This window comes from Pyrobaculum ferrireducens (assembly GCF_000234805.1).
In the GTDB taxonomy this organism is placed as follows: Archaea; Thermoproteota; Thermoprotei; order Thermoproteales; family Thermoproteaceae; genus Pyrobaculum; species Pyrobaculum ferrireducens.
In genome coordinates this window covers 789,492-1,237,134 of record NC_016645.1, presented here as the reverse complement: position 1 = coordinate 1,237,134, position 447,643 = coordinate 789,492, and the positions used below count along the sequence as shown (strand labels likewise).

The window sequence follows — 447,643 nt, the reverse complement described above, 5'->3', positions numbered from 1 at the left end:
TTGTCTGGCGTCGCTGGGTTATCTGATTTTCTGGCTTAGTCTGTATTGGTCTACCTTCCCTCTGGCCTTCTCTCTCCTGTCTCTGTGTTCTTTTAGGAATTTGGCTATCTTCTCGTGGAGCTTCAGCTTGCACTCGCCACATAGGAGGGCGCCGCTTCTGCAGTCTTGTCTAATCTTCTCCACGGAGGAGTCGTCTGGGTCGAATAGCATGTGGTAGTGGAAGACTGGGCATATGTCGGGGTTTCCGCCGTATTTCCGCTGCTCCTCGGCGGTTGGGCGGCCGCCTGTGTAGGCGTTCATGATTTTGCGCTTCACGGCCTTCTCGTCGTCTAGGGTGTATATCGCCGAGTCGGGGTTGGAGGCTGACATCTTGCTCTCCCCGGTGAGGGCCATGATGAATTTGGAGTAGAGGGTGGTGGGCTTGGGGTAGCCGAGGGTGTCGGCGATGTCGCGGGCGAGTCTGAAGTAGGGGTCTTGGTCGATTGCGCAGGGTATGAGGACGGGGGTTGCCTCTCTTCTGAGCTCCGTGGGGAGGAAGGCCACGGCGATTTGTAGAGAGGGGTAGAATATGAGGCCTATGTTGGTGGAGTCTGTGAAGCCGAAGGTGGCCTTCACCGTGCTCCACGTCAGCTTCTTCGCGACGCGCACCGCTATTGGGTACAGCGGCTCTATGTCTTTTGTGTCTATTATTAGGTGGAGCTTGTCGGGGGTGAAGCCCAGCGCTATTACGTCGAGGGCGTTTTCGTATGCCCAGTTGGTGGCCTCCTCTAGCTTCATCTCGGGGTCGTCGTAGAACTTCTCGTCGTCTGTCATCTGGAAGTAGACCTCTAGGTTGAACTTGTCTGAGAACCACTTTAGCAGTATCCACGGCACCATGTGGCCGATGTGCACCGGGCCGCTGGGGCCCCGCCCGGTGTAGAGAGCCCACGGCCTCCCCTCGCCGTGCCACTTTAGTATGAAGTCGAAGTCTCTGTGGGCGTAGAAGAAGCCCCGCCTGATTAGGGGGTGCACCTCCCCGGCGTACTTCTCCAGCAGAGCCACCTCGCCGCTTGTGAGGGGCTTGGCGCCGAAGTGTTTAAGGAGCTTGTCGTAGTCAACCCTGCCCCTGACCTCCCAGGGCGTTACTACAAACTCCTCCTCCACCCCATACACCGTGGGCTTCTCAACCGTTTATAAATTAAACCGCCGGCAGCGCCCCCTTGTCCGCCAGATATGCCAGTGTTTGGACCCAGCCGGCGAGCCTTCCCAGCTTTGTCTGGGAGAGGCCTCTGAGGCATTTGTGGGCGATGGGGCACTCCCCGCATGTGTATCGCCTGCAGTGCGTGGGGCTGGGCGGGGCGCCGGCTAGGCCGAGCCTCGGCGCGATTCTCATGTAGTGCTTGTCCACGGGGGCTGAGGTGGTGTCGCCTGTGAAGAGTAGGTACAGGTCGGCCACCTTCGGCCCCACCCCCCTTATCCTCAGCAACTCTCTCCTATCCCTGGGCCTCCCCGAGGCGAGGTAGTCCCGTATGGCGGCGGGTAGCCTCTGGAGCTGGTAGCTCCTCGCCACGGTGGGGGCTATCTCGGCCATCTCTCCGACGTCCTCCGTGGCTGTGAAGAGCTGTCTTGTCCACCTGAGGACGTTGGTGTGGTAGTTCGTGTTCTGGGTGAGGAAGGCGGCGGCGAATATCAAATCTTCGTCGCCTGGCGATATGGATATGCCGACGCAGTCGCCGTATTTCTCGGCGAGCCTGTGGACCACGTCGCGGAGAGGGCCGTCGGCCTCGTTTATATACCTCCACGGGCTGTACCACCGGCCAGATATATACAGGTCCTCCCACGCCCGCGTCCCCTTCTTCACGCCGAACTTCTTCACATAGTTCTCGTCTAGGAGGGTTAGGGTTAGGCTTGGGTAGAGGGTGAGCTGGAGGCAGTTCATATCATGAAGGCGGGGACTCCGCTGGGCGTCACGGCTCTGGTGGGGGTGAGCCCCCGGGCGGCCATTAGCTTCACCACGTGGGGGTACAAGATGACGTACTCCACGTCTAGGCAACTAGGCAGTCTGGGGTCTATGTCCGCCAGGGCTCTCTCCAGCTCTTTTGCAGATTCGTCTGTGGAGAAGCCCAGCATGGCGGCTGGGTACACGTCGCGACACGGCAACATCCCGCTCTCCACGAGGTGGCGGAGGGCCTCAAGCTGTTTGTAGAAGTAGGCCTCTGGCGAGGCTGTAATTTTTGCAAATTCCCGCGGCGTGGCCCCCTTTATGGAGACCCGCACCACGGCGTTGGGCCTCGCGGCTAGCTCCCTGGCGACTGGCCTGTCTATCAAGATGCCGTTTGTCTCCACGACAAAGATGTAGTGGGGTAGGTGGTCGACCACGGCTAGGAGGTGTCTGGGCGCTATTAGGGGCTCCCCGCCGGATATCCTAACCTGCCGGTAGCCTCTGTCTCTGGCGATTTTATCCAGCCGCCTGGCCACGTCCCAGGGGGCCATCCAATCCCCCGCCGCGAGGACGTATGAGGTGTTGCGCCAGGCCCAGCACATCCCGCACCTCAAGTTGCACCCCACCACGTCTGCCGTGGCGATGCCTCCGTACCACCTATCTCCGCGGAAGCGCCTATAGCGCCTATACACCACGCCCCCCTCCTCCCTCACCGCGAACCTCAGGACTAGCTGGTGTAGCTTCTCCGGGTCGATCACATTGTATCTTGGGCAGTGGGTTTATCTTCTTTACTTTGCTTGAAAAAGTTACGAAGAAAAGTATAATAAGAAGGGGCGAGATTTGCTTGTGTATAAGTTGCGCCCTCCTAAGATGGATGAGGAGGTCCGTAAGGCTAAGTCTAAGAAGCCGGAGCTGTACTGGGGCTAAATTTAATAACTATGTTTTTTCCGCGTTCCGTGTCTGAGGAGAAGAAGGTAGAGGTCTCGCGGGAGTATGTAATCAACCTGAGGAGGGCTTATGAGGTGTCTAGGAGCAAGAGGGCTAAGTACGCCGTGGGTTTAATAAGGAGGTTCGTGGCTAGGCACTTGAAGGTGGAGCCGCGGGCGGTGAAGATCGGCCAGTTGCTCAACGCCGCGCTTTGGTCGCGTAGTATTGAGAAGCCGCCGAGGAGAGTCCGCGTCGCGGTGGAGAAGTACAGCGACGGGACTGTGAAGGTTGAGCTTAAGGAATGACCTTCGACGTAGCTCCCCTTAGAATTTTTGGAACCTCCTCCGTGGGGGTGTTCATAACTACAAACAACTCTGTCACCATAATCCCGCCGGACGCCCCGGAGAAGATAGACGACGTGGTCCGCAACACCCTCGGCACCTCCGTGGCTAGGTTTACCGTGGCTAGGTCTCCCCTTCTTGGGATCTTCACGGTGCTGAACGACAACGGGGTGCTCCTGCCCCCTCTGGTGCTGGAGGAGGAGGTTAAGCTCTTCAAGTCCCTGGGCCTGAATGTGGAGATCGTAAACACTAAGTACACGGCCATCTCCAACCTGGTGCTCGCGGGGAATAGGGTGGCGCTTGTGTCGCCTCTTCTAGAGCCCGACGCGCGGAGGGCGGTGGCCGACGTGCTGGGCGTGGAGGTGGTGGTGGACACAATTGCTGGGAACCCCTTGGTGGGGGCGCTGGCTGTTTTGAACTCCCGCGGCGTGTTGGTGGCTCCCGAGGCCACAGACGACGACTTGAAGAAGCTTTCTGAGTACTTCAAGGCGAGGGTAGACGTGGGCACTGTGAACAAGGGGAGGAGCTTCCTCCGCGGCGGCGTAGTGGTGAACGACAGGGGGGCCTTGGTGGGGGACGAGACCGCCGGCCCCGAGTTGATGAGGCTACAGCAGGTGCTGGGCTAAACTTTTTAAGTTGCCTATAGACTCGCCGCTATGCCCAAGATTTACAGAGTCGTTGGGGAGGCCACCACCGGTATGAAATTCAGACTTGAGGTTGTCGGCGAGAAGCCGTACGACGCCGTGGAGAAGGCCTACTCCCTGATAGGCAGCAGGCACAAATTGTCAAGGACGCAGATTAGGATCAGGGAGGTGTCTGTCATCTCCCCAGAGGAGGCGCGGTCTGAGGACGTCAAGATCTTGATGAATATTGACAAGGTGATTAGGTACTAAACATGTCTCGGCAGGATGTCCAGAGGCTTCTGGAGGAGTACCAGGTGGTTGGGGAGCTCCTCGCCAGCCTCCAGGCGCAACACTCGACTGTGCTGGAGCTTCTTGAGGAGCTCACTACGGCTCTAGACGGGGTGAGGCTTTTGAAGAGTGGGGACGGGGAGAGGCTTGTGCACATCGGCGCCGGGCTGTTCGCCAGGGGTGTCTTCGAGGTGAGGGAGGTGTTGACTCCCCTCGGCGCGAGGTACCACGCCTTTCTCGATTTGGACAACGCCGAGAGGATTCTCAACGAGAGGATTGAGGAGTATTCTAGGTTGAAGACGTCTCTTGAAGAGAATATCGAGAGGCTCGCGGCGAGGGCGGCCCAGCTTAGGCAGGTGCTGGAGAGCCTCGGGATTAGGTAATGTTTGACAGGCTTAAGAAGACTTTTGCTAAATTTGTCGAATCTGTAGTAAGTACAGTTAAAGAGGACGCCCTCGACGCGAAGGAGGTGGAGAGGCTTGTCGACGACTTGTACATCGACCTGGTGGAGAGCGACGTGGCGGTGGAGGTGGCTGACGCGGTGTCGGAGGAGCTTAAGAAGAGGCTTGTGGGGGTGAGGGTGCCGAGATTCGGCGACAGGGACAAGGTGGTGAAGAAGGCGGTCTTCGACGCCCTCCTCGGCGTGTTGAGCGACGTCCCAGACGTGGACTTCTACCAAGACGCCAGGAGGGTGATGGAGGGCGCGAGGCCTGTGGTGGTGATGTTCCTCGGCCCAAACGGCTATGGGAAGACCACCACCTTGGCGAAGCTCGCCTTCAAACTGCAAGAAATGGGCTACAAAGTCGTGGCGGCTGCTGCGGATACCTTCAGGGCCGGGGCGAGGGAGCAGTTGGAGGAACACGGCAGGCGCGTGGGGTTTAGGGTCGTCGGGGGGCCCTACGGCGCGGATCCCGCCGCCGTCGCCTTCGATGCGGTCCAGCACGCCAGGTCTAGGGGGATTCACTTCGTGCTTATAGACACGGCGGGGCGTATGCACACCGACGCCAACCTCATGCAGGAATTGAGCAAAATCCAGCGGGTCGCCGAGCCGCACTACTCTGTCTTTGTCTTCGACGCGCAGTTGGGAAACGAGGCCCTTGAAATTGCCAGGTACTACTCTAAATATGTAAAGATAGATGGCATGATAGCCACGAAGGTGGACGCCTACCCCAAGGGGGGCTCCATACTGACGTTTCTCTACACTTTGAAGAGGCCTGTCTACTTCCTGGGGGTCGGCCAGACCTACAGGGATTTGGTCCCCTTCTCTAAGCAGGATTACATTGGGCAGTTGGTGGCCTAAAACTTTTATAGAGGCTTTAGAATTGGTGCGTGGCGTCGCTACAGGAAAAGCTGGAGAACCTCTGGCGCGACATCAAGTGGGTGGTGTCCACAGCCAGCAGACCTGACGACGACGAGTTTAAGCTCACGGCGAGGTTTTTAATACTCCTGGCGTTTATCGCCGGGGCGTTCCAGATAGTATTCCACATAGCTGGGGTGTATCTCAAAAGCGCCGTGGCGAGGTCGACGATCCCCACCCTGGGCGACCCCGTGAAGGAGACGGTGGCGGCGTTGACATCTATAGGCGTCATCTTGGCGGCTCTGCTATACCTAATGGCTAAGCTGAGGTGATATGGCACAGGAGAGGTGTCCTGTGTATACAGTGAGCGTGGTGTCGCGGCAGGAGTACAACGTCGTGATTGTGTTGAAGATGCGCGCCGAGTCGGCTAAGATTCCCATCTACTCAATTGTGGTGCCTCCGGAGTCCTTCGGGGTCTTGTTCATGGAGGGAGAGTCCCTCCCAGCCGTCAACCGCGCGGTGTACGGCGTGAAGCACGTCAAGGGCGTGATGAGGGGGGTCACCAACGTGGATGAGGTTATGAAGATCTTGAAGCCTGCCAAGCCGGCTGTGGAGATAGATGTCAACGACGAGGTGGAGATAACGGCCGACGTGTTGAAGGGGAGCAGGGGTAGGGTTACCTTTATAGATAAGGAGAAGGGCATTGTCCGCGTGGAGCTTCTAGACAGCGCGTTTCCAATGCCCCTCGACTTGAAGATTAGCGAGGTTAAGCTGGTGAAGAAGGGCCAGTAGGTTTGGAGTGGTAAAACTTTTATATCAAGCCCTTTACTGGGGCGATGTCTAAGCGCGTCATAGCTGTGCCTCTGCAGGGCGGAAAGGTGGCCGTCAATCCCCAGTTTCAAGACGCCCTTAAGCAGGCGGGGCTCGACCCCAACGCCGTCGTGCAGAGAGTGCAGGAGGAGTTGAAAAAGGTGGGGAAGTACCCAGTGCAGAAGGTGGAGGTGGAGGTTTCCTCGCCCGCTAGGTACGAGGTTAAGGTCAGCCTGCCCCCCATAGGCGACTTGTTTCTTAAGCTTTTTGGGAAGGACACCGGGGCCCACGACCCGAGAAGCGAGGTTATTGGCGATATATCGTTTGAGCAGCTGGTAGAGATAGCGTTGTTGAAGAAAGACGAGCTTAAGTCCAAGTCCTTGAAATCGGCGGTGAAGCAGTTGCTCAGCACCTGCAAGGCCATGGGCGTAAGCGTGGACGGGAGGCGGGCCGACGAGGTGATGAAAGACGTGGAGGGGGGTAAGTACGACGAAATTTTAAATAAGTTTGAGAAACAGTGGCGGCAATGAGTGCCGTAGTAAACAAAGAGGCTTTCCTGGCCAAGATCGCCGAGGCGTTGAAGAGGGGCAGACAGAGGCGTTTTAAACAGAGCGTGGAGCTTATAGTCGTCTTGAGGGGGGTGGACCTGAGCAAGCCTGAGAACCGTATTAACCTACTTGTCGAGCTTCCCCACCCGCCTAAGCCTAATAAAATCGCAGCGTTTGCCCACGGCGCATTTGAGGTAAATGCCCGAAACGCAGGTGTCGACGCCGTCATCACCAGGGACCAGGTGGAGGGCCTCTCTGGAAACAAGAGAGCTATTAGAAAGCTGGCGAAGCAGTACGACTTCTTCATAGCGCCGCCCGACTTAATGCCGCTTCTCGGCAGAGTGGTAGGCCCCATCTTCGGCCCCCGCGGCAAGATGCCGGAGGTGGTGCCGCCGAATGTAGAGGTCAAGGCAGTTGTGGAGAGGCTGAAGCGGGCAGTTAGGGTGAGGCTTAGAAACGAGCCTGTTATCAAGGTGAGGATAGGGTCAGAGGCCCAGGACCCCAAGGAGATTCTAGACAACGCTCTGGCGGTGCTTGAGGAAGTGAATAGGAGGTTCCCTCTGAGGCAGTACCTAGACGACATATATATCAAAAAGACGATGGGGCCGCCTGTCAAGATAAGAGCCGCCGAGGCTTTAGTCAAATAGGGACCCCCTCCACTCAAATTTAAATAACTCACAAACTCCACGACTTGATGCTGGCTATAGGTAAGAGGGCGTACGCCAGGTCGAGGCCCTACCCGCAGAGTAAGGTTAGGATCGTAAACGAGGCTGTTGAGCTGTTGAGAAAATACCCGTACGTGTTCCTCTTTGATCTCCACGGTCTCTCGTCGAGGGTTTTGAATGAGTATAGGTACAGGCTGAGGCCCTACGGCGCTGTGAAGGTAATCAAGCCTACCCTGTTCAAGATAGCGTTTGCCAAGGTCTTCGGCGGCGTGCCTGCGGAGGTGGCGGAGAGGGTGAGGGGCGAGGTGGGGTTCTTCTTTACCGAGGTGAATCCCGCGGAGGTTATCAAAATCGTGGCTGAGAACAGCGTGAGGAGGGCGGCGCAACCGGGAGACAAAGCTCCCTTTGACATCGTGGTGCCGGCTGGGCCTACCAACGCCTCCCCCGGCCCCATTATTTCGAAATTCGGCAAGCTGAAGATCCCCACCAGGGTGCAGGAGGGCAAGATCTGGATAGCTAAGGACACCGTGGTGGCCAAGGCCGGCCAGGAGATAACGCCGGAGATGGCCGAGGTGTTGAGAGTAGTGGGCATCGAGCCTATTTTTGAACAGCTGAGGCTTCTGGGGGTGATCTGGAGGGGGCAGAGGTACGTGGACATCTCCGAGCTGGTTATAGACGTGGCGAAGTACAGAGAGCTCTTCGAGGCGGCGGCTACCTACGCGAGGAACCTCGCGCTTAACGTGGTGTACCCGACGAGGGAGGTGTTGCAGGTGGTGTTGCCGGCCGCCCACATGAGGGCGGTGGCGCTGGCGGCGAGGCTGGGTGTTGTGACAAGGGAGACGTTGCCTGTGTTGCTCAGCAGGGCTGTTGCCGAGGCGAACGCCTTAGCCGCGGCCGTCGCCGGTAGGGCCCCGGAGCTTGGTATCTCCGTAGCGGCGCCTCAGCCAGCCGCCCAGCCGCAGGCCGCGCAACAGGCGGAGGCCCCCAAGGAGGAGGCTGTGGAGGAGAAGAAGGAGGGCCCCAGCGAGGAGGAGGTAGCTGGGTCGCTGGCGTCGCTTTTTTAAACCCCCCAGCCGCCTCGTCCCGTGTCTGTTAGGATTTTCGCCCCAGGTGTTGTAAAGCTGTTTGGAGAACACGCGGTGGTCTACGGCAAGCCCGCCATATCAGCCACCATAGACAAAGGCGTCTACATCGAGTGCAAGGTGGGGGGCGATCTTGTGGTGGAGACTCTGGGGCCTCCCGCCGTGTTGAGGTACCGGCCTGGAGAGGGGCGCGCGGAAGCTGTGGGGGTGGAGAAGTTCCTCTCATACGTCGAGATAGCTCTTAGAATTGCAGAGGAGAGGTGGGGGAGGCTGGCCGCTAGGTTTTCGATAAGGAGCGACTTGCCGCCCAGCGTTGGGGCAGCCACGTCGGCCGCGGTGTCTGTGGGGCTGTTGAAGGCGTATTCCCACTGCGCCGGCGCCGAGGCGGGCGCCGAGGAGCTGGCGAAGCTGGGGCACAGGGTGGAGCTCGAGGTCCAGGGGATAGCCTCCCCCATGGATACTGCCACGGTTTCCCTCGGCGGGGTGCTGAAGATATGGGCCAACCCCTTCCGCGTCGAGAGGCTGAACGTGGACCTCCCCCCGTTCTACGTTGTGGTGCTTCCCCGCTTCGGCACCACGGGGGAGATCGTCAGAGATGTCAAGTCGCTGTTGGAGAGGCGGCGCTCTGCTGCTTCGGTGATCGACGCCATTGGACGCGTCGTCGATGAGGCGGAGGGGTGTCTGGCGAGGGGAGACTGGGGGGTGCGTCGGCGAGCTCATGGAGATAGACAACTGGCTACTAGGCGCCTTGGGCGTCGTCGACGGCAGAGTGGTGAACCTCCTCGAGAAGTTGAGGCCGTTTATCTACGGAGGTAAGATAAGCGGCGCGGGCCGCGGCGGCGTTGTGTTGATACTGCCCCGGGAGGGGGAGGTGGTGGAGAAGATGCTGACCGCCTGGGGCCACCCCTACTACAAAGTTTCTATCTACCGCGGAGGCGCCGCCGCTGTATGATCCAAGTCCTCGGCCTCATAGGCCTCTTGCTGATAGCCGCCGCCTGGGCTGTGAACATAGCGAGGAGGGGGCCGCCTCCGCCGCTTGACTTAACTGTGTTGTACTTCTTCGGCAGCGTGGCCTTGACTATATACGCCGCGGTGCTGGGCGACGCGGTGTTCACGGTATTAAACGCGTTGTCGAGTGTCTTGTCTTTTATCAACTTGGTTAGGGCGCTACGTATTAAAACACCGGGTTGAGCCACTGTCATGGCCCAGAGGCCGGTTGTCGGCGGCAAGGCGTATCACATCTTAGTCGCGCCGGGGGAGGTTCCGCGCTACGTGTTGCTACCCGGCGACCCCGGGAGGGTGCCGCTGATAGCGCGGCACTGGGAGGGGGCTAGGGAGGTGGCTAGGAACCGGGAATTCGTCACGTGGGTCGGCAGGTACAAGGGCGTCCAGATAGCGGCTACGTCTACGGGCATCGGCTCGGGCTCCACCGCCATCGCCGTTGAGGAGCTCCTCCAGGCCGGGGCGGACACCTTTATTAGAGTGGGGACCACGGGGGCGCTGAGGCGGGAGGTGAAGCTGGGCGACCTTGTAATAGGCGTGGCGGCGGTGAGGTGGGACGGCGCCTCTAGGTGGTACGCCCCGCCGGAGTACCCGGCGGTGGCCCACTGGAGAGTGGTGTCTGCCCTCGTCACCGCCGCGGAGGCGCTGGGGGTTAGGTACCACGTCGGCATAGTGGCCTCCACTGACTCGTTCTACGTAGGCCAGGAGAGGCCGGGCCACGGGGGGTTCCTCCCGCCGTGGGCCCGGGGGCTGATAGACACTTTGAGGAGCCTCGGGGTGGTTTCATTTGAGATGGAGTCCGCCACCATCTTTACCCTCTCGTCGATCTACGGCGCCAGGGCGGGGGGCGTCTACGCGGCGATTGCCAACCGCGAGACAGACGAGTTCGCCCCCGAGGTAGGCGTGGAGGACGCCATTAGGGTGGCCAACGAGGCGGTGAGGATACTTGCCGAGTATGATAGTCAAGGTGGTACGCGTCCGTGACGTGGCTATTATAGACATGGAGCTGGAGCCCTGCGCAGATGTGTTTACGTTTAGGATCGAGGGGCGGGAGATCCACCTGTGCGGAAAGACGGTTGTGTTGCCGGAGCCTCTTGAGGAGTTTAGAAAAGGCCTCCTCGTGCTGGTGAAGACGCCCTTCTTCGTTGAGTGTGAGGGAGGCAACTGCGTGGCGGCCAGGGTTAATTTATAAATTGGACTCATCGTAGCCGCCATGGAGCTGGTTGTCGCGGTTTACAACATAAGCTCCGTCCCCAAGATGCTTGAGCTGGCGAAGATCACATACGGCTTCGGAGTTAGGCGGTTTGCGCTTATTAAAGTCTTCGGCGCGGCGGCTCAGCAGATTGGGGACCTCTTCAAGCTGGCGTTTAAGATGGGGGGCGAGGTCCTGGTTTTCAACGACGTAAAAGACGCTGTGGAGGTGCTGAGGCCTGACGTCATCTACGCCCTGGGTAGGCCGGACAGAGATACCAAGCCGGTCGAAAAGGCGGACGGCAGGGTGATGCTACTGGTACACGGCTCAGACCTCGTCTTCTCCCCCCGGGAGCTACCGCCCAACGCCGTCTTAAGCCACGCCGTCGAGAAGGACATCGGCTCCGCTGGACAGTTGGCAGTGGCGCTTTACAAACTCCTTGGGGGGTAGGCAAAAATCAGCCCCTTACTGGTATCCTGATCTCCTCCTCTTTCACCTTCCTGGCTGTGATGGTCAAGACGCCGTTTCTATACAGCGCCGAGATTGAGCTGGGATCTATCTTCACGGGGAGGCGGATGTGCCTAGAGTATTTCCTATCCCCCCTAGCGCCCTCCGCCCTCAGAGCTGTGCCGTCTTTAGTCACTGAGAGCGATATGTCGCTGGGCTCCAGCCCCGGCATGTCGATTTCAATTCTCACCTCGTCCCCCTCCTCCACCAGTCTGTAGTCCCTCTTCTCCTTGAGCTCCTCCACCATTTTCTGTAGAGATTTAGAAATCTCCTCCATTGCCTTTTTGAACTCCTCCATGGATATACCAACTCTCCACTTTATAATTATTCTCTCCTAAACGGCTTCCCCACCGCCCTCGGCGGCCTGGCGCGGCCAATTACGCCGGCTACTATGAGGAGGGTGGCTATGTATGGTATCATCCTCGTTATTTCGTACCTGGCGACCCCCGCCGTCTGTAGCCAGTAAGAGAGGGCGTCAAAGAAGCCAAATATGTAGGCGCCCGCCACCGCGAGGGCTGGGTTCCAGTTGGCGAAAACAACGTTGGCCAGCGCGATGAAGCCCCTGCCGGCGGATATCTCCTTGGTGACTACAGAGAGGTAGGCAATGCTGAGATACGCCCCCGCGAGCGCCGCGAGGGAGGAGCCTATGACTGTGGCTAGGAGCCTTACTCTGTTGACGTCTACGCCTACGTTAAACGCCGATTCTGGATCCTCGCCGCATGCCCTGATGACGATCCCCAGCCTAGACCTGAACAGCACATACCACATAAAGCCGGCGAGGACCAGGGCGAAGGCGGCGAGCGCCAGGGGGTCGGCCTTCGCCCAGTCAGGCACCTGTTTATACCCGGCCACGCCCCAGTAGGCCTGTATCCCGTAAGCCACGGCGCCTGCGGCGAAGAGGTTTATGGCCACCCCGCTGATTATCTGATCGCCGGCCAGGTAGGTGGATATGTAGCCGTGCACGAGGCCTACCGCCATGCCGACTAGCGCGGCGGCTAGGAAAGCCGCAAGCGGCCAGAGGGGATCTGGCAACTGTGCCCCAAGTCTGTAGTGTAGGTAGTCTACGAAGAGCGGACCTGAGAAGGCGCCTAGCAACATAAGGCCCTCCAGCCCGATGTTGACGACGCCGCTCCTCTCCATCAAGATCTCCCCCAGCGACGCCAGGAGAATCGGCACGGCGGCTAAGAGGGCTTGCATTAGTATTAGGTCGATCACGGCCTCCTCAAAATCTGCACTGCGAGGAGCAGTATGATGAGGCCTTGCACCACCCTCACAAACTCAAAAGGCGTCCCCGCCTCAATCTGCATGTGGCGCGCCCCCTCCTGCATAACACCGAGGAATATCGAGGCCAGCACCACGCCGAGAGGGTGCCCCCTGCCCAGCATCGCTGCGGTGATGCCGTCGAAGCCTATGCCGTATACATTGGCGAGGTTTCTCATTAAGCTGTAGGACGGCGGCCTCGCCACCACCTGCAACACGCCGGCTAGGCCGGCTGTCAGCGCCCCCAGGGCGAAGGCGGCGAGCACAGCCCGCTCTGGTTTTATGCCGTACGACCTTGCGGCGATTGGATTCAACCCGCTGACAGATATCCTGTACCCCCACACGCTGTACTTCAGAAATATGTACATTAGCAAGGCCACTATATACGCCACAGGCACCGCCACTGTGAAGTCGGTGCCCGGAATCAAGGGGGTGAGCCTCGCGACCTCCGGCGTCTTTACAGACTCCTCAGGCTGGAGGGGGTTGGCGAACGCTGTCGAGACCGCCATGATGACGGTCCAGTAGGCGATCCAGTTCATCATTATCGTGCTCACCACCTCGTTGACGCCGCGCCACATCTTCAACACGGCGGGCACGGCCGACCACAACACGGCGAGGGCTAAGCCAATGGCGAGGGCAAGCGGCAGAGCCGCCAAGCTCCTCGCGAAGTAAGCGGCGATCACTGCCCCCAGGGCGCCCATGTATACCTGCCCCTCGGCCCCTATGTTGAAGAGCCCCGTCCTGAGCCCGAGGGCGAAGGTCAGCCCTGTGAGGACTATGGGCGCCGAGAATGCAAGAGCTGAGAGGAGGTAGACCCTATCCGAGAAGGGGGTGACGAGCATGGAGTAGTAGGAGGAGGCCGGGTCGTAGCCCGAGACCCACATAAGCACGGCGCCTATCACAAACGCCAGTGCCAACGCGGCGATAATGTTGAGGCTGGAAAGCGTCTGGATCTTCATAGCCCAGCCATCTTCCTGCCCACCACCTCGACAGTCATCTCGTCCACAGGCCCCACGGCCACCACCTTGCCTCTGTACATCACGGCTATGGTGTCGGCCAGCTTATACGCCTCATCTAGATCGCTCGTCACAAGGAGAACGCCGGCGCCCCCGTTCCTCGCCTTGATTAGCAACTGCTGGACATACTCGGTGGTCGCAACGTCGAGCCCCCTCGTGGGTTGGTGCGCTATGATGAGCCTAGCCCCTCTGCTCAGCTCCCTACCCACCACCAGCTTCTGCTGGTTGCCCCCTGAGAGGTGCCTCGCCACCGCCCACGGGCCCGGCGCCACGATTCCAAATTCCTCAATTAGCTTAGCGGTGAAGCGGCTGGCCGCGCTCCACGAGATTAAGCCGCGCCGCGCGAACTCCCCCTCCCTCCCCAACACGGCGTTCTCCACCAGCGGCCTTTCGAGAAGCATGGCCTTCCTCTGCCTGTCGTCGGGTATGTAGGCGTAGCCGCCGTGGATCTTCACAACGCCCTTGTGCCTCCTCACGCCTACGATAGCCTCCACCAAATGCTCCTGCCCGTTGCCCTCCACCCCCACCACGGCCAGTATCTCCCTCTCCCTAACCACTAGGTTCACCCCCTGAACCACAGCCCTGCCGCCCTCGTACACCCACAGATCCGCGACCTCTAGAACGGGCCTCTCCCCCGGCCGCCCAACGCGGCTGACGGCCTCCACCCTCAACTCGCCCACCATAGCCTCCACAAGCCTCTTCGGGTCGTAGGGCGGCGTAAACTCCGCCGCCTTAACCCCCCTCCTCAACACCACCACCCTATCCGCAATTTCAAGCACCTCCGGGATTTTGTGGGTAATGTACACCACAGACTTGCCCCGCTCCCTAAGCCTCCTCACCACTTGGAAGAGCGACTTCACCTCTGGAGGCGACAGCACGGTGGTGGGCTCGTCAAGTATCAACAAGTCGGCCCCCCAGTACAGGGCCTTCACTATCTCAACCCTCTGCCTAACCCCCAGCGGCAGCTCCTCCACATCCCTGTCCCACTCGACGTCGAAACCCAGCTCCTCCGCGATCTTCACAGCCCTCTGCCTAACCTCTGCAGATATGGGCCTCAGACCGGCGCCCTCGGCAAGCGCTATGTTTTCAATAGCGGTGAGGCCCGGTATTAGGGAGAGGTGCTGGTGCACCATGGCGATACCAGCCCTCTGCGCATCCCTGGCGTTTCTAAACCTCACCCTCCTCCCCTCTATGTATATCTCCCCCGAGGTGGGGCGGTAGACGCCAGCCAGTATTTTCATAAGAGTGGTCTTCCCCGCGCCGTTCTCGCCCAGGAGGGCCAGCACCTCGCCAGGCGAAATATCGAGAGAAACCCCACGAAGGGCGTGGGTGCCGTCTGAAAAAACCTTGTGAATTTCCTTTAGAGAGGCCTTCATTAGCTGACGGCGCCTAGGCCGAGCTCCTTCCTGAGCTGAGCCACCTGGTCCTGCGTCGTGGGAAGCGGCACGGCGACCTTGCCGTTGATGATGTCTTGCTTTAGCTGATCCACAGCTTCCCAAAACCCACGTAGGTATCTTAGACCTCATCTCCCTCACAGCGGCGATAATCTTATCGGCGTCCGCCTGCTTGACGGCCCCGGCCCTCACGCCTATCTGTATAAACTGGTTAAGGTCGTCGAGCGTGCTCACCGAGATGCCGCCCTCCTTAAGCCCCAGCTCCAACACGCCGCCCTTGAACTCGCCCTCCACGGCCATCTTCGCCGCTGTGTAGACGCCCACGTCGACGCGCTTCATCATCGACGCCAGTATAAAGCCGGGCTTCAGGTAGTCCTGATCCGCGTCGACGCCGATGGCGAACGGCGGCCCCATCGACCTCCCAGCCTTCTTGCCAGCCTCGGCCACCGCCTCAAAGACGCCTAGCCCCGTGGCGCCGGCGGCTTGGTAAATCACGCAGACGCCTTGGGCCAGCATCACCTCGGCGGCCTGCTTGCCCTTAGCTGGGTCGTTGAAGGAGCCGGTGTATATGTAGAGAATGTCGAACTTGGCATCTTTTCCAAACTTCTGCTTAATGTAGCGCTCCGCCCACCTAACGCCGTAGGCGTAGCCGATTTCAAACTTCCAGAGGACCGGTATCTCCATACCCAGCACAATACCCACCTTGCTACAGTTGTAGTAGTAAGCTGTGAGGGCGGCCAAGGCCCCCACTAGGGCGGAGCCCTCGTTTTCTCTGTACAAGACAGACATGACGTTGGGCCTGTCCGGTATGTAGCCGTCGATTATTGCAAATTTGGCGTCGGGGAACTCCTGCGACACCGACTTCACCGCGTCAGTCATCAAGAAGCCCACGGCGACGATTATAGCGGCATCGCCGGATTTGGCGGCGGCGCGTAGATTAGGCACGTAGTCGTCCTGAGTTCTGCTCTGCACCTCCTTCAAGCCAAGCCCAAAAGTCTCGGCTGCTCTGGACGCCCCGAGGTAGGCCATGTCGTTAAAAGAGAGGTCCCCCCCTTCCGCCTATATCGTATATAACATATATAGCACCCTTGGGCGCTTGCTTAGTCGTAGTAGCGGGGGGTGTTGTTTGTGTAGGCGCTGGGGAGGTTTGCTGCTGGGGCGGCGGAGCTTGAAACGCAACCAAGGCCCCGACTACCGCCAACACCACCACTGCCGCTATTACTGCCAAAAGTTTGGTGTTCATAATTTCTGCTTTTCGCGTATTTTTATCTATTCCTAGGCCGTAGTAAGTGCCCAGCCACTGCCCCAGCCGTGAAAAACAATAGCCAAAACACGGCCCACAAACCAACGAAGAGCGGGAATATTGAAAAGAAGCGTGTTAGCCTAGCCACGTCCACAGCCGCGTAGTAGACCAGCACGAGACCTATTGGGATGAGGGCGGCCAGCGGCGCTAGAACAACCCCGCGGCGCCTCTCTGTGAAGTAGCCGTAGACGACGCCCCCTACGAAGGGCAACAACGCCGCGTTTAACACATGCCAAGGCGACGCCGCGCCGAACAACGGAATTAGGAGACCTATGTACCTAACCCACCTTGACATACTCCCCCCTAACCCACGGCATGTACATCGCGTCGTAAAGCGGGCTTAGGGGATCCCCGTCCGGGCCCCCCGGCAACATCATATACACCCCAGAGCCAAAAGCCACTATAAACCTAACGCTTGGGCCGTGAGCCACGTTGAACCCAGGCGCCACGTTAACCGTGAACCAGTCGCCAGGCGCCTCCACCCTCCTGTAGTTAAGCCCCGGAAAGGCGGAGCCCAGCAGATGGGAGATGGCGTACTTGTGCACCGAGCCCCAGGGGGCATTTACCTTCAACGCCTCCTCCGCCGCCTTCTCTACAACCGATCTGTCAATAAGCCCCTTCTTGATGGAGGCCACGGTCACCTCAAAAGGCACGAAGGTAATGGATATGTTAAACCTCTCCCACGCGAGTTTCTGCAGGTTGTATAGAAACGCGGCGTATCTAGACGCCGTTGTGGAGCCTGGAGACATCTCGCAACTCCACCTATTCAACTCGTCCAGAAGCCTCCTCCCGCTGTCCCCTCCGTAGAGCTCAAGCAACTGCTTCACATCTCTACACGAGATATCCACAACATCCCGCTGGATGTCCATCACGTCCTCCACAGTAATCTTACCGCGGGCCAGCTTCTGGGCGATGAGCTCCATAATCCTGTCGTGCCTATAGCGGTCTGCCCACCTCCACTGTAGGTAGATATTGGCGTCTGCCACCTTGTTATTTGCAGTGGCTAGGTAGGGCGGGTTTACGTAGTTGAGGACCGAGGGGAGCCAGACATACCCCGTCCACTCCCCCTCGCCCCTCGACCCGTTGAAGGGCAGGTAGCCGCCTTCTCTAATGGGGTAGTAGCCGCTGGCGAAGTACGCAACCACGCCGTATCTATCTGCGTATACTGTGTTTTGGCTAGGCGTCACGAAGTACCTAAGCCCGTTTAGAAACTCGGTGAGGTTCCTAGCCCTATCCATGTAGTAAAGCGCAAGGGCCTCGAGAGTCACGTTGTTGCCAAGCCAGCGCATGGCGTACCTCTGCCCCCTAAACTCAATCACGGGGCCGTGCACAGTCTCCAAAACCTCAACAGTCTTCTCGACACATCTGTTATCGAGGTCGCATATCCTGAACCTCTCCACACGTTTGTCGGCCTCGATCCACGCGCCCTTGTAGAGGTACTTGGTGCCGTTCCACACGTAGTAGTAGTAATCAATCACGTCGACTCCTGTGTTGGTGAAGCCCCACGCCACGTAGCCGTTAGTCCCAATCACCACAACCGGCGTCCCGGGGAAGGCGACTCCCATCACCGTGTAGTCAGGCGTCTCGACCCGTTGAAAAATCCATGTAGGCGGGGCTGTGAGCGAGAGGTGGGGGTCGTTAGCCAATATCGGCCTGCCCGTGGCGGTTAAGTTAGGCGAGATGATCCAATTGTTGCTACCCAGCTCAATAGCCGGGGAAAACGTCGCCTTGCGAGGCAGAATAGGCGTGTTCAACTCCCTGGCGAGGGCTATATCCAAAAACTGGGGCCCCAAGGCGTCGACCAGAACTTTAAGCTGTAGATCGTCCTCGCCGCCGCTTAGAGACCACGCGATGAGCTTATTCACTGCGAAGGTATCAACAGGCCTCCACGGCTCGGGCCTCTTCCCCAGGATTAAGTACTCGACAATCGGAGGATTCGCGGCTAGGTAGTCGTTAACCCCCCTGACGTACTCCTCCACAAGCGCGGCGTATTGAGGGTAGTTCTGTTTGATGTACTCCCACGTCTTCTCAGCGGACATGTACAACCCCCTCGTTCTGAAATAGATATCGGTGTCAAGAGCCGCCCCTCCCACCAGCTCCGACAGCCGGCCCTCCGCCACCCTCCTCATGACGTCCATCTGGAAGAAGCGGTAGTAGGCGTGGGCGTAGCCCAGCTTGTAGAAGGCCTCCCTCTCGTCGGCGGCTTTAATCACCAAGGCGTAGTTCTCAAGAGGCGCCGGCGGCGCCGGACGCGCCACAGCCTTGAGAGGGCCTTGAAAAGGGTCTGCAAACCTCAGCAGTGAGGGAGGCATAAGAAAAACAACAAGAAAAACCAAGACAATAACCGCCACCCCTACCCACTTCATAAGTATTTAATGCCTGGAGTTTTTAAGAATTGGTGACGACGCTTACAAGGCCTGAGTCGGTGAAGAGGGCTGAGCGGCTGAGCCCAATTTATTTAAATGGGTGAGTTAGGGATGTCCATGAACTACAGCGTAGAACACGCACGGGTTAAGGAGGCAATAGAGAAGGCCCAGTGCTCCGGCGCCTCTCCGCTGGAGCTTGTAAAATGTATAGAGGCCCAGCTCAAGGCCGCGGGCTACGCCCCCACAGCCACCCAGCTACTGGACGCCAACGTCGACCCGGCCGAGAAGCCGGAGTACGCTAGGTTCATAAGAATAGAGGCCCAGCGGGCGGGCGACAGAAACACCCACGTCTTCACCTTCGCCGTCTTGAAGCCTGGCGGGGTGTATAAAGCCCTCTGGCTCCAGTCCGCCGTTATTGAAAAGTAATGGAAACAGTCAGGGAGAGGCTGATCAAGGCCCTCATCGAGAGCAGAGAGCCGCTGACAGTAAACCAGCTTCAGATCATAGTCAACACAGAGCTGAAGCCCAGCGAGCTCTACGACGAACTCGAGCACGTCAAAAAGACGCTGAAGAGGTTGGGCTATCGGCTGGAGGTGGTGCCGGCGATCTGCAGAAACTGCGGATACGAATTTAGAGACAGAGAGAGGCTCAAGAAGCCGGGCAGGTGCCCCCGTTGCAAAAGCGAGAGGATAGAGCCCCCCAGGTTCTACGTCGAGCCCCTATAGCTACTTCTTCTTAAACTTCTTTGGCCGCAGGTTGCGGGAGCGGCAGCGGCGGCACTTCTCCGCGTCGGGAGGATTCCTCGCCCCGCACTCTCTACAGATTTTGTACTGGAAGCGGTGCTTCATCACTATGGCCAGCTTCTCGGGATCCAGGGTAATAGGCATGGTAGGGGGAAAAGGACAAGTTTATATAGCTTTCCCCAGCCCCCGCCGCCTTCTACACGCCGCTACACATCTTTGTAGGGGAGTTTTCTGGAGTGTTATATTTTTATGTTTTCCGTATGTAGAGGTACCGTTTTTGAGTTATGGGTGTTGTGCGAGAGCCAGTTTACAGACTTCGGCGCGCTGTTTACATCCGGCGTGTTTCCCGCCGCCTCTCCGGCATGTGTAAACTGCGTCAATATATACTTTATGTATCGGGGGAGACTTCACTAAAACTTTTAATAAAGTCTATATAATCCCCTCTTTCGATATATAGAATTTTTCAACAAACGTTATAAATGTAATACACAGCCCCCCGTCGATACGCCACGAAGCCATATACAAAATATTAGTTTGAATAAGAGGAATTATACATAGACATAATAAAACCCATGGGTTATATGCAAAAATCTTTAAATATTTAACATGGGGAGTGCCCGTGGCCATACCCACGACGGAGGCCCTAATTATCGCAGGAGTCCTCTCCGCCCTATACCTCTTGTTCGTTAAGGGAGACGAGGAGTGGTACTTCCCCATATTCGCCCTTGGGCTGGTTCTGCTCACGCCCTTTGTGGTGGACTTCGCCTTTAGGCTGGTGGCTCCCTTCGCGCCGACGCCGGTTTACCTCTACGGCTACTACGACGTGGAGCATGTCCTCAAGGAGAGCGTAAAGCGTATGAAGGAGGCTTTCGACCTGGCCTACAGTACTGCACTGACCTTCGCCTATGCCATTGAGGGGGCGGCTTTTGCCATGACCGCCGCCCTCGCCGCCATAGTCCTCGGGGTTGTCCTCGCGCCTCTCACCGGAGGAGGCTCTGTGGCCATAACAGCCGCCGCCATGCGGATATACGAAATAGCAGATGCAATATACCACGTAGCCGCCACCGGCTACAACGTAGCCACCGGCGCCATGATGACGTACCACATCTTGCACTGGCTCGGCGAAATAGCAAAGACGTGGGTTCCGACGTTGTTCTTCCTCGGCATGCTCCTCATGTTGCTACCCCGCGTGCGGGGTCTGGGGGCTCTGCTTTTCGGAGTCGGCCTCTTCCTATACGTCGCCACCATCGCCGGCGCCTACACGACGGCGCAGGGCATCCCCCTTCTGCAGTGGCTGAACGCCACAAGCCACTGGGCTAACAAGGCGCCGAAGCCCGAGCCCCAGATATACACGGCGCTGGCGGTGGAGGGTGACGGAATCGCGCTTCTGCGCTACAACGCCACGGTGCGCCTCTCACAGGTGAGAGAGGCAATTTTGGAGCTAAACAGATCGGCATACCCCATCCCTCTGGTAAACAACACGACGTTGGAATACGCGTTGCAGTTCTTCTCATCGCTGGCAAAGAATGGAAGCGACTGGGTGGCGGCGGGGTGGTGGGCGCCCACGCTGGTGGGCGTTAAGAACTGGACCGGCCTCGGGCAGAGCCGCCCCTACGTAGTCCACACGTGGCTAGACGTGCCGCGGCCCGTCGAGCCGCTGTACTGGTGTCCGGACTACTCCATGATCGAGCCGTATTTCAGAGCGGCTGTGGGGAACGCCACAATAGGAAACGTGTCGGCGCAGGAGTGGATGGATCGGATGAAGGAGGCCGAGTGTCAATTCTACAAGAAGCTCTTCCCCTGGGCCAGGATATACGCCGGCCCACAAGACTTCTGGCGGATGCTCACCGCAGACGTAAACGTCACCGTGACCTACAACAACAAAACCCTCGTCAACGAGACGAGGTCTGGCTATGTAGGCGTATGGGGCTGGCTGGTGCCGCCCGCCTCGGAGGTCTACAAGGGCGGAAACGCCACTGTGAAGAGGGGCGTTTTGAGGTACGACGTAGGCCTCAACGCGACGAACTACACAAAGCCCGCGACGAAGCCCACCTACTCCAACTTCACCATCCTTGTGCCAAACGCCGGTAAGCCTCAGAAGGGCGGCTCGCAGGACTTCTACAAGTGGACTAGGGTCTGCGAGTGGTGCTGCGGGTGGACGTGTGACCCCACTGGCTACTGCTGGTGTGACGAGTGGTGCTCCACTTCGCGGGAGGAGTGGGAGGAGCCGAGATACGAAAAGGTGCTGAAGCCCTCGGCGGCCTCCCTAACTGCGTTGTCTTACAGAAGGCCTTGGGTGCCGGAGAACCGAAGCGACGCCGTGCTGTCGATTCCATTCACCTATAGGGACTGGAGGGTTTGGGCTGAGGAGAAGTACGGCAACTGGAGCAACGGGCCGCCCCCCGCCGGCGCCACGTGCCGGATTGAGAACAAACACGTCTACAAACGCATCGTCTTCTGGGACGTCCAGCGAAACTTCGCCTACGTCTACGGCTTCGCGTGGCTCGGCGGAGTGGTGCTTTCCGTAAACCCCCAGAGCGTACAGCTACCAGACACCTACGACGAGGCGCCGACGAGCGAAGACGGCGTCGAGCTGATAAACCTTCTGAGAGGCGCAGAGTACGACCAGGAATGCTCCACCTTCGTAATGTCCGCCGACGAGCCCAAGTGGCGGCTTGTGCCCAGGGCGGCTGAGAACATGACCCGTGTAAATAGGGAGCTATTCTTCGCCCTTCTTGCCGCGGGCAACTACAGCAGGTCGTATCTGAACTTCCTAAAGTGGCTGGCTCCAAACGTCAGCGACATAGAGCCGGCGGCCTCCGTCTGGCGCTACTACTACGGCGCAGTAAAGCCGAGGCCCCTCCACCCAATGCCAGAGGTTACGCCGAGGGGGTACACGCCTTACAACTTCTACGCCGCGTGCGTCCGTTTCGACTGGAGGCCTGTAGGCGTGGACAACGTCAAGAAAGCCTACGGACTTGTAGTCCTCTACCCCGGAAACGCCACGTGGCTTGTGCACTACCCCGTCGGCGATTCCAACACCACGCGCAGGATAATCGGGGTGTGGATTCAGAGGTGGAGGTGGATTATGAACAACCCGCCGCCCCCGCCGCCGAGGGAGCTGGCGGCTTACTGGCCAATCCCGTGGAATAACACAGTAGCGCTTCCGTACGTGCCGGCGCAGACCCCACCCATGCCCAAGCCCGACAAGAGGTGGGGTGCGTCGATTTGGGATGTCGGCTTTACGTTGAATCTGCGGTGGGCCGTCTCTGAGATTTGGGGCCGTCTTTTCGTGGCGCTTTTCGTGGCGGTGTTCGCGCCGGTGGTGGTGCTGGAGGTGCTCTCCGCGGTCTTCGGCTTTCCGTCGTTTGGGCAGTACCTAATGAGGCTGGCTATACACGTGGTGCAGGAGCTCGCCTTCTGGTTCCAAATCCGCCTACTGCTAAAGTCGAAGTGGTTCACCCGTCTGGCGAGGTTTATGGGCTCTCCTGTGAAGAGGGCCTCTATACGCCTCGTTAGGAGGCTGGCGTTGAAGGGGGCCGTAATCGCCAAGCGGTATAGGGACTCGGCGAGGGAGTACGTGGAGAGGAGATTCGGCGTACACCCGGAGGCGGTGAATGAGCAGGTGAGGAGGCGCATCGAGGAGGCTGTGTGGCAGAGGCTGAGGCAGGCCGAGGAGGCTCTTGTGAAGGGAGGCAGGAAAGCCGCCGAGGTTGCCAAAGAGGCGGCGAAGGCCACCTACAAGGCGGCTAAGGTGGGGTATAGAGTAGCCAAGACGGTGCATGAGTACACCCGCGGCGATTTGATACACCTGCTTAGGAGGGTTTTCCCGAAGGTGGACTACGCTCTTGACGTTGCTTTGGATGAAATTGCGAGGAGGTACCCACTGCTCTACTTCACACTGCTTTGGCCTCTAGACGACAAGCCGAGGTGGCTTGCCCTTATCAACCCAGCCTACATTCGGAGGCTGTATCTGGAGGGCAGAATCACCAGGGAGAAGTATGAGCAGTTTATGGCTGTGCGTGAATATCTCTTGGCCAGAAGGGCGGCGGCTAAGGCGAGGGCCGTCGCCGAGCGTGTTGAGGAATTCGCTGTGGCTCAGAAGATGAGGGAGATAGAGCGCGAGGCTGTCCAGCGCGCTAGACAAGCGTATATGGAGCTTCTAAGAAAGCTAGCCGTCAAGGACTGGGAGAGGGAGATTGAGAAGCGCGTGGAGGAGCTTGTGAAGGCCGGCGCGCCGAGAGAGGAGGCTGTGAGGAGGGCCGTCTCCGAGGTGGTTGGAGACGTGGAGAGGCTTGTTAGGGGGGTATACGAGCCCCTCCTCGAGCTACACATGGGGGCCTTCTCCAAATTCTCCGCCTTCTTTAGGCAAATCACGGGGGTGGAGCCTAAAACCGCTAGAGAGGCGGCTGAGCTGTTGGTTGGCGCCCGCGTCGAGGGGGAGAGGGTTGTTGTCGACCCCTCCGTAAGGGTGAGGTTTCTGCATTCTGCCGAGCAGTTCTGGGCTCTGTGGGAGGAGTACTGGCTTTCTATGCCGGTGCCATACGACGCCCGTAGATACGCCAGGGCTGTGGCTGTGGACGAGATTAGGGCTTCGCTCCCCACTCTGAGGGCGGTGGCTGTCGCCAGGGCGGTGGCCATAGGCGCCGTTAGGCCTGAGGAGGTTGAGAGGATGCTGAGGCCTCCAGTGAAGGAGCTCACCCTCGGCGCCGAGGAGTATGTAGGGAGGCACACGCCTCTTGAGAGGGGCGTGTCTGTCAAGCCGTACGTGTCGAGAGAGGGCTTGGCCGAGAGGCTGGCTCTGCTGAAGGCCGAGAGAATGGCGGAGTCGGCGTATAGAGACGTCTACGTCGTCTCGGCTCTGGCGCCCATGGCCGCTGAGCCGTGGGCGATTAGGCTGTTGGAGAAGGCGGTGAAGGCTGTGAAAGAAGGCGATGAAAAGGCTAGGAGGGAGGTGCTTAGGGAGTCTTTCGAATACTTCCGCAGATTCGGAATGGAGCACTCATGGCTGGCCCACATGAGGCGGGTCTACGCCGTGGAGAAGCCGGAGGCTGTTGAGGTCTTAAGGGCATTTGAGAGGGCCGTCAAGACGGCGCTCTCCGGCGATAGGGAGGAGGCTGTTAGGCAGTTCCGGGCTGAGGTGGAGAGGCTGAAGGAGTTCTACACAGCCAGGGGTGGCGAATCAGCCGTGAGGACCATCGAGAGGCTTGAACGGGAGTACCTCAAGCTGTTGGAGAAGGTGAGGCCGGAGGTGTTGAGAGACCTCGCCCCCGTTGAGCGCACCGCCAGGGAGGCCCAGAGGCTGAGGGCTGTCCTCGAAAAGCTTTCTGACGCGAGGTCTGCGAGGGAGGGCTGGGAGCTGTTCAGAGAGGGCGGCGTCGGCGCCGCTGGGCTGTCTCTGCTGTATAGAGAGCTGGTGGGGAGGGTGGAGGAGGCCGCTAGTAGGCACAGAGCCGTGGTGGAGGCGGCTTCTGAGGCGCGGGAGGTGGTTAGGCAGTATGAAAACCTGAGGCAACTACTCCACAGATACCTGGAGGCCTCCCCCGCTGAGAGGGGGAGGCTGGAGTCTGCGCTGGTGCAGACAGCGGAGGCGCTGAGGAAGAGGGTTGGGGCCGTGTCTGAGCGGCTGAGCGTCGCCGAGCCCCCGCCCGAGTTTTATGTAAAACTCGCCGAGGCTTACATACAGCTGTACCGCATGAGGGTTGTCGATAGAGAGGAGAGGCAGAGGACGGCGGCGCAGATCGGAGAGGAGCTGAGGAGGGCCTACTCGCCCAGGCCCCTGGCCGAGTTCTGGATTCCCGACCCGCTTCTGTATACAATCGCCGTGGAGCACAGAAGACTTGTTGAAGAACTAAAAGCCGCAAAGGCGGCTGGCGGCACGGAGGCTGTAAAGCGGATAGCCGCTGAGCTATCCGCCCTCGTCGAGCTGGCCCATAGACATGCCTCAGCGAGGGAGGTGGCTGAGGTGTTCAAGGCGGTGTACCAGGGCAGAGAGCCGTATGTGGCGGTGAGAGAGGCGCAGTACGACGTGGCTCTCCGCCTGTGGCAGACCGCTGAGAGGGCGGCGGCGCTGGAGAAGGTCAAGAGAGATGTCTCTAGAGAGCTTGAGCCTCTGAGGCGCGTTGAGGTTAGACTGCCCGGCTACAGAGAGGCCCTGGAGAGGGTGTCGAAGTTGGTCGAGGAGGCGGAGGCGCTTGCTAGAGCCGGGAGGTACGCGGAGGCTGAGGGGCTTTTGAAGCAAGCTAAATCGCTCGCCGAAGCTCTAAAAAGGGTTGAGAAGGCGGTTGGGGCTAGGCTTACGAAGATAGAGGCGCCTAGCGACGTCTCGCTGTATCTAGACGCGTGGGCCGCGGTTAGGCTATCAACGGCGGCCTCTCTGCTGTATACAGAGGTGGAGAGGAGGGCGTTGTCTAACGCATTTAGAGAGCTGTACAGGGGAAGAGGGCGGGAGCTGGCGGAGGCGGTGGCCGCCGTCAAGCGGCAGTACGAGCCGTACTTCACCACGGTGAGGCTGTTGGGCAGAGAGGTTGAGGTTCCCCTCTTCAGGCAACCCACAGCGCCGGCGGAGGTCTTCGAGAGGGCTCTCGCCGTGGTGGTGCTGGCTGAGCTGGCTAGGCGCGAGAAGAGCGTGGCGGAGCACGTGGGGCAGAGAATTAAGGCCATCGCCATAAACGCCCTGGAGGAGCTTAGCCTACGTGCCGGCGTAGGGGAGGCTAAGCGCATCTGGGGCAGGGCCATAAAGGAGGCTAGGGAGGCCCTCCAGCCTCCCTTTGCGAGGCTGGCGGCGGGAGACGCCGACATCTTGGCCCTCAGAAAGGCGGCCGAGGCTGTCCTTGAGGCGGCGGGGAGGCTGGGCGTAAAGACGAGGGCCGTGGAGGCGGCTCTCGAGCTTACAAGGCCAGGGGCCGCCGAGGCCGTTGTCAAGTACTTTAAGACTTTAGAAGAATTTAGAAAGACGCAGGACAGGGCTAGAGAGGAGGAGCTGAAGAGGCTTTACCAAGAGGCGCCGGCGGCGATTTCTCTTCTGCAGAAGGCCGGCGCCGGGCCTGGGGAGGAGGCTGTTAGGCTTGTTGAGACGTTTAGGAGGGAGGCCGTCGAGGCCGCTTCTGCAGAGCTGTCTAGACTGCGCGCGGAGCTTGAGAAGTACCTAGACCCAGACTCTGCGAGGCTGTTGATTAAAATAGCCTCGATTGCGCCCTCAGCGGCTGAGGCGGCTCTGGCTCTATACTCAGCGAGGGAGGTTGTAGGCGGCGCCAAGGACGTTGAGAGGGCTAGGGCTGTGCTGAGGGAGTACGTCAAGGCTCTTGAGGCCTATCCGCGCCTGGTCGAATTCCTGAGGTCTCCCGTGTTGGGGGAGAGGGAGCTGGCCTACGTGATATGGGCCGCCGAGAGGCTTGGCCTCAGAACCGCGTCGGAGATGCTTAGAGCCCTTGGAAGGGCCTATGAGCTTTTCGACGCCTACGGCCGGGGGAGGCTGTATAACACGCTTTACGACCAGCTCCTGCCGTATCTGGGGTGGGAGCCTGAGAGGGCTTTGCTTAGGGCCCCGCCGGCCGTCTACGTGGTGAATAGGCTGGGGGAGTTCGCCGGCCGGGTATTCGTCCGCTACCCGGTCTTCGCCGAGCTTAGGGACGTGGTGGGGGACGTGGCTGTGCTGGCGGACGTCCCGCTGAAGGTGGGCATGCCGACGTACATAATCAGACGGCCGAGGATTAGGCTGGTAGAGGAGGAGGTCAGCGGCAGGCAGTACCCAGACAGAGTAGCCCGCTTCGTGGCCAGGTGGGACTGGGGCGGCGTGCGCGAAGGCATCCAGCGCTATATGCGTACTACCGAGGGCAGGAGGCACAGAGCTCTGGCCGAGCTTCTGGCCAGGGGCGGGGTGGCGCTGGCTCTTGAAGAGGCGGCTTACGCATTAAAGGGAAAGGCGCCGGATGTCGTAGTTACAGCTCTGCTTGCCAGGGCGGCTAGGGAGGAGGCGGCTCTTGCAAAAGCCGCCGAGAAGGTAGACAGAGACAGGGCGAGGGTGGTGGCCGAGAGCGCGGCGAAGAAGTACAGCAGATACGTAAAACAGCTGAGAGAGGCCCTGGCGCAGATAGACAGGGAGAAGGCAGAGGAGTTGCGGAGGTGGTTCGGCCCTGGTGCCTTGTCTTTGACTAGGTTGAATCCGGAGGAGGCTGTCGCTAGGCTGGTCAAGTGGTCTACGCCGGAGAGGGCCTTGGCGTGGCTGATCGACTTGAAGCTGGAGGGCGCGGCTGATATAGTCGCCAAAGCGGTAGAGGCCTACCGCGTCTACAGGAGGTTTGAGAGGTGGATGGAGCCGAGGCGCACCTTCGTGAGGGAGGGCGGTGTCATCTCCGTGGCAAAGGCTCTTGACGTAGAGGCGAAATATCAGCCGTCTAGGCTTGAGGACGCCGTGGTTAGAAGCGTCGGTAAGTGGGCTCATGGACGCGTCAAGAGGCTTGAGGAGGAGGTGGGCAGAATAGCATCCCACCTAGCTAGACACCACGCAGAGGGCAGAGTCGAGTTGCCAAGCGCAGTGGCGCAGTGGCTGGCTGAGAGGGGCTACTACGACCTCGGCAGGTTGCTGAGGGAGGTTCAACCCTCCGAGGAGGTGTATAGGCAGTACAGAGACGCGGTGAGGGGCGTTGTTGAGGAGCTCAGGGCCGTGGCCAAGTTCTCCCCAGGCGCTAAGCACGAGGTTGAGAGGGTGGCGAGGGAGTGGTACGGGGAGGGAGGCCTTAGGCGCTACGTAGCTGTAGTCGCACTGCAGGAGTTGGCTAAAGTGGAGCCGGCGCGTGCGAGGGAGGCCGCGCTGTATAGGCAACTGCCGGAGGAGCTGAGGAGGATGGCGGAGGCCGAGGTGGAGAATGTGGAGAGAGCCCTCGTCAAAGAGGGCTTCTACGACTCTGCGCTGAGGCCTGTGTGGAGGGCTCTGTGGCTGAGGGGGAGGGAGGGCGAAGATCCGAGGGAGTACGCCGAGAGGCTTATTGCCAGGATCGAGGCGTTGGCAGGTAGAGGCGACCTGCCTGACGAAGTGGCGGAGAAGGCGGTTTCAGCCTTGAGACAGCTGGTTGCAACGTCTCTAGACGATCCGGCTCTCTACGAGAGGGCTGTCAAGGCGGGCGACGCCGTGGCTGACGCCGCGGCTTATTTGGTGAGGACAAGCGCCCTCGGCCTCGGCTACGGCGCCGCAGAGCTTCTGAAGGCCGCCGCGGAGGCTGTTAAGCGCATAGCGCCTTCTAAAGAGCTCCTCCTAGAGGCGCTGTATAGGGCGATGGACAAAGACGTTGAGGAGGCTCTCGAGGCGTACCGCCAGTATCTGGCGCGCGGCGAGTTCCCCGTCCCCCGCGGCCTTGTGCAGGCCTACGTGACGAGGAGTAAAAAGATTGCAGACTTCCTCGCCAAGCGCCTCGCCGTTGAGGTTGGCGAGTACAAGCCAGACGTCTTGAAGAGAGGCCACGTCTACTACTTCCTCTACCACCCCGCGCTGAGGGAGGTGCTCGACGGAGTGATGGATCTGCTTGTAAGGGAGGTAGCAAAGTCGAGAGATCCCGTGGAGGTGCGCCTCGGCGTGGCGCCTCCCGAATACGTCTTTGTAAACAAGGCGCTGGTGGCTCACGTAGGGGAGGGAGGGGTCTTTGCGTACCCCAACCGCTGGGTGGACGCCGTCTTCGGCGTGTTGAAGAGTGTGGCTGACAAGGGGATGTCGGTCTGGGGCCAGCACGTGGACAGAGTAGTGAAAGACCACGGCCCGGCTCTCCACGCCTATCTAAAGGCCTTGGATAGAGACTACAGAAGGCTGTGGGCGATGTACGGCGACTACCAGAGGGCGCTGAGGGCGTATCTGGCGTCGAGGGCGGCCGCCGTTATGTTCAGCCGGCTGGTGGAGGAGGCGAGGAAAGGCAGATACGAGGCGCTTTGGAGCTGGATGCCGGGGAGCTGGGGGGAGGGCATACTTCTCCACCTGGCTGAGAGGGCTGGGCGGTTGGTTGCGCTGAGGGAGCTTGAGGACGCGCCTATTGTTGTGGATAGGGTGAAGAAGTGGCTTGAGTGGCTTCTGGCGGATAGGCTGGCGCCGCCGGGCGGCGTGGACGTCGCCTTCTACGCCGCGGCCAAGCTGTACTCCGAGGTCAGGGGCGTCGACGTGAGAGAGGTGGAGAGGTACGCGCTGGAGAGGCTACGCTCAATACTGAGAGACGAGGCCAAGACAGCCGCCGAGGAGCTTGAGAAAGCCATGAAACAGGCGGAGAAGCCGGCTGAAAAAGCCGCTCTGAAGACGGCCGAGGAGGCCGTGGAGAAGGCGGCGGAGGGCGAGAAGCCCGTCCAGAAGCCGTCTGAAGAGGTTAAGGAGAAGCCGCCTCTCGGCTTCATACCTCCTCACTTGAGGGGTTCCTCTGCCGTGTCCTGGCTTGCCTCTGTGAAGGGGAGGGTGGAGCTGGATGGGGAGGCGGCTGAGGCTGTTAACAAGGCTGTGAAGAGGGCTGTGGAGAGGGTGAGGGCTAGGTACTTGGAGAGGCTGGTGAGGAGGGGCGGCGCGGCGCTCGTCGAGGCGGCCGAGTCTCTGGCGAGAGACGTCTACAGCTTGATATGGCACGCCGCCGACTCCCCGGAGGCCCTCCACTACTTAGCAATCCTCCTCGAAAGGGCCGAGGACGTGGTACACGGCCTGGAGCCGAGGAGCCCCGTGGAGGCCGACGCGGCTAGGGTCTTCGCTGAGGTGAGGGAGAGGCTTGAGAGGATCAGGGCGGAGCTGGGCGAAGAAATGGCGGAGGCGGCGTGGCGCTACGCCTACGCCGTGGGTAGGGAGGTGCTGAGGGCGCTGATCTCGGTGCATGAGGGCTCTCTCAGAGCCGTTGCCACTGTTGAGCAGGCCCTGAGGCTGACCATATTCACCGGAGCTACTGCCGAGTCCATAGTCGCCCTCCACCACGGGCTGTACAGCGAGGCCGTGGTGTCTGCGGTTGCCGGCGCGCTGGCGCTTGTCGAGGAGGGCCGCTTCGAGAGGGCTGTTGAGTACGTCAAGAGGGCGGCGGAGGCGGCCTACGAGGCTCTGCGGGAGTGGCTGGAGAAGGCTAAGGTGGCGTTGGAGAGGCTGTATGAGCTGTTTGTCGAGGCTGTTGCCCGCATAATCGCATGGGTTGACGAGCACCGGGCTTGGCTGTTTTTGGCGGCGGCCGCGGCGGCTGGCATCATCACGTGGGCCTTCGCCAACGACGTCTTCGGCTCTATTCAACTCGGCAAGCTGGCGCTGGCCTCCGGGCTGATTAAGTACGGCGGGTTGGAGAAGCCTCCCGCCGCCGAGGAGCTGGTGGAGGCTGTGAAGAAGAGAAATGAGGCGGTGGGCAATGCGCTTGAGGAGCTGTTTAGCGTTGTGGACAAGCTCTCCAGAGGTGCGGCGGACGTGGACGAGAAGAGGCTGTTGAGGCTTGCTAATCTGCTGGAGGCGGCTGGGGGCGTTAGGGTGCCTTGGCTGGGGCCTGTGGCCGAGGCTTTGAGAAATTGGTATAGCCCAAAGCGTAGCGAGGAGGAGAAGAACGAATACGCCAAGGCGGCTTTTCTAATCGTTTGGGCTGTTCTCCAGCGCCGCGCCCATGATGTGTACGACAAGTTGACTGAGATGTGGGAGGCGAGGAAAAAAGCCGCCGAGGTTTTGAAGCAGGCGCTGGAGGGCGACAGAGAGAAGTGGAGGGAGTTCTACGGCTTGGTGAAGAGGCTGGAGGAGGCCGAGGGTAGGGTGCTGAGAATCGCGGAGGAAGCGGAACGCGAGCTTAACACAATCGCCGTGAACCTAAAGGCCGCGGCTGAGAGGAAAGGCGTGAAGGCGTTGGAGGAGGTGGCGAAGTGGGTAGAGGTGGACGCGTTGGAGGCGAGGGAGCTGGCTGAGGCGACTGCCTATAGGCTGTCTAGATTCTCCGGCGCCAGCTACGGCACTAGGGCCGTGGCGTATCTCAGAGCATCTGTAGACGACAATGCGGTGGGCTTGACTGCGTTGAGGGCCCTCGCCGCGGAGGATTTGGCTTCGCTTGCGGCTAACACGCCGGTTAGTGCGTATCTCAAGTTGCTGGAGAAGGCACAAAGCGTTAAACGCGGACGGATAGGCGAGCTTCCGCTTGAAGAGAGATTGGCGGTGATGCTGGGCAGAGTGTTGAGATACGCCAAGGAGCGCGAAGAGCTGAAGCACCTGGCGGAGGCTTTTGAGAGGGGCGAGGCGAGGGTGGAGAGGACAGAGAAGGAGGGGGAGTACGTCATATACGCCGGCGGCATGAAGGCTAAGCTGGAGCTTATGGAGGGCGGCGGCGCTTGGCTATATGTCGGCGAGTTGACCCGCCCGCTGGCGGAGAGGAAGCTGGAGGAGGCGAGGAAGGCTGTGTTAAAGTACGAGGAGATGTTGAAGAAGGGCAAGGCGCCTCCGCCCAGCCGCGAGGCTCAGGACGGGTGGCTGTTGAGCGATGTGTATGTAGATGAGGATATGATTATTATGGCGACCACCTCCTTGGAACAGGTGGTGACGTTCCTCTCGACCTTCGGCGTAGGGGCGGAGGAGATACACTGGGGAGGCGGCGAGAGTGGAGGAAAGCCTGTCAAGATAGACGTCAAGCGCTTCAGCATAACCAGCGAGGGTCTGAGGCCTATGTACCGCGTAGAGCTGTACGACGAATATGCCAGGGAGGCGTGGGAGAGGCTGTCGGCGGCGCGTAGCATGCCGGAGGATGAGAGGAAGAGGTTCATCGATTTCGTAGTTAGACATCTGGAGGGCTCTGGCGTAGACCGCGAGGCGTTTAGGCAGAAGCTGGAGAGGTGGATCGGCGAGTGGCTTGCAAAGGCTCCGGATCTCAAGGAGCACCGGGTGTTCCACACCCTTGTGAACTCCTTGAGAGAGCTGGCGCAGAGCGAAGAGGATGCTGGGAAGCGCGGGGTTGCGAGGAGGCGCGCCGTGGGGATGTACCTACACGCAGTGCTGGGAGACGGCTCGGTGTATCAAAACGAGGTTAGGCTGGCCGTCGGCGGCGGAAGGGGGGACGAGGTGCCGGCGGAGGTCAAGGCGGCTCTATACTACGCACTGCTGAGGGGATTGGGGTACCAGCCGAAGATGTACAAAACCGAGAGAGCGGTCCACATAAAGCTGTACGGCGGGGAGGCCAAAAGGTTCGCCCGGGATGCTCTGCCTTATCTGGCGGCTCTCGAGCGTATGCTTGAGGTGGTGAAGGGCGACGAACAGATTTATTCAAAGGTGGCGAAGCTGATTGACATGGCCAGGGCGGAGAGGGTCAAGGCGTGGATTAAGGACTTCACTACGGAGGGCAAGAGGCCGAGGGCTAGGCTAGTTGTCGAGGCCGACGGCGCAACGGCTGAGTACTCAATACGTCTTGATAAAGACAACGCCGTGGAGCTCCGCTTCGACACAACCGACCGCGCCGAGGCCGAGAGGAGGGCGGCGGTGCTTAGGGCTGTGGGCGTTAAGGCCGAGGTGGATAAGCGTCACCACAAATCTCGCAACCGCGACGAGTGGCGCATAGTCGTAACCACCAATGCGCTGGCCGCCGACTCCGTCCACGAGGAGGTTAGAAAGGCTGTGGCGGAGTTCCTCAAACAGTGCAGAGAGGTGGGTGCGTTGAAGGAAGACGCCTACAGACGCCTAGTCAAGAAGTTCGAGGGGGGCGTGCCTGATTGGGGCGATATCAAGTTCTCCGTATGGCTGAGAAAAAACGGCGCTGTAGAAGTAAAGTACCAACCCAACGACCCCCAGTCCTTCAGCAAGGCTGTGGAGCTTCTGCGGGGGCTGGGTATGAGGGATACATGCGAAGGCGACTGGTGCGTTGTGCACTTCACCGCCAGAGAGCCGAGAGGGGGCGAGAGGGGCTTTGTCCGGATAACGGCGGACGGCCTTAGGTACATCGGCTGGCTTGCCCTACACGGAGAGGGTGATGCGAAGGAGAAGGCCCAGCGGCTGAAGGAGGCGCTTTTGAAGGAGGCGGAGGCGAAGGGAGAGGAGGTGCGCCGGCGGCTGGAGGAGTACTTCCGCGAAGGCGAGATGTGGGGCTCTGTGAAGCCGCCTTTCGAAAGCGAGGTGGAGGTAGAGGGCAGGCGGCTGAAGATCCACATCGAGGCGGTGGAAGCCAGCGTGGAGCGCGGTGAACGGAAAGAACACCTACTAGTGAAAATAAGGGCAAAGATAATAGAAGGAGGACGCGAAGCGGCGGTGGAGAAGGAGGCGAGGTTTTTCAAAACCAGCCGCGGCGAGATTAAGGGCTACGTCAACATACACGCAGACGCGGAGGGCGGACGCGAGGCGGACTATCTGAGGACAGCGGCTGTGCTGAAGGCCCTCGGCTTGAAGAAGTGGAACAGAAAGGAAAGTCAGATACAGCTCACAGGAGGCGCCCTAGATCCGTTGATGAGATTGGAGCCGGTGTGCAGAGCGCTGCGGCTGTGTATCTGAGCGACATCTCCGCGTCCCCACAACCTCCAGAAAGTCGGCGCCGCCTCGCTACGAGACGCCGCGGGGCGGTTGCGTGTCTTTAGGTGACATATATTTATAGCTACAGGGGGGCTCGCATGTGTCTACCTCTCTCCTGGGCATCGCCAAGGAGGGCGAGGATTTTTTCGTAATCAACATAACGGAGAACTACAAGGCCAGGCTTGTGCGCTGGTTCGGCGATCTGGAGAACCGCATAGCCGCCAGCTTGAAGGCGGGGAACTCCGTAGCGCTTGTGGGGCCCCACGGCACCGGCAAATCTGTGCTGGCTAGGTACATCGCAGCCCGCTTCGTGGGCGAGTACTACGCGGTGATCGACCTAGGCGTAGACGTGGTGACCTTCGACAGCTTGCTGGAGATGCTCCACGAGGTCCCCAACGCCCTGGGCTTCTACGACCCCCTCGGCATATCTTTCTACGACAACCCCCTAGTGCCCAGGGGGGAGCTGGCCACTCAGTGGATACACAGATGTAGATACGTGGTGGACCGGGCGATGTATCTAAACACGAGAGACATCCCCACCCTGCTCGTCCTGCCCCGCGACGTCCTCCACTTCTCGCCATGCAGAGACCTAGTGGAGAAAAGCATGAGAGTCCTGGACATCGCCGAGTACCTCAAACACGTCGAGCTGAGACGTGCGCTGGAGGAGGTATTCCTATCGCATTCGTCGGCACTTGGTTGCAGAAAGGCAGATGCCCGCCCTTACGTGGATTATATACTGAGGAGGCACGGCGACTTAAGCGGCGTCTACGCCCTGGCCGCATACGGCGGGAGGCTCTACGCGCGGCAGAGGTGCGCACCCTACCAGCCAGAGGCGCTTTACAGAAAAGCGATTGAAGAGCTCTCAAAGGTGTACTACGGGCTGTACCGCGAGCTGTTTTTCCCCACCTGCAGAGAGGCGAGGGCTCTGGCGGTGCCGCTCATGCTGAGTTTGGAAAACGAACACCTCCCCGTCGAAGTGGCCTACCCCCTCGCAAACGTTGACCACATAGCGAGGAGGCTCTCAATACTGGGCAAGATGGGGCCAGCGGCAGACGCCTTGCTGAGAGAGGAGATATTAGAAGAACTCAGAGATCTGTACAGCCCCAGGGAGGAGGTCATCCACGCAGTTAGGTGGTCCGTTGCCCCCAAGGAAAGCGTGGTGAGAGAAGCACTCAAGCAGGCGGCAGGAGCAGATCCGTGCATGACGCCTACCGGAAACCCAGTCCAGAAGCTCAGGACGGTCTACAGAGGCCTCCTCGTCCTGCACCCAGATCTTATTTTACAAATAGCGAGAGCAATCGCGTCGATAGCCCTGGGCACCGGAGAGCACTGCCGCGGAGAGGCCGGGCCCTATCTGTGCTACAACGGCGCCACGCCCCGCGTAGTTATAGAAGCCATCGGCACAGACCCCGGGAGGAGGATAACGCTGGAGCTCCCAGCAATCCAAACCGTCCGATGCGACGACGAGGACACAGACATCTTGGCGAAGCTGGCCCTAACAGACGCACGGAGGGTGCCCGCGGCCTGCCTAGAGAAATTCGTCGACCTATTCTACACCCATGCGCCACGGCGAAAAGACGGCGTGGAGATCTTCTACAAACTCTACAGAGACTACATAGAAGTAGCCGCTGAGAGAGGCACGCCGCACACACTTAGGAAGCTAGCCATGGCGCACCTCCTCGGAACCCCGCCTAGAGACTCAATACCCATACTAGCCAGGATCGTCGACACAGCGCTGGAATTCGGCGACTACAAAACTGCAGAAGCCGCCATCGCGGCCGCCGCGGCGCTCGACCCAGAGGCCGCGGCCAGACTCGTGCCGAACTGCGACTGCCCCTACCTAAGGATATCCGCGCTCTACCACGTCGCGAAAAAAATGGCGGAGGTCGGAAGGAGCCAGGAGGCTCTCAACCTGCTAAACCTCGCCCTGGACGAGTTAGAAAGACGAGACCCAAGGTACGAATACACGCCGCAGTTCACAAGGCAGATAGAGCTACTCTACAAACAAGCGTCTCTCGAAACCCTCCTATAGAATAATCTTCAGCAACTGCCTCGGGTCGTCCTTCAGCGCCGATATATAGTAAATCTCCTGGGCCCCAAGCGATCCCGCGATCTCGTCAGCCTCCACCTGGATCCCAAACTCGCGGGCGAGGTCCATCTTATTCCCAACTATGGCCAGCCTCTTAAACGGCTTAATCCCCCTGTCCAGCAGGCCGCTGTGGATCTCCACCAGAGATCTGAGGGTTTGGTAATCCAACACGTCGTACATGTACACCGCCTTGTCCACGTAGAAGCTCCACATACGGGCAAAGTTTTGAACCACCTCAAAGACGTACTGCCCCGGCACGTCTATAAGGTTAATCTCCTTGTCGGCGACGTAGATTCTGTAAATCCCGGGCCTAAGCGTCACCGTAGGCCTAATAGAGAGCCCCATCAGCCTATACGCAAACGTCGTCTTCCCCACCCCACCAACCCCAAGTAGCACAACTATGTGACGAGCCACGGCATGAGACCGACCCACCGTTATAAATGTATAGAATAATACGAGGGGCAATGTCTAAGTTAAACTTCACCGTTATATTTAAAAAACCGCCGCATCCGCCCCCCCCCCCCCGCATGAACCCGGTAGGAGCGCTGGCGGTGTGGATAGTGCTGTTCGTAGTAGTAATTGCGGCTGTGCAGTTCGCCTTTAGCTACGCCGCCGGGATCTACCCACCTGCGATGGACTACAAGCCCTACGTCGACATACTCTTATCGCTGTTCTTCGGCTGGCAGATTGTAAAAGCCTTTGCAGACATAATCGCCCTCCCAGTTGCCAAGAGGCAGGGGGAGACCGCGGCCAAGGCCGTCTCCAACCTCATTAAGCTGATAGGGATAGGCGCCCTGGTCGCCGCGATAGCCGGCGCCGTCTCCGGCGGGCCGGCGGCGGCGGCCCTCGGAGGCTTCATAGGCCTAGTCATCGGCTTCGCCACCCAGCAGGTCTTGGGCCAGGCTGTGGCGGGCACCTTCCTCCTACTCGCCAGGCCCTTTAAGATAGGCGATAAGATAGTCGGCGCGGGCCAGGAGGGCGTAGTCGATGACATAAACGCCATGTTTACAGTCATCAGAGACGCCGAGGGCAACAAGATACTAGTCCCCAACAACAAACTGGTCGGCGACATACTAAAAATAAAGAAGTCGTAAATCCCTTTTTCAGCCTCTCTCTATCCAGATCTCAACCTCCCAGTTATCCCTCGGCACAACCACAGCCAGCGCAGGCCTAAGCCCAAGCCTCCCAAGCACCCGCTGCCTCTTCTGCAGAAGCAACCTCTTCTTCCTCAGCTTATTTTCGTGGGGAGACGCCGTGGTCTTAACCTCCACGTGGTACACCTCCTCCCCCTCCACCACCAGGAAATCCACCTCCCTAAGCGTCTCCACAACCTCCGCCACAAACTCGCCGCCTCCGCCCTCCAGCCTGCGGTACAGGACGGAGGCCGCCTCCACCTCCGACATGGAAAAGCCCTCCAGCCCCCTTAGATAAGTCGGCGGGGCCCCGTCCATGACATACTTCCTAAGCTCCCCCAGGCCGATCTCTAGGAGGTAGGCGTAGCTCCCATCCAGATCCCTCCCCACGTACTTGACAAGCCCCCTGGGTGGGTCGATGTAGACGGCCGGCTCGCCCCAGTCCACCACCGGCACGTACCAAGACTTGTGCACAGGCCACGCCGTTGAGACGTGCCTCGAATACACCCCGTCCCCCCTCTCCCGGGGGAGCGAGTTCCCCCGCGGCGCCACCCTCCCGGCGGAGTACAGCCCCTCTAGCAGAACCGCCACGGCCTCCCCCCTAGCCGCCTGCGGAAACGCCCCAGCGAAAACCCTCTCCCCCAGATACCCAACCTCCGCCCCCAGCGCCTTGAGCACATTCACCCTGATCAACGCCTAGACCGCCCCCTCCATTTATCAACCCAACGTTTAACGTGCCGCCGCCTATATATATTTATATATCTCTAAAACAGGAGGTGTGCTCACAAAATTAATCGACCCACAGAGCGTCGCGGTGGTCGGCGCCTCCCCCAAACAAGGCTCCGTAGGCTACGTCATCCTGGAAAACCTAGCCACCAGGTTCAAGGGCTCGGTCTACCCAGTAAACCCCAAATACGACGAGGTGGAGCTCTGGGGGCGGCGGCTGAAGTTCTACAAGTCCGTGGAGGAGATACCCGACCCCGTAGACGTCGCGGTGATAGCCACCCCCGCCCCACCGTGCCCAAGATACTAGAGGAGGCTGGTAGGAGGGGCGTGGCGGCGGCGGTGATAATCAGCAGCGGGTTCGCCGAGGCGGGGAACACAGAGCTCGAAAACTGGGTCAAGGCAGTGGCGAAGCAGTACGGCGTCAGGGTCCTCGGCCCCAACTGCATAGGCATATACAACGCCTACACCAACTTCGACACCGTCTTCCTCCCGGCTGAACGCGCCGGCAGGCCGCCCCCAGGCCCCCTCGCCTTGATTAGCCAGAGCGGCGCCGTAGCGGCCGCCATCATGGACTGGGCCGCCAGGAGGAGGATAGGCCTGGGCTTCATGGCCAACTACGGCAACAAGGCAGACGTAACCGAGGTGGAGCTGATGGAGGCCTTCGCCGCCGACGACAGGGTGAAGGTCATAACGGTGTACGTCGAGGGGTTTAAATACCCCGGCGAGGCCAAGCGCTTCCTAGACGCGGTGAGGAAGATAGCGCCTAAGAAGCCTGTGGTGGTCTACAAGGCCGGGAGGGGAAAGGCGGCGCAGAGAGCCGTGAAGAGCCACACAGCCGCCATGGCCGGCACCTACGAGATGTACCACGGCCTCTTCAAACAGGCGGGGGCCATAGAGGCCTCCTCAGTGAGGGAGATGTTCGACATGGCGAAGGCCCTCGCCACCCAGCCCACCCCCCGCGGCGGGAGGGTGCTGGTGGTCACAGACAGCGGCGGCATGGGGATACAGGCCGTGGACGCCTTGGAGGCCCTCGGGCTGGAGGTCCCCGAGGTGCCCGAGAGCATAGCCCGGGAGCTCAAAAGAGAGCTACTCCCCTTCGCCGCCGTCTCCAACCCCATAGACGTAACAGGCAGCGCCACAGACGAGCACTACAAAATAGCCCTAGACGCCCTGCTCCCAACCGCCTTCTTCGACATGGCGCTTGTGGTCACCCTCATGCAGGTGCCCGGCCTCACCAAAAACCTCGCCGAGTATATAATAGACGCCAGGAGGTACGGCAAGCCCATCGCAGTCGTCAACTTCGGCGGGAGCGAGCTTGTGCAGAAGTTCGAAGAGGCGCTGGAAGACAGCGGGGTGCCCGTCTACCCAACCCCAGACAGAGCCGCAAAGGCCCTCTGGGCCCTCTACAAATACAGCGAAGTCAAGAGGGGGAGGCCATGACCCACCCCATCGTAGCAAAGGCGCTGGCGGAGGGCCGGGGGAAGCTCAGGGAAGACGAGGCCCTGGCGTTGCTGAGGGCGTACGGCATACCGGTACCCGACTACGCCGTCGCCCGCGACGAGGAGGAGGCCGTCAAGGCGGCTGAGCAGGTGGGCTACCCCGTTGCGGCTAAGATAATATCCCCCCAGATAGTCCACAAGACAGACGTCGGCGGCGTGGTGCTGGGCATCGGCGACCCCCAGGCCGTGAGAGAGTCCTGCAGGAAGCTGAGGGAGGTGGTTAAGAGAGTCCCCTACGCAGAGCTGGAGGGCGTCTTGATACAGCGCATGGTGCCCAAAGGCGTCGAGCTAATAGTCGGCGCGGTGTACGACGAGATATTCGGCCACGTCGTCCTCTTCGGCCTCGGCGGGATATACACAGAGCTCTACAGAGACGTATCCATGCGCCTAGCCCCCCTAGAGCCGGAGGACGCCTGGGACATGATCCGCGAAGTCAAGGCCTACCGCCTCCTCACCGGCTACAGAGGCATGCCCCCACGCGACGTCGCCGCCGTCGTCGACGTCCTCATCAAATTCTCCAGACTAGTCCAGGAAAACCCAGAGATAAGAGAGGCGGACCTCAACCCCGTGATCGCCCTAGAGGAGGGCAAGGGCGCCTACGTGGTAGACGCCAGGTTCATCCTCGCCGTGGCGTAAGTATATAAAGACGCGCGGAGGCGCAGACATGAAAAAGACCTGCTACAGAAGGGTGGGCTGCGTCCCCGCCATAGGCCTCGGCACCTGGGGCATAGGCGGCGGCTACTGGAGCGCAGACACCTCCAGAGACCCCCAGTGGATAGAGGCCATTAAATACGCAGTGGAGAGGGGGCTCAGGCTTATAGACACAGCCGAGATGTACGGCGCGGGGCACGCTGAGGAGCTCGTCGGCGCCGCGCTGAGGGGCTACCCCAGAGACGAGGTGTTCATCGTCACCAAGGTCTGGCCCAGCCACGCCAGACACGACGACGTCATCAAGGCGGCGCAGGCCAGCGCCGCGAGGCTCGGCACCCACATCGACCTCTACCTCCTCCACTGGCCCTCCGACGCAGTGCCCATCTGCGAGACGGTGAGAGCCTTCGAGGAGCTGGTGGACAGAGGCGTCATTAGACACTTCGGAGTCAGCAACTTCACCCTGGTCCAGCTACGCCAAGCCGAGGCCTGCGCCAAGAAGTACGAGCTGGCCGCCGTGGAGAACCACTACTCCCTCTACAACCGCCGCGACGACGACGACCTAATCCCCTACGCCAAGGCCAGCGGCATAATGTACATCGCCTACACCCCCCTGGAGAAGGGAGCCGTCGCCCGCGACCCCCTACTCGCCGAGGTAGGAAGGCGATACGGCGCGACACCGGTCCAGACCGCCCTGGCGTGGTACATCAAACACGGAGTCGTCCCCATACCCAAGGCAGAGAGGAGGGAGCACATCGACGAAATCGCCGGCGCCTACGCGGTGGAGCTCAGCGATGACGACTACGCCAACATCGCCGCTCAGATACGCCGAGGATAGGGAGGCAGCCCTGGAGATAATAGCCGCCAGCTACAGAGGCCCCCTGAAGTACGCCAAGGCCGTGCTGGAGAGGTGGCCGCGCGCCCACGCCATAGTCGCCATCGCAGAAGGCCAGCCGGCCGCCGCCGAGATATACTACCTATTAGAGCTCGCCAAGCCCACCTGCGTCCACTACTACATAGCCGTCGCCCCCCACCACCGCAGAAGAGGCATAGCCACCCAGCTCGTGAAGACGGTGGAGCAGCTGTGCGGCACCCCCGTCCACATGGCCACCACGACGCTAGACAACCAAGCCGCCACAGCCCTCTTCACCAAGCTAGGGTACACCCCCTACCAGTGGAGCGAAATACCCAGACACGCCAGGGAAACCCTCCTAAAAGCCACCTGCGGATACGACGACGACATCCTCCTCATAAAAGGAGCCCACCCCACAGAAGCCGCCAGACACACCCCAGAAGTGGAGACCCTCTGGCGCGAGACCTGCTACAAACCCTACATAGGCCTATAGAACTACGCAGAATTTTTTAAAGTGGATGCAACCCACACACATGGAAATCTACATCATATTCAGAGGGGAGCCGCCCCCCGAGTGGAGGCAGATACCAGGCATAAAAGCCGTGAAGGCAGACGAGCTAGACACCATAGAAGGCAGATTCGCCCTAGTGGTAGGCGACGAGGAGCTCGCCAGGCGGCTCGGCGTCGGCGTGCTCACAGAGGAGGAGGCATGGGAGCTCCTCCAGCACCTAAAACGCCAGCTAGGCGCCGCTCAGTGAAGGGCGTTCCGCCCATAAAGGGCCTACCGTGAGGCTCATCACCAGCCAACAAAACACACATGGATAAAAACCCGGACACCGACACCCCCCGTGATGAAGTCTCGGGGAGCAGCCGAGCGGTGACTTCGCGGTTATCACGCTGACTAGTATATAGACAGCTCCACGCTGAGCCACTCCCTCACCTCTCTATACAGAGACTCCACCTCCCGCCTCGCGTCGCGGTTCTTCTCGTAGCGCATCTCCGGAACCCTCGTGTAGTCCACCCTCATGTGCAGAACAGTCTGAAACCTAGGCAGGTTGAGGCTCCGCTCCACTATGCTAAAGGCCTCGCGCCCCTCCCTCGTGCCCCTGTCCACCCTGTTGATCAAAACCCTCGCCTTTATGTCGATACCACTCTCCACCACCTCCATAAGCTTCCCGTACATCCTCCTCACCCTAACCGGCTCAGCCCCGTAGGGGTGGGTAACGACGATGACCTTGTCGGCGGCGTAGAAGGCCGAGAGCGTGTAGCGCCTCTCGTAGAAAGGCAGAGTATCCAGCAGAACCACGTCCCACCTCGAGACCCCCGACCTCTCCAAAAACTGCCCAAGAAGCCGCTCCGGACTCGGCCTGCTCCCAGAAAACCACGCCAGACCCATGGCGTCACTCAGAGAGTCGCCGCTCGGCACCACGTCAACCCTAAAAGCCCCCAGCTTAGCCGGCACCACGTAGTCCTCCAAGTCAACAGCCTCCCCCCTCATAAACCTCAGCAAGGCATCCCCCACAGTCCTCCTCTCCTCCTCAAGCTCAGCCGCCCCCCTCTCCCCCAGCAGAGCCGCCGTCAAGCCGGCGCTCGGGTCCAAATCCACCAAAAGCACCCTCCTCCCCTCGCCCAGAAACCTGTGAGCCAGGTGCAGAGCCACCGTGGTCTTCCCAACCCCGCCGCTGGCCGAAAGAAAGGCAAGAACCCCCACCACCCACGTACTGACACACCAATTTAAGCTCTACGTCAATATACAGCACGGGCACAACAAGCGAAGCCAAGACAGCCCTATCGAAGCCGCCGCGGCCGAAGACCACAGCCGCCCCCTCCACCCCCTCAGAAACCCGCCACAGCAAAACCGCACAGGCAACCCTCTCCACAGTCCCGCCCACACCGAGACACCCCCTACACACACCTCTCATCCACCACCACACAGTTCAGCAAACCCCCCCCCCCCACATTGAAAAACCCGACAATCCGCAGACACGGAAGAGGCCACTCTAAAAAACCAACAAATATTTACCCAGGACGCGGAGGCCCCCCCCATGCTGGAGCGGATCACAGCCGCAGTACTCCTCGCAGTCGCCGCCGCCCCCTACACACAGAGACAAACAAGCGGCTCAAGACCCTCCAGACCCAGTACAACACCCTCCAGACGGAATACGCGGCGCTACAGAGACGCCTAGAGATACAGAGAGAAGCCGGCACAAAAGCCGCAGAAGAAGCCAGAAGACTCTTCGACAAGTGGAGAAGACGAGAAGAGGAGAGGCTGAGAGCCGAGCTGGAGACATAGAAGAGCGCTACAAGACAGAGCTCGAGCGGTGGCGCCTAGAAAAAGAAGCCGAAATCAGAGAAGACGCCATAAGACGCTCCATCTCCACCCTCCTCGGACGCATCGGCGAACAGCTCGCACCCCTCCTCATGACCCAGACACTGGGAGTAGACCCACGCGACCTGAGATTCCTCGGAACACCCGTAGACTACATAGCCTTCAAAGGACTAAGCCAAGACAACCCCCAGGAAATCCTCTTCATCGAAGTCAACTCAGGCAAAACCACGAGACTAACCGAAAAACAACAAGCAATCAAACGCCTAGTAGAAGAAAAAAGAGTCAAGTGGGTCACCCTCCACATAGCCGACATAGCAGATCAACTACACAGGCTAGTAGACAGAGAAATACAAAGCCAACAGACGTGGTACGTAGATACGTACTAGCTACAGACCCATGAATAGAGATAGCCTTGAGCTTGAGCTACAGAAGACATGAAGATGCCGTTACAAATTCTGTTAAGTTGCTTTCAACGAATGCGCTGGTTGTGAAAGTCGCAAGTAATGCCGTTTACGTTCGCCAAATTAAGTTTAAGGCCTATTTTATGGAAAGTGCTGGCGTCGTGGATGTTTTAGAACTGGATCGCGCCGTTTCAGCGCCGAGAAAGCTAGTGAGGCGGCACGCATCTGAAACCCTCCAACTACATAAAGGCAAAATTATTAGTAGCCTAGTAACGCATAATAGTGAAAAGGATTGGCCGCTATGCTTAGGATAGCGTCGCTGTTTTCCGGCGCAGGCGGTCTCGACTGGGGATTTAAAATGGTCGGCACTTACGACATAGTTTTTGCTAATGACGTGCTCTACGCCGCTACGCGCACCTACTCTAGGAATTTTGGGATGAAGCTGATAGAATGCGGAGAGGACGTTGTCGAGGCTGTGCCCCGGGCTGTAATGGCTTGCGACGTCGAGAAGATCATCTTCTCGCCGCTGGCAGATAAAGTCGACATACTTATCGGAGGACCTCCCTGCCAAGATTTTTCAATAATTAGAGGGCCCCCGTGGGATAGAAATGGAATAAAGGTCAAGAGGGGAAAGCTCTACGCGCACTTTGTAAGAGCTCTAGCTGTGCTTCAGCCAAAGGCATTTGTCTTTGAGAATGTGCCCGGGCTGTTGAGCGCTAATGACGGCTACGCCTTTCAGACAATCATCGAAGATCTCGCAAGGCTCAATATTAGGTGGGAAGACATCAAAAAGATGCTACCGCTCGAGGTGAACGGCAGAGTGGTTAATAGTGGCTACGAGATAATCTACAGCGGAGTATCCGACTTCTCGGCGCTGGGAGTCCCCCAGAGGCGCAAGCGGCTCATTATTGTCGGAATAAGGCGCGATTTATTCAGCTCACCTCAGCAGATAAGAGAAGCCAGGACGCTACTCGAAAGGGCAATCAGCGGCGATGACTCCCTCTTTAAAAAATACCCTCTTACGCCGCTAGAGGTGTTCGAAGGCAGAACCCTGACACAGTTGCAAGACAGCTACGTCGAGATAATGGAGAAGTGGAAAGGGATCTGGAGAGAAGTGGGCACCGAAAGAGCTAAGCGGTGGAAGCGCGAAGTCTGGGACAAGCTCACGCTAGACGTCGTTGAGGACTACCTGCGGCTGAACGGCATCGAGAGAGCAGACGAGGCGGAGTTTGAAGAAGCCATGAAGCTCCACGAAAGGACACTGAAGCAACTAGGCTACTACGGGGTGCCCGTTGCTGAGCTGAGGCTCCCCGACGGCACTACAGATCTGCCCAAAAACGGCAGGAACACCGTCGAGAGGGTGAGGAGAATCCCGCCCGGAGAAAATCACGAATTCGTCTATGGAACGCCGTGGGAGGTAGAGGGCAAAGGCATAAGTCTCGTGTACAGAAGACTCCATCCGCTACAGCCAGCGTACACAGTGGTAGCATACGGCGGCGGAGGGACTTACGGCTACCACTATGACAGAGACAGAGCCGCCCTCACTCTGAGGGAAAAAGCCAGACTGCAGACGTTTCCCGACTCCTTCCTCTTTTACGGATCAAAAGCCCAGATAAGAGCACAGATAGGAGAGGCCGTTCCCCCACTCGCAGCCGCAGAAATAGCCAAAGCCCTCTTAACAATTCTCGAAAAACTAGAGCCGCTGAGCCCCATACCCAAGGCCTAAGCGGCGGGGTTGCCAAATTCAAAGTAAAAAACACGAAAGGAGTGCAACACAATGACTGAGACCCCACCGCGGCTCCGTGATGCAGAAACATTCCGCAGAAGAATAATAGAGTGGTACCGAGCAAATGGAGACAGAGGACTCCCCTGGCGAAATACCAGAGACGCCTGGCACATCCTAACCGCCGCTCTCCTCCTCAGAAAGACAACGGTAAAGCAGGTTCTAGAAGTCTACGAAGAATTCATAAAGCGGTTCCCCACCCCCAAAGAGCTGGCCGCAGCCCACATCGACGAGGTAAAATCAGTAATAAGGCCCCTGGGGATTGAGCACATACGCGCCACCCTGCTCAAGAGGCTTGCAGAAGAACTGGTCGAGAGATTCGGAGGCTCCGTGCCCTGCGACGAAAAAGCCCTAAAATCCCTCCCAGGAGTAGGAGAATACGCCGCATCAGAGGTACTGCTAATCGCTTGCAACACGCCGCGCCCCCTGCTCGACAGAAACATGATAAGAGTACTAGAGAGAGTCTTCGGAGCCAAATCAAAAAAGAAGAGGCCCCACACAGATAGAGAACTCTGGGAACTCGCAAGATCCATAGTGCCAGACAATCCCGAGCTAGCCAAGGAGTTCAACTTCGCAGTACTCGACTTCGCGAGAAAGGTCTGCACAGCCAGAGCGCCAAAATGCGGAGAGTGTCCACTAGCAGACATGTGCACATACCTCCACACACGCAACACCAAGGGACGCACCTAATAGCCCTTCAGAGCAACACCTCAGTGGAAAAGCAAAAACACACCATCTATCCTTGGCTATAACGGCTATGTCTCTGCGGCACTCTGCACCATGGAACAGAGTGGCTCCAGCAACCACAGCGAGGCGCTCTTCGACACCCTAAGCTCCTCATGCAGAGGACTGTAGACGCACATCATCCTCGGTACCTGGACGCAGAGGTGACATCCATCAGCACAGCTAGGAACATGACGAGGCCACACATACTGATAAAGCTTACGCGGTAGCCTCTGTTGTTGCGCAGTCTGGCCAAGCCTTCTCCTAACTTCGCCCACAATGCCGCCAAGCATAAATCTGAAGAGGTCCCGCGGGGGTGCTACTTCCTGAGGCATAGAGCCGAGATGTCTATCGAGCTCTCCAAGTAATGTATTGTTCGCAACTAAGATGCTGAATGCTCTGTCGAGCCTCCTCTTCTCCTCAATCCAAGCATAATTGCAAATATCCCTCGCAGAACCACATCCGCCTAGCTCCATAACTAGCTTGAGAAGCCTCTCGCCAAATTTTGTATGTGTGGCGCCGCTCAGATCGTACGTAGAGATTTGAACCTTAACGCCCTTACAGCCTTCGTCATATTTTAGTTTAATTACCCCATCAAAGCTCACGTCCCCGACATCTTCTAACTGATGCCAAACACACTTAACAAGGGGGAAGTCGTTAGCGCAGATCTCTATTTCAATCATTTCAGCAAAGTCACGCGAACTGATGCCCGCGGCCTTAGCCATGAGGTGAGATGCGCCGTGGGCGCCTATAATCAAGGCCGAAAGCATTAACAGCTCCACAAACACAAGCGCTGTAAATAGCTCAGGATTGGATCTCATTAAACTACACTCTAGGCGTCTAATATTACCACTATAGTTCTGTAGTAAACACTGTCTGAACTCCGATAATTTCCCTGATGTCTCGAGACAGTTCACAAAGCGATCTACCCAACCTTGCGAACTGCTAAAATCGCTACTTTTGCATTTACACTCTTTCACTGCCTCTAGCCATCTCTTCAGAAGGCTATTCAGCCCATTATAGCCTCTGTAGCTTGCTCGTGGCGTGTAAAGCCTTCTGTAGATGCAAAGTATCCTGCCTAATATCGGCGTCGTGATTACCGTCTCATTGCCATAAACACTTGCAACTATTTCTCTCTCAGTAACCCAGCCTCTACAGCCCAATGCAGAGAGCGCCCTCCCCGCAACTAGATTCTGCATTAGCAACTTTACTGCAGGCATGCCAGAAGTGAGCGCCTTTTTAACATAGCTGTAAAGCTCGTCGGCGCTGACGCTCCGCCGCAATTTATACGCACGCGCAACCGGGTGCAAAGATCTGGGAAAAGAGCTACCTTCTACATCGTAATGCACGACTACCGGCATAAAGGCACCAGTACTCCTGCTTTTTACCGACAGTATAGATCCTAGATAAAACAATTCCACCACGGCGGTACCGTCTTCCATGTCTATACCGCCAATAGATGTGCTACTCTCAGAGCTGAATGTGACCTCGTCGGTATATGTTCTCGGATAAGAGCTGAGATAATTCACACTGCTCACTACAGCTACGAAACTGTCATCTATACCTAAGCCATCTATCCTAATGCGCATATTCATATCGCGACCCTGTGCGCCGATGTTTATACCATACAGAATGCCTGCTATCCAGGGCTTATCCGAACCTGAGGAGAATTTCTTCACAAATGCATAGATATCTCTAACTCCCTCCCCGACATCACATTTCGCCAAGATTAGTATTCCATAGTTGCGCCAGCGTTCATTAAGACGCCTTCTCTCTACGTAATACCCACAGACTGGCACACCAGAGCCTGAGGGGGATCCTCTCTTTGTGCCAGCACACATTTTGCACAGCTTGCTGACAAGGTAGCTCATGTCAAACGCTACCACATAGTCCAGTTCCTTAACAGGCGAGCTATCTATAGATCTCTCTATAGATCTCTGCAATCCTGCCGTTAGGTCGCTAATAGATCCCTGCTCGATATTACGTAAATTCATATCTATAGTCAAACTAGTACTGTTACTGGTGACGAAACCTGATAAAATATAAAAGTGTCTATACCTGTAGGCTGGTAAATATATCTTCATAGTTCTTCGTATCTGTCTACTTTAAGAGGAATTGACCTAGCATACGCCTCCCTTAGTGATGAATTCGAAACTTTATATCCCTGTCGATATCTAGCTGAAATACTGTATTTATTTAGGGTAACATCTATAATGCGGGGATCGGGCATCGGCGGAATTAGCGACAGTTGAAGAAGCCTACCGATATCTCTTCGTGTACTACTACTCGGATAATATTGAAGAATCATCCCTAATATTTTGTCCTGGAGTTTCAGGAGTGTACGTTGCATAGATCCAGCCTGCATCCACGCTTGATCATTATTTATAACTTGTGTAATTGTGTAGTAGATCTCCCAGGCAAACTTTAACAGATGATCCTTATACTGTTTGCAAACATTTACCAACATTTGCTGAAGCTGGACACCGCCATAATTGCCTAACTGACTACATAATGTCCCCAACATAAAGCTAATCTGTGACTTGTAATTGTTTAGGGATGTTGATCGCTGTGAAGAAATCTGCTGGGATGCTATTTGCACCATAACTGGAAAGATTATATTGATTCTATTGAAAATCTCAGGAGCAGTATTATTAGGAATTCCTAAGTAGTTTATAGAGTTCTGTACTGCATGGAGAACTTGTTGCTCGTTACCACCTGTAGCACGGAACACTGTATATGCTATAAGCTCTTCGATGCTCATTAGCCTATCAATGTTACGCGGCGGAAGGACGGTTCTCTTGAATGCAAATAGCCTTGCTACTGCATAATCTTCATCTATGAGCGCTACGTCTTCGCCTGTATTCTTCGCAAACAGAAATCCAACTGTGGAGTACAAAACGCTTTCATCTCTCCCGCCGCGACCGAAGCGCTGAATCACGTTCTCAGCAAGCCACGGCAGGCCGAACTGGCCCACGGCTCCAACGCCGCTGAGGTTCACACCAAGCTCAAGAGTAGATGTGGACAGGACAGTGTACCATGACCCCGGCATCTCCAGCTTCCTCTCTACCGCGTATCTTATAGAATCTTCCAAGTCCGCGTGGTGCACCAGGAGAGTGCTCCTCTGGCTCAGATTACTGACGTTCTGGATAAGATCTCTTAATATTTGCTCCGCGGCTTGTCTTGCCGTATCATAGCACTTAGGAGGTTGCGCCGAGGCCGCACGCTGTCCAGAATACATCATTGATGCGTATTTGTATGCCGCGTTCAGCTCGCTAAGTCTGGTGCAGAACAGAGATAGGTGGCTGAAGTCCTCTAGCTCTCCGTAGCTACCTGACATTAGGATGTTTTTTATTACCTTAAGGCCGTTCCAGCCGCCCTTAATACACAGAGAGCCGGGGGTGCAATTTAGGAAGAAGGGCTTTGTCAGAGTTTTATCAGCCGGCGATCCCTCTATAGACACAAGTCTCGCTCTTACGTATGATGCAACCTCAGCCAGTGTCTCCTTGCTGTCGAAAAATACAACCGAAGAGAAATTATTATACTGACCACCTGAATATAACCTGGTTGCGGCGGCCAGCATTAGCGAAACCGATGCCTCTTGAACAGTGCCGCTGGGAGATTCCATCGGATTTGTAAAAATCACCATGGGGGCTGTGACTTTAGACTTGCCTGAGCTCTGCCTACCTATGCTGTAGTAGTCTATAACAGCGGTTTCATAATAATTCGCAAGATTTCCGCCAAGCAGTAGCTCAGAGATTTGTTTGGTAAAAGCATTTACCTCCGCTGGACTGGCGCTCTCAACACGCTCAAGCGCACCTATCGATCTGAACGTTATAAGTCTCTCGCGGGCTTCTTCCGCAAAGGGAAGCCCCGAGCTAGTTATAGTAGCGCTGGAGAGTATAAAGGCCGGATACTTTTCAACGCGATCAATTCCGCCAAGGATAAACAGGCGGTGAATAAGAGCCGTCAGAAAATCGAGCTCCCGCGGTTCGAGAATAGTGTGGGCTTCATCTATTACGATCAGTCTCAGCCTATCTGCCAGCATCGTTGCGACGTTCTGACTCCTCATAAGCATAGAAGACAGCTTGTACGGATTCGTCACGATAATGTCTCTGCTCAATGCGCCGTCTTCACAGTCGGTGAACCAATCGACTGACTGCCCATCACAGAGGTACTGACCGTTCTGGAACTCTAAGCTGTGCCGCCCCTGCCGGCACTTCAGCGAGCGCACTGGGCCTTGTCTTCTTCGGCTACACCTGGTGCTGTCGCCATCTAGTATAGCTAGGGAAATACGACTACCAGGCTGGCTATTAAGCTCCTCCAGTGTGTAGTAGATTTGCTGTACTTGTTGCAGTGCAAGCTTTTTGCTTGGGTACATAATCACGACTTTCCCCCCAGCAAGAACAACGGCCAGCGCGGCAACCAGAAACACAAGAGTCTTCCCAGATCCGGGAGGCGCCGTCATAAGCACAAAAGGAGGCTTCTTTTCGCTACCAGTCAGCCACGCGCTAAGTCTCTTCCCAATCTCCATAAGAGCTTCATTTTGGAACTGGGATACCTTGCTAACAGCTTGGCCGCCTTCGCTACGCAAACTTTCAGATAATTTTTTTAGGACATCCCCGCCTAAAAGAGCTCCGAACGAACTCGTAACAGCGCTTGCTACGTCGATATTTCTCTTGCCTAGGTAGTCAACTATAGCTGGCAGGTAGTATGCTTCAAAAACCCTTCCGTCGTCAGGCAACGCCGACGTGTTCCGCACAAGCCTCGCAACCTCTCCGTGGTACGTCCTGTAGCACTTATCCGGAACAGGAAGGCTCTGCACCCCACCGCTGGCGCCATACCCGAGTGAGTAGAGAAGCGATATGTATTCAAGCATTACTAAGAAGTCTCTGCGCGTTACACCCTCAGCAACTACATAGCCGTTCCTAATCTTTATTTTGTTCAGTGACTCCTTATAGACGTCACAGGACTTCTCTACTAAAAGCCTATTGGACTCTAGTTGCTGGAGAAGTTGCTGACCGACAGCACGCAGTACGTGCTCCCTCGTCAGAGGCAGATCGTCCCTGTGAAGAGTTGTCTGCGACAGAGCCAAGTAGATCGGACCGCACTTCACGCACCTAGTGCCGTGGCGAGCCAGACACCACTCAGTCACCAGCAACCTCTGATATGCCGATATAACATCAGTCGGCAACTGCAACACCCCACCGCCGCCACTCCTGCCGCCAGCGCAACCAAGATAGCTCCGCATTTTTCTCCCTACGGGACAGTCCGCCGACGCGCATACACAGCACTCAGGTCCCGGTTTATAGACGCCGTGCTCCACCCCGCGCATCTGCCCCTCAGAAGCAACGCGGCCCCTTACAACATGTCCACCAGACAGGTACTCTCCTTCCTCCTCTTTAATGAATATAAAAAAGGGCGCGTCACGCAGACCTCCCAGCGGAATTCCCCTATACACCAAGACGGGTACTATCTCCCTACTTGTACGCGCCTGCGCCCTCTCTTTGTACGAGACGGCTTGTTCAAAATCGGCGGGGTAAGGTCTCAAGTAGCCACTAGAGCAGTAGTGCTCTTCATCTGTGATAGCAAACGGATAGCTCTTAACCTCAACGACATAAATCTTATCGCCGCACTCCAGAACCGCGTCAGGCTGCGCACGCTCGAGATCCAGCCTCAGCTCGCGGCAACCACCCTCCATCTCGCTTAGAAGTAAAACAGCCTTCTTGACGAAATCATCGTGGGCTTCCGTCCTCTTTTTAACAGCCCGCTCATCCACCACGACTTCTCTAAACAGCGGACACAAGACAAGGCTACGGTACTTTCTGGCCTCCTCCCGAGCGGGCCTCATAAGCACCCAGCGTGGTGCAACCTCCTAATACTGTCAACACTGCGCAGACAGTCCGTAAGCAACACTCTCTCCGGATAGCAAGCCATAACATCAATAAATAGGAAATATAAAAACTTCCTTGCCCAAAGACTGCACACTTTATTTTTAACAAAAATCACAGATGTTTATATGTTGTTGATGTGCATATCACTCGTCTCCAGATATATCCCGTGCCCGCCCACTCGCCAGTAATTTTACATCCTATGGCGGGAAACGTCATGGCGATAAACAGCATCCCGTAATGAATAGCCCCTTCAACGTAGCTCCCTAACCCACCGGCAACTCAGCGCCCTCGCCACCGCAAATGCGCACCCCACAGCAACAGCGTTGCAAGGAGCCTTGTAGCGCCAGTCAAGGTATTACAGTAGCATCAATAGAGGCGTCTCAGTAGCTCCAAAAGCCTCTCCCTAACCCTATTATCCACATCTCTCTTCACCACCCTGGACTCAATAGCATCAAGAGCTTCCCTCCACCCGTCGTTGGACTTCAAATCCCGAAGATTGTGGATAGAGACCCTCCTATCCGTGGGATCTAAAGCCGAGATTATGTCGTCGGCTAATTTCTCGCTCAGTTCATAAAAGATTACACGGAGCGTGTAATGCAGTTTATGTAGCTGGACCTCTATGTTGAGGCCGTAGAACATCTCGCCGCCTAGCTCCTCGGCCCTCCTCACCGCATTGAAAATTATGGATCGGCCCAAGGCGTTTATAGGGCCCAGCCTGCTATAGCCGCCCGACTTCGGCGTCCTCAACGTCTCCATATCAGACACCACGCGGTACAAGACCCTCACAGCCTCTGCATACAGAAATCTGTCATCTATGTAGTTGCCCCACTGCCTCTTTACCAAGGTACAGTGCCAACAGCCGTATCTCACCCCCATATTCCCGTTAAAGAGGTACAGCCTTAACAGAGGCTTTACATCAAAATCTCTCTGAGTTTTTAAAAACCGCCACACGTCCTCCAGACTCCAGAACCTAATAGGAGCCACCTTGGGAATGTCGTTATTTACTGCGAAGTAGGCTCCGAGACAAGACCCCTCCCTCATGCATTTGCCGAACCTCACTTGCATAGACTTGGCCCTCGCCGCGCTCTCTTCGTCGCGTGAGCCCACTACCAGGATATAATCCCTCAACTCCTTCAGCGCCCTCATAGTAGGCTCCACCTTGAGAAGATCAACACACCACCTAAAATTAAACGTCGAGGCGGGGTACCCCCTCACATACACCCTCCAGTACCAGGTGTTGAGGGGCGACGGAGCCGCCACAATCCTCCTCACGGCGATGCCGATACTCTTCATCTTCTCTTCAAACTGATCCATGAAGTACCTAGCCCACGTCTCCATGTCTGGAATCTCGCTCAGCGTGTCGTTGTGGAGAAGCACCACCTCAACATCCCTTACCCCCCTCTCCTTTAGCCACTTGTAAAATAGAACAGCAACGGCTGTTGAGTCCTTGCCCCCCGAAAACGCCAACACAAAAGTACGATACTTTAAATAAGCCTCGTCAAACGCCCTGAATGGCTCTTCTAAGAAGGAGAAGCCCAGTAGCTGAGACACGTCAGTTGGTACCAACCGGTATTTATACACAATACTTTTTGCGTGACAGATGTCTCAGAGTTCAAGAACTTTTAGGAAACCTTAGGAATGATATTATTAACGTTACATCAGCCTCTCGGCTTTTGTTGACACCATTGATAACACATAGCAATGAAGTAAGCTGCGACTTAGTATCACGCCTTGTAGGCAACGGAGAAATGCTGACTGTAAATTTCTGGGTTGAGGACATCGTGGCCGTTGTAAGAGCGAAGGTGGGGAACCTGAGGAGGTATGAGGTACCCTGCGCCGTGGATGTTAGGAGGATGCCTCCATTGAGACGATATGTGGACATGGGCCTTGCCGAGATACGCAACGACGTCTTAGTAGTGAGGAGGGATGCTGTGACAGCAACGCCCCTGGGAGGAGCCGTGACGAAAACCATATCATGCCTCTCCACACGGCCCACGCCTGTCAAAAAGGTGGCTGAGTGCACCGGGATGGACGTTGCGAAAACAGCATTTGTCGTGTCTCTACTCCGTGTACTCTTTCCAGCAACGCTTGAGATATTCGGCGGATACTCGGCAGACAGCGTATTAGCTCAATACGGAGTAGGGGCAAAGCTACCGGCTAGAGAGCTGTGGGATGAAATCACGAAACTTGCAGAGAGAGGCATCGTAGCACCAAACCCGGCGCTTATCAAAGGCGGCAGACCCACCGTGGTTAGATCCAGAGCGGCGAAGTACTCAATACCGCCGATACTAGCCGCGATAGACTACAGAGACGCCGTGGTGCTAGACGTGGGAAGCGGCTTCGGCACCAAGGGCGCGGCGACGATAAGATGGGGCGCCCGGCACGTAATACTACTAGACATAGACGAGACAATACTGCGCGCGAGAGGAAACGGACTGCTGATAGACCGAATCGTGGGGGACGCACATATGTTGCCAATAAGAAGCCGCGGCGTTGACGTCGCCATCTTCTGGAACGTCTACAACTTCCTCCACAGACCAGAAGAGGCCGTGGCAGAAATCAAGAGAGTGGCAAAGAGGGCCGTCGCCTTCTCGGTGTACAACGCGCTAAGCGGCCGCTACGTCGCCTACCGCCAATTCCTAGACACTGCTAGTAAGTGGGGCCGCGTAAAGGCTGTAAGAAGGCTTGGAGACAGCCAGTACCAAGCCGTGGTGGAGCTGTGAGAATAAGAGTCCTTAGACAACACTACTGCGCCAAGTGCCCCATAGTCAAGAGAAGCCCCAGAAGCACGGGAGTCAAGATGCTCCTCGAAGCGACAAAAAACCCGCCTAAAAGAGTGCTGGACTTCGGCTGTAGCAACTGGCGCAATTCCACCTACCTAGAAAAAATGGGCGCATGGGCCGTGCGGATGGACTCAATACCAGACACAAAACCCGACGTAGTAGCGTACCCAACACACATGCCATTCCGCGACAGATCATTCGACGCTGTGCTCCTAACCCACATCTTAATGTTCCTAGAAGACAAGATCCATTGGCCGGTGGCGCTTGAAGAGGCGGCGAGAGTCGCAAGAAGCCACATTGTCGTGGAGACCTACAAAGTCAAGCACCCACTAGCCCTAGACTACGGCGTAGACGAGCTGATTACACAGCTGGCAAAGTGGAAAATAGTAAGACGAAACGTGCGTAGAGATATGCAAAACTTCGTCATAAGCCCCGCGCCCTGACCACCCTCTTCTCAAGCCTCTGCAACTCTTCAATCATCTTGTGAAGCTTCTCAAGACCTTCATACACATCTTCACTGTAACGCTTATTCGGACTACCCCCCAACTGCTTTTTGCAAGCGTCAACGCTTGACAGCAGAATCTCGCTAGAGCCTATAGAATACAGGGCATTCTTCTGCCTACTATGCTGAACATTGGGAATGTAGGGATCCTGCAGATAGTAGGTATTACAACCACCCACTTGTTCCTTCCCAAACACAGATATAATAATATCATCCTCCCTCCCCAGATAGCTCGCCACCGTAGCGGTATGCACATTCTCTAGTCTACCCAGCATCCTCACGGCAAATGCCATCTGGTTATAAGGCACGACCACAGACACCCTCTTTTTAGAAAGAGCAGAGATGACACGCGCAAGACACCAGGCAAGCCTAGCCCTACGCTCGTCATACCTCTCACCCTGTACGAAATGCGTATCCAGTTCAATATGCACATGAGGATACCTAGAGGCGAGTACGATAAACTCATTTATAACTTTCTCGTACCTTCTGCAGTGCTCATCGCTGAGAATCCTCTTAAGCTCCTCATGAGGTGCCTTTAACAAAAAGGGATTGCCCTTAGCTTCGAGATTCCCATCATAATACCCCTCTTTAATAGGCTCCTCTGTGCCTCTTGGAAGCCGCCAACTTATATTTAGATCTACGAGGTGCACCCTGCCACTCCCCTTAGACAGCCGCTTCACATGTTCCAGCAGTAATAGTTGTCGCTCGCCCTCACTAAGGCCAACCGCTTGGTTCACATCACCTATTACTGCAAACCCAAGAATATCCTCGTCCTGCCTCCCCTTAGCGATGCCGTCGGCAATTGGTATAAAGAAGTGGGACATCGTCAACCTACTAGCCTCGTCGATCAGATAGACTTGATTACGGGGGCTCAGAACCCTCGCGGACACCCTCTGCCATTCAGTCGATATGACCAAAAGAACATCGTCGTCTACAGCCTTAAATACCTGAGGATATTTGTCAGCCTCTATTTTCGATCCATACACCCTAATTCTCCTAGCCAGCTCCTCCGGACTACAATCCACTTGGAAAGCCCCTCTAAGAAAGCCAAGAAACTTCTCGAGAAAGTCTATAAGCAAATCATTAGTCGGCGCCAAATAAACATACAAAGTCTTTAACCTCCCACCTCCACAAATAATATCTCTCAGGTAATTCGCCATCGTATATGCGTAGAAAGTAGTCTTCCCAGCACCTGGCACCCCTGGCACACCTACAATTGATGGATTACCAGCAAGGAGATCGTCTATATACCTCCCGATCTCAGCGTATGGACCCATAGAATACATGTTCACCTTCAAACGCCAACTAGCGTCGAGAGATCTTTGTTCCAATAGGCGATCAACGTTGTAGAAACTAGCCATACTCATCAACTGCGGTAAGCACCAGATCCTTTATGAAGCTACTCCACCACCTATGCAAATCCTCGCCTTTCTCTACCATCTTAACCAAACTATTCTCCACAGCAGCTATCGCCCTCAACTCGATATTCATCGGCACCTCCCCCTTACACACCTTAACATTTTGAAACAACCTATCTCCAGGCCTAATTCTGTAATACATATACAGAGGAAGCCACCTCACAGAAAATACAGGCGACACCATCCTAACATACGCCGTCAGCTGCGATCTGCCGCCGACACTCCTCAACTCCACCTCGTCGTCCTCATACCTACCAAACAAGATAGGCGAAAACACACCCCGTTGCTGAGAACCTCTAAGAGGGTCGTCGCCGCCAAACACATATACCGTAGTACGACCCAGAGAATAGCGCATCACATCGTCAGACAGCGGCCTAGGCTCCCTCCCAAACCACTTTACCAGCTCCACAACCCTAGGGCTCTTAAACACCATCTGGTCAAAATCTACACAAGCACCAAAATCGATTAGATTCTTATACTCCTCACTCTTCTTCTCAACAGCTATCCTATACATCTTATTAAAGCCACGCCTCAGCCTAGCAATTTCCTCATCCAACTCCCCCTTCCTAGAAAACCTATACCGGCACAGCGTTTTATAGGGACAGTAATTACATGGGTAATTCCTCTTCCCCACACCCCGCTCCGGGTTAAAAACACGAATACCCAACCCACGCGACTTGTTCAACCCAACAGCCACCCTCAACATACCTTTACAAAAAGCAAGGCCATACAGAAGCTGAGCCACGTACCTCGCCCTCTCCAGCCTGTCGGAGACCTCACGATAGTCGTAACTCACGCCGAACTCCTTCAAGTTAACATTCCTACCAATCGACACAACCTTAGTGGTGCCCCTCCTCTCTGTTGTGTAAACCAAGAACGCATACACATCCCCGAACAGCCTACCTAGGATGTGTTGATAGAGCAATAACTGGACATAGTGAAGCTCGTTACCAGACCCGGCCCCGGCCATTTTCCAGTCTATCACAGCCGCACGGCGGCTAGACCTGTCAACAAGCACCACATCTGGTACACCAATCACAGGGAGAAAGTCACCCAACTCCTCCGCCGCCAAGACGTCAGAAACAGGTCTGCTCACAATCATACGCTCCGGAAATACCAAAATACCATCACCGCTAAACCCCCCATACTTCACAAGCCACATAACCACCGCAGCGTATCCCCTCATCATAGACACAAGAGTCTTCCTAAGATCCCGGTAATTGATATTAACATTACTATACCTTTCAACATCGCCTCTCACCTCAGACCACACCTCATCCACCAACCTATCTACATCAACTCCACCACCAACCCGCGGCGAGTATTCACTAAGAAGCCTAAATGTAAAGGGCACAACCACATACGCCAGCAGGTCATGCAAACTCTGGCTGGTGGCTGTAAGTCTGTACGGCGTATGGCTACCAGGCAGGTTATCAGCCATAAGCATAAAATACGCCTTCTTAAGACAAAACGAAGTCCCCAAAGCCACTGTCTTCACCGGCATCAAAAGAGGGCGCTCTCCAAACTTGCTTGTACATCTATTCAGCTCAACCAATTCCTCACCTTCGCCACCATTCGTATACATGCAATAGTTGCCTAAAATTATTAATAAAAACGTTATGCCAAACAACATGATGCTAGCCGTGGCATGTCTCACAAGAGATGGAGCCGTCATGCTGGCAGACAAGAGGGAGAGCACGCCGAGCGGCAGATACCGTGATGTTGCGGTGAAAATATATCCACTAGGCGATAAAAGAGGACTTCTCGGAGTGATGACTGCAGCCGGTGACGTTAACACTATAGCAAAGCTACGTGAGATAATTACCAAAAAACTTTCTGATATAGTTGAAAGGCTCCGAAGAGTTGGCGAATCAGAAATAGCTGTCCATCTCAGTGGATATATTAGAAATATATTCATAGAACTTGGAATTGAGGAATATGTAGAGCTCCTATTTCTAATAGCCTATATAAAAGATAATACAGAAATAAAACAGATAATACTATGTTCACCATCTGAAATGAAAAGAGCAAGATTTGATATAATTTGTGAAGGTTACAAAGATTATATAGCAATTGGATCAGCCAGCAATCTAGCAAACGATCTCCTCAACATTCTACGCGAACAGCTTAAGGATCCATGCGCGTCAATATCAGACGCAATTGTTAACCTTGGCTTTATCTTCTACGTAGCCCATAAGTCAAATACGTCCATATCAAGATCATTTGATGTCCTTATTTACAAAAATACATCATATTATTTGTTAGAGAATTTTATAGATAAAAATAAAGAAATATTAACTAAATATGAAGAGATTTTTCAGAACATTGCCTCTACGCTTAACACCCTTGCAACAAAACTTAATAGTCAGTTATTTAACTATCCTAATGACATCACCAACTAAAATTGGCGATGCTCTACACATTAAGTCAGATAAAATAAGTACATGTGAAGTCTTTGGCAAACACATATACGAAACCACAGTAGGAAAAAAAGTCTATGCTCAAATGCCTAGGCTATACTTCGTAGTTGGATACTATGGCTATGGAAAAACATTCGGAGTAGGTGCTTATATTATTTGCAAATTAAGAGAACAAGGTAAAAAATATATCTATATTGATATTAATGAATTAGTAAACACTGTGGGAAAACCAGATTTGCAATTACTTAGCTTACGTGATGTAATCTATTATCTCCACTATGTATTTAATGAGTCCGGCGTACCACATGAGAGACTCCATAAAGAGTACAAGATAGATACAAACATTGAAAATCTACCTAATCGATTAGAATTACTAACAAAAATAGATTATGAAAATAGCAATATAGTCAAAATATTTAACGAGTTATTCAGCGAAGTGTCTAAAGAACCGCTTTACATAATCATTGATCAACTTGAGGGTGTCACAACAGATTTAAGGCGATCAATTGAGGAGATATGTACAGAAATGCGACAACTACATGATGCTGGAAAATATGTATATCTTTTACTCCTCATGCAGAGAGCTAAAGTTGTGAAAGAACTTCGAACTAGTGTACCTGAGTGTCCAAAGGATCATCCAGCGCGAGGCATATCAAATACTTATAAATTAACTGGATACAAAACTGAAGATTATCAAAAAATCTTAAGAAATTTATATGATTCAGATGAAGATGCCGATAAGAAATTGCTGGAAAAGCTAGAAATATTGCCACCACGTATCGTATTCGAGCTAATCAATAGATCCACAGACCTCAGCCAACTCAAGGAAAACCTAGAAAGTCTACTTAGCGACACTCGTGAAGAACTATACCTCAAAGTGCCAAAAAACAAAGAGTTAAGCATAATCGTTCAAAACTTTCTCAAATCCCTAAAGCTAGGAAGTTATAAAAAATACCTAGTAAAATAAGTAAGTTATATATTTATAAGGTTAAATGTAATAGTAAATCTATTACGTTATGTATAGATTTTAGATCTAAAAAAACAAAGAGTGTGGAGGTGGACTGCGACATTGAACTAGCCAACGAGGGCGGAATACTCACATTAGGTGCTGGAGAAGAATTAGTAGAAACTGGTCACTTCTTAGCCACCTTCTCAAATAGAGAAACCATCCTAAAAGGTCTTGAGGATTTTTACAGCGAAATCAAGGAAATGGTCGTAAGCAGAGTAAGTAGTGAAGTGAGAAGTCGCTGTGGTGCTCGCTGACACCAAGTTAATTCATGAAGCGAGGGAGGAAGTCAAGCGAATTCTGACAGAAGTAGTGAATAATTGGGACAGACTAAAAAAACGGACAGAGTCCACTATCCGGTGTTGCTACCTCTCTCTCGACGGTCAGGTCCATGCGGTCAGCGACATCATCGCAAAATCATCAACCATTGGCTACATATTGCAAAAATTCCTAGAACACGACCCGCTGTACCAAGAATTGTGGAATATAGCCATCTCGGAAGTCTCCAAAGTAGGCCCCGAATACGAGACGTGGTTTAGAAATATTGTGGCACGCCAAATGACATTTCTACTATCACTATCTCCAGCGCATGACTGGAAAAGTTTGCTCCATGAGATGTACAAGATAAAAGACGAGCCGCTTGTGCAACTCACATTCCTAGATCTAGCCGAGTCTATAATTCTGCAACACGTCCTAAGCAGGTCAACAGTTGCCCACATCTATCTCTACGGATCCTCGAGGTTCAGAAAACAGATGATAGAAGCTAGCGAAAAGATGAAAGACGCTGGGGAGGACTTCGATAAATTCCACGAAAACATGATCACAAAGAAAGTCGCACCAGCCATATACTCAATCCTATCCGCACTAAACCTAATTTCGAGCGTAATAGACGAAAAGATCTCTAGCTACCCGGTGCTTGGTAAAATTGTGGTAAGCGGAGGCTTGAGGGCAAAGGTCACAGTGCAAACAGGCATCGGCGCATCTTTCTCCAAGGCCTTGCTGCACGGCATCGCCAGTAAAACCAACCTATACATACCCGGTTTCTTCATTTCAACCCTAATAGGCAACTGCCTCCTTGCCGAGATGTGGAGCCTCGCAGTAGCCCAAGAAAAAATAGCAAACATAGTACAAGAGGCGTTAGTCAGACACAACTCTCTAACCGTACGCATAACTGGCACTATCAAAAAATCACAAAAACTAAGCATGAGAGAACTCCACAACCACTATGAACCCGCCGACGGCGTCAGAGACGCAGTCTTAGCCTTCTTACTAATAAACACTGCCGAAAAGTCTGCGGATGAAATAGCACTAAGTGACTTACTTAGAATCATATAACCCCCAAGGACGCTAAAATCAGCGTTCCACCATTTTTATCAGCCAACATAAGCAAGGCGGCAAACCTCACCAGCTCCGTAGCCCCCACCGCACCCTCATCTTAGTGCTCAAATACCTCCTTGAGGCAGTTCTATGGAATCAACACCAGATGCGCCACCCCTAATGCCCTCAACACCTCAAAGATCGTTGCCGTAGGCTCCCGTAAAGAGCGACGCGACGACTCCCTCTGCTACGCGTTTTGGTTTGAACTCGAACCTCGACTTGAACACCGCTTTGTTGGGCCTCACATCTGCCCAGCCGGCTAGCTCCTTAACGTGGGGCAGGTGTGTGCCCCCTTCACCGCCTCCGCCAGCGCCTCTTCATATACCCCGTGTCTAGACACTAGGCTGTCAGTTGCGTAGGACAGAACGGCGCGGGCCACGTCAACAAGGCCATACCGCCTAGTGAGGGCGAGAGAAAAGCCTATAGCACTGTGGAAAACAGTCCTGGTCTCTCCTAACGTGGAGTTATGCCGAATGCTACCCACTATGCCTCACCCCGAGCCACGTAATAGGGCAACGCTCATTTACTTCATCATAGGCGATTTTAACCACTTGCCTTTTTATCTGACGAGGTATCCGATTCTTGGCTTGTCTCTTGACCACCACTTGACGAAACAGACGGTGTCTCTTGTTGTGTTGTCTCTACTCTGCCCTCACTAGACGGAGTATTTAGTTTAAGTGTTAGCTCTACTGATCTCCTTTTAGAACGTTCGAGCTCTTCCAGAAGTTTGGAGATTAATCTCTTTCTTTCTTCGTACCAAGCCGCGTACTCCGAAGCCGTCTTCTTTTCCTTTCTCGCTATCAGCTCGTCACTCGTGTTCGTTTTTCTCCCTATGAGTACCCTAATAGGGTACATGGTATTGAAGTCTTTATCAGATAGGGTGCTGGGGTATGACTCCTCGACCTCGACATAATCGTTGTATACACTTATCTCATCAGACTCTTTATACAGCACCCAATTAAATTCCCACGATTTGTCTATTACCTCACCCCGCATATCTAGTCGGTATTTTTCTTTAAGCACGTGGTACAGCTCAGCGGCTAGGTCGCCGAACACCACCTCTACATCGCTAGGAATACCCTTTACTAGATCGATCTCGATAATCGATACTCCCTTTAATGAGTTAAACTTGACGATCTCCCCATGGCTCGGGGCCACGTCATTGGGCCAGTGTACGAGGACCGGCGCCTCGAGCTTCACCTGGCCCCGTAACTCAGCGACGTGGCCGGGCCCCCTCAGCTCCGCCTTCCCGCCCGGCTCTACGAACAGCAGGTTTGCCCTGAGGGGCGGGGGGTTGTGGATCTCCAGCTTAATGTCTAAAGCGGCTAGCACCCTCTCGACTGCTTGGGCGAGGAGGTGTGCCAACCTCTGCTCCACAGGCTCCTCTCTGCTGTAGGCCTCCACCTCGTGAGGCCTCAGCCAGTACGGTAGCTCTAGGTTAACTCTGCGGAGATCTTCACAGGTGTAGTGTAGCGAACACAACGGCCCCCCGACGTGCTGGCAGTGGTGGACTAGCTCGTGGGCGAGAGTCCTAATCAGAGCCCCCTTTCGGTTCCCCTCTCTACCTACGCAGGCTAGGGACACGACTATCTCCTGCCTCGCGCAGTCGTAGAAGCCGCATACGTCTCCGCGGGCGCCCCGGGGGAGCTCCCGCGGGTAGTCCTCGTAGTAGAAACCGTCGACGTCGCGTTCCCTAAAGCCCCTCAGAGACAGCACGACTCTCCTAGGCGGCTTGAGGCCTAGGGACCTGCTCGCCTTTCTAACAGCGGCTGTTAGCTTCACGGACAGAGCGTCTAGGTACTTCTCCAGAGAGGCGGCGGACGCCACCTCCAAATCAAGCATTACCATACGGAAATCCCATCTTTTAATGTCTCCCTGTGGCTGCGACGCTGTAAAACACCGTCAGTTACGTAAAGCGCCGAGCCCTACATTAACCCTTCTGGAACACCACCATATTTCCATGAGGCGCTGACCGTGAAGCCAGGTAAGGGCGAGGAGAGGCAAGGGTTTTTTAAGGTGTCTTTATTCAAGTTTTGTGAGCTCTGTAGACAGTTGCCAACTTCTGGCAGAAATATATGGAGATGATTTAATAGAAAATGCTTCGAAGCTACTAAAGGAATTCCAGGCAGTTCTGCTTCTAGGTCCTCCAGGCACTGGAAAGACGGTCCTCGGGCGCTGCCTGGCGGAGAGGCTTAACGCTATGTTACGCGAAGTCTCCGTACACGGCTGGTTTAGTAGAATGGACTTGATAGGGGGCTACGTGTTGCAGGGCGGCGAAACGGTATGGAAAGACGGCGTGGTGCTGGAGGCGGTGAGGCGTGCGGAAACCGCCGCATTATCACAGTACTACTCCTGTCCCAAGTTCTTTATCGAGGTTACAAGAGACGAGAAGCACGTAGGCCGCATCTTATGGAGCCCGGCAAAACTACATTATAAATACATGACAGAAGTAAAGCAGGGCGACTGCGTAATCCACGCTGTCGAGAAGAAGGTAGAGAGATCCCGAAGAACAGAGAAAGTTCTAGTAGGGATCTCCCGCGTCAAAAATTCCTATAAAGTTTGGGAGGGAGAGGATCTGAAAGAATGCCTGAAAAAGTTAGGAAGCCCTCAGGAATATTACAGTGGGATCCTCAATAAAAATAAGTATTACGTCGTTGAACTTGAGGGGTATACGCTGTTTACGCGTGAGGTAACGACCAGAGAAGTCGAGGAGAAAGTATGTATCAGTTTGACGGGTTACCTAGGTCAAATCAAGGATAGAGGGAAAGCCTTAGAGATCTTAAGGCTGGGTTTTCAGAAGGTGGAGGGCCGCGCACCGGTGTTAATTCTCCTTGATGAAATAAACAGAGGAGAGCCAGAGCGTTTTCTTGCAGAGGTCTTTACCGCGCTGTCAACGCCTGACAAGAAGATTGAGCTTGGCCACGAGGCTGGGACTGTAGATCTAAACAACGTCTACTTCGTAGCCACAGCAAATACAGCCGACATCGGCGTCCTAGGAGGGCTAGGCTTTGCGCTACAGAGGAGGTTTAAGCGGGTTGTGCTAACGCCAAGAAAAGAACATGTGGAGAAGGCCCTCAGGTACTTCCGCTTCGGCGATGAGCTTCTCACCGAGGCGGTGGAGTTGTGGCAACGCATAGAGGACTGTATAAGGAACAGCTCGACAATAAGGCCTGAGGACTACCTACCTGGTTGGGCCTACTTTGTCGACTACGCCAGGCTACGTCGCGAGGGGTTTGAACGGGCTGAGGCCTGCCGCAACGTCTTTGGCATATATGATGAGAGGTTTGGCTGCAACGTCTGTGAACGCCAATCTTGATAGGGCGACGGCATGGCCGCCCGCGGTTGGGCTGATACCCTAGCCGAGGCCGTGGCTAGTAGCGACGTGGCGCTGCAAGCCCTGAGCCTTTTAGGGCTCTCTGAGTTGGAGTCTGGGCCCGGCTTCCGCGGGGCTCTGTCCTTCGCGTGTAGAGGCGGCGTATGTAGGTTCTACCCAGAGCTGTGTCCCCACTTCCTCTTAACAGGGGCCTACGTCTTGGGCATATTTAAGAGGCTCATCACGCTGACAGCCGTCAGCAGACCCACAAGGCGCGTAGGGGCTGAGGCCTTTGGAATCGTCTGGGACAGAGCCCTGTGGCTCCTGCCATACGGTCTTTATGAGAACGTCGTATACAGCGCGGAGCTAAACGCGCCGGAAAATAGACTTCTGAAGTTTTTGTTAAACGCCGCAGAGAGGTGCTGTAGAGGACAGAGGTTATGTGGAGAGCTGAGGACGGCGCTACACCACACATGGCTCGCCGCCGTGAGACTAGAAAGGGACGAGGTAACTATAGGAGAAGCTGTGGCGCGGCTCCCGCACCTACGCCCCGAATACCGTCACTTGTTTAAGCTCGTGGGGACTGCAGATGTGGGCGCGATCGGTGTGGAGTACCTATACAGACTTGCCGAAATCTACGTCTTCGCCCTAGTTGCCGAGGCCGTTGGCGCCATGGACGTAGAGGTAGAGCGTCTGAGTAAACTAAAGGCGTCGGGGGGCGGCCTGTCTGTACACTATCAGCTAGACCTGTCTAGATGCGGGAAGAGTCCAGCTTGCGACTTCGCCGACGTGGCGGTAAGCAACGAGAAGGGGGCAATCACCCACATAATAGAGGTAAAGGCGTCAGACTACCCCGACTACATAAAGGAAGGGGCGAGGCAAGCCAGCTACTATGCCAAGATATGCGACGCGCTGCCCGTGTTGGCCTACATCGCCCCCAGGCCAGTCCACATCTGCGACGATAACGTGGTCGCAATACGACTAACTCTCGATAAGAAAAGCGACTTTGAGAACATTACCAAAGTCTTACAACCTCTCCAAAAACCGAGCCAAAACACCAAGGAGTGGGCATAAGGTAGACGAGAAGTGTAACATGGCTTTGGAGAACTGCAATAACCCGAAGCCAGCCCTACTAAGCTCAACTACATACCAACCGAAACTCCACCACCTCGGCCGAGAACTTGCACCGCCATCCCGCCGCTCTCTGTACTTAACCGCCAGTATCAATACATAAAACTTTTAAATCCCGGACTTTGCAGTCTCGGCGGCGGTAGTCTAGCCTGGTTTAGGATGGCGGCCTGCCACGGTGGTCCGTGGAAAGCCGTTGATCCCGGGTTCAAATCCCGGCCGCCGCACCACCGGTCTCTTCCTCCTTTTACTCCTCGTATGTGTTTGGGAGGAAGTGTGCTATTAGTCTGAGGGCGTGGAGGGCGGCTGTGGTGTAGCGCCCCGGCGCCTCGCCTGGGCAGGGGGTCCAGAGCTCGTGGGTGCAGGCCTTCTGCCTCGTGGCTCTGGACTTGTCGTATACGAGTGTTATTAGGAGCTGGACTCTGCGGGGATCGGCTAGTATGTCTAGGCCGGCTTTTGGGTCTCCTTCGGGGGGCGGGGCGGGGGCCCACCTGGCTGTGGGCTGGGTGTCTATGTACCCGCGGACGACTGCGGTGGCCCCTCGGGGTAGGGCCAGCATGTAGAGGGGGGAGAGGTCGCAGGGCCCGCCTCCGCAGTATATCCTGAGTTCGTGGGAGACGCCTCTGGGGGGCTGGGAGGCTCTGTCTGTCCTGGCGGCGGCGACTTGGTAGCGCCTCCGCGCCTTGAGCTCGTACATGCCTCTGCTGGGCTCGGCCAAGACCTTCACGACGGTTATCGATATGGGGATGAGGGCTCTGTGGCCCGCGGTGTCTAGGACCCTCGCCTTGGGGAGGTCGACTGGGGGCCAGAGCGTCGCCTCGGCTCCCGGGGGGAGGACGGCCCAGCCCTCGGGCGTAACTATCCTATAGAGCGCCGGCTGCGGGGCCATGGCGGGTCCTGGCTAGGTACTGCCCCGGCTTGAGAGTGGTGACGGCCCAGGTGGGGACGTTTAGGGTCTGGGCGGCGAGGTCGGCGGCTGGGGGCGATAGGTGGAAGTAGACGTAGTTGCCGATTATGGAGAGGGGGCTCTGTTTGAGGTCTTGGGGGTTCTGGGTGGCGATGGCTATGTAGACGCCGCGGTGCCTGCCCTCCCTTATGGCCTTCTCCACCGGATCCTCGACGGGGAGGCGGGGGGCGATTTTGTGGTACTCGTCGACGGCGAGGACCAGGGGGCCCTTGGCCCTTCTCAGTATTTTGAGGATGGTGCCGTGGGCAGCTATTGCGGCGGCCAGCGGGTTGTCGGGCCTTATCCAAATGACGGCGGGGGGGCGGGGACATCTCGGCGTCGCGCCCCAGGGCTGGGTGGGGTCTGCAACCCCCGTCGTGATCCACGCAGGCGGCGGCCAGCTTTGTGTACAGGACTTCTCTAGTGGGCTGGGGTATGTCGGGGGCCTCTCTCAGCTCTTTTAGGAACTCCGCCAGCCCAGCGCCGCGCCTGGCGACGAGCCTCAAGGCGCCTAGTTGCACGGCGGACACGGCGGGCTCCCTGGCCCCCACTGCGGCGGCTATGCCCAGGCTGTAGAGCAGCGCTTGGTCGTCGGGGTCCATGGCGGCTAGGTCCACCGACCCCTCCACCGTCTCGGCGAGCCCGGCGTATTCGCCCTCCTCCGTGAGGTCTATGACGTACCACCTGGGGACCTGGGAGAGGTACCGCTTGAGGAAGGTGGTCTTGCCCGCCCCGCTACCGCCAGCGATCAGCAGGTGGCCCTCGACGGGGGCCGTCAGCGGGGGCCAGAACCTCCAGTACGGGGCCTCGCCCAGTAGCTCGGCCACGGCCCACCCGGCGACTTTCTCCCAGCCGAAGAAGGGGGGCCTCCCCCGGCAGCCCGCCGCCACTGCCCACTCCCTGCCCCTCCTGAAGATGCCCAGTTGCTCGAACCAGTAGACTCCGCGGCCGAGCGCAGACCTGTACGTGACGGGCCTCTCGCCCCGACCCTGCCTCCACGCGGCGGCTGGGAGAGGGGGCGGGGAGGTGCAGACCTTCCCCCAGCCCACCTTCTCCACGGGCACGAAGGGGGGCCCGCGGGGCTTCTCAACAAGGACGAGGCCCCTCACCGTGTCGAGGCCGAAGAACTTCAGAGAGAGGAGTGCGGCGAGGAGCTCCTCCCGGGTGTTCGCGGCTAGCTTATGGCCCCACATGGTGGGAAAAAGGGGGCGTGCGCGCGCCCTTATTCAGGGCCCCGCCCTCCTCCTCCCCTTCTCCCTGCGTCTGGCCTCCTTCCAGCGGTAGACAGCGTCCCTCAGCACCGGCGAAGTGCTTGAATACCTCCTCCATATACGCATCTAAGGCGCCGGGGGGCGCCGTCAGTGAAGCGGCGATGTAGCCCTGCCAGGTTTCTGCGGTTTCATCTCCGCGCGGTCGTTGGGCGCCTTTCTCTTCATTTGGGTGACCCGCGGAAGGCGTCCGCGGCTGGGGTTGTTGTCCCCCGCGGGCGCCCCCCGGCGTGTCCCCCGCGTATATCCTCACGGCTTTTATGGCGATGTTTATGGCGGCGTTTATGTCGCGGTTTATGGGGCCGTGGATGGGGCAGTGGACGGTGCGGCCGCCGCGCTCCTGGACGGGGGTGGTTCTGCCCTGGGCGGCGCATAGGGCGCATGTGGCTGAGGTGCCTCTGGGGTCTAGGGCTATTACAACGGAGCGTCCTCTGCCTATGTAGGCCCGGTATCCGGGGCCTTCTCTGAGGGGGGTGCCGAAGGCGCCTATTATCTTTTTCCATATCTTGGCGTACTCCACCTCGGATATGCCGCGCCTCCTGGCCATGCCTCTGAGGTCTTCCACGCCTATGACCGCGGGGGTGCCTTGATCGGCTAGGTGTCTGAGCCACGGGGTGAGGGTGGCGAATAGCTTGGCGGTGGCCATCCTCCTCCACCTCTTCTGGCGGTTGTTGCGCCTGCCGGGTAGCCACATGAGCACGGCCTCCACGTGGGCCTCTGGCACAGACACAGCCTCCGACAGCTTCAGCGGGGTATCGAGGGCTATGTGCTCCTCGAAGAGCCAGCTGGTAATGGGGTGCGCCCCCCAGGCGCCCAGCGCCGAGGCGGCTAGGTCGGGGTCGTTGGTGACCCAGCTGAACGCCACGTAGCTCTTGTTGACGTCGATGCCGAGCGCGGCGAAGCAACCCATACGCCACGTATCTCCCTACGTTTTATGTCCTGTACATATTGGTTGTATGTGTGGGTTTTCTAGAAGTTTTTGTTTTGTATGTATTGTCGCATCGTATAGTGTGTGCTTCGTGTTTTTGGCTGGCTGTGCCCCTGCCGTGGAGTACTTGGGTAATATGTGGTGTGCGCCGTTAAGCTGTTTAAATAGGTGGCTTATTTTAATAGATGGCTTGGAGGTGCTGTGTTGCGCTGGGTGTCTGCACGGCGGCTTGCGGGCGGCTGGATGGGGGACTGGGTGGTGGGGATGTCCAGGTTTAGGGTGGTTTCTCTGTTTTCTGGGGCTGGGGGGATGGATCTCGGGTTTAGGCTGTCTGGTCTGTACGACATCGTGTTCGCTAACGACGTTTTGGAGCACGCTGTGGAGACCTACGCGGCGAATTTTGATTTGAAGATCAGGAGGTGTGGGGTTGGGGTGTATGAGGCGGAGCCTGGCACTGTCCTTCTCTGCGACGTGGAGCGGGTGGACTTCTCTGGGCTCAGGGGCGCCGCCGACGTGGTGGTGGGAGGCCCTCCGTGTCAGGACTTCTCTATTGTGCGGGGTCCTGAGTGGGATAGGAGGGGTATCGAGGTTAAGAGGGGGAGGCTCTACGTCCACTTTGTGCGGGCGCTTGCCGTCCTCCAGCCTCTGGCGTTTGTGTTTGAGAATGTGCCGGGGCTTCTGAGCGCGAATAGGGGTCTGGCTTACAAGACGATTCTTGAGGACTTCTCCCGCCTGGGCGCTAGGTGGGCGGAGGTCGGGGGCGGCGCGCCTCTCGGCGGCGGGGGCAACGGGGCGGTGGGGTACGAAATCCTATTCAGCGGGGTGGTGGATGCCAGCGCTTTGGGGGTGCCTCAGCGGAGGGAGAGGCTCATCATCGTGGGTGTTAGGCGGGATTTGTTTAGGCGGCTTGACGAGGTGTGGGAGGCGCGGTCGCTGATCGAGGCCGAGCTTCGGGGGAGGAGGTTTCACTTCGCCAAGTACCCCCTCACGCCGCTGGAGGTCTTCGAGGGGAGGCCTCTGCCGGAGCTCCAGGACAAGTATGTGGAGGTTATGGAGGAGTGGCGCGGCGTGTGGGAGGAGGTGGGGACTGAGAGGGCTCTGCGCTGGAAGAGGGAGGTGTGGGACAGGCTTACATTCGACGTGGTGAGGGACTACCTCGCGGCGAACGGCGTCCCACGCGCCGGGGAAGAGGAGCTGGAGCGGGTCTGGGAGGAGCACACAGCGGTGCTTAGGGAGCTGGGGTATCTAGGCATTCCCGTGTCTTCCCTCAAGCTTCCAGACGGCACCACAGATCTGCCTCATGAAGATCCCGCGGTTGTTGAGCGGATGCGGAGGATTCCGCCCGGCGAGAATCACGAGTTTGTGAGGGGCACCAAGTGGGAGGTGGAGGGGAGGGGGATCAGCTTGGTTTACCGCAGGCTCCACCCGCTGAGGCCTGCCTACACCGTCGTAGCTTATGGGGGCGGCGGGACGCACGGCTACCACTACGCAAGGGACCGGGCTACTCTCACCCTTAGGGAGAGGGCGAGGCTTCAGACGTTTCTAGACGCGTTCCGCTTCAGGGGGGGCAGGTCGGAGATTCGGGCGCAGATAGGTGAGGCGGTTCCCCCGCTGATGGCTAGGCGGATAGCCGAGGCGCTGGCGGGGGTTCTCTCGGCTCTTCAGAGCTGAGCCACAAGCCTGGCCCAGTCGTCCTCTGCGCGTTTCAGCAGTCCTGAGCTCACTATGAAGTGATCCGCTTCGCTGAACTCTCCTATGCCTTCAAACGCTATTTTTAAGCCTGCTATATCTCTGCCGATTTTCTGGCTGAGCTTTTCGCTGAGGAGCCTCCTCAGCTCTTCATTTTTAGGATTCCAGTAGCCCATGTATCTGTTGATTACGATTCTCTTGGCTTTTGCTACGCCGTCTGCTTCCAAGATTTTTTCTGCGTCTATTCTGCTGGAGTACTCCCGTTTGTCAAAGTATCCGGCTACGTATGCGGGCACCGGTGTGAAGTTTGGCAGGCTCTCCCACAGCTCTCTGTACACGTCTTGGGTTATTATTCCGCTTCTCAGCGCCGGTTCCAGCAATTTATCTCTGATTACGCTGATTGCCTTTAAGAACGCCACGAAGTGCTCTCTCGTGGCTCCGACTCTTACCAGCACGAACACGTCGCTGTGCTTAATCTGCTTGTAGGGAATGTCGAGCCATATCCCGTTCAGCTTTGTGGTCTTTATGCTTACCTTAACTTCTGGGCGCCTTCCGTCTACTTCTACTATGTCGGTGGGGAGGAATTCGTCTAGGGGGCCCACGGCCTCGATGCCTGTCTTCACCGCCTTTCGGAACCGCTGACTCAGCCACTTGACGAAGGCGGCTTCTCCCAGGTGGCCTCTTATGGCGTCTGTCCACAGCTGGCCGAGGTCGCGCTGTCTTGACCTGCCGTAGTCCGTGGGGGCGAGCCTGGGAGCTAATCTGAGGGCGTAAACAGCGGTGGTTAGGTAATCCTGCTCATCAAGCACCACACTGCTCCAGCTCAGCCAGCTGACCCATTCGGAGACAGAGCGGAATGCGTCGATATCGCCGCCTCTTACGGCGCCTTCACAGAGCTCCTTTGAAAATCTGCCGAAAATTTCGTGGAGGTGGCGCGTGTCAACTGCGCTCATAATTGCCTTTCTGCATACGTCGATCTTATTCTTCACAGCTTGATGAAAGCGTGCAGATTTTTATACTCTGCATTGGCGGCAGATGCGCGGGCCGCTGGATATTGATGGGGCGCTACCGCGCTTTCTGTGTGTAGCCAGAGTTTTAATATGCCCGGTAGCTGTGGTGTTATGTGGGAGGCGTGGCCGAGGTTTTTGTGAGGCGTGTTGTCGAGTGGTACCGTGCGCATGGCGATCGCGACCTGCCGTGGAGGTCTCCGCGCGGCGGCTGGGCTGTGCTTGTGGCCGCCGTGATGCTGAGGAAGACAACTGCCAAGCAGGCTCTGCGAGTGTATACTGAGTTTCTGGAGAGATTTCCCACCCCCCATGCCTTGGCCAGCGCTGGTGAGGATGAGGTGAAGAAGATCATAGAGCCTCTGGGGATGGAGCATGTGAGGTCGCGCCTCTTTATCGAGCTGGCTCGGGAGCTCGTGGCCCGCTATGGCGGCCGAGTTCCGTGTGATCGGGAGGCGCTGATGGGTCTGCCGGGTGTGGGGCCCTACATAGCGTCCGAGGTGCTTCTGGTCTCCTGCGGCTTGCCAGAGCCGCTTCTGGACAGGAACATGATAAGGGTTTTAGAGAGGGTGTTTGGCATAAAGTCGGCAAGAAAAAGGCCGCATACAGATCCCGAGATGTGGAAGTTCGCTAGGTCGCTGGTTCCCAAGGATCCCGAGGTAGCCCGGGAGTTTAACTACGGCGTGCTGGACCTCGCCCGGAGAGTGTGCAGAGCCGCGTCGCCTAAGTGCGGCGTCTGCCCCCTAGCAGATATCTGCAGATACGCTTCGCGCAGATCATAGAATTGTGGAGGGCCGCTCTGCTCCCGCGCCTCCAGAACCTTGTTTTAAAGGCGGCCGAAGGGCCCGCCAGGCTCGAATAGCCCAAAATGCACTAAGGGAAGAGGGCCGTAAAAAGGATCTGGAGCCCGTGGAAAGATTATTAATTGGGCTACCGGTTTTCTTGTGAGTCTCGACTGGGGTAGGCTTGAGGAGGTTGTGGAGAGGGCTGTTAGGAGGGCTAGGTCTGATGAGCTGAGGGAGGTGGCCGACGCCGTAAGGGCCCTAGCCGAGTATATGAAGACGGGGTTCCAAGAGGTAAACAAGAGGCTGGAGTCGCAGGAGAAGCTTCTAGCAGAGCACAGCGAGAGGCTGGAAAAGCTGACAAAGGCTGTCGCTGAGCTTAAGGTGGCTATGGGCTCTCTTGGCCGCAGATGGGGCCGCGACTTGGAGCGTACAGTTCTTGAGATCTACCGAGACGCTCTTGAGAAGAGGGGCGTGGAGCCCGGCCGCGTCGATAAGTTTGTCTACACCGACGTAGACGGCCGCTTCATGAGGCCGGGGACCCGCATCGAGGTCGACGTCTATATCCACGACGGGAGGACTTATCTCTTGGAGGTCAAGTCCCACGCCGAGCTTGAAGATGTGGAGTGGTTTGCCGAGAAGGCGGAGGCGGTGGAGAAGATTCTCGGCCGTAGGGCGGACCGCCTAATAATCGTGGCGGTGAATATAGACAAAGAGGCGCTGGAAAGAGCCGCCCAGCTGGGGATAGACGCCGTCTACGGCGCTGTTATTGAGTAGGGGGTTGTGGGGGTGTTTTCTCAGTGTTAGCGCCGGGTTGGGTTTCTACGCCAGACTGCCCGCGGCGCCGCGCCCCGTAGCTCGGGGCTTGTGAGGTCAGCGCCTCCATTTAGCTAAAGACCACCTAGTGAGTGTGACGATGAGTATGGGCGTAAATGGTGCTGTTAGGAATGGCAGAACGCCTCTGTAGTCTAATGAGCTGTGTGGAAGAATAAAGGATGTGGCTAAGATGTACAGCACCTCGGATAGGTACAGGACTAGTGGGGGCGCCGCGCTGGCTAGAGCCGCACCCCGCCAGCTCAGAACGCCTCTTCTAACTGCTACTGCTGATATCACTGCGAGCGCTGTGCTGTAGACGGCTAGTAACAGCAGGGTATTTGCTAGGCTGTGTACGGTGGCGCCCAGGCATATAATACAGTCAAAGGCTGATGTATACACCACGGGGCTGGAGGCGTACTCCTTGATATATGGATAGACGGGCCTCACGTCGCCGAATATCAAAAGAGTCCCGGCGAATGTTTTGTTGTCCCACGGCTCAAACCTATAGCCCTGTTGTGTAAGTATCTCTGCTACATGTTCATAACTAGATCTGTTAGTCAGCCATACCGTAGAGACGGGGTCTGACTTCGCGTATTCGTGTATAAAATACGATGTAAAGGTATATAGCAATATAGTCCATGGAATGAAGATTGAGAGATATATAAGTGCGAGAATAGAAAGAATTTTAATAACTACGTGCTTTCTCTGCTTCATCGCCTCACGACAAGCGTGTTTTGCGCAGCGTATGTATAAGGTGCCTCCCATTGGGCGGCCAATATAGATACCACTCCAACGATGTGCGGGATCCCTCCAGACATTAGCTGAGAACACGAAGGCCTCATAGATCTAGATGTGAAAACAAACTTTATATCTTACGCCCGGCCTTGCCGGTTTTAGCTTCGGAGGTGTTTGGTGCTGTGTAGCTTGTTCTTCTGGTGGTGGTTGAGGTGGGTTGGAGAGTTGCGCGTTGGGGTGCCGCCGTATAGATGGGGTGGCTGTGGCGCGGGGCGTGTGGACTGGGTGGTGTTAATGGCGGGTTGCTTAGCTCGCGGCGGCGTCTTGAATCCGGCAGATGTGTGCAGTGCGGCGCCGCGTCCAGTGATGTTATTGACGCGACGCGGGCCGTATTCATTTAGGCGAGTCTATTCGCCGCACCTGCGGCGCACGCAAGGGTCCTCTCCACTTCTAAATGACGGCCTCTCGGCTGAAGAGGCGGCGCATCTCCCCGGAGCCGTGCCGCAGGTCGAGCGGAGATGCGTACATCTCCGCTTTGTTGCCAAGTTTTTATAGAGAGTGGAGGCGCCCCGCCAGCCTTCTCGACTGTTGCACTCGCGGAGCGTTTGTATTACGTCTCCTCTAACCATCGCCGCTGCTTTCTTACGCGGCAGGGCGCCCAGCGCCCCTCGGCTTTTTACGGCCGGGGGAGGGCCCTCCCCGGTTTGTCCATTGAATGCGCCGTCTGCGGCGCTGTTGTTGAATAGTATACTCCTCGCCGCCTTGTGGGTTCTGGCCGCCCCTGGCCCTTTGTTGGCTGTGTCTTGGCGTTGTTGCGAGGGGCTCAATATGCATAATTTTTAAATTGTGGGGGGTGTGGATGGGGTGTATAGGAGGGTTTTTCTGGGGTCTGTGGTTGGTGTTGGGTTGCTGGGGGCTGTGGGGGCGGCTTCGGTGGGTGTGGAGCTGAGGCGGCTTGACCTCGGCCTTGGGCGCCGGGTTGTCTTCGTGTCTGACCTCCATATCCACGGCGTGTCTAGGCTGGAGCTTCCGGAGTACGACGTTCTTCTAATCGGCGGCGACATCTACGACCGCAACACGCCTGGGGCGTGGGCTGTGGTGGAGGCGCTGGCGCCGCTGAGGGGGCCGAAGATAGCGGTGCTGGGCAACCACGAGTACTGGGATAGGCGGCGCGTCCCGCTGGGGGAGGGGCTGAGGGCGCTGGAGGAGGCGGGGGTCCACGTCCTTAGAGACGACTGGGTGCAGGTGGGGCCGCTGAGGGTACACGGCCTAGACTGGCGGGATGACCCGAGGACCTACCCCGCGGTGAGAGACGCCGACGTGGTGCTCGTCCACTCGCCAGACGCCTTCCAGCAGGCTGTGGGGGGCCTCTACCTCGCTGGCCACACCCACGGGGGTCAGTTCTGCCTCCCGGGGGGCGTCCCGCTTATTACAAACAGCTACTACGGATACACCCAAGGCATATACAGGAGGGGGGAGGCTGTGATGTACGTGTCGCGGGGGGTGGGGGAGATGCTCCCACGGCTCTGGTGCAACAGAGAAGTGGTGTTGATAACTTAAGGACACCCTCAGAAGATTTTAAACCAGCCATATGGACGTGGACGGGTCTTGGAGAGGCCTCTACCAAAGCCATCCGCCGAGGACTACGTCTCGGCGTGTCTGCTTGAGACGCTTGTGGAGGCCGCTGGCTCTGGAGTTCCTCCGCCGCGGCCTCGTTAGAAACACCGCGGGAAAGGCCTTTCAAGCCTGGAGGGCCCTCATGGCGGCTCTCCTCAGGCTGGAGCTAGACAAGTTGAAATCTGTTGCCAAGACGGAGGAGGAGAGGTGGCTGGAGGCGGTCGCCGTGCCCCGCGTGCCCACGGGCCGTATGAAGGCGCTGTCGCAGATGCTTGAGGAGGTTGGACATGCCAGGATCGCTCTCGGCACCGCCCTGGCTCTTAACCTCCACGACTACCAGTACCACGGCCCCGACCCCGACATGGCTCTCTCAAAATACCGCACAAGAGGTGAGGCGGCGAGGGATGTGGTTTTGTTATTGAGGGAGCTTGTGGTGAGGGTCGAGGCTGTGAAGTACAGGGTGGGGTGGAGCCTGCATCCCCCGTCGTCTTCCAGGCAGGCGGCGGCTAGCTTTGTGTATAGGGCTTCTCTCGTGAGTTGTGGTATGTCGGGTGCCTTCCTCAACTATTTTAGGAACTCGGCGAGTCCTGGACCGAGAATAGCCCCAGTAGCAGTGGAGCCAAGCTACTGGAAACGCCTCGCTCTATGTATCTCGTGGGGAAAAGGTATTAAGTTGGTTGGGTCGATTACACGGGTAGCTGTATCGGCTTGGTGAACACGTCTAGGGGCAGGCACGACGACACTGTGTAGTTGGGCACGTCGACTACTTGGCTGAGCTTCAAGTCGCCCACGACGCTGAACAGCAGATATGCCTGGTACCTATTTAAGCCGACGCCTTCAAGCACGGATACCATGTTGAGCACTGCGTCGCGGGCGGCCTGGGTGGCGTCTTCGGCGTTGTGGAAGTTAAAGCCGCCTAGGCAGAAGTAGTTTCGGAATCTCTCCACGAGGGGGGATGGCTTGAAGACTGGGCGTGTCACGCCCAGCCTCCTCATGCCGTCTTTCACCACCTCGAATTTGACCCTGAGAGAGGCCCTCATTTCTATCGCCGTGCCGCACACCTCGCCGTTGCCCTGTGCGAAGTGGGCGTCGCCGGCCGAGAAGAGGGCGCCTTTTACGAATACTGGCAGGTAGAGGATAGAGCCAGGGGCTAGGTCTTTGATGTCTAGGTTGCCGCCGTTCTCCCTAGGCGGTATCGTCCGCAGGCCTTCTGACGCTATGGGCTCCCTCCTCGGCACCGCGCCCCTAGGGTCTGGCGGCAACACGTAGCCGCCCTTCTTCGCAACCTCGTCCTCTCTAGATCTCCATTTGGTCAAGAGCTCGCGGGACGGCGCCACGCCGATGGTGCCCATAAAGGGGGCCCCGGGCACCCTCACGTTGGGCAGGTCGGGGGACTCGGCGTAGAAGCCCGATATCCTCCACCTTATCTTGTAGGGATCCCTAAAGACGTCTCTGAGGAATCCGAAGCCGGGCACGTTGACGGTGAAGCCGAACTCGTCCGGCGTTATGTCCAATATGTGGACGGCCAACACATCGCCGGGCTCGGCGCCTTTTACATATATGGGGCCTGTCAGTGGATGTACGACGCCGAGATCTGCTCTGACCACATCGTCGACGCTGGGGGCGTCGGTTATTTGTCCGTCGAATGCATCTCTGGTCTCCAACACGACTTCCTCGCCCGGCTCGACCTCGGCTGCTGGCTTTATGTCGGGGTGCCATCTGTTGTGGCAGATATCTTCTTCATCGGAGCACCTCCTATTCCTGGATATGGAGATCCTTACTACCATAGAATTAAATAATTCCATATTTAAAAATTGGCCTAAGCTTTTTGGAAGAACTGCCTTACGCCGTCTATTCTAGGCGGCTGGTTCTATCTGGTGATCGGTATGTTCAACCTCCTGTAGAACTCCTCGACCCCTTGTGGAGCCAGTCCCCTGTCCTCTCGCCTGGCCTGGCGTCGGCGCGCCAGACGTCTATGATCCTCTTGACCACGTCGACTGTCCCCATGTACTCGGGGGGCATCGCGGGGTTGCTGTTATCACCTGCGTCGAGGGTCATGGACCGAACCCGTGTTGCTGACCTTCCCGCCTATGGGGATCGCCACGCCGGCCTTAGGCTCGTCGAAGTCTATCCAGCCGCGCCGTCGCTGAGCTGAGGGAGGCGCTAAAAAGGGCGCTCTATGCGGCGTCTACCGAGGGGGTTTCTGCAGGTGTGGTGGAGTGGCTGTGTGAAACACCTAGCCCACTACTTTAGACAAGAGCTCGCCAGCTTGCTGGGGCGGTAGGGCCCGCTACGCGCGGCGCGTCCCCGCAGGGGTCGGGGCGTCTGGGCCTCAGCCGACGTGTCTCTGCCTATAGAATCCCCATTGCCATTACCACTCTCACTGTTTCGTATGTCTTCACTACCTTCAGCCCTTTTTTGTCTTGTTGTTGATTGTTTTGGTTCTTAATTTCCTCAGCCATGTGCTTGTTTTGGCTCGTGTTTTTAAATATTACTTTATACACGCCGAGGTGCACCGTAGGCGCGTCCTCGGCGGCGAGGCGGCCTCGCTTGTGCGACACCGGCGCCGTGAGGAGGTCTGCCCCGCCGTGGAATTCGCCGTGAGAATCGCCTCACTGGCGGGCCCGGTGGGATTTGAACCCACGTCCTACGGCTCTCTCCGCCGCGCTCCGGAGGCCGCCGCTCTGTCCTGACTGAGCTACGGGCCCCTTTACATATCCCTGGTGTGTTTTTAAGTGTTTTCTCCGCGCCGCGTGGAGCCGTGCGGCGGCCCCCTCTGGACTGAAAACGGCGGGGGGGGGGGGGTAAAATCGCCGCCTTCTGCACCGCCCATGGCCGGTGGGTCGGTGCGGGAGATCGGACGCGTGGCGCCCCCGCGGCGTCTGGGTGGTGGATGTTAAGGCGTCGCCGTAGTTGTCTGTGGGTTTTGGTGGAGAGGATTGGTGGGGCCGGAGGGATTTGAACCCCCGCCTTCCGCCCCTTGGGGTCTACGGGTCTGGAGCCCGCCGCTCTGCCTGGCTGAGCTACGGCCCCGGTGTGTCTTTGTGTTTTCTTGTTTTTAAAGTTTTCCTGCCGCCGCCGGGGGCTACGCGGCTTCTGTTTTTACGAGTAGGTACCTCTCGAGGAGCATCTTTACTTTGTCTTTTTCTATGTGGAACTCCACCGCGGTCTTGTAGCCGCGTGTGTAGGTTTGGAACTTGGCGTAGTTCTCTCCGACTTCCTCGGGGAGTAGGTAGAGCTCTTCTCCCCACCTGCCTCTGACTATTAGGTAGTCGCCCTTGGCCTTGACGGTGTAGGTGACTGTGCCTCTGTAGCCTCTGTAAGTGCCCTCCAGCTTCTTCATCACCTTCTCTCTTAGGAGGAATGGCAGCTCTCTTTCTGGGTCTCTGCCTAGGGCCTGGGCGAGGGCGTACAGGGCTATGTAGGACGTGGGGTACCCGCTTGAGTTCGCTAGGATGGCGACTCCCAGCTTCTCCTCGGGCAGGTAGGCCATGTAGGCTGTGTAGACTAGTACGTTGCCTCCGTGGGCCACCAGCCTCCTTCCTAGGAAGTTTGTGCTGGTCACGAGGCCGTAGCCGTATTTCTCGTCTCCTAGCAACTTCCAGGGCGTGTCTACGCGGCCCTTCTCTGCCTCCTCTATTGCTCTTCTGCTTATGATCTCCACGCCGTTGTAGACGCCTCTGTTTATCAGCATTGAGACGTACTTCGCCATGTCCGCGGCGCTACTCATCAACCCGCCGTCCGAGGTTATGCCGAGGGGTATTCTGCCAGGCGTGGGGACTCCCCTCTCTGGATCTGGGTAGTAGGGCTTGGCCACGTCTGCGTCTTTGAGCACCTCCTCTGTGGCTGGACGGGTCCTTGTCATGCCCAGCGGCTTTAGTATGTTGTTTTTCACGCAGTCCCAGTAGGGCGAGCCGGTGACCTTCTCAACCACCATGCCTAGCAGGACGTAGCCCTCGTTTAGGTAGAAAAACCTCTCCCCCGGCTTGGCCACTGTCCACTCATCGCTCCCCTCTAGGAAGGGGATGATGTCCTGGGGCTTCGCCGCGGGCATCCACGCCCCACCGGCGCAGAGGAGGCCGTCGATATAGGCCTCGGCGTATCCCAGCGCGGGGAGTCCGGAGGTGTGGGTGAGAAGGTGGCGTATGCGGACTGTCTCTCCTCGGGGCCTCAGCTTCACCGGGACGTATTTCTCCACCTCGTCGTCTAGGCTGAGTCTGCCCTCCTCTGCGAGTTTTAGTATGCAGAGGGCTGTGAAGGATTTGGTTATGGACCCTATGCCGTATATCGTGGCTGGCGTTGCGGGTAGGCCCCGCTCGAGGTCTCTAAACCCCAGGGCGTTTATGTAGGCGGCTTCGCCCCCTTTGACGATGGCAAAGGCGACGCTGGGTAGTTTTGTGGCTGCCATCTTGTCGAGTATAAAGGACTCGAGGCTCTTCATTCAAGCCCGGCGTCTGTCAGCCTGTACTCTATCCTGACGTCGGGGGGCATGCCGGGCACGTCTAGGGGCCACATGTGGCCCTCCGGCTTCTGTTTGTTCGGCCTCGACATCATGAACCTGGCGTTTACTGCGTGCGCCAGCACGTTGCCGCCGGCCGGCCTCTTGGCGCCGGCGGCGAATATCTCGGGGACGTCCATCACCTGGTTTGTGAGGACTGTCGTCAAGCCGAAGGTCCTGGCGTGTCTCCTCAACCAGTCGACGAGGTAGTGTATTCTCTGCTGCCTGGCGGCTAGGTGCTCTCTGCCCACGAACTCGGCGCGGTAGAGGGCGGTTATTGTGTCTATTACGACGAGTCTGCAACCCTCGTTGATGTGCCTCGGCAGGTCGAACTTCACTATCTGCTCCAGCTGGACGACGTTGGCCGGCTGGTATACATACAGCGCGTCCCCCACCTTCTCCACGTCGACGCCGAATCTCCTAGCCACGGCCTCCACCAGCCTGTCGTTGAAGGTGCCCTCCGTGTCTATGTAGACCACCTTCTCAGTGAAGCCCTCCTTAAGCGCGGCGACTGAGAGCTGGTGGGCGAACATGCTCTTCCCCGCGCCGTACTCCCCGGCGAATTCATATATAAAGGCCTCCCTGACCCCGCGCCAGGGGGTCTTCTCGTCGAAGTCGGAGAGCCCCGTCTTGAAGGCCCTGACCTGTCTCTGCCTGATTTCTCTCAGTGTGACGGGCCTGGCGCCGCCCACCCTCTGGAGGGCTTGCTGCAGTATTTTGACGGCTCTGTCGTACTCTATCCCAGCCTCCACCAGCTCCTCTACGGTGAACTCGGCGAGGTGCTCCACCGACGTCACCCCCAGCTCCCTCAGCTTCTCCAGAGTTTTGGGCCCGACCCCCTCCAGCGCGGAGAGGTCGTCTCTCCTCTTAGACACATCCCTCCTCCCCCACTTCTTAATAAACGTTGGGCCGGGGGGAGGGACGCGGGGGGGGGCTAGATTTTTTCGAGTACGTTCAGTCTCTTGGGTATTGGTGGGTGTGACGATAGTATTTCCTCTAGGAGTGAGGTTGGCTGTTTCATTAGATGTTTCACCTCGTCGGGGGTTATGTCTATTAGTGGGTTTGCGGCGGCGTTTACGAGGGCGTATATGAAGAGTGCTTTGAAGCCGGTGGTTTTTAGGGATTTTTTGAGGGCGTCTGGGTTTTGGCTGTAGTATTTGTGTATCTTGGCTAGGGCGCGCATCATGGCCTCCTTGCCGGCGGCTTTGGCTCCGTGCATGTCTGCGTAGTACTCCCTCAGCCTGCTGAAGGAGAGGACTAGTAGCTGCACTACGAAGGACACCACTATCATGACGACGCCATAGGCTAGGGCTAAGGGCGTGTGTCTTCCTCTGTAGGCGAGGCCCAGTATTATGGAGGCTATGCCGGTGTAGTAGGCTAGGGAGGGCAGTATTCCAACTGCCGACATTATGGGGGTGTCTTTGTTTATGTGGTGGCCGAGTTCGTGGCCTACCACGGCCTCGAGCTCGTCGCGGCTGGCTGTCTCCAGGAGGCCGGTTGTGACCGCCACGTATCTGCTGGTGTGGAAGTTGCCGTAGGCGAAGGCGTTGGGCGGCCCCTCGACGACCACGGCCTTGGCCTTCACCTTGCCGCCGAGCCTCGCGGAGACCGCGTCGACTATTCTCTGGAGCTCTGGATCTGGGCGTGGGGAGAAGAACATGTTGATGAGGTGGGGGGAGGCCATGTACATGACGAAGGCCGAGGCGACCGCCAGCACGGCGAAGGCCACTAGGTAGTCCCTAATCCCGAGGAGCGCTTGCGTGAGCCACACCACTGGGAACAAGAGAGGCGCCACGACTGCTAAGCCGGCGAGCGCTATGGCGGCCACTATCAAGGCCATGGAGCCGTAGAAGACGTGTCTCCACCTGGGCGATCCGGCGAAGCGGGGGACAAGGTATATAGAGGCCGCCAGCGACGCTATATACAGCGCCGCCAACAGCCACAGCTCCATGTCATAATTGTATTAGTTATATATATATGTTTTCCCCGGCTGGGTGGCGGTTATTTTAATCGTTCCGTTTAAATATGTGGGCGTTTCCCCGTTTCATGAGCAAGAAGCAGAAGTTGAAGTTCTATGACATTAAGGCGAAGCAGGCGTTTGAGACGGATAACTACGAGGTTGTGGAGAAGCAGACAGCGAGGGGGCCGATGATGTTTGCAGTAGCCAAATCCCCATACACCGGCATCAAAGTATACAGACTACTAGGCAAGAAGAAGTAGGGCGAGGGGTAAACTATATAAAATAACTCAAAATTTTTTTCATGCCTTTTACCTACCGTGGCCTCTCCATATCTTGGCTTGGTCACGACTCCTTTAGGGTGGTGGGTGAGGGGGCGGTGTTGTATATCGATCCCTACCAGCTCCAGGTGGGGGAGCCCAGGGCTGATGTTATCCTGGTGACGCACGAACATTTTGACCACTGCGACCCGCCGTCTATCCAGAGGGTTCTCAAGCCGTCTACCGTGGTGGTGGCGCCTAGAATTGCCAAGCCTTGTGTCTCAAAGGCGGCGAAGAATATTTTAGAGATTTCGCCGGGGGAGTCGAGGGAGGTGGGTCCTGTGAGGATCACCGCCTTTCCTGCCTACAACCTCAACAAGTTTAGAGACCCGGCGCGGGGGGTGGTTTTCCACCCGAAGGAGGACGGGAGGGTTGCCTATCTCGTGGAGTGGGGTGGGGTGAGGCTTTTCCACGCGGGTGACAGCGACTTCGTGCCGGAGTTCCGCCAGGTCGTGGCCGACGTGGTGTTTGTGCCTGTGTCGGGGGTTTACGTCATGACTCCGCAGGAGGCGGCGGAGTTCGTAAACACTGTTGTGCCCAAGGTGGCTATTCCGATGCACTACGGCTCTATCGTGGCGTCAAGGAGGGAGGCTGAGGAGTTTAAGAGGCTTGTTAGGCCAGAGGTGCAAGTAGTGGTTTTAGATAGGGAAATATAGCGGAGGCCCCTAGCGCGGCCAGCACGCCTATGTACGCCTTGAGGAACTTCTCTATTTTTATCACTCTCATCTTCTGGCTGTATGAGGCGGCTAGCATGGAGGAGTAGGCGACTAGGGTGAAGGATATGGGTATGGAGAAGAGGATTCCCAAGAGCGCGGCTAGGGCCACTGTGATGTTGACGGTTGCAGTGGTTCTGGGCCTCAGGGCCGCCAGCTCCATGACCCATCTGGAGTAGCCGAGCCCTAGGTAGGTCCCCAGGGCCACCGCGGCGGCCGCCGCGAGGGGGCTGTGGACGAGGAGCGAGACGTTGTTGTAGCCGAAGACGTACATCACTGCGAATAGCGACGGCGCCGCGGCGGCGCCGCCTATCCTCACTGCTTTGCAGAGGATGTAGGTCAGCGCCGCGAGGAGGGGGGAGAGCAACCACAAGGCGGCAGCTTCCAGCTTGGGGAAGTGGATTGAGTAGCTTAGGATGGAGATGGGGACGCTTATCTTCGCCAGGGAGAGGCCGGCGTAGAGCGACGCTATGTATATAAACTCGGCTGTCCCTACGCTGAGCTTGGGCATTGTGCTGGTGGCCGCGCCGAGTAGCTGGGCGGCTACGGCTATGGCGAAGGCCTTTCTCGCCCCGACGCCGCTTCCCCACGCAGTTGGCCCCAGCAACACTAGGGAGTTGTTGTAGACTAGGAGGGTGGCTAGGACGAAGCCGTAGAGCTCCATTAGACCGAGGTGATGACTGTGGCCAGGTGGTAGGCGGCGTCTTGCACGTTGTCGGCTATTTTGTCGGCGGTGTATATTAGGGATACCACGTGGTTGAACTCCACGGCGTTTAGCTCCAGGTTGTATATCTTGTCGAGGATCGCCTCTTTTATCTCGTCGATTTCCTCCTCGAGGGAGCTTATGATCCGCGCGTGGCGTCTAAGCTCCTCGGCGTCGCTGGTCCTCAGCATGTTGTGTAGGTACTCTAGCATCGATTTCACGAGGTCTAGCATCTCCTTCAGCTCTGTGGAGACTATTGAGAAGATGGCGTCGTTTTTCCAGAGGTGGTAGCCCCTCTTTACCTCCTTCATGGCGAAGTATATCATGTCGAGGATGTTGTCGACGTTGTCGAGGAGGACGAGGGTCACGTTTGTGACTGTGGGCACCACAGCGCCTTGGGCAACTCTGTCCACCAGCTCCCTGACGATTTCGTCCCCCTCCCTCTCAAGCGCCGTTATCTTCCTTACCGCCTCGTCTACGTGGGGCTTGTCGTGGCCGCGGCTGGACGCCACCTCCTGCAGTATGCGGAGCGACTCTTGGGACAGAGTGACATGCTCCCCGAGCTTCTCTTTAATCTCCTCTAGACCGCTTGAAAATACCCGTTTTAGCCTGTGCACTTGTAGTTTATTCAAAAACTGTATTTTAAACTATCGCTTTGCCCACCTGGCGAAGGTGTGTATTGGTACATAAACGAAGCGAAACTCTTCGCGCCATGTGGGCATAATCTTTCCCTTAATTGGTATCTTGGCTCCGCAGAATTTACACCTGTACTCGCCTCCTTTCTCCTCTAGGTTTATTTCAAGTATGTCGAACCCCCTTCTCTTAATCACGACGCGGCCGCACTCGGGGCAGTAGGTGTGTTCATAGCGGTGGCCCGGGACGTTGCCCACGTAGGCGAACCTCGCCCCCTCCCTCTTCGCCATTTCTACGTGTCTCTCCAGGGTCTCCACGGGGGTGGGGGGTAGGTCCATCATCTTGTAGTCGGGGTGGAAGCGGAGGAAGTGTATGGGGACGTCGGGCCCCAGTATGTCTATGACGCGCCTCACGAGGGCCCTGGCCTTCTCCAAGTCGTCGCCGACGCGGGGCACCACGAGGTCTGTCACCTCTACCCATATCCCGTGTTTCTTCATCTCGGCTAGGGTCTCGAAGATGGGCTCTGCGTCTTGGATGAATACGTACTTCCGGAGGAACTTTTCGTCTGCGTTTCCCTTGAAGTCCACCGTGGCGGCGTCTAGAAACTCGCTGGCGTACTTCACCGCCTCGGGGGTCATGTAGCCGTTTGTGACGAAGGTGTTGAAGAGACCACGGGACCTGGCGAGGGTCCCCACGTCGTGGGCGAACTCCATAAATATGGTGGGCTCGTTGTATGTATACGTGATGCCGTGCGCGCCGTAGCTCTCGGCCAGCTTGACCAACAGCTCCGGAGTCACCTCGAAGCCCTCCGCCCTCCTCCTCTGGCTTATCTCATAGTTTTGGCAGTATTGACATGCCCAGTTGCACCCGAAGGTGGAGAAGGAGAGTACCATGGCGCCTGGGTAGAAGTGGGTCAGCGGCTTCTTCTCGATGGGGTCCACCGCTATTGCCGATATTAAGCCGTAGACGTCTAGCATCAGCCTGCCGCCTCTCACAGACCTGACGCCGCAGAACCCCGTCTGGCCCTCCCTCAACTTGCACCTCCTGGCGCAGGCCAGGCACTCCAACCTGCCGTCTGGCAGTGCCCTACTCAGTAAAGCCTCCACGAATCTACCCCGGCCTCCCTATATAAGACTTTAAACCGCGGGGCTGGGAGCCGTGGGCAGTCTCCGGCTGGCGCCGACGCCGGAGGTGCCTCAGCCACCGCCGCCGTGGTAGCGGTCACGTATTCCGTGCGGCTGTTTCGCTGAGGTTTCGCTGGACGGTCTAGTCGTGGGTCAGCGTAGCTCAGCGCGCTCACCGCTCGCCGGTGTTTTCTCATCAATGTGGATGTGGGGAGATGGGAGTTTATATATCAGCTGTTCCAGCGCCGGCCATCTACGGCCGTAAATGCCTCCTCATCACGTGTATATGTTACTTACAGGTTTAAAATTTCGTAGGTGGTGCAGTTCTCCAGCGCGATCGCCTCCATGGGATCCACCCTGTGGTAGTGCCTCACTGGGAAATCCATGTTGTCGCTGGTGATTTGCCTAACTAGTGGAAGCGCTTGCGCAACCTCGCCGCATGTGCTTACTAGGAGAAGTTTCCTGCTCTTTATCCTGGCCTGTCTCAGAACGTCCCGGGGCTGGGCCTGCGGCTCTCTGCAACCGAAGATAGCCACTAGGCAGTCCTTCTTCTCCATTTAGACTCTCCTGCCTTTGCGGCCGCTGGGCGGCCTAATGATGTCGTGTGGAATCGGCGTCACGTCCTCGATCCGGCCGATTACTAAGCCCGACCTCGCCAGGGCTCTTATCGCCGCGGAGGCGCCGGGGCCTGGGACCTTCATCCCGTATCCCCCTGGCCCCCTCACTTTTATATGGACGGCGTTTATCCCCCTGGCGAGTGCTAGCTGCGCGGCTTTGTATGCCGCCTGCATGGCGGCCCATGGAGAGGGCTTGTCTTTGTCGGCTCTCACAACCATCCCGCCGCTTACGCGAGCCACGGTCTCTGCCCCCGTCAAGTCGGTTATTGTGATAATGGTGTTGTTTGAAGATGAGTATATCCACGCGATCCCCCACCTCAGCTTCTGCGGCTGTTGTTGTTGCTGTGGCTGTTCTTGCGTCGACATCGCTTCATAGGCAAATGGGGGCTATTTATGTTTTCCTCCGGCGCCGCCGCCTAGCGCTACTCTTTGTCTTGCATGGGGGCTCTCCTCCGCTTGCCGGCGTATTTGGGCAGGGCCCCGGCCTCCTCCAGCGCCGCCACAATGGCGATGGCTATTGACGGTATTACGAAATCTGTGGCTATGGTAACCTCTGGGACTAGGTCCACGACGAGGGAGGCGAATCGGAACACCCCAGGGGGCACCCCCTCCCTCGCCCCTATGAGTATGTTTACCCTCTTGCTTCTAAACAGCTCTGCGAGCCTCTCCTTTACATGTGTTATGTAGTCGCCCTTGGGGTCCGTCACGACTATGGGCTCGCCGGACCTGTCCCTTACGTATTGATACAGCTCGTAGACGTAGACTGGCACCCTCCACACGGATCTGCCGTAGCTTTTGATCTGTATCTGGTACCTGCTCTCAATCCCCTCCTCCACGGCGTCTAGGAAGACCCTCAGTGTCTTCGCCGGCACGGGCTTGTGGAGGAGCACTGTCAGCTCCCCCACCTCAAACGTCTGCGCCGCACGTCCGATTCTCTCGCCCATTTTCCTCACCGCCTCCTCGTCTCCCTCGTATACAAACTGGCCGAGGGCCACCTTCCTGAGGTTTTGTAGCGACAGCGGCTTATCGCGGCGCATTTTCCTGTACTCCCCAGTCGCAGGGGTGCAGATGGCGGCTGTGTCTTGGAATATCTCCACGTATATGGGCTTCGTGGGTTCTTCGAGATCTACCTCGGCCCCCGTGGCTTCTTTAACCGCTGCCCCCACTCTCACGTTGATGTCTATAGAGGTGAAGCTGTGGGTCCCTCTTCTGGTTGTCCTAATGGCGAAGGTGTCGCCAGGCGAGATGTAGCGCCTGGCCACCTCCACAGCCGCCCGTTCGATATCCCCCGGCTCGGCCCTCACAGCCTCCTCTACGACGAGCACTCTGTCTGCCTCTGGTATTTTCTGGGCTATCAACTCCGCCGCCCTCCACCTCTCGGCCCCCAGCCCGCCTACGAACACCACCCCTAGGTAGCCCATGGGGGCCGGCGTGACTTCGGCCGCCGGCAGGAGCTCCTTTATGTGAGACGCCGCTATCCTCTCGAACTCCCTCCTCGTCTTTACAATTATGTCCACGCCCCCCGGGCTGGTTGCGGCGAGAGGCATAACGTAATGATTTAAATACAGGCCCATAAATATATATGGCGGCGTGGAAGCTGGAGGAGAATATTCAACGTGACATGGAGAAGGCTCAGGAAAGTATAGAGCTCTACGGGGGCCACGTATTGAAGGCACCTAACAAGTACGAAATCAGGACGGGGGTCGTCGTGGCGGCTAGATTCGCCGACAAGCTTAGGCGGACGGCCTTTGCGGTGTTCGGCGGCATTGTGCCGAGGGAGGAGATTGTAAGAGCCACCTCTGAGCTCAACAAGAAGATATACGAGGCGCTGATCTCAATGGGCGTTGGTAAGCTCGACATCGTGAGGATAACTGTGGAGGCGGCGGTGGAGGGCGGGAGGCTGATATTCGGCGAGCCGAAGATCGAGTGGTTTGTACCCCACAGCGAGATGCAGAAGAGGCTGGAGGAGTGCGAGAAGAGGTTTGCCGAAATTAGGAAAAGAATAGAGAGTTTGCTGAAGGAGATACCCTAGTCGACCTTTATCTCAAACCCCCTTTTTCTCTTCTCGGTTTTCTCGAGCTCTACGGAGAGGACTCCGTTTTTATACGTGGCCTTGGCCTTGTTGGGGTCGACAGCCGCCGGCAGTCTAATCTCTTTGTGGTACTTCCGGTCTTTGCTCCTGGCGTCTATTGTGAGGGTCCTCCCGTCCTCGCTTATGTACAGCTTTATGTCATCCTTCTCGACGCCTGGCATATCCACCACGACTTTAATCTTGTCGTCCTCCTCCACGACGTCCGTCAGCGGGTCTATCTCGTCGACTACTTCAATTTTCTCTACGTCGGACCTCCTTCTGACGTTGCCGAACTCCCGCACCACGGGTCTGCCGTCCGGCCCCATGGTGATTTCAAATCCGTAGTAGTAGTACCTAGGCCTCCCGCCGCCCGGCGGCGGCTGGGCTGAGAACCTCCTGAAGTCCTCCTCTATCTGTCTCTCAATCTCCTCGAAGAATCTCTGCCACCTCTTCATAAATCTCTCAAATTCGTCAAATATAGACATGTACTGAATCTCTACTCCACTATTTAAGTTTTATAAGCCAGCTATGACGCGCCGCAGAGTCTTGGACATCTCTTCGTAGCGGCGGATATCTGCCGGCGTGAGCGATGGGGGTATTCTCTTCAACGCCTCTTCAAAATGCTTCATAGACACCGGCTTTGCTCTCAGCGCCTTTTCCTTTATGGTCTCCCTCAGTGCCAGCATAGCCGCCTCTCTCACCAAGGCGGCGATGTCGGCGCCTGTGTAGCCCTCAGTCCTCTTGGCAAGCTCCTCTAGATTGACGTCATCAGCCAGCTTTACTTTTTTCGTGTGCACCTTAAATATCTCCACCCTAGCCTTTGCGTCGGGAGGCGGGACGTAGATAACGCGGTCGAAGCGCCCGGGCCTCAGGAGGGCTGGGTCTAGGATGTCCGGCCTGTTGGTGGCCGCCATCACCACCACGTTCTTCAGCGTGCCGATGCCGTCCATCTCGGCGAGTAGCTGGTTAACCATTCTATCAGTCACGCCGGAGTCCCCAAGCCTAGAGCCCCGGGCCGGCGCTATGGAGTCGATCTCGTCGAAAAACACTACGCAGGGAGCGGCCATACGCGCCTTCTTGAACACCTCTCTAATCGCCTTCTCGCTCTCGCCAACCCACTTAGACAACAGCTCAGGCCCCCTAACTGCTATGAAGTTGGCGCCAGACTCCGTGGCCACGGCTTTGGCGAACAAGGTCTTGCCCACCCCCGGCGGCCCGAAGAGGAGGATGCCCTTGGGAGGCTCCACGCCCAGCTCGTCGAAGTAGTGCTTGTACTTCATAGGCCACTCCACTATCTCCCTCAGCTCCTGTTTTATCGCATCATAGCCGCCGATGTCATCCCAGTGCACCTCCGGCACCTCGATAATCACCTCACGGAGCACAGTCGGGTGGACAAACTTCATGGCATCCATGAAGTCGGACATGCCCACCTTCAACTTGCTGAGAACCTCGGGAGGTATAGTGTCCTGCTCTATATTTATCATGCCCTTATTCATGGCCTTGCGTAGAGACGCCATAGCCGCCTCCTTGGCCAAGGCGGCTATGTCGGCGCCGGTGTAGCCATGCGTCATCTCGGCGATTTTATCCAGATCCACCTCGTCTCCTGGGTTGCACACCTTAGCCTCAACATCTGCTTTTGTACAAAGCGGCATATTTCTAGTGTGAACGGCGAGTATCTCACGCCTAGCCCTCTTGTCGGGCATAGGTATGTGAATCTCTCTGTCGAATCTTCCTGGTCTTCTTAGGGCTGGGTCTACTGCGTCTGGTCTGTTGGTGGCGCCTATTACCACCACCTGTCCTCTCTCTTGTAGTCCGTCCATTAGTGTTAGGAGTTGGGCTACTACTCTCTTCTCCACCTCCCCCGTCACCTCCTCCCGCTTTGGGGCTATGGCGTCTATCTCGTCGATGAAGATTATCGCCGGGGCGTTTTTCTTAGCCTCTTCAAATATCTCCCTCAGCCTAGCCTCAGACTCGCCGTAGTATTTAGACATAATCTCCGGCCCGTTAATCGCCACGAAGTAGGCGTTGGCCTCGTTAGCCACAGCCTTAGCCAAGAGAGTCTTCCCAGTACCCGGAGGGCCGATCAGAAGGATGCCCTTAGGCGGCTCAATACCCAAATGTTTAAACAACTCGGGATGTCTAAGAGGAAGCTCCACAAGCTCACGAATCTTCTGCTTAGCATCCTCCAAATCACCAATATCCTCCCAGGTGACTCTGGGGATGGTGAGCTCGGCCTCCTTCACCGGCTCCTCGCGCACAGTCACCTCTGTGTCTATGGAGACGTACGCCGCGGGCCCCGGCTGCACCTGGACTACTACGAATCTAATGGCGCCTCCGTAGAAGGGTACGTCTATGGCTTGTCCTCTGGCTACGGGCTTGCCTAGTAGTATCTGTTTTTTGAGATATTCGGGGTCTACCCGGACCGGCTCTGTGGGGGCTAGCACCACTCTCTGGGCGGCTTTAAGCACAGCCTTCCTCACCTTGACTGTGTCGCCTATCCCCACCCCCGCGTTTTGTCTAATAATACCGTCCATTCTAATAACTTCCTTGTCCTCGTCTTCGGGGTAGGCTGGCCACACCTGGGCGTAGGCAGACTTCCTCCCAATAATCTCCACGTAATCCCCAGGCTCAATCCCCAACTTCTTCATCACCCTAACAGGAACCCTCACAATAGAGCGGCCAACGTCCCGCGACCTAGCCTCGGCGACTTTTAGAATAACATCGCTCGACATGTTCTGATAGAGAGGTCGGAATATAAAAATTTGTAATCAGCCTACTTAACCCGGCTTTCTGCCTTTTCGACTTCTTTCACCTTCTCGGGCATGGCGTAGGTGACGTAGACCCTCGCCAGCTCCTTCACAACATCCATTTTGTTAAGCACGCCGACGAGTCTCCCATCTTCGCCCACAACCGGAACTACGTCTTGTTCAAGTAGTTTATCCACCACCTCCCTAGCGTCGACGTCCGCACCGACTACATAGTTGACCGGCCTCATGACGTCAAACGCAGTTAACGTACCTACCTTAGAATACCTAAGCCTACTAAGCCCCGTCTTCACCTTTCTTAAAACTCCCGACTTTGTGAAGAAGACGAGTTTCTCTCCTCTGAAGCTCTCCTCTATAGGCCTCAGCGTGAGATCATCTACCGTGACGACGCCTTTTATCTCGCCGCCTTCCTTCACCACCACCCCGTCGAGCTCGTAAGCGTTTATCCTCTTCACCACAGAGGAGAGGCTACTAAACAGCTCCACCGAAGCTATATCAGCGGGCGTCATCAGCTCACCCACCTTTACGCTCCTCCCCCTCTCTTTAAAGGCCTTTAACAACTCGTCCTTCGTGACAACCCCCACCGGCGCGTTAGTCGCATCGGTTATAACTACGTAGTCGGTGCCGGCGGCCAACATTTTGTAGGCTATCTCCTCCACCGTGGCGTCGGGACCCGCCGTCGGGTACTCTGTCTTCATCACGTCGCCAGCTGTGCCCTCCTCGACCACGATCTTAGCCCGCTCCCCCGGCATAACCTGCTCCTTCAACATCAACACCTTGCCCTTCTGCCTCCTCCAGTACCCCATGGATTTCTCCGCTATGTACGCTACGAAGTCCCTCCTCGTGACGAACCCAACCACCCTGCCGTCGTCGTCCACCACAGCTAGAATACCGGTCCCCGTGCGTAGAAACATCTTACGTATGCTGGAGAGGGTGTCTCTCAGGTTGATCGACGGGACGTCTGTGAGCATGACGTCCCGCGCCCTGAGGCCGGTCACGTGTTTAGAAGGCCTTAGCCTAATCACCTCCTCCACAGGCGGCTTCGCCACAGCCACCTCCACCGCCTTCCTCACCCCCAAATCCTCCCGCCCCTCCTTAGGTCCGTATAGGTATGCGTGGATGACGTCCCACACAGACACCGAGCCTATCGCCCTGCCCTCTCTATCCACCACAGGCACGAAGTAGAGCCCAGTGGTGGCCATGTACCTAGCCACCTCCTCCACAGGGGTGTCGGGAGTCGCCACCGCGACGCCTCTAAACATCAGCCTCCACACCCTGGCGACGCCTACATGTCTGCTCTCGCCCCTCGCAACCCTGGTGCCGAAGAGGGGGCGCGGCTCCCCAGCCCCCTTGAACCACCTACGCGACTTTATTAAATCCCACACTGTGAGAACCCCGGCGACGCCCCCCTCTCTGTTAAGGACGACGTAGCCGTCCACCTCGCCGCCCACCAGCTTCTTAAATACCCTAGATAACCTCTCAATGGCTTTGACAAAGCCCACCCGGGACTTCTCCTCCCTCGCCGGGGTGTACACGGCGGCCACGGACTTGGCCTTAGGCTCCCTCAGCAACAGCGCTGAGAGTAGGCCTCTGAGCGTGACCACCCCCACGTACCTCCCCTCTTCATCCACCACCACGGCTCCCCACTTCGCCTCGCTTGTCAAAATCTCCAATACGTTGTCTATTCTCCAGCTCTCCTTGACAAAGATAGGTGGGTTTACAAACTCGCCTATTTTCGCATCCAGCTTCCTACTCTTAATCAACAGACCTGTGTGGGGGTAGACGACGCCAGCCACCTCTTCAGAGAATACGGACTTAAACACGGGGACTACGTCCACGGGGAACTTCCTGAGATGCGACACCAGAGTTTCAAGCGTGGTGTTTACGGTCACTCTAAATGGGGGGTGCTCCAGCACATCTCTAACAAACTGAGGCGACGGCTTCTCCACCAGTTTTTCCAACTCCTCCTTCCTCAGCACATATATAAGTATGTAGCGATTTATAAAAATTATATCTCGCCACCATAGAGGCGGCCCTCTATGTACAGTATGAACCTCCCAGCCCCCACCTCCACCTCCCCCTCCGGTAGCTTCACCGAGGCAGGGCCCGCCACCAGAAACCTATTCACGGGCCTGCTTGACGTCAGTAGTGTAACGACGCCCAGCCCCTCCGCGAGCCTCGCCACCTCCTCGCTGTCGGTCAACACAGGCACCTTCTTAACATATGCATACAGCAACGACTCAAACACCCCCGCCCTGCCGTCTAAACTGCTCTTCACAACGCCCGACGGCTCCTCTCCGCCATCCCAGAGCTCCGCCAGCGGCTTGAGCCACGGATAACGCTGGGACCACATAACCACATCGTCTATAGACCCCCGCCTCAGTAACTCTTTCAAAAACTCCCGCTCCTCGCCGCCCAGTCTAAACACGGAACAGTACAGCTCGGCCGCAACTTCGGGGTCAACTTTTGACACAGAGATTAGGCGGGTCCTCCTGGCCTCTACGCCGCTGGCGAGCACTACCACGGCCTCGAAGTATCTAGCCGCGATTTTTAAAACGGCGTCAAGAGGGGCCGCCACATGCACAACGTTCTTAAAATCCTCCCGAGACGGCTCGGGGAGGTAGGAGTCGACGGGGCCCACCCCGCTCTTAAAGGCGGACTCCGCCACGGCGAAGCACGCCAGGGGGAGACACCTGGCGTATCTCCCGCCTATCCTAAGCCACACGTCGGCTAAATCTGATCCGCCCCTGGCGTATCCACAGACGGCGCCGAGCCGGGGGGAGTAGGCCAAATCCCCCGTCGGCGCTGCCGCCGCCTTGACGCATATGTACCCACAAGCCTCGGCTCTATAGGCGTAGTAAGCCGCGGCCGCGGCCGCAACGACTACCAGAGGCTTCAGGGGGGCCTCCGCCGAGAGACCCACCGTCAAAACAGCTACGAATCTTGCGAGGCGCGGCGTCAGCGGCGCCGCGTAGAGGGCCAGGCCCCCCAGCGCCAGAAGCACCGCCTTCGCGGCCCCCGTGTAGGGCGAGGCGACGGCGGCCGCCAGACCCAGAGCCGAGATCGCCGGCGTATACACCTCGCAACCCAGCAACCTCCTCCACAGCGCCACGTACACCGCCAGGTGCCTCCTCGCCAGCCAGACGAAGAGGACCGCCAAGCCGAGCGCCGGACTTACCAGAAGCAGGAGGAGGAGCGCCGCCGCCGCGGCGATGCGTATTAATAAGGCACCTGTTACATACACGTGGTCACACAGACGAGGGTACAAATAGGTATCGTGGGGAAGCCCAACGCCGGCAAGTCGACGTTCTTCGCCGCGGCGACTATGAAAGACGTGAAGATCTCCCCCACCCCCTTCACCACCATCGACCCCAACGTGGGCGTCGGCTACGTGAGGATAGACGACTGCCCCTGTAGAAACGTGAAGTGCAACCCCCGTAGCTACACGGTGGCGGAGGGCGTGTGCTACGCGCCTGTGGAGCTTATAGACGTCGCCGGGCTCGTCCCCGGCGCCTGGCAGGGCAGGGGCCTCGGCAACCAGTTTCTAGACCACCTACGGAGGGCCCCGGCGCTTATACACGTGGTAGACGCCTCGGGATCCACCGACGAGGAGGGCCGCCTGGTGAAGCCCGGCACGCACGACCCGGTTAGAGACGTGGAGTTTTTGGAAAGGGAGGTGGATATGTGGATGGCGTCGATAGTGAGGAGGGACTGGGACAAGGTGGTTAGGCTCGTGGAGTTCAGCAAGCGGAATATCGCGGAGGTCCTGCTGGAGAAGCTGGCGGGCCTGGGCATGAGCCGGGGAGGCGTAGAGAAGGCGCTTGAGGAGTCCGGGCTGGCTAAGAAGCCCCCCAGCAGGTGGGAGGATGCCGATTTCTACAAATTTGCCCACCTAGCCAGATCTTTCAGCAAGCCCATAGTCATAGCGGCTAACAAGGTAGACCTACCCGAGGGGGAGGAGGGATACAAGAAGCTGAGAGAGGCGTACCCCAACAGAGTGATAATCCCCACGTCGGCGGAGGCGGAGCTGGCGTTGCGGAGGGCGGCTACCAAGGGATTAGTTAGGTACAAGCCCGGCGACGGGCAGTTCGAGATCACGGGACAGGTCACGCCTCAGCAAAAAGCCGTGTTGGAGAGGATCGCGGATGTCCTCAAGAAGTGGGGAGGCACCGGCGTCGTGCAGGCGGTGAACGCCGCCGTCTTCAACGCCCTTCAGTACGTCGCCGTCTACCCGGTAGAGGACGAGAAGCGGCTTAGCGATAGGGAAGGCAACGTCCTGCCCGACCTGCTACTGGTGCCCCGCACCTATACCGCCAGGGATGTGGCCTACGCGATCCACACAGAGCTAGGAGAGAGGTTCGTCGCGGCGCTCGACGCCAGAAGTGGGCGCAGACTCGCCTCAGATGAGCCAGTCACCCACGGGCTTATCGTAAAGATAGTGGCTAGGTAGCCGTCTTGTTGCGGAGGAGCGATATCCAAACGTTTCTTTTCAACGCGTCGGGGAGGTGCCCGTTTCCCCCGTGCCCGTCCGCCTCGGATCTGTTGGGCGGCGCGGGCTCCGCCGCGGCGCGCCTCTCCACACGCGCCCCCTTGAGGAGTGATATTATCTCATCTAGCTTCCTCAGCACGGCGTCGTAAGAGTCGTGCACAACAACGGCTCTGTTCGCCGACAGGGAGATCTGTAGCTGAGGCTGGGCGCTCGGGTAGACATATACAAGCGTGTTGAATGTGTAGTACTGGGGCGCGTACCGAGGCTCCGCCTCCACCTGCGCCTCGGCCAGCTCCATCGCCTTCCTAGCCCTTGACAGGGCTTTATACACCGTGTTTATCGAAATGCCGAGGCTCTCAGCTATCTCCCTCGGCCTCATACCCCTCGAGTAGAGCTCAGCCACTCTCCTCTCGGTCTCTGTGAGCCTCACCGACATAACCAGCGCCGCCTCTATTAACTACCTCTTGAAATATTCTGGTAATACGCCTTTAAGCTTCTCCACGACCTCCCTAGCCGTCTCCTCTCTTATCTCCTCCTTCCCATGCCAGAGCAACTGGCCGCCCCACCTAGGTATCACATGTATGTGGAGGTGGAACACCATCTGCCCCGCGCTACGCCCCGCGTTGGTCACCACGTTGACCCCCTGCGCCCCAAGCCCGGCCCAGGCCTTGGCAAGCCTCGTGGCTATTTCAAAACCACGCGCCGACAGTTCAGCTGGGGCGTCTATGATGTTGGTAAAGTGCCTCTTGGAAACCACGAGGAGGTGGCCGTAGGACGCCGGGTACTTGTCGAGAATTACAACAAAATCCTCGTCTTCATACACCCTCCAGGCAGGCGCCTCGCCTCTAACTATCTTACAAAATATGCAGTCCATTGACGGTCGGTAGCAAAGCATTTATATCTATGACTACCTACATAACGGGTGGGGGGCTTGGAGCGGCCCATAAGGGCCTCTGTGAACCAACCCCCTGCCGCGGGGTTGCACAGCCACTATTTCCGTAATCAGCAAGTAATTCTACTTCCGGGGTTTTCGCCCCTGGCTATCGCCTCTATGTGGTCAGGCCGCCGCCCGTCGAAGACGTAGGTGGTTATGCAGTTGCGCCGCAGTATCGAGAGGCTCCACACGTCCATAAGCTCGTAGCCGCCGGGGAGGGCGGAGGAGTGCAGTATTTTTTCAAACTCGTCGTACCTCATCTCGGGTATCCTCCTGGCGTTTGGATTCCTCCGGGGATCGTCGCTGTAAACCGCGTCGATGTTGGCGGCGTTTAGCAACACAGGCGAGCCCACGGCCTCGGCCACCAGCGCCGCCACCGTGGCCGTGGACTGCCCCGGCTGGAAGCCTCCCGCCACCACCACCTTGTGGCCGCCCCACGCCGCGAGAAACTCCTCGAGGGTAGCCGGGACGCGGGGGTACGCGTCTCTCAGCAACGAGATCAGGAGAAGGGCGTTGAGTCTGCTGGCGTAGATGCCCAGCAGGTCTTGGAAAGTGTTAGAGGCGCCGCCTCTCCTCGCCACGGCGATGTACCTCCTCGCCAGCTCCCCGCCCCCGGCCACCACCCCTATTTTGCCAGGTAGCTTATTTATAACAGAGGCGTATCTCAGCACGAGCTCCTCGTCGTCGAAAATCCGGCCGGACAGCTTAATTACCAGCGCCATGCCCCGAGAGATATGTCTTGACGCCCCTCACCACCCCCTCTACCACGTGGCCGGGAGCCTCGCCGAAATCCACCTGCGGCACCTCGCCGCTACACAGCTTCTTAAACTTGTCGAAATTCCTCTGCGCCACCTCTATAAGGTACCTATCCTCGTACTTATAGAGAGCCTCTATCAAAGCCCCCTCTGAACAGTCGCTGTTCAGCCAGGCGGCCCTAGACCTAGCCTTGGAAAGCTCCGCAAGCAACGTGTCCACGTCCACCTCCCTGCCGTACAGTGACGCCCTCACCTCCCTCCTCCCCAGAAACTTCTTTTGCACCTTCACCACCACCGGGCCGAACTCCCCCTCACGGCCCTCGGAGACCGCCCGCGTCACCTCGTCTGCGACCTTCGCCAGCTCCAAATCTCGCGAATGCGCCTCCCTTAACCTTTCACACTCGCAGAGCCGCCTCACGAAGTCCACAAACGCCTCGGCGATTATACCCACAACTACGTCCTGAGCCGACACAGCCCCAAGACGCCACCCAGTTATATACATTAAACCTTATAAAAAACGGCCCCCGAATGGGCGGTGACGACTCCAGGCTAGCCGAGCCGTGACGAGGGATCTAAACGCCGACTATCCCCATCGCGCCACTGCAAATCCAAGGCCCATAACAGTGCCCATCAAAACCGCCATCAAAGCAATGTACCTCATACCGAGCGTAGGCATGTAGAGATGCTTATACACAGTTAACATCAAAAACGTCCAGACGACGCCAGCCACCACCCCCATTACAACACCTAGCCACTCCACACACCTTTACCTCCATCAACTTATAATAATTCCGGCCCTCTCCCCACTTCGCATATTCTCAAGGCTTATATATAATATAACTCATTAAATACGTATGTATAAGGACAGGAGACGTTGCTACTTACTTAATCTCACACTATTAACAGCTATTATAGTAGTTGCTACAACCGCCATAGTAATTATGTACATCACGGGGCCTGAAAACCCCCTTAAGCCAGTGGTAGTAATGATACTAATAGCCGCTTTATCTCTAGTAGTTTACTGGATTCCAGTAGAGGCGGCTGTATTAAACAACGCCGTTGTGCTTAGAGGCGCCCTGAGGCGTAAGGTGGTGGAGGGCGACGTGGTAGAGACGTACACACACGACGAGGTGGTGAGATATCTCAGCTTCGTGCCCATAGGGAACAGGGCGTCCCTCCGTTGCTTCTTCTGGGGGGTAGCTGGTAGCTTCCAGAGGCGCAACGGCGAGTGGGTAGGCGTCGACGTCTTCGCCGGCCGCAACTGCGGCGACAGGTGGCTCCTAGTGAAGATAAAGGGGAGGGAGAAATACCTCCTTGTCTGTGTAGACAAGACATGAGGCTGTTCCTCGCCGCGGTCTTTGCGCTGGGCTGGCTCTTCCAGTACCTAGCCCTGTACAACCCCCTCTGGCTCGTCGCAGCCATGTGGACGCCCGCGCTGGGGGCCATCCTGGAGATGAAGAAAAAAGGCTCTCTAAGGCCGAGGCCTCTACGCTCTGAGTTAGGTAGCCTCGTAAGGATCTACCGCGCCACAGCCCCCGCGGCGGCGTGGCTACTCTTAATGTGTGGAGTTGCCTACTTCCTCATCGGCCTCCAGCCGCTCGACTTGGAAAAGGCGCTCCAGGGGCGGATCCCGCTGTGGTTGTATCTAGCCACCACGGCGTTTATGGCCCCCCTAGCGCCTGTAATAAACGCCTTTCTTGCCACCTTCGGGGAGGAGCTGGGGTGGAGAGGCTACCTACTGCCGAGGCTCGCCTCTAGGTACGGATGGGGAGGGGCCTCGGTCGTCGTAGGCCTCGTCTGGGGGCTGTGGCACACCCCCGCCATTTTGCTACTAGGCCATAACTACGGCAAGACGTGGTGCCTCCCGTGCCTAGCCCTCTTCGTCCTCTTGACCATACCCATGAGCTTCATACACACCTGGGCCTACCTCAAATACGGCGTGTGGGGCGCCGCATTTCTCCACGGCGCGGTAAACGGCTGGGCTGGCATCTACGTACTGCTCTACTCCCAGACCATCGGCGATTTGCTGTGGGGCCTAGCGGGGATCTACGGCGCCGCTACTCTGTCGATAGTCGCCGCCGTCTTCTGGATAGATCTCAAGAGCTCCTTGCCCCCTTCGGGAGAATGAAGTCCTTGGGGGCCGTCTTTATGGGCTCTAGGTAGGGCCTCAGCGCCTTTGGTATCTCCACCGCGCCGTCCTCCCGCTGGAAGTTCTCCAATATAGCCGTGATGGTCCTGGTGGTGGCAAGCCCCGTGCAGTTAAGCGTGTGCACGTACTCCCGCCTCATTCCCTTCCTGGTGACTCTAATACCGAGGCGGTAGGACTGCCAGTCCGTCACGTTTGAACAGCTGGCCAGCTCTCTGTACATCCCCTGGGCGGGGTACCACACCTCTATGTCGTATTTCTTCGCGGCGGGGGATCCTAGGTCGTGGGCGCATATGTTCACCACTCTGTAGGGCAGTCCAAGACCTCTTATGAGCTCCTCTGTGTTTTTTGTAATTTCCTCGTGCCACTTCCACGAGTCCTCTGGCAGGGAGAATACGAACTGCTCCACTTTGTGGAATATGTGGACTCTAAATATGCCCTTTATGTCCCTACTCCCGGCTCCTGCCTCCTTCCTAAAGCACGGCGACCACCCGACGTAGAGCTGGGGTAGCTCCTCCTCCACGAGGTCGCGTTTGTAGAGGTAGGCAGCAATTCCGTGCTCCGCCGTCGCTATTAGGTAGAGGTCCTCCCCCTCTATCTTGTATATGGCGTCTTTGAAGGTGTCGAAATCCAGTACTCTTCTGATTAGGTCTAGCTTCAGCATGTACGGCGGGATCACCGGCCTAAACCCCTTCTGGGTTAGGTAATCCATGGCGTACATGGCCAGGGCGAAGTCGAGCCACACCAAGTCGTCGAAGAGGTAGTAGAAGCGGCTGCCAGCCACCTCACCTGCCTTCAACGTGTCGGCCATCTTCAAAACGGCCTCGGCCATGTCGGCGTGGCCCACTGGGGCTCTTTCCACCACCACGTAGTCAACGCCCTTGTCGAGCGGAGTCGACGCGTCTTTAACCAACTTCACCACACCCCAGTGCCTCACCGGCACGGAGTCTACGCCCTCGGGGCAGACCGGCACGGACTCGTGTATTAGGTTGGGGAAGCTCCACAGCAGCTCCTCCCTCTCCCGCTCGGCCTCTTCAAGCTCCTTTTCCATCTTTTCGAGCTTGGCCGCCAGCTCCCTGGCCTTCTCTACTATTTCCTTCCTCTTCTCAGGTGGGGCCTTGGCGCCTTCCCTCGACAGCTTGTTGTACTCGTGCCGGGCCTCGTCTACCTCTTTCTTCAGCCGCCTCCACTTCTCGTCTAGGTGGAGAAACTTATCCACCAGGGAGGGGTCCAACCTGCGGGCTGTTAAGACTCTCCGCACCACGTCGGGGCTCGACCTAAGTGCCTCCAGTACGCTGTAGGACATGGACCTGTGGCTACCCTATCTATTAAATTTTTCACCTACCGACTAGAGATCTGAGAAGTATCAAAACCCTGGAGAGCTCCTCGCCGCCTAAGACGCGGAAGACCAGAAGGGGCACCGCGTAGTTGGGGTGCCAGAACTCCACATAGGTGACGTCTGTGAAAGCCACCACGTGTATAAAATACTCCCTATCCCCCGCCGCGAGTCTATAGATGTAGCGCCGCCCCCTCTCGAAGCGCAGTACGTCTACCAGTTCGTACGGCTCCCTCTCGAATTCTCTAATCAGCAGAACAGCCTCCACGGATGTACGCACGCACTGCTTTATATCTTAAACTCAGATAGTCTCCACCCCGTCCTCGCCGTCGCCCTCCTCAACTATGCTTAGATACACGGCGCGGGCCAGCCTTCTCCCCTCTGGCACCACGCTACCGAGATACACCAACGCGGCGAGTCCCAGCAGGGCCAGGGAGAGGGCCAGCGTGCTGTCGAACCTCAGCTGGCTCAGCACAAAGGGGGTGAGCACGGCCCTCAGGTGGCCTAGCTTGACCATGGCGGCCACCAGCGAGGAGAGCAACGCCAGCGAGAGGCCCACGGTTATTATCCACCTCCCGTCGCTTCTATTCCTCAAGGCGTTTGAAACATTTACAACTATGTAGGGGACCGTCGAGGTGAAGGTCATGACGTAGACCCCCACGAGGAGCGGGTAGACGTCCAGCAACCCGCCCCACCAGACGTTGAACAGTGTATACAACACACTAAAAATAACGAAGACAAGGCCTACTCTGACAGAGCGTGTAATTATATCAAGCATATATGTCTAATGGCGGCGGCTTATAACACCAATATACAAACCCGGGAAAGGCGGCCTACGTTGACGCCGCTATCCACAGTCGCCCGTCTTGCAGTAGGGGTCCTTCCCCTCCTCCAGCGCCTTGAGCTTAACCGCCTCGGCGGCCTCCTCTATGGAGGCCTCCAGGGCGACGGGCCTCAGCACCACCTTGGTCTCGGCGAGCTTCTTTTTTATCTCCTGCTTCAAGCCGGTGTATATCACCTGGACGGACTTCGACTTGTCTCTGTACACGGTTATGCCCTTGACGCCGAGGGCCCACGCCAGGGCGAAGGCCCAGTAGACGTCCTCCTTGGGGGCGTTGGCAGGCATGTTTATAGTCTTGGAGATGCCTTGGTCGACCCACTGCTGGGCGCTGGCTTGCATAAGGACGTGCCACAGCCACCCGATCTCCATAGCCGTGGCGAGTAGGTGCTTAGCCTCCTCGGGCACGGGGGCGTCCCTCAGCATGCCGGTCTCCTCGACGGCCTTCCTCACCTGGGGCGTCCATAGGCCCCTGGCCCTCAGCCACTCGATGCCGGGCTCGTAGTACTCCACCAGGGTGCCCACCGTGACGTTTCTGAGGAACGCCAGGGCGAAGACGGGCTCCACGCCGCTTGTGGTTCCCGCCAGTATGCTCGTCCTGCCTGTGGGGGCTATGGAGAGCACCACCGAGTTCCTCACGCCGCCCCTCACCCTCTCCCTCAGCCTCTCTAGGTAGGGGGCCAGCCACCGCCTCGTCCTCATGGTTATGTCGCGGAGGCGGTCCCCGGCCTCCCTAAGCTCGGGCGGGTAGACGTGCTTCACCCGCTCCCACCGAGACCAGACGAAGTCTTGGAACTTGAGCACCGGTATCTCCCCCCTGGCGTACGCCGACTTTTCGAAGTATTTGAAGGGCCCCCTCTCCCTGGCCAGCTCCGCGGACTCGTCCAGAGCGTTTACATATATCCAGCCCATGATCCTGTTTATCAGCTCCACCGCCTCCCAGGAGGCGTAGGGTATCCCCAGCTTTATGAGGACCTCGGCGAATCCCATGATGCCCAGCCCGTTCTTCCTAGTGGCGGCGTTCATCTCGTCAATCACCTTTATGCCAGTTCTGCTCCTCTCTATGGCGTCTTCCAGAAACTTGGTGCCCACCCTAGCCGCCTGCGCCAGCCCCTCCCAGTCGATACAGCCCAGCTTCTCTTCAAAAGTCCCCCCGCCGCAACCATCTTTTACAAACTTTACAAGATTTATGTGGGTAAGATTACATACTTCAAATGGATTTTGAACAGTCTCGGCGCAAGGGTTAACGGATCTCCAGATGTATGTAAAGCGGTAGCTTGATACTTCTATCTCCTCGCCGAGTAGCGGGTTGGAGGCGTTGAGATTTGACTTGAATATGAGCCCGGGGTCGCCGGAGTCCCACGCGCCTTCTGCTATCTCGCGGAAAAGCTGCCTCGCGTCCACCTCGCCCCATGTGGCTTCTCTGGGCGCCTCCGCCTCTCTGTGTATGTCTACATACTCCACCGCCTTCCTCCCCGTCTTGTCTTGGTAGACCCGTGGGTTTATCAGCGGGTACCTCGTATCTTTGTCGATGCCCAGCGCCTTCTCCATGAAGCTGTCGTCTACGAAGACCGATATGTTGAAGTTCTGGAGGTGGGCGTCTTTCAACTCCCCTGTCTTGGCCTTGATGAATTTGCGGACGTCTGGGTGCCAGACGTGGAGGGTGCCCATCTGCGCTCCGCGGCGCTTGCCCCCCTGCTTGATCACGTCGACGTTTGCGTCGAAGAGCTTCATGAAGCTGATGGGGCCCGACGCGACGCCTACGCTACCCCTGACCACGTCTCCCTCTGGGCGGAGTAGGGAGAAGTCGTAGCCGACGCCGCCGCCCAGTTGCTGTATTATGCCGGAGTAGGCCAGGGCGTCGTATATGCAGTACCTCCCGGGGTGGGTGAGGGAGGAGAGGCAGTCCTCCACCTCCAGGGTGAAGCAGGAGGCGAACATCTCCTTGTGGGTCCAGGCGTTGAACCAGAAGGGCGAGGCGGGCACCAGCCTCTGGGAGGTTATGTAGTCGTAGTAGAGCCTCGCCCGCCCCAGCTCCCTGGCCACCGCGGTGGCGACGCGCCACGCCGCCATTGAGGGGGTCTCCGCAATTTTAAACGACCCGTCGCGGAGGGCGTAGTTGCCGTTGGTGAAGAGCCTCACCGCGTTGTAGCTGAGGGCCTTGTCGAAGTCGGGCCTGGGCTCGAAGGCGGAGAGGAGCTCAAGGGACTCCCGCTTCAAGATGCCTGCCTCTACAAGCCCTCTGAACCTCGCCACGGCCCTCTCGCCGTAGCCTGACTTGGTCTTTAGGTAGTCCCTGCCCAGCGCCTCCTTGTACACCCTCCCCATGAGGTGGGACTTGGCCACCAGCGCGAGCTCCGGCTTGTCAATCGCCTTCTTCAGCAACTCCAGCTGAACCATGTCGGCAAGCTCCCACGAGCCTACGTCGCGGCTCACCGCTATGCTGACTTCGCCGTTTACCTCCACCCCCACGTCGGAGGCGGCTCTCTGCACCGAGAGCTTGAGCTTGTCGAGGGATAAAGGCTCCAACCTGCCGTCGAGCTTAGCGACTAAAGGCATGGTATATTCCTCATTTTTTCTATTTATTCGCGGCAGTTAGAAAATGTAGCGAGGGGAGCTGGCTGAAATTTATTATGCCTGTATTAAGGAGGTGAATTCTGCGTCGCTTTGGATTATCTGCTGCTCCTCGGCGACTCTGTCCATGTATCTACGCCCCGCCTCTCTCAGCACTGCGTATACTGAGTCAACTACTTCTTCACGTGTCTTGGGGACTGGGTGGGGGAGGCCGAGTCTGCCTACTGTGGCTTTTGCCAGTAGCCACATCTTGATGTGGCTCTTCTCGACCTCCTCCACGTCGATGCCTAACCAGTACATCTCCCTCACGAGGCCGAAGGTGAGTAGCTTCACGAGGTGTTCCCAGTGCTCTGTAAGTATCTCCTCTTCTCTCTCCCTAATCCTCTGGATTATCTGCGGCGTCTTGTGCTCCTGTCTGTGGAATCTGGCCCGCGAAATCACGGCGGCGAGTTCCGGATCTAGAATCGGCTTTAGTGATTTGTACAGCATGACGGCGGAGAGCAGGGCTTGGCTGGCCATTACGCCCCTCACGGCGTTTTCCACCGCCTCGTCTACGTCCAGCTCCTTCTCGGTCTTGCCGTTTAGGAGGGCTTGGACGTCGCCTGGCTCCACGGGGTCGAGCAACAAGAGCCTCTCATTTACAAAGACGGCGGGTACGCTTAGCACGTACTGCCTTAGATAGGGGAAGTAGGGCAGTGTCGCCATTTCGAACTTCAGCCCTGGCGTGCCCTTAAGCGCCTTGTAGAGGGTGTATGACGACTTGCATGTGTGGTGCAACACTATGCGGATCATGGAGGGGGGATTTGCCCTGGTTTAAATCAGTAATCGTTCCCCACGTCACCTCTCGGCTAAGACCAATCTCGTCACCGGCTTAAGTTTTTTAATGGGTATATGTTCTTGTCGCTGTGATATTTAGGAGGCAGAAGCCGAGGCTCACCCCGGTTACGAAGACGGAGGTGGTTAGGAAGCTCCTAGACCTCGCCGTGGTTAAGGCTGGGAACGGCGACAAGGCTGTGTTGGTCTTTTTCGACTTGAGGTGTCCCTTCTGCGCGAGGCTTTACAAAGAGACTGAGGAGATTCTCCTCGACATGGCTAGGAGGGGTTTGATAACCTTCGCCATGTGCGACTACGTGGTGCACAGAGATGCGGAGCCTCTGCATAGGAAGCTGAGGTGCCTCCGCGAGGAGGAGAGGCTTAAGCTCATCAGCGACGTGTACAACGGGAAGAGGGTGGAGGCTGGGGAGTGCCCCGAGGGCAACTTAAGGGAGTGCGAAAGGCTGGCGGAAGAGGTGGGGGTCTACGGGACGCCCTCCCTCTTGTTTTACGACTTCTCCAAGGGGAGAGGCTATATACACTTCGGCTACATGTCCCCCAGCGACGTGCTCGACGCCATTTCCTCTCTATGATTCTGGGGGAGGTCGCGGGGAGCTACGTCCTGCGTGATTTCTACACCTACCTCCTCTTCGACGTGTCCAATCCACTTGGCGATGTGACTATCATCCCGCCGCCTCCCGGCTCCTCGTACCAATTCGCCGTGTTCGGCGCGGTGGTGGCTAAGATGGGGTACAGGGCCAGGGTGTTGAACCTCCCCACCTGCCGGCGCGCCACGATATCAAGAGTTTTGTCCAACGCGGTTGGGGAGGTGATATATGTCGGCTACGCCCACAGGCTCGCCTACGTGGGGCCCGGGGCTGTGGTGAATCCAGAGGAGCCCGCCATCGAGAACATACGGCGCGTGGCCAGGGGGAATGCCCAGTTCCGGGTTATGTGGGAGGGGTGTCTAGGCGTCGACGTCCAGCCGAGGGAGGTGGTGGTGCTTGGCCGCCTACCCGAGGCTTTGGGGAGGCTGGAGGTCTGGCTTGCAGAGAGGTTTGGCAGAAGGTAGCTCGTAGACGCCGCCTGTTATCCTCCTCACGCCGTATATCTTCCAGCTCCCTGGGTTAATTATCTTATTCTCCGGGTCTACATAAGGCACGTGGCTGTGGCCGTAGGCTAGCCACACGTCGCCGCCGAGGCCGAGCCTCTTCTTCAGAGCCCTCCCCACGTAGCCTCTCTTGGCGAGATCTAGGAAGTAGGCAACGACGCCGCTTCTCACTACCTTGTCGCCGTGGCTGAGGACGGCCTTGGCGGCGCCCTCTATATAGACCTCTCCGTTGTGCGCCGTCACCTCGACGCCGTCTATATCGGCCACGAGGGGGCTTGGCAGTATGGGGTCGTGGGAGGAGGAGCTCAGAGCTATATAGAGGGATCTCGGTCTGAGGCCTAGGATGTCCATGGCCTTGCGTATCAGCCTAATGGCCTCGTCTCGGCTCACTCTTCTATGCTGGTCGTCGAAGAGGTCCCCGGTTATGGCGACTTCATCTGGGTTTATAGATTTTAGGCACCTTCTGAGGTCCTGTATCTTGGAGCGCCGCGATCCTATGTGTACGTCGCCGAATACAATCACGCCTGACGAAGGCAACGGCTTTAAAAATAAAACCTATTTAGTAATATATATAACTGCATCACTTCTATACTCCATGCGTAGAGTGGCCATCATAGGGGCCGCCGGGAGGGACTTCCACGTCTACAACACAGTCTACCGAGGCTCGCGGGATTACAGAGTGGTGGCTTTTTTAATGACCCAGATACCCATCCCAAACAGGAGGTACCCCCCGTCCCTCTCTGGGGTGCCCGAGGGCATTCCCATATACACGTGGAGTTCGTACGAGGAGCTGACGCGCTACCTCAGAGAGCTCAGGGTGGACGAAGCCGTGCTGGCCTACAGCGACCTCCTGTACGGAGAGGTGGGGCACATAATCTCGGCCGTTCTCGCCAGCGGGGCCACGTTTAAAATACACGGGCCGGGCGACACCTATCTCGACTCTATAAAACCGGTGTTCGCAGTCACCGCGACTAGGACTGGCGCCGGGAAGTCCACCGTGTCTAGGGAGGTTGTGAGGGAGCTCGCGGCACGCGGCCTCAAGGCGGCTGTGGTTAGACACCCCATGCCGTATAGAGACTTGGAGGAGGGGGTCGTGGAGGTCTTCACCAAGCCCGAGGATTTAGACAAGCTGACTTTTGAGGAGAGGGAGGAGTACGAGCAGTATGTGGAGATGGGCGTCCCCGTGCTGGCGGGGGTTGACTACGGCCAGGTGTTGAGGGAGGCCGAGCGCCGCGGCGACGTGGTGTTGTGGGACGGCGGCAACAACGACTTTCCCTTCTTCAGACCCAGCTTCATGGTTGTTGTTACAGACGCCCGCCGGCCTGGACACGAGGTGGGGTCCTTCCCGGGGGAGGTCAACCTACGTATCGCAGACGCGGTGATAATAACCAAGGTCAGCGACGCCGGGAGGGAAAACGTCGAGAGGGTGGTGGCCAACGTGAGGAGGGCGAATCCTAGGGCGTCGATTACAAAGGCCGATTTAGAGGTCTCGGTGGATAGAGACATATCGGGCAAGAGGGTTCTAGTCGTGGAGGACGCCCCCACGGTGACGCACGGCGGGTTGCCATACGCCGCTGGCTACATCGCCGCGGTTAAGTACGGCGCCGAGGTGGTGGACCCCCGGCCGTATGCCGTCGGCGTGGTTAAGAAGATATATGAGAGCTACAGCACGGGGCCTGTGTTGCCCAGCCTGGGCTACACCCCGGAGCAGAGGAGGGATCTCGAGGAGACTATCAGGAGGGTGCCGGCGGATGTTGTGCTACTGGCCACGCCCGCCAGAGTGGAGAGAGTTGTGAAGATCGACAAGCCCACCGCCAGGGTTTACTGGAGTTTAAAGGTGGTGGAGGGGCCCACGGTCAAGGAGTTGGTGGATGTGTTTCTCGAAAGGGCTTCTCTACGCTAGCCGTATTTCGCCCACCGGGGCGCCTCCAAGGAGGGAGAAGAGGTTCCTGAGGTAGCGGGCTGTCTCGACTAGCCTCTCTTCCCCGACCCCGGCGACCCCCGCGACGACCACTAGTATATCTCTAGTGGACTCCTCAATTTTCGTCTCTACGCTGTCTCTATAGGGGTAGATGTGGAGGATCTGGCTGTCTGAGGCGAGGACTATCTGGTTGTCTAGCTCTATTGGAGAGCCGCCGATTGGGCGGAAGACCTCCCCCTTCCGTGAGAATCTTATTCTCAAAACCCCGCCCCTTATCTTAGCTATGTCGTAGAGGCCGATGGGGACCATGTATTTTATCGACGCCGCGTTTCCCGCGTCAACCGCTGGGTTTATCCTCGGTAGCGGCTCGCCCCGTAGCACCCTCCTAAGGAGGGCCTCCTGGGCCGGCCGTTGCTTAGTGGGGTCTATTCCGAGGACTCTCCAGTAGAAGTCGCGGTACGCCCTAATTATTAGGTGATCTTTCAACGTGTCGAGGGACAGCGTGCGCCTAACCTCCTCGACCACCCGCCTGACCTCCTCCTCTAGCTGGGGGACGTATCTCGTGTTGTCAACGCCCGCGACAACATCGTAGGCCACATAGACGCCGAGGTTTCTAACCTCGTTCACAATTTCCATATCCTAGAGCCAGCTCTGTATCTCGGCGAGGGCTTTCTTCACTTTTTCAAGCTTCTCTCTCAGCTCCGCCACCTCCCTTCTGCACTGCTCGGCGAGCTCAGGCGGTAGCTCCACTCTAAAGCCTTCTTTCAACAGCTTTTCATACACCTTCGCCACCAGCTGACCTGCCTTCGTCTCACCTTTGAGATGGCGCCTTACTGTGGCCTCGGAGACTCCCAGCTCCTCAGCTATCCTAGAGGGGGGCATCCCCGCCCTCTCCCTGGCGAGGGCGGCCGCCGCCACGTAGAGGGAGTCGACCCACGTAACTCTCTGCGCGGGATCCTTGACGGCCTCCACAGTTTCTCTGTCGTAGAGCGACATTACCAACAGGGCGGACTCCAGTCTTCTAATATCCTCGCGGCTGGCCGGCTTTAGGGGGATCTCGGCCATAGGCGGTTCTACTCCTCCTCTACTTCAATTTTTCTGGGGGCTGGCTGCCTCTCGGCCTCCTCGACGGCTTTCTTCATCGCCTCCACCTCTTCCTTGGGGAGAGGTTCGAATCTCACGGCGCTTCCAGCGAATTTGATGTATCTGTCCCAGAGTATCTCGATGCCGTTGTCTCTTATCTCCATGGGGTGCCGCACCATGGAGTGTTTGGTGTCCCGCATCTTCCAGATAATTACCGAGCGGTACAGCCTCCCGTCGACTTCGTCTAGGTCGAGCCTTATGATGCCGTCCACCGCGTGCTCGACGCCGGGGCCGCCGAAGCCGCGCTCGCCGACTGAAACCTGCGACACGAAGAACGCCGTGCAACCGAGCCCCGCTATTACCCGTTTCAGAGTCATGATGGTGCCACGCGCCGTGGCTGGCTTTGTTAAGTAGAGCGTGGAGACGGAGTCCACCACCACGCGCCGCGCCCCCGTGTCTCTAATCGCTTGGCGGAGCGCGTCGCTGAGCTCGTACACGTCGTCTACCTGCTTCACCACGTACCTCTCCCTCTGCGCCGCGGCCCCCACGCCGCCTGTGAAGGCGTCTATCACGGCGAACCTCCCCTCCCGCTCGTACTGAGAGATGTCCCAGCCGAAGTGCTTGAAGGAGCGGCGTACGGCGACTGGATGCTCTTCGAGAGCGACGAACACGCCGGCTTCCCCCCTCTTCAAGCCGTTGAATAGAAACTGCTTCCCCAGGATGGACTTCCCCGTGCCGGGACCCCCGCTCAGCAACACCACGGCCCTCTCAGGGACCCCGCCGTAGAGAACCTCGTCGAGCCCCGGCACGTGGGTCCTAACTCTGGGTACAGCCATGTGGAGTCCGGAGACCCAATTCTAAAATTTTAATACCTAGGCGCTCTCTACACAAATGTCAAAGGAGTCGCGGGTTAAAGATCTCTCGCTGGCGGGGCGGGGCAGGGAGCAGTTGTACTGGGCTGAGCGCAATATGCCTGTGTTGATGGAGATAAGGAAGAGGTTTGAGAGGGAGAAGCCGCTCTCCGGGCTGACAGTCGCGGCGTGTCTCCACGTGACTAAGGAGACGGGGGTCCTCGTGCGCACGCTCGCGGCGGGCGGAGCCCGGGTGGTGCTCATACCGTCTAACCCCCTGTCGACGCAGGACGAAGTCGCCGCGGCGCTGGCCCAGGAGGGCGTCTACGTCTACGCCTGGAGGGGCATGTCGGAGAGGGAGTACTACAACGCCATTGGCTTCGCGCTTTCTTTCAACCCGGCCATAACTCTCGACGACGGCGCGGACCTCACGGCTACGATACACAAAATCAGGTACGGAGTGAGAGACCAGTCTATTGAATACGTCTACGAGGTGGCGGGGCCCCTCGACGGGGAGAGGCTGGTGTCCGGCCTTAGAGGCGGGACTGAGGAGACGACGACCGGCGTCATTAGGCTCCGCGCTTTGAAAAACGCGGGGAAGCTCGTCTACCCCATAATCGCCGTGAACGAGTCCTACACCAAGTACCTATTCGACAACCGCTACGGCACAGGCCAATCGACGTGGGACGGCGTCATGAGGGCCACAAACCTGCTGGTGGCTGGGAAGAACGTGGTGGTGGCTGGCTACGGCTGGGTGGGCAGGGGTATTGCCATTAGGGCCAGGGGGCTGGGCGCCAGGAGGGTGATACTCGTCGAGGTGGACCCCGTGAGGGCGCTGGAGGCGGTGTTCGACGGCTTTGAGGTTATGCCGATGGACAAGGCGGCTGAGGTAGGCGACATATTCATAACGGCCACTGGCAACATCAGGGCCGTCAGCCTCGGCCACATATTCAAGATGAAAGACGGCGCGGTTCTCGCAAACGCGGGCCACTTCAACGTAGAGATAGACGTCGCGGGGCTTGAACGCGTGGCCGTGGCTAAGAAGACGATTAGGCCGTATCTAGAGGAGTACACCCTCCCAAACGGCAGGAGGGTCTATCTCATCGGCGAAGGCCGCTTGGTGAACCTAGTCGCCGCCGAGGGACACCCCTCGGAGGTGATGGACCTCTCCTTCGCCAACCAGGCCCTAGCCGCAGAGTACATAGCTAAGAACAAGCTGGCTGTGGATGTCTACAAGCTACCCGACGAGATAGATAGAGAGGTGGCCAGGCTCAAGCTTAAGACCATGGGCGTGGAGCTGGAGGAGCTCACAGAGGAGCAGAGGCGCTACATATCGAGCTGGGAGTTGGGGACGTAAGATTTTATTTCCCGGCCTATATCCATGGCGTGATGTCAACTCTGGGGTCTGATATGTGATGCCACTGACCTGCTCTGACACCTCTTCAACATTTCTCTATAGAGGCCGGCCCTGCGCCTAGCCTCTCTAATCTTCTTCTTAAGCCCCGCCATGTCGCTCGGCGCCAAACCCGCCGCTTTAAGCTCCCTATACAGCGCCCTGAGCCTTTCACCTTCTTGGAGATATCGCTCGGCGAAGCTCCTAATCCTCGCGCACTCCAGCTCCTCCAGGTTGTCGTCAGTCTGCGTCTCTATGCCGAGTAGCCTCTCGACGCCTCTCTGCGTGATCCCCAGCAGGCTCCTCACCTTTTCCACATCTATACCCCCCAGGTAAGGCCCCAGCCTCTCGATTAGATATTCTACCTCCATAGCCTCTCCACTATCCTCTTCCCAACGTACTCTGGGTCCTCCACTATCTCCTCCTCATCCACATCTTTCTCGACGAGTTCTTCCACGGGCGCCGTGGGCTCCGCCGGCACCTCCTCGACCTCGTCTACCCGGGCCCACCTCCTGGGGTTCTCGCCGCGGCTTAGATCTATCGCGAGGAGGGCCGCGAGGTGTCTAAAACTCTCGTCGTCTAGAGAACCCCTTAGCTTGTACAACAACATCATTTTCTTCAGGGGGGGCATCCGCGTCAGTCTGGGGAGCAGTACCTCGAGCTCTGCCACCGCCACGTAGTTACGTGAAGCTGTTGATATAAGTGCTGTAGTTACAATATGGCCTGGGGGGTGTGGACCGAAACTACACCACTATAGAGGCTAGGTTGGCGATTGTGGGCCACCTCAGGGTGGCCTCCATCGCCACGGGGCCGTGGATCTCAGACCCCTTGGGATCCCCCTCGGGCGTCACTATCACGACGGCGTTGTCCTCAAACGCGACCCACGTCCCGTCGGGCCTTCTGTAGGGCCTCCTCTGCCTCACCACGATGGCTCTGAATATCTGCTTCCTAAGCTCGGGCTTGCCCTCCCTCACCACGACGACCACCATATCCCCCACCCCGGCGCCGGGGATCCTCCTGTGGACAGTCTTGGAGTAGTGCCCCACTACTCCAATTACGCGCACTAGCTTAGCCCCCGAGTTGTCGGCCACGGGCACTAGGCTGTTCATGAATATGCCCGGCGTTACGTGGAATCTGTACGGCACGCCGACTGTTCTCTTGCCGCCGCGTTTTGCCATAGCCCCTCAACTCACCGGTGTTTATATACTTTCCACCGGCTCAGCCCGTCCGTCGGCGCTCACCGCTCGGCCACCAACGCACTCATCACCCAAGGCCAGGTACACACCACTACTTATCCCTTTTTCCAGGTGAGAAGAATCCCCACGTTGCTGGTCAGCTTGATAGACAGCTTGTTCTTCTCCAGGAGGGGGGGCAACGGCGTCTTCGGCGGCTGGCCGCCGTAGTAGAAGTAGAGGTAGCCGAGATCCTCTGGGTTGACGCCGAGCGCTTGCGCCGTCGCGTTGTCCACCTCGGCGCAGTTGTCGCCCATCACAACCACCCCCCAGTAGCGCTGGAACCCCTTTATTGGGCCGTCTCCCTCAATTATAAACTTCCCCTCGGCGATGCAGAGCGTGTTCTTCTCAAGTCTGTATATGTCTGCTATGTATTTATACAGCGGCCTAAACCCCTCGTAGAGATTCTGGGCGTCTTTAGGCTCCAGCACGTGAAGCGCGGCGGTGGGCGTGGTTAGGTAGAGAATTGTCTGCGGGTGGCTGACGGGTATAGCCACGACGATTTTAAGAAGCGACTCGTCGAAAGCGGCCTCCAGCGCCCTGACCTTGATTTTCGAGCCGCGGGGGGACTCCAGCTCCAGCCTGTAGCTGGCGCTTTGGTGGGGCTGCACTATCTTCGCCCCATACTTCCCAGCCATTTTTTCGAGGCCCATGATCTTAACCGCCTTTTCGAAATACGACTTAGGCATTGAGAAGGTTATGGAGACGTCCCTCCCCTGGAGGGCTTGGAGAATCGCCTCGACGAACTCGGGCCGGGGATTGGCTTGGGATGGTATGTAGCTGTGCACCGCCAGGACAATCATCGCGTCTTTCTTCGGTATTGGAAGCGCGCTGTCCGCGGCGTATGCCTCGACCACGACGAAAGTACCGCACATAAATAAATACGTTAGCCCCTAGAAGCCGTGTCTGTGGGGCTCTGAGGGCTTCACCACCTCTCTTAAAAAGACCGTGGCGTAGCTACCCCGCGGCAAGACTAGGCGCACAGTTACGTCGCCCCCCTCGACGCTGTAGGCGTAGCCGCCGGGGCGGAGCCTGGCGCGTCTATAGCTCCCATACGCCTTTAGCCCACGCGGCATTTTTAGAAACATACCAGCGTCGACGCCCTCACTCTTTAAGACTCTCAACATGGCATCGCCCACCCTCCCCCTGGGCATTCTGACGCCGGCGCCGGGCACCGGCACAACCACCTCGCCGCCGAGACCCACCGTGTAGTAGACAACTTGGCCGTTCACCTCCACCAAGTCCCCTTCCACCGGCTTGTCGAGGGGGCCTAGCTCCATTCTAGCCGAGAGGAGGCGGTTATAGAGATAGGACTGGGCGGCCTCGACGTAGATCCTTAGTATCTGCAACGGAATGGCCATGATGGAGTTCCACATATCGTACCCAGCCGCCAGCCTCCTCAAGAGAGCCCTCTCCTCGACGAGCTTCTTAGGGAAAGACTCCAGCGCCCTCTGGTACTCCCCCCTACAGGCAAGCTCCCTCGCCCTCTTAGCCGCCTCCGACTCGTGGGGAAACACCCGGCAGAACATGATCTCGAAGAAGGCTTGGGGATCCTTCCTCAGCAGAGCCATGCCAAGGAGGTGGGTGACCGGCCGGATGGTGCCGAAGCGCTGGTAGCCGTAGTAGTTGGGAACCGCCACGCTTTTCAACAGCTCAAGCGTCTCTCTGGCGCAGTCCACCCTCTCGACGCCCCGTATCACTATCGTGAAGCGGTTGCCGTAGATCTCAGCCGGCGAAATCGGCCTATCCATGGGCCAGGCCCCTAGATACTCCACGCCGGGTATCTTCGGCAGATCGGCGACGGAGCCGCGGACAGACACAATCTGCGACGCCACCGCCCTCGTGTCTTTAATCCCCCCCACAGACACGTCGCGGGGGCCTAGGCCCAGCGCCTTAGCCAGCCTCAGCACGAGGCGTATAGTGTCGACGTTGCGCTTGACGACGTGTATCCAGGTCCACCCCCCCACCCTAGGCCTCAGCTCGACGCCCCCGAGGGCCACCACCGTGCCGTCCGCCAAGACCTCCTCCACCACGAAGTCCTCCGCGCTCTGCTTAATCACACCCCCCGACGGGCACGTGTCTGTGGCGTAGTAATACATACCGAGGGATTTGTCAAAGGGCGGGGCCTCCAGCACGGGGGACACCGCCTTTCGTTATAAATACGTGTCGTAAACTCCACATGGCCAAGGTCTACCTCGGCCCCGCCGGCATTCCCCAGTTTGTTGTGAAGGCTAAGTCCACGCTTGAGGCAGTCCGCGTCGTGCGGGAGCTTGGGCTGAACGCCATGGAGGTGGAGTTTGTGCAGGGCGTTAGGATGTCGAGGGATCTCGCCAAGCAGGTGGGCAAGGCGGCTCGGGATTTCGACGTGAAGCTCTCCGTACACGCCCCCTACTTTATAAACCTCTGCTCAGAAGAGGTTGACAAGGTGGAGAAGTCGCGCCAGAGGTTGGTGGATTCGCTGGACCGGGCGTACTACATGGGGGCCTGGGTGGTGGTGGTGCACGCCGCGTACTACGGCAGGCTGGGCCCCGAGAGGTGTTTTGAGAAAGTCCGCGAGGAGTTGGAAAGGGCGTATAGGGAGTCCGGCATCGGCTCTGGGGTGTATATAGGAGTGGAGGTGACGGCGAGGACAAACCAGTTTGGAAGCGTCGAGGAGGCGTTTAGACTCTCGAAGGAGCTCCCCTTCGTCACCCCCGTCGTCGACTGGGGCCACCTGTATGCGAGAAACGGCGGGGTTATAAACTACGGAGAGGTGCTGGATCTCTGGACGAGGGAGTTCGGAGGGGCGCACATGCACACCCACTTCACCTCGGTGCGGTATAGAAACGGCAAGTTTGTAGATGAGCACGAGCCTATTGAGCGCAACATGCCGCCTTTCGAGCCCCTCGCCAGGGAGCTAAAGGAGAGGGACGTGACGATTACGTTGATATGCGAGTCCCCCCTCCTGGAAAAAGACGCCCTCTTGATGAAAGAGGTGCTGGAGGAGGTCGGCGTCTCTCTAGCCTAGAGAGGCTTCTTCAACTCGTAGGGCTTCCAGCCCAGCTCCTCTCTGAATTTGTTTATCAGCTCTATGGACTTCAGCTTCTCCTCTCTTGGCATGTCTTTTTTCTTCAGCACGCCCATGAATAGGGCGTACAGCCTCGCGTTTATGACCTTGGGCGACAGTCCGTACTCCATATCTTCCCTAAGCTCCTCCAGTATCTCCCTTACCTCCTCGGCATTTGAGAGCCCCTTGCCTCCGATATCTTTAACCTTCCTGCCGAGGTAGAGGCGCCCCCTCTCCACCACCACGGCCTTTCCGTCTTCAAAAGTTATACGCCCCTTGAACACCCTGTCATAGAACTGCCACGCCTCCGCCGCCTCGGGCTCGAGCTTCCTCAACCTGGTAAGGACAAATCTCCTAATCTCGTCTGTGGATATCCTCCCCCTCTTCTTCACCCACTCGTCCAGCTCCTTGACAATCTCCCGCGCCACCTCGTCGGAGGCGCCGGCGTCTCTCAGGGCGTTGTACACCTTCTCGCTGAGGTACTCCTCCTCCCTCCCAGACCTCTTCACCACCCTAGCCACGGCTCATCCACCTACTAGTTTTAAATGTTGACTGTCTACATAGACGTGAAGAAGGTGCTCACAGCCTTTGACCTGCTGGCCTCCGTGGCAGAGATGTCGAGGCTGGCTGGGAGCAGGCTTGAAAATATCTACAGGACGGGGGCTGGGTTTCTCTTTAAATTCGCCGGCGGCTTCGTCGCCGCCACGAGGTTCAGGACGTCTCTCACGGGGGTTGTACCTGAGAAGACTCATGAGGGGGCGGAGACGCTTAGGGGGCTTTTCCGCGACGAGAGGCTGGTGGAGGTGGCGATGCCCCGCTTCGACAGGCTGGTCGAGCTTGTATTCACCACGGGCAAGATTGTGGTTGAGCTTCTTGAACCTTTCAACATGGTGGCTGTTCGGGACGGAAGGGTGGTGTGGCTGATGCACAGCTACAGAGCCAGGGACAGAGTCCTCGCGCCGGGCGCGGCCTACGCCTACCCCCCGGCGGCGTTTATAGACGTGCTGAGGGCAGGCGTGGATGAGCTCGAAAAGGCCGTAGACCCCGGCGATCTGCGGCGGAGTTTAATAAGGCGGCTCGGCACCGGCCCCGAGCTCGCGGATGAGCTAATCGCGCGGGCCGGCTCCTCGCCCAGGTCAATCGCCGAGGAGTTCAAGAGGCTTGTAGAGGCCGTGCGTTCAGGAAGGCTGGAGCCCACAGTCTGCATCAGAGGCGGGGCCGCGGTCACCGTCTTGCCCATCAAGCCGGTGTCTCTGCAGTGCGACGAGTATAGACACTTCGACAGCTTCTGGTCGGCTCTTGACTTCTACTTCACGCCGATGGAGCTCGAGTCCGCCGCCGCAGACGCGACACAGGCGATCGTCCAGAGGCGCAGGAGACTCGAGGCCTCTATTAAGGAGCTGGAGGGGAAAATTCCTGAATACAGAGACGAGGCCTCTAGGCTGAAGACCCTGGCCCACAGATTGCTCATGTACAAAATCGAGATCGAGGAGGCGCTTAGAGGCGGCGAGTCTAGTATACGTATAGTAGACGTAGACGGCAGGAGAGTAAAAATAGAGTTGCCAGAGGGGGAGTCCGTGGAGCTTGTGAGGGGCGTTCCCCTGGGGAGGTACATATCGCAACTATTCGAGGAGGCCAAGGAGCTGGAGGAGAAGGCGCAGAAGGCGGCGCAGGTGCTCGAGAAGCTCAGGAGAGATCTCTCTAAGCTGGAGGAGGAGCAGCGCCGGGAGGAGGAGAGGCTGAAGGCGTCTGCCAGAGCCGTTGCCAAGAAGAGCTGGTTTGAGAAATTTCACTGGACCGTCACCACCGGCAAGAGGCCTGTGATCGGGGGGAGAGACGCCTCGCAGAACGAGTCTGTGGTTAGGAAATACCTCAAGGACCACTACCTCTTCTTCCACGCAGATATACCTGGGGCATCGGCGGTCGCCGCCCCGCCGATGGAGGATCCCCTTGAGCTGTTGCAGGTGGCCCAGTTCGCCGCGGCGTACAGCAAGGCGTGGAAAATAGGGATACACGCCGTGGACGTCTACTACGTGCGGGGCGAGCAAGTGTCGAAACAGCCCCCCTCCGGCCAGTATCTGGCAAAGGGCTCCTTTATGATCTACGGGAAGAGGGAATACGTGAGAAACGTCCGCATGGAGCTGGCTGTAGGCTGTAGGAGGGACGGCGAGGTTTATAGAGTGGTCGCCGCGCCGCCGAAAGCCGCCCCCCTACTCGCCGAGAGATACGTCGTGGTGACCCCGGGCAACAAGGAGAAGGGGAAGCTGGGCAAGGAGCTGGCGCAACAGTGGGGAGGGTGCCAGCCTGAGGAGGTGGTGGCCGCCCTCCCCGGCCCCTCCAGAATCTCGGAAGAGGGACGCGGAACACCCCTGCCGTGGGACGAAATTGAGCAAATATTCGCCACCTGGTAGCCCTGTCCTTGACGTCTTCCAACTAGTCTTAGTGAGAGGTTAGCGAAATTAAATAATGCCACTACATAGAAATCGCGATGGGGGTGTACGTGGAGTGCAAGGGGCTCGACAGCGGCGTCCCGGATTGTATCTATGTAGACGCCATGCTGGGCTGGCTGGCCAGGCTGTTGCGCATTCTCTTCGGCGTGAGGGTAGTCTACAGCCCCTCTATAGGCGACTCGGAGCTCGCGGAGACGGAGTGCCTCGTAGTTACGCGAGACGAGGAGTTGTTCAAGAGGAGGAGGGGGCCCGCCATCCTCCTGAAGACAGACAGCCACGTGGAGTGGGTCGCCGTCTTTATCGCCCTCGGCATGAGGCCCTTTGAGAGGTCAAGGTGCCCCGTATGCGGCGGCGATTTAGCTGAGGTGGACTGCAGAGAGGCCGAGACGGCGGTGGGCCACGAAATTAGAAGCGAGAGGTGCTGGCGGTGCGCCGTCTGCGGCCGCTACTACTGGGTCGGCTCGCATTGGCGCAGGCTGAGGCGCCTAGTCGAGGAGGCGGGGGCCGTCAGCGTAGAGTGCCGCCGCAACGGTTGAGGAGTGTGAGGATGTAGGGCGTGTAGTAGAGTACCGAGGTGAGCACCTCGGCCGCGTCAGCTAGTTTCAAAACCTCGCGCAACTGGGCACAGGTGTACAGGCCGCCGCTGTAGATTATAGGCACCTCTCCCCCCGCGAGGCGCCTCGCCCTTTCCAAGAGCTTGACGCCGTATCTATACAGGAGGAGCCCGCTGAGCCCCCCGCGGCCGGTGCTGAGGCGCCTGTCGTCCACGGGTAGTGTGTTGGTCACCACGAGCCCCCACCCCACCTCCCTCACGTGCCTAACCACAAGCCTCAAGTCGACCGAGGGGCCGACCTTGACGAACACGGGGAGGCGGGTCCCCCCGAGCGTAGGCACGTCCCGCCAAAAGCCCCTATACGTGGGGCTGGATATGTTAAGCTCCACGGCGTCTGGCCTGAAGTACCTCTCCAAATAGGCCAGCTGGGCCGCGAAGTCCGAGGCGCTGAAGCCGGCCACGCTTATGAAAATGGGGTAGTCCAGCCCGGAGAGCCTCGACACCACCCTAGCAATCCCCGGGCTGTTGAGCCCCATGGCGTTCACCATGGAGTAGGGCCAAACCCGGGCAACCCTAGGCGGCTTGTTCCCCCTCCGCGCCCGCGGCAGTGTAGAGCCCACCACCAGAAAGCCCGGGCAGAACGACGAGAGGAACCTGGCGTATAGACCCGACTTGTCTAGACCAGCCGCCACGCCCACGGGGCCGCATACCCTAACCCCGCCGATGCTCCACCACCTCTCGCATCGGCAACTGGGCAACGGAATTGAGAAGAGGAGGGACCCCAGTCTGTGGCTAATCTCTGGATGTACGTAGTGCATAAGCCTGCCAAACGCCGCTAACAGCGCCATTGCGATAGGTACTCCAGAACAGAGCGGCTTCGCTCCTCGCCTATATAAGGCCTGAGCTCCTCCAGAAGCTCCCTCATCCTGTACACGCTGTACACATCCACACCAGCCCCCCTCCTCACGGCGTCGGCGCCGCACTGCTCCCTATCTAAAAAAACCACGACGCCCACCACAGCCCCGCCGGCGGCCCGGACCGCGTTGACGGCGGACAGCACGCTTCTTCCCGTGGTCAACACGTCGTCGACGACGACGGCCCTCATGCCAGCCACGTCGACGCCCTCCACCCGGCGCCCGGTGCCGTAGCCCTTCTCCTCAACCCTCACATACCCCACAGGCCTGCCGAGCAGATAGCCGAGGATAGAGGCGTAGGGAATCCCCCCGGTGGCGACTCCCAAAACCGCGTCGAACTCCAGCCTGGAAAGCACAGCGAGGTACCTCTCCACCACCCACCGCAACAGGTCGGGATCCCCCAAGACACCCCTTAAGTCGACGTAGAAGGGACTCTCCAGCCCGCTGGAGAGGCGAAACTTGCCAAACCTGACAACCCCCCTCTCGACCAGCCTCTGTATCATAACAAGTCGCCCAGCTCGTGGTACCGGCCGCAGTACGCGCAGACGAAGAGAGGCGGCTCCCGCCTGACGAGGAGGAAGGTAGGCTCTGCAGGCTCCCTCGGCGCGTTGGTAATACAGGTCGGGTTCTTGCACCTAAACCTCCCCCTTATCACCTCCGGCGGCGTCACTTTAAACTTCTTCACAACCTCGTAGTTACGGACAATGTTTATAGTGGCCGTCGGCGCCACGGCGGAGATAATATTCACCTCGTCAGCTGTCAACTCCCTACCCTCGATCTTCACAATATCCTTTCTCCCCAGCTTCCTGGACTCCACGTTCATCACAAGAGCCACACGCAACCCCTCCCTCCCAGTAATCCCCAGCACACGAAGCACCGCCAACGCCCTCCCCGCCGGGATGTGGTCAATCACAGTCCCACTCTCAATCTTACTCACAATAAGCTCCTTAGACATCGAACACAGAAGAAAAACAATTAAAAAGATTAAGCCCAGCGCCGCGAGACGGAGCAAATACACACTGGACTCATTAGGCGCTACAGATCACCCCCTCCCCGACCTGGAGGGCGAGGTCTGCACCTGCCACTACCACCATACTAAAAGCCGCAACACACCCGGTGGTAATTACCAGAGAAAACTTAAAACCCCGTGCGAAATCAGACGTAGGCGGGGGTGCCCGAGCCAGGTCAAAGGGGCAGGGTTTAGGTCCCTGTGGCGTAGGCCTGCGTGGGTTCAAATCCCACCCCCCGCACCTCTACGTCAATTCTCGTCACTAAGAGACTTGCCGTGATCGAGATTTAATGAATTAGGAGACACAACAAACTGGCATAAAGAAACCATGTACGGCCTGGTGAATAGAGTAGGCGCTTCAGATAGGGTAGAGGGCAAGCGACGACAGCCGCCAAAGACCTGTCGCTAGTCCACGCCGACTCCTAGAGTTAGGTACAGAGGTGAGGGGAGGCGTAGAGATTTGCCTAGAGGCACGCCGGGGAGGGGGTGCAAACCACCCAATCCAACCCCCTTCCGAAATAAAACTCACTGGTGCGGCGGCCGGGATTCGAACCCGGGATCAACGGCTTTCCACGGCTTCCCGTGGGAGGCCGCCATCCTAAACCAGGCTAGACTACCGCCGCCGAGACTGTATAGAAAAAGTTGGTTATAAAGTTTATCCGTAGAAGTATTGCTTGCCTTCTGGGGTGAACTCGATGGTGTCTTTGTCGTAGTTGTAGTAGCCCACTTCAATGTATGTGGGTTTGCCGTCTTTCATGGCGACGCCCCATAGCAAGAAGTTGGGGTTTGCCCTGTCTCCGTTTTCGTCAAGGAGCACCACGCCGGTGGCGCCTTTGTAGGTGCCTTGTTTGCCCCACTGCTCAAGGGTGGCCCTCACCTTGTCGGGGTCGTCTGTGCCTATGGTTGCTATTATCTCACCAAGCATCTTGATGATGTCGTAGGACTGGGGGGCTGGGGTTATGGGCTCTGCCCCGCACTTCTCTTTGAATTTCTGGTAGAACTGTTTGTACTCGGGTGTGGTGGGGAGGGCCCAGTTGGCCGTGCCGACTATTCTACCCCTGGCCATCACGTCTCCGCCTTCCTGTAGTAGAATTGGTGAGAAGGCCATTCCCTCCGTGCCGATTAGCCTGGCTTTTGACAGCACGGGGTCTTGGCCTATTGCCTTGAGGACTACGGAGCCGTCGTCTTCAAAAGACACGATGACCAAGGCGAAGTCGGGGCCTACCAAGTCCTTAACTTCTGTGGAGATTTTTCTCACAGCCTCGGGGGCGGCTTGTGGGAAGGCCTTGGGGTCTGGGTCGTAGGCGGCTACGGAAACCAGCTTGAAGCCCCGCTTAGCCGCCTCTTTCTGGAGCTCTAGGTAGAGGCCCTCGCCGTAGGGGTCCTTCCTGTATATAAGCGCCACGTTTTTGACGCCTAGCTCTTTTAGGATGGCGCCTATTGCTCTTATCTGCTTGGCGTCTGTCCCCACAATTCTATACAGCCAGTCGTTGGGTATGGCTAATAGCGACGAGGTGGACCAGGCGCTGAATAGAATTATTTTGTTCTGGTCGGCGAAGGGCTTTTCTCCAGACGCCTCTCTGCTGGTGAGCCCCGCGTGCACGGCCCTCACACCCCGGGCGTAGAGGGCTTGTAGCTTCTGGAGCGCCACGTTGGGATCTAGCTGGGTGTCCTCTACATATAGCTCAAATCTATATCCCTTGCTTGCGTACTCGGCGTTTAGCTCGTCTATGGCTAGTTGCGAGGCGCATTGGGCTAGTTTTGCGTAGCTACTGAAGCCTCCAGTGAGTGGGAGTAGTGCGCCGAGTTTAAACACCTTCTGGGCGGTGGTGGCCGTGGGCGTGGTGGGTGTCTGTGTAGGTGTTGTGGCTGTGGGTGTAGGGGGAGGGGTTTGTGTTGGCTGTTGTTGTCCTCCTGTTGTTAGTAAAATTCCAACGGCCGCGAGTATTACCACAAGTACCCCTATTATTATGTATAGAGTTTTTGAAGCCATATAGGCTGTATTGGACTGGTATTTAACGTTTTAAGGTTTATTAACTTGGTTTTTTGGGGGGCATGTGTCTGAGGTTTTGAGAGTTGAGAAGCTGGAGGCGGGGTATGGCAAGTTTCATGTGCTTTTTGGAGTTGACTTGACGGTTAATTCGGGTGAGATAGTAGTGTTGCTTGGCCCCAACGGCGCTGGGAAGTCGACTTTGTTGAACAGCATAGTGGGGATGGCGGACGTCTATTCTGGGCGCGTCGTTTTGCTGGGACGCGACATTACTGGCGATCCGCCTCACGAGGTTATGAAGATGGGCGTGGCTTACGTCATGCAGTCTCCTAACAACTTCGGCACTCCGAACATCTTCGGCGAGCTTACCGTGTACGAGAATCTCGTGGCGGCGTCAGCCGGGGTGCCTAGGGAGGAGGTTGGGAGGAGGATTGAGGAGGTGTACAGCATCTTCCCGAAGCTGAGGGACTTAAGGGACAGAAAGGCGAAGTTTCTCTCGGGCGGGGAGAGGCAGATGTTGGCTATTGGGCTGGGGCTTATGAAGAAGCCGAAGTTGTTAATGCTTGACGAGCCGACGGCGGGGCTGGCTCCTAAGCTTGTCAGCGACTTCTTCATAGCTATTAGAGACATCAGGGATAAGCTGGGTATCTCTATCTTACTGGTGGAGCAGAACGCCAGGAAGGCTCTTGAGATTGGCGACAGGGCGTATGTCTTAGTGACCGGCAGGGTTAGGTACAGCGGTGGGGCTAAGTCGCTGGACGAGGCAAAGCTGGCAGAGCTATTTCTTGGAGGGTAGCTATATTAACACAGTTGTTGAAGCTGGCAATGGAGTTGCCGCCTACCGCGAGGTATAAGATGTTTAAGACAAAGAAGTACGCGATCTACTATCTGCTAGACGACGTGGAGGTGAGGGGGGAGCCGGAAAAGAAGTTTGTGCGTGGGGGGCACATGTTTTACTTCTTTGGGGGTGCTGTGGTGATTAAGCCTGTTAAAGAGTCTTCTCAAGTTCAAGAAGCTCCTTCAGCCTAATCCGCGTGGTTTTGCCGTCGGGGGTCTCTCTTACAATTACGAAGTCGAGGAGGCCGCGTCTAAGCTCTTCCATGGCTATGAGCACGGGATCCGTCGTGCCGACTTCCTGCACGTCTACAAGCGGCTGGGCCCCCATGGCGAGCTGTATAGCCCGGGCGCCGATTATACGCGCCACTTCGTATTTAGTAAGGCGTGGGGGGTAGAACTCCCTTTTGTTGAGAGACTTCTCCAGGAGTTCAACAAGTTTGTTGATGCGGTCTACTAATTCTGTGGTGGATAGCGTCTCCACGACATGTGGGCAATAGAGTTGGTTTATAACATTTTCAACCGTCGCGACGTGGGTGGTAACTAGAAAAACCAGAGGGGGGGAAAATTAGTCGAATTTAGTCTCTTCCTTCTCCTCCCCCTCCTCGCCCTTCTTACCCTTCTTCTCCTCCTTCTTCGGGGCGCCGGCGGCGATTATGTCGTCGATGCGTAGTATCATTATCGCGGCCTCCACCGCCGACTTAATTACCTGCTTCTTGACTATTAACGGATCCCACACGTTCATCGCCGCCATGTCGGTGATCTTGCTGCCGTGCACGTCTACGCCGGCTGTGACCTCGCCGTTGTCGTGTCTTCTTCTGAGCTCGGCAATGGCATCTACGGGATCAAGACCGGCCGTCAGCGCCAGGATCGTCGGTATGTGCTCAACGGCGTCTGCGAACTTCAGGGCCGCTAGCTGTTCCTTGCCCGGTAGCTTTCTGGCGTACTCCCTCACCCTCCTCGCCACCTCTACCTCGAAGGCGCCGCCTCCGGGCACTATCTTCGGCTCTCTGAACAAGTCGCGCGCCACGTGTAACGCGTCTTGTAGCGACCTCTCCACCTCGTCTAGTATCCTGTCGCTACCGCCTCTCACTAATATAGTCACGGCCCTCGGGTTGGGGATGTCCTCCACGAATACCATCTTCTCCTCGCCGACTTTCCTCTCCTCTACGAGGCCCGCCGTGCCGAGGTCCTCAGGCCTCGCGTCTTTGATTGACGTGATTATCTTGGCGCCGGTGGCCCTCGCCAGCTTCTCGATGTCGCTACGCTTTACTCTCCTCACCGCGAGGATGCCCTTCTTGGCTAGGAAGTGCTGCGCCACCTCGTCGATGCCCTTCTGCGTAATCACGACGTTGGCGCCTATCGACGCAAGGTGGTCAACATAGGACTTCAAGATCTCGGCCTCCTGATCTAGGAAGGCCTTGATCTGATCTGGGCTCGTTACTGAGATCTTCGTGGTCCACTCGGGCTTCTCTATCTCTAGAGGCGCGTCTAGTATTGCTATCTTGGCGTTGGTGACGCGCTTCGGCATGCCTGGGTGCACCACCTCCTTGTCTAGGACGATGCCTCGCACTAACTGCGTCTCGTATATAGACTTGCCCTTCTTCTTCTCTATCTTTACCCAGTCGAGGTCTAGATAGGGCTTGCCGTCTCTCATCTCCATGGCCTGCATGGCGGCCTCCACCACCAGGCCGGCGAGGTAGTCCCTAGTCTCGGCGACTACCTTCGAGGAGAGGGCGCTGGAGACAACCTTAAGCAACTGCTCTTTAGTTAGCTCGATGGGCTTGGCAATTTCGTCGGCTACCTTCAGCGCGTAGTCTGCGGCTTTCTTGTATCCGTCTATGACGATAGTTGGGTGTATACCCTCCTCCAGTAGCTCCTCGCCCAGCTCTAGTAATTTACCGGCGAGGACCACCACCGTGGTGGTGCCGTCGCCTACCTCCGCGTCTTGCGCCTTGGCCACCTCAATCAACAGCTTAGCCGCCGGGTGCTGGACCTCCATTTCTTTTAGTATCGTCGCGCCGTCGCCTGTGATCGTGACGTCGCCAAAGGCGTCGATTAGCATCTTGTCCATGCCTCTGGGCCCTAGAGACGTCGCCAGGATTTCGGCGATTACCTTAGCCGCCTGTATGTTAGAACGGCGCGCGTCTACTCCGGTGGTTCTCTGACTGCCTTCTTTTAATATCATTACGGGAACGCCTGTTCTAGGAGCTTGCTGTGACATGGCTTGACATAAATTGTGCATATAAAAACTTTTCCATCATATGGAGGACAAGCCGGCTCCTCCTAGCTCTGTGGAAACGCCTTGGCCAAGGCGAGGATAGACCGCCACCTCGCCTCGACATCTTCCTCCAGCGCCTTGACCTGCTCCTCAGTCACGTGGGCAAATCTGCCTTGTAGCTTTAGGTACTCTATCAAAGGCCTCCTCTTGGCCTTATCCGCGTATGTCGTGCTGGGCGGGTTTAACCTAAAGTGGCCGTGGTCGTACTCCCAGAGAATCCAGACACCTGTCTCGACGGCGAGTCTCGCCACCTCCACGGTCTTGGCAGGGTCGAACCTCCACCCCGGCGGGCACGGCGTATGTAGGTGTATGAACTTGAACCCCTCAACCTCGGCGGCTCTTTTTAGTTTTCTGTAGAAGTCTTGTGGATAGGCTATGCTGGCGGTTGCTACGTAGGGAACGCCGTGCATGGCCATTAGGAGAGCCACGTCTTTCTTTCTCTCGCGCTTGCCCATGGGGGTGGTGGTGGTCCACGCGGCTAGCGGCGTTGAGCTACTGCGCTGTATGCCCGTGTTCATGTAGGCCTCGTTGTCGTACATAATGTAGATGATGTTGCTGTTCCTCTCAGCGGCGCCGCTTAGAGTCGCGAAGCCGATGTCTGAAGTCCCGCCGTCGCCTGCCCAGACGACCGCGTGGCCCTTAACGCCGAGGGATCTGTACGCCTCAGCTATGCCGGTGGCCACGGCGGCGGCTGAGGCAAAGGGCACGTTTAAAATAGGCATGGCGACGCCAGACTTAGGCGACAGGCCCTGCACCACCGCGGCGCAACTAGCCGGTATCGTCAACACAGCTTCCTCGCCCAGCGCCATTCCCAAGATTTTCCAGCCAATCATCATGCCGCAGCCGGCGCACGCGGCGTTGCCGGGAACCACGTATTTCTTCTTCGGAAGCTGATCTATGCGGAAGCTCATACTACAAACTCCACTTCTCTGTAACTTCCGTCTAGGGCTTTTTGTATAGTTTCGTAGAAGTTCTGGGCGTCGAAGTCGACGCCAGCTATGCCAGCTACTATATTCACCACCCTGGCCCTTGAGAGAAGCGCCTTGATCTCAGTCCCCAGTACTCCCCCCAGCGGGGTTATGTCTCTATCGTATACAACAACTCTTTCGTACTGATCTAGCTTGGCCACCTCCTCCTCGGGGAACGGCCTTATGAATCTCACCCTCATTAACCCAATGGAGATGCCCCGCCTCCTGAGGCTCTCCACGGCCTGCTTCGCGTCGCTACACCAAGCCCCCATACACACAACGACGTTCTTAGCATCGCCCGCCTTATACCACTCGACAAGCCCCCCGTAGCGCCTCCCAGTCAGCCTTCCATACTCCTCGTCGACCTGGCTTACTATCTTCTTCGCCTCCCTCTGCGCCGTGTACACGGTTGCTATCTTGTGCCTCGCGTGATCTCTATTGTCTGAAGGCAGGTTGCCGAATGTAACAGCCTCGCCCGGACGTAGCAACAACGGCACGTCCGGCCTGCGGGGCGGCAGGAATTTATCAACCAATTCCTGAGGCGGCAACTCGACGGGTTCCGTTGAATGGCTGAGGATAAAGCCGTCAAGCCCCACCGCGGTGGGGAGAACCGCAGTCTCCGCAATTCTAAATGCCTGTATTGTCAAGTCGAGCACCTCCTGCACCGTCTCCGCCATAGCTATCAACCACCCCGTGTCTCTAAGGACTAGTATGTCGTTGTGCTCCACGTGGATATTCCATGGCGGGCCGATGGTGCGGGTGACGACGGCCATGACAACCGGCGCCCTGCTGAGGGCGGTCCACCAAGTCGCCTCATACATGTACAGCAACCCGTGAGAGGACGTGGCTGTAAACGCCCGCGCGCCAGCCATCGCCGCGCCGTAGACGACTGACATCGCCGCGAATTCCGACTCCACGTTGACAAATCTGGCGTTTAACTCCCCCCTCTCCACGAACTCGGAGAGCTTCTCTACGATGGACGTTTGCGGGGTGATGGGGTATGCCGCTATTACATGGGGCTTCGCCATCTTGACGGCGTAAGCCACGGCGTAGTTACCGGTAAGAGCTGTTTTCTGCGCTACCAGCGCCTTCATACCCCCTCCTCTGGCTCCATATCTATAGCCTTTACTGGGCAGACCTCTGCACAGATGCCACAGCCCTTGCAGTAGGTGTAGTCAATTTTCACCTTCTCGCCCTTTTCCCAGTCGATTACAGACTCTGGACAGTAGAGCCAACATAGTCCGCAGTCTATACACTTCTCAAGATTCACCACTGGTCTATAGGTGCGCCACGTGCCGGTGACGCCGGCGGACGCCGGCGCGGGTTTTGAGATAGGCAACACAATAGACTTAACGCATTCCATTTATATATTTTATAGTGGTTTATAGAACCATAAAAGTTAGAGGCGATTTGTATAAAATACGAGAGACGAGAATACAGCTACCTAATTCATACATCTAAAGTTTAGATAAAATTAATAAGTAAATGAAGTTAACCCCATCATGCGTGAGGTAATTTTTCTCGGCCGCGGGGGGCAGGGCGCCGTCACTGCCGCCCAGCTCTTGGCTTACGCCGCCTCTCTAGAGGGTAAAAAGGCGCAGGCCTTGCCCGAGTTTGGAGCCGAGAGGAGGGGGGCCATCGTGAGGGCTTACCTAAGGATAGGAGAGGCTCTTCTCCACTCTTCAGTGAAGAAGGCGGACTACGTCGTGGTGTTAGACGGCCGTATTATTGAGCAGGTAGATGTTAGGCAGTACGGCAAGCCCGGCGCTGTGTATATAGTAAACATCAAGTCGCCGTCGGATTGGTATATATCTATCGACGCGACGTCGATCGCGCTTAAACACGGCCTTGTAGTAGCGGGGTGGCCCGTGGTCAACCTCATAATGGCGGCCGCGTTTGCGGCAGTTAGCGGGTTGGTGACGCTGGAAAGCATCGTAAAAGCGGTGCCTGAATACGTGCCGAGGAGGTACGTAGAGGCTAATATAAAAGCCGTGGTTGAGGGATATGAATTAGCGAAGAGATTAGTAGAAGCTCGCTAAGGCCAGCGGCCGCTGTCAATTGAATAAATATCGGCGTCGGGCGTCAACACGCCTCTGGCATCTACAACGACCTGCGAGTTCATTAAGCTTAACAACACACTTGCCTTAATTTTGTACGCCGAATGGTCGGTGGATATGATCACGACGTCGGCGCCCTTTACTGCAGATTCGAGGTCTTGAGTAAGCGCGATACCCCACCTAGCTAATAACATATCTTGTTTAACATAGGGGTCATGTACTGTTATCTGTTCTGACTTTATCCCCACTTTCAACAAGGTGGCGATGATGTCGTATGTGGGGCTACCTCTTGTATCATCTACATCGCCTCTAAACGCCAAGCCCAGGATCACGATTTTGGCCGCCGCTGGGTTGACGCCGTGTTTTAACATGGCGCGTAACGCCGCGAAGGCCACTTCCTCCGGTTGCTTCTCGTTTATGAACCGGGCTGTACGTGTCAGCGGCAGATCCACGCCGTACTTAGCGGCGGTCCACATGAGGAAGTAGGGGTAGACAGGTATGCAGTTGCCGCCCACGCCGGAGCCGGGCTTGTGGACGTGGCTGTAGGGCTGGCTATTAGCCGCCTCTCTTGCTCTTCTGAACGAAATTCCTAGGGTGTTTGCGAGTTTGGCCATTTCATTTGCCACTGCTATGTTCACGTCGCGGTACACCCCCTCCAGTAACTTCTCAAACTCCGCCTCCCTAGTGCTCTCCAAAACCAGGACGCCCCTCTTCGCAACTTGTCTATACAGCTCCGCGGCCTCCTCTGCGCTCCTCGGCCCCACCCCCGCCACGACTTTGGGGTAGTTCTCCACTATGTCTTTCAAGGCGTGGCCCACCATTACCCGCTCCGGGCTGTACGCGAGGTAGAAGTCCTCCTCGGCGACTAGGCCCGAGGCGCCCTCCAGCACGGACCTCACCACCTCCTCAGTGGTGCCGGGGGGCACGCTCGACTCAACAATTACGAGGTCGCCTTTTTTAAGCCCGGCCCCTATGGACTTCGCCGCGGATGTCAAGGCGGAGAAGTCCACGTCTATCGCCGTGGCGGACTTTTTTAGGAATACCGGCACGGCCACTATCTTCACGTGGCTTCTTATCGAAGCCACCACGCCGTCTGTAGTAGCTGTGAACTTGCCGCTTCTAATGGCGTGGGTAAGTACATCAACTACGTCTTTCTCCACATACTCCACGACGCCGCTGTTCAGCTTCTCCACCTTCCCGGAGTTTATATCTACGCCTATCACCCTGGCGCCTGCCAAGGCCCACGCCGCCGAGAGGGCCATCCCCACGTAGCCCAGTCCATACACGGCTACTACGAGCTCGCCGCGTCTTAAGAGGTCGGCCAGCACGGGGGTGGAGATAACCTTTTTTAAAAAGGTTACCACCGCCCCTGGTGGAGATCTACGTCATTGGGTACGGCGGCTGGATATCAAACCCCCATCTAGGCTACACTTCTCTATATGTCAAGACCGACGTTGGTATTCTCATAGATGCGGGGGAGTGCACCTATGCAAAAATGGCCGCGTGCGGCCTGCCGTGGCCCGACGCGGTGTTTATAAGCCATAGACATGGCGACCACATACTCGGCCTGCCCACCTTCATGCTCATGGCGAGGAGGCTCGGCAAGAGGCTGAGGGTAGTTGCAAATAGAGACGCGGCTGAGGCCGCCCGGGCCCTGGCGTTGGCATCCGGCATCGAGAACGCTTTGCAACATGTCGAGTTTGTCGAGGCGAGGGGGGTCTTGAAGATTGGAGATACCCAGCTGGCCTTCGCCCCGACGTCGCACCCTGTGGAGACTCTGGCGGTGAGGATCGAACACGGGGGCAGGTGTGTTGTGTACAGCTCAGATACGGCGCCGTCTGAGGGCGTGGTTGAGCTTGCGCGTGGTTGCGACTTGTTAATACACGAAGTCTCAGGGAACCCGGGGCAGGAAGAGGAGGCCCATAGAGTTGGCCACAGCACGACGGCCGACGCCGTTGAGCTGGCGCGGAGGGCCGGGGTCAAGATGTTAATGCCCATACACTTCTACCTAGAGCCGCCGGTCGTGCCCCCCGGCGTTACTGTGGTAATCCCGGCGCCCTGCGGCAGATTTACGATATGATCTGTTACCGGCTGGCGGGTCGCCGGGACCTCTTCGCCTTCCCCTACCCCATAGCAATATGGAGGGACCCGCCGTCGTCTGTGGAGTTTGTGAAAAATCTCGCGGAGAGCTACGGGGCTGTGCATATATACACAGTGGGCGATGTGGTGACTCGTAATTTCCTCAGCCAAGGCCTCGTGCCCACCTCGGTGGCCATTGATGAGAAGACGAGGAGAGGTGTCAAGGTGGAGCAACTAAACCTCTTTAAGAGGGTGATTAGAGTCGTCAATCCCCCCGGGTATATTACAGAAGAGGCCTGGGCCGCCGTGGAGGAGGCCGTGGGGGGCGGGGTGGTTATTAAAGTAGAGGGCGAGGAGGACATGTTGTCGCTGGCGTTTATTAAGCTGGCCCCGCCGAGATCTATCGTGGCCTATGGCCACTACATGGGGGCTCTCATAGCAGTGCCAGTGGACTGGTATAGGAGCTATATCTTAAAGCTGTTTGACTACCTCGAAAAGTGTTAAAAACGCCACTTAAAAAAGAGGCATGAAGCCAGTTACTATTCTAGCCATAGCCGTTCTGGTATTCGCGGTCTTGGCCGCGGTTATCGTATATAGCAACTTAATCTCTCGATCTCAGCCACAAGCGTTTTCTACAACGTCGGCGGGTGGTTTGCCGTTGCCCAACTGGGCTATAACGTTCGGCGACCCCAAGGCGCCTATTACGTTGATAGAGCTATTCGATCTACACTGCCCCTACTGCGCGATGGCGCATGAACAGCTAGATCCTTTATATAGAGAGTTGCTAAAAACGGGGAAATTGAGGTTGGTATTCCTAGACCTTATAGTGCACCCAGAAGCCGCGCCGGCGCATCAATATCTCCACTGCGCCTATAACCAACTTGGTAACAAGACGTACGACTTGATAACGCAGCTCTACAAGATCTTCCTCAGCGACGGCGCACAGAAACAGCTCGAGATATTGCAGGGCTATAGGTGTACGAATACGCCAAGCAAGTCAGATTTTGACAGTGCTGTAAAAGAACTTCTAGGTGCCTTGGTGCAAAAAGGCGTGGCTATTAGACAGCTAGGCACGCCGACGTTCATAATTATAAAAAACGGTACCATTAACGTAGTGGTTGGCGCAGACGTGGCGCGCGTGATCTCTCTAATTAGTCAGTAGCTGGGGGTATCAATTCCTCTCTTTCCCTAAACAGGGCTACCGTCCTCGCGTGTTCTAACATCCTCGCGACCTCTATATACCCATGCTCATAGAACTGGTCTATCAGCCTTGTTAATTCTTCGACTAGTGATGAGTTTGGCTTCATAGATAGGCAAATGTGATGGATATATAAATGTTTTGCCTACTGACTATGTAATTTTCGTTAATTATAGAAATCAGACAGCTGCCGCGACTTCACCTCTCGTAATTGGTCGGGCTCATCACTAATATTAGCGATGAGTTGAGGCTATAAAGTGAAGTACGAGGTAGACAGGAAGAGGCGTGTCATAAAGGTGGTCCCGGAGAGGGAGGAGGATCTGTACTTCATCTACCTGCTTATCGACATGGGCGACGTGGTGCGTGGGTGGACTGTCAGAGAATACAAGCCTCTTGGAGCAAAGGAGGGGGAGAGGATGAAAATGTACCTAGGGATTAGGGTGGAGGCTCTTGAGTATCACAAATTCCGTGGCAGTCTGAGGGTGAGGGGGACCGTTGTCGAGGCTCAGGAGGGCATAGAGGGCGTTAAGGGGCGGAGGCATACATTTGAGCTTGCTGTGGGTAGGGAGGTGGAGATCGAGAAGGCCGAGGAAAGGCCTCTGGAGGTGGTCGAGGAGGTGTTAAACATGGCTAGGAACTCCCTTCCTCGGATACTTTTAGTATCTATCGACGACGAGGAGGCCGCCTTTGCATACATAACTGCTCTGGGCGTAGAGGTACTTCACACTGTATATAACAACGCCGAGAGGGGTGGGGGAAATAGCCTTTTACACAACTATCTTGTGTATGTTGGTAAAGTAGTGGAGGAGTTGAAACGTCGACTCGACCCAGATAAGGTGGTGGTAGCTGGCCCCCACATCGTCGTGGAGCAGGCGAGTGTGTACATAAAGGGAGATCGCGTGTCTCAAAGCTCGGGTGGGCTTGCAGGTGTTTATGAATTTGTGAGGAGGGGGCTTTACGACGAGTTTAAAAAGGAGATGGGCGTCGTAGCTTATGAAAGACTCATGCGTTTATTAGCGACGGAGAGAGAGCTGGCGGCTCTTGGGCTTGAGGAAGTTAAGGAGGCCGCCGCCTCTGGCCGCGTCGACATTCTATTGGTGTTAGACTCGTATCTGAAAGAGAGGCCGGGTGAGGTTTGGAGTGTCTTGTATGAAGTATATAAGAGCCGTGGGAGAATATACATCGTAAGGGAGGATACTGAAATAGGCGCTGGGCTGAGGGCGCTGGGAGGTATAGCGTCTATCTTGAGATGGTAAGAAACGGGAGTGGGGAAAAAATGTGGATTTAACGCGGTTATTTCTTCTTGCCTAGCAGTCTGTATACTTTGATGCCGGTGTATGGGGATTTGGCTACTGCAAACATCATCGGCCCGCGGGCAGTCTGCTTCTCCACAACCTCGTAGTTATCCGTCTCAAACGCCTGCTTCGCCTTAATGTCATAGAACTTCAACTTCTGCTTCTTCGACATAGGTGTAGGGTACACCGTGGTTTATAAAGTTTTTGTTTAATTTAATTACTGTATATAATTAAAGAGCTCTATTGATAAAATCACTATTGAGGTGGTGCTGATTGTACTTTTCATAATTTATATTATTTTTCCTTTTTTGTATATTCTATGCTCTTCTTGATCTTTCTAGACTAGGCCCATTGAGGTAATAAACCGCACTAAAAATATCGCCGTTTCTAATGCTTTAAACTCGGTATTTGCTTTAGTTAGATATATGGCATATAGGAGAGTAGTAGCTCTTCTAGGCGTGGGAGGGGTCGGGAAGACCACCTTCGCGTACAGAGTCTTGGGAGTTTCCGATACCCCTGTACTGACTCTAAGACCTAGCTACTACAGATTCTACATAGGAGATCTAGAGATAGATTTGGTAGACGTGCCGGGACAGAGGGTATTTGAGGTAGCGATGAAGTTTACCTCTTTTAAAATTCCAATTGTTGATAGGCTAGTGTACATGTATGACTTGACTAATTACGACACTTTGTATGCCATTTCCGAGCTACACACGATTTTCGTAGAAAGAGGCTCGCGGGTGGCGAAGGAGTACGTGGTTGTTGGTAATAAAAGAGACATCGCCGAGGAAATTGGCGTATTTATAGAGGCTGATGAGATAGCCTCTTCAATAGGCGCCTCCGAGATTTACTATATATCGGCAGTAAAAGATCCTCCTCGGGTGTTTCAGGAGATTCTGCTAGGAAAGTCCTAGGCGGGCAACCACCTGTTGAAAAACGTAGTTCCAGTTCTCTCTCGTTAGCCAAAAAACCTCGAATCCAAATCTCTTAGCTACGTCTATGTAATTTCTGTGTATTGTTGCCAATACCCTCGGCGTGTTGTATAGAGCGTTTTGTAAATACTCGCCGAAGCTGGGGCATTTGAACTCCATGGCGCCGATCTCGTCAATAATCTTTAACTCGCACCGCTGGCTTAACGCACTTCTAATTGCCTGGCAAGCCTCTAGCCTAACTGCGTACTTACCCACTGAGGGCTCCCCTCTCCCCACTCTTGCAAGCGGCATGCGGTTGCCGCCGACGAGCTCAACTACGTCGAAGCCTATGCGCGAACCCCCCTCCCTTACCTCTATAGTGACGAATCCGCACACGCTCAGCTTCTGCTTAGCTAGCTCTGCTACTTTTAGAGCTAGCGTGGTTTTGCCGACGCCAGGCAATCCGGAGATGCCGATTCTGCCCTCAGCCCTTTCACGCCACGTCATAAACTCGGCTTAGTCTAGCCTCATCACGTTTTTCGCAGATCACTACGATATAAAGTTTCGCGCTATTGTGAGAGTGCCTTCAAGCGCTTTTTTCACCAAACTATCAATAAGCTTCTCGAAAGGCGCGAGCGCCTCGCCTACAATACTCCGCATTTTGGCAAGGATACTCCTGGTCTCTGTAGCGTATTCGTTAACAGCGCCGCGCTTAACCCCCTCGTCGCTCATGTCGTCGGAGTATTGATACAAGACGCCAAGCGATCTGCCGAGTCTCCTCGCCAGCTCTATCATCTCCCGCCTACCCAGAAGTATCGTGGGGAGGACAAGTGTCGCCTCAATCAGAGGCGCAGTTTTCAGCTCAGCAGCTTTTTCTCTCTCACCGTCAAGATCGAGGGCCTGGCCTCTGGAGAGCCTCTGGGCCACGTCTGCTAGGTACTCAACAACCTCAGGCCCAAGCCTCACCGCACGTTTAATAGACTCGGCAATAAGCCAGTCGCTGGCTATGATAGACCTATCGTCGCCGTATAGTATACGAGGCGTCTTTACGCCTCTCCTCTCGTCGTGTTTATCCATTACGTCATCTTGAAGTAGCGACACCACGTGTAGTAGCTCTACGATAGTTGCAGCCTGTATAATTCTGGGATCCATTAAAGACCTCCTATCTAGGCTGTACGAGAAGGTGAGTAGCAGAATAGGCCTAAGCAACTTCCCCGGGGTTTCTATGTAGTGCCGCACCGCGCCGCGTAGCGACGCGGGCTCTAGGTCCTCCCCCACTTTTTGAAGATCTGCCACCACGTGCTCCAGTGCTGCCAAAACATCGCGCGGCAACAGAGACACATAATTAAAAAGAAAGGTGTTTTTATCTCTTTGTTAAATCAAGCCCAAAATCTCACTTCGCCCTGTAGCGCCCCTCAGCGGTTTTTTCAACCTTCCCCTCTCTAATTAGACGCGTTAACTGGGCCTTCACCACGGCCACCTTCTCTACACCTATCGCTTTTGCAACCTCCTCAGCGGTTAATTCTTTACCTTTATTCTGAGCCAGATATTCATATATTTTAGTCTTCACTCCTGACGGCATGTATGTAAATAAAAATCTAGGTATTTAAAGTTTAAGACATCGTGGGAGCGGATAAGTTTATTAAAGCGGCTTTACGGTCTGCGCATGGTCAGGCTGGCGATAGTTGTCGCAGAGTTTAACTACGACATTACACGCCTAATGTTGCAAAAAGCTCTTGAACACGCTAAATTCCTCGGGGCCGAGGTGACCTACGTCGTGAACGTGCCCGGGGTCTACGACATACCTATGGTACTGAGGGATCTAGTGGCGAGAGAGGAGGTAGACGCCGTAGCCACGCTGGGGGCAGTTATCCAGGGCGCTACAAAACACGACGAAATAGTTGCACAGCAGGCGGCGAGGAAGATACTAGACATCTCGGTTGAGTCTGGTAAGCCAATCACGCTGGGCATCATAGGGCACGGCGCCAACAGAATACAAGCTCTTGAGAGAGTGGAGGAATACGCGAGGCGCGCGGTGGAAGCCGCGGTGAAGCTGGCGAGGAGAAAGAAGAGGTTGGAAGAGGCGAAGTACAGCGGGGAGATGGTGTATATAGACTAGTACACTGGGGTTAGCCAGTTTAGGTACTTCTCCACTCTGCCCCTCACAACGTTTGAATAGAACTCAGCTATTTTCATGGTAATAGGGCCGGGTTCTCCAGAGCCAATGGGCCTGCCGTCTACTTCGACCACGGGCGTTACCTCGGCGGCGGTGCCGACGAGGAACACCTCGTCTGCCGTGTAGATCTCTTCGCGGGTGATCGGCCGCTCCTCGGCTTGTATCCCCAGATCTGAGCTAAGCCTCAAAATAGTATCTCTCGTGATCCCCTCCAGAATTGATTGGTGTACAGGTGGCGTGTAGAGCTTTCTACCTCTCACCACGAATATATTCTCGCCGGATCCCTCAACCACGTATCCGTTTAGATCCATTAGCAGAGCCTCGTCATAGCCTCGGCTCTTCGCCTCTGTGAGCGCTAATACAGAGTTTACATATATACCGCCGATCTTAGCCATCACGGGCAACATAGTGTTGTGGGCTCTGCGCCAGCTCACAATGGCGGCTCTTATCCCCTTAGGCGAGAGGTATTTGCCAAACGGGAAGATAATAACTGCGAGGGATACCTCAAGGCTTCTAATATCAAGTGTCACAGTTTCCGTGGATACAAACGCCACGGGCCTGATGTAGACATCTTCTCTGAAGTTGTTGGCCTGTGTCGTCTCGATAACCGCTTTGCGCACCTCCTCTCTCGTATAGGGTATCGTCACTCCAAGTATCTTTGCTGACTTAAACATGCGCTCTACGTGGTCGTCCAGTCTGAATATTAGTAAATTGTCGCCGTTCCAGTAGCCCCTTATTCCCTCAAATATCGAGGTTCCGTAGTGTAGCGCATGTGTCATTACGTGTATCTTGGCGTCTTCCCACCTCACAATCTTGCCGTTAAACCAGACGTATTTAGCGTGGGGCTTCATAGAGCAAAAATCAGCCTCCTCATCTCCTCCCCAACCTTCTCTATCTGATGTCCCTTTGCCTCCTCCATAAGTCTCTTCAGCGTCGGGGCGCCCCGGCTGTACTCCTCAACCCACTCCCTGGCGAAGTCTCCGTTTTTTACACGCATAGCCGCCTCCTTCATCCTCCTCTTCACATCTTCGTTTATTATCTTAGGCCCAACAGTCAATCCGCCGTACTTGGCAGTGTCAGATACGCCGTTTAACATACCGTAGATACCCCGCTGCCATATCAAGTCCATTATCAACTTGGCCTCGTTTAGCACTTCGAAATACGCCACCTCAGGCTGGTAGCCCATCTCTACAAGCACCTCAAAACCCTTCTTTATCAACTCCATAAGGCCCCCCACGAGGACGGTCTGCTCGCCGATTAGATCAGTCTCGGTCTCTTCGGCGAATGTAGTTTCGATGACGCCAGCCCGCGTCGCCCCTATACCTTTCGCAATGGCTAGGGCGTACTTCAGAGCAGAGCCGCTGTAGTCCTGATAAACAGCTACCAAAGCCGGCACGCCCCGCCCCGCCAAGTACTCCTCCCTAACGGCTCTGCCAGGTCCCTTGGGGGCCACCATCACCACGTCGACGTTCTTCGGCGGCTTTATTAAGCCGTAGTGCACATTGAAGCCATGTGCGAAGTCCACCACGGCGCCCTCCCGGAGGTTGGGGGCTATCTGCTCCCTCCACACCTTGGGCTGTTCCATATCTGGGATGAGGACCATGACGACGTCAGCCCTAGCCACTGCGTCGCCTACTTCATAAACCTCGAATCCCTCTGACGACGCCAATTCCCACGACTTGCCTCCCCTACGCACACCTATGATTACCTTAAGCCCGCTATCTCTCAGATTAAGCGCTTGGGCCCTCCCCTGTATCCCGTAGCCCACTACAGCTATGGTTTTGCCTCTGAGGGGTTCGAGAGAAGCGTCTCTTTCTGTATAGATCTTCGCCATGGTTATAGAATTTCAGCGGTTTATATGTATCTCCTCAATTGTCAAAACTTCGGGTAGTTTATCCAGCTTCGCCACGAGCCAGTTAACCTCGTCGGGATCTCCATCGACATACATGTGGATTTTGTATATAGTCGTGTCGGCCGCAATCTGCATATTAACCACGCTGACCTTTGCACGTCTAGTAACTGCTATGATGCGCCCAAGGGCGTCTAGGGACTTGGGGGCTGTTATGTTAATTCTCATCATACACCAACTTCACCTCCATGCCCTCTGGTAGTATAGCCGAGGTGAGCCAGTCGCCTGGCTTCACCCAGGGCAGGACGATGTCGCTATCGCTGTCTATAGTGAGGTCTACTATCAGCGGCTCGTTGTTTCGCAAAGCCCTGCCAACCAGCCGCTCCAACTCTGCGTAGCTCTCGGGCTTAACTCCGTCGATCTCGTAAGCCTCGGCTATCTTCAAGAAGTCAGGCCTATGGCTAAACTCCGTGGCGATAATCCTCCTCTGGTAGATATAGATCTGCCACTGTTTGACCAGCTGGAGAGCTCTATTGTCAAATATAGCGACTACTATAGGCAGATTGTAGTCCCGTACAAGGGCTAGGTTGTTCATAGTCATCTGGAACGAACCGTCGCCATCTATACACAGCACGGGCCTAGTGGGATCGGCCAGCTTGGCTCCGAGAGCCGCAGGTATTCCAAAGCCCATAGTTCCAAGACCTGCCGACGTTATGAACGTCCCGGGCTCGTAGACGTCCCAAGCTATCTCAGCCCACATCTGGTGCGAACCAACGCCGGTAACCGTCACCGTGTTTCTGGGGGCCGCGTTTCGGAGCACCTTTAGGACTTTCCACGGGTGGAATGTCTTGGTAGATTCAGCAATTCTCGACATGGCGTCTTCATACATTTTACGTATATTCAATAGCCATGAAATATATTTAGTATTGCTTACCGATTCGACGTGTATGATATCTATAAGCTTTCGAAGAGCCTCTTTTGCGTCGCCTACTATGCCCACGGTCGGCTTGACGTTTTTCCCAATTTCGCTCTTGTCGATATCTATATGGATAAGTCTCACCCTCCCGCTTTTGATGGACTCATTCAACTCCTTGAATCTCCCCCACGTCCTGTCGCTAAATCTTGTCCCCACGGCTAGTATGACATCTGCATTTGCCAAGGCCGCATCTGCTTCGGCCCGGCCGTGCATCCCGGCGGGGCCCATATATAGGGGATAGTCGTGGGGAACCGCGGCCTTGCCCGGCAGAGTTGATACGATAGGCGCGTACAGTATTTTGGAGAGCTCCACAACTTCGGCGGTTGCCCCGGACCACAAGACGCCGCCTCCTACTAAAATCACAGGCCTCCTAGCCTCCATTAGGTACTTAGCGGCGAGGCTTATCTTAGCCTCGTCTAGCGGAGGCGGCAGGAACTTCTCCCTATTCACAACTATCCTCTCTTCGATGTCTGTAGCTCCTGCCAACTGGACGTCTCTCGGCAAGTCGATAAGAGTGGGGCCGGGCCTCCCCATTATGGAAATTTCATATGCAGTTTTGAAAGCCGGAGTCGCCTCGGACGGTTTTTTGACTTGGTATGCAAATTTAGTTATAGGCGTCACAACTCCCAGGATGTCGGTTTCTTGGAACCCGTCTCGTCCAAAGATGCCAGTGGGGACCTGTCCTGTTATGGCGACTAGAGGTACTGAATCCATATAGGCGTCTGTTAACCCAGTTACTATGTTAGTGGCCCCAGGCCCGCTTGTCACGGCGACAACCGCCGGCTTTCCCGAAACCCTGGCGTAGCCCTCTGCGGCATGTATAGCACCTTGTTCATGGCGGAAGAGGACGTAATCTATGTCTTGTCCGTACAGCGCGTCGTAGAGCGGCATGATTTGACCTCCTGGTATTCCCAGCACGTGTTTGATCTTGTACGTTTTGAACGTTTCGATGAGTTTATCTACGACGCGTTTCTGACCCCCATTGTAAGCCCCGATACCCCCGACATTGATAGAGATGAAAGAGAGACTATTTAAACATTACCCAGTCTATATATTGCCTCTGAGGCTAGTCTAACGACTTGGCGCACGTTTGGGTACGTCTCTATCTCGTCTATCTCACTCACGTCTATCCACATACCCTCCCTCAATACGCCGCCGGCTCTGCGAACTAGATACACCAAATCGAAGTGTATATGAGTCTCCTCGGGGTACTTTACTACCTCCTCAAGCACGACGAGGGGCAGTGGTCTCTCTATCACGTTCTCGTCTTTTATACCGTGGAGAAGACCCACGGGCTCCACGACGAGGCCTGTCTCCTCCTCAAACTCTCGTTTAAGAGTCTCTAGAGGCGTCTCGTGAGGCTCAACATGACCCCCTGGGTATATATATACGCCCAAACGTCTATGCCTAATCATTAACACTTTTCCTCTCTCTATCAGAACCCCACTTGCGACCATGCACCTTTTCATTAACCTTCATAGCTTAATTTTTTAAATAGGTGCTGGATCATGTGAGGTGTTCGGCAAAATCAAACTGGGTATAGAGGAGTGGAAGAGGCTCGAGTCTGATCTGGACAGGATCTCCTCAGGCGGGCCCATGGAGTTGGTTATAAACCTCACACTAGTCTACTCGGGAGAGGATGGCCTAGAGGAGGAAGAGCACCACCACCATCACCACCACGTCCACGACTTTGAAGAAAATGAATTCACGCGAGAGGTGGCTAAATTACTTGACCACATAGCACATACATACGATGCACATGTTCATCCGCACCTCCACAGTAACCACGGGAGTGTGATGTTCGCAGTGAAAGGAACACCTAAAGAGCTTATAAAGGCTCTGAAAGATGTCTTGGAGTACGTAAAGCTTAACTGCGAGAAGTGCGTCGTCCATTCGCTCGACGGAGAATTTCATCTCGGTGAGGATCTAAGCGGGATATATTTCGGAGATGCGTATAAAATAACTGTAATACTTCCATCAGAAGATGGAAAAAGGCTTAAAGTCCACGAGGTTCACTTCTAAGCCTATTTACTACACAGTCTATCGTCTCCAAGACTTCTGGAGAGACGATTTTTCTCATGTCTTCGATAGATATGTGGGGATAGCCCCCAATCCATATGTGTCTGTGTATAAATGCTGAGTCTTCGCTGAGCCACACGCATTTTTTCTCGCCGACGTGGGCGGCGTCGCCGATGTGAATCACGACGTCGCAGTCACAAGTCGTCGGGCAGCCGAGAGCTCTCGCCAAATGGGAGGGCCCCACAACCACAGGGATTCCCATTTCATATATCTTCCAGAACAAGTCGCACATCACCTACAGATAACCTAGATGGTTTAAATCGTCTACGTCGTCTAGGAGGATAACCACGTCCTCTAGATTGATCCTCCCCTTACTGAGTGCCTTTGGGGGGATTTCCACGTATTCAGGTATAAGCGTGTCGTCCAACTTCCTAAGTAGCATCTTCACGGTAGCAATACCAGATTTTAACCTACTATAGGGAAATTTCTTCGCCGGGGGCCGTGGGGAGGTATATATTGTCGAAGCCCTCCTCCGCTAGTTTACTCACCAGCGGAGCTGATGTCGAGGGATCGGTGTGCACCAGTATGATTTTTGTCTCAGGTGCAAACCGCTTTATAAAAGCCTCGATCTCCCCCCTGCCGGCGTGTGCGCTGAAGTCAAACCACTCAAGCCTCGCCTCTACCTTTACAGTACTGCCGTCGACAACCGCGTAGCCTTTGCTCAGTATCTGGAAGCCCGGCGTGTTAGGCGCCTGGAAAGACGGGAGAAATATCCCGTTTTTCCTATTCTGGGCGAGTTTCTTAAAATAGAAAAGCGCGGCGCCCCCCTTCAACATACCAGCTGGAGTAATTATTACGGAGGGCTCCTCCATGGCTCCCTTTCTCACGTATGTGTTAGGCACTTCAATAGAGATCTCAAGAGCTTTTTTGTAAAGCCCCGGATCTCTTAGTAAGTGCGGGTACCTACCCACAATCTGGTTGATCTGCCTAGCCAGTCCATCTACGTAAATTGGATAGCTGTCTACACCGTGTTTAACAAGAGTAAGCAAAATCTCCTGTGCCCGACCGAGGGCGAAGGAGGGTATTAACACAGATCCGCCGCCTTCCAACACCTCCTTAACAGAACGTGTAAACTCTTCCTCTAGCTTCTCCCGCGGCGGGTGGTCCGTCGACGCGTACGTGGCCTCCATAATAACAACGTCGGGGCGCCGGGGCAGGTTGTATACATCCGCGCCCCTGAGCATATTAGTATCCACCGTGTTAAAATCTCCAGTAAACACCACAACCCTCCCCTCGGCCTCAATTACAGCCATGGCGCTACCCGGGATATGTCCAGCGTTGTAGGCGGTGACAACGGCGTCACGTCCTATCTCCACTGGCTCTCCATAGGTGAGGGGTATGGCGCTTGACATGGCCTCCCTAACCTCATCCAGAGTGTAGGGGAGGTAGTAGCCCGACAGCTTTATGGCGTCGGCGTACATCAAGTCGCTTAGCTCCATCGTGAGTGGGGTGGAGTACAGCGGTGTTTTGGTAGACACGTAAAGAGATGGGAGCCCCCCGCTGTGGTCAAGATGGGCGTGGCTTAGGAAAGTAGCCGTGAGATCTTTGGGACGGACGTGGAGGGGGAAGACTGGTCTATCATTTGCGTCAAAAGAAACGCCGTAGTCTAATAAAATGCCATTAGACGCTGCTTTGATTAACACGGCAAGTCTTCCAACCTCACCAGCCCCGCCAAGAAACCGCATCTTCATAACCGGCAGACGCCATAATTTTCAAATAAAAACCTTAATATCAAGATGAAAGAGGAGTATATGGAGGAGGTGGAGAAGCGCCTCAATAGGTTGCTTGAAATAAACCGGCGGCTACTTACCCACCTGGAGGAGATCAACCGCCTGCTCTCGGAGAGGCAGAAGAAGTAGCGGGCACGGGTAAAATTTATATACCAAGCGCCTACAGCGGCCCATGCCATTCACCACATCTGCGCAGCCTAGAAAACAACGGCTTAGTCTATACGAGGCTCCGCCCCACCTGCGGCGTAAGTTATTCAACGCAAAGCTGTCGCCCGAGCTGGCTAAGAAGCTAGGTGTAAAGAGACTGCCGGTGAGGCGCGGGGACACTGTGTTGATTTTAAGAGGCGACTTCAAAGGCGTGAGAGGTAAAGTTGTCAGAGTCGACACCAAGAAGATCCGTATATATGTAGAGGGCGCCACTAGAACCAACAGCAAGGGGCAGACTGTGTACTACCCCATACACCCAAGCAAGGTGATGATAGTGGAGGTCGACACATCCGACAAGGCTAGGCAAAAAATAATAGAGAGGAGAAAGAAGTAGGGCTATGGTACATCTAAGAAAGTCGCTGGCTCCGTACTGGTGGCCTATACCGAGAAAAGCTGGCGGCGTGTGGGCTATAAGGCCGTCGCCGGGGCCCCACAGCCTAGCCTATTCACTGCCCCTGGCGATGGTTATTAGAGACGTGTTGAAATATGCCAAGACTATGCGCGAGGCGAGGTATATAATATCTCGGGGCTATGTAAAAGTTGACGGGGTGGTGAGGAGAGACTACAAATTCCCGGTGGGCCTCATGGACGTGGTGGAGATTGTGCCGACTGGCGAGGTGTACAGAGTGGTGCCAGATTCAGAGAAATACTACAACCTCCTCCCCATTCCCTCTGAAGAGTCCTCGATGAAATTGTTGAGAGTAGAGGGCAAAACAGCCGTAAAAGGCGGCAAGCTACAGCTACACTTCCACGACGGGAGAAACCTCATCACTACTCCGGAGCTGGGGAGACAGATAAAGACCTTTGACTCTGTGCTGTACGATTTACAGAACAAAAGTATAAAGATGCATATACCGCTGAAACTCGGCGTTAATGTGCTTGCAATCCACGGCAGCAACGTAGGCTTCGCCGGCGTACTACATGAAATCGTCTGGACACTAAAACGGAGGCAGTCGGTAGTTGCCATAAAGAGAGGCGACGAGGTTAGGAGGACAATTCTCGGATACGTAATGGCGGTAGGTGCGGAGTCGCCGGTAGTGAAAATATCTCCCTAGTCGGCAGGCGGCTTCTCCTCGGTATAAGCCTCAGCCATCTTCTTAGACAGCAACCTCTCCTCAGCCTTCCAGAAGGCATCGCCGTAGTAATCCAGCGCCTTCTCCATATCTGAAATACTTATTGCTATCGGCTCGTATATTTTCACAACGCCACCCTCGACAACCCAGCCCTCCACGACCCCACCCACCGCCCAGTCGTATTTCGCACTCACTACATAACGCCTCTCAAAGACAGGGCTCCTAACCTTGATGTAGACGGTGGCTATGCCGAACTCTTTAAGAAATCTAGAGACAACCTCCCTATACTTTTCACCTGGCTTTGGGGCTGGGACTCTCTCGGCGTATATAATATCATCGCGTTTCAAGTCCTCCTCAAGAAGTTGGAGGAGTTTTGAAACAGGTTGGCCCGTTCTCTCAATACGCATGGACTCTACCACTCCCCCCTTTTTAAATGTCAACACTAATACAACCAGCAGGAGACTAAGTGTCCTGGCTTCTTCTCAACGAGCCTAGGCTCCTCCCTCTCGCACTTCCCCTTAATCACAAGGGGGCATCTTGGGTGGAAGCGGCAGCCGCCGGGGGGGTTGACGAGGCTAGGCGGCTCGCCGGGCGGGACTTTCCTAATCTTAAACCTGTTCGTGGGGTCTGGGTCGGGCAACGCCTCTATTAAAGCTTGTGTGTATGGGTGGAGCGGCTCCTTTATTACATCTCTAAAAGGCCCGTACTCCACCATTTTGCCTGCGTACATTACCAAGATCTTATCCGCTAAGTACTTCGCAGTGGCTATGTCGTGCGTGATGTAGATCATCGTTATGCCGTATTTAGACTGGAGGGATCTCATTAGCGACAAGATCTCCGCTCTGATAGAGACGTCGAGCATGGAAACAGGCTCGTCGGCCACGACGAATTTAGGCCTCGTTATTAAAGCCCGGGCGATGCCCACGCGCTGTCTCTGGCCGCCGCTCAGCATGTGGGGATATTTCTTAAGAAAGTCGTCGGGCGGGGTTAGCCTCACCTCCTCCAAAGCCTTCACCACAGCCTCGTACCTCTCCTTGGGGGGCACCCCTCTTAATATCAGGGGCTCCTCGAGGATGTACTCAATCGTGTGGTACGGGTTCAGGGAGCTGAAGGGGTCTTGAAACACCATGGCTGTTGAAAACCTGTACCACCTAAGCTGGCTCTCCGGGAGGTGAGTGATGTCTTTCCCTTCGAAAATTATCTTTCCGCCAGTGGGCTCTATAAGCCTTAGAATAGTCCTCCCAAGCGTAGTCTTCCCAGACCCCGATTCGCCAATTACGGCGAGCACCTCCCCGTTTTCTAAGGCGAAGCTCACCCCGTCTACGGCCTTGACATATTTAACTGGGCTGAAAAGCCCCTTCTTCACCGGGAACCAGGTTTTGAGGTCCTTAACCTCTAGCAGAGGCATGTTAATACAGCCAACAAGCAACTAGGCTTCCCTCCACTTCCTTTGTCGCCGGCTCCTCTTTTTCGCATTTTCCTTTTATTACATAGGGGCATCTTGGGTGGAAGCGGCAACCGCTGGGGGGGTTTATGAGGCTTGGCACATCCCCAGGAATGTGCTCTATTGTCTTCTCCTCGCGTAGGGTAGGCATGGCGGCAAGGAGCTTCTGCGAGTAGGGGTGTTTGGGCTTGCGGAAGAACACGTCGGCCGGCGCCACTTCTACAAGCTTGCCTGCGTACATAACGCCTATTTTGTCGGCAATTTCAGAAGCTAGGGCTATGTCATGGGTGATGAGGATGTATGACAAGTCAAATTTTGTCTTTAGCTCCTTTAGCAAATTCATAATATTTGCTTGTGTGATGACGTCGAGCGCCGAGGTGGGCTCGTCTAGTATCACTAGCCTGGGCCTCATCATTATCGCCATGGCAATAACTACTCTCTGCTTCATGCCTCCGGAAAGCTCAAAGGGGTATCTCATTAAGACGTCTCTCGCCAGCCCCACAGATCTCAAAGCCTCCTCAGCGATCTTAACCGCCTCCTGTTTAGAAAGCCCTAGGTGTAGGACAAGTGGCTCTATCATCTGATCCTGAACTCTCAAAATAGGATTTAGAGCATTCATAGATGCCTGGAACACCATGGAAATTTTCTTCCAACGAATCTTCCTCCTTATTTCGTCCTCTGGCATTTTCATCAAATCCACCACCCCCAGCTCATCGTCGTAAAACAATATCTCGCCGCCTACCTCAGCAACATTCCGTGGTAGAAGTCTAATAATTGTAAAGGCGAGAGAACTCTTTCCACTCCCGCTCTCCCCCACCAGCGCCACAGCCTCACCTCGCTCTAACCTAAAGGAAATACCGTCCACCGCCTTAACCGTGCCTCTAGACGTGCCGTAATACATCTTAACATTACGCATCTCTAGAAGAGGAGGCATACAACCCTCTAAATAATGCTATATATATTTACCGCTTCAATACGCCCATGGAAATCACGGTGGCTGGCAATCCCACAGTGGACATCATTGTCACAGATAGGGGAGTCACCAAACGCCTTGGAGGCCCCATATACTACGCCTCGCTGGTATTCGGCGCACTGGGGGCGAAGGCCCGGGCGGTCGGCGTAGCCTCCAGCGACTTATTGGGAGAGATAGAGCGACTCTTAAGAAGTCTCGGCGTAGAGCCGCAATTAGAAGTGGCAGACGTCACCACCACATTTGAACTTGATTACAGGACAAAGCCGAGGAAGGTGAGACTAGTGGCGAAGCCCTCTAGAGGTATAGCCAGAGTCTCTGGCGACGTGGTAATTCTATCCCCAGTTTACGACGAGCTAACCGGCACAGAAGTCAAGGGGGGAAAGGTTGTTGTGGATCTCCAGGGGTACATACGCTCAAGTACGCCTCCGCCTAGGGCCGATCTAGTCCACCTCTCTCACGACGATATGCAGATAGCTACCGAAGAGCTTGTTAAAATGGGGGAGAGGTGGCCTGTCGTAGTGTACACGTTGGGCGAGGAGGGGGCATACATAGTGGAGAGAGGCGTGCTGTACTACATCAACAGCGCGAGGTTGGAAATAAGCGACGTCACTGGAAGTGGCGACGTATTCCTCGCGGCGTTGACGTACTACCACTATGTTAAAAACCTCGGCGTGGTAGAGGCGGCATGTGAGGCGAGTAAAATAGTGGCAGGCTTTCTAGCAACTAGAAAAATAGTGAAATACAATTTTGAATGCGTCAAACGAGTTGTTCAATGGTTGCGATTCTAGTCAAGACATCGGTCCTAGTGATTATCCCCACCAACCGATCCTCCGAATCCACAACCAGTAACCTGCCGATTCCGCTGGAGACCATTAACCTAATAGCCTCATGCACGTCCTCATCCTCCTGTATTGTAGGAGGGTCGCGCATCATTACGTCTCCAACCCTCGCCTTCAACTCGCAACGGGATAGCAACTCCATGACCTTTGAAGCCATTAAGAGGCCAATAGGCCTCCTATTGTCGTCAATCACCGGTATCCCTCTAAACCTCTTCTCGACAAAGTACTTTATGTATGTCTCCACTTGGTCGTCGACCTTAGCCACTACGGGGTTAGGCGTCATTATGTTCCTAACCGTGGTCCTCGGCACCGACACTATTGAGGTGATTTCAACCAACGCCTCGATATCAGCCTTGATGATCTTGCCTATGAGAACGACGCCGCTTGGGAGGGGGCCTACCCGCACCTCTCTCTCTAGGTAGTTGCTGAGATCGCCCACGACCCTCATCGACGCGTGGGGCTTCTCAGAGAGTAGGCCTATCACAGTTATATCAAGAGCGTAGCCTATTACATTGCCAACTGAAACAATCGGCACTGAGAACGTCTGGCGCGACAGCACATCAGCCGCTTTTGACGTTGGTATGTAACCCCCGTGTGGACCTGCTTTGCTAATAACCAGCCCCATAGACTTTAAGATAGATAACATGTTACGTACATACCCCTCGTGTATCTTCAAAGAATTTGCAATATCTCTAGACTTAACGGGTCCTCCCTCTTTGTTGTACAACTCTACTAATGCCTTTAGCACATTGTATACAGAGTCTGAAAGGCTAGACATTGGGCAAGTATATGTAGCAAGATATAAACTTTGCTTCTAATTCAGCGATCGGTCTCCCGGTCACGTATCGCCAGACCGTTTAGTCATCACATATGTGAAAAATAGTCTGCCGAATATTTTTAAATCAGTTAAATGACCGCCCTAATGTCTGCCCTTATAATAGATGCGGTAGACGCGGCGCTGGTGGAGAGACTTGAGAAGACAGGCATTAGAGTAGACTACAGGCCAGGGATTTCGAGAGAGGAGGTGATCAAGCAGGTAGGCAGTTATAACATACTTATCTTCAGAGGCCGGGTCAAGATAGATAGAGAGGTGATTGACGCTGGTAGCAAATTAAAGGTGCTCGCGAGATACGGCGTCGGCCTCGACAACGTCGACGTGGAATACGCTGTGAAAAGGGGGATTTCTGTAGTCAGCGCGCCCAACGCCCCCTCTCAGAGCGTCGCAGAGCTCACCATAGGCCTGATTCTCTCAGTCGCCCGGCGTATACCCCTCCTAAGTTCCAAGGTAAAGGCTGGCGAGTGGCCCAAGGGGAGATACATCGGGGTTGAGGTGGCTGGAAGGACCATCGGCGTGGTTGGATTCGGCAGAATAGGCAAAGCCGTTGCGCAGCTGGCCAGAGGCCTCGGCATGAGCGTATTAGCCAGCGATGTGATAGACGTTTCGAGAGACGTGGAGAAACTCGGCGGTAGGCAGGTGCCTCTCGAGGAGTTGCTTAAATTAAGCGACGTCGTGACGATCCACGTCCCTCTAACTCCCGAGACCTATCGGCTACTCAACGCCGAGAGGTTATCACTGTTAAAGGACGGCGCCATATTGATCAACACAAGTAGAGGCGAGGTGATAGATCACGAGGCTCTTCTCAAACATCTAGACAGGCTTTGGGGGGTAGGTCTAGACGTCTTGCCGGAGGAGCCCCCCAGGAGCCAGTACCTAAAACAGCTAATCAGCCACGAAAAAGTCGTGGTCACGCCTCATGTAGGGTCTGAGACGTACGAGGCGATGAGGAGACTCGCCGAGGAGCTCGCCAATAATATAGAAGAGGTTGTGTCGAGAATTAAGCTATGAAGTACCTAACCCCTGGCCCCGTCCAGTTACCTAAATTTGTCGTAGAGGCTATGGCAAAGCAACCGCCATTTCACAGAGGTGAGGAGTTCAAAAAACTTTTCAAGTCGGTGCTGGAGAAGCTGGAGGCGTTATACCAAGCAAGACCCCTGGTGTTACCTGGTACGGGAACGCTGGCTGTTGATACAATGATTTACAATTATATAAATCCAGGTGAGAAAGTTCTAGCGCTGGTATATGGCGAGTTTGGCAAGAGGGCTGTGGAGAGTGCCAAAATTAGGGGCGCTGAGGTGGTGGAGGTGGAGCGCGATTTGCCGCCTGCGCCTGATGAGGTAGACGACTTATTACGCCGAAATAGAGACGTGAAGGCGGTGCTCCTCATACACAACGAGACTAGCACGGGTATTGCATATAAAAAACTCAAAGAGCTAATTGACATAGTTAAGGCGCACGGCGCCCTGTTGCTTGTGGACAGCGTATCGGGCTTTCCCGCTGAGCCTCTTCCGCCTGGGGTGGATGTGGTTGCCACGGCGTCTCACAAAGCCCTCCTGGCGCCTCCCGGCGCCGCAATAATATACACAACCACCCCGCCGAGATACACCACGGGAGTGCCGCCGACGATGGACTTAAAGAAGTTTATCAAAATGCTTGAGCACCTAGAGACGCCGTACACGCCGCCTATCCCAATCCTATTCGCGCTAGATGCCTCGCTTAGCTATATTCTAGAACTCGGCGAGAGGTACACGTATATACACAAGGAGAGGGTTGACTACCTCTACGCCTCTGTAAAGCTACAACCAGTGCCTCCGGCGGATGTGAGGAGCTTCACAGTTACGACATTTATATGTGAGAATCCAAAGGAGGTAATGGCTAAGTTGCGGGACGCTGGCTACGTTGTCGCTGGCGGCATGTACAAGTATCGGGAGCGATCAATACGCATAGGCGTAATGGGGGATGTGAGTCTTGACGATCTTAAGAGAGTAGCCGAGGTAGTCAATAATGTGGCTAGACGAGGCTAACTGCAAGCTTTGCATAATCACGTCTAGGACGGGGGACTTAATTAGGCTACGGAGACCCGACAGACTGCCGGAGATACTTAACGAACTTTCGCAGTTACTGCGGCTGAGTAGCAGAAGCGAGGCTTTTTCCAAAAGCTTCCAAGTCGTGGCAAAGCTTGTGGGCGATGAGGATCCCTACAGGGAGTACAAGGCGAGACTAGCCGCAATAGGCAAGAAAGTGGCGGAGGCTGTCAGGCTGAGGCTAGAGCAAGCCTCGTGGGATTTAACAACGGCTTTGAGAATAGCGGCGGCGGCCAACATAGTCGATACAAGCGTCTTGGGATATAGGCCGAAGAAATTAGAGGAGGCTGTGTGGGATCTGCCAGCAATCGAGGAGTATGTGGCGTTGCCTAACAGCGTCTACTATGTATTGGACAACTCCGGCGAGGCGCAGATAGATCTGGTGGTGGCCGAGGCGCTTGAAAGAAATGGAATTACGCCAACATTCGTAGTCCGCTCCCAGCCATATGAAATAGATGTATTGGAGAGAGATCTCTCGACATACAGAGTGGTCGTAACGCCTGAAAACATATCGCCTGTGAGATGGATAAGAGATGGCTTTCTACTAGCCAAGGGAATTGCCAATTTCGAAGCGTATCTAGAGTGGGGGCAGACGCCTGCGCTTTTGCTGTTCAGAGCTAAATGCGACGTCTTGGCCAGAGTCTTCGGCGTCCAGAGAAACGCCCCTATTATAATCAGCGGCGAGAAGGCAAAGGCGATTATTAGCCTGTCACAATAAGCTTCACAGGCACCCCGTTTTTGAACTGCACAGAAACTCTAAGAGTTTCTAGCCCACCTTCCTGTATCACCGACTGCGCCACTTCCTTTACTTTCTTCAAGACGCTGAGAAGATCCACCATGTGTCTATACGACTCCTCAAGTATCTCGTGCCTAACCATGGGATTGGGGTCGATATACAACTGCAACCCAGTTATCTCAATAGGAGCACTTCTCTCAGAGCCTTCACTGCTGAACTTCTTTAACAAGTCCTGGAGTCTTCTATAACGCTCAAGAGACGGCCTCAGCCTCTCCAATTCGTCTCCCACGGCCTTGACTAAGCTTTCAAGATCCTTTATCTGTTTATCCAGCTCTGAGAGGAATTGGCTAGCATCTTCATACGTCTTCACAGTGAGTACATCCATGTATTCACCATGCTGAGGTGATTTATAAGGTCATCGCTTAAGTAATCCACGGGTTTTTTCTCACTAAATCGCCGCTGTATGCGTTGATCCTAATGTCGTACCTACCCACGCCCAACCTCTTGGAAATGCATTCCGAGATATCTACATAGCGCCTTTTCTTAATTACATAAACTCTGGAGCCCTGCACAAAGGGCCCCACCACCTCCTCGCCTACATATTTTTCAATAAATGCGTCTACTGCCTCGTCGTATACAGGCGGCCCCTTGTGTAGCACATAGGGGGTCAGCTTCACATGCTCAACTACGTACACCAGAGAGACGTGCGTAGCCTCGTCGCTTTCAACACCCCAGCGGAGTATTCTAAACCCGCACTCCCTAAGCCACTTATAGAGGCCCCGTCCCAGCCTCTTGTACCTACCCCATACAATATCAGGAGGCTCGTCGGGGTATGGAAACACCACCTCAACAGTCTCTAACTGACTCACTAATTCCCCATGTGTAGCTTGGAAATAGCTGAGTGAAGGCTTTTTGAGAAACCGCTTAGCCGCCAGAATAAATGTAGACATCGAGGTCAGAGACACGGCCGCCGCGGCATTTCTATTCGGATCCACGGGATCTACTACGACGAGAGGAGCCTTGAATTTTGTACCAGTGTCTGTAAACGCTATGTATGTGCGGTACGGCCTCCAGCGAGACGCCGCTTCTAGGGTCTCTACAAAAGAGCCGTAGTAAGCTATGAGTAGTTCTGTTAAATAACCCGAGAACCCCTCTGACCTTATCTCGGCCCCGTATATCCCAATTGTTTTTAGAAAAAGCTTTAGCAACCTCACATCTAAGACACGTGGCTTGTCTAGTTTCTCCACTAGGAATCTGTGGTGTAGTGGGGATCTGTCGGCGGCGGTTATGGGCCTCTCTCCTGGCTGTATTTTATAACACGGAACCACGTCAACCTCGTAGCTCTCCACCTGGAGCGAGACGTATGGATGTTGCGCATAGCGCAGCGTCCACCTAAGCCCCAGCTCCGTGAAGCGTTTAGTAAGGATTTGAACCACGGCCTCCGGCTTAACCGACCTATCTTTAAGAACCACAAAGATGTCTATATCGCGTTGGCCAGGTAGCCACGTCCCGCGGGCGCTTGACCCGTAGACATCTACCTCGGCGTCTATGCCCCCCTCCTCCACGAGCCGGGACACCAGAGACTTAACATGTTGAGAAACTTCTCTAATCTTCGCCTCCTCCGCAGGTGCCGGCGTCACCAGTTTATAAGCCTCTAGGAGGACCTCCTCTAAGCTACTCACGTAAGTGTTAACACAAATAAGTCACTATAAATAGGACCTCTCGGCGTAAGCGTGGACTTCTTCAGCTTGACCTTGTCTACAGTGACTACTCCAAACTCAACTCCCCGGTAGCGCCCCAGCAACTCCCTCAGCTTGTCGATATTGCGCCCGCTCTTCACACGCCCTATTGTCAAATGGGGGGTGAACTCCCTATCCTCGCGGTGTTCGGCATATCTATCAACAGCCCTTCGCACCACATCCGCGAGCTCTGTAAGCTTCTCAACACCCTGTGAGACGCCGATCCACAACACCCGCGGTCTTGAAAGATCTGGAAAGACGCCCACGTCGGCCAACTTAATCTGGAATTTGCTAAACCTCAACTGCGCCAAGGCGCGGATCGCGGCGTCTACATTGCTCTGTGGAATCTCGCCGAGGAAGCGGAGAGTCAGATGTAAATTTTCCCGCTCTACGAGCTTTACGTCTAGCCCGAGCCTCAAAACCTCTCTCTGCACCTCTTCAACTCTCCTAACTACGTCCTGCGCCTCGATGTCCACAGCCACGAAGGATCTGACGAGGCTCATGGCTTAAGTCGGTAAAACCACCTCGCCAGCAACTCACAACTTTGAGGCGCTATGAAGCTGACGCCGCATCTATCGGAATAGGGGCAGTACGTACACGGGATGGAGAGGAGAAGTCTATACTCCTCTGGGAGGGTCTCTACACTTATGACAAGATGTTCAACCGCCTCCTCGTGAATTTTACTAAGGAGCTTATACGCTTTGTCCGTCAGCCTAATCACGTACATACCCCTCTTGTTCCCCCCAACTCTCTCCCTTACTATTAAGCCCCTCTTTTCAAGCCTGGCGAGGATTGGAAGACCTGTCTTGCTGTCTATGCCGATGTACTTCCAGAGATTTCGCTGTTGGTAACTACCCCCAAGCCTCTCCAGGCCCTGCAAGATCTGGATCTCCACCTCTGTGAGTACGTCAGATTCCTCGTTATATTCCTGCGTAGCCACGTAGTGACACCGGGGCCAGTTTATAAATTACTACACAGACACCTCGACGAATAAAACATCGGAGAGGTCTTTTAACAACTCCCTCACAGGCCCCTCGGTGGAGTCCGCGGCCTTTGCAACCTCCTTCTGCGTAACCTCGACGCCAGCTATGTAACAAGCATAGTAGACAGCCGCTGCGGCTAGGACCTGGGGCTTCCTGCCGTTTCTAACGCGGGGGATGGATATTATGTAGCGGAGAATATCCACAGCTATGCGTTGCACCTCCGCGGACTTCTCGTCGCCGATCCCCAGCGCCGAGACGATCTTGGGGATGTAGATCTTGGGATCTACCCGCGGGGGCTTGATGCCGAGTTTACTCGCTATGTTCATCAATTCCATATATGCCGATACGAAGCTAGAGCGGTCAACGCCGAGCCCCTCTATGACTTTCTTTAAGGTAATTGCGGCGACGCCGTGTCTCTTTAAAGAAAAGTACAGAGTAGCTGCATAGCTCTCCAGCCTGGGGGCTCTATACCCTGCCTCGTAGAGCTTTTTGTACAGCATTACAGAATCCTCTATTATATTCCTAGGAATCCCCAGCTTTTCTCTGGCTGATTCCAGGAATTCCCTTATATCCGCCTCAACTCTTTCTAGAGGCGTGGAGATGGGTCGTGAAAACTTCTTCAAGCTAATAGCCTTGATTTTGTCAATAACTTTAACATTGCCGTACTCAATATCGCCGAGAGAAGAGCCCATGGGGCCTGAATACGCTCTTGACGACTCTGGCTTCCTCCACTCAGGTCCTAGATCAGCTATGCCGTCTCTCAGTACTGTGCCGCAGTTCTTACAGATGACCTGACCCCGCTCGTAGTCTACAACTACCTCGTTAACAGAGCCGCATACAGAGCAGCTATACTCCTCCACTTCGAATATTAACCTCCGCGTCATTTCCTCCGCCTCTTCTCAATATCTTGCGGCCTCACATAGAGAGCTTGACCTACTACCGAGTCGTCGCGTGTCGCCGGCTTCACTAAACCATAGGGATTTTTCACATTTCCAATAACGTCGTACAAGACTCCGACTTTTTTCATCGTGTATGTGTATATGTTTACGTAGAGGGGGGGAACCTCCGAGAGTTTCACCACGAGGTTCCCCAGACGGGAGTAGTGAAGAGCATGACCAATACGTCTCATTAAAGCAATTGTTGACCCCTATTTAATAAGGTTCGCCCCTCCAATACTGGAATATTACCTAACGGCACATGTGGGCTAGAATTTAAATACCCCAACGTTAACAAAAGCCGTGAAACTAGGCGCCTATTACAAAGGAGGAGATCTGAAAAAGCCCTCTGGCGGCAAGAAGAGAAAAGTTAGAAAAACTAAGAAAAAGGCCTTAGGCGGCGGCCCGCCTCAGATTCCAAAACTCAGCGAGGCCGACGTAAGAGTGGTGGAGAGGGTGAGAGGCGGCAATCTCAAGGTGAGGCTGAGAGAGGTGAGGTACGCCAACGTCTATCTGCCTAAGGAGAGGCGGAGTGCAAAAGCTAAAATTGTGTCCATCGTCTCAACTCCGGCGAATCCAGATTTTGCACGACGTAACTACATAGTCAAGGGCGCGGTTATCCAGACGGAGGTGGGCAGGGCAGTGGTCACCTCCCGCCCCGGCCAAGACGGCGTCGTAAACGCAGTACTTGTAGAATGAAGAAAAAAGGCGGAAGAATCCTCTGGCTCGCATACCTAGACTCAGCCACCCCCCGCTCCAAGGGGAGGCTACTACCTAAAAGCCTAGCTGTGAATAGGCCAACGTTGCAAGAGGTGGCCCAGGCCCTTGAGAAGCTTGGCTACAAATTCCAGGTTTATCCAGGAAAGAGATATCCCCCCCTGTGGTACGAAGAGAGGCTACAGGGCTACGTGGTGGTTGAGAGTAGCGAGAAGATACATGTCTTAGCCGCCAAGGTCGCCGCTGTGATTAGAGAGGCACGTAGTTGATGTACACGGTATTTTTTATCGGGACGGCGGGGTCGGGGAAGTCCACCCTAGTCGCGGCCCTATCTACATGGATGGAGGAACAAGGATTCGACGTAGGGGTTGTGAACTTAGATCCGGCGGCGGAGTACCTGCCCTACGTTCCCGATATAGATATTAGAGATAGGGTAAGCGCGAGGAAAGTAATGAAGCAGTACAAGCTGGGCCCCAACGCCTCTATAATAGCGGCGGTTGACATGGTGGTAACTGAGGCTGAGAGGATAAAAGAGGAGATGGAGGTAGTTGGGGCTCCGATATACTTAATAGATACTCCCGGCCAAATGGAGCTCTTCGCCTTTAGACAAAGCGGCGCCTACCTAGTACAGAAGCTTTCAGACACGCATTCTCTAGTGGTGTATGTGGCAGACGCCGTGTATATACAGACTATCGACGGCTTCGCCACAACCATGTTGCTGGCGCTCTCAAGCCGGATAAGGTTCAAGAAGCCGCAGATCCTGGCTGTGAATAAGGCAGATCTCCTCACGGAAGAGGCAATTGTCAACATCACCAACTGGTCTGAGGATCCCGAGACTCTGCTAGAGTCTATAGATCTGCCAAGCTACGAGAAGGAGATTCTGAGATCAGTCGCCAACATGGGCGGCTTCGTGGAGCCGATATTTGTCTCGGCTAAAACGGGGGATGGCCTAGACAAGCTCTACTACCAGTTACAGATACACTACACAGGTGGGGAGGACGCTCAGCTACCCCCTTGATACGGCCTTAGGTGCTCCGGCGTCGTTATAATAACCTTCTTCTTGTCACCTAGGTAGGTTTCTACTACATACGCCCTGCCCCTGACGCCGACGACTACGCCGACTTTGCCCTGGTAGCGTCTGTGGGGGGCGTTGGATATGTAGGTGGGGTCTATATCTATTACGACTTGATCCCCTGGCTTGTACTCGTACAACAGCCTCGAAAGGCCGGGGGCCCCCCTCTCTCTAGGCTTTTTTCTAAGCAGTTTCCTAGATTTATAGCGGTAGCCGTGTGTCCTCTTAACCATGCCCCCGGGATAGGCACCGGTTATTAAACTTTAACACCGTGGTAAGGGGCGTATAAGTTATAAAGTGGTGTACACACTAGGCAGTGAGCGTTAAAAAAATCCGCAAGTCTGAAGAGGTGCCGCATGCCAGCGCCCTCGCCATACTGAGGGAGGTAGCCGCCACAACTCAGCTGTCGGACGAGCAGAGAAAGACGCTTGACTACCTAGAAAAAGTGACAAAGAGGACGCGGGAGAACGCGGAAAGCTTGGTGAAGCAGTTAGTAGAGAAGTTCGGATTCGCCAAGATCACAGCGATACAGCTGGTAAATCTCTCAATAGACAGCGTAGAGGAGTTGAGGACAGTGTTATCGCATCTCGAAAGGAGGGAGTACTCAGACAGCGAGTTGAGAGAAATCTTCAAGTTACTAACTGGGCAATGAGAGGCCGGAGAGAAGAGTACGCATATGTAGTTGACATACTGCCGCCGGAGGTGGCGGTGTATAAACTACCTCCTAAAATTAGGAGAGAGTTTCCACACGACGTATCCTACGCCCACCTCGTCGGCGAGGATCACTTCACGTTGTTAGAAGTGACGCTTAAGAAGGGAACCGTGGTTGAGATAGGCGAGAGGGTATACGTGGGGCAGGGCCAGAGAGACAAAGTAGATAAAATTGTTAGGAGGATTAGGTACGACGACCTCCAGCCGCAGGGCCGGGAGAACCTCAACGCCGTGGTGAGGAAAATAGTGGAGCAACAGGAAAGCAGATTTGTGAAGTGGCTAAACGAGGCGGGTCCAATAACACTCAAACTTCACAGCCTAGAGCTGTTGAAAGGCATAGGAAAGAAGAAGGTACAGGAGATACTAGAGGAGCGGAAGAAGCGCCCATTCACGTCTTACGAAGACGTGAAGCAGAGAGCCGGAATTGACATAGTGGAGCTCATCACTGAGAGGATATTGAGAGAAATAACCGGTGAAGATAGCTACTACCTCTTTGCCCTGCCCCCACCGCAACACGCCGAGCAGTAAAAACTACTTAACTCTAGTTATCTTGTAGCGGTCTAGTATCTGCCAGACCTCTACTTCCGCGCCGGGGGCAAGCCTCCCCTTGGCCTCCTCCTCGATGTACTTCATAGGTACTTCAATAGTCTTGTAGTCGCGCATATCCATCAGCTGAATTACGTCGCCGGACATTGATAAGACCTGTGCGGTGAATTTTTCGATGATGGGGACTTCCACCTGTGCATCAACTGGAAGGCTCAAGGTCCTCTTCCCTCCGTCGAACACCCCCACAGCCACTATACGCGCCTTGGCGCTACCGTGCTTCCCGGTCTTCGACTTTTCGATCTCCACGACGCGGCAAGGCTCGCCGTCAATAACGACGTAGGACCCCTCTTTAAGCTCGCCTGCCTCGACGTATTTAGTCGACATAGGGCACTCTAAGGCTGAGATATATAAATTTTAGACACAGGCGTATTTCAGCACCTCGCCGCATTTAGGCATCTCGGCGGGTAGCCTTGGAACAGCCTCTGCAACCACTTTCTTAATGATGCCGAGCTTCTCTATCATCATTTTCTCCACAGCCTCTGCGGTCACCGGCTGGTGCGGCACCCATATGTCGTAGTCGGTGACTAGGGCGATTAAGCCGTAGCACATCCCAAGCTCGCGGGCTAGGTTAATCTCAGGCACCAGCGTCATGCCGATGATGTCGCAGCCAAACACCTCTCTCCAAATCCTCGACTCGGCTTTTGTACTGAACCTAGGCCCCTCTATACAGACATAGCACCCCCCGTCGTGCGTCTTGTTGTACTTACGCGCCGTCTCTATCAGTACCTGTCTAATTTCTTGCGTAAAGGGCTCCAGCCCTATCTGCACGTGGCAAGTCCTAGGCCCGTCGTAGAAGGTGTACTCCCTCCCCTTAGTCATGTCCACGAACTGGTCCGGCACTACGAAGTCGCCGGGGGCGTAGTCCGGCCTCAGCGAGCCTACTGCGCTGACGGCGATGATCGACTTAACGCCCAGGGCGTGTAGCGCATATATGTTTGCCCTGTACGGTATTTTATGAGGCGGGTATTTATGCCCCCTGCCGTGTCTCGGGAGAAACGCCACAACACGCCCCGATACGCGGCCCACAACGACGTTGTCTGAGGGGAGGCCGTAGGGGGTGTGTATCTGCACCTCCACAGCGTTTTCAAAAATGCCAGGGTCGTACAAGCCGCTCCCGCCGATTATGCCAATAGCGGGAAATTCGTCAAATCCAAGTTCCTTGGGGCTCTTCGGCGGGGTGGTTAGCTTAACCATAAAGGTAAATAAGCCGAGAATTTTAACAGTTGTGGAAGTCTTCGCCCCAACGCCGGCCGAACTCGTCAAAAAATACGGGGCCAGGAAAACTCCAGACGATAAATACGAGATACAAGCCATAAACGCCCCCTGGGTCGTAAAACGTGAGATCGACTTGGCGGTTGCCCCCGGCTCTAGGTATATTATAGAGGGGGTCAAGATAGAGGGCCTGACGCCTCCCTGGGAGGCCTACGTGGCTCTAGTGGAGGCAAGCGGTGACTTCGGCGCTGGCTTCGTGGTGGCTAGACGCCGCCGGATGTTTTCGTGTATATACAAGAACTATGCCAAGCCGATAGACACACAGCTGGCTCCCTACGTGCTGATTAAACCGGTGGAGTTGCAGTTGACAGATCGGGAAAATGTAGTAGAGTGTGTGGACAAGCCATTCAGAGCCCGGTACCTGGCGGTCTTTATAAACGCTCCCGTGGCCGTGGTGAGGAGGGTACATGTGGAGCTAAGCCCCTTAGTCAAGGAAAACGTTTAAATACCAGTGAGAAGAGTAGAGGCGGAATGGAGATAAAACTCCCAGGTCAAGATGCGGAAGACATTATCGACCAACTGTTAGGTGGCTCTGATGAGGATGCGCTGATGCAGACAATAACCAAGGAGAAGGCTCTGGTGAGGATTAGGCTTGAAAATAGAAGGGGGCACTACGTAACAATTGTAGACTTCGGGAATTCAGAAGACGCGAAGCAACTAGGCATAAAGGATATGGCTAGGGAGCTTAAGAAAAGACTCGCCGCTGGGGGCACTATTAGAGATAGCTGGATTGAAATACAGGGAGATCACCGGCAGAAGATTAAGAAGCTTTTAATAGAAATGGGCTTTAAGGAAGAGAACATACTCATAGATGAAGGAGTTACCGAGACATAAAATCAAGCGGGCACTAGAGCAAGAGGACTACCAAGCCCTGGCGCAGCTCTGCCTAGAGCTCCTAGGCGTTGACAGCTGGGCGGAGGGGTGGAGAAAGATGGAGGAGATTGTGGAGAGGAGCGGGGAGTACGTGCTTGCGAAGTTTCTAGCCTTGGCCTACGCCCTATCCCGCGACGAGATATACAGCGCGCTGTCAAGCGCCACCCGGGAATTCATGGCGCGGGACGTCGTCGTCTGTCTAGAAAAGACGGCGCAGGTTATTGGGGCCTTATCTCAACAAGAGGATTTTGGAGATATACGCGGACGACCAGCGGCTTAAGCCACCTCCTCAAAACAGAGGCTTTTTCCAACTGGCTCTCTGTGAGTTTGCCGGAGTTCGTCTTCACCTCCACCGCGTACAGAGCGCCGTCTCTAAATGCGAAGAGATCTACGGTTCTCAGGGCGGCTCTGTACTGCAACAACTCAGTAGCAACGCTGGACAAGGCGTGGAGAAGAGGCTTGTCAACTGTCTCCTCGACGCATTTCTTTAGACAGGGCGCGTAGAGGCTGGCCTCCAGCGGCGTGGCTGTCCTAGCGTCTTCTGAAAGACACCTACCCCTCCAGTAGGTGACAGACACGTAGCCAACAGGCGTGGGTATAGCCAACGTAATCGGCTCTTTAGGCTCTTCTTTACACTCGCCGGAGACTACGCTGTACGCCAGAACCACCTCCAAAAGGCGTATGAAATCCCCCGGCCTCCAGACGAGGAACCCCCTTGTCTTGAGGTATTCCTCAGCTATGCACTCCCCAGCCCTCCCTATTACGCTGTTCACATCTTTGTGAGTATTGGGATGCCTAAGATGTAGAAGCCGGCCTCCAGCACAGTCTTCACGGCGTTTACCAAAGCTAGTCTAAAACTCCTCACAGGCTCCTCCGCCTTGAGCACGGGAGCTTTCTCGTAGTAGCTGTTAAACACGAGGGCTAGGCCGTCGAGAAACTCCGCTACGTAGTCCGGCCTCAGCGACCGGGCTGACTCTCTAACTACGCTGGGCCACTCGGCGACTTTTAGAATTAAGTCGCGCTCTTCGGGTAATATACCCCCAGGCACGGGGGTTCTGCCGATCACCTGGGCTTTTTCAAGTATGGAGTAGGCTCTGACGTATGTATACTGGAGGAAGGTTCCGGAGTTCTGCCTGAGGTTCAGCACCGCGTCCCACCTAAACTCAATAGGCTTACGCGGCCCGGTGGAGAGGAATGCGTATCTCACAGAGCCGACGCCCACTCTCTCGGCGATTATTCCGCTGACCTCTGGATTCCTCTCCTTTACGAGACTCGCCGACCGCTCCGCAGCTTCGTCAAGAATCTCGTCGAGGGATATGTACTGCCCCCTACGTGCCGACATTTTTGCACCTGGTAGATTCACCATCTCATACGCGTAGTGGATCACCCTCCTGGCGGCGTCTTCGTGGCCGAGGGCGTAGAGGATGATGCGCACATGTGCCTGTTCATGTGTCTGCTCCGTAGACACCACTCTTATAACTTTGTCAAAGCCCTGTCTAGTCTGCCACAAGGCGTAGGCCACGTCCCTCGTCACGTACAACGTGGTCCCGTCAGATCTAGTCAACGTAACAGGCGGGATAAACTTAGGCAGATCCAACACGTCCCACAGTTGGAAGTCTTCGACGAACTTATCGGCGCGGAAGACCACGGCGCCTCCCTTATTCTCCACGTACTGAGGCCACCTCCTCTGGAGCTCCGAAACCACCCTAGCCGCCTCGCCGGACCACACAGCTATCTCGCTCTCGTAATCCCACTTGTCAATCTCGATGCCCAGCCGGGCTAGGGTCTCCCTCTGTCCCTTGAGGACCAAGTCAACCACCTCCCTCACGACCCTCCTCGCGTCGGGCTCGCCCAGCTCGTAACGCCTATTCAGCTCCACTGCCTCCCCAGCCACATCCCTCTGCCCCAGCCGCTCTACGATTTTTGAAATAATCTCCCTCTCGCCGTCAAGCAACCGCCTCAGCACAGCCATCCACTCATCTATCTGCGCCAAGATCTCCCTCTTCTTCTCGTCATCGCTGGCTTTTTCCAGCTCTCTCCTAAGCCTCCCCACCTCGGCGACGGCGTTTGTGGCTGAGTATATCTGCCCAACTACTAAGTCGGGCTTCGCCCTCTCCGCCAACTTCCCAACCTCCTCTCTGACGGCCTCGTAGCCAATCGCGGCGTACATGACCTGCACGCCGCAGTCATCTACATAGAAATGAGTCTCCACCTTGTTGCCGCAGAACTTCAATAGACGTGCAAGAGAGTCTCCGAGTATGGCATTTCTTCCATGTCCAATGTGCAGTGGATGTATGGGGTTTGCAGATGTGTGCTCCACAAGGAAGGAGCCCCCGGAGCACTCCTCAGAAAAGCCGTACTTCCTCCCCATCTTCGCCACGGCGTCGAAAACAAGCTCGCCGACTTTACTCACATCGACATCGACGTTGACGTAGAGCCCCTCCACTGAGAGCCCCGTGAGGTAGTCAAAGCGGCGGCTCTTGAAGACCTCGACGGCCTCTGCAAGGCGGCGTGGGTCTACTCTATATTTGTGAAACCTAGCCGAGAAGAAGCCGAAACGCCTAGTCCTCTCCACCTCCGGCACCTCCCCAAGGCCGAGTTCACGCGCTAATTCGCTGAGTACCCTCGTGAACTCCTCTTTAGGTGGCTTAAGAGGATCCACGGGCTAATTAATTCCAAGCTATAAATACTTAGAAAACTTTAAATAAGGCACCTACACAACAAAGCCATGACGGAGGAGGTAAAGTTCTCGCCGTATGAAGACGCGGTCGCTGGGCTGGTGGTGCAGATACTCGGGAGGACGGGGGTGGCAGGAGAGGTTACGCAAGTCAAGATAAAAGTCCTCGAAGGGCGCGACAAGGGGCGGGTGTTGACCAGAAACGTAAAGGGGCCCGTGAGGCTCGGCGATATTGTAATGCTTAGGGAGACTGAAAGAGAAGCCCGTAGAATAACGGCAAGATGAAAATCCACAAATGCGCCTTCTGTGGGGCCGACATACCGCCCGGCTACGGCATAATGTACGTTAGGACAGACGGCACAGTGGTGAGATACTGTAGCAGAAAGTGCTTCGTAAGCGCAACGAGGTTTAAGAGAAACCCCAGAAAGCTAGCCTGGGTAAGAAAACAACAGAAGAGACAGTCCTAAAAACGCCTATTTACCTCCTACCGCCAGCCGGTACAGGTATCGCGTTTAGACCGTGTTTGGCTCTAATCTCGTTAATTTTCGATACTAAGGCCTCTAAATCTCCCGCGGCTTGACCGGGCTCTATCACCACCGCCGCAGCTGCAGACACGTTGATGCCAGCGGCCTTCCCCAACTTCTCCTTAGAAGGCACATATACGTAAGGCACCTTCTTCTCCTCACACAACAGCGGTAAGTGAGCCACCACCTCCGGGGGATCCACATCCTCAGCTATCAGCACCAGCTTCGCCAACCCCCTCTCGACGGCCTTCGTAGCCTCGTTAGTGCCCTTCTTAATCTTCCCAGTCTGCTTCGCTATAGACAGTATCTCAAGGGCTTTTTCAGCCACGTCGCCAGGCACCTCGAATCTCACATAGAAAGGCTTCCCAGGCGGCGGATTTGCATAGAACGTCTTTGGGTCTATCGTCACTGCCATGGGTGCCACAAAGAACCGGCTATATAAATATTTACGCCTCCCCGCGCAACTTCTCTAAAACACGCCTCTTTAATGTCTTTGCCGGCTTCTCACCAACGAGGCCCTGAGGCCTAAACATAAGCACAAGTATTATTATAACGCCTAGTATTATGTACTGGAAGAATACTGGATCGACGTTGACAATCTGCCTAATACCCTCTTTGTAGATACTAAGAACTCTATCAATGATATAGTAAACGACGACGCCCGAAAGTGCGCCGTAGTTATTACCCATCCCCCCTATGATAAGCATAGTCCAGGCAGTAAACGTATAGTACGGCACAAACATGTTCATGTTAATGACGTTGTTGTAAAAGGCGAAAAGCGCCCCGGCGATTCCGGCCAGCGCAGAGGCGGTGCTCAAAACTCTTATCCTGTACCTCACCACGTCCTTTCCGAACACCCTAGCCGCGGTCTCGGCGTCGCGGATTGCCCTCAGAGCGCGGCCAAACGGCGAGTTGGCCAACCTCTCAAGTATAAACACCGTAGCCAGTAGAAATAGGAGTGTAACGGCTAGATACACCCACGGCCGGCGGTCGGTGCCCACCCAGGCAAAGGGATCGGGCACCACGGCTCCGAAGACTCCGCAAGCCACCTGCGGGGTGTATGTGGCAATTATTCTAATCATCTCCGCGCTTACTAGAAGCAAAATGCCTAGATAATCCTCGCGTAGCCTCAAGGCAGGTCCCGCCATTAAAATCCCGAATACCCCTCCTAGCAACGCGGCTAGAATCAGCGACAACAAGAAAAACCCCACGCCATGTAGCGGCATAGACGTAAATATATTGTTGATTATGTCTATAGTTTGGTACTGATACGCAGAGCAGTACGTGTCTAGATCTGATAAGGGAGATATGTTAAGCTGGGCGGATATAGTCCCCCCGTAGATTAACAGCGCAATTTTCGTCGCAATACCCCCAACAGCAAGCGCCCCCAGCGCCAGGAACATTACCTTGCCGAACTGGGGAAGGCCGAGGTATCCAACCTCTAGATTTAGGCTCAATACATATATGCCGTAAATCGCTATAAATATCATCGTCTCTCTAAAAAGCACTTCAAGAGATCCCAGCTCCAGTTGGAGAATCATCTCCTCCCCCTCTCAACGATTTTTGAAACTATTCCAGCCAAGCCTTGAGGCGCGAATAGCAGTATTACTATCACGAAGGCGAACGGTATGGCGAGCTGGAACTCGGTGGGCACCCCCAGGGGAGTCAGAATATACGCCGCGCCGAGGACGAGACTTAGACCGACGACATAGCCGCCTAGCACTGCCCCGTAGATGTTAGACAAGCCTCCCACCACCGATGCGACGAACATAACGGCGAGCCTAAGCCACCCCAGCTCCTCGGTCATTGGGAAGAACATAGCCATGTAGATACCGGCGATGCCGGTCACCGCGCCGATTAGGAGCCAAGCCACAGCGAATACCCTCTCCACATTTATCCCAACAGCCCTAGCTAGGTAGAGATTATCAATACTGGCCCTCATGACTATACCATAGCGAGTCTTATACAGCAGTATGTAGAGCAACGCCGTAACCACGACAACCATGATAGTTGAGTTGATCATTACGGAGGTTAGGAAATCTGTGCCAGGCCACACAAACTCCCACCTCGCAAGTAGGACGTTTCTACTCAACACTTTAAACGTGTTCTGTACATAATCGGCGACTATGGCAACCGAGGCAAATAACACAAAGTGCAATCCAAACGACGCAATCATTAAGGATGTGATTCCGGCCCCCCTCCTAATCATAGGTCTAAACACAGCTATGTACGACAGCACCGCAACGGCGCCAGTAGCTAGAGCAACAATTGGAATAGTTAGGTATACATTAGCTGGTATTCCGAGTTGTGTAAATAGAAAAACAATAGAGAGGTAGCTGACGTAGGCGCCTATTGTGGCCAAGTCGCCGTGTGCAAAAGACGGGATTTTCGTTGTGATGTAGGTTAAATTCAGCCCAAGCGCCAGCAGTACATAGATATTGGAAAATATCACAGCCCTCGCAAGTGTTGGGTAGTCAATGTTAACAAATAACTCCATACAGCCTTGGAAGGGAGTTATAAATAAGTTTTATCACATGACCGAACTATATACTTTATTTATTTATATATACATAGCCAAAATATTTATATGCGTTGCATTAGTCTCATATGGCATCCAAAAGCCTGTATATAGGTATAATAGTCGGAGTAGTGGTAATACTGGCAATCGCGGCCCTTTTAGCCACAGGTGGGGGCCAACAGACTCCAACCACTAAACCAACCACCCCGACGCCAACCACTACACAGACAACCCCGACCCAGACGCCGACAACCACCTCGCCAAGCCCGACGCAACAGAAGAAGACAGTCTACATCGGGGCCGCCCTGCCTCTGACTGGAGGTTTGCAGTCTTATGGTATTGGTGTGAGGAATGCTGTCGAGCTAGCTGTCGAAGATGCGAATGAGATGTGTCCCGGGGTGAAGTTTGAGCTTTTGGTAGAGGACACCGGCACAAACCCGCAGCAGGCTTTGCAGAAGGTGCAGACGCTATACGCCAAGGGGGCTCGGCTAGTTGTAGGCCCCATGGCCAGCGGCGAGGTCAGCGCAGTTAAGTCCTTCGCCGACCAGAACAAGATAATTATCTTCAGCCCCTCCTCCACCTCGCCTCTGCTAGCCATACCCAACGACTGGGTATATAGAATAGTCCCCACAGACTTCGCACAAGCCGCCGCCATAGCCGACCTACTCAACAAACTCGGCGTCAAGAAGGCGGTGATTCTCTACAGAAACGACGCCTGGGGCCTCGGCCTCAAAAACGCCATAGCCAACGAGAGCAGAAAGCTGGGGATAGACATAGTGGCCACAGCCGGCTATGATCCAGATCCCAAGGCCTTCCCCACTGCGGTTCCCGAGGCGGTTAGAAAGCTGTCAAGCGCCCTGGGCCAGCCCAGCACCGACGCCGCCATGGTGTTTGTCACTTTTGAGGACGACGGCGTCATCGCCATCCAGTCAGCCGCCTCCGACTCCGTGTTGGGTAAGGTTAGGTGGGTGGGGACAGACGGCATAGCCTACAGCGAGGCTTTAATTAAACAGGTGGGTAAGGAGATGGCGGCGGCCAGGATGCTGGGCACGATCGCGGCGCCTGACCCCAACGACCCCAAGTTCCAGGAGTTTAAGCAGAGGTACAGGTCGAAGTACGGCAAGGACCCCGTTGCCTACGATCCGTATGGCTACGACGCGGCTATGATACTTATGCAGATTGTCTGTAAGCTAGGCACAGACGAACCCGACAAGGTGAGGGCCGCTCTTGAGCAGTGGGGTAAGGAGGGCACCTACCAAGGCGTCACCGGCAAGGTATATCTCGACGCCGCCGGCGACAGAGCATACCCCAACTACGTCGTATGGGGCGTAGTTATCGAAGGCGGGCAACCAAAATACATAGACGCCGCCTACTACTACGGCACAGACAGAAAGATAGTTATATTTGACCAAGGCAAGCCGCTGTTTCAGTAACTTTATAACTACCTAGAATTTTTTCTAAAATGGCCTCTATCCTCTCTACTCAGGGTATTGTGAAGCAATTCGGCGCCTTTAGGGCTCTAGATGGAGTCGATATTTCAGTCGAGAGGCAAAAAATCACGTTAATAATAGGCCCCAATGGCTCTGGCAAAACAACTCTGGTAAATGTAATAACTGGGGTCTACAAGCCGGAGTCTGGCAAGGTATTTTACATGAAGAGGGACGGCAGGGCTATTGACATAACTGGGTGGCCCCCGCATAAAATCTTCGCAGTGGGCATCGTAAGGACGTTTCAGATACCGCAGGTGTTTCAGAAACTGACGGTTTTAGAAAACCTCCTTGCAGTGGCAAGGGGGCAGAGGGGCGAAGGCGTGATTTCTGCCTTAGTAAAAAACTGGGTTAAAGAAGAGGAAGAGCTTGCGAAAAAGGCGTTTAGCATACTGAAGGCTGTTAGGCTCGTGGATAAGTGGAATACGCCCGCCAACCTCCTCTCGGCTGGCGAGATGAAGCTCCTGGAGCTAGCCAGGGCCCTCATGGCGGGGGCCGATTTAATAATACTTGACGAGCCCATTGCCGGCGTCCCTATAGACCAAGCCCACGAGGTCTTCAAAATCGTCAGGGACATAAACCAGCAACAAGCAGTCACCTTCCTAGTAATAGAACACCGCATAGACATAGCCTTCAAATACGTCGACTACGTATACGCAATGGCCAGTGGCCGCATAATTTCAAAGGGGTTGCCAGAAGAAGTCGCCAACGACCCCAAGGTCAGGGAGGTCTATATCGGGGGATAAAACTTAAATACATACGGCAAGAGAAGCACAGCCGGGGTGGCCGAGCGGCCCAAGGCGCGGGACTGGAGACACCGCGCCAGAAATCCCGTCCCCGTCAAGGGGGCCCGGGTTCAAATCCCGGCCCCGGCGCCTTGATTCTCACCAGCCGAGCCAGCCGCACGTCCTTGTATTACGTCTTGATGAGTAGGAAGCCTATGTCAGCCCTGGCCACTCCGGACACGTATATCCGGAAACATTGTCATCACAGTCTAAAACAAACCACATGGTTTAATACATAACGAGGATTGTCGTGGGGGGGAAAAATTTAAAACCGTGATGTTGGGTGTCAACAGCCGGGGTGGCCGAGTTGGTCCAAGGCGCGGGCCTGCTAAGCCCGTCCCCGTTCGGGGGCGTGGGTTCAAATCCCACCCCCGGCGCCTTTCTATTCGATGAAAAAGCTTGTGGCGGTATTGCGCACTTTCAAATTTTTATAGCGGTATCAGTTTTGGCTTTATGCTTCCGATATATCGGATAATGCTGATGGTTTTTCTCACAGCGTTCGTATTGGCCCAGACAAATCCCGCTCTACAACAGCCACAGTTTAATCTGGCGTTGTCATACTCCCCGCCATATATCTACCCGGGCTCCGTGGTCCAGCTCTACATCACCCTTGTCTCTGCTCAGCCGCTGTCCAATGTCTATGTAGATGTTGACTCTCCATTTAAGGTCTTGACGGGGTCAACTATTCAGGTACAGCAACTCTCTGCCGGCGTCCCGGCGACTTTCATCTCTTTGGTTCAAATACCTCTAGATGCCCGCCCCGGCTACTACAGAATTCGAGTTACGGCCTACACACTTACCCGCTCAGCGGAGTCAAGTGTAGACATAGAAGTTCTCCCATTTGATTTTTCCACCCTCGTGGTGCCAAGGCCGACGTCTTATTTAGCGGGTCAAGCGGTGCAGTTGCCTGTATTGCTTTTCAACCCAACAGCGGATTTCTTAAAGGTCCGCGTTTCAATAAATGGAAGTGTCGTGTCTCGGTTCCTTAATTCGTCGCTTTCATGCGACGCCGTGGTGCCTCCAAAGTCGAACTCCACCTGTCTCCTAAACTTTGCACTATCTAAGGACTTAAGACCGGGTTTCTATAATGCTACGCTGGAGATCGCCTTAAGTAGCTTATCGGGGTACGCTGGCTCTGTTGTTTTTAGAAAAACAGTGCAGTTGCCCGTAGTGAGCGGTGCCGAGGTCAACGTGTTAGCAACTCCCAGCCAGCAGCCGATCCCGGGATCTCCTACTCTAGTAACTCTGGCAATTTCGCAAGGTGGCCCTGCGCCGTTGCAAAACGTCACAGTACAAGTGCTAGACGGCGATGGTGTGAAAGTTCTAGCCGGTGGAGTGGTAGCTGTTCCAGTACTTACACAACTTCAGTTGCCTGTCCAGCTATTGATAACTAAACAGGGAGAGGTGAGAATTCCAGTTGAGATTTGCTATTTTTCTGGCACATGTATTATTAAATACGCAGACTTGTACATACCGCGGAGTGGGCTGTTCATCAACGCGGTTTTTAACCCACCGCAGGGCTATCCCGGATCGCTTACACAAGCCACATTTGTAATTGCCACTAACTACACTATGTCAAACGTAGGCGTGGAGGTTTACTCGCCTTTTAAAGCAATCACAAGCACCTCATCTGCTATTCCATTTATCGCACCGCAGTCACCCGCCACGTTTAACATTATTTTTGAAATACCTAGAGATGCTAAGCCGGGTGTATACCCAATCAACATATCTGTGGCCGGGACTCTCTACACATTCCACTACGAGGTTTTAAGACCTGAGTTTAATGTTGCGGCGGTATTTAACCCACCCGTGGCCTACCCCGGTGCTTTGATTTCCGGCACACTTACTGTTGTGTCTCCATTTAACGCAAGAAACGTCAATATTTCAATCTCAACGCCTTTAACCCTCCTAACCCCCTCAAGCTACTACGTGCCCTATATGCCTCAAGGCCAGCCCTACAGCACGTACCTAGTAATACAAATACCCGACGGCTACCCGCCTGGCAGATACCCCATCGCTGTGTCGATAAACGGTATTAGCTACACATACTACATTACAGTCAGCCAACCAAATGTAGTAATTCAAAACGTCTTAGTGACGCCGCCAAAGATTTTAGAGGGGACACCGGTGGCCCAGGTAAACGTCCAGGTAATTAACACAGGACCGGTCGTCGCGCGCAACGTCACGGTTACTCTACTTAACTCCACAATAGGCCGGCAGAGCTACACCCTCGATTACCTACCCCCCGGCTCTCCAGTAACTCTCACCTTCTATATCGACGCGTCCAAGTTGAGCCCGGGAAACTACAATGTTGTTGCACTAGCCAGCTGGGAGGGAGGCGGCTCCACGGCGCGGGGACTGTTAGAGATCGGCAGAAAAGACTCTCTAAGAATAACTTATAGGGTTTACAACGTCGCCCCCGGCTCCACAGCTGTTTTAATGATAAACGTCACAAACCTGGGCCCAGAGGAGGCGAAGAACGTAAGGATTTCCCTCACGCCATCGCAGGTATTTGAGCTACATGCATCAAACATAGCCGACGCCGCTACGGCTGGAGTGAGAATACTAGGTGATGTGCCTCCCGGCGCCACCGTCAGCACCGCGTTTCTACTTGATGTTTCCGACAAGGCGGTTAACGGCATCTACACCTTAACGCTGGTGCTGACTTGGAACCAAACTGGAGTCTTTGCGCCGGCTCTGCAGTATGTTAACATACCTATCGAAGTGCGAGGCGGCTTGGATATGTTCGTAGTTGTACCACTGGTGCTGACTATAGTGCTAGTCTTGGCGGGGATAGCCATGGCTTTGCGCAGAAGGCGCCGTGGATAGCTACGACGTTAAATACGCCTGGAGGATAACGCCGCTTCTCGGCTCCGTAGCATTGCTTGTGATGTACACTGAGGCTATGTTGATGCCCAGCCTCCCCAGGATACAGGCGGAGTTCAACATCACGCCAGCTGACGCCTCCTGGATTTTAACTATCTACCTAATCTCGGGTACAATCAGCGCCGCGGTTTTCGGAAGCCTCGGCGATATGTACGGCAAGAAGAAGATGTTGTCAATAATTATGGTGGCGTACGTATTTGCGGTTACCTTCACGGGATATGCGCCTAGTTTCGAGGTGTTGCTACTAGCTCGCGCAATTCAAGGCCTTGGAATGGCGATGTTCCCCCTCGCCTTCTCCCTCATCCGGGAGGAGTTTCCGCCTAATATGGTGCCCACGGCCCAGGGGATTGTCAGTGCTATGTTTGGCGTTGGGATAATCATAGCGTTGCCCGTAGGCGGCTATATTGCCCAGAACTACGGGTGGAGAGCAACTTACCACACAGCAACTCCAATAGCCGCCCTACTCACCTTCTCCATAGTAATGTTCGTAAGGGAAAGTAGATATAAAACGCCGCGGAGAATAGACATCCTGGGGATTGGACTATTCGCATCTATGGCGGTTTCTCTTCTCCTAGCAATATCAAAGGGACCTGACTGGGGCTGGTACTCCCCTAGGGTACTGTCTCTGTTTATCCTATCGGCTGTGTCGGCAGTTGTATTTATTCTACATGAATTAACTACCAACGATCCCTTCATCCCTCGAGACGTCTTTAACCGAAATGTAATTGCGGCCACCCTTGCCATATTTATCGTGGCATATGCATTTCAAATGAATTCGCAAAATATGTCGTACCTCTTTCAGATGCCGCCGCCTTACGGCTACGGGCTTACTATACTGCAGACTGGTCTGTACATGTTGCCGCCAGCCGCGGCGCAGATAATTGTTGCCCCCCTAGCCGGTAGGTTTATGTGGAGGCTAGGCGCCAGGAAAATAGCGGCGATGGGCGTCGCCTTCGCAGTGGCCGGCTATCAGCTATCCGCCGCGCATCTATACAGCGGTCTGTGGACCCTAATTACATACATGACACTGGGCTTCATAGGACTTACCTTTCTGAACGTGTCGCTCATCAACCTCCTCACGTTCTCGGTACCTAGGCAGAGACTGGGCGCCGCCACTGGTATCAACACCGTGTTTCGCAATTTCGGATCAGCCATAGCCCCCACGGTGGCGGGAACGGTACTCACAAACTTCAGCACCTATGTATACTACAAAACCCCTCTAGGACCCATTTACTTTTCAGTGCCTTCGAAAGAGGCGTACGTAATAAACATAGATATCGCCACCGCAATGTTCCTTGCGACTTTGGTCCCCATCGCCGTCGCCAGAGAGGTGCTGGGGCAAAACGTTAATACACCAATTAAACAACCTGCGTGAATCTCAAGCTAATCCTTCTACTAGGTCTCGTATCTCTCTTCGCTGATTGGCTTTATGAAAGCATGCGCGCCGTAGTCCCCCAGTATCTATACCAGCTGGGTGCGACGGCGGCGTTTGTTGGCTTTGTCTTCGGCCTGGGAGACGCCTTGGGCTACGCAGCCCGGTTTGCCACAGGTCCGCTGGCAGATAGACGGGGCGGCTACTGGCTGGAGACCTTCCTAGGATACGGACTGCAGGTAGCCGCCGTGGCGGGCCTGGCATTCGCCAGAGACGTGTGGCAAGTCGCCAGCCTCGTGTTCCTAGAGAGGTTTAGCAAAGCCCTGCGCACGCCTGCGCGCGACGCTATTATCTCCGGGGCGGGGGGCAGGGGATCTGGCGGCAAGGCGTTTGGGATACATGCGGCGCTGGATCAAGTGGGGGCGATTGCGGGGGTCGCCATGGCCACCGCGATGCTGTACATGAGCTACGCGGCGCAAGCCGTCTTCACAGCCGCCCTCGTTCCCGGGCTGGTGGCTCTTCTAATCCTCTACGTGGCGTATAGAGTGGGCAAAGTCAAGCCGGTTGGGAGAGGTGGTGGGGTTGCGGTTGGGAGAGGCGTGTTTTTCTTCGGCGCGGCGCAGTTCCTCCTCGGGCTTTCGATAATACACATATCTCTCTCTATGTATAGACTAGCCGAGGTGCCGTGGCTGGCGTCGCTTCTCTACTTAGTCGCGATGGTGGCCGAAATCCCAGCGTCGCTCGCGCTGGGCTTTATATACGACAGAAGTCACAAAACACTATTGATAGCCCCCCTCTTCACGATACTGCTGGCGATATCGTTTATGACTGGCGGCGTCTATCTATTTGCCGGCGCCGTGCTGTACGCCGTAGTTACTTCGTACGCAGACGTGGTTGCCAAGGCCGAGGCGGCTAAGCTAGGCGCCGCCACGTCGCTCGGGGTGGTTAACGCCATGTGGGGACTGGGGCTCTTGGTAAGCGGCGTCCTCTACGGGTACTTCACAGACGTGGGCAACTACCTGGCGATTGTCTTCACGGCGGCGTCCTCCTCAATAGCCTCGCTCGTCTTGATATGGAGATTAGTCATATCCTAGAGCTTTATAAACACCTAGCCCCCGTATACGAAGAGGTTTATGGAGAGGAGCAGAGGGCAAAGTATTGGCGAGTAGCTTCTCAGGTGGGCTCTAGGGTAGTCGACGCCGGGTGCGGAGTGGGCGTCGCCTTCGACGTGTTGGAGGGGTACGTAGTCTGCCTCGACATATCGCTGGACATGTTGAGACGCGCCGCTGAGAGGAGGGGGGACCGCGGCGAGCTCGTCCTCGCGGACTACCGCCTCCCCCCGTTCCGCCGCGGCGCCTTTGACTCAGCTCTCTTCCTCTCCTCGGTGGAGCCCGCCTCTTACGACGAAGTGGCGTCTCTGTGGCTGGGGATAGCGGAGAGGGTGTACCTAGAGTTTAGGGGGCAGTGGCGGATAGTGGAGCAACGTAACTGAGATAAGTACACGGCCCCCAATAGATATAGATATGTGAACAAAACATATATATTTGTATCCACCGCCTGAGGCGTATGGCTTATCAGGAGCAGTATAGCTATGACTACCAGGATTATTACCCTGTCTACGACAACAGAGCGCCGACTGGGGTTTGGTATGTAGACCAGCTCCTGCAGGGGGGCTTCCGCAAGGGCGAGATATACCTAGTGGCTGGGGAGGCGGGCCAGGGCAAGACCATATTCAGCCTCCAGTTCCTCAAGACGGGCGCCGAGCTCTACGACGAGCCGGGGCTATACATCACTATAGACGAGCCGTCGGAAGACGTGAAGCGGGGTGTGAGGGAGTCTCTGGGCTGGGACTTAGAGGCGTTGGAGAGCCAGAACAAGCTAGTCTTCCTAGACCTCAGAACGCATTTCCGGACATACGCCAAGGAGGAGAAGGTAACCGCGGATCCCAGGGAAATAGCCAAGATAATAACTGAGTACGTCAAGAAATTCGGCATAAAGAGACTGGTAATAGACCCGATAGCGCCTCTCATTATAACCTCCCACACAGACGTCCTATGGGTGAGGGAGTACATGAGAGAACTGGTGTTTCAGCTTAGAAAAATGAAGGACATAACCACGCTTATGACTTCCGAAATACCGACGGGGGAGAACAAAATTAGTAGATTCGGCGTGGAGGAGTACCTCGCAAGCGGCGTCATTAAGCTAGAACTGATGGAGTACCGCGGCTTCGTCTTCAGAGTGATGTTCATTAGAAAGATGAGGTGGACGGCGGTTAGGCCCCAGAAGCTTGTGTTTGAAATATATCCGCACTACGGCATCTACGTGCTTGACAGACTCGAAAACTTCATGAAACAGGTAGATATCTGGTACGCCACGCTTAACCAGCAGCCACAAGCCCCGCCGGCTACATAACACGGAAATTATTAATACTCAGACACGCCTACTTGTGTGAAGGCCCTCTCAGAGATATTCAGCAAGCTAATCGAGAAGATAAGAGGCGTCGAGTATATAGACGAGGCAACTCTACAAGAGCTCTCCCGCGAGATTCAGCGCACTCTATTAAAAGCCGACGTGCCCCTCGACTTGGTAAAGTCCTTTACCGAAAATGCGGTAAAGAGAATAAAAGAGGAGAAGCCGCCGGCCGGCATCCCGCCCAGGGAATACCTCATATACGTGCTTTACGACGAGTTGGTAAAGCTACTCGGCGGCGAGCAGACGCCGGAGTTTAAACCAGTAAAGAGGCCCTACGTGGTTTTACTACTCGGGGTCGAGGGTAGCGGCAAAACCACGACTGCGGCTAAGCTCGCCAAGTACCTCGCCAAGAGGGGCTACAAGGTGGGTCTCGTGGAGACGGACACCATAAGACCCGCGGCGTTTGACCAGCTGAGGCAGCTGGCGGAGAGGATAGGGGTGCCTTTCTACGGCGAGAGGGATGAGAAGGACGCGGTGGAGATAGCAAAGAGAGGTGTACAGAACTTCAGGAATATGGACGTGGTTATTGTAGACACGGCAGGCCGCCACAGAAACGAGGAGGCATTGCTACAGGAGGTCAAGGCTATATACGACGCGGTGGGCCCCGACGAGGTTATGCTAGTCATAGACGCCACGGTGGGCAAACTGGCGGCGGCCCAGGCAGAGGCCTTTATGAAATACCTCCCCATACACTCCGTAATCATCACTAAGATGGACAGCACAGCCCGCGGCGGCGGCGCCCTGGCGGCGGTGGCCAAGACCGGGGCCAGGGTGAAGTTCATAGGCGTGGGGGAGGACGTAGACGAGTTTGAGCCGTTCCACCCAAGGAAGTTCGTGGCAAGGGTGCTGGGTATGGGCGACCTCGACGCCCTCGTGGAGAAGATAAAGGCGGTGTTCGAAGAAGAGGAGGTTCTAGAGGAGATAGAGTCGGGAAAGCTAGACCTTCTTACTTTCAAAAAGCAGATTGACAGCTTACTAAAACTCGGGCCGCTGAGTAAAGTTTTCCAGCTACTGCCCGGCGGCATAGCGGCCAAGATATCTGAGGAGCAGATAGAGCTATCCCAGAAAAATTTGAAGAAGTGGCGCGCCATCCTCAGCTCAATGACTAGGGAGGAGTTGAAAAACCCCGACGTTCTAAACGCCTCCCGCATCCGCCGCATCGCGTTGGGCGCCGGCGTGACGCCGAAGGACGTAAAAGAGATGCTCACAGTATACGAAAATTTGAGGAAGATGTCTAAAACCCTGAAGCGCCAGCTCCGCCTTAGGATGCCCAGGTGAGGAGATTCCTAATCACCACCTCCACGTCGAAGTTCCAGGCGGAGCCTCACCTACACGCCAAAATACTCGTTGCCGCGTTGCTGGTGTCAAACGGCGTCAGGAAAGACGCAGAGGCTGTCTTCTACCTAAGGGATGTTGATAAGGCGGTAAAGATAGTAGGCGAGAGGGTAAAGAGACTATTCCCAGACGAAGAGTCGGCAATAGGCTTCCTAAAGAAGGCCTTTTCTCAAGGGCGTCAAGAGGGCGTCGTGGTTAAGAAGGGCAGTAGAGACCTTACAGCTGGCGTCGTGGTGGGCCCATCTCAAGTCACTAGCTGCCTCCCCAAGCCGCCCTATACCTACGTAATAGAGCTGGAGGCGGCGGGAATAAAGCCCGACTGCGGCTTGAATATCGGGGCGCTGCCGCCCCATCACCAAGTCGTGGTTGTTAACATAACGACGGACAGATTGCTAAGAGGTATGCAAATAGTTATATAGCCACTAGGTTTGGCCTCCGTGGAGATACTTGACAAAGCTCTAGAGGTTATTAGAGAGTACCCGCTCTGCGACTCGTGCCTAGGCCGGCTCTTCGCCCAGCTTGGCCACGGCGTGGAGAACGCGGAGAGGGGGATCGCGATTAAGACAATACTCCACATGACGCTTGTCAACGATTACAGAAAGGGAAAAGACGTCGTAAGGGACCTCACGGCGCTGGCAAAGGTACACAAGCCGACAAGAAGGTTTCTGGCAAGCGTAGGGATTAAGGTGGAGGAGGAGAGTTGCTACATATGCGGCGGCCTCCTCACGGAGGTGGAGAAATATGCAGACGCGGCGCTCCCCCTACTGTCGGAAGTTGATTTCAACAGCTTCGCGGTTGGTACAACTATTCCGAGGGAGGTGCTTGACCGGGAGTCTCAGGTGGTTAAGAAGTTTCTAATCACGACCGGCGAGTCAATTAAGCACGAGATAAATAGGCGGATTGGTAAAGAGCTTTTGAGACATCTTACCGGTAAGCGTGTAGATAAACTTAGGCCAAATGTCGTGGTAAGAATCGACCTCGTCACCGGCAAAGCCTCGGTCGAGAGAAACCCGGTGTTGATAGGGGGCGTCTATCTAAAGCTTAGCCGCCGCGTGTCGCAGGCAAAGAAATTTGGAGATGTAAAGACAACCCTTACCGAGAAGCTTGCATATGTAAAAGACGTATTTGGCGGAGGCGAGCACGTCGTCCACGTCTCGGGTAGGGAGGACAGCGACGCAAGAATGCTGGGCACCGGCAGACAACTCGTGGTGGAGGTAAAGCAACCGGTAAAGTACCGCGGCTCCGTGCCTCCGCTTAAAGACGACGACGTCATCTTCATCCCCAGCACCTTTACCACTAGGGAGGAGGTTAGGCGGCTGAAGGAAAAGGCGAAGACAGACGTAAAGCTTTACCGGGCGCTTGTACTCTCAGAGAGGGAGCTCTCCGCCGAGGAGCTCAACAAGCTTGGTGAGCTGTCTGGGAAGACGGTAACCCAGCTCACGCCCAGGAGAATAAAGAGGTTGAGCCCAAGGAAGAAGAGGGTTAGGATGGTCTACGAGTTGGCGTGGAGACTCGTGTCCCCCCACGTGTTTGAGCTATACGTCAGGTGCCAAGGCGGCCTCTACGTCAAGGAGTTCATCCACGGAGACGGCGGCAGGACGAAACCCAGCGTCTCTGAAATTTTAAACACATACTTAGAAGTCCTGGAACTAGACGTCTTGGCAGTTGAATAGTTTTTTAACAGCCACATTCATGAGCCAGTGGAGAAGATCCTGGTGGTTAACTTCGGCGGCCAGTATGCGCACTTAATCGCAAGGAGGGTGAGGGACGCCGGGGTATACGCGGAAATAACAACGCCGGAAAACGCGGTGGAAAAGGCAAGGGAGGGGGAAGTAAAGGCGGTGATACTATCCGGCGGCCCCAGCTCCGTCTACGAGTCGCCGTCGCCAGATGTCCCCACGGAGATATTTGAGCTAGGCAAACCCGTCCTTGGCATATGCTACGGCCACCAGCTAATAGCCAAGAAAATGGGGGGGAGGGTGGCGCGCGGCAAGGGCGAATACGGCAGAACCCTCGTGAAGGTGGTGGCCAGAGACCCCCTGCTTGAGGGGTGGGGCGACGAGGAGGTTGTCTGGATGAGCCACGGCGACTACGTAGAGGAGCCGCCGCCTGGTTTTGAAATCCTGGCGGTAAGCGAAAACGGCTACATAGCTGCGATGAGGAAAGGGCATATATACGGGGTGCAGTTCCACCCAGAGGTAAACCACACGGCTAAAGGCGCCTTGTTGCTGGAAAACTTCGCCAGAAGAATAGCCGGAGTTAAGGAGAGCTGGAGGCCCGAGGACCACATTACCCGGATTGTCGAGGAGATAAGAGAAAGAGTAAGGGAAGGGCAGGTGATTGTAGCCGTCAGCGGTGGGGTAGACAGCACAGTCACCGCAGTGCTGGTGCACAAGGCCGTGGGGAGTCGGGCCAAGGCGGTCTTCGTAGACCACGGTCTCTTTAGAGAGGGGGAGCCTGAGAAGGCCGTGGCTCTGCTGAGATCCATAGGCATAGACGTGATATACGTCGACGCGAAGGGGCGCTTTCTAGAAAAGCTCGAGGGGGTAGCCGACTGTGAAGAAAAGAGGCGCATCGTCGGCGAGACGTTTGCCCAGATCTTTACCGAAGTCGTCTCTGGCATCAGAGACGCCAGGTATCTAGCACAGGGCACTCTGTACCCCGACGTTGTGGAAAGCGGGGCGGTAAAGGGAGCGGACAAGATAAAAAGCCACCACAACGTCGCCGGCCTGCCTCCATGGTTTAAACTTGAGCTGGTGGAGCCGCTTAGGGATTTTTACAAAGACGAGGTTAGAAAAATTGCGAAGGCCCTCGGGTTGCCGGACGAGGTGGTTTACAGACAGCCCTTCCCCGGCCCCGGCCTCGCGGTGAGGGTGGTAGGACCCTTTACCAGAGAAAAGCTGGCAATTGTGAGAAAAGCCACAAAGATAGTAGAGGAGGAGCTGGCGAGGGCCGGCGTCTTGAGAAAGGTGTGGCAAGCCTTTGCCGTAGTCGGCGACGACAAGTGGGTGGGGGTAAAGGGGGATAGACGTGCCGAGGGGTACGTGGTGACGGTAAGAATTGTAGAAAGCGAAGACGCCATGACGGCCGACTGGTCGAGAGTGCCTTACGAAGTCCTCGAGAAGATATCCAGCAGGATAACTTCAGAAATCCCCGAGGTAACCATGGTGACCTACGCCATTACGTCCAAACCCCCCTCGACAATAGAGCCATGTTGAGATGTGCGGTCGGCCCTACCGGCTCCGCCCTCACGCCCACACCCGTGACGCGGGTGCGTCAGGCGGGCGGGGAACCGGGGGTTCAAGTTGATATACGGCACATTTTTAAATAGATAATGTATCTCGGAAGGCGCTTCGCCATAGCCACCGAGAGCTACCTAGCAACTAGAGCCGGCTACGAGGCCTATAAGGCTGGCGGAAACGCCGCAGACGCCGCCGCGGCGGCCTCCGCTGTTTTGACATACACACTGCCCCATCTAGGCGGCGTCGGAGGCGACTTCCTAGCCCTGGTGCACGACGGGGGGAAGACAGAGGCCGTGCTTGGGCTTGGCTGGGCCCCGCGCCGGGTGCCAGAAGCCCCGCCGCGCAGAGGCCTTCCGTCGGCGGTTGTGCCCGGCTACCTGGCCGGGCTCCACGAGCTCCATAGGAGACATGGTGTGTTGTCATGGGAGAGGGTGGTGGACATCGCGGTCAGCTTCATGGAGGAGGCCACCCTGCACCCCTCCCTAGCCTCCGCTGTGGCGAAGTATAGAGACGTGCTGGATGCCGACCCGGGCGGAGGCGTCTACCTAAGCCTCCCAGCGGCGCCCGGCGCGCCCTACAGAATTGAGCCCCTTCTCAAGCTGTGGAGGGCAGTTAGAGAGGGCCCCCACGTCTTCTACGAGGAAATCGCCAAGGATCTGCTACACGGGTATTTCGAGGTTGAGGATTTTGCTAGATATAGGCCGGAGGTCAAGCCGCCGCTGTATATAACATACGGCGACTGGACTATATACGAGGCCCCGCCCCCCTCCCTGGGGTTCGCCGTACTGCTGACAGTTAAGCTGGCGGAGAGGGCGGAGGGGGCCTTTAGCTACGCCAGGCTGAGAAATACCATCGCGGCTTTGAGAAAGGCCCACTGGGCGAGAGACGCCTATCTACACGACGGCGAGGTGCCGCTAGGCGACATACTGGCGGGGCGCCTCGAGCTGGGGGAGGCAGAGGCCCCCGAGCCGACGCCCGGAACCACGTACCTAGCCGCGGGGGACGGGGAGCTCGTTGTCTCCGCCATCCAGTCCCTCTACTACCCCTTTGGGTCGGGCTTTACAGATCCGAAGTGGGGCATGACATTCAACAACAGAGCAGGCGACTTCACGAAGGGGCTGAATAAAGCCGCCCCGTGGAGGCGCCCCGCCCACACGCTCTCGGCAGTGGTCATGGAGCGCGGAGGAGAGATCTACGCACTTGGAGCAAGCGCGGGCCACTACAGACCGGCTATATACGCCCAGCTGATACAAAACGTCGTCTGGTACGGCATGGACCCCCGCGCCGCCGTCTGGGCCCCGCGCTTCATATGGACAGGAGGGTGGGAGGCCCAGGCAGAGGAGGGGTGGGAAAGGGGCCCCGGGGTCACAGTTGTGAAATACCCCAGCAGATTGGGCGTCGCGGCGCTTGTGGCAAAGAGGCACGGCGGCGTCGCCGCGGTGGCAGACATAAGAGGAGATGGATTGGCGCTGGGGCTATAGCGGGAAAAATTTTATTTTCGCACCCATATACACACATGGCCGTCTATAGATGCGCGATCTGCGGCAGGGAGGACACCCCACTTCTAGAGGCCAACATAAAAGACAGAGGCCCCGCTCTGGTGTGTCCAGAATGCTGGTCGAAACTCATGGCCGAGAACAAAATCGTCATGGGTAGCACAGGTGGGGGATGTGCATGTGGATAGGGCAGAAGAGTATTAACAAATCGGTGAGGTCTTCCCTATTTCCACTTAACAATCCTCTTCTCAATAAACTCTACTTAGGGATATTAGAAACGTCCCTTACCATTAAAGATTAGGACGGGGCGTGCTCTGGGCGTCTCGATGAGATCCACCGCGATCCCACTAGTGAAAAACTTAAAATTCTGTATCCATTTGGCACTGGGCGGGGGTGCCCGAGCCAGGTCAAAGGGGCAGGGCTTAAGACCCTGTGGCGTAGGCCTGCGTGGGTTCAGGCGGCGCCGCCCAGAAATCCCACCCCCCGCACCACTATTTTATTGGAAATTAAACAAGCGGGTTTGCCGCGATCGATAAGGGAAGTAGGAGCTGGACGCTTCAGATAGGGTGGAGAGCAAGCCTTGAACCGGGCCAGACTACTTCCGTATTTTACAGATGTGTGTTTCTAAGTTTTCTGCATATGCCCAGGGCGGCGCACACCGGCTCTAGGCGCATGAAGGCGTCTAGGGCGCCGCCTGTGAGGTGTATCTGCCTCTCCTCTCTCGTCCACGACTCCACGCCCAGCGCCATTAACACCGCCTCCGTCCTCGCGTAGTCCGCATCCGGCCCACCCTCGGCGCTGGCGTGTATAATTATATAGCCCTTAATCACGCCGCCGCTTTTGAAGAACCTGGCCTCCTTCTCTACCGCTACTTCGCTGTTTCCTTCAACCACCTTTGCTCTTATCCTGACAACTAGGTGCTCCTTCTTCTCGCCCTTCTCTCTCCATGCCTCGACTTCCTCGACGCGTACCTTCACCCTCCTGCCCTCAACCTCGACCTCCTTCTCTATCGGTAGCTCCACGGAGCCCCACTGCTCTCCCTCCCGGAAGTATTCCTCCAGCCGCCTACGCACCTCCACACCCTTTGCCTCGGCTTCCTTCAAGAGCATTTCCTTCAACCACTGTGCTCTCGTCTTCGCCTCTCCCTCTCCGTGTAGGGCGAGCCAGCCGATGTACCTGAGGCCGTCGGCGGTGATGTAGACGTAGCCCTCCTCGCCTCTTCTCGGCTCCTTCGCCGTGAAGTGGACGAGGCACCAGCCGCCTTCGCAAGTGTCCCTCATGCCCAGCCCCCGCAGAAGCTCCAAAGCCTTGTTGTAGGACTCCGGGTCTCTGGGTTTGTAGTGTACTACCACGGCGCCGTCTTTTTCAGCCATAGGGAGAATCTTATATCTCCCCACTCCGGCACGCCCCTCTCGATCTTTGCGGCTAGGCGTCTACACGTCTTCTCTTCGAGGGCGCCAGCCTCTCTGCACCGCTGAAGGAACTCCACCACTGCCTTTCTAACCTCCTCGTGCACAGACTCTGCGGCCAGGACGTTTGTCGAGACGACTATATACCACTGGTCACGGTTGCGGGATTTGTGGTAGGTCCTCTTCACATCGGCCCCCACCCCCACAGCCCTAAGCACCGCCGCCCTACGCTCGGCCTCCTCGCGGCTGGTTGTGCCGAAGCGAAGCTCTACCATGTTGCCTTTCTGCAGGCGTATTGAGAACTCAGCTGTATCTCCGCCCAGCCTCACCACCAGCCTGGCCCTCGGCCTCTTGCCCTCCGCGGTGAAGTCCTTTATGTGGGCCTCCACGCCCACGGCCTCCAGGGCCCTGGAGTACTTAACCCTTATCTCGTCGTTTCCGCCGGCCAGCTCCGGCGCGTACAGCCAGAGAGACGCGTTGGACAGAAAGCCCCTGGCCGCGTCGATGCGCCACTCCAGCTCGAACCACCGACTCTCCCCCCTTGCCCTGGCGTACACCCTCTCCGGCTCGTGCCCAGCCGCCTTCAGAACGGCCAGCGCCAGCGCCGCCTTGTGTATGTGGGTTATGGCCCCAGCCTCCTCTTTTTTCTTCCTCTTCGCCGAGAATCTGCCCACCGTCAGCCGCACATCGCCAGCCAGCTCCACGCCGCTTTCCTCCCTCCTAACAGCCGTCTGTATACTCCCGTCTCCCATCACCGCGGCGGTGAGGAAGTCGGCCACGGCCCTCTTGTCGCCCTCCGCCGCCCATAGATACGCCGACAGCCACGAGAGGAAGAACCGCGTCAGAGAAGCGTTTTCAAAAGCCATCTCCCGCGCCACCCCGGCCCAGTCCGGCTCGCCGGAGAGCGGCTGGATGTGGGGGGTTGGCTCTACGCCAGCTTTCACACGCCGATCGGGGCTGGTGCATGGAGGTGCCGGCGGCGCGGCTTTCGCTTGCCGGAAGAGCGCTCTGGGGCTGAGCCCCGCGTACGGCCCAGAACCGCGTCGTCAGCCGAGCCCCTCCGGGGTTCCTACCCTCCACATCTTTCTACTATGAGTTAACAGATATTAAGAGTCTTGATTTGTTTACTTTATGAGGATTGTTGTTAAGATTTTTGGACCTGCGTATTTTGGCCTTAAGAGTTATGACGTTATTACGCTGAAGCTTGAGCTGGGCGAGGGCGCCACGGTGGGGGAGGCGCTTGACGAGCTGGAGCGGAGATTTCCAGGTCTGAAGGGGAGGTTGCTGAGGGGTGAGGAGGTTATTCCGATGCACGATATATGGATTAACGGACGCTCTATAGATTTTTTAAATGGTTTAAAAACTCCTCTAAGGGAGGGGGATGTTTTGCAGATTATCCCGCCGTTCGGCGGGTAGCCAATACACCTTGTCTTTCTCAACGCGCCTCACAAGACCCGCCTCTTCTAGGTAGAGTAGGTGGCTGTATGCCTCGCCTATTGCGAAGATTTTGTTATATACGTCGAACTGTTCGAATGGTCCGGCGTCCCAACTGATTTTCTGAGCTACTTGGTAGGTGGTCATGGGCTCCCTCAGCACGGCCATGACTTCTCTTAGCCTCTCCTCGTGGTGTCTAACCAGCTCCTCGGTCCGCAAGGCGAGGTTGCCTATCTCATCTCCGTGGGCTGGGTAGCCTCTTTTGTTTGTAGCTACTTTCTTCAGGCTTTTTAGGTACTCTTTCAGCGGGTTGAACCCCGGAATTGGGTACCACGATATGTTTGGCGTTATCTTGGGCAGGACGTGGTCGCCGGTGAAGATTCCGTGCGCTGCGGCGTAGACCGTGTGTCCAGGGGTGTGGCCCGGCGTGGAGATGGCTCTTAGGCCGCAGTCGAGGCCTTCGTCGTCTCTTACAGATCTCCACTGGAGTCTCCACACGTCTTCAAACGACTTTCTAAATCGGGACATTGGGTGTACTTTTAGGAACGCCTCGGCGACTTCTGCAGGCGCGCCGTGTCTCTTGTACTCCTCTGCGTACATCTTCGCTAAGTCGTCGAAGCTGGAGGCTACGCGGCTGATCTCGCCTTCGCCGATGTGGAAATCCGGCGACGAGACCTCGGCGAGGAACTGCGCCAGTGTTATATGGTCGGCGTGGAAGTGGGTGACGAATACCTTGGTTATCTCCCCAGGCCTTACGCCGAGTTGCTTTAGCCCTCTTAACAAAGCCAATGCGGAGTCGTAGGTGGCGAGCCCCACGTCCACCAAGCCGTATCCGTCACTGCATTTGACGAGGTAGACGTTGACGTGGCCGAGCTCCATCCCCGGCAGGGGGAGCCTCAGTCTGGTGAATGACATTAAAATGGGCTATGTGTCTATTTTTATGGATTTTCCCCTCCCGGCGCCCGACTCGTGGGGGATTTTCGTCAAGAGGTTGAACAGATTCGCCGGCGTTGCGCTTATCGAGGGGAGGGAGGCGTCTGTCCACATACACGACCCAGGCAGATTGAGGGAGTTGCTGTTCCCAGGCGCGAAGATATGGGCGAGGAGGAAGAGCGGGGGGAAGACCGACTTCTATCTGACGGCTGTGGAGCTGGACGACGAGCTGGTGCTTGTCGACTCTTCGATACATAACAAAGTGGCGGCGTGGCTAGTCGAGGGCGGGCTTCTTTTCAGAGGCTACGTGGTGGAGAAGAGGGAGCCGGTCTTCGGGGGTGGCCGCTTCGACCTGTTGCTTAGGTCGCCCGGCGGCAGGCCCGCGCTGGTGGAGGTAAAGGGGGTGACGCTGGAGGAGTCTGGGAGGGCCTTGTTCCCAGACGCGCCGACCGCGAGGGGGGCTAGGCACATGGAGGAGCTGGCTAGGGCAGCCGCCGAGGGTTACGAGGCGCACGTTGTCTTCCTCGTCTTTAGAAAGAGGGCTGAGGTGATGTCCCCCAACTGGCGCATGGATAGGAGGTTCGCCGAGAGCCTCGTAAGGGCACGCGGCGCCGGGGTGGAGATCCACGCCGTTAAGCTAGAGATGTACAAGTGGGGGCTTAGATACGTGGGCGAGTTGCCTGTGGTTTTAACTCCTTCTTGACGCCTCTATGAGGTATCGGTAGAGGGAGCCCCAGATCTTGTCGTCGCCTCTTATCTTGTTCTCAAAGTTTTCGTAGCCAGCCCAGTCTCTGAAGGCTTTCTCAGTCTCCTCATCCCACACCCCCGTCGGCTCTTTTTTGTAGAACCCAAGCCGCCTCAAGGCTTCCTGCACCTCCCGCGCCACGTCTTTTTTCAACACTACGTCTCTCGGGTCGTCTCTCTGGAGTAGAGTCAGCTCCCATATCTTGAATATCCTTTTGAGCTCCGCCACGGGCTCCGGGTGATCGTCTACCCTAATGTCGACGTACACGTCTGTGAGGCCGAGGTAGCCGCCTCCCGGTCTTAGCACAACAACCGCCGCCGACTGCTTGCCCCTTCTGTCTCCGCCCGCCCTCTCCCCGGCTTCTAAGGCGGCTATTAGCTTATCCACCAGCTCCCCTCTCTGCGTCTCAAAGGCCTTAGCCATGGCCTCAACCACCTGCGGCCCCGCCAAGATGTTGCCTAGAGCCACGTAGCCGCTACCAACGACATGACCAGCGTACTCGGGGCACTGCCGGCCGGTAAAGCCGTAGGCGTTGCCTCTGGCGTCGACAGCCCCTATCTGTCTAAGCTCCCTCTCAGAGTCCTGGGCCACCGCCCTCTCCACAGCCTCTCTAGCGTGCACGCCTTGCCTCATTAGTGCCAGTATTAGCTTGCCCAGCCGCGGATTAGCGTAGCACTGCGTAGCCACGGCACCCACAGAAGCCTCGACGTGGGGTACAAACGCGCCTACGGCGACAAATTTTGAAGACACGGCGACGCCTACGTCGACGCCGTCTGTAGCCACTATAGAGAATGTCACACGCGGCTACAGCCACATAAATAAATACATTACTGGATTCCATAAATATGGAGATTAGGAGGGGGGTGAGGCTGTTGAGAGGCTCGCCTAATACTCTAATCGTGGGGGAGTACGTGGTCGATCCAGGTCAGCCGAAGGAGAGGGCCGCGGAGATACTCTCGGCGGTGGGGAGAACGCCCCGGATCCTGCTGACGCACTTCCATGCAGATCACCTAACTGCCGTGCCGGAGGGGGCGGAGGTCTACGCGCCGTGGGGTGAGGAGCTTTTCGTAGCCAGCGTCAAGGCGCGGCTGTTCTTTACCCACGGCGTGTATACAGAGGGGGCAGTTTACAAGGGGGAAGATATAAAGGTAAGCGCAGTGGTTAAGCCTGGCGATAAAGTTGGGCCTTTCGAAGTGGTGCCTCTGCCGGGCCACACCTTTGGCCACGTGGGGTACTACATAGAGGGCTTGCTTTACGCCGGCGACGCCGTCTTCGGGGAGAAAGTTCTAGAGAAGTACGGCGTGCCGTACCTCATGGACGTGGATTTATTCATAGCGTCGCTGGACAAGATTAGAGAAATAGACCCAGAGACGTTGGTGATGGGGCACGGCCCCGTCTTGGGGAGTAGAAAACGCATTGGGGAGCTTCTAGATATCAACAAGTCGGCGGCGGAGAGAGCCGTGAGGCTTGTGGAATCAGCGTTGCCGGGGGACGTGACCACGCTGGCTGTGAAGGTCTTGAAGGAGACAGGTGGGGAGAGGGGGTGGGAGAACGTGTTGCTTACCATGACCACGGTGCGTGCAGTTCTCTCCAAGTTGTCAAGGGAGGGTTTAGTCTATATTGACGAAGAAGGTAAGTGGGAGAGAAAAATATAATTATAGATAATTATCTTAATTCAGCAGATCTAAGTAAATTATATCTCGCTTAAATATAAAACTAGTTATTTAGTTATTGCAAAGAAAAATTTAAAAATGGAATAAAACTGTAATATATGCAGAAATATGTGTTCAGTTTTAAAGAGGCTGATTATAAAAACAAGAAGTTGTTTGGGGGGAAGGGCGCCAGCCTTATTCAGATGACGAAGTTAGGCCTCCGTGTCCCACCCGGCTTTATAATAACGACAGAGGCATGCAAGAAGTTCTATGAGCCCAAGAGGAGCGAGATTTCTGAACTAGAGGGCATCCTTTTGAAGAACCCGCCCCCGGAGGTGAGGGACGAGGCTATCAAGAAGCTACACTCGGTCATAGACAGCTTGGATCTCCCAAGCGAGATATGGGATCAGGTGGTCAGCTACATGAAGGAGTTGGAGATGGAGACGGGGAAGAGGTTTGGGGATAGGGACAACCCCCTCCTTGTGTCTGTGAGAAGCGGCGCCGCTGTGTCTATGCCCGGGATGATGGATACAGTTCTAAACCTGGGTCTAAACGACGAAACAGTCAAAGGGCTTGCGAAGCAGACTGGTAACGAGTGGTTTGCCTACGACGCCTATAGAAGGTTTTTACAGATGTTTGGCAAAATAGTACTTTCCATAGACGAGAAGTTGTTTTCAGCGGCTTGGGAGGAGATTAAAAAGAAGTACGGGGTGAAGGACGATCCCGATGTCCCGCTGGAGGGTTTGAGGGAGGCCGTTGAGCGTTTCAAGGATATTATAAAGAGGGAGAGGGGAGGCTTCCCGCAGGATCCCTGGGAGCAGTTAAAACTTGCGGTTAAGGCCGTGTTTAGGTCGTGGATGTCTCCACGTGCTATTTTTTACCGCATTATTGAGAAAATTACCCCAGATATCGCGGACTGCACGGCTGTGAACGTGGTGACTATGGTCTTTGGCAACGTGGGCTGGGACTCGGGCACCGGCGTGGTATTTAGCCGAGACGTGGCGACGGGTGAGAATAGGCTCTACGGCGAGTTCCTGCCAGTGGCGCAGGGAGAGGACGTGGTGGCGGGCATCAGGACGCCGATGGATATTGAAGAGTTTAGAAAGAGGTTCCCCCACCTCTACGACGAGTTGTACAACGGCGTTAAGCTACTTGAGAAGGTGAATAAGGACGTCCAAGACGTGGAGTTCACTGTTGAGAGGGGCCGTCTCTACTTCCTCCAGTCTAGAAACGCGAAGATGACTGCTCTTGCCAGGATAAAGACAGCTGTGGATATGGCGAAGGAGGGCATCATCACGAGGGAGGAGGCCTTGCTCTACGTAAGCCCAGAGCACGTGCTTCAGTTGTTGTATCCACGTATCGATCCCAAGGCCAAGGCGCAGCCAGTGGCCCAAGGCCTCCCGGCGAGCCCCGGCGCGGTGTCTGGACAGGTGGTTTTCCACCCAGACGACGCGGTGCGGTGGGCCGCCCAGGGCAGGAGAGTTATATTAGTTAGAGTTGAGACAAAGCCCGACGATGTGCACGGCTTCTACTCAGCAGTAGGCGTCTTGACCAGTAGGGGCGGCATGACTAGCCACGCGGCGGTGGTGGCTAGGGCTATTGGAAAACCCGCGGTGGTTGGCGCTGAGGCTATTGAAATTCACGAAGAGGAGAAGTACTTCAAAGTGGGGAGCCACGTGGTGCGCGAAGGCGACTGGATAACTATCGACGGCCACACCGGCGGTGTGTACATCGGCGTCGTGCCCACGATAGAGGCTGAGTTAATACCTGAGCTGGAGGAGTTGCTTAGGTGGGCTGATGAGTTTAGACGCCTCGGCGTGAGGGCAAACGCAGATCTGCCGGAGGACGCCGCCATTGCCAGGAAATTCGGCGCCCATGGCATTGGTCTGTTGAGGATTGAGAGGATGTTTAGAAAGCCCGAGCGTTTGGAGTTGCTTAGAAAAATCATACTCGCCGAGACGCCTGAGGAGAGGAGGCCACACCTAGAAAGACTCTACAAAATGTTGAAGGCAGATTTCAAGGAGGTGTTTAAGATAATGGATGGGCTTCCCGTCATCGTGAGGCTAATCGACCCGCCGCTACACGAATTTCTGCCCAAGCCTGAGGAGGTGCTGGAGCAGATATATCAGAAGAAGATGCGTGGAGAAGACACGGCGGAGCTCGAGAAGTTGTATAGACGCATCAAGGCGTTGCAAGAGGCTAACCCAATGCTAGGCCACAGGGGAGTAAGAGTTGGCGTTACTCATCCCGACTTCTACTACTACCTAAACAGAGCTATACTTGAGGCCGCCGCCGAGCTTAAGAAAGAGGGACTTAGCCCGGTGGTGGAGATCATGATACCGCAAGTCTCCGAGGTCCGGGAGATAGTTTATGTTAAGGACAAGGCGATTATGCCGGCGCTTAGAGACGTGGAGGAGAGCTTCGGCGTCAAGTTAAACGTAAAGATTGGCACCATGGTTGAGACGGTGAGGGCGTGCCTCACCATAGACGAAATAGCTAGACACGTAGACTTTATAAGCTTCGGGACAAACGACTTGACGCAAGCCGTGTTTAGCTTTAGCCGCGACGACGCAGAGAACAAATTCATACCGCAGTACCTAGACCTGAAGATAATAGACGCCAATCCATTCGAAACAATCGACGTAAAGGGCGTAGGTAAATTAGTGGAGCAAACAGCAGCGACAGCTAAAGAGGCAAACCCATCTATAGAAGTCGGCGTATGTGGGGAACACGGCGGCGATCCCAGATCTATACACTTCTTCCACAAAACAAAAGTGGATTACGTCAGCGCGTCCCCGTTCAGAGTACCCCTAGCCAGGCTAGCCGCTGCCCAAGCCGCGGTGTTAAACCGGCAAAATAAGCACTATCAAAAACCAATTTAAAATAATACACACTGTACATACATGTGGACTAGGCTAAAGAATTTCATAACCAGCATGTGTCTGATACTAGCGCCGTATATAGACGTCTGTAGATTCGGCGGCCCGCCGGAGAAAAGCCAGAAAGCCGAAGTGAGAAGCGAGAGGTGTACAAAAATAAAGTAATTTTTTCAGAATCTCCGTGAACCTCCTCCACTTCATCGGATCCTTCCACACGGAGGTGGCCAGGATGCTAGACTCCGTAGACAGCGCAGGCGAGGCCAACGGCTATTTAGAGTGGATAAACGGACGTGTGGGCAGATACGAGATCTATCTCTTGTGGTTCCCAAAAACGAGACGCCTAGCCTACCTAGTTAAAGGCTCCGGCCAGAAAAAAGAAAACGAGATAGAGCTGAAAAATTCCCTAGAGGCCATAGCATTTGCAGAGCGGTTAATACAGCAACTAAAAAGCGAAAAGCCATAGACGAAGCTGGTTCACGTTACACCAACAGGTTACAGACAAGGAGAGGTTCTACGAGGACGTGGAGCCCCGGCCGGGATTTGAACCTTGCCCCAAGCCCCCTCGCTGGGGCTTGACGGGACGTCCGCCTACTGCTAGCCTACGGGTCTGCAGCCCGCCGCTCCTCCGGAGATTTCCTCTTTACCGGACTGAGCTACCGGGGCTATTTCCAATTCTGTGTAATATTTTTAAGCTTACCTGCCTGTTCACTAAGGGGCGCTTACGACAGAGGGGGATGGGGTCTAGTCGTTTTGGTTGTCTTCTTTTGTGTTCTCACCTGCTCGCCCTTAGTGCCACGTTTTCTCTTTTTGTTGCTGTTAGAGATGTCGAAGTTTATGGCGGTGTGGTCGACGTGAACGTGCCTGAAGCCGTGTTTCTTAATCCCGGATTGCGCCGTCAGCGCTGGGTTTATCTTGACCTGGGACTGGTCATGACACGGCACTGGCCATTATGTCTAGTTTCTCTCTGTCTTCGAGACTTAAGCTCCCAGGGTCCACAGAGGAGAGTATTATCTCGGCGGCTGTTCTCGGATTTGTGAAGTAGTAGGTAAATGGTCCTATCTTGACGCTCTTTAGCCTTCCCTCTCTTTCTAGTACGTAGACGTGCCACTGCACGGCTCCCCAGCTCTTCTTGGTGAGTTTCACTATTTGTGAAAGTGTTACCGCGCCCATCTGCTCAACTACACGTAGAATTTCTTTCCTTACTGGGTCGTCTGCTGAGGCTGTTTTTATTCTCGAAATGATGGGTGCAATGGGCACTAGTAGTAGCTCTCTCCTGTTGCTCACTAGGTGGCTTAGACCGGCTACAGCCGCCACGCCGGTTGCTATCGCCACCGCAGGCACCTCGGGGGTTTGTATCGGGGTCGGTGGTGTTGGAGGTGCCGGCTCAAGATTTATCCACCCAGCTATACGTACACCGTGTAGATATGGGTTAACGCATACTATGTCCACTGTAGCTGGACCTTGCACCGGGGTAGTTGTTGTTGAGTTGCAGAGGGGAGGTAGCGACGAGTATATAGTAACTGTTGCGTTGGGGGGCACCGGAATTGTGAATACCCATATAGAAAGTGGAGCTAGAAATAGGAGTATGGTGAAGTTCACATACTAGGTATTGTGTTCTAATTTATTTTTTGTGGTGTCTACTTCTTTGCATGATTTAGAAGATAATAGAATGTGGGTGTTACATATCGCATTTTCGCTACTTGGGCTGTTTTAGGAGGTGGCTTGCCTGCTACTTGAGATAATTTTTCAGTTGCTATATATTTCCTAGTTCTTTTGGAGAGATCTAGTGTGGCCTCTTCGTATTCTATTAAGTACCCCTCTTCAACGAGCTGACGCAGAGCCTCCTCTACTAATGTAATTGACACATCTAATTTAAGCTTTAGCTCTTCGACGGCTAACATGACTAGGGCGTATATTGTATTAAGGTCTGCGTTTGTGGCGACGGAGGCGACGGTAGCTACCAGCTGTTTAATATCCACACAGACTAAATGTGTCTGTTATATAAACTCTCCGGTAGATATACAAAATCAAAACCACTTAGAGCTTGGTATTTTCTTTAGTTCCTGTAGTATGAATTCGGCGAGTTTAGTCACAGGTTTGGTATAGAACTGGCCCCTCCTATTGTAGTAGTCTAGAGTTGCGGAGAAGGGTATCTTCACGACGGCTCCAGGATACTCGATTCCTCGCTCATGTTTGTTCAACACGGTTATGAGCTTTGCGTCAAAAAACTTTTTTAGCATTGACACAGGCTTTGTGCAGTCTTCATACCCCTCCACAACTAAGACAACTATGTCGGATTTATCAAGTCCGAAAACCTCGATTGGCGTTATGCGCGACAGCTGGTACATATCAAGCACGACGACGTCTATCGAGTTCTTCATGATATTTTTCCTAACTGCCTCGCTTAAGTCTTGAAATACGCGTTCCCAGTTCTCTACTCTCCACACGGTGGCTGGGTCTATTGCAATTGGAATTACGTAGATATTCTTAGCTCTCGTATCTCTATAAGCCTCTATGTTTGGATTAACGCTCTCTATGTCAATCGGCGGGGCGGGGAAGAACCTCGAGGCCCCCCCTCCGAGATCGATAAGTAGTACGTTTAATGGAAGAGCGGCCGATACGTTGACAGAGAGAGTGGTCTTTCCGGCGCCTCCTTTACAGCTGGTAAAGGCGACTGTCCCAGTCTTTATCATTTATCACGGTTGTGGAGCCGGGCGGCACTTCTCCGCGAATATTGCAACTAGCGCGGCCAGCTTATTATTAAACCTATCCGCCAGCTTCACCAAGTCCTCCGGCGACATGGACTTGCTTAGAGCCTCTATGTGCGGCTCCTCCAGCAGGTCTATGTTTTTAAAAATCACGTCTATCATCCTGTCGTTTATCACCAGAGGCGTCGCCTTGGGCGCGATTAGGAACCTCACGAAGGTCCTCTCCTCTGGCGGAAGCTTTGCTATTGTCGACGCCACGTAGCGCATGAACTGTCCCACATCTGTACTCTCCCTGGCCACAGCCGCGATTTCCTGGATGGCGGTTGTCTCGGGCTTCGGCCTTGGCTCCTGGACAGCTTGGGCAACTTCCTGTCTAGGCTCCTCCTTTTTCTCACCCACTATAGTCCTAAACTTCTCCATGCTTTAGTGTTTTGACTTAGTTTTTAAACATTGTGTAGATCACGCGGTAATAAGAAACAACGGCGACAAGTCTGAATAAAGTTGTCTGTAAAACTTTACTAGCTTCGCCGCTGTGTCCCACAGATTATTCAACTCTCGAACTGCGTCGAATACCTCGTCCAGGGTGAGATAGGTGTCTCGCCCCTCCTTTATGTCCAACAGCCTGGCTCTGAGTTTTTCGATAATGATTTCTGACTCTCGTAAGATGGTTAACAGCCTCTCCCTGATCTCGTTCAGGCCTAAATGCTCCATCTCGGGGACCCTCCCCCCCAGCCTCTCCACTACGTTGAGAAGCCTCTCGCCTTCGTTCTTTATGTAGTTCTCGGCTGACTCCACTATTTTGCTTAACGCCTCGTAAACAGTTGTGCTGAACTCTTGTCTTGACGATGTGTGCAGTTCTGAGAGTTTTACCAATTCTTCGATAAAAACCGCGTCGCCGTACTTTCTAATATATCTCTCCACGTAGGCAAGTTACAATTTGTTTAAATAGGTTGGAGACATGCCTTGTGTGGGCTGTATTTCTTAACCACGTCGCCGTAGCCAGCGCCCGCCAGGGCGATTTCCAGTTGCCTTATGGCGCGGCACGGAGCCTCGCCAGCGGCTTTAGCCGCCGAGGCCACCGCGGCCGTAACGACCACCTCTCCGCACCCGGCGCCGCACCTCTCGTAGATCAGCGAGGCGTCCCCCACCACCTCTACGTACTTATCCAGTAAGTATTCATAACTTTCGCCAATCTCAATGGCGGTTACGAGAGCCTGGGCCAGCAACTCCCCCGGCACGACGCTGGCGTTCTGCACAGTGGCGAGGGCCAGCTTTTTTGTAATCGAGCCGCCGAGGCGTAGGGCCATATCGACGTAGTCTCTAAATGGCCTCAAGTCTACCCTCCCCCGCTCCGAAGACTCGTAGAGAAAATTTAACACCTCTATCCACCCCCGCTCCCCCGCCTCCTCCGCCCTCAGCCCCGCGTAGCGCTCTAAGCCCTCAGCCGCGGAGGGCGGTAGCTCTATGCTGAGCCGCTGTGGGTTTAAAATAGCATCTAGCACCTCCTCTTGTAGCGCCCCGCGGCGGCATAAAGCCCTCATCTTCCCTACACATGGGCTCCCCCCCGTGGCGACGGCGGCTATGGCCTTGGCGAGGTCGTCGCTGGCCTCGTAGGCTATTACATATGCCTTGACAAGGGTCCTTAGTCTAACCTCCCCCAGCCTTAATCCACACTTCTTTACGGCTTCGTCCGCCGCCTTTCTCAAAGCATCGCCGTATAGGGGATCCGCCTTCCTCAGCAACGCCTTGACGTACCAGCGTGGGCGCATGACCCGCTTTAAATCCTCTGAGGCTTGTAGGGCTAGGATCTTCACGTACTCTCTATGGGGGCCCGATACCTTATCGATTAAGGCCATTAGTCTTTCCAAAGTCCTTACCTTCGCCTCTACCAAGTCGTGGTGAACCGCCTGGCTGGCGAGGACGGGGGGTAGGTTTTTACTACTAAGTGTGTGTACAAACGCCCTGGCTTTTCTGCAGGTGGGGGCGTAGATAGCCTGGGCTAGTGTAGAGAGCCTCTCCACGTACGTAGCTCTCGCCTCCTCTACCAGCGACACTGGATCCTCGTCGCAGTATTGTAGAGACCTGGCTACGTGGTACGCCATGTAGTACGTGCCCTCGCCCCACTTCGCCGCCAGCTTGGCCACTTCCTTGGCGTAGTCCTCGCCGCAGAAGACCTCGCTGTTTTTTACGAAAATCTCCTGGGCGGTCTCGGCCTCGGGTCTTACTACGATTTTCTCGTATTGGGCCAGCTCTTTTCTACACCTAACCGTCAGGTCTGTGGGCAGTACGAGAATTACGGGGTAGCCGCTTCTCCTCACGTAGTCGGCCCTATTTGTAATCTTGCTACAGCTGTCTCTCCAAAGGGCCGCGTGCTCGGACCACACCTCAGGCTCGGCGTAGAACTGGGGCGGCACCGCGTCGAAAACGGCGAGCGCGGTCTTTGCCTTTTTCGCAAGTCTTATATACTCGGCGAATGTCGACGTGTCCGAGGCTAGGTCTACCACTACGGCGCCTCCCTCCAAAGCTAAATATGCCGTTGAGTAGACAAGTACGGATTTTCCCACGCCATGTGGGCCGGTTACCAGCACCGAGACTCCGTTTTCCACCCGCTTCTTCAACTCGCGCATCAGTGGGGTCTCTACAACTGAGACACTCTGCTCTCCTAGCCTAAGGCTCATCACGCCGCCGCGGCGGCTTAAAATATGCACGGTTTAGACAGCGCGCCCCTATTTAACTCCTGGATTTTGAATTATATATTAAAAAACGGTTTGCATTAACTTCTGTGTCTACAGCGTTAGATGCAGGCATCGCCGGTAGTCGTTTTATTCGCATATTATTAAAACAGAGCGAGGTAAAGGCAGACGACACGCTGGGGAAGATATTCCACCTACTGGCCGAAATGGGCTATTTCGCAAAGAGGGGCGATAGATACAAGAGAACTAACAAGATCCCTCCCCCAGCTTCAAGCCGCCTTTTAGGCTCCGTATTCGATGATATAATCATCCCCTACCTGATAGGCGAGTCTGCCAAGCCGAATTACGAAGCCGTCTTCGCCGCCACCGCTATTTTCCAGCCTTATAGAGTGAGGGTGGCAGATAAATTCGGCAGGGGATCGCTGGCGCTGGTCGCTGGGTGGCTACCGTGCGGGTTCTCTACTGAAATATCGGCGGCTACAGGCGCCGACTTAGTTATACTAGACGAGCACTGGGAGGCCCTTGTCCTTGAGGAGGAGAGGGTGTCGATCCTCCCCCTAGAGCTTGAGCGGGTTGGGGAGTCCCTGGCCCCCTCTGTATTTGTAAGCTTCGAGGTGGGGCATCTGGAGGATCTACCTGTTGACAAGTACGGGAAATTTTCCTTCGCCGTCGTTTGCCACAGATCTATCGATACGAGAAAGGCGCGTGAAGTGGCAGATAAGATTTACAGAGTTAATTTCACAGGCGCGTTGGGGATTTTTGCCGACCTAGTCGCAGAGGCTCTGGGGCTTGGGAGGGGTGAAGAATGCGGCCGCGGCGGCAAGGTCACGTACAAGGACGGTGATATCTGCATTACTGATGTTTCATAGGAAGAGGGTAGTGAGGACCGTCGTGTTTCTCGGCGTCGGCGGCGTGGGGAAGACGACATATATATACAGAGTGTTGGGTATGGCTAAGACTCCTAGAGTCACGAGGAGGCCCGGGGTCTACCAGATGCCGTACGGCGACTGGGAGCTTTATTTTGTCGACACGCCGGGCCAGTACGCGATTGAGGTGGCGCAGAGGTACTACGAGGCGGTAAAGATCTTCGGCACACGTATTGACTTAATAGTCTACATGTACAGCTTAGTAGAGCCCCAGACCCTGGAGGCTTTATTTGAAATAGATCAGTGGGCCTCGCGGTACCCACAGCACAACGTAATACTGGTGGGCAACAAGCGGGACTTAGCCGAGGAGCTGGGATACGTCACTGAGGGCGACGACGCGGCTAAGTTGCTGAACGCTAAGGCGTTGTACTACACCTCCGCGTTGAGGGACGACCCGCCCGATCTGCTACACAAAATAGTGGAGAACCTCTAGGCGAATAGCTGCAGAAACCAAGGCGCCTTCCCCGGAAGGGGCTTCAGCGACCTGAGCCTCCTAGCCTCTTTTACATTCTCCTCTTTCCTAAGCCGGGAGGACTCGTCGCCTATCGGCGGTGCCTTAATCTCGCTGGGCCTGCCCCCCTCCATATTTACAAAAGTGAAGTAACCGTCGGCAACTCTCCTTCTCCCTCTAAATCCATACGCCTCCACCACGAACCCCACCTCTATGCTGGTAGAGCCCACGTGGGTCACCCCCGTCTTAACCTCCACTATGTCCCCCACGTATATAGGCCGCCTAAACACAATACTATTAACGCTGGCAGTTACGTAAACAGTGGGGTAGTAGCTAAAAGCCTCGACAAAGGTCGCCTCATCGAGTCTGAACAGTAGCCTCCCCCCGTACATAAGCATGCCGTCGAGGGAGTCCTCCGGCATGGCTAGGAACCGGCTGGTGGAGTGCCACCCGGCGCCCGCCGTGGGCTCCTCCTGGGCAAATACAGCGTCGGCGGATGTCCTCCACTCGTTGAAGTATCTACAAAGCCCCTCCCAGCCGGGGTCGCACTCCACCACTCTCCCAACGGGATAGGGCCTACCCGACTGGTCAATTCGCACAAATATCATCCTGCCCACAGTGGCTAGGCTGAGGGCATCTCCCCTCTTGACATACGCCTCTACGAGCACGCTCATGCTAGTTCTCCTGACCCCCACCACCCACCCCCTGAAAACAACCAAGTCGCCCAGCCTCACCGGAGAGAGGAAGTGCATCTTGTCGAGAAACCCCAGCGCCACGTCCCCCTCCGCGAAGTTCATCGCGGCGATGGTGCCGGTATCTGCAACCCACTGCAACATGTAGCCGCCGTACAGCGTCGACAGGGGGTTGACATGTCTCTGAGACACCAGCCTCGTAGTCTCGACCATAGTTTCAGAGACGTGCATACCCCTCCAGCTATATGTTTATATAAGGTGTTAAGTCCATACATGTGATTCCGCCCACGCACCCCCGCTACAGGAGCTTGCTGGAGAGGGAAAGGGTAGTAGAGGGTTTTAGAGAGGGTTATGTAGCCGCACAGGGGTTGATAGCCCATGGCAGGGGGGAGTGCTTCGACTACCTAATAGGAGAGGAGACGCAACCCTTCGCCTTGGAGGCCATCAAGGCGGCCGCCGCGGCTTTATTGCTTGCGAAGCACCCGGTGATCAGCGTCAACGGCAACGTCGCGGCGCTGACCCCAAGGGAGGTCGTAGAGCTGGCAGAGGCGGTCCCCGCCCTAGTCGAGGTCAACCTCTTCTACCGCACCAGGGAGAGGGAGGAGAAAATAGCCGAGGTTCTGAAGAGGCACGGCGCCAGGCGCGTGCTGGGAGTGGGAGAAGACGCCTCTTGTACAATACCGGAGCTGTTCAGCGAGAGGAGGAGGGTTAGTTGCGAGGGGATTTACAAAGCCGACGTAGTTCTGGTGCCGCTGGAAGACGGCGACAGGTCAGAGGCCCTCCGCAGAATGGGCAAGACCGTCATAGCCATAGACCTAAACCCAATGAGCCGCACAGCCCGCGCCGCCAGCATAACCATAGTTGACAACTTGACAAGAGCCATGCCGAAGCTGGTAGAGGCAGTAAAGGCCATGAAGAGCTACAAACGCCAGGATTTGGAGGAACTGGTGCGGGGCTACGACAACGGGAAGACCCTCGCCGCTGCGCTTCGCCACATTTCAAAAAGACTCGACGAGCTGGCCGGCGGCCTAGATCCACGCAACGCGTAGCTCCCTCAGAGGCTCTAGGTGAACCCGGCCAAGCCTCTCGGCGATCCGGGCCACGTCCAGCGCCCACTCCCTCTCGACGAAGACCGCGGCCACCCCCTTTTTAACAAAAAGCCCCAAGACCCCCCTATGCCTCTCCAAAGCCTCCAACCGCTCGTCCAGAAATCCAACCCTCCTAGAGAACTCGGCGGCGAGGTGCAGAAACGTCTGGAAGGAGGGGTTCTTCATAAACGCTCTATAAGCCTCGCCGCCGGCCTTCACCAGCGCCTCGTGCCGGGTCTGGAGCACCACCCCGGTGTCCACCCTCGCGAGATCCAGAGTCACCACGTACACAGCTGGACAGGGCAGGGAGTAGGCCTCTCCAACCCCCGGCGCGCCGGGCCTCACCCTCACCACCAGACACCCGCCGGTGTATATTGCCAGAACATCCCCCAGACCAGTCCTCCTGGACACTTCCTCTACGTGCGCCTTTGCGAAGGCCTCGCGGGAGAGGCCCAGCTCCCCAACTGCCTTGGCTATGGAGACCACCGCCGAGGCGGCGTAGCCGTACCCCAGGGGGAACTGCGACGATATCCTCACGCCCAGGCCCCCCTCAAGCGGAGTGTCGTTGTACCAGACGCCCCCAGGCACGTAGCTGGCGACCGCCCCGCCGACTAGAACCCCCACGCCGAGGGACCCCGTGGTAATTGGGTTATCCGTGTACACCGGGACCCAGAACCCCGTCACGTGGTGGGGGATGAAGAGCCTCCTACTCACGGCCGCACAGCGCTTCCCTCGTCTTGATCAGCTGGAGCAACGCGGCGTTGACCGGCGTGGCCACCCCCAGCGCCTCTCCGTACTTAACAACAGCGCCGTTGATAAAATCCACCTCGGTCCTGACGCACCTGGCCAGATCCCGCGCGGTAGACGAAATATTCCCCGCAGTCGCCGCGGCCACGCGGAGCACCTCCTCGAAGGGGTCGGCGGGCATCTTCACCCCCAGTGTATCGGCCACACGCACCACTTCCGCCACCACGGCCCGCGCCAAGTCGCGGGCGTGCCCCACCTCGGCCACCACGCCGTTTGGAACCTGCAGTATCGCAGTTATGGCATTAATAGCAGCGTTGACAGCCAGCTTAAGCCAGCGGTAAGGCTCCACGTCATCCACCAAGACAACCCTAGCCCCGCCGCCCCTCAGCACATCCCCCAGCTCCGCCACGCTACGCGGCAGGTATATCTCCCCCACCCCCCTCAGCTCCGACCTACACCCCTCCCTGTAGACGCCGTAAGTCACCACGGCGGCGACGCTGTTGGGATACGCCTCCCTAATCGCCTCGAAGCCCCCCACGCCGTTCTGCGCCACGACGGCGACACCCCGCAGATGCGGGACAGCCGAGGGCGAGTCGTAGGCCTTGACCGCCACCACGGTGTACCTCGCCTCCTCCGCCCCAGCCGCGGCGAACCTCAGCCTCTCACACGCGCCGCCAGCGCAGAAGAGATACTCGCCACAGGGCCGCCTCTGGACCGCGGCTGGCACGTAGCCGGCGCGGTTGAGGAAGTACGTAAACAGCGACCCCACCGCGCCGAGCCCCACAACGCGAAACACGAATGATATAAACCTGGGGGTATATTACACTGTGAGGAGGCGGATCTCCGACTTCACAAAGGGGGGAGGGCCCTACGTCTGGATCACGGCGTACGACTACCCCACAGCCAAGCTGGTGGACGAGGCCGGCGTCGACGGGATTCTGGTAGGGGACTCCCTCGGCATGGTCGTGCTGGGGCTACCCAACACACTCGGAGTCACCCTCGCCGACATGGTGAGACACACGCAAGCCGTCGCCAGGGCGAAGCCGAGGGCCTTGGTGGTCGCGGACATGCCCTTCATGACCTACGAAACCGGGCGAAGAGACGCGTTGAAAAACGCGGCTAAGCTCATAAAAGCCGGCGCCGACGCCGTGAAGCTAGAAGGAGGCTCCGAATACGCCCACATCGTCGAGAGACTAGTCAAGGCCGGCATACCGGTGATGGGCCACATTGGCCTCAACCCACAGCGGGTGCTGGCACTAGGCGGCTATAAGCTAATTGGGAAGACGGAGGAGCAGAGGCGCAAGGTGCTCGAAGACGCAAAAGCACTCAGAGACGCCGGGGCCTTCGCCATCGTGATTGAATTCGTGCCAGCCTCCCTCGCAAAGGAAATCACAGAGAAGATAGACGTGCCCACTATATGCATCGGGGCGGGGCCCCACTGCGATGGCCAGATACTAGTACTACACGACGTCCTGGGGCTCTCAGAAAAGCCGCCCTCATTCGCGAAAAGATATGCAGACGTGGCGGAGGCCGTCCGCAACGCAGTAAGGCAGTACGTAGAAGACGTAAAAACAGGGAAATTCCCATCAAAAGAACACTACAAGGACTAGAGCCCCGGCCGGGATTCGAACCCGGGACCTCCCGCTCATTTTCTTTACTGAAGTCGTGGCCGATGCGGCGTTGCCGCTGGCCATGGCGAACGTCTTTATTCTGTTGGATGCGGCGCATGTGTTCAAATCGGCTGTGGTTCTGGACTTGTTTTCTGGCATAGGCTACTGTGGCGTACTATCTCAGAGCCCCACCGGCACAGGTCTACACCCCGTTTCTGCTCTCCGCGCGGGGGGTACAGGACCCCGGATCGCCGGCGGCTCCCGGGGCGGGGCCGCCCGGAGGGTCGGCGCCGCCCCTTCGGCGAGTGCGAATATAAGCGCAGTTTCGCCTCCCGGAGCCCTCGCGGGAGGCGGGGCGGGCGCCAGCTTGCCCATGACCGTAGAAACACATCCCCAACGAACGGCGGTTAAGTTTTGTCGATTCCGTCTTTTTCAGTTCCAGTTTTTTAGATTTGGAAATGGCCTCGGCGCCTTCTTATTTCAATTGTCACAGCGCTTGGACAGTTTTAAATCTACTCAGACGCCGCAGAAAAACGTCATACATTTTCCCTTGCCTTGCGTCAGATGTTTTTTCTGAATCAGGAAAAACGTACGGCGCAAGGTCAGGAAAAATGTAGATGGGGTAGTTGAATGCCGCAGTTGGCTTTAAAGTTTGATGTATACGTGGGGCTGTCCACTACGTCTACCTGGCCATTGCCGGGGACGTGCGACGTATGTGGGCGTGGGGAAGCGGGACGGCTACTACGACCGCGTCGACATGCACATTAGGGGCCACTCCTCTGCGGCGAAGAGGGGGCTGAGGGCTGATGTGTTCGTCGTGGTGGCATACACGCGGAGGAGGCGGGTGGCGGAGATGTGGGAGTCTTGGCTCTACGAGGTTTTCAAGCCCCCATTCAACAAGAGGAGGTCTTCCGCCGAGCCGAGGAAGCCTTCCCTCCTCTCCAGGGCCAGGCGCCGGGACAAGCCAGTGGAGGAGCCCGTGTCCATGACTCAGTACGCCAAGCTTGTGGGCGCCTCGCCGGCTGGCGTCTCTACTCGCCTAGCAGAGACAATCGGCGGCTGTTTAGAAAACGGCTCAAACCCGGAGGCGTATGTAGACAGACCTCTACCTGACCAGAGGGCGCGGCGGGTGGATTGTCAATTCCACATAAAGAGGTGAGCCAGGTGGGGTATGGGCAGGTTTGTGGACATCGACGAGGTGCTGACGAAGTTGAGGGAGAGGTGTAGGGCGGTGTCGGGAGGGGAGTCAAGGCCGACGTTAGAGGCGGTGTTGGAGGAGTCTGCGAGGCGGGGCGTGTTGTACGGCACTGCGGATACGCCGTTCGAGAAGTGGAGGCTGTACATGCGGTACGTAGGCGAGGCGGTGCCCGAGGCGCTGTCGCTACCAGCCGACAAAGCCACGCAGTTTAGACAATTTGTAGACGGTCTCATCCAGTTGCTGGATGAGGCTGAGCAACAAGTGAGAGGAAAGTTAGCTAAGATATGCAAAGCCGTGGAGGAAGGCCGCGTCGAGGTGATAGAGAGGAGCGAAGCCGTAAGCCACATATGCGACGGCGGAGTCTGCATCCATACACAGTTAACCAGAGCCCCGGTGTTTAAACTACCTCTACACGACATATCTGCCAAGCTGTACTTCCCCAGTATTGGACTAGGCCCAGAGGAAGTAGAAGCCTTCCAACTAGGCTGGAGGGCGAGCGACGAGACGGTAGAAAAGAAGCGGCCCATGATGATTACTACACAGCCGTGGCAATTATTCGCATGGCTTGCGACTAGACCTGGAGAAGTTCGATTACATCTATGTTCGTCACAAATCACTACACACGGCCTCTCCTTGACGATATATGCCGTGGCTAAGGATTGGACGCAGAAATGGAGTAAGGAGGAGGCCCAGAGGATGGCGTTGGAGGCTCTACGTGGGGGCGACTACAGGCCTTTATTGACGTGGTATCTCGGCGATGGAGTGGTGGACGGCAGGAGGGAGAAAATAGGGCTTTCTACAGCCGTTAATATAGAGATGATTAACGGTTTATTAGGCGGGAGTTATAATTATCGCAAAATTGAACTTAGCCGAAGGAGGGCTAAAGAATTAGCTAAAAAGATAACTACGTCTGTTGGACGTTATGGCGTCCTCCTAGAGGTATTGTATAGCCACAAGTGGGTGTATCTAAAGGCTCTGGTCGATTATAGGCCGTCTTTTGATCCCGCGTATGTAGTTATCAAGGGGGTGGTGATGCGCCTCCATCTATCGGCTAAGACACTACACGCCGTGAGGTATTTCGCTGAGAGAGAAGAGGCGGAGAAGGCTCTAAACGCCCTAAAGCCTCACGCCAAGATGTACGTTGATAGGCGTTGGTATGTGGTATATATACCGTGGAGAGAGTTGAAAGAGCTAGTTAAGAGAGATCCGACGTTGAGAGAAGCCGTTGCGAGATATCTAGCCGGTAGAAACAAGCCAGCAACAAAGAAGTTGTTATCCCAAATCCCCCCTTTTTGACACTAATAGCGTTATCCTCATGAAGATTGGATGGAGCCCCGGCCGGGATTTGAACCTTATCCCAGACCCCCCTGGCGGGGGCCTGACGGGACCTCCCGCTTACAAGGCAGACGCGGGGCTTTGCCCCTGGGCGCTCCGACCGAGCTGAGCTACCGGGGCCTCGCCTAGTGTTTACACCGTGTTTTTAAGTCTTTCTATTTAAAGAGGCCGGGGAACCGCCTCTCATGGGGCCGCTGGGAGCGGCTCTCCGGCGGCACTCAGATGGATGAGGGTGTTGGGGTTAAAACTATTGTGCGGCGGCCTTGGCGAGCCTCTTCTCGTAGTGTTCTGCTATTTTCTTCTTTACCTCGTCGAAGTGCTCCGGGAGCCTCTCCGGCTCCAGCCCTCTCTGGAGGTATCTGCTGAACCTAGCCTTGTACGCTTCTGGGTTCTCCTCCTTTAGCTTCTCTGCGTACTGCGCCACGTGTTCTCCCTTTATCCTCTCCTCGTCCGGTAGCACGTCCTCGCCGTGGGGGATTTCAAGACCTGCGTCGAGAGCCCCCTTCAGAACTGCGAATACCCTCGCCCCGGGGGTAGGCCTGTGGAGACCTATGTCGAGGATAGCCTCCTTCACTCCGCGGGCCCTCGCCTTGTAGCCCACGACGAGCCCGAGGAGGTAGGCCGCCGCGGTGTTGTTCTCATCGCCTTTCCAGCCGAACTTCGCGAGGACTCTCGTATCTGCGCCGGCCACCGTGACGTCGCCCTGGGGCTTCGCCACCACCACCTGCGCAATTATGTGTCTATTAGTTTTCCTCACGACGAGCCTCGGCTTTCTGGAGAGGAGGTACCTCCTTCTTTTCCTGTAGTTTGTGAGGCCCTCCCTCCTCCGCCTAAAGGGTACTTTGTATCTGCCGCCCCGCGCCATACTACCTCACAGGCTCTTTTGTCAACTTGTGCTCGTTTATGTATGTCTTCAAGTGGTCAAGGTCGCGGAAGTAGTTGCCCTTCACCATCTTGTACAGCTGGCGCCACACGGCCGGCTCCAGCTTCCCCCTCCGCTTGAGGGTATTGAGAAACCTCCTCATAGCCCTCACCTTGTTTTTCCAAACCTCCTCCTCGTCAGTCCTCCTCCCCTTGCGGCTGCCGTGCCCCCTCCGCCTGCCCTTCTTCTTTTTTAGATGCCTAACGCGCCACCTCCCCCTAGAGACGCCTTTTTCGTGCTCCGCCCAGATAAGCCCCTGGTCTATCAAAGCCCTCACGTCGTCTTTGGTGACCACCTCCTCTATCTTCTCCGCGGCCTCCGGCGAGATCCTCACCCGGCTGACGCCCACGCCCAGGATATCTGCGGCCAGCCTCTTGACGTCGACCATACCTACTGCCCAGACTGTGCGGTATTTAACTCTTTCCTAAGCGCCTCCTCCACCCTCTTGCCGGGGTTAAGCACGTAGAAGCCGAGCTCCCGCGCCTTCTTCACAATCTCGATCCTCTTCCGCAACCCCACAGTCCCCCCGATCCTGACGGCGTGTATCTTCGGATCCAGCTTAGACAGCTCCTCCACGTTGTGGACGAGGACCTCCACAAAGCCGCTGGGGTGGAGCCCCCTGACGGCCGCCGGCTTTCTATACCCAGCCTCCACAGGCCTCGGCCAGCCCTTCCACTTCCTCCTTATCTTGTTGTCGAGCGTGCGCTGATTCCTCCAGCCGCTGTCCTCAATCCTCTTATACCGCCACTGGTCGATTCTAACGAAGTCAGGCTTCTTCCTCTTCAACAACTGCCTCAGCCTAAGCAACCTCCTAAGAGGCTGGGGAAGCTCTCTCCTTGGCCTAGACACGAAGAGGCAGGACTACCCGAGTATTAAAACTTTAGTAGACGTAGGCGAGGAGGACACCCCCGATTTTCCTCTCCTTAGCCTCTACGTGTGACATAACGCCCTGGCTCGTGGAGAGGATCAGCAGACCTATCTGCCTCGCCGGGAGGAACTTCTGCTCCCACTGCACAATCTCGCGGTACTTCACAGGGTACCTCGGCTTGATCGGCCCGATGTCGTTTATCTTGCCCAGCAACTGGACAATGTACTTGCCGCCCCTGCCGTCGTCTATGTACTCAATCTCCCCCACGTAGCCGTACCTCTGCAAAACACGGAGGGTGTAGTACGTCAGCTTATTTACAGGCCAAATCACCACCTGCCTCTTGCCAACCACCTCGGCGTTCTTTATCTCAATCAAGGCGTTAGACAGGATATCCAGCATCACCATAGTCCCCGACGAAGGACCAGCTATAAAAACATTTTCCATCCCACAGCCACCAGACACCCCATTACGCACGTACGCCCCAACGGAGAAGCGCGGCGCCGTGCCCGACGCCACCAGTTAAACTACTAGAGCCCCGGCCGGGATTCGAACCCGGGACCTCCCGCTTACGAGGCTTCCACGGGGCTTTGCCCCTGGGCGCTCCAACCGGGCTGAGCTACCGGGGCCTCCCCCCAGAAATCTCCCACGACTTTTTAAGTCTTTCTACGTTCTCTCTTCGCGTATGTATGGCCGCGCGAGCCATCTGGGCGCCAGGGCTCTTAGCCGGGTCTTTCTAACCGCCAGCTGGGCTAGCACCAGCACGGCTATCGAGGCTAGGTAGGGGACGGTGTTGAGGAGGTGTGGAGATGCCTCTGTTAGTCTCTGTAGAGTGTAGGCTAGTGATATGAAGAGCGAGGGGATTATGGAGGCGCCTGCGGCTAGGAGGGGGTTCCAGAGCGATATCATGGCTGTGACTACTGCGAGTGTGCCCCAGCCCATTACCAGCTGGTCTGACCAGCTTCCGTAGTAGATCAACACGAGGTAGGCGCCGGCGGATGAGGCCAGTGCGCCCTCCAGCGCGCCTGCGATTTTTCTAATTCTGTACACGTCGACGCCCATTAAGTCGAGGGAGGCGGGATCGTCTCCGGAGGCTTTAATTGCCACGCCTAGCCTGGTCCTCAGCAGGAGGTGTAGAGCCGCGGCGACGAGCACCGCGGCTAGGTAAATCTCCACCCCCTGGACTAACGGCTTCTCTATGGGTTTTCCCACGGCCGGCCGGGCGATTTGTGATCCCACTCCATACGCCATCATGGTGAAGGCGAAGCCCATCAGTATCTGGTTGAGTGCGAGGTCGTTGACCAGTAGGTAGTATAGTAGGTTGTAGAGAGTTCCCACGGCGACTGCGAGTAAACACCCCCAGGGGGGGCCTGCGGCGGTTGCGACGGCGGCTGATAGGTACACCACGCCTTCGAGGCCTAGGTTGAGGACTCCAGCTCTCTGGCCTATGACGGCTCCGAGGGTGGCGAGGAGTATGGGCGCGGCGCCTTTAAGCGCCTCTTGTACAACGCCTATGTCTACCGCCATACCACCCTGTACTTGTACATTACGTATCCGGCGAGCCCCCACGCCATTGCGCTTCCAACCAGGGCGTTGGCCACAAGCGCGGGTAGCCCCATCACTTTGAGATTTGTGGCGACTTGGTAGAGCCAGGCGATGTAGAGAGACGCGGCGGCGGCGCCCAGGGGGTGGAGGCCGCCTAGCCACGCGGCCGACACGCCGAATAGGCCGAAACCAGTGGAAACCTGTTGAAGCGTCATGTACCTACCGGCTTCTCTCGTCATGATCTCGACGGCGCCGCCCACGCCTGCCACCGCGCCGCTGAGTAGCAAAGTGGCGGCGATGTAGACCCTCGGCGACTTGCCGGCGTAGCGCACCACCTCTTCGCCCGAGGCTAGCAGGCGCAGGGTCAGCCCCGCGCGCGTCTTATACAGCGCAACTATTCCCGCTAGCAAGAGAGCGTACATCACGGCGGCTGCGAGGAGGTCTAGGTAGGGCGCCTCTACGGTGACGACGAAGCCCTTTTTCGCGGGGTCTCGCAGAGGCCCGTCTATGAAGTAGCGCGCGGTGTAGATAGCCACTAGGGAGAGTAGAAATGTGGTGACGGCCTCGTTGACCTCGGCGGTGGCTCTCAGCACGGCGGGAGCGAGGATCCAGAGGGTTGAGAAAAGCGCCGCCAGCGCCACGGCCTCCAGGGCGTTTCTAGACGCTACGGCCGCCAGGGCGCCCACCACCGCCTGCCCCTCCTGGCCGATGTTCCATATGCCTGAGCGGTAGGACAAGACCCCCGAGAGGCTTATCACCGCGACGACTAGGAAGACTCTGGCTAGGTAGTTGATGTCTACAGAGGTGAAGGCCGCGGCGGCTCTCTCCACGTCTCCGGTGAAGAGGAGGACTATGGCCGTAACCGTTGCGAGGGAGCCCAGCGCGGCGTATAGGTAGTGGAGCGGCGAGGGGGTCGGCCTCTGTATTAACCTCATTGCGTCATCGCCTCGGCGATTTCGCCGGTGTCGAAGGGCGGGGTGAAGACCCCGGTGATGCGGCCCCGGGAGATGGTGTATATCCTATCGGCTCTCTCCACGGCCTCCTCTATATCCTTGACGCTCAAAACCGCCCCGCCCGCCACGGCGGCTCTGACGAGGTCGTAAAACTTCTCCGCCGTCTCCACATCGAGCCCGCGGGTGGGGTAGGACGCCACCAGTATGCGCGGCTTCCTCAGCCACACCTCCCTGGCGAGGAGTAGCTTCTGCTGGTTTCCGCCTGACAGCGCCGCGGCTCTGGAGCCCGGCGTGGGGAAGTCGATGTCGAGGATTTTCCTAGCCTCCTCTAGGAGGTTCACGCAGTTGTTGAAACACCTAATCTTAAAGTTGTCTAGCACAGAAAGCTCCTTGGCGAGGGCCCGCCCCCTCTCCTCCGGCAGATATGCCACCCCCCTCTTGAGAAAGTAGCTAAACGGCCTGCCCGTGACCTCCTCCCCGTCTATAAAAATCCTCCCGCCTCTCGGCTTTTTGAAGCCGGAGAGGAGCTCCATTAGCTCCTCCTGCCCGTTCCCGGCCACGCCCAGCACCGCCACCACCTCCCCCCTCCTCAGCTCTATGTCCACGTCGGCCACGCGATTGCCCCTCAGCCCTTCTGCGCGGTATATAACCTCCCCCGGGGGGCCGCGGACGCCGTGGACGCGGCGGGGGGAGACGCCTTGAAACATCGCCCTCAGGAGCTCCTCCTCGTCGAAGGGCTTTTCGTAAACCCCCACCAGCCGACCTCTTCTCAACACCGTCACTCTGTCGGCCACCTCCACAACCTCTCTAATCTTGTGAGTGACGAAGACAACCGCCTTGCCCATGTCGGCGAGCCTCCTCACGATGCCGAGTAGCGACTTCACCTCTCTTGGGCTGAGGAGCGCCGTGGGCTCGTCCATTAGGAGTAGCTCGCTGTTGCGGGCCAGGGCCTTGACTATCTCCACCCTCTGCCTCTCGCCCACGGTGAGCTCGCCGACGTACCTACCCAGGGGGATCTCCACGCCAAGCCCCCTCCCCACCTCCACGGCCCTCGCCACGTCAACCCCAGCCAGTTTTAAATTCTCCTCCACCGTCAGCGACTCCACGAGGGCGAAGTGCTGGGAGATGAGCGCTATGCCCAGCCTCGCCGCGTGACTGGGCGAGTGTATAACAGTCTTTTGGCCGTTTACAAAAATCTCGCCCCCGTCCGGTCTGTATATGCCGTAGAGTATAGAGATGAGGGTGGATTTGCCGGCCCCGTTTTCGCCCAGTAGCCCGTGCACCTCGCCGCGTCTAACTTCGAAGTCGACGCCGTCGAGGGCGACTACTCCTGGAAAAGCCTTTCTCAGGCCTGTGGCCCGTAGAATAAGTTCCATTACGCCGGCTCCTTTACGTAGCCCTCCACGTACCAGTCCATGTTGTACAGGTCATCTTTGCTGAGCCTCGACCTGTCGGGCACCCTCACATTGCCCCTTATATCCTTGACGGGGCCTGTGAAGGGGTCCCATACCCCCTCAATCACCTCTCTCCTCCTCTTCTCGACGTATGTCTTTACGTCGTCGGGCACCGCGGGGTTCAGCGGCGTGATTATATCGGCTGGGTTCTTCCTGTAGTCGTAGCCGGCGTAGGCGTTTTTCATACTCCACCAGTAGTCCCTCGGCCTCTCGGGAGGCCACTCAGACCAGATGGACAAGTCGCCGGATATCCACGATAGGTACGCCCTTATAGCCATCTCCAGATACAGGGGGCCCCAGTTAACCACCTGCCCGGTGAGGTGGGCGTCGGGCCCGTATTGAGACATGTCGCTGTAGTGTGAAAAGGACCACACCTTCCGCCCCGCCTTCTGTTGCTCCTCAGCTACCTGCAGTACGGTGGGCGAGTCTTCTGTAAATGCGAGGACGTCAGCCCCCGCCTCTATCAGCGACGTAGCCGCCTTCCTCGCCTTGTCCGGGCTGTACCACTCCCCAATCCCAACCACCTCCATTGAGACGTTTGGATTCACCTCCCTTGCCCCTATTAGAAAGGCGTTCATATGTCTTATAATCTCCGGGAGCTTGGGGAACGCGGCTACGTACCCCAGTTTGTTGGTCTTGGTCATTCTGCCGGCGACTAGGCCATTGAGGTAATACGCCTCGTAGAGGTCTATGAAGTACTCGGCGAAGTTCCTCAGCCGGGCCCACTCATCTGGAGTCTTGAAGAAGCCTGAGCAGTGGGCGAAGAAGCGGTCTGGAGACTCCGACGCGGCCTGCTTCGTGCCGTCCATAAAGCCGTAGGACGTGGTGAAGACCATGTGCGCGCCGTTGGACAGCGCCCTTTTGATATAGGTATAGGCCTGGTCCTCGGGGACGCTCTCAGTGTAGGAGGTCTCCACGATACACCACTTCTTGGGGTCTGGACAGAGCGTCTTCTGGAGAAACCTCCTCCCCTGTTCATGGGCGTGCGTCCAGCCGTAGTCGCCGATGGGGCCTACGTAGATGAAGTGAATCCGCATCACCGGGAGGCCCGCCGCCGTCTTCGGCGCCTCTGTGGGGCTGGCGGCCGTCGCGGAGGTCTGCGTCGCCGTCTTCTCAACAGCGGTTTTTATACTCTGCAACGCGGCGTATGTGCCTCCGGCGCCCAGGGCCGCACCCACCGCGAAAGAAGCCACCGTCTTTAACCAATCTCTCCTGCTTGTTGCCATGAAGCCCCCAGTTAATAGCAAATAAATAGTTTTCTCTTATACCCACGGCAAGTTTTAAGTGAACAGTTAAACGACGTCAGCTACCCTAGGACCGAGCACCCAGCTCACGGGCATGATTCTCATCACAACCGCCATACCACCTGAATATATTTGCTTAACTCTTGGCCTCGCTTCTGATCTATCCCAGAAAGCCTCTCATCCTGGCGAGCGCTATGACATGCGGTTGGGCGTCTGCTGACTGTAGAAGAGAGGCGTAGGCATTGTCAATTTCAGGCTTGATGCCTAATATGTCGAAGGCCTGCTCCACATCCCTAACTAAATCCGCGCCTAAGATTTTCTCCACTCTCTTTCTGCAGTAAAACATTGAGTCAAATTTCCACTCAGTTATGAAGGCAGGTAATGCCCTTATGATTTCGTCTAATAAGCCCTGCTTATAAGCCCAGGCTACAAACCTAGCATCAAGGAAAGTAGGTGGCAGACCTGAGAAGTACCACGTGGCTGTGTAGGTTATCGCCCGGGGCAAGCGCAGATCCGCGCCATCTATTGTTCTTCCATATACCCTCCATGAGACACGGTCTCTAGTAAGCGGTATGACATTGCTTAGCTCTGTGATTTTTTCAAGGTATGGTTTTACAAAATCGCGGTACAGCGCCGACGCCTTCTCTACCCATTCGTTTTCCACCTCCACGCGACGCGACGCCGGGGGATTTTCCACGGTGTTTCTCACTTTTAAATACTCCGAGTAGGAAATGTCGTATCTCACCGCTGATTGAATTGTGGCAGTTTCGTAGCCAGCGTACTGCACCACCTCTATTGGAGCTAGATGTGGACTGTTGAGACCTCCTCTAAACGGCGGAGATCCCATCCCAATTATGGGGTATATTTTAAACTCCCCCTCTCTATTTAAGTCGTTAATCTGGTTAAGTGCCTTAACCAAGGCGAGCGAGGAGGCGGCGTGGCCGTGTCTAACAGCGGAGTCTGATATCCCCAAAAATACTCTCATCTCTTCAAGCACGCGGCCGCTGTGGAGAGCGGCGCGGAACAGAGCTTTAATAAAGCCCACTATGTGAATTTGGCGCGAGGCGTCTTCAACTAGTGGTATCAATTGCATCGTTGCTCTGTCCTTTACTGCGCCTAGTTCAGCCAAGTCTCTTATCTTCATGTCTAAAGCTTTGTAGACCATAACCATCGTGTCGTAGTCCTCAGCCATGGGCAAAATTACCCACCTCACAGCTTCTATACCGGCGGCGCGTCTCGAGTAGCTATTAGCAAGCACCACAGCCTCCAATGCCAACATGCTACGCTCGAAATCCTCCAAACGGGGGTTGGGTATCCTTGGCGTTATGAAAAATCTCTCTCCAAGTGGGATGCCCATCTCCACGGCCTTTGCTACGATATCTCTCGGCTGGGAATAAGGAGTGGCTTTCCCCTCGTAATCCACCATAATCTCACCGCATCCGTAGGCGAGGTAGGACACCACAGCCTCGTCAACCTCTTCAGAAGCGGTGATTTTCACTGTAGAGTCTGGATGCTGTGTACACATCAACCGCGGTATATACATTACGAAACTAATTGGGCTACTTTATATATATAGATTCGGCAATATATCTATAGGTATTTCGATAAACCCGCAGAGGTCGGTATTGTATAGGCCCTGAGGCCCAGCTTCCTCAAGCGGCCGGCGAGCCTCTCCGAGAAGCCGTATACGGTGTAGACCAGCCTTGGCGAGGCCTCGGTGGCGAACTCGACGAGGCTTGGGAAGTCGCTGTGGTCGCTGAGGGGTATGCCGTGTACCCCGGCGGCCTCGGCGTTTTTCCTAGTGGCTTCGTCGACGTACCAGCCGCTTACCTCTACCTTAAAGTAGCCGGGCGGCGCCATTCTGAGGTTCGGCACTATCAACACGTCTGTCACACTGCCCGTGGGGATGCCGAGAGCCTTGTTGTACCTAGCCACGGAGGAGTGGGCGCCGGCGCGTCTGCCGAAGAGCGCGGCGACCTCCTGAGCCTTGCCGAGGGGGTACGCCGAGATGGCCACGCCGCCCTCGCCGACCAGCCTCTCTACGACGTCCATAAGCTCGTTGTACACCTCAGCTCTGTTGGGAAAGACGTAGGCCGGGTCGCCGTAGGTGGCCTCCATGACGAGCACGTCAAGCTTCTCAAACGGCTCGGCCCCATCTGTGATAATAGACCCCGACGTGTTGAAGTCGCCGGTTATCAAGATCTGAAGCCCGTCCACCTCGGCCATGTACATAACGCTGCCCAGTATATGACCCGCCTCCAGCACGGCTATCTGCACGTTGCCGAGCTCCAGGACGGCCCCCGGCGCGGTAACGACGCGGCGGGGAGGCAGACCCCCAAACCTCACAGACATAGCCGCGAAGGTCTCCCTCGTAGCCACCACAAGGTGTCGGTATACATACCTCGACACATGGTCGCTGTGTCCATGCGTAACCAAGACGAAATCCACACGGCCCCTCACAGGCCCCGTGGGGTCAACCACAAATCTCGACTTGCGCCCCTCCACGTAGATGCCTCTGTCGTAGTAAATATTCACGGAGATCTGCAACACCGGTTTTTTATACATCAACCCATGCAGGCTTTAGGAATGGCCTAAGCTAGTAAGTATACAGTGGGCGGGCTCGCCAATCCCCTACATAGGTGGCCTTGGCGAGGTCCGTGTTGTTTATAATCACAGCGGGGACTAGGACAAACATCACGTTTTCCGGCTCTATATAGGTCGCGGCGGGTCTACAAGAGCCCCTCTCGAACACTGTGAACATTATGTTGAGGTTTTCCCCGGCGAGGCCGAGCTGGCCCGCGGTTGCGCAGAACAGCTCTCTGGGAGATCCCTGGGTTGCTACAAGCATTGCCAACGCGATTAACGGAAGTGCTACCCTCAACATGACTCAAAGAAATGCCGCTTTTGGGGCGTTGGCTAGGCTTGTTGTTGGAGTGATGTTTATTTACTGTCTGGGTGTGTGGCTTGTGGCTGGGCTTTTGAGGTATGTGGCTTACAGGTCGGCGCTGGCGGTGCCGACTCTCCTAATACTGCTCACGGTGGTGTTTTTTGTTTTGCGGGTGATTCCTGGGAACCCCATTGTGGCTATGGTCGGCATGAAGGCGCCTCCGGGTTATGTGGAACAGTTGATTAGGGAGGCGGGGCTGGATAAGCCGCTGTATGTCCAGTACTTTGACTACTTGGCTCAGGTTTTTACTGGTAATCTGGGGAGGAGCCTTGTCTTTGGCCGTAGGGCGGTGGCGGCGGAGATTATGGATAGGCTCCCGGCGACGGTGGAGCTGGCCGTGTCCGCCTTCGCCGTCAGCGTGTTGCTGGGGCACGTCTTTGGCTTCTTGGCGGCTAGGTTTGGGGGGAGGGTGGATCTCGGGGCTAGGCTCTACGCCATGGTTTCCTACGTCTTGTTTATACCCTTCGTCGGGTTGGCTCTACAGCTGGTGTTTTCGGTATGGCTGGGGTGGTTCCCCGTGGCTGGGAGGATCACCCCCGGCCTCGAGCCGCCGAGGGTGACCGGCCTCTACCTAGTGGACTCCCTCTTGGCTGGTCGCCTGGACTCCTTTGCCGACGCCCTGCGGTACCTGGCTCTGCCGTCTTTCACCCTGGGGCTGGTCCTCTCTGGGGTTTTCACGAGGCTTATTAGGAATAACATGGTTAAGACCTTGGGGGAGGACTTCGTCTCTGCGTATAGGGCGATGGGTTTTGGGGAGCTTTCCGTGTTGTGGAGGGCGTATAGGGTGGCCATCGTGCCGACAGTCACCATGATGGGGCTTCAGCTGGCTCTACTCCTCCAAGGCGCCGTGTTGACGGAGACCACCTTCTCCTGGCCGGGCCTGGGGACTCTCCTCCTGGAGCGCATCCAGTATCTAGACTACACCACTGTCCAGGGCACCGTGGTGGTGTTCGTCGTCATCGTGGTGTTGCTCAACGTCTTGGTAGACGTAGTCAACGCACTGCTCGACCCCAGGGTGAGGAGGGGACTATGATGCTGAGGGCCGGCGCGGCGGTGGTGGCTTTTGTCCTGATCCTCTCGGCGCTGGCGCCCCTCATCGCGCCTTACGACCCCACGAAGAGGTCGGGTGACCCCCTCTCCCCGCCGGGGCCAGGCCACGTATTCGGCACCGACAACTTGGGTAGAGACGTGTTTAGCCGGGTTCTATACGGAGGCCAGGTGATGATTGCCATTTCACTACTGGCCACTCTGCTGTCTGCCTCCGTGGGGTTCACCCTGGGCATGTTTTCTGGGTATGTGGGCGGTGGGGTGGATAGGGCATTGGGTATGGTTATGGACAGCATGTACGCCTTCCCCAGCCTGATCCTGGCTATTGCAATCGCCAGCGTCCTGGGGCCGAGCCCTGTGAACGCCGCTTTGGCAATCGGCGTAGTGTACATACCGACGTACTTCAGGATGGCGCGTAACGAGACGATGGTGGTGAAGTCGAGCCTCTTCGTGGAGGCGGCTGTCTCCCTGGGCATGTCTAGGTGGAGGGTTGTGTTTCGCCACATCCTCCCCAACCTAGTCCCGTCGCTGGTGGTGGTCGCCACGATAAACGTCGCAGACGCGGCCCTCACCGAGTCCGCCCTGGCCTTCCTCGGCTACACAGTGACCCCGCCCACTCCGGACTGGGGCCTCGACCTCTCAAGCGCGAGGTCGTACATAGTAAACGGCAACTGGTGGCTACTGGCACCCGGCTTCTTCATAGTGCTGACTGCCCTGGGCTTCTCAATGCTGGGGGAGGGCCTGGGGGAGAGGCTGGGTAAAAAAGACTAGGTTTTAATTGCCCAGTACCGTAGAATCATCGTGGGGTCGACTACCACCTGGATGTTGGGCTTGGTCACTATGAAGAGCCTGCCCTGTATCAGGGGGATGATGGGGACGTCCTCCGCGAGGATCTGCTGCGCCTGTCTGTAGAGTTGTTCTCTTGCCTGCTGGCTGAGCTCGGTGGACGCCTTGTCTAGTATCTGGTCCATCTGCGGGTTGCTGTAGCCGTTGCCCAGCCACTTGTTGGAGCCGCTTCTCAAAAACGGCGTGGTGTAGTCGTCTGGGTCTATGTAGTCGGGGTACCAGCCCAGGAGGGATACCATCATGGCGCCGCTTCTCAACTGCTGTACGTACGTGGCCCACTCGGCGGATTTAATAGTCACAGACACCGCGCCGGTGGCCTCCCACTGCTCCTTCAGCACCGCGGCGAGGTCCTTCTCAGTGTCGCCGTAGTGGGTCGGGGTGTACCACAGCTCAATGTTCAGCTTCTTCCCCGCGCCGTACCCTGCCTGCTGGAGCAACTGCTTGGCGAGGTCGGTGTTGCAGTCGCCGTACTTCTCTTGGAAAACCGGGTAGGAGGACCACATGCCCTGGGGTATCAGCGTGAATAGGGGCGCCACGGTGCCGCGGTACACCACGTTTGCAATGTCTTTCCTGCATACGGCGGCGGCGAGGGCCTGCCTCACCTTGACGTCTTTAAGCTCAGGCATGTTGAGGTTGAGGACTATGTACCTAATGAAGGAGCCCGGCACCTCCACCACCTTGTACTTCCCAGTCGCCCTCAGTGCCTCCACGTCAGGTGGGTTGAGCGTCCTCCACGCGATGTCCACCTCGCCTCTCTCAAGGGCGAGCCTCAGGGTTGTGGCGTCTTTATAGAACCTAACAACTACCTGGGTGAACTGGGGCTTGGGGCCGTAGTAGTAGGGGTTCGCCTCCAGCACTATCTGCTGGTCCCTCACAAAGGTCTTTATACAGTAGGGCCCGGCGCCGCCGGCCGTCTGGTCCGAGTCCACCTTGTCGGGGTTGTACCTGGGGTGCACCGGGAAGTAGGGCGGGGTCGCCACCAGCGCGAGGAAGTAAGACACGGGCTTCTTTAGGTAGAAGACGACGGTGGTGGCGTTGGGGGCCTCCACCCTCTCTACGAAGTCGGTCACCAGCCACGCTGGGTCGCCGTTTATCTTCATAACCCGGTCAATCGACCTTTTCACGTCCTGTGCCGTGAGGGGCGTGCCGTCGCAGAACTTGAGGTTAGGCCTCAGTTTAAACACCCAGACCTTGCCGCCGTCCTGCGCTGTCCAGCTCTCGGCGAGGTCCGGCTCCAAATCGGTTGTCCCAGGCTTATATCTCACGAGGCCCGCCATTGTGTTGTAGAGCACCTCCCATGTAAAGAAGTCGTACGCGTTAGACGGGTCCAGGTCGGTGACTTTGTCAGTCACGCCGATAGTCAACACAGCGGCTTGTTGAGTCGCGGTCTGAGTAGGCGTAGTTGTTGTGGTAGTAGTCTGCCCGGGAGTTGTCTGTGTCGATGGAGTGGTTGTCGGGGTCTGGGCTGGCGGTGCCTGCGTCATTAACACAGCAACGATGGCCAACAGAATTAGTACCGCTACTATGCCTGCTACAAGTGTTTTATTCATATGTAGCTAGATGTAGGTCGTTAAAATACATTGGCGATATATAGGACTATATAAGAAGACGCCGTTAGAATAAGCCCAGCTATTAACGCCCTACCGGACCAGTGCACCGACGCGGCGGCGCACACGGCTCACTAGAGCTAGAGGAGGGCCACCGCGTTGATCAAGGGATCGTCTCCGAGAAAAACTTTAAATCCCGTATTCACTGAGCCTTGGGCGGGGGTGCCCGAGCCAGGTCAAAGGGGCAGGGTTGAGGTCCCTGTGGCGTAGGCCTGCGTGGGTTCAAATCCCACCCCCCGCACCTTTCTACTCTTCAGGTTAAGCCGTGGGGTCGGTGTTGTGGTTAGAGACGGTGGCTCTCTAGCTTGGGAAATTGTGCAGTCGCCCGCCGACGTTTTCACCTGTGATTCAAAATAGTAGAGTTTTTGGGGGATCTGCGAAATTCTCAAGTGGAGTGCTCGTAGTTGGCGTTGTAGCGTCTGTCTGGAAAAGCCGGTTTTGACGACTGTGGTTTTATGGAGTTGCGATTTTAAGAGGCAACCATAATCCCAAGGTGGCGGCGTACGTAGGATTTTAACAAGATGCGAGGCGTAATACGGGCTTTGAGGCGGCGTCAATGCCGTGTATCAAGGTATAGACGCGGTTTGGGGTGCGCTTGTTACACGCCGTCGGTGGTATTCACCATTTAAATCTACGTGACGTTATGTGGTTTAGTTGCTTCTCCTGGCTGTTTTTGAAGAGGGGGTTGTGTTGTGAGTAGAATGCCGTTGTTGTAGCTTTCTTGTTTAAGTTGGTTTTTGCGCGTGTGAAGGCATTGTTATGTTGTCGGCGGGAGGACGTGTTGGTTTATGGTGGTGGGAGTACTGCGTTTATCGCAATTAAGGCCGCTATTATGGCTATGGATATGGCTATGGCGGCTCTGGGGGTTAGCTTGATTTTCTCCAGCTCACCCTCCTCGCTGAATTTAATGAGGCCAGCGGCGACGAATGGGTTGAGGCCCTCGTACTTCCTCCGACGCGCCATGTAGATAACATGGCTCTGGTTTATATTTTTTCAGCCCATGCGAGTTTCTTCAATTGTCTGGCTATTGGGGTGTCATCACTTTAATATCTGTAGGTACAGGGGTTTAATGTATTGGGTCGCCGTCCTGGCTGGATTCTTGGGGGGTTTTCTCGGGCCTCTCATCGGCGTGGGGGGTGGAGTTGTGATTGTGCCTATATTGAATCTGTCAGGTGTGGAGTTCCAGACCGCGGTGGCGGCTAGTCTGTTTTCTATAGCGGTGACCTCTCTCACCTCTATCTATAACTACAGGCGGAGTTTAAGCACGTCGTTGTTGTTGAGGTATATGGCGTTTTCTGTCGTTGCTGCGGTAGCCAGCGCCTTCATATCTGTGAAGTTTTCTGGGAGTTGGATTAAGCTGATTTATGGAGTCTACCTAATTATTATCGGGGTGGTTTTGTTGCTTAATAAGAGGCCTGGTAGGCCGGCGCCGTGGCTGGGTTACATGCTTGTGTTTATAGGGGGGTTTGTCTCCTCGCTTTTCGGCGTGGGCGGGGGGACTATTTTCGTACCTGCGCTCATCCTGGTGTCCGGTATGGAGGCTAAGATCGCGGCGGCGATGAGCATGGGCGTTATTTTACCCACCGCACTGGCGTCGACTCTCACATATGCGTGGCTTGGCGTGCTGGAGCTGGGGCTGGCTGTGTTTATCGCCTTGGGTAGCTTTGTCGGCTCTTTTATCGCGAGTAGATACGTGATGCCTCGACTGGGGTCTAGCTCTGTAAAGAGGCTGTTCGTGGGCTATGTGTTTGCAGTAGGTGTGTACTACCTATGGAGTAACCTTGCCCTGGCCTTGTCTTAGGTTTTCGAAGGCTGTTTTGACCCACTGGAGCCAGTCTGTGTAGGTGCGGTCACGGCCTAGGGTGAATGGCTCGTAAACCACGTAGGAGGTGTCGTTTCTAAACACGGCGACGTATATGGGGGCTATCTGTGCCTGTGGAGCTCCGCCGAGAGGTTGATACGTGCCGTATGTCTGCGCAATTGCCCCTGCCAGCGCGTGGGCCTGCTCCACCCGGGGAGATACGGCTGTGGAGTTGATAACTACGCCATTTAAGTAGTCCTCTAGTGAGAGCCTGCCGTCGTAGAGTAGGGAGAGATAGGCTTTTGTTGTGTTATCTGTGGCCCAGGGGGCTATGTACACAGTGTAGCCCCGGGCCGCGTTGAGGACCTCTTTGATGGCGGTGAGGAGCTCCGCCCTGTTTGTGGCATTTAGCTGATCTCTGTATCCCAGCACCACAACCCCCTGTTGCCCCCTGGCGGCCAGCACGCCTATGGAGGAGGCGTCTGTAATGATTTTCTGCCTAGCCTGTGGGTTGTCCCAGTAGGGCTTGTGCACGGGCTCTCTGAGGTATACGTTGGCGGCCACGGTGGCGAGGAGCACCGCCGCAGTGGCGGCGAAGGCGATGGCGAATACCAGCCAGTTATTCATCGCGGGTGGGTTATCCCCCCCTTTTAAATTTGTTGCTATGCCGCTGGGGGCGCGGGGGGATTGTTTATAAAGTGGTGTAGTGTCCGCGGCGACGTGGGTCTCTCGTACTGGCTTAGGGGAAACGTCGGCGCTATGATAATCTCCTGGTTTTTATTCGCCATATCTGGCTCGCTGACTTTTCCCTATCTGTCGAAGTATCTGCACCTGCTGGGGGCCTCGGATATTGAGATAGGCGTGGTGCGCTCTCTGGGCTCTCTCGCTGTGTTGCTCACGATTCTGCCGGGGGGCGTTTTAACCGACGTGATTGGTAGGAAGCGGTCTATTGTTATTGGCACGTGGGGTATTGCGCTTGTGCAGTTTCTCTACGCCGTTGTAGACGACTGGAGGCAGTTCGCGGCTGTCTACGTGGTGGACTGGGCGCTCCACTTCTACCAACCCGCCTTAACTGCTATACTGCTGGACTCGCTACCGCCGGAGAAGAGGGGAGGGGGGATGATGCTCACGGCGGTGCTTCCCCAGATCCCCTGGCTCTTCCTGCCGCCGGTGGGGGGCTATCTGCTTGACTACATGGGTTTGATGGGGATGCGGCTCTCTTTCATAATTTCCGGCGTCATCTCCACGTCGGTGGCGGTGCTCCGCATGAAGGCTCTGCAGGAGACAATACAAGTCAAGCCGTTGGATAGAGAGACGCTTATGAGGGAGGTGGCGCAGTCTTACATATTTTGGCGCGGCCTCTTCTCAATACCCCGCTTCGTAGCCTATGTAACTCTCTTGGGGTTTTTGACGTCGCTGGCCGGCATAGCTCTGCAGACATTTGGCGTGCTCTACGCCACGGGCGTCATAGGTATTGACAACACTTCTTGGGGGGTGATTCAGAGCGCCACCACCGCAGTTGGCATATTCTTCGGCATCGTCTTGATGCCGGTTATCGACAAGGCGCCGCGCGTCACGGCGCTGTTCTCGGGACTTATGCTAATGGCCGTGGGGTACTTCATGATCGGGGTCTGGTCAAACGTCGTGGCGCTGGTCACAGCGGCTATAATCGTCGGCATAGGCGGCGAGGTGGCCATGTCTATAAGGAGGGCCCTGGTGGGTGACTACATAACTCCGGAAAACAGGGGGAAGATCATGGGGGCCACCCTCGCCTTGGAATACCTAGGATCGATCGCGGGCGGCTTGACAGTGGCGTATCTATACTCGGCCTCGCCCCGCTACGCGTTTATTTTCTCCGGCGCGGTGCTTCTCATAGCCGCGGCTCCGTTGGTAAAAGAGGCGCTTCAAGCCCGCTAGCCCTTTACAATCAATACGTCTATGGGGGACTCCTGCACCACTCTAGAGGAGACGCTTCCCATCAGTATCCTCCTGATAGTCGACAGCCCCCTTGCCCCGAGTATAATCAACGACGCGTTAACCTCTCTTGCAAACTTGACAATCTCGTGCGCCGGGTCCCCCTCGACGACCTTCCCCTCGGCGCGGGGGCCCAGAGCCGCCAGAGCCTCCTTTATTAGTTGCTCAGCCTTTTCTTTAAGACTGGCGAGCACCGCCGGTGAGGAGAACATATCTGACAGAGATAAAACGGCTGTGTCTATGACGTGTACGACGTATATCTTAGAGCCGAATTTCTCAGCTATCTTCCTCGCCTTTTCTAGTGCTTTTTTTGCTTGTGGAGAGCCGTCGTAGCCAACTACTATTACCTCCATAGAAAAGTAATTTGTTTATGTATTAAAGCTTAATCGGCGCTTGGTCTATGTTCCTCCGGTGTGCCGTACTCCACGAGACTCTTTAATACGGACTCTTCTGCCACCATGTCTCTTATAGATATCACACCGTAAAGCCTGCCTTTGTTTGTAACAACTACGTGCCTAATGTTGTGCTCCCGCATAATCTTAGCCACGTTCCAAATAGGCTCCTCCCCCTCAACAGTTATTACTGGGGAGGTCATTATCTCCTTAACCGGCTGGTTAAGATCTACGTTGTTAGCCACTGCCCTCACGATGTCTCGTTCAGAAACCACGCCAATCACGACGTCGGGCTGCGCCTTGTCCACAATCACTACTAGACCAATTCTCTTCTCCGCCAGAATCTTGGCAACGTCTTTAATACGCATATCGGGAGTTGCGGTAATAGGCGGTTTCCTGGCTATAATTTCGGCTTTCATAAGCTCATATTCTCTTCGGGTATATAAAGTTAATTTAAAGTATATAATATGAAGAATTTAAAATCTCTAATATTGATAAAATGTATTTTTTAAATATTATTAAATTGAGTGTTTTTTTACTAATATCAATAAGTCATTTGAAATCTCCAATTTACCCATACGTAATAAATTAATGAAAGTACACATATCGCTAGAAGAAGTACAACATTGTAGAACCCAGGCCTCAATAAGATGTGGATGGTAGCCCGGCCGGGATTCGAACCCTAGCCCGAGCCCCATAAGGGGCTCGACGGGCCACGGGGTCCAAAGCCCCGCATCCTTGGCCGCTAGACGACCGGGCTCGTCACTTTTAATGCTGGTGTTTTTTAAGGTTTTTCGCACGCCGGGTATATAATGTGAGAAAAATTTATTAATCTCTCCCAGATCCATATATATGGATGGGCGGGTATCCATAACCGTATCGACGCCATATATGGTTGATTCGATATATCGACGTATTGTGGGTGAGCTAAGAGCTATGAGTAGGAGAGTAGAGGTACATGTGGAGGGTAATAAGATAACTATACCGCTGGTGGAAGGCGTCTATGATGCTGTGTGGAGGATAATAAAAACGTCGCCTTCGGTAGTTATTACGAGTGTAGATTTTAAGTAGGGTACATAACTTCTAGTGCCTGTATTAAGCAAGCCTTGTGTATTGGCGGGGACCTGCCCGGGTGATCTGGGCGACACAGAGGTTCTGTGGCTGGGGCGCCAGATGTGCGTCTCGAAGGCGTCGAACATCATCAAGGTGTTCGGCGCCTTGGAGGCCGCCCTGGGGTACATAAACTACGCGGCTGTGGTGTGTAGAAGACAGGGAAAATGTCTGAGTAGGGCCTACTGGTCTTTGTTTAATCTAGGTCTCTACCTAGCCACAGGCGACGATAAATACTACGGTAGGAGTCTATATATGCTTAACAAGGCTATGAGGTGCATCTTACCTCTCCTGCCCGACTCCCACCTGGGGTGGCTGTACTGCCTAGACAGGTGTTGCGCGGCTGTTAACAACGCCAGGGCCTGGGTGAGGTGGGCCGAGAGGAGAATGGCCGCCGTGGAGGAGGGCAGAGAAGCCATCCTAGTGCTGAATCACCTAGGTAACGTGTTGTTTGAAGCCATGAGGACGTGCAGACACGGCGTCAAGACCTCCAGAGGATTCGTCGTGGTGAAGCCCACCCACCCGCCTGCGTCTCTGCCGTATTGGTGGTAGTGGGAAAAACTTAAAAACGCGTACTATATATGTAAAGGGCCGGTAGTCTAGCGGAAGGATGCCCGCCTTGCACGCGGGCGGTCCCGTCAAGTCCCCGCGAGGGGGCTTGGGATAAGGTTCGAATCCCGGCCGGTCCACCACTTCCTCTTTAAGGTGTTTAAAATAGGGATGTAATTACGTGTATAGACCACGGGTTGATCCCTGTATATTCCTCCACTACAATCCCGGGGATTGGGTAGATTTGCTGGGGGAGGATTTCGTGAAGGAGCTGTTGAGGAGGTTTAGACACGTGGCCGCGGACGTAGACGGTCTTGTGAGGTACGCGGCCGAGAACCCCGAGGCGTTTCAGCTTGGCCTAAGGGGGTTGAGGGTCGGGGGGAGGTTCGGGAGGGAGTGGGTGCTGTATGTAGAGGGTGGCTTTGTGGAGCCTCGTTGGAGGGCGCGGTGGCCGCCAGTGGCGGGCAACGGAGTGATAGACGTGCGGTTGCAGGTCTCACCCTGCTATCTACTAACTGTGTTGAGCGACGGGGGGCGGAGGTACATATGGCGTAGCAGGGCGCCTACCCTCTTCAAGTGGGTTTCAGCCGTCCCGAGGAGCAGGCCACTTGAGGTGTTTAGGAGCGCCTTCCCGCTCTGGCTTAGGGAGCTGGCTTGGGCACGGGGCTACTCATGGGTTGCGTGGAGCCGGTGGAGGGACCGGCGCAATAGACACCTGGCGGAGTGGCTGTACTGGCTGGACACGGGCCGGATGGCTCATATAGATATGGCGCTTGGGAGGTACCGCGACGTGTACGATACAGCGAGCCGTACAAAACACGGCGCCGCCAAGGTTTTGTACGAACCGTCGTAGCGCCATGGAGGCGTCTATAAGCCAGGTAAGGTCTTGGCTGGGCGCCGGGTGGGAGATGTACTGGGGGCAACCGCCTAGGGGGGTTTACCTCCTCAAGGAGGAGTACATGGCAGATCCGGCAACTGTGGACGAGCGGTGCGGCGAGGGGCCTGTAGTGGTGTACGTCGCCGCGGTTTTCGATACGTTGAACTTGGTGTATGGGCGGGTTAAGCCGGGGGTTGTCAGGTGTCCCGTTGCGACTTTCACAAGGCGGTTTCCTATGTCGAGAGTTCGGCAGGCGGTTAAGACGCTGGTTGAGTTCGCCGTCTCGGTGGACAGACTGCCGCTGTTTCAGCTCAACCCGGAGGTTATCCGCTTCGCGGGGCTGTGCGGCGAATACCCACTGGTCTGCGAAGAGCCCCATGCCATCATCCAGAGGCTTGCGGAAAGGGCTGGCCGCAGGCCAGCCGTGGTGCGTGAGGAGGGCCGCGGCGGCGGGGGGTGGCTGATAAACGAGCTTGTGAAGGTTCTTACGGATTTGATGGAGAGAGATCCCTCGTATGTCGAGGTGGTTAGGCGGGTTGTGGAGGATCCCGAGAGGTTGCGTGAGTGTTATGTTTGATGAAAAAACCCACAGGCTCCTCAAAGCTTTGCTTGATTTGTGTAGAGGGGAGGAGTTTTACCGTAGCTACAGAGATTTGTGTATAGCGGCGAGGATTGCCATGCTGAATGTAAAGGGGCGTGGGGTGAAGCTTAGGCCGTCTCTTCTAAGGCTGTCAGAGCTGTCGGATGCGAAGACCGCGGCTAATTTGCTTAATAGGTTTAAGAAGGAGATCGGGGCTGTGGCGGACGGCGCCGCTTTGAAATACGCCGCCGTGGACTACGTCTACAAGAGACTTGCGGCTTTGATATGAGGCAGGTGAAGGTGGTGCTGGTCTCTTCTCTAGACGGCGGGGTGGGGAAGACAACCATAGCCACGGTGCTTGGAGTGAAGAAGGGGCTGTCTCTGCTGGTTGACATGGATTGGGAAAAGAGCGATTTATCTCAGCTGTTTAGAGTGCCGAGGAAGGCGGGGTGGCTGGCGCCGTTTCTCAGAGGGGAGTTGCCCTACGTCCATAGAGTGTCGCCAATGCTCTACGTCATGCCGGGGTACGAGGCTTATGAGATCTATCAGAGGATGGGCGAGGACGTGGTGGGGGACTTCGTCGAGGCTATGCTTGAGTGGGTTGAACACCTGCCTAAGTTCGTGACTAAGTTGCGCTTACCTGTGGACACTGTCTTCATAGACAGTACGGCGGCGCTGAGGCTGGAGGTGCTGTCTAGGCTACAGCAGATGGGTGTCTACAACATCTTCATTGCCGATCGCCGGCTTATCGCGCGTATATCCGACGTCAAGGCTGAGCAGTACCGCCGCTACATGGCCTACTCCTCTCTCGTCGCCGTGAACCTCTTGGAGAGGGATGAGTTGAAGATGGCGAGGAAAATCACGCCTATTGCCGTAAAGAGAGTGGCGATTGGGGAGTACTACGGAGAGGCGGTGGCGAACGACGTGTTGAGGGACAGGGATAATAGAAAGGCGGTTGACCAGATACTGGCACGTATAAAGACGGCATGATCTACGCCCACGCCGACTCTACTTTAAAAAGCCGTTGCTGGCTTAGGCGGGAGGGGGTGCTTGTGGATAGGGGGGTGAGGACCGACGTCTGCATTACAGACGACATGATGTACGTCGTCATAGATCCAGAGGTGCCGGATGACCTGCAGACGGCTCTCCTCCTTATTATGTTCCGCGGCGCCGTGCCGCCTGACGAGAGGGAGTACCCCAAGCTTATCAAGTCTGTTGCGGAGGGCCTGAGAGACCGCGCGGTGTGGGCGATGTACAAGGATTACAGAGAGGTGGTGCACTACCTCCTCGACCGCTGGTCGGGGGCTAGGGAGTATATGGGCTACGGGGCGCTGGAGGCGCTGATGCGGGATCCCCTCCTCACGGAGATCGTCATACCGCAACCGACGGCACCGGCGGCTAAGTACACCTACGTGCCCAAGTCGCTGAGGGAGCAGTTGGAGTATATCAAGTTCCAGATGGTGGAGCTTGGGCGATACCGGAGGGTGGTGGCTGTGCGTAACGAGGTGAGGATGCCCACCAACATAGTTATCCCGGAGCCCCTTATGTACGTCGTGGTGAAGCAGTTGCTCCCTTCCCTCACCATGGACCGTCCCATGCTCACGAGGGAGGATCCGGTGAACAAGGCGAGGATAGCCGCAGATCTGCTGGAGTACAACGTGAACATAAGGAAGATGTCGGCAGTCCCGAAGCCCTCTAAATCTCTGCTGAAGCCCTACACGACGAAGCCGAAGGTGGCTGAAGAGTACGCCGCACGGGGCCCGGTCCACCGGCCAGAGGGGCTTGAGGTTCTGGCTTTGGCCTCTCTTGTCTTAGAGATGAGGGGTAGCGTTTTCTTCTCAGGAGGGATGGGGTCGGGAAAAACGACGCAGCTGAACCAGCTTCTGTACCTAGTCCCGCCTTGGTTCCAGGTGGTGGTGGTGGAGAGGGGGGCTAGGGAGATCTGGGCCCCCCTCGACGGCCAGTTGCTTCACATCTCTGTGCCGTCTGAAGACAAGCTGTGGGCCGCCCTCGACCAGGCCCTGCGCTACGGCACGATGCATACCGTGGTGGCTCTAGCCGAGGCCAGGACTCCGCAGGAGCTACGCACGTTGGTGAACTACAAACTCACGGGCCACGGCGCCCTTACGACGATGCACGCAGACACAGTGAGGGACGTCCTGTTGCGCATCACAGAGGCCGAGGCGCCGCCCGAGGGGCTAGACGGCACGCTTGTAATTCAGCTATCTGCTGTGGGCGGCGCCAGGTATGTTAAGGAGGCGAAGGCTGTGGTGGCCGGCGGCCGGGAGGTGAAGGTGGTGGACCTGGCGGAGCTGACGCCGCGCGTAGCCTCATACGTCGAGGAGATGTACGGCGTCGATTTGCGGAGGGAGCTCGCGCTGAGGATAGAAGCCCTGGTCAAGGCCGGCGAGGTGGAGGACCCCATGTCGGCTAGGTCTGCTATTGTGGAGATGTTGTGGCTAGATAGGGTGGATTTCAAGTCTATACTTGAGGAGGAGGCGGCTAGGTTCGGCTATGTCTAATATTTTTCTGCCTAGGCTGTACACCGGGCTATGATTAAGAGGCGGAACTTGGCGGAGCTTATACAGACGGGGGGCGACTCGGCTCTGCAAAGCGGCGTAGAGGTTTCGAACCACTCGACGCGGCAGGCGGGCCAGCAGACCTGGGCGACCCACCTTGCGACGGCCTTGGCGGAGATGCCTGAGGAGTTGGCCGCCAAGGTTATCCACTGCCTTCCGCGGGAGGTGTTAATCGAGGCCCTGAGGAGCAGAGGCGACGATCCCATGGTTAAACTCGCCTTGCTCCTCCTGGCGAGGTGATGTGCAAAGTGGAGAAGGACGCCGTGCGAAGGGGCTTTACCGTACACACAGCGCGGTGGCTCTGCGAGTTGGCGAAGGAACTTGGCGTTAGGGAGTCGAGGCTGTGGAAGGCTGTGCTTAAGCTGGCTAGACACGGCATTTGGCTCGAGGCCGAGGACTGGCGCCTCGCGGCGAGGCTTGTGGATCTAGATAAACACATAGACATGGTTGTGAACTACATCATACGCCGGGTGGCCTCCGGCGCCTCGGCGGCACAGGCCGTGAGGGAGTTGCCGGCGGCTGTGGAGAAGGCTGGGAAGCTCGCCCACATACGGGAGGTGCTCTCCAACCTAATCTAAGGTTTTTCCACGGCGCGTCTCCCCTCTCCATGCGCCGTGAGGATTTCTACCTAGCCGCCGTTCCTGTCTTCGCCACATATCTAGGCGTCGTATCTGGCAACGAGGCTTTGAAATACACCGCGCTTAACACAGCTGAGCTGGATGAGGAGGAGAGCAGGAGGCTATTTGTGGCTTCTCTAATGCCGTCGCCGTCTGCCCTCTTCCTTGAGGATAGGCTGGAGGTGGCCAGACACTTTGGATACGCCTTGGCGCAGGAGGAGGCTGGCGTAGACAGGTCTATATTAGTACATTCCTTCCTCGAGTCGTCTAGATCCGCCGCCGTGTCTAGAATCGAGGCTAGGCTTCGTATATATGAGTCTCTAGTCAACGCGCTGGGCGCGCTGTTTCTACTCCCGCTATTCCTCCTCTTCATGTGGGCCATCGGCGTCTTGAGTATAGAACCCACCTACCTGTTGCTGTTGATTCTAGGAGTCACAGCCTCGACGGGGGCCGCGGCCGTGGCCACGACGCCGAGGGACTTGTCGCTGTGGAAGACCTACGAGTGGTCCCTACCCCTGGGAGCCCTCGCCGCGGCTATCGCAGGTCTACTCGCGTCTCCAGTGGCCTCGTTTTTAGCCTTCGGCGCCGCGGCCACCGCCTGGCTTAGGGCTAAGGACAAGCTGTGGTGGTTTAGGATAAGACAGGAGGTGCCCCCAATGCTTAGAGCCGCCGCGGCTATGCTCAAGGAGGGGGCGCCTCCCGACCTCATCGTTGCGAGGCTGTCTGGGAGGTTTAGGGTAGCCGCCAAGATTGCCTACGGCTACTTCATACCATCAAGATACTTCGTCTTGGCTAAGTCGATGTACCGCGCCATCGTGGAGGCCGGCGGCGCCGCCGCCGTGAAGGCCGTGGAGTACATCCAGACGGTGGTAGACATGGAAAACGTCGCAGTGAAGAAGACTGTGAAGCTCTCGGCGGCATACTTCGCGTTGTTTATCGCGGCTGTGGGCATACTCGCCTACTCTGTGTCCACAGCGGCTAAGGCGCTGTCCGGCCTGGAGAGCGGCTACAACCCCTTCTTCACCCCTCCCCCCTACGATGTGGTTAAACATGTGGTGTCCCAAGCCATGTCGCTGATAGCGGCGAGCTACATCGCGATTTTCCTATCGGCGCTGGGGATACACCACTCCACAACGCTGGGAGGGGCCGTCGGCATGGCACTACAACAAGGTCTTCAACTACTCCTCTAGAACAGGTTAGGCGGAGTTGTTGGAAAAGAGGATTTCCAAAATTTTTCCCCCTTGAGATGAGCCGTGATATGCCTAAACACAAGTTCAGGGGGTTAACAACTGTGGAGGCGCTGTTGATAGCCGCTGGCTTCATAATTGTGGGCGTAATAGGCGCGTTGACATTTCAACAAATTGGAAAATCCGCGGCCGAGGCCCTGAGAGCTAACGCAATAGCTACAGCCGACAGAGGGGGTTTTGATGTAACAGTCGAGGTGCTAAACGGCAAGCTACAAGGCCTCGCCCTTCAGTATGGGCAGGCCGGCTCTCCGACGTTGCAGACGATAACCCAAGGCTCATGTGCAAAGGCGAGTGGTGGGAGCGTCTCAACAGGCATACAGCCAAGCCAGCTACAGCTGGTGGCTGGGCAGTCGGCTACGTGTAGATTTAGCGCGCAGCTGAGTCCAGGTACGCAGTATGTGTATGTAATTATTGGTTACGACGGCACTGGCAAAGCCGTACAAATAGCAAAAGGTGTAGTATCTGCGGGGATTTCTTAAGTCAAACAATTTTTCAAAGTTTTTTCAACCCCCAGCTCCCCCCAGTCATGAATTGGTGGTTAGTATTTCTAATCGCTACAGGTCTGGCACTGGCGCAGTTTATCAGCTGGCATCCACCGCATGCTTACCTAGCCGCAGCCTACCCGCTAAACGCTACACACTTTGTGGAATATTACGGCGCGACCACGCTGTACTACATACAGGATGGCATAGAGTTTAGAGGAGATGGGAGAGAGGCGCAGGCGGCGTTGACATATATATCTCAGGTCTGCAGGTATGTGTCTGTCGAGCCGCTGAACATAACCCCAATAGAGGGCGGCGTGTTGGTGAGGTCAAACATATACTGTTCGCACGATGGACGTGTGTGGCTCTGGCTAAAGTGGCTTCCCCTTCGCTTAGCGGCCTATGTGGGGCTGGTGAACCTTGCCAACGCTACAGGTAACTTCACGACGCCGGTGGGCAACTTCTCCGAAATGGCTCCCGAGGGGTGGTATCTCCACTTAAGTACGAAGACTGTGGTTAAGGTGCCTCCGGGCAACACATCGCTTTACGTGGAGTACGATCGGCTGGTCCGGACGCTTGACGAGATAAAAGCCGAGCTTGGCAGAGCCCTCGCCAACAGCACCGCGCTAGGGAATCTCCTGCAGCAGCTGTCAGATAAGGTGAAGACGTTGAGTGATGAGAAGACGAAGCTTGAGGAGCTCCTCAAACAAAGAGAGCAGTTGATAACTGCGCTGAACGCAAAGATCCAAGCCCAGAACAACGAGATTGAAGATCTGAAGAAGAGGCTGAGCGACATCTTGTCTAAAAAGGACGCGCTCCTGAAGAGGATGGAGGAGCTGAACAGAACACACGCCTTGCAGGTGAGCCAGCTCCAGTCTCAGCTGGCGCAGCTCCAGTCACAGCTCAGCGCCAAGGAGGAGGGCAACGGGACGGGGTGGCTGATACCAATGTTGCTCATCGCCTTAGGTGGCGTCATTGGCGCCGTTGTATACGTTAGGAGGCGGCAGTCTGAATAACCTCTAAGGTTTTTCCATCCCCTCCTCCCTTTTTCCATGGAGGATTTCATATCGGCATCTGTTTTTATCACAGGGCTGGCGGCCCTGTTCCTATTCGCGGCGCTGGTGGCGAGGCCCTACCTCCCCTCCGCGTACATCGAGGCGCCGGCCGAGCCCGGGGACAACGTACCCACTAGGTCGCTGTATGTATACGCCGTGATTGACAGATACAATCACACGAGGTATTACATGATGGAGTACGTGGGCCCCGATGCCGAGCAGTTCCGCCAGGGAGTCGGCGTACCTGGCGTGCTGGTCGCCAAGTTTTATGTCTATCCAGGTGGGTATAGATGCGAGCTCTACGGCAGAAGACCTGTAAGAATTGGCGATCCATACACGGGACTCTGGTGCCCCCCGCCTTTTGACGCCAGGGTGGATCCCAGTTGCGTTCCGGTCAACGTAGCCTCGAAGGGGAGATGGCTGGTGGTGCAGTACAGATGTCCATGAGGGGGTTGACAACGCTTAGAGACATCACAATCTTCGCCGGGCTAATGGCAATGGCGGTGGCCATAATAACACAACTCTACCCGGTGAGGGAGGGCCCCTCGGAGGTGCCCACATGCTCCGACTGCGCCTTTAAGCTTGTGGGGCCTTACGTGGTCAAGCAGTACGACTCGTACGCCGCCGTAGAGTCAGCGGGTAGACAACTGGCAAGGTTCGGCTGGGCGTACTTCGGAGGCTACCCCCTGGCGCCGGGTCAAAACGCCACATGCGTAGGCGAAATGTACTTGTGGGTAGTCGACGGCATCATCTACGTATCCTGCGACGGTTCGGCGTCGAGGTTCGGCCAGTTCGTCGCCGGGAGGCCGGGACTGGCGCTGGACACAAGCGCCTTCTGCCGCACGGGATGCGTCTTCGTGGACGCCTCAGACGGCTGGGGTCAAATCGCCCTGCCCGTTACCGCCTCGATATGGGGACCACGCTCAGCCTATAAAACCGCGAATACGTGGTTCTGGGTCTGTATAGACGTCAAGCCGCCGCCCGAAGGCACGTACTACGTAGAGGCTGTTTTCCCCGGCAACTCCAGCCTGCCCCGGATGGAGGTCCGTAAAACCGTTATCGTCAAGACGGAGTCCGCGGTCTCCGGCTCCAATTACATCCTCCTGCAAGGGAGCGATCCGGACGACTACAGGCCCACGGCGCTGAAGGTGTTCAACCTCACTGCCTACTGGAGCGCGGGCTCGACAAGGGCGAGGATATACGTCAACCCAGTTTCGTACTTTGACGTGGACAACAAGGGGGCGCTCCTAGACTACCTGCTCGCCTGGGAGGACTGCCAGCGTTGTGATCCGCCCGACGGCTTTGCTCTGTACTACGACGAGGTGTGGCGGCTGTGGTACGACGGAAGGTGGCATTTAGAGAGGATAAGAGGGTGGTGCCACAACGAGGTGAGCTTAAACGGGACCGTGGTGAAGGCTAGCGGGCACTGCGGCTCGGTCAGCCTAACGTGGGGCGGCGACACCGCCGACGTCTACTTCAAGTCCGCAGTCGACGGCGCCATGAACGCGAGGTTTACGGTAAAATACGAAAGGGTGTGTAGAGAGGGCTAGCTATGTGGTCGACGGCCTACGGCTTCATCGCCCTGGCCCTTGTGGCCGCAGTTGTCCTGTATACTGCGCTCCACACCACTCAGATGAAGCCGCTGAACGCCGCGACCGATCTCTACGCGGCGAAGAGGAATGCCACGGACTACTTCTTCACAGACTCCCTCGGCGTGTACAGGAGAAACGCGGGAGTTTCGTACTACGTCTTGGTGAACTTGACGACTACCAGAGGGGAGGTCTTCACTGTGGGGGTGCCGGTGGCATATAAACTGCAGGGGGAGGCCAAGTACTACATATATACCGCCGTGTTGAACGTCACGAGGTGTAGCCTCTACGCGGCCAAGGCCTATGGGGAGCCCGGCGTGCTCTACGAAATAGATGTGAAATACCCCCTCAACCCGGCGCCGTGGTTTGAGGTGTACGCCGTGGCGCCAACGGCGTGGAACTGGACCGACTACCTCTACCAGACGTACCGGCAGAGCAGACCGATTCTATCCGCCGTCGATAGGTGGAACAGCGTTAACGTAGTCAAGTTGTCTTGGCTGTTTGGGCTCGACAAGGCTGAGTGGGCCTACGTCACCAACGGCACCTACTCTAGGCTCTACGTGTTGACCACAAGGAGCGCCGTCGGCGTCGTCGTAGTGGACTACCCCACCACCGTCTTCCTCGGTTGTAAGAACCTTACCTCCTACCTCTCCATACCGCGGCAGGGTGGGGAGAGGACGAACGACACGCCTACTCCTCAGTGGCCCGGAATACAGTAAGAAAGCTTTTTCCAAGGCTTCGGAGGGAGCCGCCATGAGGGGCACACTCGGACTGCTGGTCCTGGCCTTACTTGTGGCTTACCTGGCACAAGCGCAGAACACAGTTGTGGTCGAGAACGTAAACTGTACCAATTACGCAAACGCCTCGCTGGCCTCGCCCTACGACGTGACAGCCTCCTTCGACATGTCAACTGCGACCATTCTGCACCCGGGCGCCTCCGTCGGCTATAGCTGGTCTGGCGACTCGACAGCCATCATCTGGGGGATCAGGGCTCTGAATTCCTCCAAAGTTGCGGTTTGGGGAGTGGCCGGTAGCGCTGTATGGGATAGGGACTTGTCGTTTTCCGTATCTGTAGAGTACTACAACCCCGACCAGTCGTGGACCTTTGACAAGTACTACTGCAAAGCGAGGCTTTGCTACAACGGCTACTGCTGGGTTGAGCACGGCGTCTTCTACAAAAAGATCGGAGAACCCGACCGCGTATCCCGGACGATTACCTTCACCGTACCGCATGACCGCGCCTTCTACAGCTCCCAGACGACGTTTAGAGCCAATAGACTGCCGGATCTCCCCCAGTACGAGTGGATGCCTAATGTGGGACCGGTGGAGGTTAGGGGGTACTGCACCGATAAGCCCACAGCGAGTACATGGCCGTCGTGTAACAGATACGAGCCAAGCAAAAACGTGGTGAAGAGCGGCTCCGCTCCCACCCTCTGGAAGGCGCTTATAATAGACAGATACAGCCCGGGATCCGTGGTAAGGTACGGAGGGGCCAATGCCACCGTGCCTAACTCCTGGTACTACACCGACTGGCACAACAACGAACTGTACCCGAGAATCGGCGTGTCCACAGACGCGGATCCGGTTTTAGAAAGGTTGAGTTGGGTATCCAACAAACCCTTCAACTCAAGAATAACGATATCTGGCCATGTATCTCCTACAGACTGGGGGGCCGTGAGCCTGTCTGCTCCGAAGCCTGTCCCGCTCTACGTCTCCAGAGTCGTAATGAAAAGTGAATTAAGAGATGCATGTCCTGGTCCTCCGGGTTGCTTTCTGATTGACATGGTGGGCAACTCGACGTGGGTGGGAGACAGGTGGGTCTGGAAAGACACGCTGGCGAGCATAGCCCAGAGAACCGGCGTGAGCCTGACCCCCTACCTCATCGTAAAAGTGGCGGATTTCTACTTCGCCTCTCGCGATATGGAGCTCGACGCGCCGCTGGGTAGCGCCTACGGGCTCTCCGTTGCGGTTACCTGGCTTGTGAGGACGGGTAGCAAAAGCACTTGGATAGGGAGCGGCGTCACGAGGCCGAGGGCCGTGGACGGCGCGGGCAACCTCTTGTCGAGAGTATACGAGGAGGCTGGCGCCGAGGGGAAGCTCGCTTATGAAAGCGACGGTCTTGCTACAGCAGGCTGGATAAGGGGGCCTAGGTTTACGAGCGTGAGCTTCGGAATAGACGGTAGCCACAGCACGTTGCAGACGGCATGGTTCTCGCCTCCCAATCCGTGCGAGCAGGAAAACACGTTATTCCACTGCGTGTATTCGCAACACGTATTTACTAAAGTAAACGGGACGTGGGTAGGCTACGCCAAAGTCGGCCCCCAGGGCGGCGTTCAGTTCCCCATCAACAAGCTGAGGCTGGTGGACTGGATAGTGCCCAGCGAAACTTTCATAAGTGGCCGCACGGCGTTCTTCGACTTCATGTCTGCGGCGGTGGGAGACCCCTACATATTCTTCGACCACTACTACAACCTCCAGTGCTGGGCCTTCAATCCGAGCACCGGAGACTTCGATATCGAGAGTTCATGCCCTGTGCCCGGCCCCCACTCCGTCTCCCTCCTCAGCGAGGTGTACGGAGTTTCGCAATACAAAAACACGACAGACGAACGCAGGCTGTACCAGCAGACGGCCTCAGGAGTCAGCTGGAAGTTCTACAACTATGCGTTTGAGAAGTACGGGGGCGGGGAGGAGCATCCCGCCGGCTGGACCGACGCCCTGCCTCTGGGCGTGCCGTCGATGGCGTCCAACTCAACGAGCCCGTGGTACATCTTCATAGTCCCGGCCACCGCCTGCGACGGGACGATCTGCACTGCGTCGAACCTCAACGTGCGGCTGTGGGGACCTGCGCCGGGCCCGACGGCGGACGCCGCACTGCCGGGGGCGGGCTACGCCTTCTTGGTTGTCTACATCGGCAACGAGACCGAGACAGACTTGAAGATATACGTAGAGAAGGGTATCTTGGTGGACAGCGCCATGGGGGCTAAAAAGGCGAATTGGGATCTCCTCGTCCACATCCCCAAGAGGAGGTGGGAGCCCCTCGACGCGGCCTACGTGGGGTACGGCTGGTATAGGGACTACACGGCTCTGGACGCATGCCAGTCGCAGGCATTGGGCAGAGTCGGCTACTACGTTGCGCCGACCGACTGGGTGGGACCCGTGCAACTGAAGCTCGTCGACTCCCGCGGCGCTACCCACTTCGCCTTCTTCGTCCTGCCGCCGCAGTCCGCCTCGCTGAGGATAGAGGGCAGAACCGAGACACCGAATCGCACCAACACCTGGCAGACTCTGATCACGGCGTATTTGTACGTAAACGGCGTGCCCTACTTCCACGGCTTCACGCCCTTCGGCGAGGGGGGTAGGCAGTACGAGAGGAAGTGCGTCGTGACTACAGTCAGCAACGCCAAGTCGTTCCTAAAGGCCAGCGACTCGGTTTCGCAACTCGCGGCGATCGGAGACTTCTGGGGCGCTGTAGATATGTTTGCAAGAGTGAGGCTTAGAGACATGTTCGTAGAGCCGAGGTTTGAGCTACTCAACGCAACGACAGGCGATGTGTTAATTACGGCAGATGGGCCTGTCGTCGGCTATGCCGTTTACTTCCAGAGAGGCGGATCTTGGAGCCTAGTAGAAGTGGTACATGGGCCGCGGGTTATTATAAGGGCCTCCTATATATGGCCGTGGGATCCCGCGCTGGTAGTGCCCATAATCCACTTTAGCTACGTAGTTGAAGACGGCGGCGAGGCCGTGGTGTACCGGCCGAGGCCAGCTCTGCTGTTTAAGTGGTGGGCCGAGGGTGGGTTCGCGCCCTACGGCACGCCCTCCGTGATCCGCACGGGAACATGAACACGCTGACAAAGCTCTTAATAATAGTGGGATCTACGGCGGCTACGGTTGCAGTAGTCCTAGCGGCGTTGAATGCACTACACAATCTACACCCGGAGCTCTATGCCATAGCTAAGTCCATAGCCGCTGGTAAGAATTTCCATGTAAATAATCCTGTGATGATAGAGGTATATAAAGTAGCTTACTACTATAACAATAACGGAGTAGTACTCACAAAAACGCAAGCTGACGCCACGCCGGCGCTTTACGCCGTGGCATTTGGCAACTCTTGTCCACCCATAGACGATCTGCTGGGCTATTTATACACCTCTAGAAATAACACGGCGATCTTAGGTCAATGCGTCTATGTGCTTCCAATAATCGAAGGAAACCGCGTTGTTCACTACGTACCAACATGTAAATCTGGTACAGAATTTAAACCAGAGGTCATAACAACCAGGTTTATCTATAGGGCGGTGGCTTACGAAGTTACGCTATACATAATTAAATGTTAAGCGTCACGTAACTCCTATAAGATTTTTCCCACAAAACCTCCTTCCCTTTCATGAAGCTCGACGTGACACTCATACCAATAATCTTTGGGCTGGCAGTAGCTACTTTGTCAGTTCTCAAGCCTGTCGAGGTAAATAAGCCGGATCTATCTGCGGTTTTTCTCTACTGGTCTGAGGCGTATAAGTATGCAGAGCGTGGAGACCCCGCTGTGATCTATAGAGTAGCTCCGCTGGTCTCATGCAATAATGAAACTGTCTCTACCCCCCCAGGTCTCTCATACAAAACGCTGGCTCTGATCTGTAGGTTCAAGCCATGATAGAAGACATCGTGGAACTCGCCGGTGTCATCGCGCTCACGGTAACAACCTTATTCATCTTCTATTCTGTGATTACGCATATCTCAACACCAAGTGTGTGTTACGCCGTAAAGTTAGTTTTGGAAAATCCGGGCTCCCGCCTAGTAACATATGGGAGGTTCTTTGCTTGGAGCGATGAGCATTACGTATATCTGTCATGTGGATTAGCTATAGAAAGAACTCGTATCGTTACAATAAAGAAAACAGAGGGTGTGATTACGGTCGAGAGTACTTACGATGGAAAAATTTTTATATATTAATTAAATTTTTAAGAAGAATATATAAAATAGAAATTATATAACTATTTATAAAGTTTTTTAATGAAGAGTTTTTACGCAGACTAAATACTATAGAGATATAAATATCCATAGTATCTTGCATGTGTACCTTGTACGCAAGGCAAAATATCTCAAAGACCCACTAGACGTGAGAATTTGCGACATTTCTGCTCCGTCCTCGGTTATTTTCATAGGAGTTCCCTGGGACGGAGCCGTGGCGGGGAGGCCAGGCGCCAGATTTGCACCTGGCAAAATAAGAGCGGCCTTTTGCAATCTACCTAGAAATATCGATGTGGAGGATGTCGGAGATGTGGATATCGTCGTGGGGAATCCAGAAGAGACGTGGAGAAGGATAGAGATGGTATTTTCATCAATCACAGATAAGGAGCAGATACTGATAGCTGGGGGCGATCACTCAATAACAGCATATGCATATAAGGGACTCACAAGAAGAAAAAAACTCAGTTACGTAGTGCTCGACGCGCATCTTGATGTTAGACAGCTGTCGGAGGGTTTATCAAGTGGAGTCACCACAAGGCTCATAAGAGAATTCTCAGGAAACACCCCAATCAGCATTGTTGGTGTAAGGCGGTGGGCAAACCCGCGGTACATGTTTGAACAGGCAGAGAGACTGGGTATAGAGTATTACACAATGGAGGATGTAGACAAGATGGGTGTAGACGAGGTAGTAGAAAAAATCAAGACAGCTCACAAGCATTATGATGTATACCTCAGCATTGATATGGATGTAGTAGACCCGGCGTACGCACCTGGCGTAAATGCTCCGAGCCCCGGCGGTTTTTCCTCGCGCGAGGTTATAATGCTGGTTACTCAACTTAGTAAATCGCTAAGACCCCTGGCGGTTGATGTAGTAGAGGTGACTCCTGCATACGATGTGGGAGATGTTACGTCTAGCTTAGCCGCGGTCCTCCTATATGTATCAATATGGAGATAGTTGAAATTGGGAAAAATCTTGACGTTGATGCCGTGGCTTTAGTAGCGTTTCAAGGCGTCAGAGTAGAAATATCAGCCAGCGCCCTGGAAAAAGTAATACGTGCCTACGAAATGTATCTAGAGGCGTTAAGACGAGGCGAGCAGATCTACGGAGTTACAACTGGTTTAGGCGAATTAGTAAAGCACCGGGCTGAGACAAGCGGAGAACTCATACTCTTTGAACACGCTGTGGGGGTGGGGGCAAAAGCCCCCAGGGAATGGGTGAGAGCAACTATGTTGATCAGAGCTCATCAATTAGCCCTCGGCTATAGCGGCGTCAGACCCGAGGTAATTATGACGCTAGTCCAGTTAATAAACAGTGGAATAACTCCAATAGTCCCCATTTTTGGTAGTGTGGGCGCCAGTGGCGATTTAGCCCCACTAGCACATATAGCTCTAGCGGTAATGGGGGAGGGTCGAGTGGAGTACAGAGGCGAGGTCATGACGGCGAGAGAGGCAATGATGAAAGAGGGGTTAAAGCCGTTGCAACTAAACTCGCGGGAGTCGCTGGCGCTGATAAATGGCACATCTTTCTCAACAGCAATACTGGCGCTGGCTTTGGACAAGGCGACTAAACTCATCAATAAATACCTTGAACACATACCCCTATATCTCTACGCCACCGGGGCCAACTGGAAAGCTCTCGCACCTGACACACAGGTCAAACTCCACCCAGGCATGAAAGCGGTCGCCAATGCCATTAAATGCGAAAAAAATGAGAAACGATTAAATGACCCCTACTCAATACGTTGCTTACCTCAAATACTGGGAGCTCTTCAAGACACACTCCACTGGGTAAGGCAAATTACAGAAAACGAGATCAATTCTCCCAGTGACAATCCTATATTCACGATAAAGGGCCCAGTGCCTACATGTCATTTCCACGGCGTATACATAGCGCTTGCGGCAGATACATTAGCCATAGCGCTAGCTATGTGGGCCAATTTACTTGAGAGACAAATAGCTCAACTACTAAGAAGCGAGATCACGGGGAAACCCGATTTCTTAACATACGAATCTGGAAGCGTAGGCGACATGATATACCACTACACCTCAGCCGCACTCGCGGCGTATATAAGGGCTTTATCAACTCCATATTCTATACATAACATACCTACCAGCGGTTTTCAGGAAGACATAAACTCAATGAGCCTAAACGCCGTGGTGAGGCTCCATGAAATACTAGAGAAGCTTACCCATATAATGTCTATACATGCCGTGGTGACACATGACGCAGTTGACTGCGCCACCTGCCCACCGACAATTAAAGAGATATACCAAAAAGTGGCAAATCTAATAAAAGACGCGAAAATACCAAGCGATAGGGTGAGGTTAGCGTCGGCGTTATGGTAATCATCAAAGCAAGGCAATTAGTCTCAGCAGAAAAAATGCCATGGACATACGGCGACCCTGTTACTCTTATCAACGACGCTGCAGTTGTGGTAAAAAACGGCGTGATAATAGACGTCGGTCAGTGGGAGGATTTGAAGAGAAAATACCCTAATGAGGAAGTATGGGACTTCGGCAACAGACTCATCACGCCGGGCCTCGTGGATCCCCATACCCACATGCTCTTCGCCGGCTCTAGAGAAGACGAGCTAGAAAGAAAACTCAAAGGTGAGACATATGAAGAAATTACTAAGAAGGGCGGTGGCATCTATAAAACTATTAGAGAAACAAAACAAGCTACAGACAAAGAACTAGCATCTATTCTCCAAAGAAGAGTTGAAATAGCGGCGCAGTTCGGTACAACTACAGTAGAAATAAAAACAGGTTATGGTCTAGATATAGATGAAGAATTAAGACTTGTTAATATTATTAAAAAATACAAGTAGACATAGACATAGTTACGACTTTTTTGATACACATCCCACCGCCATCCGGTAGAGAGGAATATGTTAGAAAAATACTTGAAGCCATTCCAAGAGTCGGCACGACGTATGTAGATGTGTTCTGCGACTCTATAGCCTTCTGCGTAGAGGAAACTAGAGCATTTTTCAAAACAGCTACCAAGGCTGGGTATAGACTCAGGTTACATGCAGACGAATTTGAGTATATAGGATGTAGCGACTTGGTGGAAGAATTTCAAATAGATTCGCTAGATCACCTCCTCAATACACCCCTAGAGAACGTGACTAAAATTGCGAGATCCGGAGCCGTAGCGACATTGCTACCCATTACAATATTCACACTGAGAACACCTAAGAGGCCGCCGGTGGAGGAGCTTAGACGTCAGAAAGTCCCCATTGCCATAGGCACCGATTTCAGTCCTAATAGCTGGTGTCTCAACATGCAGACGGCCATTGAGCAAGCAGTCTATCTACTAGGCCTCACACCATTGGAAGCGATAATTGCGGCCACTGCCAATGCCGCGTATAGCCTACGCCTAACAGACAGAGGAGTTATTAAGCCTGGCAAAAAAGCCGACTTGGTAATATGGGATGTGCCTAACTACCACTGGCTAGCATATGAACTAGGCAGAAACAAGGCCTGGCTGGTGATAAAAAACGGCGTCCCACTAATAAAGACGCCTTAAGTTCTTCTTAGTCTCCTCGTAGTCTTTCCAATCCTCCTTCACCCTCTTGTACGTATATTCGCTGATTCTCCCCTCTTTCCAAGCCTCTTCAGAAACTCTCAACGACTTCGCCTCTAGCATCTCGCGTATGGGTATTTTAATGCCCTTAGTAAGCGCGGTCTTCAGCGCCCTGGGGTACCCCGCGTGTGCGTGTCTCACGACGCCCATACCTGGATCAACTGTAAAAACTCTCAAAGCCTTCTCCTCGGATAGCTGAGTCCCGTCTACCACCATGCCAAAACCGGCGTGAAGCGAATAGCCAATACCCACGCCCCCGCCATGGTGGAAGCACGTCCACGTAGCGCCCACCGCCGTATTCAACGCGTAGTTCAAAACTGGCCAATCCCCCACGGCATCGCTACCGTCAAGCATACCCTCAGTTTCTCTAAAAGGTGATGCCACAGATCCGGCGTCTAGATGATCTCGGCCAAACCATATTGGCCCCGATAAATCACCCCGCCTAACCATCTCACTCACAATTTTGCCAAACTGAGCCCTCTCTCCATACCCCAGATACACTACCCTCGCCGGCAACCCTTGGAACTTTACATATTTCTTGGCGTTTTGAATCCACCTAACAAGTCTCCAATTTCTGCTAAATACTGTGAGAATCACGTCGTCCAGCTTGTAGATATCGTTAGGATCACCAACTAGACTAGTCCACCTAAATGGGCCACGACCCTCCTCAAACATTGGGCGGAGAAACTCCATCTGGCCAGGTATCTTAAAAGCCTGCTCTACTCCAGCATCGTAAGCTTGTTTTCTCAAGTTATTGCCGTATTCAAAAACGACGGCGCCCCTTAATTGATGTGTTAATAACAGCTCTACATGCCGAGCCATTGACTGCTTAGACAGCTGTATATACCGATCTGGATCCGTCTTTCTAAGCCGCTCGGCCTCCTCTAGAGACAAGCCAGCGGGAACATAGGCCAGTGGGTCGTGCGCCGGCGTCTGATCCGTAACGATATCTGGAACAATGCCCTCCTTAACTAGCTTATTGTGCAGATCCACTGCATTTGCTAATACGCCTATACTCACGGCTTCCCGTCTCTCCTTTGCCCTAAGCGCCATGTCAACAGCCTTATCAAGATCCTCCGTCCAAGTATCCAGGTAGCCTGTGGCGATTCTCCTTTCTATCATTCTCCTATCTACATCAGCTATGAGCGCCACGCCCCCCAGCATCTTTATGGCAAGCGGTTGCGCCCCACCCATCTCCCCCAGACCAGCGCTAACAACAAGTCTCCCCTCAAGAGATCCGCCGAAATGCCTCTCCGCGGCGAAGCCAATAGTCTCGTATGTGCCTTGTAAAATCCCCTGCGTCCCAATGTAGGCCCAGCAACCCGCTGTCATTTGGTGATACGAGATAAGCCCCCTGGCCTCCAATTCCCAGAAATACTTCCAGTCGGCCCACTTAGGCACCAACATGGCGTTACTCATCAAAACACGCGGCGCCCGCAGATCAGTTTTAAAAACAGCTACCGGTTGCCCAGACTGAATTACAAGCGTGTCGTCTTTATTCATCGACATCAAGGTATCTACAATTGTCTCGAAATCCTCCCAACTCCTCGCCGCCTTACCACTACCCCCATATACCACCAAGTTCTTAGGATCCTTAGCAACCTCCGGGTCAAGGACGTGGAAAAGCATCCTCAAAATTCCCTCAATTTGCCAATCGCGACTCCACACATGTAAATCAAACCCCTTAATTGCCCTCACCAAGCGCTTCTCCGGATCGTAAAAACCAGCTGAGATAAGTTCCTCAATAGGCCTACCCTTGTATTTACTAGAAACGCTCATACTAGGAAATATATAAAGTATTTTTAACTATTTAGAGCTCTATCAAGGTCTTCTATTAAATCCTGAGCATCTTCCAAACCCACAGAAAGCCTCACCAAGTCCTCGGTAATTCCCAGGATTTTCTTCTCCTCATCTGGGATGGGCGAAGCCGCGCTGGCTATGGGGTACGTCGCTATGCTCTCAACCCCGCCAAGGCTGGGACCCGGCGTTATTAACCTAAGCGCCTTGAAAAACTTAATAGCAGCATCCCTCCCACCCTTTAACCTAAAGGAAACCACCGCGCCGAACCCGTCGCCGAACAGCCTCTTCGCGATGGAGTGGTGGGGGTGGCTCGGGAGACCCGGATAAATAACCTCAGACACCTTGCCGTGTCCCTCTAGGAATTGGGCAACCTCCATCGCCGTCTTGCACTGCCGCTCAAATCGCACAAAAAGCGTCTTAACACCCCTGAGAGTCAAATACGCCTCAAATGGTTGCATAATGCCGCCAAGCATCGCCCTCCAAATCCACAACTCCTCGAGTAACTCGTGGCGCGAGATCACAGCGACGCCGCCTACCACGTCGTTGTGTCCCCCAATGTATTTAGTAGTAGAGTGCACTACAATGTCGGCGCCATATGAGATGGGGGTTGTGAGCACCGGAGTCGCGAAGGTGTTGTCTACCACCACCACCGCGCCTAGATCCTTCGCCGCCTTTATGATCTCCGGCCCGTCCAACACCTTTAGTAGAGGGTTTGTAATAGTTTCGAAAAAGACCAGCGTGGGCTTTACAGCTTTTAAAGCCTCTATATAGTCATCTGTGTCTGGATAAGTTTTTCGAAGCCTTACGCCGTATTTTTCCAGAGCGTCTAGTAGCCTCAAGGTTGCTCCATAGGCCTCCATAGTAGTGAGTACGGAGGCGTCCGCAGATAGCAAGGAAAGGAATACTGCGGAGAGCGCCGCCATGCCGCTGTTAAAAGCCAGAGAATCCACACCGTGTTCAAGATTGGCAATTACCTCTTCAAGAGGTCTAAGAGTAGGATTCTCCTCGCGGCTGTATTTAAGATCGAACCCACGGTCAGACTTCAGAGCCTCCCCCTCCATTCTGAAAAGCGCAGTCACGTAGATAGGAGGTTGCAACGCGCCGTGGGGGTCCGAGTACTTATACCCCCTCACGGCGAGGGTAGCCCTCCGCATTTGACACGTCGAGAAATACCTATATAAATTTTCCTCAACCTATAAAAACAGTGACAAACAATATATAGTTAATAAAACCTAAATAGATAAAAGATAAATAGGCATTCTGAATACGCTAATGCACACTTCAATATAATTAACAAGATTTGGGCGCGTTTTATTTATAAATACGCCAACTAAGCCATGTCGTGGCCAGAGAAGCGTTAATACTCGACAGCAACGATGACCTCGCCGCCCAGCTCGCCACAATCCTGACGGAAAACGGATACGTGGCGAGAATTCTGACGACGAGAGAACGCGCCAAGACATTTGAAAAGATACCAGTCTACATCCACACAATTCTCGAAAACTATGAACGAGTAGTAAAAGAACTAGACTTTTCACATATAGAAATCGCCGTGTTTGCCTCTCCAAATGACATGTTAAACCTCACCATGGCAAAACTAGCCAGATCTCACGGAGTCCCCATTGTCATAATCACGGCAAGGTCAAACCAAGTTATCCAACAAGCAGAAGAGGCAGGTGTCTTAACTATTATTCCACACCACTGCGTCCTCTCCCGCCTATTGCGAATTCTAAATCTCAAATTTACAAAAATAATCCCCATCAAAGGAGAGATCTCTATGCTAGAAATGTTGGTGACATCAGATTCAAAAATCCTCGGCAGAACAATAGGCGATTTAGAAGACGACACGGGAAGTAAAATCACGGTGGTCAGAGGAGACGAGCTGATTACAGCAAGAGAGGCGGAGATCCAAGAGGGCGATTACCTAATAGCGGTGGGGTACCACGCCGAGTTGCAGAGAATCACAGAGTAGGACGTTGCTCGCGCGAGATTTCGGCGTATACCCTATCTAGAAGCGCATATCTCAACTCGTCTTCTTGACGGGGATCCTTTAAAACACCTCTAACGACGACGACGACCCCCCTCATACCTATCTTCTCCACGTCGACGCTGAGCCTCTCAAGTCCGTAATCCTTAGCCACCTGGCTCACCAACTCCTTAACTCTTCTCAAGTCTTGTCCATGGGGCACGAAAAGCCTTATCCTCACCTCGTGACCTTCAGGTGTTTTAACTCTCCTAAAGGGTATCCGCAATAGCGAGGTGTAGGGAATGTAGACGTATTCTCTTCTAGGATCTCTAATTACTATAAATGCGTCCTCCAGCGCGGTGATGTAGCCACGCATGTTGCCAAACTCCAGGTAGTCACCTACATGAAGATCCAAGATGCGTGTGATGAACAGCCCGGTGAGATACTCCGAGAGAATTCTCCAGGTGCCGAGCAACATTATCCCCACTGACACGATGAAAATGGCGAAGACTAGGTAAAAGAGGTGGTGGAGCTGGGCCTGGGGAGAAACAATGGCGAAAAACAGGGAGACGGAGAAGAGAAGTGCCACCAGCTCCAGTATGTAAATCTGCTCTCTGTACATCACCCGGAAGAAAAACCGCCTAATTAGGTAGTATACCAGGGAGAAGGAAACGACGGCGCCGACTACGCCCGCCGCTACCGCGAAGAGATCCATGTATGTATAAAAACAACGCCCTTATAAAATTCAGTACTTAACCCCTCCAAACACCTTCTTTAAAATTTCGTAAAACTCAGCCCCCTCTTCAACCTTGTACAAGGCTCTGTAGATTGCGTCCAGCCTCTCCCTCAGCACCTTCAACTCCACAGACGCCACGTGGATCCTTGTCTGCAACACCGCGTCTGGGTTAACAGATATGCTGTCGATACCAGCGCGGACGAGGAACTCCACAAGCTGGGGGTAGACAGACGGCCCCTGGCCGCATATAGACACGGTGCGCCCCACCTTATGAGCCCTCCTAATAATTTCATAGATCGCCTTCAGCACAGGCGCCTCCCTCTCGTCGAAGTACTTGGGGTTTATCCTCACAAGAAAGTCGTTGTCCCTGTCGACACCGAGGACGAGCTGCGTCAAGTCGTTAGACCCTATGGAGAATCCGTCGAAATACTCGGCGAACTCCTCCACCATCAAGGCAATGGAGGGCACCTCCGACATAGCCCACACCTTGAAGTCGCGATCGCGGTAGAGGCCCTCCTCCTCCAGCAACCTGGCAAACCTCTCAGCCTCCCACACAGTCCTCACAAACGGCGCCATTACCCACACGTTGTTCAGCCCCATCTGCTCTCTAGCCATCTTCACAGCCCTGAGCTCTAGGCGGAAGGCCTTCTCGTACTGCGGCGAGACGTAGCGCGACACACCGCGCCAGCCCAGCATGGGGTTGCGCTCCTCCGGCTCGAACTTCTCGCCACCCTCCAGCCCCCTGTATTCATTAGTCTTGAAGTCGCTAAACCTCACCACAACAGGCCTGGGGTATATGGCGGAGGCTACCTTGGCAATTCCCTCAGCCATCTTAGTCACAAATTTATGCTCCTGGCCGATGGACAGTAAGTATACGGGGTGTTGACTAATCCAGCTCGAAATAACAAACTCAATGCGCATGAGGCCAATCCCGTCGAAGGGCAGATCCTTGTACTCGTCTATTTTATCGGGCTCGCCTAGGTTCATGTATACCTTGGTGCCCGTGGGCACGGCCCGGTATATGTGTAGTATGATTTCCCTCGGCGGCGCAACAACCTCCACAGCCTTCGCCTCCTCCTTCTTCGCCACGGCGCCTTGCAACACCACCCCTTTACTTCCATCCACGGTATAAACCACCCCATCTTTCAATACCGAGGTGGCGTTCCCGGTCCCCACCACCGCGGGTATACCTAACTCTCTACTCACAATAGCGGCGTGAGACGTCCTCCCACCCTCGTCGGTGACGATGGCCGAGGCGATGCGCATATAAGGCACCCAGTCAGGATCAGTCATCTTAGTAACTAGTATATCGCCTTTCCTCAGCTTCTTCTTAGCGTCTTCTAGTGTAAGGCACACCTTGGCGGCTCCCACGGCAACGCCGGGGCTTGCCGGGATCCCCCTAACCACCACAGTCCCCACAGGCACCTCCTCCACAGCCTTGGTAGCTTGCTCAGCCTTACGACTCCACACAGTCTCTGGCCTAACCTGTAGAATGAAGAGGTTTCGGGGGTACTCAATATCGGCGTCCACGGCGAACTCTATATCAACAGGGTGACCATATGTCTCCTCTAGCTTCACCGCCATCTTAGCCAACTCCACCACCTCCTCATCTCTAAGTGCGGGGGAGCTAGCTTTTTCCAGAGAGAGCTCAATCTCTTTAACAAGACCAGCCTCGTCCCTTACAACAGCTACCCTCTTTACCGATATTCTCTTCTCTACTATCTTCCCCGTGGCTTTATCCACAACGTACTCATCTGGTGTGACAATCCCCTTGACGACGCCCTCCCCCAGCCCCCAACTAGCCTCTATCACAACCTTAGACCTGTCGCCGTTGGTTGGGTCAAGGGTAAAAATCACACCTGCGGCTTTTGCGTTTACAAGCTTCTGCACCACCACGGCCATTAAGCTCTTCTCATGGGGGATCCCCATCTTGTCCCGGTAGTACAACGCGCGCGCGGTGTAGAGAGAGCCCCAGACCCTCTTGACATAGTAAATAACGTTCTCGGCACCTCTAACATTGAGATATGTGTCTTGTTGCCCCGCAAAGGAGGCCTCAGGTATGTCCTCAGCAGTTGCGGAGCTCCTAACGGCGACAGCTACATTAGGGACGCCGACGTCATCACACAGCTTCTTATAAGCCTCCACCAGCTCCTTTTCTAAATCCGAGGGAAGAGGCGAGCTCTCAATAAGGCCGCGTATCACCGCACTGGCCTTTTCATACTCGTCGGGTTCGCCGCGGGAGATAAACTCCTTTAGAACTTCCCCAATTTTCTCCTTTAATCCCGTCACCTGGAGGAAATGTAGATACGCCTCAGTTGTCACTACAAAACCGGGAGGCACCTGCACAATGCGAGCCACCTCCCCCAGATTAGCCCCCTTGCCACCCACGATAAGAATATCTTTCTTATCAACTTCATTAAGCCACTTAATGAACCGCATATCGGTGAGTTTACCGCAGTTTTATAAGTATAACTTACTTTATAGATCTATATACTATAATTATAATTAATGATATAGATCTAAGATACAGATAAAATCTATATTTGTAAAAGGTATTATACTATTTTAAACCGAAGAGTTGTTATATTAGCAAACTTCTTATATACCGAGCGATAAACGGCCCTCGACCTCGGCGTCTTTGTGGCCGTCACGACACGCAGAAGCCTTCTGCCGCAGTATATACACCTCTTTAGACTCCCGCTATACATGAGATAGTCAACCCCGCAGTGGACACATCTACCCACTTCGGGTATGAATTCCACGGGGGCCACCTCCACATCAACCCAACCGCCCGTAATCACGACGCCGTCGACTAGAGATGCGAACCGCGGAACAAATTCATAACTAGTGGCCACAAGCACGTCGAAAGGCTTGCGGAATCGCTCTCCAAGAGACCTCACGGTATTCACAATGTCGGCCACATCACGCCCATCCAAGACGACAAATTTAACCCCCTCCACATATTCATTTCTTGAAAAACTAAGCTCTTCTAAAACTCCGTCAGCGCCGCCGGCAAAAGCGGCGTCAAGCCCCTCCTCTCCCAGCTCAGCGCTAACGTATACCTTGATGCCCATCTGCTTTGCCAGCCTTACGGTGGTGGCTATGGAGATGAGCCTAGCCACCTCAACGCCGCAGTCCCCAAACGGCTCTCCAAGAGCTATAGGAACGCCATCTATAGGCGACGAAGTGCACCTCCACGACCCGGCGAAAACAGCCACGGGCGGCCCCCTGGCGTAGGCGAGCTTCATAAACCGACTTAATACTCATGTTTATAGCTGTAGAAATCGGTGGCGTAGCCATAGCTTCGGTCATACGTGCTCTGTAAAAATTAAAACGGGGCTATAGGTGGACCACGTGATTATCCTCGCCAGAGTTTTTGAAGGCCCTAACAACGGGCTGGCTTACGTCCTGGCGCCTATTGAGGATAGGTATAAGGTGGTAACGACGAAGAACCCCTACGAAGATGCCGCGGCGCTGGTCAGCAAAGGTGAGCGGGTAGTGGTGCTTTACAGCCTGTCCACCCCCACATTTGTAGAGGTGTGGCAAGAGATTGCTGTGGTGGCTAGGCGCTTTCCTGTAGTGGCGGGAGGCCCCCACGCCATGGGCGACCCGCTGACCCTACTAAGGCTTGGGGTAAAGTACGTGGTGGTAGGCGACGGAGAGGCGGCCCTGCCCGCCATATTGGATAGGGAAGAGGGGCATAGCGACGAGACGCCGCCCAACGTCTTGACGGTGGAGGACGGGGTGCTTCGGGCGGGGAGGCGGGTATTCGTGGAGCTGACTCAGAGGACGTACAGCAAGGCGCTGGGGGTGTACCCGCCGATTGAGATAGCCAGATCTTGTGGCTATAGATGCGCATTCTGCCAGACGTGGATGCACGGCCCCGTTAGGTACAGGCCGCTGGAAAACGTGGCACAGATGGCCAAGACGTACGTCGGGGTGGGGCGCAGAGAGATTAGGTTTATAGCACCGGTCGGCTTCCTCTACCAATCCAGCGACGGAAAGACGCCCAACGTCGAGGCTCTCGTCGCATTGCTGAAGACAGTGAGGGAGGCCGGGGGGTTGCCCTACCTCGGCACCTTCCCCTCCGAGACAAGGCCCGAGACTGTTACACGAGATGTCCTCTCGGCCTTGAGGAGCCTCCTCGCCAACAAGAGACTCTCCTTTGGGTTGCAGACAGCCTCAGAGAGGCTGTTGCGGCTTACTAAAAGAGGACACGACGTGTCTGTGGTGGAAGAGGCAGTGGCAACGGCGCGTGCCTTTGGCTTCACGCCGGTCGTAGACGTAATAGCTGGTCTGCCCGGCGAAGAGGAGGAAGACGTTGCTGCCACCGTCAGGAAGATGGAGAAGCTGATAGCCATGGGGGCGAGGATTCGGATGCACTACTACGTACCACTACCGGGAACCCCTCTGTGGCTACAAGAACCGCGCCCACCTCACAGACTCTACCAGGAATTTGTAAAGAGGTGGAGGAAGAAGGTTGAGGGGTATTGGGAGGAGCAGATGGCGCTAGGCAGGAGAATACTAGAGACTTACCGAGAGATTGGGAGCTACCTCTCGCGCACCACGCCCAGCTCCACGGCTAGCTGAAGATACCACATAGCCAACCGCCTAGCTAGAAGCCACACGGCCACCTCCCGCGGCGCGCCCACGACCTCCTCAGCGACGCCGACCTGTATCTTATCGACGACCCCCCGGGCGAGTTGCTCCACCACCTCCTCAGCCGACCTGCCGGACATCGCCGAAATTTTTGCAAACGTCTCGGACGTGGGAAAGACCTTGTCTACCCACTCCCCCAGGCCCAGCTCCTCAAGCCGTCTAAAATATGCTCTTACCAACTCGTCAATATTGTTGATACTGGTAGCCATACTCCTCGTAGTAACGCCTAAGCGCCTCCTCCCTCCTCCTCTCCCTCAACTCCGCCAGCCCCGTATCTATCAGCTTGGCGCCGATCAGCCCTATAGCCAGTAGCAAAACAGCCCTAACCACGTTCACGCCCACCACGTACGGATCAGGCACGCCGGAGATCTTAGCAGTCATTGTCTGGCCCAGAATGGGAGCTGTGATGTTCAACGTGGCCTTGGGCACCCCGGCGAAGTAGAGCACCGCGGCGTTTACCACAGCAAAGGCGACAAGCGCCGAGCCGACTACCAGAAACGCCAAGGCGGACGCGTAGAGCTTCATGCCAACACCGTCAAGGCACCTATTTATCTGTGACGTTTCTACAGAGATCGTAGAACCAAGGCACGTCCACCGCATCCAGCCGCCACCTCTGCCTCACAAAACTCCGCTCCGGAGTTGTATACACGCCGCTTCTATACGCATAGTAGCCTGTCAAGGCAATCATAGCCCCGTTGTCGCCGGCGTATTCGTCAGGTACGATTCTCACATCGATCCCGTAATCCCTCCCAATGTGGAAAAGCACATCTCTCAACCTCCTACTCCGCGCCACTCCCCCCGCCACCACCAAATGCCGCTTCTTGGTAAAGGCAATCGCCCTCTCAGTGACTTCAGCCAGCATGTAATACGCCGCCTCCACAAGCGACTTACACACCACAGGCAGAGGCGCCCCCTCCTTAACCAGCTTCAAGGCGTAGGTCGTCAGCCCGGCGTAGGAGAGGTCCTGACCCACAATTGGCATCGGGAAGGGGACCACGCCCCCCGCCCCCTCGGCGCATTTCTCCACAGCCGGGACACCGGGGAACCCGAGGCCGACCTCCCGCGCGAACATGTCAATAGCGTTCCCAATCGCCACGTCAAGAGTCTCCCCAAACACCCTGTAACGCCCCTCAGAGAAGCCTGCGATCACCGTGTGCCCCCCAGAAATCAATAACACAAGCGGGTCACAGGTGGAGGTGGCAAACCGAGCTACCTCTATGTGGGCAACCCCGTGGTGAACAGGGACAATCGGCACCCCCAGCTTTATCGCCAAAGCCCTCGCCAGAACCGCGCCTATCCTCAACGCGGGCCCCAGCCCAGGCCCAGCGGCGTAGGCCACAACTCCAATATCCGACAGCCTCACGCCGTAGGTATCGAGTAGCTGGCGGAGAAGCAGGGGGGCAACCCGCGAATGGTGCTCCGCCGCCTCCCTTGGGTGTATGCCGGCGCCGTGCGGAGGGACGTAGGTCCTCCCAACCTGGCCGACAATCCTACCCTCTTTAACTAGCCCGAGGCTGAAGGTGTGCGCCGTGGACTCGACGCCGAGTACAAACACCTACCTCTGGAACTGGGTGTAGCCGCACTTTCCGCAGTGCCACCTAGGCACAGGCTCCTTGTGGAAAGCCATAACAGAGCCACACTTGGGGCACAGCTTGTTCTTAAATCTAAACACCCCCTTCTGTAGATCGAGCTCGTACCACGTAGCGGCGCGGGGGAGCTTCTTCTCGCTCTTCGCCGGGGCTTTCTTAGACATGGCTACTTCTTCCTCTTCCTCTTCTTCTCTCTACGCTCATTCCTCCTCTTCCGAACCTCCTCTAGCAACTTTTTGCCCTCCTCGCCGAGGTTTCTTGCCAGTATGTAAAGCGGCTCAACAGCCCTGGCCAGCTTAGAGTCGTTGTAAACGTGGATCTCAGCCACGGACTTACCAGCCCCGTACTGGGTCTTAATTCTTCTAATAAAGACGTTAGAGACGTCGACCCCCAGTTGCTTCGACACCCACTCCCTCACGTTTTGACGCGTGGGGGTAGAGGCATTTATGTGAGCCGCCTCCACCAAGAGCTCCCTCCTGCCGAGTAGCTTATTTTCCCTGATATTAATGATGTTGAAAGACTCCGAAGACACGAGGTCCCGGAAGGGGGGCTTTAAAAATTTTGCCCCTAGACGCTAGATCAAGAGGACTTGTCAGGCTCTTCTACGCCTCTCAGCGGGCAGCGCCCTCCTCTGCAGGTAGTCGATTACGCCAACTACAAATGTGGCGCCCACCAGAGCCACCGCCTTATCAATAGAAAACTCCTTATTCACCGGCGCCAGGTAGATGAATAACTCTCTAGCTAATGCGACGAGGGCCACGTCGATGATTTTATACACAACAATACGCTTCTGCTCGATATAGGTAATGAACGTATCTATTAACTCTACAAATACAACTACTAAAAAGACATCAGATAATACGTTGTATATAGAGGCTCCTAAAATGTCAGGAGGCTTGCCAATATTTTGGAATAACTCATAAACTCTGCTAAACGCCATGTAGAGAGATAAAGCTAAAAGAAACGACGTCAACAAGAGGATTAGCAGATAGACTAGGTATTCACCTCTACGTAGAGTTTCCACGATATTCACGCCACCGATAGGGGGCCGCTTAATATACTTTAACATTATATACTCCAGGCGCCGTCTTTGACATGCGGAGAGTGGCGTATAGGAAAAACGTGGTAAAGGTGGCGTTGCTGTACCCGTCGACATACGCCGTGGCGATGTCATCTGCCGTCTTCCACATGCTGTACTTCAAGCTACAAGACGCAGGTTTTTATGTGGAGAGATTTACTGCAGACAGGGGGCCGAGGGGCGTGGAGGACGGCACCCCGCTTAGGGAGTTTGACTACGTAGTGGCAACAGTCCACTACGAGCTTGACTACATCAACATCGTCAAGATGTTTCTAAAAGCCGGCATACCCGCGAGGGCATCTCTCCGCGGCAAGCCGAGGCTCGTTGTGGGAGGCCCTCCGGTCACCGCAAATCCAGAGCCCATGGCAGAGTTCGCCGACGCCATAGTGCTGGGAGAGTTGGAGCCCAATTGGGAGTTGCTAGTGGAGTATATGGCCACTGGGGAGGAGGTGGAGGGGCTCTACTACCCGCATAGGGGCGCGTACCCCGTGGAGATACGCCACGCCAGCGACATGACGTGGCTTGACCACAGACGCATACCGGAGCCCGAGTCCGCCTTCAGCATCTCAGTAGAGCTGGCCAGGGGTTGCCCATACTCATGTCTATTCTGTATGGAAAGTTACATCTCTAAGCCTTATCGGCCTAGAAAATGGGAGGTTGTGTTAAGCGAGGTGACTGGGCTTTATGGAAAATACGGCGTGAGGCCGGCTTTGGTTGCGCTCACGGCAAATGCCCACCCACACTTCAAAGATCTGCTCCGGGAGACTGTAAATAGAGGCCTCCCACTCTCGGTACCTTCTCTACGAGCGGAGCTTCTAGACGACGAATCGCTCAAGCTCATCGCCGAGGTTGGCCAAAAGACGGTTACCATCGCGCCGGAGACAAGCGAGCGGCTTAGGAAGGCGCTGGGGAAGGACATGAGCGACGAAGACGTGGTGAGAGTGGCGAGAAAAGCCGCCGAGCTCGGCCTCAAGATAAAGCTCTACATGTTAGTGGGCGTGCCCTGTGAGAGGGGAGAAGACATAGAGGCGGCTCGGAGGCTCGTGGCTGAGGTGAAGAAGACAGGAGCCCCCCTCTACCTCAGCGTTAACCCCTTCATACCGAAGCCCCAGACCCCCCTCCAGTACCACCCAATGGCCCCTCTGGACTACCTAAAGAGGGCTATTGAGGAAATGGGGAGGGCTCCCCACGACCAGTTCTCCTACTATGATCCTCTGCTGGCCGTCGCGCAGGCGGCAATCGCGCTTGGGGGGAGAGAGGCGGCTCGGCTCATAGAGGGGGCGGCCTTGTCTAACTCGCCAAGGATCTACTGGAGGCGACTGCTCCGCGCCGGCGAGCTGGACTACGTATTCAAGCCGAGGGAAGAGCCTCTGCCTTGGAGCCACGTACGTGGGTTCTACGCGCCGAGTCAGCTGAGGAAGATATACGAGGCTTTTCTAGAAGCTACGTGTAGCTAGGAGAATCCACAGTGCGTTGTTAAAGGCGTGTAGGGCCACCGAGGCCGCGTATCCACCGCCCCGGTACATGAGAGAGAGGGCCAGCCCATATAGCGACGCCAAGAGGGGGTTCGCAGGGTGCAACGCTCCGAAGACCACCACGGAGAATATCCACGAGAGGGGGCTAGGTAGGGTTGTAAACGGTAGCGCTCTAAAAACAAACTCCTCAGCCAGCGGCGCCAAGATAACCGCCTCCCACCACGGAGGTATATAGCTCGGAGGCCCGACGAGGGCTAAGTCCAGCAAGAAGGTAGTCCCGTACACCAGGGCCGCCGCGACGACGTACATAGGCGCCGGCTCTATACGCACCAGCCTCCTGCCGTATATAATCGTTGCAGACAGCACAACCACATAGCCCCAGGGCCTGGGCGTCGCGATCATCAATACAAGAGCCGAGACAAGGCCGGCGATTTTCAGAGGCGAGACGGCGCCCCCATCTTTATAACTCACGGGGTTTTGCAATACATGGCGTATATATATGATGAGGGAGAGCACACGGTGGTGCACATCCCCATAGTCTCCCTTAAAGAGGGAGAGGTGGTTGAAGAGGCTGTGGAGTTTGTAGTGGATAAGGGGGGGAGGGTGGTCAAGGGCCCCCTCGCCTCCCTTCAAGAGGCGTACCACAAGGCGCTGGAGAGCCTATCCCACGCCCTAAGCCAGACAGAGACCCTACTAGACGGGCTTGAGTACAAGCTGGAGATGGAGGAGCCTGTGAAACCCGGCGAGCTGTACGCCGCCTCCTACATGGCGCATGCCCTCTACTACTACGCCGCCCTTCTCCACCAGCTGGGAGACGAGCTGTATAGAAGAGGCTTAATCGCCCACCGCCAAGCCAACTACTCGAGGTATCTGAGGAGGAGGGCGCTTATGCTTAGGAGATATGCGAGAGACATAAGACTCCTCCACGCCACCGTGGTTCAGCTTTCGCTAAACGAATCTATGAAGAAGCTGACTTGGCTCGGCACAATAGCCCTTCCCGCGTTAGTCATAACTAGCTTCTATGGCATGAATCTTGAATGGCTACCGCTGGCTAATCACCCCCTAATTGTATTTGCGTTCCTCGCCATCGCCTCTATATCCTTTGCTTATATACTTAACAAAATTTAAAAAGAGAACCTCCTTCATTTCTGTGTTGCTTCTCCCAAATATCGACTTCCTTGTTGATCCTAGGGAGGCAGTTGAGGCGATTAGGGCGGGCTACTTCGCCGAGGTGAAGTTCCTGCCGAGGCAGGCGTTGACTGTAGGCGACACGTGGTTCGCCCCGATGGTTGGATACATGGCGGGCGCTGGGATAGCTGTGAAGATCGTCGGCATATATCCCAAGGCCACCCCCAGAGTTAAGGCTGTGGTTGCCGTATTCGACCCAGAGTCCGGCGCCCCTCTGGCGTTGATAAATGGGACCCAGCTGACGGGGTGGAGGACAGCCGCCGCCAGCGGCGTAGCGGCCAGGGCCCTTGGCGCCGAGCCCAGCACGGTCGGCATTGTGGGGGCGGGTACGCAGGGCGAGTACCACCTACGCATATTCAAGGCGCTGTACCCAGCGGCCCGGTTTAAAATATTCGACGTCGCACATGAAAAAGCCGCCGAGATGGGGAAGAGATACGGCGCAACTTCCACTTCGCTGTCTGACGTGTTAAAGAGCGATTTGTTGATAGTGGCTACCACGTCGACGGTTCCAATAGTCAAAGGCGCCGAGCTTAGGAAAGGCGCTGTGGTTATTTCTATAGGCGCGCCGCGGCCCGTGAGGGAGATAGACGAAGACGTGAAAAAAATGGCCGGATGCATGCTCGTGGACAATCCCCACGCGGCGGAGGAGACAGACGACGTGGGGCCCACCTGGGTCTACGTCGGCGACTACTTAAAGGGAGCTAGGTGCAACTTCGGCGAGGTGCGGGTATACAAATCTGTTGGAAACCCGCTATTCGACGTCGCGTTCGCCAACTACGTGCTAGAGAAGGCAAAGAAGCTGGGGGTAGGCGTCGAGGTGAGGTGGGACTAGTACTCACTTGGGATAGAGGCACTATACTGCTGGATGGCTACCTACCTCAAGAACTCAAGCGTCTCTCCTTTTTAAAATACGATGGAAGGGTTGGGAAGTACAGAGCCCTGGCTGTGTACTACACCCGCGTCATAGCCACTGCAAAATCCATGGGCCTCAGCGTCGAGGACAGGGTGTGGAATCTCCACTGTAGCGAGGTGAAGGCGGCGTCCGAAATAAAGCTTAGGCCCTACCAACATGAGGCCTTGAAGTCTTGGCTCAAGACGAAGAGAGGCGTCGTGGTGATGCCGACTGGGGCCGGCAAGACCCACGTGGCCATAGCTGCGATCGCCGAGCTGAGGGAGCCAGCCCTCGTGGTGGTGCCCACGGTGGAGCTTGTGGAGCAGTGGCGGGGGAGGCTGTGGCAGTTCTTCCCGGGACGCGTCGGCGTGTGGTACGGCGAGGAGAAGAGGGAGAGTTGCATAACGGTCATCACATACGACTCTGCGTACGCCGCCGTGGAGACGCTCGGCAATAGGTACAAACTTCTGGTTTTCGACGAGGTGCACCACCTCCCCTCCCCCTCCTATAGACAGATAGCGGAGCTGAGCCCGGCGCCGCACCGCCTAGGCCTAACCGCCACGCCGGAGAGAGCCGACGGCCTGCATGTAGATCTGGACTGGCTGGTGGGGCCGGTGGTCTACCGCATATCCGCCTCGGACATAAGGGGGGTGTGGACCGCGGACTACGACATCGAGGTGGTTAAGGTAAGCCTAAAGGAGGATGAGAAGAGGCTCTACAGAGAGCTGGAGGGTAAATATCTAAGCTACTTGAGGAAGAAGGGTTTAAAGTTCAAGTCGCCTTCGGATTTCCAGAAGCTTATCTACCTATCCGGCCGTGACCGCGGGGCTAGGGAGGCGCTGGAGGCCTGGCACCGCATGAGACAGCTCCTATTCGAGACCGAGGCTAAGGTGGACGCAGTGGGCGAGATACTGGCGAGGCACCGCGGTTCGAAGATACTCATATTTACCGAGTACACCTCCCTGGCGAGGGCTGTGTCGGAGCGCTACCTAATCCCCCTAGTGACTCACGACATCCCGCCGCAGGAGAGGGAGCAGGTAATGGCTATGTTTAGGAGAGGCGAGTTGAAGGCCGTGGTGACGGGGAAGGTGCTGGACGAGGGCGTGGATGTCCCCGACGTCGACGTGGTCGTCATCCTCGGAGGGACCTCGAGCACTAGGCAGTTTATCCAGCGGATGGGCAGGGCCTTGAGGCTTAAGCCCCACAAGGCGAAGATATACGAGGTAATCACAGCGAGCACCCGCGAGGTGGACACGGCGCGTAGGCGTAAGAGAGGCGTGTCGTGATTCCGCTAGACTATCTAAGGGTAGTTAGGAGGGGGAGGGAGATAAGGCCTAGGTACCTAGGCGACGAGGCCCTCGCCAGGAAGATCATAGACGCGGCGAGGTCGTCGAAAACCCTTGGAGAATTTAGAAAGGCGGCCGGGGAGGTGGGGGGCGACAAAAAGCTTGCAAGAGGTCTGGCCCACGTCATGGAACAACACATGGTGGTGGAGGAGCTGGACACCAGACTTGTCTCCAGAATTAGACTTGAAGTTTTTAAAACTGCGTCGGCGGCGGGGTACCCCCAGACGCCTGAGGAGCGCGACGCTGTCTTCCAACGCGTCGCGGCCAGGCTCGGGCTGGACGTCGAGGAGGTGAAGAGGCTGTTTACAAAAGCCTATGAGGAAAATAGAGAAATTATAAAAACGCCTGAGATAGAGCCCGGCGAGCTGGTGGCGCTCTACAACCAAGCGCTTATACAAGCACTGCTTTTCAAATCTCTATACGTCAAGGCGAGGATCCCCAACGCGCCGGCAGTGGTGAAGAGCCTTATCCGCGCCGTAAAGGGCTACGGGCTTATGTACATTGCCGAGGAGAGGGGAGGGTGGCTTGAGTTCCACTTCGACGGGCCGGTGTCGGCGCTGAGGCAGACGGAGCGCTACGGCACGCGCCTCGCTAAGCTCGTGCCTTACATCACCTCGGCAGATAGGTGGGAGATAGAGGCAGAGGTGAAGCTGAGAGAGCGGACGTATATGTACAGAGAAAAATGGGACACGGCGCCCAGGCTACCCAAGTCCCTGCCCCCCTCGGAGCAGTTCGACAGCGCAGTTGAGCAAGAGTTCTACAGACAAGTCTCGAGGCTATGCCGAGTGGAGCGGGAGCCCGAGGCCCTGGTGGTGGAGGGCAAGGTCTACATCCCCGACTTCAAGATAGGCGAACTCTACGTGGAGATAGTGGGCTTCTGGACCCCCGACTACCTCAGGCGGAAGTACGAAAAGCTGATAAAGGTGGGGAAGCCCCTCCTCGTCTTAGTCTCCGAGGAGCTCGCCATGGCCACGTGGAAGGAGCTCCTCCCAAACGTCGTCGTTTTTAAAGATAGGCCTAGGATAAGCGACGTCTATAAATACATCAAGCCCCACTGCGTCAGTAGTAGTCGCCGAGAAGCCACCAATTCCCAAGACTAACCTCCACAAGCCCATTCTCCCTAGCAATCTTCAACGCAGTTTCCGCGTGTCTAACCGACGTGGGTGGAAGATCACGCATCATGTAGTCTGGGTGGAAGGCCAGGAAGCGGGTTGGCACCTCCGGCTCGATCCGGGCGATGAACTTAGTCAAGAGGTCCACCTCGACCTCGTCCACGTAGCCAGGCACGAGGAGAATAGAGGCCACCACGAGGGGCACCTCCGGCCTTTCTCTAAACCTCCTAGCGGCAACTTTGAAATTCCTCAAGACTATGTCAACCTCTCCGCCGGTCAACGCCTTGTAGACACTCGGCGTGAACGCCTTTAGGTCAAACTTAACAATGCCGCCGGTCTTAAGAGAGCTCTCCACAACCTTATCCAGCAGGTGGGGAGCCAGCTGGCCGCTCGTCTCCCAACACACCCTAACCCCCCTCTCGGCTGCCCTCCTCGCCACGAGAAGGGCGTGCACCGTCTGCGGCGCCGGGTCGCCCCCGAAGAAGCAGACGCAAGTCACCCTCCCGCCCATGGCGGCTTCCAGCTCCTCCACAGATACTAACTTCGGCTTGGCGGGGTACTCCCTGTATTGCCAGTTTTGGCAGAAAAGGCAGTCGAGGCTACACGCCCCGTAGAAAACCGCCAGGTTGTAGTACCCCACCTCGCCCCACGGCGTCTTGGCGTATTTGGGATACCCCCTGCCGGTGGAGGCAGGGCATACCCAGTCCGCCACGCAGTTAGTCGGAATGGGGTCGTAGTAGTAGGATAACACGCCGATAGAAACACCGCCGCCCGGCCTCACGAGTCTGCCGCCTGTGCTCCTCACCAGTCCGCAGTAGCCGACGCCGCCCTCAGGCACGAGGCACCCCCTGCCACATATTCCACACTGCACGCCACTACCTGGGGGCTCCGCTGGGAGTCTAAATTTAGATCTGCTAATTACATGCGCCCTCTTGGCGATCTCCAGCGCCTTCCCAGGTCTGGATCTGAGGCAATCTACGCAGACCCCCAAACTATCCGAAATGGTAACGCTACTCCTTCCACAAAGTTTACAAATACCCACGAAAAAATGGGGGTGGAGATATTTGAGCTTAAACCGGCGGCGCGGTGACTCCGAACTTCGTCTTCCACTCCTCGTACGCCTTCTGCTCCTCTGGCGAGAGGGCTTTGCCGAATCTGTACCACCCCTTCTTAGCCTTAAACTCCGCAGGCGCCTCGCTCACCTTGTAAATACACTTCACAGGACACACAGCTACACAGGAGAAGTCGTCTTTACACATCTCCCATATTAATCTAGCTTTGCCGTTATCGTCAAGCTCGAGCGCCTGGTACGGACAAGCTGCGACACACGCGCCGCAGCTTATACACGTATCTTGATCTATCAACACCCTCTGGTATTTTGTTAATTCTGCCATGTGTCAGGGAGAACACAAGTTCTATTTATACAGCCACGTAAAAAATTGAAGCAGAGGCCTCTGCAACATTTTAACTAATAAATACAGGAGGCTTCTCAAAGCTATGGCCCTCAGAGTTACTGTGTCCTTCAGCTACACCGGCGGCTCGATATGCGGAGAAATTGTGGGAATGAACATGGGACACGCCGTCCTCGCAGATAAGGAACTCTCTATGCTAAAGTGCGAGCCGTGTGAAATCGCCATGAGATACGGCGCGGTGATAGTGGGTGGAAAGATATGCGAAGACAAGGCGTTAATTGTACTAATTGCCAACACCTTTCAGCTCTCAAGGATATTAAAAGAAATGCATGAACTAGGGCTAAAACCAAGAGTGGTGGGCAGGGCTAAATATATAAAAGAGCCCGACCTCACTGAGGATCAGCTCAGGCTTATAGAACTGGCCTATAAACTTGGGTACTTCGACGAGAGTAGAAAGGTGTCGTTAAAAGACCTCGCCTCGATGATCGGCGTCTCCCCATCCGCGGCTGACAGAAAACTAAGGAGGGGTCTGAAGAAAATAGTGGAGTTCTACCTAAGCCGCTACGGCAGAGGAGATCATTTATAGAGGATTTACAAAATGCCGGCGGCAACGCGCCTCGTAAGAATCCCCACCGCCGACTAAGATACGGGGGCTGTCCCTCGGCGCAGGCACGCCGTTTACAAGCCGCTGAGTCCTCGTCGCGGGTCTTCCACATACCTTACACACGGCGGTGAGGGAGATGACCCTATCCGCGTAGGCCATGACCCTAGCCGTCGTTTCGAAAGGCTCCCCTCTGAAGTCCAGGTTTAGACCCGCCGCGATTACAACCCTCCCGTTGGCTAAGCTGTTCAACACCTCGGCCAGCTGAACGGGGAAGAACTGAATCTCGTCCACAGCGACTACGTCGTACTCAACACCCATCTTGCCAATTGCCTCGACGCCCTCCTCGCTGGGAGGCACCACAACGGCGCCGAACCTAAGCCCGTTATGCGCCGCCACCTTCGACGCGTCATATCTCGAATCAATAGAAGGCTTGAAAACCACGGCCCTCCTACCGGCTATGACGTGTCTCTCAACCCTCCTAATAAGCTCCGTCGTCTTGCCAGCAAACATGGGGCCCACAATGACAATAAGCACGGATAGACACAGCCCCCTCAATATATAAGAAATAGATAGTAAACAACAGATAGCGCGGTGAACACAACCGCGGCCCTCGCAAGGAGGCGGTAGACCAAGGCGATATCGGCGTTGTAGTACTCACGGGTCAAAACTAGACATGAATGTGCGGGGCTCAGCATGACGCCGAGGAAACCCCCGGCGAACGCCAGCGCCAACATAGGTCCGTGGATAAGAGGTGCGATGGAGGGAAAGGCGAGGCCGGCAAAGGCGAACTCCACACCGGTGGCCAGCCCTATGGCGAACGGAATGGCGAAGACCGCGGCCGCCGAGTAGCCGCCGAGCGTAGCCGCCATCTCGGCGCTTAGGTTACTCTCCTTTATGTACTGGGCGAAGATCAGCGAAAACACCAATATAGCCAGAATCCTCGGCGTCGCCGCGTACCTAAGAGAGCCCACCACCAAGTCGACATCAGGCCTCCTCACAGCCAGATAGGCCAGATACACCGCCGCCACGGCCAGAGGGAGAGGCACTACGAACGACAAGACGGCTACGGTGGCTAGAGGCCACAGAGCGGCTAAATCCCTAAACCGGCCCGGAGACTCAACTCTCCTCACCAGCGGAAGCCCGACGGCGAGCCCAGACACAACGGCAAATACCGACGCCGGCCAAGACCACTCCACCACCTGCCACACCGACACCGAGAGGATCGCCGAGGTGATTAAAACCCCTTGGAATAAAGGCCACGTCGGTATCCAGATATGGCGTAGGTAGTAGTTGATAAAGGTCTTTTCGTGGTTTTTGAGACCCATCTTTTCATACAGCGGGTCTGCCACGACGGCGCTTATGTAGGCGCCGCCTGGCATGGGGAGAAGGCCGATGGTGGCGGGTATGGAGAACGCCGCTGGCCTCGGCCCAAGGGAAAGCAACCCGCTGGCGATTCGCTCCTTATCCTCCTTCAGTAGGTAGCCAAGAGCCATGGCGAAGTACAGAGACGCCACCACGTAGAGCATAGTTTCGTTGAAGGCGCTGGCGGTGGTCTGCAGGAGACGTTGCGGCCCGAGCGCGGACAGGCCAAACACTAGAGAGCCAACTGCGAGGGATACAGATACGTCCAATCTGCGGGACAGGGTGCCCAGTATAATTATGAGTACAGCCGCCAAAAAAGGTAGGAGCATTAAACCTAGGCCTCTGGCGCGGCGGAGGTTTGCGACGTGGCGTACAGTACCCTCCTCTTGTAGTTTCTAATATTTCTCCTCCTCGGCGTGAGGTTTTTCCTAGGCTTTGCCGGGATTTTCGGAGTCTGGTTCCTCACCTTGCCGGCTTTTGTCAGCGATCCGTGAGATGGCATGATTGAAAAAACTGCCCCAGTTAAAAACTTTTTCAATCAGCCCACCAGGGGGCGGACACCTCCGCGGGGCACCTCCTGGGCGACAGCGCCTTTATGTCGAGGACGGGGGTGCCGTCGAAGAGATCAACGCCGTCTAAGTGTAGAAGCCTGCCCTCGCGCCTTACCAAGCGGGCTATGGTGATGCCTATGGGGTTAGGCCTGTCTGGGCTGTCGGTGGCGAAGACCCCCACCTCAGGCGCGTCCTCCACCCGCTTGGGTCTCACCTTGAGGGGGCGGCCTCTAAATTTGTGGAGCCATGCCACGATTATGACGTGGCTGAACTCCTCAATACCTGCCAGCCCCTCTTCGAACTGCGGCAGAACCTCAACCACGGCGTCTACAAACCTCCTGCTCCTCACCTCCTCGTCGCTGTACCTATGCCTTACGTATCCAATCGGCTCGAAACACTCCATAACCAATTTAAGACCCCTGTTTAAAAGCCCACCGTGACCCAAGACGCCGTGGTGGCGGCGGTGCTTATACTCCTCGTGGTGGGGGGCATGGCGGCTAGGCCCCTCTACCCCAAGTTGCCCACGTGGTCCCTCATGTCGCTAGCCGCCTTTATAGCTGTGTTCATAGGCCCGCTGTCTGTAGACGACGTGCCGCACGTGGTGAATTTCGAGGTGGTGCTCTTCCTAGTGGGGATGTTTTCAATAGTTGCCCTGGCGGAGCTAAGCGGGTTGCTAGACGCATTCGCCTACTGGTTCATATCTCTGTTCAAGACCAGGTTGGCTATATACGTGGCGTCGTCCCTCCTCTTCGGCCTCCTCTCGGCCTTCGCGGTTAACGACACGGTGGCCCTTATGGGTCCCCCGGTGGCGGCTACTATTGCACGAGCGGCGGGGATCGAACACCGCCACATGTTTCTACTACTCGCCTTCTCCCTCACCACCGGCTCGGTGATGACGCCGATTGGAAACCCCCAGAATATGTTGATCGCCGTGGAGTCCGGGATCAAGGCCCCCTTCATAACCTTCCTCCAGTACCTAGCCGTGCCCACCCTGATAAACCTAGTGGCCACCCCACTACTCCTCTTCAAAATCCTCGGTATTAAAAACGGGAGGGTGGAGTACTCGGCCGTGCCGCTGGAGTTGATACGAAACACCCGCGACGCCGCGGTGGCGGCCGCGGCTCTGCTGGGCACGGTGGTTGCCATGGTTCTGAACGACCTAGCCGCGCTGTCGGGACAGCCACATATCCACAACATAGGCTTCATACCGTTCGTTGCCGCGTCTTTCCTCTACTTCTTCGCCACGTCCCCCCGGGAGGTCCTCGCCCGGGTGGAGTGGGGTACCATAGTCTTCTTCATGACGATGTTTATCACAATGGAAGCCATATGGCGCGGCGGCGTACTCCAGCCGTTTATATCAGCCGTCCTCTCCGCCTACCAAGGCGGGCCCAGCGACATACTAGCCATAGCCCTCATATCAATAGCCCTGAGCCAAGTCCTCAGCAACGTCCCCTTTGTAAACCTCTTCGCCACTTACCTACACCATCTGGGGGTCGAGGACCCCAAGGCCTGGGCGGCCCTCGCCATGGCCTCCACCATAGCTGGCAACTTAACCCTTCTGGGCGCCGCCTCCAACATCATTATTCTCGAGGTTTTGGAGACGAGATTCCACTCCACCATAACCTTTGCCCAGTTTATGAAGTACGGGGCGCTCGTGACTGCTCTAGACCTGACGGTTTACCTCCCCTTCCTCCTCATCTAAGCGCTACCTTGATCTCGCGGAGGAAGGCCAGGGCCTCCTCTGGGCTTTTCTGCAAACGCCTCATGAAGGCTGTGCCTACAACAACGCCGTCCGCCCCGGCCTCCACAAGCCTAGCCGCCTTAGCGGGGGCGTCCACGGCGAAGCCAGCCACGATGTAGACGTCGCCCACCAGCTGGCGGATTATCCTGACGTTCCTCTCAACATAGACGGGGAGCTCGATCCCTGTGGCTGCGTAGAGGCCGAGGTATATGAAGTCGGGCTCCGCGGCGGCGAGCCTCTCCACCAGTTTGTGCGGGAACTTCCCCGGCACGAAGAACACCGGGGCGAGTCCGAACTCTCTGCACAGCTTTATGTAAGTATCGAAGTCCTCGTGGAAGTCTATCAGCAGGTCGGGGGTCAGCACCCCCCTGGCGCCCACCTCGGCCGCCAGGTTGAAGAGCTTCGTGGGGTTGGCTCGGTAGTCTTCCCAGTACGCCATGGCGTAGGTCGGCACCTCAGGCCTCAGCCACGTAGGGGTCTCCACCTCTCTATGGGCCTTTCTGATGTAGGGGCCGTCATACTTGGGGTTTCGGGTGGGAACGCCTAGCTCGTAGAAGTCTACAACGCCGCCAAGCTCCTTCACCACCCTCCCGTAGATCTCTCTGTTGGGCCAGCCCGCGACGAGGTACACCCCGAGGCCGGGTCTGCGCAACATGTCACGCCAGGTCGATGAAGTTTTTTATAATTCTCAGCCCGTGGGGGGTGCCTATGGACTCGGGGTGGAACTGAACGCCGAATGTGGGGTGCTCCACATGTCTAATGCCCATTATCTCCCCGTCATCCAGCGAGACGGCCTCCACCTTCAGCACGGCAGGTGGGTCGTCGATTACGAGGCTGTGGTATCTCATCGCCTTGAAGACCTCGGGCACCCCTAGGTACAGCACCCCCCCGTAGTGTCGCACCTCGCTCGTCTTGCCGTGTTTAATCGTGCGGGCTCTCCGCACCTTCGCGCCGAACACCACGCCGATGATTTGATGCCCCATACATACGCCGAGTATGGGCACCCTGCCGGAGAACTCCCGGACGATGTCCGGCGACGCTCCCACGTCTCTGGGATTCTCCGGGTGGCCCGGCCCAGGCGATATAATTATCCTATCCGGCCTAATCCTCTCCACGAGCTTCACAGACACCTCGTCATTGCGCAGGACGATCGGCCTGCTACCAGCCTCGGCTACGTAGTGGGCGATGTTGTAGACAAAGCTGTCGTAGTTGTCGACGATGAGTGTCAGGTCCATACCCCCAGCGCCTCGCGGAGCGCCCTCAGCTTTGCCTCGGTCTCTCTATACTCCCGCTCGGGGGTGGAGTCGTACACAACGCCGGCCCCCGCCTGTATCCGCAACACTCCGTCGCGGAGGATGGCGGTTCTGATGACAATGGCGAATTCCGATAGCGAAGGCGAGAAGAAGCCCAGCGAACCTGCGTAGAACCCCCTCGGCGAGTCTTCAAGCTCTGCTATTATCTCCATAGCCCTCACCTTAGGCGCCCCCGACACTGTGCCGGCCGGGTGGGTGGCGAACAAGGCATCCACAGGGCTGAACTTCCTCTCAAGCACGCAGGACACCCTAGACACTATGTGCTGCACCCTGCTGTACTTCTCGACGGCGAAGAGCTCGTCCACCTTCACAGTCCCAGGTCTGCACACCCGGCCGAGGTCGTTCCGCGCCAAGTCCACCAACATGTAGTGCTCAGCCAGCTCCTTCTCGTCTCTCAACATGTCCTCCTCCAGCGCCAAGTCCTCCTCCTCAGTGGCCCCCCGGGGCCTTGTCCCGGCGATGGGGTGCGTCTCGGCCCTGTCCCCCTGCACCTTAACCAACAGCTCTGGCGAGGTGCCCAGAAGGTGTAGCCCCCTCCACCTCACGAAGAACATATAGGGCGACGGGTTGGCGGAGGCGAGGGAGGTATACAGCGCAAAGACGTCGCCAGCCACGGCGTAGTCAAGATATCTAGAAAGCACTACCTGGAAAATCTCCCCCTCCTCAATCCTCCTCCTAGCCTCCCCAACCCACCTCTTAAACGAAGCCTCGTCTGTACCCGCCACCGGGCCCCTCACGGCAAGCGGCTCCTCCCCCATACGCCCCAGCCGGGGCAATTCGCCGTGGACATAGGCCCGCCCAAGCAACTTGTCGTAGAGCACCCACCCCGCCGGCTTCACGAAGAAGGCCGCGGGCAGAGACCTATCCACCTTGCCGTAGCGGAGGAGGATAGGCTCTACATACGCCGACGCGTCGTAAGATACGGCGCCGATCACCACGTCGCCCCCAAAGGGAGAGGCGAAGCGCTCAAGCTCTCTATAAGCTCTGTACGTCACGTCGTAGACGTCGGCCCCCCATGATACGTACTCTCTAGAAATTCCCCACGCCACTAGGCTAAAGCGGCTGCGTTCAGCATATCCCGTGCCCGACTCCAGAAGGGCCACGAACTCCTCACCATCCCAGTACAGCCCCCCGGCCAGCTCTCTAGGCGGGGGGAGCTTAGACAGAGGGACCTTCCTCATCTCCTCGACGCCTCCACCGCCTCTACAAGCTTTCTATACGCCGCGCCGTCGCCTATGGTCTTCATAGCCAGCTCAAAGCCGTCCCGCGGGTCCCCCACCACGCCTGCGACGTAGAGTGCAAACGCGGCGTTCACCGCAATAGCTACGGTTGCCTCCCTATCCTCCCCCCTCAGCCCCGCCAGCGCCCTAGCCACAGCCTCCTCCCTGCTACTGACCCGGGGGAGCGGCACGGCTGGGGCACCTAAGTCCGCGGGCTCCACCCTATACCTCTCCACCCTCCCACCACGCACCTCGTAAACCACAGTCTCGCCTTCTGTAGACACCTCGTCCACCCCAGATCCGTGGACAACGACGGCGTGTTCAAACCCCAGCTCAGCCGCCGCGCCGGACAACACCTCCAGCAGACGCGGCTCCGCCACGCCTATCAACTGCCTCCTCACCAGCCCGGGGTTCGCCAGAGGCCCCACGAGGTTGAAAATAGTGCGGAAGGGCAACTGCCTCCTCACCGGGGCCACTTTTGCAAACGCCGGGTGGTACCTCGGCGCGAAGACAAAGGCAAACCCCACATACTCAACCAGCTCCGCCGCCCTCTCGGGGCCGAGCTCCAGGTTGTACCCCACCGCCTCCATAAAATCAGCGCTACCGAACATCCCCGACGCGGAGCGGTTGCCGTGCTTCAGCACCCTCGCCCCAGACGCAGCGGCCACGATCGCAGCCGCTGTGGAGAGGTTAATCGTCCCGGCGCCGTCCCCGCCAGTTCCCGCAGTGTCAATAGCGTCCAACCTTAGGGGGACCCTCACGGCGAATTCCCTCGCCATTTTCACAAAGCCGGCCACCTCCTCTGCGGACTCGCCCCTAACCCTCATGGCGGTGAGGGAGGCCGCCACCTCGACGTCGCTCATAGAGCCGGAGAGAATGAACTTGCCCAGAGCGTAGGCCTCTTCGGAGGTGAGCGTCTGGCCGTTGCCCAGTTTTCTAAGGAGTGTCTTTAGATCCACCCCGAATGCATAAAGGCCATAAAAGCCCTATATATAAATATTATGCTAGAAACTTTTCGTACGCGTCGGCGTCGAGAAGGCCGTGGCCCGATAGGTTGAAGGCGATTACAGAGCCATCCGGCAACTTCTTCGCCAGGTCGATAACCGCCCTGATGGCGTGGGCCGACTCAGGCGCCGGGACGACGCCCTCTGACCTGGCGAATAGGACGGCCGCCTTCATCACCTCCTCTTGGGGATAGGCGAGGGGTTCCACGATGCCTAGCCTCTTCAGTAGCGAGAGGCTGGGCGCCGCGCCGTGGTAGCGGAGCCCCGCGGCGTGGATGGCGGGCGGCACGTAGTCGTGGCCGAGGGTGTACATCTTCAACATGGGGAGCACCCCCACGGCATCTGGAAAGTCGTATTTATACTCCCCCCTCGTGAGTTTGGGAGCCGCCTCCGACTCCACGGCGACGAACCGCGTCTTTTCAAACCCCTCCCCCCTCAGCCTCATCCCAATCATTGGGTATGTGAAGCCGGCGAAGTTAGAGCCGCCCCCCACACACGCCACGGCGACGTCTGGCTCCTCCGGCAGTTGCTCCACGGCCTCCAGCCCGATGACTGTTTGATGCATCAAGACAAACTCCATGACGCTCCCAGGCAGGTACCTCCTCCTCTCGCCAGACAGCACGTACTCCACAGCCTCGGATATGGCTATGCCCAGAGAGCCCGGGTGGTCGGGCCTGTAGTGCCTCCTCCCGGCCTCGGTCACCTCGCTGGGGCTGGGGTACACCACGGCGCCGTATGTACGCATGAAGGTCAGCCTCTGCCTCTTGGAGTTGTAGGAGGACCTCGTCATAAACACAACGGCCTTCAGCCCGAAGAGCGCCGCCGCCAGCGACACGGCCATCCCCCACTGCCCCGCCCCGGTCTCCGTGGCCACCTCCACGGCGCCGTCAGCCTTTGCGTAGTACGCCTGCGCCACCGCTGTGTTGAGCTTGTGGCTACCCACCGGCAGCACTCCCTCAAACTTGTAGTAGATCCTCGTCTTCACCCCGAGGGCCCTCTCCAGCCCCTCGGCTCTGAAAAGGGGCGTCGGCCGCCCCACCCGTCTGTAGACATCCCGCACCTCCTCCGGGATAGATACCCACCGCTCCGCGGTGAACTCCTGGTCGATTAAAGCAGAGGGCAGGATCTTGCTGAGGAGGCCAATCCTGCTCTCACCCTCGTCGGGATCCCTCGGCGGCGAGAGGGCAATCGGCAGATCCGCGGCGATGTTATACCAACGGCTCACCACCCCGACATAAGCCCCAGATAGGAGTTGCTTAAAAACTTTAACCCCCACGGCGCCACTAAGCTCGCCGACACTAAACGGATAGTTGAAAACTGAAAAATTGCGCCGGCCACCTTAATGACCCGCGGCCTGGAATTAGCTAAAGTATCTAAATGGGAATAGCCTAAGCCTCTCCTTTACTTTTTTCATTAGCTCAACTATCCCCAGCGGCTCTGTAAGTAGGAAGGCTAGTATAATGGCGCCGAATATCACATCTCTAAGAGCTATCTCAAGGCCGCGGATGCCGACGCCTGCCAGCACAATTTTTATAGCCTCAGGGACGCCTACTACAAACGCGGCGCCAAGCACAGAGCCCCAGACAACTCTACCTAGCCCTCCTATCAAGACCGCCGCGAACACCTCTAGGGAGGTGAGGAACGTGAAGCTCTCCACTGACACGGATCTCACGGCGAAGGCCCACAACGCCCCGCCTACGGCGGCTAGATAGGCGCTGGCGACGAAGGCCAGTAGTTTATACTTGAAGACGTTGACGCCTATTATCTCCGCGGCGACGTCTCTGTCGCGTATAGCTTTGAAGGCCCTGCCGATGTAGGACCTCCCCAGATTCGCCAGCGCGGCTAGGTGTAGGATGGTGATGGTGATGACGGCGGCGTATAGGGGATATCCCGACGAGAGGTCGAGAGGGCCGAGGGATAGTGGAGGGGCGTAGACGGCGTAGGCGCCCCCGGAGAACCAAGCCATCTTTTCGGTTCTCAGTAGCCAGTCGAAGAAAAACTGGGCGCCTAGAGTGGTGATTAGCAGATAGAGCTCCTTTAGTCGGAGGCTCGGTAGGCCGAAGACCAGCCCGGCTAGTGAGACCAATACCCCAGCCAGCGGCATGGCTAGTAGAGGCGGTATGCCGAGTTTTGCAAGGTATATAGAGGTGAAGGCGCCGAGCGCCATGAATGCTCCCTGTGCCAGCGATATCTGGCCAGCTAAGCCGAACAAGAGATTTAGACCGGCGGCGGCCAGGGCCCAGGCCGCTATCCATATGACTACACGCACTAGATACTCGCTGGGGGCTACTAGAGGCAGGGCGTATATTAAAAGCAGGCCCGCGGCTAGGCCTATCTTGTGAATGGGCCATTTTATAAACGCCAGCACTTTCTCATACCGCTCAAAAAACACGCCTGCTGGCATACTACACCCTCTCTATACGCTCAGTTCCGAAGAGTCCATATGGCCTTACCAGTAACACGGCGATCATAAATAGTAAGGGAAACACCTCGCCGAAGCCGCCGCCGAAGAGAGGCTCCAGATACAGCTTCCCCAAAACCTCCAACACGCCGATCGCCACGCCTGCTACCAGCGCGCCGCCCACGGAATCAAGTCCCCCTAGTATAATAACTGGAAGCGCCTTGATGCCGATGTACTCCACCTGCCCAGAGGCGCCTCCGTATATAGATGCATAAAATACACCTGCCAACGCCGCTAATATCCCAGAGAGAGCCCACGCGATCGCTATGGACTCGGAGGATTTTATACCAAATGCCACAGCCGACACACGGTCGTTAGACATAGCCCTCATAGCCACGCCCAGAGATGTATTTTTGTAAAACCAGTAGAAAAAGCCGAAGGACGCAAGGGAGGCTAGGAAACTCCCGGCGAAGTTGAAGTCCAGCCTCAGGCCGGCGACTTCCAGAAAGCCTCTAGGGAACAGCGAGTGTTCGAAAGGCACGAGCAACCACCCGGGAAGGGCGTATCTAACTTGGAGCCACGCCAGCAACAAGCCCTTTAAGAGATAGCTCACTCCTATGGTCGCCGCGATTATCTGAATCACAGGCTCCCCAAGCATTGGCCTCACCACCGCCCTCTCAACTACAGCCGCTAGAATAAAGGAAAGAGGAATTATGGCGATTAGGGCGCCGACGGGGCCGAGGTCAGGCGACAGGGCCCAGAATAGGTAGGCTGAGGTAAGCGCAAATGTGCCGTGGGCTAGATTAACCACCTTACTAGCCCTATAGACGAGAACATAGCCGAGCGCCGCTATGGCGTATACCCCGCCCCTTAAAACTCCGTCGATCAATATGTCTATCATAGGGTCACGATCTTCACAGCCATGGTGACATCCCGCACCGTGCCGTCTTCGTACTTAACTGGCACGGTCAGCTCAACCATCTCGTCGCCTTTATACATGGCCTCCAGTAAGTTGCTATATCTCTGGTGTATAAAGACCCGGCGGAGTTTACGCGTCCTAGTCATCTCCCCGTCGTCTGGGTGGAACTCCTTGAAGAGACTTGTAAATTTACGAATCCGCAACTTCTCAGGCAGGTTGCTATTAACCCTGGCGACGACTCCTCTCAACAGCTCATACACAGCGTCCTTCTGGCTAAGATCTTGGTAGGAGGTGTACGCAATTCCCCTCTGCTCAGCCCACTTAGACACAGTCTCGAAGTTAATGTTTAGGATAGCCACGACGTAGGGCCTCCCCTCGCCGTAGACCAAGGCCTCCTTTACATAGGGACTGTACTTCAGCATGTTCTCAATAAACAAGGCGCTGAAAACCGTGCCGTCCGCCAGCCTCTGGACATCTTCCTTACGGCCTAGATATATCAAGTGGCCGTCCTCGGTTAACATGCCCACATCGCCTGTGTACAGCCATCCATCCCTCAACACCTCGGCAGTGGCGTCCTCTCTCTTGTAGTACCCAGCCATGACTGCCGGCGTCCTTACTAATATCTCCCCGTCCTCGGCGATTTTTATCTCAGTATTGGCGATCGGAGCGCCGACGGTGTCGAGTCTCACGTCGTCATTCCTATGTACAGTTGCTATGCCTGACACCTCAGTCATACCCCAAATCCTTTTCAGGTTGACGCCGATGCCTCTGAAAAATTTCAAGTAGTCAGGACCCAGGAAGGAGCCCCCCACGTACGCATACCTAATCCTCTTCAAACCCAGCTTATCCAAGAGGGATCTATACACCAGCCAATACGCAACCCACCACTGAAGTCTAAGGGCGGGGGGTATCCGAGCCTTCTTCAGCTCCATCTCAGCCCTCTTTTCAGCGACGTTGATAGCCCACTTAAACACAGCCTTGCCTAGAGGCGTCGCGTCTTCAATATGTTCATAAATCTTGCTATAGAACATCTCGTATACCCTGGCGGGACCAAACATAAAGTGTGGAGCAATCTCTCTAAAGTCTCTCCAAAGAGTGTCAGGCTCCTCTACGAAATTTAGCCTAAACCCGACAAGCATGTGCATAGCCAGCGACATCATCTGCTCGCCGACCCAGGCAAAGGGAAGGTAAGACACATATTCAAAATCCTCCCATATGGGGTCCACCTCCCAGAGATTTTTAGCCATAGACAGCATGGAGCTGTAGGTTAACATGACAGCCTTCGGCTTGCCTGTGGTCCCAGATGTAGACAGGAGAAGACACACATCGTCGGGAGAGGTGGACTCGGCCATTTTTTCAAACAGCCCCGGCTCTGTGGACGCCGCCTCGCGCCCCATCTTCACCACCTCGTCCCAGCTCAGCAGAGCCACATCTCCTATCCGCTTTTCATACCTCCACATCATTCTATCATCCCAATACACAATAGCCCTTAGCTTAGGCAACTCCCTAGCCACGGCCAGGATCTTATCTACCTGCTCCTGGTCCTCAGCCACCACGACGACGGAGTCGGTATAGTCAAGCCAGTAGGCCCTCTCCTCCGGGAGGAGATCTGGGTAGACCCCCACCCCCTTGCCGTGGAGCGCCATAGCCGCAACCTCGGCAAAGAGTAGAAACGGCCTGTTAAACCCCACCACTGCGAGGTGCTCACCTGGCCTAAACCCCAGCGCCAGAAGGCCGTATGCAAACTCCCTGACTTTGTCAAGATACTCGCCCCACGTATAGGGCCTCCAGACGCCTAGAGACTTCTCCCTAATGGCAACGGCGTCTTGGGCCTCTCCACGCTCCAGCAGAATTTTTGGAAAAGTTTCCCCCCTTAAGCCCTCCCAGGGCCTCCTCCCTCTCATGCCACCGCCCGAGTCTTCCCCATGTACAGCTCCAAAACTCTTGGATCTCTCAGCACCTCCTGCGGCCTCCCCTCGGCGACCACGCGCCCAGCCGCCATTACCACGACCCTGTCCGATAAATCCGCCACGGCGCCTAAGTCGTGCTCCACAAGGCAGATCGTGACCCCGTATACATGCCTCATCTCTATAATGTAGCGGGCCATGTCCTCCCTCTCCTCTCTCGTCAGCCCCGCCATGGGCTCATCCATTAACAACACCTTTGGCCTCCCCGCGAAGGCCCTCGCCACATCCACCTTTTTCTGTAACCCATATGGAAGCGACCCAACGGGCCTGTTCCTGTAGGCGTAAAGCTCGAAAAAGTCTATAACCTCCTCAGCCCACTTCAAAATCTCAACCTCCCTCCGGACCCACTTAAGCCACAGCATTGCGGAGAAGTAATCCAGAAGACTCTCGCGGTGGCTCGCTATGGCGCCAACCATAATGTTCTCCAACACAGTCATGTGGCGAAATGTCTCGCTTGTCTTCTGGAAGGTGCGGCCGATCCCCATCTTCGCCCTTTTATAAGGCGGCACATCAGTTATATCCCTCCCCTCGAGGTAAACGCGGCCGCTCCTTGGCTTGTAGAAACCAGAAATAACATTTAGAAGCGAAGTCTTCCCTGCGCCGTTGGGCCCGACGAGGCCGACCACCTCCCCCTTCCCTATCCCGAAGTTTACATTTTCCAAGGCGCTCACGCCGCCGAACTGTACAGACACGTTCTTGACATCAATCATAGATACCGCTTCTTCCTCTTCCAGTACTTTACATTTTTATAGCCCTCCGCCTTGAGCCCCATGTAGAACTCCTTCACATCGGGGTTATCCCGTAGAGACGTCGCCGGGCCGTCGAGGACAACTCTACCATTCTCCAAGATGTAGCCGTAGTGAGCAATTTCGAGCGAAGCCGCCACGTTCTGCTCAGCGAGCAGAATAGTAATACCCTCGTTCCTATTGATCTGTTTCAACACCTGGAACAAGTCGTCCACCGCCTTTGGAGATAAGCCCAGAGAAGGCTCGTCTAGTAGTATTACCCTCGGTCTAATAGCAAGTGCCATACCTATGACAAGCATCTGCTGCTCCCCACCAGAGAGATAACCAGCCCTCCTACTCATCAACTCCCTCAGCCTAGGGAAGTATTGAAAAACCACCTCTCTGTCCGGCCGCCTGCCCAGGCGCCTGGCGGTTCTCTCAGCCACCTTTAAGTGATCTTCAACAGTTAACTCCTCAAATACGCGCCTACCCTCTAGGACTTGTAACAAGCCTAGCTTCAGCACCTCCTCGGGGTGCTTGTTCGTAATATCTGTGCCTTCAAATATGACCTTCCCCATAGTCACCTCTCCCCGCTCAAGCTTCGCCACGCCGCTAATAGCCTTCAGAGTGGTGGACTTGCCCGCGCCGTTAGGCCCCATCAACGCAGTAATTTTGCCCTCCTCCGCCTTTAGAGAAACATTCTTGACGCCCAAGATATACTTATTATAAACCACTTGAATTCTGTCCACAACCAAACTCATTGCTTGACACCATATCTAGCTAAGTCATCGGCTAAATTTCCACGCGGTAGCGTAATCTCCGTCACCTTCTGCCATGTGCCGTCGCTATTCATCTGGTAGATATAAACAGTGGTGGTTGGCCTGTGGTCGCCAGCCATGTACTTCACCGGCGCGGCGTAGCTCGTCTTCACCTCTGGCATATTTTCAAGAGCCCACTTAATATTCTCACTAGTGGGCTCCTTCCCGTTCTTTACGGCGTATTCTATGCCCTTCGCCAGGATGTATGCCGCGTGCCAGCCCCTTATAAACGGCTCAGTCACCGTGCCGATCTTGTTGATGTAGCCAACCATTAAGCTAGCCTCTCTATCGCCAGACTGTGCCAGCTTCTTCACGTCGTCAATCATCAACGCGCTTGTGACTCTAAACAACCTGCCTCCGACCCACTTGGTAATATCGGGGCCTAGGAGCTTGCTGGTAGCCTCGTTAGCCCCCCATATATTGTATATGAATATAGCCTTACTCAGCCCTAGCTTATACGCAGACTTGATAATGACAGACCCGGCAGAGACGGTGCCGCCGTACCAAATGGCCACGGCGTCGCCGCACTTATCCCTCACCCTGGCGACCTGCTCATCAGCCGACACAGCTGTCAACTCCACGACCTCCTCCGCGCATATCGCCACGCCTTGTCTCTTCGCCTCCTCTCTAATTGCCGGGAGAGGCTCAAGGCCGTAGGGCACGTTGGGATACAGCAGAGCCATCTTAGGCGATGCGCCCGCCTTTTCAAAATACTGCTTTACGAAAACCACACCCGCGGCCGCGGCCTCGTGGTAGCTCGCCATGGTATAGAAGTTGTAGGGGTTTTTCACAAGCGAGAGAGTGTAGCTACCGGAGAAGTAGGGAATTCCATCTTTATTTATCTGAGGAGCAAGAGCCAGAGTGTCACCGGTGCCCCACCCAATTATTGCAACTACACCTTGTTGCTTGAAGTACTCGTAGGCGGCCTGCGCCTCTGGAATCTTGTATCCATAATCCCGCTCGACACACTGCAAGGTAATACCTAACTTCTTCAGCTCAGTCAATTCACCATTGTTTATAGCATCGATGGCGCTTTTCGCGCCGTATGACCAGGGTACACCAACATCTGCAGTCCCTCCTGTTAAGTCAAAAAGACATCCAATTTTCAACACCCTTTGGGTCTGCGAGGGGCTGGGGGAGGTCTGTTGAGTTGTTGTGGTGGCTGAGGCTGGGGGCGAGGCGGTTGGGGAGGATGTTGCCGTGGGACCAGTCTTTGGGGCTTGGGCCCCCTGTTGTGATAAATAAGCTACCAAAGCGGCTACGATTATTACAATTATGATAGGAATTACAATCTTTCCCATTTGCATAAGGAAAATTTCTAATTTGTATTTAAGTATTGTACTTTTACATTCTTTAAAACATTCTAGAAAATTCATAAATAAACTTATAGTTTTCTAATATAATTTCTTTTACTTTTCTCTAATACGTATGTTTAAAAATAAAGCTGACGCTTGTATAACATTTAAAATTATTAATAATTTCAATTTCCATAACCTCTTTGTAGAGAAATTTTTAAATACTTAATGATAGACCTGAATATCATGAAGGTGGCCAATTACATAAATGGGGAGTTTAAAGAGCCAAGTACGGGGGCTTTTCAGGTAAAAACCTCGCCTGTAGACGGCAGTAAGATCGCAGAGGTGCCGAGAAGCGGTAGGGAGGACGCTAGAGAAGCTATAGACTCAGCATTCGAGGCGCTCAAGGCGTGGGCCAACATCCCGGCGATAAGAAGGGCTGAGTATCTGTACAAGATGCTGGAGGTTTTCCGCCAGATGAAAGAGGATTTTATGAAAATCCTAACAGTCGAGGGAGGTGGCACGTACAGGAAAGTCTGGGGCGAGGTTGTGTTTACAGAAAGGCTTATACAGAACGCGGCCGAGCTCGCCAGGCACTACCAAGGCAGGGTGTTGCAGTCAGACAGCGAGTCCACCATATCTGTCGTGTTTAAGAGGAGTAAGGGGGTCGTGGGGGTCATAACGCCCTGGAACTATCCGCTGTCTATCTCTATGAAAAAAATTGCACATACACTAGCCGTGGGCAACACCGTGGTGTACAAGCCCGCCTCCGACACCCCCGTCACCGGCTGGCTAATTGCGCAGATGGTGGCTAAGGCGGGCCTGCCCAAGGGGGTCTTCAACCTCGTCATTGGGCCGGGCCCGGTGGTGGGGGAGGAGATTGTTACGCATAAGAGAGTGGCCCACGTGACGTTTACGGGGGAGAGCTCGACCGGTAGGGAAATCGCCGCGAAGGCCGCGGGGACGTTAAAGACGGTGACGCTGGAGCTGGGGGGTAGCGATCCCCTGATTATTCTAGACGATGTGGATGTGGACTACGCCGCGAGGCTGGCGGTGTTCGCCTCGCTGTTCCACCAGGGGCAGATATGTACCTCCGCCAAGCGGATCATAGTGCACAAGGCTGTGGCTGATAAATTCATCGAGCGCTATGTCCACTATGTGAAGATGTTGAGAATAGACGACCCTAGGAAGGACGAAAAAGTGGATCTAGGGCCTCTCATCAACGAGAGGCAGGTCGCCTTGATGAAGGAGTTCGTCGATGACGCAGTGTCTAGAGGCGGCCGTTTATTAATTGGAGGACGGAGCTGGGGCAACTTCTTCGAGCCTGCCATTTTCGTAGATGTGGATAGAAACTTTAGAATTATGAGGGAGGAGGTGTTCGGCCCGGTGAGGCCTATTGTAGTTGTGGAAAACGACGACCAGGCGGTGGAGGTGGCTAACGACACAGACTACGGCCTCAGCGGCGCCGTCTTGACGAACAACGTCAACAGGGCGTTTCGAATAGCTGAGGCTGTGGAGAGCGGGATGTTCCACATAAACGACGTCACGTTCCTAGAGGAGTCCCACGTTCCTTTCGGCGGGATAAAGGCCAGCGGCGTGGGGAGGGAGGGCGGCGAGTGGAGCTTCCACGAGACAACTTACGACCGCTGGGTCACAGTGACGCTAAGGACACGCCGCTTCCCCATACCCTCAGCCCTTAAATGATACGCCTAGAGACTAGGGGCGACATCGCCTACATCACCATTGACAACCCCCCGCTGAATCTCATAACTCTTGAGATGCGGAAAAGGCTTGGCGAGGCTGTGGAGGAGGTGGCCGAAAGCGGCGCAAAGGTTTTAGTAGTGAGGTCGACGGGAGACAAGGCCTTCAGCGCGGGTGGCGACGTGACGGAGTTTCTCCACACATCTCAGATGGATCTACTGGAGTGGGGGAGGACTATAGAATCTATATCAAATCTGCCAATCCCCACAATTGCATTGATAAGGGGTTACGCCCTGGGGGCGGGTTTTGAGATAGCCCTGGCTTGTGACGTCAGAATCGTAGCCTCAGACGCGGTGCTGGGACTGCCGGAGGTGCGGCTGGGCATGATCCCAGCGAGCGGCGGCTTGACTAAGCTAGTGAAATTCCTAGGCCCCAGAGCACTCTACTACCTACTGCTTGGCAAGAGGATGTCGGCGGAGGAAGCCCATAGACTGGGTCTGGTGGACGAGGTGGTTGCGCCGGGGGATTTGGAGCGGAGGGGGGAGGAGCTGGCGAAGGAGCTTGCGGAGTTGCCGCCGCTGGCTGTGAGGGCTTTGAAGGCGTCTGTCAGAGCGGCGCTGGAGAGCTCTGTAGAGGTTGGCTACCTAGTCGAGAGGTCGTTGTTCGGCCTCTTGAGATACAGCAACGACTTTGCCGAGGGGATAAAGGCGTTTAAAGAAAAACGCAAGCCACGCTATACTGGAAACTAGAATTATATATAATAGTAAAATAAAGTTAAATAGGGTCAACCTTTCATGTACATGTTTCGAGATCTTTATCGAAGGTCTTTAGAAAGACCTGAGGAGTTCTGGAGCGAAGTAGCTGGTGAGCTCTACTGGCGTAAACGCTGGACGCAGACGCTTGACGACTCCAACCCACCTTTCTACAGATGGTTTGTCGGTGGGGATACCAACATCTCGTACAACGCACTGGATCGCTGGCAGGAGAACAGGCCGGCGTTTATCTGGGCCTCCTCCTCAGGTTCAATAGAGCGGTACACATACGGCGACGTGAGGAAGAAGGTCGCAGAAATAGCCTGTGTGTTGAGAAGCCGGGGCGTGGGGAGGGGCGACAGAGTGACCATCTACATGCCGATGGTACCTGAAACTCTATTTCTACTACTGGCTGTCGCCAGAATAGGCGCCGTGCACAACGTGGTGTTTTCAGGTTTCGGCGCACAAGCACTGGCAGACAGGCTGGCGGACTCCGGCTCTAAGTTGCTAATCTCGGCGGACTACATGGAGAGGAGGGGGAGGAGGATTGAGCTACTGCCGAACGCCGAGGAGGCCGCCAAGAGGGTGGGATCTGTAGACATCTTGATATACGACCGGTCTAGGAGGGCTTTCGAAGGCGGCTCCGGGGGTTGCGGCGACGCAATTGAGTGGGTTGAGGCGGGGGAGCCTCTGTTTATTCTATACACATCGGGCACCACGGGCAGGCCTAAGGGGTTGTACCACGGACATGGGCAGTACATGGTGTGGGCATATGCCCACACCAAGTGGCTATTCGGCTTCAGGGAGGGGGATGTTTTATTCTCCACGGCTGATGTTGGGTGGATTAACGGCCATACATACGGGACCTACGGCCCTCTGCTGAACGGCGCCGTGGTGGTGTGGTACGAAGACGCGCCTGACTACCCGCACCCCGGTGTCTGGTGGGAGTTGATTGAGAAGACCGGCGCGTCTTTTATATGGCTGGCTCCCACCGCTGTGAGGCTTTTAATGAAGTATGGCGATGAGTGGCCCCGGAGGTATGAGATGAAGTCGCTTAGGCTTGTGGTAAGCGCCGGGGAGATCCTCGGCGTCGAGCCCTGGAGGTGGTTATGGAAAAATGTGTGTAGAGAACGCGGGGAGTGCCACGTGATAGAGACCTGGGGCCAGACCGAGAACTCCGGCTTCATAGCCGCGCCGGGGGGCTTCGGCGTCGGCGGAATAAGGTATAGGCTTGGCTCCGTGGGCCTCCCATACCCCGGCCTGAGGATAACTGTGGTGGATGACTCCGGGAGAGAGGTGCCGCCTAGGCAGAAGGGCCACGTGGTGGTGCGTCCGCCGACGCCTCCGGCATTTGCGCTGGGGGTCTGGGGGAATCCAAAGAGGTGGGTGGAGACGTACTGGTCTGGGTTTCCTGGGCTTTACTACACAGGCGACGTGGGCTACTACGACGAGGATGGCTATATCTACATCCTGGGGAGGGGCGACGACGTGATTAAGGTGGCGGGGCATAGATTAGCGCCGGCCGAGGTGGAGAACGTGGCCATGACCCACCCAGACGTTGTGGAGGCGGCGGCTGTGGCGATCCCCGACGAGCTGAGAGGCGCCGTCCTTGCCGTGTTTGTGGTGCCTAGGGAAGGCGCCTCTGTCAAGCCGGAGGACGTCGCCGCCGTTTTGAGAAGAGAGATGGGCCCGGTGGCTGTCGTGTCTAGGGTGTATGTCGTGAATAAGTTACCTAAGACCAGGACGGGTAAGATTATGAGGCGTGTGCTCAGGGCCGTGGCCGCCGGCGAGGGGCTTGGCGACCTGTCCACGCTGGAAGACGAGGCCTCGGTAGAGGAGGTGAAGAAGGCTGTAGAGGAGTTGCGCTACCTCCTCAGGTAGGAACTCGCCTTCTTAATAGCTCTAAGTATATTTACATAACCAGTACACCTGCATATGTTTCTAATTGACATTTTCAAAACTCCGGGATCTGCCTCTGGGTCGACGTCTTTAAGATAGTGATATACTGCTAGGATAAATCCGTGGGTGCAGTAGCCGCATTGAGAGGCGTACTCCTCTAGAAAGGCTTTCTGGACCGGGTTTAGCCCGTCTTGCGACAGCCCCTTGACGGTTGTTACTTCATGTCCCTTGGCCTGCACGGCGAATATTGTACAAGACTTGACAGCCTTGCCGTCTATCAACACCGTGCACGCCCCGCAACGCCCCTCGTCGCACCCCCTCTTCACCTCCGTGGCGCCGGCCCTCCTGAGAAAGTCAATTAGCAAGACGCGCGGCTCTACGTCGACTTCCACCGGCCGGCCGTTGAGGAGCAACTGGCCGCCCCCATTTCCCCTCCACTTAGTTATGGCGTCTCTGGTGGGGAGGCGCCACTCGGCGCCGTCGGCCACTCTGCGTAGGGCCTGGGCGAGGAGTTGAGGCAGGAGTCTACGCTTCTTTTCAAAACTTAGGTGCGGGTCTTCGTAGGGCTCGTCCTGCGGCAGTAGATCCAGTATCTTCTCTGCGTGTGAGTCAAGGCCCTTAAGCCCAGCGCCGTCTAGAGCCTTATCCACAGCCACGGGACGCGTGTAGTATCCGCCGACCGCCACGCGGGATTTTGTAACTACGCCTTCTGAAACCTTCACAGCCGCGGCTACCACAAGACTGGGGTAGGAGGCGCCGCCTATCTTAAACACGACGGTGGCCTGCCTCTCCCACCTGGGTACCCGCACCTCGGCTACCAACTCTCTATCTATCACTGTGTAGTAGGGCCCCTTGACAAATTCCTCAGCCCTCACCACTCTCTCCCCTCCCCGTCCTCGCAGGACCACCTCGGCGTCTAGAGCCATGAGAGGCGGCAGGTAGTTCGCGGCTGGGTCGGCGTGCGCCAGCGACCCGCCGAGCGTCCCCCTGTTCCTAACCTGTATGTCTGCTATCCGCCACGCGGCTTCGCTAAGCGCCGGGGCCCAAGACACCACCTCCCTGTGCATAGCCACGTCGTTGTGCACAAGCAAGGCGCCGAGGGCGAGTCTATCCCCCCTCCTCTCTACGTACCTCAACTCGTCAAGCTCAAAAATATCCACCAAAGCCTCCACCGAGAGGAGTCTGAGCTTGAGAAGCGTCGACAGTGACTGGCCGCCGGCGAGAGGCGTCGCCCCCTCTCTCACGGCTTCAAGCGCCTCTGCCAGCGAGGTGGCTTTGATGTACCTAAACTGGGGGGGATATGCAGGCCTCATATCAACGCCTCAAGCCTAACTGGCAGCTCGTTGATGGGAACCCCCAGTAGGTCGGAGACGGCGTTTGCAACAGCCGCCGGCGCCCCCATGACGGGGCCCTCCCCGGCGCCGTATGCGCCGGAGGGCAGATACACCGCAGGCGTCTCGAAATGGATAAGCCCCACATCCACGTCTACAAACTCCGCCAGCGTCGGCGTGCCGTAGGTATCTAGCAACAGCGACTTGGGGGTGCCGTCCGGGCCGTATCTAAGCTCCTCGTAGAGGGCCATGGCAACCCCGTGGTGTATCCCCCCGTGGAGTTGCCCGTCAAGCAACTCCCTCTTTATTATCCTCCCAGCGTCGTGGGCCACTACGTACCTCACGAGCTTTATGCCCTCGTCGCCGAGCTCAACCACGGCGAGGTGGGCCTGTATGGCGTATGCCGCCGAGGAGTTTACGCGATCGCCAACCGGCGCCCTCACCGTGGGGGGCTGGAAGTAGGCGGTAGCCACGAGGCCGCCCTCCATTCCCTCCGGCAACCCGCCCGGGTCCCAGTGCACGGCGGAGGCAATGCGCTTCAGATCTATACGCCTCTCAGGTCTATCTAGGTCAACTACGTACCCATCTGAGTAGGCAACTCTCCTTGCCTTTAGGTAGTGCGCCCCTAGTAGCATTACTTTTTCCTTCAGCCTTCTACACGCCTCAATCGCGGCGCTGATCACCACGGGGGCGAATCTGCTGGAGTAGCTACCGCTAGACAGCGCCCAAAGCTTGTCGGTATCTGTCTGGAAGACCACCTTCACATCCTCAGGCTTAACCCCCAGCTCCCTGGCCACCACCTCGGCGAGCGCGGTTTCGTGGCCGAGACCCTCGTTTGTGGCGTTTACAAAAACCTCGACAACCCCGTTTGGATCTACGCTTACGGTCACGTATTCCCCAGCCCCTGAGTGTGGATACTTCCTCTTCTCGGCGTCCAGGGCCACGTCGACGTAGCCGAGGTTGGTGCCGCTTGGCTCCACCACCACGGCGATGCCGACGCCCACCCTCCTCCCCCTCCTCTTCTCCTCCTGCCAGCGTCTATACTCGGGCTCTAGAGCCTTTACAACCGTGACGTAGTCCTGGGCCGGGTATAGACCGCCGGTGGGGGTTTCGTAGAACTTCTGGCTGCCTACCGTCACTGGGAACTCCCTCACCAAGTTTCTAATTCTAAACTCAAGCGGGTCTAGCCCCAGCCTCCTTGCGGCCTCCTCCACCGCCCTCTCAAGTGCGAAGTAGAACTGGGGGCCGCCGTAGCCGCGGTTCAGCCCCGTGGGGGACTTGTTAGTGAATACGACTGTGTAGTCGGCCTCAATTGCTTTTATGTCGTAGGCCCCGTTTAAATTGCCGTGTATTCTAAACAGAGCCCCCGGCTCAGGCGGCCTTAGGTAGGCCCCCACGTCTTCAATAAAGTGGTAGCGGACTGCGGTTATCCTCCCGTCTCTCCTCAGGGCCAGCTCCACGTAGCCCCTTCTCTCTCCGTTGGAGCTGCTGGCTACCAAATTCTCCTGCCTTGTCTCGACCCACTTCACCGGCCTCCCGGCGAGCCTAGAGGAGGCGGCGGCCAGGACGGCGTATGGGTAGATGGAGTATTTAATACCGAAGCTTCCCCCGATGTCCCTAGGCGTCTTGATGTGTAGTTGCGCCGTGGACAAGCCGAGGGCCCTGGCTATGAAGTAGACGTAGAGCATGGGGCCTTGGAAATTTGCAGTGAGGTACAGCTCATCGCCGCGCCACGACGCCAAGACGCCGTACGGCTCCAGAGGCATGGCGGTGTGCTTGGGGAATTTAAACTCCAGACGCACCACGTCGTCAGCCGCCTTGAAGAAGCCCTCCACATCGCCGAACTTCATATTTTTCCTCATAGCAACGTTGCTCCCCAGCTTCTCGTGGACCAGCGCCCTCCCCCGCAACGCGTCGTCTATTGTCACAACAGGCTCCAGAGGCTCTAGATCAACTTCTACATAGTCCAGGAGATCCACTGCTTTGTAGACGTCGTCTGCGAGCACCACGGCGAGGGGCTCTCCGAAGTAGCGGGCCTTCCCCACGGCAAATGGATAGTAGTCGATAGGCAGTCCGAGGGCGTTTGGAAACGGGGCCTTGACAACCCTTAGGAGATCTTCAGACGTGTAGGCCACGCCGCCCCGCCGCCGCACTTCCGACACGTCTATTTTCCTAACCACTGCGTGGGGATACGGAGACCTCAGAATAGCCATGTGGAGCGTCCCCGGCGGAGACGGCAGATCGTCTATATACTCGCCGTTGCCGGTGACAGCCCTAAGGCCCTCCCGGTAAGTCATGGCAACTTATCCACTATGTATATCTTCCTCAACTTCTTGTAGAAGGCAACTCTCGAATTTACAAAGTCGAGCAGCTCTCTTTCAGAGGCCTGCCCCCTCAGCACGACGTAGGCAACAGGCAACTCGCCCACCTCGGGATCGGGCTCTCCCTTCACCAACGCCTCCTTAACCGCGGGGTGTTTAAGTAGAATAAGCTCTAAATCCCTTGGGAAGACTGGGTACCCCTTGTACTTAATCATACGCTTCTTCACCCCCCGGAAGTAGAGAAGCCCCCTCTCATCCATCGAGACAATATCTCCCGTTTTCAAATAGCCGTCTTGAAACACCTTCTCCGTCTCCGCCGGGTCGCCGTACCTCTTCATATTCCACGGCGACTTTACAAGCAACTCCCCGTCCTCGGCAAGCTTCACCTCAACCCAAGGCAACGGTATGCCTATCGTTCCCTTTGCGTCTTTTAGCTGGGGTGGCTGGAAGGTCAGCACAAGGGCTTCGGTTAGCCCGTAGATCTGGAGAATAGGCACACCCGAGGCCTCCTCAAACCTCCGCTGGACGTCGGGAGGTAGATAGGCCCCCCCAGACACGGCGTACCTAGCCCCCAGCCTCCCCACCCCCGCCTTGTTCAGCTCGGCATACACCGTCGGCACCCCCACAATCACCGTGCTTTTCTCAGCGAGTTTAACCGCCGCGTCAACATCAAAACGCCTCATTAACAACACCGTGGCGCCCGACATAAGCGCGGCCATGGCGGTCAGGAGGCCCAGGACATGGGTGAGGGGCGGCGTCACGAGCACCACGTCGCTCGGCGTCAACTGCATCGCAGTGGCGAGGCTGTGGGCACACCTCCAGAACCCCTCAGCGGCGTGCACCACTTGCATAGTCCTCCCGGCAACCCCCGCGTAGTACATCACAACCTCCCCAAGCCCCCCGCCACCCTCAGAGCCCCACTCCCCTATCTTCACCGCCTTCCACTTTTTAAATACGTCGGCGTTGCGTCCGTACACTTCCTCGTCAGTCAACAAGATATCTGGCCGGAAGTCCTCCAGCTGGAACTCTAAGTCCTCAGATACAGTCAAGGGGTCAACAAGAGCGGTTGTTGACGGAGAGGACAGAAGCCCAACCAGCGAAGCTAAAGCCGCCGACGAATTCCTAGCTATGAAGAAAACCCGGCCCCCCGTCCTGTTTCTAAGAGATCTCCTCAGCAACTCGCCGTAGCTATGCCTCTCCACCCCGTCGTCAACCGCGGTCTTGTCTGGCTGGGACCTGGCCCAGAAGTCAATCATACCCTCTTAAACACGTACCACGTTTCTCCAGAACCTGTTTGCCCCACTTCCCAAACCACCTCGTCTCCTATCTCAATTTTCTCGGCCTCCACATATCCAGGTAGCTGGAAGTCGCCAAACTTGGCGATCGCCACCGTATACGGCGTCTTAAACCTCCCATTCGATACGTAAACAGTGCTGTATGTCAACACAACCCCCCTCTTGGGGATGTCTACAAGATCCACGGGGCCCCGGCAGTTGGGACACCTCGGCGCCGGGGGGAAGTAGCCGTAGCCGCACCGCCTACAACGAGACCCCACAAGCCTCCCCTCAGCCAGGTACCTCCTGAGGCTCATATCCTCATCATATGGACCACTGCGGCGGAGTTTACACCCCCCTCGTTCACTGCAAGAGCCACGCGGGCGCCGGTATTTCTGCCGTGGGCCCAGCCGGCGAGCTGTAGATAAAGCTCATAAACCTGGGCGAGGCCCGTGGCGCCGATGGGATGGCCCCTTGCCTTCAGCCCCCCGCTGGGGTTGACCGGGATGCGGCCTCCAATTTTCGTCGCTCCCTCCCGTATCAGTCTATATCCACCACCCCTCTCGGCGAAGCCCACCGCCTCGTATATCAACACCTCGTTTATGGTAAAGGCGTCGTGCACCTCAGCAACCTCTATATCCTTGGGCGTAACGCCTGCCTTTTCGTAGGCCCTCCTCGCCGCCTCAGCCACAGCCCTCGGGTAGGTCAAGTCGGGCCTCTGGGATATGCTTAAGGTGTCTGTAGCCACCTCGGAGGCGGCTATTTCCACAAGAGGCGTGGGTAACTTCTTGGCTATTTTTTCAGAGACTACGAGCGCGAGGGCCGCCCCGTCGCTTATAGGCGCCGCGTCGTAGAGCTTAAGCGGCGTCGCTATGGGCCTGCTCTTGAGACACTCCTCTAGAGTTATCTTCCTCTGGAAATGCGCCTTGGGATTAGCCGCGGCGTGTTCGTGGTTTTTAACAGCAACCATACACAAATCCTCCTCGGTGGCCCCGTATTGATACATATAGCGCCTAGCTATCATAGCGTAGTGGGCTGGTATGGTGACGCCGCTCATCTGGTCTATGTAGTCGCTGGCCGCCATAAGCGCGTCGGTGACCTCTTCAGTGGATCTGGCAGTCATCTTCTCCACCCCCACGGCCAGCGCCGCGTCTACGTGGCCAGACTTAACGGCGAGATACGCCGTGTGGAGGGCAAGCGCCCCAGCCGCGGCGCATGCCTCCACTCTGTAAGCCTCCTTGGGGAGGAGGCCCAGCCTCTCCGCGACTAAGGTGCCGTACATGATTTGGTGTTCATATGTCTCCGACTGGACGCCTACATACAAGGCGTCGATTATCTCCGGCGGGATGCCCATCTCCAACAGCTCGTTGAAAGCCTCGGCGACGAGTTCCCACCCAGCCTCCGCCCTCTTGCCGATACGCGACATCCCAACCCCGGCGAGAAAAACGACCATGTAGCCAGACATATCTAGATATTTAAGTATTCACGAATCCAAAAAGCTTAATTATCAACTTCAAATATGTACCATGTCTGCGGAAATACAACTTATTAGAAAGACCGTTAGGGAATTTGTAGACTCGGCGGTCCTCCCCCAGATTAAGAAGATGGAGGCCGGCGAGTACCCACGGGACCTAGTCAAGAAGCTCGGGGAACTCGGCCTCCTGGCCCCCCTGGTGCCGGCTGAGTACGGCGGGGGGTCCGCCGACACGCTAACCCAGGTGGTGATTATAGAAGAGCTGGCCAGGGCGTCGCCGGCCCTCGCCACAATTGCGGAGATACAGGGCTCCATGATTGCTCACAACATCTACGAACTCGGTAACAAGAGGCAGAAAGAGGAGATTCTGCCCAAAATAGCCGCCGGAGACTACGTAGCCGCCTTCGCCCTCTCGGAGCCTTGTTGCGGCTCAGACGCCGCGGCCATAGAAACAAGGGCTGAGAAGGTGGGCAGGGAGTGGGTTCTAAACGGCACTAAGATGTGGATAACCAGCGGCCTACACGCCGACTACTACCTAGTCTTCGCCCGAACCGGGCCGCGTGAGGCTAGGCACAGGGCAATAACCTCATTTCTCATACCAAGAAGCTCCTGTATCGAGGCGACGCCCATAGAGGTTATGGGGATGCACGGATCTGGCACCGCCGAGGTGAAGTTTAACAACTGCAGAGCTGGCGACGACGACGTGGTGGGGGAGGTGAACGGCGGGTGGAGAGTGGCCATGAACGGCATAAATCTAGGCCGGCTGAACGTGGGGGCCCTGGGCCTGGGAATTGCAGAGGAGTCCTTTATACAGGCTTTTAAATATGCAAAGAAGAGAGTGGCATTTGGGAGGCCCATATCCGAGTTTCAAATTATCCAGCACTACCTGGCGGAGATGTACATCAAGGCCGAGGCGGCGAGGAGCGTCGTCTACACAGCCGCGAAGATGAGAGACGGCGGGGATCCCCAGTTCGTCCTCTACGCCCAGGCGGCGAAGGTGCTGGGTTCAAGAGCCGCGGTGGAGAACAGCAGACTGGCCGTCCAGATAATGGGCGGCTTCGGCTACTCAAAAGACGCCCATGTAGAGATGCTGTACAGAGACGCAAAGGTGACGGAAATCTACGAAGGCACCAACGAAATCATCCTAAACACCCTCTTCAAATTCCTAGATAGGGAGGTCGGGTAATGCCTTTTGAGGCGAGGTTTTACATATACTGGTCACAGACAGACGCGGCTGGCATCGTGCACTTTTCCGAGTTTTTCACGCTGGTGGAACACGCAGAGGAGGAGTTCTACAGGTCAAGAGGTCTCCTAGATGTGCACAGCCTGATGCCTCGGGTCGAGGCCCACGCAGTGTTTAAGTCCCCCCTGAAACGCGGCGACGTCGCGCGCGTGGTATTGAGGCCTTTGGAGCTTAGGGAAAAGGCGGTTAAGTTCGGCTTTGAGATATTTAACGAGACGACGGGGCTCCTCTCGGCCTCCGGCTACATAGTGGCGGTATGTGTAGAAAACGAGGGTGGAAGGCTGAGATCGGCAAGGTGCCCCCAGGAGCTCATAGAGGCGTGGATGAGTGTCGAGTAGTTGCACACGGTCCGCCGGCAAGGTTTATATCTCCGCACCGGGGCCTCCGCGTGGAGGGATATCTAGATCTTAGGAATAGGCCTAGAGAATTCGTCGAGGCGAGGATCGAGGAGGCGAAGGCAGAGGCAAAGTTAGCCGAGGAGATTTTGAAAAGAGAGCTCTACCAAAACGCGGCAAACAAGGCATTCATGGCGCTTAGAGCCCTGCTAAGAGCTTTGGTGGTGTTGAGGCTTGACCTCTTGACGCGGGACGCCAAGAGGGGGGAGTGGTATCTTAAAGTCGGCTACGCGGCCCCCACCACCGGCTTGATTAGAATAGCAAAAGACCTGGAGGCGCTGGGCGTCGCCGGGGTTGAGCCAGTGGTAAAAACTGCGTTGATGTTACATAGATTTGCTTACAACGGCTTCGATACAAACTTCGTGGACTACTCAGATCTAGAGGAGGTGGCCTCTGACGTAAGACAGGTATTGGAGTACGTCGAGAAGATCCTACGGCAACTAGAAACCTCAAAGGGGGGCTAAGCATAGGGGAGATATGGCGGGCGGGAGAGTTGTCGAGCTGGCGACGCTGTACCCAGGCCCCCTAGCAGGTAGGTTGCTCGCCGGGTGGGGGTTCGAGGTTGTAAAAGTAGAGCCTCCAGGTGGCGATCCTATGAAGTCTTTTAGTCCACTTCTCTACCGTTTGCTAAACGAGGGGAAGAGGAGGGTTGTAGTTGATCTAAAGAGTGAGGAGGGCAGACGCATTCTGTACGACATGGTGAGGGGCGCAGACGCCGTTATCACAAGCTTCAGACCTCAAGCCGCCGAGAGGCTCGGCGTATCTTATAGGGTCTTAAGCGCGGTTAATCCCTCCATTATCTATGTCGCCATTACTGGCTACGAGTCGTCTAACGCCCCCGGCCACGACATAAACTTCGCCGCAGTTGCAGGCCATATAAGAGACTCGGTGCCGACGCCGCAGAGCATAGATGTGGCAACTGGCCTCGTTGCGGCCTTTGCCGTAGCCGCCTCCGTGGCCCTCGGCCGCGCTGGGTATTTCGAGGTGCCGATGGAACGCGTCGCCCTTCTCCTCAATTTGTTAAACTTCGCCAATATTGGAGATGTCGGAGAGCCGAGACTCACCGGGAGCTACCCCTTCTACAACATCTACAGATGTGCTGATGGGAAAGTGGCTCTGGGGGCTGTGGAGCCGAAGTTTTGGGAGAGGTTCTGCATGTTGATAGGGAGGCCGGATCTCATAAATAGGATACTAGATCCCGGAGCAGTCACCGAGGTTGAGAAAGAAACTAGTAGAATAAAGTGTGGGGAGTTGTTAAATAGAGCGGCAGAGCTTGATGTACCCCTTGCACCTGTCTTGTCTTTAGAAGAGGTTGCCAAGAGAGTAGATCTAGATAAGTTAATATCTGCGTTTTTAAAAGTAAACTTTGAAAAATGAGATGATTACCGACTTCTAATACTAGGGCGAGCCGGAGCGACTTTTTGTAGAGGCTGGAAATATTTATAAAATAAGTGGCTAGAGTTGTGATGATAAATTTTAAAATACTTAATAATAGTAAAAAATTTAATGGACATATGGAAACCTGAAAAACAGCATCTGGAGGCGTCTAATGTAGCTAGATATATGTCGCTACACGGCTTTGAAACGCTGGAACAGTTTATCTCCCATACCTATGAAAAGCCGGAGGAGTTCTGGTCCACTTTTGAGCGGGAGGTGTTGAGGCTGAGGTGGAGAGAGCCGTACACCAAGGTGTTGGACTTGTCGCGGGGGGTTCAGTGGCCCCGGTGGTTTGTAGGAGGGCGGCTCAACATTGCCGACCAGCTTGAGGACACCTCGGAGCCTCTAGTGAAGTGGGAGGGGGAGGATGGCGCTACTGTGTCTTGGAGCTACTCGGAGGTGCTATACAAGGCCAGGGCCGTGGCCAGCTGGCTTAAGCGAAACGGCTTGGAGAAGGGCGACCGCGTAGCGGTGTACATGCCCATGGTGCCCGAGATAGTGCCGGTCATGCTGGGCGCCATAAGGGCCGGCGGCATAATAGTGCCCCTCTTCAGCGGCTTCGGGAGGGAGGCCATTAGGGTTAGGCTGGAGGACAGCGAGGCGAAGTTCGTCTTCGCCGCAGACGTCTCATACCGCAGAGGCAAGGAGGTGGATATGTTCTCCGAGCTAAAGGCCGGCCTTACCCAGAGCGTTAGACACGTGGTGGTGCTGGAGAGGTCGGGAAGGCAGAGCGGCTACACGCCGCTGTCCGACGTCTTTAAGACAGGCGGCGACTATGTGGAGAATACAGAGTCTGAAGACCCCTTGATGATTATCTACACATCGGGCACCACTGGGAAGCCCAAAGGCACAGTACACACACACGACGGCTTCCCCATAAAGGCCGCCGCGGATGTCTACTTCCATTTCGACATAAAGAGGGGGGAGACGCTGAGCTGGGTGACTGACATGGGGTGGATGATGGGGCCCTGGATGGTCTTCGCCGCATACCTCCTTAGAGGCTCCATGGCCTTTTTCGAGGGGGCCCCTGACTACCCCAAGGACAGGCTGTGGCGCTTCGCGGAGAGGTTTGAGGTGAAGTCTCTAGGCCTCGCCGCCACCCTCACTAGACACCTCAGGAGCATAGGGGCCTCCGCAGAGCCGGGGCAACTAGACCACCTGGAGGCCTTCGGCAACACTGGGGAGCCTATCGACCTCGAGAGCTGGCTGTGGCTCTACAGAATGGGCAGGGGGAGGGTGCCGATTATCAACTACTCCGGGGGGACTGAGATCTCCGGCGGGATTCTGGGTTGCTACGTGGTGAAGCCCATAAAGCCCAGCTCCTTCAACGGCGCCAGCATAGGCACGAAGGCCACTGTGTTTACAGAAGACGGCAGGCCCGCGCCTCCTGGGGTAGAGGGAGAGCTGGTGGTCCTCTCGGTGTGGCCGGGCATGACGAGGGGCTTCTGGAGGGATCCCCAGCGCTATTTAGAGACCTACTGGAGCAAGTGGCCTGGGGTGTGGGCGCATGGGGACGCCGCCATGGTGGATCAAGAGGGGTACTTCTACATACTGGGCCGTGCCGACGACACAATTAAGGTGGCTGGGAAGCGGCTGGGGCCCGCCGAGATAGAGACGGTCCTCAACGCGCACCCAGCCGTGGCGGAGTCTGCGTGTATAGGCGTCCCCCATTCGGTAAAGGGCGAGGTGCCTATCTGCTTCGTCGTGTTGAAGGCCGGCTACGAGCCCAGCGAGTCGCTGAGGGCTGAGCTGATAAGGCTGACAGAGGAGGCGTTGGGCAAGGCGTTCGGCGCCGTGGAGGACGTAAAGTTTGTCAAGATGTTGCCCAAGACGAGGAATGCTAAAATCATGAGGAGGGTCATAAGGGCCATCCACCTCGGCCGTAGCCCCGGCGACCTCTCGGCTCTGGAAAATCCAGAGGCTATTGAGGAGATAAAGAAGGCAATTGGCAAAATTTAGTTAAATAAACTACAAACTGTTAAATAATCCCACTTTCAAACCTACTTAATGAGAGTTGGAATAGCGGGTGTGGGCTGGTTCGGCTTCCAGCCCGAAGTGGTCGACTATTCCTTCCGCGAGATGATGTTCAAGGCGGCGCAGAGGGCATATGAGGACGCAGGCGGTCTCGATCCCCGGAGGGACGTAGACGCGTTTATCTCGTGCCAGGAGGACTTCTGGGAGGGGATATCTATTGCTGATGAATTTGCGCCGGACCCCGTCGGCGGTGCGATGAAGGCGGTGTATACGGTGACCGGCGACGGGCTTCAGTGCGTGGGGCAGGCATATATGATGATTAAGTCTGGCCTTTTCGACGTCGTTGTAGTTGAGTCTCATGGAAAGCCCTCCGACGTCGTCACACTCAACGAGGTTATGTTCACAGCCACGGACCCCGTATCACTGCGGCCTCTGGGGCTGGAAAATGTACACGCATTAGCGGCCTTGGAGGCCAGGGCCTACATGGCTAGGTACGGCGTCGAGGAGGAGCACCTGGAGGCTGTGGTGGAAAAGGCCCATAAGGCCGGCGTCAAAAACCCCCGCGCCGTGTACGCATCGCCGGGCAGATCGAGAGCGTCTACCCCCACCGTGGTGGACCCCCTGAAAGAGGCTGACATAGCCAAGTTCGTGGACGCCGCCGTCGTCGTGGTGCTGGCCTCCGACAGGGTGGTTAGGGACTTCACCGACGCCCCCGTCTGGGTGGATGGGGTTTGGTGGTCTACGGAGATCTCCACTCTGGAGTACCACGACTGGGCTTTTCCGCACCACGCCAGGGAGGCCGCCGACGGCGCGTATATGCAGGCCAAAGTCGCAGACCCCGCCAAGGAGGTGGGCTTCGCCGAGGTGGATAACCGATACAGCTTCAAAGAGCTTCAGCACATCGAGGCCCTCAGGCTGGCGCCCCGCGGGCAAGCTAAGGAGTTGCTCGCCGACGGCGCCTTCTGTCCAGGAGGGAGACTGCCCGTAAATCTCAGCGGGGGGGCTCTGGCCGAGGGCGTCCCCTTCGAGGTGCACGGACTGGCGAGGCTGAGCTACGCCGTCGCCGTCATGAAAGGCGACTTCAAGGCGGAGGTAGATAGGCGGGACGTGGCGGTGGTGCACAGCTGGAGAGGCGTCCCCACAACTACAAGCGTCGTGGCTGTGCTGAGGCTATGACGAGCCGCAACATCAACTTCAAGCACAGAGTGGCAGTTGTGAGCGCCGGGATGACGCTGTTCAGAAGCAGAATGCTGGAGACGCCCCAAGAGCTGGCGTGGCTCGCGGCTAAGCAGGCGCTGGACGAGGCCGGCCTGACCCTCAAGGATATAGACTGCGTCGTCATCGGAAGCGCGCCAGACGCCTTCGACGGCGTTCACATGAAGGGGGAGTACCTCGCCGAGGGCGCCGGGGGCATCCACAAGCCGACCATCAGAGTATTTGTGGGAGGCGCCACCGGCGTCTTTGTCCCCATCGCCGCGTGGTGGCACGTGGCGTCTGGACTCTGCAAAAAGGTGCTTGTCGTCGCCGAGGAGAAGATGAGCCACGCCGCGAAGCCGCATACGCAGTACGTCTTCCGCTACATATGGGACCCCATCGTCGAGAAGCCCCTCAACCCCAACTTAATCTGGATATTCGCCATGGAGATGCACCGCTACATGTATAAATGCGGGGTGAAGAAGGAGGACATAGCGCTGGTCTCTGTTAAGAACAAGCGCAACGCCTGCGGCCACCCCTCGGCGCAGCTCTGCATGCCAAACATAACGGTGGACGACGTGTTGAAGAGCGAGGTCCTGGTCTGGCCGGTGCAGTTGCTAGACATATCGCCAACAAGCGACGGCGCCGTGGCGCTGGTGTTGGCAAGCGAGGAGGAGGCTAGGAGGATTACAGACACCCCCGTGTGGATTAAAGGCGTTGGGTGGACTCTCGACACGACGCACTGGACAAACCGCGACTTGGCCTACCCCGAATACGTGCGGAGGGCGGCTGAGATGGCCTACCGCATGGCTGGGATAGACAACCCGCGGAAGCAGATAGACGTGGCGGAGCCCTACGACCCCTTCGACTACAAAGAGCTACACCACATGGAGGGCCTCGGGCTGGCGAGGAAGTGCGAGGCGCCGGTACTCACAAGGGAGGGCGTGACGCAGAGAGACGGCGACCTCCCCATAAACCCATCCGGCGGCCTACTCGGCGTGGGGAACCCCATCGCGGCCGCGGGCCTTATGAAAGTGGCAGAGATATTCTGGCAGATAAGGGGCGAGGCGGGGGCGAGGCAGGTAAAGAAGCCGGTGTACACCGGCCTGGCACAGGCCTGGGGAGACCTCATGCAGGCAGGAACAGTCATCGTGATGGGGATATGACGGGACCAACCAAGCCCATAAACCCGAGGGGCACCAAGTACGACCGCGTGGAGTTCCCAGTATTCGAGTTTCCAGTGGTCGGCAAGGCGCGCTACAACTACACCACTGGCGAGGCCCTGGGCAGATTCCTAGCCGGCCTCAAAGAGGGGAAGATACTCGGCACGTACTGCAACAAGTGCGGGAGGGTGTTCGTCCCGCCGAGGATGTACTGCTCCTACTGCTTCAGAGAGGTAGACGGGTGGGTAGAGGCTCGGGACGAAGGCGTGGTCAACACGGCGGTGATGAGCTACATATCGGCCACAAGGGCGAGGCTTGAGAGGCCGGTAGCCGTGGGCGTTATTAAGCTTGACGTCCCCGGCTACCAATTCGACGACCACTTCTTCCCCGGCTTAATGCACTACATCTGCGGCGCGTCGGAGGACGACGTGAAGTCCATGAAGATATTCGGAGCCAGGGTAAAGGCAAGGTGGAAGCCGCCCGAGCAGAGAACCGGCTCGATAACAGACATAGAGTGCTTCGAGGTGGCGAGGCCATGAGGCGCGTCAAGTACTTCCCAGAGGTAATGGAGATAGAGGCGTATGTATACACCGCCGGCCCGGTTGGCACAAAATGGCTCGAGGCGTTGGAGTCGGGGAGGCTCACGGCGGCCTACTGCCCCAAGTGCGGCAGGCTGTATATGCCACCCAAAATGTACTGCCCGCACGACTTCCAGGAGGTTACGGAGCTGAGGGAGGTGGCGCCGCTCGGCGTCGTGGAGACGTACACAGTGATCCACAGAGACTTCTACGGAGAGCCGCTTAAAGAGCCCCGGGTGCTGGCATTCATAAAATTCCCCGGCGTTGAGGGCGGCCTCATACACTACGTAAAGACGGATAGGCCCAGGGTCGGCATGAAGGTGAGGCCCAGGTGGCGCGCCGATAGGCGTGGCCTCGTCACAGACATTGAGTACTTCGAGGAGGCATGACTCTTCTGACTCAGGAACACGAGCTGGCGAGGCGGACGGCCAGGGAATTCGCCGAGAAATACGTTGAGCCTGTCGCCAGGAAAATGGATCGGGAAAACTACTACCCACGCGAGGTGATTAGAGAAGCGGGGAAACTCGGCCTACTAACCCCCACCGTCTCGCCCGAGTACGGAGGCGGGGGCGGCGACTTGAGGACTGCGGTGGTGGTGCTTGAGGAGCTGGGCCGCGTCAGCGGGGGCTTCAGCCTCCTTGTGGAGGCCTACGGCATACTATTCGCCGATGCCCTCAACAACTTCGCCACCAAGAGGCAGAAGGAGGAGGTGCTCTCCAAGGTTGCGGCCGGCGAGAAGATAGGCGCCTTCGCCCTCTCGGAGCCTTGTTGCGGCTCAGATGCCGCGGCGATCCAAACACAAGCCGAGAAGAGGGGCGGGGAGTGGGTCATCAACGGCACCAAGATGTGGATAACCAACGGGCTCTACGCAGACTACTACCTAGTGGCGGCGAGGACGGGGCCGAGGGAGGCGAGGCACAGGGCAATTACGCTGTTTCTACTCCCCCGTAGTAAATGCATCGAGGCCTCGCCTATAGAGGTGATGGGGGTCAGAGGTACGGGAACCGCAGAGCTTAAACTCAGCGACTGCAGAGCCGGCGACGACGACGTCGTGGGCAAGGTGAACGGCGGGTGGGAGGTGCTAACCACCACCCTAAACATTGGAAGGACAGCGGTGGCCGCCGTGGCGGTCGGAGTCGCCCGCGGAGCTTATGAAGAAGCGCTGAGCTGGGCGAGGAATAGAGAGCTCTTCGGCAGGCGGCTGGTGGAGTTCCAAAACACCCAGTTCGAGCTAGCGGAGATGCTCGCCGCTATAGAAACCGCAAGGACGCTGACGTACTACTCCGCCTACCTATACGACACCAAGTCGCCCCACTTCGTCCTCATGACCCATGTCGCCAAGCTACAGAGCGCCCGCATCGCCGTAGACGTCGCCAGACGCGCAGTGCAGATAGAAGGCGGGTTCGGCTACAGCAAAGAAAGCAAAGCGGAGATGTTCTACAGAGACGCCAAAATCCTAGAGATAGGTGAGGGTACTAACGAAGTCATGAAATATGTCATTTATAAACTAATAGAAAAAGGATCATTTCATTAGTATATTATATTCTTCATATATAATTTTTATGGACGATAATAAATATAACATATAAGTATTTAATAACCATTTTTGCTGGTGATAAATAAATTAAATTTATAAATACATATTAAAATATACTCTATGGGAACTTTAGAACGTTATATTACTGAGCCACTAAAAGAAGTTGGGTGGCGAATGACTCAGTGGACAGAAAAATACATCCCTGATGCGTGGATCATCGCGGTTATGCTAACACTAGTGACTCTTCTCCTCGCATGGATATGGGGAAGTCCACCTGGTAAGCCTTGGTGGGGACTTGACGGACTCTACCACGTCATCATAGCGTGGGGAAATGGTTTTTGGATACTGCTGACATTTGCCATGCAGATGACTCTCATTATGCTTCTAGGCTATATTCTTGCAGTATCTCCACCAGTTGCAAAATTTATGGATTGGCTATCTAGAAAGCCCAATCCTGAAAAGCCGTGGCAGTCAATACTCTTAATGGGCTTATGGTCAAACATTACTGGGTGGATTAACTGGGGTTTGAGTATTTCTTCTAGTGCCATGTTTATGACATATATAGCACGTCACCAGCCTAAAGTAGACTTCAGACTACTGGTAGCCACGGCGTATTTAGGCTTGGGAACGACATGGCACAGCGGACTCTCGGGATCAGCACCATTACTAGTAGCTACACCAAACAACTTCTTAATACAAACAGGTGTTCTCAAAGAGGTTATACCTATCACCAGAACTATATTGTCTCCCTTTAACCTAATACTAGTCTCTGTAATTATTATTCTAACGGCATTAGTAATGGCGGCAATGACTCCAAGACCCGAGAGGGCGTATAAAATGACTCCCGAAATTTTAGAAAGATTAAAAAGGTGGGAACCGCCGCAAAGACCCCAAATTATGACAACGGCGGAGAAGCTAAGCTGGTGGCCTGGGTGGAATATAATAATTTTTCTAATGGGCCTTACTTGGCTAGTTGACAACTTTGCTAAAAAAGGATTCGCAGGCCTAACACTTGATGTGGTAAATTTCATATTCCTCATGCTTGGTATTATATTCCACTATAGACCTGTTAGCTTCCTAAAAGCCGCAGCCGAGGGTGCGAGGTTTGTTTGGGGGATAATTATCCAATTCCCATTCTACGCAGGTATATTCGGCATGATTAACTACACCTCATTAGCCCAGACCTTGACAAATTTCTTTATAGCTATATCTACTCCCCAGACGTATTTATTAATTGTCTACTGGTATTCAGGTATTCTGAATTATCTAGTCCCTTCTGGTGGTTCTAAATGGGTTATTGAATCGCCTTATATACTAAAGGCAGGTTTTACCCACGGCATTAGCGATGCCTCTATAGTAATGGCGTATGCGTGGGGCGACATGGCTACAGACATGATTCAGCCATTTTGGGCGATTCCACTTCTAGGCGTCTCAGGTCTAGAGTTTAGAGAGATAATGGGCTATCTCATGGTGCTTTTTATAATTTATTCAGTAGTATTAACAATTGCAATGTTGATAATGCCTATTAATTTATAAAGAAAATTACATTTTTTAAACATATAAATTTATAAATAGATTTAAAATTTGTTATAGACCTCATCGAAAAGATATAAGTTAAATTAACATAGCAAAATGTGGTTTTGGTAAAGATATGCGGTGTAACAAGACCGGAAGATGTGTATATACTTGATCAGTTAGTTGACTACATAGGATTTATAGTTGAGCCTATAAGTCCCCGCTCGGTGTCTATAGATCAGCTTCAATCACTCCGTGAAATGGTACAAAGAAACAAACCTGTACTCGTCACAGCATCTCTGTCATTAAAAAAAGCCGTTGAGATAGCGGCAACATTCGAAATACAAGTGATACAGTATCACAACACTATCCTCCCAGAGGATTATGACTACGCCACAGAGAGAGGTCTTACGTTGGCCCCAGTTGTTCTATACAAACCGGGAATCAATATAAAAAAGATCGTAGAGTCCCTACTTAAGCGGAGATATGAATATATCTTAATTGACGCTGACAAAAAAAGCCAAGAACGTTACGAAGGTGGCTTAAAGATACCATTAGCGGTACTTGGGGAAGTGGCCCATCTGGACAAAGTTGCTATAGCTGGGGGGATAACTCCAGAAAATGCGCATCTTGTTGCTAGGCTTAGGCCTTACATGGTGGACGTGGCGAGCGGGGTGGAGGACGCCCCCGGCGTGAAGAATATGGAGAAAGTCAGAGCCCTCCTCAAAGCCCTCGGCCGGTGAGCCGCGCTACCGCCCACACAGCGCCTTGAGGCTCTTCAACAGCTGTGCCACGGCGGCGAGGCGCTCCACCACCCTCGGATCGATTACGTGCTCCAGCTTCTCGGCCTCCGACTCGGCGAGCTCCTCCTCGACGCCGATGGCCTTGAAGAAGTCGGCGAGGGAGCTGTGTATCCTGTCCAGATGCTCCACCCTAGCCCTCCCAGCCTCAGTAAGCAGAACCCCCCCGCGGCCCCGGTACTCCACCAGCCCCTCCGCCTGGAGGTACAGCACCATCTTCCTAGCGGTGCTGGGCCTCACCCCCACCACCCTCGCAAGCGCCGTAAGAGACGCGCGGCCCCCAAGCTGGTGAAGCGCCTCCAGGTAGTGCTCAGGCCTGTACCTCAGAAGCTCGTGACCCACGGCACACATAAATCCCCTATATAAGTGAGTAGACCACCAGTGCGGCCGAGTACGCCGCGGCGCCCGCCACCACAAGCCTAAGCCACCTCGACACGACGCCGCCCGAGAGGCGCCACAGCACCACAAGGACGACCGGGAGAGCCGCCGCAAGCACCGCCTGAGTATAGACAAGGACTGAAAGAGGCGAGAGGCCCGCCACCCCCATCGCCAGCACAGCCGGGGCCAGGTTGGCCAGGCGGGCGCCCAGCCTAACCCTCCACGCCTCCACCCCCCGGCCCGTGATGAACTTAACAGCAACAACTCCGAACTCCACAGAGACCGCCGACGAGGCGACGCCCGAGAGGAGAAGCGCTAGGGAGAAGAGGATCGCCGATAGGGGGCCGTAGAGGGGTTCCAGCACCCTAGGCACCTCGAAGAGAGTGACGTCGCTACCGCCGAGGGCGTATGCCGAGGTTATCAAGATAGAGGCGTTTATCGCCGAGGCCCCCAGCATGTTCACCAGCGTCTGCCAGCCGTGCTCTCCCCTGCTCTGCCCCGGAGCTAGGTGGCTGTGGAGCACCACGGCGTGGGGCATTATAGTCGCCCCGACTATAGCCGCCGCCACCAGCGCCGAGTCCCCAGATATACTCGGCAGAAAAGAGGCCGCCAGCACCGAGGCGGGGTCCGGCCTTATGAGAAACAGCTCCGCCACGAAGCTCAGCCCAATCGCCGCCACCATGCCCCCTATCACCTTGGCAAAGAGATCCCTCCTGTCGGCCAGAGCCGCCAGGATTGCCACGTCGACAAAGCCGAGCAGAGCCGCGGCGGATATGGGCAGGCCCAGGAGTAGGTGGAGCCCCGCGATGACCCCCACGTACTCAGCCATGTCAGTCGCAAGCAACACCGCCAGAAGAACCGGCGATAGAAAGGGCCGCCACCCGCCGCCCACCAGCTCCAAGACGCCGCGCCCCCTGGCGATGCCCACAGCCCCAGCCACGTACTGCACAGCCACCGCCAGCAACCCGCTGACCCACACCACCCACAGAAGCCCAAGGCCAAACCTCATACCAGCCTCTAGATTAGCGCCGAAGTTCCCAGGGTCTACATACGCAACAGAAACCACAGTAGCGGGACCAACAACACCCACGTAGAGATCCGAACACCTCTTAAAAAATTTTTCCAAGGCTAAAAAATCGTGGGGATGAGGCCTAATTAACTATCATTACATTTTAGCCAAGTCTAAATCACTCAAACACGTAGAGATCCCACTCAAGCACGTAATCCCTCACATCGGCGATAAACCGCGCCAGCCTCATCGCCGCCGCGGCGTTGCCATAAGCCGCCGCCAGCCTCCACCCACCCCACAAAACCCTCTTCCTAGTAATCAACACCCTCCCCTTTCTCTTATTAACATATACAAAATACACAGGTAAAGAGAGACGGCGCTATTAAAACCTAACAGGCAAAATACCCCTCACCCAGTCGAGACGCCGACGGCGAAGAGAATATCCCGCAGAGCCGCCCCATCCGGCGGCCGCCCCACCCCCACGAAGTAGCTAAGCACAAGAGACACAAAGGCCTCCCACTGCTCCACATCAACCTCGGCAGAAAAATCCCCCACCACAAGCCTCCCCCCGGCCCACCTAGCCTCAAAATCCCCAATCCTAAGCACGTCGCCGCCCACCACCAGCTCAACCCCCAGCCGCCTAGCCACCGCCTCGGCGTTTTTAAAAACCAAGAACGTGGAATCCTCACCAAACCTCGCCTTATCACCAGGATTAATAACCGACACAAACACCGACACGACTCAACTATTTAACACTAGCTGGCGCAGTACGAGGAATCCAACCCACACATATCAAGCCCACGGCATTTGGCAAAAATAATGATGTAAATGGAAACGGAAGCTATGGCACCTCAACACCTCTGCTATTCATACCTGCATTTAACCCCTTACCACGTGCTTATACTCCAAAAAGCGAATAAGCAATCAGTGCCTACCATATCCTCTAGCAATAAGCCAAGGGCTTTACTTGTATTGTAATCGAATTGTCAAGAAGGCGTTGCACTATCTACCCAGATTCTAATAAGCGGGGCAGAGCTTAAAGTCACCGCGAGTCCTCACCTAAGTTAAACGATACGAAATATCAGATCAATAAAAAATTTAAATGAATAGAGAAAGAAAAAATTGTATTTTATATATTATTCCTTTACAAATTACGGCGGCTCGTTCCACTGACGTGCCTGTATATATATCTGTGTTGAGTATGTACTATCTTCTGCGGCGCTCTGTTGCACCACACACGACAGCGTATAGGTGGCGGAGTCGTCGGGGTGAACCTGTGCCTCGTCTGTGCCGCTTAACTCACAAATCACAGCCCCGCCTCCAATGTTAATTGTAGCAGGCAGTGTTATCCTGTTGTTGTCACTGTCGTAGAAGTATAGCTTAACTGGTATGCTACCCGTGTTCTGCACTTCAAACTGAACGTCGCATCTGTAACCTGGGTAGGCATTAGACAGAGTTATTTCTAGATCGAGGTCGTTGTCTCCAGCAGAGGTACCAAGTGAAGTGTCCTCTTCGTTCTCAATTTCCACCAGTTGTACTTGGCAGTCGCCCACGTCTTTTGCCTCTGAGTCACTGTCCTCTTGTACGAAGTTCCAACCTCCACTGCCGTCTGGAAATCCAACATACTCAGTAATAGTAAAGGTGTCGCCGAACTCCACGTCAACGTCGCCTGTCTGTACCTCTACGTGTATTTTTAGGACGTCTGCCCACAGTGCGAAGGCTACGCCTACTGCTATTAGTACTGCTAGTGTTGCTATTGCTGTTGTAGTTAACTTCTTCATGTGTACTGGGTGTTGGCTAGGGGTTTAAGTCTTGCCCAACAAGTGGTGTGTGGAGGAAACAGTTGTTAAACCTCGTAGTAGTAAGCCGCGCCGCGGTCCAGAACCATGTACCTCACCTTGCCCCTCCACTTCTGCTTAATTATGGGCCGCTCAAGCATCTTAGCCAGCTTAGCCAACACCTCTGGGCTGGCCACCGGCAACATGGCGGCCACCGGCACCTCGGCCTCGAGCACCTCCACCGTGAGGGGTGCTAGCTTCTCGTCAACCGCCTCCTCGGGCTTCCTCTGCCTTGCCGACAGCGCGGTGGCGCCCACCACCAAAGCGGCGCCGACCACGGCCACCTCTACGGAGAGGGTCCGCACCTCCTCAACGGGGCGCCCAGCGATGTACACCGGGATCGCCACCTTCCTGGTTGAGTTGTAGTTCTTAGATGCTGTGAGGTTTCCCACAAGCTCTAGCCTATTCCTCCCCTTGGACACCGAGATTGAGATGGGGTGCTGGAGCTCCACATCGACAGTGTAGGGGCCACGTACCATCTGGCCGGCGGCCCTGGCCACCACCTGGATGGAGAAGTCGGAGGCCGAGACGCCGAATATCTTAGCCACGCCGTCGATGGCAACTGCGGCGTCAGTTATGTTTATCGAGAGGGGCAGAGAGACGTTTGCCATGTAGAGAAGCCTCCAGCCGTCTGGGTGCACCAGATACACGTCGTATCTAACGCCGCCGCGGAACACGCCGCCTGAGAAAGACAAGCTGTGGGTCACTGTGACGTTGCGCGCCGCGGATAGGTAAACCGGCAACGAGCCGAGGCGCACCCTCTCGCCAAACACTGGATTAGGCACTAGATCTACGTAGCCGTCGAATTTAGATGTGATCGTGAAGGAGTACTCCAGCTCCTCCCTAACCAGCGTGGCCGGCTGGGTGTATGACAGCAACGCCGCTATGGCGCCGAGGCTCAGCAGTAGAAAACCGGCAAAATAGGCAACTGTGCCTAGGTGAGGCCACTTAGCGATTTTACGTAGCAAGCCGGCGTCCACGCCTCGCCTTCAAAACTTCGTTTATAACAATTCCCCCCAGCAACCCAGACGCCAGCAGAGGCATTATGTTAAACCCAGAGGTGTGTATATACATCACAGGGTACCCCAACAGGGGAATTCTATAAACAGCCTTACCCACCACCGCCTCCCTAGGCACCAGCCACGGGTCGGGCACCGGTACGGCGTCGCCCTTTGTCACGAACTTCCCGTCAGGCGTCACGGCAACGATCCTATGCATCACCAGTTGCCCCTCCACGACGAACGCCACCACGTCACCCACAGCCACGTCGGAAGTTCTCTTCAAAATCACCAAGTCACCTACGTCATAGACAGGCCTCATGCTACCGCTCACCACAGCCACTGGGACGTGGCCCGTCAGCGCCAGAGACAAGACAGAGCCGGCAGCCGCCACCGCGACGACTAGGAAGAAGTACTCAAGAACTCGACTCCACCGCGAGGCGAAGAACTCCTCCTTAAGCTCTCTGAGAGGCTGGAACCTCCTAGACACCGCCAGATACAGCCCGTAGTACAGCACCAGCTGAAGCACCGACCCTACGGCGCCTAGTGAAGAAGTCAGCCTCACAGGCGAGAGCTCCCAGTACCCCGACACCACCGCCGCAAGAAGAAGGCCCTGCCTAAAGCCCCCCCACATATATACATAGGCAAGCAACACGTTGTAAAACACCGCCGGGATAAACGAGATAAGGAACCCAGCCCACCCCTCAGGAGCCGCGAGGCCTGACAGCACCTTAGCATTAGTGTATATAGTATTGCCGTAGAAGACACCAACCCCAATAGACACCGCCAGTTTCAAGAGATAGGGCCACCTAGTCCTCAACACGGCGTATCTCAGAGCCTCCACCCCAAGCAACTTAACCCCCCACAAAGCCGCAGACACAGCAAAGAAGTCAGGCTTAAAGAGCGAGGGAACCACGGCGAAGCCGAAGAAAAAGCCCATCACGGTGAGATACGCCACCGCGACCATCCCCAGCCACAGAGATTCCCACAGCGAAACCACCCCAGCCCCCCCACCCAGCCTCCGAGACAGAGCCAAGAAAAGCAGAAGCCACCCCCCATAAACCGCCACGGTGCCCCCCCAGCCAGGTAAGAGAAAAACCAAATTAGGAATAAGGAAACCAATAATTAAAAAACAAACATTTACCTTTTCAGCATTTAACTATTTCTCGTAACCTCTAAAACTCGCCGCTACGTTCGCTGTGTAGTCGCCCCAAGTCGCTGACGCACTATTCGTAAAGAGGCGGTAATTGCCGGTGTGCGGAGGACTAGAGTCAGTTTGATCAAAGTAGCCGGGTGGCACCGGGTTGCCGGTTTTTGTAAACACAGACTTAATAACGACGACCACATATCCATTGTTCGGGACGGTGGGCTCATTAATGGTTACCGTCAAAGTGCCTCCTGAGTAGCTGAAACTTGCGCTGGTCACTTGAGTTCCGCCGCTACATGGATTATCAAACCCAATGTCTGGGAAGTTGGAGGGTAGCGTGTTGAATATACAGACCTTTACCTTACTATCCCAACTACCGCTAGTCGGTAACCCCCAGCCGTCTGGGAGCTGATCCACTATTTGTAAAGACGTGGCTGATGTATCCATGGCGAACCCCAACTGGTTATGCAAAGCAACAACCATAATCACATGGTCAGGGTTAGTTTGGCCAAATCTACCGTCATTTCTAACCTGGATATCTATGTAGGGGTATCCATCGTCGGTTGGTAGAGGGTCGCCAGCCCCACTCCTGGTGAAGTACTTGCTGAGGCTGAGCTCGCCTGCGCCTCCTCCTTCGCCTGGGCACTCAGCCTCGTTCCACTGGTCGTAGCGTAGGTATATCTGGACTGTGTATGTCGTTGACTCGCTTGCGGCTTGTAGCGTCGTTACGTTGACTTGGAAGCGCTGGGTGTCGCCTGGGTGTAGCTGTGTACACGCCGCGGTGGTTATGTCGTGCTCCACTAGGATGTTGCCGTCGGTCCATGGGCTAGAGGGGATGACGATGACCGGCCCCTTGACGGGTATCGTGCCGGTGTTAACAACATTAAATGTAACACTACACTTATACCCAGGATAGGCGTTTGTTACCGTTATTTTTAAATCAAGATCGTTGTCGCCGGATGACGAAAGAGAACCTTCCTCGTCTTCAACTTCTACTAGTTCTGCTTGGCAGTTGCCCACGTCTTTTGCCTCTGGGTCACTGCCCTCTTGTACGAAGTTCCAACCTCCACTGCCGTCTGGAAATCCAACATACTCAGTAATAGTAAAGGTGTCGCCGAACTCCATATCAACGCTACCGGTGTAGGCTGTAAGTTTGATTTTTAGGACGTCTGCCCACAGTGCGAAGGCCGTGGCGACTGTTAGTAGCAACATCGCAGTGGCTATGGCTGTTGCGTATTTCTTGTTCATAGGTTTAAGACTGTGTGGAGGTAAAATTTTTAGCTAAACAAGTGTTTCATTTAAGAAACAAAAAAGGATTGAGGGTTAGTGTGGATATTCGTTCCACTGGTAGCCAATGATTATTATGTAGAATTCGTAGGTGGTGTTTTCTTTTATGCATTCTTGTCTCTCAATGGGTAGTCTTAGGTTCACTGTGAATTGTTGCGAGCCGCCTGGGTGGAGCTGTGTGCCGTTTAGGGTAAAGAAGCTGGAGAAGTCTAGGTCCAGTTCTGTGCACCCGTCGCGGTCTGTGTCTATGTATGATATAAATCCTCCAAAGTAGCGCTCCGGCCTAATGACATTGCCGTCCTTATCAACGATCTTTACGAGCACCTTAACTGGCACGCTTCCCGTGTTTTTCACGGCGATATTGCCAATCTTGCATATGTAGCCAGGATACGCGTTTGATACCGCGATGTGTAGCTCTAAGTCGTTGTTCCCCGACGAGGGGTTCCAAGTCGGCGGCAGTAAGCCGGCACCTGATGCAAAAGTCTCCTCATTCTGCATTTCCACTAATTCGGCTTCACACTTAGCCACGTCTTTACCCTCGTACTCTCCTATCGTACCGGTATCTTCTGTGTACTCAATGGCATTTGGGGTTCCGTCGAATTGTATGTCGATGTTGCCTGTTCTTGTCTCTACGTGTATTTTTAGGACGTCTGCCCACAGTGCGAAGGCTGTGGCGACCACCAGTAACAAGAATGTTACTGAGACAGCTGTCACGTACTTCACTTTCATAAGCACCGCCTGGTTGTCTGCTCTAAAATCTAGCCCACCAACTGTTTACTTGTGGAAACTATTGGTTCCAAGGCTTGGCGGTTGCTGTGGCCGTGCAGGTGCAACTACCTTGGCAGTTGAAGACGGAGATGTTGATGTTGGTGGTCCCACCTGGATCCACTCTACCTGTGGTGGTGGGGTTTGACGTGCAACTATCTGCGCCTGTATATGATGTGCTTGTGTGGATTTTGATGGGGATGGTGCCGGTGTTTTGAAAAGTGAGCGTTATAGAACAACTATCTGTACTCATGCCCGGCGGATCCACTGTTATTGTTATTGTATAGGAGCTATCTGTCTTAGTGGACGATATTGAAACATCTGTGTTTTGTTTTCCGCAACTGTATGATGTGTTTTGTAGGTTGAGATCTATGGTGCCTGTTTTTGCCTTTAGTTTTATTGGTAGGAGGTCTGCCCATGTGGCGGCCGTCGTAGCGATGGTTGCTAGGATAAGTGCTGTTGCTAAGGTTGCTAATGGCTTCACAGATTAACTTGCCCCTGTTGTTTTAAATGTTGGCTTACAAGTGTTTCTTTGTGTAAACACCGTGGCGGCTGTTTCTGGGGGTGAGTTGTATCTGTATGTGAAGGGTGTAGTGGGCACCGCAGTAGGGGCATTGTGCATCTCTGGTTTCTACTATGTAGTGTCTGCCGCAGTTTGGGCATTTGATTTGTAGTTGGAATTTAGAAATCATTGGATGGGTGGAGCGTGGTGTATTTAAGGGTTTAGTTGGGGGTTGCGTGTTACAATTCCCATCTGGAAACGTTTGTTTCTACTCGGAAACACCTTTGAGGCGGACGTACTGCCGGCTTTTTTCGATTCTGAGCTCCACTACGCCTTTCTGCTCCATCTCTCTCAGGATCTTAATTATTTCTCCTATGGAGGTTCCACAAGCTTTGGCCACATCTTTGATGGGCGCTTCTCTGTGTTTTACGAGGTATTTGATGATACACCACTTTACATCATCTTGAAAGAGTTCAGAAAGACGCTTATATGCATCGGAATACTCCATGTGTGGTAGTTAGTGATCTTTTTAATATTTTGCTGTGCGCTGTGGCGTTGTTGTTTCCTTATGGAAACAGTCGTTGGATAAAATACTTAAAATAATTGCTCAAAGCAGTATATGGATAAGCTTAATAACGAGCATTTACTTCGACTCATTAACCAGGTCTTCAACGACAGCATTCCTTGGAAAATTGTGAAGGTATTAGCCCAGGATCACTACGGCCTCACATTGAGGGAGCTAGCCCGGAGGGTTGGAGTGGCTCCGAAAACTCTCTACCGGCATATCGAGAGACTTGAGAAGGCCGGGGTGTTGGAGGTCCACAAGCCCAGCCCCCGGATAAAGCTGATAAAACTAACATCGAAGTACCTGTGGGTTAAGGATTTCTTACAACTCAACCCGCACGGCGAGTAGTCCTTAAACATTGAAATTTTTATGGGTCTTCCCGTTTACCTATTATCTCCTCAGCTGATGGTAGCGATCATGCGGGGGTCTCTCGGGGCTGTAGGGACTGGACGTATAGCTGATAAAAACATGTGGATTACGTGTGAGGAACGTTTCGGCACGTTGTAGAGCTTTAACTATCTCGGGTTGGCTATTCGTTTCTAGGGTTGCTTCCTACCTTTTGGGTTTCACGCGCCGTTGTCTAGAGGTGTCCCATCTTCGATTTTTTGGTGTCTCGCCACTCCTTTTCTACGTCTAGGCACCTGGCGCCTACCTCGGCGCATATCTGCTCTATAGTCTTTTTCGTCCGTGCCCACCACTGCTGCGTCGCCTCGACTTTTCTCCACGTGGAGGCGAGGGTTGCGTCTGCGCGGGGCCTAGGGCGGTATCGGTCGTATACCACCTCGGCGCCGGCGGCGTGGGCGGCCTCCACCACCTCCCGCAGGTCGCTGGGGTCGTCGTTGAAGCCTGGTATGACGGGGCCAAGGAAGACCCACGTCTTCACCCCCGCGGCGGCTATCTTCTCGACGGCGCGGATCCGGGCGAGGGGGTGGGCGGCGAGCGGCTCGAGAATCCTCGCCTTGTCTCTCATGGTGGTTATGGTCACACCCACGTCGACGCGGTGTCTATACCTCGCGAGTAGGTCGAGGTCGCGGACCACCAGGCCGGACTTGGTCTGGATGGAGATGTGGAAGCCGGCCTCGGCCAGTATCTCCAGGGCCCCCCTCGCCAGTCTGTACCTCGCCTCGGGGGGCTGGTAGGGATCTGTGATGGTGGACATCCCCACGACGCCGGGCTTTAGCCTCGCCGCCTCCCGCCTCAGCACCTCGAGGAGGTTGACCTTGACGTAGACAACTCTGCCCCACATGGCCCCTGGAGGGCCCCTGGTCATGTCCATGGCGTAGCAGTAGAGACAGCCGTGGAGGCAACCCAGGTACGGGTTGAGGGAGTAGTCGTACTCGGGCAGTGCGGAGGGCGCCAGGGCCCGCCTCACCCTCACCTCGTATATCTTCACAGCTCCCACCCCCCTCTAGTTTATATTCTTCAGTTTTAGAAGGGTGTTCTGTAGTAGACGTGGGGCTGAGGGAGGAGTTTCTCCGCCTTCTCGAGGAGGATGAGGAGTTCCGAATGGCGGTGGCTGGCTACCTGGGTCTGCGGGAGGTGTTGGAGGGGTTGAGGAGGCTGAGGGAGGATTTTAATAAATTTGTCAAGGAACGGCAGGTTCGTTGGGAGGAGGCTAATGGGAGGTTTTCGCGGCTTGAGGAGGGGCTCGGCGCCTTGACCGAGGCGGTGTATACACGGTATGTGTGGGGGGATCTGGGCGAGGTGATCGGGGCGTCTGGGGAGCGGGTTGTGAGGCGCGTGAGGAATGCCGACTTCGACGGGGTGGAGGTGGATCTCCTGGTGGAGATCGAGGAGAGGGCTTACGTGGTGGAGGTCAAGGCTGGGCCCCGGGTCGGCGACGTGGGGGCTTTGCTGGCTAAGGCCGAGTTGGCGGGGCGCAGACTGGGCAAGCCGGCCGTGCCAGTGCTGGCTGGGAGCTACATCGGCCGGGAGGTGGAGGCCTACGCCAGAGGTAAGGGGGTCCTAGTCTACGTGTACTAGCACACGGCTGTGAGCTCCACCGCTATCTCCACGGTGCCCTCCCCCTCTGCCGCGCATCCGCCGGCTAGGTAGAGGTCGTATGTACCTGGCTCTATCTCCAGCGGGGCGTCGAAGCCCGGCACGAGCACCATGGGCCTGGCGCAGTTGCCCGGGGGCACGTCGATGAGGCAGTACATGGGGATCTCGTAGACGCGCGGCCCCCTAAGCACCACGGCGACGGTGCCAGCCGCCTTGACGCCGCCCTCGGCCCTCGCCGAGGTGGGGACAAACCTAACCTCTGCCCGGCGCCGCGCTGTGAGCTCTGCAACTTTGATGGGCCTACCGGTACTGCACACTGCGGCGAGGTCCACCTCGGCCCGCCGTGGCCTCACCTCAATTACGTGGCACTGCGCCGTTGAAATCCTCAGGACGCCCACCAGCGCCTCGGCGCGCCGCCTATTCGGCACCGTCCCAATTTGGCCAGGTGCTAATATGTCTATCTCCGGAAGGTAAATCTTATATTTGTCAACCTGTTACATATCCGTGGGCGACTACGTTACTGTTTCCGCTAAAATTCCCAGGAGGCTTAAGGAACTTTTGGATAGGTACGGGGTGAAGCCGGGGCCGGTCATTAGGAGGGCGCTGGAGGCTGAGGTGAGGAGGCGTGTTTTAGAAGAGGTGGAGAGGGAGTTGAAGGGGTTGGTGGATAAGCTCTCAGTCGTCTCAGACGAGGAGGTGGCTGAATTGATACGGGAGGATAGAGACAGACGGTAATGTACCTATTTGACGCCAGCGCAGTTGTAAATATACTTAAAAGAGGAAGGGCCAGCGCGCTGTACCAAGGCGCCGTGCTGGATCTAACGGTATATGAGGCATTTAATGCGGTGTGGAAAGAACTGTACCTGCTGAGGAGGATCGACATTGATACCGCACATAGCTACGTAAAGGCGTTATCTAGGGTTTTTGATGTACTTCCCACCTTCACGGTGAGAGGAGTAGAGAGTGAAGTATTAAAATTGGCTGGGGAGCTCGGCGTCGCCTTCTACGACGGGTCGTATGTCTACACCGCGGCGTCAAGGGGGCTCACGCTGGTTACAGACGACAAAGGTTAAGCAAGGCGGCCAGAAAAAAGATTCGAGTGCTCACATCCGGGGAGTTTCTCGCGGCTTTAGGACCTTTTTAGCACCGTACCCCACGTTTTATAAACCTGGGTTTCTGATTCTGTGTGAACGTCTGGTTGCCTCTGCTGGTGGTGTTTTCGGCCGGGGGGCTGGCGGCGTCTCTTCTGGTGGTCTACCTCTTCTACCTCCTTGGGCAGTTGCCGCCAGGTTGCTACGTGGGCGAGGTTCTGCCGGGGGTCACCGCCGACTGCTTGAGGGTGTTGAAGAGCGAGTACGCCTACATCGGCCCGGTGCCTCTGGACGTTGCGGCGGCTGTGTGGTTTGTGGTCAACATAGCCGCGGCGCTCTGGCTGTACCGCACCTTGGAGAGGAGGGCGGCGCGCTTCATCTTCTGGTGGCGCCTCCTGGGCCTCGCGCTTCTGCCTTACCTACTCTATCTGGAGTTCGCCGTGCTGAAGGCCGTCTGCATCTACTGCACCATCATGCACATTTTCATCGTCGCCGACTTCGTGGTTATTACTATATTTTTAAGGAGGGTGTCTCCGCTAATAAGGTGATTTTCCCAGAGTTCTGTCTCGAGAGGTGGCAGTCTCTTAGGGACTGGAGGGCGCGGTACAACCTCTCGGAGAGCGGGGTTGAGCCCCTGACCCTCAGGGAGTTGATAGAGGTGGTGGGCTTCCCGGAGAGGGTTGAGCTGGGGTACGGCATGACGAAGGGCCTGCCGGAGCTTAGGTCGGTCATCGCTGGGATCCACGGCGTCGACGCCGAGGAGGTTATGGTGACGGCAGGTGGGGCCGAGGCGAATTTTGTCTCCACCGCCGCGCTTATGGGGCCCGGGGACGTGGCGGTGGTGGTTATGCCGACGTATATGCAGATCCCCGGCGTACTGCGGGCTCTCGGCGCTCGGGTGGAGAAGGTGTGGATTAAGTACGGCTCCGGCCTCGACGTGGAGGCGCTCAAGGAGAAGGTGAGGCGGGGGGTGAGGGCGGTTTTCGTAACCAACCCAAACAACCCCACTGGGTACTACCTCTCCGAGGAGGAGAGGAGGGCGTTGCTTGACCTTGCACGCGACGCCGGGGCCTACCTCGTGGTGGATGAGGTGTATAGGGGGCTTGAGCACGAGGGCGCCGAGTCCCCCACCTTCGCTGGGCGGTACGAGAGGGCGGTCGTCACGGGGTCTCTGTCGAAGGTCTACGGCTTGGCGGGGCTTAGGATTGGCTGGGTTGTGGGGCCGAGGGAGGTGGTTGACAAGGCGTGGTCTGTGAAGGACTACACCACTATTTCGCCGCCTGTGCTGGACCAGCGCGTGGCGGTGGGGGTGTTGGAGAAGAGGGATTTCTTTGTGAGGAGGGCGAGGGAGATTGTCCGTAGGAACTTTGCCATTTTCCAGAGCTACGTGGCTGGGAGGAGCTACGTCAAGTGGTGGAATACGAAGTCGGCCGCCTTCGCGTATATATACGTCGGCGGCGGCACTATGAAGCTGGCGGAGGAGATCTTCGACGAGATCGGGGTCTTGGTGAACCCTGGCGAGTGTTTCGAGATGCCGGGCTACCTGAGGGTCGGCCTCGGCTGGGCCGACGAAAAGAAGCTGAGGGAGGCGCTTGACCTCTTTTTCACCGCCCTAGACAAGCTGGTGGGGCGGCGGTAGCTACTGTTGCGCCGCCTCAGCCCCCCTCAGCGCCTCCGCCACCGCGGCCTGCACCACCTCCACGTCCTCCCTGGTGATCATATAGGGGGGCAGGAACCGGAGGGTGTTCACCCCCGCGGTGAGGGCCAAGACGCCGCGCTGGAGGAGGGGCTGTAGGAACTGGTCCGCCTTTACCCTCAGCTCGAGGCCAAGCATGAGGCCCATGCCCTTGACCCTCACCGCCAGCCGGGAACCAGTCTCTGACAGAGCCTTCGCCAGCTCCGCCCCCGCCCTCTCGGCCCTGGCGGGGACGTCCTCTTCGCGGAGTAGCTTGGAGGCGGCGGCCGCCGCGGCCATCACCACGGCGTTTCCGGCGAAGGTGGAGCCGTGCTCCCCGGGGTCGAAGACGTCTCCGTACTCCTCCCTGGCCACCGCCAGGCCTATGGGGAGGCCGCCGGCGACCGGCTTGCCCGCGGTGAATATGTCGGGCTCTACTCCGTACTTCTGGAAGGCCCAGACGGCGCCCGTCCTGCCGAAGCCCGTCTGCACCTCGTCTATTATGAGGAGGGCGCCTTTTCTCGACGTCTCCTCTCTCAGCGCCTTGAGGAAGTCGGGGGTGGCGGGGTTGACGCCGCCCTCTCCCTGTATGGGCTCCACCACGACGCAACAAGTGTCTTCGCCCACCAACTTCTCCACCTCTGCGGCGACGTTGAATTTGCCGAACCTCACGTGGGGGTAGAGGGGCTCGAATGCCTTTCTATACTTCTCGTTCCAGGTGATGGATAGGGAGGCCATGGTTCTGCCGTGGAAGCTGTTGGTGAAGGCCACGATGGTGGGCCTCCTGGTTATCTTCTTGGCTATTTTAATGGCGACCTCCACCGCCTCTGTGCCGGTGTTTTGGAGGAAGACCGTGCCGAATTTGGCTGGGAGCAGTTTAGAGAACTCCTCGATGAAGCGTTCCCGGGCCGGGGTCTGGAAGTTGAGAGAGACTGCCCACACCTCCTCCACCTGCCTCTTCACGGCCTCGACGATTTTGGGGTTTGCGTGGCCGAGGAACGCCACGCCGTGGTTAGTGTTGCAGTCTACATAGCGCCTACCCCCGTCGTCCCAGACGTACTGCATAAAACCCCTCACAAGCCTCACCCCATACTCGCGGTAGTAGCGGGCAATCCTCGCCATAGGGGAAATGAGATCCACCTATATAAAGGTACCCCCACCATAAATAGACAGAACAGTCGAAAAAGGGAACTGCTAGTAGTACTCCACCTCGTAGGGCTTCTCTTTTCTTCTCAAGATTTTCACCCAGATGTTTTTCGTGAGGTCCATGTATCAGCCCTTGTCCCTTTTTAAAAGGGCTGTGTGTAAATTATTATACTCCCAAACGTATACGTGGGGAATCCGATGAGGCAGATATTCAACAGGTTAAAGTGGACGGGGGCCAGGGGCTACTTCTGGTACGTAAGCCGGGGCGGCGTCGGGGGCGAGGAGGTGTGCTCTACAGACGAGGTGGTGGAGGTGGGGGCCAACGGCGTGGTGGTGAGGACGGAGGGCGGCGAGAAGTACATCCCCTTCCACAGAATTGTGGAGATAAGGCTGGAGACTGGCGAGGTGCTTCTCAACCGGAGGAGGCGGTAGACATGCCACGCGGCTGTGGACCCCGCGGCTTCCGCACCAGCTTGGGGTATATGTAGACCACTTTAACCACCATAGCGAAGAACCTCAACTTCCAGGAGTACTCCACAAGCTCCCTCCTCCCGGCCTCCCGCCCCTCCGTTTCCATGAGATCGGCCATTCTGTTTATCTCCTCTGCATCGGCTATGGTGTACTCCTCTAGATCTTTATCGAGGATGTTTTTAGGCTTCTCGTAGATCTCCCATGTGTAGTACCTGCTCCGGGGGGCCGGCAGGAGCGACCTCACGACGTTTTTCAAGTGGAGGGCCTCGGTTGCCGTAAAAATGTCCTTCGTCTCCAGAGTCAACGTGAGAATTTCAGAACTGTATAAAGGCGTTGCTAAGGTTTTCAAGCCTTGCGTCAAGCTTTCTCATCTTTACGTTGAGCTCTGTAGATTCCCTTCCCAGCCAGTAGGCTAACGCCGCGGAGGAGCTCGCCACGCTAGTCACATCGCTCAGCACAGTCGCAATGTCGATAGACGCTACGTGTATATCCACGGCTGTATTTAAGTTTGTAGAGGAGAGCCGGCTGGGTGGTGCTGATAATGTTCATATTGGGGTGGTTTTTCGCCTCTGTGGAGGCTATTTCCTCTCTTGAGATGTATGTGGCGGACAGAAACGCGGAGTGGCTAGGGGTTCCGAGGCTCGTCTTAATGGAGAACGCAGGCGCCGCGGTGGCGCGTAACGTGTTGAAGAGGTTCCCCCAGGCGTCGAGGATCTTGGCGGTTTGCGGCACGGGGGGACAACGGGGGGGACGGCTACGTGGCGGCTAGGCACCTCCACGCCGCGGGGAGGGCGGTGAGGGTGGTGGCGCTGGGGGAGCCGAGGGAGGAGCTGGCCCGCCTCAACTACCACGCGGTTAGGAGGCTGTGGGGGGTGGAGGTGGCCGTGGCGCAGTCCCCCCTGGAGCTCTTGGCTCTACAAGACTGGTTTCTCTGGGCCGACGTGATTATAGACGCGGTGCTGGGCACCGGGATTAGAGGCGCCTTGAGGGAGCCACACGCCACCGCCATCGAGCTCATGAACGCCGCCGGCGCCCCCAAGGTGGCCGTCGACGTCCCCAGCGGCCTCGACCCCGACACGGGGGAGGTTAGGGACAAGGCCGTGAGGGCGGCCCTCACGGTGACTTTCCACAAGGCCAAGAGGGGCCTCCTGGCCCCCGGGGCTGGGCGCTACGTGGGGGAGCTGGTGGTTGAGCCAATTGGGATATCCCCCGAGGCGGAGCTGGTGGTGGGGCCGGGGGACTTCGCATACCTCAACTTCTCCCGTAGAGCCGAGTCGAAGAAGGGCGATCACGGCCGCGTCTTGGTTGTAGGCGGCTCTCTGGAGTACTCCGGCGCCCCGGTCTACGTGGCGCTGGCCGCCTTGAGGGCTGGCGTGGACCTCGCCGTGCTGGCGGCGCCGGAGCCCGCGGCCCACGCGGCTAAGGCCATGAGCCCAGACGTCATCGCCGTGCCGCTGGAGGGCTCCCGGCTGGCGCCGAGGCACGTGGATAAGGTAGTTGCTTTGGCGGAGAGGTTCGACGTGGTGGCCATGGGGCCCGGCCTGGGCGTGGAGGAGGAAACGCAGGAGGCGGTGAGGGAGATCTTTAGGCGGCTTGCCGGGAGGAAGCCGCTGGTGGTCGACGCAGATGCGTTGAAGGCGCTGAGGGGGGAGAGGGCCGCCGGCGTGGTGGTCTACACGCCTCACGCCGGCGAGTTCAAGGCCCTCACGGGGGCCGAGGCGCCCCAGACGCTGAGAGAGCGGGTGTCCGTGGTGAAGGAGCAGGCGGCGGCCATCGGGGGCGTGGTTCTGCTGAAGGGGAGGTACGACGTGGTGTCCGACGGAGCCCGCGTGAAGATAAACACCACGGGCACCCCCGCCATGACAGTGGGCGGCACCGGAGACGTCTTGACCGGGCTAGTCGCCGCCTTCCTCACAAAGACCGGCGACCCCCTGGAGGCGGCGGCTGTGGCGGCTTTTGTCAACGGGCTGGCTGGGGAGGAGGCGGCGTCGGAGCTGGGCTTCCACATAACAGCCTCCGACCTCCTGGAGAAAATCCCCCACGTCATACGGCGCCACGCCCGGGAGGAAATCCGCTAGACACCAAGGCCACTCTGCGCGGGGGGGGGGGGCTCTGGAGTCGGCTAACTCGGCGGGGGCGGCGCGGCGGGTGTACTTCGGCGCTCCGCCGCCCGGCCGGCTCCTAGGTACATGAGTATGTGGCCAATGTAAGCAGTGACGAGGCCTATGAAGAAGAGGGCGTAGAGGATAGTTGCCGCGAGGAATAGGCCCTCTCCTGTCTGTTTGTATAGCTGGTAGGCCGCGAGGATGAAGGCCAACACGTAGCCTAGGAATATGAGGGCTACACCGGTTATCAATGTGGCTAGTGTAAGTTCAATATTTCCTGCCGTTGCCGCTGGTATGAAGCTGAAGAAGGCGGCGTAGCCGATGAGGAAGAAGACTAGGCCGTAGGCAGGCAACTTGTCTCTCAGCACAGATCTGTACCCCCGCCACAGATTCCACACGACGTACGTCAAGACGATGCCGCCTATAGACGCGACGGCGGCGAGCCCCGCCGCAGCGCTCGGGTTATATCTCACGCCGTTGGGTAGCTCCACGTATTTACCTGAAAGACTCGCGGCGTAGAGCACGCCGAGAGCCACGAAGAAGAGCACAGGTGTGCTAATCACAAGCGCGAGAAAGCCATCCCGGAGATAGTCAAATCCCACTTGAAGAAAAAAGCATAGGTAAAAAACGTTGTCGATACAGCTCACCTCCTGAAAAACGCCTTCAGAGCCTCCTCCACGTCTCTTAAATGCTCCTCGTGAAGCGACTCTCCCATCTGGCGATTGTGTTGCTCGACGTACTCAGCTACGCTTCCCCGTATCTGCTGGTTAACTCTCCAAGCTCTGAACGTAACCACTACAATCATCGTCCTGTTATCCACGACTAGAGCTGTGTGTTCCATCATGAGGGAAGAGGTCATGTATGGAGATCCGCCTAGCGAAGAGCCCCCGCCCGCCCCCTGGACGCCATTGTCCACTAGGTATATCGATGCGTTAACACGGAGCCTCTCGGCTAACTCGCGGTACTCCGGCACCCTTCCTAGCGGAGTCATAAGCCTCGGCCACTCGCTCCCCCTCTTGTAAATCCCCCCCACCCTGCCGTAGAGAGTGAAGTTCAGCGCCAGCTCGTCGCCCACCGCACGGAACTCAACCACAGTCAAATTGCCAGAGACACACCTCCCCGCTAACATTAGCCCACCATTTACAAACTGTAGCGGACATACAGCTATGTGGGTTGAATTTGGCGGCAACTTTACATCGATCCTCTCACTGGCAAACGTGGCAAACATTGTTAGTCCAACACTAAGCAATATCACAATGGCTACAGCGATTAATATCAGCCAAGATTTCCGCCTCATACTAAAAATAATTATCTAACTTGTAATAAGCGTAGTCCCAGTCGTAGCCACATATAAAGAACCCACAATAGATAGGTTTCCAGAAGTACGCATAACCGTCTGCGGTGCCGCCGGGTTTTGTGAACTGCAAGTCACTTGGCTTAACTAACCCTAGGAAGTCATATCCCCATATCCACGTAGACTTAGCATCCTCGTTCCAACTTGGATTATTCACTGCGCCCACCCAGTTAATCTTACAAATATCAGCATCTAATTGGGGTTTCGTAAGGTTTGAGAAACCTGATCTCTTTTGTATTCGGTAAACACCGCCGTCACTGCCTCAAGCGCCGTTGATCCGGGTTTTAGATTTTGGCGCCATGCCCGCCGCTATACCGGGACATATATGGTTTGCATACTCCAAGTCCGCACATAGCGGCGGAGATACAACGTAAAAAAACGGAGTGAGCGATATGTATCTCGAACGCCGGGTGCGCCGTCTGCAGAAACTCGCCAGCGGCGCCCGAGGGCTTAGGGACTTTGTTTCAGATATTTGAAAATGACGGGGCCACTGTTAAGCGCATAGGTCGCGGAGGTTGTGTGGGTGAGGGCGGCGGGGCTGGATGTTGGGTGAGTTCTGCCTTCATAAGGGGGTCTTTTTATAGGGCTTGTTGAGTTGGGGCATGCGGAGTGTGGAGAGGCTGGGGAACGGCGTTGTGCTGGTTGTGGATAGGTTCGAGTCGCCTCTCGCTGCTGTGGTTGTGGCGGCGGGGGTGGGGTCGCTGTATGAGGAGGGGGGTAAGAGGGGGGTGACGCACCTCCTGGAGCATATGCTGTTTAGAGTGCCGGGTTTCGACGTGGATGAGGCTGTTGAGCAGCTGGGGGGCGGCAACAACGCATACACCCAGCGGGACTCGCTTATGGTTACATTCGAGGGGATTTCGGAGTCGGCGGCGGGGCTTGTGGAGCTCGCCTATAGGCTGTACACAAACGAGCGGTACGCCGAGGAGGATTTGGAGAGGGAGAGGGCCGCCGTGCTGTCGGAGCTTAGGCAGACGAGGGAGGACCCCTCTGAGAGGGTGGGGGAGCTGGCGCTTAGGGCGCTTTTCGGCGACAGCGACTGGGGCGCCCCCGTCGGCGGCTACCCGGAGACCGTGGAGGCGCTTACCCTGCCCGACCTGCTTGAACACAAGCGTAGGTGGCTGACGGCGGGCAACACGATGGTGGTGCTGTCAGGCGGCGTGGGGGGCGAGGCGGTGGAGGCGGCGAGGAGGCTGTTTTCAAAGCTTGAGGGAGAGGCGCCCGCGCGCGGCGTGCCCACAGCGGGGGCCGGCCCAGTGAGGGTTGTGGAGGAGAGGGATGTGGACGGCGTGTACTACGCCTCGGCGTTGCGTATAGCTGTGGAGAGCCAGGCCGAGGCCTACGCCCTGCTCCACGGAGCCGCCTTCCACCTAGAGGCGGGGACTAAGTCCATTCTGTTCAACGTGGTGAGGAACCCCGGGGTGGCCTACTCCTACTACGTAGATTTCGACGTGGCTGGCGACGTGGCTTTTCTCTTAGTGGCGGTGGAGTCGGCGCGGGGGCTGGAGGAGGCGCGGAGAGCCGTGGCTTCTGCTCTTAAGCCGAGGGAGCCCCCGCCGTACAGGCTGAGGTATTTCGACTACCTCTGGAGGGTGAGCTGGAGGAGTCCTCTCAACAGGGCGATGACGCTGGCGGAGTACCACATCAAGGGGGGCGACGTTAGGCGGATTGAGGAGGTGTTTAGAAAGGCGGCCGAGCGGGGGACGGCGTGGCTTGAGGGGGCGGTGCTGGGGGAGGCCGAGGCGGCTGTCGTTCCCGAAAAATATTTATAATGGTGTTTTCTCCAACTTATGAACCAGTCTCAAAAAATACTTTACACAACGCTGGCGGTGGCCATAGCGCTTGCGGCGGCCGCGCTGGCGGCGTCTCTCACAGCTCTGGGCAGTTTAAACAGCTCTCTGGGGGGTGTAAATTCTGGATTGTCAAATCTCCAGAATAGGCTTGACGACATAGGGAACGGCCTCAAGGCATTGAGGGCCGAGGTGGAGCAGCTGAGGTCGTCGCTTGCGGCTAGGGACAGGGAGATAGCGGCTTTGAACAAGACAGTGGGCGACTTGCTGAGGGAGGTGAGGATGTATCAACGCGTGGCGTCGGCGCCAGTGGGCGGTGTGGAGGTGCGCTACGCGAGGCTGTTCAGCGTGGCCTACGACGGCGACGTTTACATCCTCACAGACGCCATGGGGCGGAGGATCCTGCTGGTGCCGAGGGGGATGCAGCAGGACCTCGCCGCGTACTACGTGGCTAAGTACAAGCCGGCTGTGGTGGTGAGGTACCCGGTGGAGAGGGCTGTCTACATGTCCTCGACACAGGTTGCCTTGGCCTATAGGCTGTATAAGGAGAGCGGCGAGGTGGGGGTTTTGAGGAGCATCGCCGGGATTATGTGGGGGAGGGAGTACACGTGGCATCTGAAGGAGATAGCTGATATGCTGAACAACGGCTCCATCGCAGACGTGGGGCCGGCCTACTCCCCCAACTACGAGGCTATTGCGAAGCTCAGGCCAGACGTGGTGTTTGTATACTTCTACCCCGGTCCCTACGGCACGGAAAGCGTGGTTAAGAAGCTGGATCAGCTGGGCATTCCCTACGTCGTTGTGAACGAGTTCCAGGAGGCTGAGGCGCTGGGTAGGGCTGAGTGGATTAAGTTCATCGCGCCGTTCTACAACCTAACCTGGGTGGGGGTGAGGGTTTTCAACGACGTTGAGTCTAGGTGGAAGAGCCTCGCGTCGCTTGTCGCGGATCTCGACAGGCCGAGGGTGGCATGGTTTATCATATACGGAGGCGTGCTCTACCCGGCGGGCCCCGGCGCGAGGGATTTGATTAGGCTCGCCGGGGGGAGGTACGCCTACGCCAACTACAGCAGGGTGGACATGGAGGTGGTCCTTAAGCATAAGAACGACGTAGATGTGTTGGTGTGGAGCGGCTACGGCGTCGACAGGGTGGAGGACCTCCTGAAAATCGAGCCTAGGCTGAAGGAGCTGAGGCCGGTTATCACAGGCAGAGTCTACGCCTACAGCCCGGCGTACTACCAGCTGGCAAACGCCTACCCGGAGAAGGTGCTGGAGGAGCTCATTTGGATTATACACCCGGAGGTGGCGCCGCCGGGCAACTTCACTCTCTTTCGCCAGTTGAGGTGAGGTCTGTACTGTACATATCGGCGGCGTTGCTCCTCTTTTTTAACCTACTCTGGGGACCCGCGGGCCTCGACTGGGGGGTTATCGAGGCGGTTAGGGTGCCGAGGGTCCTCGGCGCGGTGCTCGCCGGCGCCGCGCTTTCGCTGGCTGGTTTGTTGCTCCAGACCGCCTTGAGGAACCCCCTGGCCGATCCCTACGTCCTCGGCGTGAGCGGGGCCTCGGCGCTGACCGCCCTCTTGTCGTATCTAGCTTGGAGGTTTTTCCATATGCAGTACGTGGGCTACCTCGGAGGCGCGCTGGCCGGCGCGGCCGCCGCCTCGCTGTTGTTGCTTACCCTCTCCACACGGGCGTCTCTATACGCCGTGCTGATTGCGGGGGTTATGACGGCTTTTCTCACGAGTGCTGTGCTTCAGCTCCTCTTGATGCTTCTGCCGCCGGAGGAGCTGGGCTACGTCTACTTGGCTATGCAGGGCTCCTTCGCCGCCTACCCCCCGGGCGCTGTGGGGTACGCGCTGGCGCTGGCGCTCCTGCCTGTCGTGGCCGTTGCCTGGAGGTACTCCAGGTGGATCGCCGCCTACGCCCACGGCGAGGAGGCGGCGGCCGGCCTCGGAGTCCCGGTGAGGAGGGTGAATGTTCTGATCACGGCGCTCGCGGCCGCGGCCACCGGCCTAGCCGTGGCCTCTGTCGGGCCCGTGGGTTTCGTCGGCTTAATGGCTCCGCACATAGCTAGGTGGTCTGCTGGTAGCCACAGGTTTGATAAGCTCGTCACGCCCGCGGTGGCCTCGGGCATCGCGCTGGCGCTTCTAGCCGACGCCGTGACCAGGGCCCTGCTCCCTAGAGACGTACCGTCCAGCGTCGTCATGTCGCTGGTGGGCGTGCCCTTCGCAGTGGCCCTCTTCTGGCGTTATGTACGTGGAGTTTAACGTAGTGAAGAGGCTGGGGGACTTCCAGCTAGCCGCCAAGGGCCGCGTAGAGGAGGGGGTGACCTGCGTCGTCGGGCCGAACGGCTCGGGCAAGACCACCCTCATGAAAATACTGGCGGGCCTCTTGAAGCCCGACTCGGGCCGTGTGGAGTACGTGGGCGTGTCCTCCAGGGTGTACGTGGGGGATTTCTACACGCCGCCGGAGGCCACAGGCCTAGACGTGGTGCTGGCGGGGAGGACGAGGTTCGGCAGGCGGCCGGTGGGCCGGGAAGACGTGGAGAAGGCGGCTGAGTACGCGGAGTTGCTGGAGGCGGCAGATCTACTGAAGAGGAGGATCTCCACCCTCAGCGGGGGGCAGAGGCAGAGGCTTGTGATAGCGGCGGCGCTGGCCTCCGAGGCCGATCTGCTCCTGCTAGACGAGCCCCTCTCCAACCTCCACGGGGACTGGCGGGGGAGGGTCATGGAGGTCCTCCGCGGCTTGTCTAGGGGGAGGCTCGTGGTGGTGTCCACACACCACGGCGACGTTCTTAGCTGTTGCCACTACGTCCTCCAGATGGAAAACGGCGTGGTTACGTGGCTCGGACCCTCCGCGGATTACCAGCCGCGACTCGCGGAGGCTGAGTGCGGCGGATCCCGCTAGGGGCTTCGTAGGGGAAAAGAATATAAATATGTGAGTGAGGCTGGGCGATGTCGTCGGCGGTAAGGGTAGTGGAGAAGCAACTTGACGAAATTCTGGCAATTGCCAAAAACCCGGCGCAGATACGAAACGCGGGTACTCTGGCTCATGTGGACCACGGCAAGACCACCACGTCGGATTCGCTTCTAATGGGTGCCGGCCTACTCTCGCCTAAGGTGGCGGGTAAGGCCCTGGCTATGGACTACGTCCCAATTGAGCAGTTGCGGCAGATGACTGTGAAGGCTGCAAATATTTCGCTGTACTTCGAGCACGGGGGGAAGCCCTACCTAATCAACTTCGTCGACACCCCGGGCCACGTGGACTTCACGGGGCACGTAACGAGGTCGCTGAGGGTTATGGACGGGGGCCTCGTGGTGGTGGACTCCGTTGAGGGCGTCATGACGCAGACGGAGACTGTGGTGAGGCAGGCGCTGGAGGAGTACGTCAGACCAGTCCTCTTCATAAACAAAATCGACCGCTTAATAAAGGAGCTGAGGCTGTCGCCGCAGGAGATCCAGCAGAGGATCCTCACAATCGTGAAGGACTTCAACGCGTTGATAGACATGTTCGCCCCGCCTGAGTTTAAAGACAAGTGGAAGATTGACCCGGGCAAGGGCCAGATGGCGCTGGGCTCCGCCCTCCACAAGTGGGGCATTACGATACCAATGGCGCAGAAAGCCGGGATGAAGTTCAGCAATATTGTAGATGCCTATGAGAAAGGGTACGTGGATAAGCTGGCGGAGGAGTTCCCACTGTACAAGACAATCCTCTCCATGATAATTGAACACGTCCCGCCGCCCAACGTGGCGCAGAAGTACAGAATTCCCAGGCTGTGGCGCGGGGAGCTGAACAGCGACGTGGGCAAGGCCCTACTCGAGGCAGACCCCAACGGCCCCACCGTCATCGCCGTTTCGAAGGTTAATAAGGATCCGCACGCCGGGCTTATTGCAACCGGCCGCGTCTTCTCGGGCACAATCAGGGAGGGAGACGAGATATACATCATCGGCAGGAAGATGAAGAAGAAGGTCCTGCAGACCTACATCTACATGGGCCCCTCGAGGATTATAGTGCCCTACATGCCGGCGGGCAACATTGTGGCGTTGATGGGAGTCGACGAGGCCAGAGCCGGCGACACCCTGGTGGATCCGAAGCTGAGCGAAATCCCGCCGTTTGAAAAGATGAGGTACATCTCTGAGCCTGTGGTGACCGTCGCAATCGAGCCGAAAAACCCGGCGGAGCTGGCGAGGCTGGTTGAGGCGTTGAAAGACCTAGTCATAGAGGACCCAACCCTCGACCTAAAGATCGACCAGGAGACTGGCCAGATACTGCTCTCCGGCGTCGGCACGCTCCACCTCGAAATCGCCACGTGGCTCCTCAAGGAGAGGACGAAGACCGAGTTCACCGTGTCGCCGCCGCTCATACGCTTCAGAGAGACCGTAAGGGAGAGGTCCCAGGTGTGGGAGGGCAAGTCGCCAAATAAGCACAACCGCCTCTACTTCTACGTGGAGCCCCTCGACGAGACCACTGTCGAGCTGATAGCCACCAGGGAGATTACGGAGGAACAGGATCCCAGGGAGAGGGCCAAGATCTTGAGGGAGAAGGCCGGCTGGGACACCGACGAGGCGAGGGGCATATGGGCAATCGACGACAGGTACTTCAACGTCATCGTGGACAAGACATCGGGCATCCAGTACCTCCGCGAGATAAGAGATTATATAGTCCAGGGCTTTAGGTGGGCGGTGGAGGCCGGCCCCCTGGCCCAGGAGCCCATGAGGGGCGTCAAGGTGGTGCTCGTAGACGCCGTGGTCCACGAGGACCCCGCCCACCGCGGACCCGCCCAGATAATGCCAGCCACCAAAAACGCCATATTCGCGGCGGTGCTCTCGGCGAGGCCGACGTTGCTAGAGCCTTTGATGAGGCTCGACATCAAGGTGGCGCCTGACTACATAGGAGCCGTGACGTCTGTGCTCAACAAACACAGAGGCAAAATCCTAGACATGACCCAGCAGGAGTACATGGCGTTTCTAAGGGCCGAGTTGCCGGTGCTCGAGTCCTTTACCATCAGCGACGAGCTCCGCGCCGCCGCCGCCGGTAAGATCTTCTGGTCAATGCAGTTCGCCCGCTGGGCCCCCTACCCAGAGTCGATGCTCGCCGACTTCGTCAAGCAGATTAGAAAGAAGAAGGGGCTGAAGGAGGAGATACCAAAGCCCACCGACTTTGTAGAGGTCTTCTAGTTGATTAGAGGCGCCAGCAGTTCGCATATATAGTACGCGTTTTTAAACCTTTTGACATATGCCTAGCGCGGCGCACACCGGCTCTAGGCGCATGAACGCAACTAGGGCGCCGCCGGTGAGTCTTATCTGCCTTTTCTGTTTACCCCACTTCTCTACTCCTAGGGCTTTCAGCACTGCGGCGGTGCGTATGTAGTCCGCCTCCGGCCCGCCCTTGGCGCCTGCGTGTATGTTTACGTAGCCCTTAATCACGCCGCCTCTGGTTTTGAAGAAACTCGCCTCCTTTTCTAATGCAACTTCGCGGCTCTCCTTAAAGTCCTCAACCCGTGCCTTCACTTTTTCTGCCTTGGCCATCTCGATCATCTTCTCCACCTTGGAATAAATCTGTTCATCGCCCTTCACCTCCTCAAGCATACGCTCAAGCCCCACTAGATACGGCAAAGCATCCCGGGCGAACTTCCTCGCCTCCCCGCCGTACAGCTTTATGTGGACGATGCCTCCGGCTTTGCGCATCTTCGGCTGATACCCCAATCCCCTCAGCAGTGCATAGTAGAGGTCGGCCTTGACCTCAGCCGGCACTTCATCCTCCTCCCCGCCGCCGACGTACAGCACAACCTTGTCCGCCGTCACAGTTCCGTCTCCCAGCACGTCGTGTAGGAGCATACCCACGGCGCGTCTCCCAGCCTCCCCGCGCGCCTCGGCATCTCATTCGCCTCGCGCCAGCTTTCTAAAGATGTTCACTAGAGTTATCTATCTAGGTGCTCACAAACCCCGCCCAGCTCCGAACACACCACGTCGAAGTCTCTGTAGTGGAGCAAGGCGAAGGGCGGGAGCCCAGGTCTAAGAACAACCACCCCGCAGACGCCGGTTTAAACCCATTTAAACCCTTCCTCGGCGAAGATACCAGACCCCCTATACAAAAACAAAAACCATCAAACAACCCACTTTAAATCAGTCAAAAAGAAAAAATATATAGATAGAAGTTCCAACAAACTAGTCTATATATCGATAATATCTGTAAATTGAGGGTACTGTTTTAAAACCAACACATCCATAGACCCCGCCAAAACTTCCAGAAAACACCCCCATATATAAAGATATGTAGCGGCGCAGTTCCCGCGCACCGGGAAATGACTGAAAAAAGTCTTCTAATCAGTTTAGAAACACCTCTTCACTTTTCAAGTCACGGCCGTTTCATCATATGCATTAATCTGCTTAGAGGTAATTTTTTAAAATCTATAAGTCTACAGTGGCATGTCTATAAGAGCCATATTGGCGGTTTTGGCCGTCGTCGCCGCCGTCGTGGCTGTCTACCTGGCCTTCACCGCCTTTCAGCAGACCACGGCGAAGAAGCTGGTCATCGTGGGGCCGGCTGGCATCCGAGATCTGGGGGTTGCGCTGGCGAAGAAGTTTAGCGAGAAGTACGGGGTAAACGCCACTTTTGTGCCGCTGGGCGGGGCCGTGGAGATGGTGAACGAGTTGGTGAGGAATAGGGACAACCCGCCTTGGGACGTGGCGATCGGCGTTCCCGAGTTCTACTACACCGTGCTGGTGGACAAGGGGGTGTTGTACTGCCCAGACCTCAAGGTGGAGGGGGTGCCCCGGGAGGAGTTTTGGGACCCCCACCACTGCGTCTACCCGCTTGACAAGTCCTACATAGGGATTGTGTACAACGCCACGGCGCTGGAGAGGCTGGGGATAAAGCCGCCGGAGACTCTCGACGACTTGCTGAAGCCCGAGTACAGAGGCCTCGTGACGTACCCAAACCCGGTGCAGTCCGGCACAGGCCTCGCAGTCTTGTCGTGGGTGATGTCTGTAAAGGGCGAGGATGAGGGCTGGGCCTACTTGAAAAAGCTGGCGGGCCAGATAGCTAAGGTGGGGTACCCAAGCGGCTTTACACCGCTTAGAAACGCGTTGAAGAGGGGCGACGTATTGGTGGCTCTGTCGTGGTTCAGCCACGTCATTGACCCCGGGACGCCCCATATGAAGGCCTCGACGTACAGCGCCTTTTTGTACAGAGAGGGGGTGGCTGTGCTTAAAAACGCGAGGAATAGAGAGCTCGCCGTGGAGTTTGTGAAATTTGCCTTGAGTAAAGAGGGGCAGGACTTGGTTGATCCCTATAACTACATGTTGCCCGTCAGGCCCGACGCCGTAGTTAAGAACAACATCGGCCTACCGCAACCCAAGTCGGTCGTGGTGTACAACCCAGCCCTCGGCTCAAAAGCCGACGAGTGGAGGCTGAGGTGGCAGAGAGAAATCGCCACTGGGTGAGGCCGTATCTACTCCCGCCTCTTTTTTTCCTAATTGCCTACACGACGCCCTACGCCCTTCTACTCGCCAACTACGGCGTTGCCCTCGCCGTGGACAGCTACACGTTGCGGGTATTCGGATTTACGGTGGCGCAGGCGCTTCTCTCGGCGGCGCTGTCGCTGGCGGGGGGCTTTGCCCTGCTACCCGCCTACCTACGCCTGCCCTGGGCGAGGGCCGTGGCGCTGATACCTTTCTTCGCCCCGGCCCTCTCCACCGTAGACGCCTTGATTAGGCTTCACGGAGACGTTATGTACAGCCCCTGGGGCGTGGTGCTGGCGCATGGGGTTTACTACGCCCCCTACGCCGCCTTGTTGCTGGAGGCAAACGCGCGGTCTATACCGGCGGATCTCCTCGACGCCGTAGACATATACGCAAGGAGGGCCGCCGCCAGGCTGAGGATTTTCATGTATGAGCTAAGGCCCGCAGTTCTCTACTCCTTCTACACCGTCTTTGTATTTAGCTTTCTGAGTTTTACCACGCCGCTCCTCCTCGGAGGCCGCTACCCCACACTGGAGCTCCTGGTCTACATCTACGCCACATCCTTCGCGTCGTCGAACCTAGTCTCCACAACAATACTTCTCACCCTAGCCGTTTCGCTGGCTTTGGCAATTCTATTCTTTAAGCTACCTGCCCCGCCCTCTGCAGAACAGGCCCCCAGGCCCCCGAGGGTGGGCGCAGCGGCGCTTGCGGCGTCGACCGCCGTGTTGGCGTACTACGTCATCTTGAGCTTCTACCTCTTCCAGCCCCTTGCACAGCCGAGGGGGCTGGGGGAGCTCGCCCAGCCTTTGACCACAAGCGTATTGGTGGCGGTCCTTTCTGCAACCTCGTCGCTTATGGCGGCGATCTCCTTCCTGATCGCGGAGTCGGCGGGGAAGAGGCACCCCGTGGCTATATATATAGTTGCTATCTCTCTCTCGAAGAGTCTCTTTGCTCTGGGGTTCTTCCACCTAGCACAGCCGCTGTACGGCACGGCGCTTATACTAGCCGCGGCGCACACGCTAGTTATCACGCCCCTAGCATACTCTCTCATTAAACCCGCTTGGGAGAAGATACGGCAGGACGTAAGAGAGGCTTGTGTCCTCTACCTCGGGCCGTTTAAATGCGTGACTAGAATCGCTACGGAGATGCTGGGGCCTACCGTACTGCAGACGTGGCTCATGTCCCTCGCCTCTTCTCTATCCGAGACAACTCTTGCCCTTATTCTCACAACCGGGGGGTCCGAGACCCTGTCCGCCGCCGCCGTGCGGCTCCTCACATCTAGGGCACCCGACCTCATAGAGACAGGGCATTTCTACTCGGCGCTACTAGCCACCATAGTACTGGCCACCCTAGCGGCTTCTAGACTGGTGAAGACGAGGCCCTTTACCATTTAGCCAGGGAAACAGCGGCTCTTCACCACGTCGAACTCCACAACGTCGAGGGGCGGCTTCCCGGGCCATATCAATCTCACGCGGCTCCCCCCGACGTCTACCAACACCTCATGCCGCCCAGCCCTGTACCAGACGGCCAAGACGACGCCTCTGTGAGTGGCGCCGGGCTTCACGTCCCACGGCCTGAAGTACAAGACCCCGCAACCACTAGGCAGTTTGTTGCTGTAGCCGAGGAACTCGGCGACTCTGGGATTCGGCGGATTTTCGAAAAGCTCCACCGCGCCGCCGTCGGCCGCCACCCTCCCCTCCATAAGCACGACCACTCTCTCCGCGATGTACGTAGCCTCCTCGAAGTCGTGCGTTACGTACAGAACAGTGCGCCCCCTCGACGCCTCGTAGATGTAGGGCAGAACCTCCCCTCTCAGCGGTATGTCCAGAGCCGTGAGAGGCTCGTCGAACAGCAGAACCCGCGGCTCAGCCGCGAGCGCCCTCGCAATAGACACCCTCTGTTGCTGGCCCCTGCTGAGCTGGGCTGGGTATCTATGGGCGAGTCTCGCAAGTCCCAGCCTCTCCAGAACCTCCCTAGCCCTAGAGAAGGCCTCCCCCCTACCCACCCCACGCGACAAGAGGGGCTCAGCCACGTTTTCAAGCACAGTCATGGAGGGGAAGAGGGCGGGGCTTTGAAACACCATCCCCACCCCGCGCCTCCACGGCTCCACATCCGTAACGTCCACGCCATCTATGTAGACCCTCCCCCCGTCGGGAGCCGTCAAGCCAGCCACTATCCTGAGAAGGGTCGACTTGCCAGAGCCGGAGGGCCCCACTACCGCTACCCTCTCCCCACTGGCAACCGCAAGATCTATGGGGCCCAGGGCGAAGTCGCCAAAGTTTTTCAAAACCCCCCTAAGCTCTATCGACATGGGGAGATATGTCGTAGACCTCGCCGTTGGAGAAGTAAACCCTCCCGCCCACGGCGGTGGCCACGACGCGTCCAAAAGCTCTAAACCCCTCGAAAGGCGTGTGTAGACAGCTACCCGCAAATTCGCCGCCTCTCACTACGAACTCCTCCAGCTTAACCACGGTGAAGAGGCCCCGCTCTATGCCCACGTCTACGCCCAATAGGCGCGAGGGTCTGCAGGAGTAGAGCCTAACCACGTCGCCCAAGTCGACGACCCCCGCCCTCCACAAGCTCAGCAACAGGCTGAGAGCCACGTCTAGGCTACATATCCCAGGCGGGGGGTCGCCGGAGTTCTTCTCCTCCAGTGTATGGGGGGCGTGGTCCGTGGCGTATACGTCGATCATCCCAGCGGCGAGGGCGGCCAAAAGGCCTCTGCGGAGCTCCGGCGTCCTCAGCCGGGGGTTTACGTGGCAGAGACCACGGTGTCTGCAGTTTTCCCTGTCGAGCAACAGGTGATGCGGTGTGACGTCTACTGTGGCCCACCCCCGCGAGAGCTCGGCCGTCTGGGGGAGGGTCACGTGGGTGAGATGTATCCTCGTCCCAGTCCTCCGCGCGACGGCCCAAGCCCTCTCTACACAAGCCAGCTCCGCCTCCGGCGGCCTGTCGCCGCCTCTGAAATAAGCCGGATCTTCGCAGTGGAAGACGAGGAGGCACCCCAGCTCCGCGCATGCCCTGCCCACCGCCTCTACGTGGCCCCATCCGTATCTCTCAACGTCTTCTGGGTAGATCTTGACTGAGCGCGGCTTCGCGGCATGGAGCTCCCCCACGTCCTCGGGGACGCCCATGTGTAGCCGGTAGATGATGGGGAGCCTCGACCCCTCCTCCATTCGTCTTCTGTACAGCTCAGCTGTTCTAATGTGGGGCTTGGTGTTGGGCATGTCACCCACCGCCACTACGCCGCCCGCCAGCGCCGACCTGGCGCCACCCATCAGCGTCTCCTTGTACGCAAGCCCCCAGTCTCTGAAGTGCACATGGATGTCGACGAAGCCTGGCAGGATTAGGTAGCTGTTTGAGAGCTGGAGAGGCCTGCATCCCCGCCTCCCGAGTCTCACCCGGCGGAAGCCCCCGGCGATGTATGCCCGACCCTCAATCCATATGCATTCAGACATTACAAGCCAGCCTTGGGAGCGGCTGGACCTCGTAGCGGCACCTAGTGCCACCCTCCGGCGATGTGAGGAGAACCTCTCCGTCGTGAAGTTGCGCAGTGACGTCGGCCACTACTCTAAGGCCCCTGTCTCTACAAGCATTTACCAATGTCGCTATCCCAAGCCGCCTCAGCTCGTCGAACTCAGTCTTGTTTAGCTCGAAGGCCTTTCGGCCGTAAATAAAGAACTCCATATCTACGCCGTCGGACACTACAACATCGGCGTCTGTCTCGGTAAGAGAGTCGTATAGGTTTTTCATGTGGGTGAAGTGGCTCTGGGGCCTCGGTTCCACCCTCTGCACCACCGCCTTCCCGCCGTACTTCTCGATCAGCCTCTCCACTGAAAAGGCGCCTCGGCCAAAGACGCGGTACAATACCTTGCGCCCCTCGCGGGATAGGTCGGCCGCGACCCTGGCCAGAAGTGGGGTGAAGTCACATCCCACGAATAGGTATATGCGGCCCCCCCTCACAGGCCCCATGGGCTGTGGCAGCGCCTCGGTTGCCGCCTCCCACGCGGCCCGGGGGGCGGGGCGGGGGAGATCGTCGAGGAATACAACGCCCTGACCCTCCAGGATGTCGAACTCCACTGTGTAGCCCGCCCTCCTCCCCCTGGACTTGACAACGTACATAAGTCTTTCCGTGACGTTTCTGCCAATCCGCAGCTCGAGCCTCAGCAAGTTGTCGGCGATGTAGTCCAGAGGCGTTACGGACTCCTCCTCGGCGATTCCCACGAAGTCGATCTTGGCGGGTCTAAAGACTCTGTACACCGCGTTTATTAAGTACTCCCGGGACTGGGGCCCCTCCACGAGAGACGAGATGGAGTCCACCACCACGAGGCTGTAGTCGCTCTGCGAGACGGTAGAGACTATCTGGTTGAGTATGACGTCGGTCTTCACGAAAATCATATCCCAGAAATCAACTCTTGGCAGGTCATAGCCGAGGGAGGCGGCGTTTTTCATAAAGACGTCCCTATCCTCGTAGAGCGAGACCCAGAGCACCTTTTCGCCCCTCGCCACCCTCTCGTGGGCCATCCTCATGGCGAGGCTTGTCTTCCCCACGCCAGGCCTTCCATATATGGCGGTGACCCCCCTAAAATCTAGCAACATTGCAAGATAAACGCCACCTTTTTAAAACCTAACCTCCCGCACTCCCCAGGTATCACCAAACACAAGCCCGCCACTCCCAACCTCTACGCCTGACTGAAGGCTCTTAAGCTCTATCCTCCCCCTCTTCGCCGAGGCCCAGTGGGGCCCCCTCCCCAGCCCCCGGGATCTTAATCTGTACAGCGTCTCCAATAGCTTCGCAAGTTGCGAGTCTGGACAGGGCGTGTGGGGCCGCCTATTGGTGTGGTCAGCCGCTAGGCCGCCTTCGCCGCATTCGCCGCCGGAGTAGATCGAGGGCACTCCCGGGAGGGAGAAGAGCAGGGCGTATCCCATGGAGAGCTGTGCATGACCGCCGAGGCGCGTTGCCGCCCTGTCCACGTCGTGGTTTTCAAGAAACGTATTCATGTAGGGCAGGGCTGAGGGCGGCGTCAAGGCCAAGTATCTATTCACCGCGTCGGCCACCTCCTCGGCGCCTTTTGTAAGGCTGTTGATAAGCCCGTTGTAGAGGACGTACGCCGTGAAGCCCCTAACCGCCTTGTAGAAAGGGGCGGGGTTGCCCACGTGCTCCCCCAGCACGTAGCGGCCCTCCGCGGGGGACAGCACCTCCTCCCAGACGCCAGGAGGCACCCCATGCGCCACGTCAAGCCTAAAACCGTCGACATGGGGAGCCCAGAACTCCACTACCCTACGCGCATACTCCACAGCCTCCGGCCTTGAGTAGTCTAGCCTAGGCATAAACCACACTTTTAGAAAGGTCTCGTAGGGAGGGTCGCCCCCCAGCATGCCGGCCAGGGCGCTTCTGGGCAACCTCGCCGCGAGCTCCGTCACAAGCCGCGTGTAGGAGCCGTCGCGTATTATAAACGGCCCGCCGGGGAAGAGGGGGTTGCGGAGGCCTACGTGGTAGAGCACCAGGTCCAGCACCAGCTTCAGCCCGGCGCGGCCCAGCTCCCCCCTCATAGCCTCAAAGGCGGCCCAGCCCCCCAGCCTCTCGTCCACCTGGAAGTGGTCAACCACGTCGTATCTATGGTAGCTCATAGCTGGGTATATTGGGTGGAGATACAGCGCGTCGGCGAAGCGGGAGGCGTCTACCGCTACGCGCGCCACGTCTTTTAAAGTGCCGCCGCAGAACTCCCGCCTAAGATCCCTACAGCCGAGCCTATTAGCCGATCTATCCGGCAGAACCTCGTACATGGACCGGATCCCCGGATCGCCCACGTACGGAGGCGACCTAAACCCCGCCTTCTTGCCGCAACACCTTACCTCGTACCGCCGATGCCTCACCACGGCCATATATATGGAGAACCGTTCCTCCTGCAACAGCTCCACCACCTCGCCGCCGGGCACCTCGGGCGGCTCCGGGGCGTAGATCCTAAGCTCCACGACCCCGCCCCAGTCCCCCGACATATAGGGAACGGCGAAGTGCCAAGGGTAGCTGGGCGGCTCCACAACGCACTCAACCTCGCCTCCCCCGGACATCAAGCGGTAAACGCCTGGGGGCAACTCCACGCGGTCTCTAAACGCGCCGTGGATCCACCCAGTGAAGTCCCCCACCACGTAGCCCGGGCCGGCTTGGACAACCGCCACCTTCCCGTAGTAGGGGTCAGACCTCCACTTCTCAATGCGGCAAGCCACGGCCATCTCAACAATTTAATAAATGTAGAAACCAGACGCCGTGATTAAGCTCTCCAAAAACCCCCACCTCGTTAGGCTAAAAACAAGGGGGGAGTCTATATGCCCCATTAGCAAAACCATCGACTCTTTTGAAATCACCGTGGAGTACATCCCCCGGGGAGCCGCCCTCGCCATTGAGGAGTTTAAGAAAATTGTAGACAGCTACCGGGGCCGCGAGATACTTCACGAAGAACTCGCCGTAGACATCCTTGAAAAGGTCAAGGCGGCTGTCAACCCGCCTTACGTCAAGGTGATTTTGAAGTCGTACTACTCCGGCGTGGAGATCGAGGTGGTGGCCGAGTCGGGCGGGGCACAGGCCATGTATATCTAGGGCTGTCTCCAGCGGGCCAGCTTCACCAGCGAGTAGAGCCCGGCCATGCTCTGAGCCGCCAGAGCCGCCGCGGCCGCCGCCAGCAAGTCGCCGCCGTACTCAACGAGGCCCAGGGCGTGTTGTATAATTATGCCTGCCGCGCCGGTCGGGAGAACCACGCCCAGGTAGGGACTCGGCAGGAGAGTCGCCGGGTAGTAGACTGGGGAGCCCACCGTAAACACCGCGGTGAGTATCTGCGGCAGAGACCAGGCGTATCTCATATGACGTATAAAGCTGGCTAGTGTAAACCCCACGCCAGCCGAAGCCAGCCAGAGAGCCGCCAAGGCGTACACGGCGGTGGGCGTCAGAATCCACAAACCCAGCCACAGCATCACGGCTAGGTACACGGCCAAGGTGGGGAGGGCGAAGATAAAAGAGCTTAGGGCCAGCCCCAGGGCGTAGCCCACGGGCGATACAGGCGCCGCGGTCAACATGCTCTGGTACTTAACACCGAGGCGGTAGTAGGTGGCGTCGCCTATGAGAGAGATGCCGTTGGAGGCCAAGGTCCAGATAAAGCCCCCCACGAGGCCCCACTTAAGCCCCTCCACTCCTCCGTATATGGAGAGTATGACGAGGAAGGAGACGGGGCTAACGGAGCTGGCCACTACCCATATCCACCCCCTCACCGCCGCTATCCAGCCGTTCACCCAGGCGATCACCAAGGCGTCTCTAACTATCTTCATGGCCCAGCTCCCCCACGGTCAGCAATACGTAGTCCTCCAGCGACTTCTGCCTAACCACCACCCTAGTCCCCAGCTTTGTGAGCTCGGCGGAGGCTGGCGCGGAGTCGACGTAGTACAGCCTCCTGCCCCCGATATCCACGACGGATTTAGCCTCAGCAACCCCGCCGTCGGCGCCGTAGACCTCCACCACGTACCTCCCGGGGACCTTCTCCACCAGCCTCTCCGGAGGGGCCAGGTCCACGACACGCCCCCCGCTCAGGACGAGGACAACGTCGCTCAGAGCGGCGGCCTCCTCCACGTAGTGCGTGGTGAGCACAACCGTGGAGCCCCTCCTCTTCATCTCCGCCACGGAGTTCCACACAAGCCTCCGGGAGTAGACGTCAAGCCCCGTGGTGGGCTCGTCGAGAAACACCACGTCTGCATCCGCCGCGAAGACCGCGGCTATCAGGACACGCCTCTTCATACCCCCCGACAGGGTATCCACCTCCCGATCCCTCACCTCCCAGAGGCCGAACTCTTCCAGCGCCTCCCGGGCCCTCCGCCTAGCCTCCCTAAGGGAGAGCCCCCTAAGCAGGAGGTAGCTAAGCACAAACTCGTAGGGCGTCAAGAAGTCGATTGGCCTGCTCTCCTGAGGCACGGCGGCCACCACCCGCCTGATCTTCTCCGCCTCCCCCACCACGTCGAAGCCCGCCACGGAGGCCCGACCCTCGGAGGGCATGAGCTCCGTAGTTAGGATGCGCACCAACGTCGTCTTGCCAGCCCCGTTTGGCCCCAGCACCCCAAGCACCACCCCCCTCCCAACCTCGAAGGTGACCCCCCTCAGAGCCCAGAACTCGCCGTACCGCCTCCCAAGGTTTTCACACGCAATCACGCTTATACAAAACACGACTGGGGGTAATAAGCTTTGAGGTAAAGGATAAATACCACCACCCCAGGTTCAACGTGCTACCCGGCGTAGAGTGGCTGATCGTCGCCGGCGTCATTGCGATAATTCTCATCGCCATCCTCACAAGGGCGGTGCGTACACCGGTGAAGTGCCCCCGAGAAGTCGGCGACGTCGAGAGGGCCCTCTCTGCCATGTTCGACGACGTGAGGACGGTTAAATTCGGAGACTACGTGGCGTTTCGCGCCAGAAGCGGGTACATACCGCTGGCGGTGGTGGTGAACTGCAAGAAAGGAGAAGTCAGCACGGAGTGGCCCTGGCCGCTTGCCCTTGTGCTCTTCCTAGTGCCAAATCTCCAAATCCCAGCAGTAGTCTTGTTCATATGGTTCTGGGACGCCGCGAGGAGGTTTAGAAACACGGTACTCCACCTCCTAAGCGAAGCCGCGGCGGCTGAGTAGATGCAGTTGGCGGGAAGATATATGCGTGCCGTATGGCGCATCACTGCACTACTGTGAGATAACCCCCTACAGACGCAACTTTATAAAGTTTAGACTGAGTTCACAAGTGGAGTATGGAGAGGTAATCAACGCCTTTGAGTTGATGCAGAAGGCGGTGGGGGCTGGCATCGTAATACTGATCTTTGGCGTTTTGTTCGGCATTGCGTCGATATTCTCCGTGTACACTTTTGCAGTGTGGCTAGCTCTAATGTTCATAGCTTCGGCATACCCAGTCTACTTAATGTGGAGGGCTTTTTCCCTTCTGCATAGAAATTTCGACAGTGTGTTGTATAGATACGCGGCCTACGTGCTCCTAATTGTCATCGTCGCAATGCCGGTGATCGGCGTCGTGTTGGCGGCTTATCTGATCTCCGTTGCGTGGGGTTTGCAGAGGCCGCCTGTGCCCGGGTCTGATCTTGGCGTCAGGTTGGTTTTATGGCTAGTTGGCGTTTTATTTGGCGCGTTTTGGTATAGGGTGTGGAAGCAAGTGGAGATCGACACCAACGTCGATACCTTTGGCATTGTGGCGTTGTTAACAATACTATCGGCGGTGTTATCCCCCGTAAGTCTTATCTCTGACCTACTAGACTTGGCCTTCCTCATCGTGCTGTACTTCGCCGCGGGTAAAGCCAAGGACGTCTTTGAAGATGCGCTACTCTCGCAATATAGGAAGGAAGGTAATCAGCATGATCTACATAAATAGGCGCCGCCGTTTGCGAGACCCAAGTGCCCTCCGGCGGCTTCTGGTCTCTAGACGGCTTGTGCTGTCTATAAGGCATGAAACAAATAAATAGGGGTGGGGAGGCGCTGACATGAGTAGGGGTGTTTTGATCTACGTCTTAAGCGCCGTGGCTCTGGCGCTAGGCGCGCTTTCGTTGATAAGCGCCGTGTCTGCCCCCTCCACGGATCCCCTGATATTCGCCAGGGACCTCTCCATCTCTTTGGTGGCGCTGGCGGTGGGGGCCGCCGCGCCGCTTCTGCTTAGAAAATTCAACAAGGAGGGGTAGGCGGGCGGATTCTTAAAGCGCCTCGACTCTATCCCCCTTTATCACCGCGATGAGGTCGCGGTGGGATACCCTCTTCACGAGGTATTTGTAGATCTTGTCTCCGGCGTATGGGGCGGCCACGGCGAGGGCCCTCAGGGGCTGTCCAGTCTCTATCGGGGGGTTGCATCTCAGCTTCTCCCAGGGCCACAGCGCCGCCATCGCCAAGATGTCGCGCTCCGCGAGTTGCCAGCCGGCCGCCGCGGCGTAGGCGTGGAGAAACTTCATCTCGGCCCACGGGTCTGGCTCATTCATAAAGACGTTGTCGGTCCCCAATAGCGGCTTTAGGTGGAGGAGGTGGGGCACGGGCGCGACGCGGCCTACGAAGTAGGCGTTGGCCCTTGGATTGACCACGACTGTCTTGCCGGGCGGGATCTGGGCGGCCTCCTCCGGCGTTAGGTGGACGAGGTGGATCAACACGTCGGCGTCCATGACCCTCAGCGCGAGGTCGAGGTCGCCGCCTTCGTGGCAGTCGGCGGTTTCCGAGACGTGGGTCGACAGAAGCCTGTACCTCCGCCTCAGCTCTCTGAGGTACTCCGGCGGGTGGTCCAGGGGGGACGCCACCTGTACGTTGGGGTAGTTGGGGAAGTCTCCGTGCGCCTCTTGGAAAACCACCGCCTCTATCCCGTACTGCCTAAAAACCTCCTCCACGTCGCGGGCGGCGTACTCCGCGTACACGACGGCGCAGCCGACGCCGTACATCCTCATCCTCTCCGCAACCCGCCTCAGCACGGAGATGTGACGCCCCCGCCTAACTAACTGCCTCACCACGTGGTACTTCACGCCGTGGGGCCACCCCACGAGGTCGTCTATGTAGAGGTCGTCGCGGTCCATCAAAACCGCGTCGAGGACGTGGACGTGTGCGTTGGTAAGCATCGGCATCAAGACGACGGCGCCAAGATCGGCGGCGACGCCCCCGGTGTAGCGCCCCACCCCCACTACCCTCCCCGCGTCGTCCACCTCGACCACCCCGTCCTCTACGACCTCCAGCCCGCCCGCCAAGACGTACCTAGCCCTGTACCTCACACCCCAGCGAAAAAACCACCATATAAAGAAGTGTAAATTCCAACTTACACAGACCTCGCCGCGCCGCGCCGCCTTTGTGGAGCGGCCTCGACAAATCGGCTTATATCCACAGGTGTTTAGAGAGCCATGTCTGAACACGTATTCGAGGCCTTGTCACACCCGGTCAGGCGGAAGATACTGCAGTTGCTGGCGGAGAGGCCGAGGCTCTACAGCGAACTCATGGAGGGGGCCGGGGTGGACAGCCCAACCCTCGCCTTCCACTTGAAGAAGCTTGCGGGGCTTGTGGAGAAGAACGAGAAGGGCTTCTACCAGCTCACAGATGCGGGCGAGAGGGCGGTAAAGATAATAAAAGAGGTGGAGGGAGTGCGGCCAGTCGAGCCGGCGGCCCCCAGGGCCGAGGACATCCTCCTCCACGACAGGGCCCTCCTCAAGATCGACAACGCGCTTCTGGAGTTGGCCAGGAGGGAGGGGCGGAGGATTAGGATCCAAGACGTGGCGATTGTCGAGGTTGGGAAAGACGTGGATCCAAAGCTCTTCTACGAGGTGGTGGAGGAGATTAGAGACGTGGGGGTTGTGAAGACGCCGAGGGAGCTGAGGCCGTACGTCGAGGTCAAGGTTAGGGACGTCGCCCTCGTCACCACCGGCGGGGTGTTGACGTCGGCGCTGAAGCTGGGGCTGGAGGCCCTCACCTACCTATCCCCGCTAAAGGCTTTCAGAGCCGTACGCGGCCCCCTCAGAGAGGTTTACCGGGGCGAGTTTAAACACAACGGCGCGCTCCAGCTGGAGGTGGCTGGGGGCCGTGTGAAGCTGTCCAGGGGGCCTAACTTCGTTGTGGCCAGGTGCAGGTCTGAGGACGACTTCGAGATTGCGGAGGGCCGCATAGCCGTCGAGAACTGCGAAGTGGAGGCGAAGGCCGAGGGGCTGGAGAGGCTTGTCCTCGAGGTGGCCGGTGGGTACGTCTCCGTGGAGGCGGACCTCAAGGTGTTGAAGGCGGAGGTGACGGGCGGGGCGGTGGAGATGGACGTCGCCGCGGCGCCGGGGAGGATAGACGTGGAGGCCGCGGGGGGCGCCTTCGGCGGGAGGATACGCTACCAGCCCTTCGACGGCGAGTCCGTAATCAACGTGGAGGCGGCCGGGGGGGTGGTGGAGCTTGAGCTGGGACTGCCCGAGGAGGTGGGCTTCAACGCCGTTTCCAACGTGGCGGGGGGCGTGGCGAGGTTGCCGCCGCCGAGGGCGGGGAGGCGGGGCACCGTGACTCTAAACGCGGAGGTGGCTGGGGGCGTCGTGGAGGCGCGTCTAGCGTAGGCGTCCAGCCTCGAGGGAAACCTCCTTCCATTTTTCCCTCAGCCTCCCCATTACGGTGGGCTCTATGTCCAGGGCCACGGAGGCGTCTACCAGCTTCTGGTAGCGGCTGGCCACGTCGCGGTACCACCCCAGCAGACCCTCGCCGCGCCTCTTACCTGAGCGCATGGCCTCCAGCAACCTGTCCATCTCGGCGAGGAGGGACTCCGCCGCCTCCTCGATTACTGCCCTCGCCATGGGCCTCAGCTCTCTGTACTGCTCCTCGGTCAGCGGCAACACGGCGACCTCTAGAGTGGGCCCCCGGCCCTCGGCGTCCCACCGCTTGATGATCTCCCTCTTCAAGGCCTCCACCGCCTTCGCCAGCCTCTCCCGGGGAGTCCAGGTGAGGTAGAGGCCTGGGAGTAGCTCTAAACCCCCCACGGCCCTCCTAGCCCTCTTCACCACCTCTTCACTGTCTGACTTGACTACGACGAGCAACACGCAGTCCCCCTCGGGGCGTGTATTAAAACTTCGCGGCCGCGGAAAGATTTTTATTAGAGGCCGCCGTCTTTTTTCGGTGATGTGTTCGGCAGAGGTTGAGTGGTGATGGGGCTTAGCCCTAGCTGACCGCCGCGTGGGGATATTACACAAATATTATCTCATGGAGTTTGCTGAAAGTTTCAGTCTACCCCACGGACCTGTTTTATAAGTCCAACAGCTAAAATAAAGTGAGAATAGTGCTGGGGACGCCTATAAACGCCGTGCCGAGGCCGTGGCTCTACTTCGACATCCCGGCGCTGATGATCAACGCGCTCGAGGTTAGGAGGGACCCCCGCGCCGTGCTGGGCTACGAAGGGGAGCTTTGGGTAGACTCCGGAGGCTACCAGATACTGAGAAAAGGCCTCTCCGTAGACGTGGATAAGATAGCCGAGGTATATAGGCGGGTCGACGCCCAGCTCTACCTCTCCCTAGACGTGCCCCCCTCCCCAGGCGACCCCCCCGACGTCGCCGAGAGGAAGTTTGAAAAAACATACCGAAACTGGGTGAGGCTGAGGAGGGCCGTGGGGGACAGCGTTGTCCCAGTACTCCACGTGTATAGAGACGAGGCCCTCTTCTTCAGATACCTCCGCCTCTACGTAGACGCCCCCGCCCTCGCCATCGGCGCCGCGGTGCCCTACGTCTTGATCACCAGGGGCGCCCCGCAGGGATCGCGGATGCTCGCCCTCCGCCTTATAGCCAGGGCGAGGCGGGAGTTCAGAGGGCCCCTCCATGTCCTGGGGATGGGTAGCCCCTCGGTTACGCCTATTCTCCACGCCATGGGCGTGGACAGCACGGACAGCGCCACCTGGCGCCTCAAAGCCGCCTACGGCAAAGTCATACTCCCAGGCGGCGGCGAGAGGCACGTCACAGACAGAGCAGTCAACTTCGGCAGGGCCAAGCCCCGCGACGGCGAGCTGGAGGAGCTTTACAGCTTCCTAAGAGAGACTGGGTTCCCGGCGCTAGACGGCTTCTACGAGAGAATAAAAACAAGCTTCGAATACAGGGCCCTGGTCAACGCCTGGGTAGTGACGAGGTCGTGGACCCAGCCCCCGCGGACCCCCGTCTTCAGAAAGCTATACCAAGCCGTGGCCACGGCATAGTTTTTATACACATGAGAATATTCTCACATGAATATTCTTAAGAGAAGAGAGTGTGGGAGGGTGGCCGGGGCCGCCGGGTGGCTGTTGGTCTACGGGAGGAGGAAGGTGGGGAAGACCTTCACTCTCAGGAACTGCGCCAGGTACGACCTCTACATCACTGTGACTAGGTCGGGCGAGGCGCTTATCGGCGACGACCTCTGGCGCCTCGACGAGGCCCTGCGCGAGGTGGTAAAGACGTTGAAAAGGGGGGGCTCCGCCGTGGTAGACGAATTCCAGAGAGTGCCCGAGAGGTATTGGGACCTGGTCGCGTCAGCCCATCCCCACGGCTCACTCATAATAAGCGGCTCCAGCTTCGGAATGCTTAGAAAAATCTTCGACTCCCGTAGCCCCCTCCTGGGGCTATTCGACGTCTACAAAATGGGCTTGATCAAATACGCAGATGCCCTAGCCCAGCTGAGAGATTTCCAGAAGGCGGCGCTATGGCGCGACCCCTGGACTATCTCCATCGTGGCCCACCCGCGGGAGGCCGAGGAGAAGATATACGCCCTCTACATGTCCGCCATGGGCCTCATCGGCGAGGTGTTTACAGAAGAGGAGAGGACCATCACCAAGCTGTATCAAGTAGTCCTCTCCGCCCTCGCAGAGGGGGAGTGGAACTCCGCCGTGGTGGCTAACTACGCCGCGGCGAGAGGCCTCGACGTCACCGCCTCCACCGCCAGCGCGTATCTAAACAGACTCGTTGAGATGGGGCTAGTCGAGAAGATTCCCATATACGGCTCTAAGAGGAGCTACCACCGCATCTCCTCCACCCCCCTCCGCCTCGCCCTATACGCCGAGGCCAAGTACCACATATCAGAGGGCAGGGCCCCCGGCCCCCTCCCATGGGGCGTGGAGCTACAGTTCAACATAGGAGAGCTACTAGCCGAGGCAAAGGGGGGCCAGCTAGCCTACCTCTCACACGGAGACATAGACGCCGTGGTGATTACTGCGGAAGGCGCCGTGGGTTACGAAATCAAGACAGGCCCCATATCTAGACAAGAGGCGCGGCGGGCCGTGGAAAAGATACGCAGAGCCGGCCTCCCCCGCGCCGGGCTTGTGAGCCTCGCCGAGGAGCCGCCCCGAGACGTCGCAGACGAGGCCTACGGCCCCCAGCAACTGGTTGAGATGGCCCAGTCGATATTCAAAACATTCACCCACGGCAATTTTTATCAACACTGATAACCTGGGTGTTGCGATAGGCTTGAATCCTTCGCCCAAGATTTGAGACGCGTTGCTCCCGACATCGCCGACAAGATAATAAACTAAGGCAAACCCCCCTCTCATGGAAAATTAATATACGACCTTAGGTTGGAATGTGGATTAGCTTGTTAATTACTGGACTCCTATTAACAGCCGCGCCAGCGTTGGCAGACCAGTTGGGTTATTTCCACGCATTTGTTGAGCCTATAAACTCGTTTACCGACTTCTGTGTAGATGAGAAGGCTGTCTACCTATTGGAAAATTTCAAAGGCTTAACACAAATAATAGTAGTAGACCTCGTTGAAGAGAGGTTGGCTAGGTGGGTAATAAATGGCTCGTGGATAAGATGCGCCGCGCGCGGCCCCCACCTATACCTATTGAACCCCAGTGGTCGCCTGGCGGTATACGACGTAAAGAGCCGCAGTTTAATTCGTAGCGTAACTCTCCCTCCTTATCTGAAGTTCGTGGCAATATCTGCGGATAAGCTGATAGTTGGCTACCCAGAGGTTGTGGAGATATACCAGGTGGACACTCTAGAACTCGTATATCGGATGCAGATAGAACTCTACGACTATCTGATCTTACAAGACGGTGTCCTTATCGACACTCCGAGAGACTGGATACTGGTTGGCGATGAGATAGTTACAATAAATTTTTCTCTGGTGAGGTGTTGCCCTGTGAAAATAGGCGATGTGGTATACGTGCTGACGCCTAACGGCACGCTGGCCCTTTATCAAGGGTCACGTAAGATTAGAGAAGTGCCTTTATCGGAGCCGTGGGGAGTAATAGAAACAGACGGCCGATACATATACAAAATTGTCAAGCATCAATATTTAAACGTAGTTGTATATGATAAAGATTTAAATAAAATTAATAATTTCACACTGCTAGAAAGTAGCACCGGTATGTTGGGCATTCACGGACGTATGAAAAGGGCGCGTTTTTATCAAAGCGGCAACTACACAGTCATTTTTACTGAGAACTGGGTGAAAATCTCTATATTTAAAGTAGATGTGAAGAAGATAAAGCCAGGGCGCCTTACGGTGTGCTACATCACTCTATTACTCAGAGATGCGCCGGCGAGCATAAACCATTTCGTTACGTCACGGCATGGCCCGTGTTTAACCATCCCTAGGTTAATACCAGGCGTGTATGAAGTAAGGGCCGAGTCTCTCCTATGGGGACTTGAGTACTACTGGCGGGGAGAGGTTACGCCAGGGCGCGAGACGACGGTGTATATATACCATCAAGACGATATATTTTTAATATTTGCTATAGGTTTAATTACTTTTGTCATTGTATACAGACTGGTTGAAAAAACATGGCCCCAATTTTCATAGTAATAATCTCCGCTCTTCTAATGGCGCCCTTCGCGCCGGCCAACGCCGTGGGCACGGATCATATCTATGTAGATGCCAAAGTGGAAGTCTATGTATACGACAAACACAGTGGGGTGCGAATAGCTGAGGTGCCTGTTGACGGCGTTGTGCAGAGCTACGCCGTAGCTGGAGACGTATTCTTCGCAGTAACCGTGCCTTACTACACAGATGGTACCAGGTGGATTAAGCGTGGTAGATACGCCCTGTGGAAAATAGGGCCAGGGGGTGTTGAGCGCGCTGTGGACTTGCCGAGTTTTACATATGCTCACGTAGGCGCGGACTGCCGCAGAGTCGCGGTGTTGTTAATACATGAGGGAAACGCCACGCTACTCCTCTACACCCACGAATTTAGGCTTCTCTTATCTACCGAGCTGGAGCCTGTTGAGGGGGTGCAGTTGGTGGGGAGCGGGTGCGGCTTATGGCTGGCGGTGTTAAGAGAGGGGCGCGCTGTGCTCTACCACGTGGGGGACGACGGGCTTGAAAAAATCTTTGATCTAGATCTACCCGCTTATGTGATGCCCGACATGAGGGGCGGCGTGTATGTCATAACACGGCGCCATACCTACCACGTGGCGGCGGGCCAGGTCCTCCGCGTGGGGGAGGGGTACGCCAAGCCCATAGTTAAGCACCTAGTTGTCAGAGACGGGTACTACCTCGTTAGCGACGGCGGAGTGGTGGCCTACTTCAAGCCTGGGGGAGAGATTGTGGAGATATACGGGGCGGGTCCATTCTCCTGGGCGATGTCGGACGGGGAGTATATCTACGTCCCCGACGGCCCGAGGGGTTTTGTGAAATACAGATATGTTCCAAATGGGACGCTTACGGTTAGAGTTCTTGGGGAGGTGCCCCATGTCATAGAGATTGAAGGCGCTGGGCTGTCTGCCGAAGGTGTACTAGGGCCTGTGAGAGTATTTGCCCAGAGATATACTGTAAAAGTAGAGCACTGTGGGGGGAGTAGGGAGGTGGTCGCAGAGGTGAAGGACGGCGGTGAGGAGACGGTGGCCGTTAGGCTTACCGGCGTGAGGATAAGAGTAGAGGTGCTGGACTTTTTCCGGCGCACCTCAGGCTACTTGTCAACGGCGGCGTACGGGAGGGCCACATGCGCATCTGTGCTGTCTGACAAAGGCGTGGCTGAGGTGGTTGTGCCCGGCGGTGGCGAGTACAGCCTCGTCGTGGCGTACTACATCTCTGAGGGGGGTGCGGGCTACGTCTTGGAGAAGGTCAGGCGGCTGAGGTACACTGTAAAAACAAGCGACGACGGTTCGGTGCTTGTAGAACCAGGTAGAAACATTATTAGAGGCTACGAGGAAAGCCCGGGCATGTACTTCGCGTGGGGCCGAGGCGAGGTTACAATTCAAATATACAAAGACGGCGTGACATACTTAGAAGTCATTACGGCGGGGGCACTCGCGGCTCTGTACGTGAGCTGGCGCCATGTAAAAACGCGCCTAGGTGGCTACACGCAGACAAGACGTTAAAGAGCTCTCCTTCCAAAATCTCAACGCTGAGACCCCCCGACCTATGCAGATTAACAGCCTCAACCCCGCCTCGAGAAACCCCGTATGCCTCAGCCGCTCTGAAGGCCGTGGGCTTCTGGGGCTGACGTGTTAATTCGCCGGCGTATGTTGCCATAATCCGCGGATGTGGTGATTTAAGTCCACGGCGCCTATATTGACGACCACCTGGTAGCGGTGAGGTATTAATCGCGGACGCCGAGATCTCTGGCGTTTAGAAAACTTATCTCCAGATGGCGGTGGCGGCGCGCTAAAACATATATACTTAAGAGAGTATATGCACTGTGGAGAAAATTCGCACTAGCGTATACATAGACGCCGCGATTTGGAAGAGGCTTAGAGAAGAGGCGGCCCGGGAGGGGATGGACGTGTCGGAGCTCTTGGAGAAAATTCTGAGGGAGTATTTTGGCGAAATACCCGTCTCCACAGAGGAGCTAGACTTCGAACCTATCGACCTAGGACTGCGGGCTTCTCGCCTAGTTAGAGAGATGAGAGATGAGGCTTTATCTAGACACTAGCGCATTTGTGAAGAGGTACATAAAGGAGGAAGGCTCTGAAGAAGTGAGAAAAATATTTATCTCTGCCTACAACGGCGACGTGGTTTTACACATGCATTTGTTCAACGTGGGCGAGGCCCTATCCGCAATTCACAAAGCCACGAGGAGAGCCGGCCGGCCCGAGATCTACCCCCTCCTCAAGAAGAGGTTGCTGGGAGACGTGAGGAGGTTGACAAAACTAGGCGCTATGAGGCTGACACCGCTGACAATAAGCCAAATCCTAGAGGCGAGTAGATACGTAGAAAAACACAGCCTTACATCGTAGACGCCTTGCAGATAATCTCCGCCATCCAGACAAACTCAGAGTTGATAACAGGCGACGAGAAGCTCTGCAACGCGGCTGAGTCAGAAGGAGTTATCTGCAGACAAATCTAGCTATAACCGGGCTTCCCCTAAAACAATTTTTATTAACACCGACAATCTGGGTGTTATGAAGTACAGGCTCATGGACGTCTTGGCCTGTCCCTACGACAAGACCTTCCCCCTTAGACTTGTCGTTATTAAGCGTACGGAGCACCCCGAGAGGCAGTACACATGGCCCCGAAAGCCCTTCTGCGAGGAATACTGCTCCTACCGCGACCTAAAGATCAAGGAGCACCCCAAGCCAGACACCCTCCCATGTGAGGAGTGCCACAGGTGGGAGATAGAGACTGGCGTAATATACTGCCCCACATGCGGCCGGTGGTACCCCATAATCGAGGAGATACCCCGCATGCTCCCCGACGAGCTGAGAAACGAAAAGGAGGAGCTACAATTCCTGGAGTCCGTCGGCCAAGACCTGAGGCGCATCGCCCCCGACATCGCCGACAAGATAATAAACCAAGGCAAACCCTTCAACCTATCCAAAAAATAGATGGGAAAAGCCGGCCGCCTCGCCCTCTGCCTAGCGCTCCTATTCACAGTAGCGGCAGGGGCCAACTGGAAAGAGATAGAGCTCTACATCCCCCAGTCATATGACTTATATCACTGTAGCGACGCCCACGCCATCTACCTAATCAGCCCCGCGCCCCCCGACGTATCTATACATATAGTAAATCTAACGGATGTGTCTGTAAGGAGAGTTGGAATTAAAGGCGTTATCCCTGAGTATGTGAGAAGCGTCCAATGCGCAACCGCTGGGGACAAAATCTATCTATTTACGGAGGATTCAGTTGTAATATACTTCCTTAGATATAACGCCTGGGCTAGAATCCCGTACCCAAACAGGGCGGTAACCCCCCTTAACCCGGCAGTGGCATCCCACTAAGGCCTCCTCTACATACTCAGAGAGGTCGACGGGAGGAGAGTAATTGAGATACGCGACCCGCGCGATTTTAGCCTAGTCAACACAATCCCAGCGGACGGGATATATGCCATCAAGAGCTTCCCCGACGGCGTGTTGGCCTATGGATCAAATAACGTCACTGTACTCGGCCAAAACAAAACCTTCACGACGCGTGGATTTATGGAGGCTGCGTTGCTAAAAGGCCGTCTGTACATAGTAGGCGGGGCAGACGAGATAGAAACCGACGGAATCGCCGTGAAGAAAGCGCCGCGCGATGACGCGGTGGCCCTAGACGCCGACGGCAACTACCTGTATCTAGCAGTGGACTACCCCAATCCTCACGGTACGCAGGTGGTTGTGTATGTATACGACGCCGAGCTGAGGCATGTGGCAACCCTACTTCCGATTGGATACAATCACTTCCTCACTAAACCCTCGCCTCTTGTGAAAGTTGGCAACTACACAGCGCTCATCCTAGTTGGGTATCCGCAGCGGATATTAAGATACCACTATGGCAACTACCTGTGGATAAAGGTGTTCTACACCACGGACATAGCCAGCATCAAGCCTTCATCGCTACAGATTTGCAAACTCTTTACATACATAGGATTTTTCGAGCTGTTAGTCAATTACAATATTTTTATGCAGTATGAAGGAATCGGCATTAACTGTATAAAACTGGCGAACCTACTCCCGGGGCGCTACTACGTCGACGCTGACAATATCGCCATTGTGGTGCTCTTCTGGCGCCCCCACGCCGTCCGCGAGGTGGTGGATCTCAAACCCGGCGAGGATCGCCTCGTCCTACTCTACGACCAGTCCACCGTCTACGTAGGGCTGGCGGCGGCGCTATACGTGGCGCTTCTGCATAAGAAGCACAGACGACGCGTCAGCGACATCAGCGATATACTACGCTGATAATAACCTCGCCGCCCCGGGGCAACGCGCCCGGCATCTACAGCGGGTCAACATATATAACGCGGGTCGTGGAACGACGTAGATGTCCAACAGAAGCCCCTTGTCAAAGAAGTCGGCCTCCTGGCGGCGGGCGGTAAGGCTCTATGTTGCGCTGACGCCATTTCGCCGGCGCTGTTTGACACATGACTAGACACCGCCTGCTCTACACAGCCGTGTCCGTTGTACTCCTAACGGCGTTGCTAGTGAAGGCTGGATATCTCTGCGTAGACAAGAACTATATCTACCACATCGGTCCCCCCGTTGAGATCTATGACAAAAAAAGCCTAAAGCTACACGACTGGATAGAGGTACACTCAGCGTCTCCTGTATGTGTGGCCGTAGGCGACGATGCCTACGCATTTATAGACGAAAGCCTCGTCAAGCTGACGCCCCGAGGCGTCGATAAGAAAATTAAGCCGAGTGGCTGGTAGGTTTACGGCCTAGCGCCTACATGCGGCGGCGTGGCCGCGTTGATGAACAACGGTAGCCACTGGTCGCTCAGAATCTACAACCAAGACCTACAGCTTATCCACCAGTCTGTCTGGCGCTCAGAATCTGCGTGGTGGCAGGTGGCCGCCAGCGGTTGCAAGATCTGGCTAGCCGAGCCGCCGCCAACGCCGGCGCTGTACGTCTTGAATTCGGGCAACCTAACAAGAGTCTTAACGCTGAATACAACCGGCGTGGTTGTCCCCGACGGCAGAGGTGGGGTGTACTACATCGGAAAGGACTGGATCTACAGAGTCGACGAAGGCGGCGTGTCTATCGTAGGTAGAGGCCTCCACGCGACGCCAATTGCCTATGCGGTGGCCAAAAACCGCCTGTACCTCCTCGACGTTCAGAGCGTAGACGCGTGGAACTACATCAAAAGCATCATAGTCGTCGATCTTGAAAAGGGGGCTGTGGTGGGGAAGATCTACACCCCAGAGGTGGATACGGTAACGACAGACAGAGAGCGCCTCTACTTCTACCTACAGCGCCACCTTCTTGAAACCGGCCGTATAGAGAGGCGTAGCTATGTGCCCAACGCCACCATCTACCTCATTAGGAGGGGTGGCCCCCACGGCGTGCGTATAGGTATCGAGGGGGTAGGCGAAACGCTTGACGAGGTATTCGGCCCTGTAAAGCTGTGGCCTGGGATATACACCGCCTATCTGAAGCACTGCGGCGTCAGAGAAGAAAAGCGTATATACGTAGCCGACGGGATGTCAGGATACGTCGAGATGGAATTCGACGCAGTCACACTACGCTTCGTCCCCGTGGACTTCTTTAGAAGGCCCGTGGAGAGCCACATAGGCGTAGCGGTTGGCGACTGCCACAACTACACCTCACCTGGCTACGAGACAAGGCTCGTGTTGCTTAAGGGCAAGAAGTACGTAATCGACGTCACCTACATGCCGATAGAACGGGGTGGGGGTAGATACGTCGAAGATCTGCGCCAAGTCGGACTCTACGTAGAGATAGGCCGCGACGGATCCGTCAAAATCTCCGCAGACTCTCCCTTTGTCCACATGGGCGACGCCGTGTACATATACCGCGACGGGATTACCTACATGGAGGTTTTGACGGCGGCGGCCGTGGTGCTTCCGTCGCTCTACGCCGTGGACAAAATCGCCAAGCTCCTCCACAAGACAAGAAGCCGCGCCGCGGCGCCGCGGCACAACCAGCCGCAGACAAGCGCCTAAGGGGCGGCGTCGCCAACCACAGCCCAAGCAACGCTCTGCGGCCACGTAGACGCTTGACGATGGTCACAGGCAGAACTTTGCACATTTGTACGAGCTAAGGCTTATATGGAGAGCTTCTAGAGGTGGTATGAGATTTCTTATTGCGTATATTGCCGTTGCGGTTTTTCTCCTCGCAGAGGGGATGCCTCACAAGGTGGAGGTGGCTATGACGTATAATTATATGGTCGCTGTGTGTAGCGACGGCCCGTATATCTACATCGTAGATCTGGGCGACAAGACCGTTCTGCATGTTGTTAACCTAACTAGTCTTTCAACCTCCCGCGTCTATATTGACGACTACGTGGCAGACTGCGTCGCAGACGGGGGCAGGGTTCTGCTCTTCTCCAGGAAGTATGTCACGATCTACGACGCTGTGGCTAACAGATTAACCAGGCTGGAGTATAACAACTCCAACATAGACTACCCGTCTTATAAATACGCGGGGAAATTAGGCGACAAGGTGTTAATAGTCAGGTACATAAACGGGAGGGGCTATCTAGAGGTAAGGCGGCTTTCCGACTTCGCGCTACTGGAGGTCCTCAGCGGGGAGCCGCTGGGATCTATAGAGGAGTCTCCGCACGGCGTAGTCGTGTACATGGGAAGAAGCACGGCGTTGCTCTTCTGCGGCACCGATATGGAGAAGATTGAGGTGGGACCATATACCCGAGTTGTGTGCCTCGGTGACGGAGTTCTTCTCTACAACTCCACCTCATTGGTGAAGATGCCAAGGGGGCGCGGCACGGCCGTCGCGAAGAGCGTCGAAGGCGTTGAGCAGGTCTTCGTAGATGGGGACTATGTATACGTTGTGAGGAGGCGCGGCCTCAGCGTGGCGGAGGTTTTAGTTTTCGACGGCGAGCTTCGACAGCTGGGTAGATTTAACATAGTTTCCTACAGATGGCTCGATGTCCACATCCACAGATTTAGAACTGATAAACTTGCTATTGTGACTTGGGGTGAGTTTGGCGGCAGAAAGGCCATCATCCACATAGTCGATTTACGAAATGCCGCGACTAGTAGTCTCACCATCTGTATCTACTCGCTATCGCTGAGACTGAAATATGTGGCTGTAGATAGGGCTTTGGTGGCTATGGTGAATTACCCAGGCTGTGTAACTGTAGACAATCTCCTGGCAGGTACCTACCTAGTCGAGACGTATATAGACGGGTATCCACACCATAGCGAGGTAAAGGCCCTTCAGCCAGGCGGTGCCAACCTGGTGGTGTTCTACGACGACCACATACTCTACCTAGCTATGGCGGTGGCGGCCGCGGCGGCGTTCTACATAAAGAGGAGGACATGAGGGGTCTTCTACTTCTCCTCTACCTAGCGGCAGGCGCGTCGGCTCTCTGCATTGGGAACTACTACATATACGCCCTGGGGGACGCTGTATATGTCTTTGAGAAACATTCCTTGAAGCTTGTCAAATCTTTCCAATTTGAGGACGGCGTGGACGCGGAATTAACAAGAGGATGTGTAGTTATTGGAGACAGCCTGTACCTCGGCGCGATAATTGGTTACAGAGGCGTGGTCGTCAAGGCGGGCCCCTTGGGGGTGGAGAGGCGTCTGGAAATCGACGGGCTCGTCGCGTTGACTAATCACTGCGGTAGAGTAGCCGTTCTTGTGGACAACATGTCCCACATCGCTATTAAGTGGTTCACGCCAGATCTCGAGCCGGTGGGAGAAGAGTGGTGGAGAAGAGCCGGTACCTACTATACGCTTGTGTCCAGCGGTTGTGAACTCTGGCTTATTGAATACCACTGGCCAGCTGGGAGAGTCAACATATACTACGTCGGCGTCGGCGGCACCCGCACCTTGACGCACACCGCGGAGGAGTACGGCGTGGCGGTTCCCGACGGCGTCGGCGGCGTCTACTACATCACGCCGACGAAGTGGCTGAAGATTAGCAAAGACGGGGTCGTTAACATTGGCCGCGGGGTGCGGGATTTGACACACAAAGCGTTTATCAAAGGCGACGCCATATACGCGGTGGCTTTGCAGTCTCCCCACGGCCCTAACTACGTGACGGTGGCCAGGCCTTGGGGGGAGGTGGATAGGATATATCTGGGCTCCCGCCGCGTGGATCTAGCCGCAGACGGCGGCTACATCTACATCTACTACGGAGGGAGCCGTCTGGAGAGGCGCCCCTACCTGCCAAACGGCACAGCCGTCGTGAGGGCGGCCTCCGACATTAAACACGGAAATGTAAAAATTGGTATTGGAGACGTGGGTGAGGTCGAGGGGCCGGTCTACGGGCCTGTCAAGGTGCTGGCCGGGAGGTATGTGGGATACGTGGCCCACTGCGGGGGTGTTAAGAGCGTCGAGTTTGAGGTAGGCGACGGGGATGCTAAGGAAGTTGTAATAGAGGTTAGGGGCCATCATGTGAGAATTGTACTTGTGGACTTCTTCAGGCGTCCTCTAGACGGCCACCTCTATGTCGAGATTTACGGTATCGCTGGCACGTGTTTTCGAGATATTGCGAAGTCCCCCCTAGACGTGGTGTTGCCAGAGGGCGAGTACAATGCGGGGGTATCTTTCTTCAGAGACATGGAGAGGGGCGGCTACCGCACAGAGGAATATATCTCCCCGTGGTATTCATTTCGTGTAGAGCCCAGCGGCCGCATTGCCCTGCGAGATATGCTACTGGACAGGTTATTCGCAGTGGAGGGCAACACGCTCTACATTTACCGCGACGGGGTTACCTACCTCGAACTGTTGCCAGCGGCCGCGTTGCTTGGCGTCTTCTACGCGCTGGACAAGCTCTCCAGCGCGGCGTCCAGACGTCTAGGTAGGCGCTGATGCGGCTGGTGTTAGCCTTGGCGGTATTGGCCGCTTTGGCTCTCGGCCAGGCTTATCTTATCGAGGGCGTCGTGGGTGGGGAATTTGTCGACGTGTGTAGCGGCGGTGGGCGTGTATACGCCGTCGAGGTTTTTTACGACCTGCCCAGCCCGAAGTCGCTGGTACACGTAAAAGGCGATGTAAGCGGCGTAATTGAGGTGGAGGGTGGGATCGTCGCATGCGCCGCGTCTGATAGCAGGCTCCTGTTGCTGACACGTAGCGGGGCCTATCTATTTGACAAGTCGCTGAGGTATCTGGGTTTTGTGCCTCTCAACGGCTCTCTGTGGTATGGCAAAAGCGTCGTCGTCGGGGACGGCGTAGTGGCGTTGCTGGTGGGAAGGGGGGAGCGGAACTATGTCGAGATTAGGCGTCTCGACGACTTCTCGCTTGTGTCTCAGCGCGAGGTTGGGAGGTTTTATGAATATGTAAACTGTGGAGGCGGGTTCGCCCTTATGCGGGACGACGCCGTAACTATCATTACGATTAACGGTAGCGAAATTGTCAGCGCCAACCGCCTTCTACGCTTCTATAGTTTTGTCTGTCTAGGCGATTCTATCTACATGTATCGGAATGGTAGAATTATAAAGATGTCTAGAGAGGAGTCGGCGAGTCTTGAGCTCCAGGGCAACTTTCCATCGGTGTACACCGACGGGAGGTATATCTACGTCAAGATCAGGGCGGATACAGATCCACTAGCAAACACACCTGCGTTGAGCTACCTATACGTCCTGGACAGCGATTTGAGGATATTGTGGGCGGCGGCTTACTTCGGCAAGGTTGAGAAGTTTCTCCAGAAGCCAGGAGGGAATAAGACACTGGTAGTGGCCAGAGACGTAATTGGGAGGCGCGTCTTTATCGACGAGCTTGATATCGGAGGAGGCCCACCCGCCTCGTTGACATTTTGCTACTTCGGGATCAACCCCCCCGGCCGTATTACTGTTTATGTAAATTTTGAGAGCTTTCCAGGGCGATTTGGATGTGTTTCAATTCCGGCGGCTACACCCGCGAGGTACTTCTTTGAGGTGTATCGTGTCGATTTTCCGTCTGTGCCGTTTCCGTGGAGAGATGTAGTGAACGTGGAGGCGGGCAGACACGCGGTTCTCATAGCGACAGACGGCTTGTTTGAGTCTGTAGTAGTCTTCTTATTCCTAGTCCTAGCGGTGTACGTATGGGAAAGGGTGCGCTCGCCGCGTTACTACTCCTAGCCGCAGTTGCGGCGGTAGGCGTGCCTAAGCTGTGCGACATGGTGAAGGGGCAGACGGCGCCGGCGGGAACCCCGCCGCAGGTCCGCTTCGACGGGGACGGCTGGGTTGACGTGACTATCCGCGTCGTGGACTTTTTCGGCAGGCCGGTCAACGCCACGATGTATATATACGCCAGGGGTTTTGTAAAAACTGTCTACACAGGCTCTACATTTCAATTCAAGGTGCCCAGGGGGATGTGGCACCCCGTGGAGATCTGCGTGTGGAGGATGGAGCGGCACAGCTGGGGGGAGTGGGAGCGCGCCACATGCGGTGTGTATTGGATAACTGCCGACGGCGAAAACGGCGTAGGTGTAATGGGGGACTGGTTTAGCTACTTCAGCTTTGGGGAGCCCGTTATCTACATTTACTACGACGGTGCTGTCTACACAGACTTCATATACATCGCGGCGGCGCTCCTCGCGATGTATCTTGGAGAGAAGGCGTGGGGGCGGGTCAAAAGGCGGCACGCGCCTCGGTAGACCTCGGGGGCTGTGGATGTGCTGACCCGCGGGTCATATAGATGGGGCCTTTGTAGAGATACGCCGCGGCGGCGGCCATGAAGAACATGTGTGCAAGGTCAGCCCTCGCGATGTAGTATGCATGGCCGGCTGGGGTGGGGAGCGAGGCCACCCCAGCCGCGGCGAAGACTGCGCCTAGGAAGGCCGGCCCGCGGCGGCGCCCGTCCCAGAGGAGAGCCGCGGCGAAGGCCGCCTTGGCTAGCCACGCAAGCCACAGCGGCACTGCATAGTTCTCGGAGTATATAGGGGGGTAGGAGAGGTACACAACCCCGCCCGTGTTGAGGAAGTAGGAGGCGGCGCCGAGCGCGGCGACTGAGAGGGGGAGGGGCGCCAGCCTCCTGTTTCTCAACACGGCGGCGCCGGCGACTCCAGCCGCTATGTACTGCCACTGGAGGCCCCGGTGTAGCTCGGGCCAGAGGATCCCCAGCGCTGTGACGGCGGCGAAGAGCGCCCCCCAGCCCCACCTAGTCTCCACGAGGGTAGACACCGCGGCGAAGGCCGCGGCGAAGACTGCCCCCGTGTAGCCGTGCGGCGCGAGGGCTGAGGAGACGGCGGCGGCGTAGGCGAGGAGGCCCAGGGGCTTTCTCGCCTCCAGCGCCGCGATGCCTATGGCCGCCGCGATGGCGTGGTGGGCCTCCAGATCTCTCATGTGCGGCAGAAGGAACAGGGCCGCCGCCGCGGCGAGGGCGGCCAGAGTGGCTGGGTCGCGCCGCAGGATCGCAAGCGCCCACGGGATAAACGACACGGCGTAGAGGAGGGGCCGAGAGGCCGCCGGGGTTGCGTAGCTGAGGGCGGCCGCCGCCGTCCATCCCGTGAGGACTATGGCGAGGCCCCAGAGGCCGGTGGCGAATATGCGGGGGTCAAAACTCCGCCGAGACATAGGACCTGCACCTCATTTCGAGGTGGAGGACGTCGCTAAGCGTCTTGCAGAGGGCCGCCGAGGCGATCTTTGCTATGTAGTTCCACTGGAGCCCCCTCTCCAGGGGGACCAGCTCGGCGTCTTGCGATCTGTGGCGCGCTACCGAGTTCACAAGAACGTAGAGGCTCCGCCCCACGGAGAGGGCCTTCGTCTTCACGTCGTAGTGCGGCCAGAAGTCCCCGCATCTGTAGACCACCACCAGGGCCTTGGCGAAGATCCTCGGCCAGGTGAACATGAGGCTGTCCACCCTCACGTCCGCGGCGGCTTTACACGGCGTGCCGAACTTCACCGTGTACTCCGCAGGCCCCGACGCCGAGAGGGACACATTTTCAAAATCCACCTCGGAGAGCTCGGGGATCTCCACGCAACAATCTCCCACCAATCTTTAAAACTTTCCGCAGGCTCTAGGACGTGGAGGCATGCCGCCCCGAGGTACTCGTCGACTCGGCCTGGGACCGCGCCGGTATTGCGATAATCGCCGTGGTGTTCATAGCGATGCTGGCCCCGCGAGCTCTGTGGGCCGTCCCTATACTGCTCCTCGCCTCCGCCGCGACTATAATACTCGCGGCCAAGAGGTTTAACAAGGCGTCGAGAGCCGCTGAGCTAGTGGACTGCGGAGGGGCGCTTAAGAGGCCCGTGGCGGCCCGGCCCGGCTACGTGGTGTCGTACTACCACGACGCGGGGAGGCACAGCACCATTTACTTTAAGTTCGAGCCGGCGGGGGAGCCCACGGTGCTGTCCCGGCTCGAGTGGACACACGCCAGGGGGTACATAGTAGCGGCCTCGGGGTACAGGCTGTACCTCTGGCTACCCGCCTACGAGATACTGGACGACTGTTGCCGCGGCGTCTACATCGCCGCTGTTGATCCGGCGTTTCTCCCCCAGAGAGGCCCGGTGCAACTCACCCTCTCCACGCCGGAGGGGGACTCCGCGTCGGCAGGCCTAGCCCTCAGAGGCGCCGTGCTGGAGGCCGAGCTGACTTTTTGGCCCGTCAAGGCCAGGTCGGCGCGGCTCGAGCTCCACGTAGACACGGGACACCACAGATTCAAGAAGGTGTTGCTCGCCGCCGAGAGCGGATCTAGACGCGTCGAGCTGGACATTGGCGGGAGGCCTGGGCTCTACGTCATCAAAGGCGCCGTCCCCCCGACACGCGCCGGTGTACTCGGGATAGAGCGCGAGGGGCTGTTGGGCTACGGCGGGGGCGGCGAATACACTGCGAGGCTTGTGATAGACATACCCCTAAGACCAGACTACCACGTAGACGCCCAGCTGTAGAAACGTGGACACGTTGAGGACTCAAAAAATTGACAACCCGCCGAAGCCGAACTCCAAGCCGCTCTCTCAAATAGTGATGTATCCCCCCTAGGCGTCCACATTCGCGGTTCGCCAGTAGCCGGCGGAGAGACGCGCACAGCGCACACGGCACCCCGCGTCTGGCCCCCCGGCGAGGCCGTAAATGTAGCCGCATCGCAAACCACGCGAGGCGTCTTTACTAAACCTGCTGATATATGTCTTTTTTCTTTAAGAAGCGGTTGGGATTTTCGGCTTCAAAAATTTCTTAGCCAGTGGTGTTGCCGTCGTTAGTGGGAGAATCCTCTAGGCGCCTTCGCTACGCGTTTCCCGCCGTTGCTACGCCTCACCTGGTGGATATCCTTAGGAAGCTCCCCGTGGCGTTGTACAGCGGCTCCCCAAGCCTCAGCTTTGAGACGTCAATTGTGGCATTGACTACGTATGAGCAACGGCTGAGCACAGGGCCTAATACCTCTCTCTTAACCCCCACCTCAGCCCACTCCGGCAGAGCTATGTATACTCCCGAATTACTAAAAACCACGGTGGCGTTATGGAAAGGTGTCGGGGCTCTGTAGACAAATGTAAGATACCCCACGCTTTTATTTACATTAACGACTAACAAAACATCTACAGGATACAAGACGGGGTTCATGACAATTGTCTTGTTTTTGACATATCTAGCATAACATTTTAACACCAGGTTCTCGGGGAAGGGGTCTGTCCTACTCGGCGGCTGGGCCGACGCCGGCCTTACAAACACGACGTAGGTTTCGTTTCCCACTTTCCCCGCCGCGTGGCATATATAGCCCCAACCCGGCATCCAGTTAATCGGCGGAGAGGGGGACAAGACCACATCTCCATTATATTCACAAGGCCCCCACACCACCCCACTCACCTCTGTAAAAACGCCGAGGCATACCACCTCTAGTTGAAGCTTGCAGTGATCCACCTCGCCGCTCACAGTCGCGTTGGCCTTAGCCACGGCGCCGCCGCCCCGCGAAGTTGAGAAAAGCAAGACGGCAAGTATAGCGGCAAGGACGCTGAGTAAGAGGAAGAACTTCACTGAGTGGGATCTACGTCGATCTCGGGACTGCATATCGGCTGTATATAGGATTCTACAAATATATCGTTTACCACAGCTCTTCTGCTTACAATGCTAGGCATCGGCTTTATCTGGCGATTCAAGCTACATGCCGGAATGCCGCCACTGCAAACTTCTATATGCACGCTTGGAGAAACGAGGTTAAGAACGGTTACGCTAAAACTCAGAGTACCCTATCGCTCAGGTAGTTTCCTAAATTAATTTGTCACATAGTGTAGACTTTGAACACCGGCGCGCCCTCAGTAGTTTTTGGCAATTTTCAACTCTATTTGTACCCCCAAAGGCGATATGTCGCAACTGCATCACCACAGGTTTCTCTCACTATAAACACGCCAAAACCTACCTCCTCTAAACAGAAGGATGGCGCATCTCTTAACTACCGCAACGGCGTCGTAGTCCCTTGTAACGACTGCGCATCCCGCTCCGCACTCAGCCTCGCACAGCTCCGCGGCGTACACCTCGGCGGGCTTCTGCTCGGATAGTCTGCAGTTGAGACCGTAGCTGGCGCAGAGCTCCAAGTAGCGCCTAGCGAGAGGCATGTGGGTCTCGCTCCAGGCGTCTACCACGAAGACGGCGTCTAAGCCGGCCTCAGCCGCCGACCTAAACAGCTCCTCCGGATCGCTGAGGGCGGCCGCTATGGAGAAGACGTCTACGTACAGCCTCCGGTAGTTGGCCGGCGAGTCTGGCTTAAGCTCGAAGACGCCCTTCCTAGTCCTCACTCTCATGGAATTTTGCGACAAGGAACTTAGCCACGGCTAGGGGCACCTCCTCCCCCTCCGCCTCGTAGACGACGTAGCCGCCGCACCTCACGGCGATGCGCCTCTGCCTAGAGATCACCAATACTCTGAAGCGCGGCGAGGCGAAGAAAGTCAAGTCTATCTTATCGGCGTCTGGCTTGACGTACGCCTCGCCGTTTGCCGATATGCGGCCTCTGCAATCAACAACAGCCTCGGCAACGTAGACCGTTGTCCTCTCGGCCCTCTCCAAAGCCCTCTTGTATCTGCGGAAGAGCATGACGGCGGCTACGTGTGTGCAAATGTCCCTCCTGCGCCTGAGGCCGAACTGCGTGTAGTAGCAGGTACAGAGCCACCTGCCCTCTGCAGAAGACCACCAGACCTGGTAAAGAGGCCTCCAATCCCCCAGCTCCCGCCTCCCCTCCACCACGTAGAGGTCCTCCCTCACCTCCTTAACGTCGCCGAGCCTTAGGAGGGCTCTTTTAATCCAGCTGTTGGACTTGCCGGGGAAGTCTGTTTTTAGATCCTCTATGGCTTTTTTGAAGGCGTTGCTGGGCGTAATGTGTGGTGTAGGTTTTTGCATTTTATAGGTTTTGTCTGGCTGTGGGGTTGTCGGAGGTGCTTGTGCCCCTTTCGGGGCCGCATGCCCCCCTTCACGCGGTTTGGGGGGTGCTTGTGCCCCTTTCGGGGCCGCATCTCTCCCCACATCCCGTTGAGTGTTGTGGATTTGTTTAAAAGGTTTTCTTCTGACGTGAGGCTGGTATTTTATGTGGACGAGTCTGGGCTAAAGTCTTTTTGCAACTGTGTCGTTGTGGCGGGGGTTTTGGCGGTGGTGTCGGGTAGCTACATGTACTGGGGGGAGGGGGTGGTTAGGCGAATTAGGGAGGCTCTCGGCGTCTCTGGGGAGCTTAAGTGGCGTGTGGTGAAGAGGCGTGGGGGGAGGGGGCTGGTGGAGGAGTTGCTTGGGGGGCTGGAGGTGAGGCACTTCGCGGTTCACTACACGTCCCAGGTGGAGTTTGAGAAGGCGTTGTGGAGGTTTCTTGTCGAGGTGCCTGCCGACTTGTATGTCCTCGACGTGGGGCTGGCGGATGCGTCTAAGTTCCCGAGGGCTGTGAATAAGCCGTCTCACAAAACGCCGGGGATTCAAATCGCCGACTTGGCGGCGGGTTTCTACGCGGAAAAAGCTAGGTGTTAGATTTTAAGCGCTATTTGGCCGTTGAGGGCTTTCTGCAACCTCCTCTCCACGTCGTCCCAGTTGACTACGTTCCACCAGTTGTCTACGTAGCTCCCGCGGTCGTTTTTGTACTGGAGGTAGTAGGCGTGCTCCCACACGTCGAGGGCTAGGAGCACCTGGGCGTCCGCGGCGTGCATGAGGTTGTGCTTCTCCACCTGGAGAATTACCAGTTGCTCTGCTAGAGGCTCGTATACCAGGATGGCCCAGCCGACGCCCTCTACGTTCTTGGCGGCTTGGCTGAACTCCTCCTTGAACTTCTCGAAGCTTCCGAAGAACTGGTTGATTAAGTCTGCCGTCTTGCCGCCTGGCTTGCCGCCTCCCTTCCCGGGCGGCGCCATGTTGGGCCAGAATATGGAGTGTAGCACGTGGCCGTTGAGGTGGAAGGAGAAGTCTCTCAACACGGCTCTTATGTCTATCTGAGCCTCGCCTTTTCTAAACTTCTCAAGCTTCTCAAGAGCGGCGTTTGCCCCGTTGACGTAGCCCTGGTGGTGCTTCTGGTGGTGGAGCTTCATAATCTCCTCGGCTATGTAGGGCTCAAGGGCGTTGTAGGCGTAGGGTAGCTCTGGCAGGGTGTATTTCTTCACCGTGACCATGGCACCACCCCGTTTGTACAATATAAACGTTAAAAAGAAGAGGCGCGGTAGAGGCGTGAGGCGCGAGGCGGCCTACTGGATTCGGGAGGCGTGGTACGACTACTGCACCGCGAGGCTCCTATTCGAAGCCAGGAGGTGGAGCGCCGCCGCCTTCCACTGCCACCAAGCCGTGGAGAAGGCGCTGAAGAGCCTCTACTTAGTTGCCCTCAGGCGGGAGCCCCCCAAGACCTACGTCCTCACGGAGCTCTACCGGGAGCTGAGGCGGGGGAGGGGCGTGGAGCTGAGCCCCTCTCTTGAGGAGGGCGTCGCTGAGTTGAACAAGTTCTACATAGTGTCTAGGTACCCAGACGCCGCCGCGGGGCAACCCTACGAGGTGGTAACTAGGCGAGACGCCGAGCGCTCTCTCGAAACTGCCGGCGAGGTATTGACCCTGGTCGAGGGGGTTCTCAGGAGTCTGGGGTATGAAGGCACCCCCGGAGATACTAGAGACTGTAAATAGGCTTATCGAGGCGCTGGAGGAGGCCGGCTTTAGGGTGGCTGAGGCCTACCTCTTCGGCTCCTACGCCAGGGGGGACTGGCTAGAGGAGAGCGACGTGGATTTAATAGTCGTCTCGCCGGACTTCGCAGGTTTGAGGTGGCTAGACAGGCTGGACGCCGTGGCGAAGGTATGGCTGAGGCTGGGCTTGGAGAAGTGGGTGGAGGTGCTCCCCTACACCCCAGAGGAGTTTCAAGAGGCCCGGAGGCGTAGCGTCGTTGTTAGAGACGCCGAGAGCTACTGGGTAAAAATTAGGTAGGCCCGGGAGCGGCGCTAGAACTCGGCGACCAGCTCGTCGCCCTCGATTCTGTAGCGCAACTTCTTCAGCGGCTCGGCTGTGAGCTCCGGCGTCAGCGAGGCCACCGTCCTCAAGTCGAATCTACACCAGTGGCAGGTGCATATGAGGTAGTCCCCCTCCACCAGGCCCGAGGTGGTGAAGTTGCAGTACGCATGTGGGCACTCGTCTCTGTAGACATGTACCTCGTTTCCCCTCCTCACGGCGAAGACCTCCGTCCCCGGCACGGGGACTATCACGCCCTCCGGCAACTCCCGAATCTTGAGAGGCATGTGGGGGTCGGCGATGTGGAGTTTTAAACACCTAGTCCGCCGTGAGCTTCGCCTCAACCGCGGCCACCCCCATCGACAGGGTCGCCGCGGCGAAAATCGCTGTGTAGAGCAGAGCTGATGGATCCGGGGGTGCGCCGTATACAAGGGCGTCTCTCCCCAGCTCGGTGACGTATGTGAGGGGATTAACCTCGCTTATCGCCTTGAGCCACTGTGGGAAAAATTCACGGGGGAATAGGGCTGTGGAGGTGAACATGAGGGGCATGGTTATGAAGTTGCTGATGACGCCGGGGGCGTGGACGTCTGCGGTGTTTACTGTGAAGAGGGTGAATAGAGAGGCGAACCCCACGCCGGCCAGCACAAGGGCGAGGAGCCACGCCGCCAGAGAGGCCGGGTTTACCCTGTAGCCAACGCCTAGGGCGGCGCCGGCGGCTAGGATTATGGGGACCATGAGCAGACCCCTCGTCATGGCGCCGGCGGCCTTGGCGAGCAAAACGGCGGACTTAGGCGTAGGCGTGGTCAACACCCGCTTCAGGTACCCCACCCTCTTGTCGAAGACTAGGCTCATGGAGGCGAACATCCCTGTGGTCATCATGGAGATGGAGATCATGCCGGGGAGGATGTAGGCTAGGTAGTTCTCAACGCCGAAGTACTGCGCCAAGAAGCCCCGGGGCAGGCCGGCGAGGCTATTGCCGAAGAAGACAATCCACATAAGGGGCTGGGCCACCAGCATCAGCCACATGTACCTACTCCTGAAGAGCTTAAGCACCTCCCTCTTGTACAGGGCGTACGTCTGGGCAATCATCGCCTCGCCCACCTAACCCTCATATACAGCTTACGGACGTCCACTTGCTCCCCCTCTATAGAGGCCCCCGTCAGGTTTATAAACACGGTGTCGAGGCTAGCCTTCTTCACCCTCACGCTCTTCACGCCGCTCACCGCCTTGACGATCTCCGCCAGCTTCTCCTCGGCTCCGTGAGTCTTCACGACGACAACGCCGTCTCTAATCGCCACCTCTCCAAAGGCCGATAGCGCCGCCGCGTCCACGGGACCCTCCACCTCCAGCTCCACGACGTCGACCCCGTACCTCGCCTTGAGCTCGTCCGGTGACCCAACCGCCACGACCCTCCCTCTGTTGATAATGGCTACTCTGCGGCACAGCTCCTCCGCCTCCTCCATGTAGTGCGTAGTGAGGAGCACCGTCACGCCGAAGTCCCTATTAATCTGCCTAACCACCTCCCAAAGCCCAACCCTCGCCCCCACATCAAGCCCCACCGTCGGCTCGTCCATAAAGAGAACCTCCGGCCCGTGGAGAAGGGCCATGGCCACCTCCAGCCTCTTCCTCATGCCGGTGGAGAACTTCCCCACAGGCCTCCCCGCCGCCTCGAGGAGTCCGAAGTACTTCAAAAGCTCGGCAGCCCTCTCCCTCCACCCCCCGACCCCCACCAGCCTAGCCTGAATCTCCAAGTTCTCCCAGGCTGTTAGCTCGTCGTCTACAATCACCTCGGAGGCGACCCACCCAACCCTCTTCTTAACCTCAGCAGCCTCCCTCACCACGTCGAAGCCAGCCACATACGCCCTCCCCGCGGTCGGCTTCGTGAGCCCCGTCAAGATCTTAATCGTCGTGGTCTTACCAGCGCCGTTCGGCCCAAGGAGGCCGAACACCTCCCCCCTAACCACCTCGAAAGACACCCCGTCAAGCGCCGTGACGTCGCCGTACCTCTTCACCAGCCCCTCCGCCACTATGGCGCTCACAGACACCCGATATATCGACCCTTATAAAGCTTTACGCCTCTTCTTCCTCCTAGGCGCCGCCTCAGCCGACTTGAAGTAGTAGTAAAAGGCGTAGGTGGCCGCCCCGAAGACGAGCAACCTGCCAATCCACGTCGCCATCGCCGCTCCCCCAACCCCCTGGGGCCTAACCACCAGGGGGAACAGCCCCACGTACGGCACAACCACCGCCACTCTGCCAATGATGTTTGTAGAGACCGGGGGGCTCCCCGGCGGCGGCTTGGTCGGGGAAGTTGTTGTTGTCCCCCCACGTCACGAGGCCGCAACCTCCCACGTCGACTTTTTGATAAACTCTGTGTATAATCCAGCTACCTTGCCACATGGGGTTCCTAGCCACGTACACCACAATGTCCCCAGGCTCCACCGACTTGCAGGTGGCCCCCGCGAGGAAGACGAAGTCGCCCACCCTCAGCGTGGGCTCCATGGAGTAGGACGACACCACAGCGATGGGCCAGGTGACTCCTGTGGCGGCTGAGTACACAAGGAGGGCGGCCACAATCCCCACAAACCACAGCAGGTCCTTAACCCACCCCTTCACAGAGGGGGGAGAGCCCGGAGATATAAATATACAACGCCCCTGCCCCTCAGTAAAAGGCGCCCGCTATATGTCGTAGTACTCCACGTTGTCTCTAAGATACCTACGCACGACGCCCCGCTCCAGGAGGTATCTCAAAGCCTCCTCGACCTCCTGGTAGTCGGCCCCCGCCTCGAGGACAATCTCCCTCAGAGTCATGGGGCCCCTGCTCCTCAACAAAGCCAAGATCCTGCCCGCGAGCCGGGGAGGCCTCGTAGTTAGGTACTCATACACCCAAAAACCTGCTATTATTATGAGAGCCACGACGCCTATCCTCACAGCGATGGGGGCCAGCCTCGGGAATACCACAGACAGAGCGGCCGTGAAGGCCGCCACGACGATGGCGGCTAGGAGGTACCTATTCATCTGGCGATGGGTATCACAGGCACCACCTGGCCCGCCCCACCCGACACAGCCACTATCTGGACGTTGCCTGTCTGCGCCACCTCCCTCAGCCCCGATAAGTAGATATACAGCTCGGCGAGGCGGACTGCCTCGGTGGCGTTGGCGCCCGACGCCTTAATCAACAGCTCGATGGCAGTCCTCGTGGCGTTGGCCAAGAGCATAATCTGCCTCGCCTGGGCGACTGCGCGGGTAAGAGTTGCGTTTGCCTCGGCCATTGCGGCCAAGACTGTGCGAGTGTAGTTAGCCCGCGCCAGCTCCTCTACCCTCTGCCTCTCGAACTGCGCCCTGATGGCATCTTGCTGAGCGGCGATTTTTCTATTGATGGCGTTCACAATATCTTGCGGCAGTACAAAGTTCTGCACATTAACGTCCAGCACCTCGACCAGCCCCGCCACGGCGGGGTCGTTAATCACAGCCTCTCTGTACAGTTGCTCAATTTGTTTAGCAATTACGTCCCTGTTTGCAATAAGCTCGTCAAGCGAGACTTTAGAAATAACATCTCTAATAAGCTGGCGGGCCTTCGGCACAAGAACCTTGTCGTCGTAGTCCACCTGGGGGAACTTTTTCACAAGTTCGTCAAAGCGCTCAGGCACGATGCGGTACCTAACCACCATCTCCACCGTCACCACCACCCCATCCTTTGTCAAGACCTCAGGCGCCGAGAAAGTCCACCTCCCAGAAGCCCTCTCCCTCTGCACAAACTCAATAACCTCAATGGCGTAGGTATCCTCGATGAGGTAGGCCCACGGCGCCTTGAACCCCACCGTCGGCCCAATCACAGGCTTACTCACAGTACCCGAAACCGGATCCACCACCACAGCCACCACGCCCGCCGGGAGGCTAAACACAGAGAGAGCCACCAAAACTGCCACAATCAGAAAAGCCAACACAGCCAAAGCCAGCGCCGCGGTCGCCTTTCTGGAGGGCCTCACCCGCCTGATCTCCACAGGTATGTGAGCCATGCCTCTACCTAGCCAACGCTTTTTAACCTTTCCGCACCACCCCCAGAAACACCTCGACTTTGTGAAGCCTCTTCCGGTGGTGGGGAAAAACCGGCTTTATGTTTAGAGTAGCCACGTCCAGCACGTCCAGGCGGAGGCCCCAACCCTCCACAACCCTCCTCACGTAGTCCAAGGTGGGTAGCTTGTGAATAGTATACACCACCTCGGCCAGCGAGGCCGCGGCGGCGAGGAAGGCGATGTCAACCCCCCGGCCGGACCAGATGCCGAAGGGCGGGTTCTGAAACGCCACCCTAAACCTCCCCCTCAGAGGAGGCCTCGCCGCGTCCCCCGCCACTATGTCGATCTTGTCCAGGAGGCCGCGGGACACCGCTTCCCGCTTGGCCACCTCCAGAGCCTCCGGATCCACGTCTAGGCACACCACCAGACGCGCCCCCATCGCCGCAGCGGCGATGGCGAACCTCCCCGTGCCGCACCCGAGGTCAACGGCCGTGTCGAGGAGGCCTCTCATGTAGGCATCCCAGACAGCCGCCGCCACGACGTGGGCGTCCGTGGGGTACTGCTCAAGCCTCTGCTTCGGCCGGCGAAATACCGTCACCCCCTCCACAAAGCGCTCGAGCTCCTTCTTGCTCCTAAACACGACACAGCCCCCATCTATATATACAAGTTTTTTCTTTGTTGCATGGCCAGGGCCCCCCAGTACGAGTGGATGGTGCCCCGGAGCTGGTACAACATCGTCCCCGACCTGCCCAAGCCCCTGCCCCCCTACCTCAAGCCAAACGGCGAGCCGGTGGCGCCGCACGAGTTCGAGATCCTATTTGCCAAGGAGCTGGTGAGGCAGGAGTTCTCGAAGGACCGTTGGATTCAGATACCCACGGAGGTGCGGGATGTCTACCTAATATGGAGGCCCACCCCCCTCCTCAGGGCGAGGAGGCTGGAAGCCCTCCTCAAGACGCCGGCGCGCATCTACTACAAATTCGAGGGCGTGTCGCCCCCCGGTAGCCACAAGCCCAACACAGCGGTAGCCCAGCTCTACTACGTGTCTAGAGAGGGGGTCCAGAGGGTGACTACGGAGACCGGCGCCGGGCAGTGGGGCTCCTCCGTCGCCTTCGCCGCCTCTCTCTTCGGCGTCAAGGCCACGGTGTACATGGTGAGGGCCTCGTACATGCAGAAGCCCTACCGCCGCGTCCTCATGGAGCTCTGGGGCGCCGAGGTGGTGCCCAGCCCCAGCGACCGCACCGAGGCCGGAAGGAAGTATCTAGCCGAGGATCCGAGCCACCCCGGCTCCCTCGGCATCGCCATATCAGAGGCCGTGGAGGACGCAGTGAGGAGCGGCGCCAAGTACGTCCTCGGCTCAGTCCTCAACCACGTCCTCATCCACCAGACAGTCATCGGGCTGGAGGCGCTGGAGCAGATTAGGTACTTCGGCGACTACCCCGACTACGTCGTGGGGGCCTGCGGAGGCGGCAGCTCCTTCTCCGGCCTCTTCTGGCCCTTCTACTACGAGAAGAGGGCCGGCAGGGCGGAGAAAGACGTGAAGTTCCTCGCCGTGGAGCCAGCCGCGGTGCCCACCTTGACAAGGGGCGAGTACCTCTACGACTTCGGAGACACCGCCGGCTTGACTCCGTTGATAAAGATGCACACAGTAGGCCACACCTACAAGCCACCCCCCATACACGCCGGCGGCCTTAGATACCACGGATGCGCCCCCACTCTCTCCCTCCTAGTAGAAGAGGGCGAAGTTGGGGCCGCGGCGTACAGACAGACGGAGGTATTCGAAGTCGCGAGGCTCTTCGCCGCGGCCGAGGGCGTGGTGCCAGCCCCCGAGTCGGCACACGCAGTAAAAGCCGCCGTGGAGCTCGCCCTCAAGGCAAAGAGAGAGGGCACCCCCGTCACGATACTCTTCAACATGTCTGGACACGGCCTACTAGACCTCTCCGCCTACGAAGAGTACCTCCGCGGAGCCATGGCCGACGCCGTGCCCACAGCCGAGGAACTCGCCGCGCACATAGCGAGGGCCCGCGCCCTCACTCCATCCAGCGGTCTGAGGGGCTGAGCTCGGGCCTAGCCGGCTTGCGCCAGGCGGAGAGGACGTAGGGCACAGCCTCCACGTCCCTACCCATCTGCACAAACCCAGCCGCCCTCAGGAACTTGTACAGTTGCTCCCTGGGCAACACGTGGAGCGCCCCCATGAGGAGCAGAGCCGCGGCGTAGGCGGGGGCCAGCGCCGGGTCGGGCTCAGCCACTAGGAGGAGGCCGCCCGGCTTCAGCGCCCTCCCCAGACACCTCAGCTCTTTAACAACGTCAACAAACCACGCCGCCTTATCCACAAGCAACACCATGTCGGCGGAGGTCCGCAGGTCGCACGCCGAGAGGGCCTTGTGCCACCCAGCCCCCGGCACCACCCTAGACGCCAGCTCCACGTCGGGCCCGTAGCCCACGTACTTGGCGAAGCCCTCCTCCACCAGCTGGTAGCCGAGGGCCCCGTCCCCCGCCAGCGGCTCCAGCACAGCCGAGTCCCTCGGCACCTCCTCCACCAGCGCCCTCGCCGCGGCGAGGCGCCAGCTCTGCAACTGCCAAGACGCCCGGAGGACCTCTATGGAGTTCCTGTCGGCCCCGCCCCCCGCCTCCTGGGCAAAAACCCCGTCAAAAGACTCTAGAAACTCCACATGCTCAGCCATGTATGCGTTCACCGGCCTCTCCGGCGGGCCGCCCCCGGGGTTCCCCAGCCTCCGGCCCCCAAGCGCCGCCCACACCCTATCCACAGCCCTGGCAGACCTCCCCCACTTCGCCGCCAGCCAGAGATTCCAGAGAGCAGCCTTCTGAAGCTCCCTCTGCCCCCCGTACAGCTCCCTCAACCTACTCAGCTGCATACCAACACCCCGAAGTCCCTAAGCCTAAGGAGGAGGGGGTAGAGGTAGCCAGGCCCCTCCCCAGCCTCTATAGAGGTGAGGACAAGCTGTTGCACGGTGCCAGTTAGCAACGAAAACCTTTCAAAATCCCTCACCTCGCAGTCCCCCACCAAGACGCGGGAGAGGTAAGGCCCCCCGTGGCCGTTTGGGCAACTCCCCTCCTTAAAACGCGAGTTGCAGACAGGACACAGCATAACCAGCTCCATGAAGCTATCTACATACATTATTTAAAGCCTATTGTGTATACGGCAAACACTACCAATACTACAAACAAAAACCCGACAAGTAAAAACAGCGGAGTCGATCACCCGCCCCCCGCGCTTCCCTTTCTGTTTTCCTCCACTGATAAAAATGGAATTCGAAACTGATCGTATGAAGTCCGGAATTCTAGGAGCAATACTGCTGATCATAGGAATCGCGGTGGGCGCGTTGATAGGAGGCGCCACGGCTCCGCCCAAGACGGTGACCACCACAGTCCAGCAGACCGTCACAGCCACTCAACAGCAGACAGTCACCACCACGGCGATCCAGACCACCACCCAGACAGTCACGTCCACCACCACGGCTACTCAGACCGCCACCGTGACCGCCACGGCGACGGTCACAGCCGCGCCCCTGGTCCCAGCCTCTGAGGTGGAGCTGAGGAGAGCCATCGGCTCCGCGGTGGGTAGCAACTTCCTGCCGAGGTTCCAGAGCGTCGCCATCGTGAGGTACCCCAACCTCCTCTGCACAGCCCTGGCCACGGCCGCCGCGGCCGCCCTCCCGCCGTACGTTAATGCGGCTTTGGTGGATTACAACGCCACCAACCCCAAGTCCTCCGCCGAGAAGGCCGCCCAGTACCAAGCCGTGTTCCTAGCCTTCGGCGGCGAGGAGCCGTTGCAAGAGGCCGACAAGGCGACGAGAGACTTCCTCGCCGCCCTCGCGGAGACTGGATACAGAGGGGCGGTTGTGGTCCACGCCAGGGCGTGGGCCGCCACGAAGCAGTTCGCCACAGTTAAAAACGACACGAGAATCGCCCCCTGGCTCAACACAGTCCAGATCTACGTCGTGTTGCTAAACGCCACCCACCTAACCATCGCCAGGTACAACGCCACAACCGGCGCGCTGACCCCCGTCATGTACATCCAGAGGACAACCGGCAAGGCGGAGAAGCCCTACACAGAAGCCGAGGCCCTCTTCCTAAGAACCGCCGTAGGTAGGGTAGCCGGCGCCGTGCTGTTCCAGGGCTACGGCAAGGTGGCCGTCGTCACCTCCACCGACCCCTACTGCGCCGCCTTGAGCGCCGCCGCCTACTCCACATCCCGCGCCAACTCCACAGCCATCTTCACCTACACCGGCAACCTAGAGGCCCTCAAGGCGCAGATACAGAACTACGCCCCCGACGCCGTCTTCATAGCCTTCGGCGGCGAGGAGCCCGCCTACGCCATAGCCAAAGCCACCGACGACGTAATCACGGTCCTCAGACAGATAGACTACAAAGGCGATGTGCTGATACACGCCTTCGTCCTCAGAGCCACCGCCGGCCTCACCAAGCTCAGCCAAGAAAACATACAGTGGCTCTCCCAGAAAACCGTCAAGGCAATAGCCCCCGATCTACCCAACCGCAAAGTCAACATAGTCAAGATAACCTTCGCCGATGGCAAGCCGCAGTTCGCCGTGCTACAGACACTGCCGATGCCAGACGCAGTAGCCAACATACTAGCAAAAATACTATCCAGTTAACAACCCCCAGTTTTAAACCTCTAAAAGCTCTCCTCTGTGCTTCTGCAGTTAGCTAATGCGCCGTATGTATTAGCTATCGACTTCTCCGCATACCACAGCGCCATGGGAGCCGGCGTTGTCGTGTTCCGCGGGCCGGTTGTAAAGCAGAGTGCAGAGCTCGCCAAGACAAGCCACGAGATTGGTGAATCACTAGAAAGAAGGGGGGACCACTACATGGCCTTAACCACGGCATTTTGGGGGATACACATGCGTGAAACGGAGGAATTTTTAGAGCAGTATCTCTCATCTACTAAGCTATTCGCAGTCGAGAAGGCCTATGCTATAAAGAATGTAGATAGTATGAAGCTAAAGCGTTATATAGAAAAATACATCAAACTAAATCCAATAATTTTTACAGATAGACCTCATAAAGTTGAGGCTCGCTTGCTAGAGAAGGCGGGTGTTAAGGGGCGGAGGGAGGGTAAAAACTACTTTGTTGCTCTAAGCGATGTGGTGGCCTACTACGCCGCGTTGCTCTCATATCTCGAAGTGATGGAAAAGGGACCAGGCAGAGAAGTAAATGAAGAGGTATTACAAAAACGTATTGGGCGGCTAGGTGAAACACTTAATAAATCTTTTGGAGGAAAACTTCTGGTAGTATGATAACCACATCTGTGGCGTCGGCGCTAGAGGAGATATGTAATGAGATTGGCGAATTCGGCGAGCCGGCAAACCCGGCGCTTGGCGAAATGGTGAGAAAAGCCTACCAAGTCCTCGACGTCGGGGGGGCGGTGGCGGGGCACTACGGACAGGGCAAGAGTCTCGTGGCCACGCTAACGGCGCTTCTTAAAAACCTCGCTGGGACTCCGTCTGTCGTCCTCAAGGCTAATCAAGTCGTTTTTTCAAAAAAGAAGGCGAAGCTCAGCGAGGTTTCGAACCTCGCAGAGCTGGGGAGAGCTCTGAAGTGTATGAACTACAAAAAGTGGTTCAATGGGCTTGGCTGGGTTTGGGAGAGGGGCCTCAAGCTAGGGGAGGCGGCTGATCTGCCGGACGTCGACGTCCCGATAGAGGGGGAGGGGTTAGAGAAGCTTCGCAACGCAGTGGCGGCCCTGCGGGAGAGGGGGTACCACGTTGTGGTGGACGAGTTCGAGAGGCTGGTGGAGCAGCCACAGAGCTACGGCTTTAGAGATTTGAGCCACCTCGTCGAGGAGTTTTTCAATCTCGTGGATAGGTGGGGAAACGCCGCTGGCATCGCCATACCCACATCCCTCTGGGTACATTTCGACATACAGATCAAAAGCCGCATAGCGCCTATATACTACCTCCACCAAGACGTGACGCCCAGCGCCATGAAGATCTTCCTCGAGAGAAAAGTGGGGAGGGTTGGGGAACCCCTCGCTTCCGTGGAGTTTAGAAACCCAAGGGCTGTTATGAGGATTGTGGCGGAGATAAAAGCCGGCAGAGCCCCCGAGGAAGTGGTCAAGGCGAGGGCCCAGCATCTAAAAAACATAGCCTACATGTACAGATCCTCTGTAAAGACAAAGGAGGCTCTCTACGTCGCCTACCTCGCCGCCTGGCTCAAGCAGAACATATATGCAACTCTGACAGAAGTGGATATACACAGAGCTCTAGAACTAGGCAAGACGCTGACGGGCACGGAAGCAGTGACAAGCGAACCGCAGGTAGTTGAGCTGTTGGTGGAGAGGCGGAGGCCGCTGATGCGGAGGGCCCCAGGCGGCTACGTGCTGACCGCGTCGGCAATTACACACCTAAGAGACGCCCTAGTAGGCGAAGAGCCGCAACAAAGACTGCTGACACAGAGCGGGGAGGACAACTTCTACCTAGCTATAGAGCTATTCCTGGCATGAAGCCGCCGAGCCTTTTCCAAGGCCGACGCGGCACGTGGATATACCAATCCCCCAGGGTACTACTACTACTAGCATACGCAGAGAGATCCGGCCTAGATAAGCAGATGGTGTATGAACGGCATATACGACGGATAGAGAGGCTCGGCCCCCACCAGAGCTGGATAACCGAGAGGCTGAACAACCTCGGATACACCACGAGGAGTGGCCGCGAGCCGAACCTCGGCGCCGTCGCCGACTTCATCCGCGACCTCTCCATCGACGGCGAGAGGCTGGCCAAGGCGATGGCGGCGGTCCAGAAAGCAGTCAACGCAAAGTCGCCAGAGGACTTGGCGTACCTCCCCCCTATCCTCACGCTACCCGAGAAAGTGATCTTGGTAGAGGCGCTGAGCGCCTCCAAGAAATTCGACCTCGAAAAGACGATACGGCTCCTAGACATACAGCGGAGGCCGAGGGGCGCGGATCCAGACGCCTACCGCCGGGAGATGAGGTTTAGAAAAGCCTACCTCTACAGCCTCCACCTAGCAGACCCGCGGGGCAGGCCAACGCTCCTAGGCTACGCCCTGGCCTACCGCATACGCAGACGCGGGGCGAGCCACGCGGCTGAGGACTACCTAGAGCTTATGGAGCGGTCAGGCAGGCTGAAGTACGTAGTGGCGCTGGAGGTCCTCGCCCTAGATGTCGGCACTGCCGAGGAGCTGGATCGCGTAATCGAGGCGTACAGCCAGGCCCTCGGAGAGCTGGGATACAGCGCCGACCTGGAGGCGACCCGCTACGCCTTCGGCGGCATGAAAAGCGACGTCAAGGGATTCATGATAGGCCTCTCCAGACCCCTAGACTGGATACTGGAGTTCCTAGAGATTTAGCCCTCCACAACGAAGTGGGTCCCCGGATCTGGAAACACAGTCACGATTAAGTAGCAACGCAGCGTCTTCGCCACCACGACGCGTAGCGTCTTACACCTATACTTAACCACAGCCCTCCTCCTCTCAATCCAAGCCGATAAACCTATCAAGAACAGCGTCCGGCTCTCCGCGGTGGAAAACCGCTTCTACGTTCGAGACCACGGCTTCCAGGAACTCCAACCCGGCGTATTTCGCCACGTCTAGTCTGTGCTTCTCTAACGCGTGTCTCGAAAACTCCACCCCACATCCCATCACCCCCTGGTGATCCACCCGACGGCTGTGGATATGGCCACGCAGGGCTCGCCAAGAGGCGTCACGAAGCCCTCAGCAGCCATGACGGCCAGCGGCTCCACGTAGACATCAAAAACCCTTCCGTCGGCTTTAACCACGGCGCGGGCTAATTTAACAACTCTAAACCTAATAGGCCTATATGGGACGCCGCCCCCCATACATACGCCGACCGGGGGAGACGGCGCCTCCCTAAACCTAGCCGCCACCTCGGTGGCAACGCTCACAGCGTACCCCTCGCCAACCTTCGCAATCTTTACGCCGACGACCCTATATGTAATGAGCAGACCCTCCGCCTCCACCTCGCCCGTCTGCTCCTCCAACACCTCAACCTCCAAAGGCGTCACCATATCTCAAACCCAGCCATCTTCATCTTCCTCACAACATCGCCGTGCTCCCCGCCCCACTTCTTAACCTCAAGATCAACAGACCACACACCCAAGTCATCTGCGAAAATCACAAAATTTCCACTCCCATCGATGACGTACTTAGGCTCCCCATCCCGCAACCTAATCGAAACGACATCTACACCCGAGTCGTAGTAATACCGCACCCGCCTCACCTCAACCGGCTCATACACCACCGCGTTGCTAGCCACCTCTCTATGCACATTCCTAACCCACAGAGACATGATATTAGAAGATGCTTAGTTATTTAATTCTTCTCTAAATCACACAATCCCTAAACATATGTCGAAACCCGCCGCCAAGTAGCGGCACCAATGTTAAAAACGCCACCGGAGACCACTCAATGGAGAGAAAGATGAGATTTCTCCTAATAGCGCCATGGGGAAACCCACCCCAGTGGCGCAAAGCCAAATACCGCGTTGAGGTCAAACATCCTGCCCTCCGGATAGAGGCCGAGGACGTGGAGGGCTGTAGCTCCACCGCGGCTCTGGCGCAACAGCTCAGAAAGGCAAGAGACGTTGATGTCCTCATCTTCGGCATGGACACAGCCATACCCCCCGCCGACCAGGTGCTTAGGAAGGCAGTCGAGGAAAAATACAGAGAGTGGGCGGAGAAACTCGATGTCAAGGCGGACGTGGTGTCGCTCCCCGGCATCGGCCTCTACCACGGCTGGCACTTCAAGGCCACGGCTCTGCACATCTTCAACAAGACGCTACACGCCATCCTCCAGAAAGCGGAGGAGAAGTCGAGACCCAGCTTCATAGTCGTCGACTTAACCCACGGCGTGAACTACCAAACCGTCGCCGTGCTCTACGCCGCCGTGGCCGCCTCCGTATTGCTGGACCTGGAGGGCAGGACAATTATCTACAACTCGGAACCATATCCGCCCGACCACATCACGGAGAACTGCATAAAAGAAGAGAGACAGAAGCAGGTCAAGAAAGAGCTCCCAAGCCTTGCGGTACTCGACGTAACGGAGCTACAGAGCGTCATAAGGGCTATCAGACAGCTCTCGGCACTGAAATCGCTAGCCCCCTCCAGAATCGATACGCCGAGAGAGATGCCCCAGGAGCTGTGCCCCAGATTCGAGAAGGTCGTCACCTCCTACATGTTGCTGGCCTCCGGAGCCGCCGCCTTGCTGTTCCCCCACGCGAGGTACGTGGGGAGGGAACCGGCGATCTACAAGCCGGGCTCCGGATCCAGCGGCCTGCCGCCACCCCCCGACGAAGTGAATCCCGACGACAAAACGCACACCGTCTCATACGGAGAGGCCGACGTCTCGTACCCCATCCAAGTGGCTCTCCACTACCTCGAAAGGGAGCTCGACAAGCTGAAGGCGGAGGACCTAGCCGCCTTCCTCAACAAAGCGGCCGGCCACTACGAGAAGGCCGGCGTGGCCTTGGTGAGCAAGGTGCTCAGAACGACAGCCGACGAGCTGGGGCTCATGGCGAAAGCCGCCGAGGTCATGGCCGACAAGGGCGTGCTGGAGACGAGGGAGGGGGCCGTGAGGCTGGCGCAACGCGAAGTCGCCGCCCTCTTCGATAACAGCAAGAGGCTCTTGGAGATTAAAGACGCCGACGCTCTGAGAGACGCGTGGGAAGACGCGCTGTGCGCGGCCGAGGCGCTCCTCAGGAGGGAGGGCAGAAAGGGCGTATCGGAGAGGGACCTGCGCAACCTGCTGGCCCACGGCGGCTTCGCGTATACCGTAGTAAGAGAAGTAACTGTGAGAGAGGCCAAGATAGTCGAGGCCGCCTACGACGGCGATAAAGTGGCTGAGTTAATACAACTACTGAAACCCCCCAGATGTTGAAAAACTCCGCAACCTAACCAGATAGCCCCCCGCAAACTTTTCAAAACGCCCCTCATTCACCTGTATCAGAAACTCAACATCAAGAGCGGCTACGCTCCCAAACACATATGCCAAAATATCGCGGCTCCTACCCACCGGCGTAAATCCCTCTCTCACCCAGACAAAGTCGTGGTGAAGAAAGACGCTGTCCCCGGCACTAGTCACACTAGGCGCTCTCGACCCGACAGCCAGAAGCGCCAAATCGGCAACCCTCTTCAAAACCTCCAACGCCCTCTCCGGGCTGTAGGCACCTGCTCTCTCCGCCTCCTCAGAAAGATACTCCCCATCCCTCCAGAAGTCGGCCAGCGTCACGTCCATATAGTAGTACTCCACCCCCCCGACAGCCTCCACCAACTGGAGGTAAAGCGCATACTCCCCGCATCGCACCAGCTCCCCCGGCCTAGAAGGCCCCCGGGGGCATCCCAGCCTTTCCGCAACCCTCCCCGCGTCCTCTCCCCTAACAACCACTAAGAGCACCATTTACACACCCCACAAACCTCGCTACAGCAAAACTCCACCTCCCACCCCCTCCCCTTAATCTCTTCAGCCAGCGCAGAAAATTCACGCCCCGGCGGGATAACTACAACACGGCGACTAGCCTGGTAATGAGATGTTGCGTTGAACTTACTCTCTATCTCTCCCAGAAGTCTCGCTGGCTCCTTCCTTGTCCTAGCCCCCCGGTCAAGATTACACTTACATTCAACCAAAATCTTCTCAGCCGGCCCCCTCGGGCCCACCAACACAAGTAGACAGTCGGGCAACGGCGGCAAATCGCCACTGTTCATACGCGCTGCGACATCATCGCATTTATAGGGGAAGGAGCTAGATACGTCGGGGCTACAGACGCAGTACGGCTTAGTACAGTAAGCCCCCCATTCGACGTCGACGCAACGGCTATCCTTTATGCTGTAGCCGCTGATTTTATGCCTCTGCGAAGGCCCTGGCCTCTGCATATGCGATATTCTTCAACTCGTCCATGTTACGAATTCTTATAAACTCACCCTCTTTCACATAGTAGACAGACCATCCCCTCTTAAGAGCCGCCTTGACAGAAAGACCAATATGAGACTCCAAAATTACGAAAGACGGCAACGAAGTCAAGAACTTTATCACATCTACAGCCAAGTCGTAGTGCATCCCAGCCTCAAAGGTATCCAATATTAAGATCTCAGGCTCACCATATATGGCTAAGAGCAACCCTAAAACTCGGACTAATCCATATGCGAGGTCACGCAAATTGATCCAATGTCCTCTCTCTTTTACCATGTCAAAGTAGAAGTCTTCAATTCCTAGAAGATAAATTTCTCGCCTAACCAATTCAGCTATCCTAGGATCCCTTATATTGATCCCAGGCGGACATAGAGAGATCTCCCACAGCTCCTCGTCCACTGAATTACGCACTACACATGGAGCGAGGTATGAAAGAGAAAATCTCAACGTAGTATCCTTTCTTTCCCCATCAACGTATAGGGTTGTGCCAGCGAATCTATCTATTTCTAAACTATATTTTTTCCCGTCAATAACTGCTGAAATGGTTGCCTTATCAGCGCCTAGCCTAATATGAGATTGCGGAGATCTCGCCAACAATCCACTGATTATATTTTCAACCCCGCTTTCCTCGCTAATGTAACCTAATAATGTCAAAAGTGCATGTATGAGGCTAGTTTTTCCTGCTCCGTTGGGGCCGAAGAGAAGAAGCTTGTTGTTGTCTACGTCTATCTCTGCGGTTTCGATTCTCTTGAAATTTAGCACTTCTATCTTGGTTATTCTCATAATAATTTGCATTATTTGTTTAATTATTTAAATATTCCGTAACCTATTGCTGTCTTGGCGCCTACCCCTAGGCGTAACGCGTCTCTGACAGCGTTAAAAAGTTCAGTAACACATTCAGAGCCTAGGCCGTGGCTCTTAACGCCAATTATAAAGGCGAATGTAACACCTGGGGGAATCGCGGGAAACACAAGCGGTATCGGATCGGCGGCGGCCTCATGAATGACGCCACTTACCTCCTTATAGTGCGGCGTGATGACGTCGGGCTCCACCAGCTTTTCCCACTTTACTGGATAGGCATCAAACACTGTTAGTTTCCCCTCCTCAGATTGTTCCCCGAATAGAGCTGTCTTATCCAATTCGCATAAAGAGTTAGGAAAGGTTGCTCTCAACGCGCCTTTTAGAGAGGTAGCCGGTATATAGGGAATGTTGAAAATAGGATGCCATGAGATCCCGATCTCCAGAGGCAGATAAGGCCACTTGGTATGAATAACAAGCCTCGTCTCGAGCGTAAACTCAAACCTGTACACCGGCCTAAAAACTGACTTAGCAGCCTCCATAACCGCCTCTACATATCGCCCAACAACGTCAGGACGTAAATACATAGGAGGCTTCTCATATAGATACGCCACGGCCTCTCTAGAGAACAGCGGGGGCTTAAGCCCCAGCCCCGCCGCCTCGCGCATTGACTCTAAAAACGCAAGATTAAAACACGACACCACGTTGTAGCTATCGCTACACAGCCTAGCTAAGGCCCCCCTTATGATCTTGATAATCTCCTCCTCTAACTTCTTAGACTTTCCCCCGCGCCTCTTTCCGGCTCCTCTCACCATATCGCCGCTATAGTTCCCCCCATCTTCTTGACATAATCCTCAAACTCGTGGAAAGCCGTTAAATAAGCAGAAATAACCTTAGCCGCGTCTATAGACAGCTCCCTTTCTCCCGTGTTGCTCCACGTAATCGATGTCGGCCAATCCCCCGACACCAACACCGTCAGGTAGCCGCCGGCCTCCCCGGAGGAGTTGAACCAATGGCCCTGGCCGTGGTACGCCACCATAAACGTCGAGGCCCTCCTATCCACTTCCGCGATGTATCCAGTCCCCCTCTGCTCCCGCGGCAGGCCCAAAACCCACGCCTCAAGCCTCCGCCTGAGCTCGTCCTGGCCCTTAGGGCTACCGACAGTCACCCTAGCCCTCTGAGGCCGCAGAAAGAAGTTGTGTAGAGACGGAGCATCCAAGCCCACGACTCGGTACACAGAAGCCAGCCTCATATCCAGCGACGCCTTGGTCACCACAGGCATCGGCGGCAACTCCCTCTGAGGACCCCCGCATCTATCAGTTATCAGATTCTCCAGCGAGGCCCTAACCTCCTCTATAAGCTTGCCTACTGAAGTCCGGGGCAAGAAGTCGGACCACGTCATATCTAGTGAACCAAGCCCCTTCCTAGAGCCCTTCCCCAGGCCCGAAAGAGTGAGAGCAACCGCTAACATCTGGAGGCCTAGCGTGAAGATCTTCGAATCCACCCCTCTACCGGATATCTCCAACCTAAATCTCCCACCAAGCGCGTACTCAACCTTATCAGATAACGATAGCAGGTTAAACCTCTGAAACTCAGCCCTCTTACCATAGCCATACTCCACGTAGCGACTTGCTCTCGTAACAGAACCTATATACGGCCTCCCCAAAACCCTCACAACTATCCTAAACCTAGACGCAGAGGCATCTCCACCACCTGCATAACCCAGCCCCAGCACTTTACCAGTTATCTGGCTTATCCTCCGCACAACATCAAGATCAGGCTCCAAAAACACCAATTTACCCCTACGCGCCCGGAGACAACCCCTTTCGTACAAAACGCCGCCCACAAAAGCCCTCGCCCACCAACGCCACACTCCCTTGATAGACGTAGGCCTGATGAAAGACTGAGTATCCAATATATTTGGCCGATACCACCCCACGGACAGCGGCGTCGCGATAGTCAAGTCAAACTGAGCCCTCATCTCTCAGCCTCGAACTTGGCCTCAGCCAGCTTCTTAAGCCAGTCCACGTACTCCGCCAGCTCTAAATCCACGAGAGCCCCCCTCTCGTCCAGCGACTTTAAAGTCTCGGCGAGGTTGTTTACCGGTATCCCCAGCTCCCTAAACGCCTCCAGAAGGCAGGCCCCGTAGAGGGCGTAGCCCTTCTCCTCCCTCCCCTTCCCCCTATCGCCGCAGATGGCCTTAACCTTCTCCTCGAAGCTCCCCCCGGCGTATATGTCCTTCTCGCTGGATCTCGCGGCCAGTATGGCGAAGGCGTAGGCCGAGCCGACGTAATAGATCTCGGAGGGGATCTGCCTAGCCCTCGTCCTAAACGCCGACCTGGCGTCTTCATCGCAGTAGGCCTCGACGTACTTCACGCAGGCCAGCGCCTTCTCAAGCCACGTCATAGTATCTCCACGAGGCCCTTCCCCACCGTCTCCTTCCCCCCGATCCACAACGGGCCCTTAGCCTTAGATTCTACGTACTCGCACGGGTCGAACTGTTTCAACTGCACCGTGTGTTCTTCGAACTTATTAGGATCATTAGAGCGCACCTTGACCTTAACGGCGGTCCTCGCCCTCCCGTTGCAGTGTATGCCGGTCACGAACGCCGTGAAGGGCGGGATGTACTCCTCGCTCCACGGCCCCACCTCGACGGTCTTGGTCTCCTTCTTGAGCCTCACCCTGTACTGCACCATGAGGCTCCTCCTGACAATCCTCGGCAGATCCTCGTCGCTCACCACAGCGAAGCCGGGCTGTGCGCCCAGTATTTGCGACACCTTCTTAAACGGGCCGATGTCGAGGCGGGGCGCCTGTTGTGAAGACACCTTGAGCTTGATCTCGTTGATCACCGCGTGGTCTCCAACCGCGTACGACTTATCGGAGAGGGCCACCTCCCCAGGAGCCACCGGGGGAAGCTGGGGCAAGTTGAGCCCCTCTCCCAGAGCCTCAGCGTAGAGCTTCGCGAAGCCGAATAAAAGCGGCGACGTCACGTAGAGCCACACCCCCTTGAGGGACCGGGCCGGGATTGCGAAGAGCTTCGCGTCGAGGAAAGACACCGCCGCCGAGTGCTCAGAGGCGGCCTCTGGCTTGGGGCCGAAAGCTGCTATCACCTTGGCGCAGTCTTCAGCCTTAGACGCGTCGACGCAGGCGGGGCCATCGAAGAGCCCGCCCTCCGCCTTAGCCCTCACCGCGCCCTTCAGGCTGGATGCCCATATGGCGGGGAGGCCGAACTCATCCCTCTGGACAGGCAGGTCCACATACGCCTCCTCAGAACGGCCCACGCCGGGGTGCAGAGAGGTCAAGGCCAGGACCCAGAGAATTCTCCCCGCCATAATCTTTAGATGGGCCTAATATATAAACCTTAGCCGCGGCGGCGAAACTAGAGGACTGTCATGCGGGGGAACGGCCTCGGCGCTGGCGCAAAGTTAAAAATCCGCCCAATGTAATAAATATGGACTGGTTCGCCAAGGCCTGGGCCCTTCTCCACGACCCCCCATATAAGGCCCTCTGGCCCCTCGGCTTTAAGCCGCTCGGCGGCACCACCCACGAAGAGGAGGCCCGCAGGCTGTTGGATCTAGTCCTACAAGGCACCAAGCTTGGGGGCGGCGCCCCCGACGAGAAGACAGCCAAGGCCGTCCAGGCCGCGGACATGCTGGCCTCCTCCTTCGACAGGTGGGCCCTGGCGCCGGAGGGCGAGGCCAGGTACTGGGTAAAGCCAAAGGAGCTGGTCAACCCATTCAACCCCGCCCTGAGAACTCCTCTGGAAATCCCGGCATTTGATGAGCTCAGGCAGAGGGTGATGAAATACGCCGAGAAAGTCAACGAGGCGGTCAAGGCCGCGGGCGACGAGAGGGAGGCCTACTTCGCCCTATACGCCGCGTACGAGCTGGCTTGGATAGACGCCGGCCTCCCCGCGCTCCCCGCAGACACCCGGATGCCCACCCACACGATCTTCGACCACCTGTACGCCACCGCCGCGGTGCTGAACTGGATAGATGAAAACGGAAGCCTAAGGGACGACGGCTGCCTTTTAGAAATAGACATCCCGGGGATCCAGAGTTTAATATCGTCGGCTAGGAAGGCGGGGGACTACAGGGCGGGTAGCTTCCTAGTCTCGCTGGCGGTGTGGGGCACCGCGTGGAGATACATGGAGAAATACGGCCCAGACGTGTTGCTCTCGCCGTCGCCCCGCTTCAACCCATTCCACTATCTACAAGTATTTCATTACGTGCAAATAAGGAAATGGAAATCGGAGTGGGGCAGTAAGGCGTATGGATTGTACACATCTGTGTTGAGCAAGGCGCTGGGCATGGCGGCGGAGCATCAGTTCGTTAAGCAGATCGTCGAACATGCGCCCGTCGTCCCAGGCACGGCCTATCTCGCCCTTCCCAGCTGTGACGAAGCGCGCAGGGCCGTTGACTATTTTGAAGAGGTCCTCGACGACATTAGAGCGACGGCGCTGGGGGAGAAGGAGCCGTGGCTACCGTTAGTGAAGGCGCCGGGCGGCGACGTCTTGAAAATCGCGAAGGCCGCCTTGGCTAAGATCCCCCGGAGGTACCTACCGCTAAGGGTCCGAACCGCGTCTATAAAAGAGGCGCGGCCCTGCGCTGAGGAAGCCGCCAAGGGGGTGGGGGAGAGGGCCGAGTTCGAGGTAGATCCCATGAGGTTTATCTTCTGGGCCTTGCTGGATGTCCTGCGCAGAAAGCCCGCCGTACCGCACGCCGTCTATTGGTTTGGAAAAGGCGGCGTACCCAGGTTCGCCCAGCACTACGACGGCACGTGGATGCACAGCACCCTCGACCCGGATCAGCCAGCCGTGCTGAGGCTGTCGGGGGTCTTTGTCAACGGCGTGCTGGACTACGACGACGAAACCAAAAAGGTGCTGGGCCAACTCGGCGTCCAGAACTACAACGAGCTGAAGAAGGTCTTCAAGCCTAAGGAGGCCCTAGGCCCCGTAGATGTGCTCAGACGCGCGCTTTACTACAGATACCGGAACAAGATAGACTCTGTAGAAGCCGTGGCGTTGATGCGGCACTACAGGATGGGGTACTTCAAGAAATGCGACGAGCTCCGGCGCAAGGTCGAGGAGATCTTAGATGGAGGCGACGCCGAGCTCCTCTTCGGCTCCTCAGAGGCGGCCGACAAGGCGCTTGCAGAAGCGCCAAAGATATGCGACGGGGACGCCAGCCTCCCACCCCCCACGCTCATGTACGCCATAGTTAGAGCGGATGCCGACAACATAGGGAAGCTGATCTCCGGGTGCCTCCCAGCGGCGCCGCAACCTCCCGACGCAGATGTCGAGGGAGACATAGAGCAATGGAAGAGGGACGCGGAGCGGTTCCGGAGGCTTGTAAAGGCTGTAAAGGAGGCGTTTAAAGAAGAGGTGGAGAGGGTGTGCGGGAGGGGCTGGACGGGGGCTTACGTGGTTCCGTCCCCAGCCTACTACGCAACGCTCTCCGCCTCGTTGATGATCACAGCTCTAAAAGATGTATACATCGCCATGAAGCACAGCGGCGAGGTCGTCTTCGCGGGAGGCGACGACTTGTTGGTATTCGCGCCTATGGCGACCGCGTTTGACCTAGCTAGCGAGAGCAGAAAAGCATTTGAGGGAGACGGGGGATTCCACAAACTCGGCGCGTATGTCATCCCGGCGCTTGCGGCCTACGGCAAGAGCTACTCCATAAGAGCCGCTCACGCCATCACTGACTTCATGGCCCACGAGGTGAACGCCGCCGCAGACCTCCTCGAAAAGGCGAAAGACGCGGTCCCCGGCAAAGACGCCCTCGCCGTATCCACCTCCACGGGTCACGCCGGCTTTGCCAAAACCCAAGACGCCAAACTCCTCAAAGAAATCGCCGAGGACTACAGGACCGGCAAACTCAGCCGAAACCTCCCCTACGACCTAGAAAGGGCCTACCCCCCAGACACCAAATGCCAAAACGAGGAGGCCTGCCTAGAAGCCGCCAAAGCCGTGTTCACCTACGTCGCCCAGCGCAACGTGAAGAGCGGCGCCCAGACAGCCCCCACCGACCTCCTCAAACTGCTGACAAATCTCGAAGCCAGGGAACACGGCGTGGGGGAACCCCGCAAGGCGGAGGAGACGCCGCGGTGGAAAACCGCCGATCTGTGGAAAAACGCGGTTGAGCTGTTGAAAGCCCTGAGGGAGTGGGCATGAAAGTAGTCATAAAGCCCCTAGGCTACGCCCGCCTCGCCGCCAGGCCCCTATCGACGCCCACAGTCGCCGCCAGAGACGCCGCGGCCGCCGCCCCGCCCCCCTCCACCCTCCTAGGCCTGCTAGGCGCGCTGGCGGGAGTAACAACGCAGTGCCCCGGCAACGGGCCGGAAGCCGCCGAAAGACAGCTGGAACAGCTCGCCGAGGTCCTGGGGGTCAAGCGGATATGGGGCCCCCTCGTGGAGATAGACGGCGCCCTCTACGCCCCCGGCGCCGCCCTCCTATACCAGATAGAGCCCAAGGGCGCGGCGGCCAAGCCCGTCGACGTCAGGCAGCTACACGTGGTGAGGAGGATCGGGCTCGCCCTCGGCCCCCACAAGACAGCCGCCCCCGGCTACCTCTACAGCGCCACCTACGTCGCCGAGAGGGCCGCCTACATATACTACGTCGAGGCACGGGGGCTGAAGAGAGGCGTCGCCAGACTTGGAGGAGAAGGCAGACTAGCCACCGTCGAGATACAAGACGGCCAACTCCCAATACCGCCACCCAGCCAGATAGACGGCACCGCCCTCGTCATATCCCCACTCCTCGCCCCCGAAGGCAAGCTACCAGACTGCCTCAAACCACTGGGCACCCTCAAGAAAGAGAAAGACCGCTTTGAGCCAGACCACAAAGTCAAACTAGTGCAGTGGGGCCTAGGCTTCTCCGAAGTATGCAGAGAGAGGAGGCCCATGTACCCAGCCCTCCCCCCCGGCACAGTGGTGGAGGCAAGGGGGTGCAGAGGTAACGAAGGCTACCTAGCCGAACTCGGCTACGGCGCCCTCCTACCTATCCAACTAGAAAACTGCGGGACACGCCAAACGCCGCCCCGGGACTGCACCGCCTCTATACCTTAAACAATAAAAGAAGATACAAAACTTAAAAGCAACTATACAACAAATTCTATGAAGCTAGCTCCTTTTGTCCTTCTAGCCGCGGCCCTGGCCTACGCCGCGGCCGTGGTCGCCCAGCCAGTGGCGGTATACGACTTCTCAGGTGCGATCTCCTACACGTATACATGCGGCGCAGACGTGGATAAGGACTACGGCTACTGCAACGGCGACTGCGTCGGGGTCATCGGGGCGGTGGACGACTCCACGGCGGACCGCGCCGTCAGAGTCCTCGTCGGGGGGAGGGAGGCCCCCGTCAAGATGTACATATACAAAACAGACGACGTTTACAAACCCAACGTCTACCTAGCCGTATTCGAGGCCAAGTGGCCCGGCAAGGTCGAGGTGCGCACCGGGCTAAGGGTGGAGGCCTACATCCTCGTCAGCCGCCAAGGCGGAGGCGAGATGAGAGTCGGCAGACTATACGTGCTCCCCTACGTGGCGAACCGCACCGCCGCCGGCAACTACACCTTCAAGCTGGACTACCCCGGCGAGGTCGTTGCATGCACCATGGGCAAGAGGGCCCGGGAGGCCGAGGTCCTCCAACGAGACAGGTGGGTAAAGGCGGAGGTCAAGACGGGGTGGTACAGCGGGCTGGTCAGAGGCGACGGCTCGGCCATCCGCTTCCACTGGGACAAGAGCATCACCGAATCCGCCGTCAAGCTCTACTACATCTTCGCCACCGCCCGGGTGCCCCCCAACAAGTCCTACGTCGTGGGGCTGGACGGGCGCCCCGTCCCAAGCTGGGTGCTGAACCTAATCGTTTCTGACGCCGCGGGGCTTGAAGACGGCGTCGTGTACCACTACGGCGAGGCCCGCCTCAGAACCCCCCGCGGCGAGGTAGCGCTGAGGCCGGGCCAGCGCTACGTGGTGGAGGGGAGGCACTGCGTCGTGACGGGCTACGCCACAAACGGAGCCCCCCTAGACCTGGAGATCTACTACGGCAACTACAAAGCCGCCGCGGGCAGGGGATCCGTGGCCACCTACTGCCTAGAAGGCGCCTACCGCGTGAGGTATAGGTACTACAACGCCACGGCAGTCGCCAAGGTGGACTACAGCGGCGAAGCCAGCGGCAACGTCACGCTGAAGCTGGTCCCCGTAACGGTGAGGGTTGTAGGGCTGTTTTCTAGGCCCCTATACGAAGCCGTCGTCTACGCGCCGCCTGGATACAGGGTTGAACTAAACCTGAGCAAAGCCGCGCCTGGCCTCAGCACCTACGCCACCGCTGGGCATGATAGACACGTGGAGCTGGAAATTATAAAGCCGTGGGGATTTACCGGAGTCATAACTCTAGCCGTAGTAGCCGTCATAGCTGTTGCCGTGTTGATAAGAGACAGGATGCCAACACTATTCGACGCTTTGATAAGCCGCTCCCTCGAGCTCTACCTCGTGCTCACTCTGCCGCTCATATTCGCCGCGGTTGTGGGGCCCTATATGTCGAGAGCCCTCGATTTGATTGACGCATTCGGCATTTACGTACTAGCCACTGTCCCCCTCGCCGTAGCAACCACATACGCGATTCACGACAGAAGAAAAATCCCTTCAATGGCCCTGTACCTAGCCGCCACTTACGCCGCTCTGATCTTAATAATTAACTACGAGGGCACGATCTACAGCTGGCTTCTCCTATTCAGCCTGTGGCTGGCCGCCGCCGTCACCTCCATCACCCACTACACCACCATCCACATCAAAACCTGCAGAATCCGATGCCACATATTTTCTGTTTCAATTCTTTTGTAGGTTCTTCCGGCTGAGATATGGAATGCTAAGCCCAACGCTACAATAAAGTTTCAATTCTTTTGTAGGTTCTTCCGCGCATACCGCCCCCCAATTCTCCCCCCAATTCCAATCAGTTTCAATTCTTTTGTAGGTTCTTCAAGAAGCCGCCACGGTCGAGCTATCAGCTAAAGCTCTACAGTGTTTCAATTCTTTTGTAGGTTCTTCTGAGGTACACGGGACTGTCGCCTACAGACGACCCAGTGCTGTGTTTCAATTCTTTTGTAGGTTCTTCTACCGCATTTACGTTATGTATGGTGGAATTTGGGGTGATTAGTTTCAATTCTTTTGTAGGTTCTTCATTTTTGAAATACTTGAAATAAACGAGAAAATAAGCAGGTATAGTTTCAATTCTTTTGTAGGTTCTTCAATGAAAGGTTCATTTAGGAAATATGGGGTGCTAGATGTAGTTTCAATTCTTTTGTAGGTTCTTCACGTAGCATACAGGCGCTGGATGTCGTAGCGCGCGCAAAAATGTTTCAATTCTTTTGTAGGTTCTTCAGAAGTCAGGCGCGACCTGCGCACCGCGGTATATAGGCGTTTCAATTCTTTTGTAGGTTCTTCAAAGACTAGGAGGAGGGGCATCTTAGTATACGTACCTATTAAGTTTCAATTCTTTTGTAGGTTCTTCTGTTGTCACATATTTAAGTCCTATACAGCCATCTAGTACAACGTTTCAATTCTTTTGTAGGTTCTTCACTGCTGTATGCCTGAGGGTGAGGAGGAGCGGGCTATCATGTTTCAATTCTTTTGTAGGTTCTTCGCCGTGGGGCAAGAGGAGCTACGCTCTTCACATTAAGTTTCAATTCTTTTGTAGGTTCTTCGAGGCCAGTTTACTAACTCGCTTCTATGAGCGGTATTTGGCTGTTTCAATTCTTTTGTAGGTTCTTCCAGGCGGCGTTTTTCGCGTTGCTTTCACTGCCGCACGAGTTTCAATTCTTTTGTAGGTTCTTCACAGTGCGCGTGGGCGCCCCTCCAGTAGTAAGCCATCTAAGTTTCAATTCTTTTGTAGGTTCTTCTGTGACGTACGTATTCAAGTAGCCCCCCCTTTTTTTCCATCGTTTCAATTCTTTTGTAGGTTCTTCAAAATTGTGTGTCCCCAGTGGAGTAGGTATTTCGGCAAAATGTTTCAATTCTTTTGTAGGTTCTTCTGGTGGTAAAAGGGGTAGGCCATTATCCTATAAACCTACTAAGTTTCAATTCTTTTGTAGGTTCTTCACTGTCCCCACCCACCTTTCAACTATCTCGGCTTTCAACTGAGTTTCAATTCTTTTGTAGGTTCTTCTCACAGAATTCGCAACTGCGACAAAACTCACTAGCACAGTTTCAATTCTTTTGTAGGTTCTTCTGTGGGTTTTTATTTGGGATCTTAGTTTTTGCTCTTTTATAAATGTTTCGTCTGCCGTCGAGACTTTTACACGGCGCGGTTTAGGCAAAGGCGGCCGCCACGGCGCGCCATCCAAAACACTGGGTAAAAAGATAAACATTGCCTAAATTATACTAGTTTAATAACTACTGACCGCGCGATAGGAAGAGGCTTCACAAATGAATTTTATATGAGTAAAGAGAATGTTATGAATAATATGTAAAATTATTATTTGAGTTGGTAAATTTATCCAGAGGTTTGAAATTTAATGCTTAAGTTAAGTCAAGCGAGACATTGCATTTCTATCCGTTTTATTAATGTCTAGAGAGGTTGCGGTAGCTGGTCTCTAGAATGTATTAAGCAGTCCTCAGGAGGGGGTAGCGTCGCGTGTCGCCGTGCTTGGCGGGTTTCTGAATGGGGTTGGTTCTTGGTTGCTGGGCCGCGGCGCCGCTAGCACTGGTAGCGCTCGTCGAGGCATATGCGGCTCCGCGCCTCTGGGTGGATGTAGATCCACGCGGCCAGCCGCCGGCCGTCTTTCAACACGACGCGGGTACGGGCCCTGGCGTAGCCCGCTGGGAACTCCAGCTGGTCCACCCTCTCGACCACCTCCTCGCCCGCCTCGTAGACCTCTCCCTCAACCATACAGCCAGGCGCGCGGACGGCGTAGGGGATTAAGTCGACGTAGAGAGTGAAGCCGGGGGCGTACGCCTCGCCCACGTACTCAGCCCCCTGGAGGAGCCAGTGGTTGACGCAACCCCTCTTCAAGGTGCCGTAGACAAAGAGGTACACGGCACGGAGACCGGCCCCCTTTAAAAAGACGTCTGGCAGCTCCCCCCGGGCGGCGGCCCCCGCCCTCCGCCGAATCTCGGCGCCTGGTGGCCGCGGCCTCTCCCGCACAGCCGCTGGGTGCCGGGCGTCGTGCCGGCGCGCGGGGCTCCTGTGGGTGGGGCTCCGGGCCGTGGGTCTCGGCGGCTAGGCGCGGCGTGTGTTTTTGTATATGCAGTGTCTGGCGTAGCCGCAGGCGGCGCATCGCCTCGTGACGTACGGGGGGTCGCGGCCGGCGTATATCTGGGCTATGTTTTTTATGATGGTCATGAGGGCCTCTGCGAGGTCCGGGGTGTAGGGGATGGTGTGGGGCTTGTCTTTTATCAATATGCCGTATCTCACGGGGCCGCGGGTCTCGGCCATCCACATGTAGGCGGCTAGCTGGTAGATCTCGGGGGTCGCGGGGGGCCCAGGCCCTGCCTTGGTCTCTATGGGCACCACGCCTCCCCACCTATCCACGGCGATGTAGTCCGCAACGCCGCGGAGAGAGGGCCTCCTCAGGGGGACCTCCGCCTCTACCCGCCTGTAGCCTGCGGCGAGCTCCGGGGGGAGGGGCCGCCTCTCGGAGAGGTACTCGGCTGGGGGCTCCTCGGCGCCTATCCTCTTCGCCGCGATTATCCCCGGGCAGTAGAGGTAGTGCTTCACGTCGGTGGGTGTTATACACACATGCCCTACTCTCTACTTTTTTACTTTTGAGGAGGTGGCCCGGCTGGCTGAGTACGTGTCGAGGATGCCGCGGCACGTCTCCGAGGAGCTTAGGGGGTGGCGGTGGAGCGAGCCCCCCCTTCTCCACACCTCGGCGGTCTACCTCTCCTTCAGCGACGTGTCCTACGGCGTGTGCCCCACGGGGAGGGACGTCTACCTCAGGCGGGTGGCTAGGGTGAAGTCGCAGGTCCTCCCGCCGGAGGTGGAGGTGGGGTACGTGGTCCACGCGGCCTACTCCGCCGCGGTGGCGTCGGCGAAGATGCTGGCCCTCGCCGGCGTCGCCACGGGGCAGGACTTTATAGACTCCATGAGGGCGAGGTTTGAGGAGTTTATCCACGGCCTCTACGCCAGCCAGCGGTGGGGCCTCACCAGGGAGGAGGTGTTCAAGACGGCGTGGCCGGTTTGGGACCACGCCTCGGTTATTTTCGGAGGCGCGCTGGAGAGGGGGAGGGCCAAGAGGCTGTCCGGCGACTCCCTCGCCGCCTACGTCGCGCCCTTCCACGTGGAGTACCCCGTCGAGGGCTACCGCCTAGGCCTCACACAGGGCTACGTAGACGCCTTGTTGCCCCCGGCGGTGCCCGTCGAGATCAAGGTGGGGGCCGCCGCGCACTGGCACCGGGTGGAGCTGGCGGCCTACGCCCTGGCTCTCGAGGCCACGCTCCACACCCCAGTTGACTTCGGCGTGTTGGTCTACGTCCAGCCGGAGCCCTTCCACTACTACTACGCCGTGGTGCCCATAGGCGACTCCCTGAGGCTGGAGTTCGCCGAGGCCCGGGACCGCAAGGCGAGGCTGGTGGAGTCCGGCGTGGACCCGGGGGCTCCGGAGAAATGTTCAAAACAGTGCCCGTACTACCACTACTGTGAGGTGGCTGGTGCTGGACGGCTGGGGGGAGCGGCTGTACTTCCGCAGAGGCGTCTTCGTCTTGGTGAAAAAGGACGGGAAGGTGGAGGTGGCGCCGCCTCAGGTGGACTCCATAGTGGTGGCGGTGCCGGGGGCGGCTCTGAGCGCCAAGGCCCTGGCCAAGGCGGCTGAGTTCGGCATCGACGTGGTGCTGATGCCGGGGTGGAGGCCGGTGGCGAGGCTGGTCCCCGCCCGCTACGCCCCTCCGGTGGAGCTCTGGGTGAGGCAGGCCGCGGCTTACGTCAAGCGCCGGGTGGAGCTGGCGAGGAGGTTCGCCCAGGGGAAGCTGGAGAACCAGTCAGCCCTCCTCAGACACTACGCCAAGATGCACAGAGACGCCAAGCTGGCCAAAGCCGCGGAGGAGGTTCTGGGCTACGCCAGGGCCCTCAACGCCGCCAGCTCCGTGGCGGAGGTGAGGCAGATGGAGGCCGCCGGGGCGAGGATATACTGGAGTGCCTACAAAACCCTCGTCCCGCCCCACCTCGGCTTCAAGAAGAGGCTCAAGCGCTACGACCCCGGGCCCGTGGACCCGGTCAACGCCGCGCTGAACGTCGGCTACGGCCTCCTCAAGAAGGAGTGCTGGAGGGCCCTCCACCTCGCCGGCCTCAACCCCCACATCGGCTACCTCCACAAGCCCCGGAGGGCCCAGCCCGCCCTCGTGTACGACCTGGTGGAGGAGTTCCGCCCCGCCGTGGACAAGGCCGTCCTAGCCCTCGCCAGGAGGGCCCCCAGCGCCCTCCTCGACCCCGCCAAGAGGCTTGAGGAGATGGTTAAAACCGCCGCCGCGCTGAGGGAGGACATCCAGCGCCAGGCCCGGTCCCTAGCCGCCGCCATAAGAGACGGCCTCGGCTACGTGCCGTGGAGCTTGAAGTAGGCGCTACGTCACCACGAGCCCCCCGTCCCACTCGTACCTCACGTCGCCGACAACAGAACGCGTCTTGTAGCACGCCCCCGTCAGGAGGAACACCTGCACGTTCACCCCACGCCGCCCCCTCACCAGCCCCGCCAGCCCCGCCTCCACCTCACGCTTAAGGGCGGTGGAGCCAGGCCCAATAAAGGCAGGCCGCTGAACTCTCACAAGCCCCTTAGACTTGAGAAAATCCGCAACCCTAACCCGCAACTCGTCATCAGAAATGTCGTAGATAACCAAGAGATACAGCTCCACACCAAACACCCCCCCCCCTTTAAAAACATTAAGAAGCAACCACAGTAAAACCCCCCATATAAAAACTCTTATAGAGAGATTTCAAACCGCTGGATAAATTTACAAACTAAAAAGAAAATTATAAATTTAATAAAAATCATGCGCTTTAGAAATATCAAAATCGAGAAAAATCCCCCAGACACCTACTCAGACAATTTGATATTCCACTTTTAAAAAATATATCTTTTCTATAAACCTACCCAGTGTTTTGGGTGGCGCGCCGTGGCGGCCGCCTTAGCCTAAACCGCGCCGTGTAAAAGTCTCGACGGCACACGAAACATTTATAAAAGAGCAAAAACCAAAATCCCAAATAAAAACCCACAGAAGAACCTACAAAAGAATTGAAACAATAAGTAGCCTGGCGTGGTACAAAACGTACTCATATCCAGGAAGAACCTACAAAAGAATTGAAACTCTATTTCTCTGACCAGTTCTTCAGGCAACAGCCTGTAGAAGAACCTACAAAAGAATTGAAACACCCCCAACCCCCAAGCGAATCCCATCCACAGACGTAAAAAGAAGAACCTACAAAAGAATTGAAACATCCACATTTCTATAGTTGCCACGATCTGTGACTCCATGGGAAGAACCTACAAAAGAATTGAAACTAAAATATCAACTAAGCGATAAGGCACTAAATCCAGCCTAATGAAGAACCTACAAAAGAATTGAAACTTGTAATCTTTTTGGATGTAGATGTATGGCGTCTTCGAAGAACCTACAAAAGAATTGAAACTTGTAATCTTTTTGGATGTAGATGTATGGCGTCTTCGAAGAACCTACAAAAGAATTGAAACTTGTAATCTTTTTGGATGTAGATGTATGGCGTCTTCGAAGAACCTACAAAAGAATTGAAACTTGTAATCTTTTTGGATGTAGATGTATGGCGTCTTCGAAGAACCTACAAAAGAATTGAAACTAAAGCTACGTGGCCAAATACAAAATTGTTGGTTATGAGAAGAACCTACAAAAGAATTGAAACGTCCACCTGGCATAGGCCATATTCTGAGACTCAGCATGAAGAACCTACAAAAGAATTGAAACTTTACGCTAGTTGCAACGTGGGGCACGAGCTACAAGTGGTGAAGAACCTACAAAAGAATTGAAACCCACACTGAGTCGTATGATACACACTCCATGACCCTAAACCCGGAAGAACCTACAAAAGAATTGAAACCCGCATATCCTAACCACATCACGCAAAGAATTAGCAAGAAGAACCTACAAAAGAATTGAAACCCGCATATCCTAACCACATCACGCAAAGAATTAGCAAGAAGAACCTACAAAAGAATTGAAACTAATGTACTCATATCCAGTTCGACTTGATTTTGACGGCCTCGGAAGAACCTACAAAAGAATTGAAACATGTCTATGAAAAAGTTTTCTTTGGGGTTTTTGGGGGAAGAACCTACAAAAGAATTGAAACCTTAGCTATGCCAACGAATGCGCCTCTATCTGCTTTCCTGGAAGAACCTACAAAAGAATTGAAACTTTTTCTTGTTGTGGCTCGGCGTGGCGCGCGTATTCTCTTGAAGAACCTACAAAAGAATTGAAACTGCATTTATTTCCTCGGCGATTTGGGGTAGGATTTTGGTGGGGGGAAGAACCTACAAAAGAATTGAAACCGCGCCTGCATATCTCATCTGTCTCTCTGTGTCACTTTCTTACGAAGAACCTACAAAAGAATTGAAACTTAGAGTAAGCAGAGTGTATATCCCACGTTCACGCATTGATCTAGAAGAACCTACAAAAGAATTGAAACTTAGCACTTCCTCAGCGGCATATGCTTTAGACCACCCCCCGTGAAGAACCTACAAAAGAATTGAAACGCTAGATATGGTCTGCCAGTAGCGCCAAATACCTTGAAGAACCTACAAAAGAATTGAAACTACAAAGAGTTGACTTTTATTGAGAGAATTATTTTGTTTTAGAAGAACCTACAAAAGAATTGAAACGAGTCGACGGCGTCGAGTATACGGGCTCCGCGGTGGAGTGAAGAACCTACAAAAGAATTGAAACTTGATATTAATCTCAACAACACCTCCACCCTCCAGCACTAGAAGAACCTACAAAAGAATTGAAACCTGCAATATCAGACCCCACATCCCTATTACTGATAATGTCTGTGAAGAACCTACAAAAGAATTGAAACATAAATTAACTTCGTGTACACTCAGACCGCCGTGAGGAAGAACCTACAAAAGAATTGAAACCAGTAGGCATTGTTGCTGTGGTGATTGTGAACAAGTCCTCGATGAAGAACCTACAAAAGAATTGAAACCTGAGTTGTGGCTTAAACACGACGCGACATCAATACCTCTGGAAGAACCTACAAAAGAATTGAAACAGGAAGGTAGTCAAGGTGCTCAGACGCAACGGAGGCGTAGAGGAAGAATCTACAAAAGAATTGAAACTCTCATAATCATAAGCACACAGCCACTCGCTGAAATCATAAGGAAGAACCTACAAAAGAATTGAAACTCCGGGGTCCTGCCGTGGAGGACTGGCACTATTGGCAGGTCGAGAAGAACCTACAAAAGAATTGAAACCCGTTGCACTTGTACGCAACTAGGAGCGGTACGTCTCTGATGAAGAACCTACAAAAGAATTGAAACTTGCTATTCTGCGTATGCTCTCGTACAGCTCTTTAAGCCTGAAGAACCTACAAAAGAATTGAAACCCATTCGGGGGATCTAAGTTGATCTTCTCTAATATAATCCTGGAAGAATCTACAAAAGAATTGAAGCGCGATATACGTCGTGTTGAGGTGCATCATATAGTCTTGATGCTGGGCTCCCTTTGGGGTGGTTGGGGTGTCTGTGGAGGGGTGTGGTTTGGGACGTGTTTGAAGTCTGGGGGGTGGGGGCTCAAGGTTCTTAGAGTGGAGTGTTAGGTGGTTTTAGTTGTTTTTCTGTTTTTGTGTGGGGTTGTGCGCGTTGGGTTTGTCGTGGCTGTGGTTGAGGCCGCGGGGTTGGCTGGGGTCTTAGGTGTGGGTTTTTGGTGTGGTGGGGTGCTGGGGGTGGGGGCCTTCTGGGCGCCGTGTCTGGGATTGTGGTTGACGGCTTTGGATAGAGTGTGGTAGGGGTGGATGTGGCGTGGCCCAGGCGGGGTTTTGCTCCCCTCTTTGGGATTTGGCCGTGGTTGTGGCTGTGGGTTTTTCTGGCTTCTGGGTGGGGGGGGGCCATGTGTCTTGGCGGCGGTGGGCGCCGGTTTGGGGCTGTCTTCCTCTTGTTATCTGCTGTCGATAATGTGGAGTGTCTAGAGAGATGGGGACGGCCTGGCGGCCGCCGTGTTGTTGATGGTCGGGGGCTGTGTTTTTCGTGTGTGGTTGCTGTTTGGGTTTTGGCTGTAGCCTCGGCGGTGTCTATCTGCGGGTGGGTTGCTGGCGGTGGTGGTTGGGGGGTGGCTTCCGGCTTTGTTGGGTTAGTGTTTTAATGCGTTGAGGGTTTCTTCCATTTCTTTATTCCATTTTGTTCTCTGTTTTAGGGCCTCGGCTCTTTCTCTGAGTTCTTTTAGAAGTAGCGCGGTGTCTCTAGCCGCTTCTTCTCTATTTCGATATTTGCTTAGCGCCGTGTCTGGGTCTGGGCCGTGGTGTTGGTAGTCGTGGAGGTTTAGTGCTGTGTTTGTGCTGTGTGTAATTCCCACGTGGCCGGCTTCTTCTAGCATTTGGGACAGCGCCTTTATTCTACCTGTGGGGAGGCGGGGCTCAACAAAGCTGCTAGAAGCGCTGTCCACGCCTGGAAGGCCTTGCCGGCGGTGTTTCTAACGAGGCCCCTCTTTAGGAACTCCGCCGCCAGACGCCCCTTGGCTAAGGCTTCCAAGAGCCGGGCCGAGGCGCAGTCCTCCGAGGAGGGCTTGGGGAGGGGCCTCTCCAGAACCTCCATAGACATGGGTTAAACCTGGCTCAGCTATATATCCTTTGGCGACGCATCTAGCGCCTTGACTGGGCTTCGCTCTGCACGCGGCGGGTGTTCTGAGTGTGGTCTGTAGTTGTATTGAAGGTTTTGGCTCCTCCTGGTGGCCGCCTGCGGCGGGGCCTTGGAAGCGGGGCGGTGCGGAGCCGTGGTGGCTGTGGGTGTACCGGGCGGCGGATCTCGGGGGGCTGGGGGGGTGGTGTGGTCTAATCTTTTTATTGGTGTTTGTGGTGTTGTGTGTGGATGAGCTTTTTGAGCTTGTGTCTCTGCTCGCGGCGGTGGGTGATAGGGCGGCTGAGGCGCCTCCGCCGTCTGGGGGTTGGGTGGAGCTGGCGGAGGGTTGGTGCGATTTTTATGAGGTGAAGTGGGAGTCTTCGCCTCCGCCTGGCGATGTGCATGGTCTCGACAGCCATTCTGTTGTTGTGGAGTTTGAGGGTGTTTCTGTGATTGTGACTACTGGGGCTTTGGTGGGCCGCTGTTCGGCTTTTGTGCCTGGGGTGTCTGCGTCGTGGCTGGGGGTGAGGCTGAATTTTAGGGGTGGTGGGGATTTGCTGGGGGGGTCTAGGCTGTACTACAGGTCGAGGTTTTTGGATAGGGTTTTTGACGTGGATTTCGACTTGGAGGCGGCTAGGGACGAGGTTAGGTATCACGTGGAGGAGGTGCTGGCGCGTGCCTGGGACGGGGGTGGGGTGTTGCTTATCGACGGCCCCCTCTTCCGGGCGCTCGACGTGTTGAGGAGGGGCGGGGCCTACGCCTTTCTCTACTCGGAGGTGTACCGGAGGCGTTTTGAGCTTCTGCGGGGGAGGCGGGTGGTGGGGGTGGTTAAGAGGGTGGACCAGTCTGCGTATCTGGCTAGGTGCGTCGGCGTCGGCTCAGACGACGAGGTGGCGGCGAGGAGGCTTCTGGAGGGGAGGCCCGGGTTTGTGGGCCCCGTCGTGGTTAAGTGGGGGGACTTGGTCAAGTACATGTACTACGTGGGGGTGCCGAGCGCCAAGGGGGTGAGGGTTTTGAGGGTCGAGGCCTTTGACCCGTCCCTCGCGAGGGAGGCGGCCACCTGGCTCGGGTCTCTTGCTGACCACGTGGGGGTGCCCGTGCCCATATCCGCCGCCGACAGGCTCGCCAGGCGTCTAAACGCCGCCGCGGTGAGGCTCCTCTACTCCGCCTCTCCTGTGGAGCCCACGTACAGGGGGCTGGAGGCGGTGGCGGCCGCGGCTAGGGAGCTATGACTTACCTCCTCGCCGCGGCTGGGCTTACAATTTTGAGGAAGATGGGAGTCGACAACCCGGCGGGGCTGGTGGCGGCTAGGCTGGATAAGTACGGCGACAGGTGCCCGCAGCCGTCTCAAGTGCCCGAGCTCCACGCCGCCGAGGTCCTGGGGGGGCGCCTGGGGGCGCGGGTGGGGCTGGAGCTGGTGGCCACGGACACCCCCGAGTCAGTCGCCGCGGCCCGGCTGATTCTGCTCTGCGCCAGGGTGTCGGGGGCGGCGGAGCCCCTGGGGTTTTACACAGTCAAGAGGTTCGCCCCGGGGGACTACCAGGGGGTGGCGGAGTTCCTGCGTCTAGCAGTCGAGAGGCTCCGCGCCGCCGGTGGGGGGTACGTCTCCATCACCTCCGGCTTCAACCTCCAGGTGGTCTACCTCGCGCTGGCGGGGTGGCTGGCGGGGGCAAAGGTGATATATGTAGACGAGGGGGGCAACCTATTCGAGGTGCCGCATGTGGAGATATGCCGCCTGCCTCATGAACTCGGCGGAGCGGCCGCCGAAGGCGACCAGTGACGTGAACTCCTAGTGGCGTGGGGGGAACTCCCCGCCCTTCAGGAGAGGTGGCCTGTCGATGTCACAATTGGTGGAGGCCTCCGGTTCTCGCATTAAGAGCGCAGTGCTCCGCGGGTGGTGGGGCGTGGCTTGTGGTTGCGTGTCTGGCCTCCCCCGGCGGCTTTGGGGCGGGCTGTGGGTGTGGTGTGATTATTTTTAAATGTGGTACATGTCTGTTGCATGGCGGCTTTTCCCAGGGTGTTTTTGGGGGTTACTGTGGGGGTGTCTCTCCTGTCTAACGCCGCGAGGAGGGGGATCGTGGATGGGGAGTTGGCCGTATTGAGTCCGGACGACCCTAGGCAGAGTAGATTCGCCGAGTTGTCTATAGATCCTTTTTTGAAGTTCGCGGTTGAGGAGCCTGAGCGTTGTTGCGCCGAGTTGAATACTGTGGTTAAGGCGGCGAGGAGGTGGGACCGCCTCTTCGCGGGGGACGTCGCGGCTGTGTTTTACGCATCCGACACGGGGCAGGGGAGGTTTGTGGCCTCTGTGTTGGAGAGGGCTTTTTGCCAGGTGGTTAGGGCCAGGTCGTGCCGGGCCTCGGCGAGGGTGGTTGAGGGGCTGGGGCGGGATTTCTACGGGGGGCTTCTGAGGCTGGCCCAGGTGGTTAAGTCCGACGTGGTGGAGGCGAGGAGAGGGGGGAGGCTTCCCTATGTGGTGGCCACGGGGGGCTACAAGCCGGAGTCCACCTTCGCGGTTATAGCGGCATACATCGCCGGGGCGGTGGGGGTTTTGTACATCCACGAGAGTTTTCAAGAGGTGGTGATGCTCCCCATGGTGCCTCTCCAGCTGAGGGAGGAGTTGCGGCGGTACGCCCGGGGCGAGGCCAGCGACGCCGAGCTGGTGAGGGCCCTGGGGGTGGATCTCCAGCATCTGAGAGAGGTGGGGGTCTTGGAGGGGGATTCGGTAAGCCGCCTCCTCGCGGAGTTGATGTGACTGACTGCGGCTTCGTCACGAGGCAGTTCCCCTCCGAGGTCTCCCTAGACGCCGCTAAGGTGTACGCAATTTTGACGTGTGAAGCCCCTGTGGGGTCTTACGTCGTGATCGACGCCGGGGGGAGGAGCTATTTGGCCAGGATCTCCGCTGTGAGGGTTGCGGATATATACGCCGTGGCCAACGCCCCGGTACTGACGCCGGAGCAGGAGAGGGCCGTCTCGTTGCGTCTAGGCCCCACCACGGCGGAGCTGGAGCTGATATCTGAATGCGCGGGCGGGGTCTGCGCCCCGCCGGGGACCCCCGTGCCCATCCACGCCCCCCTTAGGAGGCCCCGCGAGGGGGAGGTGGTGAAGATGCTGGGGCTCCCGAGCGGCGGCGTCGCCCTGGGCAACTTGGCTCTGCCCACGGGGGAGGAGCTGAGGGGGGAGGAGGTGTTCCTCCCCATCGACGCCTTGAGGCACCACGTCCTCATCGTCGGCACCACGGGGAGCGGCAAGACCGTCCTCGTCAAGGAGATCGCCTACCAGCTGGCCAGGTGGAGGGCGGTGGCGCTGGACGCGGTGGGGCACTTCTACCACCTCGCCTACGACGGGGTGGAGGTGAGGGTAGTCCTCCCGGTCACCAGGAGGCTCGCCAGGAGGGGGTTGAGGGCTGTGGCCCGGAGGGCCGCGGCTAAGGCGATTTGGAGGGGGAGGGGGAGGTACCGGTGCAGAGCCTTCGGCAGAGGCGGGGTGCTGACGCGGATGGAGCTTGAGGTGGAGGCGCCGCACGGGCGGGGGCGGCTCCAAGTCTATCCCTGGGCCCTTGAGAGCGGGGGCATACTGTACGACCTGCCCAGGGCGATCCCCATCTTGAGCCAGCAGGCCAGGATTTTCTACAAGAGGGTCCTGGAGGAGGCCAAGAGGATGAGCGGCGCCTCCAGGGTAGACGACTTGTTTAAATTCCTCACGTCGCCGGCGGAGGACCAGAGGGGGAGGCCCGCCGTCATGTACGAGAAAATCGGAGCCTCCCTGGGCCTCCACGCAAGCACCATGGAGAACATCGTGAGGGCCCTCCTGGCGCTGGTGGAGACCGGCCTCGTGGACGTGGAGGGGCCGGGGTTCAAGGTGGCGGAGCCCCCCTACAGCCGGGCCCTCGCCGGCTACACGGTGGTGGACATATCCGGCCTGGGCACCCACCAGCAGAGGCTTGTGGTCTACAGAATCCTCGACGCCGTCTACAAGACGGCGAGGCCCGTCACGGCTGTCCTCATAGACGAGGCCCACCTCTTCTTCCCCCAGACGAGGAACGAGGACGAGCAGGCCTTCCTAGAGGCCCACCTAACCCGCCTCACGAGGCTGGGGAGGGCCAAGGGCATCGCCGTGGTCTTCGCCACCCACATGCCCGACGACCTAAACGACGTCGTCATACAGCTCGCCAACACGAAGATAGTCCTCAGAAGCGACCCCCGGGTCTTGGAGAAGCTCGGCGTCCCCCCCGCCGAGAGGAGGTTCCTATCAAAGGCGGAGAGGGGCGTGGCCTACGTACAGAGCTACGCCTACAGACACCCCATATACGTAAAGATAGCCAAAAGGACGACCCACCTGGGGTGACGTGGAGCGCAGATTTCTGAGAGCCACCTACGCCCTCACCCCCGGCAGAGACCTGGTGGTGCAGGCCCTCACCTCGAGAGTCGCCAAGCAGGCGGTGCTCCAGTGGTTCACCTACCCCGGCGCCGGCACCCCCCAGCCCGAGAAGCCCCTAAAGTTCTCCTACCTCCACCACCAGGGCAGGCCCCTCTGGGGAGACGGCGAGACCCCCGTGGCGGTCCGCGGAGGCGAGGTCTACCACTTCCAGGTAGTGGCAGACGTCGACAGGCTCGGCGAGGACCTGGCGCTGAGGCTACTCCAGCCCCCCCGGGAGGTCAAGATATACGGCGCGCCGGCCCGCCTAGAGCTGGCGGAGGCCTCCATCGAGGCCGCCGCCCCCCTACACCCCGGGCGGTACGTCACCGTGCGCTTCAAAACCCCCACCCTCCTCCAGTACCCCAAGCCCCCCCGCGTCAAGGCCCCAACCACCCACACCCTCTACCCCCAGCCCCGCCTGCTCATCCTCAACCTCATCCAGCGGGCGAGGGCCTACGGCGTGGAGGCCCCCCTCTCCCTCTACGTATACGCCCCCTTCGACCTCGTGGAGTCCACCCACGCCGTGAGGCCCGCCGCGGTCTACGTAGGCCCCCACCACGCCGTGGGCTTCACCGGCGTAATCACATACCGCCTAGACGCCCCCGCCAAGAGGGCCAGGTGGATAGCCCAGCTCCTCGGCTTAGCCAGATACATCGGAGTAGGCCACTCCACAGCCATGGGCTTCGGCTGGGTAGAAATCACAACCCAATAAAAACGACAAGCGGAGAAAAACGCAAAAAAGAAACCGGGGAAATGCAACACCCTGATTTCAAACCACTGGATAAATTTACCAACTAGAGAAAAAATACAACAGAAAACAACGACAACACGCTTTAGAAACATATAATCGAATAAGAAGCGCTCCAGCCCCCTCCCATGCACTTGCTCTTTAACTATACAAACATAGTTAATGTTTATCTCTCTACCCAGTGTTTTGGGTGGCGCGCCGTGGTGCCCGCCTTGGCCTAAACCGCGCCGTGTAAAAGTCTCGACGGCACACGAAACATTTATAAAAGAGCAAAAACCAAAATCCCAAATAAAAACCCACAGAAGAACCTACAAAAGAATTGAAACGTTGCCCAGCGCCGACGGTGCGTTGAACCTCGGCACGGAAGAACCTACAAAAGAATTGAAACAAAGTTTATCCTCGACACGGAGGACCACGCCGCGGCGAATATGAAGAACCTACAAAAGAATTGAAACCTTATTATAACGGCCTGGCCGCCGGCACTGCCCGCCGAAGAACCTACAAAAGAATTGAAACTTGGTTTTACGTTATGAAAAGTATCCAGAAGAAACTTTACATAGAAGAACCTACAAAAGAATTGAAACATTTCGGATCGTATCTAAAAGGTGAGAGAATAACGCTAGGAAGAACCTACAAAAGAATTGAAACCGCGAGTGTGGCTATCAGCAGGGCTAGCGCCCTCCCCATAGCCTGAAGAACCTACAAAAGAATTGAAACTGAGTGATACGCACCACGTGCCACCCAGGAATATCACCCAACGAAGAACCTACAAAAGAATTGAAACCTACTATCTCGACGACGGTCTTGATGCTGTCGACTTGTCTGGAAGAACCTACAAAAGAATTGAAACTCGGCTCTTTTCTCCTGCCTCTGTGTACGCTTGTCAGCCTGTGAAGAACCTACAAAAGAATTGAAACTCGCCGACTTCTTTAACCCTTATTGCCATGTCCATAACAGAAGAACCTACAAAAGAATTGAAACTCTTTTTCACGTTCATGCTCTGCGCAGTAGATAATCTTCTTGAAGAACCTACAAAAGAATTGAAACTACGACTTACGCACAGCGTATAGATGCCCATACGGTTCAGAAGAACCTACAAAAGAATTGAAACCACATTCATAACATAGCTCATATCAGAGCCGCGGATATTGAGCCTCGAAGAACCTACAAAAGAATTGAAACTGGATCCAGTAGGCGAGGGCCTGGGCGAAGGTCTCCGAAGAAGAACCTACAAAAGAATTGAAACTGGATCCAGTAGGCGAGGGCCTGGGCGAAGGTCTCCGAAGAAGAACCTACAAAAGAATTGAAACCTAACCTCTACTGACGCTGCCTCCTCCATGATTGCGAGCGCGAAGAACCTACAAAAGAATTGAAACCTGGGCCTTGTCCTCAACCTGACCACCAAGGCCACGTCGCCTGGTCGAAGAACCTACAAAAGAATTGAAACTGATAGAGGCCGTTGTGAAAGGCCGCAGGCAGGTCCCGAAGAACCTACAAAAGAATTGAAACTCGACAACTTCCCAGCCTCCGTCAGCCCACAACCTGATCCAGAAGAACCTACAAAAGAATTGAAACCTAATAGCGTTTTTCACACTGACTTTCAAATCGTTAGTAGCGAAGAACCTACAAAAGAATTGAAACACCCAGCCGCTGTACTCCCTGTCGAGGTGGTAGATGGCCTCGGAAGAACCTACAAAAGAATTGAAACAAAATCACAGTGACGTCCTCCGCCTCCTCCCTCCAAAACATGGAAGAACCTACAAAAGAATTGAAACTCCCGCAAAATCTCGATATTCCATAGCCGCTTAATTTCGCTGAAGAACCTACAAAAGAATTGAAATACGCTTATGACAGAGGACGTTGTGGGTAAGCCGCCGCCCCTCTTGAAGAACTTATAAAAGATTATAAAAGATATTGAAACGTAACTACTGTGTTTGAGGATGTCGCTGGGACAACGTCGGCGATGATGCTTTGAAGGAATTGAAATTTGGATGAACGGCCTCTTTAATGTTGAGGGGGCTGGTGGTTGACTGCGGGAGCTTTGCCTGGCGGAGGGGGTTGGCGGCGTGTGCTATGTGTCTGTCGCTGTGTCTGCGGTCTGTGGCGAGGGTTATTTTGCCCACGTCGTAGCCGATTTTGTAGTAAATCTTGGTGTGTTGTGGCGCCGCCGCGTCGGGGTTTGCGTAGGCGAGGCTTGTTGCGTCTGTTAGCGGCCTTCTAGCCGTGGCGGGCGGAGAGGCGGGGCTCCACTTGTCCTTATGCGGTTCTCATGTCTGGGACGTGGTGGCTCTGTTAAGGGGGTAGGTGGGTCTTCTGTGTTTTGTTGGTGGGGTGTGGGGGGTGGGTGGTTACTCTTCTTCGTAGGTGGCGGGGCATTCGGGTGGGTGTTGGTTTAGGTGTCTGTAGATCTCGGCGGCCGCGGGGGCAGATTATGAGGTCTAGCTTGTCGGAGGAGGTTCTGGGGAATTCTAGGTCTGTTAGCTCTCTTTTGTACTGGAGTACTGTTTTTATGGGCGTGGCCTCGGCTGTCAGCCTCTCCACAAGCTGGCGGAGTTTCTGGTCTGGATGTGCGCTTGACCTGCCCGGGATTTTGAAGCCTAGCTCTCTCAGGGTTGAGGTCTCTCTGACGAGTCTGCCTGGGTCGTAGTTGAAGAGGGCGAGGGGCTTTATCTCGATGCCGGCGCTTCTCAGCCTTCTCAACATTCTTATCGTCCTCGTGATCTCTGTAACTGTGGGCCTCAGCGTGACGACTGCGACGTCGGCGGCGGCGACGGCGGCTACCGTGTACCTCACGTCGAAGAAGGGGGCGGTGTCTATAACCACGTGGCTGTACCTCTCCAAGGCCTGGGACTCCTTTAGGAGCTTCGCCAGCCTGTCCCTACCTCCAAAGAGGAACCACTTCTCTACCCTCGCCGCGAGGTCTCCCTCGTCGTCTTCGCCGGGGGGTAGCAGAGCTACGTTGGAGATGGCCTTGGCGGCCGGCCCGGGGCGGGTTGCGTATTTCTCGACGTCAACTCTCCTCCCCCGGTCGAAGTCGAGGTCCATGTGGTAGAGGGTCTTTCCCTGCTGGCATAGGTCTCCGTAGCCGCTGTCGCCCAGCGCCCTTAGGGTCAGCCCGGCGGTGGGGTCCAGGTCGACAATCAGCACACTCCTCGGATCGGCGAGGGTGTGGGCTGCATAGTAGGCGAGGGCTAGGGCGACTGTGGTCTTCCCGGCGCCTCCCGACGCCGATATGACGGCTACGGTGGGCATAGCGACGCGTATCTCCCGTCTACCGCCACTACGTGGATGCAGATATCTAGCCTCAGCGCCTTGAGGAGCTGGACGTATTTCTCAAAGAGGTCTGCCCTCTCCCTCAGCACGTGGACGAGGTGCGGCCGGAGGCCGGCGGCCTTCAGCACCAGGGCCTGGCCCACTCCGTCGTGAGGCTCCGCGTCTAGCTTCACCTCGTAGGCCTCTGAGCCCGCCGCCACGTCTGCCCTCACCGTAATGCCGTGTGCCAGCACCTCCACCTCCCGGCGGCCCCTCACGAGGGCGGCCAGTTCGTCTCTGACACATCTCTCGTCTACGCAGTGCTGAATGTAAAGATGGAGCCTCTCCATTGTCTAGATGAGATAACTCTAAATTTATATATTACGTTTCAACTAGACATTGACACGTGAGAGACGTAACGTATTTAACATCAGCCGTTTCCACCTGACGTGTCCGGCGGCCGGCTCTGGGCGGCGGCTCTCGTGGGAACTGTAGCGCTGGTGGCCGTTGCCCTCTATCTCCACTACCACGTAGCCGCGCCTCCCCTCTCCCCGAGCCGCATCAGACCCCGGCCAGCGAGCTCCCCAGGCTTTTGATACTCACGGCGGCTCTCGACAGCAGGACCCAGCGGCTTGAGGTGAAGGTAGTTAACCCAGGCCGGGAGGCCGCCCTGGCGGCGGACGTGAGGGTTGCCAACGTCAGCTGTGTCTTCCAGCCGGTATACATCCAGCCGGGCGGGGAAAGGGTTGTCGAGGCTGTGTGCGGCCACGTGGAGGCTAACCCCGGCACTCTTCTGCCGGGCGAGCTGGTGACGTCTGAGGGAGTGCGGTACCCCTTCGCCGTGGTTGTCAATGGCTCCGTCCCAAGATGAGGATGTAGCCAGCCTCCTCGGCGCGGCGGCGCAGGTACTCCGCCACATCCCCCGGCGCGGACTCGACGGCGAGGAACGCGGCGTATATCCTCCTCCCTAGGAACCTCTCGGCGGCCTCCACCGCCGCCTTCAGCTGGGCCAGGGCCTCCTCGGCGGCCTTCACGGTGGGCACCGCGGCCTTGACCTCCGCCACGACGGGCGGGTCCGGGCAGAAGACGTCCACCTCCTTAACCCCGTCGATGAGGAGGGAGGCGTGCACCGTGGGCCTGCAGTGGTACCCCCTGGCGGAGAGCCACTCCCTAATCCACTGGGCGGTGTAGAACTCCAGCGACACCCCCAGCGCCTCCTGCAGTTGCTCAATGGCCGACCTAATCCACTTAAACTCCCTAAACGCCCTCTCCCACCTCTCCTCATTAACCCGCCACCTCCTCTCGTAATCCTCTAAGAACCTCCGCCACGTCTCAAACCACTCCCGCCACAACTTCCTATTCTCCTCCCACCTCTCCTCATTCTCCTTCCACCTCCTCTCGTTCTCACGCCACCTCTCTTCGTTCTCCTCTAGGAATTTTCTCCAAGTCTCGTACCACTCCCTCCACTTCTTCTCGTTTTCTTGCCACCTTTTTTCATTCTCTTCTTGGAACTTCCGCCACGTCTCATACCAGTCTCGCCACCGCCTCTCGTTCTCTAGCCACCTCTTCTCGTTTTCCTCCTGGAACTTGCGCCATGTTTCGTACCATCTCTGCCACCTCTTTTCGTTTTCCTCTTGGAATTTTTTCCAGGTTTTGTACCAGCGCCTCCACCTTCTCTCGGAGTCTCTGCGGAGGTCTCTAAGCTCTCTCAGCACCTCCCCAAGCCCGACAGCCCCAGCCACAGCCAGCCTAAACTCCTCATCCTCCTCAAGAGCCCTCAAAAACCTCCGCCTCTCCTCGGGAGTAAGGCCCACGTTTTATATTCTGTAATTGTTTATAAACATGTGGCGGCTATCTGCGTTGGAGCTCGGCTAGTTTTTTGTGGGCCTTGGCGAGTACCTGTTTGGTGGTTTGGTAGGTGGCTCTGGCGAGGGCTTGGCCGTAGGGGAGCCAGGCGTAGCCTTTGTGCTCCCAGCTGAGCTTAACCTCCTTGGTGGGGGCCCTGGCGAGGAAGTAAATCACCTTTTTCCTCACCCGCCGCCCGGCCTTGACGTACCAGTACTCCACCTCCTCTCTGAAGCCTGGGATGAGCTCCGCCTCTATCCCCGTCTCCTCTTTTATCTCCCGGAGGGCCGCCTCCTCCGGCGACTCGCCGGGCTCGACGTTGCCCTTTGGGAAGTCCCAGTGGCCCGCTGGGTAGAGCAAGAGGAGGTACTCCACCCCGTCCCCCTCGTAAAACACCACGGCCCCGGCGGACACCTCGTCGTAGCTCACGGCCCAGCGCAACAACCTGAAATAAAAACTCTTTCCGGCGTGTGGAGGTGCACGTCCGCAACCTAGGCCCGCTTAAAGAGGCTGCCGTCAAGCTCAGCCCCGTGACTCTGTTCATCGGCGTAAACAGGTCGGGGAAGAGCATCCTCGCCAACGCAATCTCGGCGGTGACCACGGCATTTGCACAAGCCCAGTGGGAATACGCCAAGCGGCATGCGGATAAGAGGCTGGGCAAGCGCGTAGAGCTCAGGCGCTTGGCCCAGCTTTTTAGCGAAAAATTTCAGGAGGAGGTTTTTAACATACCGGTTAAGAGGGGGGAGAGGGAGGCTGTGGTTTCTATCAAATACGGCGGCGCGTTACTCACAGTCTCAGTCGACAGAGCCGCCGACTTCTCCGCGAAGGGGGACATTTTTGAAAAGGCTGAAAAAGCTGTTGCGGAGACTCTGCTGGTTTCCGTCCGCGGAGACTTCAGCTACGAACCCTATCTGCACCCGTGGAAGACGCTGGGGAGGTGCGATAGGATTTATCCAGAGGCGTTGCGGTGGATAGCCAAGACTTTCGATATTGTCTTGGCGGGCGACGCGGTTTACGAGGGGGGCAACGCCTTCAGGCACCTATCCTCCATGGTGGAGTCTCTTGTAGATTTGGGGAGGCGGGGGGGTTGCCGGAATTTGGTGCTGGAGGAGCCCGAGGCGCATCTCCACGACGACGCCGTGTTTGAACTGGCTAAGTTTATCTACGGACAGGCGTCGGGGGGCCGCGGCTTTCTTGTTACGACCCACAGCGACTTGCTTGCGGCGTGGGTGGCGGCTCTGGCGGCCCACCCGGATCCCGGCGAGCTGGGGGTGGAGCTGGCCGGCGGGAGGCCTGAGGTGAGAATCTACCGCTTCAGGCTCAGGGCGATCGGCGACGCCTACGTGGAGGAGGTTGACTTGTCGGGGGGCGAGGTGGATATGGACGAGCTCCAGCTAAGGGTGATGGAGGAGCTGAGCAGGGCCCTCGCGCGGGTTAAAAATGCACTGCGCACCGCTTGACAAAAACCACGAGATAGACGGGGTTAGGGGCGGCGAAGATGGGCCTATATGCGACGCCGTGTGCGACTGCGTGGCTGTCAAGTGCAAGACGGCGCTCGGCATAGACGGAGACATCGCCGCCCAGCTGAAGGCGTGTCTAAGGCGCATGGACTGCCCCGGGAAGAAGGCGGCTTCCTGCTTCAAGCGGATGGGGATGCCGCTATGTGTTGCAGTACTACAGGTCTGAGCTGGGCGCCGAGGTGTTGCTGAACCCCCGGGAGATATGCGCCGCGGCCCGCTGTGGCTAGCCCGGCGAGGGAAAAATTTATATAGATCAGCTGATTCTCTTATGTGGCGGATCAGCTGATAAGGGAGATTGTGAGGCTGGCTGTCGAGGAGCACCACACGTATAGGTCAACTATTCGGTGGCTCACCTCCAGGCTGGGGGCCCCCTACGCCACCGTCCGCCGCGCTGTGTACAGGCTGGAGGAGGAGGGGGTGGTGAGGGTGCTGAGGCTCCGCAACGAGTACGTGGTGAAGATGAGAGACATGGAGAGGGCCTACGAACTCGGCTATCTGGACAAGGCCTACCTCACGTACGGCGCCGGCTTCGTGGCCCCCCTCACGGCGTATAAAGACGGCTTCTACCTAAGCGACGAGGCCTACATCACCCTCCCCTTCAAGATTAGGAGACACGAGGCGCTGGACAGGTTGCTGGAGCTTGAGGAGAAGTCGAGGGCGGCCATGGAGGACGCGCTTGTGTATATAGGCGAGTGGCCCCGCTTCACCCTGCTGTTCTACCGCACGTCCTTGCAGCCGGCTTACGAAAGGTATGTGGAGTGGGCGAGGCGGGAGGGGCTTGAGCCGGGGAGGTGGGCTCCGCCAGCCTACGGCTTCCTCGCCTTTTTGATATATGTAGTTAGGAGGCTGACAGGCGCCGACTGGAAGAGCGCCTACTGCGCCGCCCTGAGGCTCATCGCGGAGTACGTAAAGGAGACCCGCGCCGGGCCGAGCCCCACGGAGGAATTCGTAGACAAAGTCCTCGCCGAGATGTCGAGATGGCCCTGTACAGAATAGCCAAGGCTTTTAGGAGGAGTAGAGTAAGATTTGAAATCTTCAAGCTCCTGTGCCAGGCGAGGGAGCCGATGTACCCCATGATGATAGCTAGGTGGCTGGGAACGAGCTACGACAACGTACTCGGGGCGTTGCGCGGCGGGCGGGGGTACCGACGGGAGGAGTCCCTAGTGGCGCTCGGGCTCGTTAAAGAAATCACATGGGGCAGACAGAAGTTATATCAGGCGGAAGAAGAACACTGTAGATATATCGAAGAAGTTGAAAATAGACTGCTATAATACTTTACTAAGTTTTTATAAGGAAAACACTTTGACCCTCACCGGAACCTCCTAACGCCCTCCGCGTGTATTGGACTAGTCGCCACCATTAGCCTACCAGCGTGTCGTGCTTCTTTAAAGCTTGTAAAAATGAAGGCGGGCATTGCACTAGCTATAGGTATACGTACGATAGTACCTACTATATTAGATAGGCTATCTCTATTAAAAAATTGCGGATGTATGTGCATGTGAATGAAATAGAAATGATTTGCCGCATGCCTGGTGCTTGGCCGTATTCTAGAGATTGGGTGGTGTTTCACCCACGTCCCCTATCATTTACTGAAATCCCAGGAGATCCTTTGGCCAATTTGAGATTTTACATAATTTTGAGACGATGTGAAATTTTATATTGGGATAAACCAAGAAAATTTAAGAAAAATATACAATTATGAGTATGAGGCATATACTTTTTAAACTATTAAATCTTAATATATATTATCTAAAACGGTTCCCATCATATGGATATTCATTCTACATAGTATATATTTTATGGGTGCTTAATATGATTTTTGTGAATTACATCCTTGGCCTTTTAATAAACAGCGCTACGGCTTTAGATTTTGTGACTGTAGTTTTTTACTCAATTTTATTTGTTGGCTTAATTTTTTCGGTTAATACTCTGAATTTTTTATCAGAATATCTATCAGATTTATATAAGAAAAGTATCGAGTTGGATATTGTTGAAAGAATCGCAAGGAGTAACATTAGCAACGCCGGTCAGAATCGTGGTGAGGTGATTTCGCGAATAAGCGCAGATGTGGAAAATGCCGTAGGCGCTATCGTCGCGCCCATGTGGCTTATCTTCGTCGTGGGGCGCATCGCCGCCACCTTCCTAGCGGCATACTTCTTAATGCCAGGTGTAGTGCTTCTGATTCTGCCCTTTGTGATAATCTACGGCGTTGTGGTGTATAAAATCGGGCCGAGGCTCGCCCAAGCTAGGTCTGCGGAGAGGGGGGAGTATGTGAATTGGTTTAAGAGGCTGAAGGAGGTGATTGAGGCCGGCCCCTCTTTGTTCAGGATCGGGTTGCTGGATGTGCCGAGGGTTTATAAATCTGCGGCGGCTGGCTACTTCGGCGTGTTTAAGCGCTTCACATACTACAGCCGCGGCTTGATGTTTCTGGCGGAGCTACCCGGCGTCTTAGGCCCGAATCTCGTCTTTGTTCTCGCTGTCTTGTCGGCGGCGCAGGGCGTCGGCACCATTGGCGACGCCGTGGCTATCCGCGGCTTGTTGCTTAACTTGTTTGAGCCGGTTGCCCACTTGACCAGCACCGTCGGCTCGTACTATATGTTGCTGGCTTCCTACCAACGCGTTGCGCCGTTGCTGGAGAGGCGTGTGGAGGAAGTGGAGAAGGCGCCGCGCGCCGTATTTAAGGGGGCCGTGCTGTCCTACGGCGACAGGTGGGCGCTCCGTGTGGAGGAGCTGGAGGTGGGGCCCGGCGACTTTGTGTGGATAAGGGGGCCCTCGGGGGCGGGCAAATCAACCCTTGGGAAGGCGATATGCGGCCTCGTAAAGCCCACGGCGGGGTACGCGAAGGCCGCGGAGGGCTGTATCTACGTCGGCAACGACGACTATATCTTCGACGCCTCTGTGTGGGATAACATCACGCTTTGGGAGGACTTCCCGGAGGAGGAGGTGAGGAGAGCCGCCGAGCTCGCCCAGATAGACTTCCCGCTGGACAAAAAATGCGGCGAGGGAGGCTCCGAGCTCTCCGAAGGCCAGAGACAGAGGGTACTGCTAGCTAGGGCGTTTCTGAGGCGGCCACGCGTCCTCGTGCTGGACGAGGTCACCTCCGGCCTTGACGTGGAGAGGGAGAGGGCTGTGCTGGGGGCGGCGAGGCGAGTGGCGGAGGCTGTGGTGGTGATTTCCCACAGGCCGACCCCCGGCGAGTTTGCCAACAAGGTTGTGGAGGTGAGAGACGGCGTGGCGCGCGCCGGCGTCTAGACGGCGCCCTTCGCCCCCGGCACATGACTTAACGATGAGCTACCTCGGCGTTTGGCAACAGCCGCCGGGGCGTCTCCAGTCGGCCTCCCGATACTCGTTGTGCATAGCGTCTGTGTCTTGTTCATCTCGAGGATGCCCCTCTGGATGTAGGAATCCGCGTCTTTGTAAACAACTCGGCGGGCCCCCTCCTGGTCTCCCCGGTTGCCGCTGGTGGAGTTGACGTAGGCGACTTCCGGCGCAAGTGCCTCCGTCCCAGATGCCGCGCATTTGTCGGTGAGGGGGTGAAAGACGCTTCGCCGAGCTGTAAAACTCTGACGGTTTGTCTTACCTACGTCAAAAGCTTCTGACTCCCGTAGTCTATGGCGTGGACCTTGCGACTGGGCGCGGCTGGGAGGTCTCTACGCCGTAGCTCATTACCCCGATTCTGCCGGCTTCAGCTCGCCGTCTGTTTGGCATCTGGCTCGTCTTGAATCGCGGCCTCCCTTTCAAACTCGTGGCGCGGCGGGTGCCTTGGCACGGCGTTTTTGTCAACGTCGTGTTTACGACCGCAGTCCACATCTAGATGCAAATGGAGCGGGGGTAATTGTTAAAATTGTGGTTTTGCCGCTGTCTGTGGCACATATAGGGGGCGGGGTTGTTGGGGTATGTGCTTCTCGGAGGCCTACACCGAGAGCCCCGTCTTGAGGGAGTGGCTGGAGAGGTTTGGGATTCGGGTTAGGGGCGACGCCGAGGTGTACGCGGTGTACGGCAGGGATAGGGATGTGTTGAGGGCTCTGCGGGAGGTGGACCGGGTCGTGGTGGGGGTCTCGCCTCCGGGCGTCGACGCGAGGCTGGCGGCGTTTGAGCTGAGGGAGCTGTCGAACCTCGGCGGCGTTGAGTGCGAGGTGGTGGAGGTGGCGGTTTACGACGTGGATAGGGAGAGGTGTAGAGAGGCTGAGAGGACGCACGGCGTTAGGTGCGTCGGGGATGTGGACGAGCTGGTTAGGGCTGTGGAGATTGTGGTGGAGGCCGCGAGCGCCCAGGCGGTGCTTGAATATGCGTGCAGGGTGCTGGAGGCGGGGAGGCACCTGGTGGTGGCCTCCACCGGCGCCCTTTCTAAACTCCCGAGGTGCGGCACCGGCTATGTATTTGCCATGTCCGGCGGCGCGGGGGGCGTGGACGTCGCGGCGTCCACCGGGGGGAGGGTGAGGCACGTGGTGCGTAAAGCCGCGGCGGCTGGCGAGGACAGCGGCCCCGCTGAGGAGCTGTATTGGAGGTACCCCCAGAGCCTCAACACCTCCATGACGTATAAGCTAGCCGGCGCCGGCGAGGTTTGGGTAGAGCTGAGGAGAGACGCGCCCCCCGGCTACATCATACACGAGGTGGAGCACCAGTGGGGCCGCGTCCAGATACGCGCGGAGAACAAGGCGGAGGGCACGACGAGCTACGCCGCCGCCCTCTCGCTGTACAACACGCTGAAAAACGCGGCGAGGCTCGTCAAGGGCGGCCGCGTCGTAGTGGGGACATTCGCCGTGCTGTAGCCCCCTCACGCCACCCCCACATACCTCCGACACCACTCCACCCTCCTCCTCAGCGTCTCCAGCACATGGGGATCCGCGTCCGGCCTCTTGGAGTACTCCTCGTACTCCCTCCTAGCCTTCTCACAGCCCTTAACCACATCTCTCCACCAGCTCACCGACTATATACACGCCCTAGCTTTTATCTCCTCACCTGCTACTGGGCTTAGGGGCCAACCAATCATGTCACTGGCCGCTTGTTATTAATTGTCTTAGCTTCTGTTTAAACTCGACGTAGCTCACGGCGACTATCTTTCCGCCACAGGCGCATGCCTCGCATGCAAGACTGTTCTCGACAGCGTTTCGCAAATCTTTATCGTCTGTGATGAATAGCAATGTGCCCTTTATCATCCCAGCCCTGCCTCTCAGCGCCGTGGCAATTATGTCGTAGGCGTACAGGAGTGAGTTGACTATGTCGATATCCTCCTCAGAGATGCCCCCTACTACTCTGTCCATGACATCCCCTCTGAAACAAACGGCAACCTCTCGCATACCGCGCCTCTTAAGGCTTTCCTCATCTTCAACAACTCTTACATATCTACTGTTTATCATATAGCTTAGCTCGGAAATGCAATACTCCCTCATCAAGTTGATGTCGACGTTCGACCACCCGTGCTTTTCACGATCGACGCTACTAAGCAACTTGGGGAGAGCGACATGGCTCAGTTCACGCAGTACCGCCTCGTCTGTGTAGAAGACTAGCTTCCGGGTTTCTAGATATCCTAAAATCCTCGGCTTAGGCCTAGCCAGTCTGCGGTGTAGCGTCACTGCGTAGACAACTTTGACGAGGGCGTTGGTGTCTATAAATGCGTGAAAAGAGTCAAAGCTCATTAAATCCTATTTAAAAAGGTCGGGATACAGCTCCTCCTCGTCTACATATTCCCCGCTTTCCTGTACCTTTCTCAGCCTCTTCAGTCCCTCTAGATACGCCTCAAGCGACATGTTGAAGACAAGCGCCTTAGCAACTTCGTCTCTGAGGCCGAGCAAATCAAGCGTGTAGCTCTCCAACTCTCTCTCGCTCAGCTGGCCAAACTTGTCAACGATCTTCAACACGTAGTCGGCTAATTCGCCGAGGCCTCTGCCCTTTAACGAAGCCGAGGTCTCCTTCAGGACCTGATCAACGCCCTTGATGTAGTACTTCCTGCCAGTCTTCACGACTCCGTGTTTCCCAATCTCAGAGGCCCCACCAAGTAAAAAACCTATCCTAATCGAGGGGCCCTTTCGATATATTACAAAATCCTCTGGTAGCCTCACCCTTGGCAAATCTAGGAGCCTAGTCCCCTCATCTGTGGTATAGATCGCTAGAAAAAGCAACTTGGCTAACTTCCTCGCACTCACACCCTCTCTAAACCTTTTTTCGTAATATGCAATCACCAGCCTAATCAAGTCAACAGCCACAGCGCGCTGTAGCTCTTTAATCACACTCACATTAATTAATAGATACTTGGTATTAATAACATATCGTCCTCTCAGGGCGCACCTCTTGACGCCTCTGCCTCTTACCGCGTCTGATCGGAGTGTGGTGGCGGTGGGTACCACCCGCTTGGCGTCTTGACCAGCCTCTTTTCCCGTATGTACTGAGCGGCTTTTTTCAAATAGATTTGCCAGTGATCGCCGCGGCCGCAGAGTAGCTGGCCGTCGCTGGCTATGTCTAGGGCGATCATGCTCTCGGCGAGTATCTCGTCTATGGAGGCGAGGGGGATGTAGACGACTTGGCCGAACTCCTCCATGGCGATGTGGTAGCGGCCGCTCTGCGTCAACACGGCGACGTCCCGGTCGCTGAGGGCGTGGTGGGTGCCCCGGGCGCGGGAGCCGAAGAGCACCACGTCGCCTTCGCCACATACGTCTCCGAGGAATTTGCGGAGCCTCTCCAGCAACTCCCCCTGCCTCTGCTTCGCTACCTTAATCCATCTGTCCATTTCCACAACAAGTCGAGGCACCTGAGGCACTCCTCGGCCTCCCACTCCTCATATGGGCCGAGCCTCGCGTCTGGGTACCTGGCTTGTATGTAGTGCTCCTCCAGCGACTTGGCGCACCGCGCCACGTCCTCCGGCACATGGGCCGACTTCATCTGGGCGAGCCTCTTCGCCATTTCGTACAGGCTGTGGGTGAGGGGCCCCGCCCCCGCCTCCCTAATGAGGAGGGCCATTAGGAGGAATTCGCCGGCTTGTTGCGCTAGGAAGCACGCAAGGTCGTATTCTCCGGCGGCGAGGCTCCTCTGGGCGTACCGCCTGTAGCGCCCCGCCTTCACAAGCCAGCGCTCCACGTACTTACCACTTCTGTCATATTTTATCTCTAGAGTAACTCATAAATTGACCGGCGTCGTTGTCTATATGCAGGTGGCGGTTATAATGGGCTCGATAAACGACTTGGAGGTTATGAAGGAGGCGCTGGAGGTTTTGGAGGCGCTGGGGATTCCCTACGAGGCTAGGGTGGTGAGCGCCCACCGGACCCCCGACTTTATGTACCAATTCGCCAGGGAGGCCGAGGAGAAGTTCGACGTGGTTATCGCCGGCGCCGGGGGGCGGCGCACCTCCCGGGCATGACCGCCTCCCTCACGCCGCTCCCCGTGGTGGGGGTCCCCATCCCAACCCGGCACCTGGGGGGTCTCGACTCTCTGCTCTCCATTGTGCAGATGCCCCGGGGGACGCCCGTGGCCACCGTGGCCATCGGCAACGCGGCCAACGCCGCGTACCTCGCGGCGAGGATACTCGGAGTAAAGTACCCAGAGGTCCGGGAGAGGGTGAGGCAACACATGGCTAAGATGAGGGAGGAGGTCCTCTCCAAATCCTTCATAAAGTCTTTTCCGTAGCTACTTAAAAACCGCGCGGGGAAACGCAAGTGGGCCTCATTATTTTTCCAGTAAGTATTTAAAATGCGGTGGTTGTGTGTTGCCATGCGGTTGCTGGTGCTGGGGGGTGGGCAGTTGGCGTTGATGATGTGTTGGGAGGCGTCTAGATTGCCTATAGACTTCGTGGTCTACGACCCGGATTCCTCCGCTCCCGCTTTTAGATGTGGGAGGAGGGCCGTCGACCCCTTTGCCGCGGTTGAGGAGGCGGACGTGGTCACTTTCGAGTTTGAGAATGTGGATGTGGAGGTGGCGCGGTACGCCGAGAGGCTCGGCAAGCTGAAGCCGCCGCTGGGGTACCTCTTGGTGAAGAAGAGCCGCCTCGAGGAGAGGGCTTTCTTCGACTCTCTTAAAATCCCCACGGTGCCTTGGCGGAGGGCCCGGGGGTGGGAGGAGGCGGTGAGAATCGCGGAAGGCATGGGGAGGGCTGTGGTGAAGATCCCTGCGGGAGGGTACGACGGGAAGGGGCAGTTTATCTACCCGAGGGAGGCGGCTGGGTTTAGGGGCTACGGGGGGGACCTGCTTGTCGAGGAGTACGTGGATATTAGGAGGGAGTTCTCCCTGGTGGCGGTTAGGGGGGAGGACGGCGACGTCTACTTCTACCCCCCCGCCGAGAATTTCTATGTGGATGGGATACTGGTGTGGAACTACGCCCCCACCAAGGCGCCGGAGGAGGCCTACGAATACGTCCACAGGTTGGTGGAGAGGTGGCGCTACGTGGGGACTGTGGCGGTGGAGTTTTTCGAGGCGAGGGATGGTAGAATACTCGTAAACGAGATAGCGCCTAGGGTGCACAACACAGGCCACTGGACGCTGGAGACAGACGCGAGCCAGTTTGAAAACCACCTACGCGCCGTGTTTGGGATGCGCATCAGAAGGCCGCGCCTCCCGCCCGCGGTGGCTATGGTGAACATCTTGGGTCTGTCTTTTGAGAGGCTTCCGCTGGGGGAGCTCGAGGCGCTTGGGAGGGTGTACTGGTACTTCAAGGCCGAGGCGAGGCCTAGGCGGAAGATGGGCCACGTAAACATAGTGGCTGGGAGCGTGGAGGAGGCGGCGGCGAAGGCGCGGCGGGTTCTCTCGCTGATTTACGGAAGGGAATTTCCGAAGCTTGTTATGAGGCCTAGAGGCGGCTGATCTCCTCTAACAACGCCGCTAGGTGAGGGGCCTCTGGCCTCAGCTTTTCCACGGCGGCCTCCACGTAGTCGTGTGGCGATACTCTATACTTGACCAGGGTGTAGGCGTGGGGGCCCATTACCTCCACCACCGTCGGCATGGCCTCGCCGTGTCTCCAGTTTAAAAAATGCTCCGTAGCGGTTTACCCCCTCGCCGCCTCCGCCTCGGCGGCTTGAACGTCAATCTCCACTGGGTACTCCCCTGTGAAGCAGGCGTAGCAGGCGGGGCCCAGCACCCTCCTGAACGCCTCTATGGGCAGGTAGCGGAGGGTGTCGGCGCCTATGTAGGCCCTCACACCCTCTACGTCTCTTCCGTAGGCTGCGAGTTCTCTCCTCGTCTGGAAATCCATGCCGAAGAAACACGGCCATCTAACCGGCGGCGAGGCGATCCTGACGTGCACAGCCCTGGCGCCGGCGTCCCGGAGTAGCCTCACTATTGTCTTTATGTTGGTGCCCCGGATGAGGGAGTCGTCTACAACCGCCACCGACCTACCCGCCACCAGCTCCTCCACAACTCTAAAGGCGTCTGGCGGATTTCTGGCGTGCGGCGGAGTGATGAAGATGCGGCCGGCGTATCTACTCTTAACTACGGCCTCCACCAGCGGAAGCCCCAGCTTCGCGGCGTATGCCGAGGCGGCGGTCCTCGCGGTCTCGGGCACATAGGTCACCACGTCTATAGCCGCGTCCTCCCCCTCCGCCAGGGCCTCGCCGAGGGCCCGCCTCACGTCCTGGACAAGCATCCCGCCCAGCGTCGAGGCGTGGTGGGCGAAGTAGACGTACTCAAGAGCGCACAGCCTGCCCTCTCCCGGCGGTATTTTCCACATGACAAGCCTCTTTCCGTAGAGGATGGCTAGCCCAGGCGGAACCTCCTCCCCGCCGCCCATGGCCACGTCCTCGGACGCGAAGGCCACCCCGCCGTGGTAGTGTCTGTAGGCGAGGGGCCTAATCCCCCGGGGGTCGCGCACCGCGAGGATGCCCCAGGGCGTAAGGGCGATGAGCGACACGGCGCCCACAATCCGGGAGTACAGACTGACAACCCCCTCCTCCACGCCCCTCTCCCACATCTCTCTAGCCAGAGCCTTTGCCAGCGCCTCGCCGTCGAAGGCGGGGGCCTCCACCCCCAGCCTCTTGTAGTTAACCACCGTGCCGTTGAAGACGAGGGCCAGCTCTAAGTCTCTGTACTTTGCCACAACTGGCTGGAGCTGGGCGCCGTAGGGCCCCGAGGTGCTGTACCTTGTGTGGACCAGGGCGGCCTCGGTGTCGTCGGGGGGCTCCCCAATCGCCACGCCCCCGCCCCTTTGATACGCGTAGCCAACCCCCTCGTGGCCCCTGTGCATCAGCCACGGCGCCATCCTCCGCACCACGCCCCCCGCCCCCTCCCCCCAGGCCCCGCCTATCCCGCACATATCACAGTTCCAGCTTCATGATGCGGGCAAGCTCCTCCACCCCCCTCTCGTATATCTTCGAGGAGCCGCATCTAAGCACGAGCCTGTCGCCGCCGGCGGCGCCGATCCTCACGCCGGGGCCCTCCTCCCCCGCGGCGACGAACCGCCCATTGGACTCGCTGAATAGGAGGAAGTCTAGTCGGGACGTCTCTGCCGGGGCTTTGCAGACGTCTACATCGGCCCCCACGCCGCTGTTCACAGCCATCTTAGCCAAGGCCGCCGCCAGGCCCCCCACGCCGACGTCCTTGGCTCCCGAGAGGCGGCCGAGCCACTTCCTGACTACCTCAGCCAGTTCCTTCTCAGTGGTGTAGTCAATAGACGGGGGCGTCCCCGCCACGAGGCCGTGGACTCTGTACAAATATTCGCTACCCCCCACCTCGCCCTTTGTGACTCCCCAAATGTAGATCCCGTCGCCGTCCCGCCACTCGGCCTTGTTGGCCAGCCCCACGTCCTCCAGCACCCCCAGCACGACGACTGCCACCACAGGCTTTATGGGCCTCCCCTCGTACTCGTTGTAGAGGCTTACCTTGCCCCCCACTATCGGAACGCCGAGGCCCTCCGCCGCCTCCCTCAGCCCCTCCACAGCCTCTACAAACTGCCAGTAGACCTCGGGCCTCTGGGGGCTCCCCACGTTTATGGAGTCCACAGCCGCCTTGGCCACGCCGCCCACCACTGCTACGTTTCTATACGCCTTTACGAAGGAATTGGCGGCGCCAAGGCGGGGGGAGAGGTAGGCGTAGCGGGGGTTGGCGTCGCCCTTTACCACAAGCCCAAGCGACCCCCTCTCGTATATCTTCAAAACTGCGGCGTCCCCCTCTCCCGGCTTCACGGCGGTCCTCACCCCTACGTCGAAGTCGAACCTGGTGTATATAGCCTCCTTAGAGGCTATGTTGGGCGACGACAGCACGGCGTCGACGGCCTTGGCCAAGGGGGGCTCCGGGATTTGGGGCAGGGAGGGCGGGTCGTAGCTCCTCTGCGGCCAGGCGGTCTCAGGAGCCTTGGCCGCCAGCCACGTGGGGATCTTTGCCACGGGCTCCCCCCTCCACCTCAGCAGTAGCTCTCCGCCCTCGGCGAAGCGGCCTATGACTGAGTGGGGCACCTCGTACCTCTCGGCCAGCTCCTTGAAGCATTTGTACTGCCCGGGTGACATGACGAAGACAAGCCTCTCCTGGGTCTCGCCTGTGAGCACCTCCACTGGCCCCACCTCCCGGTCCCACATATGTATTTTGTCGAGGTCCGCCTCCACCCCCAAGCCAAACCACTCCGCCAGCTCGGCGAGTGCCGTGGCTAGGCCTCCCCCGCCGAGGTCCTTAATGTACTTAACGCACCGCCGCGCCTCCTGGACAAGGTCGATCAGCTTCTTCCCCATCAGCGGGTCGGCAACCTGCACCGCGCCGAGGTCCTCCTCAGACTCGCCGCTGAGCGTCTTGCTGGCGAAGGCCGAGCCTCCAAGGCCGCTTTTGTCGGCCCCAAGCCCCGCCACTACGATTAAGTCCCCCGCGGCCACACCGCCCGGGGGGACCCCTCCCCTTTCCACCACGCCTACACACGTGGCAAGGACAATGGGGGTGTAGGTGAAGTCGGGGTCGAACCACGTCTCCCCCCCGACCACGGGGACTCCCACCCTGTTGCCATAGTCCGAAATCCCCTTGACTACATTAGCGGCTATCCACCTGGCGTGGGGGTGGTCGAGGGGGCCGAAGTGGAGGTTAACCAACAGCCCGATTGGCTTAGCCCCCACAGTCAAGATGTCCCTTATTATGCCGCCTACGCCCGTGGCGGCGCCGTTGTAGGGGTCGACGGCGCTTGGGTGGTTGTGGGACTCTATCTTAAACGCGACGTAGAGCCCCTCGGCGACCTCCACAAGCGGCGCGTCTGTGCCAGGCCCCCTCACCACCCACGGCGCCTTCGAGGGTAGCCTCTTGAGCCACATCCGTGTCGATTTGTAGGAACAGTGCTCGGACCAGTGGGAGCGGAATAGTGCCAGCTCGGCCTCCGTAGGCTCCCTGCCAAGACCCCTCCTGATAGCCTCCAGCTCGTGGGGAGACAGGGCCATGTCCACTGGGTATTAGGTAGATTTAAACATTTTCAATAAGCTATTAAAAATATCCGGAGAAGCGGCGGAGGATTCCCCTCTATATTTAAGCAGATAGTTAAAATCTGTATTAAGCATGGAATTAATTGTGGGGGGTGTGGGGGCTTACTGTTTTATATACCTGTGTTTAAGTGGGTATGCGATATGCCGTGTATATAAACGTGGCGTATAAGCCCTCTCTGAGAGATCCAGAGGGCGAGACGATTTCCCGCGACCTCCTGGCCAGGCTGGGCTTCGGGGTGGAGGTGAGGTCTGGGAAGTGCCTCGTCTTGTACATAGAGGCGGAGTCGCCGGAGGCGGCCCGCGAAGCGGCTTTGAAGATCGCAAGAGAGGCGAGGCTGGGGAACCCCAACGTCCACGTTATTGAGGTGGTGAGGGTGGAGGAGGGATGAGGATCGCCGTGTTGAAGTTCCCCGGCACCAACGGGGACTACGACGTGGTGAGGGCGCTGGAGCTGGCGGGGATCCCGGGGGAGGTGGTTTGGTACAGAGACTACAGGCCGGGGGTCTACGACGCGGTGGTGCTGGCCGGGGGGTTTAGCTACGGGGATAGGCTGAGGGCCGGCGCCGTGGCCGCCGCCAGCGAGGCCGTCCAGCGCCTCCGGGAGGACGTCGACAACGGGGTGCCGGTCCTCGGGATATGCAACGGCTTCCAGATACTCACAGAGGCCGGCATCCTCCCGGGCGTCCTGGCTCCCAACGACCCGCCGGGCTTCGTCTCAAAATGGATACCTGTGAAGGTAGTGGACCGGGACACCCCCTTCACCTTTATGTACGAGGAGGGGGAGGTGGTGTACATGCCGGTGGCCCACGCCGAGGGGAGGTACGTGCCGTCCGGCCCATACCGCGCAGTGTTTAAATACGTGGAGAACGTCAACGGCTCCTTCGACAACGTGGCCGGCGTGGCGCGGGGGCCTGTGCTGGGCCTCATGCCCCACCCAGAGAGGGCGGTGGACCCCCACATCTCCCGGAGGGGGACGGGGGGCCTCAAGCTGTGGCTGAGCCTCAAGAAGTGGCTGAGGGGTTAAAACACAACCCCGTCCACCGCCACGGGGCCGCCCTCCTTGACTCTGCCTATGACCCGCGCCGCATAGCCCAGATCCTCCGCGCGGCGCACCAAGTCGCGGGGTGCGTCCGTTACGAGTGCCATCCCCACCCCCATGTTGAATACCCTGTAGGCCTCCTCCCGGGGCACGCCGCGTCTCAGCACCTCCTCAGCCCAGCAGGGGACGCGCCCCAGCTCCACCTCGGCGCCCAGGCCGTGGAGGGCCCTCTTCAGCTTGGCGAAGCCGCCCCCCGTTATATGAGCCGCGGACTTGACAAGCCCCTCCTTCATCAGCGTCAAGACGCCGTCGTAGAGAGCCACAGGCCGTAGCAGGACGTCGGCGGCGCGGCCTCCGCAGATGTGCTCATCCAGCTTAAACAGCCTCCGCAGTAGGCTGTACCCGTTGGCGTGGGGCCCCGTGGACTCCAGCCCCACTACGTAGTCCCCCGGCTCGGGGCGCCTCGGCGCCGCCTCCCTCACCGCCATGACTGTGCACACCACGTCGACGCCCTTTACAAGGTCGGGCAGTATGGCGGTCTCCCCGCCGAGGATAACCATGCCGGCACGCCCCGCCGCCTCTCCGAGGCCTCTCAGCACCGCGGAGGCCGCCTCCTCCATGCCGGGGGCCACCGCGACGTAGTCCACGGCGGCCACCGCCCTAAAGCCGTCGCATACAACGTCGTTTATATTTACCGCTAGGCAGTCCCACCCGGCCACCTCCAGCCTCCCCGCCTCCGCCAGCCAAATCGTCTTTGTCCCCACGCCGTCTACGTGTAGGGCCACCTCCACGCCGCCCAGCCCCAGCCACCGTACGTAAGACCCCACGCCGCCGCCGAGGAGGCCGGCGGCCAGCTGGTGGAGCCTCCTCTGCTTGTCTAGGTCGACGCCGGCGTCTCTGTACCTCACGGCCCCCCGACGATTCTAGAGGACACCGCGGCCCTAGCCACTTGGTAGGTGGTTCTTATGAGGTTTTTCAACACCCTGGCCCTAGTGGCGAGGCCCACGCCCCCTATGTTGGGGGTTAGGAGAGAGGCCTTCTCAGCCACAGACCTCTCGTCTACGTCGAAGTACCACCTCCCCGTCGCCGGGTCTACCTTCCCGCCTACGCCAACCACCACGGCTCCCTCCTTCACCATGTCTCCTGTGAGGCGCCAGGGGTTGTCGCGGTAGAGCTCCGGAGGCCTCCCCACTGCGGAGATCACGATATCCGCCCGCCTCACGTAGGGCTCCCTCTCCTTGGAGAGGGCGTGGAGCACCGTCACAGTGGCGTCTAGCTGCATGAGCATCACGGCGAGGGGCTTCCCCACCAGCTCCCCCTTCCCCACAACCACCACGTCCATCCCCCTCACCTCCACGCCGTACATCCTAAACAGCTCCAGGATGCCCGCAGGGGTGCAGGGCAGGACGTCTCTGTCGAGGTCAAAGCGGGTTAGCAACTTCTTCTTGCTCTCCGGCGTCAGGGCGTCCACGTCCTTCTCCGGGGCCAGCTTCTGGAAGAGAGCCTCCTCGTCGACGTAGGGCGGGAGGGGCTTCTGTATGAGTATCCCCGTCACGTCGTCCCTCTTGTTTAGGCTGTCCAGCAACCGCAGGGCCTCCTTGGTGCGGCGCTCAGGCGGCACCTCGTGTAGTTCATACACCTCCACCTCGCCCCCCACCTCCCTGACGTCTCTAGCCTTCAGCGACACGAAGCGCCTCTGGGTGGCCAGCTCCACGGGATCGTCGTGGAGGAGGAGGACGGCGAGCTTGGGGGTGACGCCCACCTCCTCCAGCCTCTTCACGTGCTCCCTAGCCCACTCCCTGGCGCGGCGGTGTAGCTCCTCCCCCCTCATCCACGTAACCATGGCGGCAGGACGAGGTCTAGGGCCTTGCCCTCCCACTCCTTGAGCTGGTACTCCACGTAGATCCTCTGTCTCTCGTGCCACTCCCTAAGCCAGCCGTCCCACACCCTGAGCACCGCCCTCTTTACCCTATGCTCCGCCTCCTCCACCCTAAGCCTCCCGCCCTCTTCCACAACCACGGGGACCTTGACAGTTTCTTCGTAGAGCTCCAGGAGGCCGTCCGCCACCGCCTGGAGAACTCTGGAGTAGAGCCTGTGTTCAAAAATCAACACGCGATCCGCGATGATTTGGATCTTCTCGTCGCGGCTGAGGGGTAGGCTGTACACGTCGCCTATGTAAACAGGCCACTGGTCCACAACGGGGCCGCCGTCCACAGACTCGTCCACGACGTGCACAGTGGGGCCGGTCACCCTCACCCCAGCTCTGTACACCTCCATGTGGACGCGCATGCCGTACATCCCCTTGCCGCCGGCGAAGGGGAGGAGGGACGGGTGGATGTTGAGCACAAGCTTGAACTGGGAGATGAAGCCGTAGCTGAGTATGTAGTCGTACCCCGCCAGCGCCACCACGTCTACGCCGTGGCGCCTCAGCAACTCCGCCATAGCCGCCTCCCTCTCCGGCCGGGGAACCCCCTTGTGCTTGACGAAGTGGGCCTCGACCCCGTATTTCCTCGCTATTTCTCTAACGGGGGCGTTCTCGTCGCTGTAGATCAGCACCACAGGCTCCACCCCCCGCAACACGCCGAGCTGTACGTGGTCGAGGATTGCCTTGAAGTTAGTCCCCCTCCACGACGCCAGAACACCCAGCCTCACACCTAGATTTAAACAGGTGTATAATAAAGTTAACGGACCTGGGCTTTACGGCGCCGTGTTTTTTAAGTATGTGTTTAAAGCGTCAACGCCGCAGTAGGCAGTGGGTGCACAGCGACGTTCCGATGGCCTTCCTCACCTCCTCCTCCTCTAGGTAGGCCAGGCCGTCCAGCTCGAGAGCCGCCTCCACCGTCTTGTGATCTAGGTGGTTGAAAATCATGTGCTCCTCCGGGGGCATCTTCACGCCGTGGGGGCACTGCCTCCTCAGAGGCGGGGCGGCGGTGGCGGCGTGTACCTCCCTGGCGCCGGCCCTCAGCCTGAGGAGCTGGGCTATCTGCCTCAGGGTGAGGCCGCTGATAAGGCTGTCGTCTATCACAAGCACCCCCTTCCCCCTAACTGAGTGCCTAACCACGTTGGCCTTCAGCTGTATGGCGGAGATCCTTTCCTTCACCTCGTCGAGGAGGGCGCTCCTCTTCCTAGTGGTGGCGACGAAGCCCGGCACGTGCCACGCCCCAATCGCCTTAGCCACCCACGCCGCGTAGTAGAGCCCGGTGTCGGGCACCCCCACCACGACGTCCACCGGCGCCTTGACCCGCTTGGCGAGTAGCTCCGCAAGCTTCATCCTGGCCGCGGCCACCTCCACGCCGTCTATCTCGCTGTCCAGCCTCGAGGCGTATATAAACTCCATGGCGCAGAGCTCTCTCGGGGGGCCGCCCCCCCGCGCCTCTACCCCCAGCCTAGTGATTTTAAGCAACTCGCCACCCCTGAGGCTCCTCCTCACCTCGCCCCCCAGCACCTCAATCGCCGCGGTTTCCGTAGCCACTATGGCGAAGTCGAAGCCGTGGGCCCCCACCGCGAGGTGCCAAAGGCGGGGCGGCCTGTAGGCGTATAGGGCGCCGTTTCTGTCCACGCCCACGTAGGCGGCGTCGCCCGCCGCCTCGCCCAGGGCCTTGAACCCCCTGCCGAAGACGCAGGCCGCGCCGTCGCCCGCCTCGCGGCAGCAGTCCTCGGTGTATACGCAACCCACAGCAGCGACGCCCCTGGCCTCCACCGCCTCCTCCCGCGAGAGGTCCACCTCGACCCTCCTCAAGCCGCCTCCGCCGTATATGTAGGCCACGGCGTAGTCCCCTCTGTTCGACATGGCCTTCAGCCCGTAGTAGATGAGGGGGTAGAGGTTTACCTCGCCGCTGAAGCTGTACAGCGCTAGAAGCCCCGCCGACATATCACCCCAGCCTCACCAGCCCCCTACCCGGCTCCCAGACCAGCCTTTCCCCGGGGGCTCCCAGCCTCCGCCTCCACTTATAGACAGATCTGACGACCTCCGCCTTCCTAGCCATGGCGGCCATGTAATCGGGCGATGCGATGTCCCTCCTGTAGAAAAGCCCCTCGCCCCTCACCGCGGCGGCGCACTTCTCTGCCTTGGCGTAGGCCTCCTCCACAGTGGCTCCCGCGGCGAGTATCTCCACAGCCCTCGAGCCGAGGGTGACGTAGCCCCCCGCCTCGCTGGGGGCCGCGGAGCCGAAGAACACGTGGCACCCAACCCTATCCACCAGGGCCCAGTCGATGTCGAACCGCCTCCCCCTAGCCGCCTCTCTGTCCAGTGGGTACCCCACGGGGGCCACCGCCTTCACCACCGTGTACTCGTTTTTGAAGCGCCGCTCTGCGCCGTGCAGCCTCCCCTCGGCGGCTCTCCTAAAGAGTTCGTACACGTCGCCGTCGTATAGGTAGAGGGCGTTCAGCGCCTCGGGGTCTCCAAACCTGCTGTAGTACTCAATCACCACGGGGCCCATGGCTGTGAGCATCATCTGGCCGCTCAGCACCCCGGTGTACCTCACGCCGAATTCCCTCTCCACGGCCTTGACGGTGGCCTCCACGGCGGCGACGGCCTCCTCCACCTCCGCCTCCTCTATAAAGGGGAGGGGGGATACTGTGCCCATGCCGCCGCACTCGGGGCCGAGGCCTAGCTCGTAGGCGTGGGGGTTGTCCTGCACCGGGGGGAAGGGGAAGACAGACTCTCCATCCGTCAGCACCTGCACCGTGTACTCCACCCCCCAGACCCCCTCCTCCACGAGCACCAGCTGAGGCGCGTCTCTATAGGCGGAGAGCTGGCTCTTAGCCTCCTCGGCGCCCCGCGCCGCTATCTCCCCCAGCGCGTCCTCTAGATACTTAACCTCTCCGTACACCACCCTGACCCCCTTACCCCCCGCCTGTCTCACAGGCTTAATGGCCGCGGAGCCCAGGGCCTTCGCGAAGAGGTAGGCCTCCCTAGGATCGGGGGTGACGTGGTAAACAAGCCTCCCCGGTATTTTGTACTTCCACTGGAGGTGCCTCGCCACGTCTTTTCTCTGCTCCACTACAGCCGCCCTGGCAGGGGCGCCGAGGGTTAGGAAACCCCTCTCCCGCAACGCGTCGGCCACCCCGGCGAAGAGAGGCTCCTCGGGCCCCACCACCACCAGATCGGGCGAGGCCTCCTCCGCCACCCCCACGACGAATTTAGGATCTGTGACGCCCCCCAGTCTGTAGAAGCCGCCGCTCCTCTTCGCCAGCAGGGCGATCCCGGGGTTGACGTGCCCCATAGCCGCATAGATCCTCACGCCGCTTCGGGAAAGAGCCCAGGCGATGGCGTGCTCCCTCGCCCCGTCGCCAACAACCAACACCCTATCCATAGACCCCCGCAACTGGTAGTTTAAATACATGTTGCAAAACTAGACGCAACGCCCTCGGGAATCGCGGCTCTTCTTTAAGTAAAAAGTTAAAAAGTTTGAAATTTAGGGGGGTGTGGAGCTGGTGTACGAAGGGAAGAGCAAGCGGGTTTGGAGGGTGGGCGGCCTCTACCACTTGGAGTTTAAGGACGAGGTTACGGCTGGCGACGGGGCGGTGAAGGCGGCGGCCCCGGGGAAGGGGGCGCTGGCGGCTGAGCTGTCGGCGGTCCTCTTCGCGCACCTCGCCGCCCGCGGCGTCGCAACCCACTTCGTGGAGTACAAGCCGCCTAACGTCCTCGTGGCGGTGCCCGCCGAGGTGGCGCCGGTGGAGGTGGTGGTGCGCTTCAAGGCGTATGGAAGCCAGCTCAAGAGGATGCCTAGGCTCAAGCCCCTCCAGCCCCTGTCGAAGCCGCTTGTGGAGTTTCATCTAAAAGACGACGCGCTTCACGACCCGCTTATATACCCCCAAGACGCTGTGGAGGCGGGCCTCTTGACTTGGGAGGAGCTGGCATATGTGGAGGCGGCGTCTCTGAGGGCCGCGGAGGCGCTTAGGGAGCTGTACGACGCCGCGGGGTGCGACCTCCTAGACGTCAAGTTTGAATTCGGCAGAACCCCCCGGGGCCTCGTCCTAGTCGACGAGATCTCCGGCGACACCTTCAGAGTCCTCTGCAGAGGGGAGCACCTAGACAAGGAGTACTTCCGCAAGACGAGAGACGTGGAGGGCCTCTTGAGGCGCTACAGAGAGCTGTTAGAAATTACGAAAGCCTCCCTGGGGCGGGCCGGCGGCGGGGCAGTTCGCCAGTAGCCACCTCCAGGCGGGGACCGCGCCGTAGTCCTCCGAATCCCAGCTTATTAACACACTGCGGCTAGCCCCCAGCCTCTTCGCCGCCTTCCTCAGCTTCTCGGCATGCCTCTCGTCTGGCTCGTACGCCACCTCGTAGAGCTCTACCGCGTCCCCCTCTACGTAGGCGAAGTCCACCTCCACGCCGTTGACGTCTACGTAGTAGATTCTGCCGCCTCTGGCGGCGGCTTTCCTAAGAAGCTCGATATAAACCACATTCTCCAGCCTCCGGCCCATGTCCAGCCCCGCCTTGGATAGGTAAGTGAAGGAGGTGTCCACAAGGTACAGCTTCCGGGGTGCCCTCGCCCTCCGCCGGGCGGGCCCATACCGCTCCACTACGTGGACAAAGTAGCACTCTGAGAGGTATCTGATGTATGCCGCGGTGGTTTTCACGTCAAGCCCCAGCGATCGCGAGAGGGAGCGCCACGTGACGGGGTTTGCGTAGTTCTCCAAAACCGTCTTGAACAGCGCCTCGAGCCCCTCCACGTCTCTCACCCTCCGCCTCTCCACCACGTCGCGGTAGAAGACCGTGTCGACGAGAGCCCTCACCTTATCCAGCGACTTAGAGAGCCACACCTCCGGGAAGCCGCCCCACTTGACGTACTCCTCAAAAAGCCTCCTCGCCGCCCCCACCTCTCTAAACGTCTCAGGCCTCGCCGCGGAGGCCACCTCGCAGAACGACAGAGGGAGGAGGAGGCGGGAGATGTACCTACCCCTAAGCCTCGAGGGCACCCTCTCGGCGGAGAGCTCAGAGGTGGAGCCCGAGACGTAGATCTTGAAGTCCCTCACGTCGTGTAGCCACCTAAGTCTAAAATCCCAGTGGGGCCACGACTGCACCTCGTCGAGAAATAGGTGCACCTCCCCCGACGGGTACACCCGCCTCACCTCCTCCGCCAGCTTCCTTTCGTCGAGAGACGCCGTCCAGAGGTGTTCAAAAGAGACGTACAGCGCCTGTTCCCCCCGCTCCAGAAGCGAGGCCGCGGTTTTCAACAAGACGTGCGTCTTCCCCACGCGCCTCGGCCCCACGACGGCTACGACGTCGCGCCCCGCCGCGGGCAAGCTGAAAAACCTGGGGATCTCCCTCACATAGCGAAGAGACTCAATATACTCCCTACTCAAAACCTCAATCATGTGGAACACAATCCACAAAAAATAAAACTTTTGCGGAACACACTGGAACACACCACAGCCCCCACAAGTATGCCCGCCACGCCTCAGCGGCGCTCTGGAAACGCCCTGGGTAGACGAGGCGCATCTAGGGCCTACGCCGGCGCCGACCTCCTATGCCCCGGAGCCCGGCCGCCTCGCCCCGCGTCGCGTGTCGCCGCCGTGTTCAGAGCCACCTGCGGCGTCGAGCTCTGCGGAGCCGCCGCGGGGCTTTGACGTTTGAGGAGTGTACACGCTTGGGGTGGGCTGGGCGAGGTTTTGGAGAATGGTCCCGAGGTCTATGAGGTCCGCCTCTTCCGTCTCCGCGGTGAAAGACTTGGCGAAGATGGCCAGCCGCGTCGTCCAGCCTGGGGGGATGAGCATCTCCGCTGCCTCCCTGAGCTTCGGCACTATTTCGCGGGGGTCCGCGGCGCCCCACTTAGCCTCGGCCAGCACCGCGAACCTCCTATCCTCGTCTACCCCCAGGGCGTCTACGTCCAGCTGGACGCGCCTACCGCCCTCTCTGATGTGCACCACCTCCCTGGACACCTTCTTGACGGGGTAGAACCTGGGCAGTATCTGCCTAACAGCGGCTTCAAAAGCCCACGGGTAGAAACGCTCCAGCTCCCTAACGGCGGCCTCCTCCAGGGCCTCCCCCGCCGCCACGTCGCCGTGTCTATACACAGACCTCAGCCAGTATGCGTAGAACCTATCCCTAATCTCGTAATAGACCCTCTTGCTCTTGCGCCGCTCCAACACGCCTAGGAGATTAACCAGGTCGTTGAGGTAGGGCGGGAGAGACGTGGCCTTCACACCGGCGCGGCTGGCTATCTGCTCCAGCTTGGTGGCGCCCCCGGCGACGGCGTCTAGAATCGCCAGGTGGGTGCGGTACTCCCGGCCGAGAGACTCGGCGAGGACGAACTCCACCTCGTGCCTCAAGGGGCCGCCCTCGCCAGCCACGAGAAGCCTCACCGCCTCCTCCGCAGTCCTCACCCCCCACTGCTGAGCAAGGCGGTAATAGTAGGGCACCCCGCCGAATAGGAGAAAGAGCTTAAAGGCCTCCTCCCCCACCACACCCATATCCCCCAGCCACCGGAACACTGCGGGGGGCTCCAGCTCCCCCAGCTCCAGCACGAGGTCGGCCCTGCCGAAGAGGGGAGACCCCGCGTCCGCCACAAGCCTCTTCACCATCCCCACCACAGAGCCTGTGAGGATAACCGAGGGCTTCTCCACACGCGTATCCCACATCTTCTGCAGTATGTAGGGCACCTCAGGCGCCGTCTCCAAAAACCACTGAAACTCGTCAAAAGCCACCACGTACCCCCTAAGCTGGAACAACACGTCGAAAAACTCCTCCCAATCCGCAAACCGGACGTAGCTCGGGAGCCCCGCAGCCCTCCTCAGCGCCTCCCCAAACTCCTCCAGCAACACCCCCCGGGGCTTCTTCGGGTTGACGAAGAAATACAGGTGGGGCCTCGCCGAGAGGAAAGACAGCACCAACGCAGTCTTGCCAATCCTCCTCCGGCCATACACCACAGCGAGAAAAGGAGGCTTAAGACGCCCCAGCAGGGCGAGCTCCCTCTCCCTCCCGTAGAGCTTTATTACAGCCATAATAATTACACACGTAATAAGACATATAAATAGACGGCGCCGGGCGGCCGGAGGCGAAGAGCCGCGCGGCCCTCCCCGCAAGACGCCCCCCGCGCCTCCAGAACACAGACACAGCGAAGGGCGCAACCAAAATCAACACCTCGCCGGCGCCCGCCGCATCTATGTAAAACGCACTCCACAACACCACCGCCGCGGCCAGCTATACGCCCAACGCGGTTAACTACATCAATGTAGGGATTAGACGTGGAGTCAACGGCGAAGCCGTGGATCAGCCTCGACAAGTATCGTGAAGACAGGCTGAGGGGGCCGTCTACGAGGCTGAGCTAGCCCTCCGCTTTCTTGAAAAACGGCCTGTACAGAAACGCGGCCGGCGAGGCGTTTCAAGCAGTGAAGGCCCTCCTGGCCGCGGCGGCTCAGCAAAGGGAAAGGCTCGCCGGCCTCTACCCCGGCGAGGGGAGGGCGGGGCGGGGCCGCCGGGTGGCTAAGGTAGATCTGGTAATCGCCATGATGCCCACCACCAGGATGAAAGAGGTGGCCCAGCACCTAGGCGACGAGGAGCTGGAGCGGGCCGTGGAAAAGGCCCTGGACCTGCACCAGTTCCAGCACAGCGGCCTCGACCCCGAGGGGGGTCTGTCGCGCTACGGATCGCTGGATCAGGTTGAGAGAGATGTAGAAGACGTAGTGGAATACGTCAGAAGAGCCGCGGCGCGGCCGACACCATAAGGTTTATAAGTAGGAACACAGGTGGCTCAATGCTGGTGGTGTACGGCGCGGAGCTGAGGCTAGTGGCCATGGGCCTCGCCGGCCTTGCCGTGCTCACCCAGCTGTGGCCCCACCGCCCTGACCCGCGACTTGAAGTAAACCCCAACCGCGCCGCCGCAGTCAACCACGCAGTCCACCACCCGTCGGCCCGGGCCACGACACAGCCCAGAACCTCATCATCAGCCACCACCACATCTCTCGCTACGATCAACCAAATCTTAATACTCACAAGCTTCGTGCAGAACGGCTTGCCACTGAGGAGAAGCCGCGCATGGACACCGCTCAACATGCCTCATACAGCTTGCTGTAGACAGTGCCGTAGTCAGAAAAATCTACCCTCTTAAACTCGCCGCCAACTATCTCGTACACAGCCACGCCCACTCTCCTAGGCTCCAATCCGGCGAGCCTAAGTGTGGCGGTGGCACACAGAAACAAGTCTTTAACCCACGGGCTGTGGGTAGACACCACAACCCTAGCCCTCGAGGCGAGGAGCCGCGCCGCCGCGTACAGAGACTCCTCCGGATGCAAGCCGTCCAGCGTGCCATCTAGCAGAATCCACCCATCGAAAACCTCGGCAAGCCGCTCCAGAAATCCAACCACAGCGACAGCTCTGGACGCGTGCTCCAGCATAAGCGGCTTGATACCAACTATCTCATACCACTTTCCGTCCTCCCGCCTCACTAAAGCATATCTAAAACGCCCCCTGGCCCTGTCTACGTACCTCTCCATCCTCTGCAACATCTTCATAAACATGGGATTGACAGCACGTGGTTGCTTCAGAGTCAGCTCAACCCCCTCGTAAAATATTAAGACATCCCCAGTCCGCGGCCTCCCGTCGCGGCTACAAATAACACTAGCCTCTCCACCCTCCGTCTTATGACACGCCATATGGAACCCGCCGACCCCAAGCTCAAAAAATCCGCCAGGCTCCAGCAAGCTGTCAGCTACGCTATGGGCGACATCTACAGACTCCTCGCCGTCCGGCGTAAGAAGCGAAAACAACAGGCAGAGAAACGCCGTCTTTCCTGACCTCGGCGGACCCATCAACACAGTCTTATCCCCAAGCCACCCCCTCCCCCTAAACCACACGTCACCCCCACTAGGCCTAAACTCAACCCTAAACTCCACACACCACACATCCACCAAGATTAAAAACATAAGCAACTCTACCAACAACATTCAACCCAACTCCACATCCTATCAACCTCCCTACACAAATCTCGCACCACCTAGCGAACCAAGTAACATGGACTCCCCTCGCCAACCCCAGCACCACCCCCGGGCAAATGAGCAACACATGTCACCACCGAAAATAAGGCTCTAACAGAGCCACAGCCTCTAGTAGCCTTTGGCTAAACGAGAAACAGGATCCATATCTGAGCATGGCGGTGAATCTTCTAAAGTACGGCATGTTGAGGGGAGTCCTACTCTTCGATACCGAGGGGAAATCTAGGCCAAAAACATATTGCCCCTGGCTAAATATTAACGATTAAGTCTATGTGGCAACACGACAACGGTTTTAGTCACATCTATTTCGCTTAGCTACTTCCACGTCGCATTTACCTAATACACCAAGAAGTGCGGAGACAGCCATACTTAATTTTGTATTAAGCGGCTTGCCGATAGTACTTATGATGTCGGCATGGCATTGTGTTTCTGAAACATCACGCACGCTTAACGCTATTTCGCGTATTCTTCTCCCCAGCTGGGTTTTAGGTGCCCACTCCAAAAACCAATTAAGCGGACATCTAGGCGTCAGTCCCACGGGTTTACTAATCCGATAATCCTTGTGGGAATAATGATGTAAAGCAACCATGGCGAGCACTAAGTCTGCCAGAGATCTTCCCTCAAGAGAACAGCTGGGACGCAAACCTGCTTTATCAAAGACATATAACACAAATGCAGTAGACCTAGCTTCATGCATGGGATAAAACCCATTGCTTCCCTTGAATGTTACATCTGATTTGCCAACGTCATGAGCCAGAGCTCCGAACACCATCAGATCGAGGACCTCGTCCTCACTAGCTCCAAATACCCTGGCTATCTTCTTTGCCACTAATTGGCCTCTCTTCTCAACACATGTAGCTACCTCTACTGAATGCTTCTCCAGAGGCTCGCACGGTCCAGCCAGGCAATCAACAGACAAGCAATCAACAGAAAGGACCAAGTCCTTCGACATAACACTTGAGCACTAGCTTTGGAAAGTCCCCATATTTCTCTACAGCCGAGACCAGCCAACTTATGTTATACTCCTTAGGTGGCTTTTCGAAAGTTCCATTGATATAGATCTTATCAATAGGCAATTCATTAGCTTTATCAAGAGATACTGGGAAAGCACTCTCAGGCTTACATGACTCATCAGCACAAGCCTCTACTAGTGCGGACCTCACATACGACATCCCAGCTTTTATAAAGACCTTTTTTAAGACATCTGGAGGTATATAGATAAACTTAGAGAGTTCTCCCAGGAGCCACGCAATCCCCGCATCTCTATTAATCTCACTTCTTAACAGAGAGATGTAACTTCCCTCCATATATGGCAACCTCCACTGCTTTATCGGGAGGAACATGTCGGCTTGCTCCCCAAATATGTAAATTTCGCCTTGGCACTCATTGCAGTCCACCTTACGGCAGACTCTCCCTACACGCTGAATCACCGACTCGGGCGCATCGGCCGATGATATCAAAACATCAAAACTCACATCAACGCCAGCCTCAATAGCTGAGGTTCCCACCACGATATCCGCCTTGGCGAGTTCGTTTTCAGCTTTTTGCCTATCAGTTCTAGTTAGTCTAGAGTGAATCAAGACACCACCTAGCTTCTTCGCAAGATTTGCCGCCTCGCCTAAGTTGTTGTAGACGATTAAAACTCTTTTGCCTTCCTTGACCTTTCGCTTAGCTATTTCAGCAACATTCTCCAAATTGATTTTCCTTACAGTATATCTGATCTTGGAAACACACCTCTCAAACTCAGCGTCGTGGACATATATGGTATCGCTATCCTCCCTATCTCTGGAACCTAGCTGGACGAATTTAAACCCTCTGAAGAGCTTCTTTTTCCACGCTCCCATTGTCGCTGACATCACCACTACCGGCACATGGGCCTCAGCCAAGACGCTAACCGCCGCCTCCAGCGCGGCAGAAGCTTTCCCACTCTCCTCTAGCGCCGAGATATGCGCCTCGTCAAAAAATACACAAGAGGGGTATATGTTAGCAAAAGGCACATGATAATGTATCGCCCTCGACCTACCTGCTATACGGTGCAGTTCAGACACTGGCGCCTTAAAAAGATTATGTATAAAGGAATCAACAGTAGTTAATATATAGTCACCAATCGAGAAGTCGGCGCTTTTCACATAACCCTGCTCTGTAAGAGTGACATCGCCATCTTGATATGTAAAAGAAATATCTGAATATTTAGTAACATATTCTTTCAAAGTCTTGTGCAACACAGCCCGCAGAGGAAAAACATGAATAGCCTTCCAGCAGAGACCAGCCTCCCTAAACGCTCTAAAGAGAAGCGGACCTGTGCTCGTCTTGCCGTAACCAGTAGGCAACTCCAGCACAAACCGATCAGTTCCTCCCCTAGCTAGTTCCAGAGCCCTAGCTACTGCGGCCCTCATTTTACCAAGAAGGCAACCAGTTTATCCAGAGCCTCTCGCTCTCTGATATCGAGCTTCCTAGTCTGGGACATGTTCCTCAACACCTCATATATCTTGTATCTATCGTCTGTTTGAACCATCTCCAGGATCTTCGAAGCAACACTCTCAACGTAGCCGGAGCCAGCTTCAACCAAGTCGATGTAAAAGTTAGCAAGAGGCTTGAGAGTGCACAGTAATCTGTGTTGAAGCGGAATTGAGGTGTAATAAGACCCTTTTATTCTAACGAGACGCACCTCAGCCTCTTGGCATCTAGCTAAATGGCGAACTGCTAACGACATAGCTAGCACATAGGCAGGCGTATAGGTAAGCCTTAACTTATTCATAAATCTGAGAAACTCCCTGTTAATCGAGCTCATATCCCTAGATGCAAGGTCATAACCAGCGACTTCGACAATGGCAAGATGACAATCATCATGAAAGCAGACTCGAAACACATAATCAGCCATTTGATTTAGTTTATCGAAAGCAGATAAGGTTTTAAAAGTGCCTGAAGTTTTTAAGGTATATAAATATATACTACTCTTTAAGAACTCCTTCATTTCTATAAGCTCTTCTGATGATAAAGCCTTGGAACAACTGGCAAAATCCGATTCGGACAATAATAAACCACTTTTATCTTTACTAATTTTTCTACTTTTCTTCTGGATATGTTCAATATAATTATTTATTGATTCAATAAAGTTATTTATATTACTTTTTATCTCGCTTACCGGCATCGATGTGGCTAAAATAGAAAATGCGTTAACCTTATAAAAATAAATAAAGTTAATGTATTTATTGATGTTATTTATATCAATACAAATATTATTTATACTATTAGTTTTTTCTTTACGACTTGTATCTTTCTTACGGCGCGACATATTCGGGCACAATAGCTCTCAGAGTTACATCCTCAGCCTCGATCTCCACAGCGGCCCACCCATGGGCTGGGGATCCCTCAATACTCATATCGGGCGCGCTACGAGGAACGTAGTAAGGCTCAACACCAACCTTCTCAGGGTCACCACCGGGTCTCTGAGCCATATAGACCACGTTGCACGTTCCGCACATTCCCTCTAGTGCCCTAACCGGCACGTAAAATCTGGTTCTTATCCTCTCATTAATCCTCTGTAAATTCTTGATCTTAAGCTCCGTCACAGAGACAATCGATTCCTTAGGACCTATCCTCATTATTCCAGTAGGTTCTATCTTAAGATCGTCGTCAACAACATATAGAATATAGGCCGGTTCCCAGAAATACGTCTCAGTTCGCGTAGCTGGAGCCAACAACACCTGTACAGCGGTCAAAGCGATATCAATATCTGTCATTCCAGAACTGCGCATCCTCTGAAGCGCCTCCTCTACGCTCTCGTTCTTTTTCAACCTAAGACCGCCATAATTTGTGAAGATCTTTAATACCGCGGCATCTAGCTCCCTTGCACCAGCCACTACATCTATGGCTGCCCTTAATGCCTTAAGCCTCTCTTTCCTCTGGCTAAACAAAGTAAAATGTCGTGAGATATTTTCAACAACGGTATATGGCGGAACATGGAAAGTAACATATTTTACTCTAGAAACAAATTCGTCTTCAATCTCTCTCTCGACTGGGTAGTAGTAAACTGCAGCGAGCGCGCCTATCAATGTCGATGGCGGTGGAACTATAGATCCGCTACCATGTTCTGCGAAGAACTGGACAGAGGTGTATGGCGAGTAAAACTCAGTCTTAAGCAATATGTACCTCATTTAATTTTATTCAGCACTAAATCTTTGACTGAGTTAATTAGCTCTTCCAGGTTAGAAACGGCCTTTACTTTGTCTCCAGTTTTTCCACAACTAGTTATGCCCTCCTTGTCAAAGCAGAATAGAGAAACCTCGCCGATATATGCCGCCGCCCTCTTTGCATTTTCCTCGACATAATCTCTCATACGCGGCGGGCTCACAGTAAATGGTATTGGGTGTGAGATCGCGGCGATGCCGCCTAGTGCTTCAAAGATAGGCGTATATCGCGCCTTTTTCGCGCCAAACAACAGCCCGCCGTAGAGTGCCTTCAACGCATCGAAAACTGCCTCAATCCTTGCCTTCCTGTCACCTACATAGCCGTCGGAATCCTCGAACCTACCTATTCTCTCAACATCTATTGCCACCCCGTGTATATATATTGCAGTACCGGCTTCTACCTGGTATGGCACCTGTTGCTGAGGATTCTGTAAGTTATACCTAACATGTAGTTGCGGCATTACGACGCCCCTAGCACTATAAGAGTCGGGCACCATATAGCTAAACATAACAGGCGAGGTCCTCCTTATCATTCCACCCTTTTCGCCGCCCCCCCGCTCTTTGGTCGCCATAAAGCCGGTCACGTCCTCTACCACACACGTCCTTATACGTTCGTCCCTCCCGATCTCCGGCCTATCGGCTCTTTTGAAGAATCCGCCCAATTTGCTATAATTCTGACATTCATCACAAACAGGTAGATTCCGCTGATTAGCTAGTTTAACCAATGCCGACATAAAGCCAAAGGCTATCGACTGGCCAGAGACCGCAGGCGCCATAGTAACCTTATACGCGATTACTCTGCCGTCTTGATCCCGCTCTATCACCATCACTGGCGCCGTCCTATGGCGCGTATAGTTGCCTACAGCCTCCGCCATGTTCAAAGCCTCAACCTCAGCTCTGAATCTGAATCCGAACGAGACGTACATGGTCACTGACTACCCTCTGCTGTGTCCCTTCCCCCCTTCTGCGGCTTGTCCGAACCAGCCGACATAGATCTTGCAAGGGCTCTCAGCGCCAGCTCCTTGGCGAAGTGAGGCCTTTTTTCTATCACAGCCAGCGCAAGCCTCACGGAGTCCTCAAGCTGCTGATAGGCTACGCGCTCAGTTGAGACATACCGCAACGCCGAGTACAATGCCTCTCTCGCCATCTTCATATAGAACTCGTCGCTGTCCTCTACGCGACTTAACATATCAAGTGGACCATAAACCCTTTCTCGAGCGAGATATGCTAGGACGTCGATTATTGGATCAATATTAAATTCTTTCTGTTCAGACATGGTGATTTACGAAACAAATGTTTATTATACTTTATCTCCTGCACTTTTAGCAACTTCTTTTTCCATCAACCGCAAATACCCCGACGCCACAGCTACGGACAGCGGATCAGCGCTATACCTCCTCATACGTCCCCCCTCCACCCTAACAAGCCCCCTATCCGCTAGCCACTCGAGGTGACGATATGCTGTGGTTTTGTCGACTCCTATACGCTTAGCGACATCCTCGGCTGTAGAGCCGATACCTACATTTACAAAGGCCCTAAGTCTCGCTTCCGTAAGGCCTCCCAACTCTTTCAGCACTCTAAATCCACTAATTCTCACAGGCTCGATTGAGAACTCAGGAACTAGGTAGATATCAGACTTCCTTAGAATAGCGGCAACAAATGCGAGAAGTATCAACGCACGAGGTCCACCTGCAAGAGCCATGATGTCGAACTCTAGCTCGACAATTCTATTCAAGCCTCTAGAAAGATCGATAAGATCCACCTGAATTTCCTGGCCCTTGCCCAACGTCCTTATTAAATCAGAAACAGTCTCGGCGGATTCCCTATCGCCTTCTTTACCAGTTATGCCACGCAGAAGGAAATAATCATCTACGGGTCCTAGACGTGCAAGAGCCCGCATGACAAGCCTCGACTCGAACCCCACAGTGACAGCCAGCCGCATTAAATTGCAGATACCTGCAAATTAAAATCTTCCCCCTTGCAGAATGTAAAACATTAGAAACAACTAGACCAAAACTTTGTGTTAACCCTACTCGAAATCGCCAGACTCCTAAAAAGAGCCAGGATAACCACGGGACCCGTCGAGGTATCCCCCGACCTACGGGGCTGGGCCTACGACAGGCCGCCCGTCAAGCCCCCCGCCTACCTCGGGCTAGCCCTCTCAGACTTCGCCTACGGCTACTGCCCCACAGGTCGCAACCTCTACCTCAAATACGTCGCGGGCGAGAGGCCCGCCGCAAACAAAACCCTCGCCGAGGGCCAGGCGTTGCACGCCGCGCTGTTCAAGGCCGTGGAGGACTTCAAGAAATACGCCTACGCCGGGGCGCCCATGTCCCCCTCCCTAGAGGGCGTACCCGAAGACGTGAGGCCGAAGGCAGAGGCGCTGTACAAATACGTCGCCTCTAGACTACTCGGCGAGCACAGCTACGCCCACGCCGCCAGGCTAGCCCGCGGCCGCGACGCCGCCGCCTTCTACGCCGCCCCAATAGCCACCCAGGTCGTCGTCGACGGGGCACCCCTCGGCCTCGGATACGTGGTGGCAGACGGCGTCGCCCTCGGAGCCGTGGTGGAGTTCAAGTTCGGCCCCTCGCAAAATGTAGAGGCCGCACTGGCGGGATACGCCATGGCCATAGAGGCGGAGTGGGGCGTGCCCATAGACTACGGCATACACGTCCAGATATCCGTCAACGCCGCAGTGGAGTACCGAGCCGTGGCGCACCCCCTCGGCGACGCCGCCCGGGCCAAGTTCCTCGAGGCGAGAGACGAGGCCATAGACATAGTAGCCTCCGGACGCGACCCCGGCGCCGCGCCGGAGTGCCCCCGGACGTGCCCATACTTCCACATATGCCATGCAGATCGCAGTCGCTAGCTACGGAACCCGGATAAGAGCCAGGCGGGGCCTGCTCGTCGTCGAGAGCCCCGGCGCCAGGAGGGAATACCCCCTCCACGAAGTAGACGAGGTGCTGTTGCTCACCGGCGGGATATCCATCTCCACGAAGGCCCTAAGGGCGTTGCTGAGGGCCGGCGCCACCGTCGCCGTGTTCGACCAGAGGGGGGAGCCCATCGGCATATTTATGAAGCCCGTAGGCGACGCCACCGGGGCCAAGAGGCTCTGCCAGTACAAAGCAACCGCAGACGGCAGAGGGCTTGAGTTCGCCAGGAGGTGGATCTGGAGGAAGATAAGAGGCCAGCTGGAGAACGTACGCACGTGGCGGAGGAGGCTGGCCCGGTACAGCCAATACGCCGAGCAGATCAGCAAGGCCGCCGACGCGGCGGCCCGCGCCCCCGACGCCAGGGCTCTGATGGAGGCCGAGGCCGCGGCCGCGGAGGCCTACTGGGCCGCCTACAGAGAGGTAACCGGCTTCCCAGGCCGCGACCAGGACGGCCGAGACCCCGTAAACGCCGGCCTCAACTACGGCTACGGCATATTAAAAACCCTCTGCTTCAAATCCCTACTCCTCTCCGGCCTAGACCCCTACGTAGGCTTCCTACACGCGGACAAGTCAGGAAGGCCCTCCCTAGTCCTAGACTTCATGGAGCAGTGGAGGCCCCGCGTCGACGCCGCGGTGGCCAAATCCGCCGAAGAGCTTGAGGTAGAAGACGGCCTCCTCACCCACAAATCCCGCCTCGCCGTAGCCGCCGCGGTGCTTGAGGAACTCGGCGCCGGGAGAAGCCCAGTATCAGCAGAGATACACAGAGAAGCAAGGCACCTGGCGAAGTCCCTATGCACATCCTAGTGGTATACGACATAACCGAAGACCACGTGAGAAACAAGGTGGCGGAGGTGCTGAGGTCATACGGCCTAGCCCGCGTCCAGAAGTCAGCCTACATAGGCCGCCTCCCCCCTGCCTACGTCAAGGAGCTCGCCGAGAGGCTCGCCAGAGCCGTCAGAGGCGCCAACGCAGACATAATAATCCTCAAAATAGACAGAAGGACGCTGGAAACAATGATAAGAATAGGCCCACCCCCACCCAGCGGCCGTGGCCCAGCTCTGCATTAACCCAGCCCTCATCAGGCAGTACCTCTACTGCCCAGCCGCCGCCTACTACATCATAACAGGAGCGGCCGAGCCCCCCACCGAGAGGATGAAGAAGGGAAAGGAAACCCAGCGCGAGGCCGTCGAGGCAGTCGCCAAGGCCCTCGGCGCCGACCGCGTCGAACACAGCCCACGCCTAGAAGGCGCCGGCATATGCGGCGTCGTCGACGCCGTGCTGTGGATAGGCGGCCGCCCAGCCCCCCTCGAAGTAAAGCTAGCCAAACCCCCACGCACAGTCCCAACCCCCCACAAAGCACAGGCCGCCGCCTACGCCATCGCCGCCCAGGCCCAGTACCGCAGAGCCGCCACCACAGCCTACATCTACTACACAGAAACCGGCCACACAGCCACAATCCCACTCACCCAAAACCTCATACAGCTAGTAAACCACGTAGCCGCCCAGATACGCCGCATATACAGCGGCTGGACCCCCCAGCCAAGACACCACCCAAACAAATGCCCCAGCTGCTGGTACAGAAAATACTGCGGATACACATCCACACAAATAGAAAAAATCTAAACAAGCTTTCGACCCTCTTTTTGAGATACTATTGTGTTGGTTGAGAGAAGTAGGTATTTGTAGCGTTTTGTTTTAGTTTTGATTCATGATTAGTGAGCTATGACACATTTATTAAGTTTACCTCTGGTGAGTGGTATTGTTTGACAGATATGCTTATAACTGATTCATGAATCTGGATTCATGAGAGAGGTCACTGAAAGTTATGACGTGCACAGCCTCGTCGTGAAGCTTGACGTGTTGAATATAGTAATATTGAAGATATTGAAGGAGAAGCCGCGTAGGTATTCCGAGATTATCGAGGTACTTCACGACGTGTACGGTTTTAAGATTAGCCACGGCCTCGCGTCTAGGCTGAAGACTCTGATAAGCAGGGACCTTGTTGACCAGGTCAACGGCGTGTATAAGATAACGGCGCGGGGAGAGGAGGTGCTTCGATTCGTCGAGGAGGTGATATGATAGATGTGAAAGATTTGGCTAGCCGCATTACTGTGGCTGACGTCGCGGTGCTGGCGGTGTTGTTTGCGTATGGCGGTGAGCTGGCTGAGGGTGACCTGCTGTACCACGTCTCTAAGCTGGGGTACGACGCGGAACTTAGATATTTGTGGGAGCTGAAGCTGGTTGAGTTTGACGCCGGCTACTGGCGGCTGACTAGGCGCGGCGTAGAGCTCCTCGAGGCCGTCGACGACGTCATGAAGCTGTTTGACCGTGCAAAAATCAGAGAGAGGATAAAGGCAAAAAAGTAGATTAGTACTAACCATTTTTAATATCTATCTTTCTGCTGATATTTCGTACCTTCTGAACCATTTGATCTCAGCTTCTAGTCAACGATGCTCCAGGAGCAACTCGTAGAGCTCGCCGCCGTGCCTCTGTTGTGAGAGGCTGGAGTAGTAGCGTGCGTCGCATATCATCCTACGGGTAGAGCTTTCAATCCTCTTTTTGAGATACGTACAGCCACACGTCTGTGCTGAAGTAGTAGCCGACATCCGTCGCCTTTCAATCCTCTTTTTGAGATACACGTGTCTCTGATGATCTCAAGATCGCTCTCGCGATACCTGGCCTCTTTCAATCCTCTTTTTGAGATACTGTACACGGTTAGGAATCTGCTGACAACCGCAGACAGACACATCGCTTTCAATCCTCTTTTTGAGATACAGCGAAGACGTCGTGGGGGCGTGGCTGATAGGCGTAGAAGACCTTTCAATCCTCTTTTTGAGATACAATGTATACAAAGCCTGGCGACACCGTCCTTGACCCAATGGTCTTTCAATCCTCTTTTTGAGATACTCACACACCCCGCCGATCAACGTCGTGTAAACAAAAGCGTCTTTCAATCCTCTTTTTGAGATACTTGCCATTTTTCGCGGTGGTGCTACTAGCCATCTTTATCACCTTTCAATCCTCTTTTTGAGATACAATCTGCTGTGCGCCAGCGGCTGGCGCCGCCGCTGGCGAGGGCTTTCAATCCTCTTTTTGAGATACCATACATCCTCACAAGCATGAACTCCACCGGACTGTTGAACTTTCAATCCTCTTTTTGAGATACACTTATATACACAGCTGTGCTTACTCACATGATCGCCGAACGCTACTACACTTTCAATCCTCTTTTTGAGATACACGCACGTATGCTACCCGGTAGGTAGGCTATGGCCGAAATCTTTCAATCCTCTTTTTGAGATACTACAGGAGCGCGTACGAACAGGTGTCGAGGGAAGAGCTGGAGACTTTCAATCCTCTTTTTGAGATACCTACAACACCGACACGTTTCTGCCGGCCTACAGACTGCGCCTTTCAATCCTCTTTTTGAGATACGCCTCTATCAGCTCTGACCTGACCGGGTGTGGCCACACGTACACGCTTTCAATCCTCTTTTTGAGATACGGCGACAGCGAGCTGGTGGCCGTGAGGTGGGATCGCACCGCCTTTCAATCCTCTTTTTGAGATACAGACAAGCACGATCCTCGGCCCGTGTAGGCGCATGCCGAGGTGGCCTTTCAATCCTCTTTTTGAGATACTATGTGAGGACCGACAAGCCGGCTGTGCCTGGCAACTCGGGCAGTGCTTTCAATCCTCTTTTTGAGATACTGCGGAGACCGCGGGAGGCGCTTGGGGGCTCTGAGCCTTATCCGCCTTTCAATCCTCTTTTTGAGATACACGCCGTGCTGGAGGCCAAGCTGAAGTCGCGGACGCAGCTTTCAATCCTCTTTTTGAGATACTCCAGAGCATGCGCGAGGTCTCGTGGAGTCCGCCGTGGTCTTTCAATCCTCTTTTTGAGATACCGGATCATACGGCGACAGGCCTGCGTCACGCGTCTTGATACACCACCCTTTCAATCCTCTTTTTGAGATACAGTGCTGACAGTCGACAGGCAGAAGGCTCTCGAGAGGCTCTTTCAATCCTCTTTTTGAGATACAGCTTGAGCGAGGTGAAGTTGACTGTGAGCGCGTGGGCGTACGTACTTTCAATCCTCTTTTTGAGATACCGTTGAGTACGACGACAGAATAGTCGCAGAGACCGAGCAGTACTTTCAATCCTCTTTTTGAGATACACAGGTAAGACAAGGCATGAAGAAGCAATGAGTATACTTACTTTCAATCCTCTTTTTGAGATACCGCATCCTCCACGTCCCGCAGGGTCACCTGCCTCAGCCTCTCGGTCTTTCAATCCTCTTTTTGAGATACCGCGGGGCACGCCGTTCCCTTCATCAAGGAGCTGAGGAGTAACTTTCAATCCTCTTTTTGAGATACTCAAACTCGTCGTAGTTCAGCACGGCGCCGGTCTTGATAGTGATGTCTTTCAATCCTCTTTTTGAGATACAGAGGGTGCGGGAGTGGCTTCAGAAGCTCGGTGTCAAGCTTTCAATCCTCTTTTTGAGATACGTGTAGAGCTGCGGCCCAATCCGTTTTGGCTCGGTATTCTTTCAATCCTCTTTTTGAGATACACAGGTATACGCTATGGAGACTGGGGTGGAGAAAGAAGTAGAGCTTTTAATCCTCTTTTTGAGATACCAGTTGCAACCTCCCGGTGGACCAGAGGCTGTAGTACCTTTCAATCCTCTTTTTGAGATACATTATCATGCTCCTCAAGACCCCGTGGAGAGTCGCCATAACCGCTTTCAATCCTCTTTTTGAGATACATACTTCTCGCAACAGAAGGCGGCACTTTTCCAGAGGAGTATAGCTTTCCATCCTCTTTTTGAGATACTCGTTTCGAGAGACTTCGACATAAGTAGCAAGACAATACGCACGCTTTCAATCCTCTTTTTGAGATACGTGTTTTTAAGGGCGCGGCAGTGCGGCCGCGTGGTGACTTTCAATCCTCTTTTTGAGATACGTAGATTGAGGTGTCTGGGACGATGGTTAGCGTGTTGTATTGGTATCTTTCAATCCTCTTTTTGAGATACCGCGGCGGATTGGGCCGCAGCTCTACACGGCGCTCGTGCCCATGGGGCTTTCAATCCTCTTTTTGAGATACTGCACGGGCCGGAGGGCCGTCAAGCCCCTGGACGTAGACTTTCAATCCTCTTTTTGAGATACTCGCGGAGGACGTGGGAGCCAGTGATCACGATCAGTTTCAACGCTTTCAATCCTCTTTTTGAGATACTAGCTCGATAATCGCCGTGTAGTCTATCTGCAGTATCATACATCTTTCAATCCTCTTTTTGAGATACGAGTAAAATGTCGTCGATGACGTGGTCCCTCGGGAGGTCTAGTCTTTCAATCCTCTTTTTGAGATACAGCGTCTGGTAGTAGACGTAGAAGCCGTATGCCAGCAGAGCGACTTTCAATCCTCTTTTTGAGATACCCCTGGGCGCCTCGAAGCCGAAGAAGCTCGCCACGGCCTCCCTTTCAATCCTCTTTTTGAGATACGGAGAGAGAATCGGAAGAGGAGGAGGTCGAGGAGGAGAAGCTTTCAATCCTCTTTTTGAGATACCGCCAAAGACAACACGAGGAAGTCCTCTAGCTCCATCATCTTTCAATCCTCTTTTTGAGATACCGCCAAAGACAACACGAGGAAGTCCTCTAGCTCCATCATCTTTCAATCCTCTTTTTGAGATACCAATACGAGAAGGAGTGGCTCGGTAAAGATGTCGACGAGGTGCTTTCAATCCTCTTTTTGAGATACAGCAACTGAGGAGCCAGGAGCGCCAGCTCGCGGAGCGACTCGCTTTCAATCCTCTTTTTGAGATACCGGCCTGCTCCCGCCGACGACGAAATGAGCGCGCAACACATCAAAGCTTTCAATCCTCTTTTTGAGATACTGAAGCCCATACGCAATAAATCCACGGGCATAAACACGTCCTTTCAATCCTCTTTTTGAGATACAAAGAGGTGGCTCGCGGGGGAGACCGTTCCAGTCGAGGCTTTCAATCCTCTTTTTGAGATACTTCAAGTCGACCTCGTGGCCGATCCACAGGTCCTGGGTGATGCTTTCAATCCTCTTTTTGAGATACCTTCGAGAACAAAGCCCTCAGCAACAGCGCCGCGCCGAAGAAGCTTTCAATCCTCTTTTTGAGATACTCTCCCCGAGCGCGTTATACACATGCACAGGCTCCTAATCCCAGCTTTCAATCCTCTTTTTGAGATACCGCGCAACTAGACGACCCACGTAGCGCTTTACGGCGCGCCGCAGCTTTCAATCCTCTTTTTGAGATACTGGGGTTCCTGGTCATGGTTTTTTGTGGGTTTTTAAGTTTTTCTTGTGTAGTATTGGAGTGATTGCTGTGTTGTTGTTGCTTGTGTTTTGTTGTCTTTCTACATTGTGTCAGCGTGCCTAGCGGCTTCTGGTAGTTGAATGTCGTGTGGCAACAGCTCGGCGGCGCCGTTCGCTGTGGGTCTGCACGACGTTTTATAAACTGGATCCCCCACGTACATTTGTCTATCCGCCGAGGGGAGTTGAAATATTGACATATGCAAAGGGCTTTCTGCACGACGTTTTTTAAATGCTTTTAATAGGGGGTGTTTTCTTCTGTGTGTGGCGGGTGTGGGTGCGGGGCAGGCTGGGGGAGGGCGCGGCGGTGTCCGGCTTCTCGGGGACGCTGGTGCAGGCCATCGTCCTCTCGGTCTTGGGGAGGGGTGATCTCCACGACGCGAGGCCGAAGCCCTTCGCGGTGTCTCCCCTCTTCGCCGGGGGGAGGCCGGTGCTGGACGCCGCGGCGTTGCCGGCCGGGGAGCTGGTGGAGTTCCGTGTGGGATTTGCCCAGAGGGGGCTGGCCGAGGCCTTCGTGGACGGCGTCGCCGGGGGCTTCCGCATATTCAACTCCCGCGTCGCTGTGGAGGAGGTGGAGTTCCGCGACGTGTCTGTGGACCCCCTCCCGGGGGCTTCCTGCTTCCGGCTGGAGTTTCTCTCGCCGGTGAGGTTCGCGGTGAAGCCGCTGTATAGGCGGAGGAGGGCGCTGTTTGACTTCACGCCGAGGCCTCTAAACGTGTTTAAGTCTGCCGTTAGGCACGGCCGGGCCCTCGGCGTCTTGGACCTCGGCGCGCCTTTCCTCCGCTGGGTCTACACCTACGTTGGGCTGGCTGACTTCGGATGCTTCGGTAGGTGCGTCAGGACTGTGAGCCTCCTGGGGGGCGGGGTGGCTAGGGGATTCACGGGTTGGGCCGTCTACCGCGTCTTCGGGAGGAGGAGGCTGGAGGACGTGTGGCGGGCTCTTCGGGTGGCTGAGGTTTTTAACGTGGGGACTGGCCGGGGGATGGGCCTGGGCGCGGTTAGGGTGGAGCCGAGGGACTGCGGCTAGAAGGTCGCCGGGGCGGGGGGCCGCGCGGGGGCGCTAGTCTGGGGTGGTGGAGCCGTATATTACCTCTATGCCTAGCTCCTTGGCTCTGTCTACGGCTTCTTTTTCGATGGCGACGGCGACGAGGTAGGCTTTGTCTACCTTCCTCCCGTGGTACCTCTCGACGATGGGTATCTTGTCGTGGAGGACCTCGACGTCTTCGACGTCGGCGTAGGACTTGACTTCTATGGCGTATAGGCCGCCGCCTCTCGCCACCACGTCTATGTCGAAGACCCGGCCGGGGGTGCCTGTGTACCTCCCGTCGACGTCTTTAAATCTGAGCTTCTCCACCCGCCCGGGCTCTATGCCCCTCTCCTCCAGCGCCTCTCTGAAAATCTCCAAGACGGCGAGCTCCAAGTCGCGGCCCCACCTGCGGCCCATGGTGCCGATGGTGACCTCCACCTTCTTCTCCAGCTTGTCCAGCCGCGTCTTCACGGCGGCTACCTCCGCCGCCAGCTGTCCGTAGAGGCCCAGCAACTTGTCCATCTGCTCCTGCATTTTTCGCATCTGTTCCTGCATCTTGGCGACTTGCTCCTGTAGCTTGTCTACTTGTCTCTGCATTTTGTCTACTTGTTTTTGTAGTTTGGCTACTTGGCGCTGTAGTCTTGCGATGAGCCGCTCGTTTCTGTCTAGCCGCTCTAGTATCTCGCTGTACCCCAGGTGCCCGGCGACGGCCATTCGGAAGTCTTTGTCTTGTTCGAGTAGGCGGAGGAAGTCCTCTCTGAGGCCCACGTTTTGGAGGGGGGTGTGGGTTTAAAGTTTAGAGGGCTTTGTTGGGGAATTTGGTTTCTATGTATTTCTGGAGGAGTGGGGGCTCTGCCTCGCCTTTGGCCACCTTGGCGGCTGTCTCCTTGGCTTCGGGGTCTTCCCACTTTATGTTTAGGTGGGATGTCTTTGCCTTTGTTATTTTTAGGAGGACGCCCTGCTCCTGGGCGCTGGTTAGGATCTCGACGGCGCCTTGCCTGCCCTCGAGCGCCGTTATGTAGACGCCGCCGTAGGAGTTTATGTATTTCAGCCTCGCCTCTTTGAGGGCGTCGAGGAGCTCTTCTTTTATGGACTGGGCCACGTCGTTGAACACGGCCTTTGCCTCTTCAAACACCTGTCTCAAGGCGGCCTCCGACGCTGTAAGCGTGGCCTTCCCCTCGCCTCCGGAGGCGGTGAACTCCACGAGGTCTTTGAGCGCTATCTCTCTGGAGAGTATCTTGCCGCCTGCGTCCTCCACCTCTCTGTACAAGTCGCCGGGTGGGTAGACCTCTGCCAACACGGCTCCGTACCTAACAACGTAGTTGCCTGGCTGTCTGCAGATCTCGGCCGCGGCGGCGCCCTCGGCCAGCCTTAGGCACCCCCCGGCCGCCTCCAGTCTCCAGCCTGCCATATACCTCTCTCCGCAGTCTATTTAAAGCTTTCTACATAGGCGTGTGCGGCGCCGGGCCGGGGGGAGACGGCGGCGGTTGCGGCATGTTGTGGTGGGGGGTTCATATGGCTTTTTCTGCCGATCTGCGCGGCGCTTCGCTGCGGCGTGTTTCATAGCCCGATGTCTTCTAGTGTTGGGGGTGCCGCTTTGGGGTTAGGTGAGTTCTTCGAGTTCTTTTCCTGCGCTTTCTACGCCTCGTGTCTTCCACCAGGCCGCGGCGGCTAGGCCGAGGGCCCATAGGGCGGTTAGGAGTGCGAGGAATATGTGGGCGCCTAGTACGCCTTCTAGGAAGACGGCGCCGGTGTTTATCAGCCAGGCCAGGGCGGTGACGAGGCCGACGGCGGTGGACCTCACGGCTGTGGGGAAGAGCTCGCTTTCGAGGACGCTTATGGAGGCCCAGGCCCACTCGGAGAATACTAGGTTTAGGAAGAGGACCGCGGCGTATGTCTCCGGGGCGGCTCCGTGCGCCGCGGCTAGGGCGGCGGCTGTGGCTGTGCCCCCGGCGAAGGCGGCTGTGAACGACGTCTTCCTAGACCTGTCTATTAGCGGCAGTAGGAGGAAGGCCCCCACGGTGGCGCCTAGGTTGGCTATGGCGACGTTTATGGGGGCGAATTCGTAGCCGTAGGCGAAGCCGGGGGCGTAGGGGAGGTAGTAGGCGGCAATGTTGTAGGTGAGTAGCTGGGCGGTGAAGGCGGCGGCTAGGATCGCCACCCTCCCCCAGTACCCCCTCAGCGAGGCTCTGGGGGCCTGGGGCGGGGGTGCGGAGACGCCGTACCTCTCGGCCAGGGCCCTGGCCTCGGCTTCCCTGCCTTTGGCGGCTAGCCACCTGAGGGACTCGGGGATGTGGTACCTCGCCACGAGGACGAGGGCGGCTAGGGCGAGGGCTGTGGCGAAGGTGTAGAGGATCGCCGTCTTTACGTCGCCGGTGATCTGGGTGTAGTAGAGCGAGGCGACTGCAATGACGGCCGCGCCGGCGTTCCAGAAGTTGGCGGCGAGCATCAAGGCGGCGCCGCGCCTCCTCGGGGGGGTGAACTCGGCGAGGGCGGAGTATGCGGGGCCCACCTCTCCCCCCACGCCGAAGTTGATCACCGAGGTGGTGGCCAGCGCCGTGGCGAGGTCCAGCCGGTCTGCCCAGTAGGCGGCTACGAACCACAGAGTCCCAAGGGCGTAGATCAAGAGGGAGGCGATGAGGCCGAGTCTCCTGCCCACGACGTCCCCCAGCTTTCCCAGGGCCAGGGCGCCTAGCATAAAGGCGAGGGAGTTGGCGGCGAAAATCAACGTGGCGTTTTTAGCCAGCTCCTCTATGAGAAAGAAGGTGGCTGGCACGAGGCTGAACAAGACGCCGTCTAGGAAAAAGCTGGCGCTTACAATTACAAAGAGCTTCCAGTGAACTGGTCTCCACGACATAACCACATTATCCGATTTCTATAATAAATTTTTCTCTCAGCGTATCCGTGGGGGATAATGTTTTTATTTGGAATCAAGTAGTTGCTTATGGAGCTGAAGATTGGGAGGGCGATTATTAGACACGCGCTTAAGGACTTGGAGGAGTACAGCGACGTCGACGTGGCTGTGGTGGGGGCGGGGCCTGCGGGGCTCACCGCGGCTAGGTACCTGGCGGAGAAGGGGCTGAAGGTTGTGGTGTACGAGAGGAGGTTTTCCTTCGGCGGCGGGATAGGGCCTGGGGGCAACATGTTGCCTAAGATCGTGGTGCAGGAGGAGGCTGTGCCCATACTGAGGGACTTCAAGGTGCGGTACAAGCCGGCGGAGGACGGGCTCTACACCGTCGACCCGGCCGAGCTCATCGCAAAGCTCGCGGCGGGTGCGGTGGACGCCGGCGCTAAAATTATACTGGGGGTCCACGTCGACGACGTGATTTTCCGGGGGGACCCGCCGAGGGTCACCGGCTTGCTGTGGATATGGACGCCTATCCAGATGTCTGGGATGCACGTCGACCCGCTCTACACCCAGACCAAGGCCGTGATAGACGCCACTGGCCACGACGCGGAAGTAGTCTCCGTGGCGGCTAGGAAGGTGCCTGAGCTGGGGATACAGGTGGTGGGGGAGAAGTCGGCGTGGTCTGAGGTGTCGGAGAAGCTGGTGGTGGAGCACACAGGTAGGGTGGCCCCCGGCCTCTACGTGGCCGGCATCGCCGTCTGCGCCGTATACGGGTTGCCTAGAATGGGGCCTATATTCGGCGGAATGTTGATGTCTGGGAAGAAGGTGGCGGAGGTGGTGTACAAGGACTTGACGGCGGAGGCTCATGCCGTTCGAGCTTAAAGTCCAAAGGCCCACGGAGCTTAGGTGCACCAACTGCGGGAGGCTGATTAGAGAGGGGGCAATTGTGGTGAAGACGTGTTGCGTAAACAAGCCCTGGGTGTTCTGCTCTAGGGAGTGTTACAAACAGTTTGTGGCTAAATGGACTCGTAATCAAGACGCGGGAGCTGGCGGCAGGCTGAGGAAAGCCGCCATTTAACATAGCCGCTTTTTTCATTCTATACGCAACCCTCCGCCTACGGCCAGCCCAGCCACGGCGCTGGGTCGCGCGCCGCCAAGTCTATGAACCCTATGTCCCCGGCGGCTGAATCCGTCCCTCCGTGTGAAATGTGACTAGGGCGGGCTCAAGGCTAAGCTCATTGCCATGGAGCTCGCCGGGGGGGTTGTTGGCCCTCTGGCGAGTCTCTGGGGTCCGCCCTTTGCCCGCCAGCGGGGGCCCCCGGCCGGGGCGGGAGGGGGCCAGTCTTTGTTCCGTCGGTTAATCTTGCCGTCCCCACTAATAGGCACTGCGGATGTTAAATTCCAGCTCTCCGATAGGTGTGGTTGGTTTCTGGTCGCCGATTTACTGGCTGTATTTCCTCACGAGGTTTATTATCAACGATATATCTCTAGCGGCTTCCTCGTCTGTGCGGTATCTGCTGAATATTAGTTCCTTATCGGGGCCGTTGTATTGATACTCGTGAAGCGAAAGCGCTATCTCCGTCGCGAAGTATACCTCCATGCCGATGGATTCTGCCAGTAGACGCGCCACCTCTCTAAGCCTCGTCGTGGGCATGAACGCAATAATC

General features: G+C 56.6%; 486 protein-coding genes, 14 tRNA genes, 8 pseudogenes and 4 CRISPR repeat arrays (1 of these 512 running past the window's edge). Of the genes and pseudogenes, 243 read left to right on the top strand and 265 right to left on the bottom strand.

What is annotated here, in order from left to right; translation table 11 throughout:
- Window positions 1-18: 18 nt before the first annotated feature.
- From P186_RS06790 to P186_RS06780, 3 genes are read right to left on the bottom strand one after another with little or no spacing between them, the layout of a single operon-like run.
- Complete coding sequence (locus P186_RS06790) at window positions 19-1,143, bottom strand: tryptophan--tRNA ligase (RefSeq protein ID WP_148683178.1); 1,125 nt, start codon at window positions 1,141-1,143, stop codon at window positions 19-21.
- Window positions 1,144-1,177: 34 nt separating this feature from the next.
- Window positions 1,178-1,918, bottom strand: coding sequence for an HhH-GDP family DNA glycosylase (locus P186_RS06785; protein WP_014288706.1), 741 nt, complete (start codon window positions 1,916-1,918; stop codon window positions 1,178-1,180).
- The gene (locus P186_RS06780; RefSeq protein ID WP_014288705.1) at window positions 1,915-2,679 is read right to left on the bottom strand and encodes a radical SAM protein; all 765 of its coding nucleotides are present in this window, start codon (window positions 2,677-2,679) and stop codon (window positions 1,915-1,917) included. The genes P186_RS06785 and P186_RS06780 overlap by 4 nt, the downstream gene beginning before the upstream one ends.
- Before the next feature lie 198 nt (window positions 2,680-2,877).
- On the opposite strand from P186_RS06780, the gene P186_RS06775 reads away from it, so the two are divergent.
- Genes P186_RS06775 through P186_RS06705 form a run of 16 tightly spaced genes read left to right on the top strand, consistent with a single transcriptional unit; the run spans window position 2,878 to window position 11,146 of the window.
- Window positions 2,878-3,153 (top strand): 50S ribosomal protein L31e, encoded by a 276-nt coding sequence (locus P186_RS06775; RefSeq protein ID WP_148682816.1) that lies wholly within the window; start codon window positions 2,878-2,880, stop codon window positions 3,151-3,153.
- Window positions 3,150-3,815 carry a translation initiation factor IF-6 gene (locus tag P186_RS06770; RefSeq protein ID WP_014288703.1) on the top strand — a complete coding sequence of 222 codons (666 nt, stop codon included), beginning with the start codon at window positions 3,150-3,152 and terminating at the stop codon, window positions 3,813-3,815. The genes P186_RS06775 and P186_RS06770 overlap by 4 nt, the downstream gene beginning before the upstream one ends.
- A 30-nt stretch (window positions 3,816-3,845) precedes the next feature.
- Entirely contained in the window at window positions 3,846-4,082 is a 237-nt protein-coding gene (rpl18a, locus tag P186_RS06765; RefSeq protein WP_014288702.1) for a 50S ribosomal protein L18Ae, read from the top strand.
- A 2-nt stretch (window positions 4,083-4,084) separates the two neighbouring features.
- The gene (pfdA, locus tag P186_RS06760) at window positions 4,085-4,483 is read left to right on the top strand and encodes a prefoldin subunit alpha (RefSeq protein ID WP_014288701.1); all 399 of its coding nucleotides are present in this window, start codon (window positions 4,085-4,087) and stop codon (window positions 4,481-4,483) included.
- The gene (gene ftsY / locus P186_RS06755) at window positions 4,483-5,400 is read left to right on the top strand and encodes a signal recognition particle-docking protein FtsY (protein ID WP_014288700.1); all 918 of its coding nucleotides are present in this window, start codon (window positions 4,483-4,485) and stop codon (window positions 5,398-5,400) included. Before pfdA ends, ftsY begins: the two co-directional genes overlap by 1 nt.
- 29 nt (window positions 5,401-5,429) lie before the next feature.
- Window positions 5,430-5,729 carry a hypothetical protein gene (locus P186_RS06750; protein ID WP_014288699.1) on the top strand — a complete coding sequence of 100 codons (300 nt, stop codon included), beginning with the start codon at window positions 5,430-5,432 and terminating at the stop codon, window positions 5,727-5,729.
- A 1-nt stretch (window position 5,730) separates the two neighbouring features.
- Window positions 5,731-6,189, top strand: coding sequence for a transcription elongation factor Spt5 (locus tag P186_RS06745; protein WP_014288698.1), 459 nt, complete (start codon window positions 5,731-5,733; stop codon window positions 6,187-6,189).
- A 44-nt stretch (window positions 6,190-6,233) separates the two neighbouring features.
- On the top strand, window positions 6,234-6,737 hold the full coding sequence (locus tag P186_RS06740; RefSeq protein ID WP_014288697.1) for a 50S ribosomal protein L11: 504 nt from the start codon (window positions 6,234-6,236) through the stop codon (window positions 6,735-6,737).
- A complete protein-coding gene (locus tag P186_RS06735) occupies window positions 6,734-7,402 on the top strand; it encodes a 50S ribosomal protein L1 (RefSeq protein WP_014288696.1) in 669 nt (222 codons plus the stop codon). The genes P186_RS06740 and P186_RS06735 overlap by 4 nt, the downstream gene beginning before the upstream one ends.
- 47 nt (window positions 7,403-7,449) lie before the next feature.
- Window positions 7,450-8,484, top strand: coding sequence for a 50S ribosomal protein L10 (locus P186_RS06730; protein ID WP_014288695.1), 1,035 nt, complete (start codon window positions 7,450-7,452; stop codon window positions 8,482-8,484).
- Between the two features lie 21 nt (window positions 8,485-8,505).
- Window positions 8,506-9,318 (top strand): mevalonate kinase family protein, encoded by an 813-nt coding sequence (locus P186_RS06725; RefSeq protein WP_338050688.1) that lies wholly within the window; start codon window positions 8,506-8,508, stop codon window positions 9,316-9,318.
- Complete coding sequence (locus P186_RS14620) at window positions 9,221-9,454, top strand: hypothetical protein (RefSeq protein ID WP_338050687.1); 234 nt, start codon at window positions 9,221-9,223, stop codon at window positions 9,452-9,454. The genes P186_RS06725 and P186_RS14620 overlap by 98 nt, the downstream gene beginning before the upstream one ends.
- Complete coding sequence (locus P186_RS06720) at window positions 9,451-9,693, top strand: hypothetical protein (RefSeq protein WP_014288694.1); 243 nt, start codon at window positions 9,451-9,453, stop codon at window positions 9,691-9,693. Before P186_RS14620 ends, P186_RS06720 begins: the two co-directional genes overlap by 4 nt.
- Before the next feature lie 9 nt (window positions 9,694-9,702).
- The gene (gene udp / locus P186_RS06715; protein WP_014288693.1) at window positions 9,703-10,488 is read left to right on the top strand and encodes a uridine phosphorylase; all 786 of its coding nucleotides are present in this window, start codon (window positions 9,703-9,705) and stop codon (window positions 10,486-10,488) included.
- Window positions 10,460-10,696 (top strand): hypothetical protein, encoded by a 237-nt coding sequence (locus P186_RS06710; protein WP_014288692.1) that lies wholly within the window; start codon window positions 10,460-10,462, stop codon window positions 10,694-10,696. The genes udp and P186_RS06710 overlap by 29 nt, the downstream gene beginning before the upstream one ends.
- A 21-nt stretch (window positions 10,697-10,717) precedes the next feature.
- The gene (locus P186_RS06705) at window positions 10,718-11,146 is read left to right on the top strand and encodes a RecB-family nuclease (RefSeq protein ID WP_014288691.1); all 429 of its coding nucleotides are present in this window, start codon (window positions 10,718-10,720) and stop codon (window positions 11,144-11,146) included.
- Between the two features lie 7 nt (window positions 11,147-11,153).
- Here P186_RS06705 and P186_RS06700 read toward each other — a convergent pair whose 3' ends face one another.
- From P186_RS06700 to P186_RS06670, 7 genes and pseudogenes are all read right to left on the bottom strand, one after another.
- A complete protein-coding gene (locus P186_RS06700; protein ID WP_014288690.1) occupies window positions 11,154-11,501 on the bottom strand; it encodes an Hsp20/alpha crystallin family protein in 348 nt (115 codons plus the stop codon).
- 26 nt (window positions 11,502-11,527) lie between these two features.
- Window positions 11,528-12,418, bottom strand: coding sequence for an ABC transporter permease (locus P186_RS06695; protein ID WP_014288689.1), 891 nt, complete (start codon window positions 12,416-12,418; stop codon window positions 11,528-11,530).
- Complete coding sequence (locus tag P186_RS06690; RefSeq protein WP_014288688.1) at window positions 12,415-13,422, bottom strand: ABC transporter permease; 1,008 nt, start codon at window positions 13,420-13,422, stop codon at window positions 12,415-12,417. The genes P186_RS06695 and P186_RS06690 overlap by 4 nt, the downstream gene beginning before the upstream one ends.
- Window positions 13,419-14,855 carry an ABC transporter ATP-binding protein gene (locus tag P186_RS06685; RefSeq protein WP_148682815.1) on the bottom strand — a complete coding sequence of 479 codons (1,437 nt, stop codon included), beginning with the start codon at window positions 14,853-14,855 and terminating at the stop codon, window positions 13,419-13,421. The genes P186_RS06690 and P186_RS06685 overlap by 4 nt, the downstream gene beginning before the upstream one ends.
- Window positions 14,855-16,116: pseudogene (locus P186_RS06680) on the bottom strand (BMP family lipoprotein). The gene P186_RS06685 and the pseudogene P186_RS06680 overlap by 1 nt, the downstream one beginning before the upstream one ends.
- Window positions 16,117-16,138: 22 nt before the next feature.
- A complete protein-coding gene (locus tag P186_RS06675) occupies window positions 16,139-16,471 on the bottom strand; it encodes a hypothetical protein (protein WP_014288685.1) in 333 nt (110 codons plus the stop codon).
- Entirely contained in the window at window positions 16,455-18,542 is a 2,088-nt protein-coding gene (locus P186_RS06670) for a penicillin acylase family protein (protein WP_014288684.1), read from the bottom strand. The genes P186_RS06675 and P186_RS06670 overlap by 17 nt, the downstream gene beginning before the upstream one ends.
- Window positions 18,543-18,659: 117 nt before the next feature.
- Here P186_RS06670 and P186_RS06665 point away from each other — a divergent pair, with 117 nt between their 5' ends.
- The gene (locus tag P186_RS06665; protein ID WP_014288683.1) at window positions 18,660-18,968 is read left to right on the top strand and encodes a hypothetical protein; all 309 of its coding nucleotides are present in this window, start codon (window positions 18,660-18,662) and stop codon (window positions 18,966-18,968) included.
- On the top strand, window positions 18,968-19,267 hold the full coding sequence (locus P186_RS06660) for a transcriptional regulator (RefSeq protein ID WP_014288682.1): 300 nt from the start codon (window positions 18,968-18,970) through the stop codon (window positions 19,265-19,267). The genes P186_RS06665 and P186_RS06660 overlap by 1 nt, the downstream gene beginning before the upstream one ends.
- On the opposite strand, the gene P186_RS06655 is transcribed toward P186_RS06660, so the two are convergent.
- Window positions 19,268-19,429 (bottom strand): 50S ribosomal protein L40e, encoded by a 162-nt coding sequence (locus P186_RS06655; RefSeq protein WP_014288681.1) that lies wholly within the window; start codon window positions 19,427-19,429, stop codon window positions 19,268-19,270.
- Window positions 19,430-19,904: 475 nt separating this feature from the next.
- Here P186_RS06655 and P186_RS06650 point away from each other — a divergent pair, with 475 nt between their 5' ends.
- Together P186_RS06650 and P186_RS06645 are read left to right on the top strand one after the other, a co-directional pair.
- Complete coding sequence (locus P186_RS06650; protein WP_014288678.1) at window positions 19,905-33,725, top strand: hypothetical protein; 13,821 nt, start codon at window positions 19,905-19,907, stop codon at window positions 33,723-33,725.
- 118 nt (window positions 33,726-33,843) lie between these two features.
- Entirely contained in the window at window positions 33,844-35,775 is a 1,932-nt protein-coding gene (locus tag P186_RS06645) for a P-loop NTPase family protein (RefSeq protein WP_014288677.1), read from the top strand.
- Here the strand turns inward: P186_RS06645 and P186_RS06640 are convergent.
- Window positions 35,770-36,246: a Rab family GTPase gene (locus P186_RS06640; RefSeq protein ID WP_148682814.1), complete on the bottom strand. Its 477-nt coding sequence runs from the start codon at window positions 36,244-36,246 to the stop codon at window positions 35,770-35,772. The genes P186_RS06645 and P186_RS06640 overlap by 6 nt on opposite strands.
- 113 nt (window positions 36,247-36,359) lie before the next feature.
- Between P186_RS06640 and P186_RS06635 the strand changes: the two genes are divergently transcribed.
- Window positions 36,360-36,926 carry a mechanosensitive ion channel domain-containing protein gene (locus P186_RS06635; RefSeq protein ID WP_148682813.1) on the top strand — a complete coding sequence of 189 codons (567 nt, stop codon included), beginning with the start codon at window positions 36,360-36,362 and terminating at the stop codon, window positions 36,924-36,926.
- Between the two features lie 9 nt (window positions 36,927-36,935).
- Here the strand turns inward: P186_RS06635 and P186_RS06630 are convergent, their stop codons facing one another.
- Window positions 36,936-37,649, bottom strand: a complete 714-nt coding sequence (locus tag P186_RS06630) for a hypothetical protein (RefSeq protein WP_237179481.1) — start codon at window positions 37,647-37,649, stop codon at window positions 36,936-36,938.
- A 94-nt stretch (window positions 37,650-37,743) separates the two neighbouring features.
- On the opposite strand from P186_RS06630, the pseudogene P186_RS06625 reads away from it, so the two are divergent.
- The 5 genes and pseudogenes from P186_RS06625 to P186_RS06605 all read left to right on the top strand — a co-directional run bounded on the left by P186_RS06625 (window position 37,744) and on the right by P186_RS06605 (window position 41,449).
- Window positions 37,744-39,131, top strand: a pseudogene (locus P186_RS06625) (acetate--CoA ligase family protein).
- On the top strand, window positions 39,128-39,826 hold the full coding sequence (locus P186_RS06620; RefSeq protein ID WP_014288673.1) for an acetate--CoA ligase family protein: 699 nt from the start codon (window positions 39,128-39,130) through the stop codon (window positions 39,824-39,826). Before P186_RS06625 ends, P186_RS06620 begins: the two are co-directional and overlap by 4 nt.
- A gap of 28 nt (window positions 39,827-39,854) precedes the next feature.
- Window positions 39,855-40,676 (top strand): aldo/keto reductase, encoded by an 822-nt coding sequence (locus P186_RS06615; RefSeq protein ID WP_014288672.1) that lies wholly within the window; start codon window positions 39,855-39,857, stop codon window positions 40,674-40,676.
- Window positions 40,633-41,184 (top strand): GNAT family N-acetyltransferase, encoded by a 552-nt coding sequence (locus tag P186_RS06610; protein WP_014288671.1) that lies wholly within the window; start codon window positions 40,633-40,635, stop codon window positions 41,182-41,184. The genes P186_RS06615 and P186_RS06610 overlap by 44 nt, the downstream gene beginning before the upstream one ends.
- A 40-nt stretch (window positions 41,185-41,224) precedes the next feature.
- Window positions 41,225-41,449, top strand: a complete 225-nt coding sequence (locus tag P186_RS06605) for a hypothetical protein (RefSeq protein WP_014288670.1) — start codon at window positions 41,225-41,227, stop codon at window positions 41,447-41,449.
- 143 nt (window positions 41,450-41,592) lie between these two features.
- Here P186_RS06605 and P186_RS06600 read toward each other — a convergent pair.
- Window positions 41,593-42,417 (bottom strand): annotated as a pseudogene (locus tag P186_RS06600) (ParA family protein); the annotation flags it as partial.
- 319 nt (window positions 42,418-42,736) lie between these two features.
- On the opposite strand from P186_RS06600, the gene P186_RS13835 reads away from it, so the two are divergent.
- The 4 genes from P186_RS13835 (at window position 42,737) to P186_RS06585 (ending at window position 45,894) form a co-directional block, all read left to right on the top strand.
- Window positions 42,737-42,877: a hypothetical protein gene (locus P186_RS13835; RefSeq protein WP_014288668.1), complete on the top strand. Its 141-nt coding sequence runs from the start codon at window positions 42,737-42,739 to the stop codon at window positions 42,875-42,877.
- Window positions 42,852-43,406, top strand: coding sequence for a Holliday junction resolvase-like protein (locus P186_RS06595; protein WP_148682810.1), 555 nt, complete (start codon window positions 42,852-42,854; stop codon window positions 43,404-43,406). Before P186_RS13835 ends, P186_RS06595 begins: the two co-directional genes overlap by 26 nt.
- Before the next feature lie 316 nt (window positions 43,407-43,722).
- A complete protein-coding gene (locus tag P186_RS06590) occupies window positions 43,723-45,147 on the top strand; it encodes a DNA cytosine methyltransferase (protein WP_014288666.1) in 1,425 nt (474 codons plus the stop codon).
- A 51-nt stretch (window positions 45,148-45,198) separates the two neighbouring features.
- Window positions 45,199-45,894: an HhH-GPD family protein gene (locus tag P186_RS06585; protein WP_014288665.1), complete on the top strand. Its 696-nt coding sequence runs from the start codon at window positions 45,199-45,201 to the stop codon at window positions 45,892-45,894.
- 65 nt (window positions 45,895-45,959) lie between these two features.
- Here the strand turns inward: P186_RS06585 and P186_RS06580 are convergent, their stop codons facing one another.
- The 3 genes from P186_RS06580 to P186_RS06570 form a co-directional block, all read right to left on the bottom strand.
- A complete protein-coding gene (locus P186_RS06580) occupies window positions 45,960-48,011 on the bottom strand; it encodes a hypothetical protein (RefSeq protein WP_014288664.1) in 2,052 nt (683 codons plus the stop codon).
- Window positions 48,008-51,775: a DEAD/DEAH box helicase gene (locus tag P186_RS06575; protein ID WP_014288663.1), complete on the bottom strand. Its 3,768-nt coding sequence runs from the start codon at window positions 51,773-51,775 to the stop codon at window positions 48,008-48,010. Before P186_RS06575 ends, P186_RS06580 begins: the two co-directional genes overlap by 4 nt.
- Before the next feature lie 409 nt (window positions 51,776-52,184).
- Window positions 52,185-53,369, bottom strand: a complete 1,185-nt coding sequence (locus P186_RS06570) for a phosphoadenosine phosphosulfate reductase domain-containing protein (protein WP_014288662.1) — start codon at window positions 53,367-53,369, stop codon at window positions 52,185-52,187.
- Between the two features lie 197 nt (window positions 53,370-53,566).
- On the opposite strand from P186_RS06570, the gene P186_RS06565 reads away from it, so the two are divergent.
- Both P186_RS06565 and P186_RS06560 read left to right on the top strand, forming a co-directional pair.
- The gene (locus tag P186_RS06565; protein ID WP_014288661.1) at window positions 53,567-54,541 is read left to right on the top strand and encodes a class I SAM-dependent methyltransferase; all 975 of its coding nucleotides are present in this window, start codon (window positions 53,567-53,569) and stop codon (window positions 54,539-54,541) included.
- Window positions 54,538-55,044, top strand: a complete 507-nt coding sequence (locus P186_RS06560; RefSeq protein ID WP_014288660.1) for a class I SAM-dependent methyltransferase — start codon at window positions 54,538-54,540, stop codon at window positions 55,042-55,044. Before P186_RS06565 ends, P186_RS06560 begins: the two co-directional genes overlap by 4 nt.
- On the opposite strand, the gene P186_RS06555 is transcribed toward P186_RS06560, so the two are convergent.
- Window positions 55,025-56,380, bottom strand: coding sequence for a P-loop NTPase family protein (locus P186_RS06555; protein ID WP_148682808.1), 1,356 nt, complete (start codon window positions 56,378-56,380; stop codon window positions 55,025-55,027). The two genes, P186_RS06560 and P186_RS06555, sit on opposite strands and share 20 nt — an antisense overlap.
- Before the next feature lie 76 nt (window positions 56,381-56,456).
- Window positions 56,457-58,106 (bottom strand): PD-(D/E)XK nuclease family protein, encoded by a 1,650-nt coding sequence (locus P186_RS06550; RefSeq protein ID WP_158307135.1) that lies wholly within the window; start codon window positions 58,104-58,106, stop codon window positions 56,457-56,459.
- Between the two features lie 46 nt (window positions 58,107-58,152).
- On the opposite strand from P186_RS06550, the gene P186_RS13830 reads away from it, so the two are divergent.
- The 4 genes from P186_RS13830 to P186_RS06530 all read left to right on the top strand — a co-directional run bounded on the left by P186_RS13830 (window position 58,153) and on the right by P186_RS06530 (window position 61,282).
- Complete coding sequence (locus P186_RS13830) at window positions 58,153-58,923, top strand: Ntn hydrolase family protein (protein WP_158307134.1); 771 nt, start codon at window positions 58,153-58,155, stop codon at window positions 58,921-58,923.
- Window positions 58,907-59,908: a hypothetical protein gene (locus P186_RS06540; protein ID WP_014288656.1), complete on the top strand. Its 1,002-nt coding sequence runs from the start codon at window positions 58,907-58,909 to the stop codon at window positions 59,906-59,908. The genes P186_RS13830 and P186_RS06540 overlap by 17 nt, the downstream gene beginning before the upstream one ends.
- 83 nt (window positions 59,909-59,991) lie before the next feature.
- Complete coding sequence (locus P186_RS06535) at window positions 59,992-60,204, top strand: hypothetical protein (RefSeq protein ID WP_014288655.1); 213 nt, start codon at window positions 59,992-59,994, stop codon at window positions 60,202-60,204.
- Window positions 60,191-61,282 carry a hypothetical protein gene (locus tag P186_RS06530; RefSeq protein ID WP_148682805.1) on the top strand — a complete coding sequence of 364 codons (1,092 nt, stop codon included), beginning with the start codon at window positions 60,191-60,193 and terminating at the stop codon, window positions 61,280-61,282. The genes P186_RS06535 and P186_RS06530 overlap by 14 nt, the downstream gene beginning before the upstream one ends.
- 301 nt (window positions 61,283-61,583) lie before the next feature.
- On the opposite strand, the gene P186_RS06525 is transcribed toward P186_RS06530, so the two are convergent.
- Together P186_RS06525 and P186_RS06520 are read right to left on the bottom strand one after the other, a co-directional pair.
- Complete coding sequence (locus P186_RS06525) at window positions 61,584-61,808, bottom strand: hypothetical protein (protein ID WP_148682804.1); 225 nt, start codon at window positions 61,806-61,808, stop codon at window positions 61,584-61,586.
- 59 nt (window positions 61,809-61,867) lie between these two features.
- Window positions 61,868-63,166 (bottom strand): hypothetical protein, encoded by a 1,299-nt coding sequence (locus tag P186_RS06520; RefSeq protein WP_148682803.1) that lies wholly within the window; start codon window positions 63,164-63,166, stop codon window positions 61,868-61,870.
- 193 nt (window positions 63,167-63,359) lie between these two features.
- On the opposite strand from P186_RS06520, the gene P186_RS06515 reads away from it, so the two are divergent.
- The 3 genes from P186_RS06515 (at window position 63,360) to P186_RS06505 (ending at window position 65,995) form a co-directional block, all read left to right on the top strand.
- Window positions 63,360-64,640, top strand: a complete 1,281-nt coding sequence (locus tag P186_RS06515) for an AAA family ATPase (protein ID WP_014288651.1) — start codon at window positions 63,360-63,362, stop codon at window positions 64,638-64,640.
- Between the two features lie 12 nt (window positions 64,641-64,652).
- Window positions 64,653-65,711 (top strand): hypothetical protein, encoded by a 1,059-nt coding sequence (locus tag P186_RS06510; protein WP_014288650.1) that lies wholly within the window; start codon window positions 64,653-64,655, stop codon window positions 65,709-65,711.
- Between the two features lie 190 nt (window positions 65,712-65,901).
- A tRNA-Gly gene (locus tag P186_RS06505) sits at window positions 65,902-65,995 on the top strand.
- A 17-nt stretch (window positions 65,996-66,012) separates the two neighbouring features.
- Here P186_RS06505 and P186_RS06500 read toward each other — a convergent pair.
- Genes P186_RS06500 through P186_RS06490 form a run of 3 tightly spaced genes read right to left on the bottom strand, consistent with a single transcriptional unit; the run spans window position 66,013 to window position 68,889 of the window.
- Window positions 66,013-66,654, bottom strand: a complete 642-nt coding sequence (locus P186_RS06500; protein ID WP_014288649.1) for a hypothetical protein — start codon at window positions 66,652-66,654, stop codon at window positions 66,013-66,015.
- On the bottom strand, window positions 66,624-67,904 hold the full coding sequence (locus P186_RS06495; protein WP_014288648.1) for an ATP-binding protein: 1,281 nt from the start codon (window positions 67,902-67,904) through the stop codon (window positions 66,624-66,626). Before P186_RS06495 ends, P186_RS06500 begins: the two co-directional genes overlap by 31 nt.
- Window positions 67,891-68,889: a zinc ribbon domain-containing protein gene (locus P186_RS06490; protein WP_014288647.1), complete on the bottom strand. Its 999-nt coding sequence runs from the start codon at window positions 68,887-68,889 to the stop codon at window positions 67,891-67,893. Before P186_RS06490 ends, P186_RS06495 begins: the two co-directional genes overlap by 14 nt.
- Window positions 68,890-69,171: 282 nt before the next feature.
- On the opposite strand from P186_RS06490, the gene P186_RS06485 reads away from it, so the two are divergent.
- Window positions 69,172-70,578, top strand: a complete 1,407-nt coding sequence (locus tag P186_RS06485; RefSeq protein ID WP_148683174.1) for a DNA cytosine methyltransferase — start codon at window positions 69,172-69,174, stop codon at window positions 70,576-70,578.
- Here P186_RS06485 and P186_RS06480 read toward each other — a convergent pair.
- Window positions 70,569-71,585 (bottom strand): hypothetical protein, encoded by a 1,017-nt coding sequence (locus P186_RS06480; protein ID WP_014288645.1) that lies wholly within the window; start codon window positions 71,583-71,585, stop codon window positions 70,569-70,571. The genes P186_RS06485 and P186_RS06480 overlap by 10 nt on opposite strands.
- 134 nt (window positions 71,586-71,719) lie before the next feature.
- On the opposite strand from P186_RS06480, the gene P186_RS06475 reads away from it, so the two are divergent.
- Window positions 71,720-72,382 (top strand): HhH-GPD family protein, encoded by a 663-nt coding sequence (locus tag P186_RS06475; RefSeq protein WP_014288644.1) that lies wholly within the window; start codon window positions 71,720-71,722, stop codon window positions 72,380-72,382.
- Window positions 72,383-72,544: 162 nt separating this feature from the next.
- Window positions 72,545-73,159, top strand: coding sequence for a PD-(D/E)XK nuclease family protein (locus tag P186_RS06470; RefSeq protein ID WP_014288643.1), 615 nt, complete (start codon window positions 72,545-72,547; stop codon window positions 73,157-73,159).
- Between the two features lie 96 nt (window positions 73,160-73,255).
- Here P186_RS06470 and P186_RS06465 read toward each other — a convergent pair whose 3' ends face one another.
- Entirely contained in the window at window positions 73,256-73,912 is a 657-nt protein-coding gene (locus P186_RS06465; protein ID WP_014288642.1) for a hypothetical protein, read from the bottom strand.
- An 885-nt stretch (window positions 73,913-74,797) separates the two neighbouring features.
- Here P186_RS06465 and P186_RS06460 point away from each other — a divergent pair.
- Together P186_RS06460 and P186_RS06455 are read left to right on the top strand one after the other, a co-directional pair.
- Window positions 74,798-75,493 (top strand): metallophosphoesterase, encoded by a 696-nt coding sequence (locus P186_RS06460; RefSeq protein WP_148682801.1) that lies wholly within the window; start codon window positions 74,798-74,800, stop codon window positions 75,491-75,493.
- Window positions 75,494-75,508: 15 nt separating this feature from the next.
- A pseudogene (locus P186_RS06455) lies at window positions 75,509-76,022 on the top strand (PaREP1 family protein); the annotation flags it as partial.
- 214 nt (window positions 76,023-76,236) lie between these two features.
- On the opposite strand, the gene P186_RS06450 reads toward P186_RS06455, so the two are convergent.
- From P186_RS06450 to P186_RS06425, 7 genes are all read right to left on the bottom strand, one after another.
- Window positions 76,237-77,337, bottom strand: a complete 1,101-nt coding sequence (locus P186_RS06450; protein ID WP_014288639.1) for an acetamidase/formamidase family protein — start codon at window positions 77,335-77,337, stop codon at window positions 76,237-76,239.
- 103 nt (window positions 77,338-77,440) lie between these two features.
- Window positions 77,441-77,608: a hypothetical protein gene (locus tag P186_RS13825; protein ID WP_014288638.1), complete on the bottom strand. Its 168-nt coding sequence runs from the start codon at window positions 77,606-77,608 to the stop codon at window positions 77,441-77,443.
- Window positions 77,609-78,166: 558 nt separating this feature from the next.
- A tRNA-Arg gene (locus P186_RS06445) sits at window positions 78,167-78,258 on the bottom strand.
- A 232-nt stretch (window positions 78,259-78,490) separates the two neighbouring features.
- Window positions 78,491-78,583, bottom strand: a tRNA-Trp gene (locus P186_RS06440).
- Window positions 78,584-78,635: 52 nt separating this feature from the next.
- Window positions 78,636-79,991, bottom strand: a complete 1,356-nt coding sequence (locus P186_RS06435; protein ID WP_014288636.1) for a serine hydrolase domain-containing protein — start codon at window positions 79,989-79,991, stop codon at window positions 78,636-78,638.
- On the bottom strand, window positions 79,988-80,923 hold the full coding sequence (locus P186_RS06430; protein ID WP_014288635.1) for an ATPase domain-containing protein: 936 nt from the start codon (window positions 80,921-80,923) through the stop codon (window positions 79,988-79,990). Before P186_RS06430 ends, P186_RS06435 begins: the two co-directional genes overlap by 4 nt.
- Window positions 80,924-80,982: 59 nt before the next feature.
- Window positions 80,983-81,999: a zinc metalloprotease HtpX gene (locus tag P186_RS06425; RefSeq protein WP_014288634.1), complete on the bottom strand. Its 1,017-nt coding sequence runs from the start codon at window positions 81,997-81,999 to the stop codon at window positions 80,983-80,985.
- 95 nt (window positions 82,000-82,094) lie between these two features.
- Here P186_RS06425 and cc1 (P186_RS14040) point away from each other — a divergent pair, with 95 nt between their 5' ends.
- Together cc1 (P186_RS14040) and P186_RS06420 are read left to right on the top strand one after the other, a co-directional pair.
- Window positions 82,095-82,268 carry a DNA-binding protein CC1 gene (cc1, locus tag P186_RS14040; RefSeq protein ID WP_014288576.1) on the top strand — a complete coding sequence of 58 codons (174 nt, stop codon included), beginning with the start codon at window positions 82,095-82,097 and terminating at the stop codon, window positions 82,266-82,268.
- 41 nt (window positions 82,269-82,309) lie between these two features.
- Window positions 82,310-82,981 carry an MBL fold metallo-hydrolase gene (locus tag P186_RS06420; protein WP_148682800.1) on the top strand — a complete coding sequence of 224 codons (672 nt, stop codon included), beginning with the start codon at window positions 82,310-82,312 and terminating at the stop codon, window positions 82,979-82,981.
- Here the strand turns inward: P186_RS06420 and P186_RS06415 are convergent.
- The 6 genes from P186_RS06415 to P186_RS06390 all read right to left on the bottom strand — a co-directional run bounded on the left by P186_RS06415 (window position 82,938) and on the right by P186_RS06390 (window position 87,632).
- Complete coding sequence (locus P186_RS06415) at window positions 82,938-83,702, bottom strand: hypothetical protein (protein ID WP_014288632.1); 765 nt, start codon at window positions 83,700-83,702, stop codon at window positions 82,938-82,940. The genes P186_RS06420 and P186_RS06415 overlap by 44 nt on opposite strands.
- On the bottom strand, window positions 83,702-84,358 hold the full coding sequence (locus P186_RS06410; RefSeq protein WP_014288631.1) for a DUF47 domain-containing protein: 657 nt from the start codon (window positions 84,356-84,358) through the stop codon (window positions 83,702-83,704). The genes P186_RS06415 and P186_RS06410 overlap by 1 nt, the downstream gene beginning before the upstream one ends.
- 30 nt (window positions 84,359-84,388) lie before the next feature.
- The gene (amrS, locus tag P186_RS06405; protein ID WP_014288630.1) at window positions 84,389-85,480 is read right to left on the bottom strand and encodes an AmmeMemoRadiSam system radical SAM enzyme; all 1,092 of its coding nucleotides are present in this window, start codon (window positions 85,478-85,480) and stop codon (window positions 84,389-84,391) included.
- Between the two features lie 311 nt (window positions 85,481-85,791).
- Window positions 85,792-86,055, bottom strand: a complete 264-nt coding sequence (locus P186_RS06400) for a hypothetical protein (RefSeq protein WP_014288629.1) — start codon at window positions 86,053-86,055, stop codon at window positions 85,792-85,794.
- Window positions 86,056-86,481 (bottom strand): 30S ribosomal protein S11, encoded by a 426-nt coding sequence (locus P186_RS06395; RefSeq protein ID WP_014288628.1) that lies wholly within the window; start codon window positions 86,479-86,481, stop codon window positions 86,056-86,058.
- A 56-nt stretch (window positions 86,482-86,537) separates the two neighbouring features.
- On the bottom strand, window positions 86,538-87,632 hold the full coding sequence (locus P186_RS06390; protein ID WP_148683173.1) for an SPOUT family RNA methylase: 1,095 nt from the start codon (window positions 87,630-87,632) through the stop codon (window positions 86,538-86,540).
- 65 nt (window positions 87,633-87,697) lie between these two features.
- On the opposite strand from P186_RS06390, the gene P186_RS06385 reads away from it, so the two are divergent.
- Entirely contained in the window at window positions 87,698-88,147 is a 450-nt protein-coding gene (locus tag P186_RS06385) for a DUF2258 domain-containing protein (RefSeq protein ID WP_014288626.1), read from the top strand.
- Here the strand turns inward: P186_RS06385 and hsp20 are convergent.
- From hsp20 to P186_RS06365, 4 genes are read right to left on the bottom strand one after another with little or no spacing between them, the layout of a single operon-like run.
- Window positions 88,144-88,671: an archaeal heat shock protein Hsp20 gene (hsp20, locus tag P186_RS06380; protein ID WP_014288625.1), complete on the bottom strand. Its 528-nt coding sequence runs from the start codon at window positions 88,669-88,671 to the stop codon at window positions 88,144-88,146. The two genes, P186_RS06385 and hsp20, sit on opposite strands and share 4 nt — an antisense overlap.
- A gap of 30 nt (window positions 88,672-88,701) precedes the next feature.
- Entirely contained in the window at window positions 88,702-90,918 is a 2,217-nt protein-coding gene (locus tag P186_RS06375; RefSeq protein ID WP_014288624.1) for a CDC48 family AAA ATPase, read from the bottom strand.
- A 41-nt stretch (window positions 90,919-90,959) separates the two neighbouring features.
- Complete coding sequence (locus tag P186_RS06370) at window positions 90,960-92,930, bottom strand: CBS domain-containing protein (protein ID WP_014288623.1); 1,971 nt, start codon at window positions 92,928-92,930, stop codon at window positions 90,960-90,962.
- Window positions 92,931-92,959: 29 nt separating this feature from the next.
- Window positions 92,960-94,195: a hypothetical protein gene (locus P186_RS06365; protein ID WP_014288622.1), complete on the bottom strand. Its 1,236-nt coding sequence runs from the start codon at window positions 94,193-94,195 to the stop codon at window positions 92,960-92,962.
- Here P186_RS06365 and P186_RS06360 point away from each other — a divergent pair, their 5' ends adjacent.
- Window positions 94,196-95,401 carry a redox-regulated ATPase YchF gene (locus P186_RS06360; protein WP_014288621.1) on the top strand — a complete coding sequence of 402 codons (1,206 nt, stop codon included), beginning with the start codon at window positions 94,196-94,198 and terminating at the stop codon, window positions 95,399-95,401.
- Here the strand turns inward: P186_RS06360 and P186_RS06355 are convergent.
- The 5 genes from P186_RS06355 to P186_RS13820 all read right to left on the bottom strand — a co-directional run bounded on the left by P186_RS06355 (window position 95,394) and on the right by P186_RS13820 (window position 97,889).
- On the bottom strand, window positions 95,394-95,876 hold the full coding sequence (locus P186_RS06355) for a sigma factor-like helix-turn-helix DNA-binding protein (protein ID WP_014288620.1): 483 nt from the start codon (window positions 95,874-95,876) through the stop codon (window positions 95,394-95,396). The genes P186_RS06360 and P186_RS06355 overlap by 8 nt on opposite strands.
- 21 nt (window positions 95,877-95,897) lie before the next feature.
- Complete coding sequence (locus P186_RS06350; RefSeq protein WP_014288619.1) at window positions 95,898-96,314, bottom strand: HIT family protein; 417 nt, start codon at window positions 96,312-96,314, stop codon at window positions 95,898-95,900.
- 128 nt (window positions 96,315-96,442) lie between these two features.
- Window positions 96,443-97,096, bottom strand: coding sequence for a UMP kinase (gene pyrH / locus P186_RS06345; protein ID WP_014288618.1), 654 nt, complete (start codon window positions 97,094-97,096; stop codon window positions 96,443-96,445).
- A complete protein-coding gene (locus P186_RS06340) occupies window positions 97,080-97,601 on the bottom strand; it encodes a hypothetical protein (RefSeq protein ID WP_148682799.1) in 522 nt (173 codons plus the stop codon). The genes pyrH and P186_RS06340 overlap by 17 nt, the downstream gene beginning before the upstream one ends.
- Before the next feature lie 111 nt (window positions 97,602-97,712).
- Window positions 97,713-97,889, bottom strand: coding sequence for a hypothetical protein (locus tag P186_RS13820; protein ID WP_014288616.1), 177 nt, complete (start codon window positions 97,887-97,889; stop codon window positions 97,713-97,715).
- Window positions 97,890-97,983: 94 nt separating this feature from the next.
- Here P186_RS13820 and P186_RS06335 point away from each other — a divergent pair, with 94 nt between their 5' ends.
- A complete protein-coding gene (locus P186_RS06335; RefSeq protein ID WP_014288615.1) occupies window positions 97,984-98,466 on the top strand; it encodes a hypothetical protein in 483 nt (160 codons plus the stop codon).
- Complete coding sequence (locus P186_RS06330) at window positions 98,463-99,257, top strand: CPBP family intramembrane glutamic endopeptidase (protein WP_014288614.1); 795 nt, start codon at window positions 98,463-98,465, stop codon at window positions 99,255-99,257. The genes P186_RS06335 and P186_RS06330 overlap by 4 nt, the downstream gene beginning before the upstream one ends.
- On the opposite strand, the gene serS is transcribed toward P186_RS06330, so the two are convergent.
- The 5 genes from serS to P186_RS06305 form a co-directional block, all read right to left on the bottom strand.
- Window positions 99,226-100,581: a serine--tRNA ligase gene (gene serS / locus P186_RS06325; protein ID WP_014288613.1), complete on the bottom strand. Its 1,356-nt coding sequence runs from the start codon at window positions 100,579-100,581 to the stop codon at window positions 99,226-99,228. The genes P186_RS06330 and serS overlap by 32 nt on opposite strands.
- A 31-nt stretch (window positions 100,582-100,612) precedes the next feature.
- A complete protein-coding gene (locus P186_RS06320) occupies window positions 100,613-100,879 on the bottom strand; it encodes a hypothetical protein (RefSeq protein WP_014288612.1) in 267 nt (88 codons plus the stop codon).
- Window positions 100,880-100,912: 33 nt separating this feature from the next.
- The gene (locus P186_RS06315; protein WP_014288611.1) at window positions 100,913-101,389 is read right to left on the bottom strand and encodes a hypothetical protein; all 477 of its coding nucleotides are present in this window, start codon (window positions 101,387-101,389) and stop codon (window positions 100,913-100,915) included.
- Window positions 101,390-101,458: 69 nt separating this feature from the next.
- Window positions 101,459-104,008 (bottom strand): adenosylcobalamin-dependent ribonucleoside-diphosphate reductase, encoded by a 2,550-nt coding sequence (locus tag P186_RS06310; protein ID WP_014288610.1) that lies wholly within the window; start codon window positions 104,006-104,008, stop codon window positions 101,459-101,461.
- A gap of 72 nt (window positions 104,009-104,080) precedes the next feature.
- Window positions 104,081-104,815 carry a thioredoxin/glutaredoxin gene (locus tag P186_RS06305; RefSeq protein WP_014288609.1) on the bottom strand — a complete coding sequence of 245 codons (735 nt, stop codon included), beginning with the start codon at window positions 104,813-104,815 and terminating at the stop codon, window positions 104,081-104,083.
- 113 nt (window positions 104,816-104,928) lie between these two features.
- On the opposite strand from P186_RS06305, the gene P186_RS06300 reads away from it, so the two are divergent.
- Together P186_RS06300 and P186_RS06295 are read left to right on the top strand one after the other, a co-directional pair.
- Entirely contained in the window at window positions 104,929-105,429 is a 501-nt protein-coding gene (locus P186_RS06300; protein WP_014288608.1) for a DsbA family protein, read from the top strand.
- A complete protein-coding gene (locus P186_RS06295; RefSeq protein WP_148682798.1) occupies window positions 105,426-105,908 on the top strand; it encodes a fructose-bisphosphatase class II family protein in 483 nt (160 codons plus the stop codon). The genes P186_RS06300 and P186_RS06295 overlap by 4 nt, the downstream gene beginning before the upstream one ends.
- Here the strand turns inward: P186_RS06295 and P186_RS06290 are convergent.
- A complete protein-coding gene (locus P186_RS06290) occupies window positions 105,849-106,469 on the bottom strand; it encodes a metallophosphoesterase family protein (RefSeq protein WP_014288607.1) in 621 nt (206 codons plus the stop codon). The genes P186_RS06295 and P186_RS06290 overlap by 60 nt on opposite strands.
- 73 nt (window positions 106,470-106,542) lie before the next feature.
- On the opposite strand from P186_RS06290, the gene P186_RS06285 reads away from it, so the two are divergent.
- Window positions 106,543-107,850 carry a cyclic 2,3-diphosphoglycerate synthase gene (locus P186_RS06285; protein ID WP_148682797.1) on the top strand — a complete coding sequence of 436 codons (1,308 nt, stop codon included), beginning with the start codon at window positions 106,543-106,545 and terminating at the stop codon, window positions 107,848-107,850.
- Here the strand turns inward: P186_RS06285 and P186_RS06280 are convergent.
- Genes P186_RS06280 through P186_RS06270 form a run of 3 tightly spaced genes read right to left on the bottom strand, consistent with a single transcriptional unit; the run spans window position 107,842 to window position 109,787 of the window.
- On the bottom strand, window positions 107,842-108,504 hold the full coding sequence (locus P186_RS06280) for a B3/B4 domain-containing protein (protein WP_014288605.1): 663 nt from the start codon (window positions 108,502-108,504) through the stop codon (window positions 107,842-107,844). The genes P186_RS06285 and P186_RS06280 overlap by 9 nt on opposite strands.
- 3 nt (window positions 108,505-108,507) lie before the next feature.
- A complete protein-coding gene (locus P186_RS06275; RefSeq protein ID WP_014288604.1) occupies window positions 108,508-108,933 on the bottom strand; it encodes a helix-turn-helix domain-containing protein in 426 nt (141 codons plus the stop codon).
- Window positions 108,934-108,941: 8 nt separating this feature from the next.
- Window positions 108,942-109,787 carry a KaiC domain-containing protein gene (locus tag P186_RS06270; RefSeq protein WP_014288603.1) on the bottom strand — a complete coding sequence of 282 codons (846 nt, stop codon included), beginning with the start codon at window positions 109,785-109,787 and terminating at the stop codon, window positions 108,942-108,944.
- Window positions 109,788-109,842: 55 nt separating this feature from the next.
- Between P186_RS06270 and ahcY the strand changes: the two genes are divergently transcribed.
- The gene (gene ahcY / locus P186_RS06265; RefSeq protein WP_014288602.1) at window positions 109,843-111,159 is read left to right on the top strand and encodes an adenosylhomocysteinase; all 1,317 of its coding nucleotides are present in this window, start codon (window positions 109,843-109,845) and stop codon (window positions 111,157-111,159) included.
- Window positions 111,160-111,194: 35 nt separating this feature from the next.
- Here the strand turns inward: ahcY and P186_RS06260 are convergent, their stop codons facing one another.
- The 5 genes from P186_RS06260 to truD all read right to left on the bottom strand — a co-directional run bounded on the left by P186_RS06260 (window position 111,195) and on the right by truD (window position 114,562).
- On the bottom strand, window positions 111,195-111,566 hold the full coding sequence (locus P186_RS06260; protein WP_014288601.1) for a hypothetical protein: 372 nt from the start codon (window positions 111,564-111,566) through the stop codon (window positions 111,195-111,197).
- Window positions 111,557-111,871 carry a hypothetical protein gene (locus P186_RS06255; RefSeq protein WP_014288600.1) on the bottom strand — a complete coding sequence of 105 codons (315 nt, stop codon included), beginning with the start codon at window positions 111,869-111,871 and terminating at the stop codon, window positions 111,557-111,559. Before P186_RS06255 ends, P186_RS06260 begins: the two co-directional genes overlap by 10 nt.
- Before the next feature lie 67 nt (window positions 111,872-111,938).
- The gene (locus P186_RS06250; protein ID WP_011009167.1) at window positions 111,939-112,373 is read right to left on the bottom strand and encodes a 50S ribosomal protein L14; all 435 of its coding nucleotides are present in this window, start codon (window positions 112,371-112,373) and stop codon (window positions 111,939-111,941) included.
- Window positions 112,374-112,486: 113 nt separating this feature from the next.
- Window positions 112,487-113,284 carry a DUF362 domain-containing protein gene (locus tag P186_RS06245; RefSeq protein ID WP_014288599.1) on the bottom strand — a complete coding sequence of 266 codons (798 nt, stop codon included), beginning with the start codon at window positions 113,282-113,284 and terminating at the stop codon, window positions 112,487-112,489.
- 36 nt (window positions 113,285-113,320) lie between these two features.
- Window positions 113,321-114,562, bottom strand: coding sequence for a tRNA pseudouridine(13) synthase TruD (gene truD / locus P186_RS06240; RefSeq protein ID WP_148682796.1), 1,242 nt, complete (start codon window positions 114,560-114,562; stop codon window positions 113,321-113,323).
- 44 nt (window positions 114,563-114,606) lie between these two features.
- On the opposite strand from truD, the gene P186_RS06235 reads away from it, so the two are divergent.
- A complete protein-coding gene (locus tag P186_RS06235; RefSeq protein WP_014288597.1) occupies window positions 114,607-115,434 on the top strand; it encodes a TIM barrel protein in 828 nt (275 codons plus the stop codon).
- Here P186_RS06235 and P186_RS06230 read toward each other — a convergent pair.
- Window positions 115,431-115,994 (bottom strand): ATP cone domain-containing protein, encoded by a 564-nt coding sequence (locus P186_RS06230; RefSeq protein ID WP_014288596.1) that lies wholly within the window; start codon window positions 115,992-115,994, stop codon window positions 115,431-115,433. The two genes, P186_RS06235 and P186_RS06230, sit on opposite strands and share 4 nt — an antisense overlap.
- A 45-nt stretch (window positions 115,995-116,039) precedes the next feature.
- On the opposite strand from P186_RS06230, the gene rqcH reads away from it, so the two are divergent.
- Both rqcH and P186_RS06220 read left to right on the top strand, forming a co-directional pair.
- Window positions 116,040-117,884: a ribosome rescue protein RqcH gene (rqcH, locus tag P186_RS06225; RefSeq protein ID WP_148682795.1), complete on the top strand. Its 1,845-nt coding sequence runs from the start codon at window positions 116,040-116,042 to the stop codon at window positions 117,882-117,884.
- 77 nt (window positions 117,885-117,961) lie between these two features.
- Entirely contained in the window at window positions 117,962-118,459 is a 498-nt protein-coding gene (locus tag P186_RS06220; RefSeq protein ID WP_014288594.1) for a Mut7-C RNAse domain-containing protein, read from the top strand.
- On the opposite strand, the gene P186_RS06215 is transcribed toward P186_RS06220, so the two are convergent.
- From P186_RS06215 to pyrI, 3 genes are read right to left on the bottom strand one after another with little or no spacing between them, the layout of a single operon-like run.
- Window positions 118,431-119,324, bottom strand: a complete 894-nt coding sequence (locus P186_RS06215; protein WP_014288593.1) for a beta/alpha barrel domain-containing protein — start codon at window positions 119,322-119,324, stop codon at window positions 118,431-118,433. The two genes, P186_RS06220 and P186_RS06215, sit on opposite strands and share 29 nt — an antisense overlap.
- The gene (gene pyrE, locus P186_RS06210; protein WP_014288592.1) at window positions 119,312-119,893 is read right to left on the bottom strand and encodes an orotate phosphoribosyltransferase; all 582 of its coding nucleotides are present in this window, start codon (window positions 119,891-119,893) and stop codon (window positions 119,312-119,314) included. Before pyrE ends, P186_RS06215 begins: the two co-directional genes overlap by 13 nt.
- Window positions 119,890-120,345, bottom strand: a complete 456-nt coding sequence (gene pyrI, locus P186_RS06205) for an aspartate carbamoyltransferase regulatory subunit (RefSeq protein WP_148682794.1) — start codon at window positions 120,343-120,345, stop codon at window positions 119,890-119,892. Before pyrI ends, pyrE begins: the two co-directional genes overlap by 4 nt.
- 210 nt (window positions 120,346-120,555) lie before the next feature.
- On the opposite strand from pyrI, the gene P186_RS06200 reads away from it, so the two are divergent.
- Window positions 120,556-120,640: transfer RNA gene (locus tag P186_RS06200), tRNA-Leu, on the top strand.
- Window positions 120,641-120,928: 288 nt separating this feature from the next.
- Here the strand turns inward: P186_RS06200 and P186_RS06195 are convergent.
- Window positions 120,929-121,022: transfer RNA gene (locus P186_RS06195), tRNA-Gly, on the bottom strand.
- Window positions 121,023-121,054: 32 nt separating this feature from the next.
- Complete coding sequence (locus tag P186_RS06190) at window positions 121,055-122,392, bottom strand: ABC transporter substrate-binding protein (protein WP_014288590.1); 1,338 nt, start codon at window positions 122,390-122,392, stop codon at window positions 121,055-121,057.
- A 64-nt stretch (window positions 122,393-122,456) separates the two neighbouring features.
- Here P186_RS06190 and P186_RS06185 point away from each other — a divergent pair, with 64 nt between their 5' ends.
- Together P186_RS06185 and P186_RS06180 are read left to right on the top strand one after the other, a co-directional pair.
- Window positions 122,457-123,185: a branched-chain amino acid ABC transporter ATP-binding protein gene (locus P186_RS06185; RefSeq protein ID WP_014288589.1), complete on the top strand. Its 729-nt coding sequence runs from the start codon at window positions 122,457-122,459 to the stop codon at window positions 123,183-123,185.
- 29 nt (window positions 123,186-123,214) lie between these two features.
- Window positions 123,215-123,418 (top strand): hypothetical protein, encoded by a 204-nt coding sequence (locus P186_RS06180; RefSeq protein ID WP_148682793.1) that lies wholly within the window; start codon window positions 123,215-123,217, stop codon window positions 123,416-123,418.
- Here P186_RS06180 and P186_RS06175 read toward each other — a convergent pair.
- The 5 genes from P186_RS06175 to P186_RS06155 form a co-directional block, all read right to left on the bottom strand.
- A complete protein-coding gene (locus P186_RS06175) occupies window positions 123,378-123,707 on the bottom strand; it encodes a DNA-directed RNA polymerase subunit K (RefSeq protein WP_014288588.1) in 330 nt (109 codons plus the stop codon). The two genes, P186_RS06180 and P186_RS06175, sit on opposite strands and share 41 nt — an antisense overlap.
- Window positions 123,708-123,791: 84 nt before the next feature.
- Window positions 123,792-125,447, bottom strand: a complete 1,656-nt coding sequence (gene thsA, locus P186_RS06170) for a thermosome subunit alpha (protein WP_148682792.1) — start codon at window positions 125,445-125,447, stop codon at window positions 123,792-123,794.
- Between the two features lie 62 nt (window positions 125,448-125,509).
- Window positions 125,510-126,415: a pyruvate synthase subunit PorB gene (gene porB, locus P186_RS06165; protein ID WP_014288586.1), complete on the bottom strand. Its 906-nt coding sequence runs from the start codon at window positions 126,413-126,415 to the stop codon at window positions 125,510-125,512.
- Window positions 126,412-127,566, bottom strand: coding sequence for a transketolase C-terminal domain-containing protein (locus P186_RS06160; protein ID WP_014288585.1), 1,155 nt, complete (start codon window positions 127,564-127,566; stop codon window positions 126,412-126,414). The genes porB and P186_RS06160 overlap by 4 nt, the downstream gene beginning before the upstream one ends.
- The gene (locus tag P186_RS06155; RefSeq protein ID WP_148682791.1) at window positions 127,563-127,814 is read right to left on the bottom strand and encodes a 4Fe-4S binding protein; all 252 of its coding nucleotides are present in this window, start codon (window positions 127,812-127,814) and stop codon (window positions 127,563-127,565) included. The genes P186_RS06160 and P186_RS06155 overlap by 4 nt, the downstream gene beginning before the upstream one ends.
- A gap of 160 nt (window positions 127,815-127,974) precedes the next feature.
- On the opposite strand from P186_RS06155, the gene P186_RS06150 reads away from it, so the two are divergent.
- Window positions 127,975-128,511, top strand: coding sequence for a 2-oxoacid:acceptor oxidoreductase family protein (locus P186_RS06150; protein WP_014288583.1), 537 nt, complete (start codon window positions 127,975-127,977; stop codon window positions 128,509-128,511).
- Here P186_RS06150 and P186_RS06145 read toward each other — a convergent pair.
- Window positions 128,508-129,857 (bottom strand): nucleotide sugar dehydrogenase, encoded by a 1,350-nt coding sequence (locus P186_RS06145; protein ID WP_148682790.1) that lies wholly within the window; start codon window positions 129,855-129,857, stop codon window positions 128,508-128,510. The two genes, P186_RS06150 and P186_RS06145, sit on opposite strands and share 4 nt — an antisense overlap.
- 44 nt (window positions 129,858-129,901) lie before the next feature.
- Here P186_RS06145 and P186_RS06140 point away from each other — a divergent pair, with 44 nt between their 5' ends.
- From P186_RS06140 to P186_RS06130, 3 genes are read left to right on the top strand one after another with little or no spacing between them, the layout of a single operon-like run.
- Entirely contained in the window at window positions 129,902-130,609 is a 708-nt protein-coding gene (locus tag P186_RS06140) for an MBL fold metallo-hydrolase (protein ID WP_014288581.1), read from the top strand.
- Window positions 130,606-131,112, top strand: a complete 507-nt coding sequence (locus tag P186_RS06135; protein WP_014288580.1) for a DUF359 domain-containing protein — start codon at window positions 130,606-130,608, stop codon at window positions 131,110-131,112. The genes P186_RS06140 and P186_RS06135 overlap by 4 nt, the downstream gene beginning before the upstream one ends.
- Window positions 131,113-131,134: 22 nt before the next feature.
- On the top strand, window positions 131,135-131,770 hold the full coding sequence (locus P186_RS06130; protein WP_014288579.1) for a thioredoxin domain-containing protein: 636 nt from the start codon (window positions 131,135-131,137) through the stop codon (window positions 131,768-131,770).
- On the opposite strand, the gene P186_RS14035 is transcribed toward P186_RS06130, so the two are convergent.
- Window positions 131,760-131,915 (bottom strand): hypothetical protein, encoded by a 156-nt coding sequence (locus P186_RS14035; protein ID WP_014288578.1) that lies wholly within the window; start codon window positions 131,913-131,915, stop codon window positions 131,760-131,762. The two genes, P186_RS06130 and P186_RS14035, sit on opposite strands and share 11 nt — an antisense overlap.
- A 148-nt stretch (window positions 131,916-132,063) precedes the next feature.
- Between P186_RS14035 and P186_RS06125 the strand changes: the two genes are divergently transcribed.
- Window positions 132,064-133,062, top strand: coding sequence for a pelota family protein (locus tag P186_RS06125; protein ID WP_014288577.1), 999 nt, complete (start codon window positions 132,064-132,066; stop codon window positions 133,060-133,062).
- Between the two features lie 37 nt (window positions 133,063-133,099).
- On the opposite strand, the gene cc1 (P186_RS14030) is transcribed toward P186_RS06125, so the two are convergent.
- A complete protein-coding gene (gene cc1, locus P186_RS14030; RefSeq protein WP_014288576.1) occupies window positions 133,100-133,273 on the bottom strand; it encodes a DNA-binding protein CC1 in 174 nt (57 codons plus the stop codon).
- 253 nt (window positions 133,274-133,526) lie between these two features.
- On the opposite strand from cc1 (P186_RS14030), the gene P186_RS06120 reads away from it, so the two are divergent.
- Window positions 133,527-134,015, top strand: a complete 489-nt coding sequence (locus P186_RS06120; RefSeq protein ID WP_014288575.1) for a Rab family GTPase — start codon at window positions 133,527-133,529, stop codon at window positions 134,013-134,015.
- Here the strand turns inward: P186_RS06120 and P186_RS06115 are convergent.
- Genes P186_RS06115 through P186_RS06105 form a run of 3 tightly spaced genes read right to left on the bottom strand, consistent with a single transcriptional unit; the run spans window position 134,001 to window position 135,594 of the window.
- Complete coding sequence (locus P186_RS06115; RefSeq protein WP_014288574.1) at window positions 134,001-134,519, bottom strand: NTPase; 519 nt, start codon at window positions 134,517-134,519, stop codon at window positions 134,001-134,003. The two genes, P186_RS06120 and P186_RS06115, sit on opposite strands and share 15 nt — an antisense overlap.
- A 42-nt stretch (window positions 134,520-134,561) precedes the next feature.
- On the bottom strand, window positions 134,562-135,353 hold the full coding sequence (locus tag P186_RS06110; RefSeq protein WP_014288573.1) for a polyprenyl synthetase family protein: 792 nt from the start codon (window positions 135,351-135,353) through the stop codon (window positions 134,562-134,564).
- A gap of 52 nt (window positions 135,354-135,405) precedes the next feature.
- Window positions 135,406-135,594, bottom strand: a complete 189-nt coding sequence (locus P186_RS06105) for a TrmB family transcriptional regulator (protein ID WP_148682789.1) — start codon at window positions 135,592-135,594, stop codon at window positions 135,406-135,408.
- An 84-nt stretch (window positions 135,595-135,678) separates the two neighbouring features.
- Between P186_RS06105 and ribH the strand changes: the two genes are divergently transcribed.
- Window positions 135,679-136,131: a 6,7-dimethyl-8-ribityllumazine synthase gene (ribH, locus tag P186_RS06100; RefSeq protein WP_014288571.1), complete on the top strand. Its 453-nt coding sequence runs from the start codon at window positions 135,679-135,681 to the stop codon at window positions 136,129-136,131.
- On the opposite strand, the gene P186_RS06095 is transcribed toward ribH, so the two are convergent.
- Genes P186_RS06095 through P186_RS06075 form a run of 5 tightly spaced genes read right to left on the bottom strand, consistent with a single transcriptional unit; the run spans window position 136,128 to window position 140,482 of the window.
- On the bottom strand, window positions 136,128-137,039 hold the full coding sequence (locus tag P186_RS06095) for a branched-chain amino acid transaminase (RefSeq protein WP_014288570.1): 912 nt from the start codon (window positions 137,037-137,039) through the stop codon (window positions 136,128-136,130). The genes ribH and P186_RS06095 overlap by 4 nt on opposite strands.
- Window positions 137,036-138,022: a ketol-acid reductoisomerase gene (ilvC, locus tag P186_RS06090; RefSeq protein WP_014288569.1), complete on the bottom strand. Its 987-nt coding sequence runs from the start codon at window positions 138,020-138,022 to the stop codon at window positions 137,036-137,038. Before ilvC ends, P186_RS06095 begins: the two co-directional genes overlap by 4 nt.
- Window positions 138,023-138,034: 12 nt before the next feature.
- On the bottom strand, window positions 138,035-138,265 hold the full coding sequence (locus P186_RS06085) for an ACT domain-containing protein (protein WP_014288568.1): 231 nt from the start codon (window positions 138,263-138,265) through the stop codon (window positions 138,035-138,037).
- Window positions 138,255-140,024: a biosynthetic-type acetolactate synthase large subunit gene (gene ilvB, locus P186_RS06080; protein WP_257719881.1), complete on the bottom strand. Its 1,770-nt coding sequence runs from the start codon at window positions 140,022-140,024 to the stop codon at window positions 138,255-138,257. The genes P186_RS06085 and ilvB overlap by 11 nt, the downstream gene beginning before the upstream one ends.
- Window positions 140,025-140,044: 20 nt before the next feature.
- Window positions 140,045-140,482, bottom strand: a complete 438-nt coding sequence (locus tag P186_RS06075; RefSeq protein ID WP_148682787.1) for an NUDIX hydrolase — start codon at window positions 140,480-140,482, stop codon at window positions 140,045-140,047.
- Window positions 140,483-140,528: 46 nt separating this feature from the next.
- On the opposite strand from P186_RS06075, the gene P186_RS06070 reads away from it, so the two are divergent.
- Window positions 140,529-141,035 (top strand): hypothetical protein, encoded by a 507-nt coding sequence (locus tag P186_RS06070; protein ID WP_014288564.1) that lies wholly within the window; start codon window positions 140,529-140,531, stop codon window positions 141,033-141,035.
- Here P186_RS06070 and P186_RS06065 read toward each other — a convergent pair.
- From P186_RS06065 to P186_RS06060, 3 genes are read right to left on the bottom strand one after another with little or no spacing between them, the layout of a single operon-like run.
- On the bottom strand, window positions 141,010-141,324 hold the full coding sequence (locus P186_RS06065; RefSeq protein WP_014288563.1) for a hypothetical protein: 315 nt from the start codon (window positions 141,322-141,324) through the stop codon (window positions 141,010-141,012). The genes P186_RS06070 and P186_RS06065 overlap by 26 nt on opposite strands.
- A gap of 3 nt (window positions 141,325-141,327) precedes the next feature.
- Entirely contained in the window at window positions 141,328-141,474 is a 147-nt protein-coding gene (locus tag P186_RS13965; RefSeq protein WP_014288562.1) for a hypothetical protein, read from the bottom strand.
- Window positions 141,475-141,505: 31 nt separating this feature from the next.
- A complete protein-coding gene (locus P186_RS06060; RefSeq protein ID WP_014288561.1) occupies window positions 141,506-142,783 on the bottom strand; it encodes an MBL fold metallo-hydrolase in 1,278 nt (425 codons plus the stop codon).
- 45 nt (window positions 142,784-142,828) lie between these two features.
- On the opposite strand from P186_RS06060, the gene P186_RS14575 reads away from it, so the two are divergent.
- The 3 genes from P186_RS14575 to P186_RS06050 are packed head-to-tail and all read left to right on the top strand — an operon-like array spanning window position 142,829 to window position 144,084.
- On the top strand, window positions 142,829-142,951 hold the full coding sequence (locus P186_RS14575) for a hypothetical protein (protein ID WP_014288560.1): 123 nt from the start codon (window positions 142,829-142,831) through the stop codon (window positions 142,949-142,951).
- A gap of 43 nt (window positions 142,952-142,994) precedes the next feature.
- Window positions 142,995-143,363 carry a 50S ribosomal protein L24 gene (gene rplX, locus P186_RS06055; RefSeq protein WP_014288559.1) on the top strand — a complete coding sequence of 123 codons (369 nt, stop codon included), beginning with the start codon at window positions 142,995-142,997 and terminating at the stop codon, window positions 143,361-143,363.
- Window positions 143,364-143,367: 4 nt separating this feature from the next.
- Window positions 143,368-144,084, top strand: a complete 717-nt coding sequence (locus tag P186_RS06050) for a 30S ribosomal protein S4e (protein WP_014288558.1) — start codon at window positions 143,368-143,370, stop codon at window positions 144,082-144,084.
- Here P186_RS06050 and P186_RS06045 read toward each other — a convergent pair.
- Genes P186_RS06045 through P186_RS06035 form a run of 3 tightly spaced genes read right to left on the bottom strand, consistent with a single transcriptional unit; the run spans window position 144,081 to window position 146,480 of the window.
- Entirely contained in the window at window positions 144,081-144,509 is a 429-nt protein-coding gene (locus P186_RS06045; RefSeq protein ID WP_148682786.1) for a hypothetical protein, read from the bottom strand. The two genes, P186_RS06050 and P186_RS06045, sit on opposite strands and share 4 nt — an antisense overlap.
- 35 nt (window positions 144,510-144,544) lie before the next feature.
- Window positions 144,545-145,510 carry an ABC transporter ATP-binding protein gene (locus P186_RS06040; protein WP_014288556.1) on the bottom strand — a complete coding sequence of 322 codons (966 nt, stop codon included), beginning with the start codon at window positions 145,508-145,510 and terminating at the stop codon, window positions 144,545-144,547.
- 1 nt (window position 145,511) lies between these two features.
- Window positions 145,512-146,480, bottom strand: coding sequence for an ABC transporter ATP-binding protein (locus P186_RS06035; RefSeq protein WP_014288555.1), 969 nt, complete (start codon window positions 146,478-146,480; stop codon window positions 145,512-145,514).
- A gap of 47 nt (window positions 146,481-146,527) precedes the next feature.
- Here P186_RS06035 and P186_RS06030 point away from each other — a divergent pair, with 47 nt between their 5' ends.
- On the top strand, window positions 146,528-147,307 hold the full coding sequence (locus tag P186_RS06030) for a PfkB family carbohydrate kinase (RefSeq protein WP_014288554.1): 780 nt from the start codon (window positions 146,528-146,530) through the stop codon (window positions 147,305-147,307).
- On the opposite strand, the gene P186_RS06025 is transcribed toward P186_RS06030, so the two are convergent.
- The gene (locus tag P186_RS06025; RefSeq protein ID WP_148682785.1) at window positions 147,276-148,136 is read right to left on the bottom strand and encodes a CBS domain-containing protein; all 861 of its coding nucleotides are present in this window, start codon (window positions 148,134-148,136) and stop codon (window positions 147,276-147,278) included. The two genes, P186_RS06030 and P186_RS06025, sit on opposite strands and share 32 nt — an antisense overlap.
- A 144-nt stretch (window positions 148,137-148,280) precedes the next feature.
- On the opposite strand from P186_RS06025, the gene P186_RS06020 reads away from it, so the two are divergent.
- Genes P186_RS06020 through P186_RS06010 form a run of 3 tightly spaced genes read left to right on the top strand, consistent with a single transcriptional unit; the run spans window position 148,281 to window position 150,998 of the window.
- The gene (locus tag P186_RS06020) at window positions 148,281-149,204 is read left to right on the top strand and encodes a D-2-hydroxyacid dehydrogenase (RefSeq protein WP_148682784.1); all 924 of its coding nucleotides are present in this window, start codon (window positions 148,281-148,283) and stop codon (window positions 149,202-149,204) included.
- Entirely contained in the window at window positions 149,201-150,220 is a 1,020-nt protein-coding gene (locus P186_RS06015) for a pyridoxal-phosphate-dependent aminotransferase family protein (protein ID WP_014288551.1), read from the top strand. The genes P186_RS06020 and P186_RS06015 overlap by 4 nt, the downstream gene beginning before the upstream one ends.
- Entirely contained in the window at window positions 150,201-150,998 is a 798-nt protein-coding gene (locus tag P186_RS06010) for an ARMT1-like domain-containing protein (protein ID WP_014288550.1), read from the top strand. The genes P186_RS06015 and P186_RS06010 overlap by 20 nt, the downstream gene beginning before the upstream one ends.
- Here the strand turns inward: P186_RS06010 and P186_RS06005 are convergent.
- The 6 genes from P186_RS06005 to P186_RS05980 are packed head-to-tail and all read right to left on the bottom strand — an operon-like array spanning window position 150,982 to window position 154,867.
- Entirely contained in the window at window positions 150,982-151,401 is a 420-nt protein-coding gene (locus P186_RS06005) for a hypothetical protein (protein WP_014288549.1), read from the bottom strand. The two genes, P186_RS06010 and P186_RS06005, sit on opposite strands and share 17 nt — an antisense overlap.
- Before the next feature lie 37 nt (window positions 151,402-151,438).
- On the bottom strand, window positions 151,439-152,698 hold the full coding sequence (cca, locus tag P186_RS06000; RefSeq protein ID WP_014288548.1) for a CCA tRNA nucleotidyltransferase: 1,260 nt from the start codon (window positions 152,696-152,698) through the stop codon (window positions 151,439-151,441).
- Entirely contained in the window at window positions 152,695-153,258 is a 564-nt protein-coding gene (gene thpR, locus P186_RS05995; protein WP_014288547.1) for an RNA 2',3'-cyclic phosphodiesterase, read from the bottom strand. The genes cca and thpR overlap by 4 nt, the downstream gene beginning before the upstream one ends.
- A complete protein-coding gene (locus P186_RS05990) occupies window positions 153,255-153,695 on the bottom strand; it encodes a MarR family winged helix-turn-helix transcriptional regulator (RefSeq protein WP_014288546.1) in 441 nt (146 codons plus the stop codon). The genes thpR and P186_RS05990 overlap by 4 nt, the downstream gene beginning before the upstream one ends.
- Window positions 153,696-153,725: 30 nt before the next feature.
- The gene (locus P186_RS05985; RefSeq protein ID WP_014288545.1) at window positions 153,726-154,622 is read right to left on the bottom strand and encodes a TFIIB-type zinc ribbon-containing protein; all 897 of its coding nucleotides are present in this window, start codon (window positions 154,620-154,622) and stop codon (window positions 153,726-153,728) included.
- Window positions 154,619-154,867, bottom strand: a complete 249-nt coding sequence (locus P186_RS05980; RefSeq protein WP_148682783.1) for a Gar1/Naf1 family protein — start codon at window positions 154,865-154,867, stop codon at window positions 154,619-154,621. Before P186_RS05980 ends, P186_RS05985 begins: the two co-directional genes overlap by 4 nt.
- Before the next feature lie 109 nt (window positions 154,868-154,976).
- Here P186_RS05980 and P186_RS05975 point away from each other — a divergent pair, with 109 nt between their 5' ends.
- Genes P186_RS05975 through P186_RS05965 form a run of 3 tightly spaced genes read left to right on the top strand, consistent with a single transcriptional unit; the run spans window position 154,977 to window position 156,408 of the window.
- Entirely contained in the window at window positions 154,977-155,372 is a 396-nt protein-coding gene (locus P186_RS05975) for a 30S ribosomal protein S8e (RefSeq protein ID WP_014288543.1), read from the top strand.
- On the top strand, window positions 155,369-155,659 hold the full coding sequence (locus P186_RS05970) for a signal recognition particle subunit SRP19/SEC65 family protein (protein WP_014288542.1): 291 nt from the start codon (window positions 155,369-155,371) through the stop codon (window positions 155,657-155,659). The genes P186_RS05975 and P186_RS05970 overlap by 4 nt, the downstream gene beginning before the upstream one ends.
- Window positions 155,659-156,408, top strand: a complete 750-nt coding sequence (locus tag P186_RS05965; RefSeq protein ID WP_014288541.1) for an ATP/GTP-binding protein — start codon at window positions 155,659-155,661, stop codon at window positions 156,406-156,408. Before P186_RS05970 ends, P186_RS05965 begins: the two co-directional genes overlap by 1 nt.
- Here the strand turns inward: P186_RS05965 and P186_RS05960 are convergent.
- Window positions 156,393-156,695 (bottom strand): 50S ribosomal protein L21e, encoded by a 303-nt coding sequence (locus P186_RS05960; RefSeq protein ID WP_014288540.1) that lies wholly within the window; start codon window positions 156,693-156,695, stop codon window positions 156,393-156,395. The genes P186_RS05965 and P186_RS05960 overlap by 16 nt on opposite strands.
- 83 nt (window positions 156,696-156,778) lie before the next feature.
- Between P186_RS05960 and P186_RS05955 the strand changes: the two genes are divergently transcribed.
- Together P186_RS05955 and P186_RS05950 are read left to right on the top strand one after the other, a co-directional pair.
- A complete protein-coding gene (locus P186_RS05955; protein ID WP_014288539.1) occupies window positions 156,779-157,114 on the top strand; it encodes an RNA polymerase Rpb4 family protein in 336 nt (111 codons plus the stop codon).
- Window positions 157,111-157,701, top strand: a complete 591-nt coding sequence (locus tag P186_RS05950; protein WP_014288538.1) for a DUF655 domain-containing protein — start codon at window positions 157,111-157,113, stop codon at window positions 157,699-157,701. Before P186_RS05955 ends, P186_RS05950 begins: the two co-directional genes overlap by 4 nt.
- A gap of 3 nt (window positions 157,702-157,704) precedes the next feature.
- Here P186_RS05950 and P186_RS05945 read toward each other — a convergent pair whose 3' ends face one another.
- Window positions 157,705-158,103: a translation initiation factor IF-5A gene (locus P186_RS05945; protein WP_014288537.1), complete on the bottom strand. Its 399-nt coding sequence runs from the start codon at window positions 158,101-158,103 to the stop codon at window positions 157,705-157,707.
- Window positions 158,104-158,133: 30 nt separating this feature from the next.
- Window positions 158,134-158,973 carry an S-methyl-5'-thioadenosine phosphorylase gene (locus tag P186_RS05940; RefSeq protein WP_014288536.1) on the bottom strand — a complete coding sequence of 280 codons (840 nt, stop codon included), beginning with the start codon at window positions 158,971-158,973 and terminating at the stop codon, window positions 158,134-158,136.
- Between the two features lie 31 nt (window positions 158,974-159,004).
- On the opposite strand from P186_RS05940, the gene P186_RS05935 reads away from it, so the two are divergent.
- Genes P186_RS05935 through P186_RS05925 form a run of 3 tightly spaced genes read left to right on the top strand, consistent with a single transcriptional unit; the run spans window position 159,005 to window position 160,204 of the window.
- Window positions 159,005-159,496 carry a hypothetical protein gene (locus P186_RS05935; protein ID WP_148682782.1) on the top strand — a complete coding sequence of 164 codons (492 nt, stop codon included), beginning with the start codon at window positions 159,005-159,007 and terminating at the stop codon, window positions 159,494-159,496.
- Between the two features lie 26 nt (window positions 159,497-159,522).
- Window positions 159,523-159,885, top strand: coding sequence for an SUI1 family translation initiation factor (locus P186_RS05930; RefSeq protein WP_148682781.1), 363 nt, complete (start codon window positions 159,523-159,525; stop codon window positions 159,883-159,885).
- Window positions 159,863-160,204 (top strand): hypothetical protein, encoded by a 342-nt coding sequence (locus P186_RS05925; protein WP_148682780.1) that lies wholly within the window; start codon window positions 159,863-159,865, stop codon window positions 160,202-160,204. The genes P186_RS05930 and P186_RS05925 overlap by 23 nt, the downstream gene beginning before the upstream one ends.
- On the opposite strand, the gene P186_RS05920 is transcribed toward P186_RS05925, so the two are convergent.
- Together P186_RS05920 and P186_RS05915 are read right to left on the bottom strand one after the other, a co-directional pair.
- On the bottom strand, window positions 160,143-160,697 hold the full coding sequence (locus tag P186_RS05920; protein ID WP_014288533.1) for a hypothetical protein: 555 nt from the start codon (window positions 160,695-160,697) through the stop codon (window positions 160,143-160,145). The two genes, P186_RS05925 and P186_RS05920, sit on opposite strands and share 62 nt — an antisense overlap.
- Window positions 160,694-162,586, bottom strand: a complete 1,893-nt coding sequence (locus P186_RS05915) for an arginine--tRNA ligase (protein ID WP_014288532.1) — start codon at window positions 162,584-162,586, stop codon at window positions 160,694-160,696. The genes P186_RS05920 and P186_RS05915 overlap by 4 nt, the downstream gene beginning before the upstream one ends.
- Window positions 162,587-162,652: 66 nt before the next feature.
- On the opposite strand from P186_RS05915, the gene P186_RS05910 reads away from it, so the two are divergent.
- Together P186_RS05910 and P186_RS05905 are read left to right on the top strand one after the other, a co-directional pair.
- Window positions 162,653-162,886, top strand: a complete 234-nt coding sequence (locus P186_RS05910) for a 30S ribosomal protein S28e (RefSeq protein ID WP_014288531.1) — start codon at window positions 162,653-162,655, stop codon at window positions 162,884-162,886.
- Window positions 162,883-163,068, top strand: coding sequence for a 50S ribosomal protein L24e (locus P186_RS05905; protein WP_014288530.1), 186 nt, complete (start codon window positions 162,883-162,885; stop codon window positions 163,066-163,068). The genes P186_RS05910 and P186_RS05905 overlap by 4 nt, the downstream gene beginning before the upstream one ends.
- Window positions 163,069-163,078: 10 nt before the next feature.
- On the opposite strand, the gene rpl7ae is transcribed toward P186_RS05905, so the two are convergent.
- Genes rpl7ae through P186_RS05890 form a run of 3 tightly spaced genes read right to left on the bottom strand, consistent with a single transcriptional unit; the run spans window position 163,079 to window position 165,622 of the window.
- The gene (gene rpl7ae, locus P186_RS05900) at window positions 163,079-163,540 is read right to left on the bottom strand and encodes a 50S ribosomal protein L7Ae (protein WP_014288529.1); all 462 of its coding nucleotides are present in this window, start codon (window positions 163,538-163,540) and stop codon (window positions 163,079-163,081) included.
- 31 nt (window positions 163,541-163,571) lie between these two features.
- Complete coding sequence (locus P186_RS05895) at window positions 163,572-164,666, bottom strand: branched-chain amino acid ABC transporter permease (protein WP_014288528.1); 1,095 nt, start codon at window positions 164,664-164,666, stop codon at window positions 163,572-163,574.
- Entirely contained in the window at window positions 164,663-165,622 is a 960-nt protein-coding gene (locus P186_RS05890) for a branched-chain amino acid ABC transporter permease (protein WP_014288527.1), read from the bottom strand. Before P186_RS05890 ends, P186_RS05895 begins: the two co-directional genes overlap by 4 nt.
- Window positions 165,623-165,732: 110 nt before the next feature.
- Here P186_RS05890 and P186_RS05885 point away from each other — a divergent pair, with 110 nt between their 5' ends.
- From P186_RS05885 to P186_RS05815, 16 genes are all read left to right on the top strand, one after another.
- Window positions 165,733-167,076, top strand: coding sequence for an ABC transporter substrate-binding protein (locus P186_RS05885; RefSeq protein ID WP_014288526.1), 1,344 nt, complete (start codon window positions 165,733-165,735; stop codon window positions 167,074-167,076).
- 29 nt (window positions 167,077-167,105) lie between these two features.
- Window positions 167,106-167,876: an ABC transporter ATP-binding protein gene (locus P186_RS05880; protein WP_014288525.1), complete on the top strand. Its 771-nt coding sequence runs from the start codon at window positions 167,106-167,108 to the stop codon at window positions 167,874-167,876.
- Between the two features lie 30 nt (window positions 167,877-167,906).
- Window positions 167,907-168,005: transfer RNA gene (locus P186_RS05875), tRNA-Ser, on the top strand.
- Window positions 168,006-168,207: 202 nt separating this feature from the next.
- Window positions 168,208-168,292, top strand: a tRNA-Ser gene (locus tag P186_RS05870).
- A gap of 76 nt (window positions 168,293-168,368) precedes the next feature.
- Window positions 168,369-170,744, top strand: a complete 2,376-nt coding sequence (locus P186_RS05865; protein WP_148682779.1) for a COG1361 S-layer family protein — start codon at window positions 168,369-168,371, stop codon at window positions 170,742-170,744.
- Window positions 170,737-172,176, top strand: coding sequence for an MFS transporter (locus tag P186_RS05860; protein ID WP_014288523.1), 1,440 nt, complete (start codon window positions 170,737-170,739; stop codon window positions 172,174-172,176). The genes P186_RS05865 and P186_RS05860 overlap by 8 nt, the downstream gene beginning before the upstream one ends.
- The gene (locus P186_RS05855; protein ID WP_148682778.1) at window positions 172,173-173,267 is read left to right on the top strand and encodes an MFS transporter; all 1,095 of its coding nucleotides are present in this window, start codon (window positions 172,173-172,175) and stop codon (window positions 173,265-173,267) included. Before P186_RS05860 ends, P186_RS05855 begins: the two co-directional genes overlap by 4 nt.
- A complete protein-coding gene (locus P186_RS05850) occupies window positions 173,246-173,665 on the top strand; it encodes a class I SAM-dependent methyltransferase (protein WP_014288521.1) in 420 nt (139 codons plus the stop codon). Before P186_RS05855 ends, P186_RS05850 begins: the two co-directional genes overlap by 22 nt.
- A 74-nt stretch (window positions 173,666-173,739) precedes the next feature.
- Window positions 173,740-174,585: an ATPase domain-containing protein gene (locus tag P186_RS05845; protein ID WP_014288520.1), complete on the top strand. Its 846-nt coding sequence runs from the start codon at window positions 173,740-173,742 to the stop codon at window positions 174,583-174,585.
- 36 nt (window positions 174,586-174,621) lie between these two features.
- Window positions 174,622-175,923: a signal recognition particle protein Srp54 gene (locus P186_RS05840; RefSeq protein WP_014288519.1), complete on the top strand. Its 1,302-nt coding sequence runs from the start codon at window positions 174,622-174,624 to the stop codon at window positions 175,921-175,923.
- Window positions 175,920-176,399, top strand: a complete 480-nt coding sequence (locus P186_RS05835; RefSeq protein WP_014288518.1) for a hypothetical protein — start codon at window positions 175,920-175,922, stop codon at window positions 176,397-176,399. The genes P186_RS05840 and P186_RS05835 overlap by 4 nt, the downstream gene beginning before the upstream one ends.
- A gap of 18 nt (window positions 176,400-176,417) precedes the next feature.
- Window positions 176,418-177,653: a tRNA pseudouridine(54/55) synthase Pus10 gene (locus P186_RS05830; protein WP_148682777.1), complete on the top strand. Its 1,236-nt coding sequence runs from the start codon at window positions 176,418-176,420 to the stop codon at window positions 177,651-177,653.
- Window positions 177,654-177,680: 27 nt separating this feature from the next.
- Complete coding sequence (gene guaA, locus P186_RS05825; RefSeq protein WP_014288516.1) at window positions 177,681-179,198, top strand: glutamine-hydrolyzing GMP synthase; 1,518 nt, start codon at window positions 177,681-177,683, stop codon at window positions 179,196-179,198.
- 116 nt (window positions 179,199-179,314) lie between these two features.
- Window positions 179,315-180,703: a gamma-glutamyltransferase gene (locus P186_RS05820; protein ID WP_014288515.1), complete on the top strand. Its 1,389-nt coding sequence runs from the start codon at window positions 179,315-179,317 to the stop codon at window positions 180,701-180,703.
- Between the two features lie 35 nt (window positions 180,704-180,738).
- The gene (locus P186_RS14025) at window positions 180,739-180,906 is read left to right on the top strand and encodes a hypothetical protein (RefSeq protein WP_014288514.1); all 168 of its coding nucleotides are present in this window, start codon (window positions 180,739-180,741) and stop codon (window positions 180,904-180,906) included.
- A gap of 199 nt (window positions 180,907-181,105) precedes the next feature.
- Window positions 181,106-181,209 (top strand) — tRNA-Leu (locus P186_RS05815).
- A 117-nt stretch (window positions 181,210-181,326) separates the two neighbouring features.
- On the opposite strand, the gene P186_RS14270 is transcribed toward P186_RS05815, so the two are convergent.
- Both P186_RS14270 and P186_RS14265 read right to left on the bottom strand, forming a co-directional pair.
- On the bottom strand, window positions 181,327-182,091 hold the full coding sequence (locus P186_RS14270; RefSeq protein WP_014288513.1) for a hypothetical protein: 765 nt from the start codon (window positions 182,089-182,091) through the stop codon (window positions 181,327-181,329).
- Window positions 182,064-183,071, bottom strand: coding sequence for a PaRep2b protein (locus P186_RS14265; RefSeq protein WP_014288512.1), 1,008 nt, complete (start codon window positions 183,069-183,071; stop codon window positions 182,064-182,066). Before P186_RS14265 ends, P186_RS14270 begins: the two co-directional genes overlap by 28 nt.
- Before the next feature lie 187 nt (window positions 183,072-183,258).
- Between P186_RS14265 and P186_RS05805 the strand changes: the two genes are divergently transcribed.
- Window positions 183,259-183,543 carry a MoaD/ThiS family protein gene (locus P186_RS05805; protein WP_014288511.1) on the top strand — a complete coding sequence of 95 codons (285 nt, stop codon included), beginning with the start codon at window positions 183,259-183,261 and terminating at the stop codon, window positions 183,541-183,543.
- Here P186_RS05805 and P186_RS05800 read toward each other — a convergent pair.
- A complete protein-coding gene (locus P186_RS05800; protein WP_014288510.1) occupies window positions 183,496-184,476 on the bottom strand; it encodes an MBL fold metallo-hydrolase in 981 nt (326 codons plus the stop codon). The genes P186_RS05805 and P186_RS05800 overlap by 48 nt on opposite strands.
- A gap of 25 nt (window positions 184,477-184,501) precedes the next feature.
- On the opposite strand from P186_RS05800, the gene sfsA reads away from it, so the two are divergent.
- Entirely contained in the window at window positions 184,502-185,197 is a 696-nt protein-coding gene (gene sfsA / locus P186_RS05795; RefSeq protein WP_148682776.1) for a DNA/RNA nuclease SfsA, read from the top strand.
- Here sfsA and P186_RS05790 read toward each other — a convergent pair.
- On the bottom strand, window positions 185,183-186,037 hold the full coding sequence (locus P186_RS05790; protein WP_014288508.1) for a DUF1028 domain-containing protein: 855 nt from the start codon (window positions 186,035-186,037) through the stop codon (window positions 185,183-185,185). The genes sfsA and P186_RS05790 overlap by 15 nt on opposite strands.
- A 47-nt stretch (window positions 186,038-186,084) precedes the next feature.
- On the opposite strand from P186_RS05790, the gene P186_RS05785 reads away from it, so the two are divergent.
- The 4 genes from P186_RS05785 (at window position 186,085) to P186_RS05775 (ending at window position 190,233) form a co-directional block, all read left to right on the top strand.
- A complete protein-coding gene (locus P186_RS05785; RefSeq protein ID WP_014288507.1) occupies window positions 186,085-186,894 on the top strand; it encodes an MBL fold metallo-hydrolase in 810 nt (269 codons plus the stop codon).
- Window positions 186,895-187,010: 116 nt separating this feature from the next.
- Window positions 187,011-189,773 carry a pyruvate, phosphate dikinase gene (gene ppdK / locus P186_RS05780; protein WP_014288506.1) on the top strand — a complete coding sequence of 921 codons (2,763 nt, stop codon included), beginning with the start codon at window positions 187,011-187,013 and terminating at the stop codon, window positions 189,771-189,773.
- Window positions 189,774-189,794: 21 nt separating this feature from the next.
- Complete coding sequence (locus tag P186_RS14020; RefSeq protein ID WP_014288505.1) at window positions 189,795-189,935, top strand: hypothetical protein; 141 nt, start codon at window positions 189,795-189,797, stop codon at window positions 189,933-189,935.
- 16 nt (window positions 189,936-189,951) lie between these two features.
- A complete protein-coding gene (locus tag P186_RS05775; RefSeq protein ID WP_014288504.1) occupies window positions 189,952-190,233 on the top strand; it encodes a hypothetical protein in 282 nt (93 codons plus the stop codon).
- 59 nt (window positions 190,234-190,292) lie between these two features.
- On the opposite strand, the gene P186_RS13815 is transcribed toward P186_RS05775, so the two are convergent.
- From P186_RS13815 to P186_RS05740, 7 genes are all read right to left on the bottom strand, one after another.
- Window positions 190,293-190,433 (bottom strand) — tRNA-Cys (locus tag P186_RS13815).
- A gap of 264 nt (window positions 190,434-190,697) precedes the next feature.
- Window positions 190,698-191,369, bottom strand: coding sequence for an ArsR/SmtB family transcription factor (locus tag P186_RS05765; protein ID WP_148682775.1), 672 nt, complete (start codon window positions 191,367-191,369; stop codon window positions 190,698-190,700).
- 38 nt (window positions 191,370-191,407) lie between these two features.
- Entirely contained in the window at window positions 191,408-191,749 is a 342-nt protein-coding gene (locus P186_RS05760; RefSeq protein WP_014288501.1) for a hypothetical protein, read from the bottom strand.
- A gap of 48 nt (window positions 191,750-191,797) precedes the next feature.
- Window positions 191,798-192,463: a nucleotide-binding protein gene (locus P186_RS05755; RefSeq protein WP_014288500.1), complete on the bottom strand. Its 666-nt coding sequence runs from the start codon at window positions 192,461-192,463 to the stop codon at window positions 191,798-191,800.
- A 3-nt stretch (window positions 192,464-192,466) separates the two neighbouring features.
- Entirely contained in the window at window positions 192,467-192,898 is a 432-nt protein-coding gene (locus P186_RS05750) for a hypothetical protein (RefSeq protein ID WP_014288499.1), read from the bottom strand.
- Window positions 192,899-192,937: 39 nt separating this feature from the next.
- Window positions 192,938-193,399 carry a hypothetical protein gene (locus P186_RS05745; RefSeq protein ID WP_014288498.1) on the bottom strand — a complete coding sequence of 154 codons (462 nt, stop codon included), beginning with the start codon at window positions 193,397-193,399 and terminating at the stop codon, window positions 192,938-192,940.
- 20 nt (window positions 193,400-193,419) lie between these two features.
- Entirely contained in the window at window positions 193,420-195,186 is a 1,767-nt protein-coding gene (locus tag P186_RS05740; RefSeq protein WP_014288497.1) for a hypothetical protein, read from the bottom strand.
- A gap of 74 nt (window positions 195,187-195,260) precedes the next feature.
- Between P186_RS05740 and P186_RS05735 the strand changes: the two genes are divergently transcribed.
- Complete coding sequence (locus P186_RS05735; RefSeq protein ID WP_014288496.1) at window positions 195,261-196,040, top strand: hypothetical protein; 780 nt, start codon at window positions 195,261-195,263, stop codon at window positions 196,038-196,040.
- Complete coding sequence (locus P186_RS05730) at window positions 196,030-196,530, top strand: Rab family GTPase (RefSeq protein ID WP_014288495.1); 501 nt, start codon at window positions 196,030-196,032, stop codon at window positions 196,528-196,530. Before P186_RS05735 ends, P186_RS05730 begins: the two co-directional genes overlap by 11 nt.
- On the opposite strand, the gene P186_RS05725 is transcribed toward P186_RS05730, so the two are convergent.
- Entirely contained in the window at window positions 196,527-197,471 is a 945-nt protein-coding gene (locus P186_RS05725) for an acyl-CoA thioesterase (RefSeq protein ID WP_148682774.1), read from the bottom strand. The genes P186_RS05730 and P186_RS05725 overlap by 4 nt on opposite strands.
- A 44-nt stretch (window positions 197,472-197,515) precedes the next feature.
- On the opposite strand from P186_RS05725, the gene P186_RS05720 reads away from it, so the two are divergent.
- Window positions 197,516-198,289, top strand: coding sequence for a 4-phosphopantoate--beta-alanine ligase (locus tag P186_RS05720; protein ID WP_014288493.1), 774 nt, complete (start codon window positions 197,516-197,518; stop codon window positions 198,287-198,289).
- On the opposite strand, the gene P186_RS05715 is transcribed toward P186_RS05720, so the two are convergent.
- A complete protein-coding gene (locus P186_RS05715) occupies window positions 198,269-199,042 on the bottom strand; it encodes a pantoate kinase (RefSeq protein ID WP_014288492.1) in 774 nt (257 codons plus the stop codon). The two genes, P186_RS05720 and P186_RS05715, sit on opposite strands and share 21 nt — an antisense overlap.
- Window positions 199,035-199,871 (bottom strand): ketopantoate reductase family protein, encoded by an 837-nt coding sequence (locus P186_RS05710; protein ID WP_148682773.1) that lies wholly within the window; start codon window positions 199,869-199,871, stop codon window positions 199,035-199,037. The genes P186_RS05715 and P186_RS05710 overlap by 8 nt, the downstream gene beginning before the upstream one ends.
- A gap of 31 nt (window positions 199,872-199,902) precedes the next feature.
- On the opposite strand from P186_RS05710, the gene panB reads away from it, so the two are divergent.
- The 3 genes from panB to P186_RS05695 all read left to right on the top strand — a co-directional run bounded on the left by panB (window position 199,903) and on the right by P186_RS05695 (window position 203,179).
- Entirely contained in the window at window positions 199,903-200,685 is a 783-nt protein-coding gene (gene panB, locus P186_RS05705; protein WP_014288490.1) for a 3-methyl-2-oxobutanoate hydroxymethyltransferase, read from the top strand.
- A gap of 721 nt (window positions 200,686-201,406) precedes the next feature.
- A complete protein-coding gene (locus P186_RS05700; protein WP_193383994.1) occupies window positions 201,407-201,844 on the top strand; it encodes a hypothetical protein in 438 nt (145 codons plus the stop codon).
- Between the two features lie 12 nt (window positions 201,845-201,856).
- Window positions 201,857-203,179, top strand: a complete 1,323-nt coding sequence (locus P186_RS05695; protein ID WP_014288488.1) for a hypothetical protein — start codon at window positions 201,857-201,859, stop codon at window positions 203,177-203,179.
- A gap of 31 nt (window positions 203,180-203,210) precedes the next feature.
- On the opposite strand, the gene P186_RS05690 is transcribed toward P186_RS05695, so the two are convergent.
- From P186_RS05690 to P186_RS05630, 13 genes are all read right to left on the bottom strand, one after another.
- Window positions 203,211-203,338, bottom strand: a tRNA-Thr gene (locus P186_RS05690).
- A 127-nt stretch (window positions 203,339-203,465) separates the two neighbouring features.
- Window positions 203,466-204,083, bottom strand: a complete 618-nt coding sequence (locus P186_RS05685) for a 50S ribosomal protein L18 (RefSeq protein WP_014288487.1) — start codon at window positions 204,081-204,083, stop codon at window positions 203,466-203,468.
- 1 nt (window position 204,084) lies between these two features.
- Entirely contained in the window at window positions 204,085-204,528 is a 444-nt protein-coding gene (locus P186_RS05680; RefSeq protein WP_014288486.1) for a 50S ribosomal protein L19e, read from the bottom strand.
- A gap of 2 nt (window positions 204,529-204,530) precedes the next feature.
- Complete coding sequence (locus P186_RS05675) at window positions 204,531-204,989, bottom strand: 50S ribosomal protein L32e (protein ID WP_014288485.1); 459 nt, start codon at window positions 204,987-204,989, stop codon at window positions 204,531-204,533.
- A 31-nt stretch (window positions 204,990-205,020) separates the two neighbouring features.
- Entirely contained in the window at window positions 205,021-205,413 is a 393-nt protein-coding gene (locus P186_RS05670; RefSeq protein WP_148682772.1) for a 30S ribosomal protein S8, read from the bottom strand.
- A 126-nt stretch (window positions 205,414-205,539) separates the two neighbouring features.
- Window positions 205,540-205,634, bottom strand: a tRNA-Thr gene (locus tag P186_RS05665).
- Window positions 205,635-205,671: 37 nt separating this feature from the next.
- Window positions 205,672-206,532: an ABC transporter permease gene (locus P186_RS05660; protein ID WP_014288483.1), complete on the bottom strand. Its 861-nt coding sequence runs from the start codon at window positions 206,530-206,532 to the stop codon at window positions 205,672-205,674.
- On the bottom strand, window positions 206,523-207,485 hold the full coding sequence (locus tag P186_RS05655; RefSeq protein WP_014288482.1) for an ABC transporter permease subunit: 963 nt from the start codon (window positions 207,483-207,485) through the stop codon (window positions 206,523-206,525). Before P186_RS05655 ends, P186_RS05660 begins: the two co-directional genes overlap by 10 nt.
- Complete coding sequence (locus tag P186_RS05650) at window positions 207,482-208,879, bottom strand: ABC transporter ATP-binding protein (RefSeq protein WP_014288481.1); 1,398 nt, start codon at window positions 208,877-208,879, stop codon at window positions 207,482-207,484. Before P186_RS05650 ends, P186_RS05655 begins: the two co-directional genes overlap by 4 nt.
- A complete protein-coding gene (locus P186_RS05645; RefSeq protein ID WP_014288480.1) occupies window positions 208,879-210,183 on the bottom strand; it encodes a BMP family ABC transporter substrate-binding protein in 1,305 nt (434 codons plus the stop codon). Before P186_RS05645 ends, P186_RS05650 begins: the two co-directional genes overlap by 1 nt.
- 178 nt (window positions 210,184-210,361) lie before the next feature.
- Entirely contained in the window at window positions 210,362-211,744 is a 1,383-nt protein-coding gene (ppcA, locus tag P186_RS05640) for a phosphoenolpyruvate carboxylase (RefSeq protein ID WP_148682771.1), read from the bottom strand.
- 47 nt (window positions 211,745-211,791) lie between these two features.
- On the bottom strand, window positions 211,792-212,736 hold the full coding sequence (locus P186_RS05635; RefSeq protein WP_148682770.1) for an MBL fold metallo-hydrolase: 945 nt from the start codon (window positions 212,734-212,736) through the stop codon (window positions 211,792-211,794).
- 61 nt (window positions 212,737-212,797) lie between these two features.
- A complete protein-coding gene (locus tag P186_RS05630) occupies window positions 212,798-213,085 on the bottom strand; it encodes a hypothetical protein (RefSeq protein WP_014288477.1) in 288 nt (95 codons plus the stop codon).
- 82 nt (window positions 213,086-213,167) lie between these two features.
- Here P186_RS05630 and P186_RS05625 point away from each other — a divergent pair, with 82 nt between their 5' ends.
- Both P186_RS05625 and P186_RS05620 read left to right on the top strand, forming a co-directional pair.
- The gene (locus P186_RS05625) at window positions 213,168-214,181 is read left to right on the top strand and encodes an ABC transporter permease (protein ID WP_148682769.1); all 1,014 of its coding nucleotides are present in this window, start codon (window positions 213,168-213,170) and stop codon (window positions 214,179-214,181) included.
- Window positions 214,178-214,966, top strand: coding sequence for an ABC transporter permease (locus tag P186_RS05620; protein ID WP_014288475.1), 789 nt, complete (start codon window positions 214,178-214,180; stop codon window positions 214,964-214,966). The genes P186_RS05625 and P186_RS05620 overlap by 4 nt, the downstream gene beginning before the upstream one ends.
- Here P186_RS05620 and P186_RS05615 read toward each other — a convergent pair.
- Window positions 214,963-216,591, bottom strand: coding sequence for an ABC transporter substrate-binding protein (locus P186_RS05615; protein WP_014288474.1), 1,629 nt, complete (start codon window positions 216,589-216,591; stop codon window positions 214,963-214,965). The two genes, P186_RS05620 and P186_RS05615, sit on opposite strands and share 4 nt — an antisense overlap.
- A 213-nt stretch (window positions 216,592-216,804) precedes the next feature.
- Between P186_RS05615 and P186_RS05610 the strand changes: the two genes are divergently transcribed.
- Window positions 216,805-216,889 (top strand) — tRNA-Leu (locus tag P186_RS05610).
- Window positions 216,890-217,434: 545 nt separating this feature from the next.
- On the opposite strand, the gene P186_RS05605 is transcribed toward P186_RS05610, so the two are convergent.
- Window positions 217,435-217,611: a preprotein translocase subunit Sec61beta gene (locus P186_RS05605; RefSeq protein WP_014288473.1), complete on the bottom strand. Its 177-nt coding sequence runs from the start codon at window positions 217,609-217,611 to the stop codon at window positions 217,435-217,437.
- Between the two features lie 106 nt (window positions 217,612-217,717).
- Here P186_RS05605 and P186_RS05600 point away from each other — a divergent pair, with 106 nt between their 5' ends.
- Window positions 217,718-218,449, top strand: coding sequence for a sulfite exporter TauE/SafE family protein (locus P186_RS05600; protein ID WP_014288472.1), 732 nt, complete (start codon window positions 217,718-217,720; stop codon window positions 218,447-218,449).
- On the opposite strand, the gene P186_RS05595 is transcribed toward P186_RS05600, so the two are convergent.
- Window positions 218,417-219,076, bottom strand: coding sequence for a hypothetical protein (locus tag P186_RS05595; RefSeq protein WP_014288471.1), 660 nt, complete (start codon window positions 219,074-219,076; stop codon window positions 218,417-218,419). The genes P186_RS05600 and P186_RS05595 overlap by 33 nt on opposite strands.
- Before the next feature lie 93 nt (window positions 219,077-219,169).
- Between P186_RS05595 and P186_RS05590 the strand changes: the two genes are divergently transcribed.
- Window positions 219,170-220,366, top strand: a complete 1,197-nt coding sequence (locus P186_RS05590; RefSeq protein ID WP_148682768.1) for an MFS transporter — start codon at window positions 219,170-219,172, stop codon at window positions 220,364-220,366.
- On the opposite strand, the gene P186_RS05585 is transcribed toward P186_RS05590, so the two are convergent.
- From P186_RS05585 to P186_RS05575, 3 genes are all read right to left on the bottom strand, one after another.
- The gene (locus P186_RS05585; RefSeq protein ID WP_014288469.1) at window positions 220,363-220,776 is read right to left on the bottom strand and encodes a universal stress protein; all 414 of its coding nucleotides are present in this window, start codon (window positions 220,774-220,776) and stop codon (window positions 220,363-220,365) included. The two genes, P186_RS05590 and P186_RS05585, sit on opposite strands and share 4 nt — an antisense overlap.
- A gap of 29 nt (window positions 220,777-220,805) precedes the next feature.
- Entirely contained in the window at window positions 220,806-221,234 is a 429-nt protein-coding gene (locus P186_RS05580; RefSeq protein ID WP_148682767.1) for a CBS domain-containing protein, read from the bottom strand.
- A gap of 238 nt (window positions 221,235-221,472) precedes the next feature.
- Window positions 221,473-221,575, bottom strand: a tRNA-Gln gene (locus tag P186_RS05575).
- A gap of 92 nt (window positions 221,576-221,667) precedes the next feature.
- Between P186_RS05575 and P186_RS05570 the strand changes: the two genes are divergently transcribed.
- The 22 genes and pseudogenes from P186_RS05570 (at window position 221,668) to hutI (ending at window position 239,994) form a co-directional block, all read left to right on the top strand.
- The gene (locus P186_RS05570) at window positions 221,668-221,886 is read left to right on the top strand and encodes a hypothetical protein (RefSeq protein ID WP_148682766.1); all 219 of its coding nucleotides are present in this window, start codon (window positions 221,668-221,670) and stop codon (window positions 221,884-221,886) included.
- A 15-nt stretch (window positions 221,887-221,901) separates the two neighbouring features.
- Complete coding sequence (locus P186_RS05565) at window positions 221,902-222,477, top strand: ATP:cob(I)alamin adenosyltransferase (RefSeq protein WP_148682765.1); 576 nt, start codon at window positions 221,902-221,904, stop codon at window positions 222,475-222,477.
- Between the two features lie 36 nt (window positions 222,478-222,513).
- A tRNA-Ala gene (locus P186_RS05560) sits at window positions 222,514-222,617 on the top strand.
- 38 nt (window positions 222,618-222,655) lie between these two features.
- Entirely contained in the window at window positions 222,656-223,327 is a 672-nt protein-coding gene (locus tag P186_RS05555; RefSeq protein ID WP_014288465.1) for a hypothetical protein, read from the top strand.
- A 4-nt stretch (window positions 223,328-223,331) separates the two neighbouring features.
- Window positions 223,332-223,928 carry a hypothetical protein gene (locus P186_RS05550; RefSeq protein WP_014288464.1) on the top strand — a complete coding sequence of 199 codons (597 nt, stop codon included), beginning with the start codon at window positions 223,332-223,334 and terminating at the stop codon, window positions 223,926-223,928.
- A complete protein-coding gene (locus P186_RS05545; protein ID WP_014288463.1) occupies window positions 223,921-224,220 on the top strand; it encodes a hypothetical protein in 300 nt (99 codons plus the stop codon). Before P186_RS05550 ends, P186_RS05545 begins: the two co-directional genes overlap by 8 nt.
- A complete protein-coding gene (locus tag P186_RS05540; RefSeq protein ID WP_014288462.1) occupies window positions 224,217-224,921 on the top strand; it encodes an ATPase in 705 nt (234 codons plus the stop codon). Before P186_RS05545 ends, P186_RS05540 begins: the two co-directional genes overlap by 4 nt.
- A complete protein-coding gene (locus tag P186_RS05535; RefSeq protein WP_014288461.1) occupies window positions 224,918-226,453 on the top strand; it encodes a type II/IV secretion system ATPase subunit in 1,536 nt (511 codons plus the stop codon). The genes P186_RS05540 and P186_RS05535 overlap by 4 nt, the downstream gene beginning before the upstream one ends.
- Window positions 226,454-226,483: 30 nt before the next feature.
- Window positions 226,484-226,750, top strand: a complete 267-nt coding sequence (locus P186_RS05530; protein ID WP_014288460.1) for a hypothetical protein — start codon at window positions 226,484-226,486, stop codon at window positions 226,748-226,750.
- Complete coding sequence (locus P186_RS05525; protein WP_014288459.1) at window positions 226,750-227,088, top strand: hypothetical protein; 339 nt, start codon at window positions 226,750-226,752, stop codon at window positions 227,086-227,088. The genes P186_RS05530 and P186_RS05525 overlap by 1 nt, the downstream gene beginning before the upstream one ends.
- A gap of 29 nt (window positions 227,089-227,117) precedes the next feature.
- Window positions 227,118-228,317, top strand: a complete 1,200-nt coding sequence (locus P186_RS05520; protein WP_014288458.1) for a hypothetical protein — start codon at window positions 227,118-227,120, stop codon at window positions 228,315-228,317.
- Between the two features lie 68 nt (window positions 228,318-228,385).
- Complete coding sequence (locus tag P186_RS05515; RefSeq protein WP_148682764.1) at window positions 228,386-228,853, top strand: hypothetical protein; 468 nt, start codon at window positions 228,386-228,388, stop codon at window positions 228,851-228,853.
- A gap of 47 nt (window positions 228,854-228,900) precedes the next feature.
- Complete coding sequence (locus tag P186_RS05510) at window positions 228,901-229,872, top strand: coiled-coil domain-containing protein (protein ID WP_014288456.1); 972 nt, start codon at window positions 228,901-228,903, stop codon at window positions 229,870-229,872.
- Between the two features lie 36 nt (window positions 229,873-229,908).
- Window positions 229,909-230,358: a hypothetical protein gene (locus tag P186_RS05505; protein WP_014288455.1), complete on the top strand. Its 450-nt coding sequence runs from the start codon at window positions 229,909-229,911 to the stop codon at window positions 230,356-230,358.
- A complete protein-coding gene (locus P186_RS05500; RefSeq protein ID WP_014288454.1) occupies window positions 230,355-231,461 on the top strand; it encodes a hypothetical protein in 1,107 nt (368 codons plus the stop codon). The genes P186_RS05505 and P186_RS05500 overlap by 4 nt, the downstream gene beginning before the upstream one ends.
- Before the next feature lie 2 nt (window positions 231,462-231,463).
- Complete coding sequence (locus P186_RS05495; RefSeq protein WP_014288453.1) at window positions 231,464-232,219, top strand: hypothetical protein; 756 nt, start codon at window positions 231,464-231,466, stop codon at window positions 232,217-232,219.
- Window positions 232,220-232,253: 34 nt separating this feature from the next.
- Window positions 232,254-235,340: a hypothetical protein gene (locus P186_RS05490; RefSeq protein WP_148682763.1), complete on the top strand. Its 3,087-nt coding sequence runs from the start codon at window positions 232,254-232,256 to the stop codon at window positions 235,338-235,340.
- Entirely contained in the window at window positions 235,337-235,834 is a 498-nt protein-coding gene (locus P186_RS05485; RefSeq protein WP_014288451.1) for a hypothetical protein, read from the top strand. Before P186_RS05490 ends, P186_RS05485 begins: the two co-directional genes overlap by 4 nt.
- 50 nt (window positions 235,835-235,884) lie before the next feature.
- Window positions 235,885-236,148, top strand: coding sequence for a hypothetical protein (locus P186_RS05480; protein ID WP_014288450.1), 264 nt, complete (start codon window positions 235,885-235,887; stop codon window positions 236,146-236,148).
- A 420-nt stretch (window positions 236,149-236,568) separates the two neighbouring features.
- A complete protein-coding gene (locus P186_RS05475) occupies window positions 236,569-237,420 on the top strand; it encodes an arginase family protein (RefSeq protein ID WP_148682762.1) in 852 nt (283 codons plus the stop codon).
- The gene (locus tag P186_RS05470; protein ID WP_014288447.1) at window positions 237,411-238,811 is read left to right on the top strand and encodes an HAL/PAL/TAL family ammonia-lyase; all 1,401 of its coding nucleotides are present in this window, start codon (window positions 237,411-237,413) and stop codon (window positions 238,809-238,811) included. The genes P186_RS05475 and P186_RS05470 overlap by 10 nt, the downstream gene beginning before the upstream one ends.
- Window positions 238,805-239,994, top strand: a pseudogene (gene hutI, locus P186_RS05465) (imidazolonepropionase). The gene P186_RS05470 and the pseudogene hutI overlap by 7 nt, the downstream one beginning before the upstream one ends.
- Here hutI and P186_RS05460 read toward each other — a convergent pair.
- Window positions 239,977-241,830: a urocanate hydratase gene (locus tag P186_RS05460; RefSeq protein ID WP_014288446.1), complete on the bottom strand. Its 1,854-nt coding sequence runs from the start codon at window positions 241,828-241,830 to the stop codon at window positions 239,977-239,979. The pseudogene hutI and the gene P186_RS05460 sit on opposite strands and share 18 nt — an antisense overlap.
- Window positions 241,831-241,853: 23 nt before the next feature.
- Window positions 241,854-243,005, bottom strand: coding sequence for a cystathionine gamma-synthase family protein (locus P186_RS05455; RefSeq protein WP_014288445.1), 1,152 nt, complete (start codon window positions 243,003-243,005; stop codon window positions 241,854-241,856).
- A gap of 188 nt (window positions 243,006-243,193) precedes the next feature.
- Here P186_RS05455 and P186_RS05450 point away from each other — a divergent pair, with 188 nt between their 5' ends.
- A complete protein-coding gene (locus tag P186_RS05450) occupies window positions 243,194-243,823 on the top strand; it encodes a TrkA C-terminal domain-containing protein (protein WP_014288444.1) in 630 nt (209 codons plus the stop codon).
- Here the strand turns inward: P186_RS05450 and P186_RS05445 are convergent.
- From P186_RS05445 to P186_RS05435, 3 genes are all read right to left on the bottom strand, one after another.
- Window positions 243,813-244,532 (bottom strand): mechanosensitive ion channel domain-containing protein, encoded by a 720-nt coding sequence (locus P186_RS05445; RefSeq protein WP_014288443.1) that lies wholly within the window; start codon window positions 244,530-244,532, stop codon window positions 243,813-243,815. The genes P186_RS05450 and P186_RS05445 overlap by 11 nt on opposite strands.
- 30 nt (window positions 244,533-244,562) lie before the next feature.
- Window positions 244,563-246,992, bottom strand: a complete 2,430-nt coding sequence (gene ppsA, locus P186_RS05440) for a phosphoenolpyruvate synthase (RefSeq protein ID WP_014288442.1) — start codon at window positions 246,990-246,992, stop codon at window positions 244,563-244,565.
- 116 nt (window positions 246,993-247,108) lie between these two features.
- Window positions 247,109-247,801, bottom strand: a complete 693-nt coding sequence (locus P186_RS05435) for a hypothetical protein (protein ID WP_014288441.1) — start codon at window positions 247,799-247,801, stop codon at window positions 247,109-247,111.
- 106 nt (window positions 247,802-247,907) lie between these two features.
- Here P186_RS05435 and P186_RS05430 point away from each other — a divergent pair, with 106 nt between their 5' ends.
- On the top strand, window positions 247,908-249,143 hold the full coding sequence (locus P186_RS05430; RefSeq protein ID WP_148682761.1) for a TIGR04013 family B12-binding domain/radical SAM domain-containing protein: 1,236 nt from the start codon (window positions 247,908-247,910) through the stop codon (window positions 249,141-249,143).
- Here P186_RS05430 and P186_RS05425 read toward each other — a convergent pair.
- Genes P186_RS05425 through P186_RS05400 form a run of 6 tightly spaced genes read right to left on the bottom strand, consistent with a single transcriptional unit; the run spans window position 249,104 to window position 251,834 of the window.
- The gene (locus P186_RS05425) at window positions 249,104-249,421 is read right to left on the bottom strand and encodes a hypothetical protein (protein WP_014288439.1); all 318 of its coding nucleotides are present in this window, start codon (window positions 249,419-249,421) and stop codon (window positions 249,104-249,106) included. The two genes, P186_RS05430 and P186_RS05425, sit on opposite strands and share 40 nt — an antisense overlap.
- Window positions 249,396-249,737 (bottom strand): hypothetical protein, encoded by a 342-nt coding sequence (locus tag P186_RS05420; protein WP_014288438.1) that lies wholly within the window; start codon window positions 249,735-249,737, stop codon window positions 249,396-249,398. Before P186_RS05420 ends, P186_RS05425 begins: the two co-directional genes overlap by 26 nt.
- 19 nt (window positions 249,738-249,756) lie before the next feature.
- Complete coding sequence (gene kae1, locus P186_RS05415; protein WP_014288437.1) at window positions 249,757-250,767, bottom strand: KEOPS complex N(6)-L-threonylcarbamoyladenine synthase Kae1; 1,011 nt, start codon at window positions 250,765-250,767, stop codon at window positions 249,757-249,759.
- Window positions 250,768-250,965 carry a 30S ribosomal protein S27ae gene (locus P186_RS05410; protein ID WP_014288436.1) on the bottom strand — a complete coding sequence of 66 codons (198 nt, stop codon included), beginning with the start codon at window positions 250,963-250,965 and terminating at the stop codon, window positions 250,768-250,770. It lies immediately after the preceding gene.
- A 2-nt stretch (window positions 250,966-250,967) separates the two neighbouring features.
- Complete coding sequence (locus tag P186_RS05405; RefSeq protein WP_014288435.1) at window positions 250,968-251,333, bottom strand: 30S ribosomal protein S24e; 366 nt, start codon at window positions 251,331-251,333, stop codon at window positions 250,968-250,970.
- Between the two features lie 60 nt (window positions 251,334-251,393).
- Window positions 251,394-251,834, bottom strand: coding sequence for a phosphate-starvation-inducible PsiE family protein (locus P186_RS05400; protein WP_148682760.1), 441 nt, complete (start codon window positions 251,832-251,834; stop codon window positions 251,394-251,396).
- A 62-nt stretch (window positions 251,835-251,896) separates the two neighbouring features.
- Here P186_RS05400 and P186_RS05395 point away from each other — a divergent pair, with 62 nt between their 5' ends.
- Complete coding sequence (locus tag P186_RS05395; protein ID WP_014288433.1) at window positions 251,897-253,336, top strand: B12-binding domain-containing radical SAM protein; 1,440 nt, start codon at window positions 251,897-251,899, stop codon at window positions 253,334-253,336.
- Here the strand turns inward: P186_RS05395 and P186_RS05390 are convergent.
- Entirely contained in the window at window positions 253,316-253,825 is a 510-nt protein-coding gene (locus tag P186_RS05390; RefSeq protein ID WP_014288432.1) for a CPBP family intramembrane glutamic endopeptidase, read from the bottom strand. The two genes, P186_RS05395 and P186_RS05390, sit on opposite strands and share 21 nt — an antisense overlap.
- A gap of 15 nt (window positions 253,826-253,840) precedes the next feature.
- On the opposite strand from P186_RS05390, the gene P186_RS05385 reads away from it, so the two are divergent.
- The 4 genes from P186_RS05385 to P186_RS05370 are packed head-to-tail and all read left to right on the top strand — an operon-like array spanning window position 253,841 to window position 257,880.
- Window positions 253,841-254,482 carry a CorA family divalent cation transporter gene (locus P186_RS05385; protein ID WP_014288431.1) on the top strand — a complete coding sequence of 214 codons (642 nt, stop codon included), beginning with the start codon at window positions 253,841-253,843 and terminating at the stop codon, window positions 254,480-254,482.
- Between the two features lie 22 nt (window positions 254,483-254,504).
- Window positions 254,505-255,374, top strand: a complete 870-nt coding sequence (locus tag P186_RS05380) for an ornithine cyclodeaminase family protein (protein WP_148682759.1) — start codon at window positions 254,505-254,507, stop codon at window positions 255,372-255,374.
- Window positions 255,365-256,720: a DEAD/DEAH box helicase gene (locus P186_RS05375; protein ID WP_014288429.1), complete on the top strand. Its 1,356-nt coding sequence runs from the start codon at window positions 255,365-255,367 to the stop codon at window positions 256,718-256,720. Before P186_RS05380 ends, P186_RS05375 begins: the two co-directional genes overlap by 10 nt.
- Complete coding sequence (locus P186_RS05370; protein WP_014288428.1) at window positions 256,717-257,880, top strand: DUF790 family protein; 1,164 nt, start codon at window positions 256,717-256,719, stop codon at window positions 257,878-257,880. Before P186_RS05375 ends, P186_RS05370 begins: the two co-directional genes overlap by 4 nt.
- Here P186_RS05370 and P186_RS05365 read toward each other — a convergent pair.
- The gene (locus P186_RS05365; RefSeq protein WP_148682758.1) at window positions 257,840-258,934 is read right to left on the bottom strand and encodes a radical SAM protein; all 1,095 of its coding nucleotides are present in this window, start codon (window positions 258,932-258,934) and stop codon (window positions 257,840-257,842) included. The two genes, P186_RS05370 and P186_RS05365, sit on opposite strands and share 41 nt — an antisense overlap.
- Before the next feature lie 28 nt (window positions 258,935-258,962).
- Complete coding sequence (locus tag P186_RS05360) at window positions 258,963-259,286, bottom strand: 4Fe-4S dicluster domain-containing protein (RefSeq protein WP_148682757.1); 324 nt, start codon at window positions 259,284-259,286, stop codon at window positions 258,963-258,965.
- 103 nt (window positions 259,287-259,389) lie between these two features.
- Here P186_RS05360 and P186_RS05355 point away from each other — a divergent pair, with 103 nt between their 5' ends.
- Window positions 259,390-259,890 carry a helix-turn-helix domain-containing protein gene (locus tag P186_RS05355; protein ID WP_014288425.1) on the top strand — a complete coding sequence of 167 codons (501 nt, stop codon included), beginning with the start codon at window positions 259,390-259,392 and terminating at the stop codon, window positions 259,888-259,890.
- On the opposite strand, the gene P186_RS05350 is transcribed toward P186_RS05355, so the two are convergent.
- Genes P186_RS05350 through tsaA form a run of 4 tightly spaced genes read right to left on the bottom strand, consistent with a single transcriptional unit; the run spans window position 259,885 to window position 262,224 of the window.
- The gene (locus tag P186_RS05350; RefSeq protein ID WP_148682756.1) at window positions 259,885-260,442 is read right to left on the bottom strand and encodes a thymidine kinase; all 558 of its coding nucleotides are present in this window, start codon (window positions 260,440-260,442) and stop codon (window positions 259,885-259,887) included. The genes P186_RS05355 and P186_RS05350 overlap by 6 nt on opposite strands.
- A 17-nt stretch (window positions 260,443-260,459) precedes the next feature.
- Window positions 260,460-261,599: a DUF401 family protein gene (locus tag P186_RS05345; RefSeq protein WP_014288423.1), complete on the bottom strand. Its 1,140-nt coding sequence runs from the start codon at window positions 261,597-261,599 to the stop codon at window positions 260,460-260,462.
- Window positions 261,600-261,604: 5 nt separating this feature from the next.
- On the bottom strand, window positions 261,605-261,772 hold the full coding sequence (locus tag P186_RS05340; protein ID WP_014288422.1) for a 30S ribosomal protein S30e: 168 nt from the start codon (window positions 261,770-261,772) through the stop codon (window positions 261,605-261,607).
- Window positions 261,773-261,804: 32 nt separating this feature from the next.
- The gene (gene tsaA / locus P186_RS05335; RefSeq protein ID WP_014288421.1) at window positions 261,805-262,224 is read right to left on the bottom strand and encodes a tRNA (N6-threonylcarbamoyladenosine(37)-N6)-methyltransferase TrmO; all 420 of its coding nucleotides are present in this window, start codon (window positions 262,222-262,224) and stop codon (window positions 261,805-261,807) included.
- A gap of 33 nt (window positions 262,225-262,257) precedes the next feature.
- Between tsaA and P186_RS05330 the strand changes: the two genes are divergently transcribed.
- Window positions 262,258-263,523, top strand: a complete 1,266-nt coding sequence (locus tag P186_RS05330) for an anion transporter (RefSeq protein ID WP_014288420.1) — start codon at window positions 262,258-262,260, stop codon at window positions 263,521-263,523.
- On the opposite strand, the gene trpA is transcribed toward P186_RS05330, so the two are convergent.
- The 11 genes from trpA to P186_RS05275 form a co-directional block, all read right to left on the bottom strand.
- Window positions 263,516-264,217 carry a tryptophan synthase subunit alpha gene (gene trpA / locus P186_RS05325; RefSeq protein ID WP_014288419.1) on the bottom strand — a complete coding sequence of 234 codons (702 nt, stop codon included), beginning with the start codon at window positions 264,215-264,217 and terminating at the stop codon, window positions 263,516-263,518. The genes P186_RS05330 and trpA overlap by 8 nt on opposite strands.
- 1 nt (window position 264,218) lies before the next feature.
- Window positions 264,219-264,797, bottom strand: a complete 579-nt coding sequence (locus P186_RS05320; RefSeq protein WP_014288418.1) for an aminodeoxychorismate/anthranilate synthase component II — start codon at window positions 264,795-264,797, stop codon at window positions 264,219-264,221.
- Window positions 264,788-266,056: a chorismate-binding protein gene (locus P186_RS05315; RefSeq protein ID WP_014288417.1), complete on the bottom strand. Its 1,269-nt coding sequence runs from the start codon at window positions 266,054-266,056 to the stop codon at window positions 264,788-264,790. The genes P186_RS05320 and P186_RS05315 overlap by 10 nt, the downstream gene beginning before the upstream one ends.
- A complete protein-coding gene (gene trpD, locus P186_RS05310) occupies window positions 266,053-267,054 on the bottom strand; it encodes an anthranilate phosphoribosyltransferase (protein ID WP_014288416.1) in 1,002 nt (333 codons plus the stop codon). The genes P186_RS05315 and trpD overlap by 4 nt, the downstream gene beginning before the upstream one ends.
- A 40-nt stretch (window positions 267,055-267,094) precedes the next feature.
- On the bottom strand, window positions 267,095-268,327 hold the full coding sequence (locus P186_RS05305) for a TrpB-like pyridoxal phosphate-dependent enzyme (protein ID WP_148683167.1): 1,233 nt from the start codon (window positions 268,325-268,327) through the stop codon (window positions 267,095-267,097).
- A gap of 132 nt (window positions 268,328-268,459) precedes the next feature.
- Window positions 268,460-269,503 (bottom strand): branched-chain amino acid ABC transporter permease, encoded by a 1,044-nt coding sequence (locus tag P186_RS05300; protein WP_148682755.1) that lies wholly within the window; start codon window positions 269,501-269,503, stop codon window positions 268,460-268,462.
- 1 nt (window position 269,504) lies between these two features.
- Window positions 269,505-270,401, bottom strand: coding sequence for a branched-chain amino acid ABC transporter permease (locus P186_RS05295; RefSeq protein WP_014288413.1), 897 nt, complete (start codon window positions 270,399-270,401; stop codon window positions 269,505-269,507).
- Window positions 270,398-272,323 (bottom strand): AMP-dependent synthetase/ligase, encoded by a 1,926-nt coding sequence (locus P186_RS05290; protein ID WP_014288412.1) that lies wholly within the window; start codon window positions 272,321-272,323, stop codon window positions 270,398-270,400. The genes P186_RS05295 and P186_RS05290 overlap by 4 nt, the downstream gene beginning before the upstream one ends.
- Window positions 272,320-273,096, bottom strand: coding sequence for an ABC transporter ATP-binding protein (locus P186_RS05285; protein WP_014288411.1), 777 nt, complete (start codon window positions 273,094-273,096; stop codon window positions 272,320-272,322). Before P186_RS05285 ends, P186_RS05290 begins: the two co-directional genes overlap by 4 nt.
- A complete protein-coding gene (locus P186_RS05280; RefSeq protein WP_014288410.1) occupies window positions 273,093-273,872 on the bottom strand; it encodes an ABC transporter ATP-binding protein in 780 nt (259 codons plus the stop codon). Before P186_RS05280 ends, P186_RS05285 begins: the two co-directional genes overlap by 4 nt.
- Complete coding sequence (locus P186_RS05275) at window positions 273,869-275,236, bottom strand: ABC transporter substrate-binding protein (RefSeq protein WP_158307133.1); 1,368 nt, start codon at window positions 275,234-275,236, stop codon at window positions 273,869-273,871. The genes P186_RS05280 and P186_RS05275 overlap by 4 nt, the downstream gene beginning before the upstream one ends.
- A 234-nt stretch (window positions 275,237-275,470) precedes the next feature.
- Here P186_RS05275 and P186_RS05270 point away from each other — a divergent pair, with 234 nt between their 5' ends.
- Genes P186_RS05270 through P186_RS05260 form a run of 3 tightly spaced genes read left to right on the top strand, consistent with a single transcriptional unit; the run spans window position 275,471 to window position 279,558 of the window.
- Window positions 275,471-276,928, top strand: a complete 1,458-nt coding sequence (locus P186_RS05270; protein WP_237179474.1) for an aldehyde dehydrogenase family protein — start codon at window positions 275,471-275,473, stop codon at window positions 276,926-276,928.
- Window positions 276,925-277,674: an enoyl-CoA hydratase/isomerase family protein gene (locus tag P186_RS05265; RefSeq protein ID WP_014288407.1), complete on the top strand. Its 750-nt coding sequence runs from the start codon at window positions 276,925-276,927 to the stop codon at window positions 277,672-277,674. The genes P186_RS05270 and P186_RS05265 overlap by 4 nt, the downstream gene beginning before the upstream one ends.
- A 45-nt stretch (window positions 277,675-277,719) precedes the next feature.
- The gene (locus P186_RS05260) at window positions 277,720-279,558 is read left to right on the top strand and encodes an AMP-binding protein (protein WP_014288406.1); all 1,839 of its coding nucleotides are present in this window, start codon (window positions 277,720-277,722) and stop codon (window positions 279,556-279,558) included.
- Here P186_RS05260 and P186_RS05255 read toward each other — a convergent pair.
- From P186_RS05255 to P186_RS05235, 5 genes are read right to left on the bottom strand one after another with little or no spacing between them, the layout of a single operon-like run.
- Window positions 279,543-280,889: an FAD binding domain-containing protein gene (locus tag P186_RS05255; protein WP_014288405.1), complete on the bottom strand. Its 1,347-nt coding sequence runs from the start codon at window positions 280,887-280,889 to the stop codon at window positions 279,543-279,545. The two genes, P186_RS05260 and P186_RS05255, sit on opposite strands and share 16 nt — an antisense overlap.
- On the bottom strand, window positions 280,886-283,204 hold the full coding sequence (locus P186_RS05250; protein WP_014288404.1) for a xanthine dehydrogenase family protein molybdopterin-binding subunit: 2,319 nt from the start codon (window positions 283,202-283,204) through the stop codon (window positions 280,886-280,888). Before P186_RS05250 ends, P186_RS05255 begins: the two co-directional genes overlap by 4 nt.
- Window positions 283,201-284,484: a class I adenylate-forming enzyme family protein gene (locus P186_RS05245; RefSeq protein ID WP_014288403.1), complete on the bottom strand. Its 1,284-nt coding sequence runs from the start codon at window positions 284,482-284,484 to the stop codon at window positions 283,201-283,203. Before P186_RS05245 ends, P186_RS05250 begins: the two co-directional genes overlap by 4 nt.
- Complete coding sequence (locus P186_RS05240) at window positions 284,481-284,819, bottom strand: Zn-ribbon domain-containing OB-fold protein (RefSeq protein ID WP_014288402.1); 339 nt, start codon at window positions 284,817-284,819, stop codon at window positions 284,481-284,483. The genes P186_RS05245 and P186_RS05240 overlap by 4 nt, the downstream gene beginning before the upstream one ends.
- Window positions 284,816-285,955, bottom strand: coding sequence for a thiolase domain-containing protein (locus P186_RS05235; RefSeq protein ID WP_148682754.1), 1,140 nt, complete (start codon window positions 285,953-285,955; stop codon window positions 284,816-284,818). Before P186_RS05235 ends, P186_RS05240 begins: the two co-directional genes overlap by 4 nt.
- A gap of 73 nt (window positions 285,956-286,028) precedes the next feature.
- Here P186_RS05235 and P186_RS05230 point away from each other — a divergent pair, with 73 nt between their 5' ends.
- From P186_RS05230 to P186_RS05175, 12 genes are all read left to right on the top strand, one after another.
- Window positions 286,029-287,162, top strand: a complete 1,134-nt coding sequence (locus tag P186_RS05230; protein ID WP_014288400.1) for an acyl-CoA dehydrogenase family protein — start codon at window positions 286,029-286,031, stop codon at window positions 287,160-287,162.
- Window positions 287,162-287,557 (top strand): acyl-CoA thioesterase, encoded by a 396-nt coding sequence (locus P186_RS05225; RefSeq protein WP_014288399.1) that lies wholly within the window; start codon window positions 287,162-287,164, stop codon window positions 287,555-287,557. The genes P186_RS05230 and P186_RS05225 overlap by 1 nt, the downstream gene beginning before the upstream one ends.
- 50 nt (window positions 287,558-287,607) lie before the next feature.
- Window positions 287,608-288,078 carry a PaREP1 family protein gene (locus P186_RS05220; RefSeq protein ID WP_014288398.1) on the top strand — a complete coding sequence of 157 codons (471 nt, stop codon included), beginning with the start codon at window positions 287,608-287,610 and terminating at the stop codon, window positions 288,076-288,078.
- Window positions 288,079-288,091: 13 nt separating this feature from the next.
- Window positions 288,092-288,991 carry a CoA transferase gene (locus P186_RS05215; RefSeq protein WP_014288397.1) on the top strand — a complete coding sequence of 300 codons (900 nt, stop codon included), beginning with the start codon at window positions 288,092-288,094 and terminating at the stop codon, window positions 288,989-288,991.
- Between the two features lie 129 nt (window positions 288,992-289,120).
- The gene (locus P186_RS05210) at window positions 289,121-291,010 is read left to right on the top strand and encodes an AMP-binding protein (protein WP_014288396.1); all 1,890 of its coding nucleotides are present in this window, start codon (window positions 289,121-289,123) and stop codon (window positions 291,008-291,010) included.
- Window positions 291,011-291,058: 48 nt separating this feature from the next.
- Window positions 291,059-292,201: a thiolase domain-containing protein gene (locus P186_RS05205; RefSeq protein WP_014288395.1), complete on the top strand. Its 1,143-nt coding sequence runs from the start codon at window positions 291,059-291,061 to the stop codon at window positions 292,199-292,201.
- On the top strand, window positions 292,198-293,385 hold the full coding sequence (locus P186_RS05200) for a thiolase domain-containing protein (protein WP_014288394.1): 1,188 nt from the start codon (window positions 292,198-292,200) through the stop codon (window positions 293,383-293,385). Before P186_RS05205 ends, P186_RS05200 begins: the two co-directional genes overlap by 4 nt.
- Window positions 293,382-293,921, top strand: a complete 540-nt coding sequence (locus P186_RS05195; RefSeq protein ID WP_014288393.1) for a Zn-ribbon domain-containing OB-fold protein — start codon at window positions 293,382-293,384, stop codon at window positions 293,919-293,921. Before P186_RS05200 ends, P186_RS05195 begins: the two co-directional genes overlap by 4 nt.
- Window positions 293,918-294,349, top strand: coding sequence for a Zn-ribbon domain-containing OB-fold protein (locus P186_RS05190; protein ID WP_014288392.1), 432 nt, complete (start codon window positions 293,918-293,920; stop codon window positions 294,347-294,349). Before P186_RS05195 ends, P186_RS05190 begins: the two co-directional genes overlap by 4 nt.
- Entirely contained in the window at window positions 294,346-295,494 is a 1,149-nt protein-coding gene (locus P186_RS05185; RefSeq protein WP_014288391.1) for an acyl-CoA dehydrogenase family protein, read from the top strand. The genes P186_RS05190 and P186_RS05185 overlap by 4 nt, the downstream gene beginning before the upstream one ends.
- Window positions 295,495-295,617: 123 nt before the next feature.
- Complete coding sequence (locus P186_RS05180) at window positions 295,618-297,033, top strand: short-chain fatty acid transporter (protein ID WP_148682753.1); 1,416 nt, start codon at window positions 295,618-295,620, stop codon at window positions 297,031-297,033.
- 98 nt (window positions 297,034-297,131) lie between these two features.
- Window positions 297,132-297,755, top strand: a complete 624-nt coding sequence (locus tag P186_RS05175; protein WP_014288389.1) for a phosphoribosylanthranilate isomerase — start codon at window positions 297,132-297,134, stop codon at window positions 297,753-297,755.
- Between the two features lie 6 nt (window positions 297,756-297,761).
- Here the strand turns inward: P186_RS05175 and P186_RS05170 are convergent, their stop codons facing one another.
- The 9 genes from P186_RS05170 to P186_RS05130 form a co-directional block, all read right to left on the bottom strand.
- The gene (locus P186_RS05170) at window positions 297,762-298,163 is read right to left on the bottom strand and encodes a metal-dependent transcriptional regulator (protein WP_148682752.1); all 402 of its coding nucleotides are present in this window, start codon (window positions 298,161-298,163) and stop codon (window positions 297,762-297,764) included.
- Between the two features lie 7 nt (window positions 298,164-298,170).
- Complete coding sequence (locus P186_RS05165; protein WP_237179472.1) at window positions 298,171-299,280, bottom strand: Nramp family divalent metal transporter; 1,110 nt, start codon at window positions 299,278-299,280, stop codon at window positions 298,171-298,173.
- Window positions 299,281-299,377: 97 nt separating this feature from the next.
- On the bottom strand, window positions 299,378-299,560 hold the full coding sequence (locus P186_RS05160; protein ID WP_014288386.1) for a hypothetical protein: 183 nt from the start codon (window positions 299,558-299,560) through the stop codon (window positions 299,378-299,380).
- 47 nt (window positions 299,561-299,607) lie between these two features.
- Window positions 299,608-299,925: a hypothetical protein gene (locus P186_RS05155; protein ID WP_148682751.1), complete on the bottom strand. Its 318-nt coding sequence runs from the start codon at window positions 299,923-299,925 to the stop codon at window positions 299,608-299,610.
- A 425-nt stretch (window positions 299,926-300,350) separates the two neighbouring features.
- A complete protein-coding gene (locus P186_RS05150; RefSeq protein ID WP_014288384.1) occupies window positions 300,351-300,980 on the bottom strand; it encodes a hypothetical protein in 630 nt (209 codons plus the stop codon).
- Window positions 300,981-301,045: 65 nt separating this feature from the next.
- A complete protein-coding gene (locus P186_RS05145) occupies window positions 301,046-302,017 on the bottom strand; it encodes a hypothetical protein (RefSeq protein ID WP_014288383.1) in 972 nt (323 codons plus the stop codon).
- The gene (locus P186_RS05140) at window positions 301,995-303,137 is read right to left on the bottom strand and encodes a signal peptidase I (protein ID WP_014288382.1); all 1,143 of its coding nucleotides are present in this window, start codon (window positions 303,135-303,137) and stop codon (window positions 301,995-301,997) included. Before P186_RS05140 ends, P186_RS05145 begins: the two co-directional genes overlap by 23 nt.
- A gap of 57 nt (window positions 303,138-303,194) precedes the next feature.
- A complete protein-coding gene (locus P186_RS05135) occupies window positions 303,195-304,430 on the bottom strand; it encodes a COG1361 family protein (protein WP_014288381.1) in 1,236 nt (411 codons plus the stop codon).
- Between the two features lie 75 nt (window positions 304,431-304,505).
- Window positions 304,506-305,198 carry a hypothetical protein gene (locus P186_RS05130; RefSeq protein WP_148682750.1) on the bottom strand — a complete coding sequence of 231 codons (693 nt, stop codon included), beginning with the start codon at window positions 305,196-305,198 and terminating at the stop codon, window positions 304,506-304,508.
- Between the two features lie 86 nt (window positions 305,199-305,284).
- Here P186_RS05130 and P186_RS13810 point away from each other — a divergent pair, with 86 nt between their 5' ends.
- The gene (locus tag P186_RS13810) at window positions 305,285-305,452 is read left to right on the top strand and encodes a hypothetical protein (protein ID WP_014288379.1); all 168 of its coding nucleotides are present in this window, start codon (window positions 305,285-305,287) and stop codon (window positions 305,450-305,452) included.
- A gap of 552 nt (window positions 305,453-306,004) precedes the next feature.
- Here the strand turns inward: P186_RS13810 and P186_RS05125 are convergent.
- Window positions 306,005-306,244 carry a winged helix-turn-helix transcriptional regulator gene (locus P186_RS05125; protein WP_014288376.1) on the bottom strand — a complete coding sequence of 80 codons (240 nt, stop codon included), beginning with the start codon at window positions 306,242-306,244 and terminating at the stop codon, window positions 306,005-306,007.
- 111 nt (window positions 306,245-306,355) lie between these two features.
- On the opposite strand from P186_RS05125, the gene P186_RS05120 reads away from it, so the two are divergent.
- Entirely contained in the window at window positions 306,356-306,649 is a 294-nt protein-coding gene (locus P186_RS05120) for a winged helix-turn-helix domain-containing protein (RefSeq protein WP_148682749.1), read from the top strand.
- Between the two features lie 232 nt (window positions 306,650-306,881).
- On the opposite strand, the gene P186_RS05115 is transcribed toward P186_RS05120, so the two are convergent.
- On the bottom strand, window positions 306,882-307,694 hold the full coding sequence (locus tag P186_RS05115) for an SPL family radical SAM protein (protein ID WP_148682748.1): 813 nt from the start codon (window positions 307,692-307,694) through the stop codon (window positions 306,882-306,884).
- Between the two features lie 59 nt (window positions 307,695-307,753).
- Here P186_RS05115 and P186_RS05110 point away from each other — a divergent pair, with 59 nt between their 5' ends.
- On the top strand, window positions 307,754-308,284 hold the full coding sequence (locus P186_RS05110) for a hypothetical protein (RefSeq protein ID WP_014288373.1): 531 nt from the start codon (window positions 307,754-307,756) through the stop codon (window positions 308,282-308,284).
- Here the strand turns inward: P186_RS05110 and P186_RS05105 are convergent.
- Complete coding sequence (locus P186_RS05105) at window positions 308,281-308,730, bottom strand: hypothetical protein (protein ID WP_014288372.1); 450 nt, start codon at window positions 308,728-308,730, stop codon at window positions 308,281-308,283. The two genes, P186_RS05110 and P186_RS05105, sit on opposite strands and share 4 nt — an antisense overlap.
- Before the next feature lie 76 nt (window positions 308,731-308,806).
- On the opposite strand from P186_RS05105, the gene P186_RS05100 reads away from it, so the two are divergent.
- The 4 genes from P186_RS05100 (at window position 308,807) to P186_RS05085 (ending at window position 311,032) form a co-directional block, all read left to right on the top strand.
- Complete coding sequence (locus P186_RS05100; protein ID WP_014288371.1) at window positions 308,807-309,037, top strand: hypothetical protein; 231 nt, start codon at window positions 308,807-308,809, stop codon at window positions 309,035-309,037.
- On the top strand, window positions 309,037-309,375 hold the full coding sequence (locus tag P186_RS05095; RefSeq protein WP_014288370.1) for a type II toxin-antitoxin system VapC family toxin: 339 nt from the start codon (window positions 309,037-309,039) through the stop codon (window positions 309,373-309,375). The genes P186_RS05100 and P186_RS05095 overlap by 1 nt, the downstream gene beginning before the upstream one ends.
- A gap of 113 nt (window positions 309,376-309,488) precedes the next feature.
- Window positions 309,489-309,941: a vitamin K epoxide reductase family protein gene (locus P186_RS05090; protein WP_014288369.1), complete on the top strand. Its 453-nt coding sequence runs from the start codon at window positions 309,489-309,491 to the stop codon at window positions 309,939-309,941.
- Window positions 309,938-311,032: an aminotransferase class I/II-fold pyridoxal phosphate-dependent enzyme gene (locus tag P186_RS05085; protein ID WP_014288368.1), complete on the top strand. Its 1,095-nt coding sequence runs from the start codon at window positions 309,938-309,940 to the stop codon at window positions 311,030-311,032. The genes P186_RS05090 and P186_RS05085 overlap by 4 nt, the downstream gene beginning before the upstream one ends.
- Here P186_RS05085 and P186_RS05080 read toward each other — a convergent pair whose 3' ends face one another.
- Window positions 311,033-312,190 (bottom strand): aspartate aminotransferase family protein, encoded by a 1,158-nt coding sequence (locus P186_RS05080; protein WP_014288367.1) that lies wholly within the window; start codon window positions 312,188-312,190, stop codon window positions 311,033-311,035.
- A 222-nt stretch (window positions 312,191-312,412) separates the two neighbouring features.
- Here P186_RS05080 and P186_RS05075 point away from each other — a divergent pair, with 222 nt between their 5' ends.
- Complete coding sequence (locus tag P186_RS05075) at window positions 312,413-312,646, top strand: DUF504 domain-containing protein (protein WP_014288366.1); 234 nt, start codon at window positions 312,413-312,415, stop codon at window positions 312,644-312,646.
- Here the strand turns inward: P186_RS05075 and P186_RS05070 are convergent.
- Window positions 312,627-312,989 (bottom strand): hypothetical protein, encoded by a 363-nt coding sequence (locus P186_RS05070; protein ID WP_014288365.1) that lies wholly within the window; start codon window positions 312,987-312,989, stop codon window positions 312,627-312,629. The two genes, P186_RS05075 and P186_RS05070, sit on opposite strands and share 20 nt — an antisense overlap.
- A 10-nt stretch (window positions 312,990-312,999) precedes the next feature.
- Entirely contained in the window at window positions 313,000-313,179 is a 180-nt protein-coding gene (locus tag P186_RS05065) for a hypothetical protein (protein ID WP_148682747.1), read from the bottom strand.
- 77 nt (window positions 313,180-313,256) lie between these two features.
- On the opposite strand from P186_RS05065, the pseudogene P186_RS05060 reads away from it, so the two are divergent.
- Window positions 313,257-314,763: pseudogene (locus P186_RS05060) on the top strand (NAD(P)H-hydrate dehydratase).
- A 44-nt stretch (window positions 314,764-314,807) separates the two neighbouring features.
- Here the strand turns inward: P186_RS05060 and P186_RS05055 are convergent.
- Together P186_RS05055 and P186_RS05050 are read right to left on the bottom strand one after the other, a co-directional pair.
- On the bottom strand, window positions 314,808-315,392 hold the full coding sequence (locus P186_RS05055) for a hypothetical protein (protein WP_148682746.1): 585 nt from the start codon (window positions 315,390-315,392) through the stop codon (window positions 314,808-314,810).
- Between the two features lie 41 nt (window positions 315,393-315,433).
- Entirely contained in the window at window positions 315,434-315,883 is a 450-nt protein-coding gene (locus P186_RS05050; RefSeq protein WP_193383993.1) for a hypothetical protein, read from the bottom strand.
- A gap of 863 nt (window positions 315,884-316,746) precedes the next feature.
- On the opposite strand from P186_RS05050, the gene P186_RS05045 reads away from it, so the two are divergent.
- The 5 genes from P186_RS05045 to P186_RS05025 are packed head-to-tail and all read left to right on the top strand — an operon-like array spanning window position 316,747 to window position 323,108.
- Window positions 316,747-317,916, top strand: a complete 1,170-nt coding sequence (locus tag P186_RS05045; RefSeq protein ID WP_014288361.1) for a M16 family metallopeptidase — start codon at window positions 316,747-316,749, stop codon at window positions 317,914-317,916.
- Between the two features lie 18 nt (window positions 317,917-317,934).
- The gene (locus tag P186_RS05040; protein WP_014288360.1) at window positions 317,935-319,278 is read left to right on the top strand and encodes an ABC transporter substrate-binding protein; all 1,344 of its coding nucleotides are present in this window, start codon (window positions 317,935-317,937) and stop codon (window positions 319,276-319,278) included.
- Window positions 319,275-320,198 carry an iron chelate uptake ABC transporter family permease subunit gene (locus tag P186_RS05035; RefSeq protein WP_014288359.1) on the top strand — a complete coding sequence of 308 codons (924 nt, stop codon included), beginning with the start codon at window positions 319,275-319,277 and terminating at the stop codon, window positions 320,196-320,198. The genes P186_RS05040 and P186_RS05035 overlap by 4 nt, the downstream gene beginning before the upstream one ends.
- Window positions 320,182-320,838 (top strand): metal ABC transporter ATP-binding protein, encoded by a 657-nt coding sequence (locus P186_RS05030; protein WP_148682745.1) that lies wholly within the window; start codon window positions 320,182-320,184, stop codon window positions 320,836-320,838. Before P186_RS05035 ends, P186_RS05030 begins: the two co-directional genes overlap by 17 nt.
- 47 nt (window positions 320,839-320,885) lie before the next feature.
- Entirely contained in the window at window positions 320,886-323,108 is a 2,223-nt protein-coding gene (locus P186_RS05025) for an elongation factor EF-2 (RefSeq protein ID WP_014288357.1), read from the top strand.
- A 42-nt stretch (window positions 323,109-323,150) separates the two neighbouring features.
- Here P186_RS05025 and P186_RS14015 read toward each other — a convergent pair whose 3' ends face one another.
- The gene (locus tag P186_RS14015; RefSeq protein WP_014288356.1) at window positions 323,151-323,768 is read right to left on the bottom strand and encodes a hypothetical protein; all 618 of its coding nucleotides are present in this window, start codon (window positions 323,766-323,768) and stop codon (window positions 323,151-323,153) included.
- Between the two features lie 591 nt (window positions 323,769-324,359).
- Here P186_RS14015 and P186_RS05015 point away from each other — a divergent pair.
- Both P186_RS05015 and P186_RS05010 read left to right on the top strand, forming a co-directional pair.
- Window positions 324,360-325,376 carry an extracellular solute-binding protein gene (locus tag P186_RS05015; protein ID WP_014288353.1) on the top strand — a complete coding sequence of 339 codons (1,017 nt, stop codon included), beginning with the start codon at window positions 324,360-324,362 and terminating at the stop codon, window positions 325,374-325,376.
- Complete coding sequence (locus P186_RS05010; protein ID WP_148682744.1) at window positions 325,337-326,788, top strand: ABC transporter permease family protein; 1,452 nt, start codon at window positions 325,337-325,339, stop codon at window positions 326,786-326,788. Before P186_RS05015 ends, P186_RS05010 begins: the two co-directional genes overlap by 40 nt.
- On the opposite strand, the gene P186_RS05005 is transcribed toward P186_RS05010, so the two are convergent.
- From P186_RS05005 to P186_RS04990, 4 genes are read right to left on the bottom strand one after another with little or no spacing between them, the layout of a single operon-like run.
- The gene (locus P186_RS05005; RefSeq protein ID WP_014288351.1) at window positions 326,785-327,705 is read right to left on the bottom strand and encodes an ABC transporter ATP-binding protein; all 921 of its coding nucleotides are present in this window, start codon (window positions 327,703-327,705) and stop codon (window positions 326,785-326,787) included. The genes P186_RS05010 and P186_RS05005 overlap by 4 nt on opposite strands.
- Complete coding sequence (locus P186_RS05000; protein WP_148682743.1) at window positions 327,689-328,852, bottom strand: amidohydrolase family protein; 1,164 nt, start codon at window positions 328,850-328,852, stop codon at window positions 327,689-327,691. The genes P186_RS05005 and P186_RS05000 overlap by 17 nt, the downstream gene beginning before the upstream one ends.
- Window positions 328,845-329,993, bottom strand: a complete 1,149-nt coding sequence (locus P186_RS04995; RefSeq protein ID WP_014288349.1) for an RAD55 family ATPase — start codon at window positions 329,991-329,993, stop codon at window positions 328,845-328,847. Before P186_RS04995 ends, P186_RS05000 begins: the two co-directional genes overlap by 8 nt.
- A 21-nt stretch (window positions 329,994-330,014) precedes the next feature.
- Entirely contained in the window at window positions 330,015-331,628 is a 1,614-nt protein-coding gene (locus P186_RS04990) for an alpha-amylase family glycosyl hydrolase (protein ID WP_014288348.1), read from the bottom strand.
- 34 nt (window positions 331,629-331,662) lie between these two features.
- On the opposite strand from P186_RS04990, the gene P186_RS04985 reads away from it, so the two are divergent.
- Window positions 331,663-331,992, top strand: coding sequence for a GTP cyclohydrolase I (locus P186_RS04985; protein ID WP_014288347.1), 330 nt, complete (start codon window positions 331,663-331,665; stop codon window positions 331,990-331,992).
- Here the strand turns inward: P186_RS04985 and P186_RS04980 are convergent.
- Window positions 331,989-332,714: a hypothetical protein gene (locus P186_RS04980; RefSeq protein WP_014288346.1), complete on the bottom strand. Its 726-nt coding sequence runs from the start codon at window positions 332,712-332,714 to the stop codon at window positions 331,989-331,991. The two genes, P186_RS04985 and P186_RS04980, sit on opposite strands and share 4 nt — an antisense overlap.
- Complete coding sequence (locus P186_RS04975; RefSeq protein WP_014288345.1) at window positions 332,701-333,585, bottom strand: ABC transporter ATP-binding protein; 885 nt, start codon at window positions 333,583-333,585, stop codon at window positions 332,701-332,703. The genes P186_RS04980 and P186_RS04975 overlap by 14 nt, the downstream gene beginning before the upstream one ends.
- Before the next feature lie 71 nt (window positions 333,586-333,656).
- On the opposite strand from P186_RS04975, the gene P186_RS04970 reads away from it, so the two are divergent.
- The 3 genes from P186_RS04970 (at window position 333,657) to P186_RS04960 (ending at window position 335,101) form a co-directional block, all read left to right on the top strand.
- The gene (locus P186_RS04970) at window positions 333,657-334,055 is read left to right on the top strand and encodes a hypothetical protein (RefSeq protein WP_014288344.1); all 399 of its coding nucleotides are present in this window, start codon (window positions 333,657-333,659) and stop codon (window positions 334,053-334,055) included.
- Window positions 334,056-334,161: 106 nt separating this feature from the next.
- Window positions 334,162-334,797, top strand: coding sequence for a hypothetical protein (locus P186_RS04965; RefSeq protein WP_148682741.1), 636 nt, complete (start codon window positions 334,162-334,164; stop codon window positions 334,795-334,797).
- A gap of 109 nt (window positions 334,798-334,906) precedes the next feature.
- Window positions 334,907-335,101 (top strand): hypothetical protein, encoded by a 195-nt coding sequence (locus P186_RS04960; protein WP_014288342.1) that lies wholly within the window; start codon window positions 334,907-334,909, stop codon window positions 335,099-335,101.
- Between the two features lie 12 nt (window positions 335,102-335,113).
- Here P186_RS04960 and P186_RS04955 read toward each other — a convergent pair whose 3' ends face one another.
- Complete coding sequence (locus tag P186_RS04955; RefSeq protein ID WP_148682740.1) at window positions 335,114-336,163, bottom strand: amidohydrolase family protein; 1,050 nt, start codon at window positions 336,161-336,163, stop codon at window positions 335,114-335,116.
- A gap of 126 nt (window positions 336,164-336,289) precedes the next feature.
- On the opposite strand from P186_RS04955, the gene P186_RS04950 reads away from it, so the two are divergent.
- Window positions 336,290-337,468, top strand: coding sequence for a winged helix-turn-helix domain-containing protein (locus P186_RS04950; protein WP_014288340.1), 1,179 nt, complete (start codon window positions 336,290-336,292; stop codon window positions 337,466-337,468).
- On the opposite strand, the gene P186_RS04945 is transcribed toward P186_RS04950, so the two are convergent.
- Window positions 337,460-337,945, bottom strand: coding sequence for a hypothetical protein (locus P186_RS04945; RefSeq protein WP_014288339.1), 486 nt, complete (start codon window positions 337,943-337,945; stop codon window positions 337,460-337,462). The genes P186_RS04950 and P186_RS04945 overlap by 9 nt on opposite strands.
- Before the next feature lie 227 nt (window positions 337,946-338,172).
- Here P186_RS04945 and P186_RS04940 point away from each other — a divergent pair, with 227 nt between their 5' ends.
- The 14 genes from P186_RS04940 to P186_RS04870 all read left to right on the top strand — a co-directional run bounded on the left by P186_RS04940 (window position 338,173) and on the right by P186_RS04870 (window position 352,273).
- The gene (locus tag P186_RS04940) at window positions 338,173-339,084 is read left to right on the top strand and encodes a tRNA guanosine transglycosylase family protein (protein ID WP_014288338.1); all 912 of its coding nucleotides are present in this window, start codon (window positions 338,173-338,175) and stop codon (window positions 339,082-339,084) included.
- A gap of 27 nt (window positions 339,085-339,111) precedes the next feature.
- Window positions 339,112-340,302 carry an AAA family ATPase gene (locus P186_RS04935; RefSeq protein WP_014288337.1) on the top strand — a complete coding sequence of 397 codons (1,191 nt, stop codon included), beginning with the start codon at window positions 339,112-339,114 and terminating at the stop codon, window positions 340,300-340,302.
- Between the two features lie 134 nt (window positions 340,303-340,436).
- Window positions 340,437-341,663 (top strand): hypothetical protein, encoded by a 1,227-nt coding sequence (locus P186_RS04925; RefSeq protein ID WP_014288336.1) that lies wholly within the window; start codon window positions 340,437-340,439, stop codon window positions 341,661-341,663.
- Window positions 341,645-343,180 carry a hypothetical protein gene (locus tag P186_RS04920; RefSeq protein ID WP_014288335.1) on the top strand — a complete coding sequence of 512 codons (1,536 nt, stop codon included), beginning with the start codon at window positions 341,645-341,647 and terminating at the stop codon, window positions 343,178-343,180. The genes P186_RS04925 and P186_RS04920 overlap by 19 nt, the downstream gene beginning before the upstream one ends.
- A gap of 320 nt (window positions 343,181-343,500) precedes the next feature.
- Window positions 343,501-343,734, top strand: a complete 234-nt coding sequence (locus tag P186_RS04915) for a ribbon-helix-helix protein, CopG family (RefSeq protein ID WP_014288334.1) — start codon at window positions 343,501-343,503, stop codon at window positions 343,732-343,734.
- A complete protein-coding gene (locus tag P186_RS04910) occupies window positions 343,712-344,038 on the top strand; it encodes a type II toxin-antitoxin system VapC family toxin (protein WP_237179471.1) in 327 nt (108 codons plus the stop codon). Before P186_RS04915 ends, P186_RS04910 begins: the two co-directional genes overlap by 23 nt.
- A gap of 165 nt (window positions 344,039-344,203) precedes the next feature.
- On the top strand, window positions 344,204-344,626 hold the full coding sequence (locus P186_RS04905; protein ID WP_014288332.1) for a Trm112 family protein: 423 nt from the start codon (window positions 344,204-344,206) through the stop codon (window positions 344,624-344,626).
- A 591-nt stretch (window positions 344,627-345,217) separates the two neighbouring features.
- A complete protein-coding gene (locus P186_RS04900) occupies window positions 345,218-345,955 on the top strand; it encodes a hypothetical protein (RefSeq protein ID WP_148682739.1) in 738 nt (245 codons plus the stop codon).
- A gap of 182 nt (window positions 345,956-346,137) precedes the next feature.
- On the top strand, window positions 346,138-346,425 hold the full coding sequence (locus tag P186_RS04895) for a hypothetical protein (RefSeq protein WP_014288329.1): 288 nt from the start codon (window positions 346,138-346,140) through the stop codon (window positions 346,423-346,425).
- Window positions 346,426-346,455: 30 nt separating this feature from the next.
- Window positions 346,456-347,676, top strand: coding sequence for a hypothetical protein (locus P186_RS04890; protein WP_014288328.1), 1,221 nt, complete (start codon window positions 346,456-346,458; stop codon window positions 347,674-347,676).
- Window positions 347,677-347,803: 127 nt separating this feature from the next.
- Entirely contained in the window at window positions 347,804-349,015 is a 1,212-nt protein-coding gene (locus P186_RS04885; protein WP_148682738.1) for a hypothetical protein, read from the top strand.
- Complete coding sequence (locus tag P186_RS04880; protein WP_014288326.1) at window positions 349,012-350,511, top strand: hypothetical protein; 1,500 nt, start codon at window positions 349,012-349,014, stop codon at window positions 350,509-350,511. The genes P186_RS04885 and P186_RS04880 overlap by 4 nt, the downstream gene beginning before the upstream one ends.
- On the top strand, window positions 350,511-351,755 hold the full coding sequence (locus tag P186_RS04875) for a hypothetical protein (RefSeq protein ID WP_014288325.1): 1,245 nt from the start codon (window positions 350,511-350,513) through the stop codon (window positions 351,753-351,755). Before P186_RS04880 ends, P186_RS04875 begins: the two co-directional genes overlap by 1 nt.
- The gene (locus tag P186_RS04870; protein WP_148682737.1) at window positions 351,719-352,273 is read left to right on the top strand and encodes a hypothetical protein; all 555 of its coding nucleotides are present in this window, start codon (window positions 351,719-351,721) and stop codon (window positions 352,271-352,273) included. The genes P186_RS04875 and P186_RS04870 overlap by 37 nt, the downstream gene beginning before the upstream one ends.
- On the opposite strand, the gene P186_RS04865 is transcribed toward P186_RS04870, so the two are convergent.
- Together P186_RS04865 and P186_RS04860 are read right to left on the bottom strand one after the other, a co-directional pair.
- Window positions 352,248-353,192, bottom strand: a complete 945-nt coding sequence (locus tag P186_RS04865) for a hypothetical protein (RefSeq protein WP_014288324.1) — start codon at window positions 353,190-353,192, stop codon at window positions 352,248-352,250. The genes P186_RS04870 and P186_RS04865 overlap by 26 nt on opposite strands.
- Window positions 353,173-353,595, bottom strand: a complete 423-nt coding sequence (locus P186_RS04860) for a hypothetical protein (protein ID WP_014288323.1) — start codon at window positions 353,593-353,595, stop codon at window positions 353,173-353,175. The genes P186_RS04865 and P186_RS04860 overlap by 20 nt, the downstream gene beginning before the upstream one ends.
- A gap of 47 nt (window positions 353,596-353,642) precedes the next feature.
- Between P186_RS04860 and P186_RS04855 the strand changes: the two genes are divergently transcribed.
- Complete coding sequence (locus P186_RS04855) at window positions 353,643-354,506, top strand: hypothetical protein (protein ID WP_014288322.1); 864 nt, start codon at window positions 353,643-353,645, stop codon at window positions 354,504-354,506.
- Window positions 354,507-354,867: 361 nt separating this feature from the next.
- On the opposite strand, the gene P186_RS14260 is transcribed toward P186_RS04855, so the two are convergent.
- The 3 genes from P186_RS14260 to P186_RS04835 form a co-directional block, all read right to left on the bottom strand.
- Entirely contained in the window at window positions 354,868-355,584 is a 717-nt protein-coding gene (locus P186_RS14260; protein WP_014288321.1) for a hypothetical protein, read from the bottom strand.
- 341 nt (window positions 355,585-355,925) lie between these two features.
- A complete protein-coding gene (locus P186_RS04840; protein ID WP_014288319.1) occupies window positions 355,926-356,348 on the bottom strand; it encodes a hypothetical protein in 423 nt (140 codons plus the stop codon).
- On the bottom strand, window positions 356,332-356,940 hold the full coding sequence (locus P186_RS04835; protein WP_014288318.1) for a hypothetical protein: 609 nt from the start codon (window positions 356,938-356,940) through the stop codon (window positions 356,332-356,334). Before P186_RS04835 ends, P186_RS04840 begins: the two co-directional genes overlap by 17 nt.
- Before the next feature lie 168 nt (window positions 356,941-357,108).
- Here P186_RS04835 and P186_RS04830 point away from each other — a divergent pair, with 168 nt between their 5' ends.
- Window positions 357,109-357,552: a DUF3800 domain-containing protein gene (locus P186_RS04830; protein ID WP_148682736.1), complete on the top strand. Its 444-nt coding sequence runs from the start codon at window positions 357,109-357,111 to the stop codon at window positions 357,550-357,552.
- Here P186_RS04830 and P186_RS04825 read toward each other — a convergent pair.
- A complete protein-coding gene (locus tag P186_RS04825; protein ID WP_014288316.1) occupies window positions 357,549-358,184 on the bottom strand; it encodes a superoxide dismutase in 636 nt (211 codons plus the stop codon). The two genes, P186_RS04830 and P186_RS04825, sit on opposite strands and share 4 nt — an antisense overlap.
- Window positions 358,185-358,239: 55 nt before the next feature.
- On the opposite strand from P186_RS04825, the gene P186_RS04820 reads away from it, so the two are divergent.
- Both P186_RS04820 and P186_RS04815 read left to right on the top strand, forming a co-directional pair.
- Window positions 358,240-358,683: a HEPN domain-containing protein gene (locus P186_RS04820; RefSeq protein WP_148682735.1), complete on the top strand. Its 444-nt coding sequence runs from the start codon at window positions 358,240-358,242 to the stop codon at window positions 358,681-358,683.
- A complete protein-coding gene (locus P186_RS04815) occupies window positions 358,646-358,978 on the top strand; it encodes a nucleotidyltransferase domain-containing protein (protein ID WP_014288314.1) in 333 nt (110 codons plus the stop codon). Before P186_RS04820 ends, P186_RS04815 begins: the two co-directional genes overlap by 38 nt.
- 14 nt (window positions 358,979-358,992) lie before the next feature.
- On the opposite strand, the gene P186_RS04810 is transcribed toward P186_RS04815, so the two are convergent.
- The 8 genes from P186_RS04810 to P186_RS04780 form a co-directional block, all read right to left on the bottom strand.
- Window positions 358,993-359,286: a Rieske (2Fe-2S) protein gene (locus P186_RS04810; RefSeq protein ID WP_014288313.1), complete on the bottom strand. Its 294-nt coding sequence runs from the start codon at window positions 359,284-359,286 to the stop codon at window positions 358,993-358,995.
- 31 nt (window positions 359,287-359,317) lie between these two features.
- Window positions 359,318-360,088 carry an ABC transporter permease gene (locus P186_RS04805; RefSeq protein ID WP_014288312.1) on the bottom strand — a complete coding sequence of 257 codons (771 nt, stop codon included), beginning with the start codon at window positions 360,086-360,088 and terminating at the stop codon, window positions 359,318-359,320.
- Window positions 360,085-361,038, bottom strand: coding sequence for an ATP-binding cassette domain-containing protein (locus tag P186_RS04800; protein ID WP_148682734.1), 954 nt, complete (start codon window positions 361,036-361,038; stop codon window positions 360,085-360,087). Before P186_RS04800 ends, P186_RS04805 begins: the two co-directional genes overlap by 4 nt.
- A gap of 21 nt (window positions 361,039-361,059) precedes the next feature.
- Window positions 361,060-361,242 carry a hypothetical protein gene (locus P186_RS14255; RefSeq protein ID WP_237179470.1) on the bottom strand — a complete coding sequence of 61 codons (183 nt, stop codon included), beginning with the start codon at window positions 361,240-361,242 and terminating at the stop codon, window positions 361,060-361,062.
- Window positions 361,202-361,612, bottom strand: coding sequence for a signal peptidase I (locus P186_RS04795; protein WP_014288309.1), 411 nt, complete (start codon window positions 361,610-361,612; stop codon window positions 361,202-361,204). Before P186_RS04795 ends, P186_RS14255 begins: the two co-directional genes overlap by 41 nt.
- A 63-nt stretch (window positions 361,613-361,675) precedes the next feature.
- On the bottom strand, window positions 361,676-362,014 hold the full coding sequence (locus tag P186_RS04790) for a hypothetical protein (RefSeq protein WP_014288308.1): 339 nt from the start codon (window positions 362,012-362,014) through the stop codon (window positions 361,676-361,678).
- Window positions 362,011-363,015, bottom strand: coding sequence for an SPFH domain-containing protein (locus P186_RS04785; RefSeq protein ID WP_014288307.1), 1,005 nt, complete (start codon window positions 363,013-363,015; stop codon window positions 362,011-362,013). The genes P186_RS04790 and P186_RS04785 overlap by 4 nt, the downstream gene beginning before the upstream one ends.
- A gap of 22 nt (window positions 363,016-363,037) precedes the next feature.
- Complete coding sequence (locus P186_RS04780) at window positions 363,038-363,652, bottom strand: METTL5 family protein (RefSeq protein ID WP_014288306.1); 615 nt, start codon at window positions 363,650-363,652, stop codon at window positions 363,038-363,040.
- A gap of 42 nt (window positions 363,653-363,694) precedes the next feature.
- Between P186_RS04780 and P186_RS04775 the strand changes: the two genes are divergently transcribed.
- Window positions 363,695-365,068, top strand: a complete 1,374-nt coding sequence (locus P186_RS04775; protein ID WP_014288305.1) for a TrpB-like pyridoxal phosphate-dependent enzyme — start codon at window positions 363,695-363,697, stop codon at window positions 365,066-365,068.
- Here P186_RS04775 and P186_RS04770 read toward each other — a convergent pair.
- A complete protein-coding gene (locus P186_RS04770; protein WP_014288304.1) occupies window positions 365,040-365,885 on the bottom strand; it encodes a methyltransferase domain-containing protein in 846 nt (281 codons plus the stop codon). The genes P186_RS04775 and P186_RS04770 overlap by 29 nt on opposite strands.
- Entirely contained in the window at window positions 365,876-366,130 is a 255-nt protein-coding gene (locus P186_RS04765; protein WP_148682733.1) for a hypothetical protein, read from the bottom strand. Before P186_RS04765 ends, P186_RS04770 begins: the two co-directional genes overlap by 10 nt.
- A 166-nt stretch (window positions 366,131-366,296) precedes the next feature.
- Between P186_RS04765 and P186_RS04760 the strand changes: the two genes are divergently transcribed.
- The 4 genes from P186_RS04760 to P186_RS04745 are packed head-to-tail and all read left to right on the top strand — an operon-like array spanning window position 366,297 to window position 370,356.
- Window positions 366,297-367,646, top strand: coding sequence for a hypothetical protein (locus P186_RS04760; RefSeq protein WP_014288302.1), 1,350 nt, complete (start codon window positions 366,297-366,299; stop codon window positions 367,644-367,646).
- A 36-nt stretch (window positions 367,647-367,682) separates the two neighbouring features.
- Entirely contained in the window at window positions 367,683-368,288 is a 606-nt protein-coding gene (locus P186_RS04755; RefSeq protein WP_014288301.1) for a hypothetical protein, read from the top strand.
- Window positions 368,285-369,493 (top strand): hypothetical protein, encoded by a 1,209-nt coding sequence (locus tag P186_RS04750; protein ID WP_014288300.1) that lies wholly within the window; start codon window positions 368,285-368,287, stop codon window positions 369,491-369,493. The genes P186_RS04755 and P186_RS04750 overlap by 4 nt, the downstream gene beginning before the upstream one ends.
- Window positions 369,490-370,356 carry a hypothetical protein gene (locus P186_RS04745; RefSeq protein WP_014288299.1) on the top strand — a complete coding sequence of 289 codons (867 nt, stop codon included), beginning with the start codon at window positions 369,490-369,492 and terminating at the stop codon, window positions 370,354-370,356. Before P186_RS04750 ends, P186_RS04745 begins: the two co-directional genes overlap by 4 nt.
- On the opposite strand, the gene P186_RS14250 is transcribed toward P186_RS04745, so the two are convergent.
- The 4 genes from P186_RS14250 to P186_RS04730 are packed head-to-tail and all read right to left on the bottom strand — an operon-like array spanning window position 370,353 to window position 371,314.
- Window positions 370,353-370,505: a hypothetical protein gene (locus tag P186_RS14250; protein WP_014288298.1), complete on the bottom strand. Its 153-nt coding sequence runs from the start codon at window positions 370,503-370,505 to the stop codon at window positions 370,353-370,355. The two genes, P186_RS04745 and P186_RS14250, sit on opposite strands and share 4 nt — an antisense overlap.
- Window positions 370,480-370,647 carry a hypothetical protein gene (locus tag P186_RS14245; RefSeq protein WP_014288297.1) on the bottom strand — a complete coding sequence of 56 codons (168 nt, stop codon included), beginning with the start codon at window positions 370,645-370,647 and terminating at the stop codon, window positions 370,480-370,482. The genes P186_RS14250 and P186_RS14245 overlap by 26 nt, the downstream gene beginning before the upstream one ends.
- Entirely contained in the window at window positions 370,647-371,033 is a 387-nt protein-coding gene (locus tag P186_RS04735) for a hypothetical protein (protein WP_014288296.1), read from the bottom strand. Before P186_RS04735 ends, P186_RS14245 begins: the two co-directional genes overlap by 1 nt.
- Entirely contained in the window at window positions 371,027-371,314 is a 288-nt protein-coding gene (locus tag P186_RS04730) for a hypothetical protein (protein ID WP_014288295.1), read from the bottom strand. The genes P186_RS04735 and P186_RS04730 overlap by 7 nt, the downstream gene beginning before the upstream one ends.
- A 119-nt stretch (window positions 371,315-371,433) precedes the next feature.
- Here P186_RS04730 and csx1 point away from each other — a divergent pair, with 119 nt between their 5' ends.
- Entirely contained in the window at window positions 371,434-372,900 is a 1,467-nt protein-coding gene (gene csx1 / locus P186_RS04725; RefSeq protein WP_014288294.1) for a CRISPR-associated CARF protein Csx1, read from the top strand.
- Here the strand turns inward: csx1 and P186_RS04720 are convergent.
- The 7 genes from P186_RS04720 to cmr4 are packed head-to-tail and all read right to left on the bottom strand — an operon-like array spanning window position 372,877 to window position 378,059.
- Window positions 372,877-373,419, bottom strand: a complete 543-nt coding sequence (locus tag P186_RS04720; RefSeq protein ID WP_014288293.1) for a hypothetical protein — start codon at window positions 373,417-373,419, stop codon at window positions 372,877-372,879. The genes csx1 and P186_RS04720 overlap by 24 nt on opposite strands.
- On the bottom strand, window positions 373,407-373,892 hold the full coding sequence (locus tag P186_RS04715) for a hypothetical protein (protein ID WP_148682732.1): 486 nt from the start codon (window positions 373,890-373,892) through the stop codon (window positions 373,407-373,409). The genes P186_RS04720 and P186_RS04715 overlap by 13 nt, the downstream gene beginning before the upstream one ends.
- On the bottom strand, window positions 373,861-374,712 hold the full coding sequence (locus tag P186_RS04710; protein ID WP_014288291.1) for an AAA family ATPase: 852 nt from the start codon (window positions 374,710-374,712) through the stop codon (window positions 373,861-373,863). Before P186_RS04710 ends, P186_RS04715 begins: the two co-directional genes overlap by 32 nt.
- Window positions 374,713-374,735: 23 nt before the next feature.
- Complete coding sequence (gene cmr6 / locus P186_RS04705; protein WP_014288290.1) at window positions 374,736-375,542, bottom strand: type III-B CRISPR module RAMP protein Cmr6; 807 nt, start codon at window positions 375,540-375,542, stop codon at window positions 374,736-374,738.
- On the bottom strand, window positions 375,536-376,708 hold the full coding sequence (locus P186_RS04700; RefSeq protein ID WP_014288289.1) for an RAMP superfamily CRISPR-associated protein: 1,173 nt from the start codon (window positions 376,706-376,708) through the stop codon (window positions 375,536-375,538). The genes cmr6 and P186_RS04700 overlap by 7 nt, the downstream gene beginning before the upstream one ends.
- The gene (gene cmr5, locus P186_RS04695; protein WP_014288288.1) at window positions 376,705-377,133 is read right to left on the bottom strand and encodes a type III-B CRISPR module-associated protein Cmr5; all 429 of its coding nucleotides are present in this window, start codon (window positions 377,131-377,133) and stop codon (window positions 376,705-376,707) included. Before cmr5 ends, P186_RS04700 begins: the two co-directional genes overlap by 4 nt.
- Window positions 377,130-378,059: a type III-B CRISPR module RAMP protein Cmr4 gene (gene cmr4 / locus P186_RS04690; RefSeq protein ID WP_014288287.1), complete on the bottom strand. Its 930-nt coding sequence runs from the start codon at window positions 378,057-378,059 to the stop codon at window positions 377,130-377,132. Before cmr4 ends, cmr5 begins: the two co-directional genes overlap by 4 nt.
- A gap of 119 nt (window positions 378,060-378,178) precedes the next feature.
- On the opposite strand from cmr4, the gene cas10 reads away from it, so the two are divergent.
- Together cas10 and P186_RS04680 are read left to right on the top strand one after the other, a co-directional pair.
- Window positions 378,179-380,902 carry a type III-B CRISPR-associated protein Cas10/Cmr2 gene (cas10, locus tag P186_RS04685; protein WP_014288286.1) on the top strand — a complete coding sequence of 908 codons (2,724 nt, stop codon included), beginning with the start codon at window positions 378,179-378,181 and terminating at the stop codon, window positions 380,900-380,902.
- Window positions 380,899-381,795 carry a CRISPR-associated protein gene (locus P186_RS04680; protein WP_014288285.1) on the top strand — a complete coding sequence of 299 codons (897 nt, stop codon included), beginning with the start codon at window positions 380,899-380,901 and terminating at the stop codon, window positions 381,793-381,795. The genes cas10 and P186_RS04680 overlap by 4 nt, the downstream gene beginning before the upstream one ends.
- Window positions 381,796-382,310: 515 nt before the next feature.
- On the opposite strand, the gene P186_RS13805 is transcribed toward P186_RS04680, so the two are convergent.
- The 4 genes from P186_RS13805 to cas4 (P186_RS04670) form a co-directional block, all read right to left on the bottom strand.
- Window positions 382,311-382,475: a hypothetical protein gene (locus tag P186_RS13805; RefSeq protein WP_158307132.1), complete on the bottom strand. Its 165-nt coding sequence runs from the start codon at window positions 382,473-382,475 to the stop codon at window positions 382,311-382,313.
- 109 nt (window positions 382,476-382,584) lie between these two features.
- On the bottom strand, window positions 382,585-382,713 hold the full coding sequence (locus P186_RS14570; protein ID WP_257719880.1) for a hypothetical protein: 129 nt from the start codon (window positions 382,711-382,713) through the stop codon (window positions 382,585-382,587).
- Between the two features lie 837 nt (window positions 382,714-383,550).
- A CRISPR array of direct repeats spans window positions 383,551-384,952; the repeat unit is 25 nt; unit sequence GTTTCAATTCTTTTGTAGGTTCTTC.
- 468 nt (window positions 384,953-385,420) lie between these two features.
- The gene (locus tag P186_RS04675; protein ID WP_158307131.1) at window positions 385,421-385,759 is read right to left on the bottom strand and encodes a gamma-glutamylcyclotransferase family protein; all 339 of its coding nucleotides are present in this window, start codon (window positions 385,757-385,759) and stop codon (window positions 385,421-385,423) included.
- Between the two features lie 183 nt (window positions 385,760-385,942).
- Window positions 385,943-386,461 (bottom strand): CRISPR-associated protein Cas4, encoded by a 519-nt coding sequence (gene cas4 / locus P186_RS04670; RefSeq protein WP_148682730.1) that lies wholly within the window; start codon window positions 386,459-386,461, stop codon window positions 385,943-385,945.
- 34 nt (window positions 386,462-386,495) lie between these two features.
- Between cas4 (P186_RS04670) and cas4a (P186_RS04665) the strand changes: the two genes are divergently transcribed.
- Together cas4a (P186_RS04665) and cas1 (P186_RS14240) are read left to right on the top strand one after the other, a co-directional pair.
- Window positions 386,496-387,533, top strand: coding sequence for a type I-A CRISPR-associated protein Cas4/Csa1 (gene cas4a, locus P186_RS04665; protein ID WP_158307130.1), 1,038 nt, complete (start codon window positions 386,496-386,498; stop codon window positions 387,531-387,533).
- Window positions 387,427-388,275, top strand: coding sequence for a CRISPR-associated endonuclease Cas1 (gene cas1, locus P186_RS14240; RefSeq protein ID WP_237179479.1), 849 nt, complete (start codon window positions 387,427-387,429; stop codon window positions 388,273-388,275). The genes cas4a (P186_RS04665) and cas1 (P186_RS14240) overlap by 107 nt, the downstream gene beginning before the upstream one ends.
- A 3-nt stretch (window positions 388,276-388,278) precedes the next feature.
- Here cas1 (P186_RS14240) and cas2 (P186_RS04655) read toward each other — a convergent pair whose 3' ends face one another.
- Window positions 388,279-388,566 carry a CRISPR-associated endonuclease Cas2 gene (cas2, locus tag P186_RS04655; protein ID WP_202944975.1) on the bottom strand — a complete coding sequence of 96 codons (288 nt, stop codon included), beginning with the start codon at window positions 388,564-388,566 and terminating at the stop codon, window positions 388,279-388,281.
- A gap of 362 nt (window positions 388,567-388,928) precedes the next feature.
- Window positions 388,929-391,355: a CRISPR direct-repeat array (repeat unit 25 nt; unit sequence GAAGAACCTACAAAAGAATTGAAAC).
- Between the two features lie 182 nt (window positions 391,356-391,537).
- On the opposite strand from cas2 (P186_RS04655), the gene P186_RS13800 reads away from it, so the two are divergent.
- Entirely contained in the window at window positions 391,538-391,690 is a 153-nt protein-coding gene (locus P186_RS13800) for a hypothetical protein (protein WP_158307129.1), read from the top strand.
- A gap of 341 nt (window positions 391,691-392,031) precedes the next feature.
- On the opposite strand, the pseudogene P186_RS04650 reads toward P186_RS13800, so the two are convergent.
- Window positions 392,032-392,498, bottom strand: a pseudogene (locus tag P186_RS04650) (PaREP1 family protein).
- A 263-nt stretch (window positions 392,499-392,761) separates the two neighbouring features.
- On the opposite strand from P186_RS04650, the gene P186_RS04645 reads away from it, so the two are divergent.
- The 6 genes from P186_RS04645 (at window position 392,762) to P186_RS14565 (ending at window position 399,810) form a co-directional block, all read left to right on the top strand.
- On the top strand, window positions 392,762-393,748 hold the full coding sequence (locus P186_RS04645) for a DNA double-strand break repair nuclease NurA (protein ID WP_148682728.1): 987 nt from the start codon (window positions 392,762-392,764) through the stop codon (window positions 393,746-393,748).
- Window positions 393,745-394,296 carry a CRISPR-associated protein gene (locus tag P186_RS04640; RefSeq protein ID WP_014288275.1) on the top strand — a complete coding sequence of 184 codons (552 nt, stop codon included), beginning with the start codon at window positions 393,745-393,747 and terminating at the stop codon, window positions 394,294-394,296. Before P186_RS04645 ends, P186_RS04640 begins: the two co-directional genes overlap by 4 nt.
- A gap of 219 nt (window positions 394,297-394,515) precedes the next feature.
- Window positions 394,516-395,268: a putative CRISPR-associated protein gene (locus tag P186_RS04635; protein ID WP_014288274.1), complete on the top strand. Its 753-nt coding sequence runs from the start codon at window positions 394,516-394,518 to the stop codon at window positions 395,266-395,268.
- Window positions 395,265-396,860, top strand: coding sequence for an ATP-binding protein (locus P186_RS04630; RefSeq protein WP_014288273.1), 1,596 nt, complete (start codon window positions 395,265-395,267; stop codon window positions 396,858-396,860). Before P186_RS04635 ends, P186_RS04630 begins: the two co-directional genes overlap by 4 nt.
- Before the next feature lies 1 nt (window position 396,861).
- Entirely contained in the window at window positions 396,862-397,644 is a 783-nt protein-coding gene (cas6, locus tag P186_RS04625) for a CRISPR-associated endoribonuclease Cas6 (RefSeq protein WP_014288272.1), read from the top strand.
- A gap of 337 nt (window positions 397,645-397,981) precedes the next feature.
- Window positions 397,982-399,521: a CRISPR direct-repeat array (repeat unit 25 nt; unit sequence GAAGAACCTACAAAAGAATTGAAAC).
- 166 nt (window positions 399,522-399,687) lie between these two features.
- Window positions 399,688-399,810 carry a hypothetical protein gene (locus tag P186_RS14565; protein WP_257719879.1) on the top strand — a complete coding sequence of 41 codons (123 nt, stop codon included), beginning with the start codon at window positions 399,688-399,690 and terminating at the stop codon, window positions 399,808-399,810.
- Between the two features lie 162 nt (window positions 399,811-399,972).
- Here the strand turns inward: P186_RS14565 and P186_RS04620 are convergent, their stop codons facing one another.
- Together P186_RS04620 and P186_RS04615 are read right to left on the bottom strand one after the other, a co-directional pair.
- Window positions 399,973-400,932, bottom strand: a complete 960-nt coding sequence (locus tag P186_RS04620; protein ID WP_014288267.1) for a ParA family protein — start codon at window positions 400,930-400,932, stop codon at window positions 399,973-399,975.
- Entirely contained in the window at window positions 400,920-401,282 is a 363-nt protein-coding gene (locus P186_RS04615) for a hypothetical protein (protein WP_014288266.1), read from the bottom strand. Before P186_RS04615 ends, P186_RS04620 begins: the two co-directional genes overlap by 13 nt.
- Before the next feature lie 99 nt (window positions 401,283-401,381).
- Between P186_RS04615 and P186_RS13795 the strand changes: the two genes are divergently transcribed.
- Both P186_RS13795 and P186_RS04610 read left to right on the top strand, forming a co-directional pair.
- Window positions 401,382-401,528 (top strand): hypothetical protein, encoded by a 147-nt coding sequence (locus P186_RS13795; RefSeq protein ID WP_014288265.1) that lies wholly within the window; start codon window positions 401,382-401,384, stop codon window positions 401,526-401,528.
- Entirely contained in the window at window positions 401,525-401,803 is a 279-nt protein-coding gene (locus P186_RS04610; RefSeq protein WP_014288264.1) for a hypothetical protein, read from the top strand. The genes P186_RS13795 and P186_RS04610 overlap by 4 nt, the downstream gene beginning before the upstream one ends.
- Here P186_RS04610 and P186_RS04605 read toward each other — a convergent pair.
- Both P186_RS04605 and P186_RS04600 read right to left on the bottom strand, forming a co-directional pair.
- On the bottom strand, window positions 401,781-402,746 hold the full coding sequence (locus P186_RS04605) for a hypothetical protein (protein WP_014288263.1): 966 nt from the start codon (window positions 402,744-402,746) through the stop codon (window positions 401,781-401,783). The genes P186_RS04610 and P186_RS04605 overlap by 23 nt on opposite strands.
- 37 nt (window positions 402,747-402,783) lie before the next feature.
- Window positions 402,784-403,206, bottom strand: coding sequence for a bis(5'-nucleosyl)-tetraphosphatase (locus P186_RS04600; RefSeq protein ID WP_014288262.1), 423 nt, complete (start codon window positions 403,204-403,206; stop codon window positions 402,784-402,786).
- 41 nt (window positions 403,207-403,247) lie between these two features.
- Between P186_RS04600 and P186_RS04595 the strand changes: the two genes are divergently transcribed.
- The 5 genes from P186_RS04595 (at window position 403,248) to P186_RS04575 (ending at window position 407,549) form a co-directional block, all read left to right on the top strand.
- Complete coding sequence (locus tag P186_RS04595; RefSeq protein WP_014288261.1) at window positions 403,248-404,237, top strand: hypothetical protein; 990 nt, start codon at window positions 403,248-403,250, stop codon at window positions 404,235-404,237.
- A complete protein-coding gene (locus P186_RS04590) occupies window positions 404,218-404,463 on the top strand; it encodes a hypothetical protein (RefSeq protein ID WP_014288260.1) in 246 nt (81 codons plus the stop codon). Before P186_RS04595 ends, P186_RS04590 begins: the two co-directional genes overlap by 20 nt.
- Window positions 404,464-404,567: 104 nt before the next feature.
- Window positions 404,568-405,293, top strand: a complete 726-nt coding sequence (locus P186_RS04585) for a hypothetical protein (RefSeq protein ID WP_014288259.1) — start codon at window positions 404,568-404,570, stop codon at window positions 405,291-405,293.
- Entirely contained in the window at window positions 405,275-405,568 is a 294-nt protein-coding gene (locus tag P186_RS04580) for an archaellum operon transcriptional activator EarA family protein (RefSeq protein WP_014288258.1), read from the top strand. Before P186_RS04585 ends, P186_RS04580 begins: the two co-directional genes overlap by 19 nt.
- 427 nt (window positions 405,569-405,995) lie before the next feature.
- On the top strand, window positions 405,996-407,549 hold the full coding sequence (locus P186_RS04575) for an ATP-binding cassette domain-containing protein (RefSeq protein WP_338050683.1): 1,554 nt from the start codon (window positions 405,996-405,998) through the stop codon (window positions 407,547-407,549).
- 433 nt (window positions 407,550-407,982) lie between these two features.
- On the opposite strand, the gene P186_RS14560 is transcribed toward P186_RS04575, so the two are convergent.
- Window positions 407,983-408,105, bottom strand: coding sequence for a hypothetical protein (locus P186_RS14560; protein ID WP_014288256.1), 123 nt, complete (start codon window positions 408,103-408,105; stop codon window positions 407,983-407,985).
- A gap of 88 nt (window positions 408,106-408,193) precedes the next feature.
- Between P186_RS14560 and P186_RS04570 the strand changes: the two genes are divergently transcribed.
- The gene (locus P186_RS04570; protein ID WP_014288255.1) at window positions 408,194-409,069 is read left to right on the top strand and encodes a DUF108 domain-containing protein; all 876 of its coding nucleotides are present in this window, start codon (window positions 408,194-408,196) and stop codon (window positions 409,067-409,069) included.
- Between the two features lie 5 nt (window positions 409,070-409,074).
- Here P186_RS04570 and P186_RS13790 read toward each other — a convergent pair whose 3' ends face one another.
- The 5 genes from P186_RS13790 to P186_RS04550 all read right to left on the bottom strand — a co-directional run bounded on the left by P186_RS13790 (window position 409,075) and on the right by P186_RS04550 (window position 411,371).
- Window positions 409,075-409,224: a hypothetical protein gene (locus P186_RS13790; protein WP_014288254.1), complete on the bottom strand. Its 150-nt coding sequence runs from the start codon at window positions 409,222-409,224 to the stop codon at window positions 409,075-409,077.
- Between the two features lie 67 nt (window positions 409,225-409,291).
- Window positions 409,292-409,936: a hypothetical protein gene (locus P186_RS04565; RefSeq protein WP_014288253.1), complete on the bottom strand. Its 645-nt coding sequence runs from the start codon at window positions 409,934-409,936 to the stop codon at window positions 409,292-409,294.
- A gap of 6 nt (window positions 409,937-409,942) precedes the next feature.
- Entirely contained in the window at window positions 409,943-410,533 is a 591-nt protein-coding gene (locus P186_RS04560; protein WP_148682727.1) for a hypothetical protein, read from the bottom strand.
- Window positions 410,534-410,604: 71 nt separating this feature from the next.
- A complete protein-coding gene (locus P186_RS04555) occupies window positions 410,605-411,045 on the bottom strand; it encodes a nucleotidyltransferase domain-containing protein (protein ID WP_237179468.1) in 441 nt (146 codons plus the stop codon).
- Window positions 411,003-411,371 carry a HEPN domain-containing protein gene (locus tag P186_RS04550; protein WP_014288250.1) on the bottom strand — a complete coding sequence of 123 codons (369 nt, stop codon included), beginning with the start codon at window positions 411,369-411,371 and terminating at the stop codon, window positions 411,003-411,005. Before P186_RS04550 ends, P186_RS04555 begins: the two co-directional genes overlap by 43 nt.
- Before the next feature lie 67 nt (window positions 411,372-411,438).
- Here P186_RS04550 and purE point away from each other — a divergent pair.
- Window positions 411,439-411,917 (top strand): annotated as a pseudogene (gene purE, locus P186_RS04545) (5-(carboxyamino)imidazole ribonucleotide mutase).
- An 84-nt stretch (window positions 411,918-412,001) separates the two neighbouring features.
- Window positions 412,002-413,087, top strand: coding sequence for a 5-(carboxyamino)imidazole ribonucleotide synthase (locus P186_RS04540; RefSeq protein ID WP_014288249.1), 1,086 nt, complete (start codon window positions 412,002-412,004; stop codon window positions 413,085-413,087).
- Here P186_RS04540 and P186_RS14010 read toward each other — a convergent pair.
- Genes P186_RS14010 through purL form a run of 3 tightly spaced genes read right to left on the bottom strand, consistent with a single transcriptional unit; the run spans window position 413,074 to window position 416,626 of the window.
- Window positions 413,074-413,226 carry a hypothetical protein gene (locus P186_RS14010; protein WP_014288248.1) on the bottom strand — a complete coding sequence of 51 codons (153 nt, stop codon included), beginning with the start codon at window positions 413,224-413,226 and terminating at the stop codon, window positions 413,074-413,076. The genes P186_RS04540 and P186_RS14010 overlap by 14 nt on opposite strands.
- Window positions 413,227-413,268: 42 nt before the next feature.
- Window positions 413,269-414,531, bottom strand: a complete 1,263-nt coding sequence (locus P186_RS04535) for an amidophosphoribosyltransferase (protein WP_014288247.1) — start codon at window positions 414,529-414,531, stop codon at window positions 413,269-413,271.
- A 1-nt stretch (window position 414,532) separates the two neighbouring features.
- Window positions 414,533-416,626 carry a phosphoribosylformylglycinamidine synthase subunit PurL gene (gene purL, locus P186_RS04530; protein ID WP_148682726.1) on the bottom strand — a complete coding sequence of 698 codons (2,094 nt, stop codon included), beginning with the start codon at window positions 416,624-416,626 and terminating at the stop codon, window positions 414,533-414,535.
- Window positions 416,627-416,802: 176 nt separating this feature from the next.
- Between purL and P186_RS04525 the strand changes: the two genes are divergently transcribed.
- Together P186_RS04525 and purQ are read left to right on the top strand one after the other, a co-directional pair.
- Window positions 416,803-417,057 carry a phosphoribosylformylglycinamidine synthase subunit PurS gene (locus tag P186_RS04525; RefSeq protein ID WP_148682725.1) on the top strand — a complete coding sequence of 85 codons (255 nt, stop codon included), beginning with the start codon at window positions 416,803-416,805 and terminating at the stop codon, window positions 417,055-417,057.
- Window positions 417,054-417,692 (top strand): phosphoribosylformylglycinamidine synthase I, encoded by a 639-nt coding sequence (gene purQ, locus P186_RS04520; RefSeq protein WP_014288244.1) that lies wholly within the window; start codon window positions 417,054-417,056, stop codon window positions 417,690-417,692. The genes P186_RS04525 and purQ overlap by 4 nt, the downstream gene beginning before the upstream one ends.
- On the opposite strand, the gene P186_RS04515 is transcribed toward purQ, so the two are convergent.
- The 5 genes from P186_RS04515 to purD all read right to left on the bottom strand — a co-directional run bounded on the left by P186_RS04515 (window position 417,689) and on the right by purD (window position 423,022).
- Window positions 417,689-418,615: an AIR synthase-related protein gene (locus tag P186_RS04515; RefSeq protein WP_014288243.1), complete on the bottom strand. Its 927-nt coding sequence runs from the start codon at window positions 418,613-418,615 to the stop codon at window positions 417,689-417,691. The two genes, purQ and P186_RS04515, sit on opposite strands and share 4 nt — an antisense overlap.
- A complete protein-coding gene (locus P186_RS04510; RefSeq protein WP_014288242.1) occupies window positions 418,612-419,550 on the bottom strand; it encodes a bifunctional 5,10-methylenetetrahydrofolate dehydrogenase/5,10-methenyltetrahydrofolate cyclohydrolase in 939 nt (312 codons plus the stop codon). The genes P186_RS04515 and P186_RS04510 overlap by 4 nt, the downstream gene beginning before the upstream one ends.
- Window positions 419,535-420,359, bottom strand: a complete 825-nt coding sequence (gene purN / locus P186_RS04505; RefSeq protein WP_014288241.1) for a phosphoribosylglycinamide formyltransferase — start codon at window positions 420,357-420,359, stop codon at window positions 419,535-419,537. Before purN ends, P186_RS04510 begins: the two co-directional genes overlap by 16 nt.
- An 82-nt stretch (window positions 420,360-420,441) precedes the next feature.
- Window positions 420,442-421,578 carry a phosphoribosyltransferase family protein gene (locus P186_RS04500; RefSeq protein WP_014288240.1) on the bottom strand — a complete coding sequence of 379 codons (1,137 nt, stop codon included), beginning with the start codon at window positions 421,576-421,578 and terminating at the stop codon, window positions 420,442-420,444.
- Window position 421,579: 1 nt separating this feature from the next.
- Window positions 421,580-423,022 carry a phosphoribosylamine--glycine ligase gene (purD, locus tag P186_RS04495; protein WP_148682724.1) on the bottom strand — a complete coding sequence of 481 codons (1,443 nt, stop codon included), beginning with the start codon at window positions 423,020-423,022 and terminating at the stop codon, window positions 421,580-421,582.
- Window positions 423,023-423,134: 112 nt separating this feature from the next.
- On the opposite strand from purD, the gene P186_RS04490 reads away from it, so the two are divergent.
- Entirely contained in the window at window positions 423,135-423,863 is a 729-nt protein-coding gene (locus tag P186_RS04490; protein ID WP_148682723.1) for a phosphoribosylaminoimidazolesuccinocarboxamide synthase, read from the top strand.
- On the opposite strand, the gene P186_RS04485 is transcribed toward P186_RS04490, so the two are convergent.
- Window positions 423,807-425,030 carry an ATP-binding protein gene (locus tag P186_RS04485; RefSeq protein ID WP_014288238.1) on the bottom strand — a complete coding sequence of 408 codons (1,224 nt, stop codon included), beginning with the start codon at window positions 425,028-425,030 and terminating at the stop codon, window positions 423,807-423,809. The two genes, P186_RS04490 and P186_RS04485, sit on opposite strands and share 57 nt — an antisense overlap.
- A 150-nt stretch (window positions 425,031-425,180) precedes the next feature.
- Window positions 425,181-426,656, bottom strand: a complete 1,476-nt coding sequence (locus P186_RS04480) for an AAA family ATPase (protein ID WP_014288237.1) — start codon at window positions 426,654-426,656, stop codon at window positions 425,181-425,183.
- Between the two features lie 339 nt (window positions 426,657-426,995).
- On the opposite strand from P186_RS04480, the gene P186_RS04475 reads away from it, so the two are divergent.
- Window positions 426,996-427,379: a PaREP1 family protein gene (locus P186_RS04475; protein WP_014288236.1), complete on the top strand. Its 384-nt coding sequence runs from the start codon at window positions 426,996-426,998 to the stop codon at window positions 427,377-427,379.
- Here the strand turns inward: P186_RS04475 and P186_RS04470 are convergent.
- The 9 genes from P186_RS04470 to csa3 all read right to left on the bottom strand — a co-directional run bounded on the left by P186_RS04470 (window position 427,348) and on the right by csa3 (window position 434,777).
- Entirely contained in the window at window positions 427,348-427,707 is a 360-nt protein-coding gene (locus tag P186_RS04470; protein WP_148682722.1) for a hypothetical protein, read from the bottom strand. The two genes, P186_RS04475 and P186_RS04470, sit on opposite strands and share 32 nt — an antisense overlap.
- Entirely contained in the window at window positions 427,701-428,546 is an 846-nt protein-coding gene (locus P186_RS04465; RefSeq protein WP_148682721.1) for a hypothetical protein, read from the bottom strand. Before P186_RS04465 ends, P186_RS04470 begins: the two co-directional genes overlap by 7 nt.
- A gap of 391 nt (window positions 428,547-428,937) precedes the next feature.
- Window positions 428,938-429,597: a CRISPR-associated endonuclease Cas3'' gene (locus tag P186_RS04460; RefSeq protein ID WP_148682720.1), complete on the bottom strand. Its 660-nt coding sequence runs from the start codon at window positions 429,595-429,597 to the stop codon at window positions 428,938-428,940.
- Window positions 429,569-431,041 carry a CRISPR-associated helicase Cas3' gene (gene cas3, locus P186_RS04455; protein ID WP_014288232.1) on the bottom strand — a complete coding sequence of 491 codons (1,473 nt, stop codon included), beginning with the start codon at window positions 431,039-431,041 and terminating at the stop codon, window positions 429,569-429,571. The genes P186_RS04460 and cas3 overlap by 29 nt, the downstream gene beginning before the upstream one ends.
- Window positions 431,038-431,940 carry a hypothetical protein gene (locus P186_RS04450; protein WP_014288231.1) on the bottom strand — a complete coding sequence of 301 codons (903 nt, stop codon included), beginning with the start codon at window positions 431,938-431,940 and terminating at the stop codon, window positions 431,038-431,040. Before P186_RS04450 ends, cas3 begins: the two co-directional genes overlap by 4 nt.
- A complete protein-coding gene (cas5, locus tag P186_RS04445) occupies window positions 431,927-432,802 on the bottom strand; it encodes a CRISPR-associated protein Cas5 (protein ID WP_014288230.1) in 876 nt (291 codons plus the stop codon). The genes P186_RS04450 and cas5 overlap by 14 nt, the downstream gene beginning before the upstream one ends.
- The gene (locus P186_RS04440; RefSeq protein ID WP_014288229.1) at window positions 432,799-433,761 is read right to left on the bottom strand and encodes a DevR family CRISPR-associated autoregulator; all 963 of its coding nucleotides are present in this window, start codon (window positions 433,759-433,761) and stop codon (window positions 432,799-432,801) included. Before P186_RS04440 ends, cas5 begins: the two co-directional genes overlap by 4 nt.
- Before the next feature lie 2 nt (window positions 433,762-433,763).
- Entirely contained in the window at window positions 433,764-434,024 is a 261-nt protein-coding gene (locus P186_RS04435) for a hypothetical protein (protein WP_014288228.1), read from the bottom strand.
- Between the two features lie 111 nt (window positions 434,025-434,135).
- Window positions 434,136-434,777: a CRISPR-associated CARF protein Csa3 gene (csa3, locus tag P186_RS04430; protein ID WP_014288227.1), complete on the bottom strand. Its 642-nt coding sequence runs from the start codon at window positions 434,775-434,777 to the stop codon at window positions 434,136-434,138.
- A gap of 78 nt (window positions 434,778-434,855) precedes the next feature.
- On the opposite strand from csa3, the gene cas4a (P186_RS04425) reads away from it, so the two are divergent.
- The 6 genes from cas4a (P186_RS04425) to P186_RS04400 all read left to right on the top strand — a co-directional run bounded on the left by cas4a (P186_RS04425) (window position 434,856) and on the right by P186_RS04400 (window position 438,134).
- Window positions 434,856-435,704, top strand: coding sequence for a type I-A CRISPR-associated protein Cas4/Csa1 (gene cas4a, locus P186_RS04425; RefSeq protein WP_014288226.1), 849 nt, complete (start codon window positions 434,856-434,858; stop codon window positions 435,702-435,704).
- Entirely contained in the window at window positions 435,685-436,572 is an 888-nt protein-coding gene (gene cas1 / locus P186_RS04420; RefSeq protein WP_014288225.1) for a CRISPR-associated endonuclease Cas1, read from the top strand. The genes cas4a (P186_RS04425) and cas1 (P186_RS04420) overlap by 20 nt, the downstream gene beginning before the upstream one ends.
- Window positions 436,560-436,835, top strand: a complete 276-nt coding sequence (cas2, locus tag P186_RS04415; protein ID WP_014288224.1) for a CRISPR-associated endonuclease Cas2 — start codon at window positions 436,560-436,562, stop codon at window positions 436,833-436,835. Before cas1 (P186_RS04420) ends, cas2 (P186_RS04415) begins: the two co-directional genes overlap by 13 nt.
- Complete coding sequence (gene cas4, locus P186_RS04410) at window positions 436,816-437,391, top strand: CRISPR-associated protein Cas4 (RefSeq protein ID WP_014288223.1); 576 nt, start codon at window positions 436,816-436,818, stop codon at window positions 437,389-437,391. Before cas2 (P186_RS04415) ends, cas4 (P186_RS04410) begins: the two co-directional genes overlap by 20 nt.
- A gap of 180 nt (window positions 437,392-437,571) precedes the next feature.
- Entirely contained in the window at window positions 437,572-437,847 is a 276-nt protein-coding gene (locus P186_RS04405) for a helix-turn-helix domain-containing protein (protein WP_014288222.1), read from the top strand.
- Window positions 437,844-438,134, top strand: a complete 291-nt coding sequence (locus tag P186_RS04400) for a hypothetical protein (protein ID WP_014288221.1) — start codon at window positions 437,844-437,846, stop codon at window positions 438,132-438,134. Before P186_RS04405 ends, P186_RS04400 begins: the two co-directional genes overlap by 4 nt.
- A 178-nt stretch (window positions 438,135-438,312) precedes the next feature.
- Window positions 438,313-442,047: direct repeats of the CRISPR family, unit length 24 nt; unit sequence CTTTCAATCCTCTTTTTGAGATAC.
- 98 nt (window positions 442,048-442,145) lie between these two features.
- Here the strand turns inward: P186_RS04400 and P186_RS13785 are convergent.
- A complete protein-coding gene (locus tag P186_RS13785; RefSeq protein ID WP_014288210.1) occupies window positions 442,146-442,301 on the bottom strand; it encodes a hypothetical protein in 156 nt (51 codons plus the stop codon).
- A gap of 32 nt (window positions 442,302-442,333) precedes the next feature.
- Between P186_RS13785 and cas6 (P186_RS04395) the strand changes: the two genes are divergently transcribed.
- Window positions 442,334-443,128 (top strand): CRISPR-associated endoribonuclease Cas6, encoded by a 795-nt coding sequence (gene cas6, locus P186_RS04395; protein ID WP_014288209.1) that lies wholly within the window; start codon window positions 442,334-442,336, stop codon window positions 443,126-443,128.
- A gap of 33 nt (window positions 443,129-443,161) precedes the next feature.
- Here cas6 (P186_RS04395) and P186_RS04390 read toward each other — a convergent pair whose 3' ends face one another.
- The 3 genes from P186_RS04390 to P186_RS04380 form a co-directional block, all read right to left on the bottom strand.
- Window positions 443,162-443,896 (bottom strand): PD-(D/E)XK nuclease family protein, encoded by a 735-nt coding sequence (locus tag P186_RS04390; protein ID WP_014288208.1) that lies wholly within the window; start codon window positions 443,894-443,896, stop codon window positions 443,162-443,164.
- A gap of 28 nt (window positions 443,897-443,924) precedes the next feature.
- A complete protein-coding gene (locus P186_RS04385; RefSeq protein ID WP_014288207.1) occupies window positions 443,925-444,539 on the bottom strand; it encodes a hypothetical protein in 615 nt (204 codons plus the stop codon).
- Window positions 444,540-444,731: 192 nt separating this feature from the next.
- A complete protein-coding gene (locus tag P186_RS04380; protein WP_148682718.1) occupies window positions 444,732-445,985 on the bottom strand; it encodes an MFS transporter in 1,254 nt (417 codons plus the stop codon).
- Window positions 445,986-446,072: 87 nt separating this feature from the next.
- On the opposite strand from P186_RS04380, the gene P186_RS04375 reads away from it, so the two are divergent.
- Together P186_RS04375 and P186_RS04370 are read left to right on the top strand one after the other, a co-directional pair.
- A complete protein-coding gene (locus tag P186_RS04375; protein ID WP_014288205.1) occupies window positions 446,073-446,858 on the top strand; it encodes a sulfide-dependent adenosine diphosphate thiazole synthase in 786 nt (261 codons plus the stop codon).
- Window positions 446,842-447,054: a hypothetical protein gene (locus tag P186_RS04370; RefSeq protein ID WP_014288204.1), complete on the top strand. Its 213-nt coding sequence runs from the start codon at window positions 446,842-446,844 to the stop codon at window positions 447,052-447,054. Before P186_RS04375 ends, P186_RS04370 begins: the two co-directional genes overlap by 17 nt.
- 363 nt (window positions 447,055-447,417) lie before the next feature.
- On the opposite strand, the gene P186_RS04365 is transcribed toward P186_RS04370, so the two are convergent.
- Window positions 447,418-447,643, bottom strand: partial view of a PaREP1 family protein gene (locus P186_RS04365; protein ID WP_014288203.1) — the 3' portion only. 251 nt of this gene lie beyond the right edge of the window; 226 of the gene's 477 nt are visible here — the last part of the coding sequence; the start codon falls outside the window, past its right edge — the gene reads right to left on this strand; the stop codon is at window positions 447,418-447,420.

Coding starts and splice junctions, on each gene's coding strand:
- P186_RS05930 (WP_148682781.1), top strand. CDS start 159,523: ATGGAGATAAAACTCCCAGGTCAAGATGCGGAAGACATTATCGACCAA.
- P186_RS05580 (WP_148682767.1), bottom strand. CDS start 221,234: ATGAAAGCCGAAATTATAGCCAGGAAACCGCCTATTACCGCAACTCCC.
- P186_RS05680 (WP_014288486.1), bottom strand. CDS start 204,528: ATGGTCGACGTCAAGAGGCTGGCCGCAGATATCCTGGGCGTGGGCGTC.
- P186_RS05685 (WP_014288487.1), bottom strand. CDS start 204,083: ATGGCGCGGGGCGGCAGATACAAAGTACCCTTTAGGCGGAGGAGGGAG.
- thsA (WP_148682792.1), bottom strand. CDS start 125,447: ATGTCACAGCAAGCTCCTAGAACAGGCGTTCCCGTAATGATATTAAAA.
- sfsA (WP_148682776.1), top strand. CDS start 184,502: ATGGATTTTCCCCTCCCGGCGCCCGACTCGTGGGGGATTTTCGTCAAG.
- purQ (WP_014288244.1), top strand. CDS start 417,054: ATGAGGATCGCCGTGTTGAAGTTCCCCGGCACCAACGGGGACTACGAC.
- rpl7ae (WP_014288529.1), bottom strand. CDS start 163,540: ATGGCAGTGACGATAGACCCAAAGACGTTCTATGCAAATCCGCCGCCT.
- P186_RS06580 (WP_014288664.1), bottom strand. CDS start 48,011: ATGAAGATATATTTACCAGCCTACAGGTATAGACACTTTTATATTTTA.
- P186_RS05480 (WP_014288450.1), top strand. CDS start 235,885: ATGAAGCTCGACGTGACACTCATACCAATAATCTTTGGGCTGGCAGTA.
- P186_RS06720 (WP_014288694.1), top strand. CDS start 9,451: ATGATCCAAGTCCTCGGCCTCATAGGCCTCTTGCTGATAGCCGCCGCC.
- P186_RS04615 (WP_014288266.1), bottom strand. CDS start 401,282: ATGGAGAGGCTCCATCTTTACATTCAGCACTGCGTAGACGAGAGATGT.
- P186_RS05095 (WP_014288370.1), top strand. CDS start 309,037: ATGTACCTATTTGACGCCAGCGCAGTTGTAAATATACTTAAAAGAGGA.
- P186_RS05215 (WP_014288397.1), top strand. CDS start 288,092: ATGGCGGGCGGGAGAGTTGTCGAGCTGGCGACGCTGTACCCAGGCCCC.
- P186_RS05500 (WP_014288454.1), top strand. CDS start 230,355: ATGAGGGGGTTGACAACGCTTAGAGACATCACAATCTTCGCCGGGCTA.
- P186_RS06160 (WP_014288585.1), bottom strand. CDS start 127,566: ATGAAGGCGCTGGTAGCGCAGAAAACAGCTCTTACCGGTAACTACGCC.
- P186_RS06120 (WP_014288575.1), top strand. CDS start 133,527: ATGGCATATAGGAGAGTAGTAGCTCTTCTAGGCGTGGGAGGGGTCGGG.
- P186_RS06060 (WP_014288561.1), bottom strand. CDS start 142,783: ATGAAGATGCGGTTTCTTGGCGGGGCTGGTGAGGTTGGAAGACTTGCC.
- cas6 (WP_014288209.1), top strand. CDS start 442,334: ATGCTTTTAATAGGGGGTGTTTTCTTCTGTGTGTGGCGGGTGTGGGTG.
- ppcA (WP_148682771.1), bottom strand. CDS start 211,744: ATGTATATACCGCGGTTGATGTGTACACAGCATCCAGACTCTACAGTG.
- P186_RS05895 (WP_014288528.1), bottom strand. CDS start 164,666: ATGATTCTCCAACTGGAGCTGGGATCTCTTGAAGTGCTTTTTAGAGAG.
- P186_RS14020 (WP_014288505.1), top strand. CDS start 189,795: ATGTGGACTAGGCTAAAGAATTTCATAACCAGCATGTGTCTGATACTA.
- purD (WP_148682724.1), bottom strand. CDS start 423,022: ATGGATAGGGTGTTGGTTGTTGGCGACGGGGCGAGGGAGCACGCCATC.
- P186_RS06710 (WP_014288692.1), top strand. CDS start 10,460: ATGATAGTCAAGGTGGTACGCGTCCGTGACGTGGCTATTATAGACATG.
- P186_RS05315 (WP_014288417.1), bottom strand. CDS start 266,056: ATGAGGAAGGTCCCTCTGTCTAAGCTCCCCCCGCCTAGAGAGCTGGCC.
- ribH (WP_014288571.1), top strand. CDS start 135,679: ATGGTCAGGCTGGCGATAGTTGTCGCAGAGTTTAACTACGACATTACA.
- P186_RS05425 (WP_014288439.1), bottom strand. CDS start 249,421: ATGGCTACCAGTATCAACAATATTGACGAGTTGGTAAGAGCATATTTT.
- P186_RS06785 (WP_014288706.1), bottom strand. CDS start 1,918: ATGAACTGCCTCCAGCTCACCCTCTACCCAAGCCTAACCCTAACCCTC.
- P186_RS06585 (WP_014288665.1), top strand. CDS start 45,199: ATGACTGAGACCCCACCGCGGCTCCGTGATGCAGAAACATTCCGCAGA.
- P186_RS04580 (WP_014288258.1), top strand. CDS start 405,275: ATGGCCCTGTACAGAATAGCCAAGGCTTTTAGGAGGAGTAGAGTAAGA.
- P186_RS04950 (WP_014288340.1), top strand. CDS start 336,290: ATGTCTGAACACGTATTCGAGGCCTTGTCACACCCGGTCAGGCGGAAG.
- P186_RS05015 (WP_014288353.1), top strand. CDS start 324,360: ATGTCTATAAGAGCCATATTGGCGGTTTTGGCCGTCGTCGCCGCCGTC.
- P186_RS06435 (WP_014288636.1), bottom strand. CDS start 79,991: ATGAAGAGCCTCGAGTCCTTTATACTCGACAAGATGGCAGCCACAAAA.
- P186_RS05130 (WP_148682750.1), bottom strand. CDS start 305,198: ATGAAAGTGAAGTACGTGACAGCTGTCTCAGTAACATTCTTGTTACTG.
- P186_RS05030 (WP_148682745.1), top strand. CDS start 320,182: ATGTACGTGGAGTTTAACGTAGTGAAGAGGCTGGGGGACTTCCAGCTA.
- P186_RS05195 (WP_014288393.1), top strand. CDS start 293,382: ATGACGGGACCAACCAAGCCCATAAACCCGAGGGGCACCAAGTACGAC.
- P186_RS04385 (WP_014288207.1), bottom strand. CDS start 444,539: ATGGCAGGCTGGAGACTGGAGGCGGCCGGGGGGTGCCTAAGGCTGGCC.
- P186_RS06395 (WP_014288628.1), bottom strand. CDS start 86,481: ATGTCGACGCAAGAACAGCCACAGCAACAACAACAGCCGCAGAAGCTG.
- P186_RS05385 (WP_014288431.1), top strand. CDS start 253,841: ATGGCGTATATATATGATGAGGGAGAGCACACGGTGGTGCACATCCCC.
- P186_RS04775 (WP_014288305.1), top strand. CDS start 363,695: ATGGCCAGGGCCCCCCAGTACGAGTGGATGGTGCCCCGGAGCTGGTAC.
- cmr5 (WP_014288288.1), bottom strand. CDS start 377,133: ATGACGTGGCTTGAGAAGGCGCTGGCCTGCGTGAAGTACGTCGAGGCC.
- P186_RS05270 (WP_237179474.1), top strand. CDS start 275,471: ATGAAGGTGGCCAATTACATAAATGGGGAGTTTAAAGAGCCAAGTACG.
- P186_RS06270 (WP_014288603.1), bottom strand. CDS start 109,787: ATGGCTGTACCCAGAGTTAGGACCCACGTGCCGGGGCTCGACGAGGTT.
- P186_RS04525 (WP_148682725.1), top strand. CDS start 416,803: ATGCGATATGCCGTGTATATAAACGTGGCGTATAAGCCCTCTCTGAGA.
- P186_RS04715 (WP_148682732.1), bottom strand. CDS start 373,892: ATGCAGAGGCCAGGGCCTTCGCAGAGGCATAAAATCAGCGGCTACAGC.
- P186_RS06740 (WP_014288697.1), top strand. CDS start 6,234: ATGTCTAAGCGCGTCATAGCTGTGCCTCTGCAGGGCGGAAAGGTGGCC.
- porB (WP_014288586.1), bottom strand. CDS start 126,415: ATGAGCTTCCGCATAGATCAGCTTCCGAAGAAGAAATACGTGGTTCCC.
- P186_RS06135 (WP_014288580.1), top strand. CDS start 130,606: ATGATCTGTTACCGGCTGGCGGGTCGCCGGGACCTCTTCGCCTTCCCC.
- P186_RS05570 (WP_148682766.1), top strand. CDS start 221,668: ATGGATGGGCGGGTATCCATAACCGTATCGACGCCATATATGGTTGAT.
- cmr4 (WP_014288287.1), bottom strand. CDS start 378,059: ATGGCGGGGAGAATTCTCTGGGTCCTGGCCTTGACCTCTCTGCACCCC.
- ftsY (WP_014288700.1), top strand. CDS start 4,483: ATGTTTGACAGGCTTAAGAAGACTTTTGCTAAATTTGTCGAATCTGTA.
- P186_RS06670 (WP_014288684.1), bottom strand. CDS start 18,542: ATGAAGTGGGTAGGGGTGGCGGTTATTGTCTTGGTTTTTCTTGTTGTT.
- P186_RS05280 (WP_014288410.1), bottom strand. CDS start 273,872: ATGAGTTTGGTTGTGGACAGAATTCAAGTGGTTTATAATAAGTATATC.
- P186_RS05150 (WP_014288384.1), bottom strand. CDS start 300,980: ATGAAGAAGTTAACTACAACAGCAATAGCAACACTAGCAGTACTAATA.
- P186_RS04470 (WP_148682722.1), bottom strand. CDS start 427,707: ATGTTGAGCGGTGTCCATGCGCGGCTTCTCCTCAGTGGCAAGCCGTTC.
- P186_RS05940 (WP_014288536.1), bottom strand. CDS start 158,973: ATGGTTAAGCTAACCACCCCGCCGAAGAGCCCCAAGGAACTTGGATTT.
- P186_RS06550 (WP_158307135.1), bottom strand. CDS start 58,106: ATGTATACGAATGGTGGCGAAGGTGAGGAATTGGTTGAGCTGAATAGA.
- P186_RS05530 (WP_014288460.1), top strand. CDS start 226,484: ATGATTAAGAGGCGGAACTTGGCGGAGCTTATACAGACGGGGGGCGAC.
- P186_RS05135 (WP_014288381.1), bottom strand. CDS start 304,430: ATGAACAAGAAATACGCAACAGCCATAGCCACTGCGATGTTGCTACTA.
- P186_RS05520 (WP_014288458.1), top strand. CDS start 227,118: ATGCGCCGTGAGGATTTCTACCTAGCCGCCGTTCCTGTCTTCGCCACA.
- P186_RS05005 (WP_014288351.1), bottom strand. CDS start 327,705: ATGTCGATAGAGCTTAGGGGGGTTTTGAAAAACTTTGGCGACTTCGCC.
- P186_RS04905 (WP_014288332.1), top strand. CDS start 344,204: ATGAAGTACAGGCTCATGGACGTCTTGGCCTGTCCCTACGACAAGACC.
- P186_RS05730 (WP_014288495.1), top strand. CDS start 196,030: ATGTTTCATAGGAAGAGGGTAGTGAGGACCGTCGTGTTTCTCGGCGTC.
- P186_RS04960 (WP_014288342.1), top strand. CDS start 334,907: ATGAGTAGGGGTGTTTTGATCTACGTCTTAAGCGCCGTGGCTCTGGCG.
- P186_RS05885 (WP_014288526.1), top strand. CDS start 165,733: ATGGCATCCAAAAGCCTGTATATAGGTATAATAGTCGGAGTAGTGGTA.
- P186_RS14565 (WP_257719879.1), top strand. CDS start 399,688: ATGTTGAGGGGGCTGGTGGTTGACTGCGGGAGCTTTGCCTGGCGGAGG.
- P186_RS05505 (WP_014288455.1), top strand. CDS start 229,909: ATGGAGGATTTCATATCGGCATCTGTTTTTATCACAGGGCTGGCGGCC.
- P186_RS05230 (WP_014288400.1), top strand. CDS start 286,029: ATGTCTGCGGAAATACAACTTATTAGAAAGACCGTTAGGGAATTTGTA.
- P186_RS06620 (WP_014288673.1), top strand. CDS start 39,128: ATGACCCACCCCATCGTAGCAAAGGCGCTGGCGGAGGGCCGGGGGAAG.
- P186_RS06605 (WP_014288670.1), top strand. CDS start 41,225: ATGGAAATCTACATCATATTCAGAGGGGAGCCGCCCCCCGAGTGGAGG.
- P186_RS05655 (WP_014288482.1), bottom strand. CDS start 207,485: ATGAGGTTAATACAGAGGCCGACCCCCTCGCCGCTCCACTACCTATAC.
- P186_RS05435 (WP_014288441.1), bottom strand. CDS start 247,801: ATGAAGCTCGCCTACGCCAGGGGGCCGCCCGTGGCTGTTTTCGCCGGG.
- P186_RS04880 (WP_014288326.1), top strand. CDS start 349,012: ATGAGGGGTCTTCTACTTCTCCTCTACCTAGCGGCAGGCGCGTCGGCT.
- cc1 (WP_014288576.1), bottom strand. CDS start 133,273: ATGTCGAAGAAGCAGAAGTTGAAGTTCTATGACATTAAGGCGAAGCAG.
- P186_RS06010 (WP_014288550.1), top strand. CDS start 150,201: ATGTGGCTAGACGAGGCTAACTGCAAGCTTTGCATAATCACGTCTAGG.
- P186_RS06030 (WP_014288554.1), top strand. CDS start 146,528: ATGGAAATCACGGTGGCTGGCAATCCCACAGTGGACATCATTGTCACA.
- ppdK (WP_014288506.1), top strand. CDS start 187,011: ATGCAGAAATATGTGTTCAGTTTTAAAGAGGCTGATTATAAAAACAAG.
- P186_RS06150 (WP_014288583.1), top strand. CDS start 127,975: ATGCGTGAGGTAATTTTTCTCGGCCGCGGGGGGCAGGGCGCCGTCACT.
- P186_RS04590 (WP_014288260.1), top strand. CDS start 404,218: ATGCACTGCGCACCGCTTGACAAAAACCACGAGATAGACGGGGTTAGG.
- P186_RS05805 (WP_014288511.1), top strand. CDS start 183,259: ATGAGGATTGTTGTTAAGATTTTTGGACCTGCGTATTTTGGCCTTAAG.
- P186_RS04990 (WP_014288348.1), bottom strand. CDS start 331,628: ATGGCCGTGGCTTGCCGCATTGAGAAGTGGAGGTCTGACCCCTACTAC.
- P186_RS05535 (WP_014288461.1), top strand. CDS start 224,918: ATGATCTACGCCCACGCCGACTCTACTTTAAAAAGCCGTTGCTGGCTT.
- P186_RS06040 (WP_014288556.1), bottom strand. CDS start 145,510: ATGCCTCTGCTAGAGGTTAAGGACCTCAAAACCTGGTTCCCGGTGAAG.
- P186_RS14035 (WP_014288578.1), bottom strand. CDS start 131,915: ATGAAGCCAAACTCATCACTAGTCGAAGAATTAACAAGGCTGATAGAC.
- P186_RS05470 (WP_014288447.1), top strand. CDS start 237,411: ATGGAGATAGTTGAAATTGGGAAAAATCTTGACGTTGATGCCGTGGCT.
- P186_RS05240 (WP_014288402.1), bottom strand. CDS start 284,819: ATGAGCCTCAGGAGGTACCTGGCTGAGGGGAGGCTTGTGGGGTCTCGT.
- P186_RS06495 (WP_014288648.1), bottom strand. CDS start 67,904: ATGTGGGGCCATAAGCTAGCCGCGAACACCCGGGAGGAGCTCCTCGCC.
- P186_RS06655 (WP_014288681.1), bottom strand. CDS start 19,429: ATGCCTATTACCCTGGATCCCGAGAAGCTGGCCATAGTGATGAAGCAC.
- P186_RS05260 (WP_014288406.1), top strand. CDS start 277,720: ATGTACATGTTTCGAGATCTTTATCGAAGGTCTTTAGAAAGACCTGAG.
- P186_RS05000 (WP_148682743.1), bottom strand. CDS start 328,852: ATGTCTGAATGCATATGGATTGAGGGTCGGGCATACATCGCCGGGGGC.
- P186_RS05300 (WP_148682755.1), bottom strand. CDS start 269,503: ATGCCAGCAGGCGTGTTTTTTGAGCGGTATGAGAAAGTGCTGGCGTTT.
- P186_RS04925 (WP_014288336.1), top strand. CDS start 340,437: ATGTGGATTAGCTTGTTAATTACTGGACTCCTATTAACAGCCGCGCCA.
- pyrH (WP_014288618.1), bottom strand. CDS start 97,096: ATGGCGCTGGTAATTAAGCTGTCCGGCCGGATTTTCGACGACGAGGAG.
- P186_RS06350 (WP_014288619.1), bottom strand. CDS start 96,314: ATGGACTGCATATTTTGTAAGATAGTTAGAGGCGAGGCGCCTGCCTGG.
- P186_RS14015 (WP_014288356.1), bottom strand. CDS start 323,768: ATGCTCCTACACGACGTGCTGGGAGACGGAACTGTGACGGCGGACAAG.
- P186_RS05120 (WP_148682749.1), top strand. CDS start 306,356: ATGGATAAGCTTAATAACGAGCATTTACTTCGACTCATTAACCAGGTC.
- P186_RS04920 (WP_014288335.1), top strand. CDS start 341,645: ATGGCCCCAATTTTCATAGTAATAATCTCCGCTCTTCTAATGGCGCCC.
- rplX (WP_014288559.1), top strand. CDS start 142,995: ATGCCATTCACCACATCTGCGCAGCCTAGAAAACAACGGCTTAGTCTA.
- serS (WP_014288613.1), bottom strand. CDS start 100,581: ATGTCCTACAGCGTACTGGAGGCACTTAGGTCGAGCCCCGACGTGGTG.
- P186_RS14575 (WP_014288560.1), top strand. CDS start 142,829: ATGAAAGAGGAGTATATGGAGGAGGTGGAGAAGCGCCTCAATAGGTTG.
- P186_RS05495 (WP_014288453.1), top strand. CDS start 231,464: ATGTGGTCGACGGCCTACGGCTTCATCGCCCTGGCCCTTGTGGCCGCA.
- P186_RS05245 (WP_014288403.1), bottom strand. CDS start 284,484: ATGATTGACTTCTGGGCCAGGTCCCAGCCAGACAAGACCGCGGTTGAC.
- P186_RS05545 (WP_014288463.1), top strand. CDS start 223,921: ATGTTTGATGAAAAAACCCACAGGCTCCTCAAAGCTTTGCTTGATTTG.
- P186_RS04480 (WP_014288237.1), bottom strand. CDS start 426,656: ATGGCTGTAATAAAGCTCTACGGGAGGGAGAGGGAGCTCGCCCTGCTG.
- P186_RS05595 (WP_014288471.1), bottom strand. CDS start 219,076: ATGAATAACTGGCTGGTATTCGCCATCGCCTTCGCCGCCACTGCGGCG.
- P186_RS04540 (WP_014288249.1), top strand. CDS start 412,002: ATGCGGTTGCTGGTGCTGGGGGGTGGGCAGTTGGCGTTGATGATGTGT.
- P186_RS04720 (WP_014288293.1), bottom strand. CDS start 373,419: ATGGTGCTCTTAGTGGTTGTTAGGGGAGAGGACGCGGGGAGGGTTGCG.
- P186_RS06025 (WP_148682785.1), bottom strand. CDS start 148,136: ATGTCTAGCCTTTCAGACTCTGTATACAATGTGCTAAAGGCATTAGTA.
- P186_RS05255 (WP_014288405.1), bottom strand. CDS start 280,889: ATGAGGCCTGCATATCCCCCCCAGTTTAGGTACATCAAAGCCACCTCG.
- P186_RS05600 (WP_014288472.1), top strand. CDS start 217,718: ATGTATTGGGTCGCCGTCCTGGCTGGATTCTTGGGGGGTTTTCTCGGG.
- P186_RS05210 (WP_014288396.1), top strand. CDS start 289,121: ATGGACATATGGAAACCTGAAAAACAGCATCTGGAGGCGTCTAATGTA.
- P186_RS05845 (WP_014288520.1), top strand. CDS start 173,740: ATGGCTTATCAGGAGCAGTATAGCTATGACTACCAGGATTATTACCCT.
- P186_RS06335 (WP_014288615.1), top strand. CDS start 97,984: ATGTATAAGGACAGGAGACGTTGCTACTTACTTAATCTCACACTATTA.
- P186_RS06315 (WP_014288611.1), bottom strand. CDS start 101,389: ATGCTTGATATAATTACACGCTCTGTCAGAGTAGGCCTTGTCTTCGTT.
- P186_RS04835 (WP_014288318.1), bottom strand. CDS start 356,940: ATGCAAAAACCTACACCACACATTACGCCCAGCAACGCCTTCAAAAAA.
- pfdA (WP_014288701.1), top strand. CDS start 4,085: ATGTCTCGGCAGGATGTCCAGAGGCTTCTGGAGGAGTACCAGGTGGTT.
- ppsA (WP_014288442.1), bottom strand. CDS start 246,992: ATGCGGTTCATTAAGTGGCTTAATGAAGTTGATAAGAAAGATATTCTT.
- P186_RS06675 (WP_014288685.1), bottom strand. CDS start 16,471: ATGTCAAGGTGGGTTAGGTACATAGGTCTCCTAATTCCGTTGTTCGGC.
- P186_RS05125 (WP_014288376.1), bottom strand. CDS start 306,244: ATGGAGTATTCCGATGCATATAAGCGTCTTTCTGAACTCTTTCAAGAT.
- P186_RS05785 (WP_014288507.1), top strand. CDS start 186,085: ATGGAGATTAGGAGGGGGGTGAGGCTGTTGAGAGGCTCGCCTAATACT.
- P186_RS06635 (WP_148682813.1), top strand. CDS start 36,360: ATGAACCCGGTAGGAGCGCTGGCGGTGTGGATAGTGCTGTTCGTAGTA.
- P186_RS04910 (WP_237179471.1), top strand. CDS start 343,712: ATGAGGCTTTATCTAGACACTAGCGCATTTGTGAAGAGGTACATAAAG.
- P186_RS05510 (WP_014288456.1), top strand. CDS start 228,901: ATGAATTGGTGGTTAGTATTTCTAATCGCTACAGGTCTGGCACTGGCG.
- P186_RS06770 (WP_014288703.1), top strand. CDS start 3,150: ATGACCTTCGACGTAGCTCCCCTTAGAATTTTTGGAACCTCCTCCGTG.
- purL (WP_148682726.1), bottom strand. CDS start 416,626: ATGGCCCTGTCTCCCCACGAGCTGGAGGCTATCAGGAGGGGTCTTGGC.
- P186_RS04700 (WP_014288289.1), bottom strand. CDS start 376,708: ATGAGGGCTCAGTTTGACTTGACTATCGCGACGCCGCTGTCCGTGGGG.
- P186_RS05585 (WP_014288469.1), bottom strand. CDS start 220,776: ATGGAGGTAATAGTAGTTGGCTACGACGGCTCTCCACAAGCAAAAAAA.
- P186_RS04380 (WP_148682718.1), bottom strand. CDS start 445,985: ATGTCGTGGAGACCAGTTCACTGGAAGCTCTTTGTAATTGTAAGCGCC.
- cmr6 (WP_014288290.1), bottom strand. CDS start 375,542: ATGGTGAGAGGAGCCGGAAAGAGGCGCGGGGGAAAGTCTAAGAAGTTA.
- P186_RS05750 (WP_014288499.1), bottom strand. CDS start 192,898: ATGGAGAAGTTTAGGACTATAGTGGGTGAGAAAAAGGAGGAGCCTAGA.
- P186_RS06610 (WP_014288671.1), top strand. CDS start 40,633: ATGACGACTACGCCAACATCGCCGCTCAGATACGCCGAGGATAGGGAG.
- P186_RS04995 (WP_014288349.1), bottom strand. CDS start 329,993: ATGTTGCTAGATTTTAGGGGGGTCACCGCCATATATGGAAGGCCTGGC.
- P186_RS05910 (WP_014288531.1), top strand. CDS start 162,653: ATGACGGAGGAGGTAAAGTTCTCGCCGTATGAAGACGCGGTCGCTGGG.
- P186_RS05345 (WP_014288423.1), bottom strand. CDS start 261,599: ATGCTCCTACCTTTTTTGGCGGCTGTACTCATAATTATACTGGGCACC.
- P186_RS04460 (WP_148682720.1), bottom strand. CDS start 429,597: ATGTCGAAGGACTTGGTCCTTTCTGTTGATTGCTTGTCTGTTGATTGC.
- P186_RS04875 (WP_014288325.1), top strand. CDS start 350,511: ATGCGGCTGGTGTTAGCCTTGGCGGTATTGGCCGCTTTGGCTCTCGGC.
- pyrE (WP_014288592.1), bottom strand. CDS start 119,893: ATGATACAGAGGCTGGTCGAGAGGGGGGTTGTCAGGTTTGGCAAGTTT.
- P186_RS05340 (WP_014288422.1), bottom strand. CDS start 261,772: ATGCCATCTCACGGATCGCTGACAAAAGCCGGCAAGGTGAGGAACCAG.
- P186_RS06015 (WP_014288551.1), top strand. CDS start 149,201: ATGAAGTACCTAACCCCTGGCCCCGTCCAGTTACCTAAATTTGTCGTA.
- P186_RS05275 (WP_158307133.1), bottom strand. CDS start 275,236: ATGCAAATGGGAAAGATTGTAATTCCTATCATAATTGTAATAATCGTA.
- P186_RS13825 (WP_014288638.1), bottom strand. CDS start 77,608: ATGACCCTCGACGCAGGTGATAACAGCAACCCCGCGATGCCCCCCGAG.
- P186_RS06045 (WP_148682786.1), bottom strand. CDS start 144,509: ATGCGTATTGAGAGAACGGGCCAACCTGTTTCAAAACTCCTCCAACTT.
- P186_RS05290 (WP_014288412.1), bottom strand. CDS start 272,323: ATGAGAGGGAGGAGGCCCTGGGAGGGCTTAAGGGGGGAAACTTTTCCA.
- P186_RS05630 (WP_014288477.1), bottom strand. CDS start 213,085: ATGTTGAGGGTAGCACTTCCGTTAATCGCGTTGGCAATGCTTGTAGCA.
- P186_RS05265 (WP_014288407.1), top strand. CDS start 276,925: ATGATACGCCTAGAGACTAGGGGCGACATCGCCTACATCACCATTGAC.
- P186_RS06540 (WP_014288656.1), top strand. CDS start 58,907: ATGACATCACCAACTAAAATTGGCGATGCTCTACACATTAAGTCAGAT.
- ahcY (WP_014288602.1), top strand. CDS start 109,843: ATGTCAAAGGAGTCGCGGGTTAAAGATCTCTCGCTGGCGGGGCGGGGC.
- P186_RS05960 (WP_014288540.1), bottom strand. CDS start 156,695: ATGGTTAAGAGGACACACGGCTACCGCTATAAATCTAGGAAACTGCTT.
- P186_RS06355 (WP_014288620.1), bottom strand. CDS start 95,876: ATGTCGGTGAGGCTCACAGAGACCGAGAGGAGAGTGGCTGAGCTCTAC.
- P186_RS06180 (WP_148682793.1), top strand. CDS start 123,215: ATGGAGTTGCCGCCTACCGCGAGGTATAAGATGTTTAAGACAAAGAAG.
- cas3 (WP_014288232.1), bottom strand. CDS start 431,041: ATGAGGGCCGCAGTAGCTAGGGCTCTGGAACTAGCTAGGGGAGGAACT.
- P186_RS04895 (WP_014288329.1), top strand. CDS start 346,138: ATGACTAGACACCGCCTGCTCTACACAGCCGTGTCCGTTGTACTCCTA.
- P186_RS06085 (WP_014288568.1), bottom strand. CDS start 138,265: ATGAGAATTAACATAACAGCCCCCAAGTCCCTAGACGCCCTTGGGCGC.
- P186_RS05695 (WP_014288488.1), top strand. CDS start 201,857: ATGGGCAGGTTTGTGGACATCGACGAGGTGCTGACGAAGTTGAGGGAG.
- P186_RS04575 (WP_338050683.1), top strand. CDS start 405,996: ATGAGTATGAGGCATATACTTTTTAAACTATTAAATCTTAATATATAT.
- P186_RS06690 (WP_014288688.1), bottom strand. CDS start 13,422: ATGAAGATCCAGACGCTTTCCAGCCTCAACATTATCGCCGCGTTGGCA.
- P186_RS05965 (WP_014288541.1), top strand. CDS start 155,659: ATGTACACGGTATTTTTTATCGGGACGGCGGGGTCGGGGAAGTCCACC.
- P186_RS04370 (WP_014288204.1), top strand. CDS start 446,842: ATGCCGTTCGAGCTTAAAGTCCAAAGGCCCACGGAGCTTAGGTGCACC.
- P186_RS06295 (WP_148682798.1), top strand. CDS start 105,426: ATGATTCTGGGGGAGGTCGCGGGGAGCTACGTCCTGCGTGATTTCTAC.
- P186_RS05925 (WP_148682780.1), top strand. CDS start 159,863: ATGAAGGAGTTACCGAGACATAAAATCAAGCGGGCACTAGAGCAAGAG.
- P186_RS05185 (WP_014288391.1), top strand. CDS start 294,346: ATGACTCTTCTGACTCAGGAACACGAGCTGGCGAGGCGGACGGCCAGG.
- P186_RS06420 (WP_148682800.1), top strand. CDS start 82,310: ATGCCTTTTACCTACCGTGGCCTCTCCATATCTTGGCTTGGTCACGAC.
- P186_RS04405 (WP_014288222.1), top strand. CDS start 437,572: ATGAGAGAGGTCACTGAAAGTTATGACGTGCACAGCCTCGTCGTGAAG.
- P186_RS05490 (WP_148682763.1), top strand. CDS start 232,254: ATGAGGGGCACACTCGGACTGCTGGTCCTGGCCTTACTTGTGGCTTAC.
- P186_RS05515 (WP_148682764.1), top strand. CDS start 228,386: ATGCCTAAACACAAGTTCAGGGGGTTAACAACTGTGGAGGCGCTGTTG.
- P186_RS05045 (WP_014288361.1), top strand. CDS start 316,747: ATGCGGAGTGTGGAGAGGCTGGGGAACGGCGTTGTGCTGGTTGTGGAT.
- P186_RS06465 (WP_014288642.1), bottom strand. CDS start 73,912: ATGAAGCAGAGAAAGCACGTAGTTATTAAAATTCTTTCTATTCTCGCA.
- P186_RS06250 (WP_011009167.1), bottom strand. CDS start 112,373: ATGGCAAAACGCGGCGGCAAGAGAACAGTCGGCGTGCCGTACAGATTC.
- P186_RS05525 (WP_014288459.1), top strand. CDS start 226,750: ATGTGCAAAGTGGAGAAGGACGCCGTGCGAAGGGGCTTTACCGTACAC.
- P186_RS04825 (WP_014288316.1), bottom strand. CDS start 358,184: ATGGTCACGGTGAAGAAATACACCCTGCCAGAGCTACCCTACGCCTAC.
- P186_RS06020 (WP_148682784.1), top strand. CDS start 148,281: ATGTCTGCCCTTATAATAGATGCGGTAGACGCGGCGCTGGTGGAGAGA.
- P186_RS06450 (WP_014288639.1), bottom strand. CDS start 77,337: ATGGTAGTAAGGATCTCCATATCCAGGAATAGGAGGTGCTCCGATGAA.
- P186_RS04790 (WP_014288308.1), bottom strand. CDS start 362,014: ATGAATAGGTACCTCCTAGCCGCCATCGTCGTGGCGGCCTTCACGGCC.
- P186_RS05945 (WP_014288537.1), bottom strand. CDS start 158,103: ATGTCGACTAAATACGTCGAGGCAGGCGAGCTTAAAGAGGGGTCCTAC.
- P186_RS04710 (WP_014288291.1), bottom strand. CDS start 374,712: ATGAGAATAACCAAGATAGAAGTGCTAAATTTCAAGAGAATCGAAACC.
- P186_RS06745 (WP_014288698.1), top strand. CDS start 5,731: ATGGCACAGGAGAGGTGTCCTGTGTATACAGTGAGCGTGGTGTCGCGG.
- P186_RS04440 (WP_014288229.1), bottom strand. CDS start 433,761: ATGTACGTCTCGTTCGGATTCAGATTCAGAGCTGAGGTTGAGGCTTTG.
- P186_RS06730 (WP_014288695.1), top strand. CDS start 7,450: ATGCTGGCTATAGGTAAGAGGGCGTACGCCAGGTCGAGGCCCTACCCG.
- hsp20 (WP_014288625.1), bottom strand. CDS start 88,671: ATGTCTATATTTGACGAATTTGAGAGATTTATGAAGAGGTGGCAGAGA.
- P186_RS05755 (WP_014288500.1), bottom strand. CDS start 192,463: ATGATAAAGACTGGGACAGTCGCCTTTACCAGCTGTAAAGGAGGCGCC.
- P186_RS13785 (WP_014288210.1), bottom strand. CDS start 442,301: ATGTCAATATTTCAACTCCCCTCGGCGGATAGACAAATGTACGTGGGG.
- P186_RS04375 (WP_014288205.1), top strand. CDS start 446,073: ATGGAGCTGAAGATTGGGAGGGCGATTATTAGACACGCGCTTAAGGAC.
- P186_RS04770 (WP_014288304.1), bottom strand. CDS start 365,885: ATGCAGCTGAGTAGGTTGAGGGAGCTGTACGGGGGGCAGAGGGAGCTT.
- P186_RS06115 (WP_014288574.1), bottom strand. CDS start 134,519: ATGACGTGGCGTGAAAGGGCTGAGGGCAGAATCGGCATCTCCGGATTG.
- P186_RS04885 (WP_148682738.1), top strand. CDS start 347,804: ATGAGATTTCTTATTGCGTATATTGCCGTTGCGGTTTTTCTCCTCGCA.
- P186_RS06575 (WP_014288663.1), bottom strand. CDS start 51,775: ATGAGGCCCGCTCGGGAGGAGGCCAGAAAGTACCGTAGCCTTGTCTTG.
- P186_RS06050 (WP_014288558.1), top strand. CDS start 143,368: ATGGTACATCTAAGAAAGTCGCTGGCTCCGTACTGGTGGCCTATACCG.
- P186_RS06425 (WP_014288634.1), bottom strand. CDS start 81,999: ATGGAGCTGTGGCTGTTGGCGGCGCTGTATATAGCGTCGCTGGCGGCC.
- P186_RS05970 (WP_014288542.1), top strand. CDS start 155,369: ATGAAGAAAAAAGGCGGAAGAATCCTCTGGCTCGCATACCTAGACTCA.
- P186_RS05460 (WP_014288446.1), bottom strand. CDS start 241,830: ATGAGCGTTTCTAGTAAATACAAGGGTAGGCCTATTGAGGAACTTATC.
- P186_RS04760 (WP_014288302.1), top strand. CDS start 366,297: ATGAAGTCCGGAATTCTAGGAGCAATACTGCTGATCATAGGAATCGCG.
- P186_RS14620 (WP_338050687.1), top strand. CDS start 9,221: ATGGAGATAGACAACTGGCTACTAGGCGCCTTGGGCGTCGTCGACGGC.
- P186_RS06665 (WP_014288683.1), top strand. CDS start 18,660: ATGAACTACAGCGTAGAACACGCACGGGTTAAGGAGGCAATAGAGAAG.
- P186_RS04730 (WP_014288295.1), bottom strand. CDS start 371,314: ATGTCTCTGTGGGTTAGGAATGTGCATAGAGAGGTGGCTAGCAACGCG.
- P186_RS05905 (WP_014288530.1), top strand. CDS start 162,883: ATGAAAATCCACAAATGCGCCTTCTGTGGGGCCGACATACCGCCCGGC.
- P186_RS04680 (WP_014288285.1), top strand. CDS start 380,899: ATGAAAGTAGTCATAAAGCCCCTAGGCTACGCCCGCCTCGCCGCCAGG.
- P186_RS05225 (WP_014288399.1), top strand. CDS start 287,162: ATGCCTTTTGAGGCGAGGTTTTACATATACTGGTCACAGACAGACGCG.
- P186_RS04870 (WP_148682737.1), top strand. CDS start 351,719: ATGGGAAAGGGTGCGCTCGCCGCGTTACTACTCCTAGCCGCAGTTGCG.
- P186_RS05605 (WP_014288473.1), bottom strand. CDS start 217,611: ATGGCGCGTCGGAGGAAGTACGAGGGCCTCAACCCATTCGTCGCCGCT.
- P186_RS06280 (WP_014288605.1), bottom strand. CDS start 108,504: ATGGAAATTGTGAACGAGGTTAGAAACCTCGGCGTCTATGTGGCCTAC.
- P186_RS04400 (WP_014288221.1), top strand. CDS start 437,844: ATGATAGATGTGAAAGATTTGGCTAGCCGCATTACTGTGGCTGACGTC.
- cc1 (WP_014288576.1), top strand. CDS start 82,095: ATGAGCAAGAAGCAGAAGTTGAAGTTCTATGACATTAAGGCGAAGCAG.
- P186_RS04485 (WP_014288238.1), bottom strand. CDS start 425,030: ATGATTGAGGTTTTGAGTAGGGAGTATATTGAGTCTCTTCGCTATGTG.
- P186_RS13835 (WP_014288668.1), top strand. CDS start 42,737: ATGCTGGAGCGGATCACAGCCGCAGTACTCCTCGCAGTCGCCGCCGCC.
- P186_RS05040 (WP_014288360.1), top strand. CDS start 317,935: ATGAACCAGTCTCAAAAAATACTTTACACAACGCTGGCGGTGGCCATA.
- P186_RS05410 (WP_014288436.1), bottom strand. CDS start 250,965: ATGTCTAAGAAAGCCCCGGCGAAGAGCGAGAAGAAGCTCCCCCGCGCC.
- P186_RS06510 (WP_014288650.1), top strand. CDS start 64,653: ATGGCCGCCCGCGGTTGGGCTGATACCCTAGCCGAGGCCGTGGCTAGT.
- P186_RS04565 (WP_014288253.1), bottom strand. CDS start 409,936: ATGAGCTTTGACTCTTTTCACGCATTTATAGACACCAACGCCCTCGTC.
- P186_RS04900 (WP_148682739.1), top strand. CDS start 345,218: ATGGAGGCTGCGTTGCTAAAAGGCCGTCTGTACATAGTAGGCGGGGCA.
- P186_RS04435 (WP_014288228.1), bottom strand. CDS start 434,024: ATGTTAAGTCGCGTAGAGGACAGCGACGAGTTCTATATGAAGATGGCG.
- P186_RS13965 (WP_014288562.1), bottom strand. CDS start 141,474: ATGCTACTTAGGAAGTTGGACGACACGCTTATACCTGAATACGTGGAA.
- P186_RS05985 (WP_014288545.1), bottom strand. CDS start 154,622: ATGACGCGGAGGTTAATATTCGAAGTGGAGGAGTATAGCTGCTCTGTA.
- P186_RS05950 (WP_014288538.1), top strand. CDS start 157,111: ATGAGAGGCCGGAGAGAAGAGTACGCATATGTAGTTGACATACTGCCG.
- P186_RS06660 (WP_014288682.1), top strand. CDS start 18,968: ATGGAAACAGTCAGGGAGAGGCTGATCAAGGCCCTCATCGAGAGCAGA.
- P186_RS04980 (WP_014288346.1), bottom strand. CDS start 332,714: ATGAAGATAGTTAGAGACGCCTTGGTGATCGCCTGGGTGAACGGCTGG.
- P186_RS05285 (WP_014288411.1), bottom strand. CDS start 273,096: ATGATTGATGTCAAGAACGTGTCTGTACAGTTCGGCGGCGTGAGCGCC.
- P186_RS04810 (WP_014288313.1), bottom strand. CDS start 359,286: ATGCCTCTCAAGATTCGGGAGTTGCCGGAGGGCGTGATAGTCCCCGTG.
- P186_RS05395 (WP_014288433.1), top strand. CDS start 251,897: ATGCGGAGAGTGGCGTATAGGAAAAACGTGGTAAAGGTGGCGTTGCTG.
- P186_RS06105 (WP_148682789.1), bottom strand. CDS start 135,594: ATGCCGTCAGGAGTGAAGACTAAAATATATGAATATCTGGCTCAGAAT.
- cas2 (WP_014288224.1), top strand. CDS start 436,560: ATGCACATCCTAGTGGTATACGACATAACCGAAGACCACGTGAGAAAC.
- P186_RS06590 (WP_014288666.1), top strand. CDS start 43,723: ATGCTTAGGATAGCGTCGCTGTTTTCCGGCGCAGGCGGTCTCGACTGG.
- P186_RS05355 (WP_014288425.1), top strand. CDS start 259,390: ATGGCCCTCAGAGTTACTGTGTCCTTCAGCTACACCGGCGGCTCGATA.
- P186_RS04535 (WP_014288247.1), bottom strand. CDS start 414,531: ATGTGCGGGATAGGCGGGGCCTGGGGGGAGGGGGCGGGGGGCGTGGTG.
- P186_RS06485 (WP_148683174.1), top strand. CDS start 69,172: ATGTCCAGGTTTAGGGTGGTTTCTCTGTTTTCTGGGGCTGGGGGGATG.
- P186_RS05980 (WP_148682783.1), bottom strand. CDS start 154,867: ATGAGACGTATTGGTCATGCTCTTCACTACTCCCGTCTGGGGAACCTC.
- P186_RS06330 (WP_014288614.1), top strand. CDS start 98,463: ATGAGGCTGTTCCTCGCCGCGGTCTTTGCGCTGGGCTGGCTCTTCCAG.
- P186_RS05445 (WP_014288443.1), bottom strand. CDS start 244,532: ATGGATCTCTTCGCGGTAGCGGCGGGCGTAGTCGGCGCCGTCGTTTCC.
- P186_RS04745 (WP_014288299.1), top strand. CDS start 369,490: ATGAAGCCGCCGAGCCTTTTCCAAGGCCGACGCGGCACGTGGATATAC.
- P186_RS06220 (WP_014288594.1), top strand. CDS start 117,962: ATGGGGGTGTACGTGGAGTGCAAGGGGCTCGACAGCGGCGTCCCGGAT.
- P186_RS14270 (WP_014288513.1), bottom strand. CDS start 182,091: ATGGCTGAAAAAGACGGCGCCGTGGTAGTACACTACAAACCCAGAGAC.
- P186_RS05190 (WP_014288392.1), top strand. CDS start 293,918: ATGAGGCGCGTCAAGTACTTCCCAGAGGTAATGGAGATAGAGGCGTAT.
- rpl18a (WP_014288702.1), top strand. CDS start 3,846: ATGCCCAAGATTTACAGAGTCGTTGGGGAGGCCACCACCGGTATGAAA.
- P186_RS04765 (WP_148682733.1), bottom strand. CDS start 366,130: ATGGAGCTGGTTATGCTGTGTCCTGTCTGCAACTCGCGTTTTAAGGAG.
- ilvC (WP_014288569.1), bottom strand. CDS start 138,022: ATGGCGAAGATCTATACAGAAAGAGACGCTTCTCTCGAACCCCTCAGA.
- P186_RS05620 (WP_014288475.1), top strand. CDS start 214,178: ATGATGCTGAGGGCCGGCGCGGCGGTGGTGGCTTTTGTCCTGATCCTC.
- cas5 (WP_014288230.1), bottom strand. CDS start 432,802: ATGAGGTACATATTGCTTAAGACTGAGTTTTACTCGCCATACACCTCT.
- P186_RS05025 (WP_014288357.1), top strand. CDS start 320,886: ATGTCGTCGGCGGTAAGGGTAGTGGAGAAGCAACTTGACGAAATTCTG.
- P186_RS06215 (WP_014288593.1), bottom strand. CDS start 119,324: ATGGCGCTGTTAGCGGCGTTTGGCAGGCTTATGCACTACGTACATCCA.
- thpR (WP_014288547.1), bottom strand. CDS start 153,258: ATGAGCCTCGTCAGATCCTTCGTGGCTGTGGACATCGAGGCGCAGGAC.
- P186_RS05420 (WP_014288438.1), bottom strand. CDS start 249,737: ATGAAGCTCTACGCGTCCGCCTTGGCGTTTCTGGTAGTCGGCTCGGCG.
- P186_RS05850 (WP_014288521.1), top strand. CDS start 173,246: ATGGAGATTAGTCATATCCTAGAGCTTTATAAACACCTAGCCCCCGTA.
- P186_RS04570 (WP_014288255.1), top strand. CDS start 408,194: ATGTGCTTCTCGGAGGCCTACACCGAGAGCCCCGTCTTGAGGGAGTGG.
- P186_RS05890 (WP_014288527.1), bottom strand. CDS start 165,622: ATGGAGTTATTTGTTAACATTGACTACCCAACACTTGCGAGGGCTGTG.
- P186_RS05250 (WP_014288404.1), bottom strand. CDS start 283,204: ATGACTTACCGGGAGGGCCTTAGGGCTGTCACCGGCAACGGCGAGTAT.
- P186_RS06065 (WP_014288563.1), bottom strand. CDS start 141,324: ATGTGCGACTTGTTCTGGAAGATATATGAAATGGGAATCCCTGTGGTT.
- P186_RS04935 (WP_014288337.1), top strand. CDS start 339,112: ATGAATATTCTTAAGAGAAGAGAGTGTGGGAGGGTGGCCGGGGCCGCC.
- P186_RS14010 (WP_014288248.1), bottom strand. CDS start 413,226: ATGCCGACGGTGGTGGAGGTAATGGGCCCCCACGCCTACACCCTGGTC.
- P186_RS05615 (WP_014288474.1), bottom strand. CDS start 216,591: ATGAATAAAACACTTGTAGCAGGCATAGTAGCGGTACTAATTCTGTTG.
- P186_RS04840 (WP_014288319.1), bottom strand. CDS start 356,348: ATGAGAGTGAGGACTAGGAAGGGCGTCTTCGAGCTTAAGCCAGACTCG.
- P186_RS06275 (WP_014288604.1), bottom strand. CDS start 108,933: ATGGCCGAGATCCCCCTAAAGCCGGCCAGCCGCGAGGATATTAGAAGA.
- P186_RS05320 (WP_014288418.1), bottom strand. CDS start 264,797: ATGGACCTGACACTCATCGTCGACAACTACGACAGCTTTGTCTACAAC.
- P186_RS06555 (WP_148682808.1), bottom strand. CDS start 56,380: ATGGGTCCATACGCTGAGATCGGGAGGTATATAGACGATCTCCTTGCT.
- P186_RS06260 (WP_014288601.1), bottom strand. CDS start 111,566: ATGGAGGTAGAATATCTAATCGAGAGGCTGGGGCCTTACCTGGGGGGT.
- P186_RS05650 (WP_014288481.1), bottom strand. CDS start 208,879: ATGGAACTTATTCTACGGGCCACAGGCCTGAGAAAGGCTTTTCCAGGA.
- tsaA (WP_014288421.1), bottom strand. CDS start 262,224: ATGGAGTGTTTCGAGCCGATTGGATACGTAAGGCATAGGTACAGCGAC.
- P186_RS06385 (WP_014288626.1), top strand. CDS start 87,698: ATGGCGGCGTGGAAGCTGGAGGAGAATATTCAACGTGACATGGAGAAG.
- P186_RS06700 (WP_014288690.1), bottom strand. CDS start 11,501: ATGGAGGAGTTCAAAAAGGCAATGGAGGAGATTTCTAAATCTCTACAG.
- P186_RS04635 (WP_014288274.1), top strand. CDS start 394,516: ATGGCGGCTTTTCCCAGGGTGTTTTTGGGGGTTACTGTGGGGGTGTCT.
- csa3 (WP_014288227.1), bottom strand. CDS start 434,777: ATGCGGCTGGCTGTCACTGTGGGGTTCGAGTCGAGGCTTGTCATGCGG.
- P186_RS06095 (WP_014288570.1), bottom strand. CDS start 137,039: ATGAAGCCCCACGCTAAATACGTCTGGTTTAACGGCAAGATTGTGAGG.
- P186_RS06520 (WP_148682803.1), bottom strand. CDS start 63,166: ATGCTTGATTTGGAGGTGGCGTCCGCCGCCTCTCTGGAGAAGTACCTA.
- P186_RS05880 (WP_014288525.1), top strand. CDS start 167,106: ATGGCCTCTATCCTCTCTACTCAGGGTATTGTGAAGCAATTCGGCGCC.
- P186_RS05455 (WP_014288445.1), bottom strand. CDS start 243,005: ATGCGGAGGGCTACCCTCGCCGTGAGGGGGTATAAGTACTCGGACCCC.
- P186_RS05170 (WP_148682752.1), bottom strand. CDS start 298,163: ATGTGTGCCGTGGGTCACGAGCTTCTGAGGTACAGGCCTGAGCACTAC.
- P186_RS06615 (WP_014288672.1), top strand. CDS start 39,855: ATGAAAAAGACCTGCTACAGAAGGGTGGGCTGCGTCCCCGCCATAGGC.
- P186_RS06285 (WP_148682797.1), top strand. CDS start 106,543: ATGCGTAGAGTGGCCATCATAGGGGCCGCCGGGAGGGACTTCCACGTC.
- P186_RS06375 (WP_014288624.1), bottom strand. CDS start 90,918: ATGTCGAGCGATGTTATTCTAAAAGTCGCCGAGGCTAGGTCGCGGGAC.
- P186_RS06310 (WP_014288610.1), bottom strand. CDS start 104,008: ATGCCTTTAGTCGCTAAGCTCGACGGCAGGTTGGAGCCTTTATCCCTC.
- trpA (WP_014288419.1), bottom strand. CDS start 264,217: ATGTTGCGCAGACCCGGCCTCGGGGTGTACCTCGTCGCGGGCTGGCCC.
- P186_RS06735 (WP_014288696.1), top strand. CDS start 6,734: ATGAGTGCCGTAGTAAACAAAGAGGCTTTCCTGGCCAAGATCGCCGAG.
- P186_RS05180 (WP_148682753.1), top strand. CDS start 295,618: ATGGGAACTTTAGAACGTTATATTACTGAGCCACTAAAAGAAGTTGGG.
- P186_RS05235 (WP_148682754.1), bottom strand. CDS start 285,955: ATGGTCGTTTTTCTCGCCGGGGTTGGGATGTCGCGTATCGGCAAGAGG.
- P186_RS06705 (WP_014288691.1), top strand. CDS start 10,718: ATGGAGCTGGTTGTCGCGGTTTACAACATAAGCTCCGTCCCCAAGATG.
- P186_RS05540 (WP_014288462.1), top strand. CDS start 224,217: ATGAGGCAGGTGAAGGTGGTGCTGGTCTCTTCTCTAGACGGCGGGGTG.
- pyrI (WP_148682794.1), bottom strand. CDS start 120,345: ATGTCTAAGGAGCTTATTGTGAGTAAGATTGAGAGTGGGACTGTGATT.
- P186_RS04785 (WP_014288307.1), bottom strand. CDS start 363,015: ATGGCTCACATACCTGTGGAGATCAGGCGGGTGAGGCCCTCCAGAAAG.
- udp (WP_014288693.1), top strand. CDS start 9,703: ATGGCCCAGAGGCCGGTTGTCGGCGGCAAGGCGTATCACATCTTAGTC.
- P186_RS04510 (WP_014288242.1), bottom strand. CDS start 419,550: ATGGTTACGTGGATGAGGGGGGAGGAGCTACACCGCCGCGCCAGGGAG.
- P186_RS06415 (WP_014288632.1), bottom strand. CDS start 83,702: ATGGAGCTCTACGGCTTCGTCCTAGCCACCCTCCTAGTCTACAACAAC.
- P186_RS06500 (WP_014288649.1), bottom strand. CDS start 66,654: ATGGCCCCGCAGCCGGCGCTCTATAGGATAGTTACGCCCGAGGGCTGG.
- P186_RS05205 (WP_014288395.1), top strand. CDS start 291,059: ATGAGAGTTGGAATAGCGGGTGTGGGCTGGTTCGGCTTCCAGCCCGAA.
- P186_RS05200 (WP_014288394.1), top strand. CDS start 292,198: ATGACGAGCCGCAACATCAACTTCAAGCACAGAGTGGCAGTTGTGAGC.
- P186_RS05080 (WP_014288367.1), bottom strand. CDS start 312,190: ATGGCGAGGATTGCCCGCTACTACCGCGAGTATGGGGTGAGGCTTGTG.
- P186_RS05660 (WP_014288483.1), bottom strand. CDS start 206,532: ATGGCGGTAGACATAGGCGTTGTACAAGAGGCGCTTAAAGGCGCCGCG.
- P186_RS04620 (WP_014288267.1), bottom strand. CDS start 400,932: ATGCCCACCGTAGCCGTCATATCGGCGTCGGGAGGCGCCGGGAAGACC.
- P186_RS06005 (WP_014288549.1), bottom strand. CDS start 151,401: ATGGATGTACTCACTGTGAAGACGTATGAAGATGCTAGCCAATTCCTC.
- P186_RS04450 (WP_014288231.1), bottom strand. CDS start 431,940: ATGTCGCGCCGTAAGAAAGATACAAGTCGTAAAGAAAAAACTAATAGT.
- P186_RS06235 (WP_014288597.1), top strand. CDS start 114,607: ATGGCCAAGGTCTACCTCGGCCCCGCCGGCATTCCCCAGTTTGTTGTG.
- P186_RS14245 (WP_014288297.1), bottom strand. CDS start 370,647: ATGGGATGTGGGGTGGAGTTTTCGAGACACGCGTTAGAGAAGCACAGA.
- P186_RS06565 (WP_014288661.1), top strand. CDS start 53,567: ATGCTGACTGTAAATTTCTGGGTTGAGGACATCGTGGCCGTTGTAAGA.
- P186_RS06075 (WP_148682787.1), bottom strand. CDS start 140,482: ATGAAAAGGTGCATGGTCGCAAGTGGGGTTCTGATAGAGAGAGGAAAA.
- P186_RS04805 (WP_014288312.1), bottom strand. CDS start 360,088: ATGATTGCCCAGACGTACGCCCTGTACAAGAGGGAGGTGCTTAAGCTC.
- P186_RS05485 (WP_014288451.1), top strand. CDS start 235,337: ATGAACACGCTGACAAAGCTCTTAATAATAGTGGGATCTACGGCGGCT.
- P186_RS05645 (WP_014288480.1), bottom strand. CDS start 210,183: ATGGCAACAAGCAGGAGAGATTGGTTAAAGACGGTGGCTTCTTTCGCG.
- P186_RS05670 (WP_148682772.1), bottom strand. CDS start 205,413: ATGGTGATGCTGGATATCCTGTCTAACGCCTTGATTGAGATAAAGAAC.
- P186_RS05800 (WP_014288510.1), bottom strand. CDS start 184,476: ATGTCATTCACCAGACTGAGGCTCCCCCTGCCGGGGATGGAGCTCGGC.
- P186_RS06490 (WP_014288647.1), bottom strand. CDS start 68,889: ATGGGTTGCTTCGCCGCGCTCGGCATCGACGTCAACAAGAGCTACGTG.
- P186_RS05550 (WP_014288464.1), top strand. CDS start 223,332: ATGGAGGCGTCTATAAGCCAGGTAAGGTCTTGGCTGGGCGCCGGGTGG.
- csx1 (WP_014288294.1), top strand. CDS start 371,434: ATGGAGAGAAAGATGAGATTTCTCCTAATAGCGCCATGGGGAAACCCA.
- P186_RS04640 (WP_014288275.1), top strand. CDS start 393,745: ATGACTTACCTCCTCGCCGCGGCTGGGCTTACAATTTTGAGGAAGATG.
- P186_RS04500 (WP_014288240.1), bottom strand. CDS start 421,578: ATGTCGGCGGGGCTTCTAGCGCTGTACAGCTTCAGCGGCGAGGTAAAC.
- cas10 (WP_014288286.1), top strand. CDS start 378,179: ATGGACTGGTTCGCCAAGGCCTGGGCCCTTCTCCACGACCCCCCATAT.
- P186_RS05820 (WP_014288515.1), top strand. CDS start 179,315: ATGTATCTCGGAAGGCGCTTCGCCATAGCCACCGAGAGCTACCTAGCA.
- P186_RS04735 (WP_014288296.1), bottom strand. CDS start 371,033: ATGGTGACGCCTTTGGAGGTTGAGGTGTTGGAGGAGCAGACGGGCGAG.
- P186_RS05865 (WP_148682779.1), top strand. CDS start 168,369: ATGCTTCCGATATATCGGATAATGCTGATGGTTTTTCTCACAGCGTTC.
- P186_RS06130 (WP_014288579.1), top strand. CDS start 131,135: ATGAAGCCAGTTACTATTCTAGCCATAGCCGTTCTGGTATTCGCGGTC.
- P186_RS14025 (WP_014288514.1), top strand. CDS start 180,739: ATGGCCGTCTATAGATGCGCGATCTGCGGCAGGGAGGACACCCCACTT.
- P186_RS04815 (WP_014288314.1), top strand. CDS start 358,646: ATGAAGGCACCCCCGGAGATACTAGAGACTGTAAATAGGCTTATCGAG.
- cas1 (WP_014288225.1), top strand. CDS start 435,685: ATGCAGATCGCAGTCGCTAGCTACGGAACCCGGATAAGAGCCAGGCGG.
- P186_RS13830 (WP_158307134.1), top strand. CDS start 58,153: ATGATGCTAGCCGTGGCATGTCTCACAAGAGATGGAGCCGTCATGCTG.
- P186_RS05295 (WP_014288413.1), bottom strand. CDS start 270,401: ATGATAGACATATTGATCGACGGAGTTTTAAGGGGCGGGGTATACGCC.
- P186_RS06305 (WP_014288609.1), bottom strand. CDS start 104,815: ATGATCCGCATAGTGTTGCACCACACATGCAAGTCGTCATACACCCTC.
- P186_RS05725 (WP_148682774.1), bottom strand. CDS start 197,471: ATGCACGTCTCTGAAACTATGGTCGAGACTACGAGGCTGGTGTCTCAG.
- P186_RS04750 (WP_014288300.1), top strand. CDS start 368,285: ATGATAACCACATCTGTGGCGTCGGCGCTAGAGGAGATATGTAATGAG.
- P186_RS05075 (WP_014288366.1), top strand. CDS start 312,413: ATGAGGCAGATATTCAACAGGTTAAAGTGGACGGGGGCCAGGGGCTAC.
- P186_RS06400 (WP_014288629.1), bottom strand. CDS start 86,055: ATGGAGAAGAAGGACTGCCTAGTGGCTATCTTCGGTTGCAGAGAGCCG.
- P186_RS06685 (WP_148682815.1), bottom strand. CDS start 14,855: ATGAAGGCCTCTCTAAAGGAAATTCACAAGGTTTTTTCAGACGGCACC.
- P186_RS06035 (WP_014288555.1), bottom strand. CDS start 146,480: ATGCCTCCTCTTCTAGAGATGCGTAATGTTAAGATGTATTACGGCACG.
- P186_RS05360 (WP_148682757.1), bottom strand. CDS start 259,286: ATGGCAGAATTAACAAAATACCAGAGGGTGTTGATAGATCAAGATACG.
- P186_RS04865 (WP_014288324.1), bottom strand. CDS start 353,192: ATGTCTCGGCGGAGTTTTGACCCCCGCATATTCGCCACCGGCCTCTGG.
- P186_RS06190 (WP_014288590.1), bottom strand. CDS start 122,392: ATGGCTTCAAAAACTCTATACATAATAATAGGGGTACTTGTGGTAATA.